The following is a 461,373-nucleotide window of genomic DNA, read 5'->3' on the forward strand; positions in this document are numbered from 1 at the left end:
AAACAGCCCATTCGTTATACCCGAAACCAATTTATCTGGCGCATTATATCAATCAGACGAAGACAGCATGCTGCGCTTAACAGGGCCGACGCGCCGCCTTAAGCATCAAGTGTACCCGCACTTTTGACGCTTTCCGGTGCACCCCCGATCGATAGCACTCATAAGTGTTATGAAACCGATTAGCCTTGTTCGTCACTGGCCGGCCCCAAACTATGATTAGCGTAAGACGATGACGCCGGGCAGCGCCGGAACAGCGATAACCGGGCCCTGATTTAAGCGCGGCCGCCATCGTTTTGCAGGGAGATGGTGTCAGCAACCAATTTTGGAGGAGATCGCCATGAGCGAGACAGATAAGTCTTCAGAAGATATGCAGGTCATTCGTGCCGGTTCTACGGCTGCCATCCAGGGACCCAGCGACTGTTTCACCGGGACCGTTCGTATCGACAAGATCTTCAACGCCCCCGAACCGTCCCGCTTAGGGCTTGCCGTGGTCAACTTCGAACCGGGTGCACGCACCAACTGGCATACCCATCCGCTGGGCCAGGCTCTGCTGGTCACCGACGGTGTCGGCTGGACCCAGTGCGAAGGCGGGCCCCGTACAGAGATCCGCCCCGGCGATATCATCTACTGCAACTGCGGCCGTCGCCACTGGCACGGCGCCACCGACACCACTTACATGCAGCACGTCGCGGTTCAGGAAGCACTGGACGGCAGCCCCGTCACCTGGATGGAGCCGGTCACCGACGAGCAGTACCTGGGCGGTCCGGTGAAAAAAGACTAATAGAGAAGTCGCTGGGGTCGCAGCGCCACAGCCACTAAGTTCGAGCCTTCTGCGTTTTCACTGTTCATTTTTGGCGAGCGCAGCGCCAACCTCAACAAGGAGACCGAACATGGGTAATTACATCTTTTCCCTTAGCGATAAAGTCACTCGCAAGCCGGTTGCGTACAAGAACCGCTTCGGTGTTGAGCTCGCAGGCGATCTTTACCTGCCTGCCGATTTCGATGAATCCAAAAGCTACCCAGCACTGATCATCGGCGCGCCCTATGGCGGTGTTAAAGAGCAGGGCCCCGGCGTTTACGCCAATGAGCTGGCGCAACGCGGCTATATCGCCCTGACCTTCGACCCCTCTTACAACGGTGATTCCGCGGGCTTCCCGCGTCACCTCTCATCACCGGAAATGTTTGTCGAAGACTTCCACGCCGGCGTCGACTTTATCGGTACCCGCCCCGGCGTTGATCGCAACAAAATCGGCGTTATCGGTATCTGCGGTTCCGGCGGCTTTGGCCTGAGCGCCGCCCAGGTGGATCCGCGCATCAAGGCGGTCGCTACCGTCAGCATGTACGATATCTCCCGCATGCACGCCGAAGGTTTCGGTGGAACACTGGATGCGGACACCCGCAAGGCGACCCTGGATGCGATCGCTACCCAGCGCTGGGACGAATTTGAAAGCGGCCGCCCGGAACTGACCGAACGTGGCTCTCCGCTGGAGATCGGCGAAGGCACCAACCCCATCGGCTGTGAATTCGGTGAGTTCTACTCCCGTCCGCGCGGTTACCACCCGAACTCCATCACTCAGTTCACTCAGTCTTCGGTGCTGTCGTTCATGAACTTCCCACTGCTGGACAAACTGGAATGGATCTCGCCGCGCCCGATCCTGCTAGTGATGGGTGAAGTCGCTCACTCACGCTACTTCAGCGAAGATATCTATGCAGCAGCGGCCGAGCCGAAAGAGCTCTACATCGTACCTGGCGCTAACCACGTCGACCTGTACGACCGTACCGATGTAATTCCTTTCGACAAGCTCGATAGCTTCTTCGGCGAAGCGCTCAAGTAAGCGCAGCGGTATTGGCGGGCATCCCTCAGATGCCCGCTTGAAAACTCCGTGCCGGCCGGACCTCTCCGCCGGCACTCTCTTCCCTGCGGCAACACCGTCGCAACGAAAGGAAGAACAGCGGGCCGTGCAATATGACCCGCGATTGCCCAGGCATGTCAGAAATGAGTGAAAGCTCTGCAGCTCAGGCGATCACACCCCAGACAGATTACGAATCACTCTTTAAACGGACACATCATGAACAACTTCAATTTTTGGAATAGCACCAAAATCATTTTCGGTGCCGGCGAAATCGCGAGCCTGAGCAACGAAATCCCGGCCGGCGCCCGCGTGCTGATCACCTACGGCGGCGGCAGCATCAAAAAGAATGGCATCTTCGAGCAGGTGACCGCGGCCCTCGGTCACGTGACCTGGTTCGAGTTCGGCGGCATCGAAGCCAACCCGCATTTTGAAACCTGCATCAAGGCGGTGGATCTGGTTAAAACCGAACAGATCGACTTTATGCTGGCAGTCGGCGGCGGCTCGGTCATCGACGCCACCAAGTTCATCGCCGCAGCCTCAAAATATGCAGGCGACCCCTGGGATATCATCGCCACCTTCGGCGGTGCCGTGACCGACGCCCTGCCGGTGGGCTGCGTACTGACTCTGGCCGCTACCGGTTCGGAAATGAACCCGACCTCAGTGGTCACCCGTGCCGAGACCCAGGACAAGCTGTTCTTTAACTCTGAACATGTGCGCCCGAAATTCTCGATCCTGGATCCGAAAACCACTTACTCACTGCCGCCGCGTCAGGTGGGCAACGGCGTGGTCGACTCCTTCGTTCACGTGCTGGAGCAGTACGTCACCTTCCCGGCCAACGCCAGGGTACAGGACCGCTTCGCTGAAGGCCTCCTGGCCACCATCATCGAGGAAGGCCCGAAAGCGCTGCACGATCCGGAGAACTACGATGTGCGCGCCAACCTGATGTGGAGCGCCACCATGGCCCTGAACGGCCTGCTGGCCACCGGCACGCCGGGCGACTGGGCATCTCACCTGATCGGTCAGGAGCTGACCGGCCTCTACGGCCTGGACCACGGCCAGACCCTGGCGATCATGATTCCGGCGATCTGGACCTATAAACTGGAGCAGAAGAGAGAGAAGCTGGTGCAGTATGGCCAGCGCGTATGGCATATCCAGGAAACCGATCCGAACCTGATCGCACAGCAGGCGATCGAACTGACCCGGGAGTTCTTTGAATCCATGGGTGTAAAAACCCGCCTGACAGATTACGGCCTGGATGAGAAAGCGATTGCCGAAGTGGTCGCCAAGCTGAAGGAGCACCAGTTCGTAGCGCTTGGTGAGCACGGTGATATCACCCCGGAAGATGCGGCTGAAATTCTGAAACTGGCGCTGTAATAGCCACTCAAACGGCCTGAACAGGCCTCAGCCAGATAAGCGTCAGAGATTAATACTCTGGCGCTTTTTTATTGCCGTTCTTAAAGGCGGTGTTAATCGTCTGATCGAGGCGAAAGTTTTGTCGCGCCTGAAAGCCATACAAGCCAGGACCTCGTCGCGATCAACCGTTGAGGTTTGAAATGATCGCCATGCCAGCCGCAATCGACGCGAGGCGCGCCTCCTACAGATGGCATAATGGGCATTTTCCGGCAGGAGCGACGCCCCCGTCGCGATCAAACGCGGTGGTTTGAAATAACCACCCTACCTAGTCCAATCGGCGGAGAGTTTCACTCCCACCAATGGTCAAACTGCTGCTCAGCCTCCAACCGGATAGGCTCACCGATCATCGGTGTCAGAAGCCGGAAATCCTTGTCCTCACTGGCGGCGACAAAACGCTTAAACGGCTCATCCCAGGCGTGTTTCGCCAGGGTAAAGCGACCCACATGGGCAGGCAGTACCGCTTTGGCTCTAAGGTCTTCCGCCGCCTGCGCCGCCTCTTCCGGGTTCATATGAATGTAGGCCCAGCGCGGGTCGTACTGGCCACTATCCAGGGTGGCGAAATCAAAGTTGCCAAAGCGCTCGCCGATCTCGGCAAAATGGGGGCCGTAACCGGAGTCACCGCTGAACAGCCAGCGCTGCTGCGGTGTTTCCAGCACAAAGCCGGTCCACAGGGTTTTACGCCGCGTGAGCATACGACCGGAATAGTGCCGCGCAGGAATCAGGTGCACACGCAGTCCCTCGCCCAGCTCAAAGCTCTGGTACCAGTCGCCTTCATTAACGAACTCGTCGTTATAGCCCCACTGCTCAAAGTAAGCACCGATACCCAGCGGAGCGATCACTTGAGCAACCTTTGGCTTCAGGCTATCAATGCTCGGATAGTCCAAGTGATCCCAGTGATCGTGGGTGATCAGCAGCGCATCGATGGGCGGCATATCCTCGGCGGTGTAATCGCTGGTACCCGCGTAGGCCTGGTTGAACACTCCGATGGGAGCCGCGCCCTCACTGAAGACGGGGTCGATCAGGATCCTGCGACCGGCGAGCTGCAGATAAAACGAGGAGTGACCGAGCCAGACGATGGTATCTTCATTCGGGTCCAGCGCCTTGAGGTCGGTTTTAACGGCGGGGATATTGTCCAGCGGGCGCAGACGCTCACCGCTGCTGCGCAGGTTTTCAAACAGCACCTGCATAAAGGATTTATCCTCGGTGAACATCGGCGTATCAATCAGGTTGTGAAACTCGCCGTCGCTATAGTTCGGAGATTGCTCAATCTGCGCCAGACGCTTCCCCTCCGGTAGATGACCGAATTTCGGATGCTGAAGATAAGCCATCGCCGCCACGACCAAAATAACGACTATGCCAACCAGCCAATACGCCATTTTCTTAACCCGCTTTCCCATTACGTTCCCGCCTTATACCGCAGCTTTCACAACTGAATTTACTTAATCCCAAACAGCAAACGGGCCGCTGGGGGAAACCCAGCAGCCCGTTCACATTCCGGCGTTGATCAACAGACCATCATTCAACCCGCTCGATCCGCGCATTCAGAGAGCCCTTCACCGAGAGCGCTGCCATGCCGCCCTCGATTCGCCCCAGCTTCACCAACCCGCTGGCATAACCGAAGTCGCGGTAGAAGATCGCCAGATTGCCCCAAGGCGCGTAGAGCGTGATATCACCCACGTCCGGATCGATACCGGCGGGCGCATCATGGGTCGGCAGGCTGCCGGGAAGATCAGACACCTTTTCAATGCCGTGATAATCATCCAGCTTGAGATCCAGCGGCAGCATCTCGGCAAACGCCTTTGCGGAGGCATTGTTTTCCAGGGTTGCCGGTAGCTCCTGCCCTGCCACAACGATACGAATTTTCATCAGATCCCCCGAGGGTTCGGAATGGGTTTGAGTATCCTGGCCCTGCGCCGCCATCGCCCAAAAAAGGGCGAGACTGCCAAGCAGGGCCGGAGTCGCGATCCTTCGGATCAACGACTTAGCGTACGGTATAGCCACCGTCCACCGCCAGCGCATGGCCCATAACAAAGGTAGAGCCCGGACCGCACAGCCAGAGTACCGGATCGGCAACCTCTTCGGCGGTACCCAGACGATGCGCCGGTACCTGTTCCATCAGCAGGTCCATCGCTGCGGTCTCATTCTCTTTCATGTCGGCAACCATCGGCGTATCGATGATACCCGGGCACACCGCGTTGATGCGGATACCCTGGGCCGCGTACTCAAGCGCAGCGGTTTTGGTAAGGCCATGCACACCGTGCTTGGCCGCATGGTATGCGGCACGGCCCGGCACACCGACAAAACCACCCAGTGACGAGCAGTTAACGATGGCACCGCTGCCCTGTTTACGCATCTGCACCAGCTCGTGTTTCATGCAGTTCCAGACGCCGCCCAGGTTGATATTCACCACGCGGTCGAACTCGTTACGCTCCAGATCGGCGGTCTCGGTCGCCAGAGACTGAACGCCGGCGTTGTTAAACGCCGCATCCAGGCTGCCAAAGGTCTCGACGGTTTTCTCAACCATCGCTTTCACAGCCGCTTCGTCGGTGACATCACAGGTGATCGCCAGGGTTTTCGCACCGGTAGCAGCCAGCTCGTCGGCCACCGCCTGCGCCGCTTCACCATTGATATCGGCAATCGCAACTGCAGCCCCTGCCTTGGCAAACGCCTTAACGGTTGCCAGGCCCATGCCTGAAGCGCCGCCGGTGACCAAAGCTACCTTTCCAGTGAAATCGTGACTCATTACAAAAAACTCCTGATGTCCAATTATTGATCTAGTCTACGCCTGCACGACTATTCAGATTAGCCACGGCTATCGATTAAGACTCATGAACCAAGCTAATAAATAATAAGCCTGCTTATCGCACTGCCGGCAGCCCGCTGGCAAACACCTTGGCATGGAAGATATTGGCACCTTCACCGCCATCCTCATCGCTGCTGACCGAGTAGAGGTCATTGCTGCCTGGGCTGATCGCAAGGCTGGTGGACTTCAGGTTATGCCCCTCCCCCCTGCCGGGTAACAGGATCTGTCCGATGGGAATGCCGTTGGGATTGAACGCCAGGATCCTCCCCTGGCCCGAAATCGCTACATAAACGTTGCCATCGGAATCAGCTCGCATGGAGTCAGGCTTCCAGCCGATAAAGTGATAGGGGATGGCGGAACCGATAGGCGCAATGGTGGTGGCATCAGCCAACTGGACCCGGTGCAGCCGACCGCCGCTTAACTCGGTCGCCCAAAGTGTCTTGCCGTCGGGGCTGAGCGTGACGCCATTGGCTTTAGACAGGTTGGGCAGCACCGGTTCGATCGACGCGCCATCCGGCGATACGTAATAGATACCACCTTCGGGCTGGGTCGACGTGCCCTTGAAGTCACTGAAATAGAAGCCGCCCTTAGCATCGAACACCAGATCATTGGGCATATAGCCCGCATCCGGTGGGATGATCGTCTCAAGACCTGAGCCATCTGCGTTAACAGCGAAGATAGCTCCCCGGTGCGCCGGCACATTGAGGGCCGCGATAAACACCCGGCCATCGGCATGAAGCGCCAGACCACCGGGCGAGAGGTGATCCAGGGTTACCAGGGTCGACAACTGCTTATCTGGAGTGGCTCGAAGCACCCGGCGACCGCTGACATCGCAGAACAGCAGGTCGCCGTTGTCATCGAAAATCGCGCCCTCCAGCACCGGCCCCTCGTCGGAGACGCGCAGCCAGGGTTCGGCGACCACAGCCTGCAGGCCACGCTCTGAGGCCGGAATCGGCGCCGGGCCCCGGATATCAGCCTGATAAACGAGACCTTCCGCTTCTGCGGCCGACGCCTGGATTGGAGCTACCAGGGTCGCTAAACAGATAGCCGGCATCAGTCCTTTGATCAAACCTTGACCGGCAGTGCGAAAACCCTGCAATACACTCTTTTTCCTCATCCTTTCTCTCCCTGTTTTATTTAGCGGTCTGTGCTTGCTTCCCCCTGGCCGGGAACCTAGTTCGACGCAGGTGAAGGCAGCCCGCTGGCAAATACCTTGGCATGGAAGATATTCGCTCCCTCGCCGCCCTCACCATCGCTGGTGACCGCATAAAGATCATTGGTCCCAGGTTTGATCGCCATGCTGGTAGACATCAGGTTGTGGCCGGTTTCACGGCCCGGCAGCAGAATCTGGCCAATGGGAATACCGTTGCTGTTGAACGCCATCAGGCGTCCCTGACCAAAGATCGACACGTACACGTTGCCATCCGTATCGACACGCATGGAGTCTGGCGCCGGGCCGATAAAGTGGTACGGAATCGCCGAGCCGATCGGCGCGATGGTGGTCGGGTCCGCCAGCTGGATGCGATGCATAACGTTGCGCCCGAACTCGGTGGTCCAGAGCACCTGGCCATCCGGACTCAGGGCAATACCGTTCGCCTTGGCGAGATCAGGAACCACCGGAACAATCTCGGAAAGATCCGGCGGCATGTAGTAAACCGCGCCATCAGCCTGGGTCGACTCACCGGCAAAATCGGTGAAGTAGAGACCGCCTTCGGCATCAAAGGTCAGATCGTCCGGCTGATAACCCGCCTCGGCAGGGATAACGGTCTGCAGATCCGCCCCATCTTCAGCCACCGAGTAGATAGCGCCGACACCGTTGATAAAGTCCAGCGCGGCGATAAACAGGCGTCCATCCTGGCGGAACGCCAGCCCACCCGGCGAAAGATCATCAAGCTGCACCAGGGTCGTGAGCTGCTTCTCCTCGGTCAGGCGTAGCACGCGTTTACCACTCACATCGCTGAAAATCAGATTACCCTCCGCGTCGAAATTGGGCCCTTCCAGTATCAGCCCCTCATCGGAGACCTTGAACCAGGGCTCCGCCTTGACGGTCTGCAGCCCACGCTCAGCGGCTGGAATCGGCACCGGGCCGGAGGTCAGCTCGTCATAGGTAAGCGCCTGGACGCTATCCTGCGCAAACAGAGGCGCTGACAGCCCAAACGAAAGGCAGGCCAGTGCCGCAAGGCTCTTGCCGCTCGGCAGTAAGGCTTTGATCGATAACTTTGCCGGGGTGACAGACTTCACATTCAACAACTGAGACTCTCCTGAGTGCGGCAGGCTGCGCGGCTTCCGCACGCGGCCCATTCCATGGATCGAAAATACTTGCTGCGAGATTCTATGTGCGGGAGGCGCAACCTATTAGCCCGCAACGGCTATTAAGACTCATGAGCGCCATTCATCCCCGTCAGACGGGACGATGACTTTGAAGAATAAGGAGTGGTAGTGGCCAGAGAGGCTCTTTCTTTTTGTTTTTTTTGGGGGGCGGGAGGGGAATATTGCAGAGAACGGAGACAGCGGGCGCTGGGAGCGCCCGCTGGTGGGCGGCTAATCAGTGACCGTACTGTTCGTCGGTCACTGCTTCCATCCAGGTGACGTTGGTGCCGCCTTCCATCTGCTGGATAGCGTAATGGGTGACAGCGGTTTTATCGGTAGCGCCGTGCCAGTGTTTAACACCCGGCGGACACCAGACCACATCGCCCGGCTCCATCACGACTTTCTCTTTACCTTCTTCCTGGACCCAGCCCTTACCGTCGGTCACGACCAGCATCTGGCCAGCCGGGTGAGTGTGCCAGTTAGAGCGCGCGCCCGGCAGGAACGTTACCTTGCCGCTGTTGACCGCGAACGGCTCTTTATTGGGGAACACCATTTCCACGTACACATCGCCGGTGAACTTATCAGCAGCACCAATAAAGGTGTCGCGTGTACCATTTTTGCTGATCTCCATGCCGTCAGCGAAAGCTGCACCGGAAAGCAGTGCAGTTGCCAGGGTTAACGCTCTAAGTCCATTCATTTGGGATCTCCTATGAGAGGTTCAGTTTTCGGATAGTAATTTTCGGGCACTCAGGCCGGCGCAAACAGCGCTTTCCAGCGGCCCCTAATCTCAAGCGGTCAGTGCCGGGACGCGCGCACCACCTCATGACGCAGCCAGACCACGCCACCATCCAGCACCTCGCTGGAGAGCAAACGCAGACCCTGCCCCGCCCCCGGCAGGTCATCAGGCGCACCAGCGGCATCAACAATACCGGGCACCCCTTTGAGACCATCCAGCGTCGGGCAGATCAATACGCTGAATTCATCGATCAGCCCTGCAGTCCAGAACGTACCGTTGGTGGTGCCACCGCCCTCAAGCAGCAACCGCTCAACACCAAAGGCTTCGCCGATCGCCGTCAACGCCTGTTCAAGGCGATCCCCTTCAGGCCCGGCAAATACATAGGAAACACCGGCCTGATTCAGCTTGGCCAGGGTCGCATTGGGAACCCGCTCGGACAGCACGACGACCAGATGTTCATCCGCCAGTTCACTGGCTTCAGGCCGCAGGCGACCCTGAGGATCGATGGCGATCGCCAGGCTCCTGTCACCGGCAACGGCGAAAGCGTTATCACGCGGCATCGCCGTGCCGAGGAGTTCAGGGTGCTCTTCCTGACTGACGTACTCCGCCATGGTTTTACGCCCGACTATCCAGCCACCGGCGTTGAAGCTGTCCGCGGCCGGTTCATAGTGAGCTTCGATCAGATCCCAGATGTTGCGGTCAGCGGAATCGCTCCAGCGTGACGGCAGAAGCCGTCCATCCAGGCTGGTGATCATGTGGCAGATTATCTGTGGACGCATGGTGCCTCGTGCTTTATTTCGCATAACCGGTTTCAAACAGGGCGATAGTCCTGTAACGCTGTTTCTGCAGATAGTTAAGCCAAAGGTAGAGAAGGCCCGTACACCGATAAACAGCGCTCATCCTCTTTCTGTTATGAATCGGAATCATTAAAAAAGATTGAACCACGGAAAGCTTAGCAACGCTGTCCAATCGAGGGCCCAACGGCTTCGTTACCGCCCCTTTTCAACCGAGCCTGTCAAAACGGTAAACAAGCTCCGGTCCGCCGGGCTGGGAATAGGCCAGCTCCGCAGTGACCATGGCAAACGGCTCAACAAAACGAGCATTGCGCAGCGCCCCAGTGTCGAGCGGTTCATAACCGACATCGCTGATCAGCTGACGCGCAACCTTTTTGGCCCACTCATCATCACCGTAGTAGATCATCTGCGGTCGTGGGGAGCGGGTCTTGCGACCTTCGAACACCTCAAACAGCACTTCGCTCGGGCTGGTATTAAACGCCGATACCCAGCGCACATGGGGCAGCCGCTCGGCCAGCTTCTCCGCTCCGGATGTGGTTGTGCCCACCACCAGGTTTGCGTTCTCTTCATCCAGCGGCACGCAGCAGTTGATCACCACTTTGCCGGAAAGCTCACCCACCTGCTCCAGAACGTCATCGATCCGCGACCAGTGCACCGACAGCAGGATCACATCGGCCTGCGCAGCTTCGGCGGGTGTGCCCACCTTGCCACCGGCATCCCTCGCCAGTCGCTCCAGCTTGGATGGATTCCTGCTGTAGCTGAACGTGATCTGGTGACCCGCCCTGGCCCAGATCGTACCGATCTTGGCGCCCATCAGGCCCGAGCCAATGACTCCTATCTTCATAGAACCTCCTTTGCCGATTCTTTTTATTTTCAGTTAAACAATTTATTGCCCGGATACTGATACAATCATCCAAATGATGAAGGAGACTCATTAATGCTTAGAGAGAACGTAACCGATCTGATGTCTTTCGTCGTCGTTGCGCGCGTTGGCAGCTTCACCCGTGCCGCTGCGCAGATCGGCGTCTCTCAATCCGCCCTGAGCCATGCGGTACGCGGCCTGGAAACACGCCTCGGCGTGCGTCTGCTGACCCGTACCACCCGAAAAGTCACTCCTACCCCGGAAGGCGAACGGGTACTCGAGCGTATTGCCCCCCACTTCACCCAGATCGAGGAAGAGCTGGAAGCACTGGTCGAAATGCGCGACCAGCCCGCCGGCACCATCCGTATCACCACCACCGACCACGCCGCCGACACCGTCGTCTGGCCCAAGCTGGCGCCGGTGCTGCTGCAATACCCGGATCTCAAGGTCGAGGTGGTGACCGACTACAGCTTGACCGATATTGTGGCGGAAAAGTTCGACGCTGGCGTACGCCTGGGCGAACAGGTTTCCGAGGGCATGATCGCCGTACGTGTCGGGCCGGACTTTCGCATGCTGGTGGTGGGTGCGCCCAGCTACTTCGAAAACCGTGACAAGCCCCTCTCCCCTCAGGATCTGACCGATCATAACTGCATTAACCTGCGACTTTCGACCCACGGCGGCCTTTATGCCTGGGAGTTCGAGAAAGAGGACCGCGAGGTCAATGTGCGTGTCGATGGCCAGTTCACCTTCAACAACATCTATCCCGTCGTGCAAGCCGCACTGGATGGATATGGCCTGGGCTATGTGCCGGAAGACCTGGTGCGCGAACATATCGACGCAGGCCGCCTGATCACCGTACTTGAAGACTGGACACCGCCCTTCCCCGGTTACTTTTTCTACTACCCGCACCGCCGTCAGTCATCGCTGGCATTTCGTGTCATCGTCGAGGCGCTGCAACACCAGGAGTAAGACCTATTCATGATTGAATATCATAACTCCTTGCTGCCCCACCACCTTGCCCCAAAAGCGACAGCCTGAGATCTTTCTGAGAGTTGTTATGGATGCCGGTGTACCAAGCACCGGTGTGCACACACTTAAAGGGAGATGAAGATGAAACGAATAGCAGCCCCGTTGCTGACGGCCGCAATCACGAGCACCCTGGCGATCTCTGCTCATGCGGAAAACTATCCGGGCGTACCGGCACTGGAAGAGCTGGGTAAAGCCGCTCCGGCGCTGGAAGACTACACCGGTAACCTGGTACTGGGCGAAGTCTGGAAGCGCCCCGACCTGTCACCGCGCGACCGCAGCATCGCCACCCTGGCGACACTGGTGGCGCGTAACCAGACCGGCGAACTGCGCTACCACGTCAACTTCGCGCTGGATAACGGCGTGAAGCCCGCTGAAATTTCCGAAATCATCACCCACCTGGCGTTCTATGCCGGCTGGGGCAATGCCACCTCCGCCGCCAGCGTCGTCGCCAGCGTTTTTGAGGAGCGCGGCATCGGAGAAGACCAGCTGCCGGCCGCCGACATTGAGCTGCTGCCGCTGGACGTAGAAACCGAAGAGGCCCGTGAAACCGCCGTGCAGAAAAACTACGGTGGTATCGCCGATGGCGTGCTGAAATACACCACCGAAGCACTGTTCCGCGATCTCTGGCTGCGCCCGGACCTGGCACCGCGTGACCGCAGCCTGGTGACCGTCAGCGCCCTGATCGCCACCGGTAAGATCGAGCAGGTTTCCTTCCACCTGGGCAAGGCGATGGATAATGGCCTGACCAAACCGGAAGCGTCCGAGCTGCTGACCCACCTGGCGTTCTACGCCGGCTGGCCGAACATCTTCTCCACCCTGCCGGTGGCAGAAAAAGTGTTTGAGGCCAAGGCCGCGAAATAAGTAGATAAGCGCTAATCGATAGCGCAGATAAGGTGTCGAGCCATGTACTGATCAAAGCCTGGCTCGGCGCCTTTTTTATTACACCACCCACGTCCATACCGTTCTTTCATCCTCAGTAATCACCACCTGTCCCCATAGTCGTCCAACCAGCCTCTTCGCCTGCTGACCTCCGATGCACCTGGCATTAGAGTAGGGGCTGTGATCTCATCTCAGATGTCGAACCATCCAGCCTAACCCAGTGATATACATCGGGAGACATGCAGGTGCCCGCCCAGCCCCATATCGTTTTAATACACGGACTCTACATGCGCCCGCTGGTGATGCGGCCCATGGCGCGGTGGTTTGAAGCGCATGGCTACGCAACCAGCTCATTCGGCTACAGGACCACCTCCGAGTCACTGCAACTCAATATCGAAAAGCTCGATGCCCACCTTAACGCCATCACAGCGCCGGAAATTTACCTAGTCTGCCACTCCCTGGGAGGCCTGCTGGCCCGTGCTTATCTTGAAGCGATGGGAGCGAATCATGCGATCAGCAAGGTGGTGACGATCGGCACCCCGCATCAGGGAGCGGAGATCGCCCAGTGGATGCATTTAAACAAACTCAGCGTTCTTCTCGGCCACAGCCTCACAAAAGGGCTGATCGATAACCGGTCGGACTGGGGGCTGGATGTACCTCTTGGCAGTATTGCCGGGGATGGCGGCGTCGGCTTCCTGCCGCTGATCGCTCAAAACTCAGAACCTTCGGACGGCACCGTTGCTGTCAGAGAAACCCACCTGACAGGTGAAACCGACCATATTGTCCTGCCCTACAGCCATACCCAGCTGATTCTCGTCACCGAGGTGTACGAGCAGGCGCTCAACTTCATACAAGGCGGCCACTTTGTGCACTAGCCACCCCGGCTTATAAATCCTTGGCAGCCCTTCATGCGCCCTGTCCGCGACTCTTGGGTTAATTCTTTTCCAGCAACGCAGGCGTATTGTCGCGTATTCACCAAAAGGCTCTAACCCAGGCTATCAACTTGTGTCGGGTTTACGACTATCGAACCGGAACGGCCACCCCAGGCAGAATTAATTCTTTAAAAAACAAATAGTTACAAGCCATCACCCATCCTCAGGGCCAGGGAATATTTTTTGCAAAGGGCTGATACCGTTTGTTTTAGCCCAAGGAATTACAAGTATGTCTGTACAAACTATCAAAGCATTTTCGGATAAAGCACGCGAAGACGCAGAGCTCGGTGCCCAGCTGAAAGCCTGTCTCAAAATGAAAGAACTCTTTGCCCTGGCTCGGGATAACGGCTTCGAGCTGGAAGAAGACTCTCTGTATCCGCCCAACGAGCCCCAGTTCACCGAAGATCAGCTCTCTGAGCGTATGGTGAAAGCGCTGCTGCGCGCCTGATACTCTGCTTATTGCTCGCGATAGCCCGGTTACCCACCTCCGCGGACTCCCATCTGAGGTGGGTAACTGGCGTATTCAGATACCGAACGCCGACAAACTCCCCTGACTACTGATATGTATCAACGCCCGACGGATATCCCGTTGCGGGATTCCCATCACCTGCCATGCTAAACGTATCTAACACGCATGATTACTTAGCGAGGATAGGATCATGAAAGCGTTCACTCGATCAGCAGGTATAGCGTCTCTCGTTGTGGGACTCGCACTGAGCCTGCCGGTGGCTGCAGATGAGTATCAACACATGCAGCCACATCAAGGAATGCACTACGGACAGGGCATGATGCAGGGCTATGGTCAGGGAATGATGCAGGGTTATGGCCCGATGATGGGCTACGGCGGTATGGGTATGATGCACGGCGGTCCGATGATGGCTGGACCAGGTATGGGTTATGGCATGGGAATGATCCATGGCGGCCCGATGATGGGTTACGGCATGGGAATGGGTGGCATGGGTATGATGCCTTGCCCACTCATGGTCGGCGCCCAGGGCATGCCCGGATATGGTCTGCAGCTGGACGAAGCGCAGCAGGAGAAGATGTCTCAGATCCGTGAGAAATTCTGGCAACAGCAACAGGATCAAATGCAGGAGATGTGGGAGCATCACAGCGAGATGCAGAAACTCTGGCTGGACGGTTCCGCGGACAACGACAAGATACTGGATGCCCATCGCAAGATGCAGCAGGACCAACTGAAGATGCTGGAAGAGCGACTGAACCTGCAGAAAGAGATGGACGCGGTACTGACCGATGAGCAACGTCAGCAACTGAAACAGATGCGGCGTGGGATGTATCCCGGCAGTTAATGGATTCCGTTGGAACGAACCTGATACACACCTGACCGGGCCGGCGACCGATACTCCGCCATATAATCGCTGGCCCGTCGCTCTCTATACCACCCGATTCGCCTGCACCCAAGAATAGTCGTCACCGGCAAAGCCAACGGCTTGCCTTGTCCTCCCACAACGGTTTACTGCGCCTGCTCGGCATCCCCGGGGCACTCAAGGTTAATTTGAAGAGCGTATCGCGTAAAAGCCCGAACAAAGTCCCAAGGCCATCGGAACAGGCCGTTGATCAATCCTGTTCATAAAACCTAGACACCCGACCACCTTAATCACGCCATGCTTAATTTCTAAAATCGACGATAACATCACCTTGGGTCTACGGACCTTCTTTCAGCGCTTTGCCGGCGTCAGCAACTCCCAAAGACTATAAATCAGAGCCATCCCTGCCGCCCCTGCAGTTGCTGCACGACACGCATAACACTGATAAGAATCCAGGCAGACTCACACAACGGGAAACGGAAGATCCCTAAACACTTATATCTCTATCAGGAGGGTTCAATGTCCACAGCATCTTTCCATGAACTGGTGCGCCAGCGCCGCTCGGTTCGCAAATACCTGCCGACTCCTCTGAGCAATGATCAACTAAAAGAGGTCCTCGAAGACGCCCAGTGGTCGCCGTCAAACTGCAATATCCAGCCCTGGCAGGTGCATCTGGTTTCCGGCGCCACCAAGGACAAGCTGAGCGAAGCGCTTAAAGCGGAGCACCTGGCAGGAAGAACCTCCGAAGATTTCTGGTTTGACCATGCCGGTTACGAGGGTGTCTATCTTGAGCGGATGATGCACATGGGTCAGAAGCGCAACGAAGCGCTGAATATCGCCCGCGACGATCAGGCCAGGCGCGATGAAGAGATGCTGCGCCAGTTCGAGTTCTTCGGCGCACCTCACGCGGCCCTGTTGTTTATGCCGGTGTTTGGTGACTCGGTACGCACCGCCGGAGACCTGGGAATGTATGGCCAGACGCTGCTGCTGTCACTCACCGCACGCGGCTATGCCGGTATTCCGCAGACACTACTGGGCATGCATGCTGGCGTGATCCGTGAAGTGCTGGGAGTTCCTGAAGAGATGAAGATGCTGTACGGCATCTCCTTTGGCCACCCGGATCCCGAAGCGACCGGCTACAGCGTCAACCTGGGCCGCGCACCGATCAGCGATAACGTCCGCTTTTACGACTGATCTCGTCGAACCTCCCCGGCAGCGTCCTCTACGGTGATACACCGGAGGACGCGGCCCCCTTCCCCACGCCTGCCGTCAGGCTCTTACCACCAGGCGGTTGTTCACATCGCGACTCGCCTTGATCCGCTCGGCATCATCGATCGGCAGGTCAGATTTGGCCAACCGGTCATACATCACCACATTCACCGTCGCCGCCAGGTTCATGCAGCCGATGGTCGGCACGTACACCACATGGCTAGCCCTATCGACCACGGTCTGGGGAATCGAACCGTCTTCCGGGCCAAACACGTAGATCGCGTTTTCCGGATGACTGAAAGCTGGCAGAGGAATAGCCCCTTCAGCCAGTTCGACACAGATGATCGACATATCCTCGGCCAGCCCCTGGGCCAGGTCATCCACCTGCAGCAGAGGAATGGAGTTACCCACATTCTTGGTATCGGTGCTGTAGCGGGAGGCGCGGGCAAAGCGTTCACCGACGTAGCGCACTTCATCGGCCTGATAGCAACCGGCCGCACGCAAAACAGCGCCCACATTGGACGGACTTTTGGGGTTAAAAAGACCGATAACAACGGATCCCTGTTTGGACATCAGCGAGCGCTCATAAAATTAAAGGGCATTATTTTAGCCTTTATTTCTGTCTATCGGGTTTAAAAATTCGTGTCGCGATCACGGCGAATCTCTTAGCAGGAGGCACGCCTCCGTGCTGATTGGACCCTGCACGGCAGTGATTCAAAACCCCGGCGGGTGATCGCGGCGAGGCGCCGCTCCTACTCGAAATGTGCCAGGGTAGGAGGCGCGCCCCGCGCCGATTGAACAGGCAAAAAAGGGCCGGCCACCTTAACAGCAGCCGCCCCAGGGGGACTTACCTATGGGGTGTTTAGCCGGCGAAGCGCTCAATGGCATCCAGCACGTCATGCAGAGCGACCGCATCATCAAAACTCGGCGCCGTCTGGGTGCCATTGCGGATATCGTCGTACAGGCGGGCGTAGATGCCGGCGATGTTTCGGGCGCCGGCAAACTCCGGCTTGCCTTCGTATTCAGAAGCCTCCGGCATCAGCGGCTTAAGCTCGGTTTCATCGCCGCGCGCGCCTTTGACCGTCAGCTGAGTCAGCTGGGCATGGCCCAGGCCTGCAGTCACCTGGATATCGCCTTCGGTGCCGTTGATCTCCCACAGCAGGTTGGTGCCGCGGCAGACACCGCCGCGATAATGCAGGGAGAAGGCCGCACCGCTGGCCATGGCACCGTGAATCATCACCTGATCGGCGGCGGTTTTCGGCAGGGTTTCACCGGTCTCGCTGATTTTTACGCTGTCGAAGCGGCTCAGCGTCTTGGAGGAGAGTTCACCAAAGTCACCCAGCACATCCTTAACCGCGGCCAGGGTATGCGCCATCGGGATCGCTTCCATGGTGGCTCCGTTCTTTTTATCGAACAGGTAGTAGAGATCTTCAGGCGACTCGTTAGCCCAGTTGCCACCGCTGCCGATCAGCGACGTAGACAGCACGGTTCCGACGTACCCTTCATCGATCAGTTGTTTCAGCTTCAGCACCTCCAGCGCGGAGCGGGCCTGGGTACCACAGACGGCGACAACGCCTTTGCTTTTGGCAAGCTCGGCCAGCTGACGCGCTTCCGCCAGCCCATTGCCCAGCGGCCATTCGCAATACACATGCTTGCCCGCTTCCAGCGCGGCGGTCACCAGCTGCAGATGGTGCGGCACCTTCACGGTCACCACCACCAGATCCACCTCCGGCGAGTTAGCCAGCTCTTCGGCGCTACCGTAGGCGTGGGGAAGATTCATCGCCTCGGCGGTACGGTGGGCGCTTTCGATGGTACTGTTCGCGACCGCAACCACCTTGAACTTATCGCCCAGGGACTGAAGCGCCGGGATATGTGCGGTTGCCGCCCAGTGACTGTCGGGATTCAAACCGATAAAACCCACTCGAATAGTCTGAGCTGCCATTACAAAAACTCCTTAACTGGCATGAATGTCAGCACCTCCGGCTCAAGTCGCAGCCATAACATCGGGCAAACTACGGCGGTACATGCGATGGTTACAGACTACGCCCTCCCCGGCTGTATCCGTTTACACGATCATCGCCAAGATCTGCCTGATCCTGTCAAACTTCATATCAGCGGCCGGATGGTGATGTCGGACGCTTGCGCCGACTATAGAGCGTTCTTATGATCGAGTTATGCAGACAATTATTGAAAAAGTGCGCGATCAGGCGCAGAAACATCTGGATCCGGGTAAAAGCGTCAGCCTGTTACCGCGCTTTTCCCTGTTCAGCTCAACCGCCAGCACTTGCCCAATTCAAGCACTCTACGAGCCGATGTTTTGCCTGGTACTCCAGGGGGCGAAAGAGGTTCTGATCGGCGAACAGCTGTTGCGCTACGACATCGGCGCCTGCTTTGTAGGTTCCGTGGAGCTGCCGGTATCCACCCGTATACTGGAAGCCACCCAGGATCAGCCCTATATCGCCCTGACACTAACGCTGGACCTTGACAAGGTCGCCACCCTGGCAGCCGCATTTCCGCCCTCGCCACGTTACCCGGTGGACTGCAACGCCCCCGGTTTCGGCGTAAAGCCAGTTACACCGGAACTGATCGAACCCTGGTCCCGGCTGTTCAACCTGCTGGAGTCACCGGAGGATATTCCCGCGCTGGCGCCGATGATCGAGCGCGAACTGCTCTACCGTCTGCTGACCGGCCCACACCAGAGCATCGTCCGCCAGCTGGTCGGTAACGACAGCCGCATCGCTCAGGTGCGTCGTGCCATCAACTGGATCCGCTCGAACTATGTAGAGCGCCTTTCTGTAAATGCACTGGCCGAACATGCGGGGATGAGCCAGGCCTCGCTGCACCGTCACTTCCGCTCCGCCACCGGCATCACTCCGCTGCAGTACCAAAAGCGGCTGCGCCTGCAGGAGGCTAGGCTGAAACTGCTTGGCGGTGCTGAGGTCAGCAAGGCCGCCTACACCGTTGGCTACGAAAGTCCCTCACAGTTCAGCCGCGAATATACCCGGCTGTTTGGTCAAGCCCCATCTGTGGATGCACAGCGTCTGAGAAGCCAGGGCGCCAGCGCAGAGCAGATCAGCACGCCGCCCTGCTGATGGCCCCTGGGGACCACCGCAGACTATTTACCCTTGAGTCGAACTAGCGGCTCACATTTGCTCTATTCAGGAGGCTCAACAAGTATGGAAACAGCATTAGTCACAGGCGCAGGTCGAGGCATCGGCCTGGCGCTGGCACAGCAACTGATCGATGGCGGCTACCGGGTAATTGCCACCTGCAGAGGTGAGCCATCCACTGCACTTCGCGCCCTTGAGAGCAGCGGCCGTCTGCAGATCCAACCGTTGGAAGTGACTTCGCAGGAGTCGATCCAGGATCTGGCGCAGGCGCTAACCGGCCAGAGCATCGATCTGCTGATCAATAATGCCGGCATCCTTGGTCCCGATAACTCTTCATTAAAGCAGCTCGATGCCAGCGACTGGCTGCAAACGCTAGCGATCAATACCGTCGCCCCCTGCATGATCAGCCTGGCGCTGCTGGATAACCTGAAGCGTTCGGCCAACCCGCGCATCATCACCGTCTCCAGCGATATGGCGTCGTTCCACGATGGCGGCAGCAGTCTGCTGGCCTATCGCAGCTCAAAAGCGGCGGTGAACAAGGCGATGCAGGGACTGGCGTTGGATTTGAGAAGTGCCGGCGTGATCGTCTGCCCGGTGTTGCCAGGCTGGGTACAGACCGATATGGGCGGGCCCGGCGCCTCGGAGACACCTGAGGAGAGCGCCAGCGGCATTATCCAACTGGCGCAGCGGCTGACACTGAAGAATAGCGGGCACTTCTTTACCTGGCGCGGTAATGAATACCCCTGGTAATCACAGAGAGTAACAGGAACGAGGATCGCCTCAGGCGCTATCCCTGCCCGCCTGGCGGAACTGGGTCGGCGATGAGCCAAACACCATCTTGAAACTGTGACTGAAATGGGTCTGGGTGGTAAAGCCGCAGGCGATCGCTACCTCGGAGATGCTGTAGTCGGTCTTGCGCAGCAACTGGCGCCCCTTGTTCAGGCGCAGCTCCAGGTAGTAGCGCGACGGACTGGTGTTCACATACTTGGAGAACAACCGCTCGATCTGACGGCGTGACAACGAGGTGTAATCGCTGAAGTCGGTAATATCCAGCGGTTCCTCCAGGTTGTTCTCCATCAGCTCGATAATGATCTCGAGGTTTTTCGGGATGTAGTTCACGCCGCTGGAGAATGCTGAGTTCACCGAGCGGTTTTCGTCCACGTTCAGAATGCCGTTAACGCCGCGCTTCATATCGGCACCGAACAGCTTTTCAATCAGATCCTGCATTACACGGATCGCACTGTTCGGCCCCACGCAGGTGAAGCTCTTGTTCTCGATGGTGTATGAAGCGTTGCCGATGCGGGTGTTTGGATAGCGCTCGCGGATCAGATCCCGGCTATCCGGATGAGTGGCGCACTCCGCCAGATCGAACATACCGGCGGCCGCCAGGAAATAGGTGCCGTTCCACAGACTACCGATCCAGATCTCCTCCTCCAGTGCCTTGGTGATCAATTTATGGATCGGCGGCGAATCCCGTAGCGGTGTTCTCAACCCGCCGCAGATCACCAGGATATCGACACCCTTGATGTTAACCGCATCGACACGCTCGTTAACCGCCACTTCAATGCCCAGGTCACTAACCACTTTTTCGCCATCCAGGCTTGCGGTTTCGACATCAAAAACGGGGCATGTGGTGATCAGATTGGAGGTGACCAGCACGTCAACGGCGCCGGTAAAAGAGACCATAGAGAAGTTTTCCAGCAGCACAAACAGCGCCTTTTTCTTCTTCTCATCGGTTACTTGGATATCTTTCGAGGCCAGTCGGGTGGAGTGCTTGATAGGACTGGAGAAGCGATTGTTATTCATAACGACGGACCCGACTCGATTGCGACTAGATTGATAGTACTGCTATTACAGCCCGGAGGGCGCTTCGAATAACCTGCCAGCCACCCCGTGCGTTCCGAGCTGCCATGCGCTAATCATCCTTTCGATGAATTTTACTTCAGCTTTCAGCGTAGATCATCCTCCCGAAGGAGCAGGTTTTTCCTGATCAATACGTCAGTAAATGCCCTGCTCACGGACGCTGCCGGACTGTTTCTTAGACCGGGCAATGGCGGAAAAACATTCTCTGAATAGGTACACTGGCTTGGCGCTGCTTTACCACCCACCTGTCGATCTGCACAAGGAGTCCCCATGGCCCACGAGATGAACCGCTCCACCCGCACCCTATCCGCTGACGAACTGGAGGCGCTCCAGACTCCCGAAGTAAAAGCGGCGCGAGAAGACCTGGCCGCCTGTTTCCAGATGGCCGCCCGTCTCGAGATGGAAGAAGGGATCTGCAACCACTTCTCTGCGCTGGTACCGGGCCGCAACGACCTGTTTCTGGTCAACCCTTACGGGCTCTCCTTCGGTGAGGTTAGCGCATCCTCCTTGCTGATCTGTGACTTCGACGGCAATGTCCTGGCCGGCAAGGGCCGCCCCGAAGCCACCGCGTTTTATATCCACGCCCAGGTTCACAAACACTGCCCCAATGCCATCGCCTGCTTTCATACCCATATGCCCTGGGCCACCTCGCTGACACTCTCCGATGCAGATCCGCTGCTCTACGCCAGCCAGAGCTCACTGAAATTCTATGGCCGCGTGGCGGTAGATACCGACTACAACGGCCTGGCGCTGGGGCCGGAGGAAGGTGTGCGCATCGCAAAATCCATGGGCACCGCGGATATCCTGTTTATGCGCCACCACGGCGTGATGGTGACCGCACCGAGCATCGCCGAAGCCTGGGATGACCTCTACTTCCTGGAGCGTGCCGCCCAGGTGCAGCAACTGGCGCTTTCCAGCGGCCGTACGCTGGTGCCGGTAAGCGACGAGATCGCCCGCAAAACCGCGCAGCAGATCCGCGAAGAGGACGCCACCAGCGCCGAGATGCACCTGGCCAGTATCAAGCGCCGCTTGAAAGGCGATGTGGCGCCGTTTGATGCCTGAGGACGAGCCTACCGATGCTGAACCTCGCAGCCGCCGCCTGAACGCGGCGGCAGTCTCGGCGCTCTTACCTCTTACTTATCACCTCTTACCTCATTACCTCTGACTGTGACCGCCACAGGGCGAGAACCCTGCATGCGATCTACACTCTGCATTAACGCAGCCCGGGCCTGGCCGCTGTTCAAGCCCTGTCCCGGGTACCGCACCGGCTGACAAAGAGTGTTGCCTCCCCGGCGCTGGCCTGATCAGAAAAAATAACCCAATATCAATAAAATAGATCATCTTCGAGTTTGGATATCACAGAGAGAACGCTATGAGCCCCTCATTTCTGACCGCCCCCCTGTTACTCGCCGGCACGCTTGTCGCCGCGCCGGCGATGGCCAGCAGCTGCGCTGACCTGAGCCAGCTGGACCTGTTCGGCGTCGAGATCAGCAATGCCGAAGCCCAACCGGCACAGACACTGCCGCCGGACCCCATGAGCGCCATGACCGGCAGCTCGCCGCGCCCGGTCGAGGTGGGCGCTCACTGTCTGGTGGAGGGCAAAATCGATGATCGTGAAGGTGTGAACGGCCGCTACGGCATCCGTTTCCAGATGCGTCTGCCGGATCAGTGGAACGGCCGCTTCCTGTTCCAGGGCGGTGGTGGCATGGACGGGTTTATTGCCCCGGCGATCGGCTCTATCCCCAGCACCGGATCAACCGCAACACCGGCCCTGAGCCGCGGTTACGCCGTGGTCAGCATGGATGGCGGCCATAATGGCCAGGGTGGCGATTTCGCCGAAGACCAGCAGGCACGGCTCGATCTGGCCTATGTCGCCATCGGCAAGGTGACCGATACCGCCAAGGTGCTGATCCAGGCTCGTTATGAAAAAGCGCCCGAACACTCCTTCTTCATGGGCTGCTCCAACGGCGGTCGCGAAGCGATGATGGCGGCCCAGCGCTTCCCCACCGAATTCGACGGAATCGTCGCCGGCAACCCCGGCTTTCATCTTTCACGCGCATCGCTGACCCAGGCCTGGGATGTACAGACGCTGATGTCGGTAGCGCCCAACGGCGACCTTTCCCAAGCGCTGACGCAGTCCGATCTGGATAGCGTCTCCAGCGAGATTCTGGCGCAGTGCGATGCAAAAGACGGACTGGAAGATGGGATCGTTGCAGGCCAGTGTGACTTCGATCCGGAAGCCCTGCGCGGCAAGCTGGCCGATAACAAGCTGGATGCGCTGCTGACCGTAATGAACGGCCCTAAAGGTAAAAACGGCGAGGCGCTCTACAGCGACTGGCCCTGGGATCCGGGCATCAACAGCGCAGGCTGGCGCGCCTGGAAGCTCGGCAGCGAACAACGCCCGGCCATGAACCTGTCGATCGGCCCCGCCTCGCTGACCAAACTGTTTATGACCCCGCCGCAGGAGAGCATTCCGGAACCGCTCGACTTTGACGCCCTGGCCAGGAACGTCAGCTCCGTGGGCGGCTACTTCGATGCCGACGAGGTATTTCTCTCTACCTTCGCCCACCAGGGCGGCAAGCTGGTGATCTTCCAGGGCCTGGCGGACCCTGTCTTCTCTGCCAACGATATCGCCCGCTGGTACACCGAAGCCTCAGCCATCACGCCAGACACCGCCCGTCTGTTTATGGTGCCCGGCATGACCCACTGCGGCGGCGGTAACGCGACCTTCGAAAACTTCGACCCGCTGACCCTGCTGGAGAACTGGAAAGAGACCGGCGAAGCACCGCAGATGATGCCCGCGCGAGCGCCATCAATGCCGGAACGGGAGATGCCGCTTTGCGCTTATCCGACCTATGCGGAATACCAGGGAGGTGAGGTCAATAACGCGAGCAGCTTTGCTTGTGTGGAGCCTTGAGGAATGGAGCCGCCGTTCTGGACGTCAGGCGGCTTTTGGCCCTTATGACGTTAAGCGCCTTCTCATGTATCTGGATAGCGGACATTTCTTTCGTCATAGCAGACTAACCAGTGCTGCCGATACTGGTCCGAAGCGGCTAGCCTACTGTCACTATGACAAGCGCTCTAAATGGTTCAGCATGAAGCCTGTTGGGGTGAGTCCACTAAACTGAGCTCTGCCCCCCTATTTTTACTGGTGGGGCTGAGCGTGGTAATTCCCTATATCGGTGCAGCCGTGGTCACCATCCCGGTGGCCATGATTGGCCTATTCGCGTCCGGCTGGGGCAGCCTGTTTATCTGGGTGATGTTGGCCTATGGCGTGATTCAGGCGCTGGATGGTAAAGTTCTGGTGCCCATTCTTTTTTCCGAGGTGAACAATCTGCACCCGGCGGCGATTATCGTGGCGGTGCTCTTCTTCGGCGGTATCTCGGGGCTGTGGGGTGTGTTTTTCGCCATTCCGCTCGCCACCATGCTCAAGCCGGTGTTTGCCGCCTGGCCGGTGAAGGAAACAGCACCACCGGCCATTGAGGAATGAGGGAGCGCCCGGAGCGTTGTAGGGTTTAGAGGCGTCATGCCAGGGACAGGCTTGATGAGTGTAAAGGGATGAGTTCGCCGGATATCTTGTATTACCACCATGATCGTGTCGATCTGCGTGGCGTGGCCTGGCTGGTCGCTATCGTCGGCCTGGCCGTGTTAGCGATCGCTCTACCGATTATCCACAAACACACCTCAGAGCCGGCCACGTTGACCATCGGCGTGATCGCCGTGGCCATCTGGCTCACGGTACTGGCGGTATACGGCTGGCATATCCGTCGTGCCCGGGGGCGTGCAGACACGATAACAATCGATGGTTCGGGGTTTGTTTCCCACCTGTTCGGACGTGTCGATTTTTCCGATATTGAAAGCCATGCCGTTGGCCGGGATGTCGGGCTCTTTCGCTGGGAGCGCAGTGCGCCATCGTTACGGTTGACGCTGGCCGACCAGCGACGTCTCTGTTTCCATCTGGATGCACGCCACTATTGCGAGGACCTTCTGGATTACGTGGCGTTTGTCGATACGGTACGCGCACGAATTAAAGTGCTGTCGGACGGGGCTTCACCAGCCCCTTTGGTACTTGGCTGTGCGGTAGTGTTCGCCGATTCACCGGCGGATCGACAGCACGCTGCCAAGGCTGCAACCAGCGAAGGCGATACGGTAACGCACGCCGATGTGGACCAGGAACCGGTGCCGCAGGCCTCGTTCAACGACACTGTTTCGCAACGCCCTGACAGGGCCAGCGATGATCAGACGACGGCGCGCGATGATGCCCAGGGCGCAACGGCTGGCCTTATGAGTCGGGCGAACCAGCAGGCTGATCGCCGTTTCAAGCACCAGATGACGCGCCACAGCAAATGGGCTGCATTGGCCATGATGCTGCTGCCGCTGTCCTATGCGATCCGCTCCTGCGATATGAGCGGGCTCAAGTCCGGCCCGTTGGACGATGTGGCCGAGCATGCTCCGGCCGCGTTTGAGCGGAGCCGAAACCTGATACAGAGGGCCGTCGCGGAAAAGGGCCCCGTCTATTTGTGGAGTAATACGCAAGAGGGGACGGTCAAGCCCGTTCTGGTGCCGAATATCAAGATTCACGGCATTGGCATTGATTCGCTGGATACCATGAACACGGCCGGCAAAGTCCTGGATTTCATCGTCAATGATGAGGCCGAAGGTTATCGAATGGGTGTCCAGCACGACGCAACCTTGTCACTATCCCGGTATTCCAAGATTTCTCTGCGGCCGGTCGAAGGCGAGAAGATACTGTTCTTTTTCCTGGTGCCTCCCAAGGGCGTGGATACCGAAAGCCGCACCGGCCGGGCCCTGCCGGATATCAGTTGGCGTGTAAGCTATCGCAACATCAACAATATCTCTCAGCAGATCGATCTGGCCGACCGGCGCCTCCCGATGACGCTGATTGCGCGTTGGAGCCAGATGACACCAGCGCCCCGGATCATGGTTGCGGCCTCCCGTTATCACGGCATGACCGACGCCGCCTTCGATGCGGCGGTGACGCAGGTAAAAGCCGACTTCGAGCGTCGCGGCATCGACACCTCGAACTTTGAAACACGTCGGTTCGATACAGGCACGGTGCGACAGCCCGATGACGATTCCAATCTTCGTTCAACAGAGGGTCCATAATGGCAACCTGTGATTCCAAACAGCCGGTTCCTCAGCGTACAGGGGCGGTCTTTTTTGTACGCGTGGCGTGTCAGGATCTCAAGCGCATGGCGATCAATGAAGGCATGACGGTTTACCGGCTCATCACCGACGGCGGGGTCTTTTTCTTCGACAAGAGACAGTTTGACGCGGACAGCCTGCAGCGCCAGTTACACCGCGGCGACACGTTGCTCATCGGCGCGCATCGCCTGCGCGACGGCAGCGCCTGGCTGCACTGGATCAGTGATGCTGATAACAGGGCCTGGGCCGCTAAGCCGGTGCGGCGGCGCTGGCTGCCCCCGTTTGCGCTCGCACTATGCTGGGTGCCGATTGCCATCGCGCTGATGTTACCCGGCACTGTTAATCTGGGCTGGACCTTGCTGAGGATCCTGCTGTTCGCGAGTGCCGCTGGCACATTGGGGTGGTCTTTGTATCGGCTGCTGCTGGAATGCCACCCCGGGCGGCGTCGGCTGTGGGCCGCGCTGGATGGGCTTCGTAACGGCCGGCAGCCAGCCTTGTCTGCCCCCCCGTCCTACGCGAGCGCCCCCGATCTGGCCCTGGCCGACGGTGTATACGATGGCATGGGGCTGCTCCAGGGGCCGTTGAGCTATGTTGGCGTGGTGTCGCGCACCTACGGCAGTGGTCGCTACAGCTACACCATGGACGAATACCAGTTGCGCTGTTCGGGCAAAACCTTCCACTTGCGCGCCGGGGCCTGGGACTGGCTCCGGATGATCGACCCGGTTCTGATCCGCCGGCAGCCGATGTTCCTGGCTGAAGGTGACCGTGTCGTTCTGCTCACCTCTATGTGCGATGGCGAGGTGCGCGGCCTGCTTAATCATAGCGACGGCAATGCCCATATTGTGTACAAGGGGACACCGCATACGCCGATGGGGCGCCGTATTGTGCTGGGGCTTGCGGCCTTCATTCCGATATTCTTCTCGGTCCTGCTGCTCAGTTTTGAGGTGTATGGCTGGTTCGACCGCGGTGTTGGCCCCGACTACTGGGACTGGATCGGGTTACTTCAGTTCGGCGGCATGGTGCTGCTGATGCTGATGCTGCTCATCGGGGCTGTCGTTCTGATCGGCGAGCGTTTCCATCATGGCTATTATCGAAAACGCGCCCAGCCACCCATCGAAAGGATTCTGGGTATCGCGTTTCAGTGGCGGTTACGACAGCGCCGAAGTCCAACGGTTAATGAGATGTTCTGACCATGGTCCCTGTATGGATACGGCCGTGGGTGCTCACGGCATTGCTCTGTTACGCGGTATTTGGCTTCTACTGGTACCTGTTTGTTGGCTATGCCGATGGCTGGCACAACCAGCCGAAACAGCATCTGGCCACGAAGCTGGCCGAGCCGGTGGACTGGAGCGAGCTGAAGACCGCGGCGGCTGGCGAAGATGTGTTGCTGAGCGTCGCCTCGACCGGCCGGGACGGAGAGGTCGAAGCCTGTGCGCGTGAGGGTCGCTGTCCCGATGGCTGCCAGGCCGGTGGACGCGTGGCGACAGGCGATGCGCGCCCCGTGCTCAACTGCCTGTTATCCACACCTGAAGCCGATCCGAACGATCCCGAGCAACAGGTTGAACGCATGTTACGGCAGCGGGACCCGCTTGGCCTGAGCTATCTGTTGCGCAGCACTGATGGCCGGTTGGCCGTCGTCGCTCGCCTGCAGGGCGACGTCAAGAACCTGCAGTGCGGGCCGAATGGCGTGTGCTACCTCATTGCCGAACTGCCGGGTATCGCGAACCGGACGGTCTTCGTTTCAAACGATTTCGGCCATCACTGGCGCGTCGCCGCCCGGAACGTACTTGAAAAAGCCTATGTACCGAAAATCATCGGTATTGACGATCAGCGGGTATGGGTCGATGGCTTCCAGAGTATCTACCTGTCGGAAGACAGCGGCCGGCACTGGCGCATACTCGCGACCGACGACCGGCTGCGTGAATACGATGCCAGCGTGGTCGGCAAGGAGTCACACAGTGACCGCACGAGTGATCACTTTCGGTGGCGTCTGGATGATGCAGGCCAACTTTATGCCTTCACCGGTGACAGTTACAACACAGTTTCGGGGGTGGGTATCTACCGGCTCAACGCCCGCACTGGCGAGATCCTCTCCGCCGCCCGCCGCGACGGCAGCCTGACCCGACTGGAAAACGGCCCCGGCGGCCAGCTCTTTGGCCTTTACCGGAGTCCCGAACCCACTCGCCATACCCTGTATCGCCTGCATCAGGGGCAGTGGTCGCCGGTGCTTACGGCCGGTAATGCCCGATTAGCTAGCCTGTACGCCAGCGAGAACGCGCTCATCGTCAAAAAAGGCCGCGGCGATGGTCGCCATATACTGCTCAGCCGTGACGGTGGCCAACACTGGCAAGCGATGGACGATATCTATATTGAAGGGCGTATGAGTCTTGACCCGGCGGAGATTGGCTGGCTACGCATGGGCTACCGCAATATTGAGGGCTATTACGGCTATCACTGGGTCCGGCCGTAGCAGCAGGCGAGGCCTCATACCAGAGGGATATCGGGGTCGGGGATATCGGGGTCAGAGTAGCATTTCTGACTCAACCTGACAGACCGCTTTGGATCGAAAGTGACTGCCGAGGCCGATCCACGCAACGTCTGCTCTGCGCGCTAAGCAGCCCCTGTTCGATAGATGACTTGATAGCCGCTTTATGCCACTAAACCACTTCTGGAGGCCCGGTTTAAAAGGTCCACAACCTTCGGCGCTCAGTCAGCGCACCCCAGAACGCGACCCAGCCACCGACTTTCGCTCTCAGTATCCACGCCTAAGATTCGCACGCCCTCAACAACAGACTTAGTCTGAAATTTCATCGTTTCACGATAGTCATGGCTTCTGATCAGGCATAGAATCGCCTGCCGTTTCTGCTTCACTTTTCTTTCCGGACACTCCCGATGACAACCACCCGTCGTTCTGCACCGTCAGCCTGGCTGCCGGTGATCAGTATGGCTTTTGCCGCTTTTGTGTTTAATACCTCCGAGTTTGCGCCCGTCGGGTTGCTGAAGGGGATTGCCGATTCCTTTGATATGCATATCGCCGATACCGGGCTGATGATCACCATCTATGCCTGGGTGGTATCGCTGGTTTCCTTGCCGGCCATGTTTATTTTCAGCCATAACGAACGGCGCAAGTTGTTGCTGGGCGTGTTCCTGCTGTTTGTGATCAGTCATCTGCTCTCGGCCCTGGCGTGGAACTTCACCGTTTTGATGATTTCTCGGCTGGGTGTCGCCCTCGCGCATTCCGTATTCTGGGCGATTACCGCGGCGATGGTGATGCGGGTAGCACCTGAGGGTAAGAAAACCCAGGCGGTCAGTCTGCTGATTGCCGGCTCCTCTCTGGCCAGTATTCTTGGTCTGCCGGTGGGGCGTATCGTCAGTGAATGGTTCAGCTGGCGGATGACTCTTCTGCTGATCGGTATGGTTGCGGGCCTGATTATGCTGGTGGTCTGGCGGGTGATGCCGGTGCTACCGAGCCAGAACGCCGGATCACTGAAAAGCCTGCCATCACTGATGCGTCGCCCTGCACTGTTGGGCCTCTATGTGCTGGTACTGCTGACCGTCACCGCTCACTTCACGGCGTACTCCTACATAGAGCCGCTGGTTCAGGATGTGATGAAATTCAGCGGCGGCTTTACCACCAGCCTGCTGTTTGTATACGGACTCGCCGGGCTGGCGGGCACTCTGGTGTTCAGCCGTTTATACGGCCGCTTTCCGCTGGGGGTTCTGTTCGGTGCCATCGGCGTGATCAGCCTGTCGATGCTGCTGTTATTACCAGCGGCGAAAAGTCATGGCTGGGTGACGCTGATCTGTGCCTTCTGGGGCTTGGGCATTACCTTTATGACCCTGGCCGGTCAGCTGAAAATCCTGGAACTGGCTTCCGATGCTACCGACGTTGCCACCGCGATGTTCTCTGGCATTTACAACATCGGTATAGGCGGCGGTGCGCTGATTGGCAGCCAGGTAATCATTCATTCAGGCCTGACGCAGATCGGCTATTCCGGTGCGACGCTGGGGATAATGGCTCTGGCCTGGGGCTTAGTGTTTTGTCTCTACTTTATGCGCCGCGCGCAAATGCCAGCAGGCATGAAGGAAAACCCGGCAGTGGGGGTTCAGCCCGCCGAGTAAAATTGAAAACCCCGTGTCGAGCACTGCCGCCACGGGGTTTCTTCTTGCAGTGAGATCCCAGTTCTCTTCAAACTTTTCGGGCGCTTGCCCATTTGGCTCACTTGTTTCACCTAGAATATAGCCTAAATTCCAAACCTCGCCACAAGCCGGATTGACCCGCCTAAAATCCGAACTGGTCTTTCCTTCCGCGCTCATTTTTCAGCTTGAAGCTACAGACCACAACATGAAATCAGTGCTCGTTACTCAATGTATCCTCAGAGCACTCTCATCGCATCTATATGCCAGCAGACACGTTCAAACACAGTCAGATCCCCGCTACTGATCAGCTCCAGGGGAGATTTGCCTTCGTAGTAGGGATCTTCGTGCGGGCTGGACATATAGCCGTATATCTCCTCCGTGTCGTCAAAGGCTGTACCGAGCGATGTGTGGATATTCAATACGAAATTCACCCGCTCACACTGCTCCTCACTGAGGACTTCAGGAAACGGCTGGTCAGGATCCAGCTTGATGATAGCGAGCGCCTGATTGGGCGTGCACTGCCATTGGACGAGTACATTCAATACCTCGGTAAGGCTGGTGCTCATAGGTTGAAGCCTCAATAAACAGTCTTTAGGTTGTCCCGCCGGCAATGGCCGGCCTCCGAACGAACAGGTCACTGATTATTAAAGTATAGATAGCTTTACAGGTAGAGAGTTGGGGAGAAATCTCACACGCGGGCAGGATTAAACCAGCCTTGAGGCTAGCTCTTCGATCAAACCATAAGCAAAAAGTTATACAAATCATAGATAATATTAATTTTTACTTATTCATACCCCGATGCAAACTGCCCCTACTTGGCCAGCACGCTGGTAATCAATTTTGGAGGTTTTGCCATGTGGATACTCAACGCTGCAGACTATGACGATCAGATCGCTGCCGATTGGCCGCAGAAGCCGATTCCCCTGCCGCCGATGCCGCACCAATAAAGAAACGGGCGCTTTCACCAAGCGCCCGTTTTTTGTTTTACCTTCCTATCAACTGCCTGTTCCATCAACTGCCTGTCCCATCTTATGCCTGACCCAGCGGTCCTGGTGGCACTGGATGTCACAGAGACTTCGTCTCACCGGACGGTCTGCACACCCGCCTGCTTCATATACTTTCCGAGCAAGATAAGTGAGGTGCCGGAAGCCAGCATATGAACCCCCAGCAATGTCCCGAGCAGCAACATGGTCGCAGCAGGCGACGAGAGGACAACACCCGCCAACACCAAGGGAATGATGCCCGCAATCAGTAGCGGCCAGAACAGCGGAGTACCGCGCTCTCTAATTCCCAGTATGATCTGCAGCACGCCGCTGACCGCGAATAACACCAGTATCAAGGTGGTCAGCGAGATGACGCCCGACAGCGGGTTGGCGATAAAAGACCAACCCAGCAGCAGCGTCAGAATACCAATAGCCAGAGAGCCCCATTTGCGCTCCGCCTTTCCCTCCATGAAATAGAGGCCCGTTTGCGCCGCCCCTCCGATTAGCAGGATCAAACCGGTAACAATGACGATGGCGCCGGAAGCCACGGCGGCATTCAGAATAACAACCAGGCCAAGAGCAAAGGTCAAAACGCCCGCCCAAAATACCTTTGTAGATTTTTTCATTTCAAAAATTCCTTTTCGATAAATTAAAAATCATTGAAATTCTATTAAACCTCTCGCTCTCCTCAACTGGCCATGCTCCTTTTATCACCTGCCTGCCTCGCAGCAACAGGCTTCGAAATTAAACGGGTGGCGGTCAACGACAGACCTGCCGAAAACTGCTAAGCAAGCCACTGCTTAAAGGTTTTCTGTCTATTGCCAGCCTCCCCTTACCCTAGCCTAAAGAAGCCAACACGCCACAAAAACAGATGCTTCAGAACAAACTTTGCGAGCGCCAGGCGCGGAATTCCTGGCCGACTTGATCCCTGCCCCCTGGCAGGTCGGAGGCTGTTGTTAAACGACACACGCTGCCCAAGGCTCAAAGCCACACCTCAGCAACGGCCATCCATAAGCTAAAAATTATACTAATCATAGACAATATTAATTTTTACTTATTCATGCACCGATGCAAACTGCTCCTACTTGGCCAGCACGCTGGTAATCAATTTAGGAGGTTTTGCTATGTGGACACTCAACGCTGCAGACTATGACGATCAGATCGCTGCTGATTGGCCGCAGTTGCCGATCCCCCTGCCGCCGATGCCGCAGCACTAATAGATAAACGGGCGCTCACTCTGAGCGCCCGTTTTCGTTTTCTCACCGCCCAATTCAGCCTGCCGGCTGGTAAGTTGGATAATCCACGTAGCCTTCGGCACCGCCGCCATAGAACGATGACCGGTTAACCGACGCCAGCGGCCAACCGTTGCGGGTACGCTCGACAAAATCCGGGTTGGCGACAAAGGGAGTGCCAAAGGCCGCCAGGTCGAGCACTCCATCCGCAATCATCTGGTCCGCCTGCCCTGCCGACAAACCGCCCGCCAGCATCAAGGCACCCTTCCAGTTATCGCGAATTTGGCCCAGCAGCCCACTGGTTATCAGTGCTTCCTGCGCGGCCAGGTGCAGATAGACGACGCCTCGCGCCTGCAGCGCTTCGGTGATATGTAGATAGGTCTCGGCGATATCGGCATACAACGGCATCTCGCCCAACTCGTTATAGGGCGAGAGGCGCACGCCTGTGCTATCGGCGCCGATCTCATCTACCACCGCATCGACGACTTCCAGCAGAAAACGGCTGCGGCTCTCCAGAGTTGCGCCGCCGTACTGGTCTTTCCGCGTATTCAGCAGCGGGTTAATAAACTGCTCGATCAGGTAGCCGTTTGCCGCGTGGATCTCCACACCGTCAAAACCGGCCTCTATAGCGTTGGCCGCCGCCTGACGAAACTCGTAGACCACATCTTCAATACCGGCTGCATCCAGCGCTTGCGGTTCACTGGCCGCCAGATCGCGGGCCTGGCCCTGGTCGTCGTAAGCAAACGCCTTACCGCCCGCTACAGCCACGGAGCTGACCGGGGCGCCGTTATTCGGCTGAATGCTGCGATGAGAGACGCGGCCCACGTGCCAGAGCTGGGCGAAGATTCTTCCGCCCTGCTCATGAACTGCGTCGGTCACAGCGCGCCAGGCATCCACCTGGCGGTCGCTGTAGATACCGGGCGTGTACAGGTAGCCCGTGCCCTGACGGGAAACCGGCACGCCCTCACTGATAATGAGTCCGGCGCTGGCACGCTGGGCGTAGTAAAGCGCGGTGTTGTGGTCGGGCACGCCATCGACGGCACGGGAGCGCGTCATCGGCGCCATCACTACGCGGTTGTTCAGCCGGGTGGCGCCCAGTTGATAGTCGCTTAACAGGTTGTCCATCTTGTGCCTCCTGTTCAGCTCTGTGCCCAGGCCTGGCCGATCAGTTCGATGGAACGGATACGCGCTTCAGGATCATGAATCCAGGAGTTGAGCATGATCTCGTTGGCGCCGGTACGGGCAACCAGGTCGTTCAGCTTCTCGCATACCTGTTCGGCGGTGCCCCAGGCGGATTCCCGCAGCTGATTGTGGACGCGCTGCGCTTCGCTGACGTGCCACAGCTTGTTCATATCCTCGACGGGTTTCGGCAGCAGCGTATCGGTGCCGCGCCCCAGGTTGAGGAACTTCTGCAGCTCCGTAGTGGCCAGGTACTCCGCCTCCTGCTGGGTGTCGGCAGCGACAGCATTGACGCAGACGATCACGTAGGGCTTATCCAGCTGCTCGGACGGCTGAAAGTTCTCGCGGTAGTAATCGATGGCCGCCTGCATCGCATCCGGCGCAAAGTGAGAGGCAAACGCCAGCGGCAGACCTTTCATCGCCGCCAGCTGCGCGCTGTAGGTGCTGGAACCCAGCAGCCAGAGCGGGATATTCAGCCCCTGGCCGGGAATCGCCTTGATCTTCTGGCCGCGAGCCGCCGGCTTAAAGTAACCCTGTAGCTCTTCCACCATCTCCGGAAAATCCAGGCCATTGGAGCGCACGTCACGGCGCAGCGCACGCACGGTCTGCATATCGGTACCCGGTGCACGGCCCAGACCCAGATCGATGCGGTTAGGGTAGAGCGACTCCAGCGTACCGAACTGCTCGGCCACCACCAGCGGCGCATGGTTTGGCAGCATGATGCCGCCGGAGCCCAGACGGATACGGGAGGTTTTGGCACCGATATGGCTCAGCACCACGGCGGTCGCCGCACTGGCGATATCGATCAGGTTATGGTGCTCAGCCACCCAGAAGCGGTGGAAGCCGGCCTTTTCAGCAGCCTGCGCCAGACGGGTGCTGGTTTCCAGGGCATCGGCGGCGTTAAAACCCTCGCCAATAGTGACCAGATCCAGCGCAGAAAGCGGTACGGTGTTGCGCGTCATCTTCATTCTCCTCAGCCCTGATACAGGCCGTTTAAACATCGTCGTAATTCAGGCTGCAAAGTATGATTGGTCACATAAAATCGATAAACAGGGTTACATTCCAATCAATGTAGACTTAAATTCTCCAATAGAGACCCGACTCAGCGTTTAGACTGGCTTCTTTCATTACAGTGGATTGGATTGAGGAGCACGATGAACGACAGCCGCTATTACGCCATTCGCGATATTGCCCACCGCTGGTTCGCCTTCTTTGAGGGCCAGACCGAGAGCCTGGAAGAGCACCTGCAACTGTTTACGCCGGACGTGCGCCTGGTCCACGCCGGTCAACACCTGCTGGCCGAGGGACAGTCTGCAATGGCTGACTGGCTGAAACAGGTGCCGCCGGCAACAGACTCACACTTTATAAACGCCCTGCACTGGCAACCGACATCGGATAACCGAGCCCGGGTTGAGATGGAGATCGGCTACCAGGTGATGCAAAACGGCGAGCTGGTCGGCGGCGCGGTCATCGAATACCAGACTGAAGTGGTGTTTACCGAATCCGGTGAGGCAGCGTTCAGCTTTCTGCAGAAGACCCCGGTACGCCAAAACCCGGACCGGGAGTTTAAGGATTCCTTCGCCGCCAACCGCCTTGGCGCCAGCGCCGCACGAATCGACTTTCTCCTCACCACCTGCCAAGCCGACCAGATCGCGGTTGAACTGATGGAGCCGGACGCAGGCGTACAGTGGCAGCAGCTGATAGCCCAACGAGGCGCAGAAACCCTGACCTCCGCAAGAACTGGCGAGCAGGATGAAACCGCCCTGTCTCTGACACTGAAGCTTTCCGGCACACAAAGCCTCAGCCTGCTACTGACGGAACAGGCTGGTCGCTATTTAAAGGTGCGGGCGATAGAGTTGGATTGAACTGAATTTGATTGCGCTGAATATAACCGAGTAAGGCAGCGATAGCCGATTATGCGGAACACTGATCATCTGGGCGGGATAACCGCTTTTGTCACCACCGCCCAGCTGGGCAGTTTTACCGCAGCGGCAGAACGGCTGGGCCTGACCCGATCTGCCGTGGCCAAGAGCGTTGGCCGTCTTGAAGAGCGGCTGGGCCTGAAACTGTTCCAGCGCTCCACCCGGCGGCTGAGCCTGACGCCGGATGGCGAACGCTACCTGGCCAGCTGCCAGAGCGCTCTGGATATTCTGGATGAAGCGGAAGCGGATCTGACCTCGCACATCACCCGCCCCGCCGGGCGTTTGCGGGTCGACCTGCCCGCCGCATTCGGGCGCCAGCGGATTCTGCCTCTACTGCTGGAGATCGCGCGGGAATACCCGGAGTTATCGCTGACCGTATCCTTCAGCGAGCGTTTTGTGGACCTGATTGAGGAAGGTATCGACCTGGTGGTGCGGATCGGTGAACTGGCCGACAGCAGCGGTCTGGTCGCCCGTCGTCTGACCACGCAGAAGCTGGTGATCTGCGCCTCACCGGATTATCTGCGCCAGAACGGCGAACCGGATTCCATCGACGCGCTGAGCCAGCACCGCTGCATCGTCGGCGTGCGCCGCAACCAGCCGGTCTCCTGGCTGATGAAGCAGCCTAATGGCGAACTGACACGGGTAACGCCTCCCGCCACCCATGAATTCGCCGATGGCGAGGCACTGCTCGGCGCGGTACTCGGCGGATGTGGCCTATCCCAGCTGCCGTTATGGCTGGTGGGCGAACACCTCAACAGCGGCGCCCTGCAGGAGGTATTGCCGGGTTATTCTGGCGGCGAGGTGCCGATCAGCGCCGTCTGGCCCCATAGCCGCCGGGTGTTACCGAAGATCCGCCATGTGGTCGACCGGCTGGTGGAAGCTTCCGAGCAGGGGTTGCTGGACTGAGCCTTAGATCGCGGTTTTGCCCCTAACCTCAGGCCGTCCGATAGCCCCCGATCATCTGCTCCAGCTGCTCGATCGATTCATCCAGCCCCCGCGCCATGGTATTGAGTCGGCCCGACTCAGAGACGATATCAACATTGCGATCCACCACCTGGTGTATCCCCCGGTTGATCTCAGCCGAGGTTGCGGCCTGCTCTTCACAGGCCGAGGCAATCTGGGTGTTCATGTCGCTGACCGCACGGATCGCCTCCTGAACCTGCACAATCACCTGCTGGGTATGCGCCACCGCTCCGGTCGTGTCGGCCGAACGCTGCTGGCCGTTCTTGATCGCCGAGATCGCACCGTCGGACACCGATCTCAGCTCTCCCGTGGTCTGGCGAATCTGGTCGGTGAAGTTACGGGTACGCGTCGACAGCGTTCTAACCTCGTCCGCTACTACGGCAAAGCCCCGGCCGGAGTCGCCGGCACGGGCCGCCTCGATGGCCGCATTCAGCGCCAGCAGGTTGGTTTGATCTGAGATATCGTTAATCTGGTCGCTGAGCTGGGCGATGGAGCTCACCTTGTTTTCCAGTTCGGTGACGGCACCCAGCGCCTGCCCCAGAATCCTGTTGGTTTCTTCGGTCAGCTGTACCGCTTCATCCATGCGCTGACGCCCCTGGTCCGCACCTTCGGTGGCGCTGACCGCCGCTTCGGATGCGCCCTGAGCATGGCAGGATACATTCTGCACGCTGTCTGACATCTCGTTGGTAGCCGTAGCCGCCCGCTCCATCTGCTGTTGCTGCTGTTCGACGATCTCTTCGGTATTGCTGCTCACCTGCGCTAACTGCTCAGCGTTATCACCCAGCTGTTTGGAGAGATCCCGCAGGCGTGCGATCAGCTGGCAGAAACGCTCGAGCATATCGTTGAATGCAACGGCGGTGGGCGTATTGCCCGGCAGGCGACCGGTCAGATCCTGCTTGCTGGAGAACGCCTGCACGATCGAAATCATGCGGTACGCCTGAGCGCGTTCGGCCCCCATACGCAGGGCAAAAAACACCAGTATCGCCGACTCGAACACCACAAAAGCGGCGTGGATAAAGGTAATCCCCCAATTGCAGCCGTAGTTGTAAACCATGATCGGCATATCACCGAGAGACGCAGTCCCCAACTGCAGCAGGGTCAGTAGTACGTGATGCACCGCGATGGTCGCCGCCGCGACTACGATAGGTAGCCAGTCCCGATAGATCGTCAGCAGCGCCAGGGCGGCAAAGATATGAAAGTGCATCTCCAGCCGTCCGAGCTGGGTCTGGATCATGATCGCAGACGACAACATCAGGCAGATGGCGAAGAGCGCTGAACAGGCGCGCGTGCCACGTAGGAACCAATAGCCGGCAGCGGCGATAAGACTGACCAGCAACGAGGCGGTCAACGCAAAATTCATCGTGCCGTAGCCAATCGGGATGATAAAGGCGAGCACCGGGAAGTGCAGCAGCAGGATACCCAACATCTGCTTGTCGTTGCGCAGGGTGTCTAGCAGTGCCTGGTCCTGGGTGTGGGGGCTTAGGTCAGTCACGGTCTTAGTCCTGTTAAATGGTCTGCAGTAGTTTTTGTAGGTCAGATTCCATTCTGTCGAGGTCCAGCACCGGCTGGGTGTAGATCAGTCTTTTGCGCCATCCAGTGGTTACCACATAAAGATTGGCGGTGTGATCAAACTCATACCCGGTAGCGCTTTGAACGCGAGCCGCAGTGTCACCGTAGGCCAGGGCGAGGTTTTGCGCCAACAGGGTGCTTTCTGGTCTGACCACCTTGAAGCTGGGTCCAAAAACACTCGCCGCCCGCTGCAGCACCTCTTCGCTGTCTCGCTCCGGGTCCAGGGTGATAAACACAAACTCGACCGGATGCCCCCTCAGCCGCTGCTGTAGCTGAACCAGATTGACGATCTGCGCCGGGCAAACGGTGCCGCAATTGCGATAGCCAAAAAACAGCACGCGCAGGCCGTTATCGATCTGGGAATCAGCCAGTTCAAGCGGCGGCACCGGATTATCGACGGCGATGCCGTAGTAGTCATCCCGGTCGGTCCACGCCGGCAGAAAAGGCAGCGCGAGGCCGAGTAGAAAGGTGAGCGGAAAAAGGATGAGAGCAATCTTTTTATTCATGGGTGAAGCCAACCACCAGACTCAGCTTAAGCGTAGTATGTCGATTCCGAGCTATCCGCCGGTCGCCTGGGGGCTCCGGGTACAGCAGGGTCGTTCGCCAGATTTTTGGGCCGATACATCGCCTGCTCAAAGACAGGGGTACGGCAACCAGCACTAAGCATCTGCTCCATCAGAGGCTGCAAAGCAAGCTGACACAGGCTACCTGGGCCGTAAAAACCACTTATTACCTGGGGTCTTAGCCAGCGGCGGCAAAGTTACTTCAGGCAAAATCGTTGGTCAATAGATACACAATATTTTTCGTCTAACTGGTCAGGATTAGTCGCGTCTAACCATATAAAGGTCTCAATAGTGTCAAATGAGGTCCGCATTCAGTGAGGCGCATTACCCAAGTCCACCTGACGAGCGAGCAGGATCTGTTATGCTCAAAGCACAACGACTTTGGCCTGAGCGCGGAGGTATAGGGAATTGAACCAGGTTTGGGCGGGCCTGATGCTGATCAGCATCCTGGTGGCTGCGGCACGCTGGATAGGCGGCGATGCCGAAGTGTTGCAGAAACTGGTCGACAGCGGTTTCGACATGGCGAAGCTGTCGGTGGATATAGCCATCGGACTGGTGGGGCTGCTGACGCTCTGGTCCGGCTTGTTCCGAATCGCCGAAAAGGCCGGGCTGGTTGAAAAACTAAGCCGCGCTCTTGCTCCCCTTTTCTCCCGGCTGATGCCTGAGGTGCCACCCGGTCACCCGGCGCAGGGGGCGATCACCATGAACCTGGCTGCCAACATGCTGGGCCTGGATAACGCCGCTACGCCACTTGGCATCCGCGCCATGCAGGCGCTGCAGCAGCTTAATCCTCTCAGCAACACCGCCAGTAATGCCCAGATTCTATTCCTTGTATTAAATACCTCATCGGTGACTCTGCTGCCGGTGACGATCTTTATGTACCGTGCCCAGGCTGGTGCCGCGAGCCCTACCGATGTGTTCGTACCGATTCTGCTGGCGACCACCGCCTCTACCCTGGCCGGCCTGCTGGCGGTAATGGCGATTCAGAAGATCCGCATGGATCGGGTGATTCTGGGCTCCCTGGCGGCATTTGTCGCCGTCGTGGCCAGCTTCGTTTACTGGCTCGGTCAGTTGCCGGTGGACCAGCTTTCCCAGGTGTCATCGACCATCGCCAGCGGCCTTCTGCTCGGCGTTATAGCCCTGTTTATTCTCACCGGCCTGATTCGTAAGGTGCGGGTTTACGATGAATTTGTCGCAGGCGCCAAATCCGGGTTTGAAACCGCAGTAATGCTGATCCCCTATCTCGTCGCCATGCTGGTGGCGATCGGTATGTTCCGCGCCAGCGGCGCGCTGGAACTGCTGCTTCAAGGCATCGGCAGCCTGCTGGCGGCCATGGGCATCACCACCGCTTTTGTCGATGCCCTGCCGGTGGCCTTTATGAAACCGTTCAGCGGCAGCGGCTCGCGGGCAATGATGCTGGAGACAATCAACGCTCACGGCGTTGACTCCCTGGCCGGTCGGCTAGCGGCGATCATGCAGGGTTCCACCGAAACCACCTTCTATGTACTGACGGTTTATTTCGGCGTGGTCGGCATCACCCGTATGCGTTATGCGCTCTGGGCAGGCCTGCTCTGTGATGCGGTAGGGATCACCACCGCCATTATTATCGGCATGTGGTTTTTCGCATAAAACACCACCCATGAATGAGGTTTTGCATGAGTGACACCCTCGGCATTCTCGGCGTCGGCCACCTGGCCAGCTATGTAGTTGCCGGCCTGCGTAACGCCGGGGACAAACGCCACATCCTGCTATCCCCTCGGGGAAAAGAAACCGCCGAGCGGCTGCAGGTTCAACACGACTGTGAAATCGTCACCGATAACCAAACGCTGGTCGACCGTTGCGATACCCTGCTGATCGCAGTACGCCCGGCGCAGCTCGAATCACTGCTCAAACCATTGAACTTCAGACCCAATCAGCTGCTGATCTCCTGCGCGGCCGGTGTGTCGCTGGCCCAACTCAAGCCTCGTACTGCGCCAGCACTGGTTGTACGCACCCTGCCGCTCGCCTGTGCCGAGTTTGGCGTCGGCGCCGTGCCGCTCTATCCCTGTAACGATAGCGCCAGCTCGCTGCTTTCCAAGCTCGGCGAACTGATCGTCTTTGAGGATGAAGCCAAGTTTGAGCTCGCCTCCACCGCCGCCTGCATGAACGGCTGGATCTACGATTTCCTCGACCAGCTCAGCGGCTGGTTCGCCAACCAGGGCCTGAGCCCAGAGCAGGCCCGTGCGCTGGTCACCCAGCAGGTCAGCGGCGCCACCGCTCTCGCCTCCGCACGGCCGGAGATTACTTTAAGCGAGATCAGTACATCTATAGCGACCGAGGGCACCTTTACCAAAACGGGGCTGGACCTGCTGCGGGAAAAGAAGGCGATGGAACCCTGGAAAGAGGCCTGTGAGGTGATTCAAAAAGCGCTTCGCGAGAGCGGAAAGTAGACACGGTCAGGTAACTGTACCCTATTGCTCGGCCTGCGCGTCTATCCTCATGCAGCCCTCAGATTCACCAGAGAGGCTTAGCCCTTCGCCCAGCGCGTAAGCATCGAAGTAAGCGATATAAGTGGCGCACTCTGCCAGCATGATTTTCCATAAACCTCGGCGTGACCTGGCCCTTTGCTAAAGCCTGCTTAACTGCACTCTCCCTCTGCTCCGGCACTATATTTTCCAGCACTTTTTTCAATCCGATCAACCACCTGACCACTAAGCCGGTGAATCGTTGGCGTGCAGGTAAACGCTATGACGGCGGCTGCAGGCCAGCACAGCAGAAACGCCTTCAGCCAGTGCGCCATGAACTGATCATTCAGGCTGATATTCAAAAACGTAACCCATCCAGACATCGTCGATGACAACACGAATGACATCATGAAGGTGAAGACGATTCGCTGTTTCAATTTCATATAAGTTTTCTCGTTTTGCGCCTGCGTCCCAGGCCTCTGATCTCTTCCACTCTTCACAAGGCCCGCTAAAAGTTGGCACCTAATCGGCACCAAAATAAACTTAGATATCTAAGATAACAAAATAACTTCCGGCACTCCAGAGTGCAGCTCACCCCCTTCTCTAGCGTTCAAGAACTGATCATTTTTTTCTTGACGCAGATCAATCACTACCCTAGCCTCTAAAAACATTAGATATCTAATTTTATTTCAATCTGCTCTACCGTGCAGAACGAAGTCGAAGCAAAAGAGCTCTGATGAGCTCCGAAAAATAAGAACAGAAACAGGAGATATCGATGCTATCCCACCAGGACAATGAACTGTTGTGTCGCGTAGAAGGCGATGCGCCCATGGGTAAGATCATGCGCAGCCACTGGTTGCCTGCTTGCTTGAGCGAAGAGGTTGCTGAGGTCGACGGAAAGCCTGTGCGTGTGCGTTTACTCGGCGAGGACCTGGTTGCATTTCGCGACAGCGACGGCCGCGTCGGCGTTGTCGATGAAAAGTGCCCGCACCGCAAGGCCTCCATGGCGCTGGGACGTAATGAAGAGTGCGGCCTGCGCTGCCTCTATCATGGCTGGAAAGTGGACGTGGAAGGTAACGTGCTGGAAATGCCTTCTGAACCTGACGGCTCATCCCTCTCTGAGAAGGTAAAGGTCAAGGCTTACAAAACACATGAGGCCGCCGGCTTTATCTGGGTCTACATGGGTGACCAGGAGAACATTCCTGAATTCGATCCCCCTGTATTCCAGCCCTCACCGGATACCAAGATCTCGATCGCAAAAACCAAGATAGACTGCAACTGGGCGCAGATTCTGGAGGGCGCGATCGACTCGGCACACTCCTCTACGCTCCACTCCACCGACATGGTGCCTGCCCGTAAAACCCAGGCCGAGGCAGACGACCAGCTCTGGTACAGACCATCCACCGATCGCGCTCCACGCATGCAGGTTGAGGAAACCCCTTTCGGCTTCCGCTACGCAGCGATCCGCCGCCCGATCAAAGATGCCAAGACCCACGATTATGTGCGTACCACGCTGTTTATCGCACCGTTTACGGTTCAGATTCCTCCAAACAACCGCTACAACATAGCCATACTTCACATACCGATCGACGATACTCACACCGCCTTCCACTTCATTGCCTGGGGCGACAAGAGCACCACACCTGATACAGAAAGCTGGCGTAAATTCCTGGCGCTGCAGGTCGGCATCGATCTCGATCAGTCGTTCAACCGTTTTAACACCTATGCCAATGATTACGGCCAGGACCGTATCATCATGAAAACCGGCGAAAGCTTCACCGGTATCAGGGGTATCCCTAACCAGGATATCGCCATGTGGGAAACCATGGGTGCTATCGCGGACCGTTCAGAAGATCGTCTCGGCGCCAGCGATCTGGCGATTGTGCAGTTCCGTCGTCAGATGGTACGCGCTGCAAAATTGGTCGCTGAGGGTGGCGCTGTTATAGGCACCACTGAACCACGTATCCGGCACAGTGAGCTGAAGTCGTTTGAGGGTATAGTGCCAAAGGATACGCAGTGGCGTAATCTGGGTCGTGCTCCAGGTGAAGAGCCGCTCGCCGAGCCGAAGGCGGAAGTCGAAGAACCAGAAGTCGTAGCCTCTTGACCTAGCGAGCCCTTGACGATGAGTAAATTGAATCTGTCTGTGGCGGTCGGCAACTACGACCGCATGCGCCCCCTGGTGGATGGCGACGTACAAATTGACGGTGTCGATCCCGTCTTCATGCTACACGACCCGGAAGAGATCTTCTTCCGCGCCTTCAGGCATGCGGACTTTGATATCACCGAACTGTCGATGAGCAGTTATACCGTTAAAACGGCAAACAACGATTGCCCTTATGTCGGTGTGCCGGTATTCCCGTCCCGGGCCTTTCGCCACACATCTATCTATATCCGTACAGACCGTGGCATAGACAGCCCCGAGGACCTTCGCGGCAAACGGATCGGCGTTCCCGAATATCAGCTGACTGCGAATGTGTGGGTGCGCATGTTCCTGGAGGAGGATTACGGCGTAAAACCGAATGAGATGGTCTGGGTTCGCGGCGGCTACGAAGAAGCCGGTCGGGTCGAGAAGATCACGCTTAATCTGGCTGATGGCGTAGAAGTGATTAACGCCCCAGAAGGCGAAACTCTCTCCAACATGCTGGCGAATGGCGATCTGGATGCTGTTATCGGCCCACGTGCACCGAGCTGCTTCAGCAACGGGCATCCCAATGTCGGCTATCTGTTCCAGGACCCCATGGCCGAAGCCAAGGCCTGGTATCAACGCACCGGCTTATTCCCGATCATGCACCTGTTGGGTATCCGCAAGACCCTGGTTGAGCAACACCCCTGGTTACCTTTTGCGGTGTACAAGGCTTTTGAACAATCCAAGGCTGCGGCCCTCACACGTTTATCGGACACATCGGCAACCAAAGTAACCCTGCCCTTCGTTGAAGATCAGCTCAGAGCAGCCCGTCAGCTGATGGGCGAGGATTTCTGGTCTTACGGATTCGATGCCAACCGAACAACGCTGGAACGCTTTTTAAGCCAACACCACAGGGAAGGCCTTTCCAGCCGTCTGGTGAAGCCAGAGGAACTATTTCATCCGGCCAGTATGGAGAGTTTCAAGATTTGAATAAACGGGGTCCGGCGCGAGGTCGGACACCCGGAACCCTAGGGTATACCCCCAACAATACAACTAGAAAAACCAACAACAAAAACAAGAGGTTCTATGATGATTAAAACAATCAAGCATTGGCTGATTGTACTTGCAGCCGTGAGCACCCTGGCCATCGCATCTCAGGCACGCGCCGAGTCATACAACATGACCGTAGCCGGCGCTTCACCGGGAGGCCTCTGGAGTCTTCTGGGTGCCGGCATCGATGCCAGCGTCAAAAAAGCCTACCCTGGTTCTACCATCACCTACCAAACCTCTGGTGGTGGTATCGCGAACGTAGGGGTACTGGATCGTGACCAGGCCGATATGGCGCTTATCCACGATGCTGAGATGTTGCTGGCAGAATCTGGCAGCGCTCCCTTCCGCGAGCCAATCACCTCCCTGAGCGTACTCTCATACATGTATACCTGGGCGCCTATGCAGGCACTCATGCGCAACAGCTTTGCCGAAGAGTATGGCATCGAGTCTTTTGAAGATATCGCAGAAGTTAAACCGCCCATCGTGGTGGCGATAAACCGTCGCGGCAACATCGCATCCAGCGTCGCTGAAGAGATGTTTAAGGCGATCGGCGTAACGGCTGACGATATCAAAAGCTGGGGCGGCGAGCTGATTTACGCGGCCTCCGATGAGCAGATGAGCCTGATCCAGGACCGTCGCGCCGACATGATTCTGAACTCACTGTTTGTTCGCCACAGCTCCATCATGCAGGCCGGCAATAGCGTCGAACTGACGCTGCTTCCGCTTGCCCAGAGCACCATCGACACCGTGAATACCAATAGCGGTACGATCGCCTTCACCATCCCCGCCGAGACCTATGAATGGTCACCAGCCGAGGTTAACACCGTATCACTGGGCGCAGCCCTGGCGGTGCGCGCCGATATGGATGAGCAGACCGCTTACAACCTGACCAAAGCCCTGTTTGAGAACTACCAGACCCTCGCAGGAGTGCACCCGGCCATGGCCGCGCTTACCCCTGAGGTAATGGCGTCGGTTGAAGCTGTTCCTTACCACAAGGGAGCTCTGCGCTACCTGACCGAAGCCGGCCTGAAATAAGGCCTGCTCTTCAGACAATTAGGGGTGAGTGACTATGCGCCAACTGCTGAGTTCACTGGTTGAAACGGGAACCAGAAGAAAGTTAACAGGCAAACTCGGCACAACCGTTAAAACTTGTGCTGCACTGATTGCTATCGCTGTTATCTATACCACCACGGTCGTCTACATCGACCTGTTCGTCATGACAGTCGTGTTTTTGTCCGCCATTCTCGCGCTACTGTTCCTGATGTACACCGCCGGTCCCAATGGCCGGCTAGACCGCCCAAGTGCAATGGACTGGTTATTTTCCGTAGCCAGTATCGTCGTCGGCATCTACTTCTTTGTTGAAAGCGGTCGTATAGCCGAGCGCATCACGCTGCTGTTCCCACTGGAAACGCCAGACCTGGTCGCTGCATCTGTACTTCTGGCATTAACCATTGAAGCCACACGCCGCACGGTCGGTGTGGGCCTCACCAGCGTGGTTTCTGTCTTCGTGCTGTACAACCTGTTTGGCCACAGCCTGCCTGCGGGACTTGGCTTCCGGGAAGTCAGCTACAACCACTTTCTCGACATCATGATGTTCACCACCGACGGTCTGTTCGGTGTACCTCTGCGGGTAGCGGCAACCTACGCCTTCCTGTTTGTTTTGTTCGGCACCTTTCTTTCTCGTGCGGGAGGTGCCGACTTTTTCTACAACTTCGCATCCTCACTGGCCGGACGTAAGGTCGGCGGCCCCGCGAAGATCTCGGTAATCTCTTCCGGCCTGTACGGCACCATGTCCGGCAGCCCCACCTCGGATGTGGTCACTACCGGTTCGATTACCATTCCGATCATGCAGAGGCTCGGTTACAGCAAGCCACTCTCCGGCAGTGTTGAAGTAGCCGCATCGACAGGAGGCAGCCTGCTTCCGCCGGTGATGGGCTCGGCAGCCTTTATCATGGCCGAGTACACCGGGATCGATTACCGCGATATCGCCATCGCCGGCATCGTTCCAGCCCTGCTCTACTACCTCTGCGTATACACCCAGATACATCTGCGCTCCCGCAAGATGGGCCTTGGCGGCTTGAACGCTGACGAGATTCCGAAAATGCGCACAACACTAAGCAATGGCGGGCTCTTTATTATCCCGCTGGTAGCTCTCTCTGTTGCGCTGATTCTAGGCTACTCGCCCACCTACGTGGCTGCGATCGCCACGCTGGTAGTACTCATCGTCTCGGCGGTAAAACCTTCCACAAGGATGAGCGTCCGCGATGTGTGGGATGCACTGGGTGAGACAACATTGAGAATGGTAGCAGTGGTCGCTGCCTGTGCGGCGGCGGGCCTTGTAATCGGCGGGATTTCGATGACGGGTCTCGGCGGCAAGTTTGCCGACCTGGTATTCCTGCTGTCCGGCAACAGTACCATTCTGGTTCTGGTGATTTCGGCGATGCTGGCGATCATTCTCGGTATGGGTATGCCAACGCCCTCCGCCTTTATCCTGGCAGCCGTGCTGGTCGGACCAACGCTGAACTCACTGGATTTCAGCCTGATGCAGACCAATATGTTCATTCTTTACTTCGCCGTCCTCTCTGCGATGACTCCTCCTGTTGCCGTAGCAGCCTTTGCAGCCGCAGCGATCGCTGATGCCAAACCTTTAAGTATCGCAGTGGGTGCTGTGCGCCTGGCGATCACAGCGTTTATCGTGCCCTTTGCCTTTATGTACGGGGACGGATTGCTGTTGAACGGTAGCTGGATTGATATCTCTACCGCCTGCATCACCGCCGGCATCGGGGTCATTCTGCTCAGCATCGGGATTGAGGGGTTCTGGAAAGACAGCCTGACCACCCAGGCCCGGATCGGCTTCGGTGTTTCCGGCCTGCTGTTTATCTTCCCGAGTACGGCGGCCATCGTTGCGGGTGTAATTCTGTTCATCGTTTCGATGCTGATGACGCCTCACCTTCGATTTCGAATGAAGCTATCTAGCTGAATGAAGCGAATAGGAAAAGTTTAGCTTTTCGAAAAACCTAGTTGGCCCTGTAAGACCCTTTTAGCCGGTACGACGCCAAGATCGCACCGGCTTTTTTTTCGTTCGAGCAGAACGTCATAGCACTCTACGTTACTTCGCCAAATATCATCCTGCCGGCTGGAAAACGAAGACCAGCCTCCCCATCAAGCCTCCAACCTGATCCTCAAACTCAACAGCAGCTCCCCCATCTGCTCACCCTCCATAAAACAGAGAGTCCCCAGCCTCTTTCGAAGTCGACGCCCAGTAAAAAAGCAGGGCTCATAGGGATCATCAGACGACACGGACCGCAGCGACAGAACAGGCAGCAAAGGAGAGGTAACAAAAGAATGGGCAGTAAAATTGGAGGACGCGAGCAGGCGCGTTTAGCGATAGTGGCGGCCTGCCCTGGAGGTGAAAGCGGAGAATGGACCGACCTGCTCGCTATCTAAAAGAGGCTGAAATAAAAAGGAGCGGCTCCATTACGGAGCCGCTCCTGCAGGCAAAACGCTTTTTTTTGCGCTAGCTTTCCTGCCAGCTTAACTGCGCCTTGCGGGCATTCATTCTCCAGAGCTGCCAGGGGCGCTCGACCTGACCTTCAATGGTCTTCTGGGTCGTCTGGGTTTCGCCGTCGGTCAGGAATTCAATGGGACCGAGGCGACTGGCTTCGGCCTGTAGCTTCGCATTCACTTCAACATATACCGCACGATACACCGCCTGCTTCAGCGTTGGCGCCACAACGGTGGAACCATGGCCCCGCATCAAGACTACGGTGTTATCAGCAAGTGTATCGGATAGCGCGGCGCCCAGCTTCTGGTTGGTAATCAGCAGATCTGTCGCATCACCGGCCACATCACGAATCTCGAAATTCGGGACATGATTGCCGATGAAGCCACTCATATGACACATGGGGCGAAGCGGGCTCGACTTTACGGCGCTGAACGGCACTACGGATGGTGAATGGCTATGCACCACCGCCATGACATCTGGCCTGGCGCGGTAAATCTCCCCATGTATATAGCGCTCCAGGTAGACTTTCCGGGTATCGCCATCGACCACGTTGCCGTCTAAGTCGAATTCGATAATATCTTCACGAGTCACCAGACCTGGTGCCATATTTCGCGAGAGAAAATAGTGGTCCGGGTTTTCCGGATTACGCACGCTCACATGCCCAAAGGCATCCACGACCCCCTGGTTAAACAGGATAAGATTCGCATCGACCAGGTCATCGAGCAGGCTACTGAGCAACTTCGGTTGGGTTTTCATTATTATTGGATCTCCGGCTTTGCAGGCGATCTCGCGTTCAGCCGTCGGGCTCACCTTCCGACTCGGATGACTGATTGTCGACCGCCAGGTTATCTATCATGGTAAGCAGTGTCTTACGGGTCGCTTCACTCTCGGCTTCAGATACGCCCGCCAACGCAATGTGGTTGACCTCCTCAGCCAGCGGAGTCAGCACGTCCTTGAGCTCCTTTCCCTTATCAGTCAGGAAAATATGCTGCTTGCGACGATTACCGTTTAGATGTCTGCGCTCGATGAGGCCATTTGCCTCCATCGCTTTCAGCGCAGTAAAGGTTGTAGGCTCCATCACGCCCGCCTGATCACTGAGTTCTCTCTGAGACAGGCCTTCAGTAGCCCAGAGAATCCTCAGAAATGACCAGTGGCCAAAGCTGACTCCATGTTCGGCCAGCCTGCGCTGGAGGCTTTTGGCAAGAAGACGACTGGCGTCGCGCACCAGGTGCGCCATACGATCGTCCGGCACCTGCTGATGCCAATGCCGCAAAACACTTTCCGTTTCACGGACGTCACGCTTTGTCATAGAGTCAGGCTCCTTCTGCCCTCACCGGGCACTGATGATACAAGTCGATCGCCTGACCGGTTCGCGCTGACTCTAGCAGCGCGAAGCACACTTCCATGGTTGCTAACCCCCACTCGCCGGAATGGATTGGGGGAACATCGTTACGAACTGCGGCGATCAGTTCGTCGAGAACTTCCCGCCGTGGAATATCAGGCGCTCCCAAGGGTACAAGACGGTGTTCAGTATGACCATAAACGTCGATGCCGGCGGGGGTTGGCTTCAGATCGGCCCCTTCGCAACTGGCCATGATCCAACCAAAGTGGTTATGTGCGATCCCCTCAAGCGAAGTGTCTGAAAGCCCCAGGTCGGGGCCATAGGCACGCCGGTTCTTCAAAGCAGCCTCCTCCTCAGACGAGGTCACGGCTTGCAGTGCAGCACGAGCTTTGCCGTACTCCGAAGGCCCGCGAGGCTGCCCCAGCTCTCCGCTCCAGCCGTTCAGTTCATCGCTATCGAAATGGCCATAACCGCTGTAAGTGAGGGTGGCAAAACAACCATTCGCGAAAGTCAGCAGTGCGGAATAAGCGCCTTCGGTAGGGCGCTTGGGATCCCACTGACCGGTTTGCGCCATAACCCGGGTGACTTCACCGCCGCCCAAAAGACGCACGATATCAACCTGGTGAGCCGCCTGGCTGTATACCACTCCGCCCCCCTGAGCTGTATCCAATTCCTCAGGCCGACGGGGCCGGTAAAGAAAGTCGGTGTAGTTGAAAGCGTTGATCATTTTTACCCGGCCATATTCACCCGAGCGGATCATTCTGGCGGTTTGGAGATAAGGGGAATCAAAGCTGTGGCTATGCCCAACGAGCAACCGACACCCCGCCTGTTGCATCGCATCGATCATTGCCCGGCAATCAGATAGCGAAAGCGCCATCGGCTTTTCAACCAGCACATGCTTGCCATAGCGCGCCGCACACTCCACCTGCTCACGATGCAGGCCGTGAGGTGAGGCTATATAAACGGCTTCAACCTCAGGGTTCTGGCATAGCGACTCGAAGTCTGAATAGCCGGTGCCACCGAAATCGGCCTCAAATCTCTCCAGAGCTTCGGTTCTCGGATCTGCAGCGGCCACCAGCTTTACTCCGGAATGCGCCGCTATTGTCGGCATCAGCAGCATAAAACCGCGTCCCAGCCCAGCAACTCCCAGGCGCAATGGGTCTGATCTGTTCATTCGGGCAGACCTATGACCAGCTCTTTGCTCAGAGCACGAGACACACAGGGAATAACATAACGCTCTTGCTCTTCATCACTGAGCAGAAGATCACGATGGTCAGCCTCCCCCTCCAACAGATCACAGCGACAGGTGCCGCAGGTTCCGCTTTCGCAGGAGTAAGGAACATCGACTCCATGTTCATTGAGCGCTTCAAGCATGGTCTGGCCCGCCCCCACGCTTACAATTTCATCGCTCCCCTGAATCCGGACGCTGAAGGGCTCGTCATCGGGGCGGTGCGCCGCATCGGCAGAGCCGAAATCCTCGAAGTGCACGCTGCTCGGAGACCAGTGCCCGGTCATATCACGCACCTCTTCCATCAACCCGCGCGAACCGCAGCAATACAGATAAGCACCTTTCGGCTGCTCCAGCACCGGCCAGAGATCGAGCCGGTTTTCGGGGTCTCCGTGGGTGTGATGAATGACCACCTTGCCGCGGTATTCGGGTAACTCGAACTCATCAAGAAAAGCGGTTTGTTCGGGATGACGGCTGAGGTAGTAAAGCTTCCAGGGCTTGCCTGCGGCCTCGATCAGTTCCTGAATCATCGCGTATAGAGGCGTTATACCTATGCCACCGGCGACAAAGATGTATCGGGTAGGATTACCGGTCAGGGGGAAGTCATTAACCGGCGCCGAGATCGCAAAGGTATCGCCAACTGCGCTTTCATCTACAAGACTGCGCGAACCGCCCTTTCCTTCGGCTTCGTATTTAACAACGATCACATAACGATCAGTTTCGCCGGAGCCCTGGCATAGCGAGTATTGGCGCTCCTGGCCACTGGGGACCTGAACCTTAATATGGGCGCCAGCTTCGCTGGGGGGGAGTTCAACGCCAGGTGCCGGAGCAAATTCAAAACGATAAATGCCTTCGGCTACGGCTTCTTTGCTAACGAGAGTCACAGACAGATCAAGCGGTGCATGGGCCATGGAATGCTAGCCTCCTATTATTCTTATATATCTAAGTTTATTGCCAGTCTGCGAAAAATACAGGATCATTGCAAGCAGGAATTACGAACTGCAATCAGCTGCAATCCACCAAAAATAAGAGTAGAGAGGTTCTATGTACCCCATCGATACGGCTCAATTGAGAACGGCCACTAGCGAAAATGTCGTGGCGGCATTGGCCGAGGATGTAGGCAGCGGTGACATAAATGCCGCTCTGATAGGCACCGACAGTCACGCCCACGCACGAATCATCACCCGCCAGGAAGCGGTGTTCTGTGGCCGTGACTGGGCCGACGAAGTATTCCGGCAGCTGGATCCTTCGGTTCAGCTGGAGTGGGCAGTATCGGATGGAGATAAAGTACAGCCCAACGCTACGCTGGTGACTCTGCAAGGGCCAGCACGTTCACTGCTGACCGGAGAGCGGGCCGTGCTCAATTTCCTGCAATTACTTTCAGGTACCGCAACGCGAACCGGCTGGTTCGTTAAGCAGGTGGAAGGCACTGGGGTGCAACTTCTCGATACACGCAAAACCCTCCCGGGGCTTCGCCTGGCGCAGAAATACGCAGTGAGATGTGGCGGCGGTCAAAATCATCGTATGGGTCTCTACGACGCTTTCCTGATCAAGGAAAATCATATTGCCGCCTGCGGTGGACTGGCTGAAGCCGTAGAGGCCGCACACCGTTCCGCTCCCGGTAAACTTGTGGAAGTGGAAACCGAAACCCTGGAAGAGCTTGACCAGGCCCTGGATGCGGGCGCTGATGTGATTATGCTCGATAACTTTTCCTTGTCGGATACCCAAGCCGCCGTTGAGAAAAGTCGCGGCAGAGCCAAGATTGAAGCGTCCGGCGGTATCAACAACGAGACTTTGATCGCGATCGCCAGGACCGGCGTCGACTTTATCTCCATGGGCACATTGACCAAGGATGTAAGCGCCATCGATCTCTCGATGAGACTGAGTGTCATCGACTGACTCAAAAGGCGGAGCCAGATACTGTCTCCGTCATCCTCCCTTCCATCACCACGGATGGTAGCTTTACCGAATCGGGCCTGGATCTGCAGACAGAAATACGAGCAACTGATCCCTGGAAACAGACCTGTGAGACCGTTAAGCTCGCATCTAATAAAAGCTGCATCCTCCAAACTAGCTGCTACTCAAGAGTTCCGGTCAACTAGCCTACGGCTGGTCACTGCATCGTTTTCTATATCCGCTACAAACGCAAAGATAGATAAGGAATTTACAAATGGACCTGGGAGAGAGGAATCTCACCGATATCAACCAATACCTGGCCTTTTTTGAAGCCAACAACAATTTAATTCGCGTAAAGACAGAAGTAGACCCGAAGCTGGAGCTGGCGGGGATCGCCAAAAAGCTCGAGGGCACCAAGCCGATCCTTTTCGAGCGCGTTAAAGGCAGCGAGTATCCGGTATTAATCGGTTTGTACTGGAACCGGCATATTCTCGCCGACATTCTTGGCACGACCAATTCTCAGCTGCCCTTTGTCTTGCAGAACGAGATCAAGCAATGGCATCTATCTCCCATGGAGCCGGTGGTGCGTAAGCAGGGGCCTGCCAATGAAGTCATTGAGCTTGATGTAGACCTCTCCACCCTGCCGATTCCTCATCATGCCGAGGGCGACGGCGGCTCCTACCTGACATCAAGCGTGGTCATCGCCAAGGACCCGGATACCGGTGTTCGTAACCTCTCCATTCACCGCATGATGGTGACCGGGAAGAATCGCCTTACCCTGCTGCTGGAAGAGCTGGGACACTTGATGGACTACTACAAGCGCGCAGAAGCGAAAGGCGAAGCGCTGGAGATCACTGTCAACAATGGCATCGATCTTCCGTTGACCGTCGCTGCCGCCGCTCCTGCTTCAGCCGCTCCCATCGATATGGACGAGCTGGGCATCGCCTCACAGATGCGCGGCGAACCGGTTGAACTGATTGAAGCGCAGACCGTGGCGGTTGAAGCGATTGCCAATGCACAGTTTGTGATCGAGGGCCGTATTCTGCCTGAGGTCCGGGAGATCGAAGGTCCCTATGCCGAGGTGACCGGTTACTACGCCGAACAGGCCCCCCGTTGGGTGTTTGAAGCCACTGCCATTACGCGCCGAAAAAATCCCATATTCCACTCCATCCTGTCCGGCAAAGAGGTCCGCAATGCCTACGGGATGAGCGCCAGTGCCGGAGCCTTCACCAAAATCAATGCCCTGGTGCCCGAAGTCACGGCGATACACTTCGCCGACGGCAGCGTCCCCTATCACCTGGTGGTGCAGATCGACAAGAAACATGAAGGCAGCCAGCGCAATGCGATGATGGCGGCTTTCGTGGCGCTCGCCTTTGTAAAGGCCGTCACCGTGGTGGATACCGATGTGGATATTTACTCATCGGAAGATGTGGATTGGGCGGTGGCAACTCGCTGCTGTTATGAAAAGGATCTGCTGGTGATCCCTGACGCCATCGGACACCGCTTAAACCCGATGGTGGAAGAAGATAAATGGACCCGCCTGGGTATAGATGCCACGGTACCGCTGCCTCGACCGGACAAGTTCAGACGCGCCACCAATGTCGATGTGGAGCTGAGCGATTACCAGATCGAAGGCGTGTAACTCGATCAACCGCGGGCCGGAGCAACCAGGTTTCCGGCTCCGTTTTTTGCGCCTAAAGCGGAGCGCCATCACGTAGCGCATCCAGCACCACCCGGAAGGCTGCAGTCTGCTGACGGCGGCTGGGGTAATAGAGGTAGTAGCCGGGGAAAGGCTCCGACCAGTCTGTCAGCACCTCTTGCAGTTCGCCGCTATCGAGATGCGGCTGCGCCAGCCCATCCGGTATCTGCACCAGGCCAACTCCGGCCAAACAGGCGTCCAGGATCTGGATCACGCTGTTCATGATCAGCGGACCATCCACCCGTACCCGGGATTCCTCTCCGTTTCGTTCAAACTCCCAGGCATAGAGCCCGCCGTGAGTGGGTAGGCGCAAATTGATGCAGCGATGGCCGGTGAGATCGTTCGGCGTAGCGGGTGCCGAATAGCGCGCCAGATACTTGGGGGATGCCAGGGTAACCATGCGCACCTGTTTTACGATCGGCACGGCAACCATATCCGCCGCCAGAATACCGCCAAGCCGGACACCGGCGTCGCAACGCTCCGCCGCAATATCGGTCAGGCCGTAATCGGTGACCAGCTCGACGGTTATCTCGGGATATTTATCCAGCAAGGGCAACAGCCGTGGCCAGAGCACATAGCGCGCTGCGTATTCATCGGCGGTAATGCGGACGATACCCGCCGGTCTGTCGCGCAGGTCCGCCACCGCCGACAGGTGTGCATCGATCTCATCGAGCAGTGGAGCGATCTCACGCAGCAGCTTCTCCCCTGCTTCGGTGCGCGTCACGCTGCGGGTGGTGCGCGTCAGCAACCTCACCCCCAGGCGCTCCTCGAGACCGCGCATGGTCTGGCTGACCGCAGAGGGCGAAACGCCCAGGTGTGCTGCGGCACGGGTAAAGTTGCCCTCCCGGGCCACGGTCACGAATACGGAGAGAGCATCCAGGCTTTGAGTGGTCATTGTTAAGTTTTACTTCACACTGCATTAAGGATTTAACGTATACAGAAGATAATCCTAATTTGCTAGATTGGTATTACTTAATAGGAACCACAGAACTGGTTCTACAGAAACAAGATTCCGATCAGGAGGCACCTATGAGCGCTACAGAAAACAACCCTGACGACATGCAGGTTATCCGCGCCGGTTCGACCCCGGCGATCAAGGGGCCGGCCGACTGGTTCACCGGCACCGTACGTATCGACAAGATTTTTAACGCCCCGGAGCCGTCCCGCATCGGTATGGCCGTAGTCAACTTTGAACCGGGCGCTCGCACCAACTGGCACACCCACCCGTTGGGTCAGGCACTGCTGGTCACCGATGGCGTTGGCTGGACCCAGTGTGAAGGCGGCCCGCGCACCGAAATCCGTCCCGGCGACATCATTTACTGCAACTGCGGCCGTCGCCACTGGCATGGTGCCACTGATACCACCTACATGCAGCACGTAGCGGTGCAGGAAGCGCTGGATGGCAGCCCGGTCACCTGGATGGAACCGGTTACCGATGAGCAGTACCTGGGCGGCCCGATCAAGAAAGACTGAGCCCCGCTCGCACACCGGTCTGTCAATGACCAGCGATACCGTCCCGGCAGACAGAATAGCTGCCCATTGCAGGGATCGCTGGCACGGTTTTCACCGGACGCCGCGCGTCAAAACAGCAGCCTGGGTTGCCTCTACCCAGGCTGTGCTGCCAACCCTGCGCAACTCAGAACAACCACTGACGCGCGGCAAACCGGTTTATTAAGAAGGAGTTTTCGATGCCTACAGCGGTCAACATCATCGTTGGAGACACCCGCATCCCCGCCACCCTGAACGATACGGTCACCGGCCGCGCCCTGGCGGATCGCCTGCCTTATACGGTTTCTGGCCACCGCGCAGAGTTTGACTACTGCTGCACCGCCGACCGCCCGCTGGCGACCGACCCTGCCGAGCTGCAGGATGGCTGGAGCAACGGCGACCTGCTCTATAGCGGCGGCTGGTTCGCTATTCTGTTCGACGGTGAAGAGGTCTCGAAAAGCTACACCGACCAGATGATCGTCGGCCGTATCGACGAAGGCCATCTCGACAAGGTCCGCAATCTGGGCGCTTCCATTACCCTGACAATGGAAAAAGCCTGACGATGGAAAAAGCCTGAACGGTGCAGCCAAAACAGCAGATAACAGGAGGTACAACCGATGACTAATGCAGCGTTGAGTACACGCCAGCAGGCACTGATCCCGATCGCGGCGTTCGCGGCGGCCGGTGAAACTGCCAAACTGAACACCGCCCTGGCCGAGGGCCTGGACAACGGCGTCAGCATCAGCGATGCCAAAGAGGTGCTGGTTCAGGTCTATGCCTATGCAGGATTTCCGCGCAGCCTGAACGCTCTGGGCACACTGATGAAGCTGGTCTCAAAGCGTAAGGAACAGGGCATAGAGGACGATCCCGGCCAGGAATCGCCAAGCCAGCCGATCCCTCAGGGAGAAGCACTTCTGGCCGCAGGCACCCGTAACCAGACAAGCCTTGCCGGCGCACCGGTAAAAGGCCCACTGTTCGATTTTGCGCCCGCCATCGACACCTATCTGAAAGCGCACCTGTTCGGCGATATCTTCGAGCGCGATAACCTGGACTGGAAAGACCGGGAGCTAGCCACCGTGAGCATGCTGTCGGCGCTGGCCGGCGCCGAAGCCCAGGTAGGCGCCCACGTGAATATCAGCATGAATGCCGGTATCACCGCCGAGCAGCTGGGCGAGCTGGTCGCAGTGCTGAAAGAAAAGGTTGATGCAAACGCCGCCAAACGTGCCGGCGATGCGCTGGAGCAGGCCCTGGCGTAAGCCTTTGCTTCTGCCTTTTTGGAGCATAAAAAATCCCGGCATGCGCTTGCTGAACATGCCGGGATTACCCTCACAAGGAGGGAAGCTTAACGCTTAAACGCCGCAAACCTCTTTCAGCTCTACCGCACGTTCATATACCTTTCTCGCCGGAATGCCTTTCGCTTCCAGGTCATTGATGTACTGCTCGGTAATCTCACCCAGCACGGGCTCCCAGGCTTTGCGCGCATCGTCGGTGAGCGGGATCAGCTTGTCGCCCATCTCGACTGCCTCTTTCATCGACTCTTTATCAAGGTTATCGAAGATGGCGGTCATGTACTGCGACCATTTTGCGCCGGAATATTTGTCGAGTACGGCTTTGAGATCGTCAGGCAGTTTGGCGTAGACGTTCTTGTTCATGGTGACCACGAACGCCAGCGAGTACAGGTTGACCTGAGTGTGGTAGTTCACCAGCTCATTAAGACGGAACACCTTGGTGCCATCCCAGGAGATCGCTACGCCATCGATGACGTCACGCTGCAGTGACTGGTAGATTTCCGGCGCGGGCATACCCACCGGCTGCGCACCCAGGTTTTCCAGCAGCGTACCGACTGCAACGGTTGGGCGACGGATGCGCATCCCTTTCAGGTCATCGGGGTAAAGCATTTCTTTGTCGCGGGAGTGAAGCTGCCCCGGGCCATTGGTGTATACGAACAGCACGTGGGAATCATCATACTCGGAGGAGACCTGGCCCTCGTCATACAACTTCTGCAGCAGGCAAGAGCCCTGAGACCCAGAGTTGACCATGCCTGGCAGCTCTACGATCTGGCTCAGCGGAAAACGGTTGGCGGTATAACCCTGCACCGTGGCGGTCATATCGGCGATATTGTTCACCACCGCATCATAAGAGGCGCCCGCCTTCACCAGCGTTTGCGAAGGGTAAAGCTCGATGTCGATCCGCCCCTGCGAATCCTCATTGATCATCTTGCCCCACTCAGCAAACCCCTGGTGGATTGCTGAGTTAGCCGGCCATGGATGGGCGAAACGCAGCGTCACATCTGCTGCCAGAGTACTCATGGAAAAGGCAGCCAGCGCACTACCCATCGCAACCAGTGTTTTTAATTTCATTCGAGGTTTCCTTTTATATTTATAGTTTTACCTGAGGCGAAACTTTTCTTTATTGGGCTACTTTCTTTACTGTGCAACGTTTCCTTACCGCGCAACTTTCTTCGCTGCGCTCATTTCTTTACTGCGCTGCGTGGCTGTCGCCCGCGCACATCCGCTTGATAATACGACGCGCCCGGTTGGGCCCCACATCCACATGGATATCGACCATCGGCCGGTCCGCAAAGCGCTTCATGTTCTGGTACTGAGCCTCGATCACGACCTTATCCTCTTCAAAGGTCATCTCACTCTGCTCGGTAACGATTTTGTTTATCTCGTCTTTATTGGTTGCAGGGTTTGAGGCCACGGTCCAGAAGTAGTGGCTGCTCTCCGCCGTTTCCGGGGTGATCGCATGGAAACCGCGCATATGGAAACCGCCGCGGTCGGGCGAGTCCAGTGACTCGGTATTGGCATTGACCGCTCCGGTCCAGATCCGCAGATGCGACGGATGGAATTCGATCTCCTGCCAACGATCCACCTTATCCTCGAACGGGTAAGCCATGGTATAGGTCGGCGGCGGCGTTGAGTTGCGCATATGACGCACCACACGAACGCTGTCGCCCTCACCTTCCACCTTCATCTCGGCGCCCATATGTACCTTTGCGTTGCCGCCGATGGTGCGCAGATGTACATAGCCCAGATGGCTGAGGTCCAGCAGATTGTCGTGAATCAGCTGGTATGGTGCCTCGTAGTAGAAAACGCCGCCATCAAATACATAGCGTTCGTCTGTGTGCACCTCGTAGCGCGGCGGCTCACAGCTGGGTTTCGAGTTTTCTTCAGAACCGAACCAGATCCAGACCAGCGAGTCCTGCTCCTTCACCGAGTAAGCAGATACAAACGCTTTGCGGGGTACCTTGTCCTGCCCCGGCACCTCCAGACACTTACCTTCGCCATCGAACAGCAGACCGTGGTAACCACAGCGGATGCCGGACTCTTCAACCGTGCCATACGAAAGCGGCAGGTCGCGGTGACAGCAGCGGTTCTCCAGCGCTGCGACCTGACCATCGGGGGTGCGAAACAGCACCACGGATTGATTCAGCAGGGTGCGGCCAATGGGCTTGTCCGTCAGCTCTTTGCTGAGCGCCGCGACATACCACATATCGAGCGGAAATTCGGGTTTGGATGCGTTTTGTTGTTGGGCAAGGGTTGCAGGATCGGCCTGGCTAACGTTCATGATTGGACCTCTTATTTTTTGCTGGGTCTGTTTTTGAGATAGACGCTCAGAAGCGCCATGCGGACAAACCGCAAGCCGAGAGCAAAGGGCTCGCTCCGATCGGGCTAGTGTCGGTCCGGTAAGATTTAATGGATAAAGCAGAACGGGGATATCGCGCCATCACATCCGCACGAATGCGGCTATGGGTACTGAACTCTGGGAAAGAGGGAGCGATCCTCTCATACCCTAACGAGTCATAAGCGGGGCTTTGAGCTTTAAGGACAGCGGTTCTGGCTACCGTCCTGGATAAAGGATGGCGGATAACAGGATCTAACATCGTTCAGCCTTTTGTTTTTTTAGTTGGCATGGAACGAACTATAGACCTGATATAGTTGATATGTCAACGATATCAAAATAACGCATATCCTTCTTTAATTATGCCAATAATTTCAATAACTTATTAATAAAAATCAACGAAACCACGCAGTTTACTACATGCACCAATCGGCGATTGAACAGACAGGACAGGAGCTTTAGCCGGGTCTCACTCGCTTTCTTTGCCCGTCTGATGGCAGTAGCATGCCCTGCTAACCCACTCACTATCCAAGCAAAAAACCGGACAGTCATGACGACAAAAAGCTCCGTCACAGAGCGCAACAGCCTAAACCTGGATCGCTACGTTCCAGCGCTTGTCACCGCTCTCGCCAACAAGCTCGGCGCCGGCGCCTCCAGCTGCTATCGCAAGCACTTTGGTGTGGGAGTGGTGGACTGGCGCATCCTGGCGATGCTGGCCGTGGAGTCCGATATATCCGCCAACCGCATCTGCGAAGTCACCGCTCTCGACAAGGCAGCCACCAGCCGCGCGCTCAAGCAGCTTGAAGAAAATGGCGATGTGGAATTCAGCAAAGATAAGCAGGACGCCAGACGGATCCTGATCCGGCTGACCCCCAAGGGCAAGGCGCTGCACGACCAGGTGCTGAAAGTCGCCCTGCGCCGCGAAGCGCTGCTACTGGCGGATTTTTCCGACGCAGAACTGGATATCTTTATCGACCTGCTGCATCGAATGAAAGCGCGGCTGGATGTGGTTAATGGCTATGATCCCGCTAGCGAGGGTGGCTAGCGAGGGAAAGTCGCAAAGACTTCCGGTAGCACAGACCGCGCAGAGCTCAGACCCGAAATATCTGGCTCAGCGCAGCTGCCGCACTTTAGTTAGTTCAGCCCAAATCAGATCAAGGCGAGCACCAGTTCAGGTACCGCTGCCAGCAATACCAGCGTCGCCAGCGTCGCGCACAGAAAAGGTATCAAGGATTTGAAAATCCGCATCGGAGGTATGCCTGTCATCGACGATCCGATAAACAGACCAGCCCCAACAGGCGGCGTCAGCAAGCCCATCACTAACGTCAGGCATACCACGACACCAAACTGGTAAGGCGAGATACCAAACTGATCCTGGGCGATCGGCAGCAGGATCGGCACCACAAGAATCAGCGCAGCGATCCCGTCGATCACCATGCCGACCAGGATCAACACGCCAATCACCATCAGCATGAATATGAACGGATCCGAGGTCTGCTCGGCTATCCACTCCGCTGCCGCCTGGGGAATCTGCTCATAAACAACCACCCAACCGAATACACCTGCAGCAGAGATCAGCATGATCACCATACCGGCGTTCAAGGCAGTGCGGCGCAGGATCTCCGGCAACTGGGAGAACTTAAGATCTTTGTAGATATATTTACCGATCAGCAGCGCAGCCAGAGAGGCCAGCGCAGCGGACTCGGTGGGTGTTGCCAATCCGGTCAGTATCCCGCCGATAATCACCAGCGGAATCGACGCGGCCGGCAGCCCCATCAGCAGGTATTCGCGGCGCTGGGCCTTGTTCGGCCAGTCACCTTTAGGGTACTGCTGCACCAAGCCCACCAGGGCAATCACGATAAAGAACAGAAACGACATGAGCAGGCCCGGCAGGATACCGGCGATAAACATCTCTGCGATGGGAATCTGCGCCAGCACGCCAAACAGTACGAACAGCATCGAGGGAGGAATAATCGGTGACAACAGCCCCCCCGCCGAGGTGATGGCCGCGGCGTAGGATCCCGAGTAACCCTCTTTTTCCATCGCCGGTACCATGGCGCGGGACATAATAGCGATTTGCGACGCCGCCGACCCCATGATCGCTGCCATCATCATGTTGGCTACCAGGTTGATGTAGGCCAGGCCGCCACGGAAGCCGCCCACCAGAATACGCGCAAGATTGATCAGACGACTGGTCAGCCCTCCTTCATTCATCAACTCGCCAGCCAGCATGAATAGCGGAATAGCCAGCAAACCATAGCTTTCTATGGCGCCGAACAGCTGTTGAGGATAGGAGTCAAACAGCACCGAATTGCCTGAGGTGCCGATATACCAGAGCGCCGTAAGTGCCAACACCAGCGCGATAGGCACACTCAGAAACAGAAGGATGAAAAACACCGCGAATGTCATTGCACAGCCCCCTTCACACAGGTCGCACCTTTGAGGCTGCCGAGCAGGTTATTCAGGGCGTGCAGGGTCAGTGATAGGGAGAAAAACGGCAGGATGAGCCAGGGCCAGATCTTTTTAACACCCAGTGTGTTGGTCTTTTCAGAGTATACAAAGTTAAAGGTATCGCCCTGAAAAGCCTTGATATCAAAGCCTCCACTGGCAAACGTGACTGGATCGAGCCAGCGCCAGCAGAGCACCAGCAGGGCAAGCGCAAAGGTCAGAATCATCAGGTCACAGAGCAGCTGAATCCAGGCGTGGGTTCCTCTGCCGAGCAGATCAACCAACAGGGTAACGGCAACGACCTGGCGTCGCTTAAGTGCCACAGAGGTTGCCAAAAAGGTGGTCCAGACCATGGCGTAGATCGCCAGTTCATCCACCCAGTAGATCGCCATTCCCAATGAGCGGCTGCCGATATTCAATAGAATCAGCAGGGTGACAGCGGCTGCCATCAGCGCCGCCAGCCCCATCTCGAGCCGCACGAGGCGATCTGAAATAAATCCTAACATCGTACTTCCTCGCCCTGCAGACCAGCGGTCCGCAGGGTACTGGCTCAGAGGATCAGCTGCCTTTGATCTCGGCAGCGGCTTTTCTCAGGCTGGGCAGGGACTTGGCCTTTTCAGACCAGATAGTTTCCCACTCGGCGATCGCATCGGCGAAGTCTTCCTTGGTCGCTTCGTGGATGGTGATATCCAGGCCCCGCAGCTCCATCTCCTGCTCTTTCTCCAGCGCCTGGAAGTGATCAATCACTGCATCCAGCTGGGTGCGCATGCTGGTCTGTAGCAGCTCACGGTCTTCCGCACTCAGATCTTTCCAGATGCGGCCAGACACCACGCCCACCATCGGGAACATCATATGGTTGGAGATCAGCATCTTGTCGGAGCGTTCATAGAACTTGAAAATAAGGATGGAATCGAAATCCATATCGATAGCATCAATCTGGCCGTTGGCCAAGGCGTCATAAACGGCCGGAAGCGGCATCGGAGTCGGTGCTGCACCGGTTGCCATGTAAAAATCACGGATCGGTTCAAACGGCGTGATGCGCAGCTTTTTGCCTTCCAGGTCAGCCGGGCTTTCCAGCTGATCGCGGCTCATCACCTGACGCAGCCCCGCCATGCCGTAACCCACACCAACCAGGCCCGCTTCCGCCGGCAGCTGATCGAGCAGTTCGATGGCGGCATCAGACTTCAGCAGCGCTGCCGCCTGATCGATATTGTCGACCAGATAAGGCGCATAAAGAGCACCAAAATCAGGCACACGGTTTGAGATCTCGGCGACGGTTAGAAATGCCATATCCAGTGCACCGGTCTGCAACTGCTGCACCATCTGCGCCTCATTCCCAAGCTGCTGCGACGGGAATACCGCAATACTGTGCTCGCCACCGGACTTCTGCTTCACATCTTCAGCAAAGGCTTCAGCAGCCTGAGTCCAGCGATGCGGCGGCGGCGTGATCAAGCCAAGACGGAAATCCCGTGCCTGAGCCGGTATCGCCATCATCAGAGCGAGGCCACCCGCCATCACAGAAGTCATAAGAGGTTTCATCGGCATGTCTAACTCCATTTTTCTTTAGTTGTAATTGTCATCGGGTCATCCGAGAAAAAGCGGTATTCGATCTACTTCCTGGCCAGGGTCTGGCGAGCCGGCCACGAACAACCAGGGTTCAAATAATCCCGGCCGCTGTGTAATCAGCGCTGAACACTACCTAAGGAGCAATAATCGCACCACTGTGTTTTTATATTTTTATGCACGATGAATCCAGAACCACGTTGATTCTTGGAAGAAAATCTCTTCGCGCGGTATAGATGGCAGCCGGCCCCTCGTTGCACGAAGAGATATCCGGCCATGAGATCTAAATGCCATGAGATAGCGAGATGGGTAAGCGAATGAAGGCGGGTGCGGTTACCAAGGCTGTAGAAGCCCAAACGAAAAACACCCCGCAAAGCGGGGTGTCAAAACGCTGCAGAAGCTGGCCAGGATCACGGCCAGCTCTGAAAGACGAGAATCAGGCGTCGTCAGCCATATCGGTCATTTTCATCACGTAACGGTGGGCGATATCACCCTTTTCCATCACTTCAAACGCTTCGTTGATCTGCTCCGGGCGGATGATTTCACAGATCGGGTGGATATTGTGCTCGGCACAGAAATCCAGCACTTCCTGGGTCTGTTTCACACCACCGATCAGGGAGCCGGCTACGCGACGGCGTCCCATGATCATCGGTACCGTCATGAACTCTTTCATCGGGCCAACCTGGCCAACGATGACAAGAGTCGCATCCACGTCGAGCAGCGGTGTGTAAAGCGTGACATCGTGCTCAACCGGGACGGTGTCGATGATCAGATCAAATGAAGAAGCCGCTGCGTTCATGGCATCTTCATCGGTGGAAGCCAGGATACCCTTGGCACCGATCTTTTTCGCTTCTTCCTCTTTCTGCTTGGAGCGGCTCAGCACGGTGACTTCTGCGCCCATAGCAGCGGCCAGCTGCACGGCCATGTGCCCCAGGCCACCCAGACCGATGACACCAACACGGCTGCCTTCGCCGATGTTCCAGGTGCGCAACGGGGAGAAGGTGGTGATGCCGGCACAGAGAATCGGCGCTGCGCGAGACAGATCCAGCGCTTCAGGGATACGCAGCACGAACTCTTCACGCACTACGATGTGCTTGGAGTAACCGCCCTGGGTAATCTCACCGGAGATGCGGTCCGGCGCGCCATAGGTCGGCGTCATGCCGTGACGGCAGAACTGCTCTTCGCCGTGGTGACACTGATCGCACTCCTGGCAGCTGTCGACCATGCAGCCGACACCGACCTGATCACCAACCTTATAGTTGCTGACTTTTGGACCTACCTCGATAACACGACCCACAATTTCATGGCCCGGCACGATCGGTGACGGCTGGGGACCCCAGTCGCCATTCACGGTGTGCAGATCGGAGTGACACACACCGCTGTAGAGAATTTCAATGGCTACATCATTTGCCCGCAAGGCACGACGCTCGAAGTGGTAAGGCACCATTTCGGTATCTGGTGAATACGACGCATAACCAACCGTTTTCATGGAATCTCCTTGCTTTCTGGCTTTTCACAATACATTTGAACAACAACAAAAACGGCACGACATCCTCGTGCCAAGAAGTGTCCATTGTAAAAAATCAGCGCTATGAAGCCCCTACCCGATCCTGCCTATTCCTTGCCTGATTATTCAAACCAGCCAGATAATCCACCTATTCCCCGGCATTAAGTCTGCCTATTCCTCTTCAATGAGAAATATCCAGGCTGCACACGGCTTTACTCGCCGGGTTTATGGATAGCGATCTGATCCTGGACGATCTCGCCCAGATTGGGCAGAAACGAGCGGTCGACCCGGTAGTCGTTCCCCCACAACTTGCCAACCCAGAGCGCCTTAGGGCAATGGAAGAACGCGCTTTCAACGGCGACCTTGATCACCACTTTAGGCAGCTTCCCACCCTCGCCGCAGAGCTCAAGCAGATCGGCGTCGGTATGAATACTGGCTTTGCCTTTGACGCGGATGATCTCGTTAATACCGTTGACCATGAACAGCAGGCCAACACCGGGATTCTCGAGAATATTCTTCAGGCCGTCGACTCGGTTATTGCCTGCCGTGTCTGGGATCAGGATCGTCTTATCATCGAGCACTTTGATAAACCCTGGCTCGCCACCCTTGGGAGATACATCGACATTGCCCTGGCTATCGATGCTGGAAAACAGGGCGAAGGGGCTATGTTCGATGAAGGTGATGGTGTGAACATCCAGCGCCGGCATCACTTTTTTCTGCACGATCTCCATCGGCTCTGGATATAGCTCCCTCAATTGCTCAAGGGATGTTATCTGCGTCATGATATTGCTTCTCATTGGTATTACGTATTCTATTTACTGTACACTGTCGCTATTTCTAATCAAAGTTTGATCCTCCGATATGCGTAAAAATCTGCGAATTATCGTCGCGACGCTTGTCTGCATCGCGATCCTGCCCTTCTCCGCCGCTGCGCGCTCAGATGGGCCAAAGCAGCGGTTTCCGATCACCATCAATCACGCCTTCGGCACCTCCACCATTGAGGCGAAACCTGAACGCGTCGCCACCGTGGCCCGGGCAAATCACGAGGTGCCCCTGGCACTGGGTGTGGTGCCGGTAGGCTTTGCCGCAGCGGGATTTGGTGACGATGATGGCGATGGGCTACTGCCCTGGGTGAGCGCCCGCCTGAAGGAGCTCGGTGCACCGGTACCGGCCCTCTTCGATGAGGGGGACGGCATCGACTTTGAAGCGGTCGCCGCGACCCAACCCGATGTCATTCTGGCCGGCTACTCTGGCCTCAGTCAGGCTGACTACGACACGCTGAGCATGATCGCGCCGGTTGTCGCCTATCCGCAAGCCCCCTGGTCCACCAGCTGGCGTGAGCTGATCCGCACGAACAGCGCGGGGCTTGGCATGGCCGCCGAGGGGGAAGCTCTTATCGGACAGATCGAAGCAGAGATCGCAACAAGCGTCGCCCGCTACCCGGAGCTGGAAGATAAAACGGCGATGTTTATCACCCATCTGGATCCTACCAACCTGAGCATCCTGCACTTCTATTCCGGCAACGATGCACGGGTCAGCTTTTTCGAAGACCTGGGCCTGCATTCACCGCAGAGCGTGATCGACGCAACCCAGAAGGGTCAGTTCTCCGGCGAAGTCAGTATCGAAAAGATCGACAGCTTCGATGATGTCGATATCTTCGTCACCTACGGCGGCGAGCAGCTGCTTGGGCCCCTCAAGTCCAACCCGCTGACTTCCAGAATGCGCGCCATCGCCAAGGATGCCGTGGTGATGCTCGGCAACGGCCCTAGTGCCACCGGCGCCAACCCGACACCGCTTTCCATCCCCTGGGTGCTGGATGACTACGTTGATACCCTGGCGGCGGCCGCTCGCAAATCAGAATGACCCCATCCACAGCCGCCACTTCGACAGCTAGAGGCGCGCACGGGGCACTGAAGCCGCTCAGTCTGCTTTGCCTGCTGACTCTGTTGGCCGCGCTCTGTTTTCTGTCCGTCGCGATCGGTACCCGTGAGGTCAGCTGGGAAGAGATCTTCGCTGCGCTGAACGGCCAGGTGAACACGGTGGGTGAAGCGGCCGTGGCAATGCGGATTCCGCGCACACTGCTGGCAGTCATTGCCGGAGCCGCACTGGGCCTGGCCGGCGCGATCATGCAGGGCGTGACGCGTAACCCGCTGGCGGACCCGGGTATTCTCGGGGTCAATCTTGGCGCGACACTCGCCGTGGTGATTGGCCTGGCCTGGTTTGGCATGAGCCTGGCGTCAGCCTATGTCTGGACGGCCATTATCGGTGCCGGCGTCACCGCGGTCTTCGTGTACCTGATCGGTTCGCTGGGCCGCGGCGGCGCCACCCCGCTGAAACTGGCCCTGGCCGGGGCGGCCACCTCGATTGCCCTCTCCTGCTTTACCCTGGCCGTGGTTTTGCCGCGCAACGATATCGCCGGTGGCGTGCGCTCCTGGCAGATCGGCGGTGTGGGCGGCGCTACTTTCGATACGCTTAACCTGGTACTGCCTTTTCTGCTGGCCGGCTTTGCCATCAGCCTGCTGTCAGCTCGCAAGCTGAACACCCTGGCGCTCGGCGATGAGCTGGCCGCGGGGCTCGGCGAGAAGGTTGCACTGGCGCGGGCAACGGCCGGCATTGGCGCGATTCTGCTGTGCGGGGCAACCACAGCGGCCTGTGGCCCCATAGGTTTTGTTGGGCTGGTGGTGCCACATCTATGCCGCCTGCTCGTCGGCGTGGATCACCGCTGGCTGCTGCCCTTTTCCGCCGTTTTCGGCGCCAGCCTGCTGCTGCTCGCCGATGTGGCTGGACGAATCCTTGCCCGCCCCAGCGAAATTGAGGTTGGCGTCGTCACCGCCTTTATCGGCGCGCCGTTTTTTATCTGGATCGTTAGACGCCAGCGGGTGCGCGACCTATGACCGCTCATATGGACAACAGCCTGATCAAGGTACGCCGCGGCCGACTGAAACGCGCGCGCAGCTGGCGAACACTACTGGCAACCTTCGTCTTTATCCTGGTGGCGGGCTTTGCTCTGACGCTGATGCTCGGTCAGTCGTTTACAGCGCCGCAGGAGGTGCTGCGTGTACTTCTGGGTGAAAACGTTCCCGGCGCCAGCTTTACCGTGGGTCAGCTGCGCCTGCCCCGCGCACTGCTGTGCATACTGGCCGGTTGCTGCTTTGGCTTGGCCGGTGTGGCCTTTCAGATCATGCTGCGCAACCCGCTGGCCAGCCCCGATATTATCGGCGTCAGTGGCGGTGCCAGCGCTGCCGCGGTATTCGCCATCGTGGTCCTGCAGATGGACGGCGTGGCGGTATCGATATTTTCGGTCTTTGTCGGGCTTGGTGTTGCACTGCTGGTCTATGGCCTCTCTTACCGCAACGGCGTTGCCGGTACCCGGCTGATCCTTATCGGCATCGGCGTCTCGGCGATGATCGAGAGCTTTATCGCCTATATTCTTGCGCGCGCACCCTCCTGGGATCTTCAGGAGGCGATGCGCTGGCTCACCGGCAGCGTCAATTCGGCCCAACTGAGCCAGGCACTGCCGGTGCTTATCGCGCTACTGGTGTTCGGCGGTATTCTGCTCTGCCGTGCCCGGGATCTGGAAGCTCTGCGCCTCGGGGACGACACCGCTGCCGCCCTGGGAGTGAGGGTTGGTGTGACGCGCATCACCGTGATCGTCTGCGCCGTCGGCATGATCGCCGTCGCTACCGCAGTCACCGGGCCCATCGCCTTTGTCGCTTTTCTCTCCGGCCCCATCGCTGCACGGATTATCGGGTCGAATGGCTCGCTGGTGATTCCATCTGCACTGGTCGGTGCCTGCCTGGTGCTCGTGGGCGACTATATCGGCCAATTCTTATTACCGAGCCGCTACCCAGTAGGCGTTGTCACCGGCGCGCTCGGCGCACCTTACCTGATCTACCTGATTGTTCGCGTTAACCGCAACGGAGGCTCTCTATGACTGCCGCACACTCCCTGGTTGTTGAAGATCTGTCGGCTGGTTACGGCGAGCGTACCATCCTTGATGGCCTTGATCTCAGCTTCGCGGCAGGCCGGATTACATCGATCGTCGGCGCGAACGGCTGTGGTAAATCCACCCTGCTGCGCACCCTGGCCCGTCTACTCGCCCCTTCCGGCGGACAGGTGCTGCTGGATGGCAAATCGGTGCACCGCAGCCCTACCCGCATGCTGGCGCGCACCCTGGGCCTGCTGCCCCAGTCACCGGTGGCGCCGGAGGGGATTACCGTGGCGGACCTGGTCAGCCGAGGCCGGCATCCTCATCACGGCCTGATCTCCCGCTGGAACAGCCATGACGACGCTGCGATCGCCAAGGCGCTGGAGGTCACCCAGACCACCGACCTGGCCGACCGGGAGGTCGACGCCCTGTCCGGCGGACAGCGCCAACGGGTCTGGATCGCCATGGCGCTGGCTCAGGAGACAGACATCCTGCTGCTGGACGAGCCCACCACCTTTCTCGATGTCAGCCACCAGGTCGAGGTACTGGACCTCCTCACCGACCTCAACCATCAACGCGGCATCACCGTGGTTATGGTGCTGCATGATCTCAACCTGGCGGCGCGCTATTCAGACCAGCTGGTGGCGATGGCCGGCGGCAAGCTCTATGCCCATGGCGAACCGGACAGCATTCTCAATGAAGAGATGATCCAGTCCGTATTTGGCCTGCGCAGCCAGGTAATCCCCGACCCGATTTCCGGCAAGCCGATGATGCTGCCGATCGGTCGTCACCGTCTCGCCTCCGAACGCTAGAGCGACCTTTAAGCGTCGATACCTGGATCTTCGGGTAACCACTCCGGGTTTATAAAACATGCGTCATAAATGATTTAACAATAATCTACATGATTATAATTCTCATTATTGACATCAAGCTTCGCGTTCCTCAAGATGTGCGTGAATGTAGCCATCGAGCGACTGTTCAACTTTTCTTGTAAACGCGAAGGATGCAACGAATGACCGATCACAAAACCACCCTGGGATATTGCACTCCCAGGTTCCAGCGCAGCGCGGCAACGCTGATGTTCTGTGCCCCTCTGGCCATCATTCCCATGACCGTAAACGCCGAGGAAGCAGACAACGCAGAAGTCTTTCGTCTCGCACCCGTGATCGTTAACACCCAGGCCGCCGCCGATGATGACGCCAACTCCATCGTTGCTCGCGAACTCTGGGTCGGAGGCAAGGTCGCCACCAGCGTCCTCGATACCCCGGCCTCGGTGTCTGTTATCACCGAAAAAGAGATCAACCAGCGCGAAGCCGACACCACCGAGGAGGTTCTGCAGTACACCCCCGGTGTAGTCACCGACTATTACGGCACCGATGACCGCAACGACTATTTCCTGATCCGCGGTTTCCAGGCAACCACCTACCGCGACGGCCTGACCCTGGGCTCCATGCGCGGCGTGCGCGAAGAGGCCTACGCTTTCGAACGCGTTGAAGTGCTGCGCGGCGCCAACTCTACCCTGTTTGGTCCTGCGGACCCGGGCGGCTCGGTCAACTTTGTCAGCAAGCGTCCAAAATTTGAACAGTTTGGCAGCGGCTACCTGACTTACGGCGCATTCGATCATGTGGAAGCAGGCCTCGATGTCGGCGACATGATCAACGACGAGCTCGCCTTCCGCATCACCGGCAAGATCAAGGACAGCGAGCGGGAATACGATCACTCCCAGGATGACAACCAGTTCTTCATGGCAGGCCTGACCTGGGAGCCAAGCGCGTTCACCACCGCCAACCTGATCGTCGATTACCTGAAACGTGACAGCAGCCCGAACAGCGGCGGCTACCCGCTGGACAAAGAGTACAGCCGGGATGACTTTTTCGGTGAGCCGGGCCACAACAACCACGAGGTTGAGCGCAGCAGCATCACCGGCCAGCTGACCCACGACTTCAACAACGGCCTGGTACTGCGCGGCAACCTGCGCTACAGCGACCTGACCGATGACTTTGGTTACGTCTATATCTCCGACAACGCCAACCGCACCGGCAACGTCGTCAACCGTGATTACTTCGGTACCGACAGCGAAGCTCAGGAGCTGATCGGCAACGCCATCCTGCAATACGATGCCCGGTTCGACAACGTCGACAGCAGCACCCTGGTCGGTGTCGAATACCGCGACGCTTCCACCGAAAGCAGCTCGATCTACACTGCAGTAGGTCCGATCGATGTGACCGACCCGCAATACAGCGGCGTTCCGAGCGGCTTGCTGCCTTACACCGGGAACGATCAGGATTTCAAAACCAAGTCCGTGTTCCTGCAGCAGAACCTGTCGTTTGTCGATCGCTTTATCGTTACCGCCGGCGTACGCCAGGATTCACTGGACCTCTCCAGCACAGATCTCAGCGGCGTGACCGAGTCTGATGATTTCTCCGAGACTTCCGTCCGCGGCGCCCTGACCTACAAACTCACCGACGAGGTTTCCACCTACGTCAGCTTTGTTGAGTCCATCGCACCGCCATCCATCGGCGTCAAAGCCGAGCGCGGCGACCAGGTCGAGCTGGGTGTGAAATATGCCCCGGCCAACACCAACGCCATCTTCTCTGCGGCGATCTACGACCTGAACAAAGACGATGTCACCATCGCCGTGGTTCAGGACAACGGCACCATCGAGCGTGAAACCATCGGTGAGTCCCGTGTTCGCGGTCTCGATCTGGAAGCCAAGGTCGACCTGACCGACAACCTGAGCCTGACCGGCGGCTACTCCTACATGGATACCGAAGTGGTTGAAGGGACACTGCGCAACGGCACCTCCATCAAAGGCAACGAGTTCACGTCGGCACCGACCCACTCGGCGTCAGTCTGGACCCATTACACCCTGCCGAAACAGGGCATGAGCTTCGGCCTGGGCGCGCGCTACACCGGCTCCTACTACTTCGATGCAGCCAACACCGCGAAGAGCGAATCGGCCACCCTGTTCGACTCCTCCTTCAGCTACCGTATCCACAAGGATACCGACCTGAAGATCAACGTCCGCAACCTGTTCGACGAGCAACACGTGGTAGGCTCGGGCACCGCCGACTACTACAACCCGGGACGCGAAATCACCGCGACGGTTAACTACCGCTGGTAACAGCGGGTTCAGGAAAACAAAAAGAGCGGCCACGGCCGCTCTTTTTCGTTGCTGGGCAGATCAAATCCACCCTGTCTTTTAATCAGTTTGTGGAGGGCTCAGCCTTCCATTCCGGCAGCGGGAACAGCTTGTCATAAGCCCAGTTAAAGCCGAACGCGTAGGCCATGTAGAACAGTGCAAACGACAGGTCCATCACAAACGCGGTCCACAGAGAAACACCCAGGTACCAGGCGATAAACGGCATCAACACCAACAGCAGGCCAAGCTCAAACAGCACCGCATGGGCGATCCGCATACGCGCAGACTTCTGCGTGGTACCGGTATAGCGTTTCAGGCCGATATCGAAAAAGTAGTTGTAGGCAAAGTTCCAGCCCGTTGCCAGTGTGGCGCTAACGACACCAACCACACCGATATCATGCATCGGCATCTGGAACACCTGCGCCCCTAACGGGACGATAAGCAGTAAAGCGATGAGTTCAAAACTGATGGCGTGACGAAGACGATCAAGCGGGGAGCGCATGACGACAACCTCTACAAAGCGCCGGGTCGTCCCGGCCATTTAACCGTTTGGGGAGGTCGTCCTCCGGGGAGGATCATCACACGAGTGCAGGGATAGTTCAAGCCGGCACTCGGCAGCGGACAAAAAAGGATCTGGTCGATATTAGCGATCAATGGCAAAAGAAAGTCGATCACGCGCCTACCAGAAAATAGGCTAGACTCTCGCTTTTTACCTCACCACCGCTGAGCGACTCGCAGCAGATGTACGAGAAATCAACATGAAACATCCCAAGGACAAGGAAGCCTTCCTGGCCGGCGCTAAGGCGCTGCTGCCACTGGTACCGGGCGTACTTCCTTTTGGCCTGGTGACCGGTATTACGGCATCAAAGCAGGGCTTTTCAACTCTCGAAACCATGGGCATGACCCTGCTTTTCTTCGCAGGTTCGGCTCAGCTGGTCGCGCTGCAACTTCTGCGCGACGGTGTGCTCCCGCTGATCATTCTGCTTACCGTGCTGGTGATTAACCTGCGCTTCATGATGTACAGCGCGTCTATCGCGCCACACATCCACTCCCTGCCGAAACCTCTTAAGTGGCCGCTCTCTTACATGCTTTCGGATCAGGCCTATGCTCTCAGCATCGTCAAGTTCACCTCGACACCCTCCACCAGCCATCTGCCTTACTTCTTTGCAGGTTCTGCTCTTACCATGTGGCTGTCCTGGAATGTCTCGGTATTGCTGGGCGCCATGCTGGGTACCGGCATTCCGGAAAGCTGGTCTCTGGACTTTGCCATCCCACTCGCCTTTCTGGCCATCCTGGTTCCGGCGATCAAAACCTCGCCCAACCTGGCCGCTGCGGCTATTGGCGGGCTGGTAGCCGTCCTCGGCATCGATGCCCCCTATAACCTGGGGATGTTGCTGGCTGCCGTCTCCGGAATCAGTGCTGGTTTAGTGGTAGAAAGCTGGCAGCGCCATCAGCTAGCCAAGTCTCAAAACGGAGGTAACCATGAGTGATCTCGCGCTCTGGAGTCTGTTCGCAGCGGTCGGCATCGGCACCTTTGCTCTGCGTTTTAGCTTTATCGGCCTGCATGGTCGTTTGCATATCCCGCCCATGCTCAAACGGGCCCTGGCGTATGTTCCTGCCAGCGTGCTGGCCGCACTGGTCGTACCTGCTGTCACCCTGACCGGGCCCGATAAGAGCTTTGCCTTCGATAATCTGCAGATACCTGCGGCGATTATCGCCGCACTGGTTGCCTGGAAAAGCCGCAACACCCTGCTGACTCTCGTCGCGGGGATGTGCTCTCTGTGGTTGCTGCAGGCAATTTTTTAGCAGGATAAACCGACCTCAGCCGCTTGTAACCCGGCTTTACAAGGCATTACCGAAAGCAGCGCGGTGCGGCGAGCAGCGCTCGTCTCGAGTGGCATTCTCTCGGTTATTTGCTAGCTTGATTGGGATACTTTCTGTCACTGATCAGCTATGGATCTTGTTTAAAAATGACACAAGGCACTGAGCAAGAAACAGCATTTGAAACCGTTTTTAGACATTCCAAAGATGGCCTGGCGATATTCAAAAACGGTGTCTTTGTAGATTGCAACCAATCTATGCTGGATCTGGTCAGCCTGGATGAGAAAGAGCAATTTATCGGTCGGACCCCTATCGACTTCTCCCCCGAGTATCAATTTGACGGTCGCCCTTCTGCCGAAAAAGCGATGGAGCTTATCAACCGCTGCTATGAAGAGGGCAGCGTTCGCTTTGAATGGATTCATATAAGATCCGATGGGACACCATTTTGGTGTGAGGTCATCATCACAAAAATGGTTCTGGATGGTGACCTGGTCGTTCAGTCTAATTGGCGGGATATCAGCGAGAAAAAAGACCTCGAATTAAAACTGGCAGAGCAGAAGGAGATCTTCGAAACCCTGTTTAAAGAGTCGATGGATGCCTTGGCTATCTTCGACGGTCAGCAGTATCTTGATTGCAATAAAGCCTTCTTGAACATGTTCGGCTTTAAGAAAAAAGAAGATGTTATTGGCCTTCATCCGAAAAACCTCTCACCTGAGCTTCAACCCGATGGTCGAGAGTCAAAAATTGCGGCACGAGACATTATCCAGGACTGCATGGATAAGGGGAGCGTCAGGTTCGAGTGGCTGCACCAGAAAGCCTATGACGCGATGTTCTGGACGGAAGTTATCATCACCAGGGTCGTTTTAAATGGTGTCGATTCTATCTATGCGATCATCCGCGATATTTCAGAGAAAAAGCAGCTCGAGTTCCAGCTTTATGAGCGTAATGCCGAGTTGGACCAATCCAACAGAAATCTTCAACATTCCATCGCTAACTTAAAACAGACGCAGGATAAACTGGTTGAGTCAGAAAAAATGGCCAGCCTGGGCTCGCTGGTTGCCGGTATCGCACATGAAATCAATACACCAGTGGGCGTGGGGCTGATGGGTATCACTCAGTTTATTGAAGAAACCCAGGCTATCCGAAAACGTTATCAGCAGGGGCAGCTTGACGAGGAGATGTTTGAGCAGTTCCTCAGCAGCGCCAGCGACCTCTCCAATATGGTTAATAAAAACCTGGAACGAACCGCACACCTTGTCAGAAGCTTCAAACAGATCGCCGTTGACCAAACCAGTGAAGAAGACAGAGCGATCAACCTGAGAGACTATATTCAGGAAATCATTTTCAGTCTGAGCTCGGTGACTCGTAAGGCTAAAGCGAATATCAGCATAGACTGCAGTGACAGCTATAACGTTGTCACTAATCCGGGTCTCCTTTCTCAGGTCGTTACCAACCTCGTCGTCAACTCAATCACACACGGTTTTAGAGACAGACTGGCTGGCAATATCGACATAGCTCTGCGCGAGCGCGATAAAAAGCACTTTGTCCTCATCTATAAAGATGACGGCAAGGGAATCAGCAAAGAAAACCTGCCTAAGATATTCGACCCATTTTTCACCACCAATCGCGCTAATGGCGGCACGGGCCTAGGCCTTAATGTGACATATAACATCGTCAACAATGCCTTGGGAGGCAGCATCAAGTGCCGTAGCGAAGAAAATTCAGGAGTTGAATTTACGATCGTGTTTGAAGTGAAAAAGAGGATGTAAGGCTAATACTTACATCCTCAGTATTAAATATCCAGCTTCTGTATCCGATGCGGGTACTTAAAAGGCTATAGCCTTTATAAGGCGTTAGTACTTATAAGGCGTTAGCGCCTAGTTTACTCTTCATCGTCCGGATAAATCGCTCTTAACGCCATAATGCTGTCAAAGTGTTCGATAGCTAAATCGCACAATTGCGGGTCGAAATGTCGACCCCTCTCCTCTTTGAGCAACGCCAGAATACGTTCAGCCGGCCAGGGTTCTTTATAGGAACGCCGTGCCGCCAATGCATCGATCACATCGGCGATCGCCATAATACGACCTTCAATGGGGATATCCTCCCCTTTCAAACCGGCTGGATACCCCGAACCATCCCATTTCTCATGGTGATAAAGTGCAATACGGGCACCCACCTGGGGCAATGCCCGTTTAGAGTTGTAGAGTAAATCAAAGCCAACCTGAGCATGGGTTTTCATTACTTCCCACTCCTGCTCATCCAGCTTGCCGGGCTTGTGCAAAATGCTTTCTGGAATCGCGATCTTGCCAATATCATGCATCGGAGTGGCATACTTGATGAGCTGGACAAAGTGTTCATCAAGCCCGGAACGTTGTCCCAGAAACTCACAGATCAGCGATACGCGACGCACATGAGAACCTGTCTCTTTACTGCGTTTTTCGATCGCCTCGCCCAAAATACACATTAACTCCTGCTGGGTACGCTCGATATCCTCGCGGCTGGTCAGATTCTCAAAGATGATGGAAATTTTCGTCAGCATCACGTTCAAGAGCCGTTGAGTCAGCTCTGATACCGGCGCAGTCAGCGTGACAGATACGACCGTCTCGCTGCTCTCGGAAAGCTGGGTAAACTTACAGAAAAGCCCGTCGGCAATCACATTTCGCTTGGTGGTTAACGCTTGATTGACCTTTTCCCGTATCTCCCCGGGAAAAATCTCACGCTCAAGACCGGTATCGATATCGTATCGATCGCCATCGTAAGAGAGCAGGATCTGCTCTCTGTTACCCAAGGCATTCACCAGCTGGTAGTGCAGATAAAACGAGATCGGCGCCTGTCCAAGCAGGGCTTTGAGCTCTTTCAGTACCTGCACACAAAAGGCTTCGCTGTTGCTGGCCTGCAGCACCCGCGTTGTCGCACTGACGACATCCTCAAGACCTTTATGGCCTTGTTTTACTTCAATAATATCTCGGTAGGAACGAATCGCGGCGTAGATGGTGGTTTTCAGGCGGGTGGAGTTCAGTTCGGTCTTATTTTTGTAATCGTTGATGTCATAGTCGCGGATCACGTCCTCTTCAGGCGCTTCACCGGGTTGCCCTGTACGCAACACCAGACGCGTGGTGGTGTTCTTTTTACTTTCCCGAATCCACTTAACTAAATCGAGGCCGGCATGGTCATCTTCCATCACCACATCAACCAGCGCCAAGGCGATATCGGCATGCTGCTCAAACAGCACCTTTGCCTCTTCTGCTGAGTTGGCCTTCAAAAACATCAGCGGGCGACTATCAACCAGCACCCGCTTGAGCACCATCTCAGAGATGGAGATAACGTCATCCTCGTCATCAATAAGCGCAACTTTCCATGGCAGGAGTGGATAGTCCATATGCGCTCGAGCAGCCTGAGAGCCCGGAGCGCGATTCACTGATTTATTTGAAAATAGCGGATTTGGCATAGAGTGGACCTGAACGTCGATGACTACACATGACACCTGGCTAAAAGATAGATTGCGCCCGATTCAGCGTCCACTTTCCCTAAAGAAACCGGTTGATGGAACAGATCCTCTCCTTGAATTTTCTGACGCTACTGTTCTGAATACGCCCGCTTAAATATTTAAGTATTTAAAAGTCCGGAGCAACTCAAGATATTCATATGCACGCTGCCGACCAGCGCTACACCTAAACATCACAAAACAGGCTGAAATCATCCTTGAAACACCGACAGCCCCATTGACTCCAGCCCAACTTGTGATAGCGTACTAGTACATGAATACACCCTATATAAATGAATTGCTCGATCACCTGCTGGAACAGCGGGATCGGGTCAGCCTGGAGCAGGCACTGGAAGCGTTGCTGACCCCTTCGGAGTTGACCGAGGTGTGCAAGCGGCTGCAGATTCTGCGCCTGCTCGATGAGGGTGTGCCCCAGCGCGAGATCGCTCGCCGGTTGGGGGTTGGTATCGCTACCGTGACCCGCGGGTCACGCGCCCGAAAGTCGGAAACCTCCTGAACGGAACTGTCCAGTGTTATGAATAAGCCCGCCAGAATCGAACTGCCGCGCAAACCTCACTATGTCACGCTGACCGCGGACACAGACTTCTTCGGCCTGTTCAAAAAGATCGAAAAGCGCTTCGACAACTGCTTTATGCTCGAATCGCTGGGCGAGGAGAGTTTTATCTCTCGCTACTCCATTATCGGCTTCGATCCGGAACAGGTGCTTTATGCCACCGAAGGCGCCCTGCATATCCAGCAGCGCGATGGCAGCACCGAGACCTGGCCCAGCGAGAACCCCTACTACCTGCTGCGCGAAATCGTCCCGCAGAACATCATCTCGCGTAAGTACGCCGGTGGTCTGACCGGCTATATCGGCTACGACTGCATGAACTACTTCGAGCCGACGCTGAAACTGCAGCACAGCGAGATGTTCGATGTGTTCCGCTTTGGCGTGTTCAAGGATGGTCTGATTTTCGACAAGATGACCGGCGAGGTTATCTACTTCTACTACACCGACAGCCGTATGGAGTTAATCGAGTCGATCCTGGCGGAGCCTGCGGTGCCGAACGGCGACCTGGTGATCACCCCCATGGGCGAAACCATGAGCCAGGAGGAACACGCCAACGCCGTAATGAAGGTGAAGCAGGACATCATCGACGGCAAGATCTTCCAGTGTGAGGTGGGCTTCAAGAAGCGCTTCAAACTGGAGGGCGACACCATCGCCATCTATGAGCAGCTGCGCGAGGTGAACCCTTCACCGCAGATGTACTACGTCAAGTTTGGCGATCAGAAACTGATCGGTGCCAGCCCTGAGCTGCTGTTCCGTCTGCGCCAGGGCGAGATGGAAACCTTCCCGCTGGCCGGCACCACCAAGCGTGGCAAGGATGAGGTGGAAGACACCCAGTACGCCCGCGCCCTGCTGAACGATCCGAAAGAGATCGCCGAGCACAATATGATCGTCGACCTGCACCGTAACGATATCGGCCGCGTGGCCCGCTTCGGGACCGTCAAGGTGCGCAGCCTGATGGATATCAAGCGGTTCAGCCACGTGCAGCATATTTCCAGCGAGATTGTCGGCATCATCGCCGAAACCGAGGATATGTTCTCGGCACTGGCGAGCAACTTCCCCGCCGGCACACTCACCGGCGCGCCCAAGATCGAGGCGATGAAGATCATCGACGACCTGGAATCGGACGGCCGCGGCCCCTACGGCGGTGCGGTGGGCCACTTCTCCTTCAACGGTGATTGCACCTTCGCGATTCCGATCCGTACGGTATTTGCCAACGGTGAGGAAGCCTACGTGCAAACCTGTGGCGGCAACGTCTACGACTCCAACCCGGCCGATGAATATGAAGAGATCAACCGCAAGTTCGCCGGCACCAAAAAAGTACTGGATACCTTTATGAAGGAGGCCGCGGAATGAAGGTCTACATCATCGATAACTACGACTCCTTCACCTACAATCTGTACCAGTTTATCGGCGAGATCCTCTCCAGCGCCAAACTGACCGGCGAAATCGACGACTTTGATATCGTCGTAAAGCGTAACGACCAGGTCAGCCTGGAGCAGATCAAGGCCGCGCGGCCTGACCGGCTGATCATATCGCCGGGACCGGGTTCACCCGATGATCCCGAGTACTTCGGTGTCTGTGCCGATGTGATCCGCGAGCTGGGCCCGCAGGTTCCGCTGCTGGGTGTCTGCCTGGGAATGCAGGGCATAGTGCATGTATTTGGTGGCAAGGTGGTAAAGGCACCGCTGCCGATGCACGGCAAGATCAGCCCGATCAGCCATAACGGCCAGGGCGTGTTTGCCAACACCCCGGACCAACTGGAGGTCATGCGCTATCACTCGCTCATCGCGGAATCGGAATCCCTGCCGGAGTGTCTGGAAGTAACCGCCGTGGTGGGCGATCTGACGGAGCCGGAATTCTCCGATCTGGAGCGGATCCATCAAGGCGGTGCGTTCGAGATTATGGGCGTACGCCATCGCGAGCATCCGATCCAGGGGATTCAGTTCCACCCGGAATCGTTCGCCACAGAAGGTGGAAAAGAACTGATCTCCAACTTCCTGTTCCAGCAGTAAACACAAACCCGCGACTGCTGCGCAGCCGGGTTAAAGAAGATACGCCCCCCATGCCGATTCAACTCGCATGGGGGCGTTCGTAGCCGGCCTGACAACCTCATTGAGGCGTCACTGCTCCCCTTCCCCCGAATCCCCTTCACCCGAATCGCTTTCGCCAAAATCGTTTCGCTCAAATGGCTTCGCCTAAGCTACCTGATTGCGTCCCGCTTTCTTCGCGCGGTACATGCCCTGATCCGCCTTGCTTACCAGCTCACGGATGGAGAGTCCGTCCTGCGGGTAACTGGCCAAGCCGGCGCTACAGGTCACACTGAGGATCTCGCCACCACTGGATACGAAAGGCCTTGCAGCCACCTCGGCAACCAGACGTGTAATCAGCGCCGTACCCTCCTCGACACTGATTCCCGGACATAGCAGCAGAAACTCCTCTCCGCCCCAGCGAAACAGGTTATCGGTGGATCGCAGATGGCTTTTGAGCGTGCCCGCGAAATGCTGGATCGCTTTGTCACCATCCAGATGACCGTAGGTATCGTTCAGCAATTTGAACCTGTCCAGGTCAAACATCGCTACCTGCAGCGGTTCGCCGGTCTGCTGGCTTTTCATTAAATGATGCTCGAACAGCTCATAACCCGCGCGGCGATTGCAAAGGCCTGTCAGTTCATCAACCCGAGCACGGTGCAGCAGTTCTTCAGCATGACGCTGGGATTCGGTGATATCGATGACCAGGCCGACAACCCGCATAGGCTCACCATTTTCGTCACGTTTGGCGATCAGACCGCGGTCATGTACCCAGATAAAGTTACCGTTGCGGTTACGCAGCCGGTATTTCACCTCGTATCGGGCACTCTCGCCACTGAGGTGACTTTCCATGGCATCCATCACCCGCTTTACATCATCCGGGTGTATTGCATTGCTCCAGGTTTCGACCGTCGGGTTCTCGATCTCATGAGGGCCATACCCCATGATCCGAAACCACTGCGGGCTCAAAAAGAGGGAGCTGTCCTCCAGATTCCAGTCCCAGAGCCCATCGCTGGATTCATTCAGGAACAGGGTACGCAGATGCTCATTTTCCAGCAGATAGTCACGGTGCCGCTCGAAACCAGACAGATCCCTGGCCACCGATACGAAAACACTCCGGCCCTCATACTCGATGCAATCTGTGAGGATTTCGACCGGGTAGTCGCTGCCATCCTTGCGCCGATGACGTCCCATAAAAAGAAAAGAGCCTTTGCGCTGAATCTCGGCGGAGATTTCGTTCCACTGCTCAAGGCCCAGTACATCCTTGTTCAGCGTCATCGCGCTTTCGCTGACCACTTCCTGCCTGCTCATCCCCAGAGCAGCGCAACCAGCCGCATTGGCATCGATGATATTGGAGGTTTCGGGGTCGATCAGATAGACCGCATCGCTGATATGGCGATACATCTGATAGAAAAATTCTGACGGCAATCCTTGCTCATTTTTGTCCATAAACCCACACCCTTTTGATCAGGGGTAATTCAGATTAAATCCTAGCACGGCGGCCGCTCGGCCACTGCCGTATACGACCCGTTCCATATCGCAGATCATTAAAGTCTCTAATTTATGACAAAGTATTTAGCCACTGTTCCAGGTCGGCCGGCGCCATCGGACGTCCAAGCAGGTAGCCCTGGAACTGCTGACAGCCATAGCCAAGCAGAGCTTCGCGCTGCTCCGAAGTCTCCACCCCTTCTGCTATCACCGCCAAGTCCAGACTTTCCCCCAGCGCAACGACCGTCCTGACGATCGCTGCGTCGTTGGAGTCCGTGAGCAGATCCTGCACAAACCCCTGGTCGATTTTCAGCTGGTTCAGCGGTAGACGTTTAAGATAGGTCAGCGACGAGTAACCCGTGCCAAAGTCATCCAGCGAGAAGCGCACACCTTTTTTACACAGCTGCGCCATTTTCTCGATGGTCTGCTCCACGTTTCGGACCAGCAGGGATTCGGTCAGTTCCAGTTCCAGCAGCCGGGGATTGGCGCCGGTCTGTTCCAGCACATCGATTACTTCCGCCACAAAGCCGGTTTCATGCAGCTGATGAGCGCTGATATTCACCGATACCCGGATACCGGCGAGCTGCGTATGGCTGGACCAGTGCACCAACTGCTCACAGGCCTGCTGGAGAATCCAGCGACCAAGGGGGCGAATCAGCCCGGTGCTTTCAGCAACCGGGATAAACAGCCCCGGCGAGATCCGCTCTCCGGCGCTCGTTTCCCAACGCACCAGAGCTTCAAGACCTATCAGCCGGTGCTCTGCATCGAACTGGGGCTGATAGTGCAGTTCAAACTCGTTCTGCTCCAACCCCAACCTGATACCGGCTTCAAGCTTGGCGCGGGAGTGCAGCTCTTCCTGCATAGCCGGGTCGTAAAAGCAGGTTTTATTGCGACCATCCAGTTTGGCCTGGTACATCGCGAGCTCCGCCCACTTGATCAGGTCACCTGCCGGCTGATCGGCTCCCTGAAACAGCGTGGCGCCGATACTCGCGGTAGGCTCAAAACTATGATCGTCGTAATCGAACGGCACCTTGATCAGCTTACGCAGATCACCCGCCAGATGTTCTACCTGGGCCTCTGCAGTGCCTCTCTCCGCGTCTAGCCCCTCAACCACCAGGACAAACTCATCGCCGCCGAAGCGCGCCAGTGTGTCTTCCTCCCGCACCCTGAGCTGCATACGGTCAGATACCTGCACCAGCAGGCGATCACCCGCCTTGTGCCCGAGAATATCGTTCAGGTCACGGAAGTTATCCAGGTCGATAAACAGCACTGCGCCATGATGGTCGCCCTGCTCAGCCTTTTCCGCCGCTTCCTCCAGGCGCTCGAGCAGCAGACGCTGATTGGGCAGGCCTGTCAGAGAGTCGTAAAACGCCAGGCGGTGAATGCGCTGCTCGCTTTTCAACTGCTCGGTAATATCGGTGGAAACCCCCACCAGACCGGTAATGGCGCCATCTTCGTCGCGCAGAGGCTGTTTCACGGTGAGGAAGGTGCGATGATCATCCGAATCCCTGCGGGTACCGACCTCCTCTTCCATGATCCGCTCACCGGTTTTGATTACCCGCTGATCCGTCTCCCGCAAGCCGATCACGGTCTCATCGCTAAACAGATCCTCATCGCGTTTACCGATAATCTCGGCTTCGGACCGGCCCAGAAATTCGATCATCCGTTGATTGACGTAGTTGTAACGAAAATCTGTGCCCTTCACGTAAATCAGGGAATCCACGTTGCTCAACAGCACGCTGAGGTAATTTTCACTCGTTTTCAGGCTGTCGGTTTTCTCCGCCACCTGGCGGCGCAGCAGGGCCACAAAGCCGATCGCCAGCAACAGCGCCCCAGCCAACCCCGCCAATATCCATAACAGAAAGGCCGGGATTGCGGCTTTATGCTCGCCCGACCAACGGCTTAACGCCTCGTAATAAGGCGAATCAGGCTCGGCTTTCCACTCTCTGAGCCAGTGATCGATGCGTGCCCCAAGCTCCTTGCCGCTGTTCAGCGGGGCGGCATAGTAAAGATCGACCGGCTGAAACACCATCGCCGCCGGCTCAAGGCCAAACCTGGCCGCGTTGAAATCACCGAACAGCTGATTAGCCACTGCCACATCGGCGCTGCCCTCGCGTACCGCATCAAATGCGGCTTCAAGGCTGTCCACTTCGATAAAACGTGTATCGACCTCGAAGCCCGAGGTCACCTGAATGAGGTAGGCTTCCTGTACGGAGTCCACCAAAACAGCGACCCGTTGGCCTTCCAGGTCCATCGGCGAGTGCACGTCGGTGCCAGCACGGGTATAGACCTGTGACCAGGCCAGCAGGGCTGGCTCCTGATGGAAGGAGAAGAGATTAAGACGCTCGGGGGTCTTGGCGACATCGGGCAGCAGATCGATATCACCATTGCGAAGAAGCTTCAGGCAATCGTCCCAGCTACAGGGAACAGCCTCTAACTGCCAGTCCTCCTCTGCCGCGATTTCACTCAGCAAGTCGCCGAAGATGCCGCTGACAGCCCCTGACTCCATGCGGATTTTAGGGGGGTTGTCATAAACGCCCACGCGCACTACCTGCTGCGCGAACGCAGGCCAGGACGCCCCGAACAACCCGGTAAACGCCAACGCAATGGTGGTATGAGTGAGCCTTGACGTCAGGCGCATATTGATTCCTTAGGGCATCCGTATCCTACTGCTGAATATTAGGATAACACTTGTGTGCGCAACTGCAGACTTTGCGCCCACCAAGTTTGCCCGGCATCAACGCCGTTTTCTTCAGCTTCGCTAGACTGGACGTTTACTTGGCATCTACTTGAGAGCGCTTACTTAAGAGCGCCCACTGGGTAGTAGCGATCAGGAGGGAACAGATGGAATCGAAGCTCGTGGCTATAGCAACAGACGACAGCGGACAGGTCGCCCCTCACGCCGGCCGGGCGCTGCTCTGGCATGTCTATAAGATAACCGAGGGCGACTCTCACCCCGAGCTGGCCTGGGAGATTCGCCTGACCGAGTCGGGCTGCCTGCATGAATGGCATGTCAGCGACAGCCCCGAGCGGCATCCTCTGCACGCGGTGGATGTGGCCATCGCTGGATCTGCGGGGGACGGCGTCATCCGCCGTCTGGCAGAGCGAGGCACCGAGCTGATTACCGCCGCGGAGATCGCGCCGCTGATGGCGCTGACCGATTATCTCGATGGCACTCTGGCGCCGGGCGTTCCCCATGAAGAACAGCACTGCCTCAATCCTCAGCAGCGCGCAGAAAGAATGGCTTAGGGCTCCTCGAGAGCGGCCCGAAGGTCCACCTCACCGGGGCGCTCATCCAGCAGCAGGTAACGCTGAATCGTGGCCATATGCTCATCCATAAGATGCTGGGCCTGCTCCCTGTCGCCGGCGAGAATGGCATCGACCAACGCCTGATGCTCCTCAATGGAACACTGCACATTGGGCGTTTCCTGGTACAGCGCGATGATCAGTGAGGTGCGGGTAATCAGCCCCGCCAGCAGTTCATCCAGCACTTCATTACCAGCCACCTGCGCCAGCACCCGGTGAAAATTCCCCGACTCACGGATCATCTCCTGGCGCTCACCGCGCCTGATGGCGCCATCCTCTTTTTCCAGCTGTTTCAGCAGACGGTTACGATTCTTCGCCGTCAGGTTCGCAATCGCGAGTTCGACGATTGAGCGCTCGATAATACCGCGGGCGGCAAACACATCCTTGGCTTCCTTGATCGTCGGCTGGGCGACGCAGGCGCCACGGTTCGGCACGATGGTGACCACCTTGTATTCCGAGGCCAGTTTCTGCAACGCGGCGCGGACATGGTTACGGTTGGCGCCCAGCACCTCCACCAGTTTGGCTTCGGTCAGCCGCGCGCCGGGCGGTAAACGATGCTCGGATATGGCATCCGCGAGGCGCTCCACAATCCGCTTGATTTCAACCTGGGCCCGGGTCCCCATAATCTCTCCTGCTAAAAACATTGTTAGCAATTCTATCGCCAATTTATCGAAACCAACAACCCGGCCCAGAAACAGCGTATTACGCAAAAATGCACCAGATCGTTGCACAAAGGCCATTTACGGTGCACGAAGGCGGTATCTAAGTGATTAATATCGCTTGAGATATTTTGACCGATCAGACAATAAACGCAGCTCTCAATATTTTTTATCGATCAAAAATAACGGCTTATCCAATAGATCTCTAATGTGGCACAGCCCTCGCAATCCAATAGGAATAAATTGCTAACAATTTTGGATTGCTAACAGTTATGAAGAAAGGCTCTGTCGAACTGGTTGGCGTCGTAAAACGTTACGGCGAAAGCACCGCGGTAAGGAATATCGATCTTCACATTGAGGGCGGCTCCTACTGCTGTCTGCTTGGCCCGAGTGGCTGCGGGAAATCCACCACCCTGCGGATGATTGCGGGTCATGAGAGTGTCAGCGAAGGCGACATCCTCATGAACAACCGTAACGTCACCCTGCTGCCGCCACGCAAGCGTGGCACCGCGCTGATGTTTCAGAACTACGCCCTGTTCCCGCACCTGAACAGCCTGGATAACGTGGCGTTCAGTCTGAAAATCGCCGGCGTCAGCAAACAGGAGCGCCACGCGCGGGCACTGGAGATGCTCAAGCTGGTGAACATGGAGACGTTCAGGGAAGCCTTCCCGGAACAGCTTTCCGGCGGCCAGCAGCAGCGCGTCGCCCTGGCCCGCGCGCTGATCAACCAGCCGGAAGTGATTCTGCTGGACGAGCCGCTGTCTGCGCTCGATCCCTTCCTGCGCACCCGCATGCGGGCAGAGCTGAAGAACATTCAACAGCAGCTGGGCATCACCTTTATCCACGTCACCCACTCTCAGGAAGAGGCGTTCGCCCTGGCCGACCAGGTGGTGGTGATGAATAACGGCTATATCGAGCAGGTGGACGAGCCGATCGGCATTTTCAGCCGCCCACGCACCGGCTTTGTCGCCAGTTTTATCGGCGGCCACAACATCATCCAGGGCACCCTGACCGATTCGGGCCTCAGCGTAGGCGAACGGCGCATCATCGCGCTGGATCGCAGCCTTGAGACCGGAGCCGATAACAGCGCCAGCGTATCCCTGCGCTGTGACCGTATTCAGATCAGCCGCGAACCGTTCGATATCGCCCAGCCCGACCCGCTGCAAGTGGAGTCTGTGGAGTACCAGGGCAGTTATGTACACCTGCGAGGCCAGTTCAGCGACGGCCTCGGGCTTTCCGTATTTCAGAGCGATGCGGACTATCTCGCCTCGCCTCTGCATGCCGGCGACCGCGCCTTTGTGGGCTGGCGCCACACCGATCTTAACCCCCTGCGGCCCGGCGGCGACGCCTTTTCCGGCCTTTGAATCGCAAACCTTTGCATCTGAGAAATCAAACTGGAGATCGATAATGAGCTTCGATGACAAGAAAGACCTTAAGGATACTCTGAGCGCCAGTACTGAACCGAAGGAAGAGCGCAGCGGCCTGAGCCGTCGCGGATTCATCAAGGCCGCCGGCGTCGCGGGCGGCGCTGCCCTGGGCTCTGGAGCCATCACCGGCTTCCCGATGATCTGGGCGCAGAACATCAAGGACATCACCCTGCGCCAGTTCGGCACCGGCGTATCCAACCTCAACGCCATCTCGCAGAAGGCGAAAGAGGACCTGGGTATCAACCTGGAGCTGACCGCACTGGACTCAGACGCCGTGGCCCAGCGCGTGGTCACCCAGCCGCGCTCCTTCGATATCGCTGATATCGAGTACTGGATCTGCAAAAAGACCTTCCCGGCCGGCACCATGCAGCCGATGGACACCTCGCGCCTGAAGAACTTCGACAAGATCTCCCAGCTGTTTATCACCGGCAAGCTGAACGATGATTCCGAGATCGCCCAGGGCACCGCACCGCACACCGTGGGCTTTGTTGAGGGCAAGGAGTCGGTCCAGTTCGCTTCCGAGCCGACCAACTGGATGACGCTGATTCCGACCATCTACAACGCCGACACCCTGGGCATCCGCCCGGACCTGGTGGGCCGCCCGATCACCAACTGGCGCGACATCATGGACCCGGCGTTCAAGGGCAAGACCTCGATCCTGAACATCCCCTCCATCGGCATCATGGATGCGGCGATGATCTGCGAATCCATGGGAGAAATTCAGTACGCCAACAAGGGCAACATGACCCGCGAAGAGATCGACGCCACTATCGAGATCCTCAAGGCCGCCAAGTCCGAAGGTCAGTTCCGCGCCTTCTGGAAGAGCTTCGATGAGTCGGTGAACCTGATGTCTTCCGGCGAGGTAGTGATCCAGTCCATGTGGTCACCGGCCGTGGCTGCCGTTCGCGCCAAGGGTATCGAGTGCAAATACCAGCCGCTGGAAGAAGGCTACCGCGCCTGGGGCGGCGGTATCGGCCTGGCCAAACACCTCTCTGGTCTGGAGTTGGATGCAGCCTATGAATATATCGACTGGTACCTGTCCGGCTGGGTTGGCGCCTACCTGAATCGCCAGGGGTACTACTCCGCCGCGCCGTCCACCTCCAAGGAGCACATGAGCGCCGACGAGTGGGGCTACTGGATCGAAGGCAAACCGGCCCAGGGCGATATCCTAAGTCCCGATGGCAAGGTGATGGAAACCGCCGGTGCCGTGCGTGATGGCGGCTCTTACTGGGATCGTATGGGCGCGGTTGCCTGCTGGAACTCCGTCATGGACGAGAACAAGTACATGGTTCGCAAGTGGAACGAGTTTATCGCGTCCTGATAGCGCCATGATCAACGGGGGCGAGTCATCGCCCCCACTGTTCCGCCTCCTGTTTCAGTGAGCCTGTATTTCAGAGAGCCCGTATTTCGGAGAACCCTTTTTTCGGAGAGAAAGTTAGATGCGTTTTCTGACCGCCAACCCCAGCTACCTGCAGGTCACACCTTTGGCGCTGGTGATTCTGCTGTTTCTGCTGTTCCCCGTGGTGACGATAGTGATCGTCAGCTTCTGGGACTACAACGCCTATCAGCTGCTACCCGACTTCATCTTTGAAAACTACGAGTTCCTGCTTACCTCGAGCGTCACGCTGAGCGCCTACCTGAAGACGTTCTTCTTCGCGATCACCTCCTGGCTGATCACCCTGACACTGGGCTTTACCGTCGCCTATTACTTGGCCTTCTATATCAGAAGTCCGCTGCTGCAGAGCGTACTGTTTGTGCTCTGCACCGTGCCCTTTTTGACCTCCAACATTATTCGCATGATCTCCTGGATTCCGCTGCTCGGGCGCAACGGACTGGTCAACTCAACCCTTCAGGAGATCAACCTGATCGACGCGCCGATCGAATGGCTGCTCTACAGCGACTTCGCCGTGATCCTGGCGTTCGTCCACCTTTACACCCTGTTCATGGTGGTACCGATCTTCAACTCGATGATGCGTATCGACCGCAACCTGATCGAGGCCTCCATCGATGCCGGCGCCAGCGCCTTCCAGACCATCTTTCAGGTGGTGGTGCCGCTGTGTAAATCGGGTATCGCTATCGGCTCCATCTTTGTGGTCACCCTGGTGATGGGCGATTTCATCACCGTCAGCCTGATGAGCGGCGGCCTGAGCGCCTCCGTCGGTGTGCTGATCCGCAACGAGATCTCGCTGCTGCAATACCCGGCCGCCGCAGCGGGCGCGGTGGTGCTGCTGATCACCGTACTGATCATGCTCAGCATCATGTTCCGTTTCATCAACATCAAGAAGGAGCTGTAATCATGGCAGCCCCCGACAAGGCCAAACGCAAGGCGGGATTCATCCCCCTGACCATCATATTCGTGCTGTTTATCATCTTTCTGTACGGCCCCACGGCGACCATCGCGATCCTCTCGTTCCAGGGGCCCGATGGCGGCCTCACCTTCCCGATGAACGGTATGTCGCTGCACTGGTTCCGCCAGCTGTTTGAAGAGCAACAGGTGGGCGACTTCGGCGGCTCGCTGACCCGCTCAATCCTGCTCGGTATCGCCGTAATGCTCTGCACCGCCGTGTTCTCGCTGCTGGCGGGCCTGGCTTACCGACGCAGTTTTATGGGCGGCAACGTTCTGTTCTACCTGACGCTGGTGAGCCTGATCCTGCCATCGATCCTGATCAGCCTGGGTATCGGCATCATGTTCGACCGTATCGGCCTTTCACCGGGCTGGTACAGTTCCGCCTTCGGCGCGCATCTGACCTGGACCCTGCCGTTCGGCCTGCTGATCATGTTTGCGGTATTTAATCGCTTCAACAAAAGCTATGAAGCGGCCGCCATCGATATGGGCGCTACCTCCTGGCAGACCTTCCGTCTGGTCGTTTTCCCGCTGATTCTCCCGAGCCTGATCGGTGTCTGCCTGTTCGGCTTCACCCTCTCCTACGATGAGTTTGCCCGCACCCTGATGACCGCTGGCACCTTCAACACCCTGCCGCTGGAGATCTACGGTATGACCACCAACGTGACCACGCCGGTGCTCTACGCCCTGGGCACGATGACCACCCTGTTCTCCTTCACCCTGATATCCGCTGCCCTGATTGCGATCTGGGCGGTTCGTAAAAGCCGGGCACGCAAGGCGCCCACCAGCGCCTGATGCGCGAAGAGCCGGTAACTATAAAGATGAGTCGAAAACCATGAAGCTGCGTGTAATTAACCCCAATGACAGCCAGACGATGACCGAGATGATCGCCGAGAGCTGTCGCTCGGTCACCGATCTGACCGAGATCGATGCCGTCTGCGCCGGCGCAGGCGTTGCGAGCATTGAAGGCTTTTACGACGGTGCTATCGCTGCGGCCGGGGTGGTGCAGCGCGTTGCCGAAGGCGAAGCACTCGGCTGTGATGCCTACCTGATCGCCTGCGCCGACGACACCGCGCTGCAAGGCGCCCGCGAGCGCGCCAATGGCCCGGTAATGGGCATCGGCGAGGCCGCCATGCACGCCGCCAGCCTGCTCGGCTGCGGCTTCACCATCCTCACAGCACAGCAGAAGTCGGTGCGGATTCTTGAGGCCAACGCCCGCAGCTACGGCTTTGCCGATCACTGCCTGGGCGTTCACGCGCTGCAGATGCCGGTGCTGGACCTGGAACACAGCGACGATCCCAAGCTGCTCGACAAACTGATCCGCCGCGCTGAAACGGTGATCAACCAGGACGGCTCAGAAGTACTGGTGCTCGGCTGCGCGGGCCTGACTACCCAGCAGCCGATGCTGCAGCAGGCACTGGGAATCCCGGTTATCGATGGCGTGCGGATCGGCACGCTGATGCTGGAATCGCTGGTGCGCGCCGGATTGTATACCAGCAAGCGCTGCAGTTACGCCTACGCGGGCTAAGCACCGGTAACCAGATCGCGCTACAATTCGGGCTCCTCTGATCTGCCACAAGGAGAGCCCGTGCAATCGATCATTTCCATCCAGGGCGTCGGCAAAAGCTATGCATCCGGTTTTACCGCGCTGAAATCCATCGATCTGGAGATTCAGCGCGGAGAAATTTTTGCGCTGCTCGGCCCCAACGGGGCGGGTAAAACCACCCTTATCAGCATTATCTGCGGCATCGTTAACGCCACCTCCGGCAAGGTGATTGCCGATGGTTTCGACATCGCCCGCGACTATCGTCAGGCACGCAGCCAGATCGGCCTGGTACCCCAGGAACTCACCACCGATTCGTTCGAGACGGTCTGGCATACGGTCGCCTTCAGCCGCGGCTTGTTCGGCAAGCCGGCCAATCCGGAATACCTCGAGAAGATCCTGCGCCAGCTCTCGCTCTGGGAGAAACGCAACGCCAAGATGCTGGAGCTTTCCGGCGGTATGAAGCGCCGCGTGATGATCGCCAAGGCGCTGTCCCATGAGCCCAGCATCCTGTTCCTCGATGAACCTACCGCGGGCGTGGATGTGGAGCTGCGCCGCGATATGTGGGAGATCGTGCGCGAACTGCGCGAAAACGGCGTCACCATCATTCTGACTACCCACTACATCGAGGAAGCAGAAGAGATGGCCGATCGCATCGGCGTGATCAACCGCGGCGAGCTGATGCTGGTGGAGCAGAAAACCGAGCTGATGCAGAAGCTGGGACAGAAGCAGCTGAACCTCTACCTGCAGTCACCGCTGGAGTCCCTGCCCGCTGAGCTGGCGCAGTACAACCTGACGCTGAGCGAAGATGGCACCCAGCTCACCTATACCTTCGATGCCCATCAGGACACCACCGGCATCGCCCAGTTGATGCGCAGCCTGAGCCAGCTCGGCATCGACCTGAAAGACCTGCAGTCCAAGCAGAGCTCGCTGGAAGAGATATTTGTCAGCCTGGTTCACGGCAAAGATGTATAAGGAAGGATTAAAGATGAACCTCAACGGCGTACTGGCCATCTACAAGTTTGAAATGTCGCGTACCCGGCGCACCCTGATGCAGAGCATCCTGTCGCCGGTGCTCTCCACCTCGCTCTACTTTATCGTCTTCGGCACCGCCATCGGTTCCCGCATGGGTAATATCGATGGCGTCAGCTACGGCGCCTTTATCATCCCGGGTCTGCTAATGCTGTCGCTGCTCAGCGAGAGCATCTCCAACGCCTCGTTCGGGATCTTCTTTCCCAAGTTCTCGGGCACTATCTACGAGGTACTCTCGGCGCCGGTGTCACCGTTCGAGATTGTCGCTGGTTATGTGGGCGCGGCAGCGACCAAGTCGCTGATTATCGGGGCACTGATTCTGGCCACGGCGCGGGTATTTGTGGATTACCAGATCGATCATCCGGTGTGGATGCTGGGCTTTCTGATACTGACGGCGCTGACCTTCAGCATGTTCGGTTTCATCATCGGTATCTGGGCGGATGACTTCCAGAAACTGCAGGTGATTCCGTTGATGGTGATCACCCCGCTGACCTTCCTTGGCGGCGCGTTCTACTCCATCAACATGCTACCGGAGCCCTGGCAGACACTGACCCTGTTCAACCCGGTGGTGTACCTGATCAGCGGCTTCCGCTGGGCGTTCTACGGCATCTCCGATGTGAACGTGGCGGTGAGCCTCGGCATGACCTTCCTGTTCCTGCTGCTCTGCCTCACAGCGGTCTGGTGGATCTTCCGTACCGGCTACCGTATCCGTCACTGACACTCACTTTACGACAGGCGGCAATGAACCTGAGCTAGCCGGGAGGTAGCTGTGCAAAAAACAGAATCTCGACTCAACCTGAGTCTGGCGGCTGCCCAGCTGCTCGCCAACAGCGCCATCGAAAAGGCGGAACAGCTGGGTCGCAATATGTGCATCGCAGTGGTGGATACCTCCGGCCATCCGCTGGTCACCCTGCGCATGCCGGGCGCTCCCCTGCCTTCTGCAGAATATGCGCGCAAAAAGGCCTACACGGCGCTCTCTTTTGGCCGCTCGACCGAAGAGTGGAAAGAGCGCCTGGAAGCCAAGCCGGTAACCCTGACTGGCCTTGCGCAGCATCCAGACGTAGCGCTGTTCGGCGGTGGCGAGCCGGTCATTGTCGATGGATCTGTAGTCGGTGCGGTGGGCGTCTCCGGCGGCGCGGAAAGCGAGGATGTTCTCTGCGCCCGCACCGCTATCGAAGCCCTGGCGAGGGCCTGATTCTAGTCCGGCTCCGTCGGTTTAGTCTTTACCCTGACCGCATCGGTCCAGCTGGTAATCATGTCGATCGGTAACGGAAACACGATGGTGTGGCTGTTCTGTCCGCTGGCGATCTCCGTCAAGGTCTGCATGTAACGCAGCTGGATCGCCTGCGGTTCTTCGGCCAGTCGCTGGGCTGCCCCCAGCAATTTTTCCGAAGCTTCCAGCTCACCACTGGCATGAATCACCTTGGCGCGACGGGCACGCTCCGCCTCCGCCTGCTTGGCGATGGCGCGCACCATGCTCTCGTCCAGATCCACATGCTTAATCTCCACATTGGCGACCTTGATGCCCCAGGCGTCGGTCTGCTTATCGAGTATTTTCTGGATATCGGCATTAAGCCGGTCGCGGCCTGAAAGCATATCGTCCAGTTCATGCTGCCCCAGCACCGACCTCAACGTGGTCTGCGACAGCTGACTGGTGGCTTCGAGATAGTTCTCCACATGGATGATCGCCTTTTCCGGATCCACCACGCGGAAATAGATCACCGCGTTCACCTTCACCGACACGTTATCCATGGAGATCACATCCTGGGTCGGCACATCCATCACCAGGGTACGCAGGTCCACACGCACCATCTGCTGGATCACCGGTACGACGATGATCAGGCCCGGTCCCTTGACCCGGTAAAAGCGCCCCAGCAGAAAGATCACGCCACGCTCGTATTCGCGCAGGATGCGAAACATCGAAAGCAGCAGAAGAACCACCAGCACCACGATGGTCGTCGCGAAATAGGGAAATCCGATCATTTCAAGCCTCCAGCTTGTCGACCACAAGCGTTAATCCGTCGATTTCATGGATGCGTACCCGATCACCGGCCTTGAGCTGTTCGACACAACGCACTTCCCAGAGCTCACCCTCAAACCGCGCCAGCGCCTGGTCCCCATAGACCTGCTCAATCTCCGCCTCGCGATCGATCATTGCCACGGGCCCCATCCGCGCCGGCCGATAGTGTGCCCGCAGCGCCATACCGAGCAGGGCAAACAGCAGCACACCGGTGGTTAGCGCCAATGCGGCCACCACCGGCAGAGCGATCTGAAACGCCGGGATATCGGTATCCATCAGGATGATCGAGCCAATGACAAAGGCGACCAGGCCGCCCACGCCCAATACGCCAAAGCTGGGCATCATCGCCTCGGCGGCAATCAGCCCCAGCCCCAGTAGAATCAAACCCAGCCCCGCGTAGCTGACCGGCAGTACCTGAAACGCATAAAGCGCCACCAACAGGCAGATCGCGCCCAGCACACCGGGCAAACCAAAGCCCGGGTTGGTGAACTCAAAGATCAAGCCGTAAAGGCCGATCAGCATTAACATGTAAGCCACGTTGGGGTTGGTGATCACGGCAAGAAATTCGCTGCGCCAGTCGGGATCAGCAACAAAAATGGCCGAATCACTAAAATCGAGCGCGACCTGGCGGCCATTGATCTCCACGGAACGCCCGGCAATCACCTCAAGCAGTTCGCTGCGATCAGCGGCCATCAGATCGATCACGCCCAATTCCAGCGCTTTGCTGGCGGTGAGACTCGCGCCCTCTCGCACCGCTTTCTCGGCCCAGTCGGCATTGCGTCCACGCAGCTCGGCCAGCCCCCGGATATAGGCCACCGCATCGTTGGTGACCTTGCGCTCCATGGCGCTGCCCGTTCCTCGACCAGAGTGCGGCGTTGCCGGATCGCCTTCGCCGTCCCCAGGTTGCCCGCCACCAGTGTCAGGCGTCATTGGAGTACCGATAGATACAGGGGTGGCGGCACCGAGGTTGGTGGCCGGCGCCATCGCCGCCACATGGCAGGAGTAGAGAAGGAAGGTCCCGGCACTGGCAGCACGGGCGCCACCGGGAGAGACATAACAGATGACCGGTATCGGCGATGCCAGCACCGCCGAGATCATCTGCCGCATGGAGCTGTCCAGCCCGCCGGGAGTATCGATGCGGATCAATACCGCCCCCGCCTGCTCTTCAGCGGCATCTTTCAGCCCCCTCACCAGGTAGTCCGCGGTGGCCGGTCCCACCACGCCATACAGCGTCAACTGCCAGACGGCCCCTTGGGGCGCCTGCTCAGCCTCAGCCAGCGCTGGGGGGACTGCAAGTAGAACTCCGATCAGGAATAGCATCGATCGGAGCCAACAGATATTCATCGCTCTGACCTCAGATATATATCTGAGTATAGATGCCCCATCCGGATTGCCCATCTAAGGCTTTGATGGAGATGGGCGATGAAAAACTTTCGACCGCCCCGCTTCGCAACTCAACAGGGCAACTATGATTAATTTTAGAGCGTCTCAGGCGGACTTAGGCTTGTTCCGAGCTTCCCTTGGCTGTTATACATAATAAAAACGTTATATATGCCATGTTAGGGTGAGAGCTGGGGGCACTCCGGTCAGTGTTGCCGCGGTATGAGCAACACTTGAGACCTCCCTCAGACAGAGCAGGTCTGGCTTGTATATTGCACACACTGTTTTCGTGTGCAACGAGTTAAGGAGTTGAATTGAGCGTCCCCCGTACCGGGCAAATCCCGGTCGGCCAGCAAACCTAAGATAAGGGTTCAGCATGCTTCCCCGCCGAACCTAATAACGGCCACCAGAATATCAAAGGCTCAGGCATGAGTATGGATTGGAAGAGATACGAACCTCAGGACTTTTTCGACGAACTTGTCACCCCGGCGGGTAACCCCCGACTCCCAGCCAAGCGCTTGATTTCTTACCTTGGCTCACTCAGTGAAGATGAAGTAGAAAGCCGCCGACAAATGGCGGAAGCCACGATTCAAGAGATGGGCGTAAGCTTCACCGTCTACACCGAAGAGGGCAATATTGATCGCGCCTGGCCCTTTGACATCATACCCCGCACCATTTCAGCCAAGCAGTGGGCCAAAACGGCCGCCGGCCTCAAGCAGCGTCTAAAGGCGCTGAACCTGTTTATCGACGACCTCTACCACGACCAGAAAATCATAAAAGACGGCATAGTGCCGGAGCATCTGGTCACCAACTCCAAGAACTTCCGTCCCGAATGCGTCGGCGTCTCGCCCCCTTTTGGGGTCTGGGCACACATCTGCGGCACCGATTTGGTGCGCGATAGCGACGGCGAGTTCTACGTGCTGGAAGATAACCTGCGCGTTCCCTCCGGCGTTTCCTACATGCTGGAAAACCGGGCGATCACCAAGCGCGTCCTGCCGGAGCTTTTCGAGAACGACAGAATCCTGCCGGTGGATGATTACTGCTCCAACCTGTTCGACACGCTGGTGTCATTATCGCCGCGTAAGGTGAAGAAACCGGTGGTCGTGGTTCTGACTCCGGGCATCTTCAACTCTGCCTACTTTGAGCACGCCTTCCTGGCGCAGCAGATGGGTGTTGAGCTGGTCGAAGGTTCTGACCTGGTGGTCAACGATGATGACTGCGTCTATATGCGCACCATCAGCGGTCTGGAGCGGGTGGATGTGATCTATCGCCGTATCGACGACCTGTTCCTCGATCCGGAAGTGTTCCGCAAGGACTCGGTGCTCGGTGTTCCCGGCCTGATGCGCGCCTGGCAGAAAGGCAACGTGGGCCTGGCCAATGCCCCGGGCGCGGGTGTAGCGGACGACAAGGTGGTTTACGCCTACGTGCCGGATATCATCCGTTATTACCTCAACGAGGAACCGATCATCCCGAACGTCAAAACCTTCCTCTGCGAAGATCCGGAGCAGCGTGAGTACGTGCTTGAGAACCTGGACAAACTGGTGGTTAAACCGGCCAACGAATCCGGCGGCTACGGCATGCTGGTAGGCCCGCACTCCACCAAGAAGGATCAGGCCGCGTTCGCCAAGCTGATCAAGGAAAATCCGCGTAACTATATCGCCCAGCCGACACTGGCCCTCTCCACCGCACCCACCATGGTGGAGAAAAACGCACTGGAACCGCGCCATCTCGATCTGCGCCCGTTCATCCTCCAGGGCGAGGATATCTACGTCACTACCGGCGGTTTGACCCGCGTAGCGATGCGCAAGGGTTCACTGGTGGTCAACTCATCGCAGGGTGGCGGCAGTAAAGATACCTGGATTGTCGAGACTGGGGAGGCCTGATCATTATGTTGTCTAAAGTTGCCGAGCGCCTCTACTGGACGGCGCGTTATATCGAGCGTGTTGAGAACACCGCCCGCCTGGTCAGCGTGTACGACAAGCTGCTGTTTGACCTGCCCAAGGATATCAACATCGGCTGGTACAACCTGGTGGTTCTGAACAGCGCCACCGAGCTGTTTGAAGATCGCTACAAGGTCCAGGACGAGCGTAACGTCGTCAAGTTCATGCTCGCGGACGATACCAACCCCAGTTCCATGCTGACTGCATTGAAGATGGTACGCGAGAACATCCGTACCTCCCGAGATGTGGTGCCGGCGGAAACCTGGGAGCTGATCAACGAGGTTTACCTCTATGCCAAGAACAACATCCAGCTGGGGATCAACCGCAGCCGCCGTCATGATTATCTTTCCGAGGTAATCAAGGGCTGCCAGATGCTCTCCGGCCTGCTCTACGGCACCATGAGTCACGATGCCGGCTGGCAGTTCATGAAACTCGGCCGCGATCTGGAACGGGCGGATATGACCACCCGTATCCTCGATGCCGGCGCCTTCGGTCTGCTGCAGGCCAACGGCGATGCCAGCGTTAACCTGCGCCAGATCGTCTGGGGTAACGTGTTGCGCTCTGCCAGTGCCTATATGAGCTACCGCCGCACGCTGAAAGGCGCGGTCTATGGCCCTGACGTCGCCAACTTTATGCTTGAAGATCCGCACTTCCCGCGCGCGTTCCAGTTCTGTCTGATGCAGATGGATGTAGCTGCGGCCAAGCTGCCCAAGAACGACGCCGTGCGTAAGGTGATCAAGGCGATCAAGCCGGAGCCGCGCCTGGCCGAAGAAGATACCGATCTGGGACAGCCGTTCCGCGACTATCTTAACGATCTCCAGGTTCAACTGGGCGAACTGCATGAAGCGATCGCCGCAACCTGGTTTCCCGTACCCTGAGGGATTTAAAACGTGACTATCCGCATCGCGATCCGCCACTCGACCGAATATAACTTCGACCGAGCCGTATCCCTTTCACCCCATGTGCTGCGTCTGCGCCCGGCCGCGCATTCGCGCACCCATATCCACGGGTACAGCCTGAAGATCGAGCCGGAAAACCACTTTATCAACTGGCAGCAGGACCCTTTCGGCAACTACCAGGCGCGCCTGGTGTTCCCGGAAAAGACCCGCAAATTCAAGTTCGACGTGGAAGTGATCGCCGATATGACGGTGATCAACCCGTTCGACTTCTTCGTTGAGGAGTACGCCGAGAATTACCCGTTCGACTACGACGACTCGCTGAAGAAGGAGCTGGAACCCTACCTGGAGGTGATGGAAGAGAGCGAGCAGCTCGATGCCTGGGTAGACGGCGTCTCCCGCAAAGAGACACGCATCATCGACTTCCTGGTGGCGCTGAACCAGCGTCTTGAACAGGAGATCGAGTACGGTATCCGCATGGAGCCCGGCGTTCAGACCTGCGAGGAAACCCTGACCCTGGCCAAGGGCTCCTGCCGCGATACCGGCTGGCTGCTGGTGCAGATTCTGCGCAAGCTGGGCCTGGCCGCACGTTTCGTTTCCGGCTACCTGGTGCAGCTTAAGCAGGACCAGGAAGCCCTGGACGGGCCTTCCGGCGCCGCCCAGGATTTCACCGATCTGCACGCCTGGTGCGAGGTTTATATCCCTGGCGCCGGCTGGGTCGGTCTCGACCCCACTTCAGGCCTGTTTGCCGGCGAGGGTCATATCCCGCTGGCCTGCACTCCCTCCCCCGCTTCGGCTGCGCCGATTACCGGTTACACCGACAAGTGCGAGGTAGAGTTCGCCTATGTCAACGAGGTGTATCGCATCCATGAGGATCCGCGAGTCACCAAGCCCTACAGCGAAGAGCAGTGGGCCTGCATCGATGCGCTGGGCAAGGCGATCGACGAGGAACTCACCGAGGGCGACGTGCGCCTGACCATGGGTGGCGAGCCCACCTTCGTCTCCATCGATGATATGGATTCGGCGCAGTGGAATATCGAGGCGCTCGGCGATGACAAGCTGAAGCTGGCCAAGGATCTGCTGCTGCGCCTGCGCGAGCGTTTCGCACCCAAGGGCCTGCTGCATTATGGCCAGGGTAAGTGGTACCCCGGCGAGGAAGTACCGCGCTGGGCCCTGGGCTGCTACTGGCGCACCGATGGCGAAGCGCTCTGGCACGACCCCAAGCTGCTGGCCCGTGTCGACAAGAACTACGGCCACGGCCTGGCCGAAGCCCAGTGGTTCATGAAAACCCTGTGTGAACGCCTGTCGCTGGATCACAAATACCTGATCGACGCCCGTGAAGATGCGCTTTACTACCTCTGGCAGGAGCAGCAGCTTCCGGTCAATGTGGATCCGAAAAAGGTCAATCTGAAGGATGATCTGGAGCGTAAGCGTCTGGCCAAACTGCTGGATCGCGGCCTGGATACCCCCACAGGTTACGTGCTGCCGCTGGGCTGGGACTACGGCAAACAGGGCTGGCGTTCCTCCCCCTGGGAGCTGCGCCGCGATGAACTGACACTGATCCCCGGCGACTCGCCGCTGGGCTTCCGTCTGCCACTGAGCACCCTGCCCTGGGTGGCTCGTGAGAAGCAGGATATCGACCCCGAGCGCGACCCGTTTGCCGAGCAGGAGCCACTGCCAAGCTACCGTCCATTCGCCAGCATGGTGCCGCCGGCCGAGCCGCCGAACACCGCTGACCACCGCCAGATGATGGACAGTGCGGATGATGAAAATGAGCCCAAGGGCGAAGGTCGCTGGGTGGATATCGTCAAAACGGCGCTCTCCATTGAGCCGCGCGACGGTCGACTCTACCTGTTCCTGCCACCGCTTCATTACCTGGAGCATTACGTTGACCTGATCAACGCCATCGAGCACACCGCCGCTGAGCTCAATCTGCCGGTAGTGATCGAAGGCTATGAGCCGCCCAAGGATTCCCGCCTGCAGAAACTGCTGGTCACCCCGGATCCCGGCGTTATCGAGGTCAATATCCATCCGGCGGGCAGCTGGAAGGAGCTGGTGGAAAACACCAACGTTCTTTATGACGAAGCTCGCCTGTCACGCCTTGGCACCGAGAAGTTCATGATCGACGGCCGCCATGGCGGTACCGGTGGCGGTAACCATGTCACCCTGGGCGGCGTAACGCCGGCGGACAGCCCGCTGCTGCGTCGCCCCGACCTGCTGCGTTCACTGGTGACCTACTGGCAGCACCACCCGGCCCTGTCTTACCTGTTCTCCGGTATGTTTATCGGCCCGACCAGCCAGGCACCGCGTGTCGACGAGGGTCGTCATGAAGCGCTCTACGAGCTGGAGATCGCCTTCCAGCAGATGCCGGAAGGGCTGATCGACCAGCCCTGGCTGGTGGACCGCCTGATGCGCAACCTGCTGGTGGATATCACTGGTAACACCCATCGCTCCGAGTTCTGTATCGACAAGCTCTACGCACCGGGTACCGCCTCCGGACGTCAGGGGATTCTTGAATTCCGTGGCTTTGAGATGCCGCCGCATCCGCAGATGTCGCTGGTGCAGGTACTGCTGCTGCGCGCGCTGGTCGCCCGCTTCTGGAAAGAGCCGTACAAACAGCCGCTGGTCCGCTGGGGCACCGAGCTGCACGACCGCTTCATGCTGCCGCACTACGTCTGGTCGGATCTGCGTGCCGTGGTCAACGATCTTCAGGCGCACGGCCTGCCGTTCCAGCTGGAGTGGCTGGCACCGTTCGAGGAGTTCCGCTTCCCGCACTACGGTCGCGTGCAGATCGACGATATCCAGATCGAACTGCGCTGGGCGATAGAGCCCTGGCATGTACTCGGTGAGGAGATCTCCAGCTTCGGTACTGCCCGCTACGTGGATTCCTCCGTCGAGCGCCTGCAGGTGAAGGTCAACGGCCTCACCGACGGCCGTTACGTGCTCGCCTGTAACGGTCGCCGCGTACCGCTGAACAACACCGGTCGCCACGGCGAATATGTCGGCGGCGTACGCTACCGCGCCTGGAACCCGCCTTCGGCGCTGCACCCAACCATCGGTGTGCACGCACCGCTGGTGTTTGACCTGATCGATACCTGGAACGGCCACTCCATCGGCGGCTGTACTTACCACGTCAGCCATCCGGGCGGTCGCAGCTACGATACCCAGCCGATCAACGCCTTTGAGGCAGAGTCACGCCGGGTGAATCGCTACTGGGATCACGGTCATACGCCGGGTGCGGTAACTCCGCCGCCGTTCCACGAGGCGCTGCGCGAGTTCTTCCCGAACGAGCAGGGCCCAAGGCCGATGGCGCCACCACCGGAAGAACCCACGGGTGAGTATCCCTACACCCTGGATCTGCGGCGTGGATTAGCCTGAAGGGGGTAAATCTCCTATGATGTCGCTCCCGGAAGACTAAATAAGAGCTAAACAGACCACGTGGCGATGCAAGAGACGACGCAGCTCCCCCAGAGCCTGCTCAACTATGCCCGACCAGACACCTTTTATGACGAGGTGTTCGGGCCGGATGGCGAGATCCGCGAGCATTGGCGTTACCTGCTCGAGGGGCTCGGCAGCATGGGTGATGCCGGCCTTCAGGAGCGGCAGCGCAAGGCCGAACGCATCCTCAGGGATGACGGCGCGACCTACAACATCTCTTCAGAGACGGAGAACAGTCGTACCTGGGGCCTTGATCCCGTCCCGCTGGTAATCGGCAGTGAAGAGTGGAGCCGCATCGAAACCGGCCTGATCGAACGCGCCGAGCTGTTCGACTTGGTGCTTAAGGACCTCTACGGCCCCCGGGAACTGATCCGGCAGCGTATCCTGCCGCCGGAACTGGTCTATTCACACCACGGTTTTCTGCGTCCCTGTCAGGGCTTGCGCCTGCCCGGGGATAAGCAGCTGATCTTTCACGCTGTCGACATGGTACGCGGTGGCGACGGCAATATGGTGGTGATCGGCGACCGTACGCAGGCGCCCAGCGGCGCCGGCTATGCACTGGAAAACCGCACAGTGATGTCTCGTGTGCTTCCCAGTCTATTCCGTGACAGCCAGGTGCACCGGCTGTCGCTCTATTTCCAGGCGCTACGCCGAAAAATGGCGTCGCTCTCGCCTAACGGCGATTCGCCGCGGGTGGTAATCCTGACGCCCGGCGCCTACAGCGAAACCTATTTCGAACACACTTACCTAGCCAACTACCTGGGTTATTCATTGGTCCAGGGTGGCGATTTGACCGTGCGCAACGGCTATGTCTGGATGAAATCTCTGGATGGCCTGCACCGGGTCGACATCATCATGCGCCGCGTCGACGACACCTGGTGCGATCCGGTGGAACTGCGCGCCGACTCGCACCTTGGCGTGCCTGGCCTCCTGGAGGTCGCCCGCGCCGGCAACGTGGTGATCACCAACCCCCTGGGTACCGGCGTGCTGGAAAATCCGGCGCTGCACAAGTTTATGCCCAAGGTCGCCGAGTTCTTCCTCGGCCACGAGCTGCAGTTGCCCTCGACCCAGACCTGGTGGGGCGGTGAGCCTGATGATCTGAAGTACATGCTCGACAACCTGAACAAGCTGATCATCAAGCCGACCGCACGGCGCAGCGGTGATCACAGTATCTATGGCGCGAGCCTGAGCAAGGAAAAGCTGGAGGAACTCAAGGCCCGCATCAACAGCAACCCGATGCATTTCATCGCCCAGCAGGCGAACCTGCCGGGGTCATCCCCTTCCTGGCAGAACGGTGAGCTGAAAGCCCGTTCCACCGTGTTGCGCAGCTTCGCCGTGGCCGACCAGAGTGCCTACAGCATCATGCCGGGCGGACTGACCCGTGTCGCCAGCGGTGACGAGCAGTGGATCGTGTCCAACCAGCTCGGCGCCACCAGTAAGGACACCTGGGTCATCGCTTCCGAGCCACAGCGACAGATCAGCTACATCGAGGAGCGCAGCGCCACCTTCACCGAAGACCAGACCAGCGACCTGCCCAGCCGCGTGGTGGAAAACCTGTTCTGGCTCGGACGCTACAGTGAGCGCGCCGAAGCCGGCATGCGCCTGCTGCGCACGGTGCTGATCCAGCTCAACAGCCTCAGCTACCTGCCTACCACGGTGCACGATCTGATGCTCAAGGCGGTCACCCAGGTGACCACTACCTATCCAGGCTTTACCCAGGACAGTGCCGAACTACTGTCGCAGCCTGAAAAAGAGCTGATGTCGGTAATCCTGGATCGCCGCCGCCCCGGCAGCATCACCGCCAACCTTCACGCCATGCTTAACTGTAGCGAGGAGACCAAGGAGATGCTGTCTGCGGACAGTCATCGTGTCATCAATGACCTGCGCGACGAGTTGGCCCAGCTGCCACAGCTGCTCGGCAACGGCCTGTCGGTGGCGCCCGAAGAGGCACTGGACCCGCTGGTTACCTCGTTGCTGGCGCTTTCCGGCCTGACCCAGGAGAGCATGATCCGCGGCTTTGGCTGGCGCTTCCTGGAACTGGGCCGCCGCCTGGAGCGTACCCTGCAGAGCACCTCCCTGCTGCGCGCCATGCTGGTGCCGGTGCTGGAAGACTCTGAACAGGAGCAGGTGATCGAAACCGTGCTGCTTACCTCCGAAGTACTGATCACCTACCGCCGCCGTTACCGCACTCGTCCGCAGCTGGATCACGGTCTGACACTGATCATGCTCGACAAGACCAACCCGCGCTCATTGCATTACCAGGTGGACCTGCTACGCCAGCATATCGAACAGCTGCAAAACCGTGATCGCTCACCGGTCTTGAGCGAGGAGCACCGCGCCATTCTGGAAGCACTGACATTGGTACAGCTGAGCCGTCCGGCCGAACTGGCCAACGCCGGCGAAGACAGCGGCGTGCGCGAAGCGCTGGATAAGCGTCTGGCACGGGTCCAGACCCTGCTGAGCAAAGTGGCCACTGCAATTTCCGACCGCTACTTCGACCATCGCAGCGGGCCGCAGCAACTTGTGCACACAGGCTGGAGCGAAGAGCCATGATCTACCGTATCCGCCACGTCACCCGCTACGAATACGTATCGCCGGTCTCACTCTGCTACAACCGTGCCCACCTGCTGCCGCGCAACACTCCACGCCAGCAGTGCCTGAGCACCCAGATCCGCATTACACCGACACCGGTGTACAGCGTGCGCAGAGAAGACTTCTACTCCAATCTCTACTACTACTTTTCCATCCAGGAATCGCACAAGGCGCTGCAGATCGACGTCACCAGCCAGATCAAGACCCTGCAACCACAGATGAATTTTGACCTGGACCTGGGCAACAGCTGCGCCCGCGCCCTGGAGCTGACCCGCATGGCGGTGGATGAAGAGACGCTGCTGGCACGGGAGTTCTGCCTGGATTCTCCGATGATCCGCGCCAGCGAACAGGTGCGCGAATATGCGGCGCCGATTTTCACGCCGGATCGCCCGCTGCTGTCGGCAGTGCGGGAGCTGACCAGCCGTATCTTCCAGGACTTCAAATACGATCCGGGCTTCAGCACCGTGGCCACACCGCTGAATGAGGTGCTCGAGCACAAGCGCGGTGTCTGCCAGGATTTCGCCCATCTGGCGATCGCCTGCCTAAGATCCTTAGGTTACGCCGCGCGCTACGTTAGCGGCTACCTGGAAACCCTGCCGCCGCCAGGACAGGAAAAGCTGGTGGGTTCCGATGCCTCCCACGCCTGGTTCGCGGTTTACTCCCCGGGCGAAGGCTGGTTCGAGTTCGACCCAACCAACGACAACATCCCATCCGAACAGCACATCACCACGGCCATGGGCCGGGATTATGGCGATGTGACGCCGTTGCGGGGTGTTATTTTCGATGGTGGCGGGTCGCAGAAGCTGGAAGTATCGGTGGATGTGGCGGCGATGCCGGAGTCGTAGGAGGCCCGCAACCGAAGGGCCGAATAATCTCAGCACTGATTGAAGTAGACACCGCGGTAAATCAGAACCAAAGCGGCTTATCGCGACGAGAGCTTCGCTCCTAACCCATGGGACAATGCGATTAGCCCAAACGAAGAAGCCCAGGCTTTCAAGCCTGGGCTTTATATTTACGGCTTTCAACCCCCACACTCTCTCAGCGCACCCTTGTCCCCTTCTGCGCAGCCGAGCATCGCAGACTGAAAGAGAAACAAGGGGCCGGCTGTCTGAGCGACGAAGTCGCGAGTTTCAGGCCCCGCTCTTTCAGGCGAGAAGCACAGGGCAGTCGGCGTAGCCGACCAAGCAGCAGGGGCGGTTTGGGATTGTTAAGGCGCTTGTCCGCACAAGCGCCTTGACTCGCCAGCAGGCGAAACCTGCGTTAGGCCTTACTCAAAGGCAAAGCATTACTGACGTAGCGGAAACTCACTCCGCATCCGTGAGCAACAGCACCCCTGCTCCGGTGTTGGAGATCGGTGCGTGGTAGTGTTTGTGCAACACGTTGACCTTGTCGTTCAGGGCGCCGCGCATCACCATCCACATGATCACTTCGATGCCTTCGGTGCCGGCCTTTTCCATGATGTAGTCGTTGCTCAGACCGGTCATCCAGCTCGGTTCGTTGATGATCTTGTCCATGCACTCCAGATCGAAATCCACGTCGATGATGCCGGCGCGTTCGCCCTGCAGCTGGTGGGACAGACCACCGGTACCGATCACGACCACTTTCATATCTTCCGGGTAGGAATCGATCGCTTTGCGCAACGATTTGCCCAGGTCGTAGCAGCGCTTGGCGCTGGTCAGCGGATGCTGCACAGTGTTGACCGCCAGCGGGATCGCCTTCGGCCAATTCGTGGTCGGCTTGTCGCGCCAGAACAGGTTCATCGGCACCATGAAGCCGTGGTCGACCTTCATCTCCTGACAGGTGGTGATGTCGAACTCGTCGCGGATCATGGTTTCGGCGATATGCCAGGACAGTTCGGCATCGCCTTTCACGTCGGCGCTGGCCGGGATGCCCCAACCCTCGTCGTCGTTCTGGTAGCTGTCGGCGCAACCCAGGGCAAAGGTCGGTACCTGATTGAGGAAGAAGTTCAGGCCGTGGTCGTTGTAAACGACGATCGCCAGGTCCGGCTGCATCTCGTCTAGCCAGGCTTTGACCGGCTCGTAGCCGTCGAAGAAACGTTTCCAGTACGGCTCCTGCTCCAGTTTGCTGTACATGGCGTTGCCGATCGCCGGGATATGAGAGGTGGTCAGGCCACCGATAATTTTAGCCATGCCAGAACCCTCCTTCCTGCTTAAGACGCTCTTCAAAACCGGATGCATTGTTCAGCAGGATCTGCTTGAACTCGTCGGTGGTGATACCGTGGAATGCAGCACCGGCATCCTGCACGGTCATACCGTGGAAGACCGCGATCTTGGCCAGGTAGTAAATATTGCCACCCATCTGCAGCAACTTCAGAAATTCACCATTGAGTACAGCTTCCCGCTGCTCGTCGCTCAGCCCGTATTTGCGGCAGTAAGCATCCATGTCGGCGGCAAATTCCTGGCGGTTTGCTTCGGAGTTGAAAGAAAACGCCATGCGGTTCAGGGCATAACCGGAGTGGGAACGCTTGCCATCAAAGACATAGGTACCGGGAATCTCATCGTAATCGTGTTGACGCCACGCCATGATGAATCTCCTCTGTTTGTTATTAGTAATGGGTTAAGGATCTGGGGTTTGCGGCCACCCGTTTGCTGGGGCAGCGTTGTTGAACGAGGTCTATGCTCCCCTTTTACCCCTTTAACAAGAAGGGACATTTAGCGGAAAAACTTGTACATTTCGAAGATAAGAAATTTCGCAAACGGCAGCTGGATAACAGGAGAAGGCTATGCTGAAGAGCATCCCGACGGTGCAGCTTTACGGGGAGGAAGTGTGGCAGCAGACACCGGATTACCTGCATTGCGAGCCGCTGATCACCCGCTCCCGCGAGCACCGTTTCCAAATCCGTCCCCACCGTCACCCCGGAATCACCCAGGTGTTTCACCTGCGTCGCGGCCAGGGGGAAGCCAAGATCGACGGCCGCAGGCTGGAGGTCAAAGCCCCCTCCCTGATCCTGATCTCGCCGATGAGCGTGCACGATTTTGCCTGGTCCGCCGATGTCTCAGGCACGGTGGTGTCAGTAGCCACCGCACGGCTTGAGCGTGCGCGCCGCTCCCAGGACACACCGGTCCCGCTTTCACACACCTCACTGGTGAGGCTTAAACAACAGGACCGGGAGCTGGACCTGCTGTTCGAGATGCTGCTTGAAGAGTATCGCCGCCCACCGGATAGCGCCCGCGATGGCGCGCTGCAGGCCTTTGTGAACCTGCTGACGGTCAGGGTTGAGCGGCTGGAGCAGGAACAGATCGAGGAGCAACGTCTCGGTGGAGGCGAGCGCCAGCATCGCGGCCAGTTGCACCTGAAGCGCTTTCTGGATGAGGTTAACCGGGATTATGTGCAGCAGCGCACGGTGGAAAGCTACGCCGAAGAGCTGGGTATCACCGCGCCCTATCTAAATCAGTTGTGCCGCGAGCTCACCGGCCGCAATGCACTACAGATCATCCACGAGCGGCTGATTATCGAGGCGCGTCGCAGCCTGATCTACACCGCTCTGCGGGTCAGCGAGATCGCCTATGAGCTGGGTTTTTCCGACCCGGCCTACTTCACCCGTTTCTTTCGCCGTCACACCGGGCATTCCCCGCGGGAGTTCCGCCAGCTCAAGGCTCAGGACAGAACTTCCAGCGTCAGCTGATCCGGCGCTACCGGGCGACCCAACAGGTAGCCCTGCACGCTGTTGCAGGCGTTATTACAGAGGAAATCCAGCTGGGCCTGAGTCTCCACACCTTCGGCCAGCACCTCGATACCCAGAGCGCTGCCCAGAGCAATAATGGTCAGGATCACCGCCTCGTCGCGGGAGTTTCTGCCGATATCGCGGGTGAACGCCTGATCGATCTTGAGACGGTCAAGCGGCAGGTGCTTGAGACGATCCAGCGAGGAGTAACCGGTACCGAAATCATCCAGCGCGATGCGATAACCCGATTCGCGCAGCTTATGCAGCTGCAGCATCGCAAGATCCGGATCCTGCATGATCATCAGTTCGGTAATCTCCAGCTCGAAGGTATCCCGGGAGATCCGCTGGCTGTCCACCAATGCATTGAGCTTCTCAACGAAGTCCATCTGCAGCAGCTGCTGAGGCGATATATTCACCGCCACGCAGGGCATCTTCAGCCCCTGTTCGTTCCAGCTTGCCACCTGCTCGCAGGCTAATTCGATCACCTGCCAGCCCAGCGGGATAATCAGCTGTGTCTCTTCCGCCAGTTCGATAAATTCCCCCGGCGCCAGCAGCCCGCGTTCGGGGTGCTGCCAGCGCACCAGCGCTTCGGTGCCGAGCAGTTCGCCGCTCTTCAGGTCGAACTGGGGCTGGTAGTGCAGCAGCAGCTGTCGCTGCTCCAGCGCCACGCGCAGATCCTGCTCCAGTGAGAACGACTGGAAGGTCTGATTACTGAACTCCTCGCTGTGCACCATGTAACGGTTCTTGCCCTGAGCCTTGGCGCGATACATCGCCGTGTCGGCGTACCTGATCAGTGTCACCAGATCGTTGCCATGGTTAGGGTAAAGGCTGATACCGATACTGGCGGTTACCTGCAGACGGATGTTGTCTACATCCATAGGCATCCCGGCCGCAATCAGCAGCTTGTCCGCCTCGACGCAAGCGCGCCGCCGATTGCCATCGACCATCAGGATAAATTCATCACCACCCATGCGGTAAAGGTGGGCGTCTTCGGGCAGTTGCTGCTCCAGCTTGCGTGCCAACGCGACCAGCAGATGATCACCGACCTGGTGCCCCAGGCTGTCGTTGATCAGCTTGAAGCGATCCAGGTCGATAAACAGCAGAGCAAAGGGAGCACTATCGGGCCCCGTCAGCCGCGCTCTCAGCGTCTCCAGCAGGTTGCTGCGGTTGGGCAGGCCGGTCAGATCATCATGCTTGGCCTGGTAAGCCAGACTCTGGGTCTGGCGTCGCACCTCGGCCAGCAGCACACGCTCGCGGTCGTGAGTGGCCAGCGTCAGCATGGTGCCGAGAATCGCCACCAGCGCCAGCAGCCCCTGCAGATCCACCGCATTACTGGACGGATGCGCCGCCATGTAGTTCGCATTGGGGGTAGCTTCCATGTGCCAGGTTCTCTGCGCCACATCCAGGTCGAACGCGGCGATGAGCTCCGGGTTAGGCTGGGCCGGGAAGTCAGAGTAAAACGACTCTCTGGCGCCCGCCTCGGTCAGACGCACACTGATATCCTCGAGCCCCGCACTGCGCAGGGAGCTCTCCAGCAACTGGTTCAGGGTAAACACGCCAACCATGAAGCCGACCAGGTTGCGATGGCGATACAGCACGCTGCTGTTTCCACCCATGTGGTAAACCGGCTGCAGGATCAGCAACCCCGGCTGATCCGGTGCCTGGGTCAGATTAAGAATCTCGGTGGCCACCGCACGACCTGTCGCCTGGGCCTGAATGACCGAGCGGCGTCGATCCTCAAGCGACAGAAGGTTAAAGCCAAGCGCGGTACGATTCGATTCACGCGGCTCGACCATCTGCACCGGTATCAGCGGGTCTTCCGGATACAGCGACTCACCGGAGATCGCATAGCCGGGCTCATCGATCAGCTCTGCAGTGTACCGCTCGAACATCTCACGTTCGCTCTGCTGCACGATCGGATCCCAGGAGTACGCACGCAAGCCCGGGTTTTCCTCTATCAGTTCAGCCGCTTCCTCAGCGAAATAAGCCGGAGAATAGGTGCCATTTTCGGCAAAGCGTCGCCCCAGGGTCGCCAGATCCGTCATGTTCTTCTGCATAATCCCTGACAAACGGGCTTCGATAAGCTGGGTATCGCGCATGAAATCGCGGCGCAGCTGATTACTGAGACGGTCCAGGAACAGGCTATTAAGGATAAGGGCGCCGGCCATAATGATGGCCAACCGGGTCACCAGCGCCAGCCGGCGGCGACCACTCATGCTTTTGCCAACCAGCAGAGCCAGCACCACCGGGGTGATGACAATGGCGCCAAAACTGTCGGCGATCCACCAGGTCAGCCAGTCTTTCCAGTAGCCGGCACTACCGCCGGCATCGCTGAACTCATAAACCGCACTGGTGCCGATACTGGCGCTGATCACGCAGCAAACAGGCCCCGCCAGGAGCACATACCAGAGCAGACTGCGCCCCATCTTCGGGGCCAGGGGATAGGCGTCAAAGCGTTTGATCAGCAAAGCGGAAACGCCGGCCTGCAGGGCCGCGCCCGTGCCGATCAGCGATGCAGTCAGTAAATTGTACGCATCGATGCTGTCTTTCCAGCTCAGCGTAATCAGCAGGTTAAAAGCGAGATTACCCAGCAGAACACCGGGAAGAATACGGGCACCAAAACGCAACGCAGCGCCAAGCGCAACACCGGCAGGAACCCAGAAAGGCATGATCTGCTCGTGCAGCCCCACACCCGACGCCAGGAACGCGGCCGCGAGGTAACACAGTGCAACCGCCAGGATAAGGCCTGACGTCCTGAAAATGGCGACCTGCACACTGCTCCTTAGGGCAACGCCAATTCAATCAAAAGATTTGCTGTAACTCCTTGATCGTGCAACTTTATATAAATACAACCTTAGTTGAAAGCTCTACACGACAGAACAATTGGAGTATCAAGACATGAGTGATGCCGATACCGGATTCCTCCGCACTCTTCCCAAGGCCGAGCTTCACCTTCACCTGGAAGGGACCCTGGAGCCTGAACTGATGTTCCAACTGGCAGAACGCAACGGCCTGGAACTGCCCTACAGCGATGTTGACGCCCTGCGCAGCGCCTATGAATTTGGCAACCTGCAGGACTTTCTCGACCTCTACTACCAGGGCGCTGGCGTACTCCAGACCGAGCAGGATTTCTACGACCTGACCTGGGCCTACCTGGAGCGCTGCGCCGCCGACGGCGTGGTACATGTGGAGCCCTTCTTCGACCCCCAGACCCACACCGCACGCTCCATCCCCATGTCGACTCAATTCAAGGGGATCACCCGCGCCCTGAACGACGGCCAGGAAAAACTCGGCATCAGCAGCCGCCTGATCCTCTGCTTCCTGCGCCATCTGAGTGAAGAGGATGCCTTTACAACCCTGCAGCAAGCCATGCCCTGGCGCAAACATCTGGTTGCTGTCGGGCTGGATAGCGGCGAAAAAGGCAACCCGCCGGAAAAATTCCAGCGAGTCTTTGACGAGGTACACCGCCTGGGCCTGGGCATCGTCGCCCATGCCGGCGAAGAGGGCCCGGCCGACTATATCTGGCAGGCGCTGAATCTGCTCAAGGTACAGCGGGTCGATCACGGTGTGCGCTGCGTTGAAGACCCTGCGCTGGTGCAGAAGCTGATCGACGAACAGATCCCGCTGACGGTCTGCCCGCTCTCCAACACCCGGCTGAAGGTGTTCGGCGACATGGCCGAGCACAACATCATGCAACTGCTGGAACAGGGGATGTGCGTCACCATCAACTCGGATGATCCCGCCTACTTCGGTGGCTACCTGTTGCAGAACTATATCGCCGTACGCGACGCACTCGGCATGACCGAGGCGCAGGCGATACAGCTGGCGCGTAACAGCATCAATGCCAGCTTTCTCAGCGAGGCCGAGAAAGCACCTCACCTGGAAGCGCTGGAACAGCTGGCCTGATCAACCCGCCGGTCCGGGAAACCCCGGGCCGGATTGCCCTCCCAGATTTGCACCTCCTGACCCGCTAAACCAGTGCCACACATCAGGTTCACTCCCTTCCGGCGGCTATCTCATTTAACTCTGTCGTTTCCTGTCATTCACGCATGGCGAGATTCTGCTATACCTACTAAAACTGCCTTTGCGGCTAAAAGTGTCTATGCGGCTTAACAAAAATAAATTTCCAGCAACAACGGGATGAACGAAGCCTGGGCCATCGGCTCGGTTTTGCGCGTTGTTCTGTCATGAGCTGTCGGCGCAGCTTAAAGAGGGGATGGACCATATGAAGGTGATGCCAACAACCGGGAAGGCAGTGACTTTTCCTCCCGGCAAACAGCTCATTTCGACCACCGACCTTAAAGGGCAGATCACCTATGCTAATGCAGCCTTCTGTGAAGTTTCAGGTTTTTCGCTGGAAGAGATGCAGGGAAAGCCCCACAACATCGTCCGCCACCCGGATATGCCCCCCGCCGCATTCGCCAACATGTGGGACAACCTGAAAACCGATACGCCCTGGCGCGGCATCGTCAAAAACCGCTGCAAAAACGGCGATCACTACTGGGTAGATGCCTATGTCACTCCTATTTACGAGGATGGCAAGAAAACCGGCTATCAATCCGTGCGCACAGTCCCGAAAGACGCAACGGTCGCCCGCGCCGAAAAGCTCTATGCGGAGCTTGCCAAAAAGCCGGCAGAAAAGCTGATAAAACGGCGCTCATACAACCTCTTGATCGCGGTTGCGATTCTACTCTTCGCCCTGCTGCCGATCAGCCAGTGGCTGCTCGGTGCTCCCTTGCCCGCGATTCTTGTCAGTGCAGTTCTCGCCCTGGGCCTGACCACACTGCCGCTGGTTCTGATCAACCGCATCAGTAAGGTCAGTGCCAGAAGTCGCGCCCTGTTCGATAACCCTCTTATCCAGAAGGTCTATTGCGACGACATGACGGAGCTGGGCCAGATCAGGCTGGCCCTGAGCATGGGAGAAGCCAGGGCCAAGACCATCCTGGGCCGCCTTGGCGATATGAGTAAAACCCTGCAGCAGGCCGTTAACCAGACCAACCAAGCGGTCTCCGCCTCCCGGTCCGAGATCGAAAAACAGACCCAGGAAACCGAACTGGTAGCCGCGGCCGTGACCGAGCTGGCCAGCGCCACCCATGAGATCGCCAGCAATACCGGAAGAACCTCTGAGGCCAGCCTGCATGCCCAAAGCATCTGTCAGGAGGGGGAAAGCATTCTCTCCGGCGTAGTACGCTCGGTAAGCGGCCTCAGCAAACGGATGAACAGCGGGTTTGAAACCGCGACCGAGCTGGAAGCCCAGGCCAAGAAGATCGAAGAGATCATCACCGTGATCAACCAGGTGGCGGAGCAGACCAACCTGCTGGCGTTGAACGCTGCGATCGAGGCCGCAAGGGCTGGCGATCACGGCCGTGGCTTCTCGGTGGTGTCCGACGAGGTACGCACCCTCGCCACCCGCACCAAGAATTCCACCGAGGAGATCCGTAACATGGTGGAAGAGATCCAGAGCGCGGTGCGCCGTACCGTACAGATCATGAAGGAGAGTCAGCAGGAAACCGAAGAGATAGAACAGCAGGCAATGAACACCGGCGACACCTTCCGCAACCTGATCACGACCCTGTCCGATGTGGCCGATCGCTGCCTCCAGGTAGCAAGCGCTACGGAGCAACAATCATCGGTGGTCAACGAGATCGGACAGAATATTGAAAGCCTGAATGTTCAGGCGGCAAACATCCGCAGATCTTCCGGACAGACCAGCGACGCCTGCGACAAGATGAGCAGCCTTTCCAGCTCTCTGGACTCCATGGTACAGGCGTTCTCTTCACGATAAGCTAGAGCCCGACAACTTTACTCTGAATTAGGTGTCACATTGACGACACTTAAATCTTTGACCTTAAGCTAGGATCTTGAATTCAGAGATTAAAGTCGGGCCCTCAACTTTGGCTGCCAGGCCGTGCTTATCGGTACTGTAAGGAAGGACAGTTATCAACACCGAACAACCGCGCAACGGACGCACCCCGCTGGGCCGCATCCTCGTTTTTACCGCTGTGTTTATTCTACTGAGTGCCGCTGTTCCCTGGGCGATCCTGTCGGATCTGCAGCTCGACCGTCCGCTGCTGGATGACCGCCTGCTGAAACCAGGCTTTATTGCCGCCTGCCTTGGCCTGCTGCTGGTCTACTTCGCCAGCGATGGTCTGCGCCTCTACTACACCCTGCGAGCCTTGGGTTATCGCATTCCTGCCGCCGCCCAGACGCGACTGGTATTTATCAACATCCTGATCTCCAACGTTACGCCCATGGCCACCGGCGGCGGCCTGGCGCAGATCTGGTACTTGCGCCACCAGGGCGTCCATGTGGGCGCAGCCACGGCAGCGACCACCCTGAGAACCCTGCTCGCGGTCTGTTTTATCTTCCTGCCGACACCCTTTCTGCTGATGTTCCTCGAGCCACTGCGCAATAGCGCACTGGGCGAACAACTGGCGGTTTACCTGGCGCTGTTCGCGTTTATCTATGTCGGTGCCTTTGCCCTGCTGATCTTTAAAATGCGCTGGATGCTGAAACTGGCCGACGGCCTGATCGCCCTGCTGCACCGGATCAAACTCATATCCGCGGAGAAAAAACCACGGCTGCATTTCGCCCTGCGCCGCGAGATGCTCAGGTTCCGTGCCGCGTTAAAAGCGTTTATGCGCGGCAATCTGCGCTATCGCCTGCTGGCCCTGTTCTTCACCGGGCTGTTCCTGCTGTCGCTGTTCTCCTTCCCGGCGCTGCTGCTCTGGGGCCTGGAGTACGAGGTGAACTACCTGCTCACACTCGGCCTGCTGGTGGTGACCACCTTCGTGATGTATTTCGCCCCCACGCCGGGCGCCGCCGGTGTCGCCGAGGCGGTATTCGGGCTGTTTTTCTCCGCCATGCTGCAGTCCGGCGACCTGGTGCTGACCATCCTGCTGTGGCGTTTTCTGACTATTCATCTGGGCATGCTGATCGGCCTGCCGGTTACCCTTCATAGCCTGTTCAAGGGAGCTCTGAGCCGTGCGTAACACCCACCCGCGTCTGCGTCTGATCTTCTACATTAACCTGCTGCTGATCCTGGCCCTGGTCGGCTACAAGATCTATCTCAACTTCTTCGAGCAGGATTACACCGCCGTGCACGCCCGCCAGGTGGAACGGATCGAAGCCCGCCTCGATGGCAAAGAGAGCTTCCGCTTTGCCGTGGTGGGCAATATCAAGAACTCGGTGGGTATCTTCGAGAGGCAGATTCTGCCGATGCTGAACGACAGCGGCGTCGACTTTGTCGTCTCCGCCGGCAACGCGGTCAGCAGCGGCGGCGAGGACAAATACAGGGCGCTCTACCGCACACTGTCGCGGCTTAACATGCCCTACCTGCTCACTTTCGGGGAAAACGAAAACAGTCGCCTCGGCGGCTTCCGCTTCTACGATCATTTTGGCCCCTACCTGTTCTCATTTAACGCTGGCAACAGCCGCTTTATCTTCCTCGACAGCACCGGCAAGACCAACTATCAGTGGCAGCAGCGCTGGCTCGATGACCTGCTCAACGACAAGAAGGAAACCCAGGAGCAGACTCACCGCTTTGTGTTCAGTGAAAAGCCGCTGAAAGCCGTGCCCTCGGAGAAGCTGCTCGGTTTCGATACCCACTACCTGTTCCCGGAGGAGCAGTACCTCTACCCGGACCCGGCGCGCAGCGCCCTGGTTTCGATCATTGAAAGCGCCCGGGTCGATGCGGTGTTCTCCGCCAGCCTGCCGCAACAGTATATCCAGCGCGAAAGCGGTACCGATTTTGTCGTCACCGGTGGCGGCGGCGGCTTCGTCCCCACCAGCGAACATGGCTTCTACCACTACACCGAGGTCAGCGTGGATGGCGATAACATCAGCATCGAGCCGGTGCGCCTGGATATCGCTCAGCATCCGTTCTGGCGCACGGTGGAAAGTCTCTGGTTCTTTATCCACTCGCTGTTCTACGTGGGCTACCTGAACTTCATCCTGGTGATCTGCCTGCTCAGCCTGGTCGGACTCTGGCTCTACTCGGCGATCTTCGTGGATCGCGACTATTACCCCAACTTCGACGTGGACCCAACGCCGTTCGAGAACAAGCCGCTCAGGGTCAGCATGCTGACCAACAACTACCTGCCGTTTATCGGCGGCGTACCACTCTCCATCGAACGGCTCAGGCGCGGACTCAAAGGCCTGGGGCACAGTGTCCAGATCGTCTCTCCGAGCTACAGCAAGCAGCCGAAAAATGAGGAGGATGTGGTACGCGTGCCATCGATCCTGCCGCTGGGCAAACACCGGGAGTTCAAGCTGGCCAACATTTTCCTGCCCGGTACGCTGAAAAAAATCCGCGCCTTCAAGCCGGACCTGATCCACGCCCATCATCCGTTCTGGCTCGGCGGCCTGGGCCCGATGATCGCCCGCGCGCTGGATATTCCGCTGGTCTACACCTACCACACCCGACTGGAGCACTACGCCCATTACGTGCCGCTGCCCGGTCCGCTGTTTCGTAACCTGGTCTCCCATGCGCTGGTGCGGCGCTTTGCCAACCGCTGTGACGGGGTGATCGTGCCGACGGAATCCGCCGAGGAGTATCTGCGCATGATCGGGGTGAAAAAGTCGATCTTTGTGCAGCCCACCGGCATCGACTACCAGTCGTTCCGCGATGTCAGCGACGAGCAGGTCAGCGAACTGCGCAAAAAGCTCGATATCCCGGTGAATGAAAAGGTGCTGGTCAGCATCTGCCGACTCAGTGCAGAGAAAAACATCGGCTTTATGATCGATGCCCTGGCGGACCTGGCCAAACGACGCGAGGATATCCCCTTCCGCTGCCTGATCCTCGGCGATGGTAACCAGCGCAAAACCCTGCAGAAACAGATCGACGAGCAGGGCATGACCGATCGCATTATCCTGGTGGGCTCAGTGCCGCCGGATGAGATGGCGACTTACTGCCGTCTGGGTGATCTGTTTGTGTTTGCCTCACGCTCCGAAACCCAGGGCATGGTGATTCTCGAAGCGATGGCCGGTGGTATGCCGGTGGTGGCGGTTCGCTCCAGCGGCATCGACGATATCGTCGAAGATGGCGTCAACGGCTATAAAACGCCACTTAACGGTACCCAGTGGCGCAAGCGGGTAGAGACCCTGCTCACCGATGACGACATTTACCAGCGCTTCGCTGAAAGTGCCGTCGAGACTGCGGCGAATCACAGCACCGAAGAGTTCAGCCGTTGCGTTGGCCTGATCTACGCCACGGTACTGGCCGAAAAAAACAGATAATGCATAATCAGGGGATGAGTAAACGCCCAAGCAAAGCCGACATACGAAAAGAACTCGAACGCCAGGTTCAGGACTTCGTCCGTGATGGCGGCGAGATCAAACGTGTACGTCAGGGCGAAAGCGGTGTTGAGGATGGCGCCGCTTTCCAGCCGCCATTCAGTGACGGTCGACCGGTGCAGCCCCGCACACCGGCCATGGATGTACTCGCGGCCATAGATGCACGGCGCAAACAGGCGAAACAGAAACCCAAACCAGCCCCCCGGCAGAAACCTCGCAAAAAGGTCATTTACGATGATTTCGGCGAGCCACTGCGCGAGGTCTGGGTAGAAGGCTGACCGCGCCGAATGCAACGCAAAATCATCCATATCGACATGGATGCCTTCTACGCCTCGGTGGAGATTCGCGATAACCCGAGCCTCAAGGGCAAACCAATCGCTGTCGGCGGCAAGGCTGACTCCCGTGGCGTGATCTCCACCTGCAGTTACGAGGCGCGCAAGTTCGGTGTCCACTCGGCCATGCCCAGCGCCGAGGCAAAACGGCTCTGCCCCGATCTGATCCTGATCCCTGGACGAATGTCGGTCTATAAAAGCGTTTCCGCCCAGATCCGCGAGATCTTCGCCCGCTATACCGAGCTGATCGAACCGCTGTCGCTGGACGAGGCTTACCTGGATGTCAGCGAATGCAGTGCCTGCCAGGGCAGCGCCACGCTGATCGCCCAGCAGATCCGAGCCGAGATCCTGGCCGAAACCGGCCTCACCGCCTCCGCCGGTGTTGCCCCTAACAAGTTTATCGCCAAGATCGCCTCGGACGAGAACAAGCCCAACGGCCAGTGCGTGGTCACGCCCGACCAGGCGGCGGAGTTTGTCGCCGGCCTGAAGCTGAGGAAGTTTCCCGGTGTTGGCCCGCGCACGGCGGAAAAACTGGAGGAGCTGGGCCTTAACTACGGCCACGACCTGCTCGGCTGGTCACTGCAGGCGCTCACCGACCGCTTCGGTAAGTTTGGCCACAGCCTCTACCAGCGCGCCCGCGGCATCGATGATCGCCCGGTGCAGCCCTCACGCATCCGTAAATCCGTGGGGGTCGAAACCACCCTCGCCCATGACCTGCGTACCGAGGCCCAGTGCGAACAGATCCTGCTCGGCCTGCTGCCGGAACTGAAGCAGCGCCTCAGGGGCCGCAGTTTCAAGGGCATTACCATCAAGCTTAAATTCCACGACTTCCAGCAGACCACCGCTGCCGGTCAGTCGGAGCGGCTCAGCGAGGATGTGCTGCGCTCGATCCTGCATACCGCGTTTGAACGCGCCGCGGGCCGCCGTGTGCGCCTTGTCGGTATCAGCGTCGCCCTGGCGGAAGAGAGTTCCCTGCGCCAGCTGGCTCTGGATTTCGGTAGCTAGTATTCAGAGTCCATGGCCCTTCGCGATCAAGATTTGTGGATTCAGCAGCGTCGCCTTATAAAGTCAGTTCAGGCCCAACATCCGGCTTGAAAGCCCGCCTCGCATACATCTTTCTTGCGCTTCATTAGTGGATATTGTTCTATGCTGATTGGGGGTAACCCCCAACTTAAGAGCCAAGCGCAAGGAGGCGCGAAATGACAACGATCGCCATGGAACTCGAGGTGAACAAACGAGCTTCTGCCTTCGGGTCGAAGTACACAAGCGGACTGACAAAACGAGAGTACATAGCCACCCAGGCTTTGAGCACTCTCATTTCCAACCCGGAACTTACGGATAGCGATTCTGTTGCAGATCGCGCCGTGGAGTATGCGGACGCCCTGCTGCGCAAACTCAGCAAGTAGTCACGCCAGGCGCTTGATGGAGAAACCGCCCTCGGGCGGTTTCAATTTGTGCGGCGGTCTATTAAGCGCGATCTATCAAGCGAAGACGAAATACTTGCGTACGGTCTCGACCACTTCCCAGGTACCTTTCATACCCGGCTCGATAACGAACACATCGCCCGCTTTCAGATGTTTCGGCTCTTCACCTTCCGGGGTGATGATGCAGTAACCGTCGAGGAAGTGGCAGAACTCCCACTTGTCGTAATTCACTTCGAACTTGCCCGGGGTGCAGATCCAGGTACCCATGATCTTGCTGCCGTCAGCGGAGGTGTAGGCGTTCAGATTCACGGTGTGCGGGTCACCGCCGATGCGGGTCCATTTGGTCGCATCAACAACGGGAGTCGGGCAGGTTTCACGCAAAACGGTAATAAAATCGGACATGTCAGCTCCACAAGGGTCGAAGTAAAGGACCCGCATTATGGGGCGATTATTCAGGCTGGCATTGTCTGGTTTCGACACTGGTAGGGTTATAAACGGCAGCAAGCAGGAAAGCCATTTTTCGTCGGAGTGACGCCCTCGTCGCGCTCATCCGCCGATGGGTTTGTTCACCGCAGTGCCGGATTCCATCGGCGCGAGGTTATTATGCCCTCCGGGTGCGCACCTCCTACCGCGGTGCATCGGTTATGCTGTGCCTTCTCCCCCAGGCCAATCCATAAAAAAGGCCCTCACCAGTCTCCTGATGAGGGCCAAGCTCCATTGCAACTCGTAACGAGTTTTATCTCAGGTAAAGCAAGCCTGGGCTTTCTTACCCCTCGATTTCGATCAGCACCTCGCCCGGGGTGACGCGGTCGCCCTTGGCGACATGCACGCCCTTCACCTTGCCGGCGATCGGTGCCTGAATTTCGGTTTCCATCTTCATCGCTTCAGTGATCAACACCGCCTGACCTGCAGTGACTTCGTCACCGACTGACACCAGCACATCGACGATATTGCCCGGCATACTGGTGGTCACATGGCCCGGTGCGCTGGCCTGCTGACGACCGCTGGCGGTAGTACCACCGACGTAGGCGTTCAGCGGCTCGAACAGTACCTCTTCCGGCATACCATCGATGCTCAGGTAGACGTGACGCTTACCGCTGTCCTTGCCACCTACACCGGTGATCGCCACCTGGTAGGTTTCACCGTGGACGTCGATCTTGAACTCGGTGGCTACACCTTCGTCCATGGCGCGACCGCCCTGGCTGGCCGGCAGAAGCTGTTCCGGCTCCAGAGTGCCGGCTTCACGCTGTTCGAGGAACTGGCGGCCGATATCCTGGAACATGGCGAAGGTCAGTACGTCTTCTTCGGATTTGGCCAGGTCACCGATCTCTTTGGTCAGGCGCGCCATTTCCGGGCTCAGCAGGTCAGCCGGGCGACCGTCGATCAGCTCTTCTTTACCGACCGCCTTGGTCTGCAGCTGAGCATCGACTTCGGCCGGCGGGTGACCGTAACCACCCTGAAGATAGCGTTTCACCTCATTGGTGATCGTCTTGTAGCGCTCACCGGAGAGCACGTTCAGCACCGCCTGGGTACCGACAATCTGTGACGTCGGCGTCACCAGCGGCGGGTAACCCAGGTCCTTGCGCACCGCCGGAATCTCGGCGAACACTTCGCGGATGCGGCCCAGGGCGTTCTGCTCTTTCAGCTGGTTGGCCAGGTTGGACATCATGCCGCCCGGTACCTGGTTGATCTGAACCGATACGTCTTCGCGGGTGAATTCCGATTCAAACTGGTGATACTTCTTGCGCACTTCGCGGAAGTAATCGGCGATCTCGCCCAGCAGTTCCAGATCCAGACCGGTATCCCACTGGGTACCGCGCAGCGCCGCAACCTGGGATTCGGTGGCCGGATGGCTGGTGCCGGAAGCAAAGGAGGAGATCGCGGTATCGATATGCTCAGCACCCGCTTCCACCGCCTTCAGCTGACACTGAGCCGCGAGGCCTGCGGTGGAGTGGCTATGGATGAACACCGGCAGATCCACACCGCTCTTGATCGCCTTCACCAGGTCATAGGTGGCGTACGGGGTCAGCAGACCGGCCATATCCTTGATCGCGATGGAGTCGGCGCCCATCGCCTTCAGCTCCTGCGCCTGCTTCACGAACAGCGCTTCGGTATGCACCGGGCTGGTGGTGTAGCAGATGGTGCCCTGCGCATGTTTGCCCGCTTTCTTCACCGCCTTGATGGCGGTTTCCAGGTTACGCAGATCGTTAAGCGCATCGAAGACGCGGAATACATCTATACCGTTCTCGGCCGCCTTGGCGACAAACGCCTCGACCACGTCATCGGCATAGTGGCGGTAGCCGAGCAGGTTCTGGCCGCGCAGCAGCATCTGCAGACGGGTGTTCGGCAGCGCCTTGCGCAGTTCGCGCAGACGCTCCCAGGGATCTTCCTTCAGGAAACGGACGCAGGCGTCGAAGGTGGCGCCGCCCCAGACTTCCAGTGACCAGAAGCCCACCTTGTCGAGCTTGTCACAGATCGGCAGCATGTCTTCTGTACGCATACGAGTGGCGATCAGGGACTGGTGTGCATCTCGCAGGATGACGTCGGTAACGTTCACTTTGCTCATCAATTCTCTCCTTTTCGCAGCCCGTTAAACGCCGGCGTACGCCGCGATAGCTGCAGCGATGGCCAGCGCAAGTTCGCTGGGATCGCGCTTGTCCGAGTAGTTTTGCAGCTCCGGGTGGTTCGGCACGAAGCTGGTATTGAATTCACCGCTACGGAAATCCGGGTTCTGCAGGATCTCCTGGTAGTAACGGGCGGTGGTTTTCACCCCCTGCACCCGCATGTCCGCCAGTGCGCGGGAACCGCGATCCAGCGCCTCTTCCCAGTTCAGCGCCCAGACGATCAGCTTCAGACACATGGAGTCGAAGTACGGCGGAATGGTGTAACCGGTGTAGATCGCCGTATCGGTACGCACACCGGGACCGCCCGGCGCGTAGTAACGGGTAATGCGGCCAAAACTCGGCAGAAAATTGTTCTTCGGATCTTCGGCGTTGATACGGAACTGCAGGGCAAAACCGCGGAAGGAGATATCCTCCTGGCGATAGGCCAGCGGCAGGCCGGATGCGACACGAATCTGCTCGCGCACGATATCCACGCCGGTGATCTGCTCGGAGATGGTGTGCTCAACCTGCACACGGGTGTTCATCTCCATGAAGTAGATCTCGTTACCGGTGACCAGGAACTCCACGGTGCCAGCGTTCTCGTAACCCACCGCCTTGGCGGCGCGCACGGCCAGTTCTCCGACATAGTTACGCTGTTCCGGCGTTAGCTGCGGGCTCGGTGCGATCTCGATCAGCTTCTGGTTACGGCGCTGGATGGAACAATCGCGCTCGTAAAGATGGATCGCATCGCCCTGGCTGTCGGCCAGGATCTGCACTTCAATATGTTTCGGATCGACGATGCACTTCTCAAGAAACACTTCGGCAGAGCCGAACGCCTTGGTGGCTTCGGAGATAACGCGCGGGTACTGCGCCTTGAGTTCAGTCTCGCTGTCGCAGCGACGAATACCGCGACCGCCACCACCGGAGGTGGCCTTGAGCATCACGGGGTAGCCGATCTCGCCGGCAACCTTGATCGCCTCGTCCAGATCGGCCAGGTTGCCTTCCGAGCCCGGAGTCACCGGCACGCCGGCGGCGATCATGCTGGCACGGGCTGCAGTCTTGTCGCCCATCTTGGCGATAACCTCAGCCTTCGGGCCGATAAAGGTGATACCACGCTCGGCACAGATACGGGCGAACTCGCTGTTCTCGGACAGGAAGCCGTAGCCAGGATGGATCGCATCACAGCCGGTTTCTACCGCCAGGTTCACGATACGACGGGCATCGAGGTATCCCGCCAGCGGGTCTTCACCCAGGCTGTGGGCCTCGTCTGCGCGTTTTACGTGCAGCGCGTAACGGTCCGGTTCTGTGTAGATCGCTACCGAGCGGATATTCATCTCCGCGCAAGCCCGTACTATGCGGACCGCGATTTCGCCTCGGTTGGCAATCAGGATTTTCTTCAGCATGGATCGTCTCCGAAAGAGTGTCTCGACCGATGCGAATCACACTAAACCAGTCGGCTAAAATCTATAAATTGATATTTCTTCTGAAGATCATAAGAAATACCTTATAGTTAACCTTGTCGTTCGACCCAACAGCCCATCAGCACTGGATTTCGCCCATGCCCTACTCTCTGAACCAGCTCTTGAATCGGCTCTCTTTTCGCCAGTTACAGGTGTTCAAGGCCGTAGCTCATCACCTGAACTACAGCCGTGCCGCCGAGGAGCTTGGCCTGACCCAGCCCGCCGTCAGCGCGCAGATAAGGCAGCTCGAGCAGGCGATGGGCCAGCCGGTGTTCGAATACGTGGGTAAAAAACTGTATGTGACCGCCGCCGGCGAGCAGCTGTCGAGAACCGTCGACACCATGTTTACCGACCTGGAGCGGCTGCAGATGCAGCTGGCAGAACTGGATGGCCAGGTACGTGGCGAGCTGCGCCTGGCCGCGGTGAGTACTGCTCAGTACTCCGTACCCTACCTGCTGGAGTCGTTTCTGGAGGCCTATCCACAGGTGGATGTGAGCCTGACCATCGTCAACCGCGCCCAGGCGGTGGAGCGCCTCAACACCAACCAGGACCACCTGGTGATCATGGGGATGGTGCCGGAGTCACGAAACCTGAACACCCTGCCGTTCCTCGATAACATCATGGTGCCGGTGGTGCGCTCGGACGATCCGCTGCTGCAGAAGGAAAATCTCAGCACCCAGGACTTTTTCAACGCTCGTCTGCTGATGCGCGAAGCCGGCTCCGGTACCCGCCATGCGCTGGAGGTCTGGTGCGCGCAGAACCGCCTGAAACTGGCGCCACGCCTGGAGCTGGGTTCCAACGTGGCGATCAAGCACGGCATTCTGGCGGGACTGGGTGTTGGCGTGTTGCCGCGCCTGAGCGTGACGGCGGAGATCAAGCTGGGGCAGGTCACTATCCCGGAGCTGGAAGGCTTTCCGCTGCGCCGCTCCTGGTGCGTGGTTTACCCCGCCAGCAAATACCCGACGCCGGTGATGCAGGCGTTTCTCGATCACGCCCGCAGCTCCACCCGCGAACTGGCCCAACGGGTTTATGGTGATGAGGCTTAGAGATCGAGCCCAAAGGTAGGCGTTTTCTGGTCCATCCCGGTCACCAGCTCAGTGATCAGCTCGCGCACCTTGAGGATCTCCGGCCGTTCGCCCTCCTCAGTGCGTGACCAGAGCGCAATATCACGTCGCGGCCCAGGTTTGCCTTCCACTTCGATCATCTGCTCAGGCGCAATCTCGCCGGTCATTAGCGCCAGCCGCGCCGGCAGTCGCACCAGCATGTCGGTGGTATTCAGCAGATGCAGCACCGAGCGGATACTACCGGTGAAAGCGATACGTGCCGCCGTGGGGCCGGCCAGTTCCCCCTGACCATCAAGAAAACCGGCGCTGGCACCGGCGATCATCCAGTTTTGCCGTTCCAGTTCATCCAGGGCTACTGCGCCCTTTCTGCGGATAAGTGACGACTTCTTGCCGGCAAATACGCCGGAACGGTCGCGAAACAGCAGATCGCGCTGCAGGCTTTCCTGGGCCACGGTCAGGTGCGCCGGCGCCAGCAGGAAGTCCAGCTCGCCGGCCTGCATCAAGCCGATCTGGGCAGCAGCGGAGCCGGTACGTAGATGAAATACATAGCGCTTTTCACGCAGGAAGTGATCGCTCATCTCGCGGTAAGCGGCGAACTCCCAAAGCGGATCGATCCCCAGGGTAAACTCGTTGTGATAGCCACTGTGCCACTGGCGGATCACCTCTTCGCCATGATCGGTATCCGCCAGTATCCGTTCGCCGATCTGCGCCAGCCGCGCGCCGATCTCGGTGGGAATCACACCGTGGCGCGAGCGTTTCAGCACCGGCGCCCCAACCTTCATCTCCAGCTGTTTTATACTTCGGGTCAGTGTTGGCTGCGTGATGTACAGCTGCTCACAGGCCCGACTGAGCGAGCCCTGCTTCACCACGATGGCTAACTGTTTCAGAAGGTTAGGATTCATTTATTCATTTTCTTTTAGTCTGGGAATAAAAACCTATTTTTCCTGATATCTAAACCGAATTAAAGTGGTCTTCGAAATACATAATAAGTAAGAGGACGCACCCCATGCAGTTTCATCAGAATGGCTTTCACCCCGGCGATCCGCGCTTTTCCGATCCGCAGGATGCCGTTGTACCCCCGCCTATCAAGCGTCCGCTCCCTGAAGAGGTCGACGTTTTGATCGTCGGCTGCGGCCCTGCCGGCCTGAACCTGGCGGCGCAGCTGACCCAGTTTGAAGGTCTTCGCGTCGCTATCATCGACCAGAAAGATGACCGCCTGCTGGTGGGCCAGGCCGACGGTATCGCCTGCCGCACCATCGAAATGTTCCAGGCCTATGGCTTTGCCGACCAGATCATTCAGGAAGCCTACCAGGTGAGCGAAGCCGCCTTCTGGAAGCCAGACGCCGACAAGCCGAACGAGATCTCACGCAGCGGCAAGGTGCCCGATGTGGCCGACGATCTGTCCGAGATGCCGCACCTGATCATCAACCAGGCGCGCGTGCACGACATGTTCCTGGATGTGATGCGCCAGAGCGCCGCCAAGCTCGAACCTCACTACCAGCGCAAGCTGCTGAGCCTGGAAGTGGGCTCCGGGGATGAAGAGTTCCCGGTGACCGTTCAGGTCGAGCGCATGGTCAACTTCTCCCAGTACACCCAGGAAGTGGAAACCATCAAGGCGCGCTATGTGGTCGGCTGCGATGGCGCCCGCTCCGCTGTGCGTACCGCCATCGGCAAGGAGCTGGTGGGCGACGCCCTGAACCAGGCCTGGGGCGTGATGGATGTGCTGCTCAACACCGACTTCCCCGATATCCGCCTGAAGTCGCTGATCCACTCCAACAACGAAGGCAACATGCTGATCATCCCGCGCGAAGGCGGCTACATGGTGCGCATGTATATCGAGCTGGACAAGTTGAAGGAAAATGAGCGCGTTGCCCGCGACCAGATGACCGCGGACGTGCTGATTGCCGGCGCCAACCGCATCCTTCAACCCTACAGCATCGACGTGAAACAGGTCGCCTGGTGGAGCGTGTACGAGATCGGCCAGCGCATCACCACCGCGTTTGACGACTCTACCGAAGATCGCGCCGCACGCGTCTTCCTCGCCGGCGACGCCTGTCACACCCACAGCCCGAAAGCGGGCCAGGGCCTGAACACCTCGGTGATGGATACCTGGAACCTGGGCTGGAAACTGGCCCACGTGCTGACCGGCCGAGCCGACGAGTCGCTGCTGAAAACCTACTCCGACGAGCGTCGTGAATATGGCCAGGCGCTGATCGATTTCGATCGCAAGTTCTCCGCCATGTTCAGCGCCAAGCCGAAGTCCGCCGAGAACCCGGACGGTGTTGATCCGGCCGAGTTCCAGCGCTACTTCCAGCTGTTCGGTCAATACACCGCCGGTGTCTCTATCCAGTACCGTCCGTCGCTGATGGTCAGTGAGGGCTTACATCAGGAGCTGGCCACCGGTCTCACCGTGGGCAAGCGCTTCCACTCCGCTCCGGTGGTGCGCCAGGGCGATGCCAAGCCGATGCAGCTGGGCCACTGCCATACCGCGAACGGCGCTTACCGCGTCTACGCCTTTGGCGGCAGCGCAGAGCCGATGTCTGACGAGTGCGGCGTGAAAGCCCTGTGCGAGTTCCTGGCGGAAGATGCCAAGTCGCCGCTGACGCTCTACACCCCGGCCGGTGACGAGCAGGATTCAGTGATCGATCTGCGCGCGGTGTTCCAGCAGCACCATCAGTCGGTGGAAACATCCACCCTGCATCCGCTGCTGATGCCGTTGAAGGGGAGCCTTAAGCTGCGCGATTATGAGAAGGTGTTCTGCGCCGACAAGCGCCCGGAATCCTCCGGCGGCGGCAAGGATATCTACGCCATGCGCGGCATCAACCGCGACCAGGGCTGCATCGTTATCGTGCGTCCGGACCAGTACGTGGCCGACGTGCTGCCGCTGAACGATTACCAGGGCCTGAGCCGCTTCTTTGCCGGCGTGCTTAAACCTGTGAAGTGAAGGCTGTAAAGTAAAACCGGTGAACTGAAGTCGGTTAACTGAAGCCGGCAAGCCAGCCTATCGGTGTAATGAAAAAGCCCTGCAGCAAGCCTGACCAGGCTTCGCGGCAGGGCTTTTTCATTTCAGGTGCGAGAATCACTCCACCTGTCGCTTGAAGTCACCCAGCATATCCTGGATTCTCTGAGTCGCATCGCGGGTGCGTCCAGCCAGCAGTTTGACCTCATCGGCAACGACTGAGAATCCGCGGCCGGTTTCGCCGGCACGGGCCGCTTCAATCGCGGCATTCAACGCCAGCAGGTTGGTTTGTTCAGCGATTGCGCGGATCACCTGCACCACGCCGGAGATCTGGTCGTAGGTGCCCTGCATCACGCCAAGTTCGCGCTGATGCATGCCTTCGATCCGTTTCTCGTCGCTGATATCGCTGGCCGCCCCGACGACACGGCATAGCTTGCCCTGTTCGTCACGCAACCCCAGCCCGTGTTCCCGAAACCAGATATATCCCTTGGTCTTGTGTTTCATCCGATACTCAACGGTGTAGCTGGCGTTGGGGTCAGTATTAGCGGTGAATTCACCGAAGGCTTCAAACGCCTTCTTGAAATCTTCGGGGTGGCACACTGCCTCGAAGGAGTCCCAGCCATCGGGAAATTCGGCTGCCGTGTAGCCGATCAGGTCACGAAACTCCGAAGACCAGCGCAGCACGTTATCGCGGTGGTCCGGGTCGCCGTCAATCACCAGGTAATCCCAGCTGCCTTCGACCATAGCGCGCTTGATCAGGCCCCAGACCTGCTCTTCCTGCTTGAGTGAATAGATTTCCGCCTGGGCATCCTGCAGCTGCGCCTGGCTTTGCTCCAGCTCCATGCGGTAGCTGTCACGCTGATCCGCCAGATCACGCAGCTCTGCTTTTAGCTCTTCAAGCTGCTGCTCCAGCTGCTCTTTCTCTCTGCGTGGAGCATCAACCTGCCCCTGCAGATCCTGCAGACCGGTATTTAGACGTTGCAGGGCGCCACCCAGCGCCGGATAGGTTTCCGCATGATGAATGGCGCCAGGTTTACCGTCGAGGATCTGATGGATACCTTCGGCGATCTGCCCCGCCATCTCCTGAAGTCGTTTTCCGAGAAACATCCCACTCTCCCTAAGCATAGAAGGCCGGTCAGTGCCTGGTTGCACACCCACCCGAGCACAACCGCGCAGCAGCAAAACCGCCGCACGGGTTCAGTTCAGGGAAGAGTGTTGCAGTGCGGGTTCACGGCCTTCCTGTTAGCCGGGCCCACTTTTTATAGTGGGACGCGAGCCTGTGAATGCGGCGATATCTGCTGAGGTTGTAAATGCCGATTCTGGCTGCGCCCGTAACACTGACGTCGATTAGCAACATCGAGGGACGTTTCAAAGATGCCTGTATTAGAGATTTTTGTAAAGCGGATCAGAGGGTTGGGTCGCTAGCACGCCAACCAACCCTGCGACGAAGACTAGAGGTTAATCTGGAAACGGTTGATCCAGATCTGACCGGTGATCACAAAGGTGATAATCAGCACCCAGCCACCCCAGAACAGGATGCGCGGATCAAGGCGCTGCTGCGCCACCAAACGAAAGCCGTAAACCACGGCGCCTGCGAAAACAATCTGGACAGCCAGCAGCACCAGCGCCGGGCCCTTGGCGCCGATATCCGGCACCAACCCAAGCACAACAGCACCGAAGCCCACCACACCAAAGGTGAGCAGGAGCCAGCTGAAGATGCGTAGAAAACTCATGACAAGCCGACCTCAGGGCGCGAAGCGCTGACGCAGGTAGTCATTGATATCGGAAGACTCGTACATCCACTCGATGCGGCCATCCTGATGCTCGATCTTCAGACAGGGCACCTTTACACGACCACCGCCCTGCTCCAGCTCGGCACGGGCCTGGGCATCTTTCTGCACGTTCGCCATACCGATCGGCAGCGCCAGGCGATGAACCTCTTTCTTCACCTTGATGCAGAACGGGCAGGTCGCAAACTGGTACAGCGTCAGATCGCGGCAGTCATTATCCACCTGAGCCTGTGCCTGTTCATCACGCGTGATCGGTTTGGGTTTGGAGAGTGCCGCATAGATCAACATGAACGGCATCAGCAGCCGACGCAGCAGCCTGAAAAAGAGTCGTATCACCACTCGCATTCAATTTCCTCGTACAGTCTTGCGGGCGTTTCTTTAAGAGCGCGCAGTCTACCAAATTGAGCCGGGGAATCCTCCTGAGAAAAATTGAGATTGAGTTTTCTCCCAGCAGGACAGCATCCTGTACCAGGCCAGCGATCAATCACCGACCGGCAGCAACAGCTCGTGTCCAACCACCTGATTAATATGCTGGTAAGACACCTTGTATTGTTTACCTCGGTATTTCACGACCGCGTAGTCGAAACACATCTTGATCACGGTGCATTCCACAACTTGCTGACCGTCGGTGATGCGCACGATGTTGTAGTTGTTGAGTATCAGGGCCATTAGTCACTCCTTTGTCATTTAAAGCCTTGCTAACGCCCCACGAACGTATCCTTGGCGCTGGTTACCGAAAGCGAAAAGGGCCCAGTATACACCCGCGCTTCATCGCTGGCTCAGCTCGCCCCTCAAGACTCCAGGATCAATTCCCCCTCACAGCTTTGCGAACTCTTCAGAACATCAAATGCAAATGATTTTCAGTTGCAATATTTAAAACCTTACATAAAATGCGCGTATAGGCCATTTATATCCAGGGAGGGATCCATAATGTCCGCGAATAAACCCAAAGCGCTCCAGGATCTTTCAACACTTGAGATATTGATCGTCACATCGATTCGCGCAATCGGGGAAGACCTGCCTACGCTGGAGCGTCTCGAACAGGAATTCTTCTCCCTGATGGGACGCAGAAATGGCCAATCCGCGTTTTTTGAACTCTGTCGCACGGCCAAATTTCTGAAACGCTACGGCCGACGCAGCTGGCGTTTCGGCCAGGTTGAAAATCGCAGCCTCACAGAACCCGAGCGTGGAGTGCTGACAATGATCGCCGCGCATCAGGCCGGGCAGCACAATCACGCCATGGGCATCGCGCACTGGTTCTGTACCAGCGCCATTCAGGACGAGGTTCACAAAGTGATGCACAGCTTCGCCATGCGACTCGCCAGGACCAACCTGCGCATCCCCCTGCATCTGCCCGCGACGCCCACCCATGCGGAGCAGCCCCTCTACACACCTATCTGGGCACTGAAACAACAGGCCCAGGGCGCAAATTCAGATGTTTGTTAACACAGGAAGTGAGTTGAAAAGATGGCTAATATCGGTATTTACGTTGGAAGCGCAAATGGCATCACCCTGGCAGTGGGTGAGCAGATCCAGGAAGCCCTGGGTGAGGATAACTGCGATCTGTTTGACCTTGAAGATGACTACCTCGGGTTCGATGAGATGCTCGAATACGATGTCCTGATCTTTGGCTGTTCGACCTGGGGCTCAGGGGAAGTTCAGTTCAACTGGGTAGAACCCTTGCAGGACCTGGCCAACGAAAAGCCCGACTTTTCCGGAAAAACCATCGCTCTTTTTGGTGCGGGCGATTACGTCGACCATGGCGAACAGTTCGTCAGCGCGCTGGGCGTTCTCTATGACAAGTTCACCGGCCGCGGGGCAAACTTCATCGCCCCCTTCCCCACCGATGGCTACACCTACAAATATTCCAATGCTGTGCGAGATGGCAAATTCGTCGGTTTCCCCTTTGACCAGGTCAATGAAAAGGACAAGACGCCAGAACGCCTTGGTCGCTGGCTGGAGATATTGAAAGCCGACCTGGCCTAGTACCCCATTACCGAAACCGGGGAACGCACCCGGTTTCGGTCTGCTTGCCGGGTCCCCTTTTGTAGTTTGCACCTCGCGTTTGAATTGCTCGCCATCACCGTCTGTATGCCCAGCGAGTCGCTTTTCGCTCTGGTGAGCTTGTCCTGTGCTGAACTTGTCCTGCACTGAACCTGTCCTGTGCTGAATTGGCTTTCTGCTAAACAGCGGCGAGGCTCTATCAATTAGATTTTATCCACCGCTGAATTTTATCGAACGGGCCTAAAACCTTTCGCTTTCAAAACATTGTCATACGCGGTTGCTAGATTGGCGCATTCAATCAAGGAGCAAGCATGTTGAAAAAGTCACTTCTGGCTGCGGCCACCCTTTTCGCCCTGAGCGCAAACGTCCACGCCGAAACCATCGGTGGGCTGGCCTATGCCGACACTGCCCGTCACTCTGCAGCAATGACCCAGAAAGACGACTACACCATCAGCGGCAAGATCGACCTGATGGCACAGCCGGCGTTCAACGAAGATGGCTCCCTGCGCGCCGTGGTCGAAATCCCCACCGGCACCTCCGCCAAATGGGAGATGAGCAAAGAAAACCCGGAAGACGTTTACTGGGAATACAAAAAGGGCAAGCCGCGCATCGTCAACTACCTGGGTTACCCGGGTAACTACGGCGCTATCCCCGGCACCGCCCTGCCGAAAGAACTCGGCGGCGACGGCGACCCGCTGGACGTGCTGATCCTGGGCCAGGCACTGCCGCGCGGTGAAGTGGTTGATGTACGTCTGATCGGCGTACTGAAGATGCTCGACGACGGCGCACAGGACGACAAACTGATCGCGGTACTGACCAAAGACTCTCCGTTCGCCAACATCGAAAGCCTGGAACAGCTCGATGCCGAGTTCGGTGGCGCCAGCCAGATAGTCGATCTCTGGTTCAGCAACTACAAAGGCCCGGATGGCGGTATGGAAAGCCAGGGTTTTGCGGGGCCTGACGAAGCCAAGAAAGTGGCTGAGGCTGCGGCTAAGAGTTATCAGGCTCAGCAGTAAGCGTTTGGTTGTTCAGCCGGCTGGCTGAGTGGGAGCCCTGCGGATTTTTTCGTGGGGCTTTTTTGTGTTTGGTGGGTGTTTTTTGCTTGGCTGGTGAGTTTCTTGTGCTTGGCAGCACTGCTCATTTGCAGGTTTCGCCTGCTGGCGAGTCAAGGATCTTGGACGCCCAAGATCCTTAACAATCCTAAGCCGCCCCGACAGCTTGATCGGCTGCGCCGATTGCCCTGTGCTTCTCGTCTGAAAGAGCGGAACCGACTCTCCACCTCAAAGTAAGTCGCCGCTTCGCGGCTCAAACAGCCCGTCCCTTACTTCTCTTTCAGCCTGCGATGCTCGGCTGCGCTGAAGGGGTTATCGGTGCGATTAGATCGTCTTGGCAAGAAATTATCACTTGGGGAGTACTTTCCATGGATAGTCTTCATTTTCATCGGGGCCTGACTTCCATTTTTTATATTCTGCCGCCATGCAACGCCCACAAGGTCTGTAGCCGGCCTCAATCGCTGTCGCTTCATCTGCGAAAAATACACGGTGCTCCGCGTAACCTTTTGACAGCGCACTATTCGCCGCCGTGCAGTCCAGACGTCCATAGATACCCGCCTTGGAGCTGCCACCCAACGTACCTGGGGTTTCACTACGGACGGTGTTTCCGTCCGCTGCCAGAAGCTTGTATGTCTTCATCCTCTACTCCCATCACTTCAAAAAGCCGCCAGATGCAAATCCTGCTGCACCATAGACGCACCCGCTTTTAAGCCTCTCCTGAGTATTGCATGCACAAGAGCCCGAGTAAGCTGGATTTTGAACTCTTTTATAGTTCCCTAATATTAAAGATACCGGTTATAGTCTTAGGAATAGAAAAACAGAAAAGTCTCACAAACGAGACACTTAATAGCAAGATGACTTGAGTTGATCTTAGATTAACTGCACCGCTCAATTTTATAAGTCTTTCACTAACTGCTTAGTATTAAAGATATTCTACGAAATAAAAAATCATATACAGGGTTAAGGTATCGCATGAAGCTTCAAGGAAAAATATCAAACTGGAATGATGAGAAAGGATTTGGCTTCGTAGAGCAAAATGGTGGCGGTGAACGCGCATTCGTGCACATAAAAGCTTTCAACCACAGAAACCGCAGGCCTGTAGATGGTGACGTTATTATTTATGAATTAGAGCGGGATAATAAAAACCGGTACCAGGCTAAAAATATCAAGTATGCTGGTGAAAGAAATAAATCAGCAAAGAAAAAAAGCACACAAACAGGAAGCCTCTTTGGTATTTTTATGGCATTTTATTTTGCCATAATTTCATTATTAATCTTTATTGGTAAAATTTCACTATCTGTGCTGGGCCTATATCTTTTGATGAGCGTAGTCGCTTTTATCGCCTATGCGATTGATAAGTCTGCCGCTCAAGCCGGCCGATGGAGAACCAAAGAGAGCACGTTACACATTTTATCGTTACTCTTCGGCTGGCCAGGAGCCTACTTCGGGCAAGAAATATTAAGACACAAATCGATTAAGAAAGAATTCAGAACCGTTTACTTTATAACGGTCATATTAAATATCGCTGGATTAATTTGGCTTCATACAGATAGTGGAGCGATCGTTATGCGCCACCTCCCCTTTTAATCACTCATATTAATCGACTGACTTTGGTTAGATTAAAAATTGAGAGCTCAGCTTTCATTAGAACCAACTAAGCGCCCTTCCCCTTCAGCGCAGCCGAGCATCGCAGGCTGAAAGAGAAACAAGGGACGGGCTGTTTGAGGCGAAGCCGACTGATTCTGGAAAAGTAAGCCCGTCCCGCTCTTTCAGACGAGAAGCACAGGGCAATCGGCGTAGCCGATCAAGCTGTCGGGGCGGCTTAGGATTGTTAAGGATCTTGGCCGTCCAAGATCCTTGACTCGCCAGCAGGCGAAACCTGCAATCAAGCAGTGCTGCCAAGCACAACGAACCACCCTAACAAAAACGCCCAGCACAAAGGCTGGGCGTTTCAGTGTCATCGGTAAGGGCTAAACCTTACCAATCACTCCTCGCGATAAGAATCCACCGAAGGACAAGAACAGATCAGGTTACGATCCCCGTACACGTTATCGATACGGTTCACACTCGGCCAGAACTTGTTGTCACGGCTGGCGTCGGTCGGGAACACCGCTTCGGCAATGCTGTAGACACGATCCCAGGCGCCGGTGATATCGGCCAGGGTGTGCGGTGCATGGTGCAGCGGGCTGTTCTCGGCGGTCCATTCGCCGGTTTCAACGCGGGCGATCTCACCACGGATGCAGACCATCGCTTCGATGAAGCGGTCCAGCTCCGCCTTGGACTCGGATTCGGTCGGCTCGATCATCAGCGTGCCCGGTACCGGGAACGACATGGTCGGGGCGTGGAAGCCGTAGTCCATCAGACGCTTGGCGATATCTTCCTCGGTGATACCGGTCGCTTCTTTCAGCGGACGGATATCGACGATGCACTCGTGAGCGACACGGTCGTGCTTGCCGCGGTAAAGGATCGGGTAGTGAGCCGACAGCTTCTCGGTCAGGTAGTTGGCGTTCAGGATCGCCATCTGGGTCGAGCGCTTGAGGCCGTTCTTACCGAGCATGCGGATGTACATCCAGCTGATCGGCAGGATGGCACCGGAGCCGTAAGGCGCTGCGGATACCGCACCGTTGTTCTGCTTCTGGCCCGCCACGTGAGTGACGCTGTGACCCGGCAGGAACGGCGCCAGGTGCGCTTTTACACCGATCGGGCCCATGCCGGGGCCGCCACCGCCGTGCGGGATGGCGAAGGTTTTGTGCAGGTTCAGGTGAGACACGTCGGAACCGATCACGCCCGGCTTGGAGATGCCGACCTGGGCGTTCATGTTGGCGCCGTCCATGTAAACCTGGCCGCCGAACTTGTGCACGATCTGGCAGATCTCGACGATCTCCTGCTCGTAAACACCGTGGGTACTCGGGTAGGTGACCATCAGCGCAGACAGGTTGGCAGCGTGTTCTTCCGCCTTGGCGGCCAGATCGGCTACGTCTACGTTACCCAGATCGTCGCATTCTACGATAACCACCTTCATGCCCATCATCGCGGCAGAGGCCGGGTTGGTACCGTGAGCGGACGACGGGATCAGGCAGATATCACGGTGACCTTCACCGATCGATTCCTGGTACTTGCGGATCGCCAACAGGCCCGCGTATTCGCCCTGGGCGCCGGAGTTCGGCTGCATGGAAACCGCATCGTAACCGGTGATCTCAACCAGCATCTCTTCCAGCTGACGAATCATCTCCAGGTAGCCCGCAGTCTGCTCATGCGGCGCGAACGGATGCATGTTGGCAAACGCGGCCCAGGTGATCGGCGCCATCTCGGAGGTGGCGTTCAGCTTCATGGTGCAGGAACCCAGCGGGATCATGCCGTGCACCAGGGAGTAGTCGCGGTTTTCCAGCTTCTTCAGGTAACGCAGCATTTCGGTTTCGCTGTGGTAGCTGTTGAAGACCGGGTGAGTCAGGATCGCATCGGTACGGCGCAGTGCTTCCGGCAGGCCGGTGGTTTCGCCGTCAACGATGCTGGCGTCCAGCGCGTCCACAGAGAGGCCGTGATCGCTACCCAGCAGCAGCGCCAGCAGGTTCTCCACATCCTTGCGGGTTGTGGTTTCATCCAGGCTGATGCCGATATGCTCACCGCCCACAAGACGCAGGTTGTAACCCGCCGCCAGTGCGCCTTCGATCACTTCGCCTGCGTTGGCTTCCTTGATGGTCAGGGTGTCGAAGAAGGTGTCGTTGCACTTCAGGCCTTTCTGACGCAGGCCGTTAGCCAGGATAGTGGTCAGGCGGTGTACGCGTTCGGCGATGCGACGCAGACCTTCCGGGCCATGGTAAACGGCATAGAAGGAGGACATGTTGGCCAGCAGTGCCTGGGCGGTACAGATGTTGGAAGTCGCTTTCTCGCGGCGGATGTGCTGCTCGCGGGTCTGCATCGCCATGCGCAGAGCCTGGTTGCCGCGGCTGTCCACGGAAACCCCGATGATGCGGCCAGGTACTGAGCGCTTGAGCTTGTCAGAGGTAGCAAAGAACGCAGCGTGCGGGCCACCGAAGCCCATCGGCACGCCGAAACGCTGGGCGCAGCCGAAGACGATATCGGCACCCAGTTCGCCCGGTGATTTCATCAGCACCAGCGCCAGCAGATCGGTCGCGATGCAGACCATGGATTTCTGCTCTTTCGCCTTGGCGATCAGGCTTTCCACATCGGCGATATCGCCGTGGGTACCCGGGTACTGCAGCAGCACGCCGAAGCTGTCGTACTCTTCCAGTTTCTCGGCCGCATCAACTACCACCTCGTAACCGAAGTATTCGGCGCGGGTGCGGATAACGTCGATGGTCTGCGGATGCACATCGTCAGCCACGAAGAAGATGTCGCTCTTCTTGCGGTTGGAGCGCTTGCACAGGGTCATCGCTTCGGCAGCAGCGGTAGCTTCGTCCAGCAGGGAGGCGTTGGCCAGCGCCATGCCGGTCAGGTCCATCACCATCTGCTGGTAGTTCAGCAGCGCTTCCAGGCGGCCCTGGGCGATCTCGGGCTGGTAAGGGGTGTAAGCGGTATACCAGGCCGGGTTTTCCAGCACGTTGCGCTGAATTACGCCCGGCACCAGGGTGCCGTAGTAGCCCATACCGATCATCGAACGCTTCACCTTGTTCTTGGAGGCGATCGCTTCGAGCTCGGCCAGAGCCTCAACTTCGGTGATACCTTCCGGCATCGCCAGAGCGTCATCAAGACGGATAGAAGCCGGCACCGCCTGCTCTATCAGCTCGTCCAGGGATTTCAGTCCCAGGGTATCGAGCATGGTCTGCTCTTCCTGCCCATCGGGTCCGATGTGACGCTGGGTAAATTCGTCGTGACCTTCCAGTTCACTCAATCCGCGGAGTTCTGTTGCCATCTTGCCTGCCCTTTTCTGACGTTGACGGGAGTTGAAGAATAATAGTCGCACCGGACGGCACCTGCCGCCCGATGGAGGTGTGGTCTAGCGTATCAGCCTTCGCTTACGGCCTTGGCGTAAGCTTCTGCATCCATCAGCTTAGCCAGTTCAGCAGCATCGGACATGCGGATCTTGCAGATCCAGCCGTCACCGAAAGGAGATTCGTTGATCAGCTCGGGGCTGTCGTCGAGCTGTTCGTTGGCTTCGATTACTTCACCGCCGACTGGCGCGTAGATATCGGAAGCGGCCTTAACCGACTCAACCACGGAGAACTCTTCGCCCGCTTCAACTTCGCGGCCGACTTCCGGCAGTTCAACAAACACCACGTCACCCAGCTGTTCCTGGGCAAAGTCGCTGATACCTACAGTGACGGTGCCGTCGCCGTTATCGCGAACCCACTCGTGGGAGGATGCATATTTCAGGTCAGTCGGAAGATCGCTCATTGTTCGCTATCCATCTTTAGGTCGTTTGGATTGTGGTGCTCAGGGTTTACAGCCTAGGCCATTGAGCAGTGCAGAGCCGGCGGACAACCAACGCCATTAGCCCGCACCCGTCATTAGCGACAGGGCCGGGGTGGGAGACGTCAGTTATCAACCTGACACTATAGCCGTCCCGCTGCTACTTCCTGGTTTTTTGCGGGATAAGCAAAAACCATTTGAGCAGAGCAGCCCGGCTGTTCTCTGACTAAACTCAACGCAAAACATCAAAACTAGGATGCAGTGTAAACCAGTGCGCCAGATGGGCGGCAGACTAACAACAGTGTCGCAATGGAGCAAGAAAAAAATTTCCTATTGGAAACAGCCCGGTCCGGAATGAGGTTTGGCGGTAACCTTTAAGAGAGAATAGTTACCCTTTTAATTAGAGGCCCTTAAACCTCAACACGCGGCAATGGGACGCGAAGCCGCCCCACAGCCGTGCCAAAGATTAAGTTAAGGAAATTTGTTTCCTATCGGAAATTTTGGTTAACATAGCACCTGTTCTAAACCAGTACTCAGAGGCTTCCAATGGAAGAGACATTGCTGCATACCCCCCTATTCGCGCTGCACGAAGAACTTGGCGCCCGCATGGTTCCCTTTGCCGGTTACGCGATGCCGGTTCAATACCCCAGCGGCGTACGCAAAGAACATCTGCACACCCGTGAAGCGGCCGGGTTGTTCGATGTCAGCCACATGGGCCAGGTCTATATCACTGGCGAAAACGCCGGTGCGGAGCTGGAAGCCCTGGTGCCGGTCGACGTTATCGATCTGCCGGTGGGCAAACAGCGTTATGCCTTCTTCACCAACGCTGAAGGCGGCATCCTCGATGATCTGATGATCACCCGCATGACCGACGGCTACTACCTGGTGGTCAACGCGGCCTGCAAGGACGCCGATATCGCTCACCTGCGCGCCAACCTGGGCGAATCCACCAAGCTGGAAGTGATGGAGAACCACGCGCTCATCGCCATTCAGGGTCCGAAAGCGGCCGCGGTGATGATCCGCATTCAGCCGGAACTGGCCAGCATGGTGTTCATGGACAACCTGGTGGTCGATATCGCCGGCATCAACTGCTTTGTCAGCCGCTCCGGCTACACCGGCGAAGACGGCTTTGAGATCTCTGTCCCGGCAGATCAGTGCGAAGAACTGACCCGCCTGCTGCTGGCCCAGGATGAAGTGGAAGCGATCGGTCTTGGCGCCCGCGATTCCCTGCGTCTGGAATCCGGTCTCTGCCTGTACGGTCACGATATCGATACCGGTACCACACCGGTGGAAGCGAGCCTGCTGTGGGCGATCTCTCCGGCACGTCGTGCCGATGGCGCCCGTGCCGGCGGTTTCCCGGGTGCGGATATCATCCTCAAGCAGATGCAGGAAAAGTCAGCCACCCGTAAACGTGTCGGCCTGATCGGTGAAGGCCGCGCCCCGGTGCGTGAAGGCACCGAGCTGTTTGATGCGGACGGTAACAAGGTAGGTGAAGTGACCAGCGGCACCTTCGGCCCCAGCGCCGGTCTGTCGATCGCCATGGGTTACGTGGCGAAAGAGGTCAGCGCTCTGGATACGCAGATCTTCGCGGAAGTGCGCGGCAAGCGCCTGCCGATGAAAGTCAGCCGCACCCCGTTTGTGCCGCAGCGCTACCACAGAGGTTAAGAGCCGGGGTTAAAAGCCTGAAAGAGAAAGCCCGGTCATATCAAGCCGGGCTTTTTTTTATTCCGTGGGTAGCCACATCAACAAAGCGGTCGTTGATACCGCAGATGGTGCGCGCCAGCTCCCGGGACAGGTTCAGCATCAGGATGCCGAAATCCGATGGCAGATCCAGGTGCAACTGGTAGAAAAGGTCGGTATCGACCCGCAGGATGACACTTTTCCTCAGCGCACAGGCCGAACCCTGACGCGGCAGCAGCCCGATCATCGAGACATAGCCCAGCTCTTCGCCAAAGCCCACCTCGCGCATCAGCAACCTGCCCTGCTGCACCTCACGGTAGTAACCCAGCTGGCCTTCCAGCACAACCACAAAGAAGCCCGCAGACTCACCGGAGCTGAACACCTGGTCGCCTTTGTCCAGCGCCTGCAGCTTGCCTTTACTCAGCAGGAAAAGAATCGCCTCTTCGCTTAACGCGCCGAAGGTGGAAGCGGTCTTAAAAAACTCAAGACCTGACTGATCGATGATTCTTTGCCCATCCAGATCTTTCATGTTGCACCCACTGTTCGCTGGCCGAACGTTACGGCTACTCGAACCTTAACCATTTGTTATTCCGTATTTATAGCTACAGCGTGGACCGGTCACGGTGCTAAGACAAGTTACACCTTGGTCCTATAGACCTCAGATCGCCCCCCGTCGCGTAGACAAGGCCACTACTATTCCCCCTCGTTATCGCTGCTTTCGTCCTCACGCCGCCGCCTCGTTATACGCCGCAGCATCTGCATCTGCTGCTCACAGCGACGACAGTAACTGCACATCATCAGGTGCGTTCGCAGCGACACGCGCTCCCCCAGGGTTAATGGCCGGTCGATCTTTATCGACATCAGTTCTGTTGCCCGCTTGCATGCCATCGTCATCTGTCATCGCCCTCTTTGCTGAACCAACCGGCCTCCAGGCAGGCGCGTAACTTAAGCCTCGCCCGGTGCAGAATGACCCAGCAGTTCTGTTCGCTGATCTCCAGACAATCGCAGATCTCTTCAGTCTCCAGCCCCATCAGTTCACGCAGGGTAAACACCTGAGCGCCGCTTTTCGGCAGGTGAAAGACACAGATATCGAACACCTCCCAGAAGCGATCGTTATCGCAGGATTCCTCCGGCTGCACCCAGGACTGAGGCCTCGCCCCCAATGCCCAATGGGCGTGACTATCGAACATCTCGTCCACCTCCGGGAGTTCATTGGGATTATGTTCGGCCACCACATCCCGACCGCGCAGGCGGATCGCATCCACCAGTTTGTGACGCAAGATGCCGAACACCCAGGTTTCAAACTGAGACTGCCCCCTGAAGCGGTGCAACGACTGCAGCGCAGACGCCAGGGTTTCCTGCACCATATCCTCGGCATACACCTGATCCGACAGCTGCAGCCGGGCAAAAGCGAGAAGCCGCGGGCGCACAGCAACCAGCCGTGCCTTAAGATCACTGCTTTCATCCGGTGATAAACTGTTTTCATCCGTACTCAAATACCACCTCCTTTCCCGCTTTGTCGTTCTTGTATGAGAAACCTTACACATAATCGACCAGCCACAGGGGTCTGGCAAACCGGGCAAGACAGCCAAAATACAATCCGCTAGTATCTGAGCCGAAAACCACCAAACGGAAGACAGCCATGAAAGCGATGCTGAAAGGACTTAAAACTACTTCATTCCTGACACTGCTTTTAAGTGCTGCTGTCGCACTCAGCGCCTGCTCGCCGGAGGTTGGCAGCGAAGAGTGGTGCACAGATATGAAAGAAAAACCCAAGGGGGAATGGACCGCTAACGAACTGGCGGACTTTACCAAGCACTGCCTGATCCCCTGATCGCCGGGCAGCGCAGTTTAATCACAAGGAAACAAGGAAGAAGTGATGACAGAACAAGCTCCGGCTACGGCCGGAATCAGCGACACCAGCAATGTACGCCTGGTCTATATCCTGTATCTGGTTGGCCTGGTGTTCGGTATTACCGGCATCATCGGCGTGATCATGGCGTATATCAACAAGGGCGAGAGCGACGCAATTGCCGCCAGCCATTACCAGTTTCAGATCCGCACCTTCTGGATCGGCTTTCTGATGATGTTCATCGGCGCCATCACCTCGGTGTTTATCATCGGCTGGTTTGTGTTCCTGTTCTGGTTCGTCTGGCTGATCGTACGCTGCGTCAAGGGAATGAAGTACCTGGAACAGCGTAAGGCCCACCCCGAACCGACCACCTGGCTGTTCGGCTAAGCCGGCCACCCGACTATCAGACGGAGGCGACCTCCGCCTCCGTCAGCGCCCTGAACTCTCCCGGAGTCAGGGCCAGATCCAGCTCGATCAACCCCATTTTTTCCCGATGCAGCTCCACCACGCGATTGCCGACGCGGGCAAACATCCGCTTGATCTGGTGATAGCGCCCCTCATAGATCGTCACACGCGCCTCTGTTTCACCCAGGCGCTCAAGCTGCGCAGGCGTAGTGGTGAGACCCTCGGTGGCAAAGTAGAACCCTTCGGCGAAGCGCTGCTCGGCATCGGCAGCTATGGGCTCGGCGGTGCTCACGCGGTAGACCTTGGGCAGCTTCTTGCCCGGCTCGGTGAGCCGACGGGACCAGAGACCATCGTTGGTCAGAATCAACAGCCCGGTGGAGGCACGATCCAGGCGCCCGCCGATATGCAGCAGCTCACGCATAGAGCTGGGCATCAGCTCCATCACCGTAGGGTGCTCAGGATCGCTGGTGGCGCTGAGGTAACCCGCCGGTTTGTGCAGCATGATGTAGTGCGCCTGGCACTCCTGCAGCACCCGACCGTCCAGCTTCACCCGTACGAAGCGGTCGATCTCCGCTCGCGGATCGGTGATCAGGCTATCGGCCACGGTGACGCGCCCGGCGGCCACGGCCCAGCGGGAGTCTCGGTGTGACAGGTCAGTATGTTTGCAGATGAATTTATCGAGGCGCATGCCGCCATTATCTCAGATCCTGCTCAATCCTTGCCAAGCTTTGTCGATATGCGGATACTTCGCGGTTTCGCAACAGGCGCAAGGTACACGCGATGACACAGATTACTGACGGCACCGTGGTGCAGTTTCACTACACCCTGACCGATGCCGATAACACCCAGATCGAAACCAACATCGGCTCTGAGCCGCTGGCCTATCTGCACGGTCACGGCGGCATGATCCCGGCACTGGAAGAAGCGCTGGAAGGCAAAGCCAAGGGCGATACCCTGCACATCACCCTGAGCCCGGAACAGGCCTACGGCGAGCGCAAGGAAGGCCAGGAACAGCGCGTGCCGCTGAAACACCTGCAGGGCCTGCCTAAGGGCACCCGCAAGTGGCAGGCCGGCATGGTCGCTGTCGTACAGACTGACCAGGGCATGCGTCAGGTTACCGTGGTCAAGCCGGGTCTGAAGATGGTACTGGTGGATACCAACCATCCGCTGGCCGGCAAAACACTGACTTACGATATCGAAGTCACCGATGTCCGCGAAGCCACCGATGAAGAGATCGCTCACGGTCACGCTCACGGTGTTGGCGGCCACCACCACTGATTCACTCGCCTCGGCCCTATTCGGGACGGGGCGGCGAATTGGCTGAACGGCTGAGTAAACAGCTATGCTTAAATTTTTAAACAACCTGTTAGGGAGAAAACCCATGGCACGCGCAAGCGCACGTCACATCCTCGTCGGTACCGAAGCTGAATGCCAGGCACTGAAAGATCAGATCGCAAACGGCGCCGATTTCGCAGCTCTGGCGAAAGAACACTCCCAGTGCCCGTCAGGCCGTCAGGGTGGCGAGCTGGGCAGCTTCGGCCCGGGTCAGATGGTTCCGGCTTTCGACAAGGTCGTCTTCAGCGCACCGATCAATGAAGTTCAGGGTCCGGTTCAGACCCAGTTCGGTTACCACCTGCTGGAAGTCACCAGCCGCGAAGACTGATTTCGCCAGTAGGAGGTGCGCCCTCGCGCCGATTGACGCTGGCATGGACGTGATCCGAAGCTGGAGTTGATCGCGGCGAGGCGCCACTCCTACCGGGAACCCGATTCCCGCTTTAGGAGGTGCGCCCTCGCGCTGATTGACGCTGGCACGGAAGTGATCCGAAGCTTGAGTTGATCGCGACGAGGGCGTCACTCCTGCTTCAAACACTTACCTCACCCAATGCCCATTTCGTTCAGATCGATCCCGTCTCCGCTGTAGTACTCAGATGCTGTAGTACCCAGATAACGCTGAATCTGCTCCCGCAGAATCCCGTACAGCCTCTGCTCCACCTCACCAAGCTCCGCCCGTGAGCGATCCAGCCTGATACCGATCTCACCCAACCGCGGCAAAGACCCATCACCGATCACCGATAGCGATGAAGGCAAGCCGAAATCAGTGCGCACGGTGACGCCAAGCCCCGCCTGTACCGCCTGCCAGACTCCGCCCAGCCCCTGGCTGGCAAAGACGACCTGCCAGGGTATGCCGGCGCGATCCAGCGCTTCGGTGGCCCACTGACGCATCAGGCAGGGTTTCTCAAACATCACCAGTTTCAGCGGCTCTCCGGTCAGTAATGTCCGCTGCAGCTCAATGTCAGCTGGGCCGATCCAGCGCAGTGGCAACTGTGCCAGCACCTCACTGTAAGCGGACGATTCTCCCGCCGCCCAGCAAAGCGCCAGATCCATCTCATCGGAGCGGATTCCATCCAGCAGCACGGCGTTGCGCGCCACGTTGGCGCTGAGCTGCACCTGGGGATGCGCCCGGGTAAAACTGGCGAGTACCGACGGCAGCAGCGCTTCACTGAAATCCTCCTGCATACCGAAGCGGATACGCCCCGGCAGCTGAGCACCGCCGATCGCCTGGGCCGCTTCATCATTCAGCGCCAGCAGCCGCCGCGCATAGGCAAGCAGCACCTCACCCGCATCCGTCGGCTGCAGATGCCGACCCACCTTGCGCACCAACGCCACATCGCACTGCTGCTCCAGTTTTTTCAACTGTGCGCTGGCCGCCGAAGTAGATCGGTGTAGCCGCTCCGCCGCCAGCGCAAAGCTGCCCAGCTCGATACCCAGCACAAAGGTACGCAGAGCATCCAGATCGAAGCTGATCGTCTTCACTCAAACATCCTGAAATAGTGGATTATCAGTACCAATATTTTCGATATTCAGAATCGACAGATCATCCCACAATGGCATCCGCTTCACCAGTAATCAGCATCTTCAACAAGGAGCAACGAGATGCCCAGCTTCCCCCCGGAAGATCCGCTTGATCAAATCCAGTCACTGGCACCGGAGTTTGTGGAGATAACCCGCGACCTCGTATTTGGCCAGGTCTGGCAGGAAACCACCCTATCGCCGCGAGAGCGCAGCCTGATCACCCTGGCTGCCTTGACCGTTCTCAACCGCGTTGAGCAGCAACCCGTTCACCTGCAGAGAGCGCTCGACAACGGTCTGAGCATCGATGAGATAGCCGCTGCGATCACTCATCTGGCGTTTTATGGCGGCTGGCCCTCGAGCGTCAGCGCCTTCACCCGTCTGGCCGAATTCAAGCAGGCCAAGGAGTCCGCATGCCCCTAACCCGTATTGCACTGCCCGCTGGCCTCAGCGCCGACTTTCGCCACCAGGTTTCAGTGATTCTGCAGCAGACTCTGGAAGAGACTTTTGCCGTACCGACCGGTGACTGCTTCCAGCTGTTTGACGAATACCGCCCGGGGATGAGGGTGCTCGATCCCGACTACCTGAGTTCTGCTCGTCGCAGCGAAAACTGCCTGATATTCCAGATAAGTGCTGGCAGACCGCGTAACGCTGAGCAGAAAAAGGCGCTGTACCAAACCCTGTGTGGCCGCCTGAACCGGGAGCTCGGCATCAGCACCAGCGATGTAATGATCCTGATCCAGTTCAACCAGGCGGAAGACTGGTCCTTCTCTGAAGGACGGGCACTGACAGAGGAGACAGCCTGATGCTGGCAACACAATACAGCTTTACCCTGCCGGCGGATTACAACATGGAGCGGATCGAACAGCGCATCCGCGCTAATGGCCATCGTCTCGACGGCTTTGAGGGATTGGCGATGAAACTCTACCTCTATGCCAGAAAGGACGATCCGGAGTGCGCCAGCGAGCTTAACCTCTATGCACCGCTCTACCTCTGGCGGAACGTTACGGGGATCAACCGCTTTCTGAAGAGCGAGGGGTTTGCCGCACTCAGCGCCCATTTCGGTCGCCCCCGCGTCGATGTCTGGCTGGTGGAGCAGGCAACGGAGCTTGGCAGGGAGGAAAACCCCGGGTTCGCCAGCCGTAGGATTATTCCTTACGAAAGCACCCTGGCAAGCAACGGGCCACAGCTGGTCGCCAACGACTACAGCGACTGGCGTCGGCTGGAAGTCACGCTGGCCAACCGGCCACCGGCAACGCCGGCGGACGCAGTCCAGAATTACCGAATCGGCTATATCGCCAGGGGCTGAGGCCGGCCACAAAAAAACGCGCCCGAAGGCGCGTTTTCTATTCTGTAGATCTCAGCACTCAGGCCGCGTGCTCACGAATCACTGCTGAGCGGTTCATGGCGCTGATGATCGCATTCAGTGAGGCACTGACGGTATCGGAATCGAAGGCCACACCGACCACCCGCTCACCACCGACGTTAAGCTGCACATAGGTGATCGCTTCGGCATCGGAGCCCTCACCCAAAGCGTGTTCGGAGTAGTCGACCACGTTAATCGAGTCTCCAGTTGCACGCTGCCAGGCATCGGCGAAGGCAGAGATAGCACCGTCACCCTCACCGGTAATGGTGCGCACTTCACCGTTAAAGATTACGTCAGCACTGATGCGTTCGCCCTCTTCGCTCTCGATGCGGTAGCTCTTCAGCTGCACCGGATCCGCATCTGCCACGAAGTTATCGCAGAACAGCTGATAGATCTCGGCACTGGTAATCTCCTTGCCTTTGGCTTCGCTGGCCTTCTGCACCAACGGAGACAGCTCAAGCTGCATCCAGCGCGGCAAGCGGATACCGTAGTCACGCTCCAGCAGGAAGGACATGCCGCCTTTGCCGGACTGGCTGTTCACGCGGATCACCGCCTCGTAGCTGCGACCGATATCCTTCGGATCGATCGGCAGGTAAGCCACCTGCCAGTGCTCGTCCGGCTGCTGCCGGTGCAGACACTTCTGGATCGCATCCTGGTGGCTGCCGGAGAACGCGGTATAAACCAGCTCGCCCACCCAGGGGTGACGCGGGTGCACCGGCATCTGGGTGCACTCGGTATAGACCGCGATCATCTCGTCCGGGTTGGAGAGATCCAGCTCCGGATCCACGCCCTGGCTGTAGAGGTTCATCGCCATGGTGACGATATCCATGTTGCCGGTGCGCTCGCCGTTGCCCATCAGAGTGCCTTCAACACGATCGGCGCCAGCCAGTACAGCGAGCTCGGCGGCCGCTACGGCACAGCCGCGGTCGTTATGGGTGTGCACCGAAATCTCAATGCTGTCGCGCTTGCTGACCCGGTTACAGAAGTACTCGATCTGGTCGGCGAAGATGTTCGGTGTGGTGTTTTCCACAGTCGACGGCAGGTTGATGATGCACGGACGCTCCGGCGTCGGCTGCCACACATCGATCACCGCGTCGCACACCTCAACGGCATAGTCGATCTCAGTACCGGTGAAGCTCTCCGGCGAGTACTGGAACTTCCATTCGGTATCCGGGTAAGCCTCGGCGCCCTCTTTCACCCACTTCGCGCCCTGCACCGCGATAGCGGTAATGCCGTCGCAGTCCTTGTTGAAGACGCGCTCACGCTGCACCGTAGAGGTGGAGTTGTAGACGTGCACGATGGCGCGTTTCACGCCCTCCAGCGCCTGGTAAGTGCGGTCGATCAGCTCTTTACGCGCCTACACCAATACCTGGATGGTCACGTCTGAGGGAATCTGGTCCTCCTCGATCAACCAGCGTACGAAGTCGTAGTCCGGCTGGCTCGCGGAGGGGAAACCAACTTCGATCTCTTTCAGGCCGATCTTAACCAGCAGAGCCCAGAGACGCTTTTTCTGAGCCACACTCATCGGGTCCAGTAGCGCCTGGTTACCGTCCCGGAGATCGACACTGGCCCAACGCGGTGCGTGGGTAAGAGTACGATCCGGCCACTGGCGATTCTGCAATTTCACGGCAGGAGCCGGCTGGTAACGCTGATGGTTAAAAACGGTCATGGGATGATCCCTTGTATCTGAATGAGTTCGATTATCTGTCCTTGTGGGCCCGCCTGTGGGCCTGTTTCCTCTCGGCTCTTGTGAAGCCTCGTCACCTTGTCACCCGGGTAGGGAGAGCTGGCGAAAAGGGTGTCGCTCCTGGATGGTGGCCCGACACCTCTACCTTTCGGCAAACATCGTCTTGGTAAGTCGATAAGGCATAGTCTACGGAAAAGGCAGGGGCAGATGATTGCAAAGTTGCGCCAATATAGAATTATTTGGCAATATTATTCCAACAAAAGAGACAAATAACGCAACAAATAACAACCCTTAGAAAATTGAAGGCAGAGTATGCGTATCGACCGACAAGACCGCCACATTCTGGAGATTCTGCAGACCGAAGGCCGCATCAGTAATCAGGAGCTGGCCGACCGCGTGGGGCTCTCCCCGTCCCCCTGCCTGCGCCGGGTGCGCGCGCTGGAGGAATCGGGCCTGATCACCGGCTATCGCGCCATTCTCGATGCCAAGGAGATGGGGCTGACACTGATGGCGCTGCTGCATATCTCCATGGACCGCCATACGCCGGAGCGCTTTGAGAACTTCGACAAAACCGTGCGCGCCATCCCCGAGGTGCTGGAGTGCCTGCTGATTACCGGCCAGGATGCGGATTACCAAATCAAGGTGATCGTGCACGATATGGAGGCATACCAGGATCTGCTGTTGAACAAGATCACCCGGATCGAGGGGGTCACCGGCGCGCACTCCAGTTTCGTGCTGCGCACCATCGTCAACAAGACGGCGATTCCGATCCCGGATCAGCTTTGATAGGCTCTGCGCCTTACTCATTTCAGGCTTTTAGATGTACACCCTTCGCCCCTATCAACAGGACGCCGTCGACGCCACGCTGAACCACTTCCGAAAAAGCGATGCGGCGGCGGTGATCGTGCTGCCCACCGGCGCCGGCAAAAGCCTCGTCATCGCCGAGCTGGCCCGACTGGCGCGGCGCCGCATCCTGGTGCTGGCCCATGTGCGTGAACTGGTGGAGCAGAACCACGCCAAGTACACCGCACTGGGCATGGATGGCGGCATCTTTTCCGCGGGACTTGGGCGACGCGACAACGAACACCAGGTCACCTTTGCCAGTGTGCAGTCCCTGGCGCGTAACCTGGACAGCTTCGACGATCAGTTCTCGCTGTTGATCATCGACGAGTGCCACCGCGTCAGCGATGACGAAAACTCCCAGTACCAGCAGATTATTGCGCATCTCAAAGCGCGCAACCCGGGACTGAAGGTACTGGGACTGACCGCCACCCCCTATCGCCTGGGTTACGGCTGGATTTACCGCTATCACCATCGCGGCATGGTGCGCGCAGAAGAGGAACGCCTGTTCCAGCAATGCATCTACGAGCTGCCACTGCCATTCATGATCAAGCAGGGCTACCTGACCGAGCCCAAACTGATCGACGCGGCCATCGCCCACTACGATTTCTCGTCACTGCAGCCCAGCGACAGCGGCAGCTATAACGAGACCGAACTGAACAGCCTGATCGCCAAACACCCGCGGGTGACCCGCGCGATCTGCGAGCAGATTGTGGAGCTTGGCGGCCAGCGCGAAGGGGTGATGATCTTTGCCGCCACAGTGCGCCACGCCCAGGAGATCATCGGCTATCTACCTGAAGGCGAATCGGCGCTGATTATCGGCGATACCGAGTCCGATGAGCGTGAGCGACTGATCCAGGCGTTTAAACAGAAACAGATTCGCTATCTAGTCAACGTGGCGGTGCTGACCACCGGCTTCGATGCCCCCCATGTGGATATGATCGCAATCCTGAGGCCCACCGCCTCGGTAAGCCTGTTCCAGCAGATCGTCGGTCGCGGCCTGCGTCTGAGCCCCGGTAAAACCAACTGCCTGATCATCGATTACGCCAGCTCCGGCTTCGATCTCTTTCACCCCGAAGTAGGCAAACCCAGGCCCGATTCAAACTCAGAGCCGGTGCAGGTGTTCTGTCCCGGTTGCGGCCACGCCAATATTTTCTGGGGCAAGACCGATGCCGAGGGCCAGGTGATCGAACACTTCGGCCGCCGCTGCCAGGGCCTGCTGGAGATGGAAGGGGAAACACCACAGCAGTGCGATTACCGTTTCCGCTTCAAGGAGTGCCCACACTGCGGCGCCGAGAACGATATCGCCGCCCGCAACTGCCACCAGTGTGGCGAAGCGGTGGTGGATCCGGATGATCTGCTCAAGCGCGCCCTGCAGTTAAAGGATGCGCTGGTAATCCGCTGCGCCGGTGTCAGCTTCGGCAACACCAACGGCCGGTTGCGGATCATCTATCACGATGAACAGGGTGAAGAGCTGAGCGAGAGCTTCGATCTGACCCATAGCGGCCAGCGCGGCGTGTTCAACCGGCTGTTCGGCAGGCGCTTTGGCGACGGAGCCAAGCCACAGAAGTTCCAGTCAGCCGATGAAGTGGTCAGCCAGTCGGAAGGCTTTCGTGCACCGGACTTTGTGATCGCCCGCAAGGTGGGGCGAGGGCAGAACAGCCACTGGCGGGTACGGGAGAGGTTGTTTGATTATGAGGGGAATTATCGGAAGGCGAATCAGTTGTAAGCGCTGCCGTTCTGGCTACTGGCTTCAAATCACACTGTAGTGCTAAATCGGTTTCCTTTTCACGGCTGCATCATCGCCTAGCTGCCTGCCGGTTTCGCCTGCTGGCGAATTAGGGGCCTTGGACGGCCAAGGCCCCTAATAACCCCAAACCGCCCCTACGCCTTGGCCGGCTGCGCCGACTTCCCTGCGCTTCTCGTCTGAAAGAGCGGGAAAGGAAACTCGCTCCTACGTCGCTCAGACAGCCTTTCCCTTATTTCTCTTTCAGTCTGCGATGCTCGGCTGCGGCAAAGGGGAGCTATCAGTGCGCTCAGAAATTCAGCAGTAGATTCAACCTCATCACTTTCTCGATGAAGCAAAGCACACCAGTTCATTGGGGCTGCGATTTTGCCTTCTCTCTCTTAAGCGCGTCCGACAGGGTCTCTTCCGGTCCTATCAGTATCGGCACATAACGAACGGCAAACAGCACGAAGGCGATCAGCCAGGCGGTGCCGGCGAGCATCATCAGCATCAGCGAAAACGGCGGCAGCAGAGCCGAGAGGATTCGGGTCAACGCGGCCAGGTGAATAGCCAAAAAGCTCAGCGACATCAGCGCGCCCGCTTTCAATTCACGGTTGGTATGCCCCAGCGCTGCCCGTGAAGCTACGGCCAGGATCATGCCGCCCATGGCGCCCACCGCCAGGGCGTGGATTCCAGCCGTTACCGGCACAGCGGCGGTGAACGAGGAGAAGCCCAGCAGTACAAAGCCGATGCCCACCCAGAGATACCCCAGGTGCAGCGCGAACAGCAGCGGTTCAGCGATGCTGGTCAGCCCACGCCAGCGCAGTAACCGAGCGATCTGTAGGCCACCGGCCATTATCAGCAGCACGCCCGATACCGGAGGAGCCGCCAGGGTCACCCAGGCTAGCGTCGCCAACAGAGAGAACCCTACGGCGAGCCGATCTATCCAGCTAAACCCTGCCGGCATCTTCGACTTGTCGGCCTGCTGGCGTATCAACCAGTTGCGGGTGAACGCCGGCGTGATGCGACCACCGATCAGCGAGATCAGCAGCGCCATCAGCAACACCTGGGACTCCAGCAGATGCAGACGATCCACGGCGCCAAGCTGAAACAGCAGGCTGAACCCCACCATCACGGCCAGGGCCAGAATCACTACCCCGTTGCGTTTATTGCGGCTGATCAGCACCTCTCGTCCCACCAGGATCGCGAGCAATACCCAGTAACCGGTGTTGGCCAGTATCAGCAGCCATACCGAGCCATTACCGCTCCAGACCAGTGCCCGGCCAGCGATCCATAACAGCGTCAGCGCCAGCAGCGGTAAGCCCTGCACCGGCGGTCGACTGGTCCATTTCGCCACTGCCGCCAGTAGAAAGCCGCCCACCGCCGCACCGACAAAGCCAAACAGCATCTCGTGACCATGCCAGGCAACTGGGCCCCAGCCGGGTGGCGACGCAGGCAGCAGGGCTCCGCCCAGGTAGGCGAGCCAGAGCAGCATAATGACAATCGCCTGAACGGCGCAGGCAAGAAACAGCGGCCGAAAACCGTTACTGAACAGTCGGGCCCAGGCGTTCTTTGGTTCTTGAGGGGGTGATACAAGCATCAGCTAACTCCGATCAGCAGGTGCGACAACGCCGGCTTTTAGAATGCATAACTTTAATATGCATAATATTTACACCTTAGCAGTACCGCCCAGACAGCACTGACTCACATTAACCTGATCCAGGTCAGGCGTTCCCCCAGGTTATGCGGCTCTCCCGGATACAAGGCCTCAACTGAGGCCGGTATACTGAGGGGATACCCAGAAGCCCTGACTTCGGCCCCGGCCTGCCTCTTGCGTTTTGACAAACCTGGCTGTTTTAGCTGCAGCAAACATCGGGACTTTCCATCAGGACTGTCCGCGCCAAAGCTTGGAGCATTGAACCATGCAACTGACCAAATACACGGATTTTGCCCTGCGTACGCTGATCTTTCTCGGCATACAACCCGCAGGAGAGCGGGTGACGATTACGCAGGTGTCGGAGCATTTCGATATTCCCCGCAACCATCTGATCAAGATCGTTCACCACCTGGCCAAAGAGGGTTTCATCGATACCGTCCGCGGCAAAGGCGGCGGCATCCGGTTGGGCATGTCCGCAGAGGAGATCAACCTGCGCGACCTGATCCAGGCCACTGAAGAAACACTGCGTCCGGTTAACTGCGCGCACCCGCGCTGCCCCATCGTCGGTCAGTGTGGGCTGAGGGGAATCCTCTTTGACGCCCAGGAAGCCTTTCTTAAAGAGCTGGCAAAGCACAGCCTGGCCGACCTGTGCGGCCCGGAGCGCAACCTGTCCCAGCTACTTTATCCGCCCGAAGATACCCGGATGCGGGCTCAGGCATGATCCCGCTGAGCAATTGATTCAAGCGCGGCCGCCAGTGTCGGGGTAAAACTCAGGCGGCCTTCCTCAGGCTGAATGCCTGCCCGGGCCAGCGCCCGCAAAGGCTGAAACTGAAGATCCGCCACCACCAGCTCTATTCCTCGCGCTTCGCATTCAGCTCTGAAACGAGAGAACCCACTCAGACCGCCGGCATCCAGCAGCGGCACCGCATCCATATACAGCACCAGCCCCCGCGTATCCGTTGCCAGTTCCGCCACCTCATCAAACACACGCTCCGCCGCTGCGAAGAACAGCGGCCCGGTCACCTTGAACACCCGCCAGCCTTCCGGCAGCGCTTCCGGTACATGTTTACGCTGGGCAGAGATATCGTTCACACGGGTCATCCCGGCGATATCACGCATAAACAGCAGCGAGGCCAACACGATACCGGTGGAGATGGCGATCACCATATCGAACAGCACCGTTAGCGACAGGCAAGTGAGCAGCACCAGAATGTCGCCCAGCGGTGCACGCCGGAACAGCGCCACCACCTTGGGTGCCTCACTCATATTCCAGGCCACGATCAGCAACAACGCCGCCATGCTGGCCATCGGCAGCCAGGCCAGCGCCGGCGCCAGCAACAGCAAACCTGCCAGCACCACCAGAGCATGGATGGCACTGGCAAAAGGCGAGCGCGCACCGGCGCGATAGTTAGCCGCCGAGCGCGCAATGGCGGCAGTAGCGGTAATGCCGCCAAAGAAAGGCGCCACCAGGTTACCCAACCCCTGACCGAGCAGCTCACCGTTGGCGTGGTGGCGCTTGCCGGTCATGCCATCGAGCACTACGGCACATAGGAGTGATTCGATGGCGCCGAGCATGGCGATGGAAAATGCCGCCGGCAGCAACGCCTGCACTGTGGTCCAGCTCAGCTCAAAAGGCTCGCCATTCGGACCCGTTTGCAGCCAGGGCCACTCGAAGGTCGGCAGCATCGGCGGAATCCCCTGCCCTATAGAGCCATCGGGCAACATAAAGGAGAAGCGGCTGCCGATCGTATCTATGCCGGCACCCTGCTGATTCAGCCAGTAAGCCAGACCGGTGCCCACCAGCAGTGCCGGCAGATGACCTGGCACTGGCAGCCGCAGGCGTGGCCAGAGAATCAGCACCGCCAGGGTCAGCCCTGCCACCAGAGCATTGGCCCAATGCCACTGCGGCAGCCTGCTCAGCAGCTCGGGCAGTTTTTCCAGGTAATGCGACGGCAGCCCTTCGCTGGAAAAGCCCAACAGGTCAGGCAATTGCAGCGTAGCGATGACGATAGCAATACCGGCGGTAAAGCCTAGGGTGACCGATTCGGGGATGTACTCGATCAGCCGCCCCAGTCGTGCCAGCGCCAGCGCGATCAAGATCAACCCCGCCATCACTGAGGCCAGGAGTAATCCTGCAAGACCAAACTGTTGGGAAACGGGATAGAGAATGACCACAAAGGCCGCTGTGGGGCCGGACACACTGAACCGGGAGCCGCCGGCCAGGGCAATCAGAAAACCGGCAATGATCGCGGTATAGAGACCGTTTTCCGGCCGCACACCACTGGCAATGGCCAGCGCCATCGACAGCGGGATGGCGATGATGCCCACGGTGATACCCGCGACCAGATCAGCGAGCAGATCCCGCCCCTGATACCTGCCGGACAGCGTTTCTCTTAACGCGCTGGCAAAAGAGAGGCTGTGTAACCGGGCTCGACGGGACGACATCGCGGAGAAGTCCTTTAATTCTTTATGGAAATTGGACAAACATTACAGTCGTCTTTGATTCAAATGCAATGTTAATCAAATTAACATATGGTTTACATTCGCCCTCGATCCACCGCTACAAAGGACACCACCATGGAAAAACGCACCGCACGCCTGACTCTGCTGATCGACCCGAATAAAAAGGCGGTGTTTGAAAAACTCTGTTCCGAGCAGGATGTAACCCCTTCTCAGATGGTCAGAAAGTTTATCCGTGACTTTATCGAGGAAAACCTGGGACCAGAGTGGAGAGACCAGGTGCTTAACGACGATAGCGCTGATATGAATAAAAAATAAACACACATTTCCAAGGTTTATTAAGCCCGCCTCGCAGAGTAGAATTCGCGCAAATTTTGATCACCCCTCGATCTTCAATTCTTAACTTTTCAACACTCCTGGAGCTATTGAATGCGTCTTGCCGAAGCAGAAAGCCTGATGCTGAACATCGGCCTGGTAATTTTCGCCGGTTTCATTTTCTTCATCATTTATGACCTGGCTAAAAAGTCCAAAGCCGGCAAGTTCGGTACCCTGGTGCTGTTTTTTGCCCTCGGGCTGGGGCTGGCCGCTTTCCTGCTCAAGACAGTGGTGGTTGAGATGATCGAGGGCGGCCACGTTTAAACGCGCAGTCGCCGGAGGCGGAGGCGGTGACTCTGCCGCCTACCGTCAATCGGATGAGGTTAGCCTCCGCCCTGTCACTGGGTTATAGTCCCTGCAAAACACACGTGCAGGGAGCTGTAGATGGACCCGGTTCTGATTACCCTTCTGGTTATTGTTGCGCTGATCGTTATCTACACGATCTTCATCTATAACCACCTGGTGCGCCTCAAGCACAACGTTTCCCGCGCGTTTGCCAATATCGATGTACTGCTCAAGCAGCGCCACGACGAGCTGCCCAAGCTGGTGGAAACCTGCAAGCAGCACATGGGCTATGAGCAGAAAACCCTGGAAGCGGTTATGAAGGCCCGCTCCGCCGTCGCCAGCGCCAGCGCCAGCGGCGATATCAAGGCGCTGGGCCAGGCGGAAAGCCAATTGCGCCTCGGCCTTGGCAACCTGTTTGCCGTAGCCGAGGACTACCCGGAACTGACCGCCAGCGAATCCTTCATGCACCTGCACAGCCGCATCAGCGGGCTCGAATCTTCCATCGCCGACCGCCGTGAGTTCTATAACGAGTCGGTCAATCTCTATAACATCCGCATCGAACAGTTCCCGGATATTATCGTCGCCCGCCGCATGGGATTCACCGGCGCCACCCTGCTGGAGTTTACCGAGGCTGAAAAAGCCGATGTGGATATGAAATCGCTGTTCAGCTGAGATCCACTGAAGTCAACTGAGCTCAACCGGGGCCGCTATGCTGCTTGATCTGGATATCGACTCACAGGAGCGGCTGTTCGGCCTGCTGTTCGCTGTGATCGGTTTTCTCGTCTGTGTTTTTTTCGCCTTTCGCCGCTTCAGCCATTATCGCCTGATCGCCGATACACCCACCGCCTTGATCCGCTCTGCGCCCCAGGGCTATGTGGAGATCAGCGGCGAGGTGATCGCCGGTGAGGATGGCCAGTTGCGCTCGCCGCTCTCGGGCCGCCCCTGCGTCTGGTATCGCATCAAGATCGACCGCTACCAGCGCAACAGCAACAACAAGGGCGGGCGCTGGCAACCGGTACGCCGGGAAGCCTCAACCCAGTGGTTCCAGATCAACGACGGTACCGGCACCTGCCTGATCGACCCGGAAGGCGCCCACGCCAGCACCCGGCAGAAAAAGGTCTGGTATGGCAGCAGTGAGATGCCGGGGCCGGTGCTTTCAACCACCTCATTCCAACAGTACAGCGCCAAGATAGTCGGCAGCGTTGGCGGCGGTCGATACCGCTACAGCGAGGAGTTGATCTTCGAACATGAGCGCGTCTTCACCCTGGGAGCCTTTCGCAGCGTCGGCGGCGGTCGCGAACGCCTGGACCTAAAAGCGGCAAGTACCGACATTCTGCGCGGCTGGAAAGCGGACCAGGCGGCATTGCTTGGCCGCTTTGATACCGATGGCGACGGCAAGATCGATCAGCAGGAGTGGAAAGAAGCACGCAAAGAGGCGATCAAGCAGGCCAAACTACAGCAGCGGGAGATGGACAAAAGCCCGACCCTGCATGTGCTTGGCGATCCCAAGGAGCAAGGCCAGCCCTTTCTGCTGACCACTTATGACGAAGAACGCCTGCTCAAGCGATTCCGCTGGCAACTGGGCGGCTTTATGGCATGTGGTTTGCTTGCATTCTGGATAGGACTTGAGCTGCTGTTAACGACCCCAGTCTGAAACAGCGCTCGCGTACGCCGTTTAAGGAACCTGACACGCCAGAGAGGCGGCAAGCGATGACCTCGAACCGCAACCCTGTACACTATATGCAACACCCTGCGAACATCAGCCTGGAGCTGTCACCCCTGCACAAACAGGCCTGTGCCACTCCGCCGCTGCCCCTGGGCCTTATCTGTAACACCGACAAGCCATTTCACATCGGCGGACGCATCAGTATTTCAGCGCCGAAACAGGCGCCAGATCTGTGCATCGAGGGTGAAATCGCCTGGTGCCGCGCCCATCGAGAGGGCTACCAGGTCGGCGTCGCCTTTCAAAGCGCCAACGAGCTCTACAAGATCCGCATGCTCGAGCAGCTCTGTCATATCGAAGACTATCGCCGCACTCACCCTTCACGCAGCCCGGATGCCCACCAGGGCCTGGCACTGGAGTGGATCGAGAAATTCGCCGCTCATTTCCCGACAGATGGCCTATAATGGGCAGTCGACGTCAACCAACTGAGTGTAGGACATGCAACAAAAAGTGGTACAGGTAGGCGATATCGCCATCGGCAACGATCAGCCCATGGTTCTTTTCGGCGGCATGAACGTGCTCGAATCCCGCGATCTGGCGATGAAAATCGCCGAGCACTATGTCGAAGTCACCAACAAGCTGAAGATCCCTTACGTTTTCAAGGCATCCTTCGACAAGGCCAACCGCTCCTCCCTGAACTCCTTCCGCGGCCCCGGCATGGAAGAGGGTCTGAAAATTCTCGAAGAGGTGAAATCCACCTTCAACGTCCCGCTGATCACCGATGTGCACGAGCCCTTCCAGGCGGCACCGGTGGCCGAGGTGTGCGATATCATTCAGTTGCCGGCGTTCCTGTCCCGTCAGACCGACCTGGTTGTCGCCATGGCTGAAACCGGCGCCGCCATCAATATCAAGAAGGCTCAGTTCCTGGCTCCCCAGGAGATGCGCCACATCCTGCATAAGTGCAAGGAAGCCGGTAACGACCGTCTGATCCTGTGCGAACGCGGCACCAGCTTCGGCTATAACAACCTGGTCGTCGATATGCTCGGCTTCAGCGTGATGAAAGAGTTCGGCTACCCGGTGATGTTCGACGCCACCCATGCGCTGCAAATGCCGGGCGGACGCTCTGATTCTGCCGACGGTCGTCGTGCGCTCGTCGCCCAGCTGTCCCGCGCGGGACTGTCCCAGGGCATCTCAGGCCTGTTCCTGGAAGCGCACCCGAATCCCGCCGAAGCCAAATGTGACGGTCCCTGCGCCCTGCCGCTGGACAAACTGGAACCCTACCTGGCCCAGATGAAAGCGATCGACGAACTGGTGAAGCAGTTCCCGGCGCTGGATACTTCCGGCTGAGGCAGTAGTCAACAGTTTCAGCTAAACAGGTTCAGTCTGCTCGGGAACACAGGTTATGGACAACGCGACCGCTACGCTTCTGGCATCACTGAAGCCGGAACTGGTGATGGGGCCAGGCCATCACCGGTTTAGGCTCAAAGCGCTTAAGTCCACCCATGCCCTGGGGCCATTCTGGGAGGCGGAAGACCTTTCCACCACCCAGCCTACTCCGGTTAACCTGCTGTTCCTTGACGCCACCCTGCTGGCCACCTCCGGATTCAGTGACAAGTTCCGCACCCTGCTGAATCAGAGCCGCAACCTGAAGGATAAGCACGCCGCCCGCTGCTATGGGCTGTTCACCTGGCGCGGGCTGCTGTTCGCATCCTGGGAGGCGATGGATGGCCTGACGCTGGCACAGATGTTTGAATCCGGCAGCGCCCGCAAGCTCAAGGACAAGCAGAAGCAGGGCCTGGTCACCCAGGTGGCCAGCGCCCTCGAAGGCGCTCTACGCCAGACCGGTTCGCCTCACGCGACACTCTGTCCTGAGCTGATCTATGTAAACCGCAGCAACGGTATGCGGGTGATGGGATTTGGCTGGCGTGATCTGATTGAACCGGTCAACGCCAAACTTGCGCAACCGCTGAGTTATCACGCCTGGCAATCCCCCGAAGCTTTCCACCCCTATCCACTGACCGCCACCGAAGACGTATTCGCCCTCGCCTGCCTGGTTTACCAGCTCTATGCCGGGCGCCCGGCCTTCAGCGCCGCGGAGGATGAAACCAGCCGCGAACAGGAGCTTAAGGCGCCATCCGGGCTCTCCAAAGAGCAGTGGCGGGTACTGAAAACGGCACTGGTTGACGACCCGGGAGCTCGCCCCAAATCGCCGCTGGAGCTGGTGCGACAGCTTTACCAGCCGCAGCCGGAAAAGCCTGCGGAACCCGAGATCAGCGAAGAGGCAGACCTGCCCGAAACGGCAGATGAGGCGGCTTCCAAAGAGACTCCCGAAAAGACCAGGCGTTTCAGCCTGCCGCGGTTGCCGGCCCTGCCGCCGTGGAGCAAACCTGTAGCCTTGGGAGCAGGACTGTTCGCTGCCGGCTTTGTATTGGGTTACCTGCTTTCGCCCGATGGCACACCGGACGCCGAAACCATCGACGGATTCACTGCGCCGCTGGCATCTGAAAACCAGCAGCTGCGAGAAGAGTTACAGCAACTTCAGCTGAGCTATGAACAACTCGAGCAAAGCGCCAACGCGGTGAACGAGACGGCAGAATCTGACAAGGATGGTCAAACCGATAGTCAAAATCTGACAATCGAAGCGTCCGCAGAGCCTGGCGTTGAGTCTGCCGAAGCGCTGCGAAACGCTGACAAGCCTGCCGATAACCTCACCGTTTTCCGCGATGAGTGGGACGGTGGAGGCTTTGCTCCAGAAATGGTGGTAATTCCCAAGGGGCGCTTCCAAATGGGCGACCTGCACGGCCAGGGCGACGATAACGAATACCCCGTGCATGAAGTGGTCCTCAGCACCAGCTTCGCCTTTAGCCGCCATGAAGTGACCTTTGCGGAGTACGACCAGTTTGCCAGCGCTACCGGGCGCCGTCTGCCGGATGACGAAGGCTGGGGCCGAGGCGAACAGCCGGTCGTCAACGTCAGCTGGCACGATGCCAGCGCCTACGCCAACTGGCTGGCGGAGGTTACCGGCCAGCCCTATCGCCTGCCCTCGGAAGCGGAATGGGAATATGTCGCCCGCGCCGGCACCGAAACCATCTACTGGTGGGGGGATGAACTCAGCCCCGGAATGGCTGTCTGTGATGGATGCGGTACCCAATGGGATGCGACCCAACCCTCACCGGTTGGCAGCACCGCCGCCAACCCCTGGGGTATCCATGATATGAACGGCAACGTCGATGAATGGGTGGCGGATTGCTATCTGCCGAGGTACTCCGAGACTCCGCGTAACGGTAGCGCTCAGAAAACTTCCGGCTGCGATCAGCGCATTATGCGCGGCGGTTCCTGGTTTGATATTCCCCGGGTTATCCGCTCCGCCAGCCGCTACCGGCACCCACCCAACACAAGCCGCAACAGCTGGGGATTCCGTGTCGCGCTAGACCTGCCGGCATTCCCCTGACGCCGGGAAGCTAACGAATAGAAGCTATTGAATTGTTCATAGCGTCCCCCGACAGCGTACAAGGAGATAGTATGTACCACCCCAAGCGTTCCGCCTGTTTCAATCTGGCCCCACTGGGTCTGGGTTTGAGTATCGCCCTGCTGAGCCAGGCCTCATTGGCCGCACCGGATCTGGTGCTCGGCGCCCAAGACCGCAGCAGCCGCACCCTGACCATTTATCAGCAGGACCTGGCGCTGTTCAGCGAAACCTATCCGCTTAGCCTGGATGCCTCTGCACCCGAAATCCGCCTCAACGATATCAGCAACCGGCTTCAGCCCGACTCTATCTTCACCAGCGGCATCGGGGATCTGCGCCGCATCGAACTGGGATCGTCCAATCCCGGCTTCAGTGAGCGGCTGCAAGCTCTGCAGGGTAAAGAGGTCGAATTGATCCACCAGGATGGCGCTACCGATCCTCGCACGGTCACACTGCTCTATGTCGAGGGCTCTGGCATACAGGTGGCCGATAATGGCGCCACCGAATTTATCCCCTATGCCGGCCCCTGGCGGATCCGCATTCCCGGTACCTCTCAGCCTGCCTCCGGGGCACACCTTTCGCTGCAAGGCAGCGGTCAGCCTGGCGATCAACTGACGCTGAGCTACCTGTCCAACGGCATCAGCTGGCAGGCCGGTTATCAGCTTGAGATTCTGCCGGATGGTAAACGTATTCAGCTGGAGGGACGGGCCACACTCAGTAACAACAGCGGCACCGACCTCGATGGCGCCCAGGTGCGCCTGTTGGCCGGCAAGGTCAATCAGCCCAACAGCGGCCGGGTGCCGATCTATGCCATGGCTGCCAAGCTGGAGACAAGCGCCGATGCCGCACCTCAGCGGGAGGCCACCCAGGACTATCAACTCTACCCGCTGCCAGAGCCGGTCAACCTCAAGCAGGGCGCCAGCATCAGCGTGCCGCTGCAGGCTCCCATCGAGATGGCGCTGAGCAGCCATTACCGCTTTGAGCAATCGGTCTATGGTGGTGCCCAACCCCAGACCCAGACCGGTCATCCGCGTCACGACATCAGCTTTACCCTGCCCAATGATGACGCAAACGACCTGCCTCTGCCGGCCGGTTCTGCACGTGTCTATCGGGAAACCCAGGAGCGTGGCCTGACTTATGTCGGCGGCCAACAGCTGAGCGACACCGCCGCCGGCGAACAGGTCACCCTAACCCTGGGCGAAGCCTTTGATCTGACGGTAGAAACGGAACAAACCGAGTTCCAGCGTCAGGGCGAAAATGTCGTGGTCGGCTTCAAGGTGAGTATCCGTAACAGCGGGAACGAAGATCGCACCCTGGATTACCGCGCCATTTTTAATCAGCCGCGCATCATGCTGGCAAGCAGCGAACGGGGCGAAGAGCTTGGCGCCATCCAGGCCTGGACCCTGGATATTCCTGCCGGTGGCGAGAAAGTTCTCGAATACAGCGTAAGACTGCTGCGTAACTAAGATTTCCCACGCAAACAGATCAGGCGGGTGAGCTGTGTTCCTGCAGCGCCCGCCAGTGTTCCGCCTTGGCCGAATCCGCGGCTTCACCCAAACCACCCTCTTCGTACACCGCACACATCCGCTTCAACGCCAGCGGATGCCCCTGCTCCGCCGCTGCCCGATAACAAGCCAGGCTGTCGGCGGGTTTTATAGGGAAGTAGTGTTCAAAGCCGGACTCATGAATCCGCCCCATCTGATACAGCGCTTTGAGATCCCCTTTTTCTGCTGCACGCTGCAGATAGATGCCACCCTGGATTCGGCTGGAAACATCCTCGCCGCGAAAATGCAGCAGATGACCATAAACAGACAGAGCCCTGACGCTGCCGCTTTCCGCCGCCACACGAAACAGCTTCATCGCCAGGGTGTGACGCCAGCGCGCCCGCTTGAATACAGGGCTTCGGAAGATAGCAAAGGCGATCCAGAACATAACCGGCGATAGCCACTGCATCAGCGTCCGCATCGGACCTCCAAGTTGGTAAGGGAGCGGGATAAAAATGTTCAATCTACAGGAGCCTGCAGGACTCTAAAAGCGCTAACCCCTTCAATTATATGAACTCTATTTTTTATAACCTTATTCAAAGACTGTATGAGCAAACCGCGCCAGATTGGTTACACTGTTGGCCTGTAAACCGGAATGTCTGAACGAATCCATTCCGGTGCGGTTCCAACTATTCCAGGCAATAAGCCTGGCGTCTCATTAGCGCAAACCGGCTTCAAGGAACAGGAGAGCTATGAACATCTACGACGATAATTCACAGACAATCGGCAACACTCCTCTGGTGCGTCTGAAGCACCTCTGGCCCGCCGGCAACCTTTACGCAAAACTGGAATCGCGCAACCCGGCAGGCTCCGTAAAATGCCGTATCGGCGCCAGCATGATCAACGCAGCAGAGCAGAGCGGCAAGCTGAAGGAAGGCATGACCCTGGTTGAGCCCACCAGCGGTAACACCGGTATCGGCCTGGCGTTCGTCGCCGCCGCCAAGGGTTACAAGCTGATCCTTACCATGCCCTCCTCCATGTCCCTGGAGCGCCGCAAGCTGATGAAGGCACTGGGTGCCGACATTCACCTGACCGAACCGGCCAAGGGTATGAAAGGCGCTATCGAAAAAGCCAAGGAGCTGGTCGACGGCAACCCGGACCAGTTCCTTATGCTGCAGCAGTTCGAGAACCCGGCTAACCCGGAGATCCACGAAAAGACCACTGGCCCCGAGATCTGGAAAGATACCGATGGCCAGATCGACATCCTGGTGGCTGGCGTCGGTACCGGCGGCACCATCACCGGCGTCTCCCGTTACATCAAGAAGACCCAGGGCAAGGCGATCACCTCTATCGCGGTAGAGCCGACCGATTCTCCGGTAATCACCCAGACCGTCAACGGTGAAGAGGTGAAACCGGCTCCGCACAAGATCCAGGGCATAGGCGCAGGCTTCGTGCCGAAAAACCTGGACCTGGAACTGGTGGATGCCATCGAACAGGTCAGCAATGACGAAGCGATGGAAACCGCCCGCGACATTATGCAGAAAGAAGGTATCCTGGCCGGTATTTCCTGCGGCGCGGCAACTGCAGCAGCCCTGCGCATCGCCGCCAAGCCGGAGAACAAGGACAAGAACATCGTGGTGATTCTGCCGGACTCCGGCGAGCGCTACCTTTCCTCTCCGCTGTTCGCCGGTATGTTCACCGAGAACGAAACGGTCCAGTAGGGTCGACGCCCTCGCCGCGATTAACCGCTAGGGGTTTGAATAACCACCATGCAAAGTTCGATCGGCGCGGGGGCGCGCCTCCTACCACGCTAGCGAATTGTAGGAGCGGCGCCCTCGCCGCGATTATCGCCGCGGACAAAAACAGCTCGGTTGCTTCAGATACAAAAAGTGCAGACACAAAAAAGCCGCGAATCATCGCGGCTTTTTTCTTACCCGGCAGAACTCAGTGAATCATTTCACGAATCTGCTCATGGCTTGGGAACGCATCGAGCTTTTCAAAGCGGACGCTACGATCATCTGACTTGGTCAGCGTGTACCAGGAAGGCTTGCGCTCTTCACCGACATAAACACCGCCCACCTCGTAGTTATCGCCGTCAACACCCAGAATAGCGATGGTCTTTACGCGCTGTTGCATTTCCATGTGACACCCCCAGCAGTTTATTTTTGTAGTTTATTTACACAAGTATAGCCTACCCCAGGGGGATGACAACGGTGTTAACCTGGGTCAATAGATACTTAGGATGAAATTTCAGCAACAAATGAGGGGAAGAGTTACGCGCACTACCGGTCGTTTGTAGCTGACTGACAACAAGCCGAGATTTCAACCATCACTTGTTATCGCCAGCACTTTTTATCAACAGCACTTGCTATCAGGCGGGACCTGTCGCTACCGGCCGGGCAGGATCGCGGATCCATTCGCTCCAGGAGCCAGCATAGAGGCGGGAACCTTTGAGCCCTGCAGCCTCCATCGCCAGCTGGTTCACACAGGCGGTCACACCAGAGCCACACATGTGCACCACCTCTTCGGGTTTACGCTCACCCAGCAGGGCCTGCCAGCGCTCACGCAGGATCTCCGGCGGCAGGAAGCAACCATCCTTGAGGTTGTCGGTAAACAGCTGATTGACCGCGCCCGGCACATGGCCGGCCACGGGATCGAGCGGCTCAACGTCACCACGGAAACGTTCCGGCGCGCGAGCATCCACCAGCAGGCAACTCTTAGCAGAGAGCATCAGCTGCAGGGAATCCGAGCTGACCACCGCATCGCTATCGACCTGAACGTTAGCCTCAGCATCGGTAACGGTTCGGTCGGGATCTCCGGTTTCGACCGCGCCGCTTGCAGCAAGCCAGGCACTCCAGCCGCCGTTCAGTACGGTAGTCTCAGCATGGCCCAACCAGCGCAGCAGCCACCAGCCGCGGGCCGCAAACGCCGCACCCGAGTCGTCATAGAGCACCACCTGACGGCCGGACCTGAGTCCCAGGGATTTCAGTTTAGCGAGCAGCAGCCCAGGGTCGGGCAGAGGATGGCGACCGGAGTCGAGCGTGATCGATGACGAAAAATCATCATCCAGATGCATATAGCAAGCGCCCGGGATATGGCCCGCGGCGAAGGCACGGGCCCCGGCGCTCAGATCCTCCGGCGAGGTAGAGAGTACAAAACGGCAATCAAGAATCAGCGGATCGTCCAAAGACAGAAACTGCTCAACACTAATCAGCGTATCGTACATCTCTCACTCCCTTTTCAGCGGTATGTAGAGCGTGGATCAGAGGTAGCCAGCCAGCTCCTCTTTGAGCAAGTCGAGCTCGTTCTGGGCTTTCTGTTTGGCCTTTTTCTTCAGCTGCTCGACCTCGGCGGTTTTCTCTTCCACCACGGCTACCGCTGCCGCGCCCTTATCATCGGCGCCAACAACGCGGTCGATCAGATGCTGAACCTGCTTGAGAATAGCGCGACGCTTACCCTCTTCGATACGGGCCAGCTCTTCGGCGCTCTTCTCTTTTTTCTTCTCATCTTGATCAACGCTGGCGGAAGGAACGTAAGTCAGCGGGCGGATGCCGGCGGCTATACGCACTTTCTCCAGCAAAGGTGCAGCCTGGGCGCGGGCTTTCTCTGCTCCCTTGTGCAGCACCTCTTCAACGTAGCCCATGTCGTTCATCAGCTCGTTGTAGCGGCTGCGCGGTGCGCTCAGCTTGGCATCGAGGAACTCAAACAGCTCTCGCTTGGCATCGCCCCAGGCGATCCCCTCTTCGTATTGGAGACGTAACTCTCCGCGCTCGATTTCATTGGCGAAGAGGCTGTAGAGCTGGAACAGGGTGCTGGTATCCGGGTCCTTGGGCTCGCCCGGCTCGCGCAGGTCGGTCTTGATCTTGTTGATCAGGCTGCGCAGTTCGTCGCTGGAGCAGAACAACGGAATGGTGTTGTCGTAGCTCTTGGACATCTTGCGACCGTCGAGGCCCGGAATCAGCTGGGTCTCTTCATCCACCAGCGCTTCCGGCAGGGTGAACAGCGGTTCGTAGACATGGTTGAAACGACCGGCCACGTCGCGGGCCATCTCGATATGCTGGATCTGGTCCTTGCCCACCGGAATGATATCGGCGTTGAACATCAGGATGTCCGCCGCCATCAGCACCGGGTAGCTGAACAGGCCCATGGTCACGCCGTCGTCCAGATCTTCGCTGCCCGCATCGCGGTTGGCGTCGGTGGCGGCCTTGTAGGCGTGGGCGCGGTTCATCAGTCCCTTGGAGGTCTGGCAGGTCAGAATCCAGGTCAGCTCCGGGATTTCGCGAATGTCGGTCTGACGGTAAAAAGTCGCCTTGTCGGTATCCAGTCCCAGCGCCAGCCAGGTTGCGGCGATCTCGCGGGTGGATCGTGCCACGCGCTCCGGGTCATGGCATTTGATCAGCGCATGATAGTCAGCCAGAAAGAAGTAGCTGTTGAAGTTCGGGTTCTCGCTTGCTTCGATGGCCGGTTTGATCGCGCCCAGGTAGTTGCCGATGTGCGGCGTACCCGAGGTGGTGATACCAGTCAGTACGGTCTTTTTACTCATCGTTTACTCTTTGGATCCTTCGCGTATGAGGGGCGATATCATACACGATATCGACCTTTGGAGGCTGTCTTGAGATGCAACAAGATGGTACAAAAATCGAAGCAAGGCATACACCTGTTCACCGCTTTTCCAAGGCTAACCTGCAACGAGAATAATAATGACCGAACTGCTCCCCTCATTTATCACCCTGGCCGGCTTTCTGATTCCTGCCGCGATCCTGGTAAAACGCCGCAAAGCACGCTCTGCCGGCGAGATCACCCATAGCCTGTTGATAGCCCTGTTCTGCATGCTCGGCGGCCTGCTCTTTGCGGGTACGCTGATCACGCTGCTCGGTGAGTCCCCAGCATTGCTCAATTCCTTTTTTGTCCTGTTCGGCGCGGTAATCTGCCTGATGGCGCAGCTATGGTTTCAGAAACGGCTGCAGAAACGTCGTAGCTGACCCCTGTTTTGACATCGTCTGCTGCCCATCCATACTTAAAGCGCTTACATCGGGCCGGATCAGACGCCGGCAAACGACAGATCAAAAACAGGAGGTTTAGAGATTATGGATACCAGTAGCCATACGTTGAATACCCTGTTCGAACAGTTGGGTTTGCCCAGCGATAGCGCTGCCATCGACCGCTTTATCGAGACTCACCGCCTGTTCAGCGAAGAGGTGCCGCTGCACGAAGCGACCTTCTGGACCGACTCCCAGGCAGCGTTTCTGCAGGATGCTATCCAGGCCGATTCCGACTGGGCTGAAGTGGTGGACGAGCTCAATATCCGTCTGCGTAACGAGCACTGACAGGCTTCAATTCACCGACATAGACCACGGCCGCAACCCGGCAAGGGTAGCGGCCGCCTTTTTCCCACCGGTCAGGTTGGGTATCATCGGGTTAACTCATCTCAAGGATTGCAGGCCCGACTCCGATGCTGACTCTGATCTCCCCCGCAAAAACTCTGGATTACGAAACCCCGCTGGCCACCGACAGGCACACCGAGCCGCGCTTTCTGGAGCACTCTGCCGAGCTGATCGAGCAGCTGCGCACACTCGCCGTGCAGGATATCGCCGACCTTATGAAGCTGAGCGACAAGCTCTCCAGCCTTAACGTAGCCCGCTACGAAAGCTGGGATCGCAAGCATACGCTGGATAACGCCCGCCCTGCCGTACTGGCGTTCAAGGGTGACGTTTACACCGGTCTGGAAGCGGAAAACTTCAGCGAAGACGATTTCGAGTTCGCCCAGAACCATCTGCGCATTCTGTCCGGCCTTTATGGCGTGCTGCGCCCGCTGGATCTGCTGGAACCTTACCGCCTGGAGATGGGCACCAAGCTGAAGAACAAGCGTGGCGATAACCTCTACCAGTTCTGGGGCAACATCATCACCGAATCCCTGCAGGCGGAGCTACGCGAGCAGGCAAACCCTGTGCTGGTGAACCTGGCTTCCAATGAATACTACAAGTCAGTGAAGCCGAAGAACCTGGATTGCGAGATTATCACCCCGGACTTCAAGGATCTGAAAAACGGCCAGTACAAGATCATAAGCTTCTACGCCAAGAAGGCGCGAGGCCTGATGAGCCGATATATCATCGAAAACCGTATCGATGAGCCAGAGGCGCTGAAGAATTTCGACCTGGAAGGGTACTACTTCAGTCCTGAGCAGTCTGAGGGGAATAAGTGGATCTTCTTGCGGGATGAGCCGCCGGCGAAGTAAACGTTAAGCTCCCCTGCAAGCTTAATCTGCATGAATCACGCTCGCCGCTGATGCAGGCGTCATCTTTACCTCTGCATTTTTCAAGCGCAGGTTTCGCCTGCTGGCGAATCAGGGGCCTTGGACGGCCAAGGCCCCTGATAACCCCAAGCCGCCCCTGCCGCTTGATCGGCTACGCCGATTTCCCTGTGCTTCTCGCCTGAAAGAGCGGGGCCTGAAACTCGGCTTCGCCTCAGACAGCAGGCCCCTTGTTTCTCTTTCAGGCTGCGATGCTCGGCTGCGCAGAAGGGGAAACCTTGGTGCCCTTAGTGGGACCAGAGCCATAGTAAAATTAAGCACCCTGATCGACAGCAAAAATATGACACGCCAATCAGCTAACCGAAGTCCCTTTACCTGAGATGTTTAATCAAAGTAAACCTACCAAATCCCTCCCAATCAGAGCCGAGTCCCAGGTGCCAGCCCCCGGGTGATTTCGGAGTCTACTCCAGCCATTATTTCGGCCAGCAGTTGGCCGGTGGTGGGTCCCAGGGTGAAGCCCTGGTGGCCGTGGCCGAAGTTGAACCACATACCCTGGTGGTTCGGCGCAGCGCCAACCAGTGGCAGCATATCGGGCATACAGGGACGGGTGCCGAACCATTGGGGTTCGTCAATGCGTTCGCCCAGGTCCACCAGGCTGCGCAAGGCTTCGGCGCCCCGCTCCAGCTGGGTCGGTTGCGTTTTTGAGTCGAGCGCTACCAGTGCAGCACCTGAGGTGACTCGCATCCCCTTTGCCATCGACGCCACGACGACACCATTATCGGCATCCAGAAACGGGCGCTTCAGTGCAAGCGGTGCATTGAAATGGCCGTGATAGCCACGTTTGTAGATCATCGGGATACGGTAGCCAAAGCGGCGCAGCAGTTGCGGTGACCAGGGGCCCAGGGCGATCACCACCTGCTCCGCCTCTATCGGTCCGCTCTCGCCTTCAACACGCCAGCCTTTGGCCGACTGCGAAAGCGTTTGCGCATCGCCCTGCCGATAGCTGCCTCCGCGCTGTAGAAACAGCGCCCGGTAGTCATCGGTCAGCGCGCCGGGATCGCGGCAGCTCCAGCTTTCGTTCCAGTGGATCACCCCGGCGGGCGCCTGTTTTAACGCAGGTTCCTCTTCACGATAGGTTGCACCATCGAGAATGCGTGAACTGATACCGTACTGCTCTTTGAACCGCGCCGCTTCCTTCGCCGCGCTTTCAAAGCCGCTTTGCTGGCGATAAACCTCCGACAAGCCATCGGTTGATATCAACGACTGCGCCCCGGCCGCAGCGACAAGAGGCGCATGATCGTCGGCGGCCCGGCTGGTGAGCTGGGAATAGATGCGGCTGATGCGGGCGTGCTCTGCGGGTGCTGAGTGACGGAAGTAACGCCAGAGTGCCGGCTTCATCCGCAGCAGCGCACCCGGCTGCCAGAGCACATCGTTACTGAAGCCACAGCCGTAACGGAACAGGGTCATCAGGTTCCTAGGCAACGCATAAGGCTCCGCCGCCTCGGTCTGGATCACACCGGCATTGCCATAGCTGGTCTCGCGACAGCTGCTGTGCCGGTCCACCAGCACTACCTGGTGCCCCTGCGCCTGCAGCGCCAGCGCGCTGGAAACGCCGACCATGCCGGCACCCAGAACCAGTATCTCTGACATCCGTCTCCGGCCTCCCGCCGTCTTTATTTCCCAGGCAATTCAGTCCTGGGCTTTTTAGTCCTGGGCAATGACGGTGATTTCAACCAGCGCATCGATCATCAGGCCACTCTGCACCGTGGTACGCACCGGTAGCGGCGCGTTGAAAAACTCGGCGTATACGCGGTTAAATTCGGCGAAATCCTCTTTTTTGGTCAGGTAGCAGGTACAGGAGGCGACGTTCGCCAGGCTCAGCCCCTCAAGCTCCAGGGTGGCGCTGATACGGTTCAGACAGTTACGGGTCTGAGCCGCAATCCCCTCGGGGATAGAGCCGTCCGGGTTGAAGCCGATCTCGCCGGAGAGATAGACGTTGTTGTCGATACGGCGAACCTTGGAAAATGGCAAAGCAGATACAGAAGACATTCACAGCTCTCAGATAAAAAGTTAGTTGGTGAAAAGGCTCTTATCGACGAGAAACGCCCTGCTGCTGCGACCGCAGCGTCAGGCCGTCGATAATGATATCGAGCAGCATCTCAAAGCTGCTGTCGTAGGAAACATCGGCGCCGTTTTGCCAGCGCAACACGAAAATACGGTTGCTGATCAGTGGCAACACGGCATGAGTATGGGGAAAACTGTCGGCATCGATGTTCGCCACCCGGTCGGCGAAGGTCTGCTGCCAGCCATCGGCATCATCCGGTGGCGGTGCCAACTCCATGGTGACAAAACCGGACAAGCCGCCGATAAGCACATTGAACGCATCGCGCAGACTCTCGCCTTCAAAGCCTGCTTCCGCCAGTGCAGCCAGCACCGTCTCCACCCAGACGAGGTTGGCAACGCCGTTGGACTTCATCTGAGCCCCCAGCAGGGGCGCCACCTTCGGGTGTTGATGTACCAGATAACGGTAGCGGCGGAACACCGAGCGCAGGCGATCCTGCCAGCTCTGCTCCGGTTCAATTTCATCGGTCAGCGCAGCGGTAATCACGGCAGAAACTTCGGCGAACAGATCTTCCTGCCGGCCGCCCACATGCCAATAGATCACGGCGGGCGATACGCCCAGGGTTCTGGCCAGTTCACGCATGGAGAAGGCTGCGAGGCCTCGCTGGTCGATCTGCTCTATAGCCGCATTAACGATCTGGGTCTTATCGAGACCCACTGTTGCTGCCCTTCCCCGCAGCCCTGTTCTCTTATCGCTTTTGCTGGTCAAGAATCTGTTTTCCCGCTGCAGACGATTGCCTTTTGATCGTTTTGACGATACTACTTAATAGAACACCGTTCAATTAATCAATTGATCATCGTTCTATTGGCGCCAGCGGTTAAAAATCAGGCCGCCACTCAGACAGAATTCGATAAGCATCGATAAAAAGATATTGGAGTACACAGCATGGTCACGGGCCTTGATCCGCAGACACTGGAAGTAGGTTTTGATCTGCCGGCTCAGGTCGGAATGGATGAGAGCGAGATTCAGACCCCCTGTCTGATCCTCGATCTGGATGCGCTGGAGCGCAACATCATCAAAATGGGTGAATACGTGAAAACCCACGGCATGCGCCACCGGGTCCACGGCAAGATGCATAAATCGGTGGATGTGGCCAAGCTGCAGGAAAGGCTTGGCGGCGCCGACGGCGTCTGCTGCCAGAAGGTCTCGGAGGCCGAGGTGTTCGCCCGAGGCGGCATCAAGGATGTGCTGATCTCCAACCAGGTGCGTGACCCATTCAAGCTGAAACGCCTGGCTGAAATTCCCAAACTTGGCGCCCGCACCAGCGTCTGTATCGACGATATCGCTAACGTGGCTGAGCTGTCCGCAGCGGCACAAGCCGCAGGCACCGAGCTCGAATGCCTGGTGGAGATCGACTGCGGTGCCGGGCGTTGCGGCGTGGATACACCGGAGCAGGCGGTGGCGATCGCCCAGGCGATAGACACGGCAGACAACCTCAAGTTCGGTGGCATCCAGGCCTACCAGGGTGATATGCAGCACCTGCGCACCTATGCCGAGCGCAAGGAGAAACTGGATATTGCCGTGGCCAAGGCGAAGCAGGTGGTGGACGCGCTGACCGAGGCTGGTCTCAAGCCTGAACTGGTCACCGGCGGCGGCACCGGCTCCTACTACCTGGAGAGTAACTCGGGCGTTTACAACGAACTTCAGTGCGGCTCCTACGCCTTTATGGATGCGGATTACGGCCGCAACCTAAACCAGGATGGCCGCCGCATCGATCAGGGCGAGTGGGATAACGCGCTGTTTATTCTCACCAGCATCATGAGCCACGCCAAGGCGGACAAGGCGGTCTGTGATGCCGGTCTCAAGGTGCAGTCTGTGGATTCCGGTCTGCCGGTGATCTTTGGCCGTGAGGATGTGAAATACGTCAAATGTTCCGACGAGCACGGCGAGATCCAGGATCCGCACAACGTGCTGAAGATCAACGAGCGCCTGCGTCTGATCCCTGGTCACTGTGACCCCACCTGCAACATCCACGACTGGTACGTGGGCGTGCGCAACGGCAAAGTGGAAGCGCTCTGGCCTGTAAGCGCCCGCGGCAAAGCTTTCTAAACTCCGTAACCCACTGCTTACAACGCCGGGGTTAGCCCGGCGTTCGTCTCTATAGCCGCTTATTCCGCTGAGCCACCACTCTCCTTTCCCACTTCACTCCAACGCCATGCAAAGGGGTTCCAGAAACGCGGCGACCCCTTTCGGCAGGGTTCGCCCGGCCATGGTCTGAACCTCGATGGTTCGGGCACTCATCTCCCGGTCCTTGATTGGCAGCGCCTTGAGTTCGGAGCCATCATTCAGGTGGCGGATAGAGACCTCACCAAACAACGTGATCCCCCCCTGACAGGCAGCAAACTGGATCAGCGAATTGACAAAGTTGCACACCATCACCGGCTCGATCAGCAGCCCCTGGCGGCTGCAGCTCACATCGAACAGCTGACGCACGGTGGTATCGCGTGTCGGCAGCGCCAGTGGGTAGCTGCTGAGCTGGGCCAGCGTCACCTGTTTTTTCGACGCCAGCGGATGATCCTTGGCCATGATGGCGTAGATCGGCGCCATGATCCGCTTCTCCACCTTGATATCCTTTTCAGGCGGCGGCGAGATCGCCAGTCCTATATCGGCATTACCCTCACGTACCCGGCGCGTCACCTCGGCCGATGAACAGATCTGCAGATCGAAGTGGATCCCCCAATACTTCTTGCGGAACTCGCCGATCACATGGGGCAGCAGATAGCTCGCCAGACCTTCAATGCTGGCGATGTGAACCATCCCCTTCTGAATCCCTTCAAGGCCGGTGATCTCATCGATTATCCGCGCTGCCTCCAGGCGCGCCTTGCGCGCGTGTCCAGCCAGCAGTTCACCTGAAGGACTCAGGCGCATGCCGGTGGGAAGGCGCTCAAACAGCTGGGTGCCCAGCTCCGACTCTAGCCGCGCTATCTGCCGGCTCACCGCCGAGGGCGCCACATGCAGCTCATTGGAAGCCTTGTTGATGGAGCCCTGGCGAGCCACCTCGAGAAAGTAACGCAACGCATTATCAACTAGCGCCCGGTCATTCATATCTCTATCCTTTCACGCCCCGGAGGGTATTGCCGAAAAGGCAATACGTCATTCGAAAAATACATCTAACTGCATGCCTAAAGCCAGCGTTAGTATCGAATCAAACAGGGTCAAAGCACGACAACAGAACAGTGCGGACCTATATAAAGTTATGCCCCTGAGATTAGACCCGCTAAGGAGTACCACACGATGTTGAAACCGAAGTTCAACCGCCGTTCGACAGGACTCGGTATGCTGGCAGTAGCTGGCATGGCCAGCGCTCTTTCCTTTGCCGCTAACGTTCAGGCTGACACTACCGTTCGTGCCGTCATGCACGCAGCGCTGCGTGGTCTTGATCCGGTTGCCAGCAGTGCAACCATCACCAAGAACCACGGCTACATGATCTATGACACCCTGTTGGGTCTGGACGAGAACTACGCGCCGCAGCCGCAGATGGCTGACTGGGAAGTCTCCGAAGATGGCATGACTTACACCTTCTCCCTGCGCGACGGCCTTACCTGGCACGATGGTACACCGGTCACCGCCGCTGACTGTATCGCTTCCCTGAAGCGCTGGGGCACCTTCGATGCCGGCGGCAAGCTGCTGATGGCCAACACCGAGAGCCTCACTGCAGTTGATGACAAAACTTTCGAACTGAAGCTGGCCAAGCCGTTCGGCGAAGTGATCAGCCTGATCTCCAAGCCCTCTTCCGTTCCCGCATTCATGATGCCTGAAGCCGTAGCCAGCGTACCGAACGGTGAGCCGCTGCCGAACCAGATCGGTTCAGGCCCGTTCAAGTTTGTCGCCGACGAGTTCCAGCCGGGCGTCAAAGTGGTTTACGAAAAGTTTGATGAATACGTACCGCGTACTGAAGCACCAGAGGCCACCGCCGGCAGCAAAGAGGTGTATGTGGATCGCGTCGAATGGATCAACATGCCGGACGTGCAGACCACCATCAACGCCATCAACAGCGGCGATATCGATTACATCGAGCGTACTCCTTACGACCTGATGCCGCTGCTGGAAGCCAACCCTGAAGTACACACTGCAGTAAACGACCCCCTCGGCTGGATGTCTGTGGCACGTATGAACTTCCTGCACGCGCCGCTGAACGATGCCCGCATCCGCCGCGCCGCACTGCTGGCGGTGAGCCAGGAAGATGTGATGGCAGCGATGATCGGTGATCCGCGCTTCTACGAACTCTGCGCATCCGTATTCGGCTGCAACCACCCGCGTGACAGTGAAGTGGACGGCGAGTCCCTGACCAGCGGCGGTGACCTGGAACAGGCGAAAAAACTGCTGGAAGAAGCCGGCTACGACGGCACTCCGGTGGTGATTCTGCAGCCTACCGACGTGGCAACCCTGGCTCCGCAGCCGATCGTTGTGGCCCAGGCGCTGCGTAAGGCCGGCTTCAAGGTTGAACTGCGTCCGATGGACTGGCAGACCGTGGTCAGCCAGCGTGCCAGCAAGGACCTGCCGAGCGAAGGCGGCTGGGGCATGTTCATCACCAACTACAGCGTCGATGCGCTCTGGTCTCCGGTGGTTAACCCGCTGCTGATCTCCAGCGGCGAAACCGGCAGCTACTTCGGCTGGCCGGACATCCCTGAAATGGAAAAACTGCGTGCAGACTACGCCGCAACCACCGACGAAGATGCCCGCGCACAGCTGGTGACCGACGTGCAGAAACTTGCCATGCAGGAGGTCAACACCATCCCGCTGGGTCAGTTCAAACTGGTTAACGCTTGGCGTGACGATGTCTCCGACATCGTTCAGGGCCCGCTGACCGCCTTCTGGGGCATGAAGAAAGAGGACTAAGCTTAAGGCTTGGCACCTCTCTTTAAACCCTTGTAAAAAGCCCCGCCCGCCCGGGCGGGGTGCTCGATCCGATTCACCTCTATCCGGGGGATAAACCATGCTTGGTTACTTTATCCGTCGACTGCTGGCCGCCATACCCGTCATGCTCGTCGTCGCTCTTTCCGTGTTTTTGCTACTGCGCCTCTCGCCGGGCGATCCCGCTACCATCATCGCCGGTGAAATGGCCGATGCCGAGCAGGTTAACAACATCCGTACCGCCCTCGGCCTGAATGAACCGCTCCATACCCAGTTCTTTATCTGGATCGGTAACCTGCTTCAGGGTGACTTCGGCACCTCGCTGATCTCTCAGACTTCAGTGATGTCGATGATCTCCCAGCGTCTGGAGCCGACTATCAGCCTCGCTCTGGCCGCCATTACTCTGACCGTTCTGATCTCTGTGCCCCTGGGCGTTATCGCTGCCTGGAAACAGGGCAAGTGGATCGACAACCTGGTGATGTCCACCTCCGTGGTTGGCTTCTCGGTACCGGTCTTCGTTATCGGCTATATCCTGATCCAGGTGTTCGCCATCGAGCTGAAATGGCTGCCGGTACAGGGTTATCGCAGCATCGATGACGGCATCGGCGAGTTCATCACCCGCCTGATTCTGCCGGCGATGACGCTCTCTTCTGTCTATATCGCGCTGATCGCCCGTATGACCCGCGCCAGCATGCTGGAAGTACTCGGTGAGGATTACATCCGTACCGCCCGCGCCAAGGGCCTGGGCCAGCGTATCGTGCTGTTCCGTCACGCCCTGCGTAACGCTGCTGTGCCAATCCTGACCGTGGTCGGCGCCGGCTTCGCGCTGATGGTCTCCGGCGTGGTGGTCACCGAAACCGTGTTCAACATCCCCGGCCTTGGCCGCCTGATCGTGGATGCGGTGCTGTCCCGCGACTACCCGGTGATCCAGGCGCTGATTCTGCTGACCGCCGGCCTCTACGTGGTGATCAACCTGTTGATCGACCTGTCCTACGCCATCACTGACCCGAGGATCCGCTACTAATGCACGCACAGACTGTCTCCACCGAGATGCCTGCGAGCCGCGGCATCCACAAGCTGATGAGCAAGGTGTTCCGGGTACGCCCGAAGACCGCCACCATCGTTGCGGCCACCATCCTGCTGCTGATCGTACTGATGGCGATCTTCGCACCGATGATCGCCACCCATGATCCGGTCGAGATCTCGCCGGCCAACCGCCTCAAGGGCATGAGCGCCGAACATCTGCTCGGCACCGACGCCTTCGGTCGCGACCTGTTCTCCCGTGTGGTTTACGGCGCGCAGGTCTCCCTCACCGTGGGCCTGGGGGTTGCCTTCCTCTGCGTATTGATCGGTCTGCCGCTGGGTCTGCTGACCGGCTACTTCCGTACCCTGGATGCGATCCTGATGCGCTTTATGGATGGCCTGATGGCGATCCCCGGCATCCTCGCGGCGATTGCGATCGTGTCGCTGACCTCGGCCAACCTCTGGACGCTGATGATCGCGATCATGGTGCCGGAGATCCCGCAGATCGTGCGACTGGTGCGCTCCCAGGTGCTGGCCACCCGTGAAGAAGCGTTCGTGGAAGCCGCGGTGCTGATGGGTACGCCGACCCGCACCATCCTCTGGCGCCACCTGATGCCGAACACCTTTGCGCCGCTGATCGTGCAGTGCACCTATATCTGCGCCGCCGCGATCCTCACCGAAGCGACGCTGTCGTTCCTGGGTGTGGGCCTGAGTTCTGAAACACCGACCTGGGGCAACATCATGTCCGAGGGCCGAATCTACTTCCAGCTCAACCCCTCGATGATCCTCTGGGCGGGTCTGCTGCTGTCACTCTGCATCCTGTCGGTCAACCTGCTGGGTGACGCGGCCCGCGATGCGCTGGATCCGAAAATGAAGCGGAGGGAAGGCTGATGAGCACTGAAAACCCTGTACTGAAAGTCGATTCCCTGGTCGTTGAAACCGACGCCAAGGATCCGAAACAGATCCTCAAAGGCATCTCCTTTGAGATCCAGCCAGGCGAGACCCTCTGCCTGGTGGGCGAGAGCGGCTCCGGTAAGTCGGTCTCCTCGCTGACCACCATGGGCCTGCTGCCGGAGGGCGCCCTGCGCGCCGCCGGTGGTCGCATCCTGCTGGACGGAGAAGATCTGCTGCAGGCTTCTCCGAAGCGGATCAGCGAGCTGCGCGGCAGCCGCATGGCGATGATCTTCCAGGAGCCGATGACGGCACTGAACCCGGTACTGACCGTGGGCCGTCAGCTCGACGAAGTACTGGCCTGCCACACCTCTGAGCCGGCCGCCAAACGCCGCGAGATCGTGCTGGATGCACTGGAGCAGGTGCATCTGCCGGATATCGAGCGGATGTACGACAGCTACCCGCATCAGCTCTCCGGTGGCCAGCGTCAGCGCATCATGATCGCCATGGCGCTGCTGCTGAAGCCGAAGCTGCTGATCGCCGATGAGCCCACCACGGCGCTGGATGTGACCACCCAGCACCAGATCCTCAAGCTGATCCGCGAACTGCAGGAGAAACACGGCACCGCGGTGCTGTTCATCACCCACGATATGGGTGTGGTGGCGGATATCGCTCACCGCGTCTGCGTCATGCACTTCGGTGTCATCGTGGAACAGGGCGAGGTCAAACAGATCCTCTCCAACCCGCAGAAGCAGTACACCCGTGATCTGCTCTCGGCGGTGCCAAGCCTGACCCCGCGTGAACCTCGTCCGCAGCGTGGCCCGCGTCTGGTACTGGATGTGGCCGAGCTAGTGAAAGAATATGCGCCGAAGCGCGGCCTGCTGAGCTGGATTAAAAAGCCCAAGCCCGGCACCAAGGCGGTCAACAACATCAGCTTCAAGCTGTATGAAGGGCGAACCCTTGGCATCGTTGGCGAGTCCGGTTCCGGCAAGTCCACCCTGGCGCGCTGTGTGATGCGCCTGATCGACCCCACCGATGGCGTGATCCGTGTCGACGGCCAGCAGATCTCCGGCCTCACCGCCGTGGGCCTGAAGCCGCACCGTCACCGCATCCAGATGATCTTCCAGGATCCGTATCGTTCGCTGAACCCACGCCGCACCGTGGGCGACAGCCTGATCGAAGGCCCGATGAACTACGGCGCCAAGCGGGAAACCGCCCTGGGTCGGGCCGCGGAGCTTTTGCAGCTGGTGGGTCTGCCGGCGGATGCGATCAACCGCTTCCCGCACCAGTTCTCTGGTGGTCAGCGACAGCGCATCGCCATCGCCCGCGCCCTGGCCATGGAGCCGGATGTGATCGTGGCAGACGAGGCGGTCTCCGCCCTCGACGTATCGGTACAGGCACAGGTACTGGGCCTGCTGGACGATATCCAGGAGCGCCTCGGTATCGCGGTGCTGTTTATCACCCACGACCTGCGCGTCGCCGCACAGATCTGTGACGACGTGCTGGTGATGCAGCGCGGCAAGGTAGTCGAGTATGGCCCGGCCAACGATGTACTGGGCAACCCGACAGCGGAGTACACGCGCCAGTTGATCGAAGTGGCGCCGGGACGCTCCTGGGACTTCGCCAACTTTTCACCCGCAGGCTGAGCAACCGAGAATTATCACCTGGCAATTCAGCGCCAGGCATTTGAGACGAATTGACGATTTAGAGAGAAATTTATGAACCCTTGTGATCTGAGTGCCACAGAAGCCCGCCGTTTAATGGCTTCAAAAAAGCTGTCTGCAGTAGAGCTGACCGAAAGCTGCATCGCCCGCGCCGAGGAAGTGAACCACGCCGTCAACGCTCTCGTGGTTGATGACTTCACCAAGATGCGCAAAGCCGCCGCCGAAGCCCAGAATGCCATCGACCGCGGTGATAAGCTCGGCACCCTGCACGGTCTGCCGGTTTCCGTAAAAGATATGGTCGATGTGGAAGGCCTGCCGACCACCTTCGGCAGCGAGATCTACGCCAACAACATCGCCAAGGGTGATGATCCGATGATCCAGCAGCTGCGTCAGGAAGGCGCGCTGATGATGGGCAAGGCCAACAACCCCGAATGGAGCGCCGGCGGTAACACCCGCAACGCGGTCTACGGCGTCACCGCCAACCCGTACGACCTGACCCGCTCCTGCGCCGGCTCCTCCGGCGGCTCCGCCGTGGCCCTGGCCTGCGGCATGAGCCCGCTGGCTACCGGTTCCGACACCGGCGGCAGCCTGCGCAATCCGGCCTCTTTCTGTGGCGTGGTTGGTTTTCGCGCCACCCCGGGCGTTGTGCCCGGTCATAGCCGTCCGCTGGGCTGGCTGCCGATGTCGATGAACGGCCCGATGGCACGCACCGTCGACGATGCCGCGCTGATGCTCTCCGCCATGATCCGTCCGGATCGTCGCGATCCCTGGACCCCGGTGATCGAAGGCCAGGCAGCACACAACCCGGAAGCTTTCCGTCACCTGCCGCGCTACGACCTGTGCAACGCCCGTGTCGCCTTCACCCACAACTTCGGTTTCGCCATGACCGAGAAGCTGGTGGCGGACAGCTTCCACGCCAAGCTCAAGCGCTTCGGCCATGTGTTCGGTCAGCTCAACGACACCCACCCGGACTGCTTGAACGCCGACGACACCTTCGCCGTGATCCGTGCGCTGTGCTTCTCCGGCCATCACCGCGATCTCGCCAAACAGTACCCGGACAAGGTGGGCCCGAACGTTCACGACAACGTAATCGAAGGCGAAAGCTACTCGGCGCTAGACGTGGTACGTGCACTGACCAACCAGACCAAGCTGTACCGTCAGTGGCAGGCGTTCTTTGAACACCACGACTTCATTGTTGCGCCGACCACTACCATCAGCCCGCGTGACTGGCACGAGCTGTACCCGACCGAGATCGACGGCGAGCCGACCCAGAGCTACTACCACTGGCTCTCCATGGCCTACGCCTCCACCCTGGCCGGCCACCCGTCAGTAACCCTGCCCACCGGTCGCGATGCCGACGGTATGCCCTTTGGCCTGCAGATCATCGGCCGTCGCGGCAGCGACCTGGAAACCCTGGCGTTCGCCCGCGAACTGGAAACCCTGTTCAAAGGCGACGTGGAGCTGGAGCGCCCACAGGTTGACCTTTCCTACCTGAAAAACGCCAGCCCAATCAGCGAAGTGGAAGGATTCCTCGGCTTCGCCTGATCAGCTGTAAGCCTGTAAACTATGCGCCCCTCGATCACCCCGGCATCCCTGTGATGCCGGTCTCTTTTTACGCAGTACGGAACAGATAAACATGGAGTGGATAACCTTCCTGATCCTCGGCTCGGTTGCCGGTGTGCTGTCGGGCCTTTTCGGCATCGGCGGCGGCCTGGTGATCGTACCGATCCTGGTCTACATGTTCACCGCCCAGGGCATCTCACCGGAGATCCTGACCCATCTGGCGGTGGGTACCTCGCTGGCCACCATCGTCTTTACCTCGATCAACTCGGTGATGGCGCACCACAAGCACGGCGCTGTGCGCTGGCCCGCGGTAGCGATGCTAAGCGTGGGGATCGTCGGCGGCAGCGTGCTGGGAGGCTATACCGCTTCATTCCTCAGCGGTGAGGTACTGCAGCGGGTGATCGGCGTGTTCGCCATCGTCATCGCCGTGCAGATGTTCTTCCAGCTCAAGCCCGCCAGCCATGAAGAAAAACCGGTGGGCCGCGTTTTCCTTGGCGGCTCCGGTATCTTTATCGGCTGGGCTTCAGCGATTTTCGGTATCGGTGGTGGCTCGCTGACCGTACCGCTGCTGAGCTGGCGTGGTTTCCCGATGAAGATCGCTGTGGCCACCTCCGCCGCTTGCGGCCTGCCAATCGCACTATCCGGCTCCGCCTCCTTTATCTGGTTTGGCATGCAGGCCGAAGGCCTGCCGGAATGGAGCCTCGGCTATGTTTACCTGCCGGCCCTGATCGGTATCGGCGCCACCAGCATGCTTTTTGCCCGCTTCGGTGCGAAGCTGGCCCACCGCCTCGATCAGGTGCTGCTTAAGCGCCTGTTCTCGGCTTTACTTTTGATTGTCGGCATCAACTTTCTGGTCTGACCGATGCTTCGATCCAACTGCCCACTAAAACCCCAGCCCGAGGTTTAACTGAGTATGGAAAACCTGAATCACATTGACTGGATCGCCAAGGCCAGCGCCAACAAGGATCCGGTTCTCGACGACCTGCAACAGTGCCGCGAGCGCCTGTGGATCAACCCCAAGGTCACCTCGTTTGAGTCGGTCAAAGCGAAGCTGCCGCTAAGCTTTGCCGATATCGAAGACGCCAGCGCCCGTCTCGATCGCTTCGCCGCCTACTTCAAGGCGGTGTTCCCGGAGACTGCCGAGCGTAATGGCATCATCGAATCCCCGTTGATCCGCGTCGATAACGGCGCCAAAGCGGTGGCCGGTCTGCTCGACACCGAAACCCCGGCCAACCTGCTGGTGAAGTGCGACAGCCACCTGCCGATCTCCGGTTCCATCAAGGCGCGCGGCGGTATTTATGAAGTGCTGCAGTACGCCGAGAAGCTGGCGGCAGAGAACGGCCTGCTGCATGAGGGCATCGACTACGCCTGCTTCGATACAGCCCCCTTTAAAGCGCTGTTCGCCAAGCACGGCATCGTCGTCGGCTCCACCGGCAACCTGGGTCTTAGTATCGGCATCATGAGCGCCAAGCTCGGCTTTAATGTCACCGTGCATATGTCTGCCGACGCTCGTGAATGGAAAAAAGCGATGCTGCGCTCCAAGGGCGTCAACGTGGTCGAGCATCAATCCGACTACAGCGTTGCCGTGGCCCAGGGCCGTGAAGAAGCACTGGCTACACCGGGCTGCCACTTCGTCGATGACGAAGATTCCACCACCCTCTTCCTCGGCTACAGCGTGGCCGCTCTGCGCCTGAAAAAGCAGCTGGAAGAGCAGAACATCAGCGTCGATGCCCAGCATCCGCTGATCGTCTACCTGCCCTGCGGTGTCGGCGGTGGCCCCGGCGGCGTGGCCTTTGGCCTCAAGCATGTATTCGGCGATGCGGTGCACTGCTTCTTTGCAGAGCCCACCCACTCCCCCTGCATGCTGTTGGGGATGCACTCGGGCCTGCACAACGGCATCAGTGTGCAGGATATCGGCCTGGATAACCTGACCTGCGCCGATGGCCTGGCGGTGGGTCGCCCGTCCGCTTTCGTGGGCGCGGTGATGGACCCGCTGCTGGATGGCATCTACACCGCCAGCGACGATACGCTACACGCGCTGGTGAAACTGATGACCGACGCGGAACAGCTTTCCATCGAGCCTTCGGCCGCAGCCGGCCTGCCGGGCTTTGCCTGGTTGCAAAAGGCTGGCAGCGAGACGCTGGCGCAGATTGGTTTGGCAGAGAGCCTGACCAATGCCACGCATCTGGCCTGGGCGACTGGGGGGAATATGGTGCCTGCTGAAGAGCGCGCTAAGTATTACGCGTTGGGGGAGAAGGCTCTCTCGGAAGCTTTTCGCAGATAATGAGGTTTGTGAGAATTGCCTGAATCAGTCGTTTTTCTAGAGTCAGGTTTCGCCCTGCTGGGCGAGTCAAGGCACTTGTACGGACAAGTGCCTTAACAATCCCAAACCGCCCCTGCCGCTGGGTCGGCTACGCCGACTGCCCTGTGCTTCTCGCCTGAAAGAGCGGGAAAGGAAACTCGGCTTCGCCTCAAACAGCCTTTCCCTTATTTCTCTTTCAGCCTGCGATGCTCGGCTGCGCAGAAGGGGACACTACAGGTGCGCTTAGCAAGGCAGGTATGGCTGAAGGCAATGTCAGTCTTATCGACACTCCTCTGCCAACGAAAGCTCTCCGTTGAACGCTGCAGCGTAAAAATTTCCACATGAGAAAACTCATGAAAAAAATAGCCGTAATAACTACCGGCGGTACCATCGCCAGCACCACCGATCCGGAAACCGGGCGCTCAATTGCCGGCAAGCTTACCGGCGAAAAGCTGCTCGGCGCCTATAAGGATCTGTCATCTGATCAGGTCGAGCTGGAGGTGTTCAGCGCCTTTCAGATCCCCAGCAATGCCATGGATTTCGACAAGCTGTTACTGTTGAAGTCTGTGGTGGAATCCTTCCTGCTACGCACCGATATCAGCGGTGTGGTGATCACCCACGGCACCGATACGCTGGAGGAGACCAGCTACTTCCTCTCCCTGGCCATCACCAGCCACAAGCCGGTGGTGACCACCGGTTCTCAGCGGATTCCCAGTGAAATCGGCAGCGACTCTTTCGCCAATATCCGCGATGCGATCACCCTGGCGGCCGCTGATCAGCCTGATTACTCCGACACGCTGCTGGTGTTTAACGAAAAAATCTTCTCGCCCCGTTCCGTGCGCAAAGTCCACACCTCCAACGTGGACGGCTTCGCTGGCGGCCAGATCGGCACCATCGACCGGGGTGAGGTATTTATCCAGTGCACTGCGACCGCCGCCAAAGCCTGTTTCGACGCCCTGCCCGCCATGGCGGAAGTGCAGTTGATCAAGGCAGCCTCGGGTATGTCGGATCTGTTTATCCGGGCCGCCACCACCAGCAATGCGCAAGGTCTGGTGATCGAAGGCTTCGGCCGCGGTCATGTGCCGCCAAGCTGGCTTCCAGCAATCAAAGAGGCGGTCGATAGCGGCATGAAGGTGGTAATTACCTCAGCCTGCGATGAGGGACGTGTATTCCCCGCCTACGAATACCCCGGCAGCTTCGCCGATCTGACCGCTAATGGCGTTATCGGCGGGCAGGATCTGGATGCGAAAAAGGCACGGATACTGTTGGCCTGTTTGATCGGTGCTGGGCAGGCGGTGGATAGCCAGAGCTTTCTCTAATATCCAATCGGCGTGGGGCACGCTTCCTGTAATACCCAGTTTATTAACCCAGGCAGCGGCTGTTTTCAGGAAAGAGCTGTGCCCTCGCCGCGACAAATCCGCCCGAAACATCCTGATCTGCCCTGAGTTTCGAGCGGACTCCCAATCTGCCCTTGGGGTTATAACAGAGGGTAAAGCCCTTAATAATCCCAAGCTCATGTTGAGCCGAACAAGCCTCGACCCAAGTTGTTATCGCTACAACCCTAGCCTTCCATAATTGGTAAAAGCCGCTTACCAGAGGCGATTTACTTTATAAATCATATCCTTAGACGGCCAATAAACGTTAAGATGCGACGCGCATTCAAGCGACGATTTAGCCACGAGTGGAACAGGGATATGTCTAAGCAAGGGAATCGGGCCAACAACAAAACGGCGATCATAAAGAAGCTCAGCAAAGCCTTACTGCTGCTGATGGTCGTTGGTAGCGCAGCAACGTTTAGCTATTACCTCTATCTAAAATGGCCGACCGGTCTAGATAAAGAGGTCGCAAAACCAGCGTCAGAGACCTTAAAAGAGTTACTGGTCTTTGTTGAACAACATCAAAGCGTCAATCCCAATCTCTTAGCCTCAAGCACCTATCACCCTGATGAGCCGCTCTATGCTGCGCTCGCAGCGATCCAGCAACAGAACTGGACACACGCCAGGGAGTTATTAAAACCACTGGTAGATCAAGGTAACGCCGATGCCATGTTTTGGTTGGCGGAAATCAGCTATCGCAGCAACGCATTTGCCGGTAGCGACGGCGCCAAACTGTTTAAAGCCGCGGCCAAGCTCGGCAACCCATACGCCGCTATAAGGCTTACGCCGAAGTACAATCGCTATTCATGCGAAATGAGAATGCGCCGAGACTGTGATGACGCATGGGGCGATGTGGCCATTGAGCTATTAAAACAACGCTCAGCCGCAGGAGACCTCAAAGCCGAGTATGCGCTACTGGCATACGCGCGTTACGACCGCCCCGATGCCGAATACTTTCATCGTTATCTTGCGCTCGTTAAAAAGAGCGCCGAACAGAATTACTTTCGACCACTCAATCGCCTGGTGGAGATGTACTTCGATAGGGAACAACTGAGTCCGTTCGACGAGAGCAAAAATCCCCTGACAGAAAGTGATAAAAAAGCGCTGCTGCAGCTTTTAACCTATGCAGCCAACAACAATAATCTTGATTCAGCAGCGCTGATTTACTGGAATTTTTCAGATCTGCCACAAGCGACTGAAACGGCCAACACCACCATTATTAGAAACCTGTCCACCATCACCAAAGAACGTCACAGCAATATCGCGCTGGACTATTGGGTAGACAAGGGCAAGCAGCAACGGGAGGCCCTGCTGCGGGGGTTCGCCTATGCCAAAGCCTGGGATGACGCTACCTTAGGCGAGGCCGACGCCCTCCAATTCACACCCAGAAACCAAAGGTCACTGTCACTATTGCAATACAATGCAGATCTAGCGGCTTTAACCGATGAAGAACAAGCACGAGCGATCGCAGAATACGGGGCAGAGATCGACTTACAACCGGTGATCTATCTGGATGGTATCAGCGGCGCTTGGGACGATAGTATTTTTTAAACCGCACAGCCAGCGAAATGGCAAAGGTCGAGCTGGGCCAGGCCACCTCGAGCACATCGGATCTGTGACTTCGCACCGTCAGCAATGCCGGACGAGCAGGTTGAGTGATCGAGGGCTTTGGTCGTGGCCATCTACTACCCTGCTGGGTTTCAGCGATCCGAGAGGCGCTTGCTCCGGACATGAAGGTGGTAATCACCCCTGCCTGCGATCAGGAACGCGTCTCCCCCGCTTACAAATACCCCAGCAGCTTTGCCGATCTGACCGCTAACGGCGTTATTAGCGAGCAGGATCTGGAGGCGAAAAAAGCTCGGATTCTGTTGGCTTGTTAGATCGGTGTCGGGCAGGCGGTCGATAGCGAAAGTTTTCGTAACTCCTTATCGCCGTGATACATACCCAGAGGGGTGTTATATATTTCCTAGATCTCAAAAATACTTTAAATAAAATCAGGTAAAACTTACACTTAAACTTTCCATATAGGCATATCTTTCAATAGCACTACTGATAGTCCAAACATATTAAAACCAATAAATATTTTACTCCACAGGCGCTGTATATTTTCCAACCTAAATATTTCCTGCTCGACAGTTCTTCGTTTAATCGCTACTTTATTCATATAACGCATAGCATCTAAACGGAGGTTATCAATAATAACATTCATTTTTCAAAAGCTCGAAGATCTCCACCGGATAGCTGTGACTCAAGCACCATAATTTCCTCTGGTACCTTAGGCAGGACATCCATCCCAGAGGACACATATAAAGAAAGCACTGCACCTCTTAAATCTTGTGCTGCATTTGCCAAGCAAAATTGAGGATCTGCCTTAGACATCAAGTACAAACCAACACTGTGAAAAGAACACGAAACCCTAGACGCTGCCTGTTTCAAGTTATCCCATGCGTTATCTGTTTTCCGCTCAAGTTCAAATAGGTCTTTCTTTTTTTAGCCAATTTTGACTGGACCACTCGATCAGAAATTATTCCTGTTACCGTCGCCAAAAATATAAAAAATGCTCCCGTAGTACCGATAACCCAAGTTGGTATATCTATAGTCATAATAAACCTCTTAGTGTACTGAGAGCACTACTTCGCTCACATACCTCTACCTCGCCAATAAAGCGGCCGCCGTCGATCATGAGCAATAGCCAGAACTTGAAAGCCATCGTGTGTCTCGCGATACACAATAGATAACGGAAATCGGTGAAAAGGTACTCTACGAATATCTGGCGGAAGCTCAATCTGCCAGGCTTTGGGTAACTCGCCAAGCAACTTAACTAGAGCCTCAAACTCTTCAATCAGTGCAGCGCCCAACCCTGGAACTTTCGATTCATAGTAACCGACCGATTCCAGAAACTCGGCTTCCGCTGCCGGGTGAAAAGAATAGTTCACTTGATTAGTGCTCTAGCCTTTTTCAATACATCCTCACCGGACACTGCCTGCACAAACCCTTGGTCGAGTTCTTCAGCTCTGCGGCGGGCCGCAAGTAACCAGTCAGACCTTAACTCCTCAGCTGACGGCGACTCCAAACTCGCGACCAGTCGCTGGACCAGTTGTGCTCTCTCCTCTTTGGTCAGGTGTAGCGCCTCATCTTCAATCTGTTTGAGATCCATCGAATAAACCTCTCATTTTATCCTCGTTTTATTCTGGCATGGATGGGTCACAGCTGCCACGCTGCCGCGCGGTCACGCAAAAAGGTGCGTGCCCATCAAGAGCACGCACCTCAATTTTATCAGAGCCAGATACTTCACTACTCTCGCTGACACCCACCCTCACAGATCAGATCAGCAATGGCCGCCTTGCCGCTATCCAGCAGATAGACCTGAGCCCAGGCTTCTTTTTCCCGTACGGCATTCTGCGCAGCTATCGCTTTTCCCTTGGGCATAAAGAACGCCTCGATGCCGTAGTCGATGCTATAGAACTGATCGCTGGCCCAGCGGATACGACCTCGGATCACGGGGCCCTGCTCGGGCGGTTCATGCAGGAGTCGCTCAGCGACGTGGTATTTACCTTCCTGCTTCAACGTCACGTAAACCGTCTGGTGTTTACGAAACGGGTCGACGGCTAGCGACGCATCGACACGGCTGATGCCGTAGTTGAGGCGCACGTAGTTGCCACGGAACAGGCTGCGCGGGTCGATCGGTTCGGTTTTCAGCAGTACCGGTTCGCCATATTTCAGTGGCCAGGTGGAGCTCAGATATTCGGTGCCGAGTACGCCCAGCTGCAAAAACAGAGTCAGCAGCAGGCCAACGCCAAGCAGTTTTTTATTCACCGGCACGGAGATCTCTGGGGTATGCAAGGCTGTTGAGTTAGACATGATCCTGACCCTCGGTTGTGCGGTTTCTCCAGAAGCGGGCAGCACCAAACAGCACCGCAGCCGCCACCATGAACAGAAGCGCGCCACCTATGTAGTCGCCGATCAGGTCGAAGTAGCGCAGCATGGCGGTCAGCAGCAGCACCGCCACACCGGTGTAGAAGAAGTGCGTTACGGCATCCTCCACGCCACGGCGGATCAGCCAGATCCCGGTAATCACCAACACCAGGTTGGTGGCGACGGCGAGGAACATCGGGTCAGCCCAGTTCTGCTGTACCAGCAGTGCAGCCAGCGTGAAGAACGCACCATTAAGCAGAATCGGTCCGCTGGCGTTGGCACCGGATGGACGTGCCAGCGTAAAGCCGATCAATGTACCCAGCGCCAGCAGCAGCGGATTGAAGACGCCGATCAGATAGTCATTGCGCATCAGGTCGCGCCAGAACTCGGTAAAGCTCAATATCAGCAAGGTGAGAATAGCGCCGCGCAGGAGGTAGAGATGGAGTAGCTGGCCATAGTCCCTTTTTAGCGGCTCTTCATGGCGCATCAGCCACCAGGCGCCGCCAATCATCGCCAGTCCCAGTGCCACCGTTAGCGGTACCTGATCGGCAAAAGGATCGTAGATGTAAAAGCGACCAGCACCCCAGGCGAGCATCAGGTTGGTCCAGGCCACCAGCCCCACCAGCGAACCGAGAAAGATCAGCGCCGAGCGGCGATGGGTCCACACCAGCCAGAGGCAGGGCAGCGCAAATATTGGGTAGCTATAGGGCATAAAGCCGGTACTGGCTTCGGTGTACATCCACAGACTCGCGAGCACCAGCACCTGCAGCGCGATCAGCCGCGAGCGGGTCAGGAATACCAGCGGCAGAATCCCCAGGGCCCACCAGAAGATGCCGTCGGGGAAGTGTTCGCCCAAGTGGTAGATCTGCGCGATCAGCATGATCGATGCGCCGTAACTGATACCACCGAAGAAGAGCCAGAGCACACCGGCGCGCTGCTTGCCCTGCAGCATCTCCAAGCCGCCAATCAGGTTGATCACCAGCGTAGCGCCGATCAACCCCAACATCCGCACCGCGCGCGGAATCTCATCCCAGTTGTGGGACAGCACCAGGATCATAGCGAGGCCGGCGAACATCACGGCCAGGGCGCTGAGTACGTAGTAGGCGAAGCTTCCGCCCTTGCCCTCATTCAGGCTAGCGCCGTAACGCGCGAGGATCGCTTCGCCCTGGGCGCGCTCGATCAGGCCATCGCCGATCCAGTCGCTGACCTCTCGAGCCAGGTCTTTCTTGAACAATCGCAGCACTCTCATGTTCGTCACCTTTCATTGAGCGGGGTGTTGAAAACCTTGTCTATCTGCCGCTGCGCTCCGCAACGCGGCCAGCTTTGCACCATCCCGTTATGCCAGCGCGTCCAGCGCACGTTGTTTGAGCCCCTTGTAATCGATCTTGCCGCTACCCAGTTTCGGCAGCTCTTCAACAGCGATCACCTCGGCGGGAATCATCAGCGGGTTTACGCCTGCATCGATCATTTTCTGGCGTACTGCGTCGGCTGAACCGGTCACCAGCAGCACAACCTTCTCGCCCTTTTTATCGTCTTTGATATTGGTAGCGGCGAACTCGACGCTTTCCGTATCCACAACCCCAGCGACGGCAGCTTCCACCGCACCCAGGCTGATCATCTCGCCGCCGATCTTGGCGAAGCGGGAGTAGCGATCGACGATGGTCAGGAAGCCATCCGTATCCAGATGTCCCTTATCGCCGGTGCGGTACCAGCGGCGACCATCCAGCTCGACGATGGCATCGTCGGTTTTTTCCGGATCATTCAGATAGCCCTGCATCACCTGACCACCAGAGACCAGGATCAGGCCATCCTCGCCGGTCGGCAGGGTTTCCAGGCTCTCAGGGTCAACGATGCGGAAGCAGCTGCCGGGCAGCGGCAGACCCACACTGCCCTTCTTCTGGCCGGCCTGGAGCTTCCAGGTGGTCGGGTCCATCACATCGGGCACGTTGACGCTGGCCACAGGTGCAGTTTCGGTAGCGCCGTAACCTTCGAAGATGGTTTTCTTGAACTTCAGCTCAAAGCTGTCGCGCACCTCGGCGGAGAGCTTTTCCGCACCGGCCACGATCACCCGCAGCGGCTCCAGCATCTCCGGCACCACTTTGCGGTTACGGGTATAAAGACGCAGGAAGGTCGCGGTACCGCACAAGATGCTGACCTTGTAGCGATAGATCGCCTTGGCGATATTCAGCGCATCGGTGGGGTCCGGGTGGCAGACCGCAGGGATCCCCTCCACCATCGGCAGCAGGCTGTTCACCGTCAGGCCAAAGGAGTGGAACAGTGGCAGGCAGGCCATCATGGCGTCATCGTTACGGGTGTTGAGCACATCGCTTATCTGCTTGATATTGCCCATCAGGTTACGGTGGGTCAGCACCACGCCCTTGGGTGTGCCCTCACTACCACTAGAGAACAGGATCTGCGCCGGGCTTTCCAGCTTCACGCCACGGCCATACAGACGGCACAGCAGCGAAGCCGGCAGCACATAGGCACCGATCAGGTGGCCCAGAAGACGGGTTTTGGTCATCTTCGCGCGCACATCTTCCAGGTACACTATTCGGGTACCGGCCAGCATGGCGTCCATATCCAGACCACGTGTCTTGAGCTTTTTCATAAAGCGCGCGGAGGTATAAACCGTATCGATAGAGGCGCTGCGGATCGCCGCCTGTACCGATTCCACACCGGCGGTGAAGTTCAGGTTCACCGCGGTCTGGCCGTTCAGCATCACCGCCAGGTTGGCCATTATTCCGGCCGCGCTGGAGGGCAGTAGCAGACCCACGTTCTGCTCACGGCAGATCTTTTTCATACTGCGCGCCATGGCGGTGGTACCGGCAATCACACGGGCATTACTGAACTGGGCATCGCCCATCGTATCGATCAGGCTGACCGCGCGTGGATGGCGCTTGGCCTGCTTCAACCAGGCCAGCGGCAGCGGCTCCAGGCTGGCGGTGTAATCTTCCCAGCCATTCACCGACAGCTCGAACACCTTCTGTTTCAGCGCATCGGCCTTGGTTTCCAGCGGCAGCGGCTGGCCCAGCGCCACGATGACGTTACGCTTAAAGCCATCTTGGGTGTTCTCACGCAGCTTCTCGCTATTGGAGCGCGACAGACGGCTACCCCAGAGGCCGCGCAGGTAGAAAGGTACGATCACGCCCTCTTCCACATCCTCGACCGCTTTTTCATAACCGTTGCGGAACATGCCAAGGTGACCGGTGCGGCTGATCGCCCCTTCCGGGAACAGGCACACCACCTCACCGTTTTTCAGGCATTCGTTGACGCTGGCCAGCGCGCCCTGGCTGTTGCCGGCGCTGATCGGGATCGCGCCAAAGAACTTCAGGAACGGCTTCAGGTACCAGGTTTCGTAGATGCTGCGCAGCATTACAAAGCGCACCGGGCGCGGGCAGGCGATCTGTACGATGGCCCAGTCGATCCAGCTGATATGGTTACCCAGTAGCAGCACGCCACCACGCTTGGGCAGGTTCTCCAGGCCAGACACGCTGACACGGTAGCTGCGTTTGAGGATCACCCCGGCAAAGATACGCACCAGCGAGTGCGGCAGGCAGTAGAAGGTATAAGCGGCACCCGCGATAGCGGTAATCGCCAGCAGGTAAAACAGGCCACGGCTGCTGAAGCCGACCAGCGAGAACACCACGGTCAGCGCCAGGAAACCGAGCATCGCCAGATTCTGAATCCAGTTGTTACCGGCCAGCACCGTACCCAGTTTGCTCGCCTGAGCGCTGTACTGGATCAGCGCATTCAGCGGCACGATAAACAGACCACCGCAGACACCCAGCAGCAGCAACAGCGCCGCCAGAGACACCAGGCTTTCAGACACCGGCATCAGCACCAGGCAGAGCGCGATACCGATGGCACCCAGCGGCACCAGGCCCAGCTCGATATGCGCGCGGGAGGCACGACCCGCGGCCACGGAACCGATCAGAATGCCGATACCGCTCACCGCCAGCAGCCCCTGAATCACCAGGGTGTTGGTCTCGGCCAGCACCTCTTTGGCGTAGGCCGGAAACGCCGCCAGCACCACCTGGGAGATCGCCCAGAACATCGCCAGGCCAACAATGGAAAGCCAGATCGCCCGGCTGCCACGAATCGCGCCGATGTTACCGCGCAGGTAGCCGCCGCTGACATAAGTCTTGAAGCTGAAGGTTTTAGTCGGCTCCCCTGCTTCGCGCTTGGGCAGACGCCCCGCCAGAATCCACTCCACGAAAGAGAGCGCCACCAGCACCAGACCCAGCGGCGCGATGGCGTGCATCACCTCGGTAGTGCTGGAAAAGTCGGGCTGATAGAAATGCTCAAACAGCGCAGAGAATGCGAAGGTCCCGCCCAGAATCGAGATAATCGTGGTCGCCTGCACCAGGGCATTACCCTGGGCCAGAGGTTCATCGCCGAGCAGCTCACGAATATAGCCGTACTTGGCAGGCGAGTAGATCGCGCTCTGAATCGATAGCAGCAGGGTCAGCCCGAACGCCACCCAGAACCAGCCCGCCAGGTAACTCAGCCCGATCAACGCGGTACCGCCCACCGCCGCCAGCGCGCCATAGCGCATAACGCTGGGTTTGGGGAAACGGTCAGAGAGAAAGCCGGAGGGAGAGAACAACAGTATAAACGGCAGCAGGATCAGACCATTGATTACGGCGGTCAGTATCACCTGCAGGTCGCCATCCCAGGTTTTGAAGATGGTGTTCTGAATAACGATTTTGTGGCCAAGATCCACAAAGGCGTTGAGAAAAACCACCAGCAGATAGGCGATAAATCCCTTAACCTTCAAGAGCTGATTCATAGTCGGCAGATTCCAGTTTCTGTACGGTTATTCGTCCTGCCATTCTGGTCAGAACCTCACCCGATACAACTTCCATGTTTATAGTCGCGTCACAGACGCCAAAAGGTATTATATTTTAATACCCGACTTCGCTAAACTCCCGTGCCGCAGCCTCGCACCTCCCTGTTCTGCGGTCGGCTGCTACTCTGATCATATACTCTATAAGGCCAGCGACGATGAGCGAGCAACGGCGGTTTTCTGCAGCCCGGCAGATGTTCACTGACTTTTTCCGCATCAATCAGCATGCCCGCCCCTGGCACCTGCCGGTGATGACCGGCCTGTGCGCCATGATCCCTGCACTGATCGGCTCGTTTTACGGCGCCTTCAGCCTGGGGGTTATTGGCTGCCTGGGTGCTATGGTGTTTATCTACATACCTCAGGCCAATCTTGGCAAAAGGCTTTTCACCCTGCTGATGGTCGCCATCGGCTTTCAGATCTCCTACTTTCTCAGCGCCACAAGTTCTGACAGTCTGCTGGGCTCCACGCTGATTCTGTTTTTGATCACCTTTGTGATGACACTGGTGGTACGCGTGCTCCAGGTCGCCCTTCCTGGAAGGTTCTTCTTTGTGCTGGTCGCGATCACCGCGACACTGCACGCGCCCGGCATGCCAAGCGTGGAAGAACGGATGTTGATACTGGGGCTGGGCAGCCTGACCTCTATAGTCGGCATGCTGTTTTACCACCTGCTGGTGCCGGTGAACCCTGCCGCAGGCCCAGGCAAACGGCCGCCCAACCAGAGCGCCGATGATCCCTGGAGCGCCACCCTGGCCGATGGCCTGTGTAGCGCCGTGTTCGTTGCGCTCACCTTCTACATTGCCAGTGAACTGGAACTGCTCAAACCCTACTGGGCCACCATCGCCTGTGCCGCGATTCTGCAGGGCAACTCCCTGCGGCATATGTGGCAGCGCCAGGCGCAGCGCATCGTCGGCACAGCCATGGGCCTGGGTGTCGCCTGGCTGCTGTTCAGCTTTCAGCCCTCGACACTGGTGCTGGCTGTCGCTATCGGTCTGTTCAACTTCGCGATCCAGTCGCTGGTGGTACGCAACTACGCCCTGGCGTTGATGTTTATCACCCCGATGACGCTGATCTTTTCCGAGGCTTCCTCATTACAGACAGACCTCAGCACACTGATGCAAGAGCGCTTTGTTGAAACCGTGCTCGGCAGCCTGTTGGGCTTTATCGGTGGCTGGGTGCTGCACCGACTGCTGAAACAGGGCTGATTCCCCATGGAAGCCTCACTTTCGCCAAGGACAACATCATGGCCCGCCAAACCAAACCGCTGATCGATACCCTCAAGCGCTGCCTGAAAGCCAACGGCAAAACCTACGCCGATGTCGCGCGGGCACTGGATCTGTCAGAAGCCAGCGTCAAGCGGCTGCTCTCCACCCACCAGCTCTCACTGGACCGGCTGGATGCCATCTGTCAGCTGATGGGGATGGAGATCACCGATCTGGTGAAACAGATGGAGGAGAACTCGGGCCATATCGAACAGTTGACCGTGGAACAGGAGCGGGAGATCGCCGGCGACCTGACGCTGCTGCTGATCGCGGTTTGCGTGCTAAATCGCTGGACGCTGGAGCAGATCGTCAGTGTGCATAACCTGGATGAGCATCTGTGCATCCAGAAGCTGGCGCGGCTCGACAAGCTGCAGATCATCGATCTATTGCCCAAGAACCGTATCAAGCTGAAGGTGGCTGCCAACTTTAACTGGATCGAGAACGGACCGATTCAGCAGTTCTTTCAGCAGCGTATCGCCGCCGAGTATTTCAACTCCCGCTTCCAGCGCGATGACGAGAGCCTGATCGTGCTTAATGGCATGCTGTCGAAGTCATCCAACCAGGCGTTCCAGCGTCGCATGCAGCGCCTGGCGCGGGAGTTTGAGGAGTTCAACCGGGAGGATGTGGCGCAGGAGTTTGATGACCGCCACGGTGCCACTGTGATCATCGCGATCCGCGGCTGGCGCTATGGGTTGTTTAGCGGTTGATCGCGACGAGGCACCGCCCCTACAAAAAACAGGTGCCACACCCGGTGTACGAGGCACGCCTCGTGCCGATCGAACCCGGCACGGCAGTCATTCAAAACATTGGCGCTTGATCGCGGCGAGGCGCCGCTCCTACTCTAAATGTACCAGGGTAGGAGGTGCGCCCCGCGCCGATTGAACCCGGCACAGCGGTAATTCAAAACCACGGCGGTTGATCGCGGCGGGGCGCCGCTCCTACTAGGATGCCTGCTTCAACAATTCATCACGGGCCGCGGTAATATTCACAAACGTCTCCTGGCTGCCGCCGGCATCCGGGTGATGCTTCTGCGCCAATCGGCGATACGCGGTTTTGATCTGCGCTGCGTCCAGAACACCTTCTAACGGCAGGCTCAGCGATTCCCTGTGCTTACGCTCCGAGTACTGCTCAAAGGGGCTGGGTTCCGCCATGCGGCGTTCGTTAAAACGAACAAACGCCTCCTGCTCACGTTGTTGCACCTCGCGCCTCAGTCTGTGGGATTCCCGACGCAGCTCCACCTGGTCCTGCTGCCAGCGCTGACGGGACATCACCAGACAGGCGGCGAAGCTCACCCGGCCACTCTGTTCCAGCGTATCCAGACAGATCGGCCCAACCATTTCATAGGGCTCATCGAGCCAGGCCTGGCGCCCTGCGGGGCCGTTTTCCACTCGCTCAACAGTGACCGTATCAACCACGCCCATGGACGGACTCCAGATCACCCAGAACTCCTCTTCGGAAGATGGTGGAATATGCGACATATTCGGTCCTGTTTGCAGGTGGATGTGGCCAATGTAGGCATTCATTAAGCAATCCAGTCACGCCTGCAAAATGTACACCAGTAGACCAGGCCCGCAGCTTAACAGGAGGGTTACAAAAGCGTTTCACGGATCATCTCCCGCATCGCCCGGGCGGCGAAGGAAAGGCTGGCCCGACGTCGCCAGATCAGTGACAGGGACCACCTCAGTGAAGAGCTTTCCAGCGGACGCACCACCACACCCTCGGTGACGTGCCGTTCGGCGATCAACCGCGGCAGCAGCATCACACCGGTACCGGCGGCCACCAGCGCCAGGCCGAAATCGGGATGAGTCACTTCAGCGGCGATATCCGGCTCAAACCCCTTGTTAAGACAGGTATCCTCAATCAGCTTGCTGAGCTGGAAGCTGCTGTCGAAGCCGATGATCGATACGCCGTTAAGATCCTCCAGGCGGATCGCCTTTTTTTCCGCCAGCGGGTGGGCCTGGGGCAACGTCAGCATCATCGGATCATCACAGATCTGCAGCCAATCCATATCCGCATCGGTGGGCACCAGGCTGGTGGCCAGCTCTACCTCGCCGTTGCGCAGGGCATCCTCCTGCTCGACACCACCGCGTTCACGCAGATGGATCTCTATCTCGGGATAAGTGGCGCGAAACCGGGCGATGATCGGCGCGAAGATCTCGGCACTGCCCAGCGGCGACAGACCAAGATTCAACTCACCGGATTCCAGCCCGCGCAATGCACACAGTTCATGGAGCATCTGCTCCCTTCGCGTCAACAGCTCCACGGCGTGGCGATACACCACCTCACCGGCCGGGGTCAGTCTGACTTTTGAACCGCGGTAACCACGCTCCAGCAGAGTTTCATCCAGCTCCTCCTCCAACCCGCGGATCGCCTTGCTCAGTGCGGGCTGAGAAAGATGAACCACCTCGGCAGCCTTGCCGAAGCCACCGCAATTGACGATCTCAACCAGAAAACGCAGCTCGCGCAGATCCATTTACATTGTCCAACCTATTACATAACTAATGTTCATCTATTCGATGTTTAACATTCATTATATCTATCGCATCGAGATCGTTAAACTTTAGTCTTAATTCACCTTCAGTATCGCCCGATACGAACCGAACACCGGAAAATCATGGCTCGCACCCGCTCTCTATTCTCTATTCTTCTGCAAATCACCGCTTTCTGTGGACTGTTCTGGCTCTGCAACCTGCTGGTTGAGCTGGAGCATCTGCCCGTTCCCGCTGGCGTAATCGGCATGGTGCTGCTGGTGGTTCTGCTGCTGACCCGGCTGGTGCCGGAAAAAGCGGTGCGTTCAGGCTCCAACTTTCTGCTCGGCGAACTACTGCTGTTCTTCATCCCACCGGTGGTCTCGATCCTTAAATACTGGTCGATGCTGCGTGATGATGGCTGGATGCTGATCGGGGCGCTGATTATCGGCACCGTGGTTGTGCTGACCGGCACCGCCTGGGTCGTGGATCGCATCTTCACGCTGGAAAAACGCATGAACGAACGCCGCCTGTCGCAGATGAAGAGCAGCGCGGTTCATGTCTGATACGCTGCTGGCGATCCTCAGTCTCGTTGCCACCCTCGCCTTCTACTACCTCACCAAGCTTGCCTACCGACGCAAGCGGATTATCTTTCTCGCGCCGATGCTGGCAGCACCGCTGGCGGTCATCGCACTGGTGCTGGCGGTGGATATTCCGCTGGAAGATTACTACCTCTACACCCACTTTCTGGTGATGATGTTGGGGCCGGCTACCATCGCGTTTGCGGTGCCGATCTACCAGGAACGTGACGTGATCCGCCGCTACCCGATCACCCTGACGCTGGGCGTGATCACCGGCCTGATGCTGGGGCTGATATCTTCCTGGATACTGGTGCAGCTGTTCCCGCTACCGGACGAGCTGGCGAGCAGCATGATGGTGCGCTCGGTGTCCACTCCCTTTGCGGTGGAAGCGGTCTCCTCCTTTGGTGGCGTGCCAGATATCACCGCCATGCTCGTGATCATGACCGGCATTATCGGCATGGCCGTATCGGAAACCGTATTCAAGGTCGCGAAGATCCGCACTCCGCTGGCCAAGGGCGCAGCGCTCGGCGCGGCTTCTCATGGTGCAGGGACGGCAAAAGCCCGTGAACTGGGCCGTGAGGAGGGAGTCATCGCCAGCCTGACGATGATCTTTACCGGCGTGGCGATGGTGATTGGTGCGCCGCTGTTTGCCAGCGTGCTGGGTTGAAAGCTTGAAATTCCGTCCTGGCCTTGCACCAGGACGGATATCAACTGTTCAGGATATAGCGTCAGGATACCGCGGCCTGCGGCTGAGTCACACGGCGACCGATGCCCATGCAGATCAGCGCCATCACACCGGAGCCAACCAATAGCGCCGCACTGACCGAAAACGCGCTCTCAAAGCCCCAGCGGTCAAAGAGTATGCCGCCCACCGTAGAGCCCAGCCCGATAGCCAGCTGTACGATGGCGACCATCAGACCGCCACCGGCTTCGGCGTCGTCCGGCATAGACTGGGAGACCCAGGTCCACCAGCCCACCGGCGCGGAAGTCGCCACCAGCCCCCAGACCACCAGCACGCCCAGCACCACGCCCAACTGCTCGCCAAACTGAACCAGTAACAGACCACAGATCCCCAGTATCACTGGCATCGCAATTAGCGCCCGGTAAACATTGCCCTTCAGTACATAGCCAATCAGGGAGGTGCCGACAAAACCGGCCACGCCAATCATCAGCAGCACCAGCGTCAACATCTGCTCACTGACACCGGTTTCCCCTTCCAGGAACGGACGGATATAGGTGTAGAGCGTGAACTGCCCCATAAACAGCAACCCGGTAGCCGCAAAACCAACAGCCACCATGCTGCGCTTGAGCGGGCGGAAAATATGGTGCAACTTGCGCCCACCGGTTTCGGCAGGCATGGAAGGCAGCACCAGCCACTGCCAGACCAGTGCGATCAGCGTCATCGGTACCAGAAACATGAAAGCGCCGCGCCAGCTGACCAACGCCCCCAGGAAGCTGCCCAACGGCGCCGCGACCACCATCGCAAGCGCATTACCACCATTGAAGATAGCCAGCGCTTTAGGCACCTTATCCATCGGCACCATGCGCATCGCCGCCGATGCAGACATGGACCAGAAGCCCCCCAATGCCACGCCTACCAGGGCCCGGCCGATCATATACACCAGGTAATTCGGCGCCAGCGCGATCAACACACCGGACAGCAGCATCACGGCTGTCAGCGCAACCAGTACCTTTTTACGATCCAACTTACCCGCCACGGATGAGATCGACAGCGCCACGATCACGGCAAACACGCCGGACATGGAGATCCCCTGCCCCACAGCGCCTTCGGAGACATCGAGCCCAGCAGCCATGGGGGTCAGCAGACTGACCGGCATAAACTCCGCCGCTACCATCACAAAGGCACAAAGCGACATGGCGAAGACGCCACTCCAGTTTGCCTCTTTAACCTCTTCCGTCGCGACGCCGGAGGTCTTGTCGCTTTTGGTTGAATCCATTTTTCTGCTCTCGAATAGCTGCTATCGAATAACAACGCCGCCACCACGGCCAGGCTCTGTCACCGTGTGCGTTGCGGGTCTTAGGAATAACTGTCGTTAGCTCAGTAACGCCAGTGTGAGGAACCGCTATTAGAGCCAAAAGATGTAAAAGAGAGGTAGCAAATTCCACCTCCAGACTTGCCTGATTCTATGACCAGGCAGCTTTGAACAGCTTGAGCCTCGGTAACACGGCATCCGGGTTAGGAGTAGGAAAGGAATAGGAAAGGAGGCGGGCTGCAACCACACCGATAGCGACCTATCGGAGTCGATGACTGCAGCCCACCGGTGCGGGTGACCGCTCTGTCCACCGGCGAAGCCTCAGAGCTCGCCGGCAAACAGGGACGGTATCTATCAGTCGCGGTTCATGCGAGTCGCGAAGGCGCTGAAGGTTTCCAGCTGTGCCGCCAGGAAGGAACGGGTCTCTTCATCGACCAGAGTGTCGTCGCTGATCTTGTTGTGGACCTGGGGCACCATCGCTTCCGGCTTGTTCATTACCATGGCATCGAAGAACACCAGGATCTGACGCAGGTGGTACTGGGCACGCACACCACCGGCGTTACCCGGGCTGGCAGTCTGGATCAGCACCGGCTTGCCGGCCAGCGGCTGCGGAGAGACGCGGGAGATCCAGTCCAGGGTGTTTTTCAGCACACCGGGCACGGAGTAGTTGTATTCCGGTGTAACGATGATCAGGCCATCGGCCTTGGCGATCTCTTCAGCCATGGCCTGAACAGCTGCCGGGAAGCCTTCAGCCTGAAGGTCCGCATCGTAGTGCGGAATATCGCCGATGGAACCCAGCTGTTTGATCTCAACCCCCTGAGTAGCAAGCTCAGGCAGGGTGCGGGCGATGGTAGCGTGGTAGGAGCCCTTGCGCAGGCTGCCGACCAGGGTAACGAAAGTTTGGGTTGTCTCACTCATCTCGGTAAGCTCCGAATCAGTTTGCATGCGGGATCAAACGTACTGGACTGGATAATATAGACAGCCAGAGACGTTCAGGTTTCAGCTATATTAAATAAAAACCATTATGCGGTACACTACCGTATCACATAGCAATACAAACAACTAAGCAGCAAACCACTAAATAGAGTTCCGCAGATGGAGCTCTGCGACGGAACTTTCCAGCATGGAAAATGAGAAACCCCAGCCCGGTATTCAGGTGATCTCACGCGCGATAGCGATCCTGCGGGTACTGAGTGATACGCCCCAGAGCCTGGGCAGTATCGCCAACGCCACCCAGCTGCCCCGCTCCACGGTACAGCGCATCGTCGATGCCCTGGCGCTGGAGTCGCTGGTCGAGGCCGGCAGCAAAGGCGTTCGCCTCGGCTGGGGGCTGGCGGAGATCGCCAACCGCAACAAAACCAATATCGTCGAAACCGCCCGACCGGTGCTGGAGACCCTGTTTGCCAGAACCCACGAGACTGTGGATATCTCCACCGCCCTGGGCAAGGAAGTATCCTTTCTCGATCGTATCATCTCCGATCAGGAGCTGCGGGTGGTTTCCTTCCCCGACAAGCCCCGCCCGCTGCACGCCAAGGCTAATGGCAAGGCGCTGCTAGCCTGTCTCAGCAACGCCGAGATCGAGCGTCTTTACAGCGATCAGCCGATCGCGCTGACCGAACACACCCTGACCGATCTACCAACGCTGCTCGCAGAGCTCGAGAAAGTCAGGAAAAGCGGGTTCGCCTATGATCTGGAAGAACATGCTCTGGGCGTCTGTGCCATCGGTACCGGCCTGATCGCGCCGGATGGCAAGGCTTACGCCTTTTCGGTGGCGATGCCGGCGAGCCGCTACCCGAGCGTCAAGCAAGAGGTCGAAATCGCACTGCAGGAAGCCCGCGACATGCTGAGCGGGCTGCTTGAGCGGCTCTAGAGCCAGGCTCAAAGCGGCTCCTAAACCAACCTCTAAATCGGCCCCGGCATCAACAGCACCGCTCAGCTGCCGGGGTCACTCTCCGCAGCGCCGTTATCCTTGCGGCTTTCCAGCTGCTTCTTCAGCGCCGGCAGCCGCTCGCTGCGGATAATTACAACGATCTCATCTTCTACCTGAATACGATCCGTCTCATCCGGCAGTACCAGCTTGCCGGCACGATAGAGACAGATGATGCGGGTACTTTTTGGCAGGCTCAGCTCGCTGATAGGCCCCGCCTCCGATTCGGCCGCGACAAAGGAGAACACCTCTGCGTCGGCATGAATAATGGCGGACAGCTCCAGGCTTTTCTCGCCCCGGATCATATTCACCAGGTGACGCGCCACCGCCCGGTTCGGCGCCACGGTATCCTCAAGCCCCAGTTCGACACAGATATGTTCAAACTCCGGCGCGGTCACCAGCAGGATCACCCGGCGGAACTTCAATGATCGCGCCACCAGCGCGGCGATAATGTTGTCACGTTCGTTATTGAGCAGTGCGAACAGCGCATCGGTGCTGCCGGGGTCCGCCTGCTCAAGCACATCCGGCAGGCTGCCATCGCCATGCAGAAAGCCGCACTCGATCTGCTCCGACAGCTCATCGATCCGCGCCTTGCTCTTCTCTACCAGCACCACATCGCAGCCCTCAACCAGCAGCATGCGCGCGGTGGCGAGTGTCAACGTGTTAGTGCCCAGAAATACAAATCTCATGCTCAATCATGCCTCCGGCCGATCCAGGTCCGCGGAAGAAACAGCACCAGCAGCGCGACGATCTCCACGCGCCCCAACAGCATATCGATGCACAGCACCACCTTCAGTGCAGGCGCCAGCTCCGGCCGCACCACACCACTGGAGAGCCCCACGGTACTGACCGCGGAAACCACCTCAAACAGCGCGTTCAGCGGTGGCTCTCCATAGAGCAGGAACACCCACCAGGAGAGCATCACCACCAGAAACCAGAGCCCCAGCAATACCAGCACGCTGCCGATATCCTCGGCGTCGATTACCTCCCGCCCCAGCCGCGGCGACAGCACCGCCCGGGAAGGCGCATTGATCCGCTGCAGCGCCACCCGGATCACCTGAAACAAGATCAACAACCGGATCAGCTTGAAGCCGCCCGCGGTGGAACCAGCGCTGCCACCCACCAGCATAGACAGGATCAACACCAGCATAAGCCCCGGATCCAGCGAGGTTAGATCCAGGCTGGTAAAGCCGGTGGTCGACTGGGCCGACACTGCCAGCACCAGCGCGTTACCGAACGCATCCGAGGCATTAAAGCGGCCGCTGATCAACAGGTAAGCCGTGAAGAGCAGCGTCAGCAGCAGCACCGCGAGCAACAGCGCCCGGGTCTCCTCCTCCAACAGACGCCGCGGCTGCCTTTTGCTCAGCGCGACAAAATAGAGCGGCAGGCCGATAGCACCTGCCAGCGACAGCAGAGTGATCGCCAGTTGCGGCGCAATCGACAGCGATTCCAGGCTGTTATCAAAACCGGAAAAGCCGCCGGTAGAGACCGCGGCCAGCGCATGGATCAACGCCTCGAAACCATCATGATGGGTCAGCCAGATCAGCACAAAGCCGAACAGGGTCAGACTGCTGTAGACCAGCAAAACCTGGCGCGCATAGCTCCTGGCGGTAGAACTGGCGCCTTCCTCGCCGCTGGGCTGCAGCAACTTGCGGCTTGCTACCTGGTGCCCCATCAACAGAGCAACCGCCAGCACCGCGATACCGAGACCGCCGTACCACTGCATCCAGGCGCGGGTGAACAAAAACGCACGAGAGTGGGATTCAACCGAGGAGAGGGTGCTCAAGCCGGTAGTGGTGATCGCGGATACCGCCTCAAACCAGGCATCGAGCCAGAACAAACCCTCGGCCCTGAGCGCGTAGCTCATCAGCAAAGGGACAATCAGAAATACCAGCGCGGTGATGCAGAGCGCCTCGTTCCGCTGCACATAACGCGGTTCAGGCAGAAAACTGAGCGGAACGAACACCAGCAGCAAAACAAGAATCAGCTCGATAAGACGCAGACCCAGCTCCTGGGCGCCGGCCCCGAGGGACACCAGCGCCGGCACCAGCGTCAGCACGGCCAGGGCGATCAACAGCTGGGCCAGGGAGCGCAGCACCACCCTGGGCCTTACCGACCGCATCAACGCATGAGCAGGTGCATCCGGCACGGGCCAAACTCCCTGTTAGGTAATTTTAGTGGCGGGCTAATTATTACGTGCTACTTATCGCAAGCTAATTGTCTCGTACGAACTGTCCGGTAACAGGAGTCACCTTGAGTGTAGGCCAAGCCGCCGAGGTTGGTTTGGGCCTCGGTACCCAGATCCGCCGGCAGTACCGCTATTCCCTGAATCTGTTGATCGCCAGATAAGCCAGTAGCGTGGTCAGCAGCACCAGGATCATCAGCACCACGAAAAAGCCGTGGCCATATTCCTCCATGGGTACGCCGCCCACGTTCATGCCGAACAGCCCCGCCATGATATTGGCCGGCAGCGCCAGCACGGTGACCACGGTCAGGATCGCCAGGGTCCGGTTGGTCTGCTCGTTAACCGACTCCGACAGCTCCTGCTGCAACAGCTTGATCCGCTCCACCAGCGCCCCGGAATCACCGATGGCGGTGGCGAACTCCTCTGTAGCGGCCTGCAGGTCACGCACATCCTCTTCAGTTATCCAGTGCGGCGGCCGATTCAACAGGCGGAACAGGGCCGCGGGCTCAGGCGCCAGCAGCCGCTGCAGGCGCACCAGGGTTCGGCGCAGCGTACCCAGCTCGGAACGGCCAGAGCTGCCGATACGATGCGCCAGCAGACGATCTTCCACCCGATCCACATGTACCGTAGAGCGACGCAGCACATCCACAAGCACGCCCGCCTGCGACTCCAGCAGATGACCGAGCAGCGCCGTTGTCGAGCGGAAAGTTTCGCCCTTGCGCACTGCGGGCCGCAGATGGTCGATGGAGCGCAAGGGTTTGAGGCGGACACTGACCAGCAGGTTGGGTTTGATACAAAGACTGGTGGTGGAAATAGCGGCGGGATCAAAGCTGAAATCGAACAGCAGGTCATGTACGACCGCAATCAGGGCATCGTCCTCCTGCTCCAGCCTGGTAGAACCTACCTCACTGCCAATCGACTCATAAAAGGCCTGCGGCAGCCGCAAATGCTTGCGTAGCCAGGGCACCGAAACCGTATTGGAGAGGGAGAAATGCAGCCAGACGAAGTCGCCGTTGCTCTGTGGCTCTAACTCTTCTCCCTGCTCTGGGCTCGGGGCTTCACCAGCGCGGGAGGCCGACAGGATATTCACCGCCTCTTCAGCATTGATCGGGCGCGCGGGTGTATCGGGTTTGAAGTGGTATCCCCAGATCAGCCCCTGCTGATCTGATCCATAGGAAGCACTGTGAGTCTGCATGGTTGTTCCGATGTCCAGGTAAAAATCGAAAAATTCGGCGAAAGCCTCTCCGGGCGTCTATTCTCTGTAAACGGCCAATCGCGCCTTATGCCAGATCGCATAACTGGCTGGATATGCTGCTTGCAGGCCGCTTAGAAGCAAGCCGCCCGACCGGCCTGCTACTAGACTGAACCAAAATCGTTACCGGCGTTATAGCCGATCACTGTCAGAGACTATTAATGTGCAACAGATATCTTTTTGTCTGCCGCTATAATTAATAACACCTAAATTAGTCCGTCTTTTACAACAGCGTTTTAACTGGCTCCGGATGCAGTTATGGAACAACGAAAACCAGTGATCACATACACGCACACAAGTCTGGAAGCAGCCGACGCGACTCTGAACAACCTTCTGGACCTGATCGTCGAAGGCACCTGGGACTGGAGCCGCTCATCCGGCGAAGTTAAACGCAGCCCCGGCTGGTACCGTATGCTTGGCTTTGAAGTGGGTGTGTTCCGGGAGGATGTGTTCACCTGGGAAAACCTGATTCACCCGGACGACTACCAGCGGGTGATGCAGAACTTCGAGCAGTTCACCTCGGGCCAGATCGACAACTACAGCATCGACTACCGCTGTAAAAAGTGCGACGGCAACTACCTCTGGATTACCGACAACGCCCAGATCATCGAGCGTGACCCGAATGGCGTCGTCACCCGGATTATCGGCGCGCACCTGGATATCCATGAGCGCAAAACAGCCCAGCTGGAGCTGTTCGAACAGAACCGCCTGCTGCGGGCAGACAATGTCACCCTGGAAAAGCTGATCACCCAGAAAGCCCGGGAGCTGGAGATCCGTAACCGGGAACTGCAGCAAAAGGTGCTGGAGATCGAGCTGATATCCAACACCGATCCGCTGACCCAGGTTCCCAACCGTAAAAAGTTTGAAGAAGAGCTGCTGAACGAAAAGTGCCGCTCCGACCGTTACGGCCATGAACTGTCGGTGGCGATGCTGGATATCGATCACTTTAAGAACATCAACGATACCTTCGGCCACGAAACCGGTGACCGGGTACTGAAAAAGCTCGCCGCGTTTGTCACCGAGAACATCCGCGAAATCGACTTTTTCGCGCGCTGGGGCGGTGAAGAGTTCGTGCTGATCTTTCCGGATGTGGGTCTCGAAGGCGCCGTCAGCTGCGCCCAAAAGCTGCGCCAGCTGATCGCCGAACACGAGCTTTACCCGGGCTTCAAGATCACCTGCAGCTTCGGCGTCACCGCTTACCACAGCGGCGATTCGCTGGATGATCTGTTTTCACGCATCGACAACGCACTCTACGTGGCGAAAAACTCAGGTCGAGACCAGGTGGTCGAACTGCGGGCAAAAGCGCTTACCTAGCGCCGATAATGCCGGCATCAGCGGTAAAACCCCTCATTTAAGCCGCTATCAAGCCACTGCAGTATTCCTCACAAGTGCAGCGGAGATCCAATCTTGCGGTCCTTCTGCATAACCGCTGTGCAAAAAAGACCCAGATCCTCTTAACGGGTGCCTCGCGCCCCCCGTATTAACAGGCTTTCCAACCATACCCGTCACAGCTGGCTGCCCCCCTGGCTGGCTAAAAATGCATCGATCTCAAACGACGTTAACCGACCGTAAATATGAAGTCTATTTTTCGACGATTCTACAAATATCTTATTTTAAGAAAAATATTACTACATATTTTATTTTAAGCAGCCATATAAACTTATTTAAAAAACAAAAGCAGGTTATTAAAACTTCACAAAATCATGAAGTGATTATTTCATTTTTACTATTTAACAGATGGGGTGCCGCTCCTAACATCCGGATAAAAACAACTATGCACTGATGATTTATCGCCCCGGATAGAGGATTAGAACCATGGATACCCCCCTCAACCAACCTCAGGGTGGCAACGAAATGCCCCGCTTCGGCGGCCGCGCCACCATGTTGCGCCTGCCGTTTGCCGAAACCGCTGAGGGGCTGGATGCTGCCTTTATCGGCATTCCTCTTGATATCGGCACCTCTCAGCGCGCCGGCACCCGCTACGGGCCGCGCCAGATCCGTGCCGAGTCCGTGATGATCCGTCCTTACAACATGGCCACGGGCGCCGCGCCGTTCGACTCGCTGCAGGTGGCCGATATCGGCGATGTGCCGATCAACACCTATAACCTGCTGAAGTCCGTCGACATCATCGAGGACTACTACACCCAGCTGAACCCTCATTCGGTGATTCCGCTGACCCTCGGCGGCGACCACACCATCACGCTGCCGATCCTGCGCGCCATGGCGAAAAAGCATGGCCCCGTGGGGCTGATCCATGTCGATGCGCACACCGACACCAACGACAACATGTTCGGTGAGAAGATCGCCCACGGCACCACCTTCCGCCGCGCCGTCGAAGAAGGCCTGCTCGACTGCAACCGCGTGGTGCAGATCGGCCAGCGCGCCCAGGGTTACTCCGCCAACGACTTCAGATGGGGAGAGAGCCAGGGTTTCCGCCTGTTCACCGCCGAGCAGTGCTGGCATAAGTCCCTCGCTCCGCTGATGCAAGAGATCAGCCAGCTGATGGGTGAAGGCCCGGTCTATCTCTCCTTCGATATCGATGGTATCGACCCGGCCTGGGCGCCGGGCACCGGCACCCCGGAAGTAGGTGGCCTGACCTCGATCCAGGCGCTGGAAATTGTCCGCGGCTGCAAGGGCCTCAACCTGGTCGGCGCCGATCTGGTTGAGGTTTCACCGCCCTACGATCTGAGCGGAAACACCTCTCAGCTGGGCGCCAACCTGCTTTACGAAATGCTCTGCGTTCTGCCCGGCGTTACTTATAAGTAGAGCTACACCTAAAGCTACAAGCAACGCCAAAGCCATGCACAGGTCGGTCGCCACAGAAGCGACCACCTGTTCAGCCGCTTACAAAGCTGCAAGACCTCTCGAATGCGAAAAACAATAAAACATTAAACGTGCATGGAGTTTTAAAAATGGAAATACATAGCGGACACGATACGATCCTCCCCACCAGTGCGGAAGACCGTAATCTGGGGCTTCTGGGAACCATTTTTCTCTGGACCGCCGCCACGCTGGTGACTCCGACCATCATGACGGGACAGATGTTCATCCCGGACGTCACCCCCTACTCCGCCTTTATGACGGTGCTGATCGGCTCCATCCTGGGCTGTATCGCGCTGGCATCCGTGGCGATTATCGGCACAAAAACCGGCCTGCCGACCTTTGTTATTGCCCGCTCAACTTACGGCTATCACGGCTCTAAAATCTTTGCTGCCCTCAACGTGGTCATACTTGCAGGCTGGTCTCTTATTCAGGGTTACCTCGGTGCGATGGCCCTTAATAAAGTGACCAGCTTGGTGTTCGGCCTGGATAATATCGTACTGTGTATTTTTATTACCCAGGGCCTGGTGATGGTGATCACCATTCTCGGCCACTCCGGCATCCAGAAGATAGAGGGCGTCGCCTCCTCGCTGATGCTGATCATGGCGCTGTCGGTGACCTACAAACTGCTGAGTGAACACGGCCTGACCGAGGTTAAAAACCTGCCGCTGTCCGATACACCGAGCCTCACCCTGGCGATCGTATTCGATATCGTGCTGGCCACCGCGTTCTCCTGGATCACTCTGCCCTGCGACTACAACCGCTACTGCAAGAGCAAGAAAGTCAGCGGCATCGGCATCGTCAGCGGCTACATGCTAGGCACCATCATCGCCATGGGCCTGGGTATTCTCGTCGGTGCGTTCTCCATCATCGGCGGCCACACCCCGACCTATGACCCGGCGGATATCATGCAGGGCAAATATGTCGCCCTGGGCTCGCTGGTGATGTTCCTCTCCGTGGTCACCACCAACATCATGAGCCTGTACAGCGTATCGATGAGCAGCATGTCCGTACTGCCGAAGTTGCGCTTCCCGGTGGCCGTGCTGTTCTGGGGTATTTTGATCATCCTTGGCACCCTGCTGCAGGAGATGCTACTGGCCTCCTTCTTTGACTGGGTTCTGCTGGTAGGCGCGCTGATGATTCCGGTGTTTGCGATCATCATTACCGACTACTACCTGATCAATAACCGCACCCTTAACGACAGCTCCGTTAACTACACCTCCGTTAACAACAAGGCTGGCCAGGGTCTGGATTTCAATATCATCGCCCTGATCACCTACGTGCTCAGTGCCGTGTTTGCGATCTACTTCACCTATTCAGCCCCGCTGGAGATCGGCTCAACCGCACTGACCTTCGTTTTTGCAGCCACGGTCTATTTCGTGCTGACCAAGCTGTTCGGTGCGCGCAACAGCCAGAACCTTTCAACCGCACAACTATAAAACCCGGTTAACTATGACTCGTATCGAAAACTACATCGCAGGGGAAGCGAAGCCGGTAAAGGCCTACGCTCCCTCGTTTAATCCCTACAACCAGGAAACCATCGCCGAGTATCCCCTGTCCGGTGCGGCCGATGTGGATAACGCCGTCGCCAGCGCCAACCGTGCGCTACGCGACTGGCGCCGGCTGTCATTCCGCCAGCGCGGCGAATACCTGGACAAGATCGCTAGTGAGATCGAGCAGCGCTCCGAAGCCATCGCCCAGGCAATTACCCTGAGCGGCGGCAAGCCGATCTCCGAGGCGCGCTTTGATGTGCTGGATTCCATCGACTGCTACCGCTACTACGCCAAACTGGCGCGAGCGCAGGACTCGCAGCAGAACGCCGTGGTCGAGACCGAGGCTGACGACCTCTCCAGCCGCACCCGCCGCGAGCCGGTCGGCGTAGTCGCGCTGATTACGCCCTGGAACTTCCCCACGGTGACCACCTCCTGGAAGCTGGCCCCTGCGCTGGCGGCCGGTTGCACCGTGGTGCTCAAGCCGTCGGAGATCACACCGCTGCCGGAGTCTTACCTGGCGGAGATCTGCGCCGCGGTCGACCTGCCCGCCGGTGTCGTCAACATCACCTACGGTGCCGGTGAGACCGGCGCCGAGCTGGTGCGCCACCCGGATGTACGCAAGGTATCGTTCACCGGAAGCACCGAAACCGGTGGCCGTATCGCGGCTGCCGTGGCGGCTGATATCAAGAACCTGAGCCTGGAACTGGGCGGCAAGTCCTCGATTATCGTCTGCGAAGATGCAGACCTTGAGCTGGCCACCTCCGCCGTGATCGGCGGCATCTTCTTCAACAACGGCCAGATCTGCTCGGCGACTTCACGTCTGCTGGTGCACGAATCGATCGCGCCGGCCCTGCTGGAACGCCTGGCCGCCGAAGTGGCCGGCATGAAGCCCTCCGACCCGAGCGCTGAGGACGCCGTGCTCGGCCCGCTCGCCTGCAAGGCGCAGTTCGATAAAGTGAGCTCCTACCTGCAGATCGCTAAAGAGGAAGGCCTTAATGCACTCACCGGTGGCGGCACCTTCGCTCACCCGAGCTGCGAACTGATGATCGAGCCCACCATCTACACCGATGTACCGGCGAGCAGCCGCCTTTGGAACGAAGAGATCTTTGGCCCGGTGCTCTGCTGCCGCATCTTCGGCAGCGATGAAGAGGCGATCCGCGAAGCCAACAACTGCGAATACGGCCTCGCCGCCACGATAATCAGCAGCGATGAAACGCGTGCCGACAACCTCGCCTTTGAGCTGGAAGCGGGCCATATCTGGATCAACACAGACCAGCGCGTACTGGCGGAAACCAGCTGGGGCGGTATGAAAAAAAGCGGTATCGGCCGCGAGCTGGGCCCCTGGGGCCTGGCCGCGTTCACCGAGATCAAGCACATCACCAAGCCGTCGGGAGTCTGAGATGACCTATCCGCTACTCAATGACTGGAGCGCCTATGTACCGCCCGTACACTTTGGTGCGGGCCGCAGCGCTGAAACCGCCGAGCTGCTTAAAGCCAAGGGGCTGCAGAACCTGCTGGTCGTCACCGACCCGGGCGTTCGCAGCCAGCCGTTCTTCGACAGCTTTATCGCGTCCCTGGATCAGCAGAACGTAAAGCTGAGCCTGTTCAGCGATATCCGCAGCAACCCCACCTCCGATAGCGTCACCGCCTGCGCCGAGGCCTATCGCGCCAACGGCTGCGACGGCATTGTCGCCATCGGTGGCGGCAGCGCCATCGACGTGGCCAAGGCGGTCTCACTGACCGCCAATAACGGCATCAGCCTCTGGGAGTTCTGTCAGCTGGAAAACCCGGACCGGCTGCCGAAGGTGGAAGGCGAGAACTTCTTTGTGCCGCTGATGATCATCCCGACCACCGCGGGCACAGGGTCTGAGCTGTCCGGCAGTTTCTGCGTAATCACCGATACCGAAACCCATCGCAAGCGGGTAGCGTTTCACACGGAGCACTTCCCCTTTGCGATCATCGATGACCCGCAGTTGCTCACCGGCCTGCCGGCGAACCTGACAGCCTGGACCGGCATGGATGCGCTGACCCACGCGCTGGAAGCCTACGCGGCGCCCTCTTACAACCCATTGTGCGATGGCATAGCGCTGGAGGCGATCCGCCTGTGCGAACAGTGGCTGGAGCCTAGTTTCAAGGATGGCCACAACGCCGAAGCCCGTGCCCATATGATGTCTGCATCGAGCATCGCGGCGGTGGCATTCAGCTCGAAGGGGCTCGGTGCCGTGCACTCCATGGCGCATGCGGTAGGTGCACTGTTCGATACTCACCATGGTCTGGCCAACGCGGTACTGCTGCCCTACGTGCTGGAGCACAACAAGGGCGCTATCGAAGAGAAGCTGACCACCGTGGCCAGGCTGCTGGATCTGGAACAGCGCTCCGCCGACGGCGTGATCGCCTGGCTGCTGCAGTTGCGCAAGTCGCTGTCGATTCCGCATACCCTGGCGGAGCTAGGCATCGAGCGCAGCACCCTGGCAGAGATCGCCCAGGCCTCCTTCCAGGATGCCGAGCATCAGACCAACCCGGTCGAGATGACAGAGGCGGACTTTATGGCCATCGCCGAGCGCGCCTTCGACGGCTACGTCTGTTAATGCCGAGCCGGTAACGCTAGACAAGCCCCTTACCACAGAATCCTAAGGGGCTTGTCTTCTATCTGCCGTAGCGGCCTTAGCCCCATTTACAGCGTGCCCGGCCCTTCCATCTTCTCCAGCAGATAATCGATAAACACCCGCACCCGTGCCGGCATCGTTTTGCCGCCGATAAACACCGCGTGAATCGCCTCGGTATCGCCGGGATTGTACTCATCAAGCAGACTGACCAGCCGCCCGGACGCCAGCTCCGGCCCGATATGAAAATCGCCCAGCCGGGTGATTCCCACCCCCTGTAGCGCCAGCTGCACCAGCGTCTCGCCGTTGTTGGCGTGGGCGTTGCCATCCACCGGCAGCATGATCTCTTCGCCATCCACCCGGAACGGCCAGCCCGGCTCGATCCGTTTGAAGCTGAAGTCCATGCAGTTATGGTTCAGCAGATCCTGGGGCTCTCGCGGATAGCCATGCTTTTTAAGATACTCCGGCGAGGCCACCACCGAACGCCCGGTTTCTCCCAATCGACGGGCGCTAAGCAGGCTGTCGGGCAGCGGCCCAAAGCGGATCGCCACATCGATATGTCCACCCTCCACATCGGAGACCTCATCACTGAGGTGCATATCCACGGTGATATCGGGGTAGCGGGCGAGAAACTCCGGAATCAGCGGCACTATATAAAGTCGCCCGTGCGCCACCGCCGCGCTAACGCGTACCAGCCCCTTGGGGCTGCCCCGGTCGGCGATGGCGGTTTCCGTCTCGTTAAGGTCTGCCAGAATCCGCCGCGCCGCCAGAGCGTAATCCTCCCCTTCCCGGGTCAGACGCAGGCTGCGCGTGGTGCGCACCACCAGCTGCACACCCAGGCGCTGCTCGATACGACTGACCAAGCGGCTCACTGCCGAGGGAGTCAGCCCCGACTCGCGAGCAGCACCGCTGAACGACCCGGCGCAGGCAACGGCCAGGAAGGTCTCCATCTCGGCGGTGCGGTCTGTTCTTCTGTTTTCCATTGATGGTTCTCACGGGCAAGACAGGCAAAGGGTTAACAAGCCTTGAGTCTAATGACTCTGTCATCCTGCTGCGACCGCCGCAACCGCTTTATTTATGAATTCAATGCACAGCTGGTTGGCATCAGCACCGGATTATCAGTCTTGTTGCGATGCAGTATATTCCCCACATGTAAAAACCTTGGAGAAAACCTGATGAAACTAAACCTGCCCCTGATGGCACTGGCGCTGGGTGCCTTCGGTATCGGAGTGACCGAATTCTCGCCCATGGGCATGCTGTCGATCATTGCCGGTGACCTGGATGTGAGCATCCCCACCGCCGGCATGCTGATCAGCGCCTACGCTTTCGGTGTGGTGGTCGGCGCGCCGATCATGACGCTGGGCTTTGCGAAAATGTCGCGCCGCAGTCTTCTGCTGCTGGCGATGAGCCTGTTCACTATCGGCAACCTGATCTCGGCGCTGTCCGACAGCTACGGCACCCTGCTGCTGGGCCGTATCGTCACCTCGTTCAACCACGGCGCCTTCTTCGGTGTCGGCGCTGTGGTCGCCACCCAGCTGGTACCGCCGGAGAAGCGTGCCGGCGCCGTGGCCGCCATGTTCTCCGGCCTCACCATCGCCAATATCGGCGGTGTGCCCCTGGCCACCTATGTGGGTGAAACTCTGGGCTGGCGTAGCGCCTTTATGGGGATGACCGTGATCGGCCTGATCACCATGCTGGCCCTGCGCGCTTCCATGCCGAAACTGGCCGTGGATGGCCAGACCACCATCGCCAATGAGATCCGTGTGCTCGGCAAAAGCTCGGTGCTGTTCGCGCTGCTGCTCACGGTGGTTGGCTCCAGCTCCATGTTCACAGTGTTCAGCTATATCGCGCCGATCTTGCAGGATGAAACCCGCGTCGGCACCCTGTTCGTTACCAGCATGCTGGTGCTCTACGGCCTGGGCCTTGCGGTGGGTAACATGCTCTCTGGCCGTTTTGCCGACCGCAACCTGACCGGCACCCTGGTGATCTCCATGCTGGCCACGGTGATCCTGCTGACGGTCTTTGCCGCCACCATGCAGAACATGCTGATCGTGCCGCCGCTGATCTTCTTCTGGGGTATAGCCAGCTTCGCCGTGGTACCGCCGCTGCAGGCGCTGGTGGTATCCGAAGCCAGCGATGCACCGAATCTCGCCTCTGCCATGAACATCGCCGCCTTCAACCTGGGTAACGCCACCGGTGCTGCCCTGGGCGGAGCAGTGATTCACCTGGGGCTGGGCCTGCCCAGCGTGGCGCTGGCCGGTGCCGCCACCTCAGCGGCGGGACTGGTACTGGTATTGATGTTCCAGAAACACAAGAAGGCACAGGGAGAGGAGCTGGTAGGCGCGAGCTAAGCCTTACCTTTCACTCGCCCCAAAACGAACAAAGCAGCCAGATGGCTGCTTTGTTTTTGCCTGTACGGCCAACACTTTTAAGCAACACCAATACTTAGCTTTCAGAGCCTGAGGCACCGCTTCCCTCCACCCCCAGCGCAGCAATAATCAGCTGCCGCATCCAGGTCAGTGCCGGTGAGCGCTCACTGCGCTCCGACCAGTACAGCGCCACATCGATGGCCGGTACTTCAAACGGCAGCGGGCAGATCTTGAGCGCCGCACCCTCGGCGTGCATCTCGGCGAAAAGCTCGGCGATCTCCAGTGGCACTATGGCCAGCAGGTCGGTTTCTCCCAGTACGGTCGGCAGGATCGAGAAGTGCGGCAGCACCAGGCTGACCTTACGCTGCAACCCCAGGTCCGCCAGCACCTCTTCCGCCAGGCCATGGCCCAGCGAGCGGCTCACTACCAGGTGCTTTCGCGCCAGAAACTCATCCATGCTGAGCTGATCGGGCGCGGTTTTGCCGTTCATGATGCAGACGTAGCGATCCTGCAGGATCACCTGCCGGTTGATATCGCGACCCGGCAACGGCCGACTGCAGATCACCGCGTCGATCCGCCCGGTGGACATCCACTCCGCCACCTTGTCGATCTCCAGCGGCAGCACCTCCAGCTCGACGTTGGGGGCCTCGCGCTGCAGCCGCCGGAAGATCCGTGGGAACAGCGCCATCTCGCCCAGGTCGGTCATCGCCAGGGTAAAGCGCTTGTTCGAGCTGGAGGGGTCAAAGCTGCGTGCGCCCTCCAGCGTCGTTTCGATCTGGGTCAGCGATCCGTGCAATTCACGGTACAGCTGCTCGGCAGCGGCGGTGGGTTCCATCCCCTCTTTGCTGCGCACAAACAGGCGATCGTTGAACAGCTCCCGCAATCGCGACAGGGCGTAGCTGACCGAAGGCTGGGTGACATACAGCTGCTCGGCGGCGAGCGTCACGCTGCGCAGTTCGTACAGGGTGATAAAGGTGCGGATAAGGTTGAGATCGACATTGGACATATATAGATCACATCTATTTTTATTAGCAAAACTATCAATTTGATCAATTAATACAGTCCTCTTAAGGTGGAATCAAGCCAAGACGCCAACGCTAAAGACCTATAAGAGAACCCACCCATGGCAACCGTACATTCAGCGACCTACCAGCTCCTGCGCAAACAGGGCATCACCAAGGTATTTGGTAACCCAGGCTCCAACGAACTGCCGTTCCTGAAAAACTTCCCGGAAGACTTCCAGTACATTCTGGGCCTGCATGAGGGTGTGGTGCTGGGGATCGCCGACGGCTACTCGCTGGCCACGGGCGAACCAGCGCTGATCAACCTGCATGCGGCGGCCGGCAGCGGCAACGCCATGGGCGCGCTGACCAACTCCTGGTATTCGCATTCGCCCCTGGTGATTACCGCCGGCCAGCAGGCGCGCTCGCTCTGTGGCGTCGAATCGATGCTCTCCAACGTGGATGCGCCGCAGCTGCCAAGGCCGTTGGTGAAATGGAGCTACGAGCCCTCTTACCCCGGCGATGTGCCGCGCGCCATGAGCCAGGCAATCCATACCGCCTGCCAGCCTGCGAAGGGCCCGGTGTACCTGTCGATTCCGCATGACGATTGGCACCAGGAGATCGACGAAGATGCACTGCTGCTGGCCGACCGCGAAGTTGCCAGCGCCAGCATGCCGTCCGATGCACAGATGCAGCGCCTGGCCGAACGGGTCAACAACGCCATAAGCCCGGTGATCGTGCTCGGCCCGGATGTGGACGCCTATCGCGCCAACAACCTGGCCGTGGAACTGGCGGAAAAACTCTCGGCCCCGGTCTGGGTGGCGCCGTCGGCCTCGCGCTGCCCCTTCCCGACCCGCCATCACTGCTTCCGTGGCGTGCTGCCCGCCGCCATCGCCGGCATCAGCGCCAAGCTCGATGGTCACGATTTGATTCTGGTAGTGGGCGCTCCGGTATTCCGCTACCACCAGCACGCACCGGGCCGCTACCTGCCGGAAGGCGCCAGCCTGATTCACCTGACCTGCGACCAGCAGGAAGCCGCCCGTGCACCGATGGGCGATGCCATCGTCGGCGATATTCATGGGCTGATGTCGTCACTGGTCAACCTGACCCGCCAGACCCAGCGCCCGGCGCCGGCGGCGCTGCCGATCCCCGAGCCGGTGGCTGAGTCCGCCGAAGGCCCCATCGCACCGGAAGCCCTGTTCGATGAACTCAACGCTTTAGCGCCCGATGATGCGATCTTCGTCAAGGAATCCACATCTACCGTCACCGCTTTCTGGCAGCGCGTTGAAATGCGCCAGCCCGGCAGTTACTTTTTCCCCGCCGCCGGTGGCCTCGGCTTTGGCCTGCCCGCCGCGGTTGGCGTGCAGATCGCCTGCCCGGATCGCCAGGTGGTCGCCGTTATCGGCGATGGCTCGGCGAACTACGCGATCACCGCACTCTGGACAGCCGCCCAGTACGAGATCCCGGTGATCTTTATCATCCTGAAGAACGGCACCTACGGCGCCCTGCGCTGGTTCTCGCGGATTCTGGAAGCAGAAGATTCGCCGGGGCTGGATGTGCCGGGGCTGGATTTCTGCTCCATCGCCCGCGGTTACGGTGTCGATGCGGTAGAAACCAAAACCCGCGCCGAATTCAAAGCCGCCTTTAACGATGCGCTGAAGGCGAAACGCCCTGTACTGATTGAAGTGCCGACAACAACGATTGAGCCCTAAGCAATCGAATTCTAAGTAATAGAACCCTAAGCATTCGAGCTCTAAGCAAACGAGGCCCAAGGGCCAAGAGAAGAGACCACCCGGAGATAATAATGAAAAAAATAATTTCCACCTCTCTGCTGACCGCCGCTGTCGTCCTGGGCGCCCAGACCGCCAGTGCATCCACCACACTGCGCTTTTCCCACATGTTCCCGTCCGCTTCGGCCTACCAGACCGAGCTGTTCGAAGCCTGGGCGAAAAGCGTAGAGGAAGACTCCAACGGCGAGCTCAACATCAACATCTACCCGTCACAGACCCTGGTGAAAGCCGCCACCGCCTACGAAGGCACCATCAACGGCATCTCCGATATCACCGTGGTGATTCAGGGCTACAACGCGGGCCGTTTTATCCTCTCTGAGATCACCCAGCTGCCGGGTATCACCTCCTCTGCGCAGCAGGGCTCCTGCATCCTGCAGACGCTCTACGACGAGGACAAAATCAGCGGCGAATACGAAGACACCAAAACCCTGTTCCTCTTCTCCACCGGCCCCGCCTACCTGCACACCCGGGATCGCGAGATCAAGGAACCTGCAGACCTGGCCGGCCTGAGAATGCGTCGCCCGAATGAAGTAGCGGGCACCCTGCTCACCCAGATGGGCGCCACCCCGGTCGCTACCCCGGCACCGGAGATCTACCAGGGGCTGGAACGCGGTGTCTTCGATGGACTCAGCTTCCCGTTCGAGGGGATGAAGGGCTTCCGTATCAACGAACTCACCAACTACCACCTGCAAATCCCCTACACCAGCAGCATCTTCGTGGTCTCCATGAACCAGAGTTCCTACGACAAACTGTCACCGCAGCAGAAAGCCGCCATCGATAAAAACAGTGGCATGAAATGGGCGATGAAAGCGGGAGACGTGTTTGCCGAGCTCGACAAGGAAGGGCTGGAAGAAGCGCAGAACCTGGGCCACGTCGTGCAGTCTATAGAAAACCCGCTGGAAGACGCCAAGTGGAGCCAGCCGCTGAAACAGGGCACGGAAACCTACCTGGAACGGGCAGAACAGCGCGGCAAGCCGCAGGCGCGAGAGGTCTACGAGCGGGCCCTGGCCCTGCGCTCGGAATGTGCTTCGGTCTGAAACGCATCCCGGTATAAAGTCCGCATGGGAATCCAAGGAACAGCCGAGGCTGCAAGCGGCCTCGGGCTGGAACAACAAGGTTAGTGAGAATGATGAACGACTTAAAACTTCTGATCGCCGGTGAAGAGCTGGCCGCAAGCAACGGCGCCAGCTTTCAACGCTTTAACCCCCTCAGCAACCAGCCGGTAACCACCGCACCGGCCGCCAGCGTCGACGATGCCAAGGCCGCCGCCGATGCCGCTGCCGCTGCGTTCAAGCAATGGTCCGCATCCAGCGTCGGCGAGCGCCGCGCCAAGCTGCTGAAAGCCGCCGACCTGATGGAATCCTATCAGGATGAATTTATCGCCCGCATGGTCGCTGAAACCGGCGCCACCCCGACCTGGGCCGGCTTCAACGTCATGGTCGCTGCAGGCATTCTGCGTGAAGCCGCCTCGCTGACCACCCAGGTGGGCGGTGAACTCATTCCCTCCAACGTGCCCGATAACCTGGCCATGGGGATGCGTGTACCTTGCGGTGTGGTACTGGGCATCGCGCCCTGGAACGCACCGATCATTCTCGGTACCCGCGCCCTGGCGATGCCGATCGCCTGCGGTAATACCGTTATCCTTAAGGCCTCTGAGCAGTGCCCCGCCACCCATCACCTGATCGGGCAGGTCCTGATCGAAGCCGGCCTTGGCGAGGGTGTGGTCAACGTGGTCACCAACGCGCCGGAACAGGCCGCCGAAGTTGTCGCCACCCTGGTTGAACACCCGTCCGTACGCCGCGTGAACTTCACCGGCTCCACCGGCGTAGGCCGCATCATCGCCGAGAAAGCCGCGCATCACCTGAAACCGGTACTGCTGGAACTGGGCGGCAAGGCGCCGTTTGTGGTGCTGGAAGATGCCGACCTGGATGCCGCCGTGGAAGCGGCCGCCTTTGGCGCCTTCTTCAACCAGGGTCAGATCTGCATGTCCACCGAACGCCTGATCGTGGTCGATGCCGTAGCCGATGCCTTTGCGGAAAAACTCGCCGCCAAGGCCAACAGCCTCAAGGCGGGCGATCCGCTGGCCGAAGGCAACGCCCTCGGCACGCTGATCAACACCCAGTCCGGTCATAAGCTCAACGAGCTGCTCGAAGATGCGCTGAGCAAAGGCGCGTTCAAACGCTCCGGCGGCCCGGCGGAAGGTGTGGTGATGCAGGCGACACTGGTGGACGGCGTTACCCCGGAGATGCGCCTTTACAGCGAAGAGTCGTTCGGCCCCATGGTTGCGCTGATTCGCGCCAAGGATGAAGCGGACGCCATCCGCCTGGCCAACGATACCGAATACGGCCTCTCCTCTGCCGTGTTCAGCCGCGATATCGCCCGCGCCATGAAGGTGGCTAAACAGATCGAATCCGGTATCTGCCATATCAACGGACCGACCGTGCACGATGAGCCGCAGATGCCTTTCGGCGGCGTGAAGGCCAGCGGCTACGGACGCTTCGGCGGCAAGGCCGGTATCGAGGAGTTTACCGACCTGCGCTGGATGACGATCCAGATGGGACCGCGCCACTATCCCATTTAATAGGGAGACGGATACTCGATTTGAAAAGCGGCCGTACACCACGGCTTAGGCAGTAACACTCGGGCAGGCGAAACCCTGCCCGAGTCTGCCGGACTCAATCAATCGCCCAACCAGACACCGACCTTTGCAGAGTTCTCTCATCCCTGTAATTCAATGGCAAACCAAGCACTTAGGTGCCGCTGATATCAGGTATGATCCCTTCCCCGCGTGTCTGAATAACGCGGTAATAAACGGATTTATAAATGCCTGAAGTTTTCAAACCGGAACCGCCCCAGCGCAGGCTCCGAACTGTCTACAAAAAATACAGGCTCGACAGGTAGAAGTATAAAAATGCGAAAGCCGATCAAGATCGAAGATTACCGCCACCTGGCCCGCCAGCGTCTGCCCCGCATGGTATTCGATTACCTGGATGGCGCCGCCGAGGATGAGATCGGCCTCAACCACAACCGCAGCGCACTGGAGAGCATCCGCTTTAATCCCAAGCGACTGGTGGATGTGAGCCAGCGCAGCCTCGCCACCAACCTGTTCGGCAAACGTCTTCCCGCCCCGCTGGCGGTGGCGCCCACGGGGCTTAATGGCGTGTTCTGGCCCAAGGGCGATCTGGCGCTGGCCCGGGCCGCGGCCAAGTTCGATATCCCCTTCATCCTCTCCACCGCCTCTACCGCCTCCATTGAAGAGGTCGCCCAATGCAGCAGTGGCGAGAAGTGGTTCCAGCTCTACGTGGTGCATCGCCGCCTTGCCAAACAGCTGGTGGGGCGCGCCCTGAACGCCGGTTACACCACGCTGATTCTGACCACCGATATCGCGGTGAATGGCCTTAGGGAGCGCGACCTGCGCAATGACTTCGGCCTGCCGATCCGCTACACGCCAAGGGTGATGCTCGATGGCTGCCTGCACCCGCGCTGGTCATTGGACCTTTTGCGTCACGGCGTGCCGGAGCTGGCAAACTTCAAAGGCGCCGACGCCCAGGACACCGAGATTCAGGCCGCGCTGCTCTCACGCCAGATGGATGCCAGCTTCGACTGGGAAGCGTTGAAATGGCTACGTGAACTCTGGCCCCACACCCTGCTGGTCAAAGGCATCATCGACCCACTCGACGCCCAGCGCTGCACCGAACTCGGCGCCGATGGCGTTATCCTCTCCAACCACGGCGGTCGCCAGCTCGATACCTGCCTGGCACCGATAGAACGGCTGGAAGAAGCGGTATCGCTGACCGACAAGCCGGTGCTGATCGATAGCGGCTTCCGCCGAGGCGCCGATGTGGTGAAGGCGATAGCCATGGGCGCCCAGGGTGTTCTGCTCGGCCGCGCCCTGCTCTATGCACTGGCCGCCAAGGGCGAAGCGGGCGTCGAACACGCGCTGGAGCTGATGTTCAGCGAAATCGACCGCACCCTGGCAAACCTGGGCTGCGCATCGATTGAGGATTTGAACGGGGATTATGTGCGCTCGCCGTTTTAAGCGGGGTCGCAGCTCCATCCAACGGATTGGTTTTACCCCGCTCCCTAAAAAAACAAAGCAGCCCTCAGGCTGCTTTGTTCGTTCTAGCGCAAGGCCTGTGGCCTAAGCGCTTAGAGCTCGGTAAATACCACATCATGCGGCAGGCGGGATTTAGACAGACCCACGTTGAAGTCCGCTTCCGCATCGCGGTAACCCAGTGCCACCAGCACCAGGCTCGTGAGGCCTTTTTCCGCCAGACCGAGTTCTGCATCCAGCGCTTCAGGATCAAAGCCTTCAATCGGGCAGGCATCCACACCTTCAGCGGCAGCGGCCAGCAACAGCGAACCCAGCGCCAGGTAAAGCTGCTTCGCCGCCCAGGCGCTTTCAGCTACGGGGCCTGCATCGCGGTGCAGGTTACGGAAGAACTTGCGCTTCTCGAAGCTATCGGTCTTCACCTCATCCGAAGGATAACGGCCATCTTTGGCTTCCTGCTCGGTCACCTGCCAGAGATGCTCATCGCTCACCTCTTTCGGCGCGCAGAACACCAGCACATGAGAGGCGTTCTTCACCTTGCCTTCATTAAACGCGTAGGTGCCCTGGGTACCCTTGGCGATACGCGCCTTGCCGGCATCATCCTTGGCCACCACAAAGTGCCAGGGCTGAGAGTTGGTGGAGGAAGCGCTCAGACGCAATGTTTCCAGCAGATCCGCAGCCAGGCTCTCGGGAATTTTCTTACTCGGGTCGAAAGCTTTGGTGGTGTAACGGGCACGTGCGGCATCGACTATAGACATTGAATAGATCTCCTTGGTGAGTCAGTGCTTAGGTAGATGGAGGCATTGGGGGGGAGTTTCAAGATGGGAGGACTGGGGTATCTAGGATGCCCGTTACCGGACAAAGGACACACTAACAACTCAATCAACTGGCGGCAAAGGCGATTGACTAGATTGATTTGTTATTTCGAACCCTATCGGCACAATATTTTTAATATTTTCCCACTCAGAAGCAACCCCAAAAATAGTCGCTACTGTCACAACAATAGATAAGATAAACATACGCTTCTGTAGTTTATACATAACATAAATACTTTGAGCAGTTAAATAACCAGTAAGTCCTGCATCAATTATTTTTGCCGAATCCTTTATTACTTTCAACTGATATTGTGTGGTATCAATAGTATATTTCCCTAGATCATGAGGATTTTCTCTAAGAAAGCACTCAAGGTCACCAACTTCAGAAATAGAGTCAGATATCCAATAGCTTGACTCGGTTAACTCATGTTGCAGCCTGGATATTATAACAATTGCTCTTTTTATTTCCTGAATATTATCCTGACTTCTCCTATTTATTTTTCTTCGTTTGTATAGACTTTTAAACCCATCCCCTCTTAATCGTTCAATCTTCTTACGATATTTATCTATCACGCCAAAGGTTATCGACGAGATCGCAACAGCTCTTACTTTAAAATCAAAAAAATCACCAAATTCAGAATCATTTTTCGAATCAATTTTGGCTACTATATTTGAAACTTTGAATTTTCCATCCCTATCCTTTTTCTTGGATAGTAAAATATCTTCTCCTACATATAGCTCAAAGTCTCTTTGGGTTAACCCATACTCCTCCAGCCAACGTAATTTTTTATTTAACCAGGCTTTTCTCTCAATATTTTCTTTAGGATTTCCATTGATTTCATATACATCAATATACGATCCTGAATCTAGTAACACTGACCTCCAAGAGAATTCCTTTCTAATCCATTTTTTTAAAATTGCTCTTACGGAGTCCTTACCTTCATTTATAGCTTCAATTGCGTCCTCGTTACCAACACCAGATGAATATCTTCTAGCAATTTTTCTCAAAGGCCAAAACTTTTTGAATACTACAGGCGCTATATATTTCTTGCGCTGAATCTCATTTAAATTTTCACTCACATAGTCTTCTAGGTAAAACTCAAAAATTATGCACCCTACTGACGGTAGTATTCTATGGAATGATAAAGCCAAATATTTCACTTCTTCTGGTAGGCTTGAATCAATTTCTCTATCTGGAAAGTATAACTCTTCTTTTTTTACAATATTTGCGAGATTATACCAACCCAAACTATACAAACTATCCTTAGATTCTTTTAGTGAGGATGTTATTTTTTTTACTTTATCATTTTTAGTGAAGTATTTTCTCAACCCATTTATCAAAGAGTTAAAATCTTCGTGTTCAAATGTCAAAATATAAGTTATACAATTTAATTTTATTTCGGTATTATTTGGACATTCTCTTTCAGCAGCATGATCTAAAGATTTATTTCTTTGCCTTTCTCTAATTTCTTGAAGTTCAGAAATAAGCCCCTTTCTAAACTTTGGCAACCCTTCGACAGAATCAAGTATTATAGTTGAAATTTTTCTCTTTAATTTTTCCATTACTGACTCTAAAGGTAATTATATTTTAAGGAATAAAACCGCCATAAAATGCAGCCGAAGCGTATAATTTCCAGAGCATATAGCATATTGGGGTCAGCGTAACATTTATAATTTGACCTAACAGCCCGCTTGGGATCAAAACCAGTTACCCAACCACCCCAGATATATTCGCCCCACCGTTCTCCAAATTATCTTTCTCTCCAGCCCCAACTTTTTCCACCTTAACCGAAACCCCAGCTAAAGCCGCTTTAACCTCTTCCAACTGATACCCACGCTTCGCCGGCACTCTTACCAACGGTAAACCCACCTGCCCACACACCTTTTCCAGAAACTCGTCCCGCTGCTGGCGTTTGTTCTGCTTATGGCTGGCATCGTCCAGTTCTATGGCGGCCACCGGTGTCAGGTCATCGGCGTTACAGATGACGAAGTCGAAGTGTTTGGCGTTTATGCGGTTAAAGGCGGATTTCCACTGGCCGCGGTTGCGGTTGGGTTCCGGTTCGATCAGGTCGGCCACGCGGACCTTGCCGAAGATACGGTGCTGGCTGGGGTCTATGACTGAGTCGAGTACGCCGAGAAAGGAGCGTTCGGCGGCGGTGAAGAGGGTCTTGCGAGAGCGGTAACGGTGGTCAGTGCCGCTTTCTTTGACAGCGCCTGCACCGGCGTTGAGTTTCTTCGCGGCGATCGCGAGCACAAACAGCAGAATGACGAACAGAATCATCCATTCCATCGACGTTTATCCTTAGGTTCCCTGTCGGTATGCGCTGACTGCCCTGCTAGCGCTCAAGCCTTGAGTCTGGTCAGTAACCGCTCGATTGGCAAGGTTTTGATCGATGATCTGCTACTAATTGGCGACAGGCTTAACCGCTCCAGCGGTATCGATCAGCATGGATCTGGGCAGATCTTCAGAAAACGTTTGAGTTTGCAGTATTTGTCTAGACGCTCTTTCCGCTGCCTACCACGATTGTTACCGCTACAACAGTCATACCCAACAACCGCTGGTGATCCTCGATAACGGGGAAGTTCGGTGGCTTAAAAATAAATATAATTAACGAGGGTTTTCTAGATGAGTAGTTTTTCTTCGCGAAAACGTTTTGCACTGGCCACGCTAAGCGCGGCTATTCTTGCTGCCGCATCCCAAAGTGCTTCGGCACAGCTGGTGTGCGACGAGCTCACCACCGATACGTTAAACGTGATCGGGGTTCGCGTGACTTCAGCGCAACCGGTGGCCGCAACCGACGCCCTCCCTGCGCACTGTTCGATCAATGCTATTACGGCCGAGCGTGTGGGCGAGGATGGCAAGGCGTATGCCGTGCGCTTTGAGATGAATCTACCGGATGACTGGAACGGCGATTTCGTGCATCAGTTCAATGGTGGCATCGATGGCACTGTTTCGCCGGCTACGGGCCCACTGCTTGGCGGCAACAGGGAGAACACCGCCCTGGGGCGAGGTTATGCGGTGCTGTCCTCTGACGGGGGGCATGATGGTCAGGCAAACCCTGAAGCAGGACTTGCCGGCTCGGGCCGCTTCGGCTTTGATCCTGAGGCACGAGCCTTTTACGGCTACAAAGCGGTTCAGGTACTGACACCGATTGCCAAGCAGATAATCCACAATTATTACGACTACGATCCGCGATACTCCTATGGCATTGGCTGCTCTAACGGCGGCCGGCACGGCATGGTGGCGGCATCGCGCCTGGGCGACGCCTACGACGGCTTTCTGATCGGCGCACCTGGGTTCAACCTGCCAAAGGCCGGGGTCCAACTGGCGATGGATGCACAACTGCTGGACAGCATAAACGGCGATATCCGTGAGTCACTGACTGCAGAAGACCGATCGTTGGTGGCATCGGCTGTGCTGCACGCCTGCGATAATTTGGACGGGCTGGAAGATGACATGGTCTCCGATACCGCTGCCTGTCAGGCCACCTTTAATATCGATAACTATGTCTGCCCGGTCGGTGAAACGGAAAACTGTATCGATCCGCAGAAAGCGGAGGTACTGAAGGCGATCCATGCCGGCCCACAGGACGCCAAGGGCCGCCCGATTTACAGCGACTGGTCCTGGGATGCCGGTATCGCGGGCAGCAACTGGAGCTTCTGGAAGGTCTCCAGCGGGCTGCCGTTCTGGGATGGCTATCCGCTGATCGGCATCATGGGCGCCTCTTCGCTAGCCCAGATCTTTACCACGCCTCCCACCCGCGTCGGCCCCACCGGGGACGATCTGGTTAATTACCTGCTCGATTTCGATGTTGAAAACGGCAGCAGGCTAATCAACGCGCGTCGCGGAAAATTCCATGAATCCGCCATGTCATTTATGACGCCGCCGGATGTAGATAATCCGAAGATGAAAAAATTCCAGCGCGGCGGCGGCAAGATGATCATCTTCCACGGGGTGTCTGATCCAATCTTCTCCTACAACGATACGGTCAACTGGTACAACCGCCTGGACAAGAACTACAAGAATGGAGCGGACCAATTCGTCAAACTCTACCCGGTACCTGGCATGAACCACTGTTCAGGCGGCCCCGCTACCGACGATTTCGATCTGTTCACACGACTGGTGGATTGGGTGGAAAGCGGTGATGAGCCTCAGGCGGTTACCGCCAGTCTCGCCGAGGGTAACGGAGAGCGTTTCTCAGACTGGTCACCGGAGCGTACCCGCAAGCTCTGCCCTTACCCGCAGGTCGCGGTGTACAACGGCAGCGGCGATCCCGAAAGCGCAGAAAGCTTTACCTGCCAGTAACAGCCTCAACGCTCCACAGCCGGCCCTGCGGGGTCGGCTTTCAATAACCGTCCCGCCAACACTTTTTCTCCAACTTTCTCCAGCCGCTCGCCAAAGCCTTAAATCCCCCTGCCCGACATTGACGAAATCAACGTTGAGGACCAGTATTGTTTTTGCAAAAAACAGTAAATCCCAACATCAGCTGCGCGCCTCACCTGACAGGGCGCTGATGACTGACTCGAAAATAACTATAAGTACCGAGGATCCAACCGATGAGTAGTAATTCTGCTAGCCGCAGTCTCGGCGTGGCCACGCTGAGCGCAGCGATTCTTGCTGTTATCTCCCAGGGCGCTTCCGCTCAAATGATCTGCGATGACATCAATACCGAAACGCTCGGCGTGATCGGCGTTGAAGTCACCTCCCGCGAGGCGGTCGCCGCCACCGATACCCTGCCCGCGCACTGCCGGATCAATGCGACCACGGCACAGCGAGTGGGTGAAGATGGACAGGATTATCAGGTCCGGTTTCAGATGAACCTGCCCGATGACTGGAACGGTGACTTTGTGCACCAGTTCAACGGCGGCAACGATGGTTCGGTCAATGCCGCCACCGGTCCTCTGCTTAGCGGTAACCAGGAGCGTACCGCGCTGGGCCGGGGTTATGCGGTGCTCTCGTCCGATGCAGGGCATGATGGTGCCGCCCAGAACGCCACGGCCGGTCTTGCCGCCGGTTCCCGTTTTGGCCTGGACCCTGAGGCCCGCTCCTTTTACGGCTACAAAACCGTCGAGGTACTGACCCCCATCGCCAAGCAGATCATGCATAATTTTTACGGTAACGATCCTCAATACTCCTACGGAGTGGGCTGTTCCAATGGCGGACGTCACGGCATGGTGGCGGCTTCACGCCTGGGCGATGCCTACGATGGTTTCCTGATCGGCGCGCCCGGCTTTAACCTGCCGCGTGCCGCGGTACAGCATGCCCTGGATGTGCAGCAGCTCAGCTCGCTGACCGGCGATGTGCGTTCCTCGCTGACCGATCACGACCGCCTGCTGGTCGCCTCTGCCGTGCTGGACGCCTGCGATACCCTGGATGGTGTAAAGGATGACCTGGTATCGAATACTGCCGCCTGCCAGGCCACCTTCAATATCGATAACTACGTCTGCCCCATGGGTGAAACCGAGAACTGCATCGACCCGGACAAGGCCGAAGTGCTTAAAACCATTCACGCCGGCCCGAAAGACCGTAAAGGCAACCCTATCTACAGCGACTGGGCCTGGGATTCCGGCATTGCCGGTGGCGACTGGCGCTTCTGGAAGATCTCCAGCGGTATCCCGCCCTGGGGCGGTTATCCGCTGATCGGTGTGATGGGCGCCTCTTCACTGGCACAGGTATTTACCACCCCGCCCACCGCCGTGAGTGGTGCGCCGGAAGATCTGATCGATTTTCTGATGAACTTCGATATCGCCAATGACGGCGACATGATCGATGCCCGCCGCGGCAAGTTCAACGAATCCGCCATGGCGTTCATGACACCACCGGACGCAAAAAATCCGAAGTTGAAGAAGTTCCAGCGCGGCGGCGGCAAGATGATCATCTTCCACGGCGTGGCTGACCCGGTGTTCTCGTACAACGATACCGTTAACTGGTACAACCGGTTGGACGAGAACTACAAGGGCGAGGCAGACAAGTTCGTCAAACTTTACCCGGTGCCGGGCATGAACCACTGCGCCGGGGGACCAACCACCGATGACTTCGACCTGTTCACCCAACTGGTGGGCTGGGTTGAAAGCGGCGACGAGCCCGCGGCGGTCACCGCCAGCATCGCTGCCGGCAACGGCGAGAAGTTTGAAGGCTGGTCAGACAACCGCACCCGCAAACTCTGCGCCTACCCGCAAACCGCCGTCTACGAGGGTGGCGATATCGAAAGCGCAGCCAGCTTCCGCTGCGAGTAACGCGATAAAGAATCAAAAAGCCGGCCCCTGAAGGCCGGCTTTTTCTTTCCCTCATGTACTACCTCCGAGAGAAGCGGTGATCGAGACTAGAAATTACTCTGCCCGATTGATAGCAGAGCACGATGTCTACTGGCCGTCTTAACGCAGCGATCCATCCCCTTTGGCGAAGCCGAGCATCGCAGGCTGAAAGAGAAACAAGGGAAAGGCTGTTTGAGCCGCGAAGCGGTGACTTCCCTTGAGGCAGAACGCCTTTCCCGCTCTTTCAGCTGAGAAGCACAGGAAAGTCGGTGCAGCCGACCAAGCCTCAGGGGCGGTTTGGGATTGATAAGGTACTTGTCCGTACAAGTACCTTATCTCGCCAGCAGGCGAAACCGGCCTTTAGAAGACTGCAGCGCTGGAGAGCTTAGACTGGAGAGCTTAGACATGCATAAGTCTTAATCAAGCCAGTACCAGCCGATCATCCTGCAGCCAGCCAAAGGTGGGCCGGTAGTTCCAGATCTCGCCGATATGTTCCGGCGCCAGCACATCGTCCGGCCGCCCCTGGTAGCGCACACGTCCGTTCTCCAGCACGATGCAGCGCTTGCAGTAATGCAGAGTGTGATTGAGGTCATGCAGGATGCTGATGACTCCGTAGCCCTCCCGGGCCAGTTGGTTGGTCAGCCGCAGCATAAGGTGTTGATGGCCCAGGTCCTGGGCTGAGGTGGGTTCATCCAGTAACAGCAGCGGCGACTCTTCCGCCTGGCTCAGCTGCAGCAGCACCCGCGCCAGCTGGACGCGCTGTTTCTCGCCGCCGGAGAGGCTTGGAAACAGGCGTTCGCTCAGGTGGTCGCAATCGCAGAGTTTCATCACCCGCCGGATCTCTTCACGCATGCCGCGCTGCGACAGCTTCAGCGGAATCGCCCCCAGCGACACCACCTCATGCGCCAGAAAAGGAAAGGTCAGCACACTGGACTGGGGCAGAACGCCGAGATGACGCGCCAGGTAGTTGGAGCGCCAGTTGCGGCGGCTGCGGCCATGCACCAGTACTTCGCCGTCGTAGCCGCAGTCGCCGCTGATCGCTCGGAGCAAGGTGGATTTACCGGCGCCGTTGGGCCCCAGCACTGCCAGGGTTTCCCCCCCCTTCACATGCAGCCCCTCGATATCGAGCAGGCTTTTGCCATCGCTGTGGCAAACCAGATTTTCGATTCTCAACATCTTAAAGCTTCCCCAGCCTGCGCTGTTTGACCAGCAGAAACAGAAAGAACGGCGCGCCGATCAGCGCCGTGATAATCCCAACCGGAATCTCTGCCGGCGGCACCAATACCCGCGCCAGCGTATCCGCCAGCAATAGCATCAACGCACCGCACACGGCCGAAAGCGGTAGCAGGCGCTTGTGATCCGGCCCCACCAGCATGCGCACGATATGCGGCACCACCAGGCCAACAAAACCGATCACCCCTGTATTGGCCACGGCGATCCCCACCGCCACTGCGGTAAGCAGAATCAGTTCGAGCTTGAGCCTTTCCACCTGGATGCCCAGGTGACGCGCTTCCGCCTCGCCCAGCAGCAACGCGTTGAGCGCCGCGGCACGGCGCTGAAACTGCAGCGAGGTGAGCAACAGCGCCGCCAGTGACAGCAGCAGCCCGGTGTTTGAAGAGGCGGTCAGCGAGCCCATCTGCCAGAGGCTGAGCGAGCGCAGATCCTGGTCGCTGGCGAAGTAACTCATCAGGCCGATGGCGGATCCAGCAAACGCCGCCAGCGCAACGCCAGCCAGCAGCAGTATGGTGACCGAGGTCCCGTTGGCGGTCCGCGCCAGGCCGTAGACCGCCAGCGTGGTCAGAAGACCGGTGGAAAACGCTGCCACTGGTGTGGCCCAGGCGACCCAGGCCGCAGGCGCTGCAACAATCGCCAGCACCGCGCCCACGGCAGCACCGGATGACACACCGATAATGCCAGGGTCTGCCAGCGGGTTACGGAACAGCCCCTGCATCACCGCGCCACACTGGGCCAGCAGCGCACCGGTCAGCACCGCCAGCAGTGTACGCGGCAGGCGCATGTCCACAATGACGGCGCGCTGATATTCCTGCAGTTGCGCCAGCTGCAAGTCGAACAGATGATCGACCAGCGCGAGCAGGCTTTGTGAGCCGGATAACGCCAGGGGACCCGTGGCGATCGACAGCATCAGGCTTACGGCCAGTGCCGCCAGCAGCACTGCGCCTACCCGTAACCCGGAAAAGCGCATCTCAACGGGCCTGCAACAGCTCGACGACGCGCAGCGCCTCACGCACGGCGCCGGGGCCGATACCGGCCACCAGCGTGCGGCCATCCACAGCGATGATGCGCTGGTTCTGCGCCGCCGGCGTGTGGCTCAGCATCGGCTGTGCGTTGAGTAGTGCCTCTGCCGTATCGCTCTCCCCTTCGCCCGCGACGATGATCAGTTCAGGCTCGTAGGAGAGCAGGGTTTCTGCAGTCACCGAACGGTAGTTATCAAAATCGGCGGGGTTGCTGGCACCGGTGAGCTGAATCAGCGCGTCACCGGCGGTACCACGCCCGGACAGGCGCAGGCGGTTCTCGGCGGTGAGCAGAAAGATCGCCCGCATCCCTTTCAGGCTTTGCTGCTGCAGTTTCTGCTGCTGTTCATCGATCTTCGCAAGCAGTGCGCTACTGTCAGCGCCATCGGCCAGGCTGGCGGCCAGCTGTTCGATATTGGCCTTGAGACCCTCGATGCTGTGTGCCGGCGGCTGGCGCACAACGCCGACGCCGGCCGCTTCCAGCTGCGCGATCACCGGCGGTGGCCCCATATGCTCGCTACCTACGACGAGATCTGGATCCATGCTCATCACCCCTTCCGCCGACAGTGTGCGGTGATAACCGACGCTGGGCAGGTCGGCCTGGGCCTTCGGCAATACGCTGGTGACATCCACCGCCACCAGCGAATCCTGCATCCCCAGCGCCAGCAGCACCTCAGTGGTCGCGCCATCGGTGCTGACTATACGCTGGCTGCCTGGCCGGCCTTCCGCGTAGCTTCCGGGCGCCAGCAGCATCGCCGACATCAGAACCAGACCGATCACCACTATTCGTACTGACAAAAGCATCGCTATTTCCTTTGTATCGCTGGCTTTGTGTATCGAAGGTTGTACTTCCAGACTAGCTTCGTGCTGGCTTCATGCCCCACTGCACCGCTCAACCTTTATAAATATTAATGATAACGATTTGCATTAGCAATAATTACATGCTTTGGTAATAGGAGAATTTGACTACGGCCTCGAACGCGAGATGGGACATGCAGCAACAGGTAGATCTAAACGGAATTACTGATACACCGGATAACAACGCCAAAACCCGTAATCGGTTTGCACACAAACAGCTAGCCGGCCCCTGCGGACTGGCGCTGGCGATAGGCACGGCACTCTGCACGATCTCGAGCGCAAGCCAGGCAGCGGAGCCGCAGTTCAACCTGGGCGAGATCAGGATCAACGCTACCCGCAGCGATGAAACGGTAAGCGAGAGCGGTCGTTCCGTATCGGTTGTTGAGCAGGACGACCTCGATCAGCAGCAGCCGCAGTCGGTGCCCGAGGCGGTTGCTACTTCGCCCAACGTCAGTATTCAGGGCGGCCCCCGCGCCAATGGCCAGACGGTGAATATCCGCGGTCTTTCCGGCCCTCGCGTGCTGCAAACGCTGGACGGAGTGCGTCAGGACTTCCAGTCCGGCCACCGCCCGGATTACCTGCTGCCGCCGCAGCTGATCAGCCGCATCGAGGTGATCAAGGGGCCGGCCAGTTCGCTCTGGGGTTCCGGCGCTATCGGCGGTGTGATCGCCCAGGAAACGCTGACACCGGAAGATCTGCTTGAAGAGGGTGCAGACTTCGGCGGCCTGGTGAAAACAGGCCATAACGCCAACAACGATATGCAGTCATCGGTGGGCGCCATCGCCGGCCGTGCGGACTCGGTGAGCTGGCTGCTGGGCGGCTTCTACCGCGACAGCAACAATATCGAACAGGGCGACGGCAGCGACCTGGAAGGCTCGGCAATTAAGGATAACGGCGGCCTGGCCAAGCTGCAGTGGCAGATCGATGCGGATCAGTCGCTGGAGCTGAGCTACCTGGAGGCCAAAGGTGACGGTTCCGTTCCGTCCAACGGCGCGGCGCCGGTGGGCAGCAGCAACTTTATGATCGACCGCGACACCCGCACCCGCAACTACCGCCTGGGTTACAACCTGGATACGGCATCGCCGCTGCTGAACGCCAACCTGACGCTCTGGCGCAGCGAAGTGGATATGGATGAAACCCGCATCAGCGACGGACGTGCCGACAGCACTGAACTGGAGTCCTACGGTTTTAACTTCAGCAACCAGTCGGATCTGGATAAGTGGCGCCTGCTCTACGGCATCGACGGCTACCACGAAGACTTTGTCGGCCGCCGCAGCGGCGCAAACCGCCCCGCCCCGCCGGATGGCGAAACCGATAATATCGGCGCCTTCATGCAGGCGCGGGTGATGTTTAACGACGACTGGTCCGCAGAGTTGGGTGGCCGCTATGACCGCTTTGCCACCGATGCGGATGGCATGGATGACCGCTCAGACAGCGCCTTTTCACCGGCGGCAACGCTGACCTGGTCACCGGTACCCTGGGGTAACCTGTCGTTGCGTCACGAACGCGCCTTCCGCGCACCCAGCGTCGAGGAGCTATACACCACCGGCACCCACTTCTGCCTGTTCCCCGGCTTCTGTAACAACTTTATTTCCAACCCGGACCTGGATGCCGAGGAAGCCGCCAACACCGAGATTATCGCCAACGGTCACTGGAACGACCTGATCGGCAACGACGAGCTGAGCCTGCAGTTCTCCGTGTTCGAGAACCGGGTGGATAACTTCATCGAGCAGATCGTTACCAACCCGAGCTTCGCCCCGGTGATGGATGCCGGTTACACCACCTGGACCAACGTGGACAAGGCGCGGCTGCGCGGTTTCGAGCTGAGCACCGCCTACCGTCTTAACGGCCTGAAGCTGGAGCTCGGCTACGGCATGACCCGCGGCGAAGACCGCGAAACCGGCGACGACCTGACCAATATCCCGGCAGATACGCTGAAGGCGGATCTGAGCTACCGCTTCTGGAACGATCAACTGCTCACCGGCATGCGTGTTCAGCACGCCCGCCAGCAGAACCACACCGATTACGCCGAAAGCGATGGCAGCGCCTACGACGGCTATACCCTGACCGACCTCTACGCCAGCTGGTCGCCGCAGCAGATGCCGGGGCTGTCTTTCGATCTCACCGTAAACAACCTGACGGACCGGGATTACCGCCGCGCCTGGGAGAGCCTGGATGAGGCCGGTCGCGAAGTAATTCTGTCCACCACCTATAGATTCTGACCACCTATAGATTCTGAGGAGTCTCGCCATGACAGAGCTTGCTATTACAGAGCTGGCCACGACAGGAAAAGTCGCGGTGCTGCCCGGTGATCGGGCGCAGGGATTGCTGGAAGCACTCACCGAATGGGGTGAGCTGATGACCATCGTGCAGCACGGCGGCTCGGTGTTCGAGTTCAAGGGCCCCTTTCCCAAGGGGCAGCCGGGGCACGGCTACTTCAACCTGACACCGGAGGGCGCCGGCTTTCAGGGCCACCTGGCGTTGAACCGGGTCAGCGAGATCCGCTTTCAGGAGAGCCTGCGCGGCGGTCGCGAGAGCTACGCCTTTGTCTTCTGCGACGCCGCGGGTGAGGTGATCTTCAAGGTGTTTCTCGGTCGCGACGAGTACGGCAGCCTGTTCTCGGATCAGATCGCGGCGTTTCAACAGGTCAAGGAAGACGCACTGGCCAACGCGCCTTTAACCGAGGCAATACCGGAGCCAACCCGAGAGAAAGTCGCAGGAATCGCATCATGACTCTGAACAACCACGGCGAAAAAGTTGCCGCCGAAGTGCTGGCGTTTATCCACAGCCGTCGCAGCCTGATGCTGTCGACCCTGACCCCGGAGGGATATCCCTATGCGTCGTACGCGCCGTTTACCTGTGTGGATGGGCAGATTTATCTGCTGCTTAGCGAGATCGCCATCCACGCCGTTAACCTGCAGAACAACCGGGTTGCGTCTGTACTGATTATCGAGGACGAAGACAGCGCCGAAGAGCTGTTCGCCCGCCGTCGCGTCAGCTACATGGTGCAATCCGAGATGATCGAAACCGAAAGCCAAGCCTGGCACACCGGAGTGCAGCATCTCGCCGATCGTCTCGGACCGCGTATCGAGGGCCTGAGCAAACTCACCGACTTCAAACTGTTCCGCCTGACACCGAGGCGCGGACGCTATGTAAAAGGCTTCGGCAAGGCGTTCGCGCTGGAGGGGATGAACCTCAGCGGCGAGGGTATTTCCCACCTGCGCGACGGCCACAAACGTCGTGAAGCAAATGATGCAAAGGAGGTGGAACACACGCCGGCCTGAGTGGTCCCAAATTAAGAGGTTATAAATTAAGCAGTAACAACTCCCCAGAGACCCCATTCGACTGCCTCCCCTTCCAGTCGTCCGGCTCAGGTGGTCTCAGTGGAGGTTGAGCAAGTACCATTTTTGTCGCGGCGCCTCACCCGCGACTCCACACACTGATGGCTCTTGAAGCGCTCACCTTCACAGGTGCCCGAATAACCGGGCGGGCACCACTCCTTATTTCCCCTGCTCCTCCCTCGTACTCAAGCCAGCGGTGTTAACCGTCGTAGCGATAACCCACACCATGCACGGTGACGATAATCTCCGGCGCCTGTACGTCGCGCTCCACCGCCTTGCGCAGCTTGGAGATATGCTGATCCAGGGTACGGCTATTGGGCAGGTAACGCCGCCCCCAGCACTCGTCGAACAGTTCGTCCCGGCTTAACACCCGCCCCTTGTTACGATAGAGCAGATGCAGAATCTGCAGATCACGCAGGCTCAGATCGATCTTTACACCGCCGCGCTCTGCCCGAAGCTGCGCAGGAAAAACGCGCAGGTCGGCCATCTCGAAACTGTCAGTGCCGTTCTCACTCACCGACGGTGGCTGAGCCGCCGCCAGGCAGCGCCGGGTCACCGCATGGATGCGGGCGATCACCTCGCGGCTGCCAAACGGCTTTTTGATGTAGTCATCGGCGCCGAGCTCCAGCCCCAGCACCTGGTCGATCTCTTCCGACTTGGCGGTGATAAAGATCACCGGGATCTGCTGATCCTGCTGGCGGATGCGCTTGCAGACGCTGTAGCCATCCAGCTTCGGCATCATGATATCGAGCAGCACCAGTGCCGGCTCCGGTTGCCCGGCGATGCGCTCGCTATAGAGCGTCCAGGCTTGCTCGCCGTCCGCCGCCTCAATACAGTCGTAGCCCTCCGCTTCCAGCAGGTCACACAACCCCAGCCGGATGTTGAGATCATCCTCGGCGATCAGCACTTTCATCGTCCGGTCTCCAGTCGAATCGTAAAACAGGCGCCCTTGTCGCAACGTTCCAGGCTCAGCTCGCCGCCGTGGGCACGCGCCAGATCCCGCGCCAGCCCCAGGCCAATACCGGTGCCGGAAACGCCATCGGTCAAACGGCTGCTGCTGCGGTAGAACGGATCGAAAATCCTCTCCCGCTCGCTGTCCTCAATGCCGGGGCCGTTGTCCTGAACCTGAATACAGAGCATCGAGCCTTCCATCCAGGAGCTGAGCTTCAGCTCACCGCTGTCGGGGGCGTATTTCTCGCAGTTGCTCAGCAAGTTGTTAAGAATCTGCTCCAGCGCGGCGCTGTCGTAGCGCTGGCTTGTACCGATACCGGGTTCAAACACGGGCTCGATTCCGCGCTGTCGCAGCAAGGGCGCAAAGGTGCCCAGCACCCTGCTGATCTGCTCATCCGGATCGGCCAGTTGCGGTGATAGCTTGAGCTGCTGACGTTGCAGCCGCGAGAAGCTGAGCACGTTGTCGATCAGCCGCGACAGGCGCTGGCTCTCATCGGTGATCACGCCGAGATAACGTCCGGTGGCAGGGTCAGCCTCGCCCTCCAGGCGCTGTTCCAGCATCTCGGCATAGAGGCGCACGTTGGTCAGCGGCGTTTTCAGTTCATGGGAGACCTGGTTAACGAAGTTGACCCGCTGCCGCGCCAGCAGCGACTCGCGCTTCTGTTCGCGATAGAGCAAATAACCGAGCCCCGCGAGCCCCAGCCCCAGCAGCACCAGCGGCGTCGCCAACGTCAGCCATAGCGAAGGCGCCGCCCGCTGCAAATCCGGGCCGTGGTATTCAAGGCGCCAGCTACCCAGCGGATGACTCAGACCCAGGCTTCTTAGCGCGGGACCGTCGTTCGGGTAATCGCCCCAGCTGTAGATATTTTCGTTACGGCTGTTGAGCAGGCGGATCTGTGCATCGCCCAGCTCTTCAATGCCCTGCTGCTGGTCCGGCAGGCGGGCAATCAGATCGGCCTGCAAACGGCCGGGATCGAGGACAAAGCCCAGGGTGCGCCCCACCGGGTCGCGCCACCAGAAGATATGCATCAGGCGGGAATCCACGTACCAGGATATCCAGCCGGAGCTCTCTTCGCCGCTTGCGCTGTGGCCTTCAGGCTGAGCGTCGCTTTCCAACAGAGCGTCGCCTTCCAGACCGGAGCGCGCCCAGGCCTCGGGGGCTGAGACCGCCTGCTCCGCTTGTCGGCTGGAAAGTCGGCTGGAAAGAAGGCCGCGGGAAGCGATCTCGGCCTCAGCTTCGGCACTGGGCTGCGGCTCAGCCAAGGCGCTATCGCTATCGGCTCCATCGTTTGCTGCGCTTTCCTTTTTGCCGCTATCTGCGATGCCGATCTTTGCACTGTCGGCGCTTTTCATGACCTGGCTGTCTGCGTAGTCACTCATCGGCGCGGACAGCTCCGCTGGTGCGCGCTGGGCAAGCTGGCCGGTGGCAAAGTACTCGGCAGATTTGGAGAGGCCTGGGGCGGCGCTTAGCTCTTCCATCTGTGCCGGCGCTACCTCGTTGGAGACAGGAGAGCCAGGCTGCCCAGGATGGAACAGACCGGGAGAACTCCAGAGCGGCTCCAGCACATCGACCAGTCGCTGTTCGCCAGCGTTCAACGGCGTATCGAGTGGCGGAAACAGACGCTGGTCATTCTGGTCCAGCACGAACAGCTGCTGCACCTGGCCGGAGCCGAAGACAAAATTGCGCAAACGGTTGCTGGGATAGTCGGGATCGGCCAGACGGAAAAGGCTGTCCGCCTGACGCTGGAGTAGCACCTCAAGCTGCTGAAAATGGGTCTGCAGCTGGTTATCCACCGACTCGAGCTGCTGCTCGATCAGCTTCTGCAACTGCAGCCCCACCAGCTCCTGCTCGTTCTGCTGAAACTTGAAACCGAGCCAGCCCAACAGCAGCAGCGGCAGCACAACCAGCAGGATCAACAGTACGGCGGCTCGGCGTTTCATCGGACTCCCGACTTTGGATTATTGACTGTACGGGTTGCTCAAAAGCGTTATCGAGGCAGCCGAGGCAAGGAAACGACAGGCGAATAAGCGCAGTTTAGTGAACTAAATGAGCATTATGAGCCTGTCGGTGACGCAGCATTCGGCAACGCAGATAGCTTTTCAGCAGCTATTAATAGGACTGCTGGTTCGAGCGCTTATACTGCTTTTCACGCAGCTCTTTGCGCTGACGGTTCCAGTCCTGTTCTGACGATAGCTTATCAGCATCCTGCAACGCTTCCTCCTCCTGTGCTTTGAGCTCCGGTGAAGCCAGCGCTTTCGCCTGGACACCGAGATAAGCAGCGCTTTCGCGCATCAGGCTGCGGGCCCCGGCTATATCGCCCCGGTCGCGGCGTTCCACCGCTTTACGGCTGTATTCATTGGCCACCTGCTCAACGGCGGATTCCAGCGCCGGTTTATCCACCGCCTGCTGAACCTCCTCTTGCGAGGTGGTGAAGCTGGCGAGCACATTGCCATCCAAACGGCTCTGTCGCTGGGTGGCCAGGTTGGCGTAATCGATCTGCACCTTGGCCAGTTCCAGCTCTTTACCCGCCTGCTGCGCCGGTACTTCCACCTCCAGCACCAGGTATTTCTCCTGCTCGCTGTAGAGCTGATTCAAACGTGTGCTGACACGATCCCCACTCACCTCGCCTTCACGCCCCAGCAGACGCAGCGGGCGCACGCCGTTAAGGCAGTGGATCTCGATCACCAGGTCCTGGGCCACCACAGACATCACATCGCCAAACTCATACTGGAAGATTCTCGCCAGATCGGCGGCGTTCTCGACAAAGGCGTGGTTACCATCGCTCATGCCCGCCAGCTGGGTCATCAGGTCCTCGTTATACCCCAGGCCCAGGCCTATTGTGGTGACGCTGATCCCCTCGCGCGACAGCTCCATCCCGAGACGCCCCAACTCGCTGGGTGTCTGCGGCCCCACGTTGGCCAGACCGTCGGAGAGCAGGATCACACGGTTTACCCGGTTGCGATCGAGAAACTTGCGCAGCTCCCTGGCGCCCTGGCTGACCCCGGCATACAGCGCGGTATTACCGCCGGCGCGGATATGGCGAATGGCGCGATACACCGGCTGTGGCTCACTCAGTTTGGTGGCCGGCACGACAACCTCCACTGCATTGTCGTAGGCGACGATGGACACTATATCGCGTTGATCGAGACGCTCCAGCGCCATGATCGCCGCCTCCCGCGCCTGTTCTATTTTCTCGCCACTCATGGAGCCGGAGCGGTCCAGCACGATTGCTACGTTGGCCGGCGTGCGCTGCCGCTCGCCCGGCAGCTCGAAACCATCGAGGGATATCTTGATATACGCTTTTTGCACCTGGTCCGCCGCCATTACCGGGGTGGCCAGGCTCAGATCGAGCGCCACCTCCTGAGCCCTCAACGTTGTTGAGATACAGCCCAGCAATAACAGCAGCGGCATCATCCATCGTCCAACCTTAAAATTTCTGTTCATGACCTTGCTCCTTTTTATGTGCTCATTGCGGCAAGACCCGAGACACAGGCTGAGGTGAGCCGCGTTACCTGCACTCTAGGAGCAGTCGGTTTCCGGTTGGTCAGACAGATGTATGGAGTTTGTAAAAGATTTGTAAGTGCGCTCGTCGCCGGCCGACAACACCAGGGAGCTATTCATCTAGAGAAATTCATCTAGAGAAACTCATCTAGAGAAATTTACCTGAAGCTATTCACCTGAAGCTTTTAGCCGACAAAGAATTTTTATCAGAAAAGTTAAAACCTATAGTTAACCGCTATATGAAATTGCACCAAAACCTGAAGAACCACCGTGAACCAGCACCAATCCAGTGCAAAACCAGCCAGCCCGTCTAAAAAACCACTAATTTAGGAAGTTAACGCTGTTTTCACACCGGATTGATACTTTTAACCACACTCATAAAACAATCAGTCATGATTGTTTTTTTCTTTTTGTTTACCTAGTATCGACTTCCAAGAGGGGTTTGGGTCGCTTTAACCCAAGCTATTTTCCCGTTGCGGCCACAAATTTTTGTTGGCACTAAGCGCCCACTTCCACAACAAATCGAATCGATGGGAGAAGCACGTGAAACTAAGTAAGAAAAGCATCATTACGGCCCTGGCCGCTGTCTCTGCGCCGTTTCTGGTAACACCGGCATCCGCCGCTACCAGTTTTCTGGCAAACTCGTTCTACGACCAGCAGCACCCGCTGTCCAAATACGGATATGAAGAGTGGGCCGAGAGCGTCAAAGAGCTCTCCAATGGCGACCTGAACCCGAAGGTCTACACCGGCACCGTACTGCTGGCACCGCGCGCCAACCTCCAGGGTATCCGCGACAACGTGGTTCAGGTAGCGAGCCACGCAGCGATCTACACCCCTACCGACCTGCCGGTAGCGAATGCGATTCAGGAACTGGGTTTCAACTTCTCCGATCCGCTGACCACTATCCTCGCCGTCACCGACTTCAGCACCCATAACGCCACTCAGCTGGCCGAGTGGGACAAGTCCGGCGTGGTTTACCTGGGCTCTTATGCGACTCCGCCGTACATCCTGTTCTGCCGCGAACCCGTGCGTAACCTGGCAGAGATCAAGGGCAAGCGTATCCGCGCCGCTGGCTCCACCGTTTCCCAGTGGCTGGAAGAAGCCGGCGCGATTCCGGTTAACGTACCCTCCAGCGAGATGTACACAGGCCTGGACCGTGGCTCTCTGGATTGCGCCACCAACGCCGCAAACGACCTGATCGACCGCTCCATGTACGAAGTGGCCGAATACACCACCCTGCTGCCCACCGGCATGTACTGGTCCGGCCCGCACTGGGGCTTTAACCCCGGTTTCTGGTCTGGCCTGAACGACACCCAGCGTGATGTCTTCAAGCAGGCCACCGCCAAAGCGATGACCCGCATGGCAGTGCAGTACATCAAGTCTTCCGAGTCTGCGCTCGAAGCGGCCAAGGCCAAGGGCAACCAGGTGTTCGAACCGGAAGCGGACCTGAAAAAATCTGCCGATGATTTCCGTCAGAAATCACTGGATGGCATCTACGACCTGGTTGAAGAGAAGTACGACATTGCCGACGGCAAGGCGCTGATCGACGACTACCTGCAGACCTATGAAAAGTGGGAAAATCTGCTGAAGGATATCGACCGGGAAGACGAAGACGCTCTGGCCGAGCTGGCTAAGCAGGAGATTTACGACACCCTGCCCGCCGACTACGGCATCCGGTAATGGGAACCACGCCCCTTTCACCTTAAAGGGGCGTCTGTCGTAAGGAATTAGCATGCTGAAAAAACGCTCACAGTCCGAGCGCTCCGCCGAAACCCAGGGCCTGATCATGCAGGCCACCCTGGACTGCATCCTGCAGAAAGGGATTCGGGAAACCTCCACGGTCGACGTGGCGAAACAGGCCGGGGTGTCCCGCGGCGCACTGCTGCATCACTATCCTACCAAGGAGAGTCTGATGCACGCGGCGCTGGAAAAGGTGTTGAGCGAAGAGATCAGCCTGGTTCAGCAGATCGCCTCGGACGTAAACGAAGGCAAGGCCGACCTGGACAGTTTTCTGCAGGCGATGTGGGAACACTTCGCCGGCGATCTTTTCAAGATCGCACTGGAATATCTGACCACGGCTCGCACCGATGAGGCGATTCGCGATGTGCTCACGCCCCTGGCGGCGCACTACAACGAATCCATGGAGCAGATCTGGGAACAGCTCACCAAAGAGGCAGAAAACGCCAGCGAAAGCCGCGTCGCACTGACCGCAACACTCTGCATGATGCGCGGTATGGCGGCCCAGGGTATCTGGCGTGAAGACCCCGAGCTGTTTCAGGATGTGCTGCACTTCTGGCGAAAGTCCCTGGCGAACACCGGGCTTTTACCGGTAAAACGGAGTAACTAGCGATGTTCTATAACGGCATCGAGCGCTGCGCCTCCTTCGCAGCCAAGGCAACCCTGGTTCTCAGCGGCTGCTTTATCGCGCTTATGGCGCTGCATATCACCCTGGACGTCGTCCTGCGTTTTGTTTTTGGCAACTCCTTCCAGGGCACGCTGGAAGTGGTTTCCTTCTACTACATGGTTTGCGCGATCTTCCTGTCTCTGGCCTATGTCGAGTACAAGCGTGAACACATCAGCGTCGATGTGGTGGTCCAGCGACTGCCCGAGGCGATGAAACTGCCGCTTTACGTGTTTGCCTGCCTGCTCGGGATCATCTACTTCAGCATGCTGGGCTACCAGAGCACTCTGGATGCACTGCGCGCGACCCAGAGCCAGGAAACGGCCATGGCCAACTTCACCTTTTATATCTGGCCCAGTCGCTGGGCATTGCCGGTGGGATTCTTCGCGACCAGCATCGCCACCTTTGCCAACATGGTGAAGGCGATAGCCGAGCGCAAGGCACTCTGACCTCCGATCAACGCTCTGCTCGCACTGCTGAAAGTGCGCTGAATTACTGATTCAGGCACAGCTTCGAGCAACCATTCGAGTTAGGACCCGAAATGACAAATCTTCAGATCGGTATGGCGGGAATCGCCATTGCCCTGGGCCTTATCGCGCTGAGAGTGCCAATTGGCGTTGCGCTGGGCCTTGTATCCATCGCCGGCCTCGCGATGATGACCAACCTCAGCGTAGCACTGGGTATGGTCTCGGCCACGCCGTTCGACTTCGCCGGCCAGTGGGAACTGTCGGCGGCGCCGATGTTCCTGTTCATGGGCTATCTGTGCACCAGCACCAACATGACGCAGGGGCTGTTTACCGCCATGCGGCTGTTCCTGGCGCGCCTGCCGGGCGGCCTTGCGGTCTCCAGCGTTATCGCCTCGGCCTTCTTCGCGGCGGCTTCCGGCTCCAGTGTGGCCACCTCGGCGGCCATGTCGCGCATTGCTGTGCCGGAGATGCTCAAGCACAACTACAACCGTGGCCTGGCCACCGGCACCATCGCCGCGTCCGGCACACTGGGCTCACTGATTCCGCCCAGCGTGCTGCTGGTGCTGTACGGCGTTTACGCCCAGGTTTCTGTGGGCCAGCTGTTCATGGCGGGCTTCCTGCCCGGCATCATGTCGGCGGGTCTGTATATCCTGATGATCATGCTGCGCGTCAAGCGCAACCCGGAACTGGCGGGCAACAGCGCCGAACGCGCCACCAGCCGCGAGAAAATCGACGCCATCAAAGAGATCTGGCCGCTGCCGCTGCTAATCGGTGCAGTGCTGGGCGGTATCTTCCTTGGCATCTTCTCGCCCACCGAGGCGGGTGCCGTGGGTACCTGCATCGCCGCGCTGATCGCCATCACCCGTCGCACGCTGACGGTAAGCGCAGTGAAAGACGCGATCGTCAACACCGCCTCCAGCACCGCCAGTATCTTTATCATTCTGATCGGCTCGCTGTTCTTCACTCGCTTCCTCGCCCTGAGTGGCGTGCCCACCGCCTTCTCTGACCTGATCCTTGGTGTCAGCACCGAGACCTGGTGGATTCTGCTGGCCGTCGCGCTGATCTACCTGGTGCTCGGCATGTTCATCGATTCCATCGGCCTGATGCTGCTGACCCTGCCGCTGATCCTGCCGCTGGTTCAGGGTGCCGACATGAACCTGATCTGGTTCGGCATCATCGTCGTCAAGCTGCTGGAGGTTGGCCTGGTAACACCGCCCATCGGTCTGAACGTTTATGTGATCAAGGGCGCGCTCGGCAATACCGTTTCCCTGCCTGAGGTCTTCAAAGGCGTCAGCTGGTTCATCCTGATGGACATCATCGCCCTTCTCCTCATCATTCTCATCCCCGCGCTGTCGCTCTATCTGCCCGCCCAGATGCAATAACGCCCAGCTAATCGAGGTTAACAATGCAAAACGTACTTTTTACCAACGCCAATGTTATCGACACCCGCAACGGCAAGGTTCTGGCCGATCAGCAGGTTCTGGTCAGCAACGGACGCATCGCACAGGTTTCTGCCGGCCCGATCCAGGCTGAAGACGCCCAGGTGATCGATCTGCACGGGCGCTTCCTGACGCCGGGCCTGTGTGACTCCCACGTACACGTGACAGCGATCACACCGAATTTCGCCCTGCTGGGCACCATGTCCCCGTTTTACGTGACCGCTAAAACCGGTCCGATGCTGGAAAGCATGCTGATGCGCGGTTTTACCACCGTGCGTGACGCCGGCGGCGCCGACTACGGCCTGGCCCTGGCGGTCGAAGAAGACGCCCTGCTCGGCCCCCGTATCCTTTACTGCGGCAAGGCAATCTCCCAGACCGGCGGCCACGGCGACATGCGCTCTCCCGGCCAGCACACCTTCGAAGGCTGCTTTTGCTGCGCGGGCCTCGGCCGCGTCTGCGATGGCGTTGCTGAAGTGCGTCGCGCCTGCCGTGACGAAATCCGCAAGGGCGCTACCCAGATCAAGATCATGGCCTCCGGTGGCGTATCCTCTCCGACCGATCGCATCGACAGCACCCAGTTCTCGCTGGAAGAGATCGACGCCATCGTTGAAGAAGCCACCGCCGCCAATATCCACACCATGGCCCACGCCTACACCGCGCGCGCCATCAACCGTCTGCTGCCCCGTGGCGTGAAAACCATCGAGCACGGCAACCTGATGGATGAAGAGAGCTGCCGCCTGTTCGTCGAGCACGATGCCTACCTGACACCGACCCTGGTGATCTACGACTCCCTGGCGAAAGAGGGCGTGGAAGCTGGCCTGCCAAAAGAGATGGCCGCCAAGGTATTCGACGTACTCGAAGCCGGTGGCAAGGCCCTGGAGATGGCTCAACGCAGCGGCGTGAAGATGCTGTTCGGTACCGACCTGCTCGGCCAGATGGAGCGCCACCAGCTGCACGAGTTCAACATCCGCTCAGAGGTGGTACCCGCTGACGACCTGCTCCGCGCCGCCACCTGCAACGCCGCCGATGCCTTCGGCTACACCGGTGACTTCGGCGAAATCATCGAAGGCGCCCGCGCCGATATGCTGGTGCTGGAACACAACCCGCTGGACGACATCAAGGTACTGACCCGTCCGGAAACCGAACTGAGCCTGATCATGAAGGCCGGCCGCATCTACAAGCAGACCCTCTAACCTGCTGCATAAAAAAGCGGAGGCTCTATCAGCCTCCGCTTTTGGTATAAAGCTGGACCTATGCATCGACATAGATCGGCCGCTGCAGGATACACCTAGTGATCGAGGATCTGGCTCAGGAATAGTTTGGTTCGCGGATGCTCGGGATTGCTGAAGAAGTTTTCCGGCGTATTCATCTCAACCACCTTGCCAGAGTCCATGAATATAACTCTGTCCGCTACCTCTCTTGCGAAGCCCATCTCATGGGTCACGCAGATCATCGTCATCCCCTCCTCTGCCAGCTCGACCATCGTATCCAGCACCTCTTTGATCATTTCCGGATCAAGCGCCGAGGTCGGCTCGTCGAACAGCATGATTTTGGGTTTCATACAGAGCGAACGGGCGATGGCAACCCTCTGCTGTTGCCCGCCGGAAAGCTGGGATGGAAATTTATGCGCCTGATCCGGTATTTTCACTTTCTCAAGAAAGTGCATGGCGGTTTCTTCGGCTTCCTGTCTGGATACATTCCTGAGCGTTAAAGGCGCCAGTGTGCAGTTATCGAGTATGGATAGATGCGGGAACAGGTTGAAATGCTGAAAAACCATTCCGACCTCCGCCCGGACTTTTGAGATGGATTTAATATCCTTCTCCAGCACCTTTCCTTCGACTTCGATCTGACCTTCCTGGTGTTCTTCAAGACCGTTCACGCAACGAATCAGGGTCGACTTTCCTGAACCCGAGGGCCCGCAAATGACGACCTTTTCGCCGTTATCGATGTTAAGGTCTATCGCCTCAAGCACCTTGAAGTCACCGTACCATTTACTCAGCCCCTTGATACTGATGGCGGATCCTGCGAGCTGATCGATACTCATACTGTTAACCATTACTCGGCCTCAAACGATGAATCTATGAAAAACCAGGACGACATCAACCGTGGTGGCTGGATATCAGATCGAGAAAACGACGGCTGCGGTCCGACTCCGGCGCAGAGAAAAACTTCTGTGGCGGCGCCTCTTCAACGATTTCGCCCTTGTCCATAAACACAATGCGATCTGCTGCGCTTTTTGCGAACCCCATCTCATGAGTCACGCAGATCATGGTAACCCCCTCATCAGCGAGCCGCCTCATAACAGACAGGACCTCGCCCACCATTTCCGGATCCAAGGCTGAAGTGGGCTCGTCAAACAGGATCGCTTTAGGTTTCATCGCCAGCGCCCTGCAGATCGCTATTCGCTGCTGCTGCCCACCGGACAACGAGGCCACCGGTGAGTTTTCTTTAGCCGCTAAACCGACCAGCTCAAGCAACCGACGAGCTTCCTGAACTGCTTCTTCCTTTTTCAGCACCCCCGCTCGTAACGGAGCGAGGGTGATGTTCTTGATCACATTGAGATGAGGAAAAAGCGCATAGTTTTGAAACACCATGCCTACTTCCAGGCGATGATTTCGCCACTTTCTTTCGGAGTTTCCTGCCAGCGACTTTCCTTCAACCTTAATCTCACCCGAGGTTGTCTCCTCCAGCCCATTGATACAGCGGATAAGCGTGGACTTTCCGGAGCCCGACGGTCCAAGAATTACAACGACCTCCCCACGATTGACCGACAGGTTGATATCGTTCAAGGCGCGAATCCCGCCACGGAACTCCTTACATAGACCAGAAACGTTGATGAGAGGCGGCTGAATCATGAGACGGCCATCTCCTCTGCAGCTTTGCGAACCAGCTGATTGGAAACCGTATTCAGCTGAAGCTCCGCACTGGCACGGCGTTGCAGACGCTCGGCGGAGGCTTTTCTGTCTTTCTCCAAACGGGTCAGACCATCACGGTGAAGCACGTCTGATTCTGCGCGGCTGGGACCGCACCCGGTGGTCGCATCGAGAATGCCAGCCGGATCCAGCGCTTCGACCAGCAGCGTCTCGATATCATCCAGCGGCTGACCTGTTTCCTCTTCGTAGGCGCCTCGAATAGCTTCCTGGGGTGAATTACCGTCCAGAACCAAACGCACATAACGCCCCGTAATATGGTGCGCCTGACGGAAAGGCAGGCCATAGCGGGAGCTGAGAAGATCCGCCAACGCCGTTGCGGTACAAAAGTTTTCACCCGCCAGGTCCTTCATACGCTCTTTACGTGGCGTCGCACACTCAACGACAACACGCGCAGCAGGAAGAATCCCTTTTAACTCTTCCAGCGAATCCCATACCCAGCGTGCAGAATCGATACTTACCTCCTGGCTGTGACCAAAAGGCACCGCGCGAAGAGTGGCGACCGCAGTACTCATTGCACCGAGAAGAATGGTGGGACGAGCCTTGAGGTTTTCCAGAACCGTCAGGTTTTTCTTTTGCGGCATGATCGACGAGGTACTGGCTACTCGATCGGGAAACTCCAGCATTCCGAACTCATAGGTCGCCCAGAGATAAAAGTCCTGACTCATGCGACCAATGGTCATCGACAGCTGCATCGCTGCGCTCATCAGCTCAACCATCGCGTCTCTGTTACCGACCGCATCCATCGAATGCTGCTGAACACCATCGAACCCCAGTAGCTCTGCGGTACGCTCGCGGTTGATCGAAAAGCGGGTACCTGCAAACGCTCCGGCCCCAAGCGGACAGTTATTCATGCGGACCAGGGCGCTTTCGATACGGCTGGTATCACGGCTAAGTGCCGCTTCAATACCCAGCAAATACCAGCCAAAGGTGATCGGCTGAGCATGCTGCAAATGGGTATACCCCGGCATCACTGTATCCACCTCAGCTTTCGCCCGCTCCAGCAGCGCCTCTCGGATAGCAAGACTGCCAGCCACCAGCTCTTCAGCCAACTTTATACAACGCATTCTTTCCTGTGTTTTCTTCAGGTCGTTACGTGAACGTGCCATGTGCAGGCGTCCTGCCTCAGGCCCGGCACGGCGAGTCAGCTCTGCCTCGTAATTAAACCAGGGGTCCTCTCGTTCAGGGTCCAGCGAAAATGCTTTAGAACCCTCTTGGTCCAGATCTGATATGTGTTGCAGAAGACGCCCTGCAACCTCTACTTCAATCAATCCTTGTTCCGAAAGCATGACCAGGTGAGCACGGTTAATTTTGGTAAACCAGTAGAGCGCGTCATCAAAGGCCCGATAAAGGTTTGGCGCCGTTATCCCTTCTATGATCTCTTTCGCCAATGGTTCGCTCAACAACCCACTCACTTTAGATTTACCTTCAGCAGCCCCATGTACGTTCGCTGTTTCGACTGAGGTGTTAGTCATGACTTTTTCTCCATTTCAAGGCGCTGAATGATTCAGTAAATGCTTTTAACAAATTGCTGCTATTTTTCTCTTCCTGACTTTGCATCGTCCGGGATTTAACTAATTTTCTTTCCAGCTTTGACGTAAGCACGTTCAAGCTGAAACAAATAACGAAATAAACACAAAGTACGAACCCAAACACTGCAAATGCCGGACTTTCACCTGTCATCATCGTTGTTCTTTCCACGATGATGTTTGCGGTTCGAAGGAACTCCGAGGCTCCCACTAGAGTTGCCAGCGAGGTCGCCTGAATCAGCAGGGAAAACAACCCGGTAAAGGATGGCAGGACCGGCACAATGACCTGAGGTAGCAGTACGAAAAGCATTGTTTCCCAAGGCCTTAGTCCAAGCGCCATGGCACTTTCCCGCTGATGCTTTGCTAAAGAGTTGAAGCCACCTCGAATAATTTCTGAGCCATTGGCGCTCCCCCAGGAAGTCAGGCTGACCAATGCAGCAGTGAACGGATCCAAAGCCAGCCCAAGGAGCGGCGCACCGAAATAGACAAAAAGCAGGTTAACTACGATCGGTATATCACGAAAAACTTCGACAAATACAATCGATATAATACGAAGCATCTTGTATCGTGAAACCGACATAATTCCGAAAATTAGTGATATAAATGCCGTTAATATCAGTGTCAGTGAAGCCAGCTTGAAAGTAATTAACAACCCGGAAAATAATAGGGGAAGGCTATCTATAATAAGTTGCATTTTATATTCCTTACGCTGTGTTGAACGGCGCTTTCAGAAACGTTTCCAATCTCCGAACAGCGGTGGAAAGCAACAGAACAATTACCAGGTAGATAAGACCTATAGCCAAGAACATCTCCAAGGTTCTAAAATCCATCGCAACCCTATCCATAGCTACAAACGTCAGTTCAGCGACACCGATAGCCTGGAGGTAAGATGAGTTTTTCAACACTGAAACCGCGGTATTCAAAAGCGCCGGAATACAAACTCTCAAACCGATGGGCAAAGCAACAAGCCGAAGATAGTGAATAGGCCTCAGCCCCAGCGAATAAGCAGCCTCCTTTAACCCTTTATCGACCGCAGATAAGCCGCCCCTTATGTTTTCAGTGTTGTATGCTCCGCCCCAAAGCGATAGCGCTAGCACACCTGACCAGAAGCCGCTCAACCCAAATCCCAGTGAGGCAAGTCCATAGAAAATAAAAAATATCTGCACAAGCAGCGGTGTTGACCTTATAAAGTGCACATATCCCGCAGCTACACTGGAAAGGACCGGCACGTGGAACACCCTAAGGCTTGCACAAACAACACCGATAATGACTGAAAAAATTATTGATAATAAGCTGACTATTAGCGTGATCCACAGCCCATCTAATAAATCCGGGGTTGCCCCCCATATATAGGGAAAGCTAAATTGATAATCCATACAATCACTTCTTAATATTGAGCACTCTTCAAAGAGTGCTCGGATATCGGACAAGTATATCTATTAGCTATTCGGCTTTTTATCCATATCCCAGAAGTTAAGTTTAACTTCCATATTTTCATCGTTTGCATACTCTTCAAACCAATCGCGGAACCTGTCCTCCGCAGCCATGCGCTTTAAAGAGCTGTTTACATAACTCAACAGTTCCTCATTACCTGGGCGCACAGCTGCAGCACGAAGGCTGAACTTAAACTGTTGATCGATCAAACGGATCTTTGAGTTTTGACTAACCAACGACATCAGTATCGGCGTATCGTGTGCATAGCCTTCAACACGATTAGTCATTAAGGCCTGGACAGCATTCGATACTCCATCCAGCTGTAGCCGTTCGATACTGGGATAATTTTCATCAAAGTAGGGAATAGCGAGAGCCCCCTTTACAAAGGCAACAGGCTTATCCTTAAGCTGCTCCAAAGAGGTATAGTCATCCTCGCTACGAACCACCATTCCTTGGGATGACCAAGCATAAGGCTCTGTAAATTCAACAACTTGCTGACGCTCAGGGGTAATCCCCATGGTCGCTATGATCAGATCAATCTTGCCGCCGAGAAGTGCTGGAACGCGATTCGAGGTTGTTACGCAAACTATCTCTGCTTCTGCCTCATCACCAAATATATATTTAGCAATCTGATGAGCCATGGATACTTCGACACCTACAGGGGTGCCAGAGTTATCGAGAAACCCCTCTGGGGGATAGTCACATTTAGTACCGACTTTAAGCACACCGGCTTCTTGAACTGAATCAGGAACCTTAGGCATTTCTGTAGTATCAGCCTGTGCGATACCAACACTCGCAAAACTAAATGCAACTCCTGCGAGCAGGTTAGGTAATCTTTTATTGCAAGTAAACGTTCGTAACTTCATCGTGTTTTCTCCTAGCTGACTTCAATAAAATCCAGACTGAAAATCTTATAAACAGACTAATTCTCGTTAAGAACTCACTTATTTAGCGTTCTATGATCACGATCACGGTAAGACTTAATCTATTTCAGCTAGCAACATTACGTCAAAGCATATATTCTGATGCAGATATAACCTCACCTCATGAGGCAAGGGAGTAATCAAGCATGCAACAGATGCGCTTGACTCACAGGCAGATAGAAGCATTTCGAGCACTCATGCTGACAGGCTCTTTTACAGAGGCCGCTCGATTTTTATCGGTTACGCAGCCAGCCGTCTCAAAGATAATTTCGCAACTGGAAGAGGAGTTGGGTTTTGCTTTATTTGAGAGAATCCAGGGAAAGATCAGCGCCACAGAGGACGCCCATATACTCTATTCCGAGGTAGAGCAAAGCTATCGTGGGCTGGACTGTGTAAAGCGAGCCGCCCGCCGTATCAAGAACAACTCTGGCGGTAGCCTGCACATTGCGGTTATGCCTGCGCTCGCAGTGGGCTTTATTGCGCAAGTGATCAAAAGACTTTATGAACAGGATGGAGATCTGGAGCTATCCCTCCACGGGTATGGCTCGGATGAAATAGTAGAACTCGTCGCCTCAGGCTTATTCGATCTTGGTTTCGTCACTACGCCCGTCGACACCTCTCAAGTCACTACAGGTCCGGTGTTATCTACCCCGTCGTTCTGCATTCTACCGCCGGACCACCATCTCAGCGCCAAAAGAGAAATCTCGGTATTTGATCTCGAGGGCGAGAAAATAATCACCACGCCCGAGGGTGCCGCAAGCCGATTGAGAATCGATTCCCTGCTCAGCTCACTGAACATCAGCCGCACACAGATAATAGAGGCAAGGTGGTCACTGACCATTGCAGAACTGGTACAGGCGGGTTTGGGATGCAGTATCGTCGATGGGTTCACAGCCTCAGCCTTTGCACAGCGCGGTGGGCTAGTTAAACCTTTGGTGGAAAGCCTCGATTTTTCATTCACTTACATAACATCAAAAACATGCAGCAAGACAAAAATCGTAAAACGCTTTAATGAGTCCTTCGATCAGGAGTTCAAAACTTTCAAAGACCGTCTGCTATCAAATAGCTTTATCAACTAACCTGACACGGTCACCAGGCCAAAAACCGGAGCCGCTAAACCTGTGCTTCCTTACTTCGCTTATCATGAGCACTAGCTCGGAGAGCGAGAGGCAAACCAGTTTAGCCAGTCTGACAGGAGCAATTAATGCGCGCGTACCAATCCCTCGTCGATCAGTTCACCCGCCTGAACCGGCTTGCCCACGCCAGCACCTTCCTTGGCTGGGATCAGGAGGTGATGATGCCGCCGGGCGGGGCCGAGAGCCGAGCCCAGGCGATGGCGGAGCTGCATCAGCTACAGCATGAGATGCTGACGGCGCCGCAGTTGGGCGACTGGTTCGCTGAAGCCCAGCAACAGACCCTCAGCGCCGACGAACAGGCGAGCCTGCGCGAGATGCATCGACAGTGGCTGCAGGCGAGCTGCCTGCCGTCGGACTTGGTTCAGGCGCAGTCGCTGGCCTCGAGCCGCTGCTCCCACGCCTGGCGCGAGCAGCGTGGCAAGAACGACTGGCAGGGTTTCCTCAGTAACTTCAAGGAGCTGGTCAACCTGTCACGCCAAGAAGCCAAAGCCCGCATGGATGCTGCCGATGGCGCCTTCGATACCCCTTACGATGCCCTGCTGGATCTCTATTCCAGCGGCGACACCAGCACTTCCATCGGCAAGGTATTTGATGGACTGAAAGCGGAGCTGCCAGAGCTGATCAACACGGTGATCGAGCGCCAGCGCCGCCGGCCCCACGTGGATCTGAGCGGTCACTACCCGGTCGCCTCGCAGGAGCAGCTAAGCCGCGAGGTGATGAAGCTGCTGGGTTTCGACTTCAACAACGGTCGACTCGATATCAGCAGCCATCCATTCAGCACCGGCGTACGCGGTGATCACCGTATCACCACCCGTTACAACGAAGACGGCTTTATCGATGCGCTGATGGGCACGGTGCATGAAACCGGTCACGCCAGCTATGAAGCGGGGCTGCCGGAAGCCTGGAACGGCCTGCCGGTGGGCGAAGCACGCAGCATGAGCATCCATGAAAGCCAGAGCCTGCTGTTTGAAAAGCAGCTGCTGCTGTCTCAACCCTTTGTCCGATACCTGACGCCGATGATCCAGCGCCACTTCCCAGCCTTGAAAGAGGTGGATAACGACGAGTTCTGGCACGCCATGACCCACGTGCAGCGCGGCTTTATCCGCGTGGATGCGGATGAGGTCACCTACCCGATGCATATCGTGCTGCGCTACGAGATCGAATCCAAGCTGATCAACGGCGAGATGGAGGCGGAGGATATTCCCGACGCCTGGGCAGAGAAGATGCACGACTACCTGGGCCTGGATACCCGCGGCAACTATAAGGATGGCTGCCTGCAGGATATTCACTGGCCGTCTGGCGCTTTCGGCTATTTCCCCTCCTACACCCTGGGTGCACTGAACGCGGCGCAGCTGTTTGCTGCCATGCACCGGGATATGGAGGATCTGGATGCGCACCTGGGTCGCGGTGATGTGACGCCGCTGCGTCAGTGGCTGGGTGAGAAGATCTGGAGCAAGGGATCGTTTCTCAGCTCAGAGGAGCTGATGACTCAGGCGACCGGTGAGACGACCAATCCGGAGTATTTTATTCGGCATATTCGGAGTCGGTACCTTGAGGGGTAAGCTTGCGCTTACTTCATGGGAAGCTTTTTAAACCAGGTGACTCGTTTAATTTTTTCGCGTGCCGAAGACCTATCAGCGTTTACTTAACTCCCGTTTCGCCTGCTGGCGAGCCAAGGGACTTGTGCGGACAAGTCCCTTGGCAATCCCAAACCGCCCCTGCTGCTTGATCGGCTGCGCCGATTTCCCTGTGCTTCTCGCCTGAAAGAGCGGGAAAGGAAACTCGCTTCGCTCAAACAACCTTTCCCTTGTTTCTCTTTCACGCTGCGATGCTCGGCTGCGCAGAAGGGGTTGAAAAGCGGCTGCGCTTAGCAAATTCCTGCCAAACTCAAATTTCGGGTTTAGCCGTTGGCTTGATCGCCTCCACCCCATTCCCCCCAAACCGCATCAGGTAGAGCCAGCCGTTGTTGACCAGTCTGGCGACTACTTCGTGTTTGTCGATCACGGCCTGGATACGTTCGCGCGGTGCGTCGATCACTACGGTGAGGCGTAGTGGCTGGTGACGCCAGTTTTGGCCGTCGTGCAGGGACTGCATTGCAAGGCCAATGCGCAGGTCGCCGCCGTTTCCTTCGAACACGCCGATACGGCCGCCCACCACGTTGTGCAGGGTTTTGTTGCCTGCGCCGTAGCGGCGGTTGTCCACCGTGGAGGCGTAGTACTGCATGTTGATCCAGTGGGCGACAATCATCGGCGCGGTCATGATCTGTTCCAGCAGTGCGCCTTCGCTGTCGAGCTGCGGATCGTATTCGTGCAGGAAGACGCGGCCGTCGAGGTCGACGCCGCGGCTGCGACAGCGCGGGCCGATGATAAAGGCGGCGTTGTTGCCCAGGCCCCATTCAGGACGAGTCTGGGCCCAGTCGTTACCGCGCTGACGCACCTTTTTCAGCAGCGCTTCCGGGTCATGGGCCAGCTTTTCAAGGCCCAGGCTGGCTGCCCGCTCACGGCGCGCCTGCTTGCCGGCTTCGGCCAGTTGCAGCCGCACGTAATCCAGCTTTTCGATAGGCAACTGGTTAAGGTCGGCATCGAACAGGCCCACCTCTTCGGTGGTGGTGTTATGGAAGCCAGCAATAAAGCGGGTGTCTTCCGGCAGGTTGATCCCCTGCTCTTTCAGGCCTTCGCGCACCTGTGGATCGTTCAGCAGGTTGGCCAGTGCGCGGGCATTTACTTCACCGGTCTGACCGCAGCAGGCGCCGCAGTCCAGGCCCGCCTTGTGCGGGTTGTTGACGCTATGGGCACCATGCCCGATCAACAGCACCAGCGGCGCTGCGCCTTCGACCAGGTTCATACCGCGCAGCACCTTGGCGGCCAGATCGATTTTGTTGGCGAGATCCACGCCGCTGAGCTGCGGACGGATACCGGCACCCGCTTTAAGGATGCCCTGCTCCGACAATGCCGATTTCGAACTCGGCTTGCTGCGTTTGATCAGCTTGCCCAGGTAACCCAGGCCCAGGGTTTCTACCAGGCTGAAGGCGGAACCGGGCATGGAGGCAAAGGGCTGCCAGGTGCTGTTACGCGCCAACTGGCGCTGACGCTCGGCAGCGGTTTGCTTATCTTTGTCAGCATCGCCACTGCTGTCGGTGACCGAGAGTACCGGCGCCAGCAGGCCCGGCAGCTGTGGGCGGGTGGCTTCGGTGCCCAGCGGGGTATAGGCCACCGGCAGGCCGAAGAAGCCGGCAAAGCCGAGGGTTTCAATATCCTGCGCCGCTTCCAGATGGCGGCGGAACACTTCGGAGCGTACGTCGATGCAGAACACCGCCTGCGCCAGCGGCCGCTCTGCCGCAGGCTTGGCCGGCGCAGCCTGGAGTGCGTCACCCAGACGACGCTGATAACCGATCTCCATGGCCCGCTGCCAAAGGCTGTGGGTCTGCACGGCGACGTCGTCCAGGGTCAGAAAATGGCGTTCCCAACGGGCGTGCCACTGCTTAAGCAGTGAATCCTCACCCCGGCTGCCGTCATCGAGCAGGCATTCCCAGCCAAGGCGGATCGCCAGCAACTCAACGATGGCGTCGTCATCAGCGCCCTGCTGATTCGCCAGCCAGCGACGGTAAGCACACCAGGAGGCCCAACCGCTGATTCTCAGGATGACCGCATGCAGGAAAGCCTGCCAGTCGGACTCTTTGACCTCGAGGCGCTTCAGCGCGTATTCGATCAGCGCCATCGGCTCTTCGGGCAGTTGCTCCACGCGACCGGCGATCCAGGGCGACTGCATCAGCCGCTCGACGCTATGGCCAAACTGCATCACCTCGCGCCAGCCGCTGTAGAGACAGCTGTCATCGTCCGGGCGCCAGTCTGCCTGATCACGGTCGAACCAGGCGCCGCAGAACTGGGAAACCTGATGGGTAATCGTGTCACACCAGGCCGGCTCGTGGCTCAGGTCACGCTGACCATCCAGCAGGTCGCTGGGCAGCGGTGCGGAATACTTCTGCGGGTAACGGCGATCCAGCTGTGCAACCAGCAGTTCAGGGGTCTGATGTCCGCCCTGTTCGTCGATGGCAGCCTGCAGATCCTGTTCGTTGATAGCGCCCTGCTTCCACTGTTCGCGGTAGTAGCTCAGCGGCATAAATAGTGTGGAGCCGCCAAGGGAAGCGAGACGACGATGGACCTGTTCAAACGACTTATCCACCATGCCCCAGTAGGGGTTTACGGCGATCATGCGGTCCAGCGGCCAGTTCGGAGCTACCATACCGCAAGCGGCGTCCACCGCTGCCTTCAGTGCTTCACCCTTATCACTGACCGTGTCCTGCTGCGCCGCTGAACTCATCGTTTCGCTCCTTACTTCCTCTGCCAAAGCGCTCATTAATGAAACCCTCCCGCGTTCGCCGGCTGATGATCGACACGGGTGCGGGCCTGGCGGTCATTCAGTCGCACCGGCCAGAAGCGGAAGGTCAGGCGGGTGAAGGTCTCGTCCAGATAAAAACCATTGTAGACCCAGGGATAAAGACGCTGTGACAGCGCACCGCGCGGGTTGCTCTGCAGCTGTGCCTGCAGCAGGTAGAGCGCGATAAAGCAGACCGCCACCCAGCCGACCAGCACTGCGGACTCCACCGGAGCCGCCGGCACCACCGCGGCAAACACCAGGTGCCAGACCAGGTAGAGCTGGGTCAGGGCAAACACCTGCAGCAGAGCCCGGCCAAAGGCGATAAGCGAGCGCTCACCCGCCTGCCAAAGCAGCGGTGCAAACCCCAGCACCAGGATCAGCGTTACCACCGAAGGCAGCTCCAGGGCCAGGGCCCAGTGCCAGGTCTTGGCAGAGAGAACTACCAGTGCGCCGCTCAGCACCAGCGCCAGCAGCATCCGTGAAAATACGCCGGGCTGACGGGTGTGGCGATACAGGTCATGGGCACGCACCTGCGCCACGGTATCGCCGCTGCTAAGGAAGGAGTATGCCTTGTAGAAGGAGTGCGCGATCAGGTGCAGCATCGCCAGTTCGTAAAGACCCAGCCCCACTTCCATCAGCATGAAGCCCATCTGGCTGCAGGTGGACCAGGCCAGGCGAACCTTGATGCTGATGCGGGTCATCATCACCAGCCCTGCCAGTACGGCGGTGAGACTACCGACGATCACCAGCAGCCACTGGGCGACTGGCGCCAGGCTAAGCAGATCTGCAAGACGGATCATCACGAAGCCGCCCATGTTAACGACACCCGCGTGCAGCAGCGCGGAAACCGGTGTCGGCGCCTCCATTACCTGGATCAGCCAGCCGTGCAGCGGCAGCTGGGCAGACTTCAGAATCGCCGCCAGGGCAAAGAGCACCATCGCCGCATGCACGGAAACCGGCAGCGTCGACCAGCCGGCCAGTTCATCGTGAATCACGTCCAGGGAGAGGCTGTCGGTGACGCTGTAGATCAGACCCAGCGCCACCAGGAGGCAGGCGTCGGCCATACGGCTGACGAGAAATTTTTTGTGTGCCACCACCTGGGCAGTCTTGCGATCGCCGTAAAAGGTCAGCAGGAAGTGCAGGCCCACGCTGGTGGCGCCCCAGGCCAGAACGATGACCGCCAGATGACGGCTCAGTACCAGCACGCCGACCGAAGCCAGGGTAAACATCATGGCGCTGACAAAGCGGCGCTGGTTGGGCTCGCCCTGAAGGTAACGGCAAGAGAAACGGATGATAACCCAGGCCAGCATCGCGATCAGCAGCGCCGTCGTCAGCCCGAGACCGTCGATCTCTGCCTTGCCGGAGGCATCGGCAACAACACCTGCAATGGCTGCGACCAGCGTCATCGGCAGACCGATGTTGGCAGCTATTCGAGCCGGCTTCCAGGGATCAGCCGCGCCAAGCGAGCGAATAAAAGCCGCACCGAATAGCAGCGGCAACAACCAGGGCAGCGCTGAGATCAAGGGGATACCTCCGGGGAAAAAGAACGAATTCCGATGGCGCTAATGGTGCGGATTTGAGCTATGCTTGTAAAATAGATTGATCTGAATAATTCGTTCACTTAAATAGAACAGAGTATTAAAACTCAACCATTTTGCCTGCCTGGACCCTCTATGGAGAGCGCCCGGGAAGAACAGCCTCAATCCAGCAACGAGAACCCTTAAGACATCGCCATGCGCAACCTGAACTTTCACCACCTTTACTACTTCTGGACCGTTGCCAAGGAGGGGCACCTGACCCGAGCTGCACAGCAGCTGCATGTCTCCCAGTCGGCGCTTTCGTCCCAGATCAAGCAGCTTGAGGAGCAGCTGGGTCAGCGCCTGTTCGACCGCGAGGGGCGCAAGCTGGAGCTCACCACCGTGGGCCACCGGGTGCTGGAATACGCCGAGAACATCTTTGGCCTGGGGAGCGAGCTGCTGGCGATGCTGGAAAGCGGTGAGCACCAACAGGTGCAGCGGCTGCGAATCGGCGCGGTGACCACCCTGTCGCGTAACTTCCAGGATAACTTTCTGCGTCCCGTCATCGGCTCACCGGATGTACAGCTGGTGGTTGAATCCGCCACACTGGAAGAGCTGCTGGAGCGGTTACGGGTTCACAAGCTCGACCTGATTCTCTCCAACCGCGCCGTGGCCGCCGATGCCAGCACCCCCTGGCGTTGCCGCCGCATCGCCCAGCAGAGCGCCTGTCTGGTAGGACCGCCCGAGGGCGCCGACAGCTTCCGCTACCCTGAAGATCTGGAGAACGTGCTGCTGCTGGCTCCGGCTCCGGGCAGCGATATCCGCAGCCAGTTCGACCTGTTATGCGAAGAACAGGGGCTAAACGTGCACTATCACGCCGAGGTTGAGGATATGGCGATGCTGCGCCTGCTAGCCCGAGACTCCGGCGGCATCACCGTGGTGCCAGAGATCGTGGTACAGGACGAGTTGCAGCAGGGTCTGCTGCGCAACTACCGCCCTTTGCCCACGGTGCAGGAGAACTTCTATGCCATCATGGGCAAGCGCCAGTTTGCACCCAAGCTGTTATCGACCCTGATGGAGGGCGAGGTGCTGGAGCGCGAGCACTGACGCTCCGCTGTCGTGCACAAATATTCCAGACATCCGCCTGCCGAGATGTTTAACTGGCGAATCAGCCAATAACGTTTTAAAAAGCCTGCTCCATGAAAGCTGCCGAGCCCCAAAACTGGATCGACTTCTCCCGCGACAGCGAGACCGGGGTAGAGCTGTTTCGTACCCATTTTGTCGGCAACAGCCAGGCTTACGATCCGCACTGGCACGATGATTATCTGATCGGCTACACCGAACAGGGCCTGCAGCAGTTCAGCTGTCGGCGCCAGGTCCAGCGCTCCACGCCGGGGAACATTTTCCTTATCGAGCCGGGCGAACTGCACGACGGCGAAGCGCCGCAGCAGGATGGATTCACCTACCGCGCGCTCTACCTGCCCACCGACTGGCTGCACCGACAGTTGGCCGATATTTTTGAGGATCTTCCCGACCGCTTTGAGCTGCGCGTGGAGCAGACGCTGTGCGATGATCGCCGCCTGATGGCCAGCCTGGCCTCCGCCTACATGGCGCTGAAGGAGGGAGAACCGCGCATGGTCCGCGACGCCTGCATCGATCAGCTGATGGAACGGATGACGGCCCACTTCAGTTGGCGTAAGCGCCAGCGCGACGAACTGCTGCTACCCGGGCTGGCCCGACAGGGGCGCGATTTTCTGCATGCCCATCTGCACCAGGATATCGGCCTCGATGATCTGGCGCTGGCGCTTAACTCCGACCGCTTCAAGATAAATCGAGCCTTCAAGGCCGCGTTTGGCGTTGCGCCTCACACCTACCTTCTGCAACTGCGGCTGATCAAAGCCCGAGAGCTGCTTGCACGTGGCCGCCGCCCAGCCGAGGTGGCAGCTGATCTCTGTTTCTCCGACCAGAGCCACCTGGGGCGCTGGTTCAGACGCGCCTACAAACTGACGCCTGCGGCCTATCGCAGCCTGTGCACGGGCGTTCCAGACGGAGTTGGCTAATAGCGCGACACTAAGCGGGAACCACCTGATAAGGAATCCCGATGTCCGCGCTTGTTGTCAGTTTTTCCCTCTTTGCCTTTGTCGCCTCGGCCACGCCCGGCCCCACGAACCTGCTGGCCCTGAGTAACGGCAGCCGCTTTGGTACCCGCTCTACCCTGCCCTTCGCCTTCGGCGCATCGCTGGGTGCGGCCGCGGTGCTGCTGCTGACCGCCAGTGGATTGGGCCGGTTGATTCAGGAGTATCCCCTGCTACGGCTTTCACTGGCTCTTTGTGGCGTACTTTGGCTGACAAGCCTGGCCTGGAAGCTCTACCACGCCCCGGCCGTTCAGACAGACGACGGGACCGAATGCGCCAGGGCCAGCTGGTATCACGGCGCGTTGATGCAGCCGGTCAATCCGAAAACCTGGATGATGGCGCTGACCGCTACCAGCCTGTTCGCACCGGTCGCTCCGTCCGGCTCGACGGCTCAGGGATTCACCCACGCTATGCTGATGGCGACGATCTTCTTTATCGTGACCCTGCCCTGCATCGCCGCTTGGGCCTGGCTGGGCGATGCCTGCGTCAGGCTGCTGAAAAGCGAGCAACGCCTGCAACTGCTCAATCGCGTATTGGCGGTGCTGCTCGGTGTGTCTGTCTGGTCGGCGCTATTACTCTGAAACGGCGACTCAACTGGCATAAGCCACCCATAGTAATAATCCGCCTGTATGGCAGATGCTTTTGCATCTAGCTCCCTGTAAGGGAGCCTCGGCAAACCTTCCGACGAATTCAGGGATCGTCCATATCCGAGTCCTTTTTAAGGCCGGTTTCGGCTGCTGCCGAGCAAAGAGACTTGTGCGGCTTTCGTTGCTAAGTGAGTCCCTTTGCAATCCCAAACCGCCCCTAAGGCTTGGTCGGCTACGCCGACTTCCCTGCGCCAAAGGGGATAGATTGATCCGCTCAGATAACTATGAGACATCGAGCCCCATTATCGCTGTGGCACGAAACAGGCCTAGCCTCGACTAAACGATCACCACCTCCATAGGAGGTGGTTTAAGAGCGACAACAAAAAAGGGCCTGCATCTCTGCAGGCCCTTTTCTATTTGCCTAATTGGCGTAGCGGTTAAGCTTACTTGGGCTGTTCGATACCGACGATAAACCAGTCAGCGTTTTCGACGCTCATGTCACGGCTCAGGTGCCAGATTTCGCTGAACTCGGCGAGGCCGGACTGCTCATCTTCACGCAGCCAACCGTAGAAGTTGATCGATACGATGACGTGATCTTTCTCGTCGATAAAGTTGATCAGGTCCGCCATCACAGAATCCACTTCGGTGGTCTGACGATCCGGGAAGCGACCGCGCTGGGCTTTCAGCTCTTCAAACAGCTCGGCGGTGGTGTAGCTTTTAAGCTCTTCCCAGTTGCACTCGTCCCAGGCTTTCTGCAGGCCGGTAAAGTGGCTGCAGGCCTGATCCAGGAACGCGCGCTTGTTAAACCATTCCGGCAGGTTCAGCTCCGGCTCCGCCAGAGAGGCACCAAAACCGCTATCAGCGACCGGCTCAGGCTGGCTGGCCTGAGGCTCTGCCTGGTGCTGCTGCCGAGCCTGGACCTGCGGCTCTTCCTGAGAAGAAGTGCGCCACTGCCCCATGTCGGGCTGGGGACCCGCCCCTGCATAGGCCTGCTGCTGTTGCTGCGCCTGACGACGGCCGGCAAACAGCTTGAACAGCACAAAGCCGATCACTGCGACGATCAGGATATCCATGATCTGGATACCTTCGAAGGCGCCACCGAAGAAGAGAGCACCCAGCAGACCACCGGCCAACAGACCACCCATCAGGCCACCCATACCAGGGCGACGCTGGGTAGTACCGGGCTGCTGCGCGGTATTAGTAGTTTGCTGCGCATCCTGCTGCTTGTTGGCAGTAGGTGCCGGCGAAGTCTTTTTCGGCGCCGAGTAGGACTTGCCGAGAGAGAAGCCGCCGCCGAGACGTTTGGCGTGAGCATCGTCAACGGGCATAAGCACGCTGAGAAGAAAAGCAAAGAGACTGACTGTCAAAATCCGCATGGGAATCCTCGATTTAGGAAAAACATGAACAAACCCGTCTGTGCAGGCTTCTTCAAATCGCCCCTATCTCGCGCTAACTCGTCTTCGCCGTCTCCTTCCTCCGGCAAATTGTTGCCAGATAGATACCTGTAAAGATGAGCAGAATACCTGCTCCGTGGAAAAGGTACAGCGATTCTCCAAGAAAAAGTACCGACATCAACACGCCAAACACCGGAATCAGGTGGATAAACAGCCCTGCCCGAGCAGCGCCAAGCTCTGCCACACCGCGGTTCCAGAACAGGTAAGCCAGTATCGAGGGGCCTATGGCCATGTAGATAATGGCGGAGACCACCGGCAGCCCCCAGTTGATCTCCACACCCTCGCCCAGGTGCCAGATACCGAATGGCGCCAGCGCCAGGGTACCGATCACCACGCTGACCGAAAACAGGGTAAAACCGTCCAACGCCTGCGGGCGCCAGCGCAGCGCCACGGAGTAGACCGACCAGGTCAGCACCGCCACGCCGATCCAGATATCACCACGGTTGAACTCCAGCGCCAGCAGTGTCGTAAAATTCGCCTGACTGACCAGTACCGCCACGCCACAGAGCGATACCAGAATCCCCGCCCATTGGCGCAGACTGATCCGCTCGCGCAGCAGCATGGAGTTAAGCAGCACGATCACCACCGGCGCAGCGGACTGCAACAACGCTGCGTTGGAAGCGCCGGTGTCCTGCAGCCCCATGTAGATAAAAGTGTTGAAGCTGGCGACACTAAGAATGGATAAAAGGATAAGCATCGGCAGGTGAGCGCGGATCACCTCACGGCTGCGCCAGATGCGGGGCAGCGCCCAGGGCAGGATCATCAACAGCACCAGCAGCCAGCGCAGAAACGCCAGCGCTATGGGATCCAGATCGGCATGGATAGCGCGAGCGCTGACCACGTTGCCGGCCCAGAACAGTGGTGTCAGGGCCAGAAGCAGATAGGCCTTCACTTGGTGTCGCTCCCCTGCAGCCAGCGTTGCAGCCGGCTCTGAGTGGCATCGTTACCGGTCAGCACATAATGCAGGGTGTTGTAGTTGAAGGCGGTCCAGGCCATACGATCCAGCGCTCCCTTGCGACCGCAGAACAGAATATCGTCACCGGGCTGCAGTTCGGTCAGCTCGCCGGGCAGCAGCTTCACCTCGTCACCGCGGCGCATCATCAACGGGAAGCAGTGCAATGTCTCTTTGCGGTAGTGAGGATTCTTCAGCAGTGCGATCAACTTTATTTCGGTTCCTTCCTGAAGTTTTTCCAGCACTGCGGGAGCTTCTTTCTCACCGACACAGACAGAACGACTCTCCAGCGCCTCGTCTCCTACCGTCGCGTTCATGCGGTTAAGCAGCGTATGGGCCCAGACCTCGTCCTGCTGCATTAACTGATCGAGGAACTCCGACAGCAGCGGTGTTTTAAGCTGCGCCATGATGCGGGTGGCGATAATCTGCCCCGGCTGCATTATGAAATCGCAGCGGGAGTTTTCAAACACCAGGTCGTTGGCGCTCAGGTTTTGGCGCACCACGGTGATCAGCTTCGGGTTGAGCTCACGGGCGGTCATGATGATCGACAGGTTGTCAGCGTCATTGGCGGTGCCTGCCACTATACCCACTGCGTCTTCGACGCCCGCCTGCTGCAGGGTCACCGCCTCGGTGCCGACACCGAGCACCGCGCCCGGCAGATCACGGATATTCTTCGGATCCGGGTCGATAATAGTGACCTCGGTCTCTTCCTGCTTCAGCTCGCGGCTGATGTTGCTGCCGAAACGGCCAAAGCCGCAGATAATCCAGCGCCCCTTGGCATGGCGATAGACGCTGGCCAGGTTGCGATGTTCCGGGTTCATCAGCCAGTCAAACACCAGGTGCCGGTGCGGGCTATGAGCCGCCAGCGCCACGTATTCAGCGTAGGCACGGAAGGGGTCGACAATCAGATCGGTGCCAAAGGAAGCCAGGTTGGCGGTGGTGATATCGTTTTCAGAGCGGCTGATCGCCAGCCGCTTCGGCTTGAGCACCTTGCTGGCGATAGAGATCGCCAGGTTGACCTTGTCGCTGTTGGTCAGCGCCAGCACCCCGGCGCAGTTCGGCAACTGCAGGCCGGCGTGATCGAGAATATCCGGCAGCGAGGCATCGCCACAAAGCGCCGGCACCGGAATCCGCAGACCATCCAGCTCCAGTTCATCAACGCGGTCCTGATCAATATCCACCACGACCACGCGTACGTTGCGCTCGGTCAGCTCGCGGGCCAGGTTGGAGCCGGTAACGCCATAGCCGCAGATCAGGTAGAAGGGTTCGGTCAGACTACGTACGTGGTTTACGAACCGGCGTAGCCGCAGCAACCGGGTAAAGCCGGAGTCCTGGAACACCGCCAGCGTGGTACCTATACCGTAGAGCCAGGCCACCACGCAGGCGTAGATGGTGCAAAGCGTCCACATCCGCTGGGCATCGTTAAAGGCGTAGGGGATCTCGCCAAAGCCGATGGTAGAGCCCATGAACGAGACGAAGTAGAAGGCGTGGAAGTAGCTCATGTGCCAGACGTTGCCCTGATCGTCCTGGCCGGGGATCAGGATAAAACCGAGTATCGACACCGCATAGACCACGATCAACGTGATCAGCGGCGCCCTCAGCCGTCTCAGCAGCACATAGAGGATATCGTACATGGGACGATCAGCGCCGGATCAGTACGGTTTCTACCATCAGCAGGATCACCGAGGTGATGTTCGCCAGCAGCGCCCCGCCGGCAAAGGAGACCACACTGGCCATCACTTCAGCCTCCATGCCGGTGGCAGCAATATGCTCGCCATAGCCCCAGATACCGGCGGCGATGATCAGCTGCAGGTCAGCCACCAGGCTGGTCGCCAGCATCAGCGCGCCCAGGTGGCTGCGATCACCGAACTTGAGCACGGTGCAGATCAGGCTTACCACCAGGGCAAGGAAGAGTTCGAGGACATCGTGGTGATCGGGGTTATCGATCTCGCCGACAAAGAAACCGAAGTTCAGCGTTAAGGCCAGCACAATAAAAAAAGCGAATATCACTTTTTCGCGATTCATCCGTTGAAACTCCCTGCGTTAGTCATATTAAGATTCTACCGGCCCTCGGGGGACAGCGCATCCGGCTGGAGACGTTTTTCCGAATCGACTTAGAAACTGAACGTCAAAGCTGAGGTCTGAGGAAGTACTATTGCGCACCATCTTGAAAAAAGGGATCAGGATTCACATGCATTTCAGGCGAGCTGCCCAAGGCTTCAGTGCCCTTCTTCTGCTTTTTGTGTTCGCCAGCGTTGCCCGCGCAGCGCTGATTCAGAGCCCAAACGACCAGCGTCAGTACGAAAACTTCTCGCTGGATAACGGCCTTGAGGTGGTGGTGATATCAGACCCGACCACGGACAAGGCCGCCGCCTCCATGAACGTACTCGCCGGTAGCGCCGACAACCCGGAAGAACGACCCGGCCTGGCTCACTTTCTGGAACACATGCTGTTCCTGGGTACCGAAAAGTACCCGGAATCCGGCGCCTACCAGGAGTTCATCAGCGCCAACGGCGGCAGCCACAACGCTTACACCGCCTACGACAACACCAACTACTTCTTCGACGTTAAGGCCGACGCCCTCTCCGGAGCCCTGGATCGTTTCTCCCAGTTTTTCATCGCCCCCCTGTTCACCCCCGAACTGGTGGACCGGGAGCGTCACGCAGTGCACTCGGAATTCAAATCCCAGCTGCAGGACGATGGCCGCCGCCTCTACTCCGCCAGCAAGCTACCGATGAACCCTGAGCATCCGTTCAGCCGTTTCTTCGTCGGTAACCTGGACACACTGGCGGACCGCCCCAACTCCGATGTTCGCGATGAGCTGATCAAGTTTTACGAAAGCCACTACTCTGCCAACCTGATGGATCTGGTGGTGATCGGGCGTCAGTCCACCGCCGAGCTGCGCGCCATGGTAGAGCAGTACTTCAACGCCATTCCCAACCGCAAGCTTGAACACACGCCCTCCACCGAGCCGCTTTACAAGCCGGAGCAGTTGCCGGTGCAGCTGGATGTGGTCACCAAGATGGACACCCGCCAGCTGAGCCTGCGCTTCCCGGTACCTGCCATGCGCGACCACTGGCGCGAAAAACCGCTCTATTACATCGCCAGCATGATCGGCTACGAGGGCAAAGGCAGCCTGCTGAGCCTGCTGAAGGAGAAAGGCTGGGCACGCGGCCTCGGCGCCTCTCCCGGCATGGATCTGGCCAACCAGGCCAGCTTTGATGTGGGTATCGAACTGACCCAGTCCGGTCTTGAACACTACGACCAGGTAGTCGAGCTGTTCTTTGCCTTTGTGGAAAAATTCAAGGCGGAAGGCGTGCGCGAAGATCTTTACGACGAGGAAGCACAACTGGCCGCCACCGACTTCCGTTTCCATGAGTCCGGTGAGCCGGTGCATGAAGCGATGCAGTTAGCCGCCAGAATGCCGGATTACCCGGTTGAGAACCTGCTCGATGGCCCCTACCTTTACGATCGTTTCGACGCTGACCTGATCCAGAGTTACCTGGACAAGCTGACGCCGGAAAATATGATCCTGACCCTGGCGGCTCCCGATCTGAAAACCGACAGCAAGACCGAGCGCTACGGCATTGAGTACAGCCTCGGCAAGCCAGACAGCAACGCCGAGCGCGGCTGGGACAATCCCCAGGCCGATGATGCTCTGGCGGTGCGCAGCCTCAACCCCTACGTGGCAAAGGATCTCAGCCTGATCCAGCCCGAGGGCGAGCCAAGCGAGACACCGGAAGCACTCTGGCAAGCCAAGGGCGCCAAGCTCTGGTTCCTGCAGGATCTGAGCTTCAATGTCCCCCGCGCCAATCTCTACTTTACGTTCATCTCGGAGACCGCCAACGACAGCGCCCGACACGCGGTGCTGAACACCCTGTTCGCGCGGATGCTGGATGACCGCATGAACGAGGACTTTTACGACGCCAGTCTCGCAGGACTGTCTGCATCGATCTACCCGCACATGCGCGGTTTCGGCATCCGTATCTCAGGCTACAACCAGCGCCAGCCGGTACTGCTGGACAGCATTCTCGATGAAATCAAGCAGCAGCCGGAGTCCGAGAGCCGCTTCCGTCGCATCAAGAACGCGCTGACCGAAGAGCTGGAAAACGCCGACAAGGACAAGCCCTACAACCAGACTTTCAGCGCGCTTTACACCGCGCTGATGCCGCAGTGGTCCGAGCAGCAGAAGCTGGATGCCCTGGCATCGATCTCCCTTAAAGACCTGCAGGAGTACCTGCCCGAACTGTTCTCCGGCCTCTACCTGCGCAGTTTTGCCCACGGCAACATCAGCAGCGTCAGTGCCCGCCAGATGGCCAGCAAGGTTTACGAATCCCTGGTAGCGAAAGACCCGGCCGAGGAAGCCGCACAGCTGCCGGTGGTCCAGCTGCCGGCGGGCAAACGCCTATATGACACCCTCGATATCGAACACAACGACTCGGCCCTGACGCTCTACATGCAGGGTAACAGCACTGCTATCAAGGCCCGCGCCGAGGTCGCCCTGCTGAACGAGATCATGCAGACGCCGTTTTACTCAAGCCTGCGTACCGAGCAGCAACTGGGCTATATCGTATTTTCGACCCCGCTGCCGATGCAGGATGTTCCGGGAATTGCCCTGGTCGTGCAGTCTCCGGTGGCCGACCCTGACAAACTGGAAGCCGCCTACGACGAGTTTCTGGAAGGGATGTCTGAACGCCTCAGCACAATCACCGAGGAGGAGCTTGCAGCGTTCAAGCAGAGCTTGATTTCACGTATCAACCAAAGCGATAAAACGCTGAAGAATCGCTCTGCCCGCCTCTGGCGAGAGCTGGACCGGGAAAACCCTGACTTCAACACCCGCGAAGCACTGACCGCCGCGACACTGCAGATCACGCCGGATTCACTGGCGGCACGACTGAGCGAGCTGCGTACGCGCCAGCTGGCGCTGCGCAGCTACGGCGGCGACAACGAGCCGGGTTCCAGGGATGACAAGGCGCTGCTGAATGCGCTGAAAGAGGATAAGCAGTTTGTACCGGGAACGGCGGCGCCTTGAGCGACGCCCAGCCGGACCTGATAAAAAAGGCTGAATTAGAGCTCGATAACGTTACGCCGGGTGCCGAAAGGGGCATCCGGCGTTAATGAATCACCGGGCGGAATACCGATATCCGGCTCCATCAGATGACCGCAGTCCTGGCTGCGTTTGCAGCCCGCGTTGTACTCATCCTGCATGATCTGAGCAAACACCAGATCCTCACCCGCTATACGGACCCCATCGACCGGCGAAACCACCACCTCGTGCACTGGCGGCGGAGGGGAAGGAGCCACCACCGTAACCGGCGGCAAAGGCCTGTCCGGTCCCCGTGTTACCACAGCATATTCAATCTCCGAGGCATAGCGCTCAGCGATCTGCTTACTGGGCTCGGCGGCCAATAGCGGCGCGCAGACAAACGCCAGCAGCAGAGCCGCAACCGTGCCGGCCCTGCCCGCCTTGCGACGTCTGAGATCAGTATTCAAGCGGGTAGATCGACTCGGCATAGAACGCCAGCTCTTCCAGAATAAGTTTGTCCCGATCTGAAATAGTCGGCTGCTGCGCCAGTTTGTTTAGCTCTTCATAGAAGCGCGGAATCGTCAGGTAGCCGTTGTTGTTTTCGTTCAACAGCTTATGCGAGCGATACTCCTCCCAGCGCTGGTGTTCATCCTCGCGCATCGCTTCGGGGAAGTTACGCGCCTTGTAGCGCAGCAGCATCTCTTCAAGGCGAGGATCCTGGAACGGCGGCTCCATCAGCGCCAGCTCTTCCGGCGCGGCGTTACGCACCTGCTCCATCAGCACGCGGTCGGAATCGCCGAAGAAACCACCGGAGTAAAGCATATGATCTGGATCGCCATCGGACGGCGGGTGCTCGTCGGTATAGAGGGCAATCAGTTTTTCCAGCAGCCCCGGTTCAGCCCTCAGCATCGCCAGGTGACGTCGACAGGTATCGCCATCGATATTGAGCCGCGCCGCCTCTTCAGCGTTCAGCATGCCGGCCGGTGCAACGATCGGGCAGCGGTTGGTATGTAGCAGCTTCAGCGCGATCTGCGGTGCATCGGCGGGACGCTCATCATGGCGGGTATAAAGCAGTTCGCGGATCTGTTCTACGCTGAGCTCAAACAGCGGCGTCGGATCTACGCGAAGGTCCCATACGGCTGCCGCGTTGCGGTTCACCGGGTGCCAGGTCAGTGGCGCAACAATCGCCGCATTACCCCACTCTACCGGGTATTTAGAAGAAACGTGCAGCACCGGTTTCATCGCTGGCACATCGAGCTTCGACTGAATAGCGCGTTTGCCGCGATTGTTGAGCACATAGTCAAACAGCTTCGGCTGCCGCTCCCTGACCAGCTTGGCCACGGCGATGGTCGCGTATACATCGGACAGCGCATCGTGCGCCTGTTCATGGGCCAGACCATTAGCCTTGCTGAGATCCTCAAGCCGAAGACTCGGGGTGCCGTCTTCATAGGTGGGCCACTCGATGCCTTCTGGCCTTAGCGCACGGGTCAGGCGCAGCATATCGATAATGTCCCAGCGTGAGCAGCCGTTCTGCCACTCCCGCGCGTACGGATCATAGAAGTTACGATAGAGAGTGTTGCGGGTCACTTCGTCATCGAAGCGGATGGAGTTATAGCCCACCGCACAGGTACCCGGACGGGCCAGCTGCTCATGAATCTGACGGATAAACTCAGCCTCGCAGACACCCTCAGCCAGCGCCTGCTGCGGCGTGATGCCGGTGACAAGACAAGCCTGGGGATGCGGCAGAATATCCTCGGAGGGGATGGCGAAGACCACCAGCGGTTCTTCGATGATATTGAAGTCGGCGTCGGTGCGTACTCCGGCGAACTGCACGGGCCTGTCCCGCGCCGGATCGGTGCCGAAAGTTTCGTAGTCGTGCCAGAAGAATGTGTCTTGAGCCTTAGCCATTGCGGGTCCGTTCGGTTCCGTCGTGTATAATCGGTGCATACACTAACATTGAAAGGGTTCTCTGGCATGTTCCACGATCAGTTAAGCAGCGACGCAGCCTGCCCCTGCGGCTCCGGCAAATCTTTCGCCGACTGCTGCGGCCCCGCTCTCAGCGGCACCACGCCAGCCCCCACCGCGGAAGCACTGATGCGCTCGCGTTACTGCGCCTTTGCCATCGGCGCCGTGGATTATCTGCTGGACACCGTAGCGCCGGAAAAACGCCAGGAGGGCGATGCCGAGCTACTGACTGAACAAACCCAGGTCACCACATGGACTGGTCTGAACATTCTCTCCACCCGTATGGGCAAGGAAAGTGACGATCTGGGAGAAGTCAGTTTCGAAGCTCGATTCCAGTCAGGCCCCAGCAAAGGCGTTCTGCGCGAACACTCTCGGTTCCGCCGCGAAGCCGGTCTCTGGGTCTACGTCGACGGTGATGTAGAGCTTCTGCCGGGCTAAGAAAGCGAAGAAAAAGTCCAGGCTGATTGATGGGAGTTCCGGTCAGGGCTCCCGGATTTCGGCGCTCATCTCGGACATATTTTTCAGCTCTGTCAAGGCTTTTCCTGCGTTGTACTAGGCCGTTAGAATAGGTGCCCGCTCCTGTGGACGCCCTTTTTAGCGACCAATACTGCGGGCCCGTCGGTCGGTGCCAGAGATAGGTTCCGACCGGGTCCCGGATCTTCATTAGAGCCGGATACACGATTAAAGAGCCGAGCCTCTGCGCCGGTTTGTGGTGATTGATGTTTGCGAATCTGTTTAAACCTAAATGGCGGCACCCAAGCCCCGATGTCCGCGCCCGTGCCGTTAACCGGCTGGACTCGGACCGCCCCGCTCACTCCGACATCCTGCGCAGTCTGTTGCTGGATGATCGCAGCAGCGAGGTACGCCGGGCCGCTATTGAACGTGTCACTGATACCGCGCTGCTGATCCAGGCACTGACGGCGGAACAGGACGCGGAGATTCGCCACCTCGCCGCCAATGCGATCGCTGCCCAACTCTCATCACGCTCCATGAACGAGCAGCTGGAGTGGGCACTTAAGCTTCCCACAGACAGCACACGCGTCGAGCTGGTGCTGGCCGATATTTCATCCACTCTGCGCAGCCACATTATTGACCTGGTCGAGGAACAGCAGTTCCTGATCCTGATCGCGCTGAAAGGCCCCACCGCCCAGACTCGACGTGAAGCGGCGCTGCGCGTATCAGGCCCGGAACATCTCGAGACCCTGGCCAGAGATAGCCGGGGTAGCGACAAGGCGGTTCATCGCATTGCCCGGGACGCGATCCAGGCGTTGCGTGAGCAGGAAAAAGAGCAGGCGCAGATAGCAATCCGCCGTGAGGAGCTGCTTGCTTCGCTGGATACTCTGGTGAATGGCCAGGACCAGCAGCTGTTCCAGGCCCGTTTCGATGTGCTGATTCGCGACTGGAGCCAGCTCCCGGAAGCTTCGCAGCAACAGAATGACCACTACCTGGTGCTCAAGGCCCAGGCGGAACAGGTCATCGCCGAGCAGGCCGCACGCAAGGCGGCCGCCGAAGCCGCTGAGCAGGCCCGGATCCTGCATGCAGAGCAGGCTCAGGCTCTGGATACCGAACTGGCCGCTCTGTGCCTGCGTAGCGCTGACGCCACTGCACTCCTGCCTGAACTGAATGAACTGCTGCAGCGAGCCGAGCAGTACCGCAACGAAGGCGACGTTGAGACACAGCTTGCCGAGCGCGTCGCAACAGCAGCGAAGCTACTTGAGGCCATTAGCCAGCTTGCCGAATTAGAGCCGCACATCCAGCAACAGCTCGAAACGCCGGCAGACGGCAACGGCACTGACATTGCCCTGGCCGGTTATCTTTCCCGCATCGACTGGCCCACCTCCTGCCCACAGCCTGCCCTGCTGAACCGTGCACAGCAGATACTGAACGAGGCTCGTCAGGCCAAGCGGGAACAGAAAGAACAGATCAGCGAACTCTGTACCCGTCTGGAGAAAACCCTCGACCAGCTCGAACAGGCGATAGAACAGGGTGAAATCCGTAACGCCCTGAAACAACGCGAGCGCGCCGAGCAACAGGCACAGGCAGTCTCAACGCAGCTGCCCGATGCTCTGGAACAACGCCTCAAGGTGCTGACGGCCCAGCTTCAGGAGATCAAGGACTGGCAGGGTTTTGCCGTCAACGGCAAAAAAGAAGCACTGTGCGAACAGATGGAAGCGCTGATCGGCTCCGCACTGGAACCTCAGCCGCTGGCAGACCGCATCCGCGCGCTGCAGAAAGAGTGGAAAGCACTCGACTCGAACTCTGCCGTGCATTCGCAGAAGCTCTGGCAGCGTTTCCGCACCGCAGCGGAAACCGCATACGCCCCCTGTGAAAGCCACTTCGCCTCACAGAAAGAGAAACGCCTGCAAAATCTCACCCAGCGCGAAGAGATCTGCCGCCAGCTCGAAACCCTGTTTGAGTCCGTAAACTGGGACGAAGCTGAATGGCCCGCGATTGAACGGATCTGCCACACCGCCAAGCGCGAGTGGAAGCAGTTTTCGCCGGTAGACCGGGCTCCCGGCAAGGTGCTGCAGCAGCGTTTCAACCAGTTGATCCGTGAGCTTGATAACCGCCTGCGCACCTGGCATCAACAGTGCGCAAATACCAAGCAGTCACTGGTGGACAGCGCCGCGGCCCTGACCGAGTGGGAAGATGTTTCAGCGGCAGCGGCGGAGGCCAAGGCGCTGCAGCAACAGTGGAAGCAGACGGGGCCGGCATTTCGCACCGAAGAGCGCGCGCTCTGGCAGGCGTTCCGAGAGCATTGTGACGCTATCTTTGCACGCCTGAAAAGCACAGGCAGCAGCGGCGATCCAATCAGTGTCGAACAGACCACGCCACCGCTTAAAGCCGAGGCTATGTCGCGTCTTGAGTCCTGCGCCGAGCTGCTCGACAAGGCCGAAAAAGCGATCCTTGATGGCAATAGCGGCATCGTCGACAAACTGCTTTCAGCGATCAGTGATTCACTCTCACAGGTGCCGGAGCAATGGAAGCTGGCGATGAGTCAGCGTGTCGATGCGGTTGCATCTCTGCTCTCTTCGCCGGACGCTCTCGAGGCGCGCCTTGCCGATAGCGAAAGCGAGCTGCGTGAACTCTGCATCCGCCTGGAGATCCTGCTCAGCCAGCCTTCACCGGATGAGGATCAGGCTCAGCGCATGGAATACCAGATGCTGCGCCTGCAGCAGGCGATCGACGAGCAGAGCCGCAACCCCTCCAGCGCCGATGTCACCGAACTCGAACTGCTGTGGCACTGCGTTGCATTCAACCGCGTATTCCCGCAGCTTTCACGGCGCTTTAACCAGCTGAAACAGCGCACGGTATAAGGCTTCAAAACCTTCGATCAGGCGAGATAGGGCAGAATATTGCGTATCGCCTGATCGACGTACACCTCCTTCTCCCCCACCGGTGCCACATAGTGGATAGCGCTTTTGGCTGCTTCCACCCCTTCTGACCGGGCGATCACCCAAGCCGCCAGGTAGCTCGAGGCAAGACAACCTCCTGCGGTCGCCAGATTTCCGCTGGCGAAAAACGGCTGCTCCAGCACTTCAACACCTTTTTCTTCAACCCAGGGGCGCGTCGTCAGATCCGTGCAGGCCGGCAAGTTATCCAGTAAACCGAGACTCTCCAGCACCAGCGCGCCGGAGCACTGGGCACCGATAAGCTGACGCTGGTGGTCAAGTTTAAGCTGCTCCATCAACGCCACATCCGCAGCAACCTCTCGGGTTTTCATCCCGCTGCCGACCAGCACCGCATCGGCAGCGTTGGCCTGCTCGAGTGATATATGCGACTCGATCACTACGCCATTCATCGACTCTACTCGTGGTTTCGGACTCGCGATCGACACCTGCCAGCCCGGCCTCCTGATTCGGTTAAGCACGCCGAGGGCGATGAGAGAGTCGAGTTCATTGAAGCCATCAAAAGTCAGAATAGCGATATGCATCTTATCCACTTGCTCAAGTTGTATTAGCGAGCAGGCAGTCTATTTCTTAATATGATGACAATATAAAAATTGTCATGGATATATTTCATATGCCGCGAGCGCGATACAAGCAGCTGGTCGATAAATTGAGCGCCGACATCCGCTCCGGCGACTTACCTCCGGGAACACGTTTACCCACCCATCGACAACTATCGGAAGTTGAGGGCGTCGCTCTTGTTACCGCATCCAGGGTCTATGCGGAGCTGGAGAAAATGGGGCTTGTCAGTGGCGAAGCGGGCCGCGGCACCTTTGTCCGCGAAACAAGACTACCTCCGGGCCAGGGAATCGATCAGCACCCGGTCCCCGGCGGCACCCTGGATCTGAACTTCAACTCGCCATCGATCGACGGGCAAAGCCAGCTGCTACGCGAGGCTCTTCGACAGCTTTCGGTGTCTGGCGAGCTGGAGCCGCTGCTCCACTACCAGCCCCATGCCGGGCGCCAACATGAGCGCAGTATCATTGCAGCACACCTGAAAAATAGAGGTCTCGATGTCAGCGAGAACCAGGTGTTATTCACCAGCGGTGCTCAACACGGGCTGGCGATCACCGTCCTGGCATTGCTCAACCCCGGTGATATCGTCGCCGTAGACAGCCTTATCTATCCGGGATTTAAAACGGTGGCTGAGGTCGGTCGTCTGGAACTTGTCCCCATCCCCTGCACTGATGCAGGACCTGATCTGAACGCCCTTAAACAGCTCTGCCAACAGCGCAACCTGAAAGCGGTTTACACCCAGCCGACACTGCACAACCCTCTGGGCTGGGTGCTAAGCCTTGAACAGCGCGAAGCTCTTGTGGCCATCGCCAGAGAACAGGACCTTCTCCTGATCGAAGATGCGGCCTACGCCTTCCATGCAGACAATCCACCGCCACCGATCAGCAGCCTTGCCCCCGAACGAAGCGTTTACGTTTCCGGTGTATCGAAAAGCCTGGCCACAGGCCTGCGCTGCGGCTTTGTAGCAGCCCCCTCCAACTGGATAGGCCGGCTCGAAAGGGCGATCCGCGCCACTACCTGGAACACGCCGGGGCTGATCACCGCGCTCACCTGTCGCTGGATAGAGGATGGTACCCTGGCCCGTCTGGAAACGCAGAAGCGTGAAGATGCACAGTCACGCCAGCTGATCGCCAGTAAGATATTTCACGACTGGCGTTATACGGCACATCCCAATGCCTATTTTATCTGGCTGCCACTGCCCAATGAGGTTCGCGCCGACCAGGTCTGCGCAAAACTGTTGGAAGCGGGTATTTCGGTGTCATCAGCAGAGCCATTTGCCACCACCGAGCATGTTCCTCACGCCCTGCGTCTGGCGCTCGGCTCGGTCAAAAAAGAACAGCTCGAAGGCGCACTGCTGAAGGTTAAAGAGGTGATTGAAGACTTTGCCGGCCTTAGGGGCACAGTTCCGCGAAAGCGATAGCTCAGGACTTTTCTTCTGGCTAACAGGCAATAAAAAACCGGCCGTAATGAGGGCCGGTTTTCTTAAGCTCGTATGCGGCTAGCGCATCAGTGCATGTACTGACCGCCGTTGATGGAGAAGTCGGCACCGGTGATGTAGCCCGATTCCTCATCTGCCAGGAAAGCAACAATGCGACCGATCTCTTCCGGAGTACCCAGACGACCGACCGGGATGTTGGAAGCGATCTTGTTGAGCACTTCCTGATCGATCTTGGCAACCATGGCAGTCATGATGTAGCCCGGTGATACGGTGTTAACCGTAACGCCCTTGGAAGCCACTTCCTGCGCCAGCGCCTTGGTAAAGCCATGAATACCGGCTTTGGCCGCAGAGTAGTTACACTGACCGAACTGGCCCTTCTGTGCGTTGATAGAGGAGATGTTGATGACGCGACCAAAGCCGGCTTCAAGCATCGGGTTAATCGCCAGACGGGTCATGTGGAACATCGAGTCAAGGTTGGCGGTGAGGACTTCGTCCCACTGCTCCCAGCTCATTTTCTTGAAAGTACCATCACGCGTGATACCGGCGTTGTTCACCAGCACACTGATTTCACCACCGGTCAGCTCCTTGACCGTCGCTACGCACTGGGCGCAGGACTCGGCGTCGGTAACGTCGCCGTAGGCTACATCGATGGAGTAGCCGTCCTTTTTCTGCTCTTCCTGCCACGCCTTGGCTTTGTCGTGGTTACCACCACTGTTATAGCCGGCCACCACACGGAAGCCTGCGTCAGCCAGTTTGCGGCAGATTGCCGTACCCAGACCGCCAGTACCGCCGGTCACCATAGCTACTTTCTGACTCATAATATCGCACCCCTCTTTATTTACTTATACGAACCAGTTGAATCCGGTTTTCGAATTTGTAGTAGGGAAGCTGAGAACAAGCCCGGGCCTTTCGGGATAACAGCTTCCCCAGGTTTTGTGCGTGTACTTGCTTTGATCTTAGTACGCGCAGGCACTAATAAACAACCGTTTATCTGCCGTTAAGGAAGAATAAGTGAGGGGTTTGACTTATTGATGACACTTAGCGGACAAGACGGGTGAGATAACGTCGCATCCAGGTGAAGGCAAGCGCTGCGGTGATACCGTTGGCGAGCACCAGGGCCGCAAACATACCTTCCAGACCGAAAAGCAGGCTGCCGAGCCAACCGAGAGGCACGTACATGATGAACAGCCGGAACAGGCTGATCCGCATCGCACGCATGGGCTGGTGCAGCGCGTTGAACGAAGAGGCGCTGAGAAAGGTGATCGCCTGGAAACCGAAACCGGCGGGCACCACCACCATCCAGAGGGCAAGCCAGCCGGAAACTTCTCGGTCTTCGGTGAACAGAATCGCCAGCGGGTTGGCAAAAATAAACAGTGCCAGATAGATCACACCCTGCCAGATCAGGGCAAAGCGGACCGCGCCCATATAGGCCTTACGCACCCGCTCCACCTGACCGGCGCCGTAGTTCTGACTGATAAACGGCGGCAGCGTCATCGACAACGCCAGGCATACAAGCAGAGACAGCGACTCGACGCGGTTACCCACACCATAGGCCGCCACCGCTTCTGCGCCGTGCCCGGCAACCACTGCGGTCAGCACACCATTGGCCAGCGGCGTCATCATATTGGAAAGCGCCGCCGGCAGGCTGATCTGCATCAGCTGCTTCCAGTGCCCAACCATCTCCGACAGATCGGGCCAGGCGAAGATCAGCATCTGTCGGCGGCCGTAGAGCAGATAAAACGCCAGCAGCGTCGTGCTGCCCCAGGCCAACACACTGGCAATGGAGGCCCCCTGAATCCCCAGCGCCGGGATGGGGCCCCAGCCGAATATCAGCAAGGGATCCAGCATAAGGTTCAGTATCGCCGAGACCAGCATCACCAAACCGGACATGCGCGTATCGCCCGCCGCCCGGAAGATGCTGTTGCAGACCATGTTTAGAACCAGGAATACCGAGCCGGAAAACCACACCGTCATATAGGCATGGATATAGGGCATCAAACCGGGTTCGGCCCCCATGGCACGGAAAACGGGATCGATGATCCAGTGGCCGCCAACACCGACCACCAGCATCAGCAGCACCGTCATGATGATGTTGTCGGTGGCCATGCGAGAGGCATTGCGGGTTTCACCTGCGCCGATCAGCCGCGCCAGCGTTGCGGACGTGCCAACCCCCAAGCCGATCGCCAGGCTGGTGACAGAGAAGGTCACCGGAAAGGTAAACGCCAACGCCGCCATCGGCTCGGTACCGAGCTGACCCACAAACCAGATATCGGCGATGTTGAACAGCATCAGACTGACGATGCCCATCATCATCGGCAGAGTCATACGCACAAGCGTCGAATGGACCGGAGATTTCAGGATATCGGAAGCTGGAGACATGGGTGGGCCGGTTCTCAGAGGGACGCGCAGTTTACCACAGCCCTGGAGGGCTGACTAAACGGTCAGTTCATTCCCGGTATTCCGCCTGTACCTCCTGGTGTCTGCTGGGCTCACATTCCCTGACTCCGCTGTAGTATGATCGGCGCTCACCCGAGTTATGTAGCTGTTATGAACCTGATCCTGCTGTTCGAAGACGATTTTACCTCGCCCCTTACCTCTCCCCTTACCTCGGCCGGCGAAGTCCGCCTGCACGATCGCCGTCTTACCCATATTCGTGATGTTCACCGCGCGTTGCCCGGAGATCAGCTCAGAGTTGGGCTTCTCAATGGCGCTATGGGATCAGGCCAACTGCTCTCCCTATCGGAGCATGAGGCTGTATTGCGGGTCGAGCTGGACACTCCCCCGCCGCCGCCACTGCCGCTGACACTGATCCTGGCGCTGCCACGCCCGAAGATGTTCAAGCGCACGCTGGCCGCTGCCGCCAGCATGGGCGTAAAGGATCTCTGGCTGATCAACTCCTATCGTGTCGATAAGAGCTATTGGGGATCTCCTCTTTTGACAGAAGCCGGGCTCAGGGAGCATCTACTGCTGGGACTGGAACAGGCCTGCGACACGCAGCTGCCGCAGGTTCACCTGCGAAAACGGTTCAAGCCCTTTGTTGAAGACGAACTGCCGGAGCTCTGCCGGGGGCGCCGCGCACTGCTGGCTCACCCCTATAATGCACAGCCCTGCCCTTCGGCCTCGGATGAATCAACACTGCTGGCGATCGGACCCGAAGGTGGCTTTATCCCCTACGAGGTGGAAAAACTCGTTGAGGCAGGCCTGAGCCCCGTGCATCTTGGGCCACGAATTCTTCGCGTAGAGACGGCCGTCCCTGCTCTTTTATCCCGGCTATTCACCTTCTGATCAGGCCGAGCGACAAGATTGATCTCAAAGTATCTTATAAATAATATGGTTATATGATTCGAATCTAAAACGAAAACAAGAATCGAACTCAGTTGCGTTGACCCGACAGGAAAAAGTGATAACAATTCGCATTACGCGATTGATATCCGGCCCTGCTCTTTTTAGGAGTGCGGCCAGCTTTTCCAATAATTACTTTTTTAATAACTAAAAGTTTCCGGAGAATCCGCGACAATGAAAAAAGCTCTTTTATCTGCCGCAGTACTGAGCGCCACCTTCAGCACCTTCGCACAGGCCGAAGAGGTCAATGTGTACTCTTTCCGCCAGGAGTTTCTGCTGAAGCCTCTGCTGGAAGCGTTCACCGAAGAGACCGGCATCAAGGTCAACGTAGTATTCTCCAAAAGCGGTCTGCTGGAACGCCTTGAGCATGAAGGCCAGAACACCCCGGCCGACCTGCTGCTGACCGCCGATATCGGCCCACTGTACGACGCTACCGAACGTGATCTGGTAGCGCCGATCAAGAGCGACATTATTGAGCAGAACATTCCGGAACATTTCCGCGCTACCGATGGCCGCTGGGTGGGTCTGACCAGCCGTGCACGTCTTATCTATGCCTCCAAGGATCGTGTAGAGCCGGGCGAAATCACCACCTACGAAGAGCTGGCCGACCCGAAATGGAAAGGCCGTATCTGTACCCGCAGCGGCAAGCACACCTATAACCTCTCCCTGATCGGCTCCATGATTGCCCACCACGGCGAAGCGGAAACCGAACAGTGGCTCGAAGGCGTCAAGGCTAACCTGGCACAGAAGCCTCAGGGTAACGACCGTAGCCAGGTCAAGGCGATCATGGAAGGCGTGTGCGATCTTGCCCTCGGTAACAGCTACTACTACGGCAAGATGGCCACCAACGAAGACGAGCCTGAGCAGAAAGAGTGGGCTGCATCCGCCAACCTGGTGTTCCCGAACCAGGACGATCGCGGCACCCACATGAATATCTCCGGCGCAGCACTGACCAAGTACGCTCCGCATCCGGAAGCGGCAGTCAAGCTGGTTGAGTTCCTGACCCAGGAAAAGGCACAGAAACTCTACGCCGAAGCCAACTTCGAATTCCCGGTGCGTCCGAACACCCCCTGGTCTGAACTGCTCGAAGAGAAAATGAGCGGCTTCAAGGGTGACGAGATCAACCTGGGTGAAATCGGCGCCAACCGCGCTGCTGCCGCCAAGCTGGTCGACAAGGTCGGCTTCGATAACTGATACCGGGAACTAGTGCATGAGTGCCACCGCCGAAACCACACTGACCGAATCACGGACCCTGCCCCGTCTGCGCGGGCTTCTTCCCGGTTGGTACAGTATCGGCTGGGGCACCGCACTGCTGGTGATGTTGCCCGTGCTGGCCGTACTCTGGCTGGCACTCTTCCCCACCGAAAATATCTGGCCGCACCTGGCCTCCACGGTGCTGCCGGTTTATATCAAGTCCACGCTGATTCTGATGGTGGGTACCGGCGCGCTGTCGGTGGCGATCGGCGTAGGCACCGCCTGGCTGGTGACCCTATGTCACTTTCCTGGGCGACGAGTATTTGAATGGGCACTGCTGCTGCCCTTTGCGATTCCGGCATACGTGATCGCTTATATTTATACCGACCTGCTTGAATATGCGGGTCCGGTCCAGATTCTGCTCCGTGACCTGTTCGGCTGGCAAACCGCCCGCGACTACTGGTTCCCGGAGATCCGCAGTATCGGCGGCGCTATTCTGATGCTGACGCTGGTGCTCTACCCCTACGTTTACCTGCTTGCCCGCGCCAGCTTCCTGGAGCAATCCATGAGCATTCGCGACGCCAGCCGCATGCTGGGCTGCAGCCCCTGGCAGAGTTTCTACCGGGTTTCACTGCCGATCGCTCGCCCGGCCATCGCTGTCGGCCTGTCATTGGTTTCGATGGAAACGATCAACGACTTCGGCACAGTAGATTACTTTGCAGTCAAGAGCATGTCCGCCGGCATCTACGACGCCTGGCTGAACATGGGCAACGTGGGCGCGGCCGCTCAGATCGCCAGCCTGATGATGATCTTCGTGGTGGTGCTGATCTCACTGGAGCGTGTCGCCCGCGCCAAGTCGCGCCAGTACACCAGCCCCGACCGCTACCGCACCATCGAGCGCTACCGCCTGACAAAGAGCCGCGCCTGGCTCTGTACGCTGGCCTGCTCTCTGCCCGTGCTGTTCGGTTTTCTTCTGCCGTTCATTTCACTGGCGGATATGTCCCTGGCCCATCTGGACCAGTTCAGCGACAGCAACTTTCTCGGCTTTGCCACCAACAGCTTTACTCTCTCGGGCGTGACCGCTCTGCTGGCGGCAGCCATTGCCATCGTACTGGCGTACAGCAAGCGACTTTATGCCCGCAACCGCTCTCTGCAGGTGGCCGCCCGCATGAGCAACCTGGGCTATGCCCTCCCCGGCGCCGTGCTCGCCATTGGCGTGATTATCCCTCTGGCCGCTTTCGATAACAGTGTCGACGCCTTTATGCGCGAGCACTTCAATATCAGCACCGGCCTGCTGCTGAGCGGCACGCCCTTCGCCCTGGTGTTTGCCTACTGCGTGCGCTTCCTGGCCGTCTCCGGCGGCGCCGTGGATTCTTCGCTGGGCAAGGTCACGCCCAACATGGATATGGCGTCCCGCTCGCTGGGCGCCAATACGCTGCGCACACTTAAAGAGGTGCATCTGCCGCTGATTCGCGGCGGCCTACTCACCGGGGTGCTGGTGGTGTTCGTGGATTGCATGAAGGAACTGCCGGCGACACTTATCCTACGCCCGTTCAACTACGATACGCTGGCAACCTATGTCTACCAGTACGCTTCGGACGAACAGATCGAAAGCTGCTCACCCGCAGCGCTGTTGATCGTTCTGGTGGGAATTATTCCGGTGATTCTGCTGAGCCGCACGATTACCGCTACACGCGCCAGCCGGTAAAGGCCGTCGGCGCGGTTAGGCAGGTCTTACCGGGCTGAATTCTTGTAGGAACGACGCCCCGTCGCGAACAACCACCAGTGTATTGAATCACCACCGAGCAGCATTCAATCGGCGCGAGGGCACATCTCCTACCGGTCGAAAAAAACGATGGGACGGTGTGGCGCTACGCGCAGCGCCACCTGCTCACCGATCGGGTAACGGTGCATACCACTTTCCACCGCCTGCAGCTCCAGGCCCGAAGCCAGTTTCAGACTGTACTGCGTCTGACTGCCCTGGAACTCACAGGCCAGCACCTCGGCGGATACACTGCCTTCATGCGTCAACTGAATATCGGTGGGACGCAGGAACAGGCGGATAGAGCGACCTTCACAGCCATCCTTCCCGAAAGGCTCGGCAAACTCCAGCTCGCCCAACTCACAGCTGAGACGATCAGGCGCCAGCGCTTTACCTGACACCATCACCCCCTTACCCACGAACGATGCTACCTCGGGTGTTGCCGGCTGATAGAACAGCTCTTCCGGCGTGCCCCACTGCTGCACCTCGCCTTGCGACAAAACGCCCAGGCGGTCACTGATGGTGAACGCCTCCTGCTGATCATGGGTCACCATGATCGAAGCGATCTGCTGCTTCTTCAGAATGCGGCGCATCTCCGCGGAAAGCTGGCGGCGCAGGTCGGTATCCAGATTGGAAAACGGCTCATCCATCAGCAACAGACGAGGTTTGGGCGCCAGAGCCCGAGCCAGCGCCACGCGCTGCTGCTGACCGCCGGACAACTCATGAGGATAACGTTTGGCCAGGTCCGGGAGCTCAACCAGATTGAGCACCTCCTCAACCGCCTGCTGCTTTTCACTGCGGCTTTTACCCTTGAGGCCAAAGGCGATGTTCTCCGCGATCGTCAGGTGCGGGAACAGCGCGTAATCCTGAAACACCATGCCCATACCACGCTTTTCAGGCGGCAGAGTGCTCTTCCCGTCGCTGATCACTTCACCATTAACTCGAATGGCACCAGACTCTGCCTCGATAAAACCGGCGATCGCTCTGAGAACGGTCGTCTTACCACAGCCGCTGGGTCCCAACAGGCAGGCGATCTCGCCCTCTTCGATGGAAAAACTGACCGACCGCAGTACCGGGGTTCCCTCGTAGGCACACTGAAGTTTTTCGACGGAAAGAAGTTCGCGCATAGCTCTCCTGCTACCGTACCCGACATCTATTACCTCTGGTGTACAGGGAAAGATAGGACGTGAACGGTTTAATACCCTGAAATGACAGGGTCAATAATAATTGGAAATCATTCTTAATTACCAGCAAGAGAGCGGCGATAACGCTCCCAGTCAAAAGCCGGGCCAGGATCGGTCTTTCTTCCCGGTGCAATATCGCTGTGACCGCAGATTCGCTCGGGGTTGATCTGCGGATACTGCTGCATCAGGGCTCCGGTAACGCCGGTCAGCGCAGCATACTGCTCGTCAGTGAAGGGAAGATCGTCTGTGCCTTCGAGCTCTATGCCGATGGAGAAATCGTTACAGGCCTCTCGCCCGTCAAAGCAGGAACGTCCCGCGTGCCAGGCACGCTTATCAAAGGGGACAAACTGAGTCACCTGGCCGTGACGGTCGATCAACAGGTGGGCGGAAACCTCCAGCTGATGAATCTCGCGATAATAGGGATGATCATCTGGGTTCAGGCAGTTGGTGAACAACTGGTGGATACCGGGCCCACCAAATTCTCCGGGCGGCAGGCTGATATTGTGTATCACCAGCAATGAGATTTCGCCGTCCGGGCGCTCATTGTGATTTGGCGAAAGACACTGCTCTGCGGCGGTTAGGCGATGCTCCTTGATGGAAAAATCCTGAATCGTCATTGAAAGGAATAGACTCCTGAGACAAGCGAAATTACAGCGGCGAGGTTCTCGCTAAGACGCGCATTCGCTAGAATATCGACCTCGAACCACACCCGCAACGGAACCTCTCATGCTGAACCTGACCGACCTCAAACCGGTGATCGAAGAAAATGTGCGTACAACCCTGAGCGAAGATGTGGGCGACGGCGATATAACTGCCGCGCTTATCCCCGCCTCGGACCAGGCCAGCGGTCGCGTGATCAGCCGCGAGTACGCCACCGTCTGCGGAACAGCCTGGGTAGACGAGGTATTCCGCCAGGTTGACCCCGAGGTTCGCATCGAATGGAAAGTCAAAGACGGCGACCAGGTAGAACCTGACCAGACACTGTTCACCATCGAAGGCGCAGCTCGCAGCCTTCTGACCGGCGAACGCGCCGCACTGAACTTTCTCCAGACTCTATCCGGCACTGCCACCCTGGCGCGCAGCTATGCAGACCATGTGGCTGAAACCAGCGTACGCCTGCTAGACACACGCAAAACCATTCCCGGGCTGCGCATGGCACAGAAATACGCCGTCAGCTGTGGCGGCTGCTTCAACCACCGCATCGGCCTGTTCGACGCCTTCCTGATCAAGGAAAACCATATTCTTGCCTGTGGCGGCATCTCCGCGGCGGTCAGCACCGCGCGCACCATGCATGCAGACAAACCGGTTGAAGTCGAGGTTGAAGATCAGGATCAGCTGGTTGAAGCGCTTGAGGCCGGCGCCGATATCATCATGCTGGACAACTTCAGCCCCGCCGAAATGGTCGATGCGGTAACCATCACCGCCGGCCGCGCCAAGCTTGAAGCCTCTGGCAACATCACCGATGAAACCCTGCTGGAATATGCGAAAACCGGCGTCGACTATATCTCCATCGGCGCCCTGACCAAGCATTGCCGGGCGATAGACCTGTCGATGCGGCTCGTTTAAGCCTCCTCAGAATGCAAAAAAGGAATGCAAAAAAGCCAGCTAAATAGCTGGCTTTTTCATCTCAATATTTACTCGCAGCGCGCCGCACCGATCTGCACCCAGTCATCATCATTCTGAATCTGCAGCACATCGAACACCTCCACCTCGGCGGGGGTAATACCATGCTGTAGCATAATCGAGCAGGCGTCTCGCGCTTCCGCATCACGGTTGGATCCGTCCGGAATAACGCCAATACCCAATCGATGCCCCTTATCCCACCAGACCGGCTGAGCCGGTAGCTCCAGCCGCGCCATCACTTCGGCAGCGGCTCTCTCACGCACATCTGCAGACACCTCTTTGCGAGCGGACTCGATATACCAGGTCACACCGATACTCAGGGCTATGAGGATAAGCACCATTAGGCGTTTGTTCATTGGGTAACTTCCGTGCGGGTGGTTGATTCTTAAGGAGTTCGAGTGTGCCGGGAAGGAGCTTGGGAGACAACCGGACTAAAGGCTAAATCGGAGATTAGCCCTATTTGCCACTTCCTGTTCGAATGACTTCCATGGAAGTCCAGGCCTGGCAGGGCCAACTCAAATATCTATCGCCTCTTCAATCTGTTTGCGAAATCGCACACGGCTAAAAACATACCGTTTTTTCACGGCAAGCCGAAGCTCATCATTCAGCCCTGTGCCAAATCGTACTGAAGTGATTCTCGATAGGGTTGCTGGCGTGTTTCCAGGCAAAAAGACACTTCATAGTTCTGTTTTCGGTTCCCTACAGCCCTAGGTGAATTGTTGAGATAACTGGACCAACAATACTCTGCCGGATACACAACCATAGAGGCTCCCTCAGTGTTTAACTCGATATATCGATAGCACGCCAGAAGATAGCCATCCTTCACCACAAGAGAGGATTTAAAACGCCTACCCCCAAGGGTGCAGCTGCGCCGATAGAGCCGATTGATTCTTTGCACATAGCACTGCCCCAGCTGCTGCATCAATGCAGGCAAAGTAGCAGCAACCCTGGATAAAACTAGCAGGTGGTAATGGTTGGTCATGAAGCAGTATGCATGCAACCGAATATTCAGCGCAGTGCAGAGTTCGTGCAAAACTATCCACATAACTGGCGTAGTCATCATCCGCTAAAAAACGCTGCAATTGTTTCCGCGATGAATGATGTACACCAGGCAATGGCTCTGCAGAACACGAGGTTTTCTAGACATTACTAAGCTCGATCAAATCCATTTAATGGTCGATACCGAGCATAAATATTCAGGCAGCAGGTGAACAATGACCTGCTCAAGGCTGACAACAAAAAGGACCGCCGAAGCGGTCCTCTCTGCATAACTCGGGGGTAAGCCAGAAATATTACTCTGCCCCGATTTCTAAGACTCTTACTTACAGGAGCCCGGCATCAGGTTCTGAGGAGTACCAGTACAGGTCCATTCAGTAATGAAATCAGAATTAGCCAAAGGATCCGGCGTCAGGGTAACCGTTACAGCCACATCTACGTCGCCTGTCGCCGTGATAGTACCATTACTAGCTACAGCCAGCGCTGTAGTATACTGAGTAACCTCAAAATCGTGAGCACAAGCACTGAAATTAGCAGTGGCCAAACTAGCAGCAGATTGGTTGATTTCGGATACGCAGGTACGGGCAGAACTTGCTGCCAGTACAATTTCGGATACGCGGGCTTTACGCACATAGTCCTGATAAGCAGGCAGCGCGATCGCCGCCAGAATACCGATGATCGCCACAACGATCATCAATTCGATCAGGGTGAAACCCTGCTGTTTTGCAAATTGTTTTTTCATCATCATCTCTCCAGCGAGTTATGAACTTCCTGTTTTCAAACAGCAGCTTGCTGCCCTCAAAAAACAAAGCAAGAGCGGTGCCAACATCCAATCATCAAGTTCTATGCGGCTTTCCGTCCATTCCGGGGAGCGATCCTAAGTCAGGGAGTGACAATCTGTCACCCCCGGTGTCACTAATTGACAAACTAGTGTTTAAATTCTTGATCCAGGTCCTGATCCAGACCGTATTTCTGGATTCGGTAGCGCAGCTGACGTAGCGTCAACCCCAATTGCCGAGCAGCGGCCGAACGGTTCCACCGATGCTGCTCGAGAACTGCAACGAGCTGTTCGCACTCACTGCTGTCACCTTCAACGCCGCCGGGACTAATAGGTACCGGTCGACCGCACAGGGAAAGATCCTCCGGCGTGATCCGCCCCTCCTCGCAAAGCGCCATTGCTCTCTCCAGAATATTTTCCAATTCACGGACGTTGCCGGGAAAGGGGTAGTTACGCAGTTCATCAAGCGCCTCGTCGGTGAGCTCCCCATGGCACTGATGAATTCCGCCTTCTTTGTTGCGGCGGATAATCCGGTCGAGAATCGCCTGGCTCAGGGCCCAAATATCCTGCCCACGCTCCCGTAAAGGAGGTACCTGAAGCTCGATTACATTGACGCGGTAGTATAGATCCTGGCGGAAGTTACCCGAAGCCACCTCGTCATGTAGCTGTTTATGGCTAGCGCTAAGAATTCGCACATCAACCGGCTGCTCATGCTCGGCACCGACAGGGCGAATTTTCCGCTCCTGTATTGCTCGCAGCAGTTTCACCTGCATCGACATAGGCATATCGCCGATCTCATCGAGAAACAGGGTGCCGCCCTCCGCCGCCTGAAAAAAGCCTTCACGCTGGCTGGCAGCGCCGGTAAAACTGCCCTTGAGATGGCCAAAAAATTCAGACTCGATCAGATCCTCTGGAATGGCACCACAGTTGACCGCAACAAAGGGCCCACTGCCACGATGGCTACGCACGTGGATCTGACGGGCGATAATCTCCTTACCGGTGCCTGACTCCCCGCAAATACAGACCGGCGCCTGGGTACGCGCCAGCTTATCAATACGTGACTTTAGTACCCGCATGGCCGGCGAATCGCCCACCAGTTCATCATCCATTTGAGAGCGCACCGGATTGACCAGCGCTTGGTTCACCAACGCCCGCAGCTGATGGATATCCAGGGGTTTGGAGACACAGTCAAAGGCGCCCTTGCGCAGCGCTTCCACCGCCAGTTCCATATCCCCGTAGGCGGTGATGATCGCCACCGGCAGCGCCGGAAACTCCTTCTGGATCTGTTCCACCAAATCCATGCCACGGCCGTCCGGCAGACGCATATCGGTGAGACAGAGATCAAAGGATTGCCGGCCCAGGAGATCTCGGGCTTCACGCAGGCTGGCGGCACTGCAGGGCAAAGTGCCCATCCGGCTGAGGGTGATCTCCAGCAGTTGCCTCAAGTCGGCCTCATCATCGACCACCAGCACCCTAGGAACCACTCCCGGCTGTTTATCTGACTGCACCTTATCCACTGACTGCTTCCTTAGCCTCGTTCACGCTGCTCACCGGTCTCTCCATCGGGAAGGTGATGCGGAAACATCCGCCTTTCGCCCCAATCGACGCCTTTTTATGGGAAGCACTATACCCCATAGCGCCACTGCTATTCAGTTCACGGCTCTTATCTTCAAAGTACGTCAGTTCACAATAGTTGGCTTCGCACAGTTCCCTAGCGATATAAAGCCCCAGGCCAGTGCCCTCATGGCGGGTCGAATAGAAAGGTTCGTAGATCATCGCCTGAATATCCGCAGGCACCCCCGGGCCGTTATCCACCACCTCAATACAGGGAGTCGCATTGGGGTCGGCTCTATAAAGACTGAGCCGGATAATCGACTCCCCTTTTTGCGGCGTGCCATGCCGAATGGCGTTATCCAACAACAGGGTTAGCAACTGGCGCAGATGCTCAGAATCGGCTCGCACCTGTATCGGCCGATCTTCTATGTTCAGACGCAGGCAGCGATACAGATCTGGCCAACTCAGACGCCACTCCTCGCGCAGGGTCTCTAGCCAGTCGCTAAGCTCTATATCCTCCCACTGCGGCGTTTTCCGGCGTGATAACGTGAGCACATCATGAATCAGCCGGTTGAGCCTGCGCACCTGATTAAGCTGAATGGATATCAGCGGCTGCTCCTGCTCCGACAGGGCCGGCGACTCCGCCAAAAGCTGGGTAGCATGGCTGATCGCCGCAAGGGGATTACGGATCTCGTGGGCCAAGCTCGCGGTCAGCCGCCCCAGCGCGGCGAGCTTCTCCCGCTGCAGCCGGGAATCCTGCTGCTGCATGTTTTCAAGCATCAGCAGCACCCGCTGATCCCGCCCACGCCCGGTCGCAGTTAACTGCAGACGCAGTGGCAGGATGCGATCACCTTGAAGGGGAATGCCCTGACGCCACGCCTTCAGCAGTTCATCCAGGGGTTGTGAGAGAGCAGACAGGGGGCGATGCAAAATATTTTCAGGCCGGATACCGAACAGCTCGGCCGCCGCTGGGTTGATAAGGCGGACCATATTTTCGCCATCAACAACCAGCACACCTTCGTCCATCCGCTGCACAATAAGGGCATTTAGCTGAGTCAGGCTGGCAAGATCGAGCTCTTTAGCCCCCATCTCAAGCCGGGTATCCGCCATGCTGCGTCCAGTAAGTCCGCTAACCAAGGCAATGGTCAGGTGCGCCAGCGCAAGAACGCCCAGATCCGCCAGGGGAAAGTTTTCATCAAACAGCTCCCTGGCCGCCAGGCTGGCGCTGAGCACACCTGCGATAGCAACCACTGCATAAAGCTGGGTCCAGCGCCCCGGCTGCCAGAAACCAGCAAACGTCACAGGCACCAACGTCAGCGTTGCAAACACCCCGGGACTTATCCCGCTGGAGAAATCGAGCAGCGACAGCAAGGCAATATCGGTCAGCAGTTGCAGCACGAACTGGGCTTGGCGCGATGCTTCGCGGCGGAGCATGCCAAAGCTGAAGCCGATGGATAGCACCAAATAGACCAACGCCGTAATACTGAACAGGCCAGACTGGTGGTTAACGAAAACAATATTGTCGCCAGGCAGAACCAATAATGTAACCAACCCAGCCGCCAGCACCGTCCGGTAAAGGTTGAACAGCCTGAGTGCACGCCTGTCGCCGCTTTGCCGCATCAGAAAAAGACCCTGATCAAGTTATATCTAATCATATTTGCCACTACCTATTTGCCAGTATCAGGAGGCTACTATAGAGTAACGTCAATACCGTTTTCATGGTCTGATTTGCAAATGTAAGGTAAGGCAGTTGTCGAACGGATTTCAACCACTTAGCGGTCTAGCCAAGCGTCTGGTTAACGACGGTGCATTTTCTGCCGAAGTCGCCATGGAAGCGCTGACCCAGTCGCGTAACGCCAATCAAAGCTTTGTCAGCTATATCATCTCCCAGCGACTTGTAAGCTCCCATCGCGCGGCCTGCGCGGCCTCCGAGGAGTTCGGCCTGCCACTGTTGGATCTGGATGCCTTTTCCAGCGATGCCATACCCCAGGGGCTGATTGCCGAGAACTTGATACAGAATCACCGCGCCCTGCCGCTGATGCAGCGAGATAACCGCATCTTCGTCGCAATCGCCGACCCCACCAATATCCAGGCCTTGGACGAGATCAAGTTCCATACCGGCACCACCACTGAGGCGGTAATCGTCGAAGAGGACAAGCTATCGCGCAGGATCGATGCATTCCTGGATTCGGGTACCGAAGCACTGGAAGATCTTGAAGACGCGGACCTGGATAACATCGAAACCGACGATGGCAGTCAGCGAAAAAAAGAGGAGGAATCCGCCGAGGAAGCCGCCTCCGACGCGCCGATCGTGCGTTTTATCAATAAGATTCTGCTCGACGCGATCAAAAATGGTGCTTCGGATATCCACTTCGAGCCCTATGAGAAAGCCTACCGTATCCGCTGCCGTATAGACGGTATCCTGCAGGAGGTGAGCAAGCCGCCCACTAATTTGGCGTCACGGCTGTCGGCACGTTTGAAGGTTATGTCCAATATGGATATCGCCGAACGCCGCGTACCTCAGGATGGCCGCATCAAGTTGAAGGTATCGGCAAAGCGGTCCATCGATTTCCGTGTAAACACCCTGCCAACGCTCTGGGGCGAAAAGATCGTACTGCGTATACTCGACCCCACCAGTGCTACCATCGGCGTCGATGCTCTGGGCTTTGAACCAGAACAAAGAGAGGTGTACCTGAGCACGCTGGAACGTCCCCAAGGGATGATTCTGGTAACCGGGCCCACAGGTTCTGGTAAAACGGTAACCCTCTACACCGGCCTCAATATCCTCAATACAGAAGAACGCAATATCTCCACGGCGGAAGACCCGGTAGAGATCAATATGGACGGGATCAACCAGGTCCATGTAAACCCCAAGGTCGGCCTTACTTTTGCTGAAGCGCTACGCTCTTTCCTGCGTCAGGACCCTGACGTGGTGATGGTGGGTGAGATCCGTGATCTTGAGACCGCCGAAATCGCCATCAAGGCGGCTCAGACCGGTCATATGGTGCTATCTACCCTGCACACCAATAGCGCACCGGAAACGCTAACGCGCCTCAGAAATATGGGAGTACCATCCTTTAACATCGCCACATCAGTCAGCTTGATCATCGCCCAGCGTCTTGCCCGCCGCCTGTGTGAATCCTGTAAGCAATCGGTCTCCCTACCGGAAGCGACCCTGTTGGAAGAGGGCTTCAAACCGGAAGAACTCGATCAGCTACAGATCTATGAAGCCAACCCCGACGGCTGCACGAAGTGTAACCGGGGTTACAAGGGCCGGGTTGGTATTTATGAAATGCTGGTAATGAGCACCGAAATCGCGCAATGCATTATGGAAAACGGAAACTCACTGGATATACTTCGCGTCGCCCGCGATCAGGGCTTTAAAACGCTGCGTCAGTCTGGGCTACTAAAGGTAGCTAAAGGGATGACAAGTCTGGAAGAGATGAACCGCGTTATCAAGGTCTGACACCTGGCCGTTTGGAATCAATAGGCAGCAATTATTATGGCGACAAAAACAAAAGAAGCTAAGCGAGTCACCTTCGCCTGGCAGGGCAAGGATAAGAGCGGCAACCTCAGTAAAGGTAAAATTGATGCCGAAAGCATCGCCGCTGCTAAAACCCTGCTGCGCAAACAGGGGATTAACCCAGGCAAGGTTGCCAAGGAACGTACCTCCATCTTCAGCGGCGGTCGTAATAAAGCGATCAAGCCCCTGGATATCGCCTTCTTTACCCGCCAGATGGCTACCATGATGAAAGCCGGCGTTCCGATTATTCAAGCGCTGGATATCGTTGCCCAGGGCGCCGAAAAAATTAAGTTGAAAGAGCTGATCTATAAAATCCGCACCGATGTTAGCGGCGGTACCGACTTCTCCACCGCGTTGTCCAAACACCCTGACTATTTCGATGACCTTTTCTGCAGCCTGATCCAGGCCGGTGAGGCATCGGGTCAGCTAGAAACTATGCTTGACCGCGTAGCGACTTACAAGGAAAAGGTCGAGGCGCTAAAAGCAAAAATCAAGAAAGCGCTCACCTACCCTACCGCGGTAATCATCGTGGCGATTATCGTTACCGCCATACTGCTGGTGAAGGTAGTGCCCGTATTTGACGATGTGTTCTCAAGCTTTGGCGCAGAGCTTCCGGCATTCACACTTTGGGTTATCGGCCTATCGGAGTTTGCACAAAAATACTGGTTCTTCGCGCTGCTCGGCATTATTGCCGCCATCGTAGCTTTTGTTCAGGCCAAAAAGCGCTCACAAAAATTTGCCGATTTTGTCGATCGAACGCTGTTAAAAATCCCTATTATTGGGAGCATTGTTAACGAAGCGATTATTGCACGTTTCGCCCGCACGCTGGCGACAACCTTTGCCGCCGGTGTACCTCTGGTGCAGGCCTTGGACTCCACTGCCGGTGCGACTGGCAATGTAGTTTACCGTAATGCCACTCTGCAGATCCGCAATGGCGTATCCACTGGCCAGTCATTAACCAATGCGATCAATATGACTGGCGTCTTCCCGGTAATGGTCGTGCAGATGACCTCCATCGGCGAGGAGGCAGGCTCTCTGGATGCGATGTTAGACAAGGTTGCAACCTTTTATGAGGAAGCGGTCGATAACGCCGTGGACAATCTTTCCAGCCTGCTCGAGCCGCTGATCATGTGTATTCTGGGCGTACTTGTGGGTGGTCTGGTTATCGCCATGTACCTGCCGATCTTCCAGCTGGGTAATGTGGTTTAAAAGAACACCACAAGAGATCGGATCTTATACAGAAAAAGGGCCTCATTATCTTGAGGCCCTTTGTTTATTAACTAGTGGAAGCGGATTGTTTTGTTATCGGCCCAGACTCTTTATTGGCTACTCTCGGAGCCAAGCATTTTTACTCTACTAACCGGCCTTGTTATCTCCCTTTCTGTCGGCAGCTTCCTTAATGTAGTGATATATCGTCTGCCAGTAATGATGGAGCGCGAATGGCAGGCGATGACTGCGCCTGCCGATACGGTGGAGGGCTCTGCTGGCATCGCCAAAAACCAAGAGCAAGAGCCGTTTAACCTGGCGGTACCGGCTTCACGCTGCGGCAACTGCGGCCACCGCATTCGCTGGTACGAGAATATCCCGGTGCTAAGCTATGTGGCTCTGCGTGGTCGTTGCAGCGGCTGCAATGAGAAAATATCCCTGCGCTACCCCTCTATAGAACTGCTTACCGGCATACTAGGCGCCTTTATCGCCTGGCATTTTGGGTTAGGACTCGCCGGTATAAGCATGCTGCTGCTGACCTGGACCCTCGTTGCACTAACCTTTATCGATATCGACCACCAACTGCTGCCAGACCGCCTGACTTTGCCTCTGATGTGGCTGGGACTGTTGCTGAACACCCAGGAGCTGTTCACCTCCCTCGAACACGCGGTTATCGGCGCCGCGGCCGGCTACCTGGTGCTGTGGAGCGTGTACTGGCTGTTCAAGCTGCTGACCGGCAAGGAAGGGATGGGCTATGGTGACTTCAAACTGCTGGCGGCAATCGGCGCCTGGGGCGGTTTTGAAGTACTACCTCTAACCATACTTCTTTCATCGGTGGTTGGCGTTGTTCTCGCGCTGTTGCTGATGGCGGCGAAACGACATCAGGCAGCTAACCCACTCCCCTTTGGCCCCTACCTGGCGATTGCTGGCTGGATTGCTCTTATCTGGGGTGAACAGATCAATGGCTGGTATTTGGGAATGCTGCTATAGAAGGCACTCAATCACACCGTTAGGAGCTGGTACGACGTTGATTCACGTGTTGATTCAATAGCATGGCAGGTGATCGCGACGAGGGCTTCGCTCCTACGCCAAGAAATACTCCGTAGGAAGCGCCCTCGCGCCGATTGGGCAAGGTCGGGTTTAATGCCTGGTCGGAGTGAACGGCTGCTCTTCTGGATCCAGGCCGGTACTGTAGTCATCCAGGGAGGGTTCTGCGGCGATCTGGTAGCTTTCGCTGGCCCACTCACCTAGATCGATCAGACGGCAGCGCTTACTGCAGAATGGACGGAACTTGTTTTCCGGGCTGTAGACGGTTTCTTTGCCACATTGCGGACATTTAATCGCTTTACTCATACAGATTTGCTCCGCTTTGCTTTCTCTTTACACACTAGCGTTTGCGTTTGCAGGCTCTCGATCGACATAATCGATCAGTTGCCGATGCAGGGATTCCACCTGCTCTCTTAAATGTTTCAGGCTCCCGCCGTTGTCGAGCAGATGGTCCGCCCGCCGGGTTCGTTCTACCCTGCTGCACTGAGACGCCAGAATCTTTTCTACTTGCTCTGCGCTTACCTTATCCCGGGTGAGGGTACGTTCAATCTGGGTCTGCTTATCCACATCGACCACGATCACCCTATCCACCAGATCGACCTGACCTGACTCGATCAGCAGCGGCGACACCAGCATGACATAAGGCGCCTCAGACGCCGCCAGGCGTTCACGGATACGCTGATTAATAAGCGGATGCAGCAACTGTTCAAGCCACTTTCTCTCCGACACCTCTGCGAACACACGCTCACGAAGCGCCCTGCGATCAAGGCAACCGTCACTTTGAATGACATCATTCCCGAAGTGTTCGGCAATAAGCTCAAGAGCTGGCTCACCGGGCTCCACGACCTCCCGAGCGATAAGGTCTGCATCAACAACAGGAACACCAAGCCCGGCAAACATATTGGCAGCGGCGCTCTTGCCACTGCCGATGCCTCCGGTCAGCCCGACTTTTAGCGCATGCCCTGTCACCGAGCCCACCACTCAGAGATCGATGCGATACCCTGGGCGCCCTGCTGCCAGGCCCCAGGCAGCTCTTTACCGCTCATACCACCCAGGGCATAGACCGGAATCACCGCCTTTTCACTAAGATCGAAAAAGCCCGACCAGCCGAGGGTTGCAGCTCCCCGGTGCGAAGGTGTCTCGTTCACCGGAGAGAGGGTCACGAAATCCAGACCGAGCTCAGCGGCACGAACCAGCTCAGCCTCATTGTGGCAGGATGCGCTGAGCCAGCGGCCGGCAAACTGCTCAGGCTCGTGCAGCTCATTCAGCCTTGCAGAGTTCAGGTGCAACCGCTCTGCGCCGAGTTTATTGGCCAGATGAATACTGGCGTTGAGTATCAGCGGGTAGCCCTGTTCTTCGCACCAAGGCAGAAGCCGCTGAAACAGATCTCCCAGCCGCTCCTCATCAAGCAGTGGATCACGCAGCATAAATTGCACGCTGCCCGATGCCAGACCCGCACTATCAACGGCATTAAGCATTCTCTGTTTCACCGAGTCGGCAGTCTCATCCTCGAGGCTGCCAGTGATCCATAGCCGCGGCGGCAGCTGGGCAGCACTGACGATAGGCCGATTCGCAGCTGGAAACTCATAGTCATTCAACTGAGCGGGACCCACCCAACGAACTGGCTGCCCCTCTTTTCCATGAGCGTCGCCGGTAAAACCATCAACCCGCCATACATCCAGCAGCACCGATTTATCCGGGTAATGATGGCTGATGCGGATCAGTGGTCGCGCCTTATCGACTCTGATACCCAGCTCTTCATCCAACTCCCGCGCAAGCGCGACCTGTACAGGCTCTCCAGGCTCAACCTTACCGCCCGGAAACTCCCACAGGCCGCCCTGATGCTTGTCGCTGGGGCGCTTCGCGATAAGGATCTGACCGGCCGCGCCGACGATCACTGCCGCGACCACATGAATCAAACGCTTATCGGATTGCTCGTTCAACTGACTCATCTCTCAACAACAACGATCAGCTGCGGTAGTCCGCGTTGATATGCACATAATCGGTGGAGAGGTCAGTAGTCCAGACCGCTTCGCACACATCGCCACGATTCAGAACTACATGGATCAGAATCTCTTCACCATTCATGACCGCCTGCCCCTGCTCTTCGGTATAGCTCGCCGCACGCCCACCTTTCTCAACGATGCAGACATCATTCAGGTAGATCTCGATAGCGTTGAGATCCAGATTCTCCACACCAGCGCGGCCGACACAGGCCAGAATACGACCCCAGTTTGGGTCGGAAGCGTAAAGCGCAGTCTTTACCAACGGAGAATGCGCGATGGTGTAAGCCACATCCAGCGCCTCACGCACGCTCGCAGACTTCTCGACACGTACCTCGACAAACTTGGTTGCCCCCTCGCCATCTCGCACGATCGACTGGGCAAGATGCAGCATCAACCGGTTCAGGGCGCTGACAAACTTATCGGCCGCCTCGCCGCTGCTTTCAACTTTCACACCACTACGACCGGTCGCAGCGAGAATGCAGGAGTCGTTGGTAGAGGTATCGCCATCCACGGTAATACGGTTAAACGACTGCTCGGTGGCAGCCGTCAGCCAAGCCTGTAGCTGCGCCTGATCGACCTCGGCATCCGTGGCCACATAGCCCAGCATGGTCGCCATATTGGGCATGATCATGCCGGCACCCTTGGAGATGCCGGTCAGTGTGACGGTTTTACCTTCATGCTCAAACTGCTCACAGCCGGCCTTGGCGCGGGTATCAGTGGTCATGATGCCATGAGCGGCGTTGAGCCAGTTGTCTTCGCTCAGGTCACTTTTTGCGGCTTCCAGAGCACCGACGATCTTTGCTACGGGCAGAGGCTCGCCAATCACTCCGGTCGAGAACGGCAGAACCGCTTCGACAGAAACGCCGGTACGCTCCGCCAGCGCTTCGCAGCAGGCTGTCGCGTCGCGCATACCCTGCTCTCCGGTACCGGCATTGGCGTTACCGGTGTTAACCAGCAGGTAGCGTATGGAGCTGGCGGCAAGATGCTTTTTGCTCAATACAACCGGCGCGGCGCAGAAGGCGTTTTTCGTGAACACACCGGCTACCGTTGCGCCCTCGCAGAGCTCCATCAGCACTATGTCACGTCGCCCCGGCTTCTTGATCCCGGCGGATGCAACGCCAATTCGAAAGCCATCGACAGGTTTAAGTTCAGGCAGGGTATCAGGACCAACAGCCATGGTGCTTCCTCGCTGATTGTGGGTAAAACGCCGGCAATTGCCGGCGTAAGTTTATAGCGTTTACGGTGCCTCAGGCTCTCAGGTCAGAGACGGCCATGGCACTGCTTGTATTTCTTGCCGGAGCCGCAGGGACAGGGATCGTTACGTCCAACTTTCGGCTGATCGCGCACCATGGTCTGTGGCGCTTCAGCAACCGCCTGCTCGGCTTCATTCTCGGCTTGCGTCTGCTGCTCAGATTCCACCGCTGTGCGCTGCTCGTGCTGATAGTTCATCTGCTGACGCTCAGCCTGCTCGCGGCGCTCCTGCTCCATCGCTTCGACATCTTCCGGCTGACGAACCTTCACATGACTCAGGATACGGACAACATCGCGCTTGATGTTATCAAGAAGGTTCTGGAACAGGTTGAACGCCTCGCGCTTGTACTCCTGCTTCGGGTTCTTCTGCGCGTAACCGCGCAGGTGAATCCCCTGACGCAGCAAGTCCATGGTCTGCAGGTGTTCTTTCCACAGGGTATCGAGCACCTGTAGCATGACCTGCTTCTCGAACATGCGCATGGTTTCGGTACCAACCTGCTCCTCTTTCGCGCGGTATTCACCCAGGATAGTTTCCTGAATACGCTCACGCAGAGGCTCTTCATGCAGGCTGTTGTCTTCATCCAGCCACTGCTGGACGGGGACCTTCACGGCGAAGTCGGTTTCAAGCGATTTCTCCAGGCCAGACACATCCCAGGTTTCGGACAGGCTCTGCGGCGGAATAAACTCGCTGATCAGATTATCGACCACCTCTTCGCGAACCGCATCGACCGTTTCGGAGATATCGTCCGCCGCCATCAGCTGGTTACGCTGATCATAAATCGCCGAGCGCTGATCGTTGGCCACATCATCGTATTCCAGCAGCGTTTTACGGATATCGAAGTTACGGCCCTCGACCTTACGCTGGGCTTTCTCGATGGCGTTGCTGACCATCTTGTGCTCGATCGCCTCGCCCTTTTCCATACCCAGAGCCTGCATGAACTGACGCACACGCTCGGAGGCGAAGATACGCATAAGGTCATCTTCCAGGGACAGGAAGAAACGGGAAGAACCCGGATCACCCTGACGGCCGGCACGACCACGTAGCTGGTTATCGATACGGCGTGACTCATGACGCTCGGTACCGATGATGTGCAGACCACCCGCCTGAATAACCACCTCATGACGCTGACGCCACTCTTCGGTCGCCTTGTCTACAGCGGCCTGATCACTGCCTTCAGCCAGAGCATCGAGCTCTGCCTCAAGCTTGCCGCCCAGCTTGATATCAGTACCACGACCGGCCATGTTGGTGGCGATAGTCACCGCGCCCGGACGGCCCGCCTCGGCGATAATATCCGCCTCACGTCCGTGATTCTTGGCGTTAAGCACGTTGTGCGGCACACCTTCTTTCTTCAGCATGGCCGAGATCAGTTCGGAGGACTCCACCGACGCAGTACCGACCAACACCGGACGGTTAGTCTCACGGCAGTGTTTGACCTCTTTGGTGATCGCCTCGTACTTCTCCTGCATGGTGAGGTATACGAGGTCGTTGTAATCGATACGGGCAATCGGACGGTTGGTGGGGATAACCACCACGTCGAGGCCGTAGATCTGACGCAGCTCGAACGCTTCGGTATCGGCGGTGCCGGTCATACCGGAAAGTTTTTCATACAGACGGAAATAGTTCTGGAAGGTGGTGGAAGCCAGGGTCTGGCTCTCCTGCTGGATAGTCACACCCTCTTTAGCTTCTACCGCCTGGTGCAGGCCTTCAGACCAGCGACGGCCCGGCATGATGCGGCCGGTATGCTCGTCGACAATCACCACCTGACCATTCTGGACGATGTAGTCCTTGTCACGCTGGAACAGGTAATGAGCACGCAGGCCCGCCAGCACGTGGTGCAGCAGGTTCAGGTTCTGCGGAGCGTACAGGCTTTCGCCCTCTTTCAGCAGCCCGGCTTCGATCATCAGATCCTCAACCAGCTGGTGGCCGGCTTCGGTCATATCGACGCTACGGTTTTTCTCGTCGACGGTGAAGTGCTCTTCGATAACCTGAGTAGTATCTTTTGGATCGATCTCACCGTGAAACTGCTTCAACTGCGGGATCAGCTGGTTGATCGCCTGGTAGGTCGCGGAGCTGTCTTCGGCTGGGCCGGAGATAATCAGCGGCGTACGCGCCTCATCGATCAGAATGGAGTCAACCTCATCGACCACCGCGTAATGGAAATCACGCTGCACCTTGTCCTTGATGCTGAACGCCATGTTGTCGCGCAGGTAGTCAAAGCCAAATTCGTTGTTGGTTCCGTAGGTGATATCGGCATTGTAAGCGGCGCGCTTCTCTTCCGGGCTCTGGCCGGAGAGGATCACACCGACACTGAGACCCAGCGCTTCATACAGCGGGCGCATCCATTCGGCGTCACGGCTTGCCAGGTAGTCGTTGACTGTTACCACATGGACGCCGCGGGCCGGCAGTGCATTCAGGTAGACCGCCAGCGTACCCACCAGGGTTTTACCCTCACCGGTTTTCATCTCGGCGACTTTACCGTCGTTGAGGCTCATACCGCCGATCATCTGCACATCGAAATGGCGCATACCCATGATGCGCTTGGACATCTCACGCACGTTGGCGAAAGCTTCCGGCAGCAGCTTATCCAGGTCTTCCCCGTCAGCCAGCCGCTTGCGGAAGCTTTCAGTCAGTGCCTTGAGCTCTTCGTTGGAGAGTTTTTCGAACTCCGGCTCCAGCGCATTGATCTGTTTAACGATGCGACCCATACGTTTGAGTTCGCGTTCGTTTTTACTTCCGAAAACTTTCTTGAGTAGTGATGTCAGCATAATTCGACTTTTAACCGGTTGAATGCAAAGCGGGTCGGGCTCATCCCGAGAGGGGCCTGCATGACAGGATTAACGCAGCATTCTACCTATATTGGGCCTCAGAATAGAATGCCAAGGGGCAATAAATAGTTTCCGAGTGAAAACGAAAGGATTCAAGCAGAGGGCAATACGGGGTAAAACGAGGAGAACGCGACCGGCACAGCCGGTCGCGAAGCCTTGGCGGCAAAGAACAGAAGGGGCCTGGATCAGACCACCGCAGCAGCCGGGCGCTGATAGGAGATCGGAGCAGTGGCCTCTTCGTCTTCAAAGGTCACGATCTCGTAAGCATCTTCATTGGCGAGTAGTTCACGCACCAGCTGGTTGTTCAGGTAGTGCCCGGACTTATAGCCGTAGAATTCGCCGATCAGGCTCTTGCCGAGCTGATACAGATCCCCCACCGCATCCAGAATCTTGTGCTTGACGAACTCGTCGTCGTAGCGAAGACCTTCGTCGTTCAGAACGCGATAGTCATCAACCACGATGGCGTTATCGAAGCTGCCGCCCAGCGCCAGGTTCTGTGAACGCAGATACTCGATATCACGCATGAAGCCGAAGGTACGTGCGCGAGAGACCTCTTTCACGAACGAGGTGCTGGAAAAATCCAGCGAGGCTTCCATGTTGCCACTGGCAAATGCCGGGTGGTCAAAATCGATGCGGAATCCAACCTTAAAGCCGTCAAACGGCTTGAAGCTGGCAGTCTTGCCATCGTTGCTGACCGAAACCTCTTTCTTGATACGGATGAACTGCTTAGGCGCATCCTGCTCGAAAATACCCGCCGACTGAATCAGGAACACGAACGGCGCAGCGCTGCCGTCCATGATCGGTACTTCTTCGGCGCTCAGTTCAACGATAACGTTATCGATACCCAGACCCGCCAGAGCGGACATCAGGTGTTCGATAGTCGCGACGCGCACTCCATTGCACGACAGATTGCTCGAAAGCATGGTGTCAACGATATTCAGACCACTGGCCTTCACCTCGGCCACCGGATCCAGGTCAGTACGACGGAATACGATACCCGTGTTAACCGCAGCGGGTTTCAATGTCATGTAGACCTTCTGCCCGGTGTGGAGACCGATGCCGGTGGCTTTGATGCTGTTTTTGAGAGTGCGCTGTCTGATCATTCGTCGTGCCGTTATTTTATTCGGTCAAAATTAACGGGCTAGTGTAACAAAACCATGCTAGCCCCACCACTTTCGATCACTCTTTATCCAACCATCTACCCAGCTTTTCCATCCAACGGTGGACCCAACTTTCATCCCAGCTTCTGCTGCGTCGATCAGTCCGCCTGACGACGCAGGAATGTCGGGATATCCAGCGCACCGTAATCGCTGTCATCACGGCCTTTTTCGCCGGAGTGACGCTCGGACGGTTTATCCAGCAGCGCTTCTTCACGCTGACGTCTCAGGATGGTGGGCAGTTCGATCTGGTCGAGATCCAGGGATCCGTCCGCTTTGCGGCCGTTTCCGGTTTTGGAGTGAACTACTTTGATCTCCTGTTCCGCATCGCGGTCCAGGCCTGTTGCCACTACCGTGACCTTAATATCTTCGCCCAGTTCCGGATCAATGACGGTTCCGACCACAATAGTGGCATCTTCTGAGGCGTACTCCTCGACGATGTTACCCACTTCGGTGAACTCGCCCAGGCTCAGGTCTTCACCGGCAGCGATGTTCACCAGGATGCCACTGGCGCCCTTGAGGTCGATATCTTCCAGCAGCGGGCTGCGAATGGCCGCTTCAGCCGCTTCCTGGGCACGGTTATCGCCACGCGCAACCGCGGTACCCATCATCGCCATACCCATCTCAGACATAACGGTACGCACGTCAGCAAAGTCGACGTTGATCATACCCGGGCGGGTAATCAGGTCCGCGATCCCCTGCACTGCGCCCTTAAGCACGTTGTTAGCCGCGTTGAACGCGTTGATCAGGGAGCAGTTCTTACCCAGCACCTGCATCAGTTTTTCGTTCGGGATGATGATCAGGGAGTCCACGTTTTCACGCAGTTCGATGATCCCCTGCTCAGCGATCTTCATCCGCTTCTTGCCTTCGAACGGGAACGGCTTGGTCACCACCGCCACGGTAAGAATACCCAGCTCACGGGCGATCTCCGCCACGATCGGTGCAGCACCCGTTCCGGTACCGCCGCCCATACCTGCGGTGATAAACACCATGTCGGCGCCGTTCAGGGTTTCCGCGATACGCTCACGGTCTTCCAGCGCCGCGGTACGGCCCACTTCCGGGTTGGCGCCAGCGCCAAGCCCCTTGGTCAGTTCACCGCCGATGTGCAGGGACACACGGGACGCCATGCGACCCAGCGCCTGAGCATCGGTGTTGGCACAGATAAACTCGACGCCTTCCACCGTGTTGTCGACCATGTGCTGTACGGCATTACCGCCGCCACCACCAACACCGACAACCTTGATAACGGCGCTCTGCTGGATATTTTCAATCAGTTCGAATTCCATACTCTTTCCTCCCGTCAGGGCCTGCGACTACCTTCCGGCTCCTGACATTAACCGTTTAAAAAAATTCAGAAATTACCCTGCAACCAGGTCTTGATTCGTTGCAAAAAGCCCTGACCGGGCTGACTCGCTTTCGTCACATCGGCCTCCTGTTGAATCAATTCCGGCGCCGCCGGACCATGATCCGCACGGGCGTAATGCAACAGACCTATGCCGGTGGCATAGATCGGATTACCCAGCAGATCTTCCATGCCTCTCACTCCCTGAGGGCGAGCAAGCCGCACCGGCATATGGAAAATCTCCTCTGCCAGCTCAACCGCACCCTCCATTTTTGATGTTCCCCCGGTCAGAACGATGCCCGCTGCCGCCAGATCCTCAAATCCGCTGCGGCGCAGCTCCGCCTGCACCAGGGTGAACAGTTCTTCGTAACGCGGCTCCACCACTTCGGCCAACGCCTGACGGGAAAGATCCCGTGCCGGGCGGTCGCCAACGCTGGGCACCTTGATCATCTCCTCCGGTCGCGCCAGCTGGGCCAGCGCGCAGGCGTATTTGATCTTCAGTTGCTCTGCGTTCAACGTGGGGGTGCGCAGCGCCATGGCGATATCGTTGGTCACCTGGTCCCCTGCTACCGGTATCACCGCCGTATGACGGATGGCTCCACCGGTGAAGACGGCGATATCGGTGGTGCCGCCGCCGATATCCACCATGCATACACCCAGGTCCTTTTCATCGTCGGTGAGTACCGAGTAGCTGGACGCCAGCTGCTCAAGCACTACCGCATCGACTTCAAGGCCACAGCGGCGGATACACTTCTCAATGTTCTGCACTGCGTTAATCGCACCACAGACCAGGTGAACCTTGGCCTCCAGACGCACACCGGACATCCCCAGCGGCTCCCGAATCCCCTCCTGATGGTCGATCAGGTATTCCTGCGGCAGGATATGCAGGATCTTCTGGTCCGCCGGAATGGCCACGGCACGGGCAGCATCAATCACCCGCTCCAGGTCATATTCCGAGACCTCACGATCCTTAACCGCTACGATGCCGTGGGAGTTGTGGCTGCTGATATGGCTGCCTGCGATCCCCACAGTCACCGAGTGGATCTTGCAGCCCGCCATCAGCTCCGCTTCTTCCACGGCACGCTGAATCGAATGTACGGTCGACTCAATATTCACCACCACGCCGCGTTTGAGACCACGCGACGGATGCGAACCCACACCGACGATCTCAATGGCGCCGGCATCGGTGATCTCGCCCACCAGACACACCACCTTGGATGTGCCGATATCCAGTGCGACGATCATGTTGCTCTGGCTTACTGCCCCTCTATCCTGCATTTTCACTCTTCTCTTCGGCTCGCCAACGCACGGCGATGCCGTTGGTATAACGAATGTCGACCTGCTCAATTTCATCGGCTCTTGCGGCCAACTGGAGCTGATAAACAGTCAAAAATCGCTTCAGTCGCGGTATCAGCCGGTCGCGACCGGCAACAACGCGGATACCGTTATCCAATTCAATGTTCCAGGCGCCACGCGGCTCCAGCGTCAAACCAGTCAATTTCAGTCCCCGTGCCGCGAACATGCGGTTAAGGTCATGAAACTGCTCCATAATCCTGACCGTCTCATGGGCAGGTCCGTTCAACATCGGCAGGCTGGAATACTCGGGTTTCAGCGCCGGCCAGAAAATATCACCCTGGTTGTTGAGCAGCCCCTTGTCGCTCCAACGCGCCACCGGAACCTCTTCAACCACATTGACCTTCAGCGCCGGCGGCCACTGCCGACTGATGGTGGCGTCATGTACCCAGGGGTTTGCGATCACTTGTTCACGCAGCGGTTCCAGGTCCAGCTCCAACATCGGCCGGTCCAGGCTGGCAGCCATTTCATGGGCGATCGCCTGCTTGTCCAGGTGGCGTGATGCGCCTTCGATCTGTATTTCCGCCACCGGACCATCCAACCAGCGCCAAAGATCCCGGGAACCGGAACTGAGGATGCCGCAGAACACCACCAGCAACGTCAGCAGCACCAGCGGACGCCAGTACCAGTCGCTATCGGGCGGAGTCGTCGGTGCTGCCTCCGCTGCACGCACGGCACCACGCACAGGCGCTGTTTCCAGCTCTTCCTGAGTGCGGTTTTTCCATGGCAGCGTCATCAGCATGGCGTTTTATCCCTGATCCCGGCCGGCGCCGCGAAGAATGCGCACCACCAGCTCTTCAAAACTGATTCCGGCCTGTCTGGCCGCCATCGGCACCAGGCTATGGTCGGTCATACCCGGCGCCGTATTCACTTCCAGCAGCTGGAAGCGCCCCTGCTCATCGAGCATCACGTCTACACGGCCCCAGCCACGGCAACCCACGGTCTGGAAGGCGCTTTCGACCAGTTGCTTCAGCTCCGCCTCTTCGTCACTGCTCAGCTGGGTATCGAACAGATAACGGGTGTCGTTCGCCTCATACTTGGCGTTGAAATCGTAAAACTGGTGCGGCGTTTCCAGCCGGATAATCGGCAGCGCCTTACCGTCGAGCACAGCCACGGTGTACTCCGGACCACTCACCCAGCTTTCTGCCAGCACCGTGCTGTCATAGCGCTGAGCTTCGGTTACAGCCGCCGCCAGCTCCTGCGCCGAGGTCACCCGCGCCATGCCGATGCTGGACCCCTCGTGAATCGGCTTGATCATCAACGGGAAGCCAAGCTGCTCTTCAACTTGCCTCAGGTCCGTATCGCTGTTGATTACCGCGAACGCCGGGGTCGACAAACCGGCGCCCGTGCAGAGCTGCTTGGTACGCAGCTTGTCCATGCCGATACCTGACGCGGTCACGCCACTGCCGGTGTAAGGCTTAGCCAGCATCTCCAGCACGCCCTGAATGGTACCGTCCTCGCCACCGCGACCGTGGAGGATCAAGAAAGCACGGTCGAACTCAGCGCTGATCAACTGCTGCAGCGGATCCTGCCCTTCGCCACCAAGATCGATACCGTAGGCATCCACCCCTGCGGCGCTCAGGCCCCGCAGCACCTCAGCACCACTTTTGAGTGAAACCGAGCGTTCGGCGGACAGGCCACCGTAGATCACCGCGACCCGGCCAAGCTGAGCAGCCTCTGCCGAATCGATACGGAACTCACTCATGCTCGCCTCCTGCGGATGACAGATCCTGTTTTGAAAGATCGTGTGAAATTGTTGTTACGTTGCCGGCCCCCTGGGTCAGCAACAGGTCACCCGGCTTAAGCAGAGTACGCAGTGCATCCGCGAGTTCATCGATATTCTCGATAAAGACCGGCTCCTTGCCGCGCTGACGGATACTGCGACACAGGCTGCGGCTGTCCGCCCCGGGAATCGCCTTTTCGCCGGCCGAATAAACATTCAGCATTACCAGTTGATCCACGCCCTGGAGTACCTGCACGAAATCTTCGTAAAGATCACGGGTACGGGTATAGCGATGTGGCTGATAGACCATGACCAAACGACGACCCGGCCAGCCTTCCTTGACCGCGTTGATCACCGCCTGTACTTCTCGTGGGTGGTGGCCGTAGTCATCCACCAGTGTCACCTCACCACCGTCTACCGGAACTTCTCCCAGCACCTGGAAGCGGCGGCCGACACCCTGAAACTGCTCCAGCGCCCGGCAGATTGAAGCATCATCCACACCCTCATCGCTGGCGACGGCGATAGCCGCCAGGGCGTTCAGTACGTTGTGCCGGCCCGGCATATTCAGCGTCACATCCAGATCTGTCTGCCCATCGGGACGACGCACCCGGAAGCTGCTGCGAAAACCATCCTGCTGCAGATCCAGCGCCTGGAAATCGGCTTCATCATTGAAGCCGTAGGTCAGCACCGGACGTCCAACATCAGGCATCAACTCACCCACCACCGGATCATCGGTGCACATTACCGCCAGGCCGTAAAACGGCAGGTTGTGTAAAAAGGTGATAAACGTCTGCTTCAGCTTGTTAAAGTCGCCGTCATAGGTGTCCATATGGTCGGCATCGACGTTGGTGACAATCGCCACCATCGGCTGCAGATGCAGGAAGGACGCATCGCTCTCGTCCGCCTCGGCCACCAGGTAACGGCTGCTGCCGAGCTGTGCATTGGTACCGGCGCTGGTCAGACGCCCACCGATAACAAAGGTGGGATCCTTGCCCGCTTCCGCCAGGATCGACGCCACCAGGCTGGTGGTGGTGGTTTTTCCGTGGGTACCAGCGACGGCTATGCCGTGACGGTAACGCATCAACTCCGCCAGCATCTCGGCTCGGCGTACCACCGGCGTACGCGACTCACGCGCGGCAACCACTTCCGGGTTGTCTTCGCCGACCGCAGAAGAGGTCACCACTACATCCGCACCGTCGACATTTTCCCGGCCGTGGCCGATAAACACCTGCACTCCCAGGCTTTCGAGGTGAGCAGTCACCGCGGAAGCACGCACATCGGAGCCGGTAATCCGGTACCCCTGGTTCTGCAGCACTTCAGCGATACCGCACATGCCAACGCCGCCAATGCCCACGAAATGGATCTGGCGGATACGCCGCATTTCGGGCACTTCGTACTGCTTGATCGCTGCCGCTTCTGCCGGTTTCACTTCATTACCTCCACACAGACCTGGGCCACACGCTTACTGGACTCCGGTCTGGCCTGCGCCCTCGCGGCACTGGCCATTTTCAATAGTTTGTCTCTGTCACTGAATTCTTTGAGCAGTTCCAGCAACCTGTCGCCGGACAGTTCCGCCTGGCGTATACGGACGCCCGCGCCCGCCTCGCTAAGGAAACCTGCGTTAGCGTTCTGATGGTCGTCAATGGCGTGCGGCAGAGGCACCAGAATCGATGCTACGCCGGCAATCGCCAGCTCACTGACCGTCAACGCGCCAGCACGACACAGCACCAGATCGGCCCAGGCATAGGCTTCATCCATACGCTCGATAAACGGCACAACCTTCGCTTCAACGCCCTCACGCTCGTAGGCCGCGCTCAGCTCTTCAATATTGCGCTTGCCGCTCTGGTGCCAGATCTGCGGGCGTTCGCTCTCCGGCAGCTTGGCAAGCGTAGGCGGCAGCAGGTCGTTGATCGGCTTGGCCCCCAGGCTGCCGCCAACTACCAGCAGACGCAGCGGTCCGCTTCGATCCTTAAATCTTTCCTCTGGAGCCTCAACGTTCAGGATCGGCCCCCGAACCGGGTTACCCACGACCTCGCCAAGATCCTTCCCCCTAAACGCGCGCGGGAACGCCTGCAAAACCCGCGTAGCGAAACGCGATGAAATCCGGTTGGTGGTGCCCGCTACCGCGTTCTGCTCATGGATCACCAGAGGCTTGCGCCGCAACCAGGCCATCAATCCACCGGGCCCAGAGGCGAAGCCACCCATACCCAGCACCGAATCCGGCTTGACCCGATTGATAACTTTTAACGCCTGCCAGAGCGCCAGCATCAGACCAAAGGGCGCCAGCAATTGCTTGAGCCGCCCTTTGCCACGCACGCCACGGACATCGATACAGTGCAGTTTGATACCGGCCTTGGGCACCACATCAGCCTCGATACCTGCCGCAGTACCCAGCCACTCCACTTCGATACCCTGACTACGCAGCGCATCCGCCGTGGCCAGCGCGGGAAAGACATGACCACCGGTACCACCGGCCATGATCAACACACGCTTAGCGGCCATGACGCACCTCTTTTACAACATCTCTTCTCACGCCTTTCGCATCCGCCCTGGCTTTTCGACCTTTTTGAGCCGGCGCATTGACGCGCATCCGCTTCAACTCGTAATCCACCCGCTGCACGATCGCGATCATGCCGCAGCACGCCAGCAGACTACTGCCTCCGTAACTGAGCAGCGGCAGCGTCAGCCCCTTGGTGGGCAGGGCTCCCACGTTAACGCCAATATTGATCATCGCCTGGCCCGCAATGATGAAAGCGAAACCGTAGCTGATATAGGCCATGAAAAACTGTTCCTGCTTCTCCGCCTGTCGGCCGATCAGGAATATCCGCGCCACCAGCAGCCCGTAGAGACCGCAGATCAACAGGGCGCCAATCATTCCAAGCTCTTCGGCCAATACCGAGTAAACAAAGTCGGTATGTGCCTCAGGCAGATAGAAAAGCTTCTGCACGCTGTTACCCAGCCCTTCGCCAAACCAGCCGCCACGACCAAAGGCGATTTGCGCCTGGGATAGCTGATAACCGGCACCGAAGGGGTCGGCCCAGGGGTCGGTAAAGCTCTGCAGACGCTCAAGTCGGTAGGGCTGAGCTACCGCCAGCGCGCCAACCAGAACGCCAGCCACCGCCACCAGGATGAAGAACTGGAAGGCGCGCATGCCACCCAGAAAGATCATCCCCATTACCGTACCCATCAGCACCACGGTGGCGCCGTAGTCAGGCTCCATAATCAGAACAAACACGTACAGCGCCAGCGGGAAAGCGGGTTTGATCACGCCCCACCAGCTGGTGCGTACTTCGCCCAGACGACGCACCAGGTAACCGCCCATGAACACCACCATGCACACCTTGGCGATCTCTGAGGCCTGCAGGTTGATCGGCCCGAGACCTATCCAGCGGCGACTACCGTTAACCTCTCGTCCAATACCGGGAATCAGTACCAGCGCCAGCAACAGCAGCCCAAAAAACAGCAGCACGACGCCATACTTTTCCCAGAACCGGATCGGAATAAGCGCAGTGACCAGCGCACCGATCAGCGCCAGCACCATGAAGCTGCCATGACGAACAATAAAGAAGCCTGCTGAACCGAAGTTCTTTGCCGCCACATCCATAGACGCCGAGGTGATCATCACAAAGCCGGTCAGCACCAGGGCAACAGTCGCCAGCAGCAGCCAGGGATCAAACGGCAGCGTGGCGCCTGTTTTATGTGGCTGCGCCGAGTGATCGCTGCTGAGCTGGTCCACCAGTGTGCTGACGCTGAACTTTTTCAGATCAACAATTTTCGGCACGGACGGACGAGGCAGGCTCAGTCGCATGGCAGCTCCTCCACCGCGGATACAAAGGCCTCGCCTCGGGCCGGATACCCGGAGAACATGTCAAAGCTCGCGCAGGCCGGCGACAGCAGCACTATGTCACCGGGACCGGCGATACTGTTCGCCAGCGCCACGGCTTCATCCATGCTGGTGGCGAATCGGTGCGGAACGCTGGTTATCTCGGCAGCCAGTTTCGGAGCATCCTCGCCGATCAGCACCAGTTCACGGCCGAAACGCCCCATCGGCGCATCAAGCTCATCGAAGGTCTGACCCTTGCCGACGCCACCGGCGATCAGAATAATCTTCTCTTCGCCTTCCAGGGTGGCGCCCAAGCCATTCAGCGCCGCCAGGGTAGCGCCCACGTTGGTACCCTTGGTGTCGTTGTACCATTCGGCGCCGCACTTGCTGGCAACCCACTGACAGCGATGCTTCAAGCCTGCGAAGGTTTTCAGTGCCTCAAGCATCGGCGCCATCGGCAGCCCCACGGCTTCGCCCAATGCCAGTGCGGCCAGGGCATTGGCCTGGTTATGGCTGCCGCGAATTTTCATCTCGCGAACATCCAGCAGCGGCTCCAGGCCTCGCGCCAGCCAGGTCCCGCCCTGATGCCCGATCAGACCAAACTGATTCAGATCCGGCTTTGACAGGCCGAAACTGCGCATTTTGGTACCGGTGGCGACCAAGGGCTGGGTCAGCGCATCGTCACGGTTGGTGACGGCGCAACTGCAACCACGGAAAATACGATGCTTAGCCGCGTGATAGCCCTGCATGGAGTCATAGCGATCCAGGTGATCCGGGCTGATATTCAGCACAGTTGCCGCCGCTGCCCGCAGGTCATTGGTGGTTTCCAACTGAAAACTGGAAAGCTCCAGCACATAGAGCTCGGCACTGTCATCAAGCAGGTCCAGCACCGGCGTCCCCAGGTTACCGCCGACCCTCACGTTGACACCTGCAGCCTCGGCCATCTCACCCACCAATGAGGTCACCGTGCTTTTCGCGTTGGAGCCGGTAATCGCAACGATCGGTGCCTTAGCCTGCTGGCAGAACAGATCGATATCACCACTCAGACGCACACCCTGCGCCACCGCTTGCCGGATTGCCGGATCAGCCTGGGCAACGCCTGGGCTGAGCAGAATTTCAGCCGCCTGACAGAGCAGCTCTGCATCCAGCGGTCCACAATAAAGAGGAACCCCCGGAAACTCGCGCCGAAACTGATCCGCCGCCGGCGGGTTATCGCGAGTATCACAGGCAAAGAATGCCTGTCCGCGGGCAAACAGATAGCGCGCACAAGCCATGCCGGTCTGTCCCAGACCGATCACCACCCGCTTTTTATCTGTCGCTATCAGACTCATTCTTTCTTTGCCCTATCGGATTTTCAGAGAAGCCAGGCCTATCAGCACCAGCACCACGGTGATGATCCAGAAACGCACGATGACGCGCGGCTCCGGCCAGCCTTTCAGTTCAAAATGGTGATGGATCGGCGCCATGCGGAAGATGCGTCGCCCGGTCAGCTTGAAAGAAGCAACCTGCAGAATGACCGACACGGTCTCCATCACGAAGATGCCACCCATAATCACCAGCACCAGCTCCTGACGTACGATGACGGCGACCACGCCCAGTGCAGCACCGAGCGCCAGCGCGCCAACATCGCCCATAAACACCTGGGCCGGATAGGTGTTAAACCAGAGAAAACCAAGACCTGCGCCCACGATGGCGCCGCAGAAAATAATCAGCTCCCCGGCACCGGCGACATAGGGAATATTCAGGTAGTTGGCGAACTGCACATGGCCACTCAGGTATGCAAATACCGCCAGCGCTCCGCCCACCATTACGGTCGGCATAATCGCCAGGCCGTCGAGCCCGTCGGTCAGGTTGACCGCGTTTGAGCTGCCGACAATGACGAAATAGGTGAAGACAACGAAGCCGACTCCCAGCTCCAGCGTGAACTCCTTAAAGAAAGGCACGATCAGGGTCGTTTCCACCGCGGTCTGCGAGGTCATGTAGAGCAGAACAGCCGCTCCCAGGCCACCCACGGACTGCCAGAGATACTTCCAGCGTGCCGGCAGGCCGCGCGGGTTTTTCTCCACCACCTTGCGCCAGTCATCGACCCAGCCGACCGCACCAAAGATCAGCAGCACGCCCAGGGTGATCCAGACGTAGCGGTTGCTCAGATCGCTCCACAGCAGAGTGCTGATGGCGATAGAGAGAATAATCAGCGCGCCACCCATGGTTGGCGTGCCCGCCTTGCTCAGATGACTCTGCGGGCCATCGTCACGCACCGCCTGGCCAATCTGCTTCGCCTTGAGCTGGCGGATCAGACGCGGGCCGATAAACAGAGACAAGCCGAGTGCCGTCAATACGCCCAGTATCCCGCGCAGCGTGATATAGCCGAATACGGCAAACCCGCTGTAGAACTGGGACAGAAACTCGGTCAAAAGAAGCAGCATGCGTGGTTATTCTCCAGTCACGAGAGCTTTTACCGCTCTCTCCATACCGGCGCTGCGCGAGCCCTTGGCCAGCAGCGTTCCGGCGGTCAAATCCAATTGTTCAAGTTCCGAGAGCAGATCTTCAAAGCGGGCAAAATGTTTCGCTTCGCTTCCCTGTTCGGCCGCGGCGATCGCCGCCTGCTGCGACAGAACGCCGGTGGTCAGCAAACGCTCCACGCCGGCCGCACCTGCGTACTGGCCAACTTCGGCATGCAGCTGCGCGGCTTCGTCGCCGAGCTCCGCCATATCACCCAGCAGCAGTGTGTGCGGACCTGGCTGATCCATCAGCACATCGATGGCCGCTTTCACCGCCCCCGGGTTGGCGTTGTAGCTGTCATCGATCAGCAATGCACCCTGGTTTAGAATGTGCGGGCAGAGACGTCCGGGCACCGCACGAAAGGCCTCAAGACCTGCCACCGCGCCCTCCAGCGGTAAACCTGCGGCCACCCAGGCTGCGGCGGCTGCAGCCGCGTTAGCCAGGTTATGACGTCCCAGCACCGCCAGCGACAAGGCCTGGGTTTCGCCACGGTAGTTCAGATCGCCACCCCAGCTGCCACGAGCTCCGATCCGCGCATTACGCACGTTCAGGTCCGCGGCCGGGTTATCGACCCCGAAAGTGACCGCTTCCTTACCCAGATCGTTCAGTTTTTTTAACCAGAAATCTGCATGGGGGTCGTCCAGGTTCACCACGCCAACGCCGGAGGCGGTCAAACCCTCGTAGATTTCACTCTTCGCCCGGACGATATTCTCCAGACTGCCGAAACCTTCCAGGTGCGCTCCCTGTGCGTTGGTCAGGATCGCCACCTTCGGTTTTGCCAGCGCGGTGGTATAGGCAATTTCCCCCAGACCACTGGCGCCCAGCTCGATAACCGCATACTGATGGCGGGGCTCCAGCTCCAGTAGCGTCAGCGGCACGCCGATCTCGTTATTGAGATTACCGCGGGTCGCCAGGGTCTCGCCCAGGGTCGCCAGCATGCTGGCCAGCATCTCCTTGACCGTGGTTTTGCCACTGCTGCCGGTCACGGCAAATAACAGCCCCGGGAACGCCTGACGGTTATAACCGCCCAGCATCCCCAGCGCCTTTAAGGTGTCGGCGACCACCAACTGCGGCACTTCCGGATCGACGCTATGATCGACCACGGCAGCCACAGCCCCCTTCCCAACGGCGTCGCCGACATAATCATGGGCATCAAACCTGGGGCCTTTCAGCGCCAGGAACAGATCCCCCGGTTCAACCTTACGTGTATCGGTACAGACACGCCGACTCACCGGCACTGCCTGCTTGCCAGCGAACTCGGCGTTTAGCACCTGGGCGAGCGCATTCAATGAAAAGTCGGCAATCATTGAGCTCTCCTCTTTTCCAGTGCTTCTTTAACCTGCTGCTGGTCGCTGAACGGATACCTGACACCATCGATTTCCTGATAGGTCTCGTGCCCCTTGCCGGCCACCAGCACGGTATCTTGATCAGCTGCGCCGGCGATGGCCCAGACAATAGCCTGGGCGCGATCCGCGTCGATATGCACGGATCGTTCGGCGGGAATACCTTGTTTAATCATCTGCAGAATACTGAGCGGATTTTCGGAGCGCGGATTATCGCTGGTCAGCACCAGTTCGTCAGCCCCTCTTGCAGCGATCTCGCCCATTACCGCGCGTTTGGCATTATCTCTGTCGCCACCACAGCCAAACACCACCCACAATTTCGCGTTTTCTTTCAAATGTGCACGCGCCGCCTGCAGCGCTTTGTCGAGGGCGTCCGGTGTGTGCGCGTAATCCACAATCACGCTGGGAGAACCTCCCACATTCACCACTTCCATGCGGCCACTGACCGGTTTGAGTGCTGCCAGTGCAGTGGCAATACTGCCGGTTTCATAACCCATGCCACCCAGAACCGCCGCTACCAGCAACAGGTTCGACACGTTGAACTCACCCAGTACCGGTGACGCCACGAGGGTTTCACCCCAGGGGGTATGCAGCTCAAACATCAGCCCCTGAGAGCGCATCTCCAGGGCATCTGCGTAAACCTGAGCCTGACTGTCACTGGCCGAGAAACCGATGCGCTCTCCACCTGCCGGACAACGCTGCGCCAGCAGACGCCGTCCCTCTGCATCATCGGCATTGAGCACCTGGATTGGCGCGCCATATTCGGTAAACAGCCGCGCCTTGGCGGCCGCATAAGCCTCCATGCTGCCGTGATAGTCCAGGTGATCGTGCGTCAGGTTGGTATACGCGGCCACGTCAAACTGCACACCGGCGACTCGCGCCTGGTCCAGCGCATGACTGGAAACCTCCATCACTACCGCTTCGGCGCCTTCGGCACGCAACCGCGCCATCTCGGCATGCAAACGGATCGGATCCGGCGTTGTATGCGTCGCTTCGCGCAGCTGGCCGGGAAAACCGTTACCTACCGTGCCGATCAGCGCAGCCTTGAGGCCACAAGCGGTCAAGGCCTGGGCCAGATAATGTGCACAGGAGGTCTTGCCGTTAGTGCCTGTAATGCCTATCACGCGCATCTCGCGTGTCGGCTCACCATAGAAACGGCTGGCAGCCACGCCAATCTGGCTGTTCAGGCCAGCCACACGAATCACCGGCAGCCCAAGGTCTTCTGCCTGTTCTGCGCTGACCTCCAGCTCGTCTACAACCGCTGCCACCGCCCCCTTGCTCAGAGCCTCTGGAATGAAGTCGCTGCCGCGATGCTTTACACCGGAACGGGCGAAAAACAGATCGCCGGGGCGCACACAGCGGCTATCCTGGCAAAGGCCGGAAACGCGCAATGCCGCAATACGCTGCGGCACCTGGGGCAAGAGCTGTTGCAGTTGAATTTCGGGAGCGCTGCTCATTTCGCCACCACCTGCTGCTTATCCTGTTGAGGCCACTTATCGGGCGGTACATTAAGTAACCGCAGCGCCCCCGTCGCTATCCGCGAGAAGACTGGCGCGGCAACTGCGCCACCGAAATATTCCTGGCCCTTGGGGTTATCAATCATCACAGCCATGATGATGCGCGGATTGGAAACCGGCACTATGCCGGAGAACACCGAAAAATAGCGGTCAGCGGCATACCCGCCGCCACTGGCCTTGTGAGCGGTACCGGTTTTACCCGCTACCCGATAGCCATCAACGGCAGCCCGGCGCCCGGTGCCCTGGTCGGAGATAACCGTTTCCATCATCGCCAACACCTCATCGGCGATTTTCTCCGGCATCACCCGCTTACCAGCAGGCACCTCTCCATCTTCAAGCTTCAGCAGGGAAACCGGCCGCTGCATGCCGCCATCGGCCAGCGGGATATAGGAGTGAGCCAGCTGCAGCGCAGTCACCGACAGGCCGTAGCCATAGGACACAGTCGAGCGCTCAACGGTCTGACGCTCGCTCAGGAACGGCAGCGTACCGCTGCGCTCGCCGGGGAAACCGGTTCCGCTGACCTGACCAATCCCCAGGTTATGCATGACGTTACGGATCGCATCCGGATCCATATCCAGCGCCAGCTTGGTCACCCCCACGTTACTGGATTTGGTGATAATGCCGGTCAGACTCAGCTCGCCATAGTTACGGTGATCCCTGATCGTGGCGTTACGCACCCGGATATAACCCGGCGAAGTATCCACGATGGTCTCCGGGGTGTAACGGCCGGTCATCAGGGCGGTAGCCACAGTGATCGGCTTCATGGTCGAGCCTGGCTCAAAAATATCGGTCATCGCCCGGTTGCGCAGCGCTTCGGTAAGCAGGTTGCTGCGATCATTCGGGTTATAGGAGGGCTGACTCACCATCGCCAGCACCTCGCCGGTATGAGCATCCAGCACAACGGCTGTACCTGAGTCCGCCTTATGAGTATTCACCGCATCCTTGAGCTCCCGGTAAGCCAGGTACTGCAGGCGCAGATCGATACTCAGCGCCAGGTCCTTGCCCGGCTGAGCCGGTGCCAGTGAACGGATATGCTTGATGGTGCGCCCGGTGCGATCTTTCATTACCAGCTTGCGGCCCGGTTCACCCCGCAGCCAGTCGTTGTATGCCAGCTCAAGACCTTCCTGCCCCTCACCATCCACGTTGGTGAAACCCACCAGGTGGGTAGCCACCTCTGCCGCGGGGTAGTAACGCTTGTACTCCTGATCCACGTGGATACCGGCGATATTCAGAGCAGACACGCTTTTAGCCAGTTCCGGAGTCACCTGGCGTTTCAGATACAGGAAGCGGCGTTCACGATCCCTGTTGAGATCACGCAGCAACTCCTCGCGCGGCATATCCAGCAGCTGCGCCAGCTGACGCAGGTTGGTATCGGCCACGTTGGTCATTTTCGGATCGGCCCAGATTGTCGCCACTGGGGCGCTGACCGCCAGAGGGTCGCCATTGCGGTCGGTGATCAGACCGCGGTGAGCCGGCAGCAGCATGGTTCTCAGCGAGCGGGCATCGCCCTGGCTCTGCAGGAACGCCTGATCCTCTGTCGACAGCGACAGCATTTTCGCGAGAATGCCCACCGCAATCAGGGCGAGCAGGACGAACACCAGCCACAGGCGCCAACCTCGTGCCGCCAGAGCCTGGGCTACGCCTCCCTTGACCTGTTTGTCGGTTGCCTTATCGCTCATGCCGCACTATCTCGATATTTTTCCGTTCCGGAGATGTCATCTGCAGTTTTTTGTCTGCCAGGGTTTCGATCCGATTGTTCGAGCTCCAGGCGCTCTCTTCCAGCAGCAACTGCCCCCACTCAACCTGCAGATCCTCGCCCTGCGAGCTGAGCACCTGATGCTGGTTAAACAGTCGCCGATATTCGTAAGCGGAATAGATCACCAGCATCGCGGAGCCAATCACCAGCAGAATTGCCAGAAGAAGCATCGCCGCTGGCTTTGCCAGTTCAGCCGCACCCAGCAGGCGCTGCTCCTCATCGCCCGACGGCCCTGCCGTCTGTGAAGCCGGCTTTGACCAGATGCGAAGCAACTGCCCGAGCTTTGGCTTCACGGCGATCATGCTTTTTTCACCGCCACCCGCATGACTGCGCTGCGCGAACGCGGATTGGCATCAACCTCCGCCTTGGAAGCCTTGATCGCCTTGCCGCCACTGTTCAAACGCTGATTGAGCATATCGTCAGTCACCGGAATGCCCGGCGGCAGATGCTCGTCACCCTTCACATACTTGCGGATGAAGCGCTTCACCAACCGGTCTTCCAGCGAGTGGAAGCTGATCACCACCAGATGCCCACCAATCGCCAGCGCCTCGAGGGACTTCTCCAACACCTGCTCAATATCTTCAAGCTCACGGTTCACGTGAATCCGGATACCCTGAAAAGCCCGTGTGGCCGGGTTTTTGCCTTTTTCCCAACGGGGGTTGGCTTCGGCAATAATCTTCGACAGCCTGGCTGTAGTGGTAATCGGCTCTTCTTCACGAGCAGCGACGATCGCTTTTGCCATGCGGCGGGAGAAACGTTCTTCGCCGTAGTGATAGATCACGTCTGCGATCTCTTCTTCCGGTGCGCGATTGATCCATTCGGCAGCGCTTTCGCCGCTGCTGGTATCCATGCGCATATCGAGCGGACCGTCATTGAGGAAGCTGAAACCTCGCTCCGGATCATCCAGCTGCGGAGAGCTGACACCAAGGTCAAGCAGGATGCCGGACACCTTTCCGGTCATACCCGCATCGGCGACAAAGCGGTCCAGTTCGGAAAAAGAGCCGTGACAGATAGAGAAGCGAGGCTCATCGGCGAAGCGTTCACGGGCATGGGCGATCGCTTCAGGATCCTTATCGATAGCCATAAGTCGGCCCTGCGCATCGAGTTCGCGCAGAATACGTTCGGAGTGACCGCCACGCCCGAAGGTTCCATCGACGTAGAACCCGGAGGGGTCGGTAACGAGTGAGGTTACAGCCTCCTCCAGCAATACGGTTGTGTGGCTGAACACTTGTGGCATGATGCCCCGGCCCTTAATTTATAATGATAGTGTTTTTACTTGTTCGGGCAGCTCTGCACCCACAGCTTCGTCCTGCAGATATAGATCCCGAGTCGCGTTCCAGAGATCCTCACTCCAGATCTCAAATTTTTTCCCCTGCCCCAGCAAAACGATGCGCTTTTCCAGAGAGGCGTAGTCACGCAGCGGCGCCGGTAACAGCACACGACCAGCCGAATCCATATCAAGATCCGTTGCATGGCCTATCAGCAGGCGTTTTACCCGCCGCGCACCCGGGTCATAGCTGGGCAGCTGCTCGAGCTGCTCCTGAATAACCTCCCACTCGGGTTGTGGATAAAGCAGCAGACATTTGGTTTCCGTATCGATGGTAACCACCATGCGTCCATCGCAGTGATCCGAAATCGACTCGCGATAACGCGAGGGGATCGCCAGGCGCCCCTTGCCATCGAGATTGATCGGATTCATTCCGCGGAACATGATTCCCACCGGACACCCCAAAATTAACCACTTTTACCCACTTCATACCACTATGCGACACTATAGGTATCAACACTACCCAAATCAAGGTTATCTGGGGTGAGTAAGGCTGTGGAAAAGGTTCAAAGGCCGCGCTGTAACAAAAACGGAACAGAGTTTGGGTGAATAGAGAAACCCTGGCCGTTTCGATCTATTTTGATGCCCTTTACCCACGCCGCGGTGAGGGCTTTTAAGAAAGAAATAATTACTGTTTAAAAAACAACCACATCGACCAGTAGAGTCAGTTTTCAAAAACACAAACCTAAGGCTTAACTCCCCGATGTGGATATTTACCCGAGGCTTCGCTAGCTTTTCAGGAGCGAGTCAAAAGATAGAAAAATTCAAGTTCGGGAGTGTACGACTTATGCGGCGACTGGCCCTGCTTTTAACAGCCGGAGCAATGATGATCCTGGGCGGATGCACTCAAATAGGCCTGATCGACTCCTCCGACTCCACCCGTGAAGTCGCCAAACGCGCCAACCAGGGCGACGCCGATGCGCAGTATCAAATCGGATTGCGTTTCACCAACGGTGCCGATGCGATGCAAGACTATCCTTTGGGCGTGCAGTATTTCAGCGACGCTGCAGAACAGGGCCACCCCGACGCGCAATACATGCTGGGAATGGCCTATTACCTTGGACGGGGAACCAACACCGACTACGAAAAAGCCCGTCGCTGGCTGAAGAATGCTGCCGAGCAGCATCACCGCGAAGCGATGCATTACCTGGGTGAAATCTATTTTAACGGCTATGGAACGGACAGATCCCCCGCTTGGGGTATTCACTGGAGCGGCCAGGCGGCAGAGCGCGCATACCCGGAAGCTCAGTACCTGCTGGGAGTCAGCTATTTATCCGGCATGGGCAGCCCAATAGACAAACACCTGGGGATAAAATGGCTCAGCAGCGCCAGCAAAGGGGGCAGCTTGAGAGCAAAGGAATTACTGAGCAAACTTGACCAAGCGCCAATAAGCCCAGCATTTCAGCCCAGCACCCTTGGAAATTTACAGTTAAACAAGAAATACCGCATAAGGTACGCACAGATACGCCTCAACCAACTGGGCTATTCAGCCGGCTCTCCTGATGGAATCTGGGGACCAAGCACCGAACGCGCAGCCACGGACTTTATGGGGAAAAGCCCGGCCTCAATCGAGAGACTGATTGAGAAACTGCGCAAACTAAAAGAACAAGCCAGCCCTGACAACTGACCTAACTGAGCCAAAAGGCCGAATCATGGCTTGAGATCCGACCGCGCAAAAATCCACCCTGCTTCTATTTAACTCAACAGCAGGCTAACTCAATAGCAGCTGACAAACGTTACTGAAAAGTCCCGCCACTAACCTGATCAGCAACTTCATCAGCGACGGCTGACTCTATGCCCAACAGAGAGTTGACCTCGGCAACCACCGTCGGCGACAAGGTTTTATTGGCCGCTTCCGCCAGCGCTGTCACCTCAGCCTGCGCCTGGTTATTCAAACCGTTCGTGGTTGCATCATCCAGATCAGAGCGAGCCCTGCTCAACTCCGCCTCGACATCAGCATACGCCTGAGTACCCTCTTCCAGTGTTTCTAACTGATCTTCAAGAGCCTCGACCCTTTCAGCCAGCGAATCCACCCGATCAGACAGAGCAATACCGTCTTCAACAACTCGCTCATAAGCGGCTATTAGCCCGACCCGGGAGTTAGGCGCTGCATTAAGACGCGCCGTTGGAGAAGCATGCGCCGCATTCAATGCGCCCAGAGCGCTGGCTACCTGCCCGCGGTTATTGCCCAGCCCCCGCCCAGGGTTGCCTTTACCCTCCGCAGCTGCGCCCAGACCTCTGGCACCAAGGCCACCGGCGTTACCCTGACCTTTTCCGTTACCACCGGCATTGCCACCGCCGTTGCCATGCCCTCCACCATTCCCGCCACCATTCCCGCCACCGTTGCCGCCGCCATTACCTCCGCCATTGCCACCTTTGGCGTGCGCCTGGGCACCCAGATCCACGGTAATAACCGACTGCACCAGAACAGGACCCAGAGAGAGGGCAGAGACAGCGAACATAGCGACAAATATAGACTTGAGCTTCATGACAACCTCCTGCGAACACCTTAGATCAGTCTAGCAAAAGAGATAGTCGAGACTAGCCTCAGAACCTTGCGAATGAGAAGGTCTCAAGAAGGGTCGAGGTAATAGAAGTATAAAACGGAAGGGAGAAGTGGGAGTCAGCCGATAAGCCGGGTTTTGTCGTGGACAATCATTCATCTAGGGTCTGCGTCACCACAGACCTCAAGCAACCTACCCGGACCCGGCGCGGGCCACGCCTTAAGGGTCCCTATTTGGTCTTGCTCCGAGTGGGGTTTACCATGCCGTGGAATGTTGCCACCCACGCGGTGCGCTCTTACCGCACCATTTCAACCTTACCGGCAACCCTAAAGCTGCTTAGGCGGTATATTTTCTGTTGCACTTGCCGTCGACTTTCGTCGCCCAGACGTTATCTGGCACCCTGCCCTGCGGAGCCCGGACTTTCCTCCCCTGCGCGAACGCAGCAGCGATTGCCTGGCTGACTCCCGCGGCGCAGTATAAACATCGCCACATAGATAGCAAGCGAAAGCGATAGCCAGAGAACGCTCAGTCGGCGATCAATACCTGGTACAGCAGATTCTTTTTCAGCCCGGTAATCTCCGCGGCCAGACCCGCCGCCTTTTTCGGCGGCAACTCTGCCGCCAGCAGACGCACGATGCGCTCAGCCTCAGGATCGATAACAGCCTCCTTCTCCGGAGCACCATGCACCAGCACCACGAACTCTCCTTTCTGCTGCATGGGATCGTTCGTCATCCACTCGATCAGCTCACCCAGGCTAGCGCCATGAATTGTCTCGAACGTCTTGGTCAGTTCACGCGCAACCACGGCGTAACGCTCTGCGCCAAACTGTGACGACATATCCTCAAGACTGGCCAGGATGCGATGCGTTGACTCATAAAAAATCAACGTCGGCACTTCCGCCTTCAACTGCTCCAGTCGCTGTTGGCGCGCACCACTTTTCGCGGGCAGAAACCCTTCAAAGAAAAACCGGTCCGAAGGCAACCCAGAAGCGCTGAGCGCCGCGACAAAAGCGCAGCAGCCGGGCACCGGTGAAACCCTGAAACCCGCCTCACGCACCGCCTTGACGAGATGAAAACCCGGGTCCGATATCAGCGGCGTCCCCGCATCCGAAACCAGGACCACCTGCGCCCCTTTCTGCAGATGACGAATGATCAGCTCAGCCCGTTGACGCTCGTTATGATCATGAACTGAAATCATCTCCGCTTTAATGTTAAAGTGCGCGAGCAACCGGCCAGTGTGACGGGTATCTTCGGCTGCAACGAGGTCAGCACCCGCCAGCACATCCAGCGCACGCGAAGAAATATCGCCTAGGTTGCCGATAGGTGTCGCGACAATAGAGAGAACAGGTTCCGACATCGTTATCCATCCATACTTTCGGGTGTCCGAGTATATGACGAATAAAACCAGACTGCCTCTTTGTATCCTGTTGATATCTCTGCTAACCGCATGCGCGGGCCCGATATCGACCAGCCGCACAGCATCTCCCGGCAGCGAAATCGATCAAATGCTGGCCAGAGCTGACAAAGCGCCTCCCATTGAGGCTGCGGACCTGAAGCTACAGGCAGCCCAGTCGCTGATGCGCCGCGGCGAAACCGAACGCGCACTCGCCCTGCTGGATGGTATCGATACCCGAGGGCTGCCACCCAGCCTGGCATTCGATATTGCCCGTCTGCGCGCGGACGAAGCACTGAAGGACAACGATAGCGATCGCGCACTGCGCCTGCTCGACACCCGCGCTCTGCCAAGCCTTTCGCAGCCACAGCAGACACAGCTTGGCGAAATGCGCGCCGAGGCCTTCAGCCAGCAGAACCAGCCCCTGGATGCTGCCATGGAGCTGATCGCCATCGCTCAGTACCAGCAGACAAACGAACAGAAGCAGTCACTGCACGATCAGATCTGGAGCCTGCTGCAACAGACGCCCATCTCCTCACTGCGCCAGGCAGCCAGCGACTCGAATAACGACTTCTACCAGCAGGGCTGGCTAGAACTTGCACTGGCCGCACAACAAAGCGGCGATATCACCCAGGGCAGCAGCGCGATGACGGAATGGCAGACGCTCTGGCAGAATCACCCCGCCTATGCGCTGCCCCCTAATGGTCTCAGCGCCAAGCGCGTGGCTGTGACGGACGTTCGTCGCATCGGCCTGCTGCTGCCACTCAGCGGTCCGCTCGCCGACCCGGCACGTGCGATCAGCGAAGGCTTCTATAGCGCGATGATGACCTCTGAATCCGCCATGGCGCAGCCCGAGATAATTTCCATCGACAGCACCCGTGTGTCGACTCCCGCGCAACTGGCGGGGCTGGCACAACAGCAGCAGCTGGACCTGATAATAGGCCCCCTGTCGCAGGACTATGTAGCCCAACTCAGCTCGATCAACAATTTCCCGGTGCCCGTTCTTGCCCTGAACAAGGCACCCCAGAACTCCAGCCTCTACCAACTGGACCTCTCATCCGAGCAGGAAGCCCAGCTTGCAGCACAGAAAGCCTGGCAGGATGGACACCGTCGCGCAGCGATCATCGTCCCCGCCGCCGAATGGGGACAGCGACTCGCCGCCAGCTTCGAACGCGCTTTCAGCGCACTTGGCGGCAAGGTAACCGCACGCCTCGATTACACCGGCACCGATGAGCTTTCCAGCCAGATCAGCCAGCTTCTGCTCACCAACCAGAGCCAGGCCCGCGCCCAACAGGTGCGCCGCGTTATTGGACAGAGCGTCGATTTTGATGAGACGCCACGCAGCGATATCGATGCAATCATCCTCACCGCACTGCCTCAGGATGCCCGCCAGATCAAACCGATGCTCGCCTTCCACTTTGCCGGTGATATCCCGGTCTATGCCACATCACACATCTATGAAGGCAACCCGGACCCGACCCGCGACGTAGACCTGAACGGCATCAGTTTCCTCGACCTGCCCTGGGTACTTGAACCTGCAAGTGAGGCGCACCGCGCACTGCAGCAGAGCCGCTCCGACACGGAGAGCCGCTTCGGCAGACTCTATGCCCTTGGCATCGACGCCTACAAGCTCTACCCCTACCTGAGCGGACTGAGCCAAAACCCCAGCGCCTTCGTTGACGGCGAGACCGGCCAGCTTCGCCTGGACAGCCAGGGGCACATCAAGCGCACCCTGCCCTGGGCAAAATTCAGTGAGGGCGTGCCTGCGCTGCAAACCCACTCCCTGCCGGAGCAGCCACTGCAGACAATAACCAGCGAATAAACGGAGCCGCGATGGATCGCAAAGCCAAGGGCAAGGATGCCGAAAAGGCCGCCGAGACATTCCTGAAAAAACAGGGGCTGCGCAGCCTGCTAAGAAACGCCAGCTGCCGGATGGGCGAAATCGACCTGGTGATGAACGAAGGAGAAACCATCGTATTCATCGAGGTTCGTCAACGCTCTTCCAGCCGCTTCGGCGGCGCGGCCCAATCCGTGGACAGTATCAAACAGCGCAAACTGATTCAGACCGCTCAACTGCTACTGCAACAACACCCCGAATGGAGCTCCAGACCCTGCCGCTTCGATGTAATCGCCTTCGAATCCGGTTCGGCTCGAGAGCCCCCGATATGGTATAAAGACGCCTTCCGCCCATGACTACCGGATACAAGAGCGAATGGAACTAGAAGACCGCATCGTCAGCCAGTTTCACAACTCAATGGAAATTAACGCCCAGACCATTGAGCACTACACCCCGCTGATTGCGGAAGCCAGTGAACTTCTACTGCACAGCCTGGTCAACGAGAGCAAGATTCTCTGTGTCGGCAACGGCGGCGCCGGAGCCCTGGCCCAGCATTTTTCGTCACTGCTGCTAAGCCGCTTCAGACATGAGCGCCCAGGCCTCCCGGCACTGGCACTTAACGCTGACAGCGCAGCCATGAGCGCAATAACGGAAGACAGCAGCTTTGCCGAGGTTTACGCCAAGCAGATCCGCGCCCTGGGCCAGCCCGGCGACATTCTGCTGGCAATCTCGCCTGACGGTCGCGGCACCAGCATGGTTCAGGCGATTCAGGCTGCACACGACCGGGAAATGCTCGTCATAGCACTGACTGGAGGCGACGGCGGCAACATGACCGCCCTGCTGGCACGGGATGAAATCGAGATCTGTGTTCCGAGTGATGACGAATCACTCGTTTACCACACTCAACTGCTCGTGCTGCACTGCCTGTGCGATCTGATCGACTACCAACTATTCGGAGCCTGATAATGAAACGATCCGCTGTAGCTCTTTCACTGCTAATGGGAACCGCCCTGCTTAACGGCTGCGCAACCATCGTTAGCGCAACCCGTGAAGGGCCGATCGAGGAAGAGAGAGGCAGCCGCACCTTCGGCAACTACGTCGAGGATGAAATGATCGAGACCAAGGTTTTGGTCAACATAAGCAAGGGCTCTACCGCCCTTTCGCAGTCCCACGTGAACGTGACCAGCTTTAATGGCCAGGTCCTGCTCAGCGGTCAGGTACCTGACCAGAACGTGAGCCGCGAAGCCGAAACCGTCGCCGCCGGCGTCAGGGAAGTACGCAAGATCCACAATGAGCTGGAGATTGCAGGCCCCACCTCGGCCATCGTGCGCACCAATGACGTTTACCTGACCAGCCGCGTCAAACTTCAGCTACTCACCGACGCCAATGTGCCCGGCAGCCGCATCAAGATCGTCACCGAAAACGGCGTCGTCTTCATGATGGGCCTGGTCAGCCGCAAGGAAGCGGACACCGCCGCCTCCGTGGTCCGAAGCGTCACCGGCGTCCGCAAAATCGTGAAAGTCTTCGAATATATCGACTGACCCTTTACTTCACGACGCGCAAAGAGGGCCTGCCGCCACCCGGACCCGGTTCGGGTGGCTCAGGCTCCGGCTGAGAATCGACAGCAGCCAGAACATCCGCCCCAGGCTCCATCCCAAACCCCATCCCCTGCCCATTCTCACGGGCATAGATCGCCAGCACTGCCGCAATAGGAACAAATACATCCATCGGCACACCACCAAAGCGGGCATTAAAGCTGACACCAACATTATCGAGCAGCAGATTACGCACAGCACCCGGTGAAATATTCAGTGTGATCTGCCCATCCTGGACATAATCGAGCGGCACTATCACCCCGGGAAGGCCCGCATCGACGACGATATGTGGCGTAAGCTCATTGTCGTTAAGCCACTCAAACAATCCACGCAGCAGGTACGGCCTGCTCGGCGAAACGGACATCTTTACCTCCTTCTAATAACAAAAAAGGGATGAAGTACACTTCATCCCTTTTTAAAATCCGGGTATTTACCCGTTGAATCAGTCGCGCATCTCGCGTTCAGCGTCGGACAGGCTAGCCTGGAACGACTCACGCTCAAACAGTCGATCCATGTAAGCGATCAGCGGCTTGCACTGCGCTTCCGGCAGCTCGATCCCCATGATCGGCAGACGCCACAGCAACGGAGCAATGCAGCAATCCACCAGGCTGAACTCGTCGCTCATGAAGAACGGCTTTTCGGCGAAAATCGGAGATACGGCCACCAGGCCGTCACGCAGTTCTTTACGCGCCTTTTCAACCTCAGCATCGGATGCCTTGCCCGCAAGAATCACGTCAGCCTGATCGCACCAGTCTTTCTGGATACGGTGAACGAACAGACGACTCTCCGCACGTGCAACGGGGTAAACCGGCAGCAGCGGCGGATGCGGGAAACGCTCGTCGAGGTATTCCATCATCACGTTCGGCTCGTAAAGCACCAGCTCACGATCCAGCAGTGTCGGCAAGCTGTTGTACGGATTCATCGCCGCAACATCTTCCGGCAGATCGCTCTCCTTGCAGTCCACGATGTCCACTGCGACCCCTTTCTCGGCCAGGACAATACGCACACGATGGCTGTAATGATCATCGCCATTCGAGTAAAAGGTCATGGAAGAACGCTTAGCCACTACGCCCATCTACTATATCCCCATAAAATGTAAGTCAGGTGTATAAACAAAAAATCTACGCGGCCCAAAGGACCGCGTAGTTTCTGTGTTCACTTACCACCCGAGTGTTTAGTGAACGTCTTTCCAGTACTCTTTCTTCAGAGCAAAGGCGAACACGAACAGGATCGCCAGGAAAATCAGCACGTAAGTACCAATCTTACCAGAGACCATCTTCGAGGGCTCGGCCATGTAAGCCATGAAGTTGACCAGGTCGTAAACATAACGGTCAAATTCATCTTCACTCATCGAGCCGCTCTCCGGCTCGACTGACATGCAGCCACCCATGCGAACACCGGTCAGCGGATCCACTTTCTCGTGGCCGCCGGCGTGCATCTCTTCCGGAGTACAGTGGTTAACAACGGTGCCCTGCAGTTGCTCAAGAACGTTTGGCATACCCACATCCGGGAATACCACGTTGTTCACACCCCAAGGACGGGCCTCATCCTTGTAGAAGCTGCGCAGATAAGTATAAACCCAGTCCGGACCACGCAGGCGCGCCTCCAGAGTCAGATCCGGCGGCGGATTACCAAACCAGTTCTGAGCGTCTTCCTTCGGCATGGCGATAGTCATCTGATCGCCAACTTTCTTGTTGGAGTCGAAGATCAGGTTTTCGACAACCAGCTCGTTAGGCATTTCAAGATCAGTGGCAGCGCGCTCGAAGCGCTGATACTGAGCAGAGTGACAGCCCATGCAGTTGTTGACGAATGCAGCCATACCACGCTGCAGCGAAGCCTTGTTTGTCAGGTCGACATTCATCTCATCCAGGGGCACTCCAGCGCCGCCTGCAGCACTGGCCGTAACCGGGGCCAGCACCATCATCAGAGCAATAAGATACTTTTTCATTATCCTGTAACCCTCTCCGGTACCGGTTTAGTTTTTTCCATCCGTGTGTAGAACGGCATCAGGATGAAGAACGCGAAGTACAGTACGGTACAGATCTGAGACACCATGGTGCGTCCCGGAGTAGAAGGCAGCGCGCCCAACACACCCAGGATAATGAAGCTGACGGCAAAGATAAGCAGCCACAGCTTGCTCAGCATCCCCTTGTAACGAACAGACTTAACCGGGCTGCGATCCAGCCAGGGCAGTACGAACAGGATCGCAATAGCGGCACCCATGACGACAACACCCCAGAACTTCGCATCTACACCGAACAGCGGGTAGGTGACCGCACGCAGCATTGCGTAGAACGGTGTGAAGTACCAGACAGGCGCAATGTGGTTAGGCGTCTTCAGCGGGTTAGCCGGCTCGAAGTTCGGCTTCTCGAGGAAGTAACCACCACCTTCAGGGAACCAGAAGACAACGGTACAGAACACAAACAGGAAGACGACGACACCGACGATGTCTTTAACGGTGTAGTACGGATGGAACGGTATGCCATCCAGCGGTACGCCGTTTGCGTCTTTCTTTTCCTTGATTTCGATACCATCAGGGTTGTTAGAACCCACTTCATGCAGCGCGATGATGTGCAGCACAACCAGCGCCAGAATGACAATCGGCAGCGCAATAACGTGCAGCGCGAAGAAGCGGTTCAGAGTGATACCCGATATCAGATAGTCACCACGGATCCACTGCTGCAGGTCCGGACCGATAACCGGAATCGCACCGAACAGGGAAACGATTACCTGGGCACCCCAGTAAGACATCTGACCCCAGGGCAGCAGGTAGCCCATGAAGGCTTCCGCCATCAGCGCCAGGTAGATGGTCATACCGAAGATCCACACCAGCTCACGGGGTTTACGGTAAGAACCGTAAAGCATGCCGCGGAACATGTGCAGATAGACAACGACGAAGAACGCAGATGCGCCGGTGGAGTGCAGATAACGAAGTATCCAGCCGTATTCCACATCACGCATGATGTATTCGACAGACGCGAAAGCGCCTTCGGCACTGGGGTTGTAGCTCATGGTCAGCCAGATACCGGTCAGGATCTGGTTAACGAGAACGAGCAGCGCCAACGAACCAAAGAAGTACCAGAAGTTGAAGTTCTTCGGTGCGTAATATTTGGAGAGATGATCTTCCCACATGGCCGTAGCCGGGAAGCGGTCGTCGATCCAGCCCATCAGGCCTGGATTACCTTTGTTGCGAGAACCAGCCATTATCCTGCCTCCTGATCGACACCAACAACGAGCGTGTTATCGTCTTCGTACATGTGCGGCGGAATCACCAGATTGGTCGGTGCAGGCACACCCTTGAAGACACGACCGGAAAGGTCAAACTTGGAACCGTGGCAGGGGCAGAAGAAGCCACCCAGCCATTCAGGACCAAGATCTTCCGGCGCCACTTCCGGACGGTAGGTCGGAGAACAACCCAGATGGGTACAGATACCCACCATAACCGCGATTTCCGGGCGGATCGCACGGGCCGGGGTATTCGGGATGTAATCAGGCTGCTGCGGCTTTTCGGAGGTCGGGTCCGCGAGACGGTCGTTCAGCTTTTCCAGATTTGCCAGCGCATCCGGTCCGCGACGAACAACCCACACGGGCTTACCACGCCACTCTACAATCATCTGCTGACCCGGTTCCAGCTTGCTGATATCCGCCTTTGCAGGTGCACCTGCGGCTTTCGCCTTGGCACTCGGATTCCAGGAAGCCACGAACGGGACAGCAGCTCCAACGGCACCCACTGCCCCTACGGCAGAGGTAGCTCCAATCAGGAGCCGGCGCCGACCCTTATTCACGCCGTCATTGCTCATTAACTTCATCTCCCCTCAATCGACGAACCGCTTTCGCACACACAAAAGGCTGGCCGCCTATCAGTCATGAAAATCACTAAATCAGGATTTTTCAAATGGCGCAAATGGTAATGAAATTGCCCTACAGATACAAGGTAAAAAGGCCTGGTGCGACCAAAGATCAACCATTTACTGACCTGAAACAGGGGCCCCAGAAAAGCACACAAAAAAGCCCGCAACCACTGATGGCTGCAGGCTTTTTCGGAATTCTGACACTGCGGACCGAAGCCCGCAGCCAGCGAATTAACGCTTGGAGAACTGAGGACGCTTACGCGCTTTGCGCAGACCGACCTTCTTACGTTCAACTTCACGGGCGTCACGAGTAACGTAACCAGCCTGACGCAGAGTCGGACGCAGAGCTTCGTCGTAGTCCATCAGTGCACGGGTGATACCGTGACGGATAGCACCTGCCTGACCGTTACCGCCACCACCAGCAACAGTGATGTAAACGTCAAACTTCTCAACAGTTTCGGTCAGTTCCAGCGGCTGCATGACGATCATGCGCGCGGTTTCACGACCAAAGTACTGTTCCAGAGTGCGCTGGTTGATAGTGATTTTGCCTGTACCCGGACGCAGGAAGACGCGTGCGGTAGAGGTTTTGCGACGGCCAGTGCCGTAGTACTGAGTAGTAGCCATTATTCGCCTTCCCTTAGATGTTCAGTTCTTTCGGCTGCTGTGCCTGATGCGGATGTGCAGCACCAGCGTACACTTTCAGCTTGGTGTACATGGCACGACCCAGCGGACCTTTCGGCAGCATGCCTTTAACGGCCAGCTCGATAGTACGCTCAGGGAAGGTATCAACCATCTTGTTGAAGTTGGCTTCCTTCAGACCACCCGGGAAACCGGAGTGACGGTAGTACATCTTGGCGTTACGCTTGTTACCGGTAACGTGTACCTTCTCAGCGTTAACAACAACGATGTAATCGCCAGTATCAACGTGCGGAGTGTATTCCGGCTTATGCTTGCCACGCAGACGACGTGCGATTTCAGTCGCCAGACGACCCAGGGTTTTGCCCTCGGCGTCAACAACGTACCAGTCGCGTTTTACTTCGGCTGGCTTAGCGCTAACAGTTGTGCTCATTGATCTATACCTTGAACCTTTAAGTCTCGAAACCGAATCAAGTTCGCTTTCCGACTTACCTTATAGTTATTGGTTGCCGCCCACGCCAGGCGCCTGCGACAACGTACACTATCCTCTACCCCTTGCAGAGGAGCGCGAATTATAGACAAGTCATACGGTGAAATCCAGCGCAAAAAGCACTGAATCCAGAGGTCATCCAGCGCGATGTTCACGCACCAGATATTCGTGCGACTGCATCTCCAGCAGACGACTTTGGGTGCGCTGAATTTCAAATTCCAGACGCCCTTCGGTGTAGATATTCTCGATCGAAACCTGGGCCGAGATGATCAGTTTCACACCGCTATCGTAAAACTCGTCAACCATGTTGATGAAGCGCCGCGCCGCGTCATCATTGGAGCGCCCGAGCTGCGGTACATTGCTGAGAATGACCGCATGGAAGAGCTTGGAGAGCTCGATGTAGTCATTCTGAGACCGAGGCCCTTCGCAGAGCGCTTTAAAATCAAACCAGACTACGTCTTCGCAGGCACGACGACTGGGAATGCCGCGACCGTTAACCTCGATCATCTCGCCCTCAACGATCTGCTCACAGTCTGACGCCAGGCCGCGGAAGCTTTTCTCCAGACTCTCGTCAGCACCGGCGTCGAGCGGCCAGTGATAAAGCTCCGCCTGCTCCAGGGTACGCAGACGATAATCAACACCGCCATCCACATTGACCACATCGGTGTACTTGTTGAGCAGAGCGATGGCCGGCAGGAAACGCGCGCGCTGAAGGCCGTCCTTATAGAGACCGTCCGGGACGATATTGGAGGTTGCCACCAGGGAGACGCCATTACCGAACAGCTCTTCCATCAGGCCACCCAGGATCATCGCGTCGGTGATGTCGGAAACGAAAAATTCGTCAAAGCAGATAATGCGCGCTTCTTCTGCGTATTTTTTCGCGATAGCCACCAACGGGTTCTTGGTGCCATCCAGCGCGCGCAACTCCTGATGCACTCGCTGCATGAAACGGTGAAAGTGGGTACGCATCTTCCGCTCGAACGGCAGACTGTCGTAGAAGGTGTCCATCAGATAGGTCTTACCTCGACCCACCCCGCCCCAGAAATACAACCCCTGGACCGGCTCTACTTTGGCGCCACGCAGCTTCCCGCTCAGGCGCTGCATAAAACCAGGCTGAGGCGCATTTTCCGCCGCTACCAGATCGTCATACAGACGCTGCAGATGCCCCACCGCCATCTCCTGAGTCGGATCGTAGGCAAAATCATCCCGTTGCAGGTCCTGTTTATAACGCTCCAGAGGTGTCATTTAGACGCTTTCTCCCGACATAGATTGCAGCAAACGCAGAAACGCGCAACTTTACTGCCATGCAGCATTTTTATCAAACCAACAACCCCGGTTAAAAACCGAACAGAGAAACCAGCAAAGGCAACAAAAACGAGGTCAACAGCCCTGCTATCCCCATGGCCAGCCCACCAAAAGCACCCGCTGCCGCACTCAGCCCGAACGCATAAGCCGTGCCTATACCGTGAGCCGACATCCCCAGCGCAAAACCACGCGCCACATCATCCTCGATACGAAACAGACGAAACACGAACGGTGCCAGCACACAGCCGAGAATACCGGTCATCAGCACCAGACCCGCAGCCATAGAAGGGTATCCACCGATCTTCTCGACTATCCCTATAGCAATAGGCGAGGTCACCGATTTGGGTGCCAGGGTAAGAATCGTTTTATCACCAGCGCCCAGCAGCCAGGCGATACCGCTCGCACTGATGATGGCCGTGATGACACCACAAAAGGAGGCCACCAGCACCGGCAACCAGATCTGACGCAACCGATCGAAGTAGTCGCACAGAGGAACCGCCAGCGCCACCGTAGCCGGCCCCAGCAGAAAATGAATAAACTGCGCACCTTCAAAATAGGTATCGTAATCCGTCCCCGTGAGGGAAAGCAGCACAACCAGGACCAGGATCGAAATCAGCACCGGATGGAAGACGGACAAGCCACCCAGACGTTTGTGCAACCAACGCGCAAAAATAAACACGGCCAGCGTTAAAACTATCCACAGCAAAGGGCGCGCGGCGAAATAAACCCAGAACGGAGTCACTTCTCACCCCTCTTTTCAAACCGACGCATCAACCGAGCCAGCACCCAACCGGTTACGCCCATGGTGATCGCCGTGCTCAGCACCAATGTAACGCCAAACACGAACCACTCCCGTACCAGTAGATCCAGATGAACCATAAGCCCCACGCCCGCAGGGACAAACAACAGAGCCAGGTTCGTTAACAGAGTATCGGCCACCTGCCGCAGGTACTCCGAAGCACCACGCTTGGCCACCAGCAGAAACACCGCCATGAACAGCATCCCCATCACAGGCCCTGGCACAGGTAGAGAAAGAGAAACCACAAACAGCTCACCCGCGAGCTGAAACCCCAGCAAGATCAAAAATCCAACTAACATCTAATTCCTGGCCCCCAAGCCACCGACACCGTCGTGTTGCAAAGAATCTCTACCATTTTTCCCTTTATCCTCTTGGCATGCCAGAGGCAGCTCACTATAATGCGCCGCGTCGCTTGAGCAAGAGGCTTACCCGCCATCGCTTAGCGACCGGAAGGACCTTACCGGGAACTTCCATTTGAGTCGGGGTGTAGCTCAGCCTGGTAGAGCACTGTCTTCGGGAGGCAGGGGTCGTAGGTTCAAATCCTGTCACCCCGACCAACACAGATTCAGCGGTTATCCACACCAATAAATCTGGCGCATGTTATTGACAGGCAAAGAAAAAGCCTTATAATTCGCGCTCACTTGAACAGCGGATCGGTTTCCCAGACCATCAAAAAAGCGCTGATCAGGTTACACAAGCAGTACCAGAGTCATTTCGCGCTTCGAGCGAAATAACAGCAAGTCGGGGTGTAGCTCAGCCTGGTAGAGCACTGTCTTCGGGAGGCAGGGGTCGTAGGTTCAAATCCTGTCACCCCGACCATTTCTTCGCTTGATCCGCTTCTAATCTTTTTTACTCTCTCAATACTCAATCACTCAATACCCGATCAGATAGTAGAACGCAGCTTATCGATTCTGGCGCGTCTGTCGAGCAATACCACTCTTTCCTTTTTGATCACTTACCGCCTCTTGCCGTATCGGCAGCACAAGAGCTTAGTTTCGCTTAGCCTCCCCCTGCACTGCGGATATCAGATAAAAGCCAGCAAGAAACCAGCGCCTGCAACTCAACCCTCTATAACTGCATTACGCCCGCCCGGCGCGCCCAATCAGCATCAGGCATATCCCAGCAGATGAGCACAAAAAAGCTCCCTAAGGAGCTTTTTTATCGATCTACCGATCAGACCAGATCAGAGGAGCAGGCGACGGATATCGCTCAGCAGCCCGTTCAGATCGGTCAGGAAGCGACCTGCGTCACCACCATTAATGGCGCGGTGATCGTAAGAGAGGCACAGCGGCAGCATCTGACGCGGCTCGAACTCCTTGCCATTCCAGCGCGGTTTGATATCCGCACGGGAAACACCCAGGATGGCCACTTCAGGCGCATTGACGATCGGCGTAAAGCCGTTGCCACCGATACCACCGAGGCTCGAGATCGTGAAGCAGGCACCCTGCATCTCGTTCGGCTTCAGCTTGCGATCCTTGGCTTTGCCAGCCAGTTCGTTCGCTTCTTTGGACAGCTCGTAGATACTCTTCTTGTCCGCATCCTTGATCACCGGCACCATCAGGCCGTTCGGCGTATCAACCGCGATACCGATGTTCACATATTTCTTGTAGACAATATGCTCGCCATCGGAGTGCAGCGATGCATTGAACTTCTGATGGCGGGTCAGCGCGATCGCAGCAGCCTTGATCAGGAACGGCAGCGGGGTCAGCTTAACGCCGGACTTGGCCGCCTCATCCTTCATCGACTTACGGAAAGCTTCCAGCTCGGTGATATCCGCATCGTCGAACTGAGTCACGTGCGGAATGTTCAGCCAGCAGCGCGACATGTTGTCGCGAGTGATCTTGTCCACCTTGCTCAGCTTGACCATCTCGGTCTCACCGAACTTGCTGAAGTCCACCGCCGGGATCGGCGGAATGCCGGAACCACCGGTGACAGCCGCGGCAGCACCACCACCCTGCTCAACCTGCTTCATCACAGATTTCACGTAGGCCTGGACATCTTCTTTGACGATACGACCTTTACGGGCAGAACCCTTAACCTTGGTCAGATCGACACCGAACTCACGCGCAATCGCACGCACCGCGGGACCTGCATGAACAGACTTGTTCTTCTGGTCCATAGCCGCGATGTTCGCACCGGAAGCAGGAGCCGCCGCCTTCTGCGGGGCTGCCGCGGCAGGCGCTGCAGGCTTAGGTGCTTCCTGGGCCGGAGCAGCAGCGGGGGCCGGAGCCGCGCCACCAGAAACTTCAAGCTCAAGCAGCAGATCACCTTCGTTGACCTTGTCGCCTTCGCTGATCTTCATGGACTTGATGACACCCGCTTTCGGCGCAGGTACTTCCATGGAGGCCTTGTCGGTTTCCAGCGTGATCAGGCTATCGCCCTCTTCGACGCTATCGCCGTCCTTAACCAGAACCTCGATTACGTCGACATCGCTCGCACCGCTCAGATCCGGAATCAACACCTGCTCAACACCACCGCTCGAGGCAGGGGCTGCAGCCGGTGCAGGAGCAGCCGCTTCAGCAGGAGCCGCTTCCGCCGCCGGAGCAGCTGCCGGAGCAGCGCCGCCATCGGAAACTTCGAGCTCAAGCAGCAGATCACCTTCGTTGACCTTGGCGCCTTCGCTAATCTTCATGGACTTAACCACACCCGACATCGGGGCAGGTACTTCCATGGAGGCCTTGTCGGTTTCCAGCGTAATCAGGCTATCGCCCTCTTCGACGCTATCACCGTCTTTCACCAGGACTTCAATAACATCAACGTCGCTGGCACCGCTCAGATCCGGAATCAAAACTGTTTCGATACGGCTTCCGCCGGATGCAGCAGGCGCCGCCGGTGCGGGCGCAGGTGCAGCAGCCTCAGCAGGTTTTTCTTCTGCAGGCGTTTCTGCGGCCGGTGCTGCAGCAGCACCTTCCGCTTCCACTTCAACGATCACATCGCCTTCGCTGCAGGTACCGCCTTCACTGACGAGAACCTTTTTAACGACACCGCCAACGGTAGCCGGGACTTCCATGGACGCCTTGTCGGTTTCCAGGGTAATCAGGCTATCGCCTTCAGCGATGGTGTCACCCTCTTTCACCAGGACTTCGATGATATCAACGTTATCGTAGCCACCGATATCCGGCACTGTAATGTTTGTTGTGCTCACAATACTGTCCTCTCGTTAACCTTCAGATGTTCAGTTGCCGGTTCACACGGTCCAGGGGGCCGGTTTTTCCGGGTTGATATTGAACTTCTGCATAGCCTTGGCTACGTCGGCAGGCTTGAGCTTGCCCTCTTCCTGCAGCGCTTTCAGCGCAGCGATGCAGACGTAGTAGCGGTTAACTTCGAAGAATTCACGCAGCTTGCTGCGGGTATCGGAACGGCCGAAGCCATCGGTACCAAGCACCTTGTAGCGGCGCGGGATGTACTCACGCAGCTGGTCGGCAAACATGCGCATGTAGTCGGTAGACGCAACCACCGGACCTTCATGCCCTTCCAGAACCTGCTGAACGTAAGGTACGCGCGGCTCGTCTTCCGGATGCAGCAGGTTCCAGCGCTCAACTTCCTGGGCTTCGCGGCGCAGTTCGTTGATGGAGGTTGTGCTCCAGATATCAGCCTCGATGCCGAACTCTTCACGCAGCAGGGTCGCCGCTTCGCGAACCTCGCGCAGGATAGAACCGCAACCGAACAGCTGGACGCGCAGGTCGGCCTTGCCGCCTTCCTCGAGCAGGTACATACCCTTGACGATACCTTCCTCAGCGCCCTGCGGCATGGCCGGGTGCTGGTAGTTTTCGTTCAGAGTAGTGATGTAGTAGAACCGGTTTTCCTGGTTCTGATACATACGCTTCAGACCGTCCTGAACAATCACAGCCAGCTCGTAACCGTAGGTCGGGTCGTAGCTGACGCAGTTCGGGACCATCTGTGCCATCAGATGGCTGTGACCATCCTGGTGCTGCAGACCTTCACCGTTCAGCGTGGTACGACCGGAGGTAGCGCCGATCAGGAAGCCACGGGCCTGCATATCGCCAGCAGCCCAAACCAGGTCCATCACACGCTGGAAGCCGAACATCGAGTAGAAGATGTAGAACGGCACCATGGTGCAGTTGTTGTTGGCGTATGAGGTCGCCGCCGCGATCCAGGCAGACATGGAACCGGCTTCGTTGATGCCCTCTTCCAGAATCTGACCGGTCTTGGACTCCTTGTAGAACATGATCTGGTCGGAGTCGTGCGGTACGTAACGCTGTCCCTGGGATGAGTAGATACCCAGCTGACGGAACATACCTTCCATACCGAAGGTACGCGCTTCGTCAGGTACGATCGGCACCAGACGGTTACCCATCTTCTTGTCTTTCGCCAGAGTGCTGAGAACACGGTTCAGTGCCATCTGGGTAGACAGGGTGCGCTCGCCGGATTCTTTCAGCTGACCGGAGAAGGCCTCCAGCTCAGGCGTTTCCAGCTTTTCAAACTCGGTACGGCGCGCCGGGTAGAAACCGCCCAGCTTACTGCGACGATCCAGCATGTACTTCATCTCCGCGGAATCCGGAGACGGACGGTAGTACGGAACTTCTTTCAGCTGATCATCAGACAGCGGGATATTGAAACGATCGCGGAACGACTTGAGGTCGTCCATCGCCACTTTCTTCAGAGAGTGGGTATCGTTCTTCGCCTGACCGGACTGACCAGTACCGTAACCTTTTACGGTCTGCGCCAGAATGACGGTCGGCTGACCTTTGTGGTTCATCGCTGCGTGGTAAGCCGCGTAAACCTTGTATGGATCGTGACCACCGCGGTTCAGGTTCATGATCTCTTCGTCGGACATATCCTTGACCATCTCGGCCAGTTCCGGATATTTGCCGAAGAAGTGTTCACGCGTGTAAGCCCCGCCGTTGGCCTTATAGTTCTGCAGTTCGCCGTCACAGACTTCGTCCATGCGCTTCTTCAGCAGACCCTTGGTGTCTTTCTCGAACAGCGGATCCCAATGACGACCCCAGAGACACTTGATAACGTTCCAGCCGGCGCCGCGGAAGATGCCTTCGAGCTCCTGCACGATCTTGCCGTTACCGCGAACCGGGCCGTCCAGACGCTGCAGGTTACAGTTGATCACGAAGACCAGGTTTTCCAGACCTTCACGACCCGCCAGAGAGATGGCACCCAGAGATTCCGGCTCATCACACTCGCCGTCACCCAGGAAAGCCCAGACCTTACGGTCGCCGCGCTTGACCAGGTCACGCGCAGACAGGTAACGCATCATGTGCGCCTGGTAGATCGCCTGAATCGGCCCCAGACCCATGGATACGGTCGGGAACTGCCAGAAGTTCGGCATCAGCCAGGGGTGCGGGTAAGAGGACAGACCGTTACCGTCTACTTCGCGACGGAAGTTATCCAGCTGCTCTTCGGTGAGGCGACCTTCCAGGTATGCACGGGCATAGATACCCGGAGAGATGTGACCCTGGAAGAAAACCATATCGGCATCACGATCGCCTTCGGCGCCGTGGAAGAAGTAGTTAAAACCGATATCGTAAAGTGTGGCGGAAGAGGAGAAGCTGGAGATGTGGCCACCCAGTCCCTCGTCGTTATCGTTGGCACGCATGACCATCGCCATGGCGTTCCAGCGGATGAATGAGCGGATGCGACGCTCCATGAACAGATCACCGGGCATACGTACTTCGTCGCTCGGCGAGATAGTGTTCACGTAGGGCGTGCTAAGAGTGCCTGCACTACCGATGCCGATTTCTGCGGCACGGCTGCCCAACTTGGACAGCAGGTAACGCGCACGCTCATTGCTATCGTTTTTGGCGACAGACTCAAGCGCTTCCATCCATTCGTGAGTTTCGATTGGATCGATATCTTCAATCATCTCATCATGCACTGTGCTTTCTCCGATTCCATAAGCCGTCAGTTTGCAGAGAAAAACGCCCGATACGCAGATCATGCGTTTCGAGCGTTTTCCAATCGCACCTCTGAGTATGTAATTTTCTTATACTTGCGCCCTGAATGCTGCATCGCACAAGGGTTTCGGGTGCTTTGATTGTGTGTAAATATACTACACAGAGTATTTCAATCAGTCTACAAAACCGCATAAAACGCAAAACTGGTTACATTTTAACCAGGAATGCATGTAATTTTTGTACATAACTCTTACAAGAGACGTTACGGAGCGTGATTGAAGCGCCGCAACGCCCGCTGAACCCGGGACTCTTCTCGCCCCTGCTCCAGCAACGCTTCTTCAACATAGACCAAATGATCGTGCGCCGCATTACGCGCCAGCTCAGGTTCACCAGCACAGATCGCATCCATCAGTACACGATGCTGCTCATGAATTTTCTGCCGTACATCAGCCTTCGGATAGATGTTGCTGAGGTTATCGCCAATATGCTGATGCAGAAGGTTAAACAGCGCCCTCATCATATGCAGCAAAACCACATTATGCGCAGCGCCGGCAATCGCCAGGTGAAACTCCACATCTGCCGCCACCTCTTTATCGAACTCTTTGCGATCGTGGTAATGCTGCAGATCGTCCAGGCGCGCCTGTAACAACTCCCGATCCGCCGGCGTCGACCTGAGCGCCGCGTAATAAGCCGATACACCCTCAAGCGCGTGACGGAACTCCAGCAGGTCATACTGGGATTCCGGATGACTGCGGAACAGATCGAGCAGCGGATCAACAAGACTGTTGCCGATATTGTCAGCCACATAAGTACCACCGCCCTGACGACTCACCAGTAACCCTTTGGCCGCCAGCTTTTGCAACGCCTCCCGCAGCGATGGTCGCGACACTTCAAACTCCGCCGCCAGCTCGCGCTCAGCGGGCAGCCGCTGCCCCGGCCTCAAAGCGCCCTCCATGATCATCTCTTCGATGCGTTGCATGATGATGTCAGAGAGTTTCGGCTGTTTCACACTGCGATAGTTCATTCCATACCCGTCCACAAAACACAGTTGCCACTAAACGCCGGCCGACTCCCGCCGGAATTGACAAGTATCGTTCAAAAAAAATACAGTACCTCAACAGCGATGGTAAATTGGTATGACCAATTTTTCAATCACTCCAATAATTAAAGAAAAAGCATCCGCCAGCTACAGATCCCCAAGCTTGCGGGCCAACACGAGGTAGCGACCCCATGCGTCAAGAGCACCAGGCATTTCTCGCCACGCTAGAACAGTTCATTCCAGCGGAGCGACTGATTAGTGATCCGCTGCAAACACTGGCCTACGGTACCGATGCCAGCTTTTATCGCCTGCTGCCGCAACTGGTCGTAAAGGTCGAAACCGAGTGTGAGGTTGCACGCATCGTCAGTGCCGCCCGCCAGCAGGAAATTGCGCTGACGTTCAGAGCCGCCGGCACCAGCCTCTCTGGCCAGGCGATTACCGATTCCGTCCTGTTGATACTGGGCGATGGCTGGAGCGGCCACGAAATTCTGGACGATGCACAGCGCATCAAGCTGCAACCTGGCGTCATCGGCGCCCAGGCGAACCTGTACCTGGCACCTTTTGGCCGCAAAATCGGCCCGGACCCGGCATCGATCAATGCCGCTAAGATCGGCGGTATTGCCGCTAACAACGCCAGCGGCATGTGCTGCGGTACCGCGCACAACAGTTACCGCACCCTGGATTCCATGCGCCTGATCCTGGCCGACGGCACCCTGCTGGATACCGGCGATAGCGACAGCGTCGATGCATTTCGCAGCAGCCACCAAAGCCTGCTCGAAGCCCTGGATTCATTAGCACGACTCACCCGAGCCAATGAACAGCTTTCCCAGCGGATCGCCCATAAGTATCGGCTAAAAAACACCACCGGGTACGCGTTGAATGCCCTGGTCGATTACGCAGACCCGATCGACATCCTCCAGCACCTGATGATTGGATCTGAAGGCACGCTCGGTTTTATTTCAGAGATCTGCTATCGCACGGTGCCGGACCACCCTCACAAGGCCTCCGCTCTGGTGTTTTTCGATCGTCTGCAGACCGCCTGCGAAGCCGTAGCGCTAATCAAACCCACGCCCGTGGATGCGGTGGAACTCATCGATCGTGCAGGACTTAGATCGATCGAGAGCAAAGCGGGGATGCCGGCAATTATCGAACAACTGCCCGCCGATGCCGCCGCACTGCTGATCGAAACCCGCGCCGGCGACGAGCCTCGCCTCGGCCAGCAGATCGAACAGATCCTGCAGGCAATTTCAGCGCTGCCCACCAGTGAACCTGTGCAGTTCACCAGCGATGCGGATACCTGCGCCCAGTTCTGGGCGATTCGCAAGGGGCTCTTCCCCGCCGTGGGCGCAGTGCGCACCACCGGTACCACGGTGATCATTGAGGATATCGCCGTCCCCGTTGAACAACTGGCCAGCGCTGTTGCAGATCTGCACCGGCTGTTTGAACACTGGGGTTACTCCGAAGCGATCATCTTCGGCCACGCACTCGAGGGTAACCTCCATTTCGTCTTCACTCAGGCGTTCGACACCGAAGAGGAGATCCGTCGCTACTCGGGACTGATGGATGATGTCGCCGAGTTGGTCACCGCTCGCTACGAAGGCTCGCTGAAAGCCGAGCATGGCACCGGGCGCAATATGGCACCCTACGTTGAGCTGGAGTGGGGCAAGGAAGCCTACAACCTGATGTGGGAACTCAAACGCCTGCTTGATCCCCAGGAGATCCTCAACCCGGGCGTGATTCTCAACCGGGATCCGAAGGTCCACCTGAGCAACCTCAAACCTATGCCTGCGGCGAATAAGCTCGTCGACGCCTGTATTGAATGCGGCTTCTGCGAACACACCTGCCCCTCCCGCGCTCTGACGACCACTCCACGTCAGCGCATTGCACTCTGGCGAGAAATTTCACGCCTCGAACGCAGCGGTGAAGATCCAGCACGCCTTGCCAGCGTGCGCGGCGATTACACCTACCAGGGAGAGGAAACCTGCGCAGCCTGTGGCCTGTGCTCTACCGCCTGCCCGGTTGGTATCAACACCGGCGATCTAACCCGAGCCATTCGGCATGATCGACACCCGGAAGGTAGCCGCAGCGCCAACTGGATTGCCAGTCACTTCGCCGGCGTCACTAAAGCCGGCAGCCTGCTGCTAAACAGCGCCGATAAGGTTCACGGTCTGATCGGCACATCCAATATGCGCCGGCTGACAGATACGGCCAGAAAGCTCTCCGGTAACCGGGTACAGCAATGGACCCCGGCGATGCCGACAGGCAACCCACAACGGCGTAAAGATCTACCGGTCGCGGACAGCTCAAGGGACAAGGTGGTATATCTGCCAAGCTGCGCCAGCCGCGTGATGGGCCCTCAGCGTGGATCAGCCAGCGAGGCGTCACTGATGGATGTGACCGCAAGGCTTCTTGAACAGGCTGGCTACCAGGTGATTTATCCCGACAATCTGGAGTCGCTTTGCTGCGGCATGCCGTTCCAGTCCAAGGGTTTATTTGATACGGCGGCAAATAAAGCCGGTGAACTGAACCGGGAATTGCTGCATATCACGGAAAATGGCCGCATCCCGGTCTATTCTGACACCAGTCCCTGCAGCCTGAGGCTTGGCGAGCAGCTCGACCCGGCGATCAAGCTTTATGACAGCATAGAGTTTATCGACCGCTTCATGATGGAGCGTCTCGACATCACGCCGATGGACGAGGAGATCGCCCTGCACATCACCTGCAGCGCAACCCGCATGGGGCAGGCCACTAGTCTGAAACGCATCGCGTCACGGCTGGCCCGCAAGGTTGTCATTCCAGAAGGCATCGGCTGTTGCGGTTTTGCCGGTGACAAAGGGTTCAGTACGCCGGAACTAAACGCCAGCGCACTGCGCAACCTGAAGCCCCAGGTGGAGCAATGCAGCGGGGGGTACTCCAGCAGCCGCACCTGCGAAATAGGCCTGAGTCACCATAGCGGCATCGAATATCGCTCCATTGTGTATCTGCTGGAACAGTGCGTAAAAACAACAACCCAACGACGGACCGGAACAGAGGTTGAACACTAACCTGCGCCGGCTGAGGAGAACGCCATGTCACTACCAGAAATCAAGACCATCCTTTACACCTCTTCACTGGGCGAGCACACCCGTCCGGTTTTTCGCCAGGCTGTGCAGATGGCGAATAAACTCAATGCCCGTCTGCTGATGCTCCACGTGGTTGAGCCGGTGGGCGAAATGGGTCGCGCGCTGATCCATACCTATCTCCCCGACGATGTAATCAAACAGATGCACGACGAAGGGATAGCCCGCGTCATGGAGCAGATGAAAACCCGCGTTGAAAAATACCGTGATGAAGAGCTGAAAGAGCTGGATCAGGAGATCAAGTTCGAGGTGGAACCGGTGATCGCGGAGGGGCAACATGCCGAGACCATTCTCGCCCAGGCAGAAAAACTTGGCGCAGACCTGATCGTAATGGGCCAGGAAAACACCTTCGGCCACCACAGCGCCACTACCCATCAGGTGGTAAGACGAGCTAAGATCCCGGTTTTTGTCGTCCCCACCGGCAAGAAGTACATGTAATTCTCCAGACGCCTGCCGGGAAGCCCCCTGGGCGTCCCGGCACCGTTTTCAACAGGAAGGCTGCGAGTCACCGTATAGCATCTCAGCGTTCCAGGCACGGCGCCCGATAATAAGGATTTTCAATGGACGCCACGCTGTCGCTATTGCTCGAACGCATCTTTCAAACCGTATTCCCCTTGGTGGCCATCGTTGGCCTGGGCTATTTCTGCGCCCGCCGCACCCATACCGATATGTCGGTCGCCAACCGCATCAACATCGATATTTTTGTTCCCGCGCTTATCTTTTCCGTGATGGCGGCCAAGTCCTTCAATCCCCTGGAGCATGCCGATATCGCGCTCGGCGCACTGCTTGTCGTACTTGCTTCCGGATTACTTGTCTGGCCTGTATGCCGGCTGATCGGCGTATCTCCACGCACTATGGTGCCGCCGGCCATGTTCAACAACAGCGGTAACCTCGGCATCCCGTTGATCGTACTGGCGTTCGGCGAAGACGCACTGGCTGCCGCCGTGGTGCTGTTTCTGGTCGAGAACCTGCTCCATTTCACCCTCGGCATGTTTATCCTCGACAGCCGCACCAACCTGCTGCAACTGGCGCGCAACCCGATGATCTTGGCGACCGCTTCGGGCCTGGCATGGAGCCTGCTGGGCATCCCCCTCCCTGTTGCCATCAAAACGCCTATCGATATGCTCGGGCAGATCGCCATACCGCTGATGCTGTTTGCACTGGGAGTCAGGATGACAAGCATCGATTTTTCCAACTGGAAACCCGGCGCCTGGGGTGCGGTTCTGACGCCACTCAGCGGACTGATAGCCGCGGTACCGACTATCTGGCTGCTGGGGCTGGAAGGTGAAAAGGCCGCCTTCCTGATCCTGTTTGGCGTGCTACCGCCGGCGGTACTCAACTACATGGTAGCCGAGCGTTATAACCAGGAGCCTCATCAGGTCGCATCGATTGTGCTGATTGGCAATGTAGCCAGCCTGGCGGTGATTCCACTGACCCTGGCCTTCATCCTGTAACCAGCCGCGACAAAGAAAGGCCAGCCGGACGGCTGGCCTTGAACATTACTCCGCGCTTTCACCCGCACTCAACGTAATCTTGTCGCGGTTTTTCTCTACAGTGGCGGGCCCAATACCGCTGACTTCCAGTAACTGGTCGACACTGACAAAGGGACCAAACTCTTCGCGATATTCAATAATCGCAGCCGCTTTCGCAGGACCGATTCCCTCCAGGGAGCTGGCCAACTGATCGACGCTGGCGGTATTGATATCGACCGCGTAGGTGAAGGGAGAGAAAAAGCAGAGCGCCAGTAACAGCGCTTTAAGAAATGAACGCATAAGGATTTCCTTTGCATAATAAGTTACATGGCAACCTTTTGGTTACCCGCTGCTCAATCCGTGAACAGAAACCCACTATATAAAGGCTTTTCCCAGGCGGCCTTTGATCCCCGTCAATCAGTGGGGATCAAAGAAACCTGAATCGATATCAGACCGACGCAACTTCGCTCAGCACCGCTTCAACCGCCTGCGCAGGATCTTCAGCCTGAGTGATTGGCCGTCCTACCACCAGGTAGCTCGAACCGACACGAATAGCATCCGCTGGTGTCAGAATACGACGCTGATCGCCGGCCGCAGCCCAGGCAGGGCGAATACCCGGGGTGACCAGATCAAAGTCACCGCTGATCTCTTCACGCAACATCTGCGCTTCCTGCGCCGAGCAGACCACGCCATCGAGACCACTATCTTTGGTCAGCTTAGCGAGACGACGCACTTGCTCAAGAGGCTCGATATCCAGACCGATCTCAGCCAGGTCCGAACGCTCCATGCTGGTCAATACAGTCACGGCGATCAGCTTGGTATTCCCTGACACCTGCGCCAGCTCGTTCAGCGCCGCTTCCATCATCCGACGGCCGCCACTTGCATGGACGTTGACCATCCAGACTCCGAGCTCCGCCGCCGCGCGTACAGCCTTGGCAACGGTATTGGGGATATCGTGAAATTTAAGATCCAGAAACAGGTCGAACCCCCGCTTCTGCAAGGCTTCAACGATGGCCGGACCTTCACGAGTGAACAGCTCTTTACCGACCTTGACTCGACACTTGGCGGGATCGAGCCGCGCAGCCATCTCAAGAGCAGGAGCTTGCGCCGGGTAATCCAGCGCCACGATGACCGGTTTTTCTACTTTATTCATTGTTCGACAACCTGTTTATTCACCTTCCAACCCCTGTATGGGGCGCGTACTGTCCCACTGACGGCAGGAGGGGCAGTGCCAATGCAGAGTGCGCCCCGCGAACCCGCAGTGCCCGCAGCGGTAGATCGGCTTACTTAATTCCAACTGGCCCGTCAGCCCTCGCAGTACCGTGAGACTCTCTCTGGCGCTACTGGAGCCATATTCCAGATGCAGATCGATCAGGCGGTTGACCCCCCTGATCGAGGGGCGGCTTTTCAGCTCATCGGTAATAAACTGCCCCGCCGCTCTGACACCTTCGCGCTCGCAAAGCAGATCGGTTCTGGCAAGCAGCACCGTCGTTGACGGCGCGTGAACCATACACTCTTCAAGATAGCTTTCAAACTGATCGACGCGATTAACCTGGCGATAGCAACGCTCAAGCAGGGGAATAGTCTCACAAACCAGCAACGGCTCCTGATCTTTCACTGCCCGCAGATACTTGATAGCCAGCACCCATTCCCCCCGCTCCATCGCCATGCGGGCACCGAGAAGATTTGCTCTGACAACGGCTGGATTGAAACGCAACGCCTCGGCCAGCCCGGTCTGCACCTCTTTCCAGCGCCGTCTCGCCAGGCTACTCTCCGCCAGTTCACAGCAGTACTGCGCCAGCTCATGACCTATTCGACCCTGACCATCCGCTTCGAGCTGACGCCCCATGCGCAGCGCATCGCTCCATTCAGCCTCTTTCTCATAGAGTTTGACGAGCAACTCCAGGGCGTTGGATTTCATCTCCGCACCGGGGTTATCACGGATGATTTCATGCAACAGGTTTTCGGCCCTATCCAGCAAGCCAATCGCCTCGTAATCGCGGGCCAGCGCCATCTGAATACGGATAAAGTCAGCATGATCAAGCCCTGGTCGGGCCAGCAGTGTCTGGTGCACGCGGATGGCGCGATCCACATCGCCCTTGCGACGCAGCAAACGCGCTACCGCCAGATGGGCGGGAATGGTGTCTGAATTGATTTCAAGCGCCCGTACAAAGCTCTCGATAGCTTCATCGGTACGGTCACTCATCAGGTAATTGAGCCCCTGAAAATATTCACGGCTCAGCGCCCCCTCCTGGCGGGATTTACCGTTACTGGCACGATCGGACAGTAGCGAGCGACGGCCTAGAAACCAGCCGATCGCTATGGCAGCAACCAGTAACAACAGCAGGAGCGGATCAACGGGCATTTCAGGCAGAGTCTTTCAGCGCCAGTGCGCGCAGGCGATCTATCTCTTCTCTACTATTTGTTACCTTGCGCTGGGCACGGCTCAAGCGTGTTTTCAACGCCACGATGGTCAGACTGCTCAACAGCACTCCGCAGAGCCCACCGGCGACAAACGCCAGTATCAGCCAGAGTGACAGCGTCGCCTCAGGAAGGGTGAAAAACACCAGATCAATGCTGACCGGCTCGGTGTTATGCACGGTAAAAAGAATTCCCACTGCCAGTATCAGCAAACCGATAACGGCAGCAAGAAGGGTTTTGATCCAGTTCACGGAACGCCCTCTATATCACTCTAGGCTAAACTCAGGATTCTTCCTGAAGGCTCTGGTTAACCTGATCACGCAGCTCTTTGCCCGGCTTGAAATGAGGTACAAACTTTTCAGGCAGAGGCACGGAATCTCCGGTTTTTGGGTTACGGCCGATTCGCGGCGCACGGTAGTGCAGTGAAAAACTGCCAAAACCACGGATCTCGATTCGATCCCCCTCCGAAAGGGCTTCGGTCATATGATCGAGCATGGTTTTTACCGCAAGTTCGACATCCTTTACCGATAACTGAGGGTGCGCGTCGATCAGACGCTCAATCAATTCCGATTTTGTCATATCAGCTCCTCGCTGAAGTTAGGGACCAGGCCGACAACTGCCGGCCCGGCTGCCTGATCAGGAATCCCGCTTTTCCATCTGCGCCTTGATAAGATCACCAATGGTCGTCGGAGCGGCTTCATCGGCCTTCTCCTGAACGGACTTCAGCGCTTCTTTCTGCTCTTTGATCTCAACCTGTTTAACCGACAGGTTGATGGCGCGGTTACGGCGATCAACACTCACAATCGCCGCTTCTATTTCATCGCCCACGGACAGTTCGCTGGTCAGATCTTCAACCCGGTCACGGGACAGCTCCGAGACTTTAAGAACCCCGTCGATCCCTTCGGCCAGGCTAACGGTTGCCTGACGCGGATCCACTTCCGTCACCTTACCCGTAACAATCGCCCCTTTCGGGTTCTGATCGGCATATTCGATAAACGGATCTGAATTCATCTGCTTGATACCCAGCGCAATACGCTCACGCTCTGGATCAATAGACAGCACCAGCGCCTCAACCTCCTGACCCTTGGCGTATTCCTTGACGACCGTCTCACCCGGCTCGTCCCAGGAAAGATCGGACAGGTGCACAAGGCCATCAATACCACCTTCCAGGCCAACAAAGACACCGAAATCAGTGATGGAACGGATAGCACCGCTGATACGGTCGCCCTTCTTGTAAGTGCTGGCGAAAGCCTGCCAGGGGTTCTGCTTGCACTGTTTCATCCCCAGGGAGATACGGCGGCGCTGCTGATCGATATCAAGGATCATCACATCGATCTCTTCACCGATGGAGACCACCTTGGAGGGGTGAATATTCTTGTTGGTCCAGTCCATTTCGGAGACATGCACCAGGCCTTCGATGCCTTCGGCGATCTCCGCAAAGCAACCGTAATCGGTAAGATTAGTGACCTTGGCAGTGACCTTGTCGCCGACGGTGTAGTCCTTGGTGAGCTGGCTCCAGGGATCGTCCTTCAGCTGTTTCAGACCAAGGGAGACACGGCTGCGCTCACGATCAAACTTGAGCACCTTGACGTCAATCTCGTCGCCAATTTTCAGAACTTCGCTCGGGTGTTTGACTCGCTTCCAGGCGATATCGGTAATATGCAGCAGACCATCGATACCGCCAAGATCGATAAAGGCGCCGTAGTCGGTGAGGTTTTTGACCACCCCTTTGACCACCAGGCCTTCTTCCATCTTCTCAAGCAGCTTTTCACGTTCTTCGCTGTAGACCGCCTCAAGTACGGCGCGACGGGAAACGACGATATTGTTGGAGCGGGCATCCAGCTTGACCAGTTTAAACTCAAGCTCCTGCCCCTCAAGATGAGAGGTATCCCGCAGCGGACGGACATCCACCAGAGAACCGGGAAGGAAAGCGTTGATACCGTTTACATCCACGGTAAGACCGCCGCGGACCCGGCCGGTGATATGGCCGGTGACTGTCTCTTCGCCTTCGTAGGCTTTTTCGAGGACCGCCCAAGCTTCAGCACGCTTGGCCTTTTCTCGGGAGAGCTGGGTGGAGCCGAAGCCATCCTCAAGCGACTCCAGGGCAACCCTGACTTCGTCACCGACTTTCAGGCTGACCTCGCCGTTATCGTCGCGAAACTGCTCAAGGGGAATCACCCCCTCCGACTTAAGCCCCGCATTGACCATAACGTAGTCGTTATCAATCGCGACCACCGTGCCCGTAACGATCGATCCCGGCGCCATGTCCAGGTCTTTCAGGCTTTCCTCGAACAGTTCAGCAAAACTCTCGCTCATCACCCTCGGTCCTCAAAATGGGGCCGCGTCAGCGCAACCCTCTATGTCTCGCTTCGTCCAGCACCGCCAGCAGAACCTCGTCGATCGTCATCTTGGTGGAATCAAGAATAATTGCATCAGGCGCCGGTTTAAGGGGAGCGACGGCTCGATTCATATCGCGGTCGTCACGTGCCCTGATATCGTCCAGTATTGCTTCAAGGCTAGCACCCAGTCCCTTGCTAATCAACTGGTTATAACGGCGCCTGGCGCGCTCTTCCGCACTGGCGTCAAGATAGATTTTCAACGGCGCTTCAGGGAACACCACAGTCCCCATGTCACGACCGTCGGCAACCAACCCCGGCGCGTGCACAAAATCACGCTGACGACTGAGCAAAGCTTCGCGTACCGGGCCTAGTGCAGCGACTACTGAGGCATCCGCACCCACCTCTTCGGTACGTATCGCCAGGGTCACTTCCTCCCCTTCCAGCACGATCTGCAGCTCTTCATCCTGCTCGCCGGCCAGAAACTTAACGTCCAGATGAGCGGCCAGCACCTCCAGCGCCTCGGTATCATCAAGGCTGACGCCATGATGACGTGCCGCCAGCGCGGTCAAACGGTACAGGGCGCCACTGTCGAGCAAGTGCCAGCCCAGCGAACGGGCTATCAGTTTGCAAAGGGTACCCTTGCCAGACCCACTTGGGCCGTCGACAGCGATAACAGGGACCTCTTGTTCACGGCGGGACATCAGTCCTCCTCCTTAAATAAAGCAATTCCAATACGTCGGGCCAGATCAGCAAACTCGGGACAAAAGCTACCCACCGATTCGCAGCCGGCAATATCGAGCGGACCTGCGGCCCGCTGCGCCGCGATCGTTAGCGCCATGGCAACCCGGGGATCGCCGCCGGAATCAAGCCGGCCACCTCCCAGAGCTCCGCCGCTAACGCTCAGCTCGTTGTTCTTCACGCTCAAAACCACACCCAACTGCTCCAGTGCCTGACACATAAGTGTAAGCCGGGTGTTTGACAAAAACGTATCGTTCTCCGGCAAACTCAGCCGCGTTTCGCCCTCTGCGCAGACGGCAGCGACCAGTAATGCAGGGCACTCATTCAGCGCAAGCCGGCTAAGTTCATCGGGTATTCTGACGCCCTGCAGCGCGGCATGTCGCACGCGGATGTCAGCTACCGGCTCTCCACATTCTTCGTGAGCATCCAGCAGCTCTATATCCGCCCCCATCTGTTTGAGGATAGTCACCAGTCCCATACGCGTAGGGTTGATGCCTATATGCTCGAGCAACAGCTCGGCGCCCGGCGTAATATTTGCCGCCACCAGGAAAAAGGCAGCCAGAGAAAGATCGCCGGGGATGCGCAGCTGGGTACCGACCAGGCGCTGACCAGGCTCGATACAAATATGCTCAGTTTCCTGCTGCAGACTCACGCCGAAACGGCCGAGCATTCGCTCAGTATGATCGCGGGAGACTCCCTCCTCTTCGATACACAGGCGGCCCCGGGTATAGAGACCTGCCAACAGCAATGCTGACTTCACCTGGGCACTGCCAACACTCAGCGCCGCGCCGGGGCTCTGCAACTGTGCAGGCATGATTTTCAGCGGTGCTCGGTGGCCGTCAGCGGTATCGATCTGTGCACCCAGCGCCCTGAGCGGCTGCACCAGGGTACGCATCGACTCGGTGTTGAGCTGGTCGTCACCACACAATTCAGTGGCAAAATCCTGCCCGGCCAGCACACCGCAAAGCAGACGCATTGAGGTTCCCGAGGAGCCCAGGTAGATAGGCCCAACCGGCGGCTGCAGTCCATTCAGACCAACGCCATAGACACGAACCCGCCCCTGGTGTGGCCCTTCGATCACCACGCCCAGATCGCGAAAAGCCTGCAGCGTAGCCAGGCTGTCCTCACCATCAAGAAAACCGTCGATATCGGTAATGCCATCCGCCAGCGCCGCCAGAATAATCGCCCGGTGTGAGATCGAGCGATCACCGGATACAGCGATAGAGCCGGAAATTTTCCCGTCCGGGCGCACCAGAAAGCGGGCTGGTCGCTGCTGCACCTGAGGTGAATAGGCCGAACGGGCGAGGATGCGGGAGAAGTGCTCGCGGGCGGAACGTGCGCGGGTAAAAATACCCAGCAGCGCCTGACTATCTCCGCGATCTACCGCATCACGCAGACGCGAAACTCCGGCGGTAAAACGGTCGATCTGCGCCAACAGCTGATCCCGGTTGGCAAAACAGATGTCGTGCCACATGCTCGGGTCGCTGGCGGCGATACGGGTAAAGTCGCGAAAGCCACCGGCGGCATAGCGGAAGATGTCGGTATTTTCCGCCTCGTGCGCCAGCGTATCCACCAGCGAGAATGCCAGCAGGTGCGGCAGATGACTGGTTGCAGCCAGCACCTCGTCATGACGACTCACATCCATCTGCAGCACTTCGGCACCCACCGCCTGCCACATACGCGCTATCGCCAGAGTCGCCTCGGGGGCTGACTCGGGCAGCGGTGTCAGTATCACCTTGCGCCGCACGAACAGGTCGACATCGGATGCGCCGACGCCGCTTTTCTCGGCACCGGCAATGGGATGACCAGGCACAAACCCAGGAGGCAGTTCACCGAACAGCGTGCGTGCCGCCAGCACCAGGTTACCCTTGGTACTGCCCACGTCGGTAATCAGAGTATCTTCGCGCAACCAGGGTCGGATCTCGGCGAGCACGGTTTCCATCACCTTAACCGGCACTGCCAACAGCACCAGTCCGGCTTTGGAAACCTCTTGACCCAGATCTTCCCCGATACGGTCGATCACCCCCAGCGACAATCCCAGTTCACACTCTGCCCGGTTCAGGTCAAAACCGACGACCTCGTCGACCAGTTTGCGCTGTTTCAAAGCCCGGGCAAGAGAGCCACCGATCAGGCCGAGGCCGATAACCAATACGCGGCCGGTGGAAAACTTCAACACGCCAGCACCTTTTCAAGCGCTGCCAGGAAGCGTCGGTTTTCCTCGGCGAGACCAACGGTGACGCGCAGATGCTCATGCAAACCATAAGGCGCCAGCGGCCGTGGAATCACGCCCTCTCTGAGCAACAGATCGAAGACATCCTGGGCGGGACGCTTTAGATCAAGCAGCAGGAAATTGCCCTGGGTAGGCAGCGACTCAAGCCCCAACCGCTGCAAGCCTTCACGCAACTGGATAACACCCTCTCGGTTGACCTCCAGCGTTTTCGCAAGGTGCTCGCTGTCAAACAAGGCAGCCTCAGCGGCGGCGAGCGCCGGAGCGTTGACATTGAATGGATCACGCACGCGATTCATCAGGTCAGTGACCGCAGGATCCGCCGCCGCGAAGCCTACGCGCAGACCCGCCAGGCCGTAGGCCTTGGAGAAAGTACGCAGCACAACCAGGTTGGGGTAATTCTCGAGCAAGCTTAAGCCATCCGGCAGGCCGGCGGCGGGGTCAACATACTCGGTGTAGGCCTCATCAAGCACCACGATCACCCGCGACGGAACCGCATCCATAAACGCCACCAGCTCATCACGGGTGAACCAGGTGCCGGTCGGATTATTCGGGTTGGCCAGGAAGATCAACCGAGTCTTACCGGTCACCGCAGCGGCCATCGCCGCAAGATCGTGACCTGCATTTTTAGCAGGTACAACAACCGGCTCCGCTTCGACGAAGCGAGTCGCCAGCGCGTAGGCGATAAAACTGTATTCGGAATAGATAATCTGTTCGCCGGGACGCACGAATACACGTGCAGCCAGGCTGATCAGCTCATTTGAACCATTGCCTAATGTCAGGCGTTCGGACTTCAAGCCAAAACGTTCACGCAGGGCCGCCTTGAGGCGGAAACCCGCTGCATCGGGATAGCGCGTCATGCCGCTGATGGCGGCTGTCGCCGCAGCCATGGCGGCCGGACTCGGCCCCAGGGGATTTTCATTACTGGCCAGGCTGACGATATCGGTCAATCCCAGCTCCCGCTCCAGCTCTGCAGCGGGCTTGCCCGGTCGATACGGCGCCAACTGCGCGATGCCGGGAGATGCAAGACTATACAGATCAAAACTCATGGAGATAGAAGACTCCCTATCCTTACAACTCTCAGACCTAAAAACAGACCTAAAAAATCGGACCTTACAAAACCGCCTTTGGATAAGACCCAAGGCGTTTCAGCTCGACCGAACCGGACTCCAGTTCCTTGAGCAACTCAGCAACCCCTGCACTCTCCTCGTGACCTTCGAAGTCAACGTAGAACAGCATATCCCAGGCCGACTGGGGCGCCGCGCGGCTTTCCACCCGGGTCAGGCTGATATTGCGCTTACGGAACGGCTCCAGCAGTTCATAGAGAGCTCCGGGGCGGTCATGAGCCATCAACAGGATGGAGGTCTTGTCCTGCCCGCTGGCACTCACGGCCTGACGCCCAACCACCAGATAACGGGTCAGACTGTCCGGCTGATCTTCGATGTTTGCCTGGGCCACCTCGAGGTTGAACAGGTCTGCTGAGATATCACCACCGATCGCCGCGGCGGTGCTGGACTCGGCGGCCAAACGCGCCGCCTCTGCGTTGGATTCAACCTCAACGCACTTCACATCCGCACAACGGGCCTCTATCCAGTGACGGCACTGGTTAATGGCAAAGGGGTGCGCATAAATGACATCCAGCCGGTCGATCTCTGATGGCTGCGCCATCAGCAGGTGCTGATGAGTGCGCAGCTCCACTTCACCACAGATATTCAGGTTAAAGCGGCTGAAAAGATCGAGGGCGTGGTTGACCACGCCATCTTCAGCATTCTCGATCGGCACGACGCCAAAATCCGCGTGACCGGCTTCCACATCGCGGAACACCGATTCGAGACTTCCCAGCGCATTGCAACGCACCGAATGACCGAAGTGCTTCAACGCCGCCTGCTGGGTGAAGTTGGCCTCGGGGCCAAGGAACACCACATCCAGCGGCTGCTCCAGCGCCAGACAGACCGACATCACCTCACGAAAAAGGCGCGCTACTTCCTGATCCGGCAGCGGCCCCTCGTTACGTGACATCACCTTGCGCAGCACCTGAGCTTCACGCTCAGGGCGGTAGAACACCGCCGCTTCGGTACCGCCCTTGGTCTTGATCTCGGCTACGGTCTGGGCGCAACGGGCACGCTCATTAAGCAAGCGATGGATCTCGCGGTCGATCTCATCGATACGATCGCGCACCTTACTCAACGCCTGTTCCTGTTCCCGCTGCTCCTGTTGTAGTTTGCTATCGCTCATCGTTTCTCCGCGGAACGAACCGCACTCCCCTTAACCCGCAGTTCGTTCAAATTCGCGCATAAAGGCGATCAGCGCATCAACCGACTCTTCGGGTACGGCGTTGTAGATGCTGGCACGCATACCGCCGACAGAACGGTGACCTTTCAGATTGAGCAGACCGCTAGCTTGCGCCTCCTGCAGGAAACGTCCATCCAGAGCACTGTCGGCCAGGGTAAAAGGTACGTTCATCAGTGAGCGGTTGACCGGGTCGATCGGGTTGGCAAAGAAGTCGGAAGCGTCAATTGCAGCATAAAGTTTCTCGGCCTTGCGCTGGTTGCGCACCGCCATCGCCTCAACACCGCCCTGCGCCTTGAGCCACTTGAACACCAGACCTGTCATGTACCAGGCAAAGGTCGGCGGCGTGTTGTTCATGGAGTCAGCATCGGCGTGTACCTTGTAGTCGAACATGGTCGGCGTACCCGCCAGGGTGTTGCCAAGCAGATCATCACGCACGATAACCACGGTCAGGCCCGCAGGACCGATATTTTTCTGCGCGCCAGCGTAAATCAGGCCGTAACGGCTGACATCAATCGGGCGTGCAAGAATATCGGACGACATGTCCGCCACCAGCGGCACGGAGCCAGTATCGGGGATGTAATCGAACTCAACACCGCCGATGGTTTCGTTGGTGGTGTAGTGCACGTAGGCCGCTTCCGGGTTCAGAGTCAGCTCGGCCTGCGTCGGCACACGGGTATAACCCTGAGCCTCGGTACTGCCCGCCTGCGCGATGCTGGCGTAGCGCGCAGCTTCCTGGATCGCCTTGCGCGACCAGACGCCGGTATTGATATAGTCGGCGCTGCTACGGCCACGCAGCAGGTTCATCGGCACCATGCCGAACTGACTGGTGGCGCCGCCCTGCAGGAACAGCACTTTGTAGTTGGCCGGAATCGACAGCAGATCGCGAAGATCCTGTTCCGCTGTTTCCGCAACCTCAACAAAGGCTTTATCCCGGTGGCTCATCTCCATTACGGAGAGGCCGCGCCCCTGCCAGTCGAGCATCTCGCTCTGGGCCTGCTCAAGTACTTCGAGGGGTAGTGCGGCCGGGCCGGCACTGAAGTTATGTTTACGTGTCATGCTCTGTATCAACTCCAGAAATAGAAGCAGCAACGGGGCCCTTAGGCCCCGCTTTTATCACTCTTCGGGCGTACTTTCTTCGCCACTGTCGGCGTCCGTATCAACGCCTTCCGTGTCTGTACTCTCAACATCCGTACTTTCAGCGTCTGAGCTATCAGCGCCTGCTGCGGCCGTCGCTTCCTCGTCGAGTTCCTCTTCATCGGGCTCTTCGATACGGGCGATGCCTGAGAGTTTCTCCTCATCGCCAAGACGGATCAGCATCACACCCTGGGTGTTACGGCCCAACACCGAGATCTCCTCGGAGCGGGTACGTACCAGCGTGCCACGATCACTGATCAGCATCACGTCATCGCCTTCCATCATCTGCACTGCACCGGCCAGATCGCCGTTACGCTCGGTGCACTGCATGGCGATAACGCCCTGACCACCGCGGCCGCGCAGCGGGAAGTCTTCAACGGCGGTCTGCTTACCGTAACCCTTCACGGATGCGGTCAGTACTCGACCACCCTCACGCGGGATGATCAGCGAGATGACCTTGGTGCTGTCGTCCATTTTCACGCCACGGACACCACGGGCGGTACGACCCATGGAACGCACATCCGCCTCGTTGAAACGGATCGCCTTGCCGGCGCTGGTGATCAGCATGATGTCATCATGTCCGCTGGTGATAGAGGCGCCGATCAGACGGTCGCCATCGAGGATATCCAGCGCGATCAGACCGGTGCTGCGCGGACGAGAGAAAGCCTCCAGCGGAGTCTTCTTCACCGTACCCTGGGCGGTGGCCATAAAGATGAAGCGCTCGGAGTCGAACTCTTTCACCGGCAGAATAGTGCTGATCCATTCGCCTTCGGCCAGCGGCAGGATGTTGACCACCGGACGACCACGAGAGGTGCGGCTCGCGGGCGGGATCTCGTAAACCTTGCGCCAGTAAACCTTGCCGTGGTTGGTAAAGCAGAGAATGGTGTCGTGGGTGTTGGCGATCAGCAGGTGCTCGATGAAGTCTTCATCCTTCATCGCAGTTGCCGATTTACCCTTTCCGCCGCGGCGCTGGGCCTGGTAAGCGGTCAGCGGCTGAGTCTTGGCGTAACCACCATGGGAGATGGTGACCACCATATCCTCTTCGGTGATCAGGTCAGCCACAGTGAGGTCCTGCATGGAAGCCTGGATCTCGGTGCGGCGCTCGTCGGCGTATTCGGCAACGATCGCTTCGAGCTCTTCACGGATCACTTCCATCAGGCGCTCGTAGGAACCCAGGATCTCCAGCAGCTCAGCGATCTTCTCGATCAGCTCGCGGTATTCACCCAGCAGCTTTTCATGCTCAAGCCCGGTCAGACGGTGCAGTCGCAGGTCCAGAATCGCCTGGGCCTGAACCGGTGACAGGTGGTAGTTGCCGTCATGCATACCAAACTGCGGTTCAAGATCGTCCGGACGGCAGGCATCTTCGCCGGCACGCTCGAGCATATCGAGCACGGAGCCCGGCGCCCAGGGCGTTGCGATCAACTTCTCTTTAGCTTCCGCCGGAGTCGGCGAGGCCTTGATCAGTTCAATAACCGGATCGATATTGGCCAGCGCCACCGCGAGACCTTCCAGCACATGGCCACGCTCACGCGCCTTGCGCAGTTCGTAAACGGTACGACGGGTCACCACTTCGCGGCGGTGACGGACGAAGCATTCCAGCGTGCCTTTCAGATCGAGGATCTTCGGCTGGCCATCAACCAACGCAACCATATTGATGCCGAACACGCTCTGCAGCGCGGTCTGGGCAAACAAGTTGTTGATGATCACTTCCGGCACTTCACCGCGGCGCAGCTCGATCACTATGCGCATACCGTCCTTGTCGGACTCATCGCGCAGCTCACTGATACCCTCGAGCTTCTTCTCTTTAACCAGCTCGGCGATCTTTTCGATCAGACGCGCCTTGTTGAGCTGGTAAGGGATCTCGGTGATGACCAGCATCGGCCGGCCATTCTTCGGGTGTTCTTCCACATGATGCTTGGCACGCACGTAGATACGACCGCGACCGGTACGGTATGCCTGCAGGATGCCGGCACGACCGTTGATGATACCGCCGGTGGGGAAATCAGGGCCCGGGATAAATTCCATCAACTCATCGATGGTCAGCTCCGGGTTGTTGATCAGTTCGATACAACCACGCACCACCTCGCCCAGGTTGTGGGGCGGGATATTGGTCGCCATACCAACGGCGATACCGGCAGAACCGTTCACCAGCAGGTTCGGCACGCGGGTCGGCAGTACAGCGGGGATCAGCTCGGTGCCGTCGTAGTTGTCAACGTAATCGACGGTTTCCTTATCCAGGTCAGCAAGCAACTCATGAGAGATCTTTGCCATGCGGATCTCGGTATAACGCATCGCTGCCGCCGAGTCGCCATCCACCGAACCGAAGTTACCCTGGCCATCGACCAGCATGTAGCGCATGGAAAAGTCCTGCGCCATACGCACGATGGTGTCATAAACGGCACTGTCGCCATGCGGGTGATACTTACCGATCACATCACCGACCACACGGGCGGATTTCTTGTACGGCTTGTTCCAGTCGTTGTTCAACTCGTTCATGGCGAAGAGCACGCGGCGGTGCACCGGCTTGAGGCCGTCACGCACATCGGGCAGTGCCCGGCCAACGATGACGCTCATCGCGTAGTCGAGATAAGACTGTTTCAGCTCATCTTCGATATTGACTGGCAGAACTTCTTTGGCTAAATCACCCATTCGCTCAGCTTTCCTTGGTTCGTAAGGCTTACAGCTGGAAATTCGCTGTAATTTTTAACCGCGCGAGTATATCACATTGATAAACCTTTAACTCCCACCCTCCAGGCTCAAATCTCAATTGAGCGACCGACAGCAATCCTGCTCCCTAGTGAATTTTCCGCCCCGCCACAGCGATGCTAGAATGCCGGCTTTGCGCATCCTACAGCCCGTCGGGAACCGCCCGTCGAGAACAGAGTTGAGAACACGCCCATGACCGAAAAACAGGCACAGAATATCGATCCGGCGGAAATCGCCAAGTTCGAGGAACTGGCCAGCCGCTGGTGGGACAGAGACAGTGAGTTCAAACCACTTCATGACATCAATCCGCTGCGCGTCGGCTTTATAGACCGTATCGCACCGCTGGCCGGCAAACGTGTTCTCGATGTGGGCTGCGGCGGCGGCATCCTCTCTGAGTCCATGGCCAAACGCGGCGCCGACGTAACCGGCATCGATATGGGTGAGGCGCCACTGAAGGTCGCCAAGCTGCACGGCCTCGAAAGCGGCGTCCAGGTGCGGTACCGCCAGATCACGGTTGAGGAGCTTGCGGCAGAAGAACCTGAGTCCTTCGATGTGGTGACCTGCATGGAGATGCTGGAACACGTCCCGGATCCGGGCTCGATCATCGCGGCCTGCGCAAGACTGGCCAAGCCGGGTGCAAAGCTGTTTTTCTCCACGCTGAACCGCAACCCGAAAAGCTACCTGTTTGCGATCCTCGGCGCGGAACGAGTGCTAAAACTGGTGCCAAACGGCACTCATGACTTCAAAAAATTCATCCAGCCCGCCGAGCTCGGCGAATGGATCAGAAACAGCAAACTCTCTATCCGTGAGATGTCCGGCCTGGTGTATAACCCGCTAACGCGTACTTACCGCCTCGACAGCCAGGATGTCAGCGTCAACTATATGATCGCCACCCAGAAGGACGAGAGTTGATGCCAGGCTATCGGGCGGTGCTCTTCGACCTGGACGGCACCCTGCTCGACAGCGCGCTCGACTTCTACTGGGTGATAGACAAAATGCTGGCAGATCGAAACCTGCCAGCAGTGGACCGAGCCTCATTTCGCCAGTACGTTTCCGACGGCGCCCGCGCCATGATCTGTAACGCCTTCTCACTCAAGACTCACGCCCCGGAAACAGAACCGCTGCTCACGGAGTTCCTCAATCTTTACCAGCAGAACCTTATGATCGAGGCACAACTGTTTACCGGCCTCGACACCACGCTCAACCAACTGGAGCAGCACGGCATTCCCTGGGGCATAGTCACCAACAAGCCCGAACGCTTCTGTCACACCATTATCGAAAAACTGGGCTTCAGCGACCGCTGCGCAACACTGGTCTGTCCGGAACACGTCAAGCAGCGCAAACCCGACCCGGAGTCCTTGCTGCTGGCCTGCCAACAGGTACAGTGCGAGCCCAGCGAGGCGCTATATCTGGGCGATCACCAGCGCGACATAGAAGCAGGCCGACGCGCCGGCATGACCACCGTGGCCTGCAGCTGGGGATATCTGCACTCCAGCGATGATCCCGCCAGCTGGGGCGCCGACCATATAATCGCTGATACGCGCGAGCTTGGCGCGCTGCTAAACTGAGGCTATCAGCGCAGGACGAATCTGAATTCTCGCAGGCTTTTTAAGGAAGTAGTTGACGATGTTTACTTACGATGCACCCCAGGATCTCTTAAGCGGCCGGATCATACTCGTCACCGGTGCCGGCGACGGCATCGGCAAGGCAGCTGCCCACGCTTACGCCGCCCACGGAGCCACGGTGATACTGCTCGGCCGCACCCTGGAAAAACTGGAGCAGGTCTATGACGAGCTGGAAGCCGAGGGTTATCCACAACCCGCCATCGTACCGATGAATCTGGAAACCGCCGCTGAGCACGACTACATCGAACTGACCAACCAGCTGGAGGAAACCTTCGGCCGCCTGGACGGAATCCTCCATAACGCCAGCATCCTCGGCGTACGGACCTCGCTTGAAAGCTACGATCCCATCATCTGGCAGCAGGTGATGCAGGTAAACGTTAACGCCCCCTTCCTGCTGACGCAGACACTGATGCCACTGCTGCGCCGCTCAGACGATGCCAGCGTAATCTTCACCTCATCCGGCGTTGGCCGCAAAGGTCGGGCGCACTGGGGCGCCTACGCGGTCTCCAAGTTCGCCACAGAGGGCATGGCCCAGGTAATGGCGGACGAGCTGGAAAACATCTCTTCTGTCCGCGTTAACTGCATCAACCCAGGCGCTACACGCACCGCCATGCGCGCATACGCCTATCCGGCCGAAGCTCCTGAGACTAACCCGACTCCCGAACAGATCATGCCGGTCTACCTCTACCTGATGGGTAGCGACAGCAGCAAGGTGAACGGCCAGTCTCTTGACGCTCAAGGCGACGGCGCCGCCTGAACCACACACGTTAAACACACACAAAAAAGCGCCGCCTGGCTAAGCTATTGGCTAAGTCAGGCGGCGCTTTTTTATTTCAGGAGCTTTTATTTCAGGAAAAAATCTTAGCGCTTCTTACCAACACGACGCCCCACAGAACGAGCCTTGGTCTTGTGAGCACGCTGTTCAACCACTTTGGCTTCCGTGCTCTGACGGGGACGCTGACGCGTATAGCGACGCTTCTCCTCAACCTGCTCTTCGCGACTTCTTACCTGGCCCTTTACTCGATCCAGGCCAAGCTCATCACGCAGCACGTTGATCTCCTTGCTGCCAAGCTCGCGCCAGGTACCCACTTTAACATCGCTGGGCAGGAATACGGGACCGAAGCGCACACGCTTCAAACGGTTGACCTGCAACCCCTGAGATTCCCACAGACGACGAACCTCACGGTTACGCCCTTCCATGACCACGCAGTGGTACCACTTATTGGCGCCCTCACCATCGAAGTAACGCACATCGCTGAAATTCGCCATGCCATCTTCAAGCAGAACCCCCTTCTTAAGGAGCTCGAGCGTCTGCTCATTTACATCGCCCAGCACGCGCACCGCATATTCGCGGTCGATGTTAGCCGACGGATGCATCATGCGATTCGCCAGCTCGCCATCGGTGGTAAATATCAACAGACCAGTGGTGTTTATATCCAGGCGCCCGATAACAATCCAACGCCCTACTTTCAACGGCGGCAGGTTATCGAAAACAGTTGTCCGACCTTCCGGGTCGTGACGGGTACAAACCTCACCAACAGGTTTGTTATAAATGAGAACTCGGCAAGGACTGTCCGATGAATATACGAGGGATACAGGACGTCCATCGACAGATACCTGATCACCATCTTTTACACGATCACCCAGTTGCGCGGTTTCACCGTTAACCGCAACCCGTCCTTCGCTAATATAACGCTCCATCTCACGACGTGAGCCCAAACCGGAGCGCGCCAAAACCTTTTGCAGCTTTTCGTCTTGCATTCTGACGTCGCCTCAAACTAAAAAAGCTCTTCAGTCTGCAACCGAAGAGCTTTGCATTTCATCGTTATATATTGGGATCAGCTTACGGTCGGCAGCTGATCTTTGCTGATGCCGTTATCTTTCATGTAATCAGCAAAGACAACCGGGGTACGACCGCGGCCAGACCAGAAATGCTCTTCGCCATCGACCTTGATCACGTATTTGGCTTTTACGCTCTTACGCGGAGAAGAGTCTACCTGCTCGGCCAGCTCTTCCAGAGCAACACCGGATTCCATCATCTGCTTGCGAATCGCTTCGATAGCAGCAACTTTGGCTGCTTCAGCCTCAGCCTGAGCTGCTTCTTCAGCGCGACGCTCTTCCAGAATATCGGTCAGGTCAGACATAACCTTTTCGATTTCTGCAACGCCAAGTTCCTGAACCTGTTTGCGGAGAGAGTTTTTCCGGGTAAGTGTCTTGATGAAATCTGTCATTTTAATCTCTTCAACTGTTCGTTTTTAAACATACTGGCAATTATCGTTAATAAACGATTATTTGCAAGAATTCGAGATTAAATTTTCGGTGAATATTTCTGCCATTTTAATACGCATCAAAAACCGAGCTATCTCCTGCCCCCTGACGCGTCACTTCCGGCAATTCGTTTAACAGGCTGATCACCGTGGTCGCTTCCATTCCGCAGTACCCACCATCGATAACCAAATCGACCTGATTCTGAAGAATGTCGCGAATTTCGTATGGATCTGTCAGCGGAATATCGTCGCCAGGTAAAATCAGCGTGGTGCTCATTATCGGCTCACCCAGAGCATCGGCAAGCGCTAATGCTATGGGGTTGTCCGGTATACGGATACCAATTGTGCGCCTTTTAGGGTGCAGCAAACGCCTAGGAACCTCACTCGTCGCATTGAGTATAAAAGTATACTGGCCCGGCGTGTGGGCTTTAATCGCGCGAAACGCCTGATTATCAACCTTGGCATAGGTCGCCAGCTCAGACAGGTCGCCACACACCAGAGTAAAGTTATGCTTATCATCCAACTGGCGGATACGTTTAATACGATCAACCGCCTTTTTGTCCCCCAGGTGGCAACCAAGGGCGTAGGCCGAATCCGTTGGATAAACTACTACACCACCGGACTTTATTATCTCCGCTGCCTGCTCGATCAACCTTGGCTGCGGATTTACCGGGTGAATCTGAAAAAACTGGCTCACAGCAGACTCCTGTACACTGCTCATACTTCAGACAGCGGCGAACCTGACGCATCCGGCGCCGCAGTCACTGAAAAACCTTTTGGTGACACATAACTCAGCAGATGCCGCTCACCCTCAAATGAAGGAAAACGACCCAGCGCCGTCCAGCGCTGCTTTGGCGAATGGAAATCGCTACCGGCGGAGATAACCAGTGACTTACGCTGCGCCAGGTTGAGCAGATCTCTGAGGTGATTGGGCGTCACCCCGGGATAACTCACCTCCAGACCATCGCCTCCGGCCGCAACCAGATTATCCATCAGCGCACGCAGGCGGGTAAACGTCAGCTTATATTTGGTCGGATGAGCCACCAGCGCGTAACCGCCTGCTGATTTAACCAGCTGCACCGCCTCCTCCAGCGAAGGCCACTCAGCTTTAACATCACCCGCCTTGCCCGAACCAAGCCAGAGATCGAACGCCTGCTGCGCCGTGCTGACCATCCCCCGCTCCAACATGGCCTGCGCAAAATGAGGACGACCAATCTGGCCAGCACCTGCGTTTTTCTGTGCATCGGGCAGAAGATCGGGCAAGCCCTTTTTCTCCAGCTTAGCGGCTATCTTTTCCGCGCGCTCATCACGCAGCCGTCTCAACCTATCCATATAGTCGACACATTGCGACGCTTCTACATTTATACCTATACCCAGCAGGTGAATTACCCGCCGCTGCCATAAACAGGTCAGCTCAACACCGGGATAAAACTCCATATCCCCATAAGCAGCCGCTGCTTTTTGGGCCTCCGGCAGGCCATCCAGAGTGTCATGATCCGTTAATGCAAACTGGCGCACCCCCGCATTATAAGCAGCTTCTACCAGCGCAGCGGGCGAAAGAGCTCCGTCAGAAGCGGTACTGTGTGTGTGCAGATCGTATGTGGATGGTTTCACTCTAATCTGGGGGCCTTTATACTAGGAGGTTAAACAGATAGCTGTGGACACTATGAAAATTTTACTCGATTTCCTGCCTGTTATCGTCTTTTTTGTCGTTTACAAGATGACAGGGGACATCATACTCGCCACTGCGGTGCTGATCCCGGCTACCCTCGCACAGATGGCATATACCTGGTTTAAACAGCACCGTATCGAAAAAATGCAGCTTGTCACCCTGGTGCTGGTTGTAATGCTCGGCGGCGCCACCATCATTTTTCACGACAAGGCGTTTATCCAGTGGAAGCCCACAATCGTTAACTGGTTATTCGGCGCGGCTTTCCTTGGCAGCCATTTTATTGGTAACAAAACCGTCGTTCAGCGACTGATGGAAAACAGTATCGAGCTCGCGCAGCAGACCTGGCGCCGCCTCAATATGGGCTGGGTAATGTTTTTTACCGCTATGGGTGTTATTAATCTGATTGTAGCGTATCGCTTCAGCGAAGAAGCCTGGGTCAACTTTAAGTTGTTCGGAATGCTCGGCTTAACGCTTCTATTTATACTGGCGCAGGGGGTTTACATCTCCCGACACATGCCACAACAGCCTAACGAAGACTAACTTTTTCGGGTCACATTCATGTATTACGCTATTGTAGCCGAGGATAACGAGAACACATTGAACAAACGCCTGGAAACCCGGTCGGACCATCTAGCCCGGCTGGAAAGGCTTAAGGAACAGGGCAAACTCCTGGTTGCAGGCCCCTGCCCAGCGACGGATAGCGAGGATCCGGGTCCCGCCGGCTTTACCGGCAGCCTGATTATCGCGGAGTTCGATTCACTGGAGGAAGCCAAGGCCTGGGCTGACGCTGATCCGTATATCGCCGCCGGCGTATACAAAGATGTAAGCGTCAAACCGTTCAAAAAAGTTCTGCCTTGATGCAAAACTGTTAAAATAAGGACGAAAAAGGTATTTACCAGGATTAAGGAAAATTCAATACTAATGGTCTATACGTTGTAGACAAATCGATGAAGACTGTCACAAGGATATGATGATGATGAAGAAATTTGCGATTGCGGCGGGCCTGACTTTGGCGATGGGGGCATCACTGGCCCAGGCTCACGAAGAAAACGCTGGTTACGTTACCAACAGCGCTGACACCATCTGGCGTAACAGCTTTGGTGACTGCTGGCACAACTCATCCTGGACTGAAGATAAAGCAGTCGTAGGATGTGACGGTAAAGTCGCTATGGCAGAAGAAGCACCGGCTCCGGTTGCTCCTGTTGTTGCCATGGTTGATGACACCAAGAAATTTGCTCTGTACTTCGACTTCGACAGCACCGAAGTTGGCGATACCTCCAACATCGTTAACTACATCGGTACCCTGTCCAGCCTGAAAGAAGTAAACCTGGTTGGTCACGCTGACCCGATCGGCGCTAGCGCTTACAACGAACAGCTGTCCAAGCGTCGTGCTGAAGCTGTTGCCGCTGAACTGGCTGAAGCTGGTGTAGATTCCAGCACCATGAGCATCGGCTTCCTGGGTGAGTCTGCTCCGGTTGCTAACTGCACAGGCCGTGGCGCTGAACTGATCGCTTGCCTGCGTCCGGACCGTCGTGTAGACGTTGAAATCCTGGGCACCAAGCGCGTAGAACAGTAATCTCTACGACAGCCTTACCGAAAAAGCCGGCATATGCCGGCTTTTTTTGTGCCTGTTGAAAATGGATCAACGAGCCTTGCAGGCGACCACCAGAGCTTGAATCGGCGCCGTGCCGAACCTCTCAAGCCGCCTCTAACGACACCACGACCCAGCCCTCGCCCCACAGGATAAGACACAAAAAAGGGCGACCAACCTGGCCGCCCTTTTCATCCATTCAGAGGTTCAGAGCCACTTAGCCCAAACGCACCCGCGCGTTGCGGAACATACGCATCCAGGCACCATCTTCCTGCCACTCATCCGGCGCCCAGGAGTTCTGGATTGCACGGAATACGCGCTCAGGGTGAGGCATCATGATAGTTACGCGGCCATCTGGAGTGGTCAGGCCACTGATACCGTTGGGTGAGCCGTTCGGGTTGAACGGATAACGGGTGGTAAGCTCGCCACGGTTATCGACGTAACGCAGCGCCACTGCACCGGAGTTCTCCATCGCCGCCAGGTGCTCCGCATTGCGGAATTCGGCGCGTCCTTCACCGTGCGCAACAGCAATCGGCATACGTGAACCAGCCATACCTTCGAAGAACACGGACGGTGAAGACTGAACTTCAACCATGGCAACGCGCGCCTCAAACTGCTCCGACTGGTTACGCACAAAGTGCGGCCACTGCTCGGCACCAGGGATCAGCTCATTCAGGTTGGAGAGCATCTGACAGCCGTTACAGACACCCAAAGCAATGGTGTCTTCACGCTGGAAGAAGTCTGAGAACTGCTCACGGGCACGGGCGTTAAACAGAATAGACTTCGCCCAACCCTCGCCGGCACCGAGAACGTCACCGTAGGAGAAACCGCCACAGGCGACCAGCCCCTTAAACTCATCCAGGGTGATCTTACCGCCCAGGATATCACTCATATGCACATCGACAGCGGCAAAGCCTGCACGATCGAAGGCAGCAGCCATCTCGATCTGGCCGTTAACGCCCTGCTCACGCAGCACCGCCACTTTCGGGCGAGCCCCGGTAGCGATAAACGGTGCCGCGATGTTTTCGTTGATATCGAATGTCAGCTCAGCATTCAGACCCGGATCTTCGCTATCGAGCAGCGCGTCAAATTCCTGCTGTGCGCAGGCGGAGTTATCACGCAGCGCCTGCATGCGGTAAGAGGTTTCCGCCCACCAGCGGTGCAGCTCGATACGACTGGCGGAGAACACTTCCTCTTCATCGAAGAAGATGTTCAGCTGATCATCCGGGTTCAGCGTACCGATCACCTTGGCCGCATCGCCGAGGCCTGCGGCATTCAGTTCGGTCAGAACCTTTTCAGTATCTTCACGACGTACCTGAACCACGGCACCCAGCTCTTCAGCAAACAGAGCCGCAACCAGCTCGTCGCTGGAGGAGGCCAGCAGATCCAGGCTCAGGTCTACACCGGTATGGCCGGCGAAAGCCATCTCGGCAACGGTAGCGAGCAGACCACCATCGGCGCGGTCGTGGTAAGCCAGCAGCAAGCCCTGCTTGTTAAGCTCCTGCACCGCGGCAAAGAAGGTCGCCAGCTGGTCGGCATCATCCACATCCGGAACATCACGACCTACTTCGTTATACACCTGCGCCAGGGCGGAGAGACCGAGACGGTTCTGGCCGTTACCCAGATCCAGCAACAGCAGATCGGTTTCGCCCTTATCGGCGCGCAGCTGCGGTGTCAGCACAGCACGGGCATCGGTCACCGGCGCAAAGCCGGAGATAATCAGTGACATCGGCGCAGTAACGCTCTTCTGCTCGTCACCGTCCTGCCAGACGGTACGCATGGACATGGAGTCCTTGCCCACCGGAATGGTGATACCCAGCTGCGGGCAAAGCTCCATACCCACCGCCTTCACGGTGTCATACAGCTTTTCATCTTCACCCGGGTGACCGGCGGCACACATCCAGTTGGCAGACAGCTTGATATCGGCGATATCGCTGATCGGAGCACCCGCCAGGTTGGTCAGGGTTTCACCGATCGCCATACGGCCGGAGGCCGGCGCGTCAATCAGAGCCAGCGGCGTGCGCTCGCCCATCGCCATCGCCTCACCGGCATAGGTTTCGTAACCGATGGTGGTAACGGCGCAGTCAGCTACCGGCACCTGCCAGGGTCCAACCATCTGATCGCGAGCCACCTGACCGGTGATGGAGCGGTCGCCAATAGTAATAAGGAAGGACTTGGAAGCGACTGCCGGCAGCTTAAGTACGCGCTCAATGGCATCACCCATATCCAGCTTGGCCGCATCGAACTCAGGCACTTCGTAAGCGATGCGCTGAACACTGCGGTGCATCTTCGGCGGCTTGCCGAACAGCACGCTCATCGGCAGATCCACCGGCTTGTTCTCAAAGTGAGTATCGCCGAGGGTCAGATGATGCTCTTCGGTGGCTTCACCGACGACCGCGTACGGGCAGCGCTCACGCTCACAGATCGCTTCGAAGCGCGCCAGATCTTCCGGCTTAACCGCCAGCACGTAACGCTCCTGAGCTTCGTTACACCAGATCTCCAGCGGAGACATGCCGGGCTCATCGTTATTCACGTTGCGCAGGTTGAAGTTACCGCCGCGGCCGCCGTCTTTAACCAGCTCCGGGAAGGCGTTGGAGAGACCACCGGCACCCACGTCATGAATAAAGGCTACAGGGTTAACATCACCCAGCTGCCAGCAGGCATCGATCACTTCCTGGCAGCGGCGTTCCAGTTCCGGGTTGCCACGCTGAACGGAAGCAAAGTCCAGATCGGCGGAAGAGCTACCGGAAGACATGGAGGAAGCCGCACCGCCGCCGAGGCCGATCAGCATCGCCGGGCCACCCAGGCAGATCAGCTTGGCGCCAACGGTAATCTCACCCTTTTCAACATGCTCGCCACGGATGTTACCCATACCGCCGGCGATCATGATCGGCTTGTGGTAACCGCGCACCTCATCACCGGCAGCACCGTTAACCTGCTGTTCGAAGGTACGGAAATAACCCACCAGGTTAGGACGACCAAATTCGTTGTTGAACGCCGCACCACCGATCGGACCTTCCAGCATGATATCCAGCGGAGACACGATACGCTCAGGCTTGCCGTAGCCGGACTCCCAGGGCTGTTCGAAGCCGGGGATATTCAGGTCAGACACGGTAAAACCGGTCAGACCAGCCTTCGGCTTGGCACCACGGCCGGTAGCACCCTCGTCACGGATCTCGCCGCCGGAGCCGGTGGCCGCACCGGAGAACGGAGCGATCGCTGTCGGGTGGTTGTGGGTTTCAACCTTCATCAGGATGTGGATATCTTCTTCCGAGTAACCGTACTCGTGGCTTTCCGGATTCGGGAAGAAGCGCGCCGCGTGATGACCCACCATCACCGCCGCATTATCCTTGTATGCAGACAGTACGTTTTCGCCACCCTGGTTGTAGGTGTTGCGGATCATACCGAACAGCGAGTGCTCCTGGGCTTCGCCATCGATATCCCAGGACGCATTGAAAATCTTGTGACGGCAGTGCTCGGAGTTCGCCTGAGCGAACATCATCAACTCAACGTCGTTAGGATTACGGCCCAGCTCGGTGAAGCTCTGCACCAGGTAATCGATCTCATCCTCGGCCAGCGCCAGGCCCAGCTCGCTATTGGCGCTTACCAGCGCATCTCGACCACCGCCGAGCACATCGACGCTGGACATCGGACGCGGCTGCTCGTGACGGAAGAGTGCAGAGGCTGCATCCACAGCGTCCATCACCACTTCGACCATGCGGTCATGGATCAGCGCGATGACGGTTTCGCGATCTTCAGCGCTTAGAGGCTGATTGCTCTGCACGTAGTATGCTACGCCACGCTCCAGACGCAGCACCTTTCCCAGACCGCAGTTATGTGCGATATCGGTGGCCTTGCTGGACCAGGGAGAGATGGTGCCGGGACGGGGAACTACCAGGTAGAGATCACCTTTTGGTTCTTCAGTACTGGCGTTAGGACCGTAACGCAGGATACGATCAAGCACCTGCTGCTCCTGCGTGTCGAGATCTGCAGACAGATCGGCGAAATGAAGAAATTCAGCATAAACGCCGGTGACTGAGTTCAGCTTATCACTGAGTGATGACAGCAGTTTCTCATGACGAAAAGCTGAAAGAGCGGGTGCTCCACGCAGTACGAGCATGTTAGTTTCGAGCCTCTTGCTAGACCTGTCAGGGCAGGCGGTGACAGCGGATAAGTAGGCCCGAATTTTACCTGATCGGGGACAGGGTAACCAGAAGAGCAGTTAGATGTTTGCACTCCGCCAGAAACCTCACTTCCGCGCGATGATCTACTTCTGGGGTTTGACCGTCATCGGCATCATGCTGGTGGTGATCAGCGTCAACACACCCACCCAGCTGGAAGCGATAAAACAGAAAGGCGTTTTGCGTGTAGCCACCCGTAACACGCCGATGACCTACTACATCGACAAGGGCCGCCCCGCTGGCTTTGAGTACGAACTCGCCCGCGCCTTTGCCGATCATCTCGGCGTGCGCATGGAGCTGATCTTACCCCCCACCTTCGCCGACCTGTTCACAACAATGCGAGAGCGCAATGCGCATATCGCCGCCTCGAACCTGAGCGTCACCGAACAGCGTGAAAAGCAGTTCGATTTCGGCCCACCCTATCGCAAGAGCGCGCCCACAATCATCTACCGTGTGCGCCAGGGCCAGCCGCAGCCACAAAGCATTGCCGACCTCTACGGCAAAAAGATTCTTGTGCTGGAAGACTCATCCCAGGCGGAGCTCCTGTCTCGCTTGAAGCTGGAATACCCCGAGCTGGAGTGGGACACCTCCGAGGACGATGCCGCCACGGAGCTGCTCAACAAGGTGCACGACGAGACCATCGATTTCACCATCATGGATTCCACCGTCTTCGACGCACAGAAGTCCTTTTACCCAGGCCTGGCCAAGGGCTTCGCTCTTGAAGCGCCCCAACCGATCGCCTGGATGCTGCCCAAACACTACGACGGCTCTCTGAAGCAGGCGATTAACGAATTCTTCGCGCTACCGGAAACTCAAAAGCTGATCGACAGGCTCGAGGCGCGTTACTTCTCGCGCCAAAACCAGCTCAACTTTTTCGATACCAGCGAATTCCGCCGCGCGCTGGATGAACGCTATCTTCCGCTGGAGCAATACTTCATGCTGGCCGAGCAAGAAACCGGCATAGACCATCTGCTTCTGGCCGCCATCGCCTACCAGGAATCTCACTGGAAGGCTGACGCCGTCTCCCCCACCGGGGTAAAAGGGATCATGATGCTGACCAACGGCGCCGCCGAAGAAGTTGGCGTTACCGATCGCACAGACCCACACCAAAGCATTCTTGGCGGCGCCGAATACCTGATTAGCGTGCGGGCCAAAATCCCCGACCGCATCCCCGAGCCCGACCATACCTGGTTCGCCCTGGCCGGTTACAACATCGGCTTTGGTCATCTTGAGGACGCACGTATCCTCACCCAGCGTGCCGGCAAGAACCCGGACAACTGGCAGCATGTACGCGAACACCTGCCACTGCTGGCGAACGAAAAATATTACTCAACCCTGAGATACGGCTACGCCCGGGGTTATGAACCCGTCACCTATGTGGCTAATATCCGCAAATATATGGAAGTGCTGCGCTGGGCCGAGCAGGTCTCTCAGGCCAGCCGCAGCCATGGTGCCGCCAGCGGCGAAGCGCCACCGGTAGATAGCATACCGCCCCAGGAAAGAAGCGAAGAAGCGGTATCACCCACCCTGTGAGTGATCTTCTGCGGCTCGTTTAAGCTCGCGTTCGAGCCGCTTCTGCTCACGCCGGCGGGCAAAAAATTCGCTAATACGATCACTGCAGCGCTGAGCCAGCACCCCACCCTGCCAGAGCACGCGATGGTTCAACCAGCTCTGGTCGAAAAAACTGCCCTGACTGCAAACCACACCCGCCTTGGGTTCGGAGGCACCAAACACCACACGGCGAATACGCGCATGGACTATAGCGCCGGCACACATGGAGCACGGCTCAATAGTAACGTAGAGATCTGCACCAACGAGACGATAGTTGCCCACTCGGGACGCGGCATCGCGCAGGGCCAGAATCTCGGCATGAGCCGTAGGATCACAACCGCTGATCGGCTGATTCCAGCCCTCACCGATCACCCTGCCATCCAGCACTACCAAGGCGCCTACAGGCACCTCGTTCAGCTCTGCCGCTCGCTCAGCCAGATCCAGCGCTTTTTCCATCCAGTGCTCATCAGACTCATTCAGAACTCCTTCAGGCAGATCGGTCACGCGCGCCCTCCTGATGACAATCGGTCACAAAAACAACTACCTGCAAACACTTCCCTCCACTAACACAGTCCTCTGATAACCGAGTGCAAAGACTCCGCCGCACCAAACAACCAGAGATATTACATTAAACCTTGCTTTAACCTCGCTGGTACGCTGCTCGCCTCAACATCATCCCTCGCCTTTGCAAGCCGAGCCAGACTTGATGCAGACAGCTCGAAATGTCTGGATGCAAACTCACAACGAGTCGAAAGAAAATGCCACAGCCTCTCCCCGCCTAGATACAACTTGAAGAGTTATCTGCGTAGGGTTTAGCCCGCCCTCACTCCAGGTAAACCAACGATTCAAATAACGCTAACCATCAATGAACAGCAGCTCTGAAGAAGCTCCCATGAGCAATCTACAAGCCACGCAATATAGCGGATTACACTAATATTGCCGGGTTCATTTAAAAGACTCCTTACCGAAGCAGCCTGCTTCCTTCGGAGTAAGCCATAACGAAGCCCTTCTGGATGACACAGCAACGAGAATTCTTCTATCGACTTAAAAGCGGTTTCGAAAGCTATCTATTCTTATGGATATCGCTATTGCGCCAACATTATTTGGGCTTTTTGTTTGCCCCTTTCAATTCTCACAAGCAGTTTATTAGCCCGCTTGTTATTCGATCGTTTGTTATACCACCGGCAAAGCGAGCGAAATGAGAAACAAGCCTTCCCGCCAAGCCCATCGATGATCACGAAGCGATTATCCAGCTCATCCCAGACCAGGTTCCTGGTGTTAAGATCTCGAATGATCAGGCCCGTAGACCTTAGCCAACTCAAAAGCTCCGCCATAGCCTTTTCATGAACAGGCCGGTATTGGCCATTTGCAAGCAGTTCATTAAGGCTCTGAGCCAGTTGACCATTTACGCGGCTAACTTTTTCTACAACGACCCCAACCCCCAGATCGGTATCCACTATGCCAACGATATTCTGTACGAAACGGTTTTCTTCTTCCCAATCGCGGATGTACAGATGCTCAGACAGCTCTTTCAGACAACCCGTATATTTAGGCAATCGGCGCAACGGGGAAAACATAGCCCTCTGCCCCTTCAACCGCTCGAAGTATCGAGGACGCCAGACTTTAATCAACAACTTCTCAACCTCGAGATGCTGGTAAACCTCCTTCTCGCCACCTGAAGCCAGAGGCGTTTGCGTGCTTAGAGTAAGTCTCATATCAAAAAATCAGGCACATGACGTTGCCCCTCCATGGAAAACGCTTAAAGCTATTTATCATTAATTGATTTTAATAAAGCATCTATTGATCGAAAGCTATGCCTGGCCATCTCAGGTCAGCCACAGCGATCTAATTCATACCAAAATAATATTAGAAAATTTTATAAAAACTCTCGAAATTGCCGGCAAAACAACACGAAAAAATACAAAAAACCTAATAAAAAGATATCTAATATTTACAGAAATCCCTCCACCCTGCCGCCCTGAGCTCTCGTGAGAAACCCTGCTAATATGTACCGGGCATCCATACAAAGCCCCCCAAAAAAAACCGTAGCTCAGCCGGGTATCGGCTCCACTGTCCAACCACGACGCACAAAACATACCTCATAGTCTCGATTGGAGCTGGCAAAAAACAGACAAGACCACTCTTGCAAAACCACAAGAGTTATTCAGGCACATTTCAAGAAGGTAAATTATTCCAAAGAAAGATGAGACAGAGAAACCAGTCTTGCGAATCAACCCTGTCTACAGCCCCTTATGAAGACCTATATCAATAAACGCAAAAACATTGGTATGTATGGTACCGAACCACAACAACTCCTTAAACGACCTTTCACCCCGTCACGAGCAACTCTCAGTCCAACAACTCAAAACCTAACACCCGTACACTCACCACAATCTCACCACAATAAAAAAAGGCCCGCTTTAATGCGGGCCTCTTCATTACCACAGCTTACACACCTGGATCGGGATCACTCCCACTCAATGGTGGCAGGCGGCTTGCTCGATACGTCGTAGGTTACGCGGGAAACCTGCGCGATCTCGTTGATGATACGGCCAGAGACTTTCTCCAGCAGCTCATACGGCAGGTGCGCCCAGCGCGCGGTCATGAAGTCGATGGTCTCGACAGCACGCAGCGCGATGACATATTCGTAACGACGACCGTCACCAACAACACCTACGGATTTCACCGGCAGGAACACAGCGAACGCCTGGCTGGTTTTGTGGTACCAGTCAGCGTTGTGCAGCTCTTCGATAAAGATCGCGTCCGCTTCGCGCAGGATCTCCGCGTATTCCTTTTTAACTTCACCAAGGATACGCACACCCAGACCCGGTCCCGGGAACGGATGACGATAGACCATGTCGTACGGAAGACCCAGCTCAAGACCGATCTTGCGCACTTCGTCCTTGAACAGTTCACGCAGCGGCTCGACCAGTTCGAACTTCATATCCTCCGGCAGGCCGCCCACGTTGTGGTGCGACTTGATCACGTGCGCCTTGCCCGTCTTGGCGGCAGCGGACTCGATCACGTCCGGATAGATGGTGCCCTGAGCCAGGAAACGACAGTCTTTCAGACGCGCCGCTTCGTAATCGAACACCTCGATAAAGGTGTTACCGATAATCTTGCGCTTGGCTTCCGGATCGTTGACGCCGTTCAGGCGGCTGAGGAACTGATCTTCAGCATCGGAGCGGATCACGTTCACGCCCATATTGCGCGCAAACATCTCCATCACCTGGTCGCCTTCATGCTTACGCAGCAGGCCGTTATCCACAAACACGCAGGTCAGACGATCGCCGATCGCCTTGTGCAGCAGCGCCGCAACCACAGAGGAGTCGACACCGCCGGACAGTCCCAGCAACACCTTCTCATCACCCACCTGAGCACGTACCTTCTCGGTCAGGTCGTCGATGATACGTGCAGGTGTCCACAGCGCTTCGGTATCGCAGATCTCGCGCACGAAACGCTCGAGGATACGCAGACCCTGCTTGGTATGAGTCACTTCAGGGTGGAACTGAACGCCGTAGAGGCTGCGCTTGGGATCGCACATGGCGGCAACTGGCGCAGACTCGGTAGCAGCGATGATATGGAAGCCCTCCGGCAGATCCACCACCTTGTCACCATGGCTCATCCAGACATCAAGAGAGAGCGAACCGTTGTTGGCGATATGATCTTCGATACCTTCAAGCAGACGGCTAGGGCTGTCAGCCAGACGTACACGGGCATAACCGAACTCGCGCTTGTCGGAGCTGGAAACGCTGCCGCCCAGCTGAGAAGCCATGGTCTGCATGCCATAGCAGATACCCAGCACCGGGATTCCCATGTCGAATACGCAAGCCGGTGCCCGCGGCGAATCCAGCTCGGTAACAGACTCAGGACCACCCGCCAGGATAATACCCTTGGGCGCGAACTCCCGAATCTCTTCTTCGCTCATGTCGAACGGATGAATTTCGGAGAACACACCAATTTCGCGCACGCGGCGTGCGATCAACTGGGTGTACTGCGAACCGAAATCAAGAATCAGGATACGTTGTGCGTGAATATCTTTGGACATTTCAGGTAACTCCACCGAAACCCGCAGTTTTACAGCGCCAGAAACGAAAAGTGGGGCGGCGTTCGCCCCACTCTGGTCGCTATTTTTTAATTAGCGTTAGCCGATACGGTAGTTCGGCGCTTCTTTGGTGATGCTCACGTCGTGGACATGGCTCTCGCCGATACCCGCTGTAGTGATGCGTACAAACTTGGGCTTGACGCGCATCTCATCGACAGTGGCACAACCGGTATAACCCATGGAGGCGCGCAGGCCACCCATCAGCTGGTGCACTACACCACCCATCGGACCTTTACAGGGTACGCGACCCTCGATGCCTTCCGGTACCAGCTTGTCGACACCTGCTTTGGCGTCCTGGAAGTAGCGGTCGGAAGAACCGGTGCTGCCAGACATGGCACCCAGAGAGCCCATACCACGGTAGGACTTAAAGGCACGACCCTGGAACAGTTCAACTTCCCCCGGTGCTTCGTCGGTACCTGCAAGCATGGAACCAACCATGACAGCAGAGGCGCCCGCAGCGATAGCCTTACCGATATCGCCGGAGAAGCGGATACCGCCATCGGCGATCAGCGGGATACCAGTATCTTTCAGCGCTTCGGCCACGTTGGCCACGGCGGAGATCTGCGGCACACCAATACCGGCTACGATACGGGTAGTACAGATAGAACCCGGACCGATACCGACCTTAACGCCATCCGCACCCGCTTCGGCAAGAGCCAACGCCGCTTCGGCGGTAGCGATGTTACCGCCAACCACCTGTACCTGCGGGAAGTTCTGTTTCACCCAGCGTACACGATCGATAACGCCCTTGGAGTGACCGTGCGCAGTATCGACAACGATCAGGTCAACACCGGCGGCGGCCAGCGCGCTGACGCGATCTTCAGTTTCCGGGCCAGTACCCACTGCAGCGCCAACGATCAGACGACCCTTGTCATCCTTCGCAGCGTTCGGGAACGCCTGCGCCTTGTTCATATCCTTGACGGTGACCATACCGCGCAGAGCGAAGTTATCGTCAACCAGCAGGATTTTTTCGATACGGTGCTGACGCAGCAGGTCGCTGATCACTTCGGTTTCTTCGCCTTCGCGGGCGGTAACCAGCTTGTCTTTCTGCGTCATGATCTCACCGACCTTGGCGCCCAGGTTGCTTTCGAAGCGAACGTCACGGCTGGTTACGATACCTACCAGCTCATCGCCTTCAACAACCGGGAAGCCGGAGAAACCGTACTGATCAGCAAGGTCGAGAACCTCGCGGACCGTGGTGTCAGGAGTGCAGGTAACCGGATCGGTAACGATACCGGACTCGTACTTCTTGACCTTGCGAACCTGCGCAGCCTGTTCTTCGACTGTCAGGTTCTTGTGGATAATCCCGATACCGCCTTCCTGTGCCATCGCTATCGCAAGACGCGCTTCAGTTACCGTATCCATCGCGGAAGAGACCAATGGGATATTAAGCTCGATTCCCTTGGTCAGTCGGGTCTTCAACGAAACGCTTTTGGGCAGGACTTCGGAGTAACCAGGCACCAGCAAAACATCATCAAAAGTGAGAGCTTCCTCGACGATTCGCAACATTGTTAGCCAGCCTGTATATCAATGAAAAGTGAAACGAGTAATTCTACAGAAATCACCCGCTGATCTCAATTTAACTGGCGATATTTACAATAGAAAGTCGGCTGCCATTTCTGCAAAAAACAGGGTTAGAATGTGCGCCATGAATAGATCTCCTCATTCTCTGACGGCGGCCAACCGCGCCCTGTCGGTCAGCGCGCTCAACCGGCAGGTTAAATCCCTGCTGGAAAACTCCTTCCTTTCCATCCAGGTCATCGGCGAAATCAGTAACTTCGCACGCCCCTCCTCCGGTCACTGGTACTTCACGCTGAAGGACAGCAAGGCGCAGGTACGCTGCGCCATGTTTCGCGGTCGAAATACGGCGACCGGCTTTGTTCCTCGCGAGGGGGATGAAGTCGTCGTCACCGCCCGGGTCAGCCTTTATGAGGGCCGCGGCGATTACCAGCTGATCTGCGAACGGATGGAAAAAAGCGGGCTGGGACAACTGCAGCAGGCATTTGAGGCACTGAAGGCAAAGCTGGATAAAGAGGGTCTGTTTGAGCAGAGCCGCAAACGTCCGCTGCCAGCACACCCCAAACACCTAGGTGTGGTCACTTCACCCACCGGCGCCGCCATCCACGATATCCTGACCGTTCTCAAACGCCGCTTCCCCGGCTTGCCGGTCACCCTTTATCCCACCGCGGTGCAGGGACAGGAAGCCGCAGGGCAGATCGTCCGAGCCATAGAACTGGCCAACCGACACGCCAGTGCCGATGTGTTGATCGTCGGCCGTGGGGGCGGTTCGCTGGAAGATCTCTGGCCGTTCAATGAAGAAGCGGTAGCACGCGCGATCCTTGATTCCGCGATCCCGGTGGTCTCCGCCGTCGGTCATGAGGTGGACGTATCGATCAGCGATCTGGTCGCCGATCAGCGTGCTGCAACCCCTTCGGCCGCCGCCGAGATGCTGAGCCCGGACCGTAACGCCCTGAACCTGCGTCTGCAGCAACTGAGGCGCCGCCTGCTGAGCCGGATGAGCTGGCAGCTCGACAAAAAACGCCAGCAACTCAATTCGGCGCGTCAGCGTCTGCGCCACCCCGGTGACAAGGTGCGCGAACATATGCAGGCGGTGGACCGCCTGGAACTGCGATTGGCGCGGGCCACCAACCGGCATATTCAACTCCAGCGTTCAAGACTCGAGCAGCTGCAACGGCGCCTGCAACGGGTAACGCCGATAAACCGAATCAACCAGCATCGCGAGCGCCTGACACAGATCGAACAACTGATGCCACGGCTGATGCAGGCCCATCTCGAGCGTAGCCGACTGCGCCTGGCGCAGCAAAGCGGCAAACTTCAGTCGGTCAGCCCTTTGGCTACGCTGGAGCGCGGTTATTCAATTCTGCTGGACAGCAAGGGGCAGGCGGTTTCCGATAGCACTCGCGTGAACCCGGGCGACAAGCTGGAAGCGCGTCTGCACCAGGGCCGTCTGCAATGTACCGTCGACAGTATCGACGAATAGAGCATTTAAGAGGGCAACACATGAGCAACTGGCGCAACAGTCTTGTCACCGCCCTGCTGGGGATCGCACTTTTTCCATCGGCAGCCCAGGCCCTGCCAGAAGAATCACGTACTCCCGGCGGCGTAGCCCTGGTGCCGCTGGTCGGCATCAACAGCACAGCAGCGCCGCAGGTCAGCTACGGTGAACAGCGCGTCATGGTGGTGCCCGACAGCAGATCCGCCAACAGCCCTGACGACAGCTCCAACAGCAGCAAGTGGTTAGCCGTGGTCGGCATCCCACTCTCGGCTGAAGCTGATGAGCCGCAGAGATTGAGCCTGGACGGCGCAAGCTTCGAATTCCGCATCTCGCCCAAAGAGTATGAAGCCCAGTACCTGACCGTGCCCAACAAGCGCCACGTCGACCCGAACCCGGACGATCTGGCGCGCTGGGAACGGGAGTCCGCAGAGATGAAAGCAGCATTTATCCGCTGGTCCGAACCTGGCCAGGTGGTCGATAAAATGGAACTACCGGCAAGTGGCCGCTTCAGTAGCCCCTTTGGTCTGCGCCGTTTTTTCAATGAGCAACCACGTAACCCGCACAGTGGACTGGATATCGCCGCACCCACGGGGTCACCGATTACTGCGCCTGCCGCTGGAGAGGTGGTGGCTGTGGGTAACTATTTCTTTAATGGCAACACCGTCATCCTCGACCACGGTCATGGCCTGACCACCCTCTATTGCCATATGAGCGCCATCGATGTGTCACTGGGTGATCACCTGCAGGCCGGCGATCTGATCGGCAAGGTGGGTGCCACCGGCCGCGTCACCGGCCCACACCTGCACTGGAGCGTCAGCCTCAACAACACCCGGGTCGACCCGCTGCTATTTATTGACAATGAATAGCTTATGCTGCGAACAGCCAGCGGGAAAAAACCGGACACCTGTGATAGCCTTTCGCGCTTCAAACCTAGCAATTGATCGAGAAAGCGATGAGTGAACTGACTCTGGAAACTACCGAGCAACGCGCCAGCTACGGCATCGGCCGCCAGATGGGCGACCAGCTGGCTCAGAACGGTTTCGACGGTGTGGATATCGAAGCCGCAGCCGCCGGTCTGCGTGACGCATTTAACGGTGAAGGCCTGCGCGTTAGCGCCGAAGACCTGACCGCTGCTTTCAACGAGCTGAACCAGCGTCTGCGTGAGAAGCAGGAGCAGGAAGCCAAGGCGGCCATGAAGGTCGGCGAGGAGTTCCTTGCTGAAAACGCCAAGCGTGACGGCGTGATCACCCTGGAATCCGGCCTGCAGTACGAAATCGTAGAAGCGGGTAGCGATGACGCCGCCAAGCCGGCTGCCAGCGATAAGGTTCGCGTTCACTACCACGGCACCTTTATCGACGGTAACGTCTTCGACAGCTCCTACCAGCGCGGCACCCCGGCAGAATTCCCGGTTCGCGGGGTAATCGCTGGCTGGACCGAAGCACTGCAGCTGATGACCGCCGGTTCCAAGTGGAAGCTCTATATCCCTTACCAGCTGGCTTACGGCGCTCAGGGCTCACCGGGCGGTATCCCGCCGTACTCCACCCTGGTATTTGATGTCGAGCTGCTCGACGTCCTGTAATCCCTGCCGCCAATTAAGGAGCGCCCGATGCAACTGAATTACCACCGTACCGGCCAAGGGCCAGCGTTGATCATTCTGCACGGGCTCTTCGGCACCTGGGAAAACTGGGGCGCGCAGATCAAGATGCTGGCGGAGCATTACGATGTGATCGCCGCCGATCTGCGCAACCACGGTGCCTCGCCGCACAGCGATGAGCTCAGCTATGCGCTGATGGCCGAAGACGTTATCGAACTGATGGATAGCCTGAAGCTCGACAGCGTACTGTTGCTCGGCCACTCCATGGGTGGCAAGGTGGCGATGCAACTGGCAATAGAACACCCCGAGCGGGTCGAAAAGTTGATTGTGGCCGACATCGCACCTGTCACTTACGGCCGCCACCACGATGACGTGTTCCAAGGCCTGTTCAATGTTGAGCTGGACGGCCTGAAATCGCGTTCTGCTGCCGACAAGCAGCTGGCCGAACATGTGGAAATTCCCGGCGTTCGCGCCTTCCTTCTCAAGAACCTGCAGCGTGATTCGGAAGGCAAGTTTGGCTGGAAAATGAACCTGGATGCGCTGCACCAGGAATATCACGAAATATCCGCAGCCCCAGCGGAGGGTCAGTACAGCGGACCCACCCTGTTCATAAAGGGTGGCGATTCTAACTATCTGAAGCCCGAATACGCGGATGCGATCAAGTCACGCTTCCCCAACGTCAGCTACAAGATTATCGAGGGAACGGGACACTGGCTGCATGCCGAAAAGCCGGCAGCATTCAATCGAATCGTGGAAAGGTTTTTGAACGATCAGGCCTGATCGTTTATGACAGAACCGACATAATAGTCAGAATTCAACACACCCATATCGACCAGCTTTTGGTTGAACTCGCGCAGACGCTGGCTCAACTCCTCTCTCGATGCCTGGTAATCGGCTAACCGCTGGCTACGTGCTTCATCCTGCTGCTGCAGGTTATCGAAAAATTCCCCGACCCTGGACACCAGCGCATCGCTGCGCTCGCTATTGCTTCCGGCCGAATCAGACTCGGGAGACAATAGCTGTGGTGCAACACTTTCTGATGCAATAGCCTGGACCGCTGCCGGGTTCTGAGCCGCAGCAGGAACTGCAGCAGATGCCTGATCGGCTCCAGTTTGCCCGGTGTCCTGGTCCTGGGCGGCAGCCAGAGGGTTTTCACCTTCCTGCTGCTCAAGGGAAGAAAGCTCGGCCTGCGCCTCATTCACAATCTGACGAGCCGCCTGAGCTACGGCTCGGTCCTGTGAAGAAGGTTCTGCCGGCGCCAGCGCTGCGCTGGCCACCTGTCTAGCCATCTGTATATCACGCTGAGGATCACCACTTCTGCCCGGCATCTGCACGCTGACTTCACCACCGACCGCATAAAGCCGCCCGTCGGGGCCTTTTTCATAGGTGTAAGAAGCGGCTCCGGTCAGCGAGCCTCCGGCGTTTTGATGCGCCTGTTCGTGGGTGCGCACCTCTCGGTCACGGGCGCTGAGTTCCTGAATGATCTGCTGCTCTTGGGTATTAGGATCTAACTGAGCGGCGTTAGCGCTAGACCCCACCCGCTGATCATTGCGAAGATCTGGCTCTCCTGCGCCCGTCACTGCCGAAGTCGCAGCATCCGCGGGCTGAGTTACACTTTCGGCGGACGTGCGCGCGGATTCATCCTGAACCGAAGGCGTGCCTGGACGATAAGCCTGTTGAGTGTATGTACTAGTGATCGATGTAATCATCTTGAAAACCGAGATTCACTGCACGTTATCAATGACCGGACCTCGCCCCTCAGGCGAAAGTATCCACATTCTGGCCAAGCGTGAGCCCCAGCGCCTCGGACGGCGCCTCGACAATTTTCGTACTCGCGGCCGGTGCATTCGCATCCACGCTCGCTTCCTGAAGGCTGGGATTCACTGCAACGCCGGAGGCCTGCTCCGGCGCATCTGGCTGACCACTACCCTGTAGATCGCTGGAAGCACGCTGAACACCGTCGAGACTGCGGTTGGACGCATACAGCGATGCGCTTTGAGCTGTCAAACCGTTAATCATAACTGTACTCAAGCAATTTTCTTTTGAATTTAACCTACGGGAATACCGTAAGTTACGCTCTAAGACTCACTCTTCACAGTCACCCTTTAGGTGATATTCAGGATGAATCACTCATTTCGAGAGATTCAGTATAGCGCCTGAAACAGGGTTTGTTCACTTTTTGAACACTTCGATCGCACTAAGATCCAGATGAGCAGCGACCTGTTCCGGCGACGGATCACTCAGATGAGGCACCACACCCAGCAGGGGTGCATGCAGAGCACCCTTCAGCGTATCGATATTCTCCTGCAGTACGGCCATCTCAGGATCCACAACGTTGGCAACCCAACCCGCCAGCTGCAGCCCGTCGCGGGAGATCGCCTCTGCCGTCAGCAGAGCGTGGCTGATACAGCCCAGCTTCATCCCCACTACGAGAATCACCGGCAGCTCCATCAACTGAGGAACACGTGACAGCATCTCGCGACTGCTCAAGGGAACCCGCCAGCCTCCGGCCCCCTCGACCAATGCAAAGTCGGCGGGCTGCATCAGCGCACCACGGCAAAAAGCCGCGATACGGTCGGCACTGAGCCGGCGCTCTTCTCGCTGAGCGGCCAGGTGGGGCGCCATCGGCTCGGCCAGTGCTATGGGGTTAACCTGCTGGTAGGGCAATTGCACACTGGCAGTGGCCTGCAGAATCAACGCATCACTGTTACGCAGCCCCTCGCCATGGTCCTCGCAACCCGCAGCCACCGGCTTCAGGCCGATGGTTCTCAGGCCAAGTTCATTGGCGTGATGCAGCAGCCCCGCGCTGACTAGGGTTTTGCCAGCGTCGGTATCGGTTCCGGTAATAAAGAAGGTCTTTTTCACGACTGCGGCTTTCTCCAATGGCAGAAATAAAGTTCATAGCTTGCCGGCAAGGCTCCGGATGTGAGTCTCGTCCGCTCGTAAGCCTGGGTCAGTTTCCTCAGGCGTTCTCGGGTCGACAGGCCTTGATGGCTGCGGGCGTTAACATTATGTGCACCCAGCGCCTTGAGCTCATGCGTCAGCTGGCCGAGTTTGCCATATTCCAGCACGCGAAGCTGCGCCTCCTGCTTTACCGGCTCCAGTACAACAGCAGCTTCGTTAACCTGTGCCAGAGGCAGAAACTCATTCACATGGCAATCATCATCCACCGCCGCCCAGGCCCGCTTTAGTTCGACCAGCGTCGCCGGGCCAAGCGTAGCTACCAGAACCTGACCGCCTGGCTTTAGCACGCGCGCAAGTTCAGCAAACAGCAGCTCGGGGCACTCACACCACTGCACCGCCAGGCTGGAGAACACCAGATCGACACTGTTATCCGCGAGCGGCAACTGCTCAGCGTCGCCACAAACGTGTTTGTGCTGCGCCAGCGCGTGTCGGTCACGGGCATACGCCAGCATTCCCTCTGCCAGATCCAGGCTCAGCAGCAGCGCCTGTGGATAACGTGCTCTGAGCTGCGGCGAGGCGTAACCGGTGCCGCTGCCCAGATCCATCACCACCTTGGGCTCGATATCAGGAAGCCAGGATAATAAACAGTCGGCTGTATCGCGCTGCAGCCCGGCGACGCTGTCATAGGTTGGCGCCGCGCGGCTGAATGAGTTTGCCACCAGCCGCTTATCTCTCAGCTTATCTTTCACCATCGCCGTCATAACACCGCCTCAGCCGAGCGCTCTGCGAGAGCGTTTAACGCTGCGTCAAACCGTTCAGGCTCTGCCAGAAAAGGCAGATGCGCCGAGTGTTCGAACAGCTGCACTTCTATGGCTTGATTAAGCTCAGCGATGGCGTCAGCAAGCGCAGCGGGCACCAGTTGATCATGCAGCCCCAGCAACAGAGTGGTTGGCACGGAAAGCGCGCGCAGCTGGGGGCGCAGGTCCTCACGCAACAGATCGAGCGTCGACCCCAGCGCCGCAGGCTCGGCTCCGGCTATAACCCGTTTCAGCTGTTTAAGCTCGTCACGGGCGCTCTGGCTGCCCTGGGTCTGCAGCATGGCAAAACGGCTCAGGGTTTTAGCGGGGTTCAGTGCAACTCCGTCAGCGAAGGCTTCGAACACCTCGCTGTCCATGGCGCTGGTCCAGCCGTCGCGCTGAATAAAGCAGGGCGACGCCGCCACCATCAGCAACCCGCTGACCCGGGACGGCGCAACACTGGCAACTTGAAGCGCCAACGCTCCACCGAGCGACCAACCGATCCAGAGCGCTTTTTGCGGCGCTATCTCAAGCAGCGCTTCGGCGGTAGCCGCGACCGAGTCATTCTCAGTAGCCGCTGACTTGCCGAGGCCAGGAATATCGATCAGGGTCAGACGGTAATGCGGGCTCAACCTATCGATCACCGGCGCCCATATATCGCTGGATAATCCCCAGCCGTGCAGCAACACCAGCTCTGGTCCGCTATTGCCGTGATGCTCCAGATACAGGCTCACGCGACACCTCCACGCAGTTCGTCAAGCGCCGCCAGCAGGCGGTCCACCTGCTGCTCGCTGTGGGTCGCGCTCAGCGTCACTCTCAGGCGCGAACTACCCGCCGGGACGGTAGGCGGACGAATAGCGGAAACGAACAGCCCCCGCGTCTCAAGGCCCTCACTGAGACGCATAGCCTCGGCCGCATCGCCGATCATGATCGGCTGGATCGGCGTTTCAGAAGCCATCAGCTCATAACCCAGTTGCTGGGCACCACTGCGAAAACGCTGAATCAATGCCTGAAGCTTTTCTCGCCGCCAGCTCTCTTCCCTGACCAGCTTGAGGCTCGCCAGCGTCGCCCAGGCTACGGCCGGCGGCATGCTGGTGGTGTAGATATAGCTGCGAGCAAACTGGATCAGCGTTTCGATCAGCGCTTCACTGCCGGCCACAAAAGCACCGGCGGTGCCAAATCCTTTGCCCAGGGTCCCCATCAGTACCGGCACATCGGACTGACTGAGACCAAACTGCTCGACACAACCGGCGCCGGTCTGGCCTAAAACGCCCATACCATGAGCATCGTCCACCATCAGCCAGGCGCCCGCCTCACGGCTGGTGCGCGCCAGCTCCGGCAGGTCAGCGATATCGCCGTCCATGCTGAAGACGCCATCGGTGACCACCAGCTTGCGGCGCGCGTCGCTCTTATCCAGACGCTGTTTCAGGCTGGCGGCATCGTTATGCAGATAGCGTTGAAAACGGGCGCCGGAAAGAAGACCGCCATCGAGCAGAGAGGCGTGGTTGAGGCGATCCTCAAACACCGCATCCTGTTTATCCAGCAGCGCATTGATCACACCAAGGTTGGCCATGTAACCGGTGGAGAACAGCAGTGCTCTGGGCCGTCCGGTCCACTCGGCCAGCGCCTCCTCCAACTCGTGGTGCGCACTGGAGTGCCCCATCACCAGGTGGGATGCGCCGCCGCCGACGCCGAAACGCTCGACACCCTCGATCATCGCCTGTTTCAGTGCCGGATGGTTGGCCAGGCCCAGGTAATCGTTGGAGCAGAACGCGAGACAATTTTGACCATCAACACTGACTTCAGGCCCCTGGGGCGATTCCAGCAGACGGCGGCGGCGATAAAGGTGGGCGGTGCGGCGCTCTTGCAGCGCCGCCTCCAGTTGATCGAAGGACATGGTGATCAGTTAACCGCGTCGTAGAACAGGGCATCGTCCTTACGCGCCTGCAGGTTGCGAGTGATCGCCTCTTCCTGTTCGGCGTCGGTCTGTTCGATACGCTGCTCCACGTTGATACCGAGGCGCTTGAACAGCTGCAGGTCGCGGTTGGTTTCCGGGTTCGGCGTGGTCAGCAGGCACTCACCGTAGAAGATGGAGTTAGCGCCGGCGAAGAAGGTCATCGCCTGCATCTCGTCGGACATCTGCTCACGGCCAGCGGACAGGCGCACGTGGGATTTCGGCATCAGGATACGCGCCACCGCGATATTGCGGACAAACTCCAGCGGGTCCAGGTCTTCCACATTTTCCAGCGGCGTGCCTTCCACCTTCACCAGCATGTTGATCGGCACCGATTCCGGCTGCTGCGGCAGGTTGGCTAGCTGCTTGAGCAGGCCGATTCGGTCGTTGGCGGTTTCGCCCATACCAAGGATGCCGCCGCTGCAGATCTTCATACCCGCATCGCGCACATGGCCCAGGGTATCGAGGCGATCCTGGTAGGTGCGGGTGGTGATGATCTTGTCGTAGAACTCCGGTGAGGTATCCAGGTTATGGTTGTAGTAATCGAGCCCGGCTTCGGCCAGCTGATCCGCCTGATGCTCTTTCAGCATCCCCAGGGTCATGCAGGTTTCCAGCCCCAGCTCCTTCACCCCTTTGACCATCTCCAGCACATAGGGCATATCTCTGTCGGTGGGGTGTTTCCAGGCGGCGCCCATGCAGAAACGGGTTGAGCCCGCAGCCTTGGCCTGTTTCGCCTTGGCCAGAACCGCTTCGACCTCCATCAGACGCTGCTTTTCCAGGCCGGTATCGTAGTGCGCACTCTGTGGGCAGTACTTGCAGTCTTCCGGGCAGGCGCCGGTCTTAATCGACAGCAGCGTGCTGACCTGGACTTCATTCGGATTGAAGTGCTGGCGGTGCACCGTCTGGGCACGGAACAGAAGATCATTAAACGGCAGGTCGAAAAGCGCCTGAATCTCTGCTTCTGTCCAGTCGTGGCGTACGTCGGCTTGGGTTTGCATTGGGTACGGGCCCCCTACAGCATGGTGAGTTGGTATAGATGATAATTTGGTACAGGACGCAAATCATAAACGGACAGAAGGAGCTGTCAACTTATGATAAAAACCAAGGTAAACCTTAGATCACTTTTTAATCAACCGTGTTTTCTCTGCCGCTCCGAACCGCCCAATAGCAGCGGCCTGTGCGAGGAGTGCCACGCGGATCTGCCCTGGTTGATCAGTTACTGCCCATGCTGCGCGGAACCTCGCTCCGCGGAGGTCCCGCTGGATCAGCCCTGTGGCCGCTGCCAGACAAACCCGCCCCGCTTTGACCGGGTTATCGCTGCCTTTGGTTACGCCTTTCCTCTGAGGCAGATGATCCATGGCATCAAGTATCAACGCCGCCCCGCACTGATCGGTGGCCTCGCCGCCACACTGGCCGGTCTTATAGAGGAGCGATGCGACCCGCTTCCCGAACTGATTCTCCCGGTACCCATGCATCCCTGGCATGAAACTCTGCGCGGCTTTAACCAGGCAGCACTGTTGGCCGAAGAGCTTGGCAAAAGGCTTGGAATTCCAGTCAATCACCGGGTACTGAGAAAGCTCCACAGAACCCGACACCAGGCGAATCTTGACCGCAGCACACGCGCTACCAACCTGCGAGGAAGCTTTCGTGTGCATGGGGAGTTACCCGATCGCATCGCCATCGTCGATGACATTCTGACCACCGGCGCCACCGCCAATGAACTTGCCCGCTGCGCCAAACGGGCCGGCGCGAAAGAGGTGGATATCTGGGTTCTGGCTCGCACTCCATCTAATTGATAAACGGCCAAAAAGGAGTTCTGATAAACTGCCCGTCTGGACAATAAATACGGGCTTCAGGGCGCGGAGCGAAACTATGACGTTTGAGATGATAGGTCAGTTGATCGGCGGCATCGGCCTGTTCCTGCTGGGTATGCAGCTGATGACGGCAGGCCTGAAACAGGCCGCGGGAAGGTCACTGAAACAGGCACTGGAAGCCGCTACCCGCTCCCGTCTGCGCGGGCTGTTGTCCGGAACCCTGATCACTGCGGCGGTGCAGTCATCCAGCGCCGTCACTGTCGCAACCCTGGGTTTCGTGAACGCCGGCCTGCTGACACTGGGACAATCGATCGCAGTGATCTACGGCTGTAATATCGGCACCACCATGACCGGCTGGCTGGTGGCGTTGATCGGCTTCAAGATCAAGATCAGCGCCTTCGCCCTGCCGATGATCGGTGCAGGTATCGCTCTGCGTACGATGAGCAAAAACGGCCGCCTGGGGCATATTGGCACCGCCATCGCGGGGTTCGGCCTGTTCTTTATCGGGCTCGACTTCCTGCGCGCCAGCTTCGATGGGCTCTCCGAGAATATCCCACTTGAGAGCATCGGCCATGGGCCGCTGGCACTGGCGATTTTTGTCGCTGCCGGCTTCCTGCTGACCTTCCTGATGCAGGCCTCCGCTGCTGTCATGGCGATCGCCCTGTCGCTGGTTCACACCGGCTCAATCACGCTGTCTGCGGCGGCTGCCCTGGTGATCGGCGCCAACGTGGGCACCACGACCACTGCTCTGATCGCCGCCATCGGCGCGACGCCCAATGCCAAGCGCATCTCCGCCGCCCATGTCATTTTCAATCTGCTCACCGGTGCCGTGGGGCTCATATTCCTGATGCTGCTGGCCGGCTGGCTCGACGGGCTGGACGCCACCCGCTTTGACCTGGTCAGCCTGCTGGCGCTGTTCCACACCCTGTTCAACCTTACCGGCGTGGTGATGATCTGGCCGCTCACCGACTGGATGGAACGGATGCTGAATAACCGTTTCCGCAGCCTGGAAGAGAACGAATCGCGCCCGCGCTACCTGGATAAAAACATCCTCACCACTCCATCGCTGGCGGTGGAAGCGATGAACCAGGAACTGGCGCGCGTCAGCCGTCACTGCACCCGCCTTTCCAAGGAGGCACTCAGCGCAGAAACCGCCTCCCGCGATAAGATCGAAGCCGAGGCGCAGGGGATCTACCAACTGGTGAGCAAAATCGCCGAATTCAACCAGGAACTGGCGCGCCAGAACCTGATTCCGGAGATCAGCGAAACCCTGCCGATCTCACTGCGTGTGGCCCGCTACTTCAGTGAAATGGCCCGCCTCAGCGCCACCCTGGCCGATTACTATCCGCAGTTTGATGCCATTCAGGACGAGGGGCTGAAAAAGAACCTGTTCGAGTTTAAGCAGGCGATTATCCGCCTGGTGGATATGGCGGAAATTCGCGACGACAGCAGCAGCCAGGGTTACGAAACCCACCAGTTGATGCGCGAAGTGAAGCATATTTACCAGCAACTCAAGTCATCACTGCTAGAGCAGGCGGTCAGAGGCCGTATGGACAACGCCGAAAGCATGGCACTGCTCGACGCGGTCAGCCAACTGCAACGGCTGGCGGAACAGGCAGAAAAAGCGTCCAGCCATTGGAGCTCCACTCTTCCCGTGCATGAGCGCGGCCCGCTACACAAGGAACAGACCCCAGCATGATAACCGATCCACTGTTTTACCTCGCCGCGGTGCCGGCCGTCCTTATCGTTGGTATCTCCAAGGGGGGCTTTGGCGGCGGGCTGGGCCTGCTTGCCGTACCGATGATGTCGCTGGTGATCAGCCCAATTCAAGCCGCAGCGATCATGCTGCCGATTCTCTGCCTGATGGATCTGGTGGGTCTCTGGAGCTTCCGCGGCAAGGGCGATTTCAGCCTTCTCAAGGTACTTATCCCCGCATCCCTGGTTGGCATCATTGTCGGCGCCCTGAGCTTCAACTACCTCAGCGAGCGCAGCCTTGAGTTTATCGTCGGCGCCATCGCCGTGCTGTTTACACTGAACTACTGGCTGCGCCCCAAACAGCGGGAGGCAAAACAACCGAGCACGGCCCGCGGTGGTTTCTGGGGACTGATCACCGGCTTTACCAGCTTCAGCGTCCATGCCGGCGGACCTCCGCTGAACATCTACCTGCTGCCGCTGCAGCTGGAAAAGAGCGCTTACATCGGCACCACCATTATCATGTTTGCTGCGATCAACTACCTGAAAGTGATCCCCTACGCAGTTCTCGGGCAGTTCAGCATGGCCAACCTGAGTACGGCAGCGGTGCTGGCGATACTCGCTCCCATCGGTGTGCGCATGGGCTACTGGATGCACCATCGAATTGACGAAAAATGGTTCTACCGTATCTGCTTTGTTTTTCTGTTCGTCACCGGCAGCAAGCTGCTGTTCGATGCCATCATCGGTTGAGGTTTAACGATGAATTTTGATCCCATAGGCGTTATCCACAGCGCCTTTGACGAGAAGTTTGGCATCCCCCGTCAGCCGGGGCTGACGCCATCCTTGAATGCGACAATAGAGATACAGCCGCCGTTCGCCTCACCAGAAGCGGTGCGCGGGCTGGAACAGGCCAGCCATATCTGGCTGATCTTTCTGTTCAGCGCCACCGCGGAACAGGGCTGGAAACCACTGGTCCGGCCGCCCCGCCTCGGCGGCAACCGCCGGCTTGGCGTATTTGCCTCGCGCTCGCCGTTTCGTCCTAACCCTATTGGGCTGTCCCCAGTAAAGCTGACCGGCATACGCCAGCAGGGCGACTCCATCCTGCTCGACGTGGTCGGTGCGGACCTGCTCGACGGCACCCCGATTCTGGATATCAAACCCTACCTGCCCTATGCCGATATCATTCCCGACGCTCACTTCGCGCTGGCGGAGAAGATCGAAACCCTGGAGCTACCGGTCCACTGGAGCGAACAGGCCGAGCAGGCGCTCAACGAGCAGAGTCAGCTAAAAAACCAGCCGCTGGCAACACAGATAGAGGAGCTGCTGCGCTGCGATCCAAGGCCTGCCTATCAGCGCGATCCGGAGCGGGAATATGGTGTCAGCCTGCACCAGCTCAACATCCGTTTCCGCATCAGCGATACCGCGATAGAGGTACTCAGTGTTATACCCGCGGCGAAACCGCTGTAATCAGGCAGCTGTAATCAGGCAATACCGCGAGCCGCCCTCCCCTTGCTGGCACCTTTCGATTGATCCACTCTGACCTCCCGGAACGTAACTGCTTATGCTTCCGGGAGATCACGATGACTACAACGATTTACCGCTTCACCAACGATCTGAGACTGACCGATAACGCTGCGCTAAGACAGGCAGCGAGCCTGTCCGACAAGCTGCTCTGCGTCTACTGCGTGAACCCCCACTGGTTCCGCACAGGTAATTTCCAGTCACGACCGATGGGCGATCACCGCTGGCGATTTCTCTATCAATCCCTGCGCGACCTGGACCGTCATCTGGAAGCCCTCGGCCAGCGCCTGCTGGTGCTTTACGACAGACCAGAAACCAGCCTGCGCAGGCTCTGCTCGGCGCACAAGGTGGATCTGCTGCTACAGAGTCACCCCAGCTGTTTTGATGAACTGAGTGAATGGGACCGGCTGGATTTCCCCGGTGTTCACAAACGCCTGATCTGGACCCATACGCTGTTTACACCCGATCACCTCCCCTTTCCGGTGGAGCAGCTGCCGAGTTACTTCACCGCCTTTCGTAAAGAGGTAGAGCCACTGCATCCACCCGACACCCTCGCACCGCCCGCTCATCTGCCGCCTCCCCCCGTTACTTCACCGCTTTCGGACTGGAACCAGCTGCCGGATGCGTCCAAAGGCGGCAGCGACCTGAGCGGCGGCAGCGAAGGTGCTGCAGAGAGGCTCGACTACTACTTTTCATCGCGCCTGCCAGACAGCTACAAGGCGACACGTAATGCCCTTCAGGGCAGGGATAACAGCACCGGCTTCAGCCCCTGGCTGGCTAACGGTTCGCTCTCACCCAGAGAGATAGCAGCGGCGCTCTACCGATACGAAGCCCGCCATGGCGCCAGCGAGTCCTCAGGCTGGATCTATTTTGAACTGCTCTGGCGGGAATACTTTCACTGGTACGCGTATAAGCAGGGCTCACAACTGTTTCAGTTCCGCGGTATCAAGGCGCAGCCGCCACTGACCACCTTTTACCCGTCGCGGTTTCGCAAATGGACCCAGGGCGTTACACCCAGCCCGTTGGTGAACGCCTGCATGAACGAACTGCGCGAGACCGGCGGGCTCTCGAATCGGGGCCGACAACTGGCCGCCAGCTACCTGGTCAATGAGCTGAGCCTGGACTGGCGCTACGGTGCCGCCTGGTTCGAGCAGCAACTGGTGGATTACGACCCGGCGGCGAACTGGGGCAACTGGCAATATATCGCCGGCGTCGGCCCGGATCCGCGCGGCGGGCGCCACTTCGATATCGAATGGCAGGGCCGTCAGTACGACCCGGACGGCCAGTATGTGCAACGCTGGAAAGGCAATCTGCCGGCGCTGCCACTGGACAGCGTCGACTGCGCGGACTGGCCGATCGCCCTTGATAAGCCCAAGGATGAGGAAAGCCGGCGTGAATGAGCGCCCGCTTATCCAGGTCGTCTGGTTCAAGCGTGATCTACGCCTGAATGATCACCAGCCTCTGGTCGATGCGCTGGCAACCGGTCTGCCGACCCTGCTGCTTTATGTCCTGGAAACAGAGATACTGCGGGACCCTCATCTGAGCGCTCGCCATTGGCGCTTTATCCGCCAGTCGCTGGATGAGATGGACCAGCAGCTTCGCCCTTTCGGCACCCAGGTCAGTATCCAGAACGGTCACATACTCGATGTTCTTACGCAGGTTTCATCGCGCTACCGTATCAAGACACTGTTTAGTCATCAGGAAACGGGAACCGATATCACCTTCCAACGTGATAGAAGGGTTGCGGGCTGGTGCCGGCAGCAGGGGATCGACTGGCTCGAGTCTCCCAGCGGCGCGGTGATCCGCGGGTTAAAAACCCGCGACGACTGGGACGATCACTGGTATCACGTAATGCGCGCACCGCTGGCGCAGCCGCAACTTTCACGGCTGAGACCGGTTTACCTGGAACCGCTTTCCAGCCCGAGCTCCAGCCCAAATTCCAGCCTGAACTTGCCGAAGGAAAGCGAGGAGGATTCGGCTCATTTCCAGCGCGGCGGTGAGCTGCAGGCCTGGGCAGTAATGAAGAGCTTTCTCAACGATCGCGGCCGCTCGTATCGCTATTCGCTCTCCAGTCCCGAGCAAAGCCGCACTCACTGCTCCCGGCTATCGCCTTACCTGGCCTGGGGCAACCTGAGCCTGCGCCAGGTCTACCAGCGAACAAGCCTGCAGCGTAGTTACCCGGACTGGAGTCAGAGCCTGCGCGCCTTTGCCTCGCGGCTGCATTGGCACTGTCACTTTATCCAGAAGTTCGAAAGCGAATGCGAGATGGAGTTTCGCCCGGTCAATCGCGCCTACGAAGCGCTGCCCTATCGACAGGACAACCGCGTTGAACAGGACCTCGCCGCCTGGCTCGCCGGCAAGACCGGCTTCCCGCTGGTCGATGCCTGTATGCGCGCGCTGCACACTACCGGCTATATCAACTTTCGCATGCGCGCCATGCTGGTCAGCTTTCTCTGTCATCACCTGAATATCGACTGGCGGCTTTGCACCCAGCCTCTGGCACGCCTGTTTCTCGACTATGAACCGGGCATCCACTATCCGCAGATACAGATGCAGGCGGGAGTGACCGGCACCAACACCATCCGCATCTACAACCCGGTCAAACAATCCCAGGAGCAGGACCATCAGGCGCGTTTCATCCGCCAATGGGTGCCGGAGCTGCGCGACATTCCCATCGATCTTATCCACACGCCCTGGTCCGCGGGTCCGCTGGAGCGACAGATGCTCGGGCTGGAATGCTATCCGGAACCGGTCATCGACCTGGATACCGCCAGCGCCGCCGCCCGGGAACGGCTCTGGAGCTGGCGTGAGCGCGAGGATGTGCGCAGCGAAGCCCAGCGTATTCTCAAAAGACACGTATGCCCGCCCAGAGAAAAGGAACTGGCCCGTGCACGCTAAGCCGCATCTACCCAGTAAGCTCTGCCCGGTCTGTGAGCGTCCGTTCAGTTGGCGCAAGAAATGGGCCCGGGAGTGGGAATCAGTGATCTACTGTTCCGAGCGCTGTCGACGCTCGAAAAATCGACGGGCGCAAGACAGCCCTGCGTTGCAAGAAACCTAACCCAAACAAGAAAAAGCAACATGAAAAACAGCGAGCACTGCAGCAGCACCCTGCGCCTGATTCTGGGCGATCAACTGAACGCCTCACACAGCTGGTTTCGGGAAAAGAACCCACACTGCATCTACCTGATCGCCGAACTGAAGCAGGAGACCGGCTATGTGCGCCATCATGTGCAGAAGGTCTGCGGTTTTTTCCTGGCGATGCAGGCGTTCGCAGCCGCATTGGAAAAGGCGGGACACCGGGTTATCTACCTGACACTTGATGACACCGCCGACTGCAGCAGCCTGCCGCAGCTGCTCGACCGGGTGATCGAGGAACAGGCGATCGGCTCGTTCGAGTTTCAGCGCCCGGACGAATACCGGCTGCTGGAACAGCTGCGCCACTACGCCGCCGATCTCGACCTGCCCAGCCGGGAGGTCGATACGGAACACTTCCTGCTGCCCTTCGATGAGCTGTCGAAAGAGTTCAAGGCCGATACGGCGCATCGCATGGAGGCGTTTTATCGCCGCATGCGTAAACGCCACGATATCCTGCTGGAAAATGGTGAGCCGGTAGGCGGTCAGTGGAACTTCGATAAGGAGAATCGCGAATCGCTGAAGCCCGAAGATCTGGAGCAACTGCCAGAGCCGCTGCTGTTAGCCAACGATGCCAGCCAGGTACTTAAGCGACTGGAGCGCCACCAGGTCGAGACTTTCGGTACGGCGCAGCAACCGCTGATCTGGCCGATCAGTCGCAGCCAGGCGCTGGATCTGCTGAACTACTTCTGCGAACATCTGCTGCCCAACTTCGGCCGTTTTCAGGATGCGATGACCCGGCAAACGCAGCAGCGCTGGAGCCTTTACCACTCAAGGCTCTCCTTCGCCCTGAACGCCAAAATGCTGCATCCACTGCAGGTGATCCGCCAGGCGATAGCCGCCCGGGAAGCCAACCCGCAGCGAATCAATCTGGCGCAACTGGAGGGGTTCGTGCGCCAGATTCTTGGCTGGCGCGAGTTCGTCCGCGGCATCTACTGGGCCAATATGCCGGGCTACGAATCGCTCAATGCGCTGGCGGCCGATCGCAAGCTGCCGGCCTACTTCTGGAGCGGCGATACACAGATGAGCTGCATGCAGGAGTCCCTGGGGCAATCGTTGGAATATGCCTACGCGCACCATATCCAGCGACTGATGGTGATCGGTAACTTCTGTTTGATCGCGGGGATCGATCCGGACGAAGTGGATGAGTGGTATCTGGGTGTCTACGTGGATGCGATCCAGTGGGTTGAGCTACCCAACACCCGCGGCATGAGTCAGTTTGCCGACGGCGGCCTGCTGGCCAGCAAGGCCTACGCGGGCTCGGGTCAGTACATCTCGCGGATGAGCGATTACTGCAAGGGATGCCACTACAGGGTCAGCCAGAAAACCGGGCCGCGCAGCTGCCCGTTTAACAGCCTCTACTGGGACTTTATGCTGCGCCACCGCGAACGCTTTGAACTCAACCCGCGTGTTGCCATGCTCTATCGCAACTGGGATCGCCAGAGCGAGGAGAGCCGTACGGCCATCCTCGATCAGGCGAAGAGCTACCTGTCACGGCTCGAAAGCCTGTGACCCAGGCGCGCTATCCGCTTAAAGGTGACCCGGGTTACGCAGGTCACGCTCGTCGGCGGGTGGCGGCGTCCACTGGTAGACCCAGGTCTCGGTCAGCGGCTGGCCGTTGGCTTCGAGATAGACGCGCAGATTAACCGGTTCAGTGCTCTCGGTCGGCACCAGGTCAAACATGGCGCGGTAGCCGCCAATGGCGTTCTGGGGACGTGCTGACGCAATCTCCACCTCGCCGGACGACGCCGTAATGACCGGCTTAACCTCGGTATCCTTACCCAGCATATCGAGCATGCCGCCGGCGAAATCGATCACGAAGCGCTGGCTGTAATACTCCCGTTTCTGACCAACCACGCCGCCGATACCGGTAAAGGTATCCACCACGCGGGCCGCTTCAGGCTGTACCGGTGCCGTGCCACCCCAGTAGAGGTTGTAACTGAACAGCAGCTCCTGCCCCGGCTCCACCGGTTCGGCCGGATTCCAGAAGGCGACGATGTTATCGAAGGTCTCATCGAGGGTCGGTATCTCAACCAGCTGCACCGAACCCTTGCCCCAGTCGCCCAGCGGCTCTATCCACAGGCTCGGACGGCGATCGTAGAACACCCCGTCATCCTGGTAGTGATCGAAGTCCCGGTCCCGCTGCAGCAGGCCAAAGCCTTTGGGGTTTTCATCGCTGTAGGCGTTAAACCTGAGCGACTCAGGGTTAGTCAACGGACGCCAGATCCACTCGCCGTTGCCGGTATGCATCGCCAGGCCGTCGGAGTCGTGGATCTCCGGGCGCCAGTCCCAGCCAACGCGGCGGTCATTTTCACCGACCATATACATACTGGTCATCGGCGCGACGCCCAAGCGCTCAATGGGGCGGCGCGGATAGATCGCCGCATCCACCTTCATGGTCAACCGAGCTCCCGGGCGGATATCGAAACGGTAGGCGCCGGTGACGCTGGGCGAGTCCATCAGCGCATAAACGGTCGTCACGTCACTGCCGGGCTTGGGATCTTCAAGCCAGAAGTCGGTGAACATGGGGAACTCTTCAGGCCTTGGCAGGGCCGTATCGACAGCGAGACCGCGGGCAGAGAGACCATACTGCATCTCCTTGCCCACGGCCCTGAAATAACTGGCGCCCAAAAAGGCGATCACATCGCGAGCCCAATCGTTGTGATACTGCAGACGGAAGCCGGCAAAGCCGAGGTCATCCGGCATGGAACGGCCATTAACGCCGGAATCACCATAACTGAACAGGGATGATGAATACTCCACCGGGCTCGACTCACCCTCTTTCAAGCGATGTATCTGCACCGGCGTGTCGAAGTAAAGGCCCAGGTGAAACAGCTCACCGCGAAAGCGCACATCCTTATCATCGCGCCAGAGCGCTTCATCCTTGTTGTAACTGAGCTGCTGATAGTCATCCCAGCTCAACCCTTTAAGCGCTTCGGGCAACTGTCCCTTATGGCTGTAATAAGGTCCCTGTGCCGACTGCTGCGCCTGACCTTTCAGCCAGGCATAGCTGAACGCCTCCCCTTCGGCTGGTTCGACAGCCGCGGCAGAAGCGCTTGTCGCAAGGCCCAGCGCAAGCGCCAGACCGGTTAACAGGCGTGCGTTTACTCCTCGGTTTTCAAAGCCGGATTTCATAAGCGTCCTTTTCTTCCATGTTCCGTTAATGCCTCCCTCAATGGCTATTTCACCGACCACTTTTATGAGTAGTGGAGGCACGGCTCATATTTAGAGACTGCATGGAAAGCAAAAGGTTGCCCGCGTTAAGACGCCGCTTCGCCACCCCATTAACACCGCCGGGAAAGCGGCACCGAAGTGTTGTTCATTTTTTCACCGGCAGACAACAGCGGAAGGTCTACACTAGTTGGGTGTCAATCAACAGGGAGCCCCTCATGACGTACAAAAAACCGGTTTTCAAAGAGACCCATCAGTCCATCGCCGAGCAAACCCGTAACTACCTGAAGTCCGGCGGCAAAATCGAGGAGGTGCCCGCGGGCTTTACCGGCCAGGCCAAGCTCACCGATAAACAGAAGCACTATCTGGCACCCTCGTCGGGACTGCCTAAGACACACCTGAAAAAACCGGGCCTCTAACTTAGATTCGCTCACGCCCTTTTACACAGGGCTATGGATCACCGCGCTAACAAAAGCCGCTGTGTTACACTTCGCGCCTCCCAGACACCGAGCATCCTTGCTTTTTCACCGGAGGTAGCATGAGCATCAACGAAGAGCAGTTGGCCTTTGACCAGGCCCATATCTGGCACCCCTACTCCTCAATGATCAATCCACCGCCGATGACTCCGGTGGAGTCTGCCACCGGCGTGCGCCTCAAGCTCAGTGACGGACGTGAACTGATCGACGGCATGGCGTCCTGGTGGTCGACGATACACGGTTATAACCACCCGCGACTGAATGCCGCCGCCCATACCCAGATCGACAGGATGTCCCACGTCATGTTCGGCGGCATCACCCATGAGCCAGCCATCGAGCTGGCCCGTAAGCTGGTAGAGATGACGCCGGCGGGACTGGACCGGGTATTTCTCGCCGACTCTGGTTCCGTATCCGCCGAAGTCAGCATGAAGATGGCGATCCAGTACTGGCACGCCCGCGGTAAACCGGGCAAGCACCGCATGCTGTCGCTACGCAACGGCTATCACGGCGATACGTTCGGCGCCATGTCGGTCTGCGACCCGGTTACCGGCATGCATGAACTGTTCAGCGGCGTGCTTGCTCAGCAGTTCTTTATCCCCCGCCCAGAAACCCGCTTCGGCCAGCCACTGCTGGAGGGCGATCTGGATGCGCTGGAACATATGCTCAGTGAACACGCCGATGAGATCGCCGCGCTGATCCTCGAACCTATCGTCCAGGGCGCAGGCGGCATGTACTTCTATTCCCCGGAATGGCTCAAGGGCGCTCGCGCGCTCTGTGATCGTTATGAAGTGCTGATGATCGCCGATGAGATCGCCACAGGCTTTGGTCGCACCGGCAAGCTGTTCGCCTGCGAACATGCCGGCATCAGCCCGGACATCATCTGCCTGGGCAAGGCGCTGACCGGCGGCTACATGACCCTGGCAGCTACGCTGACCACCGCCCATATTGGCGAAACCATCTCCAAGGGCGGTGCCGGCTGCTTTATGCACGGCCCTACTTTTATGGGCAATCCGCTGGCCTGCGCGGTGGCCAATGAAAGCCTTACCCTGCTGCAGGAGCAGGATTGGCAGGCGGAAGTGTCTCGCATAGAAGGCCAACTGAAACAGAAGCTGGCTCCGGCAGTGGAACTCAACAACGTGGAAGAGGTGCGAGTCCTGGGCGCCATTGGCGTGGTTCAACTGCATGAGCCGGTAACCCTGGCCGAGATCCAGCCGCTGTTCGTCGACGCCGGTATCTGGGTGCGTCCGTTCGGCAAGCTGGTGTATGTGATGCCGCCCTACGTGATGAGCAACGATGATCTAGCGACCTTGTGCGGCGGAATCATCGAAGTGTTGCACGGGCTCGAAAGCTGAACCCGGGGTTTTAAGCTAGTCTAATGCTCAGGAGCGGGCGCGCCCTGCTCCTGCTTTCAGGATCTATCAGGGAGTTAAGATTCCATGGCACGCATCCGTATCGACATGCCGGAAAATTATCTGTTCAGCACCGAAATCCCGATCAGAATCAGCGATATCAATTACGGTGGCCACCTGGGCCATGACTCGGTGTTATCGCTTATTCACGAGGCCAGGGTCCGCTTTCTTAAGCTGTACCACTACACCGAACTGGATATCGAAGGCGCCGGACTGGTGATGTCCGATAACGCCATCGTCTACAAAGCGGAAAGTTTCTACGGCGACAGTATCCAGGTGGATATAGCCCTGGGCGACTTCAACAAGTACGGCTGCGATATCTACTATCTGCTGACCAACAAAAAAACCGCGGTGGAGATCGCCCACGCCAAAACCGGCGTGGTGTTCTTCGACTACGAGGCGCGCAAGATCCGTCCAATCCCTGAGCAGTTCCGCACCCAGGTGTTGAAGATCACCGGCTAAAGCCCCGGCCCAACCTGCGCCCGGACTTACTCGTCCGGGCCGTAATCGTAGCCGTGAGCCAGGTTTTCGAAACGGGTGTACTTACCGATAAACGCCAGGCGCGTGGTGCCGATAGGACCGTTACGCTGCTTACCGATAATGATCTCGGCCACCCCTTTCTCCGGGCTGTCCTCGTTGTATACCTCATCACGGTAGATAAACATGATGACGTCGGCATCCTGCTCGATGGCGCCGGATTCACGCAGGTCCGAGTTAACCGGGCGCTTGTTGGGTCGCTGCTCGAGGGAGCGGTTCAGCTGCGACAGCGCCACCACCGGACACTCCATCTCTTTCGCCAGCGCTTTCAATGAGCGCGAGATCTCCGAGATCTCCTGGGTACGACCTTCGTTCTTACCGTTTTTCATCGACATCAGCTGAAGGTAGTCGATCATGATCATCCCCAGCTCGCCATGCTCACGTACAATACGACGGGCGCGGGCGCGCATCTCATTGGGGCTGATACCAGCCTGGTCATCGATATAGAGTGGTTTGTTCTTGAGCATGTTGACCGCCGCGGTCAGCCGCGGCCAGTCATCCTCTTCCAGCTGACCGTTACGCACCTTGGTCTGATCGATACGCCCCAGTGACGAGAGCATACGCGAGACCAGCTGGTCGGCGGGCATCTCGAGACTGAACACCAACACCGGCTTGTCGGTGCCCATCAGCGCATTTTCCACCAGGTTCATGGAGAAGGTGGTCTTACCCATGGAGGGACGCGCTGCAACGATAATCAGGTCAGAGGGCTGCAGACCGCCGGTGCGGGCATCCAGATCATCAAAGCCGGTGGTGGTGCCGGTCATCGCATCGGAGTTGTTGAACAGGGTATCGATACGATCGACGGCCCGCTTCAGCAGTGGGTTGATCGGCTCCGGGCCACCCTGGTTGGGGCGGCTCTCGGCGATTTCAAAGATCTTCTGCTCCGCCTCGTTGAGAATCTCTTCCGAGGCACGGCCCTGAGGTTCGAAGGCGCTGTCTGCAATCTCGTTGGCGACTGAAATCATCTGCCGCAGCAGAGCGCGGTCTCGCACGATCTCTGAATAGGCGCGGATGTTGGATGCACTGGGCGTGTTACGCGCCAGGGAAACCAGGTATTCAAGCCCGCCGGCTTTCTCCAGCTCACCGATACGATCCAGCTCTTCCGACAGGGTCACCACGTCGATGGGACGGCTGTCGTCGATCAGCTTCTGCATGGTGCGGTAGATCGAACGGTGATTGCCGCTATAGAAATGCTGGTCCAGCACCACCTCGGATACGGTATCCCAGGCGTTATTGTCCAGCATCAAGCCACCCAGCACGGACTGCTCGGCTTCCATCGAATAAGGAGGTACTTTGGCGCCTTCAAACGCCTCGTCGGTCTGCTCCGCGGTATCCACTACAACCTGTCTCGCATCAAGGGAAATCAGAAAGAAGTCTAGTCTAAAGGCTCGCTGGCGGATGCAAAAGAGCCGAACCCAAGGAGCTCAGCATCGCCTCTGTTTCAGACATAAAAAAACGCCGCAGTCCCGAGGGAATGCGGCGCTTTTTCGAGCGTTAACGCAAATTATTCAGCGACAACAGTCAGCTTCATAGTTGCGGTAACTTCCGGGTGCAGCTGCAGAGCAACTTCGAACTCACCAACGGTGCGGATAACACCAGCCGGCAGGCGAACTTCGCTCTTCTCAACGGCGATACCGGCTTCGGAGATCGCATCAGCGATATCGCGAGTACCGATAGAACCGAACAGCTTGCCTTCGTCACCAGCTTTAGCGACAACAGACAGCTCCAGATCGTTGAACTGATCAGCGCGAGCCTGGGCAGCAGTCAGCTTCTCAGCTTCAGCCTGTTCCAGCTCTGCACGACGCTCTTCGAAACGTGCTACGTTGCCTTCGGTAGCCGGAACGGCTTTGCCCTGCGGGATCAGGAAGTTGCGGCCGAAACCACCCTTTACTGAAACCTTGTCGCCAAGCTGACCCAGCTTGCCGATGCTCTCGAGCAGAATTACTTCCATCTCGTAAACCTCATCATATCTGCAGCCGGGGCTGCAGGTTTAATTCCTATCCGGTTGACGGGACTGCCCCGTCTCACCTCAAACCTTGTTCATCCGTGCAGCAGCCGAAGCTGCTACACCAGGGGTTCCGGCCAGGCCGGGAAGCCCTTAGATGTCGTGGCTGTCAGTGTACGGCAGCAGAGCCACGTAACGGGCACGCTTGATAGCGGTGGCCAGCTGACGCTGGTAACGCGCTTTGGTACCGGTGATGCGGCTCGGAACGATTTTGCCGGTTTCAGTGATGTAGCCTTTCAGGACATCCAGATCTTTGTAGTCGATCTCTTTAACGCCTTCAGCGGTGAAACGGCAGAACTTGCGACGACGGAAAAAACGTGCCATCTGAACTCTCCTTAAAATTACTCTTCTGAAGCGGCTTCAGCGTTCTCTTCAGCAGGTTTTTCCTGCTTGTCAGAGCGCTCTTCGCGACGCGGTTTACGATCTTCACGTGCTTCAGCAGCTTTGATCGGAGAAAGTTCAGTGATTGCTTCTTTACAACGGATAACCATGTTACGCAGCACGGCGTCGTTGTAACGGAACAGGTTAGCCAGTTCGTCCAGCTCTTCCTGACCACATTCAACGTTCATCAGCACGTAGTGTGCCTTGTGAACATTGTTGATCGGGTAAGCCATCTGACGACGACCCCAGTCTTCCAGGCGGTGGATCTGACCGTTAGCACCTTCGATGAGGGCTTTGTAACGCTCGATCATAGCCGGAACCTGCTCGCTCTGGTTCGGGTGAACCAGAAAGACGATTTCGTAATGACGCATTATTGCTCCTTACGGGTTAATAGCCTTCGCATCAGACAGCGCCCGAGGTCCATAAAAAACCATGAACAAGGGCATTTATTGCCGGCCGACCGAAAGCAAGGAGTTAAGTATTTAACAGTATATGCCGAAAATATCGGACGCGAAATCATACCCGCAGGGCCTGTAGAATACAAGCCCGGAACGGGTATGCATTGAGCGGTGAGACCTGGGCTTATTCGGCCTCAATAATCTCGAAACTGTGGCTGATCTCAACGCCGCCTTTCTCCAACATCAGCGATGCGGAGCAGTACTGCTCGGCGGAAAGCTTGACCGCGCGCTCGACGGCAGCGGGCTTGAGCTTGCGACCCGTGACCACAAACTTGACGTGGATCTTGGTAAATACGGAAGGCACTGTATCGGCCCGCTCCGCCTCGATCTGGGCGACGCAGTCGGTTACATCCTGACGCGCCTTGCGCAGGATGCTCATCACATCGACGCTGGTGCAGCCACCGAGACCCGCCAGCAGCAGCTCCATCGGGCGCGGCCCCTGTTTCAGGTCACGGTCGATCATTACATCAAAGCCGGAATCGGTCTGCGCCTTGAAGCGCTCGTCGCCATCCCAGTGTACGTTGACGTTCATCGTCATCTTGTCGCTATCCTTTAATTAAACAGTTCAGCCAGCTTCAGACCCGGTTCAGGCGCCCGCATGAAGGCTTCGCCAACGAGGAAGGCATTAACGCCGTGGCTGCGCATGGCGGCCACATCTTCCGGCGCCAGAATGCCGCTTTCGGTCACCACCAGACGATCGGACGGCACCTGATCGAGCATGGCGAAGGTGTGATCCAGGGACACTTCGAAGGTGTGCAGGTTGCGGTTATTGATACCGACCAGCTTGTTGCCCAGCGGCAGTGAGCGCTGCAGCTCCTCTTCGTTGTGCACCTCGATCAACACATCCATACCCAGTGACAGCGCCAGCGCGTTCAGCTCGGCCAGTTTGTCATCGCTCAGCGCGGCAACGATCAGCAGAATGCAGTCTGCGCCGATAGCGCGGGCTTCATACACCTGGTAGGGCTCAACGATAAAATCCTTGCGGATCACCGGCAGTTCACAGGCTGCCCGCGCCTGCACCAGGTACTCGTCGGCGCCCTGGAAAAAGTCGACGTCGGTCAGCACCGACAGGCAACTGGCACCGCCCTGCTCGTAGGAGCGGGCGATCTCGGCCGGGTGGAAAGGATCGCGGATCACCCCCTTGGAGGGGCTCGCTTTTTTGATCTCAGCGATGACCGCAGAGCGACCGGCGTCCAGAGAGCGCTGCATACTGGCAGCGAAGCCGCGGGGATCCGCCGCCGTGCCCTTGTGCGCCTCAATCTGGTCGCTCAGTTCCTGTACGGAGACCTTGGCCGCCCGCGCTTCAATCTCTTCGTATTTACGGGCAATTATTTTTTTCAGTACCGTCGGTGTATCGGTCATTATTTTCAGTCCTTCAGTGACTGGCTGAATGCCGCCAGCTCCTGCATTTTCTTCAGCGCCGCACCGGATTCGATCGCTTCGATCGCACGCTGCACGCCTTCCTGATGAGAACCTGCCTGACCGCTCAGGTAGATCGCCGCACCGGCGTTCAAAGCAACCATCGCCACCGCTTTGCGTGATGCCGTGCTCTTGTCACCGGAGAACGCCGCAGTGATCAGGTCCAGCGATTCCGCCGGGCTGTCCACCACCAGGCCGATCAGACTCTGGCTGTCGACACCCAGATCTTCCGGCGACAGGCGGTACTCTCTGATCTCACCGTCTTTAAGCTCGGCCACGTAGGTGTGAGTCGCGAGGCTGATCTCGTCGAGACCATCATCGGCGTTCACCACCATAATGTGTTCGCCACCCAGTTTCTGCATCACCTCTGCCATGGGGCGGCAGAGTTTTTTGGTGAACACGCCGATCACCAGGCGCTTGGCGCCGGCCGGGTTGGTCATCGGGCCAAGAATATTGAACAGGGTACGGGTGCCCAGAGCGCGGCGGGCGCCGATCGCATGCTTCATCGCGCCGTGATAGCCGGGAGCGAACATAAAGCCGACCCCGACCTCATCGATACAGCGGGCCACCGCATCACCGGGCAGATCCAGGTTGATACCCGCCTGTTCCAGCAGGTCGGCGCTGCCGCTGCTGGAGGAGACGCCGCGGTTACCGTGCTTGGCGACATGCACACCGCAGGCGGCGGCAACGAAGGCACTGGCGGAGGAAACATTGAACAGGTTGGCGCCATCACCGCCGGTACCGACGATATCGACCAGCGGCCCGCTTTTGGCGTTGACCGGTGAGGCCAGCTCGCGCATCACCTGGGCGGCGCCGGTGATTTCGTCGATAGATTCGCTTTTCATGCGCAGCGCTACGAGGAAACCCGCGATCTGTGATTCGGTGCACTCGCCAGTCATTACCTGACGCATCACGTCCACCATTTCGTCACGACTGAGATCAATATGATCGATCACCCGCGCCAGCGCTTCTTTGATATCCATGCAGTCGCCTCTTATCCGCGATTCAAAAAGTTCTGCAGCAGCTCGTGCCCCTGCCGGGTCAGTATCGATTCCGGGTGAAACTGTACCCCTTCCACATCCAGTTCACGATGCCTGACGCCCATGATTTCGTCGTTTTCACCCTGATCATTGCGGGTCCAGGCGGTCACTTCCAGCACCTCTGGCAGCGTTTCCTTCTCCAGGATCAGAGAGTGGTAGCGGGTCACACTGAGCGGATTTTCCAGCCCACTGAACACCCCCTCGCCACGGTGATAGACCGGGGAGGTTTTGCCATGCATCACCTGGCGTGCACGAACCACCCTGGCGCCAAACACCTGGCCCAGCGCCTGATGGCCGAGACAGATACCCAGTATCGGCAGACGCCCGGCAAAATACTCGATCGCCTGTAGTGAGATGCCCGCCTCGTTCGGCGTACAGGGACCCGGCGAGATCACCAGATGGGTCGGTGCCAGGGATTCGATACCCGCGAGGCTGATCTCGTCATTGCGACACACCCGCACCTCGGCACCGAGTTCCCGAAAATACTGCACCACGTTATAGGTGAAGGAGTCGTAATTATCGATGATCAGCAGCACGCCGGATGAACCTCACTACAACATCTGACTGGGGTGCAGGCGGTTAACCCCCAACCTGTTCTGTCCGGCGCACCGGCAAAGCGGCCATGATACAACAGCTCAGCGGCCGAGCCCATCCGCAGCCCGCCGCTGAAGTAAGAGCCGAGGTCACAACGGCCGTTCGCGCTCCTCGCTTTCGAGCTTGATACCGGCAAAGCTTTCCTGCACGCGGCTTGGCACTACCATACGCTTGCTGGTGCTGCGGTTTTCACCTGCGTTGACCGTTTCAACTACGCGTGAGCTGTAGAGGGTGTTACCCGCTTCATCCTGAAAGTGCAGCTCCAGCACCATATCGAAAGGGGTTGCGCAGCGGTTTTCCACCTGCGCTTCCCAGGCCAGCTCACTGCCACCAAACTGGGTCTCTTCCATTTCATACTTCATATCGCCAACCTTCACACACTCGCCCTCGGCCGCAGCCTCCTGTACTGGCTCTGCAGAAACCGCCAGCGGCGCGAACAGTATTCCCATGGCGACGATCACATTACGTAACATCGATAACCCCATTGATTGATTAAATCCCTGTTGTGGCAAGCAGAATGCATGCCACGGGCGCACAGCCCTATTTTCCAGCGCCAAACCCGGCAAATCTACTGGGACACAGTCTTTTACCCTGTATACTTTTGACACATGAGCCAATTCAACTCCGTAACAAAGCTGACCCTTGCCCTGCGCAACCCGCCGCTAACCCTCGCCCTGATTGGTGCGGTGATTCTGCCATTCATTTTCATTCTTGCGCTCACCGGAACCTATGCCATTCAGGTTCTGGAGCAACACACGCGCACCCGCATGGAGGAGGATATCGAGCTTATCGCTCGCGCCATCCGCCTGCCATTAAGCCACGCGCTGGAGCGTGGACACGAGGTGACCGTGGAACAGGCGCTGGAATCCGCCTTCTCCATCAACCGTGTCTATGGGGTCTATGTTTACGATGAAAAGGGCAAGGTCGTGTATACCAGCGGCCGCACCGGCGCCGAGATGCCGTCGGAACGGGCCCAGACCCTGGCCGAAGATGGCCAGCGCCGCGGCGAGTTCGCCCAGGCCGGCACGGTGGATATCTACTCCTATTTCGTGCCCCTGACCGACAGCGGCGAACGGGTCATCGGCCTGCTGCAACTGACCCGCCGCGGCAGCGACTTCGACCACTACCTGCAAAACATACGCGTTCACGGGCTTAGCGTGCTGATTATCTCCGGCCTGCTGCTGACCGGCGTTATCCTGCTCGGCCAGCGCCTGATCGTGGGGCGGCCGCTGCAGCGCATCAACGCGGGCCTCGAGCGGATCCGGCAGGGGCACAGGGACTATGCCTTCGCCGCCCAGGGTCCCGCCGAACTGGTCTCGCTCAGTCGCTCCCTCAACCGTATGCTCAACTCTATCGATGCCTCGCATCAGCGCCTCAATGAACAGCAGAAGCGTGAAGAGGCGCTGAAGGATCAGCTCTACCAGTCGCAAAAACTCGCGGCCATCGGTCAGTTGGCCGCAGGCGTAGCCCATGAGCTCGGCTCCCCCCTCGCCGTAGTGGATGGCAAGGCCCAACGCCTGCTGCGCCAGCCCGACCTGCCGGAGAAGCTCAGCCGCGACCTGAACAGTATCCGCACAGAGAGCGCCCGCATGGAGCGGATTATCCGGCAGCTGCTCGACTATGGCCGCAGCAATCCGCTGGACCTCAAGCCAGTCGCCGTGGAGATACCGATCCGCAGCGCATTGAACACCCTGCTCGCCTCACAAACCGAGGAGCTCGACATCGAGCTGGAGCTGGCGCCAGAGCTCGAGTCTCTGCGGCTCAACGTCGACCGCATCCGCCTGGAACAGGCCCTGATCAACCTTCTGCACAACGCTTGTCAGGCAGCGAGCAGCCGCGTAGTGATCCGGGGCGTCAAGGAGGACTCACAGCTGCTGATCAGCTTTAGTGACGACGGGGAGGGATTCGACGAAACCATCCGCAGCCAGCTGTTCGAACCGTTCTTCACCACAAAACCTACCGGCCAGGGCACCGGCCTTGGGCTTGCCGTCGCCCACGCCGCCGCCCGCGACCACAAGGGATCTATCAAGGCACAATCCAACGGCCGCGACGGTGCCTGTTTCACGCTCATACTGCCCATTGACGAGCCCCGCCAACACGAACCCACTAGCAAGGAGTTAACCCATGTCGACCAGAGCTGACCTCAACGCCAGCATTCTTATCGTCGAGGATGACTCGGGGTTACGCGAACTGATTCAGGAGGAGCTGCAGGACGCTGGCTACCAGGTGAGCAGTGCTGGCAGTGCCGAACAGGCCGGCGAGCAGATAGCCCGGACCTACCCGGACCTGGTCATCAGCGACCTGCGCCTGCCGGGCGAGGATGGTCTTTCATTGCTGAAAAGCACCCGCTCACTGGCGGGAGCGCCGGCGTTTATCGTAATCACGGCGTTCGGCACCATCGAGCAGGCGGTCAGCGCTCTGCAGTTGGGCGCCGACGACTTTCTCACCAAGCCACTCAATCTTGAGCACCTGCGGCTCAGCGTCGCTCGCGCGCTTGAGCGCCAGGCACTGGAGCGCGAGGTGGACCGCTACCGCCGTATGCTCAACGCCGGTGACTTTCATGACATCATCGGCCGCAGCACGCCGATGCGTCAGCTGTTTGAGCAGATCCGCCGTATCGCCCAGGCCGATGGCCCGGTGCTGGTCGGCGGCGAAAGCGGCGCCGGCAAGGAGCGCGTGGCCCGCGCCATCCATGCCGAGAGCGAGCGCCACAACGGCCCCTTTGTCGCCATCAACTGCGCCGGCATTCCCGCCGAGCTGCTGGAAAGCGAGCTCTTCGGCCACAAGGCGGGCGCCTTCACCGGTGCCCAGAAGGCGCGCAAAGGCCTGTTCGCCGAAGCCGACGGCGGCACCCTGCTGCTGGACGAAATCGGCGAAATGCCGCTGCAGATGCAGTCCAAACTACTGCGCGTATTGCAGGAAGGCAGCATCCGTCCGGTGGGCGACAACCACGAGCACGCCATCAACGTCCGCATCATCGCCGCCACCAACCGGGACCTGGAACAGGAAGTGGAAAAGGAGGTGTTCCGCGCTGACCTGTTCTACCGCCTGGAAACCTTCAGTATCGAGATTCCACCGCTGCGCCAGCGCGGTGACGATATCGACCTGCTCACCGCCCACTACATCGCGCGTTTCGGCGCCACACGGCCGGAGCCGGTCACCGGTATCTCCACCGAAGCCCAGCAACTGCTGCGTCAATATCCCTTCCCCGGCAATGTGCGCGAACTGGCCAACGCCATCGAGCGCGCCAGCGTCTTTGCCCGCCATGAACAGATTCAGCCGGAGGATCTGCCTGCACGTATCCGTCGCCACTCCGGCACCCAGCCAGAAAGCAGCGCGCTGCTGGAGAGTCTGCTCGGAGGCAGCGAACTGCCGCCCCTGCGTCAGGTGGAGCAGCGCTATGTACAGCATGTACTTGAGCGCAGCGACGGCAACAAGCGCCAGGCCGCGCTGACCCTTGGGATCGGCCGGCGCACCCTGTATCGCTACCTGGAGGAATCCAGCTAGCCGAGCGGGTTCAGGCAGGCTCATGTGCCGAATCGACACACTCATATTGGCACCGCCACAGCAGGAATTCCGCTGCAACCCCGATGATACGGGCATTTAGCAAAGCTGGCACAGCCCCTGCTTTGTTCAGGTAGAGTCGCACCGAAAGGCGCACTCCATCTGAATAAGCTAACGGAGGACTTCATGTCAGCATTTAAAATTGGAACCGGTCTCGCCCTCGCTGCTGCCCTGCTTACCGCACCCGCGCTGCAGGCCCAGGAAAGCAACGGTCAGCAAAGCACTGGCCAGGAAGCCCAGCAATACAGTGCGCCGGCCAGCCAGCAGCCTCAGGTCGAGGTAGATGATGCTACCGTCGCAAAATTCGCCGACGCCTATGGTGAAGTGGTCGCGCTGCAGAACGACTTCTCTACTCGACTGCAGAATATCGAAGAGCCGACCGAAGCCCAGGCACTGCAGGAGGAGGTACAGTCCGAAATGATCAACGTGGTGCGTGAAAAAGGCTTCTCCGTACAGGAATACAACGCCATCGCCCAGCGCGTCAGCCAGGATCCTGAACTCCAGGCACAGCTTGAAGCCCTGATGACCAACAGCTAAGCCTGTTACTCTCAGCACCCGGAGAGGCCCGCCCTCTCCGGTCACTCTTTAGTTCTTTACCTCTTTGCCCCTTCCCCCCTTGCCTCCAGAATCCTGTAACCTTCCCGTTTAGCGTCTCCGGCGGAAGGCTGGCAACCCCGCCAGCGAGCCTTTATCCTGACCTCTGCGAGGCTTTTCTGCCCCGAACACTGAAGATCCAATGCATACAGCCGAGAGCCCGATGACTGAGAAACCCTTCGCTCCCTCCTGCGAAAACAACAAAACACCGATTCTGGATATACTGCTGGATGCCTTCAGCGACCGTACTCTGGTGCTGGAGATCGGCAGCGGTACCGGACAGCACGCGGTGCATTTCGCAGCGGCGCTGCCCCATCTGCAGTGGCAGACCAGCGATCTGGAGGAGAATCATGCGGGGATAAAACTCTGGCTGGAAGAAGCGGCCCTGGACAACCTGCACCCGCCTGTCGAACTGGATGTAACCCAGGCTGACTGGCCAGAAGGTTTCGATGCGGTGTTCACCGCCAACACCACTCACATCATGCCCTGGACAGCGGTGATCGAGATGATCGGCCGCATCGGTGAGCAATTGCCCAACGGCGGCGTGTTCTGCCAGTACGGGCCATTCAACTATAACGGGGAGTTCACCAGCCCCAGCAACGCCGGTTTCGACCGCTGGTTGAAGGAGATAAACCCGGCGCGAGGCATCCGTGACTTTGAAGCAGTTGAACAGCTGGCCAACAAGGCCGGACTCAGGCTCGTCGCTGACCACGCGATGCCCGCCAACAACCGCCTGCTGGTATGGCGCAAGCAGGGCTAAAACACCCGGCTTACTCACTTTCAGTCACCACCAGGTTCCCCAGATCCGCCGCCGCGGCTTGCGCATAATTTCGGGGTGATCATAGCGGTGCAGCAACTGCTCTAACGGCAGACGCTCGCTCTGATCCATCTCCTGCTCCAGCACCAGTAGCCGCTCAACCCGCTCTGCGGTGCGGGGATGGGTCCTGAGCAGCGACGGATCCGGCACCCGGTTGCCGGGTGCCAGGATATGCTCGATCCAGCCCCCCTGAGCCTTCTCGATCCGCTCCAGCGCTCTTGCCAGCCCCCGGGGATCCCCCGTCAACCTGGCAGCACCCATATCGGCGGCATACTCCCGGGTCCTGGACAACGCCAACTGCGCCAACGCACTGAGCAACGGCGCAATCATCAACAGCAGAATCAACCACCAGTTGATCGTGACCATCCCCAGCAGCATCAGCGGCAGATTCATCAGGAGCAGGATCTGCCCCACAAATGCCATCATGCTGGTCATGCGGCTGAACAGGTCCGCCAGACCCATCACCCAGAGATCGTTATGGCGGATATGGCTGATCTCATGGGCCAGCACGCCAGCAAGTTCTCGCAGTTCCAGCTGACGCATCATCGCATCGCTGAGCGCCACCGCCGAGCGCCCGGAGAACCCCACCGAGAAAGCATTCATCACCCGGCTGGGAATCAGGTAGATCTCCGGTTCTTTCTCCAGGCCGGCGCGCTCGCAGAGCCAGCGCGTCAGTTCACTCAACGCCGGCGCATGGGTCTTCTGCAGCGGTTTGGCACCATAGAGCTTCATCACCCAGCGCGGCGACAGGGCCGGATTGAACACCAGGGTCAGCAGACCGACGAGCAACAGCAGCGCGACGCCGGCACCGCCCCAGAGCTGCCAGCCCAGTGCTGCCATAAAGCCGCCCATAAACAGAATCAGCAGCGCAGACTCCAGCGCATTCAACAGCGCCTGACTACGCCAGTATCCTCCGTTTTTACTCTGTCGCATCTCCTCCTCCTGATGAATACCACTCCCTTACCCGGTTACAGACCAACAAACGTCAACGTTTCGAAGCGGAGTTCTGCACCGGGCGCTATGTTAGTATCAGCGCTTTATTCAACCTCTGTATAGCGTTAGATGGATTCACTGCCGATCGATTCAATCCTGCCGGAACTGCTTAACGCCCTGAACGAGCGTGACGAGGTGGTCCTCGAAGCACCGCCCGGCGCCGGTAAAACCACCCGTGTCCCCCTGGCCCTGCTGGATCGGCCCTGGCTCGGCAAGCAGAAGATCCTGATGCTGGAACCACGCCGCCTGGCCGCCCGTGCCGCTGCCGAGCAGCTGGCCAGGCAACTGGGCGAGAAGCCCGGTGAAACCGTGGGTTACCGTATCCGCCTGGATACCCGCGTTGGCCCAAACACCCGCATCGAGGTGGTCACCGAAGGGATACTGACCCGCATGCTGCAGTCAGATCCCGGGCTGGAAGGCGTGGGACTGGTGATCTTCGACGAGTTCCATGAACGCTCATTGGACGCAGACCTGGGCCTGGCACTGGCACTACAGGGGCGCGAACTGCTGCGCGATGAGCCGCCGCTGAAACTGCTGGTGATGTCCGCGACCCTGGACGGAGAAGCGATCTCCGGGCTGCTCAATAACGCCCCCATCGTACGCTCCGAGGGGCGCAGCTTCCCGGTGGATCATATCTACACCGGCCGTGCCGAACCGGGCGAGTGGATAGAACCGCGCATCACCAAGGTGATCGAGCAGGCCGTAGCCGAACGCAGCGGCAGCCTGCTGGTATTTCTGCCGGGGCAGGCGGAGATCCGCCGTGTGCAGGAGGCGCTGGAGACAAGCTTCAGCCAGCGCAACGATCTGCTGATCGCGCCGCTATACGGCGAGCTTTCGCTGGAGCAGCAACGCCGCGCCATAGCACCTACACCCGCCGGACAGCGCAAAATCGTGCTGGCCACCGCCATCGCCGAGACCAGCCTGACCATCGAAGGCATAGACACGGTGATCGATTCCGGCCTGTCACGCCAGGCCCGCTTCGATCCCGCATCCGGCATGACCCGCCTGCACACCACCCGCGTCTCCAGCGCCGCTGCCACCCAGCGCGCCGGCCGCGCCGGCCGCCTGGGCCCCGGTTACTGCTACCGGCTCTGGTCCGAAGGGCAGCAGGAGCAGCTTGCCGCTTTTACGCCGCCGGAGATTCAGCAGGCCGACCTCGCGCCGCTGGTGCTGCAACTGATGCGCTGGGGCTGCATGGATGCGAGCGAGCTAAGCTGGCTGGATACGCCGCCAACGGGTGCCTGGCAACAGGGGCTTGAACTGCTCGACCGCCTCGGTGCCATCGAGCATCTCGACAACGGCCGCTGCCGGCTCAACGACCATGGCGAGGCGATGGCACGCTTCCCGGCGCATCCGCGCCTGGCTCACCTGCTGCTGATCGGTGCCCGCAAGGGCTTGCTGCCCCAGGCTGCCGATATCGCCGCCCTGCTCGGTGAGCGCGATCCCCTGCGTGACAGCAGCACCGACCTGTCCCTGCGGCTGGAGTGGCTACGCGGCGGCGATAGTCGCAGCCAAAGCAGTAAAACCAATATGGGTCAGCGCCAGCGTGTAGGTCAGCTGGCAAAACAGTTCCGCCAGCTGGCCCAGCAGATCGACCCGAGCCAGCCTGTATCCGACCCCGACCATCCACGATGGACGGGCTTTCTGCTCGCATGCGCCTACCCCGACCGTATCGCCCGCAACCGCCGCAGCGGCGGCAACAGCTTCAGACTGGCCGCCAACCGAGGCGCCGAACTGGATCCATCCGACCGCCTGACCCGGTTCGACTGGCTGGTGGTAGCGGAGCTCAGCAGCCGCAATGGCGATGCCAGCGATCGCATACGCCTGGCTGCTGCGCTGGAACCCGCACTGTTCGATGATCATCTCAGCGAGCTTGTACAGAGCCGCGAACACGTAGAGTGGAACGAACAGGAAGGTCGTCTGATCGCCGAACAGCAGCGCCGCGTGGGCCAACTGGTGCTGGACTCCCGCCCGCTTGATGCCAGCTCCGCAGCAGCGCGCCAGACCGCGCTGATCGCCCTGGTACGCAAACGCGGCTTAAGCCTGCTGCCCTGGAGCGATGAGCTGAACGCCTGGCGTCAACGGGTCGCCTTTTGCCAGCGCCATGCAGAAGAGCAAAGCTGGCCCGATCTATCGGACAAGGCGCTGCTCGACACCCTTGAAAACTGGCTGGGGCCTTATCTGGAGTCGGTCAGCCATATCAATCATTTCGCGAGACTAGACCTCGCCGCCATCCTTAAGGCGCAGCTACCCTGGCCGCTGCCACAGCAGCTGGATGAGCTGGCACCGCAACGGATTCCCGTACCCTCCGGCGCGCGCCTGGGCATCGATTACAGCGAAGAGCCGCCGGTACTGGCTGTAAAACTCCAGGAGATGTTCGGCTGTACCCGCACGCCCACCCTGGGCTTTGGCGTTGCGGTGAAACTGCACCTGCTATCCCCGGCCCGACGCCCACTGCAGGTCACCCAGGATCTGGCCGGCTTCTGGCAGAACAGCTATCCGGAGGTCAAAAAGGAGATGAAGGGGCGCTACCCCAAGCATCCCTGGCCGGATAATCCGCTGGAAGCGGTGGCCACCGCCAAAACCAAAAAAGCCCAGGGCTGAGACGCGGACCGAATCAGGTTAAAATAGCCCGCGACCCTAAGTTAAAAGCAGAGTTAACAGTGTTGGAAAAACCTACGTTGGAAAAACCTACCCCACCGATGGATGGCGAGTGCTGCGAGAGCGAATGCAGCCCCTGCGTCTGGGACACCTATTACGAAGAGATGAACGCCTGGCGCCAGGCGGAAGCGGAACGTAAGGCCGCAGAGGCTGCTGCGGGCGATAACGCCGGGCAGCAGAGCTAAACGCCATGCAGGCCCAGCTTGAGGTACGCAGCTACAGCGCCGAGGTAAACCGCCACAGCCACCGCTACCACCAGCTGGTGCTGCCGGTGAGCGGCTCTCTGGAGATAGAGATCGGCTCCCAGGGGGGCGAAGTAGCCGCGCATCGAGCCGCCGTGATTCATGCCGGTGAAACCCACTGTTTTCAGGCCCAGGGCGCCAACCGCTTTCTGGTTGCGGACCTGCCACTGAACTGCAGCGACAAACTCGAGCCGCTACCGGCCTTTCTCAGCCTGAACGCTGACACCCTGGAATACGCTGCTATTCTCGGGCGGATGCTGCAGAAGCCGGCTAACGCTGATGCCCTGCAGCGGGCCAGCTGCGATCTGCTGCTTGAGCTCCTCTCGCGACACACAACAGATCTTAACCAGAGCATCGACCGCCGCCTGCTGCTGGCCAAAACCTACCTCGACGAAACCTTCGCCGGCCCTATCAAGCTTGAGCAGCTCTGCGCTATCGCCCATCTGAGCAGGCGCCAGCTACACACCCTGTTCCTGCGTCAGCTTGGCTGCGCGCCCTCTGAATACCTGCTACGGCTGCGTATGAACCACGCGCGTCGCCTGCTGATCGAGACCGAAGAGAGCATTCAGCGCGTGTCCGAGCAGTGTGGCTACCAGAACCTGGCGGCCTTCAGCGACCGCTTCCGCCGCCACTTCGGCGTCGCACCCAGCCACTACCGTCGCAGATTGCACTAAGCCACTGCACCACCGCTCACATCACCTCTTTAACAAGCAAGAGTGCCAGATCGGCAAAGACCGGTATTCAGGCAACCGCTAACATAGGCGTTTAGCTTTCCTGTTTTGTTGTAGCTGAGCGGAACCACTGATGAACACCACCAACGCCACACTGATCGGCAGCATCTCCATCCTGCTCTGGGGCACCCTCGCCCTGATGACCCGCTGGACCGATGCGCAGATCCCACCCTTTCAGCTGCTGGCGATGACCTTCACCCTGGCCTGGCTGCTGATGCAGACGCGCTGGTGGCTACGCGGCGAGAGCGGCTTTCGCTTTTTGCGCCAGCCACTGCCGGTCTGGCTGCTCGGTATCGGCGGACTGTTTTGTTATCACCTGTTCTACTTTATCGCCCTGGCCAACGCGCCGGCGGCGGAAGCTGGCCTGATCGCCTATCTCTGGCCGCTGTTGATCGTGCTGATGTCCGCCCTGCTGCCCGGCGAGCAGTTGCGCCTCGCCCATATCCTGGGCGCCCTGCTGGCCGCCGGCGGCAGCGCCATGCTGCTGCTCAAGGGAGAAACCGGCTTCAGTGGCGAATACAGCCTTGGCTACCTGGCCGCCGGTGCCTGCTCGCTGATCTGGTCCAGTTACTCGGTGCTGAGCCGGCGCCACGCCCATGTACCGACGGACACCGTGGGCTGGTTCTGTGGAGGCACCGCCCTGCTCGGCCTGGTCTGCCACCTGCTGTTTGAACAGACCGTCTGGCCCGAACGCCCGCTGCAGTGGATCGGTATTGTCGGCCTGGGACTGGGCCCCGTAGGTATCGCTTTCCTGACCTGGGATATCGGCGTGAAGAAGGGCAACATCCAGCTGCTCGGCACCCTGGCCTACGCCGCACCGCTGATCTCCACCCTGCTGCTGATCGCCGCCGGTGAAGCCGAGGCAACACCGCGACTGCTGCTGGCCTGCCTGCTGATCGTGGGTGGTTCGACGGTGGCAGGTGTGCGCCTGCGCAGTCTGCGACTGGCCCGCAGCCGCCCTGGCGCGCAATCCTGACCTACCGGCGATATACTGCCCGCAGAGTATTATTACGGGAGCACAACAGCCAAGGCTATGGATCTATCGCGCATCAACCTGAACCTGCTGCTGGTGTTGCAGCAGTTGCTGGAGCAGCGCAGCGTCAGCCAGGCCGCCCGCAGCCTTAACCTGACCCAGCCCGCCATCAGCCGCAGCCTGGCACAGCTGCGCGACCTGTTCGCCGATCCACTGCTGGTGCGGGTCGGCAACCAGATGCAGCTGACACCCAGGGGCGAGGAACTGAAGCAACAGCTGCCCGGTGTACTACAGCCGCTGGAAGCGTTTTTCACCCCGGGCAACTTCAACGCAGACACCTTCCGCGGCCGCTTCAATATCGCCATCACCGACTATATCGCCGAGCGCATCCTGCCGGACCTGGTGGGTGAACTGATGCGCGACGTGCCCGGTATGCGGCTGCATTTTCGCCTCTGGGAGCCCGGCATGGTGGGTGATCTGCGTGAAGGTCGCCTGGATATGGCCGCCTGCCTGCTGGATAAGGTGCCTGACGATATTCACGGTCGCGCCGTGGGCTCCGACCACTGGACCTGCCTGATGCGCAAGGATCATCCGCTGGCGACGGGACCGCTGGATATGGACGCCTACACCGCGGCGGACCATATCAGCATCAGCGGCGGCGGCGATAAAAACCGCTCAGTGGATGAGGCGCTGGCCGCCTATGGATTGGGTCGACGCATCCGCACCAGTGTGCCGTTTATTCAGGCGGCACTGGCCTTTACCGCCCGAAGCGACGCCCTGCTGACGCTGCCGGCCCATATGGCCGCCAATATCGCGCCGGATTTCGGCCTGGTGCTGCGGCCGCTGCCACTAAAACTGGAACCGGTGCAGTATTACCTGCTCTGGCACCGACGCCAGCAGCACGATGCAGCCCATCGCTATCTCCGGGAGCGGCTGCACCGGGCGCTGATCGACTCCCCCTTTTCCCGCTGAACCATCACGTCGAACCACCCAGACCAGCAGGGTTATCATTTTTACTTATAACCTGAATGAAAAAGCACGATTAGAAGCCTTCAAGCCGACTCAATAGACTAGCTTGCATCACTTACAGTTATGCGAGAAACAGGAATGTTGGACTGGCTGCTTTTTCTGGGAATCACCGTGGGCGGTGCCATGATACCGGGGGCAAATTTCGCCGTGGTACTGCGCAACACCCTGAACGGCTCCCGCCGCAGCGGTCTGCTGACGGTCTGTGGCCTCGCCACGGCGCTGATGATCCACGGCACTTTGACGCTGCTCGGGATCAGTGCACTGATTCAGAATTCGCCCGCCGCCTTCGAGGTAATTCGCTGGCTGGGGGCCGCCTACCTGATTCTGCTTGGCGGTTGGCAGCTGCTGCACCGCCAGCCAGCGCAGGAGACTAGCGCTCCCGCTCATAACGGCGGCTCCCCCTTCATTGCCGGCCTGCTGATCAGCCTGTTCAACCCCAAGGTGCTGGTGTTCTTTCTGGCGATCTTTTCCCAGGTGCTGTCACCGGAGCAGTCGCTGGCCACCAAGCTGCTCTACGTCGCCACCCCGGCCCTGGCCGAGATCAGCTGGTTTATGCTGGTGCTGGCACTGCTGGGCACCCCGGCGATCCGCCAATGGCTGATGCGGGTAAAAAGCAAACTGGAGCGCTTTCTTGGCGGCGCCATGGTTGCTCTGGGCATCAAGATCGGGCTGGGCTGATTCGCGCCCCCTGATCATGACAATTCAGGGTGAAGCTCCATCGGCTCAAGCGCCTCTGCTGCGGTCCTTACCAGCTCATCGGTAATCTGCTTGATCAGCTCCGAATGCAAGTTCCAGACATGCCAATACAGGGGCACAGGCACAAAGTAGCCCGGCACCATATCCACCACGTTACCGCGCTCTATCATCGCCCTGCCAAGCTGATCGGGAATCATGCCGCAGGCGAGACCACGCTCGACGATATCGTTGAAGCCGCTCAGTGAGGGTACCCGGTGACGCGGATATTCATGGGGTTTCACTGAGAAGTACTGCTCCAGGTAGCGGTTCTGTAGCTGATCCTTGTGGCTGAACTCGGCCACCGGGGCCAGGCGAAACCCCGTCGCACCGATCCCCTTGGCGAAATAGGTCTCGATATAGGCCGGCGTCGCCAGGCAACGGTAGACCATCACCCCCAGCGGCACGCTGACGCAGCCGGGCATCGCCGACGACGCCGAGGTGATACAGCCCACCACTTCGCCATCTTTGAGCAGCTGCTGGGTGGCGTCCTGATCGTCCACCTTCAGATCCATCAACAACCGCTCCCGTCTCACCAGGCGCTCCATGGCATCGGTGAACCAGGAGCCCAGGCTGTCGGCATTCACGCCTATCGATACCTGTGTATAACCCCGCTCATCACGCTGGGCCAGACTGCTCAGCAGCTCCTGCTCCAGCAATGCCAGCTGACGGAAGTGCTTCAGCACCTGCAGCCCTGCCTCTGTGGCACGTACGGGGACGGCACGCACCAGCAGCACCTGCCCCAGCCGCTCCTCCAGCTGTTTCACCCGCTGAGATACCGCGGACTGAGTCACATGCAGCTTGCGCGCCGCACGCTCGAAACTGCCCTCATCGATCACCGCTGCCAGCGCAGCCAGCTGCCGGGAATCCAGCATTATTAATTTCTCTAATCGGATATTAAAAACATTAGTTTTACTTACATCGAGGCGAATCGCAACATAGCGCCGTCCTACACGATTCAGCTTTTCGGAGATAAAAAATGCTGCCCACACTGACACTGGAATGGCTGGCCTGGAGCAAGGGCTTGATGACCTCAGCCGGCCTGATCATGGCGATCGGGGCGCAGAACGCCTTCTTGCTGACACAGAGCCTCAGGCGCCAGTTCCACTGGCCCATCGCGCTACTGTGCATCCTCTTCGATGGCCTGCTGATTACCGCCGGTGTGGCCGGGCTTGGCGTGCTGATCAGCCAGTCCGAACTGCTCTCCGAAATCGCTCGTTGGGGCGGCGCCCTGTTTCTGCTCTGGTTCGGCTACGGCGCGGCGAGAAGGGTGTTCCGCAATGAAGTCATGCAGACCGGCGGCCGGGAGATCTCATCCCTGCGCGGAGCGCTGCTAATGACCGCCGCGGTCACCCTGCTTAACCCTCACGCCTGGATCGATACCGTCGTGCTGATCGGCAGCATCGGCGGACAGTATGATGCCGATCTGAAAATATGGTTTGGCGTCGGCGCGGTCTGCTTCTCGGCGATCTGGTTTATCAGCCTCTGTGTCGGTGCACGCTGGATGGCGCCAATGTTCAGCAAACCGACCGCCTGGAAGGTTCTGGATACAGGGATCTGGTTTATGACCTGGGGGATTGCCGCCGGGCTACTGATCGGGTTCTGACGCCGACCAGCAGCCGGGGTGACTGCTAAGTTCGAGAGATAGAAGTTAAGGGCGCTTAAGTAGCAGCAGCTCCGCCGCCTCATCGTCCTCTTCCTGATGCTTGAAGCGCACGACAAGGTAATTCAGCTCTGGCGCGAGCCAGATCTGTTCGAGCTTGTCGCCCTCCTCCCCCTTCTCCAGCAGGATTGCCTCAAAGGTACCTGCTGGCGTCTCGACACTGTCTTCACCGACATAGCGATAACGGTAGTCTGACACGCCCTTGCGGCGGGCAATGGTGTAGTTGTAATCATCCTGGGGCGGCTTGCAGGCCAGATCGACCCGCAGCTGCATCTGGTGACTGAGCAGGTCGTAGATTCGGCCTTCATAGCCGATCTCATCATCGCCGCGGGGGGACTCAACCTTGTATTCGCCTCTACGATCGAAGCTGAGATGAACATTGTGCTTCTTGCTCAGCCCCTTGCGCTCGTAGCTGTACTCCTGTGGCTCGATCAAGCCGCCCTGCATATGAAAGCGGCTTTGCTCCTCAATTCCCATAAACAGCAGGCTGCTGCTGTTCTGCGCCTTCCAGGCCCCGGCTTCCAGTTGATCCAGGGTCCTGCTGCTATCCAGCGAAAATCCCTTCCAGTCCACCCGGTAATTGATCGCGATCCCCGCATAACGTCCCAGTGTCTTTTCTGCACAGGCCTGAACTGAATCATCCGCCAGCGCTACCCCCGATGTCAGCAGGGAAAGGAAAAGCAGCGTCGAGCGTTTAACTGGCAATTTCAAAACGATCCTCCGTGGCGACTTTTGGTCCATGGGTGCTATGGTTCTATAAAAGGAGATTCAGGGAACCGGTCCAAGTTTCCGGTTACCAGACTCAATCCGGCATAACACGGGCCGGCATTGCATCCTAACCTCTTTAGCGCCCCATCCCAACAGGAGTGAGTTGATGAGTGACACTATGGATTCCCACGCATTCCGGCGCGCCCTGGGTAACTTTGCCACAGGCATTACCGTCGTGACTGCGCAGAGCCCGGCAGGAGAGCGCATCGGCCTGACCGTCAACAGCTTCAACTCGGTTTCACTGGATCCACCGCTGATTCTATGGAGCCTCGACAAGCGCTCCGCCGATAGCCTCGAGGTGATCCGCCAGAGCGGTCACTTTGCCGTCAATGTACTGGCCGCCGACCAACTCGACATCTCCAACCACTTCGCCCGCCCCCAGGATGATAAATTCGCGCTGATAAGGTTCGCCGAAGGACCGGGCGGATCACCGCTACTGGACAACTGCGCCGCGCGCTTCCATTGCGCCCTGCACCAGGAAGTGGATGCGGGCGATCACTGGATACTGATCGGCCGGGTGCTGGACTTCGACGACCTGGGTCGTGCGCCGCTGCTTTACCACCAGGGTGCCTATTCAGTGGCGCTGCCCCATCCGCGCGTCGAGACCCGCCCCTCTACCAGTGGCAGCGGCGACAACCCCATGGCCCAGCACCTCTCCAACAACCTGCTGTACCTAATGCTGCAGGCGGTCAACGCTTACCAGAACAGCTACCTGCCGAAACAGCAGGCGCTGGGACTGAGCGTCAGTGAAGCGCGTTTGCTGATTTTGCTGAGCGTGCTGGGTGGTAGTAGCGTCGAACGACTGCAGAAAGAGTCCAGCCTGCCCGGCTCAGAGGTGGTAGAGGCGGCGGAAAACCTTGAACTGGGAGGACTTCTCCAGCGTTCCGGCCCCCTGCTGGAGTTGACCGAAGCGGGCTCCGAACGCGCCAAAGAATACTGGACCCTGGCGGAAAACGAACAGAACCAGGTGTTCAGCGAGTTCGATAACAACGAGATAAACCAGTTCAAGCGGATGCTGAACAGCGTGATTCAAAAATCCTGAAGCCAGGCAAACTCGAAACCAGGGTCTGGTATGGCCAAAACCTGGTATAGCCAAAACAAAGAAGGGAGCCCGAGGGCTCCCTTCTGCATGACTGCGGCGCGGTTTAGCCGCGTACGACAGAAACGTCTTCTGCCTGCAGCCCTTTATCACTCTGGTGCACATTGAACCGCACCTGCTGACCTTCGGTCAGGGAGCGGTGTCCGCGACCGCGGATATTGCGGAAATGAACAAACACATCGTCGCCATTGGAACGGGTAATGAAGCCGAAGCCCTTGGAGACATTGAACCACTTCACGGTTCCCTGCTCACGGCTGTCGTCTTCAGACGACTCATCATCATCGGCGTCACTCTGCGCTGCCATCCGCGGTGCAGGTCTGCCACCCTGAGCCGCCCCGGCAGCCGTACCCAGAGAAGCGACCAGCGTAGCTGCCAGCACGATAACAAACGTCACGCCCAATACCACCGCGTTCAGTTCAATCTCCGTCGCCGTCACCTGCGACAGTATCGACGGAATAGCTACCGCCGCGACAATGCTAAGAACAATACTTTTAAATACCTGAATACCACTCATCTATCTATTTTCTCTTCTAATTCAAAAATTAATCATATTAAGAAGGTCACGAGTTAACCAACGCGCCTAACCTGCGAGATATAACGTATTAGCTACACTTTTTCAACAACTTACTAGTAAAGCTAGCGGATCTGTCCGGTTTTAACAGCATAAACTTTTGCCTGCCCCTGGCGCGATGGAGCGCCCCTGGCAGCGCTGGCAACAGTGATCTTCCCACACGCAGATAAGCAAAGGTTTTCCGGCTACAATAAACGCGGCAAACCCGGACCAACCCATCAATACAGGAGATCGCCATGTCGGAAAATGAACAGATCGCTGAGCTGGAATCACGTATCGCGTTTCAAGAGGATGCGATCGACAAACTCAGCGATATTGTCGCCCGGCAGGAAAGAGATCTGGAGCGCCTGACGCGGATGATTCAGTTTCTGAACACCGAAATCAAATCCGGCGCTATCGAAGAGAACGATCAGCCGCCGCCTCATTACTGAGCTGCATGACGGCACTCTTTCGCGCCCTCTCCGCTTCTGCCCGTGCCCGGCACCAGCAGGAGAGGCGTCTCATGGCAGAGATACTTGCCGACCCGCGCCTGCGTGAAGTGATCGACACCCGCTGCGCCCAATCCGGCGAACCTCGCCTGAACGTAGAGCGCCACGCCCATCAACAGCTTGAACAGATGGCCGCTCACTACCGCCATTCCGTGGTCAGAAGCCTGAACCCGCTGTTCAGCCTGGTGCTGAAGCGCCTCTACAGGCGCATGGAGATAAACGGCCTGGAGCGCCTGGAATCGCTGAACCGCGATTACCAGCTGATCTATCTACCGGCCCACCGCAGCCATATCGACTATATGCTGATCTCCTGGGCCCTGTTCCAAAAGGGCCTGCAACTGCCCCATATCGCCGCTGGCGACAATCTGAACCTGCCAATAGTCGGAGCCCTGCTCAAACGCGGCGGCGCCGTGTTTCTACGCCGAAGTTTCCTGGACGACCCTGTATACACCTGTCTTGTGCGACTTTACCTGGAACAGCTGCTGCGCAACGAGCATAGCTTCGAGGTGTTCATCGAGGGGCAGCGCAGCCGCACAGGACGCCTGCTCACGCCGAAACTGGGGCTACTGAGCATGCTGCTGGAAAGCCAGCCGGCACGACGACTGGCGCTGTTACCGGTTTCGATCAACTACGACCTCTGCATCGACAACCGCACCTATCAGCACGAGCTTTCCGGCCGCCCCAAACGCAAGGAAAGCCTCTGGGGCCTGATCAGCTCCGTAGGACTGGTATTCAAGCGCTGCGGCGGCGCGCACCTGAATATCGGCGAACCTGTCTTTGTCGATGGAACGCCTACCGAAGAACAAAACGGCGCCCTTCTGCAGACCGCAAGCCAGGTGATGCGCGCCATCAACAGGGCAACCATCGCCACCGAGGCGAGTAGAATCGCCAGCCTGCTTCCTGGCGCAGAAAAAGAGCTGAGACAAGCAGAGCTTGAACAGGGAATCGGCGCCCTTAACCCGCTGCTCCAGCAGTTGGGAACACGCCTGCCACAGCAGGACCGATCCGCTGCGGCGATGATCGACGCCATGGCACGGCGGCGACAACTCACTCTCTATGGCGGAAAAGTGCTGGTTTCAGAACAGCAGAGCGCAGAACTCAGCTACTACCGCAACAATCTGGCCCATGCCCTGGTGATGCCGGGGCTGATGCTTTTGCTGGCCGCCAGGCTACCAAAACCCAGCGCAGCGACCATTACCCGCCTGATGCGGGCGCTCCAGCCCTACCTGGGCGCTGAGTTCAGCCTGGCGGTAGACCCTGAGGAACCGGCCCGGTTGAGAAAAACCCTGCTACAACTGGGCCTGCTGAGCGATCAGGGCACACAGTTGCATCCGTCCCCCTGCCTGCTGGCCAGGGCTCTGTTTCACTTGGCCGAAACAGCCCTGCTACGCCAGTATCTGCTGATACGCATCGTCTCCCAGCAACCACTGATCACGGAGCAGCAGTTGTGCGAAACCACCACTGCACTGGCCCGTCACCTGCAGGCCTGGTACGAGCATCCGCTGCCGGAATATGCAGACCAGCGCCAGTTACGACCATTGATCGAGTGTCTGGAACAGCAGCAACTGCTCCACCGGGATAAGGAGTGTCTGAGCACAACACGCGACCTGGCGCCGATCCTGCGTATAGGCCGCAAGCTGCTGCCGGATGTGTTGCTTCAGGAGAGTGAACGCTGGCTGAGCCAGCACTAGTCCAGCTTTTTCAGCGCGTAGATATCGTAGCGGCCCGACTTGCCTTCGAGCTTGTAGGAGGGTTCCCTGCCACCGATAGAAGGCGCCTTGCGTGGACGTTTCACCACCACACGGCACTCGGCAACCTCCAGCGCCACCGCCAGCAACTCCGCCTGATCGGCGTCCTCTCCCACCAAGTCGCGGAACGCCAGCATCTCTTTTTTAACCTGGGCTGACTTGTCACTGTGCGGGAACATCGGATCCAGATGCACTACCTGGGGTCGCTCGGCCTCAGCCAGGGATGAGAGCCAGTCACGGGCATCGCCGCCATACAGACGCATCCGCGCGATAATATCCGCCACTTCAGAATCCGCCGCCCGCGCCAGACCATCTGCCAGCAGCGCATGCACCACCGGCGAGCGCTCCACCAGACTGACCTCACAGCCCAGAGTAGCCAGCACAAAACCATCACGCCCCAGCCCTGCGGTCACATCAGCAACCGTGGGGCGGATGCTGCCCTTGATACCGCAGGCCTTGGCGATCATCTGCCCCTTGCCGCCGCCGAACTGGCGCCGGTGTGCCACCGCGCCGCTGACGAAATCCGCCAGCACTGGCCCTGGCCGTTTGCGCCCGGTCTGTTGCAGCACCAGCGCATCCTCGGTCAGCAACAGGTATTGGGCGACAGACGCCGACTCGAGATCGACCTCTTCGGCAAAGACAAGTCCGAGCTCTCGCGCCAGCTCGCAAGCCTCTTTGCTGCGCGCCGCGCAGCTTGTGCCGACAACGGGCAGCGCATTCATATCAGCCGACAAACCAGACACCCAGAAGCACAAAACCCAGAATCAGGCGATAGATCACGAACGGCATCATGCCGATCCGGTCCAGCCATTTCAGAAACAGGTAGATACAGGCAAAGGCGCTCAACGCCGCCAGCACAGCGCCACTACCGATCATCTCCCAGTGTGCCTCGGCATCACTCTGGATCAGCTCGAGTGTTTTCAGGCTGCCCGCGGCAACAATAACCGGGATCGACATAAGGAAAGAGAAACGCGCCGCGCTCTGGCGCTCAAAGCCGAGCATCAGCGCCGCGGTGATGGTGATACCCGAACGCGAGGTACCGGGGATCAACGCCACTGCCTGGGCCAGGCCGATAGTGAGCGCATCCTTCACCCCGAGAGTATCGGTCTTGCGCACCCTCTTGCCCTTCAGGTCCGCCCAGCCCAACAGCACACCGAAAATCAGCGTAGTGCCGGCGATTACCAGGATGGAACGCCCGTACTCATCCACCAGATCGCCGAACAGCCCGCCAAAGATCACCGCCGGAATAGTGGCCAGCACGACCAGCCAGCCCAGCTTGCCCTCGGCACTGCGACGACCGCCCAGCGCAGCGATGCTGGCCACACTGATCTGCAGCACCTCGCGGCGGAAGTAGTAGATCACCGCCACCAGGGTCCCGACATGAACGCCCACATCGAACGCCAGCCCCTGATCCTGCCAGCCCAGCAGCTGAGACGGCAGAATCAGGTGGGCTGAACTGGAGATCGGCAGAAACTCGGTCAGGCCCTGGATCAGGGCGAGAATAACGGTATGAATCCAGTCAGCCAGTGTCACTGTTGATCCTTCTTCTTCCAGCTGCCTTCACGCAGATAGACCGGCAGCGCATCTTCAGGCACCACGCCTTCACCGGCAGCCAGTTGCGCCTCGGCCAGCACCAGCATGGCGCGGGCATCGGGATAGCACTCCAGCTCGATCTCATTGACGCCCGCGGTCACCGCTTCGGGCATCTGTTCGCTGTAACGCCAGCCGCTGCCGACGCCGAGCCACTCAGCCACTTCCGGCAGTTCCAGATCCCTGGGCGAACGCACCGATTCATCGATCAACGCCCGGGGCAGATCAGCGCTGATATCAAACGCGCCCCAGTACACCTCGTCCATCCGGGCATCCAGCGCCGTCGCAACACGGCTCGCCTGTGGAAAACGCTCTTTCGCGGTGACCGCCATCGCCGCCAGGGTCGATACCGGCAGCAGCGGCAGATCCGCCCCCAGCGCCAGCCCCTGGGCCGCGCCAGTGGCGATACGGATACCGGCGAACGAGCCTGGGCCACGGCCAAAGGCGATCGCATCCAGGCTCGCCAGCTTGATGCCGGCTTCGGCCAGCAGCTCCTCTACCATCGGCAGCAGCAAGTGGGTATGACGCCGCGGCTCGATAACAAATTTGTGTTTTATCTCCCCGGCAAGACTCAGGGCCACGGAGCAGGCGTCGGTGGAAGTATCCAGGGCAAGTATTCGGGACATCGGATTTCCGTCAGCTAACAGGCTGCGCCAGCTTACGCGGCGCGGCTTTAGGTTTTATTAACTCAGGTTTCAGTAGCTCAGGTTTCAGCAACTTGGGTTTCAGTAACTTGGGTTTTATTAACTTGGGTTTGCGAAATTCAGAGGTTACAGCAGATTTTCTCCCCAGCGCGGCAACAGCGACTGCTCCAGGCCCAGCTGGGAAAGTATGCGGGCAACAATGAAATCCACCATCTCCTCAACACTGGCCGGACGCTGGTAAAAACCGGGACTGGCCGGTATCACCACCGCGCCCATACGGGTCAGCTTGAGCATATGCTCCAGGTGGATCTCGGAGTACGGCGCCTCTCGCGGTACCAGTATCAACTGGCGCCGCTCTTTGAGCACCACATCGGCAGCACGTTCAATCAGATTATTGCTGGCACCACAGGCGATCGCCGACAGCGAGCCGGTACTGCAGGGACAGACCACCATAGAGGTGGGCGCCCCCGAGCCGGACGCCACCGGCGCCATCCACTGCTCACGACCATAGACTTTCAGTTGCCCTTCACGCGCTCCATATAGCTCGCTGAGATAGGCCTCCTGCTGGTCCGGCTGGCCCGGCAGTTTGATATCGGTTTCGGTAGCGATCACCACCTGCGCGGCCCGAGAGACCAGCAACAGCACCTGCACATCCGCAGACAGCATGCACTGCAGCAGCCTCAGACCATACTGGACTCCGGATGCGCCGGTGATCGCCAACGTTACCCGGCGCGAGAACTCAACACTCATTACGCGCTCCTCTGCTGCAGCCTTGCCAGCAGCTTGCCATGGATACCGCCAAAGCCACCGTTACTCATCACTACGAGGTGAGTGCCGGGCTTGGCATCCAGCGCCAGCTGTTCCACCAGCGCATCGATATCGCGATGCAGGCTGGCTGGGTTGCTGCTGGCGTCGATCACACTGTCCAGCGACCAGTCCATACCTTCAGGCTGATACCAGTAGACGCTATCGGCCAGCGCGGCGGAGGCGGCCAGGGCCTGCTTGTGGGCGCCGAGACGCATGGTATTGGAGCGCGGTTCGATCACCGCCAATAAGGGTGCATCACCGACCTTGGCGCGAATACCGGCCAGGGTGGTTTCGATGGCCGTAGGATGGTGGGCAAAATCGTCGTAGACCTTCACACCATCCGCTTCACCCAGCAGCTCCATGCGGCGCTTGACGCCACCAAAGTTGCTCAGCGCCTCGGCGGCGATAGCGGGAGTCACGCCCACATGACGCGCGGCCAGCAGTGCGTGTAAGCCGTTACTTACGTTATGCGCACCGGTCAGCGACCAGTTGACCTCAGCCACCTTTTCGCCGTTCTGCAGGATCGCAAAGCGACCGCCATCCGCGCTCAGCGGCTGCGCACGCCAGCCTGCCACATCACCCGTAGCCAGATTACCTGTGGCCTGATCACCTGTGGCCAACGTTTCGCTCCAGCAGCCCATATCGATCACCTCGGCCAGCGCTTCGCTATCGGCCGGATAGATCACCTGGCCACCTCCTGGAACCACGCGGATCAGATGGTGAAACTGGCGCTGAATCGCCGCCAGGTCCGGGAAGATATCGGCGTGATCAAACTCCAGGTTGTTCATGATCAGCGTACGCGGGCCGTAGTGAACAAACTTGGAGCGCTTATCAAAGAACGCGGTGTCGTATTCGTCCGCCTCGATCACGAAAAACGGCGTATCGCCTAAACGAGCGGAGCGGTCAAAATTGTGCGGCACACCGCCGATCAGGAAACCCGGCGCCATCTTCGCCTGCTCAAGAATCCACGCCAGCATCGTCGCCGTGCTGGTCTTGCCGTGTGTGCCCGACACCGCCAGCACCCAGCGCTCTTTCAGCACATGGTCATGCAGCCACTGCGGCCCGGAGGTGTAGTTAATGCCACGTTCCAGCACCGCTTCGACGCAGGGGTTACCACGTGTCATCGCATTACCGATCACCACGCAATCCGGCACAGGGTCCAGCTGCACCGGATCGTAACCTTCGATCAGCTCGATCCCCTGCTGCGCCAATTGAGTACTCATCGGCGGATAAACATTGGCGTCAGAGCCGGTCACACGATGGCCCAGCTCCCGTGCCAGCAGCGCCAGCGACCCCATAAAAGTGCCGCAGATACCGAGGATATGAATATGCACGTCGGTCCCCCTGAAAAATTAGCCCGTAATAATAGCGTTTTTGCCGCCGGGCTGTTACTCCCATCCCGCGGAAAGCCGCATAACGCCATGCAATGCCGCCAGGGATCGCGTATAATTTTCCGCATTCTTGACACGGAACACACAAGGTCCACGAATCCGATGCAGCTGCTCAGCGCTTACCTTAAAAACCACGACACCGATAACGAACTGGTCGAACTGATCGACATCCTGATGGTCGCCTGCAAAGAGATCGCTCTGCAGTTGCGCGAAGGCGCACTGGCAGGCATCCACGGCACCACCAGCGACACCAACGTCCAGGGCGAAACCCAGAAGAAACTGGATGTCATCTCCAACGATATCCTCAAGGAAGTTCTGCTGGATAACCGTCTGGTGCGTGGCGTGGCCTCCGAAGAGGAAGACGAACCCGTATTCGGCAATCCCGAAGGCCGCTTCCTGGTGACCTTCGACCCGCTGGACGGTTCCTCCAACATCGACGTCAACGTCTCGGTCGGCACCATTTTCTCAATCCTGGAAGTACCCGAAACCGGCACGCCGGACAGCGTTGACCTGTTCCTGCAGCCGGGCCGCAAACAGGTTGCCGCCGGTTACGTACTTTACGGCCCGTCCGCGGTACTGGCTCTGACCACCGGCCATGGCGTTAACATGTTCACCCTGGCGCACACCGGAGACTTCCTGCTGACCCGCGAACAGGTGAGCGTGCCCGAGACCACCAAAGAGTTCGCCATCAACATGTCGAACCAGCGTCACTGGGAACCGGCCATGCGCAACTACGTAGACGACCTGCTCGCCGGCGCCGAAGGCCCGCGCGGCAAGAACTACAACATGCGCTGGATCGCCTCCATGGTGGCCGAAGTGCACCGCGTACTGACCCGCGGCGGCATCTTCACCTACCCCTGGGACTCCCGCGATCCAAAAAAACCGGGCAAGCTGCGCCTGATGTACGAAGGCAACCCCATGAGCATGCTGATCGAACAGGCTGGCGGCCGCTCCACCACCTGTTACCAGAACATCATGGATATCCAGCCGGCACATATCCACCAGCGCGTGGCCGTTGCCCTGGGTTCCCGGGAAGAGGTGGAAACTGCACTGCAGTACCACCAGGACACCCCCAGCGTTATTCAGCAGTAAGTAGTATTCATCCCTGAGCGGCAGGACGCTTATAATGCCGCTCAGGTATCAGATCCGACCCTTAACACGACTAACAGGAAGAGACGCATGAGCTTTGCGAAAGTGCCTGCCGGTAAAGAACTGCCGGACGACCTCTATGTGATCATCGAAATCCCCGCCGAAAGCTCTCCGGTCAAGTACGAGATCGACAAGGATGCGGACGCGATCTTCGTTGACCGTTTCATGGCGGCACCGATGTTCTACCCGGCCAACTACGGCTACGTGAACAACACCCTGGCAGACGACGGCGACCCGCTGGACGTGCTGGTTCTGACTCCGCACCCGGTAATGACCGGCTCTGTGATCCGCTGCCGCCCGGTCGGCATTCTGAACATGACCGACGAAGCTGGCGAAGACGCCAAGCTGGTTGCGGTTCCGCATCAGAAACTGAGCCAGGCCTACAACGACATCAACGATGTCGACGATCTGCCGCAGCTGCTGAAAGACCAGATTTCTCACTTCTTCGAAAACTACAAGAAGCTGGAGAAAGGCAAGTGGGTCAAGGTTGAAGGCTGGTCCGACGCCGAAGCCGCCCGCGAAGCAGTTCGCAAATCCGTCGCAGCTTACGAAGCACAGAAGTAAGCAGCGACCCAGCTCTACTGAGTTCAACAAAAGCCAGAGCACTAAAAAAGCCCGCAGCCGGAAACGACTGCGGGCTTTTTTCATGCGCAGTGGAAAGAGGCGGCCCTGAGGTAATCAGGCCGCCCATCACCTTCAGCGGGTGTGTTCGATAATATCCTCGACCACCTCTTCCTCTTCGTGCAGATCGCCAGGCAGCGGATCGGCACCAGGCAGCACCAGGTTAAGGATGATGGCAACAATACCGCAGAGGCTGACACCCTGCAGGTTCAGGTCACCATTACCGAGGGCCATGCCACCGATACCGAACACCAGCACCGTGGCGACAATCACCAGGTTACGCTGCTTACCCAGATCCACATGCGCCTTGATCAGGGTGTTCAGACCCACCGATGCGATGGAGCCAAACAGCAGGATCATGATCCCGCCCATCACCGGCACCGGGATGGTCTGCAGCAGCGCCCCGAACTTGGCGACAAACGCCAGCATGATCGCAAAGCCCGCGGCCCAGAGCATCACCACCGGGTTGAATGAGCGGGTCAGCATCACCGCACCGGTCACTTCCGAGTAGGTGGTATTGGGCGGACCGCCGAAGATCGCCGCGGCGCTGGTGGCCAGGCCGTCGCCGAACAGCGTGCGCTGCAGGCCCGGCTTGCGGATATAGTCCTTACCGGTGACATTGCCGATGGCGATGATATCGCCCACGTGTTCAATCGCCGGGGCGATCGCCACCGGAATCATGAACAGCAGCGCCTGCCAGTTGAACTCCGGCAACACAAACGCCGGCACAGAAACTACCGGGGTTGCGTTGATAACGCTCCAGTCCACCATTCCCATGGCCCAGGCGGCAAGATAACCAACAAAGACACCGGAGAGGATCGGCAGCAGGCGAAAGATGCCATGAGCAAACACCGACACCAGCAGCGTGGTCAGCAGTGCAATCATAGAGACGATGATGGAATCTACGTAGGGGAAGAGCTCTATCGAACCGTCACCGGTTTTGCCCATCGCCATGTTCACCGCCATGGGTGCAAGCCCCAGACCGATAATCATAATCACAGGGCCTGTCACCACCGGCGGCATTATACGGTGGATAATGCCGGCACCCTTGAGCTTCACCAGCAGCGCCAGCAGCATGTAGACCACACCGGCGCCCATCAACGCGCCCATGGTGGCGGGCACACCCCAGGTATCGATGGAGTATTTGATCGGCGCGATAAACACAAACGATGACGCCAGGAAGATAGGTACGCTAAGGCCAGTCACCAGGTGGAACAGCAGCGTGCCCACACCCGCCGTGAACAGCGCCACGTTCGGGTCCAGACCGGTCAGCAGCGGCATCAGCACCAGGGCACCGAAGGCCACGAACAGCATCTGCGCACCGGCGAGAATCATCTTCCAGTTAAAGTTACCCAGGGACTGGGTATTGGACTCAACCATGACTGCGCGCCTCAGCGGGTTCCGAAGATCTTGTCACCGGCATCACCGAGACCCGGAATGATGTATCCCTGCTCGTTGAGGTGTGAGTCGATGCTCGCGGCGTAGATCTCCACATCCGGATGCGCATCCTGCACTTTTTTGATCCCTTCCGGGGCAGCCACAAGCACCAGTGCACGGATACTGGTGCAACCGGCTTCTTTAAGCATATCGATAGTAGCGATCATCGAGCCGCCGGTCGCGAGCATCGGATCCACGATCAGCGACATGCGTGAATCGATATCGCTGGCCAGCTTTTCAAAGTAGGGTACCGGCTCCAGGGTTTCCTCATCTCGATACAGGCCGACCACGGAGATCTTTGCACTCGGCACCGCCTCCAGCACGCCATCAAGCATACCGATACCGGCACGAAGAATAGGCACCACGGTGAATTTCTTGCCCTTGATCCGCTCTGCCTGGATCGGGCCACACCAGCCCTCAACTTCATACTCTTCCAGCTCCAGGTCTTTGGTCGCCTCGTAGGTCAGCAGACAGCCGACCTCAGCAGCCAATTGTCTGAAACTGCGAGTACTTTTATTGACCGAACGCATCAGTCCCAGTTTGTGCCGCACCAACGGATGACGAATCTCATGTACGCTCATGGCTTAACCCCTTCTCAACCTTTCTCAACCGTTATCAACAACGATGACATCCCTAACACGCAAGAATCTGACCACCATATCAAATTACGCCGCAAGACTAACCAAAGCGCCCGCAGCTGTCACCCGCAACGATTGCCGTCAGCGGCTTGCCCTTGTCGGGAAAGCGCTTTATGGTTCGCGGTTATCATTCGACAAACAGCGCAGGATAACGCCATGAGCAGCACAGATCTCGACCATATCAAGCAGGTTTATATCGAATCGGATCTGCTGTTCTGCGAGATGGAGGTCAAGGCTGCCATCCATAAGATGTCGGAGGAGATCAGTGAACAACTGGGTGAAGCAGATCCCGTGGTGTTCTGCGTCATGAATGGCGGCCTGGTGATCGCCGGGCAGCTGCTGCCGATGCTCAACTTCCCACTGCAGGCGAGCTATCTGCATGCTACCCGTTACCGCAATTCCACGGCAGGTCATGAACTGGAATGGAAAGTTCCGCCGATGGTGGAGTTCAAGAACCGGCCGGTACTGATCATCGACGACATCCTTGATGAAGGCCACACCCTGGCGGCCATCATCGACTACTGCCGCGACGCCGGCGCCAGCAGCGTGCAGTGCGCTGTACTTGTGGACAAGCTGCACGACCGCAAGGCGCGCCACGACCTTAAAGCCGATTTCGTCGGCCTGCAGGTAGAAGACAGGTACATATTTGGCTATGGCATGGATTACAAAGGCTACTGGCGAAACGCGCCGGGCATCTTTGCAGTCAAAGGCTTATAACGGCTGCGCCTTAGTCTGAAACGACAGACCCGTTTTCAGGGGTTGCGCGACAGCTTGCAGCCGCTAGAATCGGGTCATTCCCCAAACAAACAGGTACACCATGACGGAAGTCGTGATTCTGACCCTGTCGGCCGCTGCACTGGGTTGCTGGCTGCTGACTCTGCGCCGTAAGTCGCAGAACGGTCGCCGCCAGCCTCGCTAAACGAAGCTGCGTAGCGCCGCCCTAGCTCACATCAGGCTGGGTGCAGCTCATCATAGAGATTCAGGAACTCCTGCGTCAGCCGGTGCTTGGGCGCCATCTGAATAAGCGGCTGCGCCGCGGTGTGCGACTCTTTCATTTTCACCGACGCTGGGATCCGCGTATTCAGTACCGGCAGAGATTCAGCCTGTAACTCAGCCACTATCTTCTGCGGCAGCGAGGCACGCGGCTGATACTGGTTAACCACTATCCCCTCCACTTCCAGCGCATCGTTATGGTCGACGCGTGTTTCCTGCACATTGTTTAGCAGGCTGTAGAGCGCCTGACGCGCGAAGTCGTCACAGTCAAACGGGATCAGACACCTTTGTGCCGCACAGAGCGCGGACAGGGTGAAAAAGTTAAAGGCCGGCGGCGTATCGATATAGATGGCATCAAAACGGTCCGCCAGCGCCTCCAGCGCGTCCTTCAGCTTGTAGATCTTGTGCTTGGACTCAAGCTTGGACTGCAGATCGCCGAGATCCGGGTTTGAAGGGATGATCCAGAGGTTCTCAAACGGAGAGGCGTGCACATAGTCGCCCGGATCAGCCGGCTTGAGCTGAAAGGTCAGCGTCTGCTCAAAAAAGTCGCGCACATCGGTATCCGGCGTATTCGCCTCGTCACCGAGCAGGTAGTGGGTAGAGTTACACTGCGGGTCGAGATCCACCACTAGGGTGCGTAAGCCACGGCTCGCGCTGATCGCCGCCAGGTTTACCGCAATACTCGACTTGCCGACACCGCCCTTCTGATTGAACACAACTCGACGCATGGATACACCTCACACTTAGGCTCTGAAGCGCGCAGGCACCAGCAGGCAACCCGAATCGATCACCCCTGTGAAAGCAGGTCCCGCAGATCGATAATTGCTGCGTTGGCGCGTGAAATATAGGAAGCCATTACCAGCGAGTGGTTGGCCAGCAGTCCAAACTCGGTACCGTTGAGGATCATCGGGCTCCAGATAGTCTCCTGTGTAGCCTCAAGCTCACGGATAATCTGCTCCAGGCTGACGCGGGCACTCTTTTGCTCCAGCGTTGCAGCGAAATCGACCTTCACCGCCTCCAGCAGATGAATCAGCGCCCAGGCGGTTCCACGAGCCTCATAGAAAACGTCGTCGATCTCCAGCCAGGGCGTCTTGATCATCGCCTCGTTGGCCGCCGCCGTAGACTGGGCAGCACCCGGGCTTCCCGCCAGGTCAGTATTGAGCCGACGCTGACCTACACTGGCGCTAAGACGCTGCGAAAGACTACCCAGGCGAGTCGACACATCGCCGAGCCAGTCGCGCAGGTTATCAGCACGGGCATAGAACTGAGCCGTGCCCTGAGTAGGATCAGCCAGATCGGTGCGGTAGGCACGCAGCGCTTTCAACGCTTTCTTATACTGCCCTTCCGAGGACGGCAGGATCCAGAAGTTAGAATCGGACTGCAGCAGCGGCTCAGCCTTCACCAGGTTGGAATCTTCGGTGGATTGAGACTGGGAGCGGCTGAAGGTCTTACGCATGGCGCGGGCCATATCCCGCGCCTGAATCAGCACGCCGTATTCCCAATGAGAGATATTGTCGAGCCAGAGCCCCGGAGGGAAACGGTCGTTAGTGATATAGCCGCCCGGTTTGTTGAGCAGCGTCTCTACTTCATGGATCAATACCGAAGTGGTCTGGTAACCGGTGACCACATTTTCCCCGGCCGCCTGCGCTTCGGCTTGGGCCAGCTCAGCCCCGTCGAAGCTGTCGGGCTCGAAACTCCAGTAAATGCCGATCACTATCGTTACCAGCAGATAGATACCCACCAGTACGGCGAGCGCCTTGAGCACTCGCCCCTTGCCCAGACGAGCAACCAACCCATCCCAAAACTTCAGCCAGATACGATGTAAAGAGTCCACCGGGTATTCCTTTTATTCTCTGATTGTCCGCCACCTGCCCCGCCTACCTGTAAACCTCTTCTGTCCGTATGCCGCCGGGCGACAGAAACCGTCGCAAGACATCGAACAAAATGGAGTTGAGGGGGTCCCAGTAGCAGCCGTCGTTACCGGGCACCGTAACGAACCTTATGATGCAGTGCACTATGGCGAATTTACGCTAGTCGGTCAACGCGGCCAGGCGCCTGAAAAAATGGCAAAAAGAGTTGCCGCCGAGGTGGACAATCGGGCAAAAGCCAGCCACCTTTAAGACCAAAGGGAGGCAAACGTCGGCAAACAGGCGGTCTAATTCCGGAAAGATGCTGATTCGCGTGGACAGCCGATTTCCTTTAATGCAAACTTAGCGCCCTTAACCAGTTCATTCTCCACCCGGGCCCGACATCGTCAGCTCGGCCTCTGCCGTCGCAGACCGGCCCAGGCATGGAAACTGTTTTCCCAAACGTCAAAAAATTCCGAGACTCTATTCCGATGGATATCCGCAAAGTTAAAAAACTGATCGAACTACTCGAAGAATCCAACATCAACGAGATCGAGATCAAGGAAGGAGAAGAGTCGGTTCGCATTAGCCGCGCTTCCAGCCTGGTACCCCAGGCTGCATATGCACCGATGCCCATGCCTATGGCGCCCGCAGCGGCTCCGGCTGCTGCGCCTGAAGCTGCCGTTGCACCGGTTGCTGCTGAGCCCGCTGGCCACTCCGTCAAGTCACCGATGGTGGGTACTTTCTACCGCGCGCCGTCTCCGACTGCTGCTGCATTTGTTGAAGTCGGCCAGTCAGTTAAGGCCGGCGATGTGATCTGCATCGTTGAAGCGATGAAGATGATGAACCAGATCGAAGCGGACAAATCCGGTGTCGTCGAAGCGATCCTGGTTGAAGATGGTCAGCCGGTCGAGTTCGACCAGCCGCTGATCGTTATCGCCTGATCCGCTGTCGCGAACCAAGGATTTCATAATCATGCTCGATAAAGTGCTCATAGCGAACCGCGGCGAAATCGCTCTGCGAATTCTGCGCGCGTGCAAGGAGCTGGGCATCAAGACCGTGGCCGTTCACTCCGTGGCCGACCGCGACCTGATGCATGTGCGCCTGGCAGACGAAGCCGTCTGCATCGGCCCGGCCCCCTCCGCCCAAAGCTACCTCAACATTCCGTCGATCATCAGCGCCGCTGAGGTCACCGACTCTGTGGGTATCCACCCCGGGTACGGCTTCCTCGCCGAGAACGCAGGCTTCGCCGAGAAAGTGGAACAGTCCGGTTTCACCTTTATCGGCCCCCGCGCCGACACCATCCGTCTGATGGGCGATAAGGTTTCCGCGATCGAAGCAATGAAGAAAGCCGGTGTACCGACGGTTCCCGGTTCAGACGGCCCGCTGGGCGATGACCCCGAGGCGATCTACAAAATCGCCAAACGTATCGGTTATCCGGTGATCATCAAGGCTGCCGCCGGTGGCGGTGGTCGCGGTATGCGCGTGGTGCACACCGAAGCACACCTGATTAACGCGATCCAGGTAACACGCTCCGAGGCGAAAGCCGCCTTCGGCGATGAAACCGTCTATATGGAGAAGTTCCTGGAGAAGCCACGCCACGTGGAAGTCCAGGTACTGGCCGATGGCCAGGGCAACGCCATCCACCTGTACGACCGTGACTGCTCTCTGCAGCGCCGTCACCAGAAGGTAGTTGAGGAAGCTCCGGCTCCCGGAATCGACCCGGAAGCACGCAAGAAAGTGCTCCAGTCCTGTGTCGATGCCTGCATCGAGATCGGCTATCGCGGCGCTGGCACCTTCGAGTTTCTGTACGAAGATGGCGGTTTCTACTTTATCGAGATGAACACCCGTGTTCAGGTAGAGCACCCGGTCACCGAGCAGGTGACTGGCGTCGATATCGTCAAGGAACAGCTGCGTATCGCTTCCGGCATGCCGCTTTCTATCAAGCAGGAAGACGTCAAGCTTAACGGCCACGCCTTCGAGTGCCGCATCAACGCCGAAGACCCGCGCACCTTTATGCCAAGCCCGGGTAAGGTGACTTACTACCACGCTCCCGGCGGCAACGGTATCCGTGTCGACTCACACCTCTACGGTGGTTACACAGTGCCCCCGCACTACGACTCACTGATCGCCAAGCTGATCACCTGGGCCGAAGATCGCGAAACCGCTCTGCTGCGCATGCAGAACGCTCTGGACGAGATGGTCGTTGAAGGCATCAAGACCAACACTGCACTGCATCAGGACATCGTTCGCGATGCCAACTTTGCACGCGGTGGTGTAAACATTCACTATCTGGAGAAAAAGCTGGGTCTCTAAGATCTCGAGCTTTACCAATAGATCCAAGCCCGCTAATGCGGGCTTTTTTAATCTCAGCGCCCCGCTTCAGGTTTCCCGAACGCAGGGTTTGCGACATACTTTCCCCATTGCTGATGTTGGAGTTCTACCCATGCCCTGGTTACAGATAAAGGTTGAAACCGTCCCCGCGCAGGCCGAGCAGTACGAAGACCTGCTGCTGGCCGCCGGCTGCGCCGCCGTCACATACCAGGACGCCGAAGACCAGCCGATCTTCGAACCGGACCTTGGCACCACTCCGCTGTGGAGCAAAACCGTGGTCACCGGTCTGTTCGCCGCCGAACACGATCTGCAGGAAACGCTCGACCTGCTGCATGAGGCGCAGCAACAGATCGATCCCGAGGCCCGCGAACACCCGACATTCAAGGCAGAGATACTCGAGGACAAGGACTGGGAGCGCGAGTGGATGGAAAGCTACCATCCGATGCAGTTTGGCCAGCACCTCTGGGTCTGCCCGAGCTGGCGTGAAGCGCCTGACCCCGGCGCGGTCAACATGATGCTCGACCCGGGCCTGGCCTTCGGTACCGGTACCCACCCGACCACCTCCCTGTGCCTGGAGTGGCTCGATGGCCAGATGCTGGATAGCCAGCTGGTAGTGGATTACGGCTGTGGCAGCGGTATTCTCGGTATCGCCGCACTGTTGCTGGGCGCCAGCGAAGTCGTCGCTGTGGATATCGATCCCCAGGCACTCACAGCGACCCGCGACAACCTGAACCGAAACAACCTGGCCGACAGCCGCCTGCAGGCTTACCTGCCGGAAGCGACACCCAAGGTCCAGGCGGACACCCTGGTCGCCAACATCCTGGCAGGTCCGCTGGTGCAACTGGCACCAACACTGGAAGCCCTGGTCCGCCCCGGCGGCAAGCTGCTGCTTTCAGGGTTGCTGAGCGAACAGGCCGATGAGGTCTCCGCCGCCTACAGCCAATGGTTTGACATGGAGCCCGCCGTGGAAAAAGATGGCTGGATACGCCTAACCGGAGTCAAACGTCAGGCACAATGAACGAGCCTATCGTCACCGAATGCCCTAGCTGCCACTCCCGTTTCCGGGTAACCCAGGGGCAACTGCGTATGGCGCAGGGGCAGGTCCGCTGTGGCGCCTGCCTGCAGGTATTCGATGCACGTACGGAAGCGCATCGCCTCGAGCGTCGGCTCGAAAACCGCTCACAGAAACGGCGGCGTACGGCGTTATTTGCCAACGCGCCCGCCGCCACTCAGCCGGTGCAGTCAGAGCCCAGCGGTGTATCGATCAAGACCGATGAACTCAAGGCGTATCTCGGTGCTATTACGGGGCTGGGTGCGGAAAAGAAAGAGAGCACACCCAACACCTCGACCGAGCCAGCCGAATCAGCCCCCGCAACAGCAGAGGCTGAACCGACCTACTCCCCTGCCGCTCCCCTTTCAGATCAGGAAAATCATCAGCGCGCTCTGCAGCAGGAACCCCAGTCTGAGACGCTGCCTGAAGCCGACACAGGGCCGGAACCAGAACCCAACCCCGAAGCTGAACCGGCTTATCTTCGCACGGGTGCTGATCAAGCCGAGGCTGAAGTCCGCACTCAGGCTTCAGAGCCTCAGAGCGAAAGGACATCATTAAAAGTCGAACCTGAGAGCGACACTGAAAATCCGCCGGAGCCTGGCAAACCAGCGATGCCTGCTGAAGCGCAGACAGGCGAAGCTCAGGCCAGTGTAGCTGGAGAGTCCTCCGAGTTCAGACCCGCGGATACGAGCAGCACAGAAGCGACGGAGACGATTCGCGAGCAGGATATTCCCCACCTGTATGCCGAGCCGATCACGTTGGAAGTCAGCCGTGAGCAAAGCGATCCTTTCGCCATTGCCGGCTGGACACTCGCCTCGCTGGTAGCCGCTGCCATCCTGCTCGGTCAGGTGTTCTGGTTCGAGCGTGACAAGATCGCGCTGTTGTCAGACTTCAGCCCGCTTTACACCCTGGTTTGCGAGTCGCTGCCCTGTGAGCTCGACAGCAGCGCCTACGACAATATCGAAAACCTGCAGATGGTCGTGCGTCCGCATCCCTCGTTTGCCGATGCGCTCAGGGTCGATATCCGTCTGCAGAACAATGCCGCCTTCCGTCAGCCCTACCCGGCACTGGGTCTGACATTCAGTAATGTCAGAGGCCAGGTCGTGGCCCGACGCATCTTCCATCCCGGCGAGTACCTCGATAACGGCAGGCAAAACGCCCGGATGCCCTCGCAGGTACCGGTAGAAATTCAGCTCGAAATCACCGATCCCGGCGAGGGCGCGCTCAGCTATACGCTGGACCTGTTGCCCGAGCGTTAAGCCAAACGCCGACACGCTTAAAATGCAGTGTCGGTCAAGCCCGAAATCGATCAAAAAAGCAACAAAAACGGGTTGGAGCCCCCGTTACGAAAGAGTATCATTGGCCGCCTTCCAAACAGGATCCCAGTTCGGTATCGCTCCATTAGCATCGCTTGTCGATGTGGTCGGGGCCGGGCATGGTTATCCTTAGAACCCGGGACTCGGACCTCAGGTCCGGGCCAGAACCCTTCTTTTTTGGCAGGTGCATGATGTTCCGAATCGGCCCTTATACCATTGACAGTCAGGTTGTGCTGGCACCGATGGCAGGGGTAACGGACCGTCCTTTCCGTACGCTTTGCAAACGCATGGGCGCCGGACTGGTGGTGTCGGAGATGGTGACTTCCGATACACGCCTGTGGAACTCACGTAAATCTTCCCTGAGACTGGATCACAGCGGCGAAGCCGAGCCCCGCTCGGTACAGATTGCCGGTGGCGATCCGGAGATGATGGCGGACGCGGCCCGTATGAATGCGGAACGCGGTGCGCAGATCATCGACATCAATATGGGTTGCCCTGCCAAGAAGGTCTGCAACAAGGCGGCTGGTTCCGCCCTGTTGCGCGATGAACAGCTGGTTGCCGACATCCTCGATGCGGTAGTCAGTGCTGTGGATATCCCCGTTACCCTGAAAATCCGCACCGGCTGGTCGCCGGAGCAGCGCAATGGCGAGCGTATCGCGGACCTGGCCCAACAGGCCGGTATCGCGGCACTTGCCGTGCACGGCCGGACCCGCGCCGACCGTTATCAGGGTGAAGCGGAATACGACACCATCGCCCGCATTGTGAACCGGGTCTCCATTCCCGTTATCGCCAACGGCGATATCGACTCCCCCGAGAAAGCCAGACAGGTGCTCGACCGCACCGGTGCCGCGGCCGTCATGATTGGTCGCGCCGCCCAGGGTCGTCCCTGGCTGCTGCGCCAGATCGACAGTTATCTGCGCCACGGCGAGTACCAGACCGAGCCAGAGACCAGCGAAGTTCTGTCTATACTGACCGGACATCTGCAGGAGCTGTACGGTTTTTATGGCGAGTTCATGGGGGTGCGTATCGCCCGCAAACATGTGGGCTGGTATCTGCAGCAACACCCGGAGGCTGCCGGGTTCAGGAAGCATTTCAATCAATTAGAAACAGCAAGCGATCAGGTAAGTGCTGTCACCGCCCTGCTGGGCGATTCAGCGGCTGCTTGAATCCAGGATTTGGGTACATGAGTACAGTGGATAGCAAAGATTTGGAACAGTATGCACAAAGCACCCAGCCGCAGGCGGGTAAACCGGCACAGACTCTGCGTGACACCGTTCACCAGTCTCTGACCAGCTACTTTAAGCAGCTCGATGGGCAGCCGGTAACCGACGTGTACCAGATGGTCCTGTCTGAGATCGAAGCACCGCTGTTTGAGAGCGTGATGGCTTACACCAAGGACAACCAGACCAAGGCATCCGAGGTACTGGGCCTGAACCGAGGCACCCTGCGCAAGAAACTGAAGCAGTACGGCCTGCTGTAATCGAGCGAATAGAGAGAAGCGAATCCAAGACTATGTCTGAGCAGAACACTACACCGATCCGCCGCGCCCTGATCAGCGTGTCGGACAAAACCGGTATTGTTGACTTTGCCCGCGCCCTGTCCGCACGCGGCGTTGAAATCCTCTCCACCGGTGGCACCTACAAGCTGCTGAAAGAGAGCGATATCCCGGCTACCGAGGTTTCCGATTACACCGGATTCCCGGAAATGATGGCCGGTCGCGTAAAGACCCTGCACCCGAAAGTTCACGGCGGCATCCTCGGCCGTCGCGGTACTGACGACGAAGTGATGAGCGAGCACGGCATCGACCCGATCGATATGGTCGTCGTTAACCTCTACCCCTTTGCTCAGACCATCGCCCGCCCGGACTGCGATCTGCCGATGGCGATCGAGAACATCGATATCGGCGGCCCGACCATGGTCCGCTCTGCGGCGAAAAACCACAAGGACGTCGCCATCGTCGTCAACGCCAGTGACTACGACGCTATCCTCAAGGAACTGGAAGCCGACGGCGGCCTGAGCCAGGCTACTCGCTTCGACCTGGCCGTAAAGGCGTTCGAACACACCGCCGGCTACGACGGCATGATCGCCAACTACCTGGGCGCCATCGTTGAGGGCGACGCTGAAGAACCTGCGGATTTCCCGCGCACCTTCAACACCCAGTTCATCAAGGCACAGGACATGCGTTACGGTGAGAACCCGCACCAGCGCGCAGCGTTCTACGTGGAAGCCAACCCGGCCGAGCCGAGCGTTTCTACCGCCCGTCAGCTGCAGGGCAAGGCACTCTCTTACAACAACGTGGCCGACACCGACGCTGCACTTGAGTGCGTCAAGCCGTTCAAGGAACCGGCCTGCGTTATCGTCAAGCACGCCAACCCCTGCGGTGTGGCGATCGGCGGCGATATCCTCGAAGCTTACAACCGCGCTTTCCAAACCGACCCGACCTCTGCCTTCGGTGGCATCATCGCGTTCAACCGTGAGCTGGATGCCGAAACCGCCAAGGTAATCGTCGAGCGTCAGTTCGTCGAAGTGATCATCGCGCCGAGCGTCAGCGCCGAAGCGTCCGAGATCGTTTCCAAGAAGCCGAACGTCCGCCTGCTTGAGTGCGGCGAATGGGGTGCTCAGCGCGCCCAGGCGTTCGACTACAAGCGCGTCAACGGCGGCCTGCTGGTTCAGGATCGCGACCTGGGTATGGTCGACGCTTCCCAGCTCAAGATCGTTACCAAGGTACAGCCCACCGAGCAGGAGATCCGCGATCTGCTGTTCTGCTGGGAAGTGGCCAAGTTCGTTAAGTCCAACGCCATCGTCTACGCCAAGAACGGCCAGACCATCGGTATCGGTGCAGGCCAGATGAGCCGCGTTTACTCCGCCAAGATCGCCGGCATCAAAGCCGCTGACGAAGGTCTGGAAGTAGCCGGTTCCGTGATGGCATCTGATGCGTTCTTCCCGTTCCGCGACGGTATCGACTCTGCTGCTGAAGCCGGCATCAAGGCCGTTATTCAGCCGGGCGGTTCCATGCGCGACCAGGAAGTGATCGACGCTGCAGACGAGCACGGCATGGCGATGGTCTTCACCGGCATGCGCCACTTCCGTCACTGATCAAGGGTTGCTGCTGATGAATATTCTCGTAATCGGTTCCGGCGGGCGCGAACACGCGCTGGCCTGGGCCGCTGCCCGAGACGAAGCCGTCGAGAAGGTCTTCGTTGCACCGGGTAACGCCGCCACCGCTCAGGAAACCAAGTGCCAGAACGTCGACATCGACGTGCTGGCGCTGGATGAACTGGCGGCCTTCGCCAAGGATAACGCCATCGCGCTGACCATCGTCGGCCCGGAAGCGCCGCTGGTGGAAGGTATCGTCAACAAGTTCAATGACCTGGGTCTGCGTGTGTTCGGCCCCACCGCCGGTGCTGCCCAGCTCGAAGGCTCCAAGGCGTTCACCAAGGACTTCCTGGCGCGTCATGCCATCCCGACGGCGGACTACCAGAACTTCACCGAGGTAGAGCCAGCCCTGGCCTACGTCCGTGAAAAAGGTGCGCCGATCGTGATCAAGGCCGACGGCCTGGCCGCCGGTAAGGGCGTTATCGTGGCGATGACCCTGGAAGAAGCGGAAGAAGCGATTCGCGACATGCTGGCAGGCAACGCCTTTGGCGATGCGGGTCACCGCGTAGTTGTCGAAGAGTTTCTCGACGGTGAGGAAGCTTCCTTTATCGTTATGGTCGACGGCGAGCACGTACTGCCGATGGCCACCAGCCAGGACCACAAGCGCGTGGGTAATGGCGATACCGGCCTGAACACTGGTGGTATGGGTGCTTACTCTCCGGCTCCAGTTGTTACCCAGGAGATCCATAACCGCGCCATGGAAGAGGTGATCCTCCCCACCGTGCGCGGCATGGCCTCTGAAGGTAACGAGTACACCGGCTTTCTGTACGCTGGCCTGATGATCATGGCCGACGGCACTCCGAAAGTGATTGAGTACAACTGCCGCTTCGGCGACCCGGAAACCCAGCCGATCATGCTGCGCCTGAAATCCAGCCTGGTTGAGCTGTGCAATGCCGCACTCGACAAGAAGCTGGATCAGGTGGAAGCCGAGTGGGATCCGCGTCCTGCCGTTGGCGTTGTGATGGCCGCTGGCGGCTATCCCGGCAGCTATGGCAAGGGCGACGAGATCAGCCTGCCGGCCGAAGCGCCAGCCGACAGCAAGGTGTTCCACGCCGGTACCAAGCTGGTCGACGGCAAGGTAGTGACTGCAGGTGGACGCGTTCTTTGTGCGACCGCGCTGGGCGACAGCGTGACCGATGCGCAGAAACGCGCCTACGAACTGGTCGATATGATCAGCTGGAAAGACGCTTACTTCCGCACCGATATTGCCTACCGGGCGATAGCGCGGGAAAAAGCGAACTGAGTAGTTTTCGCTCAGCGCTCAGCTACAGCAGCCGCCCTCGGGCGGCTGTTTTTGGTTTAAGGGATAACTTTTTAACAGGGAACACTATGCCACTGGAAGCCTGGCTGGCACTGCTCAGTGCCTCGGTTCTTATCAGCCTCTCACCCGGTGCCGGTGCGGCCACCGCGATGACCTTCGGACTCAATCACGGCGTGCGTGGCGCAGCCCCCGCCGTGGCCGGTCTGATTGCCGGCTTCGGTACCCAGCTGCTGATCGTCGCCGTGGGTCTTGGCGGCCTGGTGGCCACCTCGCCGACACTGTTCCAGGCGATCAAGTGGATCGGTGCAGGCTACCTGATCTGGCTCGGCATCCAGCTCTGGCGCGCCCGCAGCCTCCTGAGTCTGGATCGTGAAACCCGCGGCAGCAAGCGCCAGCACTTTATCAGCGCCTACCTGGTCAATATCACCAACCCCAAGGGGATGGTGTTCCTGGTCGCGCTGATGCCCCAGTTTATGGATCCGACTCTGCCAAGAACGCCGCAACTGCTGGTGATAGCAGCTACACTGCTGATCGTCGACTGGAGTGTTATGACCGGTTACAGCGGCCTCGCCTCGCATCTAAGCCGCTGGATGCAAAACCCGAAGGCACTGCGCTGGCAAAACCGCGTCTCCGGCAGTGCACTGATCCTCGCAGGTCTGGTACTCTCGACAGCAACGCTTTGAAGCGACTCGCTTTGACCGACCAAGGCATTCAGGGACCGATCTAAGATGAAGTGGCCTAGCTCCTGTTTCCTGTTCAGCGCAAACCGTTTTACCACGCTACTCGGCCAGGCTGGCCTGGTTGCAATGATTGCCGGCTGCAGCAGCACCGGCGGTCAGCAGAACCAGCAGGCGGCCGAGTATTGCCTGAGTGCAGGCAAGCAGCAGACCTTCGACTGCAACAATCAGGACGGCAGCCTCTATTCCGGACCGCTGAGGATCCGTGATCTGCCGATCGATGATGAAACTCTTTACGCCCGTCTCGAGGAAACCAAGCGCTGGCTCGCCACGCGTAAAGCCGAACTGACCGGCGAAGCCACCCCGGTAGCCGAGAACACAGAAGAGTTGATCCCCGCGGCGCCCCAAGCTCAGGCTCCGATCAGTACGCCTGAGGAAGCCCTGGCCGCTGCCCTGGCGCTGGCACAGCGGGGCGAGTTCGATACCGCCATGACGCTGGCCCACGAATATCGGGAACTGACCCTGGATGACCTTTCCGCCACGCTAGTAGAGTCCCGCATTCTGTTTATCAAGGCGGATTACGTCCGCGCCCGGCAGCTGCTTGAAGAGAGCATCCAGCGTTATCCACAGGTGCCAGAGCTCTACAATAACCTGGCCGCCATCCAGGCCGCACAGGGCGAAACCGGCGCTGCGATCAACACGCTTCAGGCAGCCTTTGCCACAGACCCAAGCTTTGCCCGCATCCAGGCTAACCTGAAAAACCTCTACAGCGCTTCGGCGCGCCACGCGATGCAACCGGATCTGCCTGCGCCCCGCCCCACCCTGGATATGATCGAGCAGATCCCCTGACCGGGGAGGCGACTCCCCAATTTGGCGCACGCTGATCCACTGCGCCCCATTTTAATCACCGCATGATCATTTTTTGTGCACTCGAGCCGACTAAGGGCGCTTCTCCCGCCGCGTCCGAGTCCGCCCGTGTAATGATGACGACAATCTATCTGGTCTCGCCGCTCACCCACAATCTGGCCCAGCCTGAGCTTCACTAACCCTTCCCCCAGGCAGCCCGGATTTCGCCAGCAGCAAAGCGATAATCCGATGCAACTTGGCGCCAAATCACCAGTCTACTGAGTTAGCGTGATGGGGATGAAGAGCGGCGAAAAACAGTCCCTTCGTCCTATAGCGGCACGTTTAATGCAATTTACTTCTTAAGCAGAGCCATACCGGCCTTTGCAGCCACTCTGACCATACACAGCTAAAACACGCCCACGGGAGATGAAAAAAGAAGTCAGTACAAGCCCTTGCAGACCATAGCTTTGGACTACACTGAAACAGGAATGCGGCGTAATACGCTGTGACAACAACTTTGAAAACAAGTTGTTATGCGAAGAGTCAGCGTCCGAGTACAGGAAGGTGAGCAATGAGTATATTTGATCATTACAAAGCGCGTTATGAATCAATCCAGCAGGAAGAGATGAGCCTGCAGGAGTATCTCAACCTGTGCAAGGAGGACCCGATGGCTTACGCCAATGCGCCTGAGCGAATGCTCCAGGCGATCGGCGAACCGGAACTGATCGATACCTCTCTCGAGTCGAGAATGAGCCGCATCTTTTCCAACAAGGTCATCAAGCGCTACCCGGCATTTCACGAATTCTACGGCATGGAGGAAGCGATTGAAGCGATCGTCTCCTACTTCCGCCATGCCGCTCAGGGTCTGGAAGAGAAGAAACAGATCCTTTACCTGCTCGGCCCTGTGGGCGGTGGTAAGTCTTCACTTGCCGAGCGCCTCAAGGCGCTGATGCAGCACATTCCTTTTTATGCCATCAAGGGCTCACCGGTCTTCGAATCCCCGCTGGGGCTGTTCAACCCGCGTGAAGATGCAGAGATACTGGAAGAGGAATATGGCATCGCACCACGCTACCTGCGTGGCGTCATGTCGCCTTGGGCGGCCAAGCGTCTGCAGGAATACGGCGGCGACATCACCAAGTTCAGGGTGGTCAAACTCTTCCCCTCCATCCTTAACCAGATCGCCATCGCCAAAACAGAACCGGGCGACGAGAACAACCAGGATATATCCAGCCTGGTCGGTAAGGTGGACATCCGCAAACTCGAAGAGTATCCACAGCACGACCCGGACGCTTACAGCTTCTCCGGCGCACTTTGCCGCGCCAACCAGGGTCTGATGGAATTTGTGGAGATGTTCAAGGCGCCGATCAAGGTGCTGCATCCGCTGCTCACCGCTACCCAGGAGGGTAACTACAACAGCACCGAAGGCATGGGGGCCATTCCCTATGATGGCATTCTGCTGGCCCACTCCAACGAATCAGAATGGCAGACCTTCAAGAACAACAAGACCAACGAAGCGTTCATCGACCGTGTCTATATCGTTAAGGTGCCCTACTGCACCCGGGTCACCGAAGAGATCCATATCTACGAAAAGCTGCTCGAGAACAGCTCTCTGAATCACGCTCCCTGCGCGCCGGATACGCTCAACATGCTGGGTCAGTTCTCGGTGCTATCGCGCATGAAAGTGCCGGAAAACTCCAGCATCTACTCAAAAATGCGCGTTTATGACGGCGAGAATCTGAAAGACACCGACCCGAAAGCCAAGTCGATGCAGGAGTACAAGGATTCGGCCGGCGTCGATGAGGGCATGGAGGGTCTCTCCACCCGCTTCGCGTTCAAGATCCTCTCCAAGGTATTCAACTTCGACCCGGCCGAGGTAGCCGCCAACCCGGTGCACCTGCTTTACGTGCTCGAGCGCGAAATCAGTGCACAGCAGTTCCCTGCCGAGGTGCAGGAGCGCTACCTGGGCTATCTGAAAGAGTACATAGCACCGAAGTACATCGACTTCCTCGGCAAGGAGATTCAGACCGCGTATCTGGAATCCTACTCCGAGTACGGTCAGAACATCTTCGACCGCTACGTAACCTATGCCGACTTCTGGATTCAGGACCAGGAGTACCGCGACCCCGAAACCGGCGATATCCTCGACCGTCAGTCGATCAACGAGGAGCTCGAGAAGATCGAGAAGCCGGCCGGTATCAGTAACCCGAAAGACTTCCGTCACGAGATCGTCAACTTCGTACTGCGCGCCCGCGCCAGCAACATGGGCAAGAACCCGGCCTGGAACAGCTACGAGAAGATGCGCACCGTGATCGAGAAGAAGATGTTCGCCAACACCGAGGACCTGCTGCCGGTGATCTCCTTCAATCCGAAGGCATCTTCCGACGAGCAGAAAAAGCATGGCGAGTTCGTCAAGCGGATGATCGAACGCGGCTACACCGAGAAGCAGGTACGCCTGCTGTCGGAATGGTATATCCGCGTGCGTAAATCCCAGTAAGCAGCCATATCGGAGGGCGGCAGAGGCGGCCCTCCGACCACGGGAGTCTTCGGTATGAGCTATATCATCGATCGCCGACTCAACTCGAAGAAGAAGAGCACGGTTAACCGGCAGCGCTTCCTTCGTCGCTACAAGCAGCACATCAAGCGTGCGGTTGAAGAGGCTATCCATGACCGCTCGATCTCGGATATCGAGCGTGGCGGTGAGGTCACCATCCCCCGCCGCGACATCTCCGAGCCTGTTTTCCATCATGGCCAGGGCGGTCAGAACACCCGTATCTACCCCGGTAACAAGGAGTTTGTTACCGGCGATGAATTCCAGCGTCCCGAAAGCGGCGGCGGAGGCGGTTCTGGACAGGGTAAAGCCAGCAACCAGGGAGAGGGCGAAGACAGCTTCACCTTCTCTATCAGCCAGGAGGAGTTCCTCGACTTCATGTTCGAAGACCTGGAACTACCCTATCTGGTGCGTAAGCAGCTGAAAGATGCCACCGCCTTCGAAACCCGGCGCGCCGGCTACAGCACCAGCGGCTCGCCCGACAAACTTCATATTGTGCGCTCCCTGCGTGCCGCCCACGCCCGGCGTATCGCCCTGGGTGGCGGCGATCGCAAGGAGATAAGGGCGCTGCGCAAAGAGCTCTGGGCACTGGAAGCGGTACAGCCCGCTGACGAAGCCTTAAAAGAGCAGATGCAGGCGCTGCGCGACCAGATAGCGGAGCTGGACAAGAAAGCCCGGCGAATGCCGTTCATCGATGACTTTGACCTGCGCTACAACAACCTGGTCAAGGTACCGGTCCCCTCCAGCAAGGCAGTGATGTTCTGTGTGATGGATGTGTCCGGCTCGATGACCCAATCGATCAAGGATATCGCCAAGCGCTTTTTCATCCTGCTCTATCTGTTCCTGCAGCGGAACTACAAGCAGATAGAGCTCGTCTTTGTGCGCCACCACACCCATGCGAAAGAGGTGGACGAGCAGGAGTTCTTCTACTCCCGCGAAACCGGCGGCACCATCGTCTCCAGCGCGCTGCAGATGACCGCGGACATTATCGACAAACGTTACTCACCGGCAGACTGGAACATCTACGTTGCCCAGGCTTCTGACGGCGACAACTGGGATGGCGATTCAGCCACCTGTTCCGACCTGCTGATGAAACGCATTTTGAAAAAAGTGCAGTACTTCGCCTACGTGGAGATCACCACCGGTCCGCACCAGAACCTCTGGTACGAATACGAGCAGGTGCACGAGGCGTTTCCGGATGAGTTCGCCATGCAGCACATCACCGACGCTGGCGAGATCTATCCGGTGTTCCGCAAGCTGTTTGAAAAGCGCACGGAGGGTGCCGCATGAGTGCAGTAAAAGAGCGCACACCAATCTCCACCGGCTCCGAATGGACCTTCGACCTGATCGAGGAGTACGACCGTGAAATCGCCCGGGTGGCAAAAAACTTTGGCCTCGACACCTATCCCAACCAAATAGAGGTGATCACCTCTGAGCAGATGATGGACGCCTACGCCTCCATCGGCATGCCGCTGAACTACAATCACTGGTCATTCGGCAAACAGTTCGTCGAAACCGAGCAGAACTACAAACGCGGCCGTATGGGGCTGGCCTACGAGATCGTCATAAACTCTGATCCCTGTATCGCCTACCTGATGGAGGAGAACACCATCACCATGCAGGCGCTGGTTATCGCCCATGCCTGCTACGGTCATAACTCCTTCTTCAAGGGTAACTACTTGTTCCGCACCTGGACCGACGCCACAGCAATCATCGACTACCTGCTGTTTGCCAAGCACTACATCAGCCAGTGCGAGGAGCGTTACGGCACCGATGAAGTGGAGAAGATTCTCGACTCCTGCCACGCTCTGATGAACTACGGCGTCAACCGCTACAAGCGCCCTCGCCCGCTCACTGCGGCGGAAGAGAAAGAGCGCCAGATGGCCAGGGAAGAGTATATCCAGCGCCACCTGAACGACCTCTGGAACACTATTCCGAAGAAGGAGGCCAGCGGCGAAGAACAGGTGATCCACTACCCGAAAGACCCTGAAGAGAACCTGCTCTACTTCATCGAGAAGAACGCGCCGCTACTGGAGCCCTGGCAGCGGGAGATCATCCGCATCGTGCGTAAGATCGCGCAGTATTTCTACCCGCAGAAGCAGACCCAGGTGATGAACGAAGGCTGGGCTACTTTCTGGCACTACACCATCCTTCACCAGCTCTACGACGAAGGCCTGGTCAACGACGGCTTTATGATGGAGTTCTTGCACTCCCACTCCAGCGTGGTCTATCAACCGGCGTTCGACAGCCCCTACTTCAACGGCATCAACCCCTATACCCTGGGGTACAACATGATGACCGACATCCGACGCATCTGTGAAAACCCCACCGATGAAGATCGTCACTGGTTCCCGGATATTGCCGGCAAGGACTGGATCGAAACGCTCGATTACGCCATGCGCAACTACAAGGATGAAAGCTTTATTCTTCAGTTCCTGTCGCCGAGACTGATGCGGGAACTGCACCTGTTCTCCATCCTCGACGATGCCGAACGGCCCACACTGCGCGTCGATGCAATCCATAACGAAGACGGCTACCAGAAGCTCAGAGAGCAACTGGCGGCGCAGTACAACCTGGGCAACCGTGAACCCAACATCCAGGTTTATAACGTGGATGTACGTGGCGATCGCAGCCTGACCCTGCGCCACTATATGTACAACAACCAGCCTTTGGGCGACTCCACCGATGAGGTGCTCAAGCATGTTCACAGGCTTTGGGGCTTCGACGTCAGACTGGAGTCAGTGACGCCCGCCAACGAGGTGACAAAAACCTATCACTGCCCGCCTAAACCGCTGTCGATGGACCTGGCCTGAGGGGCAGGTTCAACGGGCCGGCTTGAGCCGGTCCCTCGGCGCTCGTTATACTGGCTGCTTTTAATCTTCACTCTCGAGGGAGCCCGATGGACTGTCTGTTTTGCAAAATCGTCGAAGGCGAGATTCCCGCTGATGTTCTCTACCAGGATGAGAAGGTCATTGTTTTCCGTGATATCAACCCCCAGGCCCCTTTCCATGCCTTGGTCATCCCGCGTCAGCATATCCCGACGCTGAACGACATCGCCGACGAAGACTGCGAACTGGTGGGCTATATGCTCAAGATCGCAGGAGATGTAGCCGATGAACACGGCTTCGCGGAGGACGGTTACCGTACGGTGTTCAACTGCAACACCCACGGCGGTCAGACCGTTTACCACATTCACCTGCACCTGCTCGGCGGCAAGCCGATGGGCTGGCCTCCTTACCAGGACACCCTGAAAACCCCCGTCTAAGAATACCCTGGGGGCAACCTTGCCCCCTGCTTCTCCTGCCTCACAGCCCTCTCAGGATAAAACCTGTGCAGTAAATATATATTTTGCTGCGCCGCATCATTTTTCAGTAGTATCGAAACTGTAGTATGAGACTAACCCAAGGACTTGGAGATCATACATGGCAACGATAGAGACCGGTCAGCCGCCGGCCCATAATCAACTGGAATACTTCATTGAGCAGGCGCGGCGTGCCCGCCCTATCAAAACCGCAGTCGTTCACCCGGTGGACCACAACAGTCTTCTCGGCGCTATAGAAGCCGCCGAGCAGGGGCTGATAGAGCCGCTGCTGGTTGGACCGGCAAATAAGATTCAGGCCGCTGCCGACAGTGAAGGCCTGGATATTTCAGGCTATGAGATCGTTGCCACCGAGCACAGTCATATGGCTGCCGAGCGCGCCTGTGAGCTGGTCCGTATGGGTCAGGCCGAAGCGCTGATGAAAGGCAGCCTGGGCACCTCAGAGCTGCTCGCTGCAGTGGTTCACAAGACCCGCGGGGTACGTACCGACCGCCGCCTGAGCCATGTTTTCGTCTTCGACGTTCCCAACTACCACAAACCCCTGGTCATCACCGATGCCGCGATCAATATCGAACCGGACCTGATGGTTAAACGCGATATTGTTCAGAGCGCCATCGAGTTCTGCCAGTCGCTGGGTAATCCGCAACCCAAGGTCGCTATCCTCGCGGCGGTGGAGAAGGTGAAACCCAACATGCAGAGCACCATCGACGCCGCAGCCCTCTGCAAAATGGCCGACCGGGGTCAGATCAAGGGCGGTATCATCGACGGCCCACTGGCCTTCGATAACGCCATCTCCCGTCAGGCCGCCATCGACAAACATATCGACTCCCCGGTCTCTGGTGACACCGATATCCTGCTCGCACCGGACCTCGAGTCCGCCAACATGATCGCCAAACAGCTGATCTATCTGGCCAACGCGAAGTCCGCCGGTATCGCCGTCGGCGCAAGAGTACCGATCATTCTGACCAGCCGCGCCGAAGGCACCCTGGGGCGCCTCGCCTCCTGTGCTCTGGCTTCCTATATGGTTCTGCATCCGGCAAAGGGGAGTTAAAGCATGGATACCATACTGACGGTCAACGGCGGCTCCTCAAGCCTGAAATGCGGACTTTACACCCTCAAGGCCGATGGGCTGCACTGCCTCTATCACCTGAAAGCAGGCAACCTGCAGGGTGACCCGGTGCGCTTCGATATCCTTGATGAAGAGGACAAGCTGCTCGATCACGAGGAGCTGCACTGGAACCATATAGACTTCGAGCAGCGCCACCAGGCTGCGCTGGAACATATTCTCGATTGGCTCAAGGAACATCTGAGCGACGTCAAACTGATCGCCACCGGCCACCGTATCGTTCACGGCGGTGACAAGTTCAGCCACCCCATCCAGGTAGGCGATGCCGAGCTGGACCAGTTGCGCCGCTATATCCCGCTGGCACCGCTGCACCAGCCCTATAACCTGCGTTTACTTGAGGCCTGCGGCACCCTGGCAGCAGACATCCCCCGTATCGGCTGTTTCGACACCATGTTCCACAGCCAGCAGCCGCAGCTGGAAAAGATCTATGCGATCCCCAGGGAGCTCACCGACAGCGGCGTGCATAAGTACGGCTTTCACGGCCTCTCCTACGATTACATCCAGCATCAGCTTGAAGCACTCGGTTGCGGCGATATGAAAACCGTGGTCTGCCATCTGGGAGCCGGCGCCAGCATGTGCGCCATCCGTGACGGCCACTCCATCGCCAGCTCCATGGGATTCACCGCGGTGGACGGTCTGCCCATGGGAAGCCGCTGTGGCAATATCGACCCCGGCGTAATTCTTTACCTTATGCATGAAAAGCAGATGGATGTGGATGCCATCGAGGCAATGATCTACAAGCAGAGCGGCTGGCTGGGTGTATCCGGTATCAGCTCCGACATGATCACCCTGCACCGCGCCAACGATCCGGCGGCGGAGCTGGCGATCGATCTGTTTGCCTACCGCATTGCGCTGGAACTGGGTCGCCTCACGGCGGCGCTGGAAGGGCTGGATCAGCTGGTGTTTACCGGTGGCGTCGGTGAAAACGATGCCGACCTGCGCGCCCGGGTCGCGGCCCGCTGCGGCTGGCTGGGAGTCAGTATCGATGAAGGCCCCAACCGGGAGAACGCCCGTCGTATCGACTCGGTGTCATCCAAAGTTCAGGTTCGGGTGATTCCGACCAATGAGGAGGCGATGATCGCCCAGCGGGTCGCAGAGCTATTGCAGCTGATCTAAGGGGAAAATTAAGTCGCAAAATGAAGGACAGGCTGGGCCCGATAACTGGAACTTGCTCATCTAATCGGGCTGCACCGGCAGTCCCATGATATTGAGGCTCCAGCCCCGCTGCCCATCACCCGGAGAAGTAGCGAAGGCACCGCAGTAGCGGCAGCGGAACAGTTGCCGCTCGCCCAGCTCCAGCATAGGACGGAGGCCCGCATGAGGAGGAGCCTCTCCATTGCTCTCCTTGAGCTCGACGCAGGTACTACACAGATGGTGAGTAGTCATTTTCAGACGTCCCTGTCCTTGTTGTTATGTTCTAGCCGGGTTTGACCTGACGTTGGCGCACAATTTCAAACAGACACACCCCGGTCGCTACTGAGACGTTCAGGCTGCTGACTTCACCAGCCATTGGAATCCGCACCAGCTGATCGCAGTGTTCCCGCGTCAAACGGCGCATGCCCTTACCTTCCGCACCCATCACCAACGCCAGCGAGCCTGACAGGTCGGCCTGGTAAATATCCTGGGTCGCTTCGCCGGCGGTACCGGTTATCCAGATACCATATTGCTGCAGCAGCTGAAGTGTCCGTGCCAGGTTTGTTACCTGGATATAGGGCACCGCCTCGGCAGCGCCGCAGGCGACCTTGATTGCTGTCGCGTTCAACGGCGCCGATTTATCCTTGGGTGCAATTACGGCCAAAGCACCAGCGGCATCCGCCGTACGTAAACAGGCGCCGAGGTTATGCGGATCGGTAACACCATCGAGCACCAGCAGCAGCGCCTGCTTCGGCAGGGACTCCAACAGGCGCTCCAGATCGTTTTCATTACCCGCTTTCAGCGCCGCGGTTTCTGCCACCACGCCCTGGTGCACGCCCTGCGCCAGCTCATCGAGCTTTGCCTTGGGAACAGCCTTAACGGAAATGCCGTTCTGCTCCGCCAGCTCCAACAGAGACTGCAGACGCTTGTCATGACGCCCCTGCAGCACCAGCAGGCGCCTGACGCGGGCAGGTTCGCGATTGAGCAGTGTAGAAACCGCGTGGATGCCGAAGATGATATCCGCTTTCATGACCACTCCATGACGTTTTGCAGACCCGTGAGAAAGCCGCACATTATGGACAAAATGTGTGCTAAAGCCCAGCCGGATTACACCTAGTCTCGGATCATTTAACCCTATTTAAAATAGGCCTTTAGATTTAGGCCGAAGCCCTTTCTAAAGCGCTCTGCCTGAATGCGGCGAACAAACGCCGATTAGCTTTTTACCGCCGCTTCAGCGCAGTTCTGCTTATAAACTCTTATAGTTCAGATTAGCCTTATATTGTAGGAGTGGGGTGGATGCTTCGTAATGCGCTACTGATTCTGGTTGTGCTCCTGGCCGGCTACTTTTTCCTATCCAGGTCAGAGCCGCGGCATCCTGACGGCGTGCTTATAAACAGCACCCCGCGGCAGGTTTCAACCAGCCCCGACAAGCGCTTCGAACATGCAGGCTATACGCTGCAGGCACTGGCTGATTTCGAACTGGAAGCACGGGTGCTGGGCAGGGAAACCTACAGGATAGACAGGGAATCGGACCTGGCGAAGTATGACCTGGCGCTGGGCTGGCAGCGGATGTCAGACAACCGGGTGCTGGAGCAGATCGACATCACTCAATCCGGCCGCTGGTATCGCTGGAAAACCGATCACTACCCTATTCCACGCAGGGAGATCGAGCGCACCAGCGCCAATATGCACATGGTGCCCGCCAATGACTGGATCGAGAGGCAGATCGGCAAACTGGGGCCCGGTGACCTGGTACGGATCAGAGGCTACCTGATAAAAGCGGAAGCCCCGGATGGCTGGCACTGGAAAAGCTCGTTGACCCGCGAGGATACCGGCAACGGCGCCTGTGAACTGGTCTACGTGGAATCCTTTGAGCTGCTTTAATCAGGGCTTAAACGGGTCTGGGCGCAAACATAATGATCGCCATCCCTAGCAGGGCGACTGCGGAGCCAAGGATATCCCAGCCGGTCGGTTTAACTCCATCAACACTCCAGAGCCAGATAATCGCCATACAGATATAGACGCCGCCATAGGCCGCATAGACCCTGCCTGCCGCGGTGGGATGCAGCGTCAGCAGCCAGGCAAACAGAGCCAGGCTCAGTGCCGCTGGTAATAAAAGCCAGACAGGCTTACCCTCGCGCAGCCAGAGGTAGGGAAGATAACAACCCAGGATCTCGGCCAGGGCTGTAACGATAAATAGCGCGACAGTCTTCAATTCGGGCAAATCTTATCCACCTCTTACACGCTGCTCCGTTATCAGGACTAAAAACCGTTATCAGGGCTAAAAACAAAGAAGGCCGCTTAAAAGCGGCCCTCGGGTCTAGTGGGTGCTGACTTATGCCAGACCTTCGAAGACCTTGTCACGGATATCGTTAACACTGCCGACGCCCGGGACATAAACGTATTTCGGCGCAGTCGCTGCGTCTTCTTCGTTCCAGCCGCGGTAGTAGCTGATCAGAGGCTCGGTCTGCTCATGGTAGACCTTGAGGCGCTGACGCACGGTTTCTTCCTTGTCGTCTTCACGCTGCACCAGCTCTTCGCCGGTCTCGTCATCCTTGCCCTCTTCCTTGGGCGGGTTAAAGACGACGTGGTAGGTGCGACCTGAACCCGGGTGCACGCGACGACCGCTCATGCGCTTGATGATTTCTTCATCAGCCACATCGATCTCAACAACCGCATCGATGGTGACGCCGGCGTCCTTCAGAGCATCAGCCTGAGGAATGGTGCGCGGGAAGCCATCGAACAGAAAGCCCTTGGCGCAATCCGCCTCGGCGATACGCTCCTTGACCAGGCCGATGATGATGTCGTCAGACACGAGACCGCCTTCATCCATCACTTTTTTCGCCTGAAGCCCCAGGGGGGTGCCCGCTTTAACGGCAGCGCGCAGCATGTCACCGGTTGAAATCTGCGGGATGCCGAATTTCTCGGTGATAAACTGGGCCTGAGTCCCCTTTCCGGCACCCGGAGCGCCGAGAAGAATAATACGCATGGAAGACAATCTCCTGATTATTTTACGGTAAATCTTTCGTCCGCCGGCCCCCGGCCGGCACCTCTAAATGCCGGCTCGCGCACCCACGAACTTGGAAACCTGTTATCGTTCGACCTTAGCCCGTCGATCTCTATCGCTACAATTCGACATTAGCACTAACAAAGCCGGAAAAGGTGAGAGGGTCCTTCTTCGGCGGGTCGGTTCGATTTCGAACGGAGCAGAGTACGCCATCTGACGGCCTCTGTTCAACCTGACTGGCTCAGCCAGTGTTACGCATTCCGGCAGAAATCCCCGCCATGGTGACCATCAGAGCCTGCTCCAGACGTTTGTCCGGCTGCGTTCTGTCACGATAGAGCAGCTCAGCCTGCAGAAAATGCAGGGGATCGATATAGGGATTGCGCACATCGATCGACTGGCTGATTACCGGGTTGTGCTCCAGCAGCTCGCTGACCTCCTTCACCTGCTTGACCTGCTCTACGGCGGTCTGCAGCCGCGATCTTAGCGACGAGCCCAGAGTAGAAAGTTCTGCAGACACCAGGCGGTGCTCGTAATAAGCGGAAATATGTATATCGCTCTTCGCGAGCACCATCTCCAGCATATCTATATAGCTGCGAAAGAAAGGCCAGTTGCGGTACATATGCTGAAGCGCCGAAAGATCCCCTCTCTCGATGGCGCTGCTGAGCGCCTTGTCTGAGCCAAGCCAGGCCGGCAGCATCAGGCGGATCTGAGTCCAGGCGAAGATCCAGGGGATCGCACGCAGCGACTCGACGCCACCATCCGCCTTACGTTTGGCCGGACGTGAACCCAGCGGCAGCTTGGCCAGCTCCTGCTCGGGAGTCGCGGCGCGAAAGTAGGGAACGAACTGCGGATCCTCGCGCACAATCGCGCGGTAGGACTCAAGCCCAGATCCCGCCAGCCGATCCATCTCCGCACGCCACTCATCGTTTGGCGCCGGCGCCGGCGCCAGCGTTGCCTTGAGGACGGCGCCGGTATAAAGCTCCAGGTTGCGCATCGCCAGTTCAGGGATCCCAAACTTGAAGCGGATCATCTCGCCCTGCTCCGTTACCCGCAGGCTGCCTCCCACCGATCCTGGCGGCTGTGCCAGAATCGCCGTATGGCTTGGGCCACCACCTCGGCCCACTGTGCCGCCGCGACCATGGAAGAGCGTCAGTTTGATACCGTGCTCAGCACAGAGACCGGTCAACGCCTCCTGGGCACGGTACTGCCCCCAGGCCGCAGCCAGTTGGCCTGCGTCCTTGGAGGAGTCGGAGTAACCGATCATCACCTCCTGATGGCCCGAGGCGTAGCTGCGATACCAGTCGATCTCGAACAGCGCCTTGATACAGTCACGGGCGTTGTCCAGGTCATCGAGAGTTTCGAACAGCGGCACCACGCGGATCTTGTGACCTATCCCCTGCTCCTGCAGCAGCAGGATCACCGAGAGTACGTCTGAGGGCTGGCTGGCCATGGAAATTACATAGGACCCCAGGGCTTTCGGATCGGCTTGCGCGACCACTTTACAGGTATCCAACACCTCCTGAACATCAGCGCTCGGCTCCCAGCTGCGTGGCAACAGCGGGCGACGGGAAGAGAGCTCGCGCAACAGGAAAGCCTGCTTATCCGCCTCACTCCACTGGCTGTAACGTCCAAGGCCATAAAACCCGGTCAACTCATCGAACACTTCACTGTGTCGATCCGAATTCTGGCGGATATCCAGCCGCGCCAGGGTGAGGCCAAAGCAGGCTACGCGCCGGATCAGATCTTCAAGCTTACCGGCGGCGATGCTGACCATGCCGTTCTCGATCAGGGAACGATGGCAGAGCTGCAGCGGCGCCAGCAACTGTTCGGGCGTAGTGATCGGCAGCGTACCTTCGGGCTGATGCCCGTCGAGCTGTGCTTCTATCCCTTCGCGGGTGATCAGCAGGTCATGCTTCAGCGTGCCCAGCAGGGCCCGATAGGGTTCGTCCTGGGAACCGGTCTCCGCCAACAGCTCTTTGCTGGCCCGGTACATGGAAAGCTCCGAGCGCAACTCATCCACGGCGCCGATATAAAGATCCAGTGCCACCCAGCGCGCCAACAGCAGTACCTCGCGGGTGACACTGGCAGTTACGTTCGGGTTACCGTCGCGATCGCCGCCCATCCAGGAGGAGAAGCGCACCGGACAGCAATCCAGCGGCAGCTTCTGTCCCAGCGAGCTTTCCACCTCGGCGCTGAGTTGACGCAGAAAGCGGGGTACGGCGCTCCAGAGAGAGTTCTCCAACACAGCAAAGCCCCAGCGGGCCTCGTCCACCGGCGTCGGCCGCTGCTTGCGGATCTCGTCGGTGTGCCAGATTTGGCTGATCAGCTCGTCAACGCGGGTCTGGCAACTTTCCCCCCGGTCCAGCTTTTTCAGGCATTCGGTAATGCCGTCATATTTCTGGATCAGGGTACGACGATTCACTTCGGTAGGGTGGGCGGTGAGAACCAGATCGATATTGAGATCACAGAGAGTCTGACTCAGCTCATCGGCACTGAAGCCCTGTGTTTTCAGGCTGGAGAGCAGCACCCGCAGCGTATCGGGCATCTCCTGAGCGGTGGCATTATCGAGACGACGACGGACCCGGTGATGCTCCTCAGCGATATTCGCCAGGTTGAGAAACTGGGTGAAGGCGCGGGCCACAGGCAGGACTTCATCTTCGTGCAGCTCGCCAAGCGCTTCCAGCAATTGCTGATGCTCGGGCTCATCTTCCACGCGACCGGCTTTTGCCAGCTTGCGGATATGCTCGACCCGGGCGAGAAAATCGCTCCCCAGATCGCTGGAGATAGTACGCCCCAGACTTTCCCCCAACATTCGGACATCATCACGCAGGTCTTCGTGCAGATCGCTCATGTCTGGCTCCCTCAGGACGGAATTGCTTTCATCCTACCCCAATGGAGTGTGCTGCCAACCCCTTACCAATAGAAAGAGCTGGAGAAAGGCTGCGAGCTAGAAAGTTTCATCAATCCTTAACCAGGGACTGGAAGCGCTCAAGCGCCGTCTGGGCGTCCCATTCGGTTGCGTAATTAACACGGCGCTTCCGCTGCTCGGTGAACGACAGTTCGATGCGATAGTGATATCGGGCGCGATCCTCGTGATCGTCGTAACCGATTTCCGCGTTTTGAAGCTCGTTGAGGGAAAAGCGCTCGGCACCTTCAGGGTGGATAAGTGCTAGCTCGCGCCGGGTACTGTCGAGCACCAGCTCCGGACTGCCGCCGAGGCGTTCGCTGATCGCAAAGCCTGACTGCTCCAGCACCGCCTTCTGCTGGTTGCTGCGCTGGAAGTTCCAGACCCCCAGTGCGGCCATAATCAAAATACCGACGAGGACAATCTGCAGCTTGGACAACAGCTAGAGTCCCTGTTGCTTGGCTTCGTCCCACCAGGCATCAAGCTGTTCCAGACTGAAGCAGGACCAGTCACCGCCGTTCGCCTCGACTTGCAGCTCGATATAGCGAAAACGGCGCTCGAACTTGGCGTTTGTACCGCGTACCGCCTGCTCAGGGTCCACATCCAGATGCCTGGCCAGATTGACCTGGGCAAAGAGAATATCGCCCATTTCATCGCGTATTTCCTGCGGACGCCCAGCCTGGATCGCTGCTCGCAGTTCCGCGATCTCCTCTTCGATCTTATCCAGCACAGGCAGCGCCTCGCCCCAGTCGAAACCGACCTTGGAGGCGCGCTTCTGCAGCTTGGCGGCGCGACTCAGGGCCGGCAGTCCCACCGGTACTTCATCCAGCACGCCGCTGCGCTGCTTGGCATTGCGCTCCTGCTGCTTGATCTCTTCCCAACGCTGTCCGACCTGATCCGTATCGATAGCCTGCTGGCGTGACTCACCGCGCAAGGTTTCATCTGGAAACACATGAGGATGGCGCCGTATCAGTTTTTCCACCAGCTGATCGACAATGGCGTGAAAATCGAAGCGTTGCTCCTCATCCCCCAGCTGGGCATAGAAAATCACCTGGAACAGCAGATCGCCGAGCTCATCTTTCAGATGGAGCCAATCCCTGCGCTCGATGGTATCGGCGACCTCGTAGGCCTCTTCCAGCGTGTGCGGCACTATAGAGGCGAAGTCCTGTTCCAGATCCCAGGGACAGCCGCTGACCGGGTCGCGCAGCCGCTGCATCAGGTAGATCAGATCATCCAGGGAGTAACTCACCGCTAACCTCCCCGACGCTCGCGATGCACATCCATGACGTTCTGGATCTGGTTGATCTTGTCCATAACACGGCCAAGCATATCGAGCCGCGCTATCTCTATGGTCAGAGACAGTCGCGCCAGGTTGCTCTTGCGATCAGTGGCGGTGTTGGCGGCCAGCACATTGATATGCTCGTTGGCCAGCACCATCATCACATCACGCAGCAGGCCGGCACGGTCGAACGCTTCGATGGAAACATCCACCGGATATGTCGTTGCGCGCTCCTCGCCCCAATCGACGCCGATCACCCGATCCGGCTCCTGATCCTTCAGCGCCAGCAGGTTGGAGCAGTCCTCACGATGGATGGAGACGCCACGACCCTGGGTGATATAACCCATGATCGGATCGCCAGGCACGGGCTTGCAGCAGGACGCCACCGTCGTCAGCAGGTTACCCACGCCGAGAATACTGACACCCTTACCGCCCTGGCGCGGCTCACTGATACCGCTACCGGGCAAGCCCAGATCCAGCTGCTGATCATCTTTCTCATCACTCTCTACCTGCAGCTGGGCTGCATTGATGATCTGTGAAAGACGCAGGTCACCGGCACCCAACGCCGCATACATATCTTCAGGCTGTTTGTACTGCAGCTTGCGCGACACCTCGGCCATATCGATCTGATGGCTGTCCAGCGCCAACCGGCGCAGTTCGCGCTGCACGATCTCACGCCCGGCGTCGGCATTCTGATCCTTCGCCTGTAGCTTGAACCAGTGAGCGACCTTGGCGCGTGCCCGCGAGGTATTAACATAGCCCAGGTTTGCATTGAGCCAGTCGCGGCGCGGACGCTCCTCACCGGTCAACACTTCGACCTGATCGCCGGTCTTGAGCGGACGGTTCAGCGGTACGATACGACCGTTGATGCGCGCTCCGCGGCAGCGGTGACCGATTTCGGTATGTACCCGGTAAGCAAAATCCACCGGGGTTGCGCCGCTCGGCAGGTCAACCACGTGACCTTCCGGTGTAAATACGTAAACACGATCCTGCACGGCGTCGCCACGCAGCATGTCACTGAGTTCTTCGCTGCCACCCAGCTCGTCATGCCACTCGAGCACCTGTCGCAGCCAGGAAATCTTCTCTTCGTAGCCATCGCGTCGGGCTTTGGTATCCGTGCCCTTGTAAAGGTGGTGAGCACAGACGCCAAGCTCCGCCTCTTCATGCATGCTGAAGGTTCGGATCTGGATCTCTAGCACCTTCCCTTCCGGGCCAAATACCGCGGTGTGCAGTGAGCGGTAACCGTTAGGCTTGGGCGAGGCGATATAGTCGTCGAATTCGTGAGCGATATTGCGCCAGAGGCCGTGAACGATACCCAGCACGGTGTAGCAGTCGCGAATTTCCGGTACCAGGATTCGTACCGCGCGCACATCGTAAACCTGGCTGAATTCGATGTTCTTGCGCTGCATTTTGCGCCAGATACTGTAGATATGCTTGGCGCGGCCCATCACCTCACCATCGATGGCGGCGTCCTTGAGACGATCGCGCAGCATCTCTACCACTTCATTGATGTAGAGCTGACGGTCGAGACGCTTCTCATCGAGCAGCTGGGCGATGTGCTTGTAGTCGTTGGGCTTGAGATAGCGGAAAGAGAGGTCTTCAAGTTCCCACTTGATATGGCCTATCCCCAAGCGGTGAGCCAGGGGCGCGTAGATATCGAAGACTTCACGCGCCACCAGGTAGCGCTTCTTGCGAGAACCATCCTTGACGCTACGGATAGCACAGGTACGTTCGGCAATTTTGATCAGCGCGACGCGCACATCGTCGATCATCGCCACCAGCATTTTGCGCAGGTTATCCACCTGCGCAACACCGGTGCCGAGCACATTATCGACGCTGCGGGGGTTTTTCAGTGATCCGATGGCGGCCATCTGCAGCACACCTTCGATCAGATCGGCGATTACCTGGCCAAAACGCTCACGCACGGTTTTGATGTCGAGCTTGGCTTCACGCACGGAACGGTAGAGGATCGCCGCCACCAGCGTTTCCTGATCCTGATACAACTCCGCCAGAATCTGCGCCATCTCGAGGCCGGTAAGGAAGCTGCCTGCCGTGCTCTCGCTCCAGCTGTCTTCTTCCTCCGGCACATCCTCATAAGCCTTGCGCGCCAGCTCACAGGCGCTCCGAACCTGGTCCAGATCGGAAAGCGGCACCAGCTCCTGCAGCCTTTCGAGCCACAGTTCCAGATCTACACTGCCATCTTCCCTTACCGGGTGGTCTTCTCGAACTTTTACCATGGAGTTACACCACTCCCGTCACTCGCTGCTGCCGCCCGCCCGGACCTTAGCGAACCCTCCCCATACAGGGGCAAGGCTCAAGCTCAAGGCCTGGCGGATGCGATGAACATCCCACACTTCCAGGACAGACTACCGGGCCGGCCCCTTGGCCGGCGGCGCTATTCTAATCGTTCGGGCGGTCTGACGCGAGTCGACCCGTGGCGACGGCCTGTGCGTCAGGGGTTATAAACACCGGTCGAGAGGTAACGATCACCGCGGTCACAGATGATGCAGACGATGGTCGCGCCCTCCACCTGCTCTGCCAGTCGCAGCGCTCCAGCCACTGCTCCACCGGAGCTGACACCGCAGAAGATACCTTCGCGTCGTGCCAGTTCCCGCATGCAGTTTTCGGCATCGGTCTGGGAGATATCCACCACGCGGTCTACCCTTGCGGCCTCGTAAATACTTGGCAGGTAGGCCTCTGGCCAGCGCCGGATCCCAGGAATCTGGGAACCTTCCTGAGGCTGAAGACCCACAATTTCTATCTCTGGATTCATCTCTTTAAGAAAACGGGATGTGCCCATGATGGTGCCGGTGGTACCCATGGAGCTGACAAAGTGGGTGATCGTCCCCTGTGTCTGCTCCCAGAGCTCCGGACCGGTGGTGCGGTAATGAGCTTCGGGGTTATCGGGATTGGAGAACTGGTCCAGTACCCGACCTTCACCGGCCGCCTGCATCTCCAGCGCCAGGTCACGAGCACGCTCCATCCCTTCAGCCTTGGTAACCTGAATGAGTTCAGCACCGTACGCAGTCATCGCCGCCTTACGCTCTTCACTCATGTTATCGGGCATGATCAGCTTCATGCGGTAACCCTTGATCGCTGCGGCCATCGCCAGGGCGATACCGGTATTACCGGATGTCGCTTCGATCAGCGTACCGCCCGGCTTTATCTCGCCACGGGCCTCCGCCAGAGTGATCATGCTCAGGGCTGGACGATCCTTTACCGACCCCGCCGGGTTATTGCCCTCGAGCTTACAGAGAATCAGGTTATCATTAGGCGCCTGGATACGCTGCAGACGCACCAACGGCGTGTGGCCGACACAGTCGGCAATCGTAGGATATTGCACAGACATTTTATGATCCGGGAAGAGGTTGTAATATCTAAATGGAATAAAGGCGGGGGATTTTATTCCGCATATACCGGATAATATCAAGCACACGTCGGAATGGACAGCCTCAGCCCTCCGCGATAACCGTTGCCACCACGTAATGGCGCTCATCGCTGTAGGAGAGGTGCCAGTGCTTGATACCACGACTGATCGCAATCTCTGCAGCGGTATCACAAAAATTGAGCAGTGGCCGGCCAAGGCTATCCTTGGTAATCGTCACATGCTGCCAGCCAACGCCTCGACCTATACCAGTGCCCAACGCCTTGACCGCCGCTTCCTTAGCGGCAAAACGCTTGGCGAGAAACCGGGCCGGTTCTTGGGCCTGTTCAAACAGATCGTATTCCTCGGCGGTAAGAATACGGCGCGCCAGGGTAGCGCGCCGGCTGAGAGCAGCCTCGATTCGGGCCACCTCGCAGATATCGGTGCCAAGCCCCAGGATCATCGACGAATGGCGTCCCTGCGCTCCTGCACACGCTGTTGAGCATTCAGCATCAGCTCACGCATCTCGACCACCGCCTGTTTGAGACCCACAAACATCGCATGGGCGATCAGTCCGTGG

At 57.9% G+C, this 461,373-nt stretch carries 421 protein-coding genes, 2 tRNA genes, 1 other RNA gene and 3 pseudogenes (1 of these 427 cut by a window edge); 212 read left to right on the forward strand and 215 right to left on the reverse strand.

The window, feature by feature from the left end:
• Positions 1 to 337 precede the first annotated feature (337 nt).
• From C4S72_RS14910 to C4S72_RS14920, 3 genes are all read left to right on the forward strand, one after another.
• The gene (locus C4S72_RS14910) at positions 338 to 781 is read left to right on the forward strand and encodes a (R)-mandelonitrile lyase (protein ID WP_104003967.1); all 444 of its coding nucleotides are present in this window, start codon (positions 338 to 340) and stop codon (positions 779 to 781) included.
• A gap of 109 nt (positions 782 to 890) precedes the next feature.
• Entirely contained in the window at positions 891 to 1,835 is a 945-nt protein-coding gene (locus C4S72_RS14915) for an alpha/beta hydrolase (RefSeq protein ID WP_104003968.1), read from the forward strand.
• Positions 1,836 to 2,069: 234 nt separating this feature from the next.
• Complete coding sequence (locus C4S72_RS14920; RefSeq protein WP_104003969.1) at positions 2,070 to 3,227, forward strand: iron-containing alcohol dehydrogenase; 1,158 nt, start codon at positions 2,070 to 2,072, stop codon at positions 3,225 to 3,227.
• Positions 3,228 to 3,553: 326 nt separating this feature from the next.
• Here C4S72_RS14920 and C4S72_RS14925 read toward each other — a convergent pair whose 3' ends face one another.
• The 8 genes from C4S72_RS14925 to C4S72_RS14960 form a co-directional block, all read right to left on the reverse strand.
• Positions 3,554 to 4,663, reverse strand: coding sequence for an MBL fold metallo-hydrolase (locus C4S72_RS14925; RefSeq protein ID WP_200826799.1), 1,110 nt, complete (start codon positions 4,661 to 4,663; stop codon positions 3,554 to 3,556).
• 118 nt (positions 4,664 to 4,781) lie between these two features.
• On the reverse strand, positions 4,782 to 5,132 hold the full coding sequence (locus C4S72_RS14930; protein ID WP_104004382.1) for a cyclophilin-like fold protein: 351 nt from the start codon (positions 5,130 to 5,132) through the stop codon (positions 4,782 to 4,784).
• Between the two features lie 115 nt (positions 5,133 to 5,247).
• Positions 5,248 to 6,009: an SDR family NAD(P)-dependent oxidoreductase gene (locus C4S72_RS14935; RefSeq protein ID WP_104003970.1), complete on the reverse strand. Its 762-nt coding sequence runs from the start codon at positions 6,007 to 6,009 to the stop codon at positions 5,248 to 5,250.
• A 115-nt stretch (positions 6,010 to 6,124) separates the two neighbouring features.
• Positions 6,125 to 7,186, reverse strand: a complete 1,062-nt coding sequence (locus tag C4S72_RS14940) for an SMP-30/gluconolactonase/LRE family protein (RefSeq protein ID WP_200826800.1) — start codon at positions 7,184 to 7,186, stop codon at positions 6,125 to 6,127.
• Positions 7,187 to 7,242: 56 nt separating this feature from the next.
• The gene (locus C4S72_RS14945) at positions 7,243 to 8,310 is read right to left on the reverse strand and encodes an SMP-30/gluconolactonase/LRE family protein (protein ID WP_235009175.1); all 1,068 of its coding nucleotides are present in this window, start codon (positions 8,308 to 8,310) and stop codon (positions 7,243 to 7,245) included.
• A 304-nt stretch (positions 8,311 to 8,614) separates the two neighbouring features.
• Positions 8,615 to 9,076, reverse strand: coding sequence for a (R)-mandelonitrile lyase (locus C4S72_RS14950; protein ID WP_235009157.1), 462 nt, complete (start codon positions 9,074 to 9,076; stop codon positions 8,615 to 8,617).
• A 98-nt stretch (positions 9,077 to 9,174) separates the two neighbouring features.
• Positions 9,175 to 9,894 carry a dihydrofolate reductase family protein gene (locus tag C4S72_RS14955; RefSeq protein ID WP_104003972.1) on the reverse strand — a complete coding sequence of 240 codons (720 nt, stop codon included), beginning with the start codon at positions 9,892 to 9,894 and terminating at the stop codon, positions 9,175 to 9,177.
• Positions 9,895 to 10,117: 223 nt separating this feature from the next.
• On the reverse strand, positions 10,118 to 10,753 hold the full coding sequence (locus C4S72_RS14960; protein WP_104003973.1) for an NADPH-dependent F420 reductase: 636 nt from the start codon (positions 10,751 to 10,753) through the stop codon (positions 10,118 to 10,120).
• Positions 10,754 to 10,846: 93 nt separating this feature from the next.
• Here C4S72_RS14960 and C4S72_RS14965 point away from each other — a divergent pair, with 93 nt between their 5' ends.
• The 6 genes from C4S72_RS14965 to C4S72_RS14990 all read left to right on the forward strand — a co-directional run bounded on the left by C4S72_RS14965 (position 10,847) and on the right by C4S72_RS14990 (position 16,133).
• Positions 10,847 to 11,740 (forward strand): LysR family transcriptional regulator, encoded by an 894-nt coding sequence (locus C4S72_RS14965; protein ID WP_104003974.1) that lies wholly within the window; start codon positions 10,847 to 10,849, stop codon positions 11,738 to 11,740.
• 141 nt (positions 11,741 to 11,881) lie between these two features.
• Positions 11,882 to 12,661, forward strand: a complete 780-nt coding sequence (locus C4S72_RS14970) for a carboxymuconolactone decarboxylase family protein (protein ID WP_200826802.1) — start codon at positions 11,882 to 11,884, stop codon at positions 12,659 to 12,661.
• A gap of 263 nt (positions 12,662 to 12,924) precedes the next feature.
• Positions 12,925 to 13,554 (forward strand): lipase family alpha/beta hydrolase, encoded by a 630-nt coding sequence (locus tag C4S72_RS14975; protein ID WP_160115527.1) that lies wholly within the window; start codon positions 12,925 to 12,927, stop codon positions 13,552 to 13,554.
• 286 nt (positions 13,555 to 13,840) lie between these two features.
• Positions 13,841 to 14,059 (forward strand): Nif11-like leader peptide family natural product precursor, encoded by a 219-nt coding sequence (locus C4S72_RS14980; RefSeq protein WP_104003977.1) that lies wholly within the window; start codon positions 13,841 to 13,843, stop codon positions 14,057 to 14,059.
• Between the two features lie 211 nt (positions 14,060 to 14,270).
• Positions 14,271 to 14,921 (forward strand): Spy/CpxP family protein refolding chaperone, encoded by a 651-nt coding sequence (locus C4S72_RS14985; protein ID WP_104003978.1) that lies wholly within the window; start codon positions 14,271 to 14,273, stop codon positions 14,919 to 14,921.
• 537 nt (positions 14,922 to 15,458) lie between these two features.
• Positions 15,459 to 16,133, forward strand: coding sequence for a nitroreductase (locus tag C4S72_RS14990; RefSeq protein ID WP_104003979.1), 675 nt, complete (start codon positions 15,459 to 15,461; stop codon positions 16,131 to 16,133).
• A gap of 75 nt (positions 16,134 to 16,208) precedes the next feature.
• Here C4S72_RS14990 and C4S72_RS14995 read toward each other — a convergent pair whose 3' ends face one another.
• Positions 16,209 to 16,721: an RNA methyltransferase gene (locus C4S72_RS14995; protein WP_104003980.1), complete on the reverse strand. Its 513-nt coding sequence runs from the start codon at positions 16,719 to 16,721 to the stop codon at positions 16,209 to 16,211.
• A 289-nt stretch (positions 16,722 to 17,010) separates the two neighbouring features.
• On the reverse strand, positions 17,011 to 18,090 hold the full coding sequence (locus tag C4S72_RS15000) for a Gfo/Idh/MocA family protein (RefSeq protein ID WP_104003981.1): 1,080 nt from the start codon (positions 18,088 to 18,090) through the stop codon (positions 17,011 to 17,013).
• A 232-nt stretch (positions 18,091 to 18,322) separates the two neighbouring features.
• On the opposite strand from C4S72_RS15000, the gene C4S72_RS15005 reads away from it, so the two are divergent.
• Together C4S72_RS15005 and C4S72_RS15010 are read left to right on the forward strand one after the other, a co-directional pair.
• Positions 18,323 to 19,240 carry an AraC family transcriptional regulator gene (locus tag C4S72_RS15005; protein ID WP_104003982.1) on the forward strand — a complete coding sequence of 306 codons (918 nt, stop codon included), beginning with the start codon at positions 18,323 to 18,325 and terminating at the stop codon, positions 19,238 to 19,240.
• Positions 19,241 to 19,324: 84 nt separating this feature from the next.
• Entirely contained in the window at positions 19,325 to 20,008 is a 684-nt protein-coding gene (locus C4S72_RS15010) for an SDR family oxidoreductase (RefSeq protein WP_104003983.1), read from the forward strand.
• 30 nt (positions 20,009 to 20,038) lie between these two features.
• On the opposite strand, the gene C4S72_RS15015 is transcribed toward C4S72_RS15010, so the two are convergent.
• Positions 20,039 to 21,064, reverse strand: a complete 1,026-nt coding sequence (locus tag C4S72_RS15015; protein ID WP_104003984.1) for a GlxA family transcriptional regulator — start codon at positions 21,062 to 21,064, stop codon at positions 20,039 to 20,041.
• Between the two features lie 327 nt (positions 21,065 to 21,391).
• Here C4S72_RS15015 and C4S72_RS15020 point away from each other — a divergent pair, with 327 nt between their 5' ends.
• The 7 genes and pseudogenes from C4S72_RS15020 (at position 21,392) to C4S72_RS15050 (ending at position 30,409) form a co-directional block, all read left to right on the forward strand.
• Entirely contained in the window at positions 21,392 to 22,183 is a 792-nt protein-coding gene (locus C4S72_RS15020; protein WP_104003985.1) for an aldolase, read from the forward strand.
• Between the two features lie 310 nt (positions 22,184 to 22,493).
• The gene (locus C4S72_RS15025; protein ID WP_104003986.1) at positions 22,494 to 24,038 is read left to right on the forward strand and encodes a tannase/feruloyl esterase family alpha/beta hydrolase; all 1,545 of its coding nucleotides are present in this window, start codon (positions 22,494 to 22,496) and stop codon (positions 24,036 to 24,038) included.
• Positions 24,039 to 24,251: 213 nt separating this feature from the next.
• Positions 24,252 to 24,611, forward strand: a pseudogene (locus C4S72_RS15030) (AI-2E family transporter); the annotation flags it as partial.
• A 68-nt stretch (positions 24,612 to 24,679) separates the two neighbouring features.
• Positions 24,680 to 26,248, forward strand: a complete 1,569-nt coding sequence (locus tag C4S72_RS15035; protein ID WP_104003987.1) for a hypothetical protein — start codon at positions 24,680 to 24,682, stop codon at positions 26,246 to 26,248.
• 86 nt (positions 26,249 to 26,334) lie between these two features.
• Positions 26,335 to 27,477: a hypothetical protein gene (locus C4S72_RS15040; RefSeq protein WP_146071914.1), complete on the forward strand. Its 1,143-nt coding sequence runs from the start codon at positions 26,335 to 26,337 to the stop codon at positions 27,475 to 27,477.
• A gap of 29 nt (positions 27,478 to 27,506) precedes the next feature.
• Positions 27,507 to 28,757, forward strand: coding sequence for a beta propeller repeat protein (locus C4S72_RS15045; RefSeq protein WP_104003989.1), 1,251 nt, complete (start codon positions 27,507 to 27,509; stop codon positions 28,755 to 28,757).
• Positions 28,758 to 29,179: 422 nt separating this feature from the next.
• Positions 29,180 to 30,409, forward strand: a complete 1,230-nt coding sequence (locus tag C4S72_RS15050) for a sugar transporter (RefSeq protein ID WP_104003990.1) — start codon at positions 29,180 to 29,182, stop codon at positions 30,407 to 30,409.
• A gap of 254 nt (positions 30,410 to 30,663) precedes the next feature.
• Here the strand turns inward: C4S72_RS15050 and C4S72_RS15055 are convergent, their stop codons facing one another.
• From C4S72_RS15055 to C4S72_RS15070, 4 genes are all read right to left on the reverse strand, one after another.
• The gene (locus C4S72_RS15055) at positions 30,664 to 30,993 is read right to left on the reverse strand and encodes a hypothetical protein (RefSeq protein ID WP_104003991.1); all 330 of its coding nucleotides are present in this window, start codon (positions 30,991 to 30,993) and stop codon (positions 30,664 to 30,666) included.
• Positions 30,994 to 31,508: 515 nt separating this feature from the next.
• On the reverse strand, positions 31,509 to 32,036 hold the full coding sequence (locus tag C4S72_RS15060) for an HdeD family acid-resistance protein (RefSeq protein ID WP_104003992.1): 528 nt from the start codon (positions 32,034 to 32,036) through the stop codon (positions 31,509 to 31,511).
• 645 nt (positions 32,037 to 32,681) lie between these two features.
• On the reverse strand, positions 32,682 to 33,767 hold the full coding sequence (locus C4S72_RS15065; protein WP_104003993.1) for an alkene reductase: 1,086 nt from the start codon (positions 33,765 to 33,767) through the stop codon (positions 32,682 to 32,684).
• A 14-nt stretch (positions 33,768 to 33,781) separates the two neighbouring features.
• Positions 33,782 to 34,783, reverse strand: a complete 1,002-nt coding sequence (locus C4S72_RS15070) for an LLM class flavin-dependent oxidoreductase (RefSeq protein ID WP_104003994.1) — start codon at positions 34,781 to 34,783, stop codon at positions 33,782 to 33,784.
• Between the two features lie 192 nt (positions 34,784 to 34,975).
• On the opposite strand from C4S72_RS15070, the gene C4S72_RS15075 reads away from it, so the two are divergent.
• Positions 34,976 to 35,686: a hypothetical protein gene (locus C4S72_RS15075; protein ID WP_104003995.1), complete on the forward strand. Its 711-nt coding sequence runs from the start codon at positions 34,976 to 34,978 to the stop codon at positions 35,684 to 35,686.
• Between the two features lie 51 nt (positions 35,687 to 35,737).
• The gene (locus C4S72_RS15080; protein WP_104003996.1) at positions 35,738 to 36,649 is read left to right on the forward strand and encodes a LysR family transcriptional regulator; all 912 of its coding nucleotides are present in this window, start codon (positions 35,738 to 35,740) and stop codon (positions 36,647 to 36,649) included.
• Between the two features lie 28 nt (positions 36,650 to 36,677).
• On the opposite strand, the gene C4S72_RS15085 is transcribed toward C4S72_RS15080, so the two are convergent.
• Both C4S72_RS15085 and C4S72_RS15090 read right to left on the reverse strand, forming a co-directional pair.
• Positions 36,678 to 38,198, reverse strand: a complete 1,521-nt coding sequence (locus tag C4S72_RS15085; RefSeq protein WP_200826803.1) for a methyl-accepting chemotaxis protein — start codon at positions 38,196 to 38,198, stop codon at positions 36,678 to 36,680.
• Between the two features lie 13 nt (positions 38,199 to 38,211).
• A complete protein-coding gene (locus C4S72_RS15090) occupies positions 38,212 to 38,781 on the reverse strand; it encodes an SCO family protein (protein WP_104003997.1) in 570 nt (189 codons plus the stop codon).
• Positions 38,782 to 39,246: 465 nt separating this feature from the next.
• On the opposite strand from C4S72_RS15090, the gene C4S72_RS15095 reads away from it, so the two are divergent.
• Both C4S72_RS15095 and C4S72_RS15100 read left to right on the forward strand, forming a co-directional pair.
• Complete coding sequence (locus tag C4S72_RS15095) at positions 39,247 to 40,467, forward strand: nucleoside recognition domain-containing protein (protein WP_235009158.1); 1,221 nt, start codon at positions 39,247 to 39,249, stop codon at positions 40,465 to 40,467.
• A gap of 26 nt (positions 40,468 to 40,493) precedes the next feature.
• On the forward strand, positions 40,494 to 41,267 hold the full coding sequence (locus C4S72_RS15100; RefSeq protein WP_160115528.1) for an NAD(P)-binding domain-containing protein: 774 nt from the start codon (positions 40,494 to 40,496) through the stop codon (positions 41,265 to 41,267).
• Between the two features lie 188 nt (positions 41,268 to 41,455).
• On the opposite strand, the gene C4S72_RS15105 is transcribed toward C4S72_RS15100, so the two are convergent.
• A complete protein-coding gene (locus C4S72_RS15105; RefSeq protein ID WP_235009159.1) occupies positions 41,456 to 41,725 on the reverse strand; it encodes a DUF2798 domain-containing protein in 270 nt (89 codons plus the stop codon).
• Positions 41,726 to 42,057: 332 nt separating this feature from the next.
• On the opposite strand from C4S72_RS15105, the gene C4S72_RS15110 reads away from it, so the two are divergent.
• From C4S72_RS15110 to C4S72_RS15125, 4 genes are all read left to right on the forward strand, one after another.
• Complete coding sequence (locus C4S72_RS15110; RefSeq protein ID WP_104003999.1) at positions 42,058 to 43,386, forward strand: Rieske 2Fe-2S domain-containing protein; 1,329 nt, start codon at positions 42,058 to 42,060, stop codon at positions 43,384 to 43,386.
• A gap of 18 nt (positions 43,387 to 43,404) precedes the next feature.
• Entirely contained in the window at positions 43,405 to 44,397 is a 993-nt protein-coding gene (locus C4S72_RS15115; RefSeq protein ID WP_104004000.1) for a substrate-binding domain-containing protein, read from the forward strand.
• 96 nt (positions 44,398 to 44,493) lie between these two features.
• A complete protein-coding gene (locus C4S72_RS15120) occupies positions 44,494 to 45,492 on the forward strand; it encodes a TAXI family TRAP transporter solute-binding subunit (RefSeq protein ID WP_235009160.1) in 999 nt (332 codons plus the stop codon).
• A 34-nt stretch (positions 45,493 to 45,526) separates the two neighbouring features.
• Positions 45,527 to 47,437, forward strand: a complete 1,911-nt coding sequence (locus tag C4S72_RS15125; protein ID WP_104004001.1) for a TRAP transporter permease — start codon at positions 45,527 to 45,529, stop codon at positions 47,435 to 47,437.
• 537 nt (positions 47,438 to 47,974) lie between these two features.
• On the opposite strand, the gene C4S72_RS15130 is transcribed toward C4S72_RS15125, so the two are convergent.
• From C4S72_RS15130 to C4S72_RS15145, 4 genes are read right to left on the reverse strand one after another with little or no spacing between them, the layout of a single operon-like run.
• Positions 47,975 to 48,718 carry a class II aldolase/adducin family protein gene (locus C4S72_RS15130; RefSeq protein ID WP_104004002.1) on the reverse strand — a complete coding sequence of 248 codons (744 nt, stop codon included), beginning with the start codon at positions 48,716 to 48,718 and terminating at the stop codon, positions 47,975 to 47,977.
• 37 nt (positions 48,719 to 48,755) lie between these two features.
• Positions 48,756 to 49,271: a MarR family winged helix-turn-helix transcriptional regulator gene (locus C4S72_RS15135; RefSeq protein WP_104004003.1), complete on the reverse strand. Its 516-nt coding sequence runs from the start codon at positions 49,269 to 49,271 to the stop codon at positions 48,756 to 48,758.
• Between the two features lie 4 nt (positions 49,272 to 49,275).
• A complete protein-coding gene (locus C4S72_RS15140; protein ID WP_104004004.1) occupies positions 49,276 to 50,478 on the reverse strand; it encodes a Gfo/Idh/MocA family protein in 1,203 nt (400 codons plus the stop codon).
• Positions 50,475 to 51,443 (reverse strand): PDR/VanB family oxidoreductase, encoded by a 969-nt coding sequence (locus C4S72_RS15145; RefSeq protein WP_104004005.1) that lies wholly within the window; start codon positions 51,441 to 51,443, stop codon positions 50,475 to 50,477. Before C4S72_RS15145 ends, C4S72_RS15140 begins: the two co-directional genes overlap by 4 nt.
• 133 nt (positions 51,444 to 51,576) lie before the next feature.
• Here C4S72_RS15145 and nadC (C4S72_RS15150) point away from each other — a divergent pair, with 133 nt between their 5' ends.
• On the forward strand, positions 51,577 to 52,431 hold the full coding sequence (nadC, locus tag C4S72_RS15150) for a carboxylating nicotinate-nucleotide diphosphorylase (protein ID WP_104004006.1): 855 nt from the start codon (positions 51,577 to 51,579) through the stop codon (positions 52,429 to 52,431).
• Positions 52,432 to 52,702: 271 nt separating this feature from the next.
• The gene (locus C4S72_RS15155; RefSeq protein ID WP_104004007.1) at positions 52,703 to 54,070 is read left to right on the forward strand and encodes a UbiD family decarboxylase; all 1,368 of its coding nucleotides are present in this window, start codon (positions 52,703 to 52,705) and stop codon (positions 54,068 to 54,070) included.
• A gap of 52 nt (positions 54,071 to 54,122) precedes the next feature.
• On the opposite strand, the gene C4S72_RS15160 is transcribed toward C4S72_RS15155, so the two are convergent.
• A complete protein-coding gene (locus C4S72_RS15160; protein WP_104004008.1) occupies positions 54,123 to 55,022 on the reverse strand; it encodes a LysR family transcriptional regulator in 900 nt (299 codons plus the stop codon).
• A gap of 134 nt (positions 55,023 to 55,156) precedes the next feature.
• Here C4S72_RS15160 and C4S72_RS15165 point away from each other — a divergent pair, with 134 nt between their 5' ends.
• The 3 genes from C4S72_RS15165 to C4S72_RS15175 all read left to right on the forward strand — a co-directional run bounded on the left by C4S72_RS15165 (position 55,157) and on the right by C4S72_RS15175 (position 56,871).
• Positions 55,157 to 55,600, forward strand: a complete 444-nt coding sequence (locus tag C4S72_RS15165) for a (R)-mandelonitrile lyase (RefSeq protein ID WP_104004009.1) — start codon at positions 55,157 to 55,159, stop codon at positions 55,598 to 55,600.
• Positions 55,601 to 55,815: 215 nt separating this feature from the next.
• Entirely contained in the window at positions 55,816 to 56,175 is a 360-nt protein-coding gene (locus C4S72_RS15170; protein WP_104004010.1) for a cyclophilin-like fold protein, read from the forward strand.
• A gap of 57 nt (positions 56,176 to 56,232) precedes the next feature.
• Positions 56,233 to 56,871, forward strand: coding sequence for a carboxymuconolactone decarboxylase family protein (locus C4S72_RS15175; RefSeq protein WP_104004011.1), 639 nt, complete (start codon positions 56,233 to 56,235; stop codon positions 56,869 to 56,871).
• Between the two features lie 93 nt (positions 56,872 to 56,964).
• On the opposite strand, the gene C4S72_RS15180 is transcribed toward C4S72_RS15175, so the two are convergent.
• Positions 56,965 to 57,975, reverse strand: coding sequence for a TRAP transporter substrate-binding protein (locus C4S72_RS15180; protein ID WP_104004012.1), 1,011 nt, complete (start codon positions 57,973 to 57,975; stop codon positions 56,965 to 56,967).
• A gap of 118 nt (positions 57,976 to 58,093) precedes the next feature.
• Positions 58,094 to 59,185, reverse strand: a complete 1,092-nt coding sequence (locus C4S72_RS15185; protein ID WP_104004013.1) for an aromatic ring-hydroxylating dioxygenase subunit alpha — start codon at positions 59,183 to 59,185, stop codon at positions 58,094 to 58,096.
• A 604-nt stretch (positions 59,186 to 59,789) separates the two neighbouring features.
• On the opposite strand from C4S72_RS15185, the gene C4S72_RS15190 reads away from it, so the two are divergent.
• Positions 59,790 to 60,284 (forward strand): MarR family winged helix-turn-helix transcriptional regulator, encoded by a 495-nt coding sequence (locus tag C4S72_RS15190; protein WP_104004014.1) that lies wholly within the window; start codon positions 59,790 to 59,792, stop codon positions 60,282 to 60,284.
• Positions 60,285 to 60,388: 104 nt separating this feature from the next.
• Here C4S72_RS15190 and C4S72_RS15195 read toward each other — a convergent pair whose 3' ends face one another.
• The 5 genes from C4S72_RS15195 to C4S72_RS15215 form a co-directional block, all read right to left on the reverse strand.
• Entirely contained in the window at positions 60,389 to 61,648 is a 1,260-nt protein-coding gene (locus tag C4S72_RS15195; RefSeq protein ID WP_104004015.1) for a TRAP transporter large permease, read from the reverse strand.
• Positions 61,645 to 62,193, reverse strand: a complete 549-nt coding sequence (locus tag C4S72_RS15200) for a TRAP transporter small permease (RefSeq protein ID WP_104004016.1) — start codon at positions 62,191 to 62,193, stop codon at positions 61,645 to 61,647. Before C4S72_RS15200 ends, C4S72_RS15195 begins: the two co-directional genes overlap by 4 nt.
• 52 nt (positions 62,194 to 62,245) lie before the next feature.
• The gene (locus C4S72_RS15205; RefSeq protein WP_235009161.1) at positions 62,246 to 63,226 is read right to left on the reverse strand and encodes a TRAP transporter substrate-binding protein; all 981 of its coding nucleotides are present in this window, start codon (positions 63,224 to 63,226) and stop codon (positions 62,246 to 62,248) included.
• A 460-nt stretch (positions 63,227 to 63,686) separates the two neighbouring features.
• On the reverse strand, positions 63,687 to 64,739 hold the full coding sequence (locus C4S72_RS15210; RefSeq protein ID WP_104004017.1) for an NAD(P)-dependent alcohol dehydrogenase: 1,053 nt from the start codon (positions 64,737 to 64,739) through the stop codon (positions 63,687 to 63,689).
• Positions 64,740 to 64,969: 230 nt separating this feature from the next.
• A complete protein-coding gene (locus tag C4S72_RS15215; RefSeq protein WP_104004018.1) occupies positions 64,970 to 65,539 on the reverse strand; it encodes an MSMEG_1061 family FMN-dependent PPOX-type flavoprotein in 570 nt (189 codons plus the stop codon).
• Positions 65,540 to 65,618: 79 nt separating this feature from the next.
• On the opposite strand from C4S72_RS15215, the gene C4S72_RS15220 reads away from it, so the two are divergent.
• The 5 genes from C4S72_RS15220 (at position 65,619) to C4S72_RS15240 (ending at position 71,809) form a co-directional block, all read left to right on the forward strand.
• Positions 65,619 to 66,620 carry an ABC transporter substrate-binding protein gene (locus C4S72_RS15220; protein ID WP_104004019.1) on the forward strand — a complete coding sequence of 334 codons (1,002 nt, stop codon included), beginning with the start codon at positions 65,619 to 65,621 and terminating at the stop codon, positions 66,618 to 66,620.
• The gene (locus C4S72_RS15225) at positions 66,617 to 67,651 is read left to right on the forward strand and encodes a FecCD family ABC transporter permease (protein WP_104004020.1); all 1,035 of its coding nucleotides are present in this window, start codon (positions 66,617 to 66,619) and stop codon (positions 67,649 to 67,651) included. The genes C4S72_RS15220 and C4S72_RS15225 overlap by 4 nt, the downstream gene beginning before the upstream one ends.
• Positions 67,648 to 68,691, forward strand: a complete 1,044-nt coding sequence (locus C4S72_RS15230; protein WP_104004021.1) for a FecCD family ABC transporter permease — start codon at positions 67,648 to 67,650, stop codon at positions 68,689 to 68,691. Before C4S72_RS15225 ends, C4S72_RS15230 begins: the two co-directional genes overlap by 4 nt.
• Positions 68,688 to 69,497 (forward strand): ABC transporter ATP-binding protein, encoded by an 810-nt coding sequence (locus tag C4S72_RS15235; protein ID WP_104004022.1) that lies wholly within the window; start codon positions 68,688 to 68,690, stop codon positions 69,495 to 69,497. The genes C4S72_RS15230 and C4S72_RS15235 overlap by 4 nt, the downstream gene beginning before the upstream one ends.
• A 266-nt stretch (positions 69,498 to 69,763) precedes the next feature.
• The gene (locus C4S72_RS15240) at positions 69,764 to 71,809 is read left to right on the forward strand and encodes a TonB-dependent receptor (protein WP_407657713.1); all 2,046 of its coding nucleotides are present in this window, start codon (positions 69,764 to 69,766) and stop codon (positions 71,807 to 71,809) included.
• Between the two features lie 82 nt (positions 71,810 to 71,891).
• On the opposite strand, the gene C4S72_RS15245 is transcribed toward C4S72_RS15240, so the two are convergent.
• Positions 71,892 to 72,329 carry a PACE efflux transporter gene (locus tag C4S72_RS15245; RefSeq protein WP_104004391.1) on the reverse strand — a complete coding sequence of 146 codons (438 nt, stop codon included), beginning with the start codon at positions 72,327 to 72,329 and terminating at the stop codon, positions 71,892 to 71,894.
• Between the two features lie 256 nt (positions 72,330 to 72,585).
• On the opposite strand from C4S72_RS15245, the gene C4S72_RS15250 reads away from it, so the two are divergent.
• The 3 genes from C4S72_RS15250 to C4S72_RS15260 all read left to right on the forward strand — a co-directional run bounded on the left by C4S72_RS15250 (position 72,586) and on the right by C4S72_RS15260 (position 75,417).
• The gene (locus C4S72_RS15250) at positions 72,586 to 73,317 is read left to right on the forward strand and encodes an AzlC family ABC transporter permease (RefSeq protein WP_104004023.1); all 732 of its coding nucleotides are present in this window, start codon (positions 72,586 to 72,588) and stop codon (positions 73,315 to 73,317) included.
• On the forward strand, positions 73,310 to 73,633 hold the full coding sequence (locus tag C4S72_RS15255; protein ID WP_104004024.1) for an AzlD domain-containing protein: 324 nt from the start codon (positions 73,310 to 73,312) through the stop codon (positions 73,631 to 73,633). The genes C4S72_RS15250 and C4S72_RS15255 overlap by 8 nt, the downstream gene beginning before the upstream one ends.
• Positions 73,634 to 73,797: 164 nt before the next feature.
• Positions 73,798 to 75,417: a PAS domain-containing sensor histidine kinase gene (locus C4S72_RS15260; RefSeq protein WP_104004025.1), complete on the forward strand. Its 1,620-nt coding sequence runs from the start codon at positions 73,798 to 73,800 to the stop codon at positions 75,415 to 75,417.
• 113 nt (positions 75,418 to 75,530) lie between these two features.
• On the opposite strand, the gene C4S72_RS15265 is transcribed toward C4S72_RS15260, so the two are convergent.
• Positions 75,531 to 77,027: an HD domain-containing phosphohydrolase gene (locus C4S72_RS15265; RefSeq protein ID WP_160115529.1), complete on the reverse strand. Its 1,497-nt coding sequence runs from the start codon at positions 77,025 to 77,027 to the stop codon at positions 75,531 to 75,533.
• A gap of 379 nt (positions 77,028 to 77,406) precedes the next feature.
• Between C4S72_RS15265 and C4S72_RS15270 the strand changes: the two genes are divergently transcribed.
• From C4S72_RS15270 to C4S72_RS15280, 3 genes are read left to right on the forward strand one after another with little or no spacing between them, the layout of a single operon-like run.
• On the forward strand, positions 77,407 to 77,649 hold the full coding sequence (locus C4S72_RS15270) for a Trp family transcriptional regulator (RefSeq protein WP_104004027.1): 243 nt from the start codon (positions 77,407 to 77,409) through the stop codon (positions 77,647 to 77,649).
• Between the two features lie 18 nt (positions 77,650 to 77,667).
• Positions 77,668 to 79,056, forward strand: coding sequence for an anthranilate synthase component I family protein (locus C4S72_RS15275; RefSeq protein WP_104004028.1), 1,389 nt, complete (start codon positions 77,668 to 77,670; stop codon positions 79,054 to 79,056).
• Entirely contained in the window at positions 79,053 to 79,715 is a 663-nt protein-coding gene (locus C4S72_RS15280; protein ID WP_104004029.1) for an anthranilate synthase component II, read from the forward strand. The genes C4S72_RS15275 and C4S72_RS15280 overlap by 4 nt, the downstream gene beginning before the upstream one ends.
• Before the next feature lie 183 nt (positions 79,716 to 79,898).
• On the opposite strand, the gene C4S72_RS15285 is transcribed toward C4S72_RS15280, so the two are convergent.
• Complete coding sequence (locus tag C4S72_RS15285; RefSeq protein ID WP_104004030.1) at positions 79,899 to 81,179, reverse strand: GGDEF domain-containing protein; 1,281 nt, start codon at positions 81,177 to 81,179, stop codon at positions 79,899 to 79,901.
• Positions 81,180 to 81,291: 112 nt separating this feature from the next.
• Positions 81,292 to 83,859 (reverse strand): EAL domain-containing protein, encoded by a 2,568-nt coding sequence (locus C4S72_RS15290; protein ID WP_104004031.1) that lies wholly within the window; start codon positions 83,857 to 83,859, stop codon positions 81,292 to 81,294.
• A 203-nt stretch (positions 83,860 to 84,062) separates the two neighbouring features.
• Between C4S72_RS15290 and C4S72_RS15295 the strand changes: the two genes are divergently transcribed.
• On the forward strand, positions 84,063 to 84,467 hold the full coding sequence (locus tag C4S72_RS15295) for a NifB/NifX family molybdenum-iron cluster-binding protein (RefSeq protein ID WP_104004032.1): 405 nt from the start codon (positions 84,063 to 84,065) through the stop codon (positions 84,465 to 84,467).
• Here the strand turns inward: C4S72_RS15295 and C4S72_RS15300 are convergent.
• Positions 84,464 to 85,147 carry a GntR family transcriptional regulator gene (locus C4S72_RS15300; protein ID WP_104004033.1) on the reverse strand — a complete coding sequence of 228 codons (684 nt, stop codon included), beginning with the start codon at positions 85,145 to 85,147 and terminating at the stop codon, positions 84,464 to 84,466. The two genes, C4S72_RS15295 and C4S72_RS15300, sit on opposite strands and share 4 nt — an antisense overlap.
• Before the next feature lie 308 nt (positions 85,148 to 85,455).
• Here C4S72_RS15300 and C4S72_RS15305 point away from each other — a divergent pair, with 308 nt between their 5' ends.
• The 8 genes from C4S72_RS15305 (at position 85,456) to C4S72_RS15340 (ending at position 92,724) form a co-directional block, all read left to right on the forward strand.
• Positions 85,456 to 86,547, forward strand: coding sequence for an ABC transporter ATP-binding protein (locus C4S72_RS15305; RefSeq protein ID WP_104004034.1), 1,092 nt, complete (start codon positions 85,456 to 85,458; stop codon positions 86,545 to 86,547).
• 43 nt (positions 86,548 to 86,590) lie between these two features.
• Positions 86,591 to 87,931, forward strand: coding sequence for an ABC transporter substrate-binding protein (locus C4S72_RS15310; protein ID WP_104004035.1), 1,341 nt, complete (start codon positions 86,591 to 86,593; stop codon positions 87,929 to 87,931).
• 118 nt (positions 87,932 to 88,049) lie between these two features.
• Positions 88,050 to 88,904: an ABC transporter permease gene (locus tag C4S72_RS15315; RefSeq protein ID WP_104004036.1), complete on the forward strand. Its 855-nt coding sequence runs from the start codon at positions 88,050 to 88,052 to the stop codon at positions 88,902 to 88,904.
• Between the two features lie 2 nt (positions 88,905 to 88,906).
• Positions 88,907 to 89,749 (forward strand): ABC transporter permease, encoded by an 843-nt coding sequence (locus C4S72_RS15320; RefSeq protein WP_104004037.1) that lies wholly within the window; start codon positions 88,907 to 88,909, stop codon positions 89,747 to 89,749.
• Between the two features lie 40 nt (positions 89,750 to 89,789).
• On the forward strand, positions 89,790 to 90,482 hold the full coding sequence (locus C4S72_RS15325; RefSeq protein ID WP_104004038.1) for an aspartate/glutamate racemase family protein: 693 nt from the start codon (positions 89,790 to 89,792) through the stop codon (positions 90,480 to 90,482).
• Between the two features lie 60 nt (positions 90,483 to 90,542).
• The gene (locus C4S72_RS15330) at positions 90,543 to 91,472 is read left to right on the forward strand and encodes an ABC transporter ATP-binding protein (protein ID WP_104004039.1); all 930 of its coding nucleotides are present in this window, start codon (positions 90,543 to 90,545) and stop codon (positions 91,470 to 91,472) included.
• Between the two features lie 13 nt (positions 91,473 to 91,485).
• Positions 91,486 to 92,247: an ABC transporter permease gene (locus C4S72_RS15335; protein ID WP_104004040.1), complete on the forward strand. Its 762-nt coding sequence runs from the start codon at positions 91,486 to 91,488 to the stop codon at positions 92,245 to 92,247.
• 51 nt (positions 92,248 to 92,298) lie between these two features.
• Positions 92,299 to 92,724, forward strand: coding sequence for a GlcG/HbpS family heme-binding protein (locus C4S72_RS15340; protein ID WP_104004041.1), 426 nt, complete (start codon positions 92,299 to 92,301; stop codon positions 92,722 to 92,724).
• Positions 92,725 to 92,726: 2 nt separating this feature from the next.
• Here C4S72_RS15340 and C4S72_RS15345 read toward each other — a convergent pair whose 3' ends face one another.
• Entirely contained in the window at positions 92,727 to 93,512 is a 786-nt protein-coding gene (locus C4S72_RS15345) for a slipin family protein (protein ID WP_104004042.1), read from the reverse strand.
• Position 93,513: 1 nt separating this feature from the next.
• On the reverse strand, positions 93,514 to 94,869 hold the full coding sequence (locus tag C4S72_RS15350; RefSeq protein ID WP_235009162.1) for an NfeD family protein: 1,356 nt from the start codon (positions 94,867 to 94,869) through the stop codon (positions 93,514 to 93,516).
• Between the two features lie 488 nt (positions 94,870 to 95,357).
• On the opposite strand from C4S72_RS15350, the gene C4S72_RS15355 reads away from it, so the two are divergent.
• From C4S72_RS15355 to C4S72_RS15375, 5 genes are all read left to right on the forward strand, one after another.
• Positions 95,358 to 96,812, forward strand: coding sequence for a circularly permuted type 2 ATP-grasp protein (locus C4S72_RS15355; protein WP_104004044.1), 1,455 nt, complete (start codon positions 95,358 to 95,360; stop codon positions 96,810 to 96,812).
• Between the two features lie 5 nt (positions 96,813 to 96,817).
• Positions 96,818 to 97,747 carry an alpha-E domain-containing protein gene (locus C4S72_RS15360; protein WP_104004045.1) on the forward strand — a complete coding sequence of 310 codons (930 nt, stop codon included), beginning with the start codon at positions 96,818 to 96,820 and terminating at the stop codon, positions 97,745 to 97,747.
• Between the two features lie 12 nt (positions 97,748 to 97,759).
• On the forward strand, positions 97,760 to 101,143 hold the full coding sequence (locus C4S72_RS15365) for a transglutaminase family protein (RefSeq protein ID WP_104004046.1): 3,384 nt from the start codon (positions 97,760 to 97,762) through the stop codon (positions 101,141 to 101,143).
• 66 nt (positions 101,144 to 101,209) lie between these two features.
• Entirely contained in the window at positions 101,210 to 103,756 is a 2,547-nt protein-coding gene (locus C4S72_RS15370) for a circularly permuted type 2 ATP-grasp protein (protein ID WP_104004047.1), read from the forward strand.
• The gene (locus C4S72_RS15375) at positions 103,753 to 104,640 is read left to right on the forward strand and encodes a transglutaminase family protein (protein ID WP_104004048.1); all 888 of its coding nucleotides are present in this window, start codon (positions 103,753 to 103,755) and stop codon (positions 104,638 to 104,640) included. Before C4S72_RS15370 ends, C4S72_RS15375 begins: the two co-directional genes overlap by 4 nt.
• A gap of 459 nt (positions 104,641 to 105,099) precedes the next feature.
• Here the strand turns inward: C4S72_RS15375 and C4S72_RS15380 are convergent, their stop codons facing one another.
• Both C4S72_RS15380 and C4S72_RS15385 read right to left on the reverse strand, forming a co-directional pair.
• Positions 105,100 to 105,945 carry a class III extradiol dioxygenase family protein gene (locus C4S72_RS15380; protein WP_104004049.1) on the reverse strand — a complete coding sequence of 282 codons (846 nt, stop codon included), beginning with the start codon at positions 105,943 to 105,945 and terminating at the stop codon, positions 105,100 to 105,102.
• Positions 105,938 to 106,339, reverse strand: a complete 402-nt coding sequence (locus C4S72_RS15385) for a protocatechuate 3,4-dioxygenase (protein WP_104004050.1) — start codon at positions 106,337 to 106,339, stop codon at positions 105,938 to 105,940. The genes C4S72_RS15380 and C4S72_RS15385 overlap by 8 nt, the downstream gene beginning before the upstream one ends.
• A gap of 199 nt (positions 106,340 to 106,538) precedes the next feature.
• On the opposite strand from C4S72_RS15385, the gene C4S72_RS15390 reads away from it, so the two are divergent.
• Positions 106,539 to 107,441, forward strand: a complete 903-nt coding sequence (locus C4S72_RS15390; protein WP_104004051.1) for a helix-turn-helix domain-containing protein — start codon at positions 106,539 to 106,541, stop codon at positions 107,439 to 107,441.
• Here the strand turns inward: C4S72_RS15390 and C4S72_RS15395 are convergent.
• Positions 107,414 to 110,254: a bifunctional diguanylate cyclase/phosphodiesterase gene (locus tag C4S72_RS15395; protein ID WP_104004052.1), complete on the reverse strand. Its 2,841-nt coding sequence runs from the start codon at positions 110,252 to 110,254 to the stop codon at positions 107,414 to 107,416. The two genes, C4S72_RS15390 and C4S72_RS15395, sit on opposite strands and share 28 nt — an antisense overlap.
• Positions 110,255 to 110,378: 124 nt before the next feature.
• On the opposite strand from C4S72_RS15395, the gene C4S72_RS15400 reads away from it, so the two are divergent.
• From C4S72_RS15400 to C4S72_RS15430, 7 genes are all read left to right on the forward strand, one after another.
• Complete coding sequence (locus tag C4S72_RS15400) at positions 110,379 to 111,386, forward strand: adenosine deaminase (RefSeq protein WP_104004053.1); 1,008 nt, start codon at positions 110,379 to 110,381, stop codon at positions 111,384 to 111,386.
• A gap of 349 nt (positions 111,387 to 111,735) precedes the next feature.
• A complete protein-coding gene (locus C4S72_RS15405) occupies positions 111,736 to 113,265 on the forward strand; it encodes a methyl-accepting chemotaxis protein (protein ID WP_160115530.1) in 1,530 nt (509 codons plus the stop codon).
• 217 nt (positions 113,266 to 113,482) lie between these two features.
• Entirely contained in the window at positions 113,483 to 114,472 is a 990-nt protein-coding gene (locus C4S72_RS15410) for a lysylphosphatidylglycerol synthase transmembrane domain-containing protein (RefSeq protein ID WP_200826806.1), read from the forward strand.
• Entirely contained in the window at positions 114,465 to 116,717 is a 2,253-nt protein-coding gene (locus C4S72_RS15415) for a glycosyltransferase (protein WP_104004056.1), read from the forward strand. The genes C4S72_RS15410 and C4S72_RS15415 overlap by 8 nt, the downstream gene beginning before the upstream one ends.
• Positions 116,718 to 116,731: 14 nt before the next feature.
• Entirely contained in the window at positions 116,732 to 117,052 is a 321-nt protein-coding gene (locus tag C4S72_RS15420) for a hypothetical protein (RefSeq protein ID WP_200826807.1), read from the forward strand.
• A 9-nt stretch (positions 117,053 to 117,061) separates the two neighbouring features.
• A complete protein-coding gene (dinB, locus tag C4S72_RS15425; protein ID WP_104004058.1) occupies positions 117,062 to 118,111 on the forward strand; it encodes a DNA polymerase IV in 1,050 nt (349 codons plus the stop codon).
• 194 nt (positions 118,112 to 118,305) lie between these two features.
• Positions 118,306 to 118,512 (forward strand): hypothetical protein, encoded by a 207-nt coding sequence (locus C4S72_RS15430; protein WP_104004059.1) that lies wholly within the window; start codon positions 118,306 to 118,308, stop codon positions 118,510 to 118,512.
• Between the two features lie 75 nt (positions 118,513 to 118,587).
• Here C4S72_RS15430 and C4S72_RS15435 read toward each other — a convergent pair whose 3' ends face one another.
• The 3 genes from C4S72_RS15435 to C4S72_RS15445 all read right to left on the reverse strand — a co-directional run bounded on the left by C4S72_RS15435 (position 118,588) and on the right by C4S72_RS15445 (position 122,536).
• On the reverse strand, positions 118,588 to 118,932 hold the full coding sequence (locus C4S72_RS15435; RefSeq protein WP_104004060.1) for a cupin domain-containing protein: 345 nt from the start codon (positions 118,930 to 118,932) through the stop codon (positions 118,588 to 118,590).
• 364 nt (positions 118,933 to 119,296) lie between these two features.
• Positions 119,297 to 121,096, reverse strand: coding sequence for a sodium-extruding oxaloacetate decarboxylase subunit alpha (oadA, locus tag C4S72_RS15440; protein ID WP_104004061.1), 1,800 nt, complete (start codon positions 121,094 to 121,096; stop codon positions 119,297 to 119,299).
• A gap of 24 nt (positions 121,097 to 121,120) precedes the next feature.
• Positions 121,121 to 122,536 carry an acetyl-CoA carboxylase biotin carboxylase subunit gene (locus tag C4S72_RS15445; RefSeq protein ID WP_104004062.1) on the reverse strand — a complete coding sequence of 472 codons (1,416 nt, stop codon included), beginning with the start codon at positions 122,534 to 122,536 and terminating at the stop codon, positions 121,121 to 121,123.
• 155 nt (positions 122,537 to 122,691) lie between these two features.
• Here C4S72_RS15445 and C4S72_RS15450 point away from each other — a divergent pair, with 155 nt between their 5' ends.
• Positions 122,692 to 123,639 (forward strand): LysR family transcriptional regulator, encoded by a 948-nt coding sequence (locus C4S72_RS15450; RefSeq protein ID WP_104004063.1) that lies wholly within the window; start codon positions 122,692 to 122,694, stop codon positions 123,637 to 123,639.
• Here the strand turns inward: C4S72_RS15450 and C4S72_RS15455 are convergent.
• Positions 123,636 to 124,559: a LysR family transcriptional regulator gene (locus C4S72_RS15455; RefSeq protein ID WP_104004064.1), complete on the reverse strand. Its 924-nt coding sequence runs from the start codon at positions 124,557 to 124,559 to the stop codon at positions 123,636 to 123,638. The two genes, C4S72_RS15450 and C4S72_RS15455, sit on opposite strands and share 4 nt — an antisense overlap.
• 104 nt (positions 124,560 to 124,663) lie before the next feature.
• Here C4S72_RS15455 and C4S72_RS15460 point away from each other — a divergent pair, with 104 nt between their 5' ends.
• On the forward strand, positions 124,664 to 126,601 hold the full coding sequence (locus tag C4S72_RS15460; RefSeq protein WP_104004065.1) for an FAD-dependent monooxygenase: 1,938 nt from the start codon (positions 124,664 to 124,666) through the stop codon (positions 126,599 to 126,601).
• 135 nt (positions 126,602 to 126,736) lie between these two features.
• Here the strand turns inward: C4S72_RS15460 and C4S72_RS26190 are convergent, their stop codons facing one another.
• The 4 genes from C4S72_RS26190 to C4S72_RS15480 all read right to left on the reverse strand — a co-directional run bounded on the left by C4S72_RS26190 (position 126,737) and on the right by C4S72_RS15480 (position 129,075).
• On the reverse strand, positions 126,737 to 127,723 hold the full coding sequence (locus tag C4S72_RS26190; protein WP_104004066.1) for a methyl-accepting chemotaxis protein: 987 nt from the start codon (positions 127,721 to 127,723) through the stop codon (positions 126,737 to 126,739).
• Between the two features lie 344 nt (positions 127,724 to 128,067).
• Positions 128,068 to 128,349: a hypothetical protein gene (locus tag C4S72_RS15470; RefSeq protein ID WP_104004067.1), complete on the reverse strand. Its 282-nt coding sequence runs from the start codon at positions 128,347 to 128,349 to the stop codon at positions 128,068 to 128,070.
• Between the two features lie 12 nt (positions 128,350 to 128,361).
• Positions 128,362 to 128,751 (reverse strand): glutaredoxin family protein, encoded by a 390-nt coding sequence (locus C4S72_RS15475; RefSeq protein ID WP_104004068.1) that lies wholly within the window; start codon positions 128,749 to 128,751, stop codon positions 128,362 to 128,364.
• A 135-nt stretch (positions 128,752 to 128,886) separates the two neighbouring features.
• Complete coding sequence (locus C4S72_RS15480; protein WP_104004069.1) at positions 128,887 to 129,075, reverse strand: hypothetical protein; 189 nt, start codon at positions 129,073 to 129,075, stop codon at positions 128,887 to 128,889.
• Positions 129,076 to 129,336: 261 nt separating this feature from the next.
• On the opposite strand from C4S72_RS15480, the gene C4S72_RS15485 reads away from it, so the two are divergent.
• The 3 genes from C4S72_RS15485 to C4S72_RS15495 all read left to right on the forward strand — a co-directional run bounded on the left by C4S72_RS15485 (position 129,337) and on the right by C4S72_RS15495 (position 131,426).
• On the forward strand, positions 129,337 to 129,852 hold the full coding sequence (locus tag C4S72_RS15485) for a hypothetical protein (RefSeq protein ID WP_104004070.1): 516 nt from the start codon (positions 129,337 to 129,339) through the stop codon (positions 129,850 to 129,852).
• Between the two features lie 21 nt (positions 129,853 to 129,873).
• Positions 129,874 to 130,392, forward strand: a complete 519-nt coding sequence (locus C4S72_RS15490) for a flavodoxin (protein WP_104004071.1) — start codon at positions 129,874 to 129,876, stop codon at positions 130,390 to 130,392.
• A gap of 329 nt (positions 130,393 to 130,721) precedes the next feature.
• Positions 130,722 to 131,426 (forward strand): inorganic diphosphatase, encoded by a 705-nt coding sequence (locus C4S72_RS15495; RefSeq protein ID WP_104004072.1) that lies wholly within the window; start codon positions 130,722 to 130,724, stop codon positions 131,424 to 131,426.
• 384 nt (positions 131,427 to 131,810) lie between these two features.
• On the opposite strand, the gene C4S72_RS15500 is transcribed toward C4S72_RS15495, so the two are convergent.
• The gene (locus C4S72_RS15500; RefSeq protein ID WP_104004073.1) at positions 131,811 to 132,101 is read right to left on the reverse strand and encodes an Ada metal-binding domain-containing protein; all 291 of its coding nucleotides are present in this window, start codon (positions 132,099 to 132,101) and stop codon (positions 131,811 to 131,813) included.
• Between the two features lie 333 nt (positions 132,102 to 132,434).
• On the opposite strand from C4S72_RS15500, the gene C4S72_RS15505 reads away from it, so the two are divergent.
• The gene (locus tag C4S72_RS15505; protein WP_104004074.1) at positions 132,435 to 133,049 is read left to right on the forward strand and encodes a DUF1294 domain-containing protein; all 615 of its coding nucleotides are present in this window, start codon (positions 132,435 to 132,437) and stop codon (positions 133,047 to 133,049) included.
• Between the two features lie 397 nt (positions 133,050 to 133,446).
• Here C4S72_RS15505 and gcvP read toward each other — a convergent pair whose 3' ends face one another.
• Both gcvP and gcvH read right to left on the reverse strand, forming a co-directional pair.
• On the reverse strand, positions 133,447 to 136,335 hold the full coding sequence (gcvP, locus tag C4S72_RS15510; protein ID WP_104004075.1) for an aminomethyl-transferring glycine dehydrogenase: 2,889 nt from the start codon (positions 136,333 to 136,335) through the stop codon (positions 133,447 to 133,449).
• Between the two features lie 92 nt (positions 136,336 to 136,427).
• On the reverse strand, positions 136,428 to 136,817 hold the full coding sequence (gcvH, locus tag C4S72_RS15515; protein ID WP_104004076.1) for a glycine cleavage system protein GcvH: 390 nt from the start codon (positions 136,815 to 136,817) through the stop codon (positions 136,428 to 136,430).
• 561 nt (positions 136,818 to 137,378) lie between these two features.
• Here gcvH and gcvT point away from each other — a divergent pair.
• Positions 137,379 to 138,497, forward strand: a complete 1,119-nt coding sequence (gene gcvT, locus C4S72_RS15520; RefSeq protein ID WP_104004077.1) for a glycine cleavage system aminomethyltransferase GcvT — start codon at positions 137,379 to 137,381, stop codon at positions 138,495 to 138,497.
• Between the two features lie 40 nt (positions 138,498 to 138,537).
• On the opposite strand, the gene C4S72_RS15525 is transcribed toward gcvT, so the two are convergent.
• The 3 genes from C4S72_RS15525 to C4S72_RS15535 form a co-directional block, all read right to left on the reverse strand.
• On the reverse strand, positions 138,538 to 139,041 hold the full coding sequence (locus C4S72_RS15525) for a Crp/Fnr family transcriptional regulator (protein ID WP_104004078.1): 504 nt from the start codon (positions 139,039 to 139,041) through the stop codon (positions 138,538 to 138,540).
• Between the two features lie 164 nt (positions 139,042 to 139,205).
• Entirely contained in the window at positions 139,206 to 139,406 is a 201-nt protein-coding gene (locus tag C4S72_RS15530) for a zf-HC2 domain-containing protein (RefSeq protein WP_104004079.1), read from the reverse strand.
• Positions 139,403 to 140,008 carry a sigma-70 family RNA polymerase sigma factor gene (locus C4S72_RS15535; protein WP_235009163.1) on the reverse strand — a complete coding sequence of 202 codons (606 nt, stop codon included), beginning with the start codon at positions 140,006 to 140,008 and terminating at the stop codon, positions 139,403 to 139,405. Before C4S72_RS15535 ends, C4S72_RS15530 begins: the two co-directional genes overlap by 4 nt.
• Before the next feature lie 146 nt (positions 140,009 to 140,154).
• Here C4S72_RS15535 and C4S72_RS15540 point away from each other — a divergent pair, with 146 nt between their 5' ends.
• On the forward strand, positions 140,155 to 140,346 hold the full coding sequence (locus C4S72_RS15540) for a DUF3012 domain-containing protein (protein ID WP_235009164.1): 192 nt from the start codon (positions 140,155 to 140,157) through the stop codon (positions 140,344 to 140,346).
• 45 nt (positions 140,347 to 140,391) lie between these two features.
• Entirely contained in the window at positions 140,392 to 140,751 is a 360-nt protein-coding gene (locus C4S72_RS15545) for a DUF4870 family protein (RefSeq protein WP_104004081.1), read from the forward strand.
• Positions 140,752 to 140,767: 16 nt separating this feature from the next.
• On the opposite strand, the gene C4S72_RS15550 is transcribed toward C4S72_RS15545, so the two are convergent.
• Positions 140,768 to 141,457: a pseudouridine synthase gene (locus C4S72_RS15550; RefSeq protein ID WP_104004082.1), complete on the reverse strand. Its 690-nt coding sequence runs from the start codon at positions 141,455 to 141,457 to the stop codon at positions 140,768 to 140,770.
• Positions 141,458 to 141,549: 92 nt separating this feature from the next.
• On the opposite strand from C4S72_RS15550, the gene C4S72_RS15555 reads away from it, so the two are divergent.
• Positions 141,550 to 142,047, forward strand: a complete 498-nt coding sequence (locus C4S72_RS15555; protein ID WP_104004083.1) for an FKBP-type peptidyl-prolyl cis-trans isomerase — start codon at positions 141,550 to 141,552, stop codon at positions 142,045 to 142,047.
• A 103-nt stretch (positions 142,048 to 142,150) separates the two neighbouring features.
• Positions 142,151 to 142,432 (forward strand): peptidylprolyl isomerase, encoded by a 282-nt coding sequence (locus tag C4S72_RS15560; protein ID WP_104004084.1) that lies wholly within the window; start codon positions 142,151 to 142,153, stop codon positions 142,430 to 142,432.
• 212 nt (positions 142,433 to 142,644) lie between these two features.
• On the opposite strand, the gene C4S72_RS15565 is transcribed toward C4S72_RS15560, so the two are convergent.
• On the reverse strand, positions 142,645 to 143,583 hold the full coding sequence (locus C4S72_RS15565; protein ID WP_104004085.1) for a LysR substrate-binding domain-containing protein: 939 nt from the start codon (positions 143,581 to 143,583) through the stop codon (positions 142,645 to 142,647).
• A gap of 120 nt (positions 143,584 to 143,703) precedes the next feature.
• Between C4S72_RS15565 and C4S72_RS15570 the strand changes: the two genes are divergently transcribed.
• The 3 genes from C4S72_RS15570 to C4S72_RS15580 are packed head-to-tail and all read left to right on the forward strand — an operon-like array spanning position 143,704 to position 144,928.
• Positions 143,704 to 144,042, forward strand: a complete 339-nt coding sequence (locus C4S72_RS15570; RefSeq protein WP_104004086.1) for a carboxymuconolactone decarboxylase family protein — start codon at positions 143,704 to 143,706, stop codon at positions 144,040 to 144,042.
• Positions 144,033 to 144,425, forward strand: a complete 393-nt coding sequence (locus C4S72_RS15575) for a tautomerase family protein (RefSeq protein WP_104004087.1) — start codon at positions 144,033 to 144,035, stop codon at positions 144,423 to 144,425. The genes C4S72_RS15570 and C4S72_RS15575 overlap by 10 nt, the downstream gene beginning before the upstream one ends.
• Positions 144,425 to 144,928, forward strand: a complete 504-nt coding sequence (locus tag C4S72_RS15580; RefSeq protein WP_104004088.1) for a DUF4865 family protein — start codon at positions 144,425 to 144,427, stop codon at positions 144,926 to 144,928. The genes C4S72_RS15575 and C4S72_RS15580 overlap by 1 nt, the downstream gene beginning before the upstream one ends.
• Positions 144,929 to 144,986: 58 nt before the next feature.
• On the opposite strand, the pseudogene leuA reads toward C4S72_RS15580, so the two are convergent.
• Positions 144,987 to 146,654 (reverse strand): annotated as a pseudogene (leuA, locus tag C4S72_RS15585) (2-isopropylmalate synthase).
• A 330-nt stretch (positions 146,655 to 146,984) separates the two neighbouring features.
• On the opposite strand from leuA, the gene C4S72_RS15590 reads away from it, so the two are divergent.
• Positions 146,985 to 147,458 carry an Lrp/AsnC family transcriptional regulator gene (locus tag C4S72_RS15590; RefSeq protein ID WP_104004089.1) on the forward strand — a complete coding sequence of 158 codons (474 nt, stop codon included), beginning with the start codon at positions 146,985 to 146,987 and terminating at the stop codon, positions 147,456 to 147,458.
• Between the two features lie 34 nt (positions 147,459 to 147,492).
• Positions 147,493 to 149,241 (forward strand): DEAD/DEAH box helicase, encoded by a 1,749-nt coding sequence (locus tag C4S72_RS15595; protein ID WP_104004090.1) that lies wholly within the window; start codon positions 147,493 to 147,495, stop codon positions 149,239 to 149,241.
• 367 nt (positions 149,242 to 149,608) lie between these two features.
• Here the strand turns inward: C4S72_RS15595 and C4S72_RS15600 are convergent, their stop codons facing one another.
• Entirely contained in the window at positions 149,609 to 150,838 is a 1,230-nt protein-coding gene (locus C4S72_RS15600) for an NnrS family protein (protein WP_104004091.1), read from the reverse strand.
• 322 nt (positions 150,839 to 151,160) lie between these two features.
• Between C4S72_RS15600 and C4S72_RS15605 the strand changes: the two genes are divergently transcribed.
• Entirely contained in the window at positions 151,161 to 151,616 is a 456-nt protein-coding gene (locus C4S72_RS15605; RefSeq protein WP_104004092.1) for an Rrf2 family transcriptional regulator, read from the forward strand.
• On the opposite strand, the gene dauA is transcribed toward C4S72_RS15605, so the two are convergent.
• Positions 151,607 to 153,340, reverse strand: a complete 1,734-nt coding sequence (gene dauA, locus C4S72_RS15610; protein WP_104004093.1) for a C4-dicarboxylic acid transporter DauA — start codon at positions 153,338 to 153,340, stop codon at positions 151,607 to 151,609. The two genes, C4S72_RS15605 and dauA, sit on opposite strands and share 10 nt — an antisense overlap.
• A 132-nt stretch (positions 153,341 to 153,472) precedes the next feature.
• Between dauA and C4S72_RS15615 the strand changes: the two genes are divergently transcribed.
• From C4S72_RS15615 to C4S72_RS15650, 8 genes are all read left to right on the forward strand, one after another.
• The gene (locus tag C4S72_RS15615; protein WP_104004094.1) at positions 153,473 to 153,673 is read left to right on the forward strand and encodes a CopG family transcriptional regulator; all 201 of its coding nucleotides are present in this window, start codon (positions 153,473 to 153,475) and stop codon (positions 153,671 to 153,673) included.
• A gap of 111 nt (positions 153,674 to 153,784) precedes the next feature.
• The gene (locus C4S72_RS15620) at positions 153,785 to 153,994 is read left to right on the forward strand and encodes a DUF2788 domain-containing protein (protein ID WP_104004095.1); all 210 of its coding nucleotides are present in this window, start codon (positions 153,785 to 153,787) and stop codon (positions 153,992 to 153,994) included.
• A 120-nt stretch (positions 153,995 to 154,114) separates the two neighbouring features.
• The gene (locus C4S72_RS15625; RefSeq protein WP_104004096.1) at positions 154,115 to 154,687 is read left to right on the forward strand and encodes a LemA family protein; all 573 of its coding nucleotides are present in this window, start codon (positions 154,115 to 154,117) and stop codon (positions 154,685 to 154,687) included.
• 37 nt (positions 154,688 to 154,724) lie between these two features.
• Positions 154,725 to 155,669 (forward strand): GIDE domain-containing protein, encoded by a 945-nt coding sequence (locus C4S72_RS15630; protein WP_104004097.1) that lies wholly within the window; start codon positions 154,725 to 154,727, stop codon positions 155,667 to 155,669.
• Positions 155,670 to 155,725: 56 nt separating this feature from the next.
• On the forward strand, positions 155,726 to 156,142 hold the full coding sequence (locus C4S72_RS15635; protein ID WP_104004098.1) for a PilZ domain-containing protein: 417 nt from the start codon (positions 155,726 to 155,728) through the stop codon (positions 156,140 to 156,142).
• 34 nt (positions 156,143 to 156,176) lie between these two features.
• On the forward strand, positions 156,177 to 157,025 hold the full coding sequence (kdsA, locus tag C4S72_RS15640; protein ID WP_104004099.1) for a 3-deoxy-8-phosphooctulonate synthase: 849 nt from the start codon (positions 156,177 to 156,179) through the stop codon (positions 157,023 to 157,025).
• Positions 157,026 to 157,080: 55 nt separating this feature from the next.
• Positions 157,081 to 159,129 (forward strand): SUMF1/EgtB/PvdO family nonheme iron enzyme, encoded by a 2,049-nt coding sequence (locus C4S72_RS15645; RefSeq protein WP_104004100.1) that lies wholly within the window; start codon positions 157,081 to 157,083, stop codon positions 159,127 to 159,129.
• Between the two features lie 71 nt (positions 159,130 to 159,200).
• Positions 159,201 to 160,610 (forward strand): DUF4139 domain-containing protein, encoded by a 1,410-nt coding sequence (locus C4S72_RS15650; RefSeq protein ID WP_104004101.1) that lies wholly within the window; start codon positions 159,201 to 159,203, stop codon positions 160,608 to 160,610.
• A gap of 19 nt (positions 160,611 to 160,629) precedes the next feature.
• Here the strand turns inward: C4S72_RS15650 and C4S72_RS15655 are convergent, their stop codons facing one another.
• Positions 160,630 to 161,109 carry a tetratricopeptide repeat protein gene (locus C4S72_RS15655; protein WP_104004102.1) on the reverse strand — a complete coding sequence of 160 codons (480 nt, stop codon included), beginning with the start codon at positions 161,107 to 161,109 and terminating at the stop codon, positions 160,630 to 160,632.
• Between the two features lie 271 nt (positions 161,110 to 161,380).
• Here C4S72_RS15655 and cysK point away from each other — a divergent pair, with 271 nt between their 5' ends.
• A complete protein-coding gene (cysK, locus tag C4S72_RS15660; RefSeq protein ID WP_104004103.1) occupies positions 161,381 to 162,349 on the forward strand; it encodes a cysteine synthase A in 969 nt (322 codons plus the stop codon).
• 223 nt (positions 162,350 to 162,572) lie between these two features.
• Here the strand turns inward: cysK and C4S72_RS15665 are convergent, their stop codons facing one another.
• The 3 genes from C4S72_RS15665 to C4S72_RS15675 form a co-directional block, all read right to left on the reverse strand.
• Positions 162,573 to 162,770: a hypothetical protein gene (locus C4S72_RS15665; protein ID WP_104004104.1), complete on the reverse strand. Its 198-nt coding sequence runs from the start codon at positions 162,768 to 162,770 to the stop codon at positions 162,573 to 162,575.
• 229 nt (positions 162,771 to 162,999) lie between these two features.
• A complete protein-coding gene (locus C4S72_RS15670; protein ID WP_104004105.1) occupies positions 163,000 to 163,854 on the reverse strand; it encodes a sulfurtransferase in 855 nt (284 codons plus the stop codon).
• A gap of 36 nt (positions 163,855 to 163,890) precedes the next feature.
• The gene (locus C4S72_RS15675) at positions 163,891 to 165,171 is read right to left on the reverse strand and encodes a tryptophan--tRNA ligase (RefSeq protein WP_104004106.1); all 1,281 of its coding nucleotides are present in this window, start codon (positions 165,169 to 165,171) and stop codon (positions 163,891 to 163,893) included.
• A 157-nt stretch (positions 165,172 to 165,328) separates the two neighbouring features.
• On the opposite strand from C4S72_RS15675, the gene C4S72_RS15680 reads away from it, so the two are divergent.
• From C4S72_RS15680 to yaaA, 3 genes are all read left to right on the forward strand, one after another.
• Complete coding sequence (locus C4S72_RS15680; protein WP_104004107.1) at positions 165,329 to 165,610, forward strand: hypothetical protein; 282 nt, start codon at positions 165,329 to 165,331, stop codon at positions 165,608 to 165,610.
• A 105-nt stretch (positions 165,611 to 165,715) separates the two neighbouring features.
• Positions 165,716 to 165,955 carry a DUF2789 domain-containing protein gene (locus C4S72_RS15685; RefSeq protein WP_104004108.1) on the forward strand — a complete coding sequence of 80 codons (240 nt, stop codon included), beginning with the start codon at positions 165,716 to 165,718 and terminating at the stop codon, positions 165,953 to 165,955.
• A 125-nt stretch (positions 165,956 to 166,080) separates the two neighbouring features.
• A complete protein-coding gene (gene yaaA, locus C4S72_RS15690; protein ID WP_104004109.1) occupies positions 166,081 to 166,863 on the forward strand; it encodes a peroxide stress protein YaaA in 783 nt (260 codons plus the stop codon).
• 432 nt (positions 166,864 to 167,295) lie between these two features.
• Here the strand turns inward: yaaA and C4S72_RS15695 are convergent, their stop codons facing one another.
• The 3 genes from C4S72_RS15695 to C4S72_RS15705 are packed head-to-tail and all read right to left on the reverse strand — an operon-like array spanning position 167,296 to position 169,657.
• Entirely contained in the window at positions 167,296 to 168,528 is a 1,233-nt protein-coding gene (locus tag C4S72_RS15695) for an NAD(P)/FAD-dependent oxidoreductase (protein WP_104004110.1), read from the reverse strand.
• Positions 168,529 to 168,582: 54 nt separating this feature from the next.
• On the reverse strand, positions 168,583 to 168,927 hold the full coding sequence (locus C4S72_RS15700; RefSeq protein ID WP_104004111.1) for a RidA family protein: 345 nt from the start codon (positions 168,925 to 168,927) through the stop codon (positions 168,583 to 168,585).
• Positions 168,928 to 168,967: 40 nt separating this feature from the next.
• Positions 168,968 to 169,657, reverse strand: coding sequence for a TetR/AcrR family transcriptional regulator (locus C4S72_RS15705; protein ID WP_200826808.1), 690 nt, complete (start codon positions 169,655 to 169,657; stop codon positions 168,968 to 168,970).
• A 228-nt stretch (positions 169,658 to 169,885) separates the two neighbouring features.
• Between C4S72_RS15705 and bhcC the strand changes: the two genes are divergently transcribed.
• The gene (gene bhcC, locus C4S72_RS15710) at positions 169,886 to 171,049 is read left to right on the forward strand and encodes a 3-hydroxy-D-aspartate aldolase BhcC (RefSeq protein WP_104004113.1); all 1,164 of its coding nucleotides are present in this window, start codon (positions 169,886 to 169,888) and stop codon (positions 171,047 to 171,049) included.
• A gap of 93 nt (positions 171,050 to 171,142) precedes the next feature.
• Here bhcC and C4S72_RS15715 read toward each other — a convergent pair whose 3' ends face one another.
• Complete coding sequence (locus C4S72_RS15715; RefSeq protein ID WP_104004114.1) at positions 171,143 to 172,045, reverse strand: LysR family transcriptional regulator; 903 nt, start codon at positions 172,043 to 172,045, stop codon at positions 171,143 to 171,145.
• Positions 172,046 to 172,234: 189 nt separating this feature from the next.
• On the opposite strand from C4S72_RS15715, the gene C4S72_RS15720 reads away from it, so the two are divergent.
• The 10 genes from C4S72_RS15720 (at position 172,235) to C4S72_RS25655 (ending at position 184,553) form a co-directional block, all read left to right on the forward strand.
• Positions 172,235 to 173,839 (forward strand): ABC transporter substrate-binding protein, encoded by a 1,605-nt coding sequence (locus C4S72_RS15720; RefSeq protein WP_104004115.1) that lies wholly within the window; start codon positions 172,235 to 172,237, stop codon positions 173,837 to 173,839.
• Between the two features lie 97 nt (positions 173,840 to 173,936).
• Entirely contained in the window at positions 173,937 to 174,878 is a 942-nt protein-coding gene (locus tag C4S72_RS15725) for an ABC transporter permease (protein ID WP_104004116.1), read from the forward strand.
• Entirely contained in the window at positions 174,878 to 175,768 is an 891-nt protein-coding gene (locus C4S72_RS15730) for an ABC transporter permease (protein ID WP_200826809.1), read from the forward strand. Before C4S72_RS15725 ends, C4S72_RS15730 begins: the two co-directional genes overlap by 1 nt.
• Positions 175,768 to 177,414 carry an ABC transporter ATP-binding protein gene (locus tag C4S72_RS15735; protein WP_104004117.1) on the forward strand — a complete coding sequence of 549 codons (1,647 nt, stop codon included), beginning with the start codon at positions 175,768 to 175,770 and terminating at the stop codon, positions 177,412 to 177,414. The genes C4S72_RS15730 and C4S72_RS15735 overlap by 1 nt, the downstream gene beginning before the upstream one ends.
• 114 nt (positions 177,415 to 177,528) lie before the next feature.
• Positions 177,529 to 178,977 carry an amidase gene (locus C4S72_RS15740; RefSeq protein WP_235009165.1) on the forward strand — a complete coding sequence of 483 codons (1,449 nt, stop codon included), beginning with the start codon at positions 177,529 to 177,531 and terminating at the stop codon, positions 178,975 to 178,977.
• Between the two features lie 91 nt (positions 178,978 to 179,068).
• The gene (locus C4S72_RS15745) at positions 179,069 to 179,854 is read left to right on the forward strand and encodes a sulfite exporter TauE/SafE family protein (protein WP_104004119.1); all 786 of its coding nucleotides are present in this window, start codon (positions 179,069 to 179,071) and stop codon (positions 179,852 to 179,854) included.
• Positions 179,855 to 179,908: 54 nt separating this feature from the next.
• Positions 179,909 to 181,279 carry a D-serine ammonia-lyase gene (locus C4S72_RS15750; protein WP_104004120.1) on the forward strand — a complete coding sequence of 457 codons (1,371 nt, stop codon included), beginning with the start codon at positions 179,909 to 179,911 and terminating at the stop codon, positions 181,277 to 181,279.
• 371 nt (positions 181,280 to 181,650) lie between these two features.
• Positions 181,651 to 182,616, forward strand: a complete 966-nt coding sequence (locus C4S72_RS15755) for an asparaginase (RefSeq protein ID WP_160115531.1) — start codon at positions 181,651 to 181,653, stop codon at positions 182,614 to 182,616.
• A 375-nt stretch (positions 182,617 to 182,991) separates the two neighbouring features.
• Positions 182,992 to 184,224 carry an SEL1-like repeat protein gene (locus C4S72_RS15760; RefSeq protein ID WP_104004122.1) on the forward strand — a complete coding sequence of 411 codons (1,233 nt, stop codon included), beginning with the start codon at positions 182,992 to 182,994 and terminating at the stop codon, positions 184,222 to 184,224.
• A gap of 104 nt (positions 184,225 to 184,328) precedes the next feature.
• Positions 184,329 to 184,553, forward strand: coding sequence for an L-asparaginase family protein (locus C4S72_RS25655; RefSeq protein WP_146071915.1), 225 nt, complete (start codon positions 184,329 to 184,331; stop codon positions 184,551 to 184,553).
• 325 nt (positions 184,554 to 184,878) lie between these two features.
• On the opposite strand, the gene C4S72_RS25790 is transcribed toward C4S72_RS25655, so the two are convergent.
• From C4S72_RS25790 to C4S72_RS15790, 6 genes are all read right to left on the reverse strand, one after another.
• On the reverse strand, positions 184,879 to 185,052 hold the full coding sequence (locus tag C4S72_RS25790) for a hypothetical protein (RefSeq protein WP_160115532.1): 174 nt from the start codon (positions 185,050 to 185,052) through the stop codon (positions 184,879 to 184,881).
• A 260-nt stretch (positions 185,053 to 185,312) separates the two neighbouring features.
• Positions 185,313 to 185,609, reverse strand: a complete 297-nt coding sequence (locus C4S72_RS15770; protein WP_104004124.1) for a type II toxin-antitoxin system RelE/ParE family toxin — start codon at positions 185,607 to 185,609, stop codon at positions 185,313 to 185,315.
• The gene (locus C4S72_RS15775; protein WP_104004125.1) at positions 185,606 to 185,830 is read right to left on the reverse strand and encodes an addiction module protein; all 225 of its coding nucleotides are present in this window, start codon (positions 185,828 to 185,830) and stop codon (positions 185,606 to 185,608) included. The genes C4S72_RS15770 and C4S72_RS15775 overlap by 4 nt, the downstream gene beginning before the upstream one ends.
• Positions 185,831 to 185,967: 137 nt before the next feature.
• Positions 185,968 to 186,534, reverse strand: coding sequence for a GDYXXLXY domain-containing protein (locus C4S72_RS15780; protein WP_104004126.1), 567 nt, complete (start codon positions 186,532 to 186,534; stop codon positions 185,968 to 185,970).
• Positions 186,527 to 187,837 (reverse strand): DUF2157 domain-containing protein, encoded by a 1,311-nt coding sequence (locus tag C4S72_RS15785; RefSeq protein WP_104004127.1) that lies wholly within the window; start codon positions 187,835 to 187,837, stop codon positions 186,527 to 186,529. Before C4S72_RS15785 ends, C4S72_RS15780 begins: the two co-directional genes overlap by 8 nt.
• 87 nt (positions 187,838 to 187,924) lie before the next feature.
• Positions 187,925 to 191,377 (reverse strand): acyl-[ACP]--phospholipid O-acyltransferase, encoded by a 3,453-nt coding sequence (locus C4S72_RS15790; RefSeq protein ID WP_104004128.1) that lies wholly within the window; start codon positions 191,375 to 191,377, stop codon positions 187,925 to 187,927.
• Positions 191,378 to 191,592: 215 nt separating this feature from the next.
• Between C4S72_RS15790 and C4S72_RS15795 the strand changes: the two genes are divergently transcribed.
• Positions 191,593 to 192,636, forward strand: coding sequence for an FUSC family protein (locus C4S72_RS15795; protein WP_104004129.1), 1,044 nt, complete (start codon positions 191,593 to 191,595; stop codon positions 192,634 to 192,636).
• A gap of 38 nt (positions 192,637 to 192,674) precedes the next feature.
• Positions 192,675 to 193,400 carry a helix-turn-helix domain-containing protein gene (locus C4S72_RS15800; RefSeq protein ID WP_104004130.1) on the forward strand — a complete coding sequence of 242 codons (726 nt, stop codon included), beginning with the start codon at positions 192,675 to 192,677 and terminating at the stop codon, positions 193,398 to 193,400.
• A gap of 234 nt (positions 193,401 to 193,634) precedes the next feature.
• Here the strand turns inward: C4S72_RS15800 and C4S72_RS15805 are convergent, their stop codons facing one another.
• Both C4S72_RS15805 and C4S72_RS15810 read right to left on the reverse strand, forming a co-directional pair.
• Entirely contained in the window at positions 193,635 to 194,216 is a 582-nt protein-coding gene (locus C4S72_RS15805; RefSeq protein ID WP_200826810.1) for a DnaJ domain-containing protein, read from the reverse strand.
• A 65-nt stretch (positions 194,217 to 194,281) separates the two neighbouring features.
• On the reverse strand, positions 194,282 to 195,166 hold the full coding sequence (locus tag C4S72_RS15810; RefSeq protein WP_104004131.1) for a LysR substrate-binding domain-containing protein: 885 nt from the start codon (positions 195,164 to 195,166) through the stop codon (positions 194,282 to 194,284).
• A 141-nt stretch (positions 195,167 to 195,307) separates the two neighbouring features.
• Here C4S72_RS15810 and C4S72_RS15815 point away from each other — a divergent pair, with 141 nt between their 5' ends.
• Both C4S72_RS15815 and C4S72_RS15820 read left to right on the forward strand, forming a co-directional pair.
• The gene (locus tag C4S72_RS15815; protein WP_104004132.1) at positions 195,308 to 195,727 is read left to right on the forward strand and encodes a CidA/LrgA family protein; all 420 of its coding nucleotides are present in this window, start codon (positions 195,308 to 195,310) and stop codon (positions 195,725 to 195,727) included.
• Complete coding sequence (locus C4S72_RS15820) at positions 195,720 to 196,409, forward strand: LrgB family protein (RefSeq protein ID WP_104004133.1); 690 nt, start codon at positions 195,720 to 195,722, stop codon at positions 196,407 to 196,409. The genes C4S72_RS15815 and C4S72_RS15820 overlap by 8 nt, the downstream gene beginning before the upstream one ends.
• Before the next feature lie 61 nt (positions 196,410 to 196,470).
• Here C4S72_RS15820 and C4S72_RS15825 read toward each other — a convergent pair whose 3' ends face one another.
• Both C4S72_RS15825 and C4S72_RS15830 read right to left on the reverse strand, forming a co-directional pair.
• Positions 196,471 to 197,700 carry an MFS transporter gene (locus tag C4S72_RS15825; RefSeq protein ID WP_200826811.1) on the reverse strand — a complete coding sequence of 410 codons (1,230 nt, stop codon included), beginning with the start codon at positions 197,698 to 197,700 and terminating at the stop codon, positions 196,471 to 196,473.
• Between the two features lie 390 nt (positions 197,701 to 198,090).
• Complete coding sequence (locus C4S72_RS15830; protein ID WP_104004134.1) at positions 198,091 to 198,654, reverse strand: NADPH-dependent FMN reductase; 564 nt, start codon at positions 198,652 to 198,654, stop codon at positions 198,091 to 198,093.
• Between the two features lie 205 nt (positions 198,655 to 198,859).
• On the opposite strand from C4S72_RS15830, the gene C4S72_RS15835 reads away from it, so the two are divergent.
• The gene (locus C4S72_RS15835) at positions 198,860 to 199,606 is read left to right on the forward strand and encodes an IclR family transcriptional regulator (RefSeq protein ID WP_104004135.1); all 747 of its coding nucleotides are present in this window, start codon (positions 198,860 to 198,862) and stop codon (positions 199,604 to 199,606) included.
• A gap of 62 nt (positions 199,607 to 199,668) precedes the next feature.
• Here the strand turns inward: C4S72_RS15835 and C4S72_RS15840 are convergent, their stop codons facing one another.
• The 3 genes from C4S72_RS15840 to C4S72_RS15850 all read right to left on the reverse strand — a co-directional run bounded on the left by C4S72_RS15840 (position 199,669) and on the right by C4S72_RS15850 (position 203,043).
• Positions 199,669 to 200,352 carry a potassium channel family protein gene (locus C4S72_RS15840; RefSeq protein WP_104004136.1) on the reverse strand — a complete coding sequence of 228 codons (684 nt, stop codon included), beginning with the start codon at positions 200,350 to 200,352 and terminating at the stop codon, positions 199,669 to 199,671.
• A gap of 2 nt (positions 200,353 to 200,354) precedes the next feature.
• Complete coding sequence (locus C4S72_RS15845) at positions 200,355 to 201,812, reverse strand: TrkH family potassium uptake protein (RefSeq protein ID WP_200826812.1); 1,458 nt, start codon at positions 201,810 to 201,812, stop codon at positions 200,355 to 200,357.
• A gap of 169 nt (positions 201,813 to 201,981) precedes the next feature.
• Positions 201,982 to 203,043 (reverse strand): transporter, encoded by a 1,062-nt coding sequence (locus C4S72_RS15850; RefSeq protein ID WP_104004137.1) that lies wholly within the window; start codon positions 203,041 to 203,043, stop codon positions 201,982 to 201,984.
• A gap of 315 nt (positions 203,044 to 203,358) precedes the next feature.
• Between C4S72_RS15850 and C4S72_RS15855 the strand changes: the two genes are divergently transcribed.
• The 5 genes from C4S72_RS15855 (at position 203,359) to C4S72_RS15875 (ending at position 210,001) form a co-directional block, all read left to right on the forward strand.
• Entirely contained in the window at positions 203,359 to 204,414 is a 1,056-nt protein-coding gene (locus tag C4S72_RS15855; RefSeq protein ID WP_104004138.1) for a sensor domain-containing diguanylate cyclase, read from the forward strand.
• Between the two features lie 501 nt (positions 204,415 to 204,915).
• A complete protein-coding gene (gene speB, locus C4S72_RS15860; RefSeq protein ID WP_104004139.1) occupies positions 204,916 to 205,866 on the forward strand; it encodes an agmatinase in 951 nt (316 codons plus the stop codon).
• Between the two features lie 146 nt (positions 205,867 to 206,012).
• Positions 206,013 to 207,359, forward strand: coding sequence for a purine-cytosine permease family protein (locus C4S72_RS15865; protein WP_104004140.1), 1,347 nt, complete (start codon positions 206,013 to 206,015; stop codon positions 207,357 to 207,359).
• 13 nt (positions 207,360 to 207,372) lie between these two features.
• Complete coding sequence (locus tag C4S72_RS15870) at positions 207,373 to 208,812, forward strand: aldehyde dehydrogenase family protein (protein ID WP_104004141.1); 1,440 nt, start codon at positions 207,373 to 207,375, stop codon at positions 208,810 to 208,812.
• Between the two features lies 1 nt (position 208,813).
• Positions 208,814 to 210,001 (forward strand): iron-containing alcohol dehydrogenase, encoded by a 1,188-nt coding sequence (locus C4S72_RS15875; protein ID WP_104004142.1) that lies wholly within the window; start codon positions 208,814 to 208,816, stop codon positions 209,999 to 210,001.
• A gap of 86 nt (positions 210,002 to 210,087) precedes the next feature.
• Here C4S72_RS15875 and C4S72_RS15880 read toward each other — a convergent pair whose 3' ends face one another.
• On the reverse strand, positions 210,088 to 210,999 hold the full coding sequence (locus tag C4S72_RS15880) for a LysR substrate-binding domain-containing protein (RefSeq protein WP_104004143.1): 912 nt from the start codon (positions 210,997 to 210,999) through the stop codon (positions 210,088 to 210,090).
• A gap of 192 nt (positions 211,000 to 211,191) precedes the next feature.
• Here C4S72_RS15880 and C4S72_RS15885 point away from each other — a divergent pair, with 192 nt between their 5' ends.
• Positions 211,192 to 212,367, forward strand: a complete 1,176-nt coding sequence (locus C4S72_RS15885) for an MFS transporter (protein WP_104004144.1) — start codon at positions 211,192 to 211,194, stop codon at positions 212,365 to 212,367.
• 94 nt (positions 212,368 to 212,461) lie between these two features.
• On the opposite strand, the gene C4S72_RS15890 is transcribed toward C4S72_RS15885, so the two are convergent.
• Positions 212,462 to 213,391: a LysR family transcriptional regulator gene (locus C4S72_RS15890; protein ID WP_104004145.1), complete on the reverse strand. Its 930-nt coding sequence runs from the start codon at positions 213,389 to 213,391 to the stop codon at positions 212,462 to 212,464.
• Positions 213,392 to 213,508: 117 nt separating this feature from the next.
• Here C4S72_RS15890 and mdlC point away from each other — a divergent pair, with 117 nt between their 5' ends.
• From mdlC to C4S72_RS15910, 4 genes are all read left to right on the forward strand, one after another.
• Positions 213,509 to 215,098: a benzoylformate decarboxylase gene (mdlC, locus tag C4S72_RS15895; RefSeq protein WP_104004146.1), complete on the forward strand. Its 1,590-nt coding sequence runs from the start codon at positions 213,509 to 213,511 to the stop codon at positions 215,096 to 215,098.
• A gap of 92 nt (positions 215,099 to 215,190) precedes the next feature.
• Positions 215,191 to 216,213, forward strand: a complete 1,023-nt coding sequence (locus tag C4S72_RS15900) for a TRAP transporter substrate-binding protein (protein ID WP_104004147.1) — start codon at positions 215,191 to 215,193, stop codon at positions 216,211 to 216,213.
• 92 nt (positions 216,214 to 216,305) lie between these two features.
• Entirely contained in the window at positions 216,306 to 217,757 is a 1,452-nt protein-coding gene (locus C4S72_RS15905) for an aldehyde dehydrogenase (RefSeq protein ID WP_104004397.1), read from the forward strand.
• 330 nt (positions 217,758 to 218,087) lie between these two features.
• Entirely contained in the window at positions 218,088 to 219,215 is a 1,128-nt protein-coding gene (locus C4S72_RS15910) for an alpha-hydroxy-acid oxidizing protein (RefSeq protein ID WP_104004148.1), read from the forward strand.
• Between the two features lie 110 nt (positions 219,216 to 219,325).
• Here C4S72_RS15910 and nfsB read toward each other — a convergent pair whose 3' ends face one another.
• The 3 genes from nfsB to C4S72_RS15925 all read right to left on the reverse strand — a co-directional run bounded on the left by nfsB (position 219,326) and on the right by C4S72_RS15925 (position 222,332).
• Positions 219,326 to 219,985 (reverse strand): oxygen-insensitive NAD(P)H nitroreductase, encoded by a 660-nt coding sequence (gene nfsB / locus C4S72_RS15915; RefSeq protein WP_104004149.1) that lies wholly within the window; start codon positions 219,983 to 219,985, stop codon positions 219,326 to 219,328.
• 120 nt (positions 219,986 to 220,105) lie between these two features.
• Positions 220,106 to 221,605 (reverse strand): hypothetical protein, encoded by a 1,500-nt coding sequence (locus tag C4S72_RS15920; protein ID WP_104004150.1) that lies wholly within the window; start codon positions 221,603 to 221,605, stop codon positions 220,106 to 220,108.
• A 145-nt stretch (positions 221,606 to 221,750) separates the two neighbouring features.
• Positions 221,751 to 222,332, reverse strand: coding sequence for a DUF2726 domain-containing protein (locus C4S72_RS15925; RefSeq protein ID WP_104004151.1), 582 nt, complete (start codon positions 222,330 to 222,332; stop codon positions 221,751 to 221,753).
• A 336-nt stretch (positions 222,333 to 222,668) separates the two neighbouring features.
• Here C4S72_RS15925 and C4S72_RS15930 point away from each other — a divergent pair, with 336 nt between their 5' ends.
• The gene (locus C4S72_RS15930; RefSeq protein ID WP_104004152.1) at positions 222,669 to 224,348 is read left to right on the forward strand and encodes a tannase/feruloyl esterase family alpha/beta hydrolase; all 1,680 of its coding nucleotides are present in this window, start codon (positions 222,669 to 222,671) and stop codon (positions 224,346 to 224,348) included.
• Between the two features lie 251 nt (positions 224,349 to 224,599).
• Positions 224,600 to 226,279 carry a tannase/feruloyl esterase family alpha/beta hydrolase gene (locus tag C4S72_RS15935; protein WP_104004153.1) on the forward strand — a complete coding sequence of 560 codons (1,680 nt, stop codon included), beginning with the start codon at positions 224,600 to 224,602 and terminating at the stop codon, positions 226,277 to 226,279.
• Between the two features lie 438 nt (positions 226,280 to 226,717).
• On the opposite strand, the gene C4S72_RS15940 is transcribed toward C4S72_RS15935, so the two are convergent.
• The 3 genes from C4S72_RS15940 to C4S72_RS15950 are packed head-to-tail and all read right to left on the reverse strand — an operon-like array spanning position 226,718 to position 229,353.
• Positions 226,718 to 227,473 (reverse strand): heme ABC transporter ATP-binding protein, encoded by a 756-nt coding sequence (locus C4S72_RS15940; RefSeq protein ID WP_104004154.1) that lies wholly within the window; start codon positions 227,471 to 227,473, stop codon positions 226,718 to 226,720.
• A 1-nt stretch (position 227,474) separates the two neighbouring features.
• A complete protein-coding gene (locus C4S72_RS15945; protein WP_104004155.1) occupies positions 227,475 to 228,500 on the reverse strand; it encodes a FecCD family ABC transporter permease in 1,026 nt (341 codons plus the stop codon).
• 1 nt (position 228,501) lies between these two features.
• On the reverse strand, positions 228,502 to 229,353 hold the full coding sequence (locus C4S72_RS15950) for a heme/hemin ABC transporter substrate-binding protein (protein ID WP_104004156.1): 852 nt from the start codon (positions 229,351 to 229,353) through the stop codon (positions 228,502 to 228,504).
• Positions 229,354 to 229,541: 188 nt separating this feature from the next.
• Between C4S72_RS15950 and C4S72_RS15955 the strand changes: the two genes are divergently transcribed.
• The 3 genes from C4S72_RS15955 to C4S72_RS15965 are packed head-to-tail and all read left to right on the forward strand — an operon-like array spanning position 229,542 to position 232,691.
• Positions 229,542 to 231,629 (forward strand): TonB-dependent hemoglobin/transferrin/lactoferrin family receptor, encoded by a 2,088-nt coding sequence (locus C4S72_RS15955; protein ID WP_104004157.1) that lies wholly within the window; start codon positions 229,542 to 229,544, stop codon positions 231,627 to 231,629.
• A gap of 28 nt (positions 231,630 to 231,657) precedes the next feature.
• Positions 231,658 to 232,140, forward strand: coding sequence for a heme utilization cystosolic carrier protein HutX (gene hutX, locus C4S72_RS15960; RefSeq protein WP_104004158.1), 483 nt, complete (start codon positions 231,658 to 231,660; stop codon positions 232,138 to 232,140).
• Complete coding sequence (locus tag C4S72_RS15965) at positions 232,137 to 232,691, forward strand: HugZ family pyridoxamine 5'-phosphate oxidase (protein WP_104004159.1); 555 nt, start codon at positions 232,137 to 232,139, stop codon at positions 232,689 to 232,691. Before hutX ends, C4S72_RS15965 begins: the two co-directional genes overlap by 4 nt.
• Positions 232,692 to 232,947: 256 nt before the next feature.
• Here the strand turns inward: C4S72_RS15965 and C4S72_RS15970 are convergent, their stop codons facing one another.
• The 3 genes from C4S72_RS15970 to C4S72_RS15980 form a co-directional block, all read right to left on the reverse strand.
• Positions 232,948 to 233,661 carry a response regulator transcription factor gene (locus tag C4S72_RS15970; RefSeq protein ID WP_104004160.1) on the reverse strand — a complete coding sequence of 238 codons (714 nt, stop codon included), beginning with the start codon at positions 233,659 to 233,661 and terminating at the stop codon, positions 232,948 to 232,950.
• Positions 233,658 to 235,640 (reverse strand): sensor histidine kinase, encoded by a 1,983-nt coding sequence (locus C4S72_RS15975; protein ID WP_104004161.1) that lies wholly within the window; start codon positions 235,638 to 235,640, stop codon positions 233,658 to 233,660. The genes C4S72_RS15970 and C4S72_RS15975 overlap by 4 nt, the downstream gene beginning before the upstream one ends.
• A gap of 169 nt (positions 235,641 to 235,809) precedes the next feature.
• Entirely contained in the window at positions 235,810 to 237,144 is a 1,335-nt protein-coding gene (locus C4S72_RS15980; protein WP_104004162.1) for a vWA domain-containing protein, read from the reverse strand.
• A 600-nt stretch (positions 237,145 to 237,744) separates the two neighbouring features.
• On the opposite strand from C4S72_RS15980, the gene C4S72_RS15985 reads away from it, so the two are divergent.
• From C4S72_RS15985 to C4S72_RS16005, 5 genes are all read left to right on the forward strand, one after another.
• Positions 237,745 to 238,881, forward strand: coding sequence for a C4-dicarboxylate TRAP transporter substrate-binding protein (locus C4S72_RS15985; protein WP_104004163.1), 1,137 nt, complete (start codon positions 237,745 to 237,747; stop codon positions 238,879 to 238,881).
• Between the two features lie 52 nt (positions 238,882 to 238,933).
• Positions 238,934 to 239,548 (forward strand): TetR/AcrR family transcriptional regulator, encoded by a 615-nt coding sequence (locus C4S72_RS15990; RefSeq protein WP_104004164.1) that lies wholly within the window; start codon positions 238,934 to 238,936, stop codon positions 239,546 to 239,548.
• 2 nt (positions 239,549 to 239,550) lie between these two features.
• Positions 239,551 to 240,051: a TRAP transporter small permease gene (locus C4S72_RS15995; RefSeq protein WP_104004165.1), complete on the forward strand. Its 501-nt coding sequence runs from the start codon at positions 239,551 to 239,553 to the stop codon at positions 240,049 to 240,051.
• Positions 240,052 to 240,143: 92 nt separating this feature from the next.
• Complete coding sequence (locus C4S72_RS16000) at positions 240,144 to 241,451, forward strand: TRAP transporter large permease (RefSeq protein ID WP_104004166.1); 1,308 nt, start codon at positions 240,144 to 240,146, stop codon at positions 241,449 to 241,451.
• A gap of 23 nt (positions 241,452 to 241,474) precedes the next feature.
• Entirely contained in the window at positions 241,475 to 242,701 is a 1,227-nt protein-coding gene (locus C4S72_RS16005) for a metal-dependent hydrolase family protein (RefSeq protein ID WP_104004167.1), read from the forward strand.
• A gap of 95 nt (positions 242,702 to 242,796) precedes the next feature.
• Here the strand turns inward: C4S72_RS16005 and C4S72_RS16010 are convergent, their stop codons facing one another.
• From C4S72_RS16010 to C4S72_RS16035, 6 genes are all read right to left on the reverse strand, one after another.
• Positions 242,797 to 243,552: an amino acid ABC transporter ATP-binding protein gene (locus tag C4S72_RS16010; RefSeq protein WP_104004168.1), complete on the reverse strand. Its 756-nt coding sequence runs from the start codon at positions 243,550 to 243,552 to the stop codon at positions 242,797 to 242,799.
• 55 nt (positions 243,553 to 243,607) lie between these two features.
• A complete protein-coding gene (locus C4S72_RS16015) occupies positions 243,608 to 244,297 on the reverse strand; it encodes an amino acid ABC transporter ATP-binding protein (RefSeq protein WP_327332822.1) in 690 nt (229 codons plus the stop codon).
• Between the two features lie 62 nt (positions 244,298 to 244,359).
• On the reverse strand, positions 244,360 to 245,913 hold the full coding sequence (argH, locus tag C4S72_RS16020; RefSeq protein WP_104004170.1) for an argininosuccinate lyase: 1,554 nt from the start codon (positions 245,911 to 245,913) through the stop codon (positions 244,360 to 244,362).
• Positions 245,906 to 246,661, reverse strand: a complete 756-nt coding sequence (locus tag C4S72_RS16025; protein ID WP_104004171.1) for an amino acid ABC transporter permease — start codon at positions 246,659 to 246,661, stop codon at positions 245,906 to 245,908. Before C4S72_RS16025 ends, argH begins: the two co-directional genes overlap by 8 nt.
• Positions 246,662 to 246,671: 10 nt before the next feature.
• On the reverse strand, positions 246,672 to 247,343 hold the full coding sequence (locus tag C4S72_RS16030) for an amino acid ABC transporter permease (RefSeq protein WP_104004172.1): 672 nt from the start codon (positions 247,341 to 247,343) through the stop codon (positions 246,672 to 246,674).
• Positions 247,344 to 247,406: 63 nt separating this feature from the next.
• A complete protein-coding gene (locus C4S72_RS16035; RefSeq protein WP_104004173.1) occupies positions 247,407 to 248,267 on the reverse strand; it encodes a transporter substrate-binding domain-containing protein in 861 nt (286 codons plus the stop codon).
• A 203-nt stretch (positions 248,268 to 248,470) separates the two neighbouring features.
• Here C4S72_RS16035 and C4S72_RS16040 point away from each other — a divergent pair, with 203 nt between their 5' ends.
• Together C4S72_RS16040 and C4S72_RS16045 are read left to right on the forward strand one after the other, a co-directional pair.
• A complete protein-coding gene (locus C4S72_RS16040) occupies positions 248,471 to 249,403 on the forward strand; it encodes a LysR substrate-binding domain-containing protein (protein ID WP_104004174.1) in 933 nt (310 codons plus the stop codon).
• A gap of 125 nt (positions 249,404 to 249,528) precedes the next feature.
• Positions 249,529 to 251,022, forward strand: coding sequence for a carboxypeptidase M32 (locus C4S72_RS16045; protein ID WP_104004175.1), 1,494 nt, complete (start codon positions 249,529 to 249,531; stop codon positions 251,020 to 251,022).
• Positions 251,023 to 251,347: 325 nt separating this feature from the next.
• Here C4S72_RS16045 and C4S72_RS16050 read toward each other — a convergent pair whose 3' ends face one another.
• Together C4S72_RS16050 and C4S72_RS16055 are read right to left on the reverse strand one after the other, a co-directional pair.
• Positions 251,348 to 253,780, reverse strand: a complete 2,433-nt coding sequence (locus C4S72_RS16050) for a YbcC family protein (protein WP_104004176.1) — start codon at positions 253,778 to 253,780, stop codon at positions 251,348 to 251,350.
• Between the two features lie 35 nt (positions 253,781 to 253,815).
• On the reverse strand, positions 253,816 to 255,360 hold the full coding sequence (locus C4S72_RS16055; protein ID WP_200826814.1) for an NADH-quinone oxidoreductase subunit L: 1,545 nt from the start codon (positions 255,358 to 255,360) through the stop codon (positions 253,816 to 253,818).
• Between the two features lie 210 nt (positions 255,361 to 255,570).
• Here C4S72_RS16055 and C4S72_RS16060 point away from each other — a divergent pair, with 210 nt between their 5' ends.
• The 3 genes from C4S72_RS16060 (at position 255,571) to C4S72_RS16070 (ending at position 258,070) form a co-directional block, all read left to right on the forward strand.
• On the forward strand, positions 255,571 to 256,461 hold the full coding sequence (locus tag C4S72_RS16060; RefSeq protein WP_104004178.1) for a LysR family transcriptional regulator: 891 nt from the start codon (positions 255,571 to 255,573) through the stop codon (positions 256,459 to 256,461).
• A 92-nt stretch (positions 256,462 to 256,553) separates the two neighbouring features.
• Positions 256,554 to 257,414: an AraC family transcriptional regulator gene (locus C4S72_RS16065; RefSeq protein WP_104004179.1), complete on the forward strand. Its 861-nt coding sequence runs from the start codon at positions 256,554 to 256,556 to the stop codon at positions 257,412 to 257,414.
• 41 nt (positions 257,415 to 257,455) lie between these two features.
• Entirely contained in the window at positions 257,456 to 258,070 is a 615-nt protein-coding gene (locus C4S72_RS16070; protein ID WP_104004180.1) for a LysE family translocator, read from the forward strand.
• Between the two features lie 449 nt (positions 258,071 to 258,519).
• Here the strand turns inward: C4S72_RS16070 and C4S72_RS16075 are convergent, their stop codons facing one another.
• The 4 genes from C4S72_RS16075 to C4S72_RS16090 form a co-directional block, all read right to left on the reverse strand.
• Positions 258,520 to 259,452, reverse strand: coding sequence for a Tim44 domain-containing protein (locus tag C4S72_RS16075; protein ID WP_104004181.1), 933 nt, complete (start codon positions 259,450 to 259,452; stop codon positions 258,520 to 258,522).
• A gap of 73 nt (positions 259,453 to 259,525) precedes the next feature.
• Positions 259,526 to 260,422: a DMT family transporter gene (locus C4S72_RS16080; protein WP_104004182.1), complete on the reverse strand. Its 897-nt coding sequence runs from the start codon at positions 260,420 to 260,422 to the stop codon at positions 259,526 to 259,528.
• Positions 260,419 to 262,116: a potassium channel family protein gene (locus tag C4S72_RS16085; RefSeq protein ID WP_104004183.1), complete on the reverse strand. Its 1,698-nt coding sequence runs from the start codon at positions 262,114 to 262,116 to the stop codon at positions 260,419 to 260,421. The genes C4S72_RS16080 and C4S72_RS16085 overlap by 4 nt, the downstream gene beginning before the upstream one ends.
• A 7-nt stretch (positions 262,117 to 262,123) precedes the next feature.
• On the reverse strand, positions 262,124 to 262,507 hold the full coding sequence (locus C4S72_RS16090; RefSeq protein ID WP_104004184.1) for a DUF6394 family protein: 384 nt from the start codon (positions 262,505 to 262,507) through the stop codon (positions 262,124 to 262,126).
• Positions 262,508 to 262,673: 166 nt separating this feature from the next.
• On the opposite strand from C4S72_RS16090, the gene C4S72_RS16095 reads away from it, so the two are divergent.
• The gene (locus tag C4S72_RS16095; RefSeq protein WP_104004185.1) at positions 262,674 to 265,514 is read left to right on the forward strand and encodes an insulinase family protein; all 2,841 of its coding nucleotides are present in this window, start codon (positions 262,674 to 262,676) and stop codon (positions 265,512 to 265,514) included.
• Between the two features lie 35 nt (positions 265,515 to 265,549).
• On the opposite strand, the gene C4S72_RS16100 is transcribed toward C4S72_RS16095, so the two are convergent.
• Positions 265,550 to 265,975: a hypothetical protein gene (locus C4S72_RS16100; RefSeq protein WP_104004186.1), complete on the reverse strand. Its 426-nt coding sequence runs from the start codon at positions 265,973 to 265,975 to the stop codon at positions 265,550 to 265,552.
• Complete coding sequence (sbcB, locus tag C4S72_RS16105; RefSeq protein WP_104004187.1) at positions 265,965 to 267,416, reverse strand: exodeoxyribonuclease I; 1,452 nt, start codon at positions 267,414 to 267,416, stop codon at positions 265,965 to 265,967. The genes C4S72_RS16100 and sbcB overlap by 11 nt, the downstream gene beginning before the upstream one ends.
• 66 nt (positions 267,417 to 267,482) lie before the next feature.
• Here sbcB and C4S72_RS16110 point away from each other — a divergent pair, with 66 nt between their 5' ends.
• Both C4S72_RS16110 and C4S72_RS16115 read left to right on the forward strand, forming a co-directional pair.
• The gene (locus C4S72_RS16110; RefSeq protein WP_104004188.1) at positions 267,483 to 267,911 is read left to right on the forward strand and encodes a YchJ family protein; all 429 of its coding nucleotides are present in this window, start codon (positions 267,483 to 267,485) and stop codon (positions 267,909 to 267,911) included.
• A 281-nt stretch (positions 267,912 to 268,192) separates the two neighbouring features.
• The gene (locus C4S72_RS16115) at positions 268,193 to 270,790 is read left to right on the forward strand and encodes a DUF349 domain-containing protein (RefSeq protein ID WP_104004189.1); all 2,598 of its coding nucleotides are present in this window, start codon (positions 268,193 to 268,195) and stop codon (positions 270,788 to 270,790) included.
• Between the two features lie 17 nt (positions 270,791 to 270,807).
• Here C4S72_RS16115 and C4S72_RS16120 read toward each other — a convergent pair whose 3' ends face one another.
• Positions 270,808 to 271,407: a DJ-1/PfpI family protein gene (locus C4S72_RS16120; RefSeq protein WP_104004190.1), complete on the reverse strand. Its 600-nt coding sequence runs from the start codon at positions 271,405 to 271,407 to the stop codon at positions 270,808 to 270,810.
• Positions 271,408 to 271,496: 89 nt separating this feature from the next.
• On the opposite strand from C4S72_RS16120, the gene C4S72_RS16125 reads away from it, so the two are divergent.
• Positions 271,497 to 272,858: an aminotransferase-like domain-containing protein gene (locus tag C4S72_RS16125; protein ID WP_104004191.1), complete on the forward strand. Its 1,362-nt coding sequence runs from the start codon at positions 271,497 to 271,499 to the stop codon at positions 272,856 to 272,858.
• 86 nt (positions 272,859 to 272,944) lie between these two features.
• Here C4S72_RS16125 and phbB read toward each other — a convergent pair whose 3' ends face one another.
• Both phbB and C4S72_RS16135 read right to left on the reverse strand, forming a co-directional pair.
• A complete protein-coding gene (phbB, locus tag C4S72_RS16130; protein ID WP_104004192.1) occupies positions 272,945 to 273,694 on the reverse strand; it encodes an acetoacetyl-CoA reductase in 750 nt (249 codons plus the stop codon).
• A gap of 220 nt (positions 273,695 to 273,914) precedes the next feature.
• Positions 273,915 to 275,255: an MATE family efflux transporter gene (locus C4S72_RS16135; protein ID WP_235009166.1), complete on the reverse strand. Its 1,341-nt coding sequence runs from the start codon at positions 275,253 to 275,255 to the stop codon at positions 273,915 to 273,917.
• A 168-nt stretch (positions 275,256 to 275,423) separates the two neighbouring features.
• Here C4S72_RS16135 and C4S72_RS16140 point away from each other — a divergent pair, with 168 nt between their 5' ends.
• From C4S72_RS16140 to C4S72_RS16150, 3 genes are all read left to right on the forward strand, one after another.
• Positions 275,424 to 276,161, forward strand: coding sequence for a 16S rRNA (uracil(1498)-N(3))-methyltransferase (locus tag C4S72_RS16140; RefSeq protein WP_104004193.1), 738 nt, complete (start codon positions 275,424 to 275,426; stop codon positions 276,159 to 276,161).
• A 231-nt stretch (positions 276,162 to 276,392) separates the two neighbouring features.
• Positions 276,393 to 277,412, forward strand: a complete 1,020-nt coding sequence (locus C4S72_RS16145; protein ID WP_104004194.1) for a Fe(3+) ABC transporter substrate-binding protein — start codon at positions 276,393 to 276,395, stop codon at positions 277,410 to 277,412.
• Positions 277,413 to 277,428: 16 nt separating this feature from the next.
• On the forward strand, positions 277,429 to 279,120 hold the full coding sequence (locus C4S72_RS16150) for an ABC transporter permease (RefSeq protein WP_104004195.1): 1,692 nt from the start codon (positions 277,429 to 277,431) through the stop codon (positions 279,118 to 279,120).
• Between the two features lie 128 nt (positions 279,121 to 279,248).
• On the opposite strand, the gene C4S72_RS16155 is transcribed toward C4S72_RS16150, so the two are convergent.
• Together C4S72_RS16155 and ampD are read right to left on the reverse strand one after the other, a co-directional pair.
• Entirely contained in the window at positions 279,249 to 280,301 is a 1,053-nt protein-coding gene (locus C4S72_RS16155; protein ID WP_104004196.1) for an ABC transporter ATP-binding protein, read from the reverse strand.
• Between the two features lie 113 nt (positions 280,302 to 280,414).
• Positions 280,415 to 280,975 (reverse strand): 1,6-anhydro-N-acetylmuramyl-L-alanine amidase AmpD, encoded by a 561-nt coding sequence (gene ampD / locus C4S72_RS16160; RefSeq protein WP_104004197.1) that lies wholly within the window; start codon positions 280,973 to 280,975, stop codon positions 280,415 to 280,417.
• Positions 280,976 to 281,084: 109 nt separating this feature from the next.
• Between ampD and nadC (C4S72_RS16165) the strand changes: the two genes are divergently transcribed.
• Positions 281,085 to 281,924 carry a carboxylating nicotinate-nucleotide diphosphorylase gene (nadC, locus tag C4S72_RS16165; protein ID WP_104004198.1) on the forward strand — a complete coding sequence of 280 codons (840 nt, stop codon included), beginning with the start codon at positions 281,085 to 281,087 and terminating at the stop codon, positions 281,922 to 281,924.
• 68 nt (positions 281,925 to 281,992) lie between these two features.
• Here nadC (C4S72_RS16165) and C4S72_RS16170 read toward each other — a convergent pair whose 3' ends face one another.
• The 6 genes and pseudogenes from C4S72_RS16170 to C4S72_RS16190 form a co-directional block, all read right to left on the reverse strand.
• Entirely contained in the window at positions 281,993 to 282,337 is a 345-nt protein-coding gene (locus C4S72_RS16170) for a hypothetical protein (protein WP_104004199.1), read from the reverse strand.
• Positions 282,338 to 282,585: 248 nt separating this feature from the next.
• On the reverse strand, positions 282,586 to 283,044 hold the full coding sequence (locus tag C4S72_RS26235; RefSeq protein ID WP_104004200.1) for a transposase: 459 nt from the start codon (positions 283,042 to 283,044) through the stop codon (positions 282,586 to 282,588).
• A gap of 255 nt (positions 283,045 to 283,299) precedes the next feature.
• The gene (locus C4S72_RS16180; protein WP_407657714.1) at positions 283,300 to 283,608 is read right to left on the reverse strand and encodes a pilin; all 309 of its coding nucleotides are present in this window, start codon (positions 283,606 to 283,608) and stop codon (positions 283,300 to 283,302) included.
• Positions 283,599 to 283,719: pseudogene (locus tag C4S72_RS26240) on the reverse strand (prepilin-type N-terminal cleavage/methylation domain-containing protein); the annotation flags it as partial. The pseudogene C4S72_RS26240 and the gene C4S72_RS16180, both read right to left, overlap by 10 nt.
• A gap of 185 nt (positions 283,720 to 283,904) precedes the next feature.
• A complete protein-coding gene (locus tag C4S72_RS16185) occupies positions 283,905 to 285,272 on the reverse strand; it encodes a sigma-54-dependent transcriptional regulator (protein ID WP_327332829.1) in 1,368 nt (455 codons plus the stop codon).
• Positions 285,265 to 286,929 carry a sensor histidine kinase gene (locus tag C4S72_RS16190; RefSeq protein WP_104004202.1) on the reverse strand — a complete coding sequence of 555 codons (1,665 nt, stop codon included), beginning with the start codon at positions 286,927 to 286,929 and terminating at the stop codon, positions 285,265 to 285,267. The genes C4S72_RS16185 and C4S72_RS16190 overlap by 8 nt, the downstream gene beginning before the upstream one ends.
• 130 nt (positions 286,930 to 287,059) lie before the next feature.
• On the opposite strand from C4S72_RS16190, the gene pilB reads away from it, so the two are divergent.
• The 3 genes from pilB (at position 287,060) to C4S72_RS16205 (ending at position 291,028) form a co-directional block, all read left to right on the forward strand.
• On the forward strand, positions 287,060 to 288,775 hold the full coding sequence (gene pilB, locus C4S72_RS16195; protein ID WP_104004203.1) for a type IV-A pilus assembly ATPase PilB: 1,716 nt from the start codon (positions 287,060 to 287,062) through the stop codon (positions 288,773 to 288,775).
• 36 nt (positions 288,776 to 288,811) lie between these two features.
• Complete coding sequence (locus C4S72_RS16200) at positions 288,812 to 290,041, forward strand: type II secretion system F family protein (RefSeq protein ID WP_104004204.1); 1,230 nt, start codon at positions 288,812 to 288,814, stop codon at positions 290,039 to 290,041.
• A gap of 90 nt (positions 290,042 to 290,131) precedes the next feature.
• Positions 290,132 to 291,028 carry a prepilin peptidase gene (locus C4S72_RS16205; protein WP_104004205.1) on the forward strand — a complete coding sequence of 299 codons (897 nt, stop codon included), beginning with the start codon at positions 290,132 to 290,134 and terminating at the stop codon, positions 291,026 to 291,028.
• 150 nt (positions 291,029 to 291,178) lie between these two features.
• Here C4S72_RS16205 and C4S72_RS16210 read toward each other — a convergent pair whose 3' ends face one another.
• The 21 genes from C4S72_RS16210 to mraZ form a co-directional block, all read right to left on the reverse strand.
• Positions 291,179 to 291,391, reverse strand: coding sequence for a DNA gyrase inhibitor YacG (locus C4S72_RS16210; protein WP_104004206.1), 213 nt, complete (start codon positions 291,389 to 291,391; stop codon positions 291,179 to 291,181).
• Positions 291,392 to 291,418: 27 nt separating this feature from the next.
• Complete coding sequence (gene coaE / locus C4S72_RS16215) at positions 291,419 to 292,054, reverse strand: dephospho-CoA kinase (RefSeq protein ID WP_235009167.1); 636 nt, start codon at positions 292,052 to 292,054, stop codon at positions 291,419 to 291,421.
• Entirely contained in the window at positions 292,051 to 293,037 is a 987-nt protein-coding gene (locus tag C4S72_RS16220; RefSeq protein ID WP_104004207.1) for a Nudix family hydrolase, read from the reverse strand. Before C4S72_RS16220 ends, coaE begins: the two co-directional genes overlap by 4 nt.
• A gap of 16 nt (positions 293,038 to 293,053) precedes the next feature.
• The gene (gene argJ / locus C4S72_RS16225) at positions 293,054 to 294,268 is read right to left on the reverse strand and encodes a bifunctional glutamate N-acetyltransferase/amino-acid acetyltransferase ArgJ (RefSeq protein ID WP_104004208.1); all 1,215 of its coding nucleotides are present in this window, start codon (positions 294,266 to 294,268) and stop codon (positions 293,054 to 293,056) included.
• An 83-nt stretch (positions 294,269 to 294,351) separates the two neighbouring features.
• Entirely contained in the window at positions 294,352 to 297,108 is a 2,757-nt protein-coding gene (secA, locus tag C4S72_RS16230; protein WP_104004209.1) for a preprotein translocase subunit SecA, read from the reverse strand.
• Positions 297,109 to 297,353: 245 nt separating this feature from the next.
• Positions 297,354 to 298,271 (reverse strand): UDP-3-O-acyl-N-acetylglucosamine deacetylase, encoded by a 918-nt coding sequence (gene lpxC / locus C4S72_RS16235; RefSeq protein WP_104004210.1) that lies wholly within the window; start codon positions 298,269 to 298,271, stop codon positions 297,354 to 297,356.
• Positions 298,272 to 298,426: 155 nt separating this feature from the next.
• On the reverse strand, positions 298,427 to 299,611 hold the full coding sequence (ftsZ, locus tag C4S72_RS16240; RefSeq protein WP_104004211.1) for a cell division protein FtsZ: 1,185 nt from the start codon (positions 299,609 to 299,611) through the stop codon (positions 298,427 to 298,429).
• Between the two features lie 65 nt (positions 299,612 to 299,676).
• On the reverse strand, positions 299,677 to 300,945 hold the full coding sequence (gene ftsA, locus C4S72_RS16245; protein WP_104004212.1) for a cell division protein FtsA: 1,269 nt from the start codon (positions 300,943 to 300,945) through the stop codon (positions 299,677 to 299,679).
• Positions 300,935 to 301,762 (reverse strand): cell division protein FtsQ/DivIB, encoded by an 828-nt coding sequence (locus C4S72_RS16250; RefSeq protein ID WP_235009168.1) that lies wholly within the window; start codon positions 301,760 to 301,762, stop codon positions 300,935 to 300,937. Before C4S72_RS16250 ends, ftsA begins: the two co-directional genes overlap by 11 nt.
• Before the next feature lie 6 nt (positions 301,763 to 301,768).
• A complete protein-coding gene (locus tag C4S72_RS16255) occupies positions 301,769 to 302,725 on the reverse strand; it encodes a D-alanine--D-alanine ligase (protein WP_104004213.1) in 957 nt (318 codons plus the stop codon).
• Positions 302,718 to 304,124, reverse strand: coding sequence for a UDP-N-acetylmuramate--L-alanine ligase (gene murC / locus C4S72_RS16260; protein WP_104004401.1), 1,407 nt, complete (start codon positions 304,122 to 304,124; stop codon positions 302,718 to 302,720). The genes C4S72_RS16255 and murC overlap by 8 nt, the downstream gene beginning before the upstream one ends.
• Before the next feature lie 44 nt (positions 304,125 to 304,168).
• Positions 304,169 to 305,245: an undecaprenyldiphospho-muramoylpentapeptide beta-N-acetylglucosaminyltransferase gene (gene murG, locus C4S72_RS16265; RefSeq protein WP_104004214.1), complete on the reverse strand. Its 1,077-nt coding sequence runs from the start codon at positions 305,243 to 305,245 to the stop codon at positions 304,169 to 304,171.
• The gene (ftsW, locus tag C4S72_RS16270) at positions 305,235 to 306,551 is read right to left on the reverse strand and encodes a putative lipid II flippase FtsW (RefSeq protein ID WP_104004215.1); all 1,317 of its coding nucleotides are present in this window, start codon (positions 306,549 to 306,551) and stop codon (positions 305,235 to 305,237) included. The genes murG and ftsW overlap by 11 nt, the downstream gene beginning before the upstream one ends.
• Positions 306,542 to 307,897, reverse strand: coding sequence for a UDP-N-acetylmuramoyl-L-alanine--D-glutamate ligase (murD, locus tag C4S72_RS16275; protein WP_104004216.1), 1,356 nt, complete (start codon positions 307,895 to 307,897; stop codon positions 306,542 to 306,544). Before murD ends, ftsW begins: the two co-directional genes overlap by 10 nt.
• Before the next feature lie 12 nt (positions 307,898 to 307,909).
• Positions 307,910 to 308,992, reverse strand: a complete 1,083-nt coding sequence (gene mraY, locus C4S72_RS16280) for a phospho-N-acetylmuramoyl-pentapeptide-transferase (RefSeq protein WP_104004217.1) — start codon at positions 308,990 to 308,992, stop codon at positions 307,910 to 307,912.
• Between the two features lie 6 nt (positions 308,993 to 308,998).
• Complete coding sequence (locus tag C4S72_RS16285; RefSeq protein WP_104004218.1) at positions 308,999 to 310,375, reverse strand: UDP-N-acetylmuramoyl-tripeptide--D-alanyl-D-alanine ligase; 1,377 nt, start codon at positions 310,373 to 310,375, stop codon at positions 308,999 to 309,001.
• A complete protein-coding gene (locus tag C4S72_RS16290; RefSeq protein WP_104004219.1) occupies positions 310,372 to 311,868 on the reverse strand; it encodes a UDP-N-acetylmuramoyl-L-alanyl-D-glutamate--2,6-diaminopimelate ligase in 1,497 nt (498 codons plus the stop codon). Before C4S72_RS16290 ends, C4S72_RS16285 begins: the two co-directional genes overlap by 4 nt.
• Positions 311,865 to 313,607, reverse strand: coding sequence for a peptidoglycan D,D-transpeptidase FtsI family protein (locus C4S72_RS16295; RefSeq protein ID WP_104004220.1), 1,743 nt, complete (start codon positions 313,605 to 313,607; stop codon positions 311,865 to 311,867). The genes C4S72_RS16290 and C4S72_RS16295 overlap by 4 nt, the downstream gene beginning before the upstream one ends.
• Positions 313,597 to 313,986: a cell division protein FtsL gene (ftsL, locus tag C4S72_RS16300; protein WP_104004221.1), complete on the reverse strand. Its 390-nt coding sequence runs from the start codon at positions 313,984 to 313,986 to the stop codon at positions 313,597 to 313,599. The genes C4S72_RS16295 and ftsL overlap by 11 nt, the downstream gene beginning before the upstream one ends.
• A complete protein-coding gene (gene rsmH, locus C4S72_RS16305; RefSeq protein WP_104004222.1) occupies positions 313,983 to 314,921 on the reverse strand; it encodes a 16S rRNA (cytosine(1402)-N(4))-methyltransferase RsmH in 939 nt (312 codons plus the stop codon). Before rsmH ends, ftsL begins: the two co-directional genes overlap by 4 nt.
• 18 nt (positions 314,922 to 314,939) lie before the next feature.
• Entirely contained in the window at positions 314,940 to 315,395 is a 456-nt protein-coding gene (gene mraZ, locus C4S72_RS16310; RefSeq protein WP_104004223.1) for a division/cell wall cluster transcriptional repressor MraZ, read from the reverse strand.
• Between the two features lie 403 nt (positions 315,396 to 315,798).
• Between mraZ and C4S72_RS16315 the strand changes: the two genes are divergently transcribed.
• Positions 315,799 to 316,638: an SEL1-like repeat protein gene (locus tag C4S72_RS16315; protein ID WP_160115534.1), complete on the forward strand. Its 840-nt coding sequence runs from the start codon at positions 315,799 to 315,801 to the stop codon at positions 316,636 to 316,638.
• Positions 316,639 to 316,747: 109 nt separating this feature from the next.
• Here the strand turns inward: C4S72_RS16315 and C4S72_RS25935 are convergent, their stop codons facing one another.
• The 3 genes from C4S72_RS25935 to rsmI all read right to left on the reverse strand — a co-directional run bounded on the left by C4S72_RS25935 (position 316,748) and on the right by rsmI (position 318,871).
• A complete protein-coding gene (locus C4S72_RS25935; protein WP_104004225.1) occupies positions 316,748 to 317,500 on the reverse strand; it encodes a DASH complex subunit DAD2 in 753 nt (250 codons plus the stop codon).
• A gap of 126 nt (positions 317,501 to 317,626) precedes the next feature.
• Positions 317,627 to 317,980: RNase P RNA component class A (gene rnpB / locus C4S72_RS16325), an RNA gene on the reverse strand.
• A 60-nt stretch (positions 317,981 to 318,040) separates the two neighbouring features.
• Entirely contained in the window at positions 318,041 to 318,871 is an 831-nt protein-coding gene (gene rsmI, locus C4S72_RS16330; RefSeq protein WP_104004226.1) for a 16S rRNA (cytidine(1402)-2'-O)-methyltransferase, read from the reverse strand.
• Positions 318,872 to 318,905: 34 nt separating this feature from the next.
• Between rsmI and C4S72_RS16335 the strand changes: the two genes are divergently transcribed.
• Genes C4S72_RS16335 through C4S72_RS16350 form a run of 4 tightly spaced genes read left to right on the forward strand, consistent with a single transcriptional unit; the run spans position 318,906 to position 322,285 of the window.
• A complete protein-coding gene (locus C4S72_RS16335; RefSeq protein WP_104004227.1) occupies positions 318,906 to 320,729 on the forward strand; it encodes a penicillin-binding protein activator in 1,824 nt (607 codons plus the stop codon).
• 11 nt (positions 320,730 to 320,740) lie between these two features.
• On the forward strand, positions 320,741 to 321,100 hold the full coding sequence (locus tag C4S72_RS16340) for a YraN family protein (RefSeq protein WP_104004228.1): 360 nt from the start codon (positions 320,741 to 320,743) through the stop codon (positions 321,098 to 321,100).
• A 19-nt stretch (positions 321,101 to 321,119) separates the two neighbouring features.
• Complete coding sequence (locus C4S72_RS16345) at positions 321,120 to 321,707, forward strand: SIS domain-containing protein (protein ID WP_104004229.1); 588 nt, start codon at positions 321,120 to 321,122, stop codon at positions 321,705 to 321,707.
• 2 nt (positions 321,708 to 321,709) lie between these two features.
• Positions 321,710 to 322,285 (forward strand): BON domain-containing protein, encoded by a 576-nt coding sequence (locus C4S72_RS16350; protein WP_104004230.1) that lies wholly within the window; start codon positions 321,710 to 321,712, stop codon positions 322,283 to 322,285.
• Positions 322,286 to 322,289: 4 nt separating this feature from the next.
• On the opposite strand, the gene C4S72_RS16355 is transcribed toward C4S72_RS16350, so the two are convergent.
• The 10 genes from C4S72_RS16355 to C4S72_RS16400 all read right to left on the reverse strand — a co-directional run bounded on the left by C4S72_RS16355 (position 322,290) and on the right by C4S72_RS16400 (position 329,719).
• Entirely contained in the window at positions 322,290 to 322,703 is a 414-nt protein-coding gene (locus C4S72_RS16355; protein ID WP_104004231.1) for a ClpXP protease specificity-enhancing factor, read from the reverse strand.
• Between the two features lie 78 nt (positions 322,704 to 322,781).
• Positions 322,782 to 323,414, reverse strand: a complete 633-nt coding sequence (sspA, locus tag C4S72_RS16360) for a stringent starvation protein SspA (RefSeq protein ID WP_104004232.1) — start codon at positions 323,412 to 323,414, stop codon at positions 322,782 to 322,784.
• Positions 323,415 to 323,513: 99 nt separating this feature from the next.
• Positions 323,514 to 324,287 (reverse strand): cytochrome c1, encoded by a 774-nt coding sequence (locus C4S72_RS16365; protein ID WP_104004233.1) that lies wholly within the window; start codon positions 324,285 to 324,287, stop codon positions 323,514 to 323,516.
• Positions 324,287 to 325,543, reverse strand: coding sequence for a cytochrome b (locus C4S72_RS16370; RefSeq protein ID WP_104004234.1), 1,257 nt, complete (start codon positions 325,541 to 325,543; stop codon positions 324,287 to 324,289). The genes C4S72_RS16365 and C4S72_RS16370 overlap by 1 nt, the downstream gene beginning before the upstream one ends.
• Positions 325,543 to 326,139, reverse strand: coding sequence for a ubiquinol-cytochrome c reductase iron-sulfur subunit (gene petA, locus C4S72_RS16375; protein WP_104004235.1), 597 nt, complete (start codon positions 326,137 to 326,139; stop codon positions 325,543 to 325,545). Before petA ends, C4S72_RS16370 begins: the two co-directional genes overlap by 1 nt.
• A gap of 282 nt (positions 326,140 to 326,421) precedes the next feature.
• On the reverse strand, positions 326,422 to 326,814 hold the full coding sequence (rpsI, locus tag C4S72_RS16380) for a 30S ribosomal protein S9 (RefSeq protein ID WP_104004236.1): 393 nt from the start codon (positions 326,812 to 326,814) through the stop codon (positions 326,422 to 326,424).
• A gap of 13 nt (positions 326,815 to 326,827) precedes the next feature.
• On the reverse strand, positions 326,828 to 327,259 hold the full coding sequence (gene rplM, locus C4S72_RS16385; RefSeq protein ID WP_104004237.1) for a 50S ribosomal protein L13: 432 nt from the start codon (positions 327,257 to 327,259) through the stop codon (positions 326,828 to 326,830).
• Between the two features lie 192 nt (positions 327,260 to 327,451).
• Positions 327,452 to 328,561 (reverse strand): cell division protein ZapE, encoded by a 1,110-nt coding sequence (zapE, locus tag C4S72_RS16390; protein WP_104004238.1) that lies wholly within the window; start codon positions 328,559 to 328,561, stop codon positions 327,452 to 327,454.
• A gap of 91 nt (positions 328,562 to 328,652) precedes the next feature.
• On the reverse strand, positions 328,653 to 329,363 hold the full coding sequence (locus C4S72_RS16395) for an LrgB family protein (RefSeq protein ID WP_104004239.1): 711 nt from the start codon (positions 329,361 to 329,363) through the stop codon (positions 328,653 to 328,655).
• On the reverse strand, positions 329,360 to 329,719 hold the full coding sequence (locus tag C4S72_RS16400) for a CidA/LrgA family protein (RefSeq protein WP_104004240.1): 360 nt from the start codon (positions 329,717 to 329,719) through the stop codon (positions 329,360 to 329,362). Before C4S72_RS16400 ends, C4S72_RS16395 begins: the two co-directional genes overlap by 4 nt.
• A gap of 181 nt (positions 329,720 to 329,900) precedes the next feature.
• On the opposite strand from C4S72_RS16400, the gene C4S72_RS16405 reads away from it, so the two are divergent.
• Together C4S72_RS16405 and C4S72_RS16410 are read left to right on the forward strand one after the other, a co-directional pair.
• Positions 329,901 to 329,977, forward strand: a tRNA-Pro gene (locus C4S72_RS16405).
• Positions 329,978 to 330,162: 185 nt separating this feature from the next.
• A tRNA-Pro gene (locus C4S72_RS16410) sits at positions 330,163 to 330,239 on the forward strand.
• 364 nt (positions 330,240 to 330,603) lie between these two features.
• On the opposite strand, the gene aceF is transcribed toward C4S72_RS16410, so the two are convergent.
• From aceF to pdhR, 3 genes are all read right to left on the reverse strand, one after another.
• Entirely contained in the window at positions 330,604 to 332,565 is a 1,962-nt protein-coding gene (gene aceF / locus C4S72_RS16415) for a dihydrolipoyllysine-residue acetyltransferase (RefSeq protein ID WP_104004241.1), read from the reverse strand.
• 42 nt (positions 332,566 to 332,607) lie between these two features.
• On the reverse strand, positions 332,608 to 335,256 hold the full coding sequence (gene aceE, locus C4S72_RS16420; RefSeq protein ID WP_104004402.1) for a pyruvate dehydrogenase (acetyl-transferring), homodimeric type: 2,649 nt from the start codon (positions 335,254 to 335,256) through the stop codon (positions 332,608 to 332,610).
• Positions 335,257 to 335,549: 293 nt separating this feature from the next.
• Positions 335,550 to 336,311, reverse strand: coding sequence for a pyruvate dehydrogenase complex transcriptional repressor PdhR (gene pdhR / locus C4S72_RS16425; protein ID WP_104004242.1), 762 nt, complete (start codon positions 336,309 to 336,311; stop codon positions 335,550 to 335,552).
• A 206-nt stretch (positions 336,312 to 336,517) separates the two neighbouring features.
• Here pdhR and C4S72_RS16430 point away from each other — a divergent pair, with 206 nt between their 5' ends.
• The 3 genes from C4S72_RS16430 (at position 336,518) to C4S72_RS16440 (ending at position 340,899) form a co-directional block, all read left to right on the forward strand.
• Positions 336,518 to 339,370: an FAD-binding and (Fe-S)-binding domain-containing protein gene (locus C4S72_RS16430; protein WP_104004243.1), complete on the forward strand. Its 2,853-nt coding sequence runs from the start codon at positions 336,518 to 336,520 to the stop codon at positions 339,368 to 339,370.
• Positions 339,371 to 339,394: 24 nt separating this feature from the next.
• The gene (locus C4S72_RS16435; protein ID WP_104004244.1) at positions 339,395 to 339,883 is read left to right on the forward strand and encodes a universal stress protein; all 489 of its coding nucleotides are present in this window, start codon (positions 339,395 to 339,397) and stop codon (positions 339,881 to 339,883) included.
• A gap of 122 nt (positions 339,884 to 340,005) precedes the next feature.
• On the forward strand, positions 340,006 to 340,899 hold the full coding sequence (locus C4S72_RS16440; protein WP_104004245.1) for an AEC family transporter: 894 nt from the start codon (positions 340,006 to 340,008) through the stop codon (positions 340,897 to 340,899).
• Positions 340,900 to 340,944: 45 nt separating this feature from the next.
• On the opposite strand, the gene C4S72_RS16445 is transcribed toward C4S72_RS16440, so the two are convergent.
• From C4S72_RS16445 to gyrA, 12 genes are all read right to left on the reverse strand, one after another.
• Positions 340,945 to 341,217 carry a ComEA family DNA-binding protein gene (locus C4S72_RS16445; RefSeq protein WP_104004246.1) on the reverse strand — a complete coding sequence of 91 codons (273 nt, stop codon included), beginning with the start codon at positions 341,215 to 341,217 and terminating at the stop codon, positions 340,945 to 340,947.
• 148 nt (positions 341,218 to 341,365) lie between these two features.
• A complete protein-coding gene (gene pyrF, locus C4S72_RS16450; RefSeq protein WP_104004247.1) occupies positions 341,366 to 342,070 on the reverse strand; it encodes an orotidine-5'-phosphate decarboxylase in 705 nt (234 codons plus the stop codon).
• Positions 342,071 to 342,085: 15 nt separating this feature from the next.
• Positions 342,086 to 343,282: a lipopolysaccharide assembly protein LapB gene (gene lapB, locus C4S72_RS16455; RefSeq protein ID WP_104004248.1), complete on the reverse strand. Its 1,197-nt coding sequence runs from the start codon at positions 343,280 to 343,282 to the stop codon at positions 342,086 to 342,088.
• Position 343,283: 1 nt separating this feature from the next.
• Entirely contained in the window at positions 343,284 to 343,589 is a 306-nt protein-coding gene (locus C4S72_RS16460) for a LapA family protein (RefSeq protein ID WP_104004249.1), read from the reverse strand.
• A gap of 31 nt (positions 343,590 to 343,620) precedes the next feature.
• Positions 343,621 to 343,917 carry an integration host factor subunit beta gene (ihfB, locus tag C4S72_RS16465; protein WP_104004250.1) on the reverse strand — a complete coding sequence of 99 codons (297 nt, stop codon included), beginning with the start codon at positions 343,915 to 343,917 and terminating at the stop codon, positions 343,621 to 343,623.
• Between the two features lie 57 nt (positions 343,918 to 343,974).
• Positions 343,975 to 345,654 (reverse strand): 30S ribosomal protein S1, encoded by a 1,680-nt coding sequence (rpsA, locus tag C4S72_RS16470; protein ID WP_104004251.1) that lies wholly within the window; start codon positions 345,652 to 345,654, stop codon positions 343,975 to 343,977.
• A 28-nt stretch (positions 345,655 to 345,682) separates the two neighbouring features.
• Positions 345,683 to 346,378, reverse strand: a complete 696-nt coding sequence (cmk, locus tag C4S72_RS16475; protein ID WP_104004252.1) for a (d)CMP kinase — start codon at positions 346,376 to 346,378, stop codon at positions 345,683 to 345,685.
• Positions 346,378 to 348,591 (reverse strand): bifunctional prephenate dehydrogenase/3-phosphoshikimate 1-carboxyvinyltransferase, encoded by a 2,214-nt coding sequence (locus C4S72_RS16480; RefSeq protein ID WP_327332838.1) that lies wholly within the window; start codon positions 348,589 to 348,591, stop codon positions 346,378 to 346,380. The genes cmk and C4S72_RS16480 overlap by 1 nt, the downstream gene beginning before the upstream one ends.
• Positions 348,585 to 349,691 carry a histidinol-phosphate transaminase gene (gene hisC, locus C4S72_RS16485; protein ID WP_104004254.1) on the reverse strand — a complete coding sequence of 369 codons (1,107 nt, stop codon included), beginning with the start codon at positions 349,689 to 349,691 and terminating at the stop codon, positions 348,585 to 348,587. The genes C4S72_RS16480 and hisC overlap by 7 nt, the downstream gene beginning before the upstream one ends.
• A gap of 64 nt (positions 349,692 to 349,755) precedes the next feature.
• Complete coding sequence (pheA, locus tag C4S72_RS16490; RefSeq protein WP_104004255.1) at positions 349,756 to 350,877, reverse strand: prephenate dehydratase; 1,122 nt, start codon at positions 350,875 to 350,877, stop codon at positions 349,756 to 349,758.
• A 30-nt stretch (positions 350,878 to 350,907) separates the two neighbouring features.
• The gene (serC, locus tag C4S72_RS16495; protein WP_104004256.1) at positions 350,908 to 351,990 is read right to left on the reverse strand and encodes a 3-phosphoserine/phosphohydroxythreonine transaminase; all 1,083 of its coding nucleotides are present in this window, start codon (positions 351,988 to 351,990) and stop codon (positions 350,908 to 350,910) included.
• A gap of 57 nt (positions 351,991 to 352,047) precedes the next feature.
• The gene (gene gyrA, locus C4S72_RS16500; protein WP_104004257.1) at positions 352,048 to 354,717 is read right to left on the reverse strand and encodes a DNA gyrase subunit A; all 2,670 of its coding nucleotides are present in this window, start codon (positions 354,715 to 354,717) and stop codon (positions 352,048 to 352,050) included.
• Between the two features lie 249 nt (positions 354,718 to 354,966).
• Here gyrA and ubiG point away from each other — a divergent pair, with 249 nt between their 5' ends.
• From ubiG to C4S72_RS16515, 3 genes are read left to right on the forward strand one after another with little or no spacing between them, the layout of a single operon-like run.
• Entirely contained in the window at positions 354,967 to 355,686 is a 720-nt protein-coding gene (gene ubiG / locus C4S72_RS16505) for a bifunctional 2-polyprenyl-6-hydroxyphenol methylase/3-demethylubiquinol 3-O-methyltransferase UbiG (protein WP_104004258.1), read from the forward strand.
• A complete protein-coding gene (locus tag C4S72_RS16510; protein WP_104004259.1) occupies positions 355,686 to 356,342 on the forward strand; it encodes an HAD family hydrolase in 657 nt (218 codons plus the stop codon). The genes ubiG and C4S72_RS16510 overlap by 1 nt, the downstream gene beginning before the upstream one ends.
• Before the next feature lie 58 nt (positions 356,343 to 356,400).
• The gene (locus C4S72_RS16515) at positions 356,401 to 357,156 is read left to right on the forward strand and encodes a YciK family oxidoreductase (protein WP_104004260.1); all 756 of its coding nucleotides are present in this window, start codon (positions 356,401 to 356,403) and stop codon (positions 357,154 to 357,156) included.
• A gap of 104 nt (positions 357,157 to 357,260) precedes the next feature.
• On the opposite strand, the gene rluB is transcribed toward C4S72_RS16515, so the two are convergent.
• From rluB to C4S72_RS16535, 4 genes are all read right to left on the reverse strand, one after another.
• Positions 357,261 to 358,160: a 23S rRNA pseudouridine(2605) synthase RluB gene (gene rluB / locus C4S72_RS16520; protein ID WP_104004261.1), complete on the reverse strand. Its 900-nt coding sequence runs from the start codon at positions 358,158 to 358,160 to the stop codon at positions 357,261 to 357,263.
• A gap of 77 nt (positions 358,161 to 358,237) precedes the next feature.
• Positions 358,238 to 358,630 carry an H-NS family histone-like protein gene (locus tag C4S72_RS16525; protein ID WP_104004262.1) on the reverse strand — a complete coding sequence of 131 codons (393 nt, stop codon included), beginning with the start codon at positions 358,628 to 358,630 and terminating at the stop codon, positions 358,238 to 358,240.
• Between the two features lie 106 nt (positions 358,631 to 358,736).
• Positions 358,737 to 359,363: an L-threonylcarbamoyladenylate synthase gene (locus tag C4S72_RS16530; RefSeq protein WP_104004263.1), complete on the reverse strand. Its 627-nt coding sequence runs from the start codon at positions 359,361 to 359,363 to the stop codon at positions 358,737 to 358,739.
• Positions 359,364 to 359,383: 20 nt separating this feature from the next.
• On the reverse strand, positions 359,384 to 360,280 hold the full coding sequence (locus tag C4S72_RS16535; RefSeq protein ID WP_104004264.1) for a PHP domain-containing protein: 897 nt from the start codon (positions 360,278 to 360,280) through the stop codon (positions 359,384 to 359,386).
• Between the two features lie 52 nt (positions 360,281 to 360,332).
• Here C4S72_RS16535 and C4S72_RS16540 point away from each other — a divergent pair, with 52 nt between their 5' ends.
• From C4S72_RS16540 to C4S72_RS16550, 3 genes are all read left to right on the forward strand, one after another.
• Positions 360,333 to 360,878 (forward strand): septation protein A, encoded by a 546-nt coding sequence (locus C4S72_RS16540; protein ID WP_104004265.1) that lies wholly within the window; start codon positions 360,333 to 360,335, stop codon positions 360,876 to 360,878.
• 18 nt (positions 360,879 to 360,896) lie between these two features.
• Entirely contained in the window at positions 360,897 to 361,196 is a 300-nt protein-coding gene (locus tag C4S72_RS16545; protein WP_104004266.1) for a YciI family protein, read from the forward strand.
• 115 nt (positions 361,197 to 361,311) lie between these two features.
• The gene (locus C4S72_RS16550) at positions 361,312 to 361,914 is read left to right on the forward strand and encodes an OmpA family protein (protein ID WP_235009169.1); all 603 of its coding nucleotides are present in this window, start codon (positions 361,312 to 361,314) and stop codon (positions 361,912 to 361,914) included.
• A 232-nt stretch (positions 361,915 to 362,146) separates the two neighbouring features.
• Here C4S72_RS16550 and purL read toward each other — a convergent pair whose 3' ends face one another.
• Positions 362,147 to 366,049 (reverse strand): phosphoribosylformylglycinamidine synthase, encoded by a 3,903-nt coding sequence (gene purL / locus C4S72_RS16555; protein WP_104004267.1) that lies wholly within the window; start codon positions 366,047 to 366,049, stop codon positions 362,147 to 362,149.
• 106 nt (positions 366,050 to 366,155) lie between these two features.
• On the opposite strand from purL, the gene mltF reads away from it, so the two are divergent.
• On the forward strand, positions 366,156 to 367,643 hold the full coding sequence (gene mltF / locus C4S72_RS16560) for a membrane-bound lytic murein transglycosylase MltF (RefSeq protein WP_104004268.1): 1,488 nt from the start codon (positions 366,156 to 366,158) through the stop codon (positions 367,641 to 367,643).
• Here the strand turns inward: mltF and tadA are convergent.
• The 4 genes from tadA to guaB all read right to left on the reverse strand — a co-directional run bounded on the left by tadA (position 367,629) and on the right by guaB (position 373,275).
• Positions 367,629 to 368,165, reverse strand: a complete 537-nt coding sequence (gene tadA, locus C4S72_RS16565; protein WP_268807709.1) for a tRNA adenosine(34) deaminase TadA — start codon at positions 368,163 to 368,165, stop codon at positions 367,629 to 367,631. The genes mltF and tadA overlap by 15 nt on opposite strands.
• Positions 368,166 to 368,746: 581 nt before the next feature.
• Positions 368,747 to 369,376, reverse strand: a complete 630-nt coding sequence (locus tag C4S72_RS16570) for a YrbL family protein (RefSeq protein WP_104004269.1) — start codon at positions 369,374 to 369,376, stop codon at positions 368,747 to 368,749.
• Between the two features lie 752 nt (positions 369,377 to 370,128).
• Complete coding sequence (gene guaA / locus C4S72_RS16575; RefSeq protein ID WP_104004270.1) at positions 370,129 to 371,709, reverse strand: glutamine-hydrolyzing GMP synthase; 1,581 nt, start codon at positions 371,707 to 371,709, stop codon at positions 370,129 to 370,131.
• A gap of 96 nt (positions 371,710 to 371,805) precedes the next feature.
• Entirely contained in the window at positions 371,806 to 373,275 is a 1,470-nt protein-coding gene (gene guaB, locus C4S72_RS16580) for an IMP dehydrogenase (RefSeq protein WP_104004271.1), read from the reverse strand.
• A 139-nt stretch (positions 373,276 to 373,414) separates the two neighbouring features.
• On the opposite strand from guaB, the gene xseA reads away from it, so the two are divergent.
• The 4 genes from xseA to C4S72_RS16600 all read left to right on the forward strand — a co-directional run bounded on the left by xseA (position 373,415) and on the right by C4S72_RS16600 (position 377,156).
• Positions 373,415 to 374,767: an exodeoxyribonuclease VII large subunit gene (gene xseA, locus C4S72_RS16585; RefSeq protein ID WP_200826816.1), complete on the forward strand. Its 1,353-nt coding sequence runs from the start codon at positions 373,415 to 373,417 to the stop codon at positions 374,765 to 374,767.
• Between the two features lie 20 nt (positions 374,768 to 374,787).
• On the forward strand, positions 374,788 to 375,648 hold the full coding sequence (locus C4S72_RS16590; RefSeq protein WP_104004273.1) for a peptidoglycan DD-metalloendopeptidase family protein: 861 nt from the start codon (positions 374,788 to 374,790) through the stop codon (positions 375,646 to 375,648).
• Positions 375,649 to 375,734: 86 nt separating this feature from the next.
• Entirely contained in the window at positions 375,735 to 376,361 is a 627-nt protein-coding gene (locus C4S72_RS16595) for an FKBP-type peptidyl-prolyl cis-trans isomerase (protein WP_104004274.1), read from the forward strand.
• Positions 376,362 to 376,388: 27 nt separating this feature from the next.
• Entirely contained in the window at positions 376,389 to 377,156 is a 768-nt protein-coding gene (locus tag C4S72_RS16600) for an alpha/beta fold hydrolase (protein WP_104004275.1), read from the forward strand.
• Here C4S72_RS16600 and C4S72_RS16605 read toward each other — a convergent pair.
• From C4S72_RS16605 to bioB, 7 genes are all read right to left on the reverse strand, one after another.
• Positions 377,147 to 378,085 (reverse strand): putative metalloprotease CJM1_0395 family protein, encoded by a 939-nt coding sequence (locus C4S72_RS16605; RefSeq protein ID WP_104004276.1) that lies wholly within the window; start codon positions 378,083 to 378,085, stop codon positions 377,147 to 377,149. The two genes, C4S72_RS16600 and C4S72_RS16605, sit on opposite strands and share 10 nt — an antisense overlap.
• Before the next feature lie 49 nt (positions 378,086 to 378,134).
• Positions 378,135 to 378,407 (reverse strand): hypothetical protein, encoded by a 273-nt coding sequence (locus C4S72_RS16610; RefSeq protein ID WP_235009170.1) that lies wholly within the window; start codon positions 378,405 to 378,407, stop codon positions 378,135 to 378,137.
• 141 nt (positions 378,408 to 378,548) lie between these two features.
• The gene (gene bioD, locus C4S72_RS16615; protein ID WP_104004278.1) at positions 378,549 to 379,241 is read right to left on the reverse strand and encodes a dethiobiotin synthase; all 693 of its coding nucleotides are present in this window, start codon (positions 379,239 to 379,241) and stop codon (positions 378,549 to 378,551) included.
• Positions 379,238 to 379,999, reverse strand: coding sequence for a malonyl-ACP O-methyltransferase BioC (bioC, locus tag C4S72_RS16620; protein ID WP_235009171.1), 762 nt, complete (start codon positions 379,997 to 379,999; stop codon positions 379,238 to 379,240). The genes bioD and bioC overlap by 4 nt, the downstream gene beginning before the upstream one ends.
• A gap of 38 nt (positions 380,000 to 380,037) precedes the next feature.
• Entirely contained in the window at positions 380,038 to 380,811 is a 774-nt protein-coding gene (bioH, locus tag C4S72_RS16625; RefSeq protein ID WP_104004279.1) for a pimeloyl-ACP methyl ester esterase BioH, read from the reverse strand.
• Positions 380,808 to 381,974, reverse strand: a complete 1,167-nt coding sequence (gene bioF, locus C4S72_RS16630; RefSeq protein WP_104004280.1) for an 8-amino-7-oxononanoate synthase — start codon at positions 381,972 to 381,974, stop codon at positions 380,808 to 380,810. Before bioF ends, bioH begins: the two co-directional genes overlap by 4 nt.
• A 5-nt stretch (positions 381,975 to 381,979) precedes the next feature.
• Entirely contained in the window at positions 381,980 to 383,029 is a 1,050-nt protein-coding gene (gene bioB, locus C4S72_RS16635) for a biotin synthase BioB (RefSeq protein WP_104004281.1), read from the reverse strand.
• Between the two features lie 93 nt (positions 383,030 to 383,122).
• Here bioB and C4S72_RS25665 point away from each other — a divergent pair, with 93 nt between their 5' ends.
• The 8 genes from C4S72_RS25665 (at position 383,123) to C4S72_RS16675 (ending at position 391,702) form a co-directional block, all read left to right on the forward strand.
• Positions 383,123 to 383,827 carry a ComF family protein gene (locus C4S72_RS25665; RefSeq protein WP_146071917.1) on the forward strand — a complete coding sequence of 235 codons (705 nt, stop codon included), beginning with the start codon at positions 383,123 to 383,125 and terminating at the stop codon, positions 383,825 to 383,827.
• Positions 383,828 to 383,903: 76 nt separating this feature from the next.
• Positions 383,904 to 385,544, forward strand: a complete 1,641-nt coding sequence (locus tag C4S72_RS16645; protein ID WP_104004283.1) for a Na/Pi cotransporter family protein — start codon at positions 383,904 to 383,906, stop codon at positions 385,542 to 385,544.
• Complete coding sequence (locus tag C4S72_RS16650) at positions 385,541 to 386,287, forward strand: sulfite exporter TauE/SafE family protein (RefSeq protein ID WP_104004284.1); 747 nt, start codon at positions 385,541 to 385,543, stop codon at positions 386,285 to 386,287. The genes C4S72_RS16645 and C4S72_RS16650 overlap by 4 nt, the downstream gene beginning before the upstream one ends.
• Before the next feature lie 9 nt (positions 386,288 to 386,296).
• The gene (gene tsaA / locus C4S72_RS16655; RefSeq protein WP_104004285.1) at positions 386,297 to 387,004 is read left to right on the forward strand and encodes a tRNA (N6-threonylcarbamoyladenosine(37)-N6)-methyltransferase TrmO; all 708 of its coding nucleotides are present in this window, start codon (positions 386,297 to 386,299) and stop codon (positions 387,002 to 387,004) included.
• A 113-nt stretch (positions 387,005 to 387,117) separates the two neighbouring features.
• Positions 387,118 to 388,458: a DASH family cryptochrome gene (locus C4S72_RS16660; RefSeq protein WP_104004286.1), complete on the forward strand. Its 1,341-nt coding sequence runs from the start codon at positions 387,118 to 387,120 to the stop codon at positions 388,456 to 388,458.
• Positions 388,451 to 389,956: an FAD-binding domain-containing protein gene (locus tag C4S72_RS16665; RefSeq protein ID WP_235009172.1), complete on the forward strand. Its 1,506-nt coding sequence runs from the start codon at positions 388,451 to 388,453 to the stop codon at positions 389,954 to 389,956. The genes C4S72_RS16660 and C4S72_RS16665 overlap by 8 nt, the downstream gene beginning before the upstream one ends.
• Positions 389,877 to 390,116 carry a DUF2256 domain-containing protein gene (locus tag C4S72_RS16670; protein WP_200826817.1) on the forward strand — a complete coding sequence of 80 codons (240 nt, stop codon included), beginning with the start codon at positions 389,877 to 389,879 and terminating at the stop codon, positions 390,114 to 390,116. The genes C4S72_RS16665 and C4S72_RS16670 overlap by 80 nt, the downstream gene beginning before the upstream one ends.
• 20 nt (positions 390,117 to 390,136) lie before the next feature.
• Positions 390,137 to 391,702 carry a cryptochrome/photolyase family protein gene (locus C4S72_RS16675; protein WP_104004289.1) on the forward strand — a complete coding sequence of 522 codons (1,566 nt, stop codon included), beginning with the start codon at positions 390,137 to 390,139 and terminating at the stop codon, positions 391,700 to 391,702.
• Between the two features lie 18 nt (positions 391,703 to 391,720).
• Here C4S72_RS16675 and C4S72_RS16680 read toward each other — a convergent pair whose 3' ends face one another.
• The gene (locus C4S72_RS16680) at positions 391,721 to 393,325 is read right to left on the reverse strand and encodes a glucan biosynthesis protein (protein ID WP_104004290.1); all 1,605 of its coding nucleotides are present in this window, start codon (positions 393,323 to 393,325) and stop codon (positions 391,721 to 391,723) included.
• 254 nt (positions 393,326 to 393,579) lie between these two features.
• On the opposite strand from C4S72_RS16680, the gene C4S72_RS16685 reads away from it, so the two are divergent.
• The 3 genes from C4S72_RS16685 (at position 393,580) to C4S72_RS16695 (ending at position 395,708) form a co-directional block, all read left to right on the forward strand.
• The gene (locus C4S72_RS16685; protein ID WP_104004291.1) at positions 393,580 to 393,780 is read left to right on the forward strand and encodes a hypothetical protein; all 201 of its coding nucleotides are present in this window, start codon (positions 393,580 to 393,582) and stop codon (positions 393,778 to 393,780) included.
• Positions 393,781 to 393,899: 119 nt separating this feature from the next.
• Positions 393,900 to 395,189, forward strand: coding sequence for an adenosylmethionine--8-amino-7-oxononanoate transaminase (gene bioA, locus C4S72_RS16690; RefSeq protein ID WP_104004292.1), 1,290 nt, complete (start codon positions 393,900 to 393,902; stop codon positions 395,187 to 395,189).
• A gap of 84 nt (positions 395,190 to 395,273) precedes the next feature.
• On the forward strand, positions 395,274 to 395,708 hold the full coding sequence (locus C4S72_RS16695; RefSeq protein WP_104004293.1) for an acyl-CoA thioesterase: 435 nt from the start codon (positions 395,274 to 395,276) through the stop codon (positions 395,706 to 395,708).
• 26 nt (positions 395,709 to 395,734) lie between these two features.
• Here the strand turns inward: C4S72_RS16695 and dnaB are convergent, their stop codons facing one another.
• From dnaB to C4S72_RS16740, 9 genes are all read right to left on the reverse strand, one after another.
• Entirely contained in the window at positions 395,735 to 397,060 is a 1,326-nt protein-coding gene (gene dnaB / locus C4S72_RS16700; RefSeq protein ID WP_235009180.1) for a replicative DNA helicase, read from the reverse strand.
• A 227-nt stretch (positions 397,061 to 397,287) separates the two neighbouring features.
• On the reverse strand, positions 397,288 to 397,734 hold the full coding sequence (rplI, locus tag C4S72_RS16705) for a 50S ribosomal protein L9 (protein ID WP_104004295.1): 447 nt from the start codon (positions 397,732 to 397,734) through the stop codon (positions 397,288 to 397,290).
• Between the two features lie 147 nt (positions 397,735 to 397,881).
• Positions 397,882 to 398,112 (reverse strand): 30S ribosomal protein S18, encoded by a 231-nt coding sequence (rpsR, locus tag C4S72_RS16710; protein ID WP_104004296.1) that lies wholly within the window; start codon positions 398,110 to 398,112, stop codon positions 397,882 to 397,884.
• A 17-nt stretch (positions 398,113 to 398,129) separates the two neighbouring features.
• Complete coding sequence (gene rpsF / locus C4S72_RS16715) at positions 398,130 to 398,540, reverse strand: 30S ribosomal protein S6 (protein WP_104004297.1); 411 nt, start codon at positions 398,538 to 398,540, stop codon at positions 398,130 to 398,132.
• Between the two features lie 211 nt (positions 398,541 to 398,751).
• Complete coding sequence (locus tag C4S72_RS16720) at positions 398,752 to 399,159, reverse strand: OsmC family protein (protein WP_200826827.1); 408 nt, start codon at positions 399,157 to 399,159, stop codon at positions 398,752 to 398,754.
• A gap of 20 nt (positions 399,160 to 399,179) precedes the next feature.
• Positions 399,180 to 399,989 (reverse strand): indole-3-glycerol phosphate synthase TrpC, encoded by an 810-nt coding sequence (gene trpC / locus C4S72_RS16725; RefSeq protein WP_200826818.1) that lies wholly within the window; start codon positions 399,987 to 399,989, stop codon positions 399,180 to 399,182.
• A gap of 5 nt (positions 399,990 to 399,994) precedes the next feature.
• Positions 399,995 to 401,029 carry an anthranilate phosphoribosyltransferase gene (gene trpD / locus C4S72_RS16730; protein ID WP_104004300.1) on the reverse strand — a complete coding sequence of 345 codons (1,035 nt, stop codon included), beginning with the start codon at positions 401,027 to 401,029 and terminating at the stop codon, positions 399,995 to 399,997.
• A gap of 11 nt (positions 401,030 to 401,040) precedes the next feature.
• A complete protein-coding gene (locus C4S72_RS16735) occupies positions 401,041 to 401,622 on the reverse strand; it encodes an aminodeoxychorismate/anthranilate synthase component II (RefSeq protein ID WP_104004301.1) in 582 nt (193 codons plus the stop codon).
• A 147-nt stretch (positions 401,623 to 401,769) separates the two neighbouring features.
• Positions 401,770 to 402,153, reverse strand: coding sequence for a hypothetical protein (locus tag C4S72_RS16740; protein WP_104004302.1), 384 nt, complete (start codon positions 402,151 to 402,153; stop codon positions 401,770 to 401,772).
• A 135-nt stretch (positions 402,154 to 402,288) separates the two neighbouring features.
• Here C4S72_RS16740 and C4S72_RS16745 point away from each other — a divergent pair, with 135 nt between their 5' ends.
• The 4 genes from C4S72_RS16745 to C4S72_RS16760 all read left to right on the forward strand — a co-directional run bounded on the left by C4S72_RS16745 (position 402,289) and on the right by C4S72_RS16760 (position 406,598).
• Positions 402,289 to 403,821 carry an ATP-binding protein gene (locus C4S72_RS16745; RefSeq protein WP_104004303.1) on the forward strand — a complete coding sequence of 511 codons (1,533 nt, stop codon included), beginning with the start codon at positions 402,289 to 402,291 and terminating at the stop codon, positions 403,819 to 403,821.
• On the forward strand, positions 403,805 to 405,187 hold the full coding sequence (locus C4S72_RS16750; protein ID WP_104004304.1) for a sigma-54-dependent transcriptional regulator: 1,383 nt from the start codon (positions 403,805 to 403,807) through the stop codon (positions 405,185 to 405,187). Before C4S72_RS16745 ends, C4S72_RS16750 begins: the two co-directional genes overlap by 17 nt.
• A 183-nt stretch (positions 405,188 to 405,370) precedes the next feature.
• Positions 405,371 to 405,781 carry a DUF4168 domain-containing protein gene (locus C4S72_RS16755; RefSeq protein ID WP_104004305.1) on the forward strand — a complete coding sequence of 137 codons (411 nt, stop codon included), beginning with the start codon at positions 405,371 to 405,373 and terminating at the stop codon, positions 405,779 to 405,781.
• Between the two features lie 220 nt (positions 405,782 to 406,001).
• Positions 406,002 to 406,598, forward strand: coding sequence for a DUF938 domain-containing protein (locus tag C4S72_RS16760; RefSeq protein WP_104004306.1), 597 nt, complete (start codon positions 406,002 to 406,004; stop codon positions 406,596 to 406,598).
• 24 nt (positions 406,599 to 406,622) lie between these two features.
• On the opposite strand, the gene C4S72_RS16765 is transcribed toward C4S72_RS16760, so the two are convergent.
• Complete coding sequence (locus C4S72_RS16765; protein ID WP_104004307.1) at positions 406,623 to 407,588, reverse strand: zinc metalloprotease HtpX; 966 nt, start codon at positions 407,586 to 407,588, stop codon at positions 406,623 to 406,625.
• A gap of 129 nt (positions 407,589 to 407,717) precedes the next feature.
• Here C4S72_RS16765 and hrpB point away from each other — a divergent pair, with 129 nt between their 5' ends.
• The 6 genes from hrpB to C4S72_RS16795 all read left to right on the forward strand — a co-directional run bounded on the left by hrpB (position 407,718) and on the right by C4S72_RS16795 (position 413,962).
• Positions 407,718 to 410,252: an ATP-dependent helicase HrpB gene (hrpB, locus tag C4S72_RS16770; protein ID WP_104004308.1), complete on the forward strand. Its 2,535-nt coding sequence runs from the start codon at positions 407,718 to 407,720 to the stop codon at positions 410,250 to 410,252.
• Positions 410,253 to 410,329: 77 nt separating this feature from the next.
• A complete protein-coding gene (locus C4S72_RS16775) occupies positions 410,330 to 410,494 on the forward strand; it encodes an oxidoreductase-like domain-containing protein (RefSeq protein WP_104004309.1) in 165 nt (54 codons plus the stop codon).
• A gap of 5 nt (positions 410,495 to 410,499) precedes the next feature.
• Positions 410,500 to 411,225 carry an AraC family transcriptional regulator gene (locus C4S72_RS16780; protein ID WP_104004310.1) on the forward strand — a complete coding sequence of 242 codons (726 nt, stop codon included), beginning with the start codon at positions 410,500 to 410,502 and terminating at the stop codon, positions 411,223 to 411,225.
• Between the two features lie 130 nt (positions 411,226 to 411,355).
• On the forward strand, positions 411,356 to 412,258 hold the full coding sequence (yddG, locus tag C4S72_RS16785; protein WP_104004311.1) for an aromatic amino acid exporter YddG: 903 nt from the start codon (positions 411,356 to 411,358) through the stop codon (positions 412,256 to 412,258).
• Positions 412,259 to 412,315: 57 nt separating this feature from the next.
• On the forward strand, positions 412,316 to 413,227 hold the full coding sequence (locus C4S72_RS16790; RefSeq protein ID WP_104004312.1) for a LysR family transcriptional regulator: 912 nt from the start codon (positions 412,316 to 412,318) through the stop codon (positions 413,225 to 413,227).
• Between the two features lie 135 nt (positions 413,228 to 413,362).
• Positions 413,363 to 413,962 (forward strand): LysE family transporter, encoded by a 600-nt coding sequence (locus C4S72_RS16795; RefSeq protein WP_104004313.1) that lies wholly within the window; start codon positions 413,363 to 413,365, stop codon positions 413,960 to 413,962.
• A gap of 14 nt (positions 413,963 to 413,976) precedes the next feature.
• On the opposite strand, the gene C4S72_RS16800 is transcribed toward C4S72_RS16795, so the two are convergent.
• Entirely contained in the window at positions 413,977 to 414,891 is a 915-nt protein-coding gene (locus C4S72_RS16800) for a LysR family transcriptional regulator ArgP (protein ID WP_104004314.1), read from the reverse strand.
• A gap of 104 nt (positions 414,892 to 414,995) precedes the next feature.
• Between C4S72_RS16800 and C4S72_RS16805 the strand changes: the two genes are divergently transcribed.
• Positions 414,996 to 415,622, forward strand: coding sequence for a LysE/ArgO family amino acid transporter (locus C4S72_RS16805; RefSeq protein WP_104004315.1), 627 nt, complete (start codon positions 414,996 to 414,998; stop codon positions 415,620 to 415,622).
• 45 nt (positions 415,623 to 415,667) lie between these two features.
• Here the strand turns inward: C4S72_RS16805 and C4S72_RS16810 are convergent, their stop codons facing one another.
• Positions 415,668 to 416,390: a DUF3108 domain-containing protein gene (locus tag C4S72_RS16810; RefSeq protein ID WP_160115536.1), complete on the reverse strand. Its 723-nt coding sequence runs from the start codon at positions 416,388 to 416,390 to the stop codon at positions 415,668 to 415,670.
• 163 nt (positions 416,391 to 416,553) lie between these two features.
• Between C4S72_RS16810 and C4S72_RS16815 the strand changes: the two genes are divergently transcribed.
• Positions 416,554 to 417,489, forward strand: coding sequence for a p-hydroxyphenylacetate 3-hydroxylase reductase component (locus tag C4S72_RS16815; RefSeq protein WP_104004317.1), 936 nt, complete (start codon positions 416,554 to 416,556; stop codon positions 417,487 to 417,489).
• A gap of 103 nt (positions 417,490 to 417,592) precedes the next feature.
• On the opposite strand, the gene C4S72_RS26195 is transcribed toward C4S72_RS16815, so the two are convergent.
• Positions 417,593 to 418,060: a cold-shock protein gene (locus tag C4S72_RS26195; RefSeq protein ID WP_104004318.1), complete on the reverse strand. Its 468-nt coding sequence runs from the start codon at positions 418,058 to 418,060 to the stop codon at positions 417,593 to 417,595.
• A gap of 293 nt (positions 418,061 to 418,353) precedes the next feature.
• On the opposite strand from C4S72_RS26195, the gene C4S72_RS16825 reads away from it, so the two are divergent.
• On the forward strand, positions 418,354 to 418,548 hold the full coding sequence (locus C4S72_RS16825) for a SlyX family protein (protein ID WP_104004319.1): 195 nt from the start codon (positions 418,354 to 418,356) through the stop codon (positions 418,546 to 418,548).
• A 71-nt stretch (positions 418,549 to 418,619) separates the two neighbouring features.
• Positions 418,620 to 420,296, forward strand: coding sequence for a 1-acyl-sn-glycerol-3-phosphate acyltransferase (locus C4S72_RS16830; protein ID WP_160115537.1), 1,677 nt, complete (start codon positions 418,620 to 418,622; stop codon positions 420,294 to 420,296).
• Here C4S72_RS16830 and C4S72_RS16835 read toward each other — a convergent pair.
• The 5 genes from C4S72_RS16835 to mpl form a co-directional block, all read right to left on the reverse strand.
• The gene (locus C4S72_RS16835) at positions 420,293 to 421,087 is read right to left on the reverse strand and encodes a class I SAM-dependent methyltransferase (RefSeq protein ID WP_235009173.1); all 795 of its coding nucleotides are present in this window, start codon (positions 421,085 to 421,087) and stop codon (positions 420,293 to 420,295) included. The genes C4S72_RS16830 and C4S72_RS16835 overlap by 4 nt on opposite strands.
• Complete coding sequence (locus tag C4S72_RS16840; RefSeq protein ID WP_104004322.1) at positions 421,077 to 421,886, reverse strand: undecaprenyl-diphosphate phosphatase; 810 nt, start codon at positions 421,884 to 421,886, stop codon at positions 421,077 to 421,079. Before C4S72_RS16840 ends, C4S72_RS16835 begins: the two co-directional genes overlap by 11 nt.
• The gene (gene tsaB / locus C4S72_RS16845; protein WP_104004323.1) at positions 421,883 to 422,569 is read right to left on the reverse strand and encodes a tRNA (adenosine(37)-N6)-threonylcarbamoyltransferase complex dimerization subunit type 1 TsaB; all 687 of its coding nucleotides are present in this window, start codon (positions 422,567 to 422,569) and stop codon (positions 421,883 to 421,885) included. The genes C4S72_RS16840 and tsaB overlap by 4 nt, the downstream gene beginning before the upstream one ends.
• A gap of 144 nt (positions 422,570 to 422,713) precedes the next feature.
• Positions 422,714 to 423,337, reverse strand: coding sequence for a flavin prenyltransferase UbiX (locus C4S72_RS16850; protein WP_104004324.1), 624 nt, complete (start codon positions 423,335 to 423,337; stop codon positions 422,714 to 422,716).
• Positions 423,337 to 424,728 (reverse strand): UDP-N-acetylmuramate:L-alanyl-gamma-D-glutamyl-meso-diaminopimelate ligase, encoded by a 1,392-nt coding sequence (gene mpl, locus C4S72_RS16855; RefSeq protein WP_104004325.1) that lies wholly within the window; start codon positions 424,726 to 424,728, stop codon positions 423,337 to 423,339. Before mpl ends, C4S72_RS16850 begins: the two co-directional genes overlap by 1 nt.
• 159 nt (positions 424,729 to 424,887) lie before the next feature.
• Between mpl and C4S72_RS16860 the strand changes: the two genes are divergently transcribed.
• Positions 424,888 to 425,877 (forward strand): class 1 fructose-bisphosphatase, encoded by a 990-nt coding sequence (locus tag C4S72_RS16860; protein ID WP_104004326.1) that lies wholly within the window; start codon positions 424,888 to 424,890, stop codon positions 425,875 to 425,877.
• Positions 425,878 to 425,964: 87 nt separating this feature from the next.
• Positions 425,965 to 426,498 (forward strand): inorganic diphosphatase, encoded by a 534-nt coding sequence (gene ppa / locus C4S72_RS16865; RefSeq protein WP_104004327.1) that lies wholly within the window; start codon positions 425,965 to 425,967, stop codon positions 426,496 to 426,498.
• Positions 426,499 to 426,630: 132 nt separating this feature from the next.
• Here the strand turns inward: ppa and C4S72_RS16870 are convergent, their stop codons facing one another.
• Together C4S72_RS16870 and upp are read right to left on the reverse strand one after the other, a co-directional pair.
• Positions 426,631 to 427,935: a uracil-xanthine permease family protein gene (locus C4S72_RS16870; protein ID WP_104004328.1), complete on the reverse strand. Its 1,305-nt coding sequence runs from the start codon at positions 427,933 to 427,935 to the stop codon at positions 426,631 to 426,633.
• A gap of 11 nt (positions 427,936 to 427,946) precedes the next feature.
• A complete protein-coding gene (upp, locus tag C4S72_RS16875) occupies positions 427,947 to 428,573 on the reverse strand; it encodes a uracil phosphoribosyltransferase (protein ID WP_104004329.1) in 627 nt (208 codons plus the stop codon).
• 213 nt (positions 428,574 to 428,786) lie between these two features.
• On the opposite strand from upp, the gene C4S72_RS16880 reads away from it, so the two are divergent.
• Positions 428,787 to 429,347, forward strand: coding sequence for a hypoxanthine-guanine phosphoribosyltransferase (locus C4S72_RS16880; protein ID WP_104004330.1), 561 nt, complete (start codon positions 428,787 to 428,789; stop codon positions 429,345 to 429,347).
• Positions 429,348 to 429,580: 233 nt separating this feature from the next.
• Here the strand turns inward: C4S72_RS16880 and C4S72_RS16885 are convergent, their stop codons facing one another.
• Together C4S72_RS16885 and C4S72_RS16890 are read right to left on the reverse strand one after the other, a co-directional pair.
• Positions 429,581 to 430,351, reverse strand: a complete 771-nt coding sequence (locus tag C4S72_RS16885) for a ParA family protein (protein WP_104004331.1) — start codon at positions 430,349 to 430,351, stop codon at positions 429,581 to 429,583.
• 59 nt (positions 430,352 to 430,410) lie between these two features.
• A complete protein-coding gene (locus tag C4S72_RS16890) occupies positions 430,411 to 431,457 on the reverse strand; it encodes a DUF2333 family protein (RefSeq protein ID WP_104004332.1) in 1,047 nt (348 codons plus the stop codon).
• 504 nt (positions 431,458 to 431,961) lie between these two features.
• Here C4S72_RS16890 and accB point away from each other — a divergent pair.
• The 16 genes from accB (at position 431,962) to C4S72_RS16970 (ending at position 450,220) form a co-directional block, all read left to right on the forward strand.
• Positions 431,962 to 432,414 (forward strand): acetyl-CoA carboxylase biotin carboxyl carrier protein, encoded by a 453-nt coding sequence (accB, locus tag C4S72_RS16895; RefSeq protein ID WP_104004333.1) that lies wholly within the window; start codon positions 431,962 to 431,964, stop codon positions 432,412 to 432,414.
• A 31-nt stretch (positions 432,415 to 432,445) separates the two neighbouring features.
• Positions 432,446 to 433,786, forward strand: coding sequence for an acetyl-CoA carboxylase biotin carboxylase subunit (gene accC, locus C4S72_RS16900; protein ID WP_104004334.1), 1,341 nt, complete (start codon positions 432,446 to 432,448; stop codon positions 433,784 to 433,786).
• Between the two features lie 130 nt (positions 433,787 to 433,916).
• Complete coding sequence (gene prmA, locus C4S72_RS16905) at positions 433,917 to 434,822, forward strand: 50S ribosomal protein L11 methyltransferase (RefSeq protein ID WP_104004335.1); 906 nt, start codon at positions 433,917 to 433,919, stop codon at positions 434,820 to 434,822.
• The gene (locus tag C4S72_RS16910) at positions 434,819 to 436,114 is read left to right on the forward strand and encodes a DUF3426 domain-containing protein (RefSeq protein ID WP_104004336.1); all 1,296 of its coding nucleotides are present in this window, start codon (positions 434,819 to 434,821) and stop codon (positions 436,112 to 436,114) included. The genes prmA and C4S72_RS16910 overlap by 4 nt, the downstream gene beginning before the upstream one ends.
• 248 nt (positions 436,115 to 436,362) lie before the next feature.
• Complete coding sequence (dusB, locus tag C4S72_RS16915; RefSeq protein WP_104004337.1) at positions 436,363 to 437,337, forward strand: tRNA dihydrouridine synthase DusB; 975 nt, start codon at positions 436,363 to 436,365, stop codon at positions 437,335 to 437,337.
• Positions 437,338 to 437,354: 17 nt separating this feature from the next.
• Positions 437,355 to 437,651 (forward strand): DNA-binding transcriptional regulator Fis, encoded by a 297-nt coding sequence (gene fis, locus C4S72_RS16920; RefSeq protein WP_104004338.1) that lies wholly within the window; start codon positions 437,355 to 437,357, stop codon positions 437,649 to 437,651.
• Between the two features lie 32 nt (positions 437,652 to 437,683).
• Positions 437,684 to 439,267: a bifunctional phosphoribosylaminoimidazolecarboxamide formyltransferase/IMP cyclohydrolase gene (purH, locus tag C4S72_RS16925; RefSeq protein ID WP_104004339.1), complete on the forward strand. Its 1,584-nt coding sequence runs from the start codon at positions 437,684 to 437,686 to the stop codon at positions 439,265 to 439,267.
• A 16-nt stretch (positions 439,268 to 439,283) separates the two neighbouring features.
• Complete coding sequence (gene purD / locus C4S72_RS16930; protein WP_104004340.1) at positions 439,284 to 440,570, forward strand: phosphoribosylamine--glycine ligase; 1,287 nt, start codon at positions 439,284 to 439,286, stop codon at positions 440,568 to 440,570.
• Between the two features lie 86 nt (positions 440,571 to 440,656).
• Positions 440,657 to 441,271, forward strand: coding sequence for a LysE family transporter (locus tag C4S72_RS16935; RefSeq protein WP_104004341.1), 615 nt, complete (start codon positions 440,657 to 440,659; stop codon positions 441,269 to 441,271).
• A gap of 45 nt (positions 441,272 to 441,316) precedes the next feature.
• Entirely contained in the window at positions 441,317 to 442,114 is a 798-nt protein-coding gene (locus C4S72_RS16940) for a tetratricopeptide repeat protein (RefSeq protein WP_104004342.1), read from the forward strand.
• Positions 442,115 to 442,682: 568 nt separating this feature from the next.
• Positions 442,683 to 444,605, forward strand: coding sequence for a PrkA family serine protein kinase (locus C4S72_RS16945; RefSeq protein ID WP_104004343.1), 1,923 nt, complete (start codon positions 442,683 to 442,685; stop codon positions 444,603 to 444,605).
• Between the two features lie 54 nt (positions 444,606 to 444,659).
• A complete protein-coding gene (locus C4S72_RS16950; protein WP_104004344.1) occupies positions 444,660 to 445,949 on the forward strand; it encodes a YeaH/YhbH family protein in 1,290 nt (429 codons plus the stop codon).
• Entirely contained in the window at positions 445,946 to 447,472 is a 1,527-nt protein-coding gene (locus C4S72_RS16955; protein WP_104004345.1) for a SpoVR family protein, read from the forward strand. Before C4S72_RS16950 ends, C4S72_RS16955 begins: the two co-directional genes overlap by 4 nt.
• 86 nt (positions 447,473 to 447,558) lie before the next feature.
• Complete coding sequence (locus C4S72_RS16960) at positions 447,559 to 447,924, forward strand: histidine triad nucleotide-binding protein (RefSeq protein WP_104004346.1); 366 nt, start codon at positions 447,559 to 447,561, stop codon at positions 447,922 to 447,924.
• Positions 447,925 to 448,081: 157 nt separating this feature from the next.
• The gene (locus C4S72_RS16965; protein WP_104004347.1) at positions 448,082 to 449,029 is read left to right on the forward strand and encodes a bifunctional enoyl-CoA hydratase/phosphate acetyltransferase; all 948 of its coding nucleotides are present in this window, start codon (positions 448,082 to 448,084) and stop codon (positions 449,027 to 449,029) included.
• Between the two features lie 3 nt (positions 449,030 to 449,032).
• Positions 449,033 to 450,220, forward strand: a complete 1,188-nt coding sequence (locus tag C4S72_RS16970; RefSeq protein ID WP_104004348.1) for an acetate/propionate family kinase — start codon at positions 449,033 to 449,035, stop codon at positions 450,218 to 450,220.
• Positions 450,221 to 450,280: 60 nt separating this feature from the next.
• Here the strand turns inward: C4S72_RS16970 and C4S72_RS25670 are convergent, their stop codons facing one another.
• Positions 450,281 to 450,490 (reverse strand): hypothetical protein, encoded by a 210-nt coding sequence (locus C4S72_RS25670; protein WP_146071918.1) that lies wholly within the window; start codon positions 450,488 to 450,490, stop codon positions 450,281 to 450,283.
• A 31-nt stretch (positions 450,491 to 450,521) separates the two neighbouring features.
• A complete protein-coding gene (gene rlmB, locus C4S72_RS16975) occupies positions 450,522 to 451,268 on the reverse strand; it encodes a 23S rRNA (guanosine(2251)-2'-O)-methyltransferase RlmB (RefSeq protein ID WP_104004349.1) in 747 nt (248 codons plus the stop codon).
• A gap of 266 nt (positions 451,269 to 451,534) precedes the next feature.
• Here rlmB and C4S72_RS16980 point away from each other — a divergent pair, with 266 nt between their 5' ends.
• Positions 451,535 to 452,122: a hypothetical protein gene (locus tag C4S72_RS16980; protein ID WP_104004350.1), complete on the forward strand. Its 588-nt coding sequence runs from the start codon at positions 451,535 to 451,537 to the stop codon at positions 452,120 to 452,122.
• 7 nt (positions 452,123 to 452,129) lie between these two features.
• Here the strand turns inward: C4S72_RS16980 and C4S72_RS16985 are convergent, their stop codons facing one another.
• The 9 genes from C4S72_RS16985 to pdxJ all read right to left on the reverse strand — a co-directional run.
• Positions 452,130 to 452,462 carry a YnfA family protein gene (locus C4S72_RS16985; RefSeq protein WP_104004351.1) on the reverse strand — a complete coding sequence of 111 codons (333 nt, stop codon included), beginning with the start codon at positions 452,460 to 452,462 and terminating at the stop codon, positions 452,130 to 452,132.
• A 111-nt stretch (positions 452,463 to 452,573) separates the two neighbouring features.
• Entirely contained in the window at positions 452,574 to 453,227 is a 654-nt protein-coding gene (adk, locus tag C4S72_RS16990; RefSeq protein WP_104004352.1) for an adenylate kinase, read from the reverse strand.
• 259 nt (positions 453,228 to 453,486) lie between these two features.
• Positions 453,487 to 456,096 (reverse strand): phosphoenolpyruvate carboxylase, encoded by a 2,610-nt coding sequence (ppc, locus tag C4S72_RS16995; protein WP_104004353.1) that lies wholly within the window; start codon positions 456,094 to 456,096, stop codon positions 453,487 to 453,489.
• A gap of 109 nt (positions 456,097 to 456,205) precedes the next feature.
• Entirely contained in the window at positions 456,206 to 456,589 is a 384-nt protein-coding gene (locus C4S72_RS17000) for a hypothetical protein (protein WP_104004354.1), read from the reverse strand.
• 3 nt (positions 456,590 to 456,592) lie between these two features.
• A complete protein-coding gene (gene mazG, locus C4S72_RS17005; RefSeq protein ID WP_268807710.1) occupies positions 456,593 to 457,399 on the reverse strand; it encodes a nucleoside triphosphate pyrophosphohydrolase in 807 nt (268 codons plus the stop codon).
• A 2-nt stretch (positions 457,400 to 457,401) separates the two neighbouring features.
• Positions 457,402 to 459,666 (reverse strand): GTP diphosphokinase, encoded by a 2,265-nt coding sequence (gene relA / locus C4S72_RS17010; protein WP_104004355.1) that lies wholly within the window; start codon positions 459,664 to 459,666, stop codon positions 457,402 to 457,404.
• A 215-nt stretch (positions 459,667 to 459,881) separates the two neighbouring features.
• Entirely contained in the window at positions 459,882 to 460,778 is an 897-nt protein-coding gene (gene cysM / locus C4S72_RS17015; RefSeq protein WP_104004356.1) for a cysteine synthase CysM, read from the reverse strand.
• Between the two features lie 103 nt (positions 460,779 to 460,881).
• Positions 460,882 to 461,256: a holo-ACP synthase gene (gene acpS, locus C4S72_RS17020; protein WP_104004357.1), complete on the reverse strand. Its 375-nt coding sequence runs from the start codon at positions 461,254 to 461,256 to the stop codon at positions 460,882 to 460,884.
• Positions 461,253 to 461,373: the final stretch of a pyridoxine 5'-phosphate synthase gene (gene pdxJ / locus C4S72_RS17025; protein WP_104004358.1), read on the reverse strand. 650 nt of this gene lie beyond the right edge of the window; 121 of the gene's 771 nt are visible here — the last part of the coding sequence; its start codon lies off the right edge, out of view — the gene reads right to left on this strand; its stop codon occupies positions 461,253 to 461,255. Before pdxJ ends, acpS begins: the two co-directional genes overlap by 4 nt.

The sequence above is a fragment of the Marinobacterium lutimaris genome (assembly GCF_900108065.1).
In the GTDB taxonomy this organism is placed as follows: Bacteria; Pseudomonadota; Gammaproteobacteria; order Pseudomonadales; family Balneatricaceae; genus Marinobacterium_D; species Marinobacterium_D lutimaris.

Excerpts from the sequence above, each read along its gene's own strand:
- C4S72_RS14910 (WP_104003967.1), top strand. The coding sequence starts at position 338 with ATGAGCGAGACAGATAAGTCTTCAGAAGATATGCAGGTCATTCGTGCC.
- C4S72_RS14915 (WP_104003968.1), top strand. The coding sequence starts at position 891 with ATGGGTAATTACATCTTTTCCCTTAGCGATAAAGTCACTCGCAAGCCG.
- C4S72_RS14920 (WP_104003969.1), top strand. The coding sequence starts at position 2,070 with ATGAACAACTTCAATTTTTGGAATAGCACCAAAATCATTTTCGGTGCC.
- C4S72_RS14925 (WP_200826799.1), bottom strand. The coding sequence starts at position 4,663 with ATGGGAAAGCGGGTTAAGAAAATGGCGTATTGGCTGGTTGGCATAGTC.
- C4S72_RS14930 (WP_104004382.1), bottom strand. The coding sequence starts at position 5,132 with ATGAAAATTCGTATCGTTGTGGCAGGGCAGGAGCTACCGGCAACCCTG.
- C4S72_RS14935 (WP_104003970.1), bottom strand. The coding sequence starts at position 6,009 with ATGAGTCACGATTTCACTGGAAAGGTAGCTTTGGTCACCGGCGGCGCT.
- C4S72_RS14940 (WP_200826800.1), bottom strand. The coding sequence starts at position 7,186 with ATGAGGAAAAAGAGTGTATTGCAGGGTTTTCGCACTGCCGGTCAAGGT.
- C4S72_RS14950 (WP_235009157.1), bottom strand. The coding sequence starts at position 9,076 with ATGAATGGACTTAGAGCGTTAACCCTGGCAACTGCACTGCTTTCCGGT.
- C4S72_RS14955 (WP_104003972.1), bottom strand. The coding sequence starts at position 9,894 with ATGCGTCCACAGATAATCTGCCACATGATCACCAGCCTGGATGGACGG.
- C4S72_RS14960 (WP_104003973.1), bottom strand. The coding sequence starts at position 10,753 with ATGAAGATAGGAGTCATTGGCTCGGGCCTGATGGGCGCCAAGATCGGT.
- C4S72_RS14965 (WP_104003974.1), top strand. The coding sequence starts at position 10,847 with ATGCTTAGAGAGAACGTAACCGATCTGATGTCTTTCGTCGTCGTTGCG.
- C4S72_RS14970 (WP_200826802.1), top strand. The coding sequence starts at position 11,882 with ATGAAACGAATAGCAGCCCCGTTGCTGACGGCCGCAATCACGAGCACC.
- C4S72_RS14980 (WP_104003977.1), top strand. The coding sequence starts at position 13,841 with ATGTCTGTACAAACTATCAAAGCATTTTCGGATAAAGCACGCGAAGAC.
- C4S72_RS14985 (WP_104003978.1), top strand. The coding sequence starts at position 14,271 with ATGAAAGCGTTCACTCGATCAGCAGGTATAGCGTCTCTCGTTGTGGGA.
- C4S72_RS14990 (WP_104003979.1), top strand. The coding sequence starts at position 15,459 with ATGTCCACAGCATCTTTCCATGAACTGGTGCGCCAGCGCCGCTCGGTT.
- C4S72_RS14995 (WP_104003980.1), bottom strand. The coding sequence starts at position 16,721 with ATGTCCAAACAGGGATCCGTTGTTATCGGTCTTTTTAACCCCAAAAGT.
- C4S72_RS15000 (WP_104003981.1), bottom strand. The coding sequence starts at position 18,090 with ATGGCAGCTCAGACTATTCGAGTGGGTTTTATCGGTTTGAATCCCGAC.
- C4S72_RS15005 (WP_104003982.1), top strand. The coding sequence starts at position 18,323 with ATGCAGACAATTATTGAAAAAGTGCGCGATCAGGCGCAGAAACATCTG.
- C4S72_RS15010 (WP_104003983.1), top strand. The coding sequence starts at position 19,325 with ATGGAAACAGCATTAGTCACAGGCGCAGGTCGAGGCATCGGCCTGGCG.
- C4S72_RS15015 (WP_104003984.1), bottom strand. The coding sequence starts at position 21,064 with ATGAATAACAATCGCTTCTCCAGTCCTATCAAGCACTCCACCCGACTG.
- C4S72_RS15020 (WP_104003985.1), top strand. The coding sequence starts at position 21,392 with ATGGCCCACGAGATGAACCGCTCCACCCGCACCCTATCCGCTGACGAA.
- C4S72_RS15025 (WP_104003986.1), top strand. The coding sequence starts at position 22,494 with ATGAGCCCCTCATTTCTGACCGCCCCCCTGTTACTCGCCGGCACGCTT.
- C4S72_RS15035 (WP_104003987.1), top strand. The coding sequence starts at position 24,680 with ATGAGTTCGCCGGATATCTTGTATTACCACCATGATCGTGTCGATCTG.
- C4S72_RS15040 (WP_146071914.1), top strand. The coding sequence starts at position 26,335 with ATGGCGATCAATGAAGGCATGACGGTTTACCGGCTCATCACCGACGGC.
- C4S72_RS15050 (WP_104003990.1), top strand. The coding sequence starts at position 29,180 with ATGACAACCACCCGTCGTTCTGCACCGTCAGCCTGGCTGCCGGTGATC.
- C4S72_RS15055 (WP_104003991.1), bottom strand. The coding sequence starts at position 30,993 with ATGAGCACCAGCCTTACCGAGGTATTGAATGTACTCGTCCAATGGCAG.
- C4S72_RS15060 (WP_104003992.1), bottom strand. The coding sequence starts at position 32,036 with ATGAAAAAATCTACAAAGGTATTTTGGGCGGGCGTTTTGACCTTTGCT.
- C4S72_RS15065 (WP_104003993.1), bottom strand. The coding sequence starts at position 33,767 with ATGGACAACCTGTTAAGCGACTATCAACTGGGCGCCACCCGGCTGAAC.
- C4S72_RS15070 (WP_104003994.1), bottom strand. The coding sequence starts at position 34,783 with ATGACGCGCAACACCGTACCGCTTTCTGCGCTGGATCTGGTCACTATT.
- C4S72_RS15075 (WP_104003995.1), top strand. The coding sequence starts at position 34,976 with ATGAACGACAGCCGCTATTACGCCATTCGCGATATTGCCCACCGCTGG.
- C4S72_RS15080 (WP_104003996.1), top strand. The coding sequence starts at position 35,738 with ATGCGGAACACTGATCATCTGGGCGGGATAACCGCTTTTGTCACCACC.
- C4S72_RS15090 (WP_104003997.1), bottom strand. The coding sequence starts at position 38,781 with ATGAATAAAAAGATTGCTCTCATCCTTTTTCCGCTCACCTTTCTACTC.
- C4S72_RS15100 (WP_160115528.1), top strand. The coding sequence starts at position 40,494 with ATGAGTGACACCCTCGGCATTCTCGGCGTCGGCCACCTGGCCAGCTAT.
- C4S72_RS15105 (WP_235009159.1), bottom strand. The coding sequence starts at position 41,725 with ATGAAATTGAAACAGCGAATCGTCTTCACCTTCATGATGTCATTCGTG.
- C4S72_RS15110 (WP_104003999.1), top strand. The coding sequence starts at position 42,058 with ATGCTATCCCACCAGGACAATGAACTGTTGTGTCGCGTAGAAGGCGAT.
- C4S72_RS15115 (WP_104004000.1), top strand. The coding sequence starts at position 43,405 with ATGAGTAAATTGAATCTGTCTGTGGCGGTCGGCAACTACGACCGCATG.
- C4S72_RS15120 (WP_235009160.1), top strand. The coding sequence starts at position 44,494 with ATGATGATTAAAACAATCAAGCATTGGCTGATTGTACTTGCAGCCGTG.
- C4S72_RS15125 (WP_104004001.1), top strand. The coding sequence starts at position 45,527 with ATGCGCCAACTGCTGAGTTCACTGGTTGAAACGGGAACCAGAAGAAAG.
- C4S72_RS15130 (WP_104004002.1), bottom strand. The coding sequence starts at position 48,718 with ATGAAAACCCAACCGAAGTTGCTCAGTAGCCTGCTCGATGACCTGGTC.
- C4S72_RS15135 (WP_104004003.1), bottom strand. The coding sequence starts at position 49,271 with ATGACAAAGCGTGACGTCCGTGAAACGGAAAGTGTTTTGCGGCATTGG.
- C4S72_RS15140 (WP_104004004.1), bottom strand. The coding sequence starts at position 50,478 with ATGAACAGATCAGACCCATTGCGCCTGGGAGTTGCTGGGCTGGGACGC.
- C4S72_RS15145 (WP_104004005.1), bottom strand. The coding sequence starts at position 51,443 with ATGGCCCATGCACCGCTTGATCTGTCTGTGACTCTCGTTAGCAAAGAA.
- nadC (WP_104004006.1), top strand. The coding sequence starts at position 51,577 with ATGTACCCCATCGATACGGCTCAATTGAGAACGGCCACTAGCGAAAAT.
- C4S72_RS15155 (WP_104004007.1), top strand. The coding sequence starts at position 52,703 with ATGGACCTGGGAGAGAGGAATCTCACCGATATCAACCAATACCTGGCC.
- C4S72_RS15160 (WP_104004008.1), bottom strand. The coding sequence starts at position 55,022 with ATGACCACTCAAAGCCTGGATGCTCTCTCCGTATTCGTGACCGTGGCC.
- C4S72_RS15165 (WP_104004009.1), top strand. The coding sequence starts at position 55,157 with ATGAGCGCTACAGAAAACAACCCTGACGACATGCAGGTTATCCGCGCC.
- C4S72_RS15170 (WP_104004010.1), top strand. The coding sequence starts at position 55,816 with ATGCCTACAGCGGTCAACATCATCGTTGGAGACACCCGCATCCCCGCC.
- C4S72_RS15175 (WP_104004011.1), top strand. The coding sequence starts at position 56,233 with ATGACTAATGCAGCGTTGAGTACACGCCAGCAGGCACTGATCCCGATC.
- C4S72_RS15180 (WP_104004012.1), bottom strand. The coding sequence starts at position 57,975 with ATGAAATTAAAAACACTGGTTGCGATGGGTAGTGCGCTGGCTGCCTTT.
- C4S72_RS15185 (WP_104004013.1), bottom strand. The coding sequence starts at position 59,185 with ATGAACGTTAGCCAGGCCGATCCTGCAACCCTTGCCCAACAACAAAAC.
- C4S72_RS15190 (WP_104004014.1), top strand. The coding sequence starts at position 59,790 with ATGACGACAAAAAGCTCCGTCACAGAGCGCAACAGCCTAAACCTGGAT.
- C4S72_RS15195 (WP_104004015.1), bottom strand. The coding sequence starts at position 61,648 with ATGACATTCGCGGTGTTTTTCATCCTTCTGTTTCTGAGTGTGCCTATC.
- C4S72_RS15200 (WP_104004016.1), bottom strand. The coding sequence starts at position 62,193 with ATGTTAGGATTTATTTCAGATCGCCTCGTGCGGCTCGAGATGGGGCTG.
- C4S72_RS15205 (WP_235009161.1), bottom strand. The coding sequence starts at position 63,226 with ATGAAACCTCTTATGACTTCTGTGATGGCGGGTGGCCTCGCTCTGATG.
- C4S72_RS15210 (WP_104004017.1), bottom strand. The coding sequence starts at position 64,739 with ATGAAAACGGTTGGTTATGCGTCGTATTCACCAGATACCGAAATGGTG.
- C4S72_RS15215 (WP_104004018.1), bottom strand. The coding sequence starts at position 65,539 with ATGACGCAGATAACATCCCTTGAGCAATTGAGGGAGCTATATCCAGAG.
- C4S72_RS15220 (WP_104004019.1), top strand. The coding sequence starts at position 65,619 with ATGCGTAAAAATCTGCGAATTATCGTCGCGACGCTTGTCTGCATCGCG.
- C4S72_RS15225 (WP_104004020.1), top strand. The coding sequence starts at position 66,617 with ATGACCCCATCCACAGCCGCCACTTCGACAGCTAGAGGCGCGCACGGG.
- C4S72_RS15230 (WP_104004021.1), top strand. The coding sequence starts at position 67,648 with ATGACCGCTCATATGGACAACAGCCTGATCAAGGTACGCCGCGGCCGA.
- C4S72_RS15235 (WP_104004022.1), top strand. The coding sequence starts at position 68,688 with ATGACTGCCGCACACTCCCTGGTTGTTGAAGATCTGTCGGCTGGTTAC.
- C4S72_RS15240 (WP_407657713.1), top strand. The coding sequence starts at position 69,764 with ATGTTCTGTGCCCCTCTGGCCATCATTCCCATGACCGTAAACGCCGAG.
- C4S72_RS15245 (WP_104004391.1), bottom strand. The coding sequence starts at position 72,329 with ATGCGCTCCCCGCTTGATCGTCTTCGTCACGCCATCAGTTTTGAACTC.
- C4S72_RS15250 (WP_104004023.1), top strand. The coding sequence starts at position 72,586 with ATGAAACATCCCAAGGACAAGGAAGCCTTCCTGGCCGGCGCTAAGGCG.
- C4S72_RS15255 (WP_104004024.1), top strand. The coding sequence starts at position 73,310 with ATGAGTGATCTCGCGCTCTGGAGTCTGTTCGCAGCGGTCGGCATCGGC.
- C4S72_RS15260 (WP_104004025.1), top strand. The coding sequence starts at position 73,798 with ATGACACAAGGCACTGAGCAAGAAACAGCATTTGAAACCGTTTTTAGA.
- C4S72_RS15265 (WP_160115529.1), bottom strand. The coding sequence starts at position 77,027 with ATGGACTATCCACTCCTGCCATGGAAAGTTGCGCTTATTGATGACGAG.
- C4S72_RS15270 (WP_104004027.1), top strand. The coding sequence starts at position 77,407 with ATGAATACACCCTATATAAATGAATTGCTCGATCACCTGCTGGAACAG.
- C4S72_RS15275 (WP_104004028.1), top strand. The coding sequence starts at position 77,668 with ATGAATAAGCCCGCCAGAATCGAACTGCCGCGCAAACCTCACTATGTC.
- C4S72_RS15280 (WP_104004029.1), top strand. The coding sequence starts at position 79,053 with ATGAAGGTCTACATCATCGATAACTACGACTCCTTCACCTACAATCTG.
- C4S72_RS15285 (WP_104004030.1), bottom strand. The coding sequence starts at position 81,179 with ATGGACAAAAATGAGCAAGGATTGCCGTCAGAATTTTTCTATCAGATG.
- C4S72_RS15290 (WP_104004031.1), bottom strand. The coding sequence starts at position 83,859 with ATGCGCCTGACGTCAAGGCTCACTCATACCACCATTGCGTTGGCGTTT.
- C4S72_RS15295 (WP_104004032.1), top strand. The coding sequence starts at position 84,063 with ATGGAATCGAAGCTCGTGGCTATAGCAACAGACGACAGCGGACAGGTC.
- C4S72_RS15300 (WP_104004033.1), bottom strand. The coding sequence starts at position 85,147 with ATGGGGACCCGGGCCCAGGTTGAAATCAAGCGGATTGTGGAGCGCCTC.
- C4S72_RS15305 (WP_104004034.1), top strand. The coding sequence starts at position 85,456 with ATGAAGAAAGGCTCTGTCGAACTGGTTGGCGTCGTAAAACGTTACGGC.
- C4S72_RS15310 (WP_104004035.1), top strand. The coding sequence starts at position 86,591 with ATGAGCTTCGATGACAAGAAAGACCTTAAGGATACTCTGAGCGCCAGT.
- C4S72_RS15315 (WP_104004036.1), top strand. The coding sequence starts at position 88,050 with ATGCGTTTTCTGACCGCCAACCCCAGCTACCTGCAGGTCACACCTTTG.
- C4S72_RS15320 (WP_104004037.1), top strand. The coding sequence starts at position 88,907 with ATGGCAGCCCCCGACAAGGCCAAACGCAAGGCGGGATTCATCCCCCTG.
- C4S72_RS15325 (WP_104004038.1), top strand. The coding sequence starts at position 89,790 with ATGAAGCTGCGTGTAATTAACCCCAATGACAGCCAGACGATGACCGAG.
- C4S72_RS15335 (WP_104004040.1), top strand. The coding sequence starts at position 91,486 with ATGAACCTCAACGGCGTACTGGCCATCTACAAGTTTGAAATGTCGCGT.
- C4S72_RS15345 (WP_104004042.1), bottom strand. The coding sequence starts at position 93,512 with ATGATCGGATTTCCCTATTTCGCGACGACCATCGTGGTGCTGGTGGTT.
- C4S72_RS15350 (WP_235009162.1), bottom strand. The coding sequence starts at position 94,869 with ATGCTATTCCTGATCGGAGTTCTACTTGCAGTCCCCCCAGCGCTGGCT.
- C4S72_RS15355 (WP_104004044.1), top strand. The coding sequence starts at position 95,358 with ATGAGTATGGATTGGAAGAGATACGAACCTCAGGACTTTTTCGACGAA.
- C4S72_RS15360 (WP_104004045.1), top strand. The coding sequence starts at position 96,818 with ATGTTGTCTAAAGTTGCCGAGCGCCTCTACTGGACGGCGCGTTATATC.
- C4S72_RS15370 (WP_104004047.1), top strand. The coding sequence starts at position 101,210 with ATGCAAGAGACGACGCAGCTCCCCCAGAGCCTGCTCAACTATGCCCGA.
- C4S72_RS15375 (WP_104004048.1), top strand. The coding sequence starts at position 103,753 with ATGATCTACCGTATCCGCCACGTCACCCGCTACGAATACGTATCGCCG.
- C4S72_RS15380 (WP_104004049.1), bottom strand. The coding sequence starts at position 105,945 with ATGGCTAAAATTATCGGTGGCCTGACCACCTCTCATATCCCGGCGATC.
- C4S72_RS15385 (WP_104004050.1), bottom strand. The coding sequence starts at position 106,339 with ATGGCGTGGCGTCAACACGATTACGATGAGATTCCCGGTACCTATGTC.
- C4S72_RS15390 (WP_104004051.1), top strand. The coding sequence starts at position 106,539 with ATGCTGAAGAGCATCCCGACGGTGCAGCTTTACGGGGAGGAAGTGTGG.
- C4S72_RS15400 (WP_104004053.1), top strand. The coding sequence starts at position 110,379 with ATGAGTGATGCCGATACCGGATTCCTCCGCACTCTTCCCAAGGCCGAG.
- C4S72_RS15420 (WP_200826807.1), top strand. The coding sequence starts at position 116,732 with ATGAGTAAACGCCCAAGCAAAGCCGACATACGAAAAGAACTCGAACGC.
- dinB (WP_104004058.1), top strand. The coding sequence starts at position 117,062 with ATGCAACGCAAAATCATCCATATCGACATGGATGCCTTCTACGCCTCG.
- C4S72_RS15430 (WP_104004059.1), top strand. The coding sequence starts at position 118,306 with ATGACAACGATCGCCATGGAACTCGAGGTGAACAAACGAGCTTCTGCC.
- C4S72_RS15435 (WP_104004060.1), bottom strand. The coding sequence starts at position 118,932 with ATGTCCGATTTTATTACCGTTTTGCGTGAAACCTGCCCGACTCCCGTT.
- oadA (WP_104004061.1), bottom strand. The coding sequence starts at position 121,096 with ATGAGCAAAGTGAACGTTACCGACGTCATCCTGCGAGATGCACACCAG.
- C4S72_RS15445 (WP_104004062.1), bottom strand. The coding sequence starts at position 122,536 with ATGCTGAAGAAAATCCTGATTGCCAACCGAGGCGAAATCGCGGTCCGC.
- C4S72_RS15450 (WP_104004063.1), top strand. The coding sequence starts at position 122,692 with ATGCCCTACTCTCTGAACCAGCTCTTGAATCGGCTCTCTTTTCGCCAG.
- C4S72_RS15455 (WP_104004064.1), bottom strand. The coding sequence starts at position 124,559 with ATGAATCCTAACCTTCTGAAACAGTTAGCCATCGTGGTGAAGCAGGGC.
- C4S72_RS15460 (WP_104004065.1), top strand. The coding sequence starts at position 124,664 with ATGCAGTTTCATCAGAATGGCTTTCACCCCGGCGATCCGCGCTTTTCC.
- C4S72_RS26190 (WP_104004066.1), bottom strand. The coding sequence starts at position 127,723 with ATGTTTCTCGGAAAACGACTTCAGGAGATGGCGGGGCAGATCGCCGAA.
- C4S72_RS15470 (WP_104004067.1), bottom strand. The coding sequence starts at position 128,349 with ATGAGTTTTCTACGCATCTTCAGCTGGCTCCTGCTCACCTTTGGTGTG.
- C4S72_RS15475 (WP_104004068.1), bottom strand. The coding sequence starts at position 128,751 with ATGCGAGTGGTGATACGACTCTTTTTCAGGCTGCTGCGTCGGCTGCTG.
- C4S72_RS15480 (WP_104004069.1), bottom strand. The coding sequence starts at position 129,075 with ATGGCCCTGATACTCAACAACTACAACATCGTGCGCATCACCGACGGT.
- C4S72_RS15485 (WP_104004070.1), top strand. The coding sequence starts at position 129,337 with ATGTCCGCGAATAAACCCAAAGCGCTCCAGGATCTTTCAACACTTGAG.
- C4S72_RS15490 (WP_104004071.1), top strand. The coding sequence starts at position 129,874 with ATGGCTAATATCGGTATTTACGTTGGAAGCGCAAATGGCATCACCCTG.
- C4S72_RS15495 (WP_104004072.1), top strand. The coding sequence starts at position 130,722 with ATGTTGAAAAAGTCACTTCTGGCTGCGGCCACCCTTTTCGCCCTGAGC.
- C4S72_RS15500 (WP_104004073.1), bottom strand. The coding sequence starts at position 132,101 with ATGAAGACATACAAGCTTCTGGCAGCGGACGGAAACACCGTCCGTAGT.
- C4S72_RS15505 (WP_104004074.1), top strand. The coding sequence starts at position 132,435 with ATGAAGCTTCAAGGAAAAATATCAAACTGGAATGATGAGAAAGGATTT.
- gcvP (WP_104004075.1), bottom strand. The coding sequence starts at position 136,335 with ATGGCAACAGAACTCCGCGGATTGAGTGAACTGGAAGGTCACGACGAA.
- gcvH (WP_104004076.1), bottom strand. The coding sequence starts at position 136,817 with ATGAGCGATCTTCCGACTGACCTGAAATATGCATCCTCCCACGAGTGG.
- gcvT (WP_104004077.1), top strand. The coding sequence starts at position 137,379 with ATGGAAGAGACATTGCTGCATACCCCCCTATTCGCGCTGCACGAAGAA.
- C4S72_RS15525 (WP_104004078.1), bottom strand. The coding sequence starts at position 139,041 with ATGAAAGATCTGGATGGGCAAAGAATCATCGATCAGTCAGGTCTTGAG.
- C4S72_RS15530 (WP_104004079.1), bottom strand. The coding sequence starts at position 139,406 with ATGACGATGGCATGCAAGCGGGCAACAGAACTGATGTCGATAAAGATC.
- C4S72_RS15540 (WP_235009164.1), top strand. The coding sequence starts at position 140,155 with ATGAAAGCGATGCTGAAAGGACTTAAAACTACTTCATTCCTGACACTG.
- C4S72_RS15545 (WP_104004081.1), top strand. The coding sequence starts at position 140,392 with ATGACAGAACAAGCTCCGGCTACGGCCGGAATCAGCGACACCAGCAAT.
- C4S72_RS15550 (WP_104004082.1), bottom strand. The coding sequence starts at position 141,457 with ATGCGCCTCGATAAATTCATCTGCAAACATACTGACCTGTCACACCGA.
- C4S72_RS15555 (WP_104004083.1), top strand. The coding sequence starts at position 141,550 with ATGACACAGATTACTGACGGCACCGTGGTGCAGTTTCACTACACCCTG.
- C4S72_RS15560 (WP_104004084.1), top strand. The coding sequence starts at position 142,151 with ATGGCACGCGCAAGCGCACGTCACATCCTCGTCGGTACCGAAGCTGAA.
- C4S72_RS15570 (WP_104004086.1), top strand. The coding sequence starts at position 143,704 with ATGCCCAGCTTCCCCCCGGAAGATCCGCTTGATCAAATCCAGTCACTG.
- C4S72_RS15575 (WP_104004087.1), top strand. The coding sequence starts at position 144,033 with ATGCCCCTAACCCGTATTGCACTGCCCGCTGGCCTCAGCGCCGACTTT.
- C4S72_RS15580 (WP_104004088.1), top strand. The coding sequence starts at position 144,425 with ATGCTGGCAACACAATACAGCTTTACCCTGCCGGCGGATTACAACATG.
- C4S72_RS15590 (WP_104004089.1), top strand. The coding sequence starts at position 146,985 with ATGCGTATCGACCGACAAGACCGCCACATTCTGGAGATTCTGCAGACC.
- C4S72_RS15595 (WP_104004090.1), top strand. The coding sequence starts at position 147,493 with ATGTACACCCTTCGCCCCTATCAACAGGACGCCGTCGACGCCACGCTG.
- C4S72_RS15600 (WP_104004091.1), bottom strand. The coding sequence starts at position 150,838 with ATGCTTGTATCACCCCCTCAAGAACCAAAGAACGCCTGGGCCCGACTG.
- C4S72_RS15605 (WP_104004092.1), top strand. The coding sequence starts at position 151,161 with ATGCAACTGACCAAATACACGGATTTTGCCCTGCGTACGCTGATCTTT.
- dauA (WP_104004093.1), bottom strand. The coding sequence starts at position 153,340 with ATGTCGTCCCGTCGAGCCCGGTTACACAGCCTCTCTTTTGCCAGCGCG.
- C4S72_RS15615 (WP_104004094.1), top strand. The coding sequence starts at position 153,473 with ATGGAAAAACGCACCGCACGCCTGACTCTGCTGATCGACCCGAATAAA.
- C4S72_RS15620 (WP_104004095.1), top strand. The coding sequence starts at position 153,785 with ATGCGTCTTGCCGAAGCAGAAAGCCTGATGCTGAACATCGGCCTGGTA.
- C4S72_RS15625 (WP_104004096.1), top strand. The coding sequence starts at position 154,115 with ATGGACCCGGTTCTGATTACCCTTCTGGTTATTGTTGCGCTGATCGTT.
- C4S72_RS15630 (WP_104004097.1), top strand. The coding sequence starts at position 154,725 with ATGCTGCTTGATCTGGATATCGACTCACAGGAGCGGCTGTTCGGCCTG.
- C4S72_RS15635 (WP_104004098.1), top strand. The coding sequence starts at position 155,726 with ATGACCTCGAACCGCAACCCTGTACACTATATGCAACACCCTGCGAAC.
- kdsA (WP_104004099.1), top strand. The coding sequence starts at position 156,177 with ATGCAACAAAAAGTGGTACAGGTAGGCGATATCGCCATCGGCAACGAT.
- C4S72_RS15645 (WP_104004100.1), top strand. The coding sequence starts at position 157,081 with ATGGACAACGCGACCGCTACGCTTCTGGCATCACTGAAGCCGGAACTG.
- C4S72_RS15650 (WP_104004101.1), top strand. The coding sequence starts at position 159,201 with ATGTACCACCCCAAGCGTTCCGCCTGTTTCAATCTGGCCCCACTGGGT.
- C4S72_RS15655 (WP_104004102.1), bottom strand. The coding sequence starts at position 161,109 with ATGCGGACGCTGATGCAGTGGCTATCGCCGGTTATGTTCTGGATCGCC.
- cysK (WP_104004103.1), top strand. The coding sequence starts at position 161,381 with ATGAACATCTACGACGATAATTCACAGACAATCGGCAACACTCCTCTG.
- C4S72_RS15665 (WP_104004104.1), bottom strand. The coding sequence starts at position 162,770 with ATGGAAATGCAACAGCGCGTAAAGACCATCGCTATTCTGGGTGTTGAC.
- C4S72_RS15670 (WP_104004105.1), bottom strand. The coding sequence starts at position 163,854 with ATGTACGATACGCTGATTAGTGTTGAGCAGTTTCTGTCTTTGGACGAT.
- C4S72_RS15675 (WP_104004106.1), bottom strand. The coding sequence starts at position 165,171 with ATGAGTAAAAAGACCGTACTGACTGGTATCACCACCTCGGGTACGCCG.
- C4S72_RS15680 (WP_104004107.1), top strand. The coding sequence starts at position 165,329 with ATGACCGAACTGCTCCCCTCATTTATCACCCTGGCCGGCTTTCTGATT.
- C4S72_RS15685 (WP_104004108.1), top strand. The coding sequence starts at position 165,716 with ATGGATACCAGTAGCCATACGTTGAATACCCTGTTCGAACAGTTGGGT.
- yaaA (WP_104004109.1), top strand. The coding sequence starts at position 166,081 with ATGCTGACTCTGATCTCCCCCGCAAAAACTCTGGATTACGAAACCCCG.
- C4S72_RS15695 (WP_104004110.1), bottom strand. The coding sequence starts at position 168,528 with ATGTCAGAGATACTGGTTCTGGGTGCCGGCATGGTCGGCGTTTCCAGC.
- C4S72_RS15700 (WP_104004111.1), bottom strand. The coding sequence starts at position 168,927 with ATGTCTTCTGTATCTGCTTTGCCATTTTCCAAGGTTCGCCGTATCGAC.
- bhcC (WP_104004113.1), top strand. The coding sequence starts at position 169,886 with ATGGTCACGGGCCTTGATCCGCAGACACTGGAAGTAGGTTTTGATCTG.
- C4S72_RS15715 (WP_104004114.1), bottom strand. The coding sequence starts at position 172,045 with ATGAATGACCGGGCGCTAGTTGATAATGCGTTGCGTTACTTTCTCGAG.
- C4S72_RS15720 (WP_104004115.1), top strand. The coding sequence starts at position 172,235 with ATGTTGAAACCGAAGTTCAACCGCCGTTCGACAGGACTCGGTATGCTG.
- C4S72_RS15725 (WP_104004116.1), top strand. The coding sequence starts at position 173,937 with ATGCTTGGTTACTTTATCCGTCGACTGCTGGCCGCCATACCCGTCATG.
- C4S72_RS15730 (WP_200826809.1), top strand. The coding sequence starts at position 174,878 with ATGCACGCACAGACTGTCTCCACCGAGATGCCTGCGAGCCGCGGCATC.
- C4S72_RS15735 (WP_104004117.1), top strand. The coding sequence starts at position 175,768 with ATGAGCACTGAAAACCCTGTACTGAAAGTCGATTCCCTGGTCGTTGAA.
- C4S72_RS15740 (WP_235009165.1), top strand. The coding sequence starts at position 177,529 with ATGGCTTCAAAAAAGCTGTCTGCAGTAGAGCTGACCGAAAGCTGCATC.
- C4S72_RS15745 (WP_104004119.1), top strand. The coding sequence starts at position 179,069 with ATGGAGTGGATAACCTTCCTGATCCTCGGCTCGGTTGCCGGTGTGCTG.
- C4S72_RS15750 (WP_104004120.1), top strand. The coding sequence starts at position 179,909 with ATGGAAAACCTGAATCACATTGACTGGATCGCCAAGGCCAGCGCCAAC.
- C4S72_RS15755 (WP_160115531.1), top strand. The coding sequence starts at position 181,651 with ATGAAAAAAATAGCCGTAATAACTACCGGCGGTACCATCGCCAGCACC.
- C4S72_RS15760 (WP_104004122.1), top strand. The coding sequence starts at position 182,992 with ATGTCTAAGCAAGGGAATCGGGCCAACAACAAAACGGCGATCATAAAG.
- C4S72_RS25790 (WP_160115532.1), bottom strand. The coding sequence starts at position 185,052 with ATGTCTAAGGCAGATCCTCAATTTTGCTTGGCAAATGCAGCACAAGAT.
- C4S72_RS15775 (WP_104004125.1), bottom strand. The coding sequence starts at position 185,830 with ATGGATCTCAAACAGATTGAAGATGAGGCGCTACACCTGACCAAAGAG.
- C4S72_RS15780 (WP_104004126.1), bottom strand. The coding sequence starts at position 186,534 with ATGTCTAACTCAACAGCCTTGCATACCCCAGAGATCTCCGTGCCGGTG.
- C4S72_RS15785 (WP_104004127.1), bottom strand. The coding sequence starts at position 187,837 with ATGAGAGTGCTGCGATTGTTCAAGAAAGACCTGGCTCGAGAGGTCAGC.
- C4S72_RS15790 (WP_104004128.1), bottom strand. The coding sequence starts at position 191,377 with ATGAATCAGCTCTTGAAGGTTAAGGGATTTATCGCCTATCTGCTGGTG.
- C4S72_RS15795 (WP_104004129.1), top strand. The coding sequence starts at position 191,593 with ATGAGCGAGCAACGGCGGTTTTCTGCAGCCCGGCAGATGTTCACTGAC.
- C4S72_RS15800 (WP_104004130.1), top strand. The coding sequence starts at position 192,675 with ATGGCCCGCCAAACCAAACCGCTGATCGATACCCTCAAGCGCTGCCTG.
- C4S72_RS15805 (WP_200826810.1), bottom strand. The coding sequence starts at position 194,216 with ATGAATGCCTACATTGGCCACATCCACCTGCAAACAGGACCGAATATG.
- C4S72_RS15810 (WP_104004131.1), bottom strand. The coding sequence starts at position 195,166 with ATGGATCTGCGCGAGCTGCGTTTTCTGGTTGAGATCGTCAATTGCGGT.
- C4S72_RS15815 (WP_104004132.1), top strand. The coding sequence starts at position 195,308 with ATGGCTCGCACCCGCTCTCTATTCTCTATTCTTCTGCAAATCACCGCT.
- C4S72_RS15820 (WP_104004133.1), top strand. The coding sequence starts at position 195,720 with ATGTCTGATACGCTGCTGGCGATCCTCAGTCTCGTTGCCACCCTCGCC.
- C4S72_RS15825 (WP_200826811.1), bottom strand. The coding sequence starts at position 197,700 with ATGGATTCAACCAAAAGCGACAAGACCTCCGGCGTCGCGACGGAAGAG.
- C4S72_RS15830 (WP_104004134.1), bottom strand. The coding sequence starts at position 198,654 with ATGAGTGAGACAACCCAAACTTTCGTTACCCTGGTCGGCAGCCTGCGC.
- C4S72_RS15835 (WP_104004135.1), top strand. The coding sequence starts at position 198,860 with ATGGAAAATGAGAAACCCCAGCCCGGTATTCAGGTGATCTCACGCGCG.
- C4S72_RS15840 (WP_104004136.1), bottom strand. The coding sequence starts at position 200,352 with ATGAGATTTGTATTTCTGGGCACTAACACGTTGACACTCGCCACCGCG.
- C4S72_RS15850 (WP_104004137.1), bottom strand. The coding sequence starts at position 203,043 with ATGCAGACTCACAGTGCTTCCTATGGATCAGATCAGCAGGGGCTGATC.
- C4S72_RS15855 (WP_104004138.1), top strand. The coding sequence starts at position 203,359 with ATGGAACAACGAAAACCAGTGATCACATACACGCACACAAGTCTGGAA.
- speB (WP_104004139.1), top strand. The coding sequence starts at position 204,916 with ATGGATACCCCCCTCAACCAACCTCAGGGTGGCAACGAAATGCCCCGC.
- C4S72_RS15865 (WP_104004140.1), top strand. The coding sequence starts at position 206,013 with ATGGAAATACATAGCGGACACGATACGATCCTCCCCACCAGTGCGGAA.
- C4S72_RS15870 (WP_104004141.1), top strand. The coding sequence starts at position 207,373 with ATGACTCGTATCGAAAACTACATCGCAGGGGAAGCGAAGCCGGTAAAG.
- C4S72_RS15875 (WP_104004142.1), top strand. The coding sequence starts at position 208,814 with ATGACCTATCCGCTACTCAATGACTGGAGCGCCTATGTACCGCCCGTA.
- C4S72_RS15880 (WP_104004143.1), bottom strand. The coding sequence starts at position 210,999 with ATGGAAAACAGAAGAACAGACCGCACCGCCGAGATGGAGACCTTCCTG.
- C4S72_RS15885 (WP_104004144.1), top strand. The coding sequence starts at position 211,192 with ATGAAACTAAACCTGCCCCTGATGGCACTGGCGCTGGGTGCCTTCGGT.
- C4S72_RS15890 (WP_104004145.1), bottom strand. The coding sequence starts at position 213,391 with ATGTCCAATGTCGATCTCAACCTTATCCGCACCTTTATCACCCTGTAC.
- mdlC (WP_104004146.1), top strand. The coding sequence starts at position 213,509 with ATGGCAACCGTACATTCAGCGACCTACCAGCTCCTGCGCAAACAGGGC.
- C4S72_RS15900 (WP_104004147.1), top strand. The coding sequence starts at position 215,191 with ATGAAAAAAATAATTTCCACCTCTCTGCTGACCGCCGCTGTCGTCCTG.
- C4S72_RS15905 (WP_104004397.1), top strand. The coding sequence starts at position 216,306 with ATGAACGACTTAAAACTTCTGATCGCCGGTGAAGAGCTGGCCGCAAGC.
- C4S72_RS15910 (WP_104004148.1), top strand. The coding sequence starts at position 218,088 with ATGCGAAAGCCGATCAAGATCGAAGATTACCGCCACCTGGCCCGCCAG.
- nfsB (WP_104004149.1), bottom strand. The coding sequence starts at position 219,985 with ATGTCTATAGTCGATGCCGCACGTGCCCGTTACACCACCAAAGCTTTC.
- C4S72_RS15920 (WP_104004150.1), bottom strand. The coding sequence starts at position 221,605 with ATGGAAAAATTAAAGAGAAAAATTTCAACTATAATACTTGATTCTGTC.
- C4S72_RS15925 (WP_104004151.1), bottom strand. The coding sequence starts at position 222,332 with ATGGAATGGATGATTCTGTTCGTCATTCTGCTGTTTGTGCTCGCGATC.
- C4S72_RS15930 (WP_104004152.1), top strand. The coding sequence starts at position 222,669 with ATGAGTAGTTTTTCTTCGCGAAAACGTTTTGCACTGGCCACGCTAAGC.
- C4S72_RS15935 (WP_104004153.1), top strand. The coding sequence starts at position 224,600 with ATGAGTAGTAATTCTGCTAGCCGCAGTCTCGGCGTGGCCACGCTGAGC.
- C4S72_RS15940 (WP_104004154.1), bottom strand. The coding sequence starts at position 227,473 with ATGTTGAGAATCGAAAATCTGGTTTGCCACAGCGATGGCAAAAGCCTG.
- C4S72_RS15945 (WP_104004155.1), bottom strand. The coding sequence starts at position 228,500 with ATGCGCTTTTCCGGGTTACGGGTAGGCGCAGTGCTGCTGGCGGCACTG.
- C4S72_RS15950 (WP_104004156.1), bottom strand. The coding sequence starts at position 229,353 with ATGCTTTTGTCAGTACGAATAGTGGTGATCGGTCTGGTTCTGATGTCG.
- C4S72_RS15955 (WP_104004157.1), top strand. The coding sequence starts at position 229,542 with ATGCAGCAACAGGTAGATCTAAACGGAATTACTGATACACCGGATAAC.
- hutX (WP_104004158.1), top strand. The coding sequence starts at position 231,658 with ATGACAGAGCTTGCTATTACAGAGCTGGCCACGACAGGAAAAGTCGCG.
- C4S72_RS15965 (WP_104004159.1), top strand. The coding sequence starts at position 232,137 with ATGACTCTGAACAACCACGGCGAAAAAGTTGCCGCCGAAGTGCTGGCG.
- C4S72_RS15970 (WP_104004160.1), bottom strand. The coding sequence starts at position 233,661 with ATGAAAGTGCTGATCGCCGAGGATGATCTCAACATCCGGCTGGGGTTG.
- C4S72_RS15975 (WP_104004161.1), bottom strand. The coding sequence starts at position 235,640 with ATGAAACGCCGAGCCGCCGTACTGTTGATCCTGCTGGTTGTGCTGCCG.
- C4S72_RS15980 (WP_104004162.1), bottom strand. The coding sequence starts at position 237,144 with ATGAACAGAAATTTTAAGGTTGGACGATGGATGATGCCGCTGCTGTTA.
- C4S72_RS15990 (WP_104004164.1), top strand. The coding sequence starts at position 238,934 with ATGCTGAAAAAACGCTCACAGTCCGAGCGCTCCGCCGAAACCCAGGGC.
- C4S72_RS15995 (WP_104004165.1), top strand. The coding sequence starts at position 239,551 with ATGTTCTATAACGGCATCGAGCGCTGCGCCTCCTTCGCAGCCAAGGCA.
- C4S72_RS16000 (WP_104004166.1), top strand. The coding sequence starts at position 240,144 with ATGACAAATCTTCAGATCGGTATGGCGGGAATCGCCATTGCCCTGGGC.
- C4S72_RS16005 (WP_104004167.1), top strand. The coding sequence starts at position 241,475 with ATGCAAAACGTACTTTTTACCAACGCCAATGTTATCGACACCCGCAAC.
- C4S72_RS16010 (WP_104004168.1), bottom strand. The coding sequence starts at position 243,552 with ATGAGTATCGATCAGCTCGCAGGATCCGCCATCAGTATCAAGGGGCTG.
- argH (WP_104004170.1), bottom strand. The coding sequence starts at position 245,913 with ATGACTAACACCTCAGTCGAAACAGCGAACGTACATGGGGCTGCTGAA.
- C4S72_RS16025 (WP_104004171.1), bottom strand. The coding sequence starts at position 246,661 with ATGCAACTTATTATAGATAGCCTTCCCCTATTATTTTCCGGGTTGTTA.
- C4S72_RS16030 (WP_104004172.1), bottom strand. The coding sequence starts at position 247,343 with ATGGATTATCAATTTAGCTTTCCCTATATATGGGGGGCAACCCCGGAT.
- C4S72_RS16035 (WP_104004173.1), bottom strand. The coding sequence starts at position 248,267 with ATGAAGTTACGAACGTTTACTTGCAATAAAAGATTACCTAACCTGCTC.
- C4S72_RS16040 (WP_104004174.1), top strand. The coding sequence starts at position 248,471 with ATGCAACAGATGCGCTTGACTCACAGGCAGATAGAAGCATTTCGAGCA.
- C4S72_RS16045 (WP_104004175.1), top strand. The coding sequence starts at position 249,529 with ATGCGCGCGTACCAATCCCTCGTCGATCAGTTCACCCGCCTGAACCGG.
- C4S72_RS16050 (WP_104004176.1), bottom strand. The coding sequence starts at position 253,780 with ATGAGTTCAGCGGCGCAGCAGGACACGGTCAGTGATAAGGGTGAAGCA.
- C4S72_RS16060 (WP_104004178.1), top strand. The coding sequence starts at position 255,571 with ATGCGCAACCTGAACTTTCACCACCTTTACTACTTCTGGACCGTTGCC.
- C4S72_RS16065 (WP_104004179.1), top strand. The coding sequence starts at position 256,554 with ATGAAAGCTGCCGAGCCCCAAAACTGGATCGACTTCTCCCGCGACAGC.
- C4S72_RS16070 (WP_104004180.1), top strand. The coding sequence starts at position 257,456 with ATGTCCGCGCTTGTTGTCAGTTTTTCCCTCTTTGCCTTTGTCGCCTCG.
- C4S72_RS16075 (WP_104004181.1), bottom strand. The coding sequence starts at position 259,452 with ATGCGGATTTTGACAGTCAGTCTCTTTGCTTTTCTTCTCAGCGTGCTT.
- C4S72_RS16085 (WP_104004183.1), bottom strand. The coding sequence starts at position 262,116 with ATGTACGATATCCTCTATGTGCTGCTGAGACGGCTGAGGGCGCCGCTG.
- C4S72_RS16090 (WP_104004184.1), bottom strand. The coding sequence starts at position 262,507 with ATGAATCGCGAAAAAGTGATATTCGCTTTTTTTATTGTGCTGGCCTTA.
- C4S72_RS16095 (WP_104004185.1), top strand. The coding sequence starts at position 262,674 with ATGCATTTCAGGCGAGCTGCCCAAGGCTTCAGTGCCCTTCTTCTGCTT.
- sbcB (WP_104004187.1), bottom strand. The coding sequence starts at position 267,416 with ATGGCTAAGGCTCAAGACACATTCTTCTGGCACGACTACGAAACTTTC.
- C4S72_RS16110 (WP_104004188.1), top strand. The coding sequence starts at position 267,483 with ATGTTCCACGATCAGTTAAGCAGCGACGCAGCCTGCCCCTGCGGCTCC.
- C4S72_RS16115 (WP_104004189.1), top strand. The coding sequence starts at position 268,193 with ATGTTTGCGAATCTGTTTAAACCTAAATGGCGGCACCCAAGCCCCGAT.
- C4S72_RS16120 (WP_104004190.1), bottom strand. The coding sequence starts at position 271,407 with ATGCATATCGCTATTCTGACTTTTGATGGCTTCAATGAACTCGACTCT.
- C4S72_RS16125 (WP_104004191.1), top strand. The coding sequence starts at position 271,497 with ATGCCGCGAGCGCGATACAAGCAGCTGGTCGATAAATTGAGCGCCGAC.
- phbB (WP_104004192.1), bottom strand. The coding sequence starts at position 273,694 with ATGAGTCAGAAAGTAGCTATGGTGACCGGCGGTACTGGCGGTCTGGGT.
- C4S72_RS16135 (WP_235009166.1), bottom strand. The coding sequence starts at position 275,255 with ATGTCTCCAGCTTCCGATATCCTGAAATCTCCGGTCCATTCGACGCTT.
- C4S72_RS16140 (WP_104004193.1), top strand. The coding sequence starts at position 275,424 with ATGAACCTGATCCTGCTGTTCGAAGACGATTTTACCTCGCCCCTTACC.
- C4S72_RS16145 (WP_104004194.1), top strand. The coding sequence starts at position 276,393 with ATGAAAAAAGCTCTTTTATCTGCCGCAGTACTGAGCGCCACCTTCAGC.
- C4S72_RS16150 (WP_104004195.1), top strand. The coding sequence starts at position 277,429 with ATGAGTGCCACCGCCGAAACCACACTGACCGAATCACGGACCCTGCCC.
- C4S72_RS16155 (WP_104004196.1), bottom strand. The coding sequence starts at position 280,301 with ATGCGCGAACTTCTTTCCGTCGAAAAACTTCAGTGTGCCTACGAGGGA.
- ampD (WP_104004197.1), bottom strand. The coding sequence starts at position 280,975 with ATGACGATTCAGGATTTTTCCATCAAGGAGCATCGCCTAACCGCCGCA.
- nadC (WP_104004198.1), top strand. The coding sequence starts at position 281,085 with ATGCTGAACCTGACCGACCTCAAACCGGTGATCGAAGAAAATGTGCGT.
- C4S72_RS16170 (WP_104004199.1), bottom strand. The coding sequence starts at position 282,337 with ATGAACAAACGCCTAATGGTGCTTATCCTCATAGCCCTGAGTATCGGT.
- C4S72_RS26235 (WP_104004200.1), bottom strand. The coding sequence starts at position 283,044 with ATGATGACTACGCCAGTTATGTGGATAGTTTTGCACGAACTCTGCACT.
- C4S72_RS16190 (WP_104004202.1), bottom strand. The coding sequence starts at position 286,929 with ATGCGGCAAAGCGGCGACAGGCGTGCACTCAGGCTGTTCAACCTTTAC.
- C4S72_RS16200 (WP_104004204.1), top strand. The coding sequence starts at position 288,812 with ATGGCGACAAAAACAAAAGAAGCTAAGCGAGTCACCTTCGCCTGGCAG.
- C4S72_RS16210 (WP_104004206.1), bottom strand. The coding sequence starts at position 291,391 with ATGAGTAAAGCGATTAAATGTCCGCAATGTGGCAAAGAAACCGTCTAC.
- C4S72_RS16220 (WP_104004207.1), bottom strand. The coding sequence starts at position 293,037 with ATGAGTCAGTTGAACGAGCAATCCGATAAGCGTTTGATTCATGTGGTC.
- argJ (WP_104004208.1), bottom strand. The coding sequence starts at position 294,268 with ATGGCTGTTGGTCCTGATACCCTGCCTGAACTTAAACCTGTCGATGGC.
- secA (WP_104004209.1), bottom strand. The coding sequence starts at position 297,108 with ATGCTGACATCACTACTCAAGAAAGTTTTCGGAAGTAAAAACGAACGC.
- lpxC (WP_104004210.1), bottom strand. The coding sequence starts at position 298,271 with ATGATCAGACAGCGCACTCTCAAAAACAGCATCAAAGCCACCGGCATC.
- ftsZ (WP_104004211.1), bottom strand. The coding sequence starts at position 299,611 with ATGGAATTCGAACTGATTGAAAATATCCAGCAGAGCGCCGTTATCAAG.
- ftsA (WP_104004212.1), bottom strand. The coding sequence starts at position 300,945 with ATGCAGGATAGAGGGGCAGTAAGCCAGAGCAACATGATCGTCGCACTG.
- C4S72_RS16250 (WP_235009168.1), bottom strand. The coding sequence starts at position 301,762 with ATGCTGATGACGCTGCCATGGAAAAACCGCACTCAGGAAGAGCTGGAA.
- C4S72_RS16255 (WP_104004213.1), bottom strand. The coding sequence starts at position 302,725 with ATGAGTGAGTTCCGTATCGATTCGGCAGAGGCTGCTCAGCTTGGCCGG.
- murC (WP_104004401.1), bottom strand. The coding sequence starts at position 304,124 with ATGCGGCGTATCCGCCAGATCCATTTCGTGGGCATTGGCGGCGTTGGC.
- murG (WP_104004214.1), bottom strand. The coding sequence starts at position 305,245 with ATGGCCGCTAAGCGTGTGTTGATCATGGCCGGTGGTACCGGTGGTCAT.
- ftsW (WP_104004215.1), bottom strand. The coding sequence starts at position 306,551 with ATGCGACTGAGCCTGCCTCGTCCGTCCGTGCCGAAAATTGTTGATCTG.
- murD (WP_104004216.1), bottom strand. The coding sequence starts at position 307,897 with ATGAGTCTGATAGCGACAGATAAAAAGCGGGTGGTGATCGGTCTGGGA.
- mraY (WP_104004217.1), bottom strand. The coding sequence starts at position 308,992 with ATGCTGCTTCTTTTGACCGAGTTTCTGTCCCAGTTCTACAGCGGGTTT.
- C4S72_RS16285 (WP_104004218.1), bottom strand. The coding sequence starts at position 310,375 with ATGATTGCCGACTTTTCATTGAATGCGCTCGCCCAGGTGCTAAACGCC.
- C4S72_RS16290 (WP_104004219.1), bottom strand. The coding sequence starts at position 311,868 with ATGAGCAGCGCTCCCGAAATTCAACTGCAACAGCTCTTGCCCCAGGTG.
- C4S72_RS16295 (WP_104004220.1), bottom strand. The coding sequence starts at position 313,607 with ATGAGCGATAAGGCAACCGACAAACAGGTCAAGGGAGGCGTAGCCCAG.
- ftsL (WP_104004221.1), bottom strand. The coding sequence starts at position 313,986 with ATGATCGCCGTGAAGCCAAAGCTCGGGCAGTTGCTTCGCATCTGGTCA.
- rsmH (WP_104004222.1), bottom strand. The coding sequence starts at position 314,921 with ATGCCACAAGTGTTCAGCCACACAACCGTATTGCTGGAGGAGGCTGTA.
- mraZ (WP_104004223.1), bottom strand. The coding sequence starts at position 315,395 with ATGTTCCGCGGAATGAATCCGATCAATCTCGATGGCAAGGGGCGCCTG.
- C4S72_RS16315 (WP_160115534.1), top strand. The coding sequence starts at position 315,799 with ATGCGGCGACTGGCCCTGCTTTTAACAGCCGGAGCAATGATGATCCTG.
- C4S72_RS25935 (WP_104004225.1), bottom strand. The coding sequence starts at position 317,500 with ATGAAGCTCAAGTCTATATTTGTCGCTATGTTCGCTGTCTCTGCCCTC.
- rsmI (WP_104004226.1), bottom strand. The coding sequence starts at position 318,871 with ATGTCGGAACCTGTTCTCTCTATTGTCGCGACACCTATCGGCAACCTA.
- C4S72_RS16335 (WP_104004227.1), top strand. The coding sequence starts at position 318,906 with ATGACGAATAAAACCAGACTGCCTCTTTGTATCCTGTTGATATCTCTG.
- C4S72_RS16340 (WP_104004228.1), top strand. The coding sequence starts at position 320,741 with ATGGATCGCAAAGCCAAGGGCAAGGATGCCGAAAAGGCCGCCGAGACA.
- C4S72_RS16345 (WP_104004229.1), top strand. The coding sequence starts at position 321,120 with ATGGAACTAGAAGACCGCATCGTCAGCCAGTTTCACAACTCAATGGAA.
- C4S72_RS16350 (WP_104004230.1), top strand. The coding sequence starts at position 321,710 with ATGAAACGATCCGCTGTAGCTCTTTCACTGCTAATGGGAACCGCCCTG.
- C4S72_RS16355 (WP_104004231.1), bottom strand. The coding sequence starts at position 322,703 with ATGTCCGTTTCGCCGAGCAGGCCGTACCTGCTGCGTGGATTGTTTGAG.
- sspA (WP_104004232.1), bottom strand. The coding sequence starts at position 323,414 with ATGGGCGTAGTGGCTAAGCGTTCTTCCATGACCTTTTACTCGAATGGC.
- C4S72_RS16365 (WP_104004233.1), bottom strand. The coding sequence starts at position 324,287 with ATGAAAAAGTATCTTATTGCTCTGATGATGGTGCTGGCCCCGGTTACG.
- C4S72_RS16370 (WP_104004234.1), bottom strand. The coding sequence starts at position 325,543 with ATGGCTGGTTCTCGCAACAAAGGTAATCCAGGCCTGATGGGCTGGATC.
- petA (WP_104004235.1), bottom strand. The coding sequence starts at position 326,139 with ATGAGCAATGACGGCGTGAATAAGGGTCGGCGCCGGCTCCTGATTGGA.
- rpsI (WP_104004236.1), bottom strand. The coding sequence starts at position 326,814 with ATGGCTACTACTCAGTACTACGGCACTGGCCGTCGCAAAACCTCTACC.
- rplM (WP_104004237.1), bottom strand. The coding sequence starts at position 327,259 with ATGAGCACAACTGTTAGCGCTAAGCCAGCCGAAGTAAAACGCGACTGG.
- zapE (WP_104004238.1), bottom strand. The coding sequence starts at position 328,561 with ATGACACCTCTGGAGCGTTATAAACAGGACCTGCAACGGGATGATTTT.
- C4S72_RS16400 (WP_104004240.1), bottom strand. The coding sequence starts at position 329,719 with ATGTTAGTTGGATTTTTGATCTTGCTGGGGTTTCAGCTCGCGGGTGAG.
- aceE (WP_104004402.1), bottom strand. The coding sequence starts at position 335,256 with ATGATTGAAGATATCGATCCAATCGAAACTCACGAATGGATGGAAGCG.
- pdhR (WP_104004242.1), bottom strand. The coding sequence starts at position 336,311 with ATGAACTATCGCAGTGTGAAACAGCCGAAACTCTCTGACATCATCATG.
- C4S72_RS16430 (WP_104004243.1), top strand. The coding sequence starts at position 336,518 with ATGCGTCAAGAGCACCAGGCATTTCTCGCCACGCTAGAACAGTTCATT.
- C4S72_RS16435 (WP_104004244.1), top strand. The coding sequence starts at position 339,395 with ATGTCACTACCAGAAATCAAGACCATCCTTTACACCTCTTCACTGGGC.
- C4S72_RS16440 (WP_104004245.1), top strand. The coding sequence starts at position 340,006 with ATGGACGCCACGCTGTCGCTATTGCTCGAACGCATCTTTCAAACCGTA.
- C4S72_RS16445 (WP_104004246.1), bottom strand. The coding sequence starts at position 341,217 with ATGCGTTCATTTCTTAAAGCGCTGTTACTGGCGCTCTGCTTTTTCTCT.
- pyrF (WP_104004247.1), bottom strand. The coding sequence starts at position 342,070 with ATGAATAAAGTAGAAAAACCGGTCATCGTGGCGCTGGATTACCCGGCG.
- lapB (WP_104004248.1), bottom strand. The coding sequence starts at position 343,282 with ATGCCCGTTGATCCGCTCCTGCTGTTGTTACTGGTTGCTGCCATAGCG.
- ihfB (WP_104004250.1), bottom strand. The coding sequence starts at position 343,917 with ATGACAAAATCGGAATTGATTGAGCGTCTGATCGACGCGCACCCTCAG.
- rpsA (WP_104004251.1), bottom strand. The coding sequence starts at position 345,654 with ATGAGCGAGAGTTTTGCTGAACTGTTCGAGGAAAGCCTGAAAGACCTG.
- cmk (WP_104004252.1), bottom strand. The coding sequence starts at position 346,378 with ATGTCCCGCCGTGAACAAGAGGTCCCTGTTATCGCTGTCGACGGCCCA.
- hisC (WP_104004254.1), bottom strand. The coding sequence starts at position 349,691 with ATGAGTTTTGATCTGTATAGTCTTGCATCTCCCGGCATCGCGCAGTTG.
- pheA (WP_104004255.1), bottom strand. The coding sequence starts at position 350,877 with ATGAGCGATAGCAAACTACAACAGGAGCAGCGGGAACAGGAACAGGCG.
- serC (WP_104004256.1), bottom strand. The coding sequence starts at position 351,990 with ATGACACGTAAACATAACTTCAGTGCCGGCCCGGCCGCACTACCCCTC.
- gyrA (WP_104004257.1), bottom strand. The coding sequence starts at position 354,717 with ATGGGTGATTTAGCCAAAGAAGTTCTGCCAGTCAATATCGAAGATGAG.
- ubiG (WP_104004258.1), top strand. The coding sequence starts at position 354,967 with ATGACCGAAAAACAGGCACAGAATATCGATCCGGCGGAAATCGCCAAG.
- C4S72_RS16510 (WP_104004259.1), top strand. The coding sequence starts at position 355,686 with ATGCCAGGCTATCGGGCGGTGCTCTTCGACCTGGACGGCACCCTGCTC.
- C4S72_RS16515 (WP_104004260.1), top strand. The coding sequence starts at position 356,401 with ATGTTTACTTACGATGCACCCCAGGATCTCTTAAGCGGCCGGATCATA.
- rluB (WP_104004261.1), bottom strand. The coding sequence starts at position 358,160 with ATGCAAGACGAAAAGCTGCAAAAGGTTTTGGCGCGCTCCGGTTTGGGC.
- C4S72_RS16525 (WP_104004262.1), bottom strand. The coding sequence starts at position 358,630 with ATGACAGATTTCATCAAGACACTTACCCGGAAAAACTCTCTCCGCAAA.
- C4S72_RS16540 (WP_104004265.1), top strand. The coding sequence starts at position 360,333 with ATGAAAATTTTACTCGATTTCCTGCCTGTTATCGTCTTTTTTGTCGTT.
- C4S72_RS16545 (WP_104004266.1), top strand. The coding sequence starts at position 360,897 with ATGTATTACGCTATTGTAGCCGAGGATAACGAGAACACATTGAACAAA.
- C4S72_RS16550 (WP_235009169.1), top strand. The coding sequence starts at position 361,312 with ATGATGAAGAAATTTGCGATTGCGGCGGGCCTGACTTTGGCGATGGGG.
- purL (WP_104004267.1), bottom strand. The coding sequence starts at position 366,049 with ATGCTCGTACTGCGTGGAGCACCCGCTCTTTCAGCTTTTCGTCATGAG.
- mltF (WP_104004268.1), top strand. The coding sequence starts at position 366,156 with ATGTTTGCACTCCGCCAGAAACCTCACTTCCGCGCGATGATCTACTTC.
- C4S72_RS16570 (WP_104004269.1), bottom strand. The coding sequence starts at position 369,376 with ATGAGACTTACTCTAAGCACGCAAACGCCTCTGGCTTCAGGTGGCGAG.
- guaA (WP_104004270.1), bottom strand. The coding sequence starts at position 371,709 with ATGTCCAAAGATATTCACGCACAACGTATCCTGATTCTTGATTTCGGT.
- guaB (WP_104004271.1), bottom strand. The coding sequence starts at position 373,275 with ATGTTGCGAATCGTCGAGGAAGCTCTCACTTTTGATGATGTTTTGCTG.
- xseA (WP_200826816.1), top strand. The coding sequence starts at position 373,415 with ATGAATAGATCTCCTCATTCTCTGACGGCGGCCAACCGCGCCCTGTCG.
- C4S72_RS16590 (WP_104004273.1), top strand. The coding sequence starts at position 374,788 with ATGAGCAACTGGCGCAACAGTCTTGTCACCGCCCTGCTGGGGATCGCA.
- C4S72_RS16595 (WP_104004274.1), top strand. The coding sequence starts at position 375,735 with ATGAGTGAACTGACTCTGGAAACTACCGAGCAACGCGCCAGCTACGGC.
- C4S72_RS16600 (WP_104004275.1), top strand. The coding sequence starts at position 376,389 with ATGCAACTGAATTACCACCGTACCGGCCAAGGGCCAGCGTTGATCATT.
- C4S72_RS16605 (WP_104004276.1), bottom strand. The coding sequence starts at position 378,085 with ATGATTACATCGATCACTAGTACATACACTCAACAGGCTTATCGTCCA.
- bioF (WP_104004280.1), bottom strand. The coding sequence starts at position 381,974 with ATGTCCTTCGATCAACTGGAGGCGGCGCTGCAAGAGCGCCGCACCGCC.
- bioB (WP_104004281.1), bottom strand. The coding sequence starts at position 383,029 with ATGCAAACCCAAGCCGACGTACGCCACGACTGGACAGAAGCAGAGATT.
- C4S72_RS25665 (WP_146071917.1), top strand. The coding sequence starts at position 383,123 with ATGATAAAAACCAAGGTAAACCTTAGATCACTTTTTAATCAACCGTGT.
- C4S72_RS16645 (WP_104004283.1), top strand. The coding sequence starts at position 383,904 with ATGACGTTTGAGATGATAGGTCAGTTGATCGGCGGCATCGGCCTGTTC.
- C4S72_RS16650 (WP_104004284.1), top strand. The coding sequence starts at position 385,541 with ATGATAACCGATCCACTGTTTTACCTCGCCGCGGTGCCGGCCGTCCTT.
- tsaA (WP_104004285.1), top strand. The coding sequence starts at position 386,297 with ATGAATTTTGATCCCATAGGCGTTATCCACAGCGCCTTTGACGAGAAG.
- C4S72_RS16660 (WP_104004286.1), top strand. The coding sequence starts at position 387,118 with ATGACTACAACGATTTACCGCTTCACCAACGATCTGAGACTGACCGAT.
- C4S72_RS16670 (WP_200826817.1), top strand. The coding sequence starts at position 389,877 with ATGTGCGCAGCGAAGCCCAGCGTATTCTCAAAAGACACGTATGCCCGC.
- C4S72_RS16675 (WP_104004289.1), top strand. The coding sequence starts at position 390,137 with ATGAAAAACAGCGAGCACTGCAGCAGCACCCTGCGCCTGATTCTGGGC.
- C4S72_RS16680 (WP_104004290.1), bottom strand. The coding sequence starts at position 393,325 with ATGAAATCCGGCTTTGAAAACCGAGGAGTAAACGCACGCCTGTTAACC.
- C4S72_RS16685 (WP_104004291.1), top strand. The coding sequence starts at position 393,580 with ATGACGTACAAAAAACCGGTTTTCAAAGAGACCCATCAGTCCATCGCC.
- bioA (WP_104004292.1), top strand. The coding sequence starts at position 393,900 with ATGAGCATCAACGAAGAGCAGTTGGCCTTTGACCAGGCCCATATCTGG.
- C4S72_RS16695 (WP_104004293.1), top strand. The coding sequence starts at position 395,274 with ATGGCACGCATCCGTATCGACATGCCGGAAAATTATCTGTTCAGCACC.
- dnaB (WP_235009180.1), bottom strand. The coding sequence starts at position 397,060 with ATGGAAGCCGAGCAGTCCGTGCTGGGTGGCTTGATGCTGGACAATAAC.
- rplI (WP_104004295.1), bottom strand. The coding sequence starts at position 397,734 with ATGGAAGTAATTCTGCTCGAGAGCATCGGCAAGCTGGGTCAGCTTGGC.
- rpsR (WP_104004296.1), bottom strand. The coding sequence starts at position 398,112 with ATGGCACGTTTTTTCCGTCGTCGCAAGTTCTGCCGTTTCACCGCTGAA.
- rpsF (WP_104004297.1), bottom strand. The coding sequence starts at position 398,540 with ATGCGTCATTACGAAATCGTCTTTCTGGTTCACCCGAACCAGAGCGAG.
- C4S72_RS16720 (WP_200826827.1), bottom strand. The coding sequence starts at position 399,159 with ATGAACGTCAACGTACACTGGGATGGCGACGAGCGCTTCAAGGCGCAG.
- trpC (WP_200826818.1), bottom strand. The coding sequence starts at position 399,989 with ATGACCGATACACCGACGGTACTGAAAAAAATAATTGCCCGTAAATAC.
- trpD (WP_104004300.1), bottom strand. The coding sequence starts at position 401,029 with ATGGATATCAAAGAAGCGCTGGCGCGGGTGATCGATCATATTGATCTC.
- C4S72_RS16740 (WP_104004302.1), bottom strand. The coding sequence starts at position 402,153 with ATGTTACGTAATGTGATCGTCGCCATGGGAATACTGTTCGCGCCGCTG.
- C4S72_RS16745 (WP_104004303.1), top strand. The coding sequence starts at position 402,289 with ATGAGCCAATTCAACTCCGTAACAAAGCTGACCCTTGCCCTGCGCAAC.
- C4S72_RS16750 (WP_104004304.1), top strand. The coding sequence starts at position 403,805 with ATGTCGACCAGAGCTGACCTCAACGCCAGCATTCTTATCGTCGAGGAT.
- C4S72_RS16755 (WP_104004305.1), top strand. The coding sequence starts at position 405,371 with ATGTCAGCATTTAAAATTGGAACCGGTCTCGCCCTCGCTGCTGCCCTG.
- C4S72_RS16760 (WP_104004306.1), top strand. The coding sequence starts at position 406,002 with ATGACTGAGAAACCCTTCGCTCCCTCCTGCGAAAACAACAAAACACCG.
- C4S72_RS16765 (WP_104004307.1), bottom strand. The coding sequence starts at position 407,588 with ATGCGACAGAGTAAAAACGGAGGATACTGGCGTAGTCAGGCGCTGTTG.
- hrpB (WP_104004308.1), top strand. The coding sequence starts at position 407,718 with ATGGATTCACTGCCGATCGATTCAATCCTGCCGGAACTGCTTAACGCC.
- C4S72_RS16780 (WP_104004310.1), top strand. The coding sequence starts at position 410,500 with ATGCAGGCCCAGCTTGAGGTACGCAGCTACAGCGCCGAGGTAAACCGC.
- yddG (WP_104004311.1), top strand. The coding sequence starts at position 411,356 with ATGAACACCACCAACGCCACACTGATCGGCAGCATCTCCATCCTGCTC.
- C4S72_RS16790 (WP_104004312.1), top strand. The coding sequence starts at position 412,316 with ATGGATCTATCGCGCATCAACCTGAACCTGCTGCTGGTGTTGCAGCAG.
- C4S72_RS16795 (WP_104004313.1), top strand. The coding sequence starts at position 413,363 with ATGTTGGACTGGCTGCTTTTTCTGGGAATCACCGTGGGCGGTGCCATG.
- C4S72_RS16800 (WP_104004314.1), bottom strand. The coding sequence starts at position 414,891 with ATGCTGGATTCCCGGCAGCTGGCTGCGCTGGCAGCGGTGATCGATGAG.
- C4S72_RS16805 (WP_104004315.1), top strand. The coding sequence starts at position 414,996 with ATGCTGCCCACACTGACACTGGAATGGCTGGCCTGGAGCAAGGGCTTG.
- C4S72_RS16815 (WP_104004317.1), top strand. The coding sequence starts at position 416,554 with ATGAGTGACACTATGGATTCCCACGCATTCCGGCGCGCCCTGGGTAAC.
- C4S72_RS26195 (WP_104004318.1), bottom strand. The coding sequence starts at position 418,060 with ATGAGTGGTATTCAGGTATTTAAAAGTATTGTTCTTAGCATTGTCGCG.
- C4S72_RS16825 (WP_104004319.1), top strand. The coding sequence starts at position 418,354 with ATGTCGGAAAATGAACAGATCGCTGAGCTGGAATCACGTATCGCGTTT.
- C4S72_RS16830 (WP_160115537.1), top strand. The coding sequence starts at position 418,620 with ATGGCAGAGATACTTGCCGACCCGCGCCTGCGTGAAGTGATCGACACC.
- tsaB (WP_104004323.1), bottom strand. The coding sequence starts at position 422,569 with ATGTCCCGAATACTTGCCCTGGATACTTCCACCGACGCCTGCTCCGTG.
- C4S72_RS16850 (WP_104004324.1), bottom strand. The coding sequence starts at position 423,337 with ATGAGTGTTGAGTTCTCGCGCCGGGTAACGTTGGCGATCACCGGCGCA.
- C4S72_RS16860 (WP_104004326.1), top strand. The coding sequence starts at position 424,888 with ATGCAGCTGCTCAGCGCTTACCTTAAAAACCACGACACCGATAACGAA.
- ppa (WP_104004327.1), top strand. The coding sequence starts at position 425,965 with ATGAGCTTTGCGAAAGTGCCTGCCGGTAAAGAACTGCCGGACGACCTC.
- C4S72_RS16870 (WP_104004328.1), bottom strand. The coding sequence starts at position 427,935 with ATGGTTGAGTCCAATACCCAGTCCCTGGGTAACTTTAACTGGAAGATG.
- upp (WP_104004329.1), bottom strand. The coding sequence starts at position 428,573 with ATGAGCGTACATGAGATTCGTCATCCGTTGGTGCGGCACAAACTGGGA.
- C4S72_RS16880 (WP_104004330.1), top strand. The coding sequence starts at position 428,787 with ATGAGCAGCACAGATCTCGACCATATCAAGCAGGTTTATATCGAATCG.
- C4S72_RS16885 (WP_104004331.1), bottom strand. The coding sequence starts at position 430,351 with ATGCGTCGAGTTGTGTTCAATCAGAAGGGCGGTGTCGGCAAGTCGAGT.
- accB (WP_104004333.1), top strand. The coding sequence starts at position 431,962 with ATGGATATCCGCAAAGTTAAAAAACTGATCGAACTACTCGAAGAATCC.
- accC (WP_104004334.1), top strand. The coding sequence starts at position 432,446 with ATGCTCGATAAAGTGCTCATAGCGAACCGCGGCGAAATCGCTCTGCGA.
- prmA (WP_104004335.1), top strand. The coding sequence starts at position 433,917 with ATGCCCTGGTTACAGATAAAGGTTGAAACCGTCCCCGCGCAGGCCGAG.
- C4S72_RS16910 (WP_104004336.1), top strand. The coding sequence starts at position 434,819 with ATGAACGAGCCTATCGTCACCGAATGCCCTAGCTGCCACTCCCGTTTC.
- dusB (WP_104004337.1), top strand. The coding sequence starts at position 436,363 with ATGTTCCGAATCGGCCCTTATACCATTGACAGTCAGGTTGTGCTGGCA.
- fis (WP_104004338.1), top strand. The coding sequence starts at position 437,355 with ATGAGTACAGTGGATAGCAAAGATTTGGAACAGTATGCACAAAGCACC.
- purH (WP_104004339.1), top strand. The coding sequence starts at position 437,684 with ATGTCTGAGCAGAACACTACACCGATCCGCCGCGCCCTGATCAGCGTG.
- purD (WP_104004340.1), top strand. The coding sequence starts at position 439,284 with ATGAATATTCTCGTAATCGGTTCCGGCGGGCGCGAACACGCGCTGGCC.
- C4S72_RS16935 (WP_104004341.1), top strand. The coding sequence starts at position 440,657 with ATGCCACTGGAAGCCTGGCTGGCACTGCTCAGTGCCTCGGTTCTTATC.
- C4S72_RS16940 (WP_104004342.1), top strand. The coding sequence starts at position 441,317 with ATGAAGTGGCCTAGCTCCTGTTTCCTGTTCAGCGCAAACCGTTTTACC.
- C4S72_RS16945 (WP_104004343.1), top strand. The coding sequence starts at position 442,683 with ATGAGTATATTTGATCATTACAAAGCGCGTTATGAATCAATCCAGCAG.
- C4S72_RS16950 (WP_104004344.1), top strand. The coding sequence starts at position 444,660 with ATGAGCTATATCATCGATCGCCGACTCAACTCGAAGAAGAAGAGCACG.
- C4S72_RS16955 (WP_104004345.1), top strand. The coding sequence starts at position 445,946 with ATGAGTGCAGTAAAAGAGCGCACACCAATCTCCACCGGCTCCGAATGG.
- C4S72_RS16960 (WP_104004346.1), top strand. The coding sequence starts at position 447,559 with ATGGACTGTCTGTTTTGCAAAATCGTCGAAGGCGAGATTCCCGCTGAT.
- C4S72_RS16965 (WP_104004347.1), top strand. The coding sequence starts at position 448,082 with ATGGCAACGATAGAGACCGGTCAGCCGCCGGCCCATAATCAACTGGAA.
- C4S72_RS16970 (WP_104004348.1), top strand. The coding sequence starts at position 449,033 with ATGGATACCATACTGACGGTCAACGGCGGCTCCTCAAGCCTGAAATGC.
- C4S72_RS25670 (WP_146071918.1), bottom strand. The coding sequence starts at position 450,490 with ATGACTACTCACCATCTGTGTAGTACCTGCGTCGAGCTCAAGGAGAGC.
- rlmB (WP_104004349.1), bottom strand. The coding sequence starts at position 451,268 with ATGAAAGCGGATATCATCTTCGGCATCCACGCGGTTTCTACACTGCTC.
- C4S72_RS16980 (WP_104004350.1), top strand. The coding sequence starts at position 451,535 with ATGCTTCGTAATGCGCTACTGATTCTGGTTGTGCTCCTGGCCGGCTAC.
- adk (WP_104004352.1), bottom strand. The coding sequence starts at position 453,227 with ATGCGTATTATTCTTCTCGGCGCTCCGGGTGCCGGAAAGGGGACTCAG.
- ppc (WP_104004353.1), bottom strand. The coding sequence starts at position 456,096 with ATGAGCGATCTGCACGAAGACCTGCGTGATGATGTCCGAATGTTGGGG.
- relA (WP_104004355.1), bottom strand. The coding sequence starts at position 459,666 with ATGGTAAAAGTTCGAGAAGACCACCCGGTAAGGGAAGATGGCAGTGTA.
- cysM (WP_104004356.1), bottom strand. The coding sequence starts at position 460,778 with ATGTCTGTGCAATATCCTACGATTGCCGACTGTGTCGGCCACACGCCG.
- acpS (WP_104004357.1), bottom strand. The coding sequence starts at position 461,256 with ATGATCCTGGGGCTTGGCACCGATATCTGCGAGGTGGCCCGAATCGAG.